This window comes from Allobosea sp. WAO, assembly GCF_001509835.1.
Taxonomy (GTDB): Bacteria; Pseudomonadota; Alphaproteobacteria; order Rhizobiales; family Beijerinckiaceae; genus Allobosea.
Genome location: NZ_JXTJ01000012.1, coordinates 1 through 357,239, shown reverse-complemented (window position 1 = coordinate 357,239; position 357,239 = coordinate 1). Strand labels below are relative to the sequence as shown.

The 357,239-nt window shown below is 67.3% G+C and carries 328 protein-coding genes, 3 tRNA genes and 4 pseudogenes; 162 read left to right on the top strand and 173 right to left on the bottom strand.

Annotated elements, in window-relative coordinates:
* Positions 1 to 87 precede the first annotated feature (87 nt).
* Together DK26_RS28710 and DK26_RS23225 are read right to left on the bottom strand one after the other, a co-directional pair.
* Positions 88 to 1,493, bottom strand: a pseudogene (locus DK26_RS28710) (amidase).
* Between the two features lie 28 nt (positions 1,494 to 1,521).
* Positions 1,522 to 2,385, bottom strand: a complete 864-nt coding sequence (locus DK26_RS23225) for an ABC transporter permease (protein WP_066477636.1) — start codon at positions 2,383 to 2,385, stop codon at positions 1,522 to 1,524.
* 107 nt (positions 2,386 to 2,492) lie between these two features.
* Here DK26_RS23225 and DK26_RS23220 point away from each other — a divergent pair, with 107 nt between their 5' ends.
* The gene (locus tag DK26_RS23220) at positions 2,493 to 2,819 is read left to right on the top strand and encodes a type II toxin-antitoxin system HicB family antitoxin (protein WP_066477634.1); all 327 of its coding nucleotides are present in this window, start codon (positions 2,493 to 2,495) and stop codon (positions 2,817 to 2,819) included.
* 16 nt (positions 2,820 to 2,835) lie between these two features.
* On the opposite strand, the gene DK26_RS23215 is transcribed toward DK26_RS23220, so the two are convergent.
* From DK26_RS23215 to DK26_RS23205, 3 genes are all read right to left on the bottom strand, one after another.
* Positions 2,836 to 3,783, bottom strand: coding sequence for an ABC transporter permease (locus DK26_RS23215; protein ID WP_066477632.1), 948 nt, complete (start codon positions 3,781 to 3,783; stop codon positions 2,836 to 2,838).
* Between the two features lie 172 nt (positions 3,784 to 3,955).
* Positions 3,956 to 5,446: an ABC transporter substrate-binding protein gene (locus DK26_RS23210; RefSeq protein WP_083533490.1), complete on the bottom strand. Its 1,491-nt coding sequence runs from the start codon at positions 5,444 to 5,446 to the stop codon at positions 3,956 to 3,958.
* Positions 5,447 to 5,647: 201 nt separating this feature from the next.
* Positions 5,648 to 6,427, bottom strand: a complete 780-nt coding sequence (locus tag DK26_RS23205; RefSeq protein ID WP_248310081.1) for a GntR family transcriptional regulator — start codon at positions 6,425 to 6,427, stop codon at positions 5,648 to 5,650.
* Positions 6,428 to 6,553: 126 nt separating this feature from the next.
* Between DK26_RS23205 and uxaC the strand changes: the two genes are divergently transcribed.
* From uxaC to DK26_RS23160, 9 genes are all read left to right on the top strand, one after another.
* A complete protein-coding gene (gene uxaC / locus DK26_RS23200; protein ID WP_066477630.1) occupies positions 6,554 to 7,957 on the top strand; it encodes a glucuronate isomerase in 1,404 nt (467 codons plus the stop codon).
* Entirely contained in the window at positions 7,954 to 8,805 is an 852-nt protein-coding gene (gene kduI, locus DK26_RS23195; RefSeq protein WP_198162400.1) for a 5-dehydro-4-deoxy-D-glucuronate isomerase, read from the top strand. The genes uxaC and kduI overlap by 4 nt, the downstream gene beginning before the upstream one ends.
* Positions 8,805 to 9,569, top strand: a complete 765-nt coding sequence (gene kduD, locus DK26_RS23190; RefSeq protein ID WP_066477628.1) for a 2-dehydro-3-deoxy-D-gluconate 5-dehydrogenase KduD — start codon at positions 8,805 to 8,807, stop codon at positions 9,567 to 9,569. Before kduI ends, kduD begins: the two co-directional genes overlap by 1 nt.
* Positions 9,566 to 9,907, top strand: a complete 342-nt coding sequence (locus tag DK26_RS23185; RefSeq protein ID WP_066477626.1) for a cupin domain-containing protein — start codon at positions 9,566 to 9,568, stop codon at positions 9,905 to 9,907. Before kduD ends, DK26_RS23185 begins: the two co-directional genes overlap by 4 nt.
* A 93-nt stretch (positions 9,908 to 10,000) precedes the next feature.
* A complete protein-coding gene (locus DK26_RS23180; protein ID WP_066477624.1) occupies positions 10,001 to 10,984 on the top strand; it encodes a TRAP transporter substrate-binding protein in 984 nt (327 codons plus the stop codon).
* Between the two features lie 192 nt (positions 10,985 to 11,176).
* Positions 11,177 to 11,710 (top strand): TRAP transporter small permease, encoded by a 534-nt coding sequence (locus DK26_RS23175; protein WP_066477623.1) that lies wholly within the window; start codon positions 11,177 to 11,179, stop codon positions 11,708 to 11,710.
* A gap of 3 nt (positions 11,711 to 11,713) precedes the next feature.
* Entirely contained in the window at positions 11,714 to 12,994 is a 1,281-nt protein-coding gene (locus tag DK26_RS23170; RefSeq protein WP_066477621.1) for a TRAP transporter large permease, read from the top strand.
* Complete coding sequence (locus DK26_RS23165; protein WP_066477620.1) at positions 12,991 to 14,460, top strand: mannitol dehydrogenase family protein; 1,470 nt, start codon at positions 12,991 to 12,993, stop codon at positions 14,458 to 14,460. The genes DK26_RS23170 and DK26_RS23165 overlap by 4 nt, the downstream gene beginning before the upstream one ends.
* Before the next feature lie 159 nt (positions 14,461 to 14,619).
* Positions 14,620 to 15,516, top strand: coding sequence for a transporter substrate-binding domain-containing protein (locus DK26_RS23160; protein WP_248310080.1), 897 nt, complete (start codon positions 14,620 to 14,622; stop codon positions 15,514 to 15,516).
* Here the strand turns inward: DK26_RS23160 and DK26_RS23155 are convergent, their stop codons facing one another.
* A complete protein-coding gene (locus tag DK26_RS23155; RefSeq protein ID WP_066477618.1) occupies positions 15,517 to 16,698 on the bottom strand; it encodes an amidohydrolase in 1,182 nt (393 codons plus the stop codon). It abuts the gene before it with no gap.
* A gap of 179 nt (positions 16,699 to 16,877) precedes the next feature.
* Here DK26_RS23155 and DK26_RS23150 point away from each other — a divergent pair, with 179 nt between their 5' ends.
* Positions 16,878 to 18,590, top strand: a complete 1,713-nt coding sequence (locus tag DK26_RS23150) for a lysine--tRNA ligase (RefSeq protein WP_066477617.1) — start codon at positions 16,878 to 16,880, stop codon at positions 18,588 to 18,590.
* Positions 18,591 to 18,764: 174 nt separating this feature from the next.
* The gene (locus tag DK26_RS23145) at positions 18,765 to 19,445 is read left to right on the top strand and encodes a nitroreductase (RefSeq protein WP_198162399.1); all 681 of its coding nucleotides are present in this window, start codon (positions 18,765 to 18,767) and stop codon (positions 19,443 to 19,445) included.
* Positions 19,446 to 19,464: 19 nt separating this feature from the next.
* On the opposite strand, the gene DK26_RS23140 is transcribed toward DK26_RS23145, so the two are convergent.
* Entirely contained in the window at positions 19,465 to 19,986 is a 522-nt protein-coding gene (locus DK26_RS23140; RefSeq protein ID WP_066477613.1) for a cysteine dioxygenase family protein, read from the bottom strand.
* Positions 19,987 to 20,168: 182 nt separating this feature from the next.
* On the opposite strand from DK26_RS23140, the gene DK26_RS23135 reads away from it, so the two are divergent.
* Positions 20,169 to 20,648 (top strand): Lrp/AsnC family transcriptional regulator, encoded by a 480-nt coding sequence (locus tag DK26_RS23135; protein ID WP_066477611.1) that lies wholly within the window; start codon positions 20,169 to 20,171, stop codon positions 20,646 to 20,648.
* A gap of 7 nt (positions 20,649 to 20,655) precedes the next feature.
* Here DK26_RS23135 and DK26_RS23130 read toward each other — a convergent pair whose 3' ends face one another.
* The 4 genes from DK26_RS23130 to DK26_RS23115 form a co-directional block, all read right to left on the bottom strand.
* Positions 20,656 to 21,804, bottom strand: a complete 1,149-nt coding sequence (locus DK26_RS23130) for an acyl-CoA dehydrogenase family protein (RefSeq protein ID WP_066477610.1) — start codon at positions 21,802 to 21,804, stop codon at positions 20,656 to 20,658.
* 151 nt (positions 21,805 to 21,955) lie between these two features.
* On the bottom strand, positions 21,956 to 23,152 hold the full coding sequence (locus DK26_RS23125; protein WP_066477608.1) for an acyl-CoA dehydrogenase family protein: 1,197 nt from the start codon (positions 23,150 to 23,152) through the stop codon (positions 21,956 to 21,958).
* Positions 23,153 to 23,258: 106 nt separating this feature from the next.
* Positions 23,259 to 24,443, bottom strand: coding sequence for an acetyl-CoA C-acyltransferase (locus DK26_RS23120; protein WP_066477605.1), 1,185 nt, complete (start codon positions 24,441 to 24,443; stop codon positions 23,259 to 23,261).
* Between the two features lie 66 nt (positions 24,444 to 24,509).
* Entirely contained in the window at positions 24,510 to 26,585 is a 2,076-nt protein-coding gene (locus tag DK26_RS23115) for a 3-hydroxyacyl-CoA dehydrogenase NAD-binding domain-containing protein (RefSeq protein WP_066477603.1), read from the bottom strand.
* Positions 26,586 to 26,822: 237 nt separating this feature from the next.
* Here DK26_RS23115 and DK26_RS23110 point away from each other — a divergent pair, with 237 nt between their 5' ends.
* From DK26_RS23110 to DK26_RS23095, 4 genes are all read left to right on the top strand, one after another.
* On the top strand, positions 26,823 to 27,773 hold the full coding sequence (locus DK26_RS23110) for a nitronate monooxygenase family protein (protein ID WP_066477600.1): 951 nt from the start codon (positions 26,823 to 26,825) through the stop codon (positions 27,771 to 27,773).
* 67 nt (positions 27,774 to 27,840) lie between these two features.
* A complete protein-coding gene (locus DK26_RS23105) occupies positions 27,841 to 28,593 on the top strand; it encodes an enoyl-CoA hydratase-related protein (RefSeq protein ID WP_066477599.1) in 753 nt (250 codons plus the stop codon).
* Between the two features lie 25 nt (positions 28,594 to 28,618).
* On the top strand, positions 28,619 to 29,428 hold the full coding sequence (locus DK26_RS23100) for an IclR family transcriptional regulator (protein WP_066477597.1): 810 nt from the start codon (positions 28,619 to 28,621) through the stop codon (positions 29,426 to 29,428).
* Positions 29,425 to 30,630 carry a CaiB/BaiF CoA-transferase family protein gene (locus DK26_RS23095; protein WP_066477590.1) on the top strand — a complete coding sequence of 402 codons (1,206 nt, stop codon included), beginning with the start codon at positions 29,425 to 29,427 and terminating at the stop codon, positions 30,628 to 30,630. The genes DK26_RS23100 and DK26_RS23095 overlap by 4 nt, the downstream gene beginning before the upstream one ends.
* 44 nt (positions 30,631 to 30,674) lie before the next feature.
* On the opposite strand, the gene DK26_RS23090 is transcribed toward DK26_RS23095, so the two are convergent.
* The 5 genes from DK26_RS23090 to DK26_RS23070 form a co-directional block, all read right to left on the bottom strand.
* Positions 30,675 to 30,932: a hypothetical protein gene (locus tag DK26_RS23090; RefSeq protein ID WP_066477588.1), complete on the bottom strand. Its 258-nt coding sequence runs from the start codon at positions 30,930 to 30,932 to the stop codon at positions 30,675 to 30,677.
* 79 nt (positions 30,933 to 31,011) lie between these two features.
* Complete coding sequence (locus DK26_RS23085; protein WP_066477586.1) at positions 31,012 to 31,881, bottom strand: metal ABC transporter permease; 870 nt, start codon at positions 31,879 to 31,881, stop codon at positions 31,012 to 31,014.
* Positions 31,878 to 32,732 carry a metal ABC transporter permease gene (locus DK26_RS23080; RefSeq protein WP_066477584.1) on the bottom strand — a complete coding sequence of 285 codons (855 nt, stop codon included), beginning with the start codon at positions 32,730 to 32,732 and terminating at the stop codon, positions 31,878 to 31,880. Before DK26_RS23080 ends, DK26_RS23085 begins: the two co-directional genes overlap by 4 nt.
* Complete coding sequence (locus tag DK26_RS23075) at positions 32,729 to 33,634, bottom strand: manganese/iron ABC transporter ATP-binding protein (RefSeq protein WP_198162405.1); 906 nt, start codon at positions 33,632 to 33,634, stop codon at positions 32,729 to 32,731. The genes DK26_RS23080 and DK26_RS23075 overlap by 4 nt, the downstream gene beginning before the upstream one ends.
* A gap of 2 nt (positions 33,635 to 33,636) precedes the next feature.
* A complete protein-coding gene (locus DK26_RS23070) occupies positions 33,637 to 34,557 on the bottom strand; it encodes a metal ABC transporter substrate-binding protein (protein WP_066477575.1) in 921 nt (306 codons plus the stop codon).
* A 129-nt stretch (positions 34,558 to 34,686) separates the two neighbouring features.
* On the opposite strand from DK26_RS23070, the gene DK26_RS23065 reads away from it, so the two are divergent.
* Both DK26_RS23065 and DK26_RS23060 read left to right on the top strand, forming a co-directional pair.
* Positions 34,687 to 35,142, top strand: coding sequence for a Fur family transcriptional regulator (locus DK26_RS23065; RefSeq protein ID WP_066477574.1), 456 nt, complete (start codon positions 34,687 to 34,689; stop codon positions 35,140 to 35,142).
* Between the two features lie 94 nt (positions 35,143 to 35,236).
* Positions 35,237 to 37,030, top strand: a complete 1,794-nt coding sequence (locus DK26_RS23060; protein WP_066477572.1) for a GGDEF domain-containing protein — start codon at positions 35,237 to 35,239, stop codon at positions 37,028 to 37,030.
* A gap of 12 nt (positions 37,031 to 37,042) precedes the next feature.
* On the opposite strand, the gene acs is transcribed toward DK26_RS23060, so the two are convergent.
* The 5 genes from acs to tsaD all read right to left on the bottom strand — a co-directional run bounded on the left by acs (position 37,043) and on the right by tsaD (position 42,074).
* Positions 37,043 to 38,995 carry an acetate--CoA ligase gene (acs, locus tag DK26_RS23055; RefSeq protein WP_066477570.1) on the bottom strand — a complete coding sequence of 651 codons (1,953 nt, stop codon included), beginning with the start codon at positions 38,993 to 38,995 and terminating at the stop codon, positions 37,043 to 37,045.
* 267 nt (positions 38,996 to 39,262) lie between these two features.
* Positions 39,263 to 39,673: an EVE domain-containing protein gene (locus tag DK26_RS23050; RefSeq protein WP_066477567.1), complete on the bottom strand. Its 411-nt coding sequence runs from the start codon at positions 39,671 to 39,673 to the stop codon at positions 39,263 to 39,265.
* On the bottom strand, positions 39,673 to 40,005 hold the full coding sequence (locus DK26_RS23045) for a hypothetical protein (protein ID WP_066477564.1): 333 nt from the start codon (positions 40,003 to 40,005) through the stop codon (positions 39,673 to 39,675). The genes DK26_RS23050 and DK26_RS23045 overlap by 1 nt, the downstream gene beginning before the upstream one ends.
* A gap of 30 nt (positions 40,006 to 40,035) precedes the next feature.
* A complete protein-coding gene (locus tag DK26_RS23040) occupies positions 40,036 to 41,034 on the bottom strand; it encodes an NAD(P)H-dependent glycerol-3-phosphate dehydrogenase (protein ID WP_066477561.1) in 999 nt (332 codons plus the stop codon).
* Complete coding sequence (gene tsaD, locus DK26_RS23035; protein ID WP_066477557.1) at positions 41,031 to 42,074, bottom strand: tRNA (adenosine(37)-N6)-threonylcarbamoyltransferase complex transferase subunit TsaD; 1,044 nt, start codon at positions 42,072 to 42,074, stop codon at positions 41,031 to 41,033. The genes DK26_RS23040 and tsaD overlap by 4 nt, the downstream gene beginning before the upstream one ends.
* A 159-nt stretch (positions 42,075 to 42,233) precedes the next feature.
* Here tsaD and hemC point away from each other — a divergent pair, with 159 nt between their 5' ends.
* From hemC to rpoH, 5 genes are all read left to right on the top strand, one after another.
* Positions 42,234 to 43,193: a hydroxymethylbilane synthase gene (gene hemC, locus DK26_RS23030; RefSeq protein WP_066477554.1), complete on the top strand. Its 960-nt coding sequence runs from the start codon at positions 42,234 to 42,236 to the stop codon at positions 43,191 to 43,193.
* A 32-nt stretch (positions 43,194 to 43,225) separates the two neighbouring features.
* On the top strand, positions 43,226 to 45,265 hold the full coding sequence (locus tag DK26_RS23025; protein ID WP_066477552.1) for a uroporphyrinogen-III synthase: 2,040 nt from the start codon (positions 43,226 to 43,228) through the stop codon (positions 45,263 to 45,265).
* A 16-nt stretch (positions 45,266 to 45,281) separates the two neighbouring features.
* On the top strand, positions 45,282 to 47,003 hold the full coding sequence (locus tag DK26_RS23020) for a heme biosynthesis HemY N-terminal domain-containing protein (protein WP_066477550.1): 1,722 nt from the start codon (positions 45,282 to 45,284) through the stop codon (positions 47,001 to 47,003).
* A gap of 164 nt (positions 47,004 to 47,167) precedes the next feature.
* Positions 47,168 to 48,196 carry an RluA family pseudouridine synthase gene (locus DK26_RS23015; RefSeq protein WP_083533487.1) on the top strand — a complete coding sequence of 343 codons (1,029 nt, stop codon included), beginning with the start codon at positions 47,168 to 47,170 and terminating at the stop codon, positions 48,194 to 48,196.
* Between the two features lie 202 nt (positions 48,197 to 48,398).
* Positions 48,399 to 49,304: an RNA polymerase sigma factor RpoH gene (gene rpoH, locus DK26_RS23010; protein WP_066477548.1), complete on the top strand. Its 906-nt coding sequence runs from the start codon at positions 48,399 to 48,401 to the stop codon at positions 49,302 to 49,304.
* On the opposite strand, the gene DK26_RS23005 is transcribed toward rpoH, so the two are convergent.
* Positions 49,298 to 50,365, bottom strand: a complete 1,068-nt coding sequence (locus DK26_RS23005; RefSeq protein WP_066477546.1) for a DUF2125 domain-containing protein — start codon at positions 50,363 to 50,365, stop codon at positions 49,298 to 49,300. The genes rpoH and DK26_RS23005 overlap by 7 nt on opposite strands.
* A 131-nt stretch (positions 50,366 to 50,496) precedes the next feature.
* On the opposite strand from DK26_RS23005, the gene DK26_RS23000 reads away from it, so the two are divergent.
* Positions 50,497 to 51,054, top strand: a complete 558-nt coding sequence (locus DK26_RS23000) for a gamma-glutamylcyclotransferase (RefSeq protein WP_066477543.1) — start codon at positions 50,497 to 50,499, stop codon at positions 51,052 to 51,054.
* 3 nt (positions 51,055 to 51,057) lie between these two features.
* Here the strand turns inward: DK26_RS23000 and DK26_RS22995 are convergent, their stop codons facing one another.
* From DK26_RS22995 to ftsE, 5 genes are all read right to left on the bottom strand, one after another.
* Positions 51,058 to 51,444, bottom strand: a complete 387-nt coding sequence (locus tag DK26_RS22995; protein WP_157089793.1) for a hypothetical protein — start codon at positions 51,442 to 51,444, stop codon at positions 51,058 to 51,060.
* A gap of 68 nt (positions 51,445 to 51,512) precedes the next feature.
* Positions 51,513 to 52,286: a lysophospholipid acyltransferase family protein gene (locus DK26_RS22990; protein WP_066477537.1), complete on the bottom strand. Its 774-nt coding sequence runs from the start codon at positions 52,284 to 52,286 to the stop codon at positions 51,513 to 51,515.
* A 62-nt stretch (positions 52,287 to 52,348) separates the two neighbouring features.
* The gene (locus DK26_RS22985) at positions 52,349 to 53,035 is read right to left on the bottom strand and encodes a YdcF family protein (protein WP_248310078.1); all 687 of its coding nucleotides are present in this window, start codon (positions 53,033 to 53,035) and stop codon (positions 52,349 to 52,351) included.
* A 180-nt stretch (positions 53,036 to 53,215) separates the two neighbouring features.
* Positions 53,216 to 54,205 (bottom strand): ABC transporter permease, encoded by a 990-nt coding sequence (locus tag DK26_RS22980; RefSeq protein ID WP_248310077.1) that lies wholly within the window; start codon positions 54,203 to 54,205, stop codon positions 53,216 to 53,218.
* Positions 54,192 to 54,878, bottom strand: coding sequence for a cell division ATP-binding protein FtsE (ftsE, locus tag DK26_RS22975; RefSeq protein ID WP_066477730.1), 687 nt, complete (start codon positions 54,876 to 54,878; stop codon positions 54,192 to 54,194). Before ftsE ends, DK26_RS22980 begins: the two co-directional genes overlap by 14 nt.
* Positions 54,879 to 55,123: 245 nt before the next feature.
* On the opposite strand from ftsE, the gene DK26_RS29775 reads away from it, so the two are divergent.
* The 3 genes from DK26_RS29775 (at position 55,124) to DK26_RS22960 (ending at position 57,043) form a co-directional block, all read left to right on the top strand.
* The gene (locus DK26_RS29775; protein WP_066477536.1) at positions 55,124 to 55,978 is read left to right on the top strand and encodes a DUF3426 domain-containing protein; all 855 of its coding nucleotides are present in this window, start codon (positions 55,124 to 55,126) and stop codon (positions 55,976 to 55,978) included.
* Between the two features lie 126 nt (positions 55,979 to 56,104).
* Positions 56,105 to 56,665, top strand: coding sequence for a hypoxanthine phosphoribosyltransferase (gene hpt, locus DK26_RS22965; protein WP_066477535.1), 561 nt, complete (start codon positions 56,105 to 56,107; stop codon positions 56,663 to 56,665).
* A 3-nt stretch (positions 56,666 to 56,668) separates the two neighbouring features.
* A complete protein-coding gene (locus tag DK26_RS22960) occupies positions 56,669 to 57,043 on the top strand; it encodes a response regulator (RefSeq protein WP_066477534.1) in 375 nt (124 codons plus the stop codon).
* Between the two features lie 15 nt (positions 57,044 to 57,058).
* On the opposite strand, the gene DK26_RS22955 is transcribed toward DK26_RS22960, so the two are convergent.
* Entirely contained in the window at positions 57,059 to 57,568 is a 510-nt protein-coding gene (locus DK26_RS22955) for a TspO/MBR family protein (protein ID WP_066477530.1), read from the bottom strand.
* A 104-nt stretch (positions 57,569 to 57,672) separates the two neighbouring features.
* On the opposite strand from DK26_RS22955, the gene DK26_RS22950 reads away from it, so the two are divergent.
* On the top strand, positions 57,673 to 58,827 hold the full coding sequence (locus DK26_RS22950; RefSeq protein WP_066477527.1) for an aminotransferase class V-fold PLP-dependent enzyme: 1,155 nt from the start codon (positions 57,673 to 57,675) through the stop codon (positions 58,825 to 58,827).
* 40 nt (positions 58,828 to 58,867) lie between these two features.
* Here DK26_RS22950 and DK26_RS22945 read toward each other — a convergent pair whose 3' ends face one another.
* The 6 genes from DK26_RS22945 to argH all read right to left on the bottom strand — a co-directional run bounded on the left by DK26_RS22945 (position 58,868) and on the right by argH (position 67,034).
* Positions 58,868 to 60,079 (bottom strand): diguanylate cyclase, encoded by a 1,212-nt coding sequence (locus DK26_RS22945; RefSeq protein ID WP_066477525.1) that lies wholly within the window; start codon positions 60,077 to 60,079, stop codon positions 58,868 to 58,870.
* Between the two features lie 143 nt (positions 60,080 to 60,222).
* The gene (locus DK26_RS22940; protein ID WP_157089791.1) at positions 60,223 to 60,852 is read right to left on the bottom strand and encodes a glycoside hydrolase family 19 protein; all 630 of its coding nucleotides are present in this window, start codon (positions 60,850 to 60,852) and stop codon (positions 60,223 to 60,225) included.
* Positions 60,853 to 61,083: 231 nt separating this feature from the next.
* Positions 61,084 to 63,789 carry a TIGR02302 family protein gene (locus DK26_RS22935; RefSeq protein ID WP_066477516.1) on the bottom strand — a complete coding sequence of 902 codons (2,706 nt, stop codon included), beginning with the start codon at positions 63,787 to 63,789 and terminating at the stop codon, positions 61,084 to 61,086.
* Between the two features lie 146 nt (positions 63,790 to 63,935).
* The gene (gene lysA / locus DK26_RS22930; protein WP_066477514.1) at positions 63,936 to 65,225 is read right to left on the bottom strand and encodes a diaminopimelate decarboxylase; all 1,290 of its coding nucleotides are present in this window, start codon (positions 65,223 to 65,225) and stop codon (positions 63,936 to 63,938) included.
* 7 nt (positions 65,226 to 65,232) lie between these two features.
* Complete coding sequence (locus DK26_RS22925; protein WP_066477510.1) at positions 65,233 to 65,496, bottom strand: lipoprotein; 264 nt, start codon at positions 65,494 to 65,496, stop codon at positions 65,233 to 65,235.
* A 131-nt stretch (positions 65,497 to 65,627) separates the two neighbouring features.
* Entirely contained in the window at positions 65,628 to 67,034 is a 1,407-nt protein-coding gene (gene argH, locus DK26_RS22920; RefSeq protein ID WP_066477499.1) for an argininosuccinate lyase, read from the bottom strand.
* Positions 67,035 to 67,064: 30 nt separating this feature from the next.
* Here argH and DK26_RS22915 point away from each other — a divergent pair, with 30 nt between their 5' ends.
* Both DK26_RS22915 and DK26_RS22910 read left to right on the top strand, forming a co-directional pair.
* Positions 67,065 to 67,691: a TlpA disulfide reductase family protein gene (locus tag DK26_RS22915; protein ID WP_066477496.1), complete on the top strand. Its 627-nt coding sequence runs from the start codon at positions 67,065 to 67,067 to the stop codon at positions 67,689 to 67,691.
* A gap of 66 nt (positions 67,692 to 67,757) precedes the next feature.
* Positions 67,758 to 69,503 (top strand): carbamoyltransferase C-terminal domain-containing protein, encoded by a 1,746-nt coding sequence (locus DK26_RS22910; RefSeq protein WP_066477493.1) that lies wholly within the window; start codon positions 67,758 to 67,760, stop codon positions 69,501 to 69,503.
* An 86-nt stretch (positions 69,504 to 69,589) separates the two neighbouring features.
* On the opposite strand, the gene grxD is transcribed toward DK26_RS22910, so the two are convergent.
* The 6 genes from grxD to DK26_RS22880 all read right to left on the bottom strand — a co-directional run bounded on the left by grxD (position 69,590) and on the right by DK26_RS22880 (position 75,725).
* Positions 69,590 to 69,925, bottom strand: coding sequence for a Grx4 family monothiol glutaredoxin (gene grxD, locus DK26_RS22905; protein WP_066477491.1), 336 nt, complete (start codon positions 69,923 to 69,925; stop codon positions 69,590 to 69,592).
* Between the two features lie 47 nt (positions 69,926 to 69,972).
* Positions 69,973 to 70,209, bottom strand: coding sequence for a BolA family transcriptional regulator (locus tag DK26_RS22900; RefSeq protein WP_066477486.1), 237 nt, complete (start codon positions 70,207 to 70,209; stop codon positions 69,973 to 69,975).
* Positions 70,210 to 70,220: 11 nt separating this feature from the next.
* A complete protein-coding gene (gene purL, locus DK26_RS22895) occupies positions 70,221 to 72,431 on the bottom strand; it encodes a phosphoribosylformylglycinamidine synthase subunit PurL (protein WP_066477484.1) in 2,211 nt (736 codons plus the stop codon).
* A 95-nt stretch (positions 72,432 to 72,526) separates the two neighbouring features.
* Entirely contained in the window at positions 72,527 to 72,964 is a 438-nt protein-coding gene (locus DK26_RS22890) for a thioesterase family protein (RefSeq protein WP_066477482.1), read from the bottom strand.
* A 12-nt stretch (positions 72,965 to 72,976) separates the two neighbouring features.
* Complete coding sequence (locus DK26_RS22885; RefSeq protein WP_066477479.1) at positions 72,977 to 73,852, bottom strand: methyltransferase domain-containing protein; 876 nt, start codon at positions 73,850 to 73,852, stop codon at positions 72,977 to 72,979.
* 16 nt (positions 73,853 to 73,868) lie between these two features.
* The gene (locus tag DK26_RS22880; protein WP_066477478.1) at positions 73,869 to 75,725 is read right to left on the bottom strand and encodes a M3 family oligoendopeptidase; all 1,857 of its coding nucleotides are present in this window, start codon (positions 75,723 to 75,725) and stop codon (positions 73,869 to 73,871) included.
* Between the two features lie 222 nt (positions 75,726 to 75,947).
* Between DK26_RS22880 and DK26_RS22875 the strand changes: the two genes are divergently transcribed.
* From DK26_RS22875 to DK26_RS22850, 6 genes are all read left to right on the top strand, one after another.
* Complete coding sequence (locus DK26_RS22875; protein WP_066477477.1) at positions 75,948 to 77,204, top strand: GGDEF domain-containing protein; 1,257 nt, start codon at positions 75,948 to 75,950, stop codon at positions 77,202 to 77,204.
* A 95-nt stretch (positions 77,205 to 77,299) separates the two neighbouring features.
* Positions 77,300 to 78,790 carry a sigma-54 dependent transcriptional regulator gene (locus tag DK26_RS22870; protein WP_066477476.1) on the top strand — a complete coding sequence of 497 codons (1,491 nt, stop codon included), beginning with the start codon at positions 77,300 to 77,302 and terminating at the stop codon, positions 78,788 to 78,790.
* 144 nt (positions 78,791 to 78,934) lie between these two features.
* Positions 78,935 to 80,839: a L,D-transpeptidase family protein gene (locus DK26_RS22865; protein ID WP_066477475.1), complete on the top strand. Its 1,905-nt coding sequence runs from the start codon at positions 78,935 to 78,937 to the stop codon at positions 80,837 to 80,839.
* A 178-nt stretch (positions 80,840 to 81,017) separates the two neighbouring features.
* Positions 81,018 to 82,805 (top strand): DUF882 domain-containing protein, encoded by a 1,788-nt coding sequence (locus tag DK26_RS29450; protein ID WP_248310076.1) that lies wholly within the window; start codon positions 81,018 to 81,020, stop codon positions 82,803 to 82,805.
* 119 nt (positions 82,806 to 82,924) lie between these two features.
* A complete protein-coding gene (locus DK26_RS22855; RefSeq protein ID WP_248310075.1) occupies positions 82,925 to 84,112 on the top strand; it encodes an efflux RND transporter periplasmic adaptor subunit in 1,188 nt (395 codons plus the stop codon).
* A 3-nt stretch (positions 84,113 to 84,115) separates the two neighbouring features.
* Complete coding sequence (locus DK26_RS22850) at positions 84,116 to 87,265, top strand: multidrug efflux RND transporter permease subunit (RefSeq protein ID WP_066477468.1); 3,150 nt, start codon at positions 84,116 to 84,118, stop codon at positions 87,263 to 87,265.
* 109 nt (positions 87,266 to 87,374) lie between these two features.
* On the opposite strand, the gene DK26_RS22845 is transcribed toward DK26_RS22850, so the two are convergent.
* Positions 87,375 to 87,983: a glutathione S-transferase family protein gene (locus DK26_RS22845; RefSeq protein WP_066477467.1), complete on the bottom strand. Its 609-nt coding sequence runs from the start codon at positions 87,981 to 87,983 to the stop codon at positions 87,375 to 87,377.
* Between the two features lie 78 nt (positions 87,984 to 88,061).
* Positions 88,062 to 89,042 carry a LysR family transcriptional regulator gene (locus DK26_RS22840; RefSeq protein WP_083533486.1) on the bottom strand — a complete coding sequence of 327 codons (981 nt, stop codon included), beginning with the start codon at positions 89,040 to 89,042 and terminating at the stop codon, positions 88,062 to 88,064.
* Positions 89,043 to 89,226: 184 nt separating this feature from the next.
* On the opposite strand from DK26_RS22840, the gene DK26_RS22835 reads away from it, so the two are divergent.
* Positions 89,227 to 89,814 (top strand): nitroreductase family protein, encoded by a 588-nt coding sequence (locus tag DK26_RS22835; RefSeq protein WP_066477466.1) that lies wholly within the window; start codon positions 89,227 to 89,229, stop codon positions 89,812 to 89,814.
* Positions 89,815 to 90,223: 409 nt separating this feature from the next.
* Positions 90,224 to 90,916 carry a pentapeptide repeat-containing protein gene (locus DK26_RS22830; protein ID WP_066477464.1) on the top strand — a complete coding sequence of 231 codons (693 nt, stop codon included), beginning with the start codon at positions 90,224 to 90,226 and terminating at the stop codon, positions 90,914 to 90,916.
* Positions 90,917 to 91,023: 107 nt separating this feature from the next.
* On the opposite strand, the gene DK26_RS22825 is transcribed toward DK26_RS22830, so the two are convergent.
* Together DK26_RS22825 and DK26_RS22820 are read right to left on the bottom strand one after the other, a co-directional pair.
* On the bottom strand, positions 91,024 to 91,266 hold the full coding sequence (locus tag DK26_RS22825) for a DUF2312 domain-containing protein (RefSeq protein ID WP_066477463.1): 243 nt from the start codon (positions 91,264 to 91,266) through the stop codon (positions 91,024 to 91,026).
* A gap of 78 nt (positions 91,267 to 91,344) precedes the next feature.
* Positions 91,345 to 92,118: an N-formylglutamate amidohydrolase gene (locus DK26_RS22820; protein WP_083533512.1), complete on the bottom strand. Its 774-nt coding sequence runs from the start codon at positions 92,116 to 92,118 to the stop codon at positions 91,345 to 91,347.
* 164 nt (positions 92,119 to 92,282) lie between these two features.
* Here DK26_RS22820 and DK26_RS22815 point away from each other — a divergent pair, with 164 nt between their 5' ends.
* From DK26_RS22815 to pncB, 4 genes are all read left to right on the top strand, one after another.
* Positions 92,283 to 93,566 (top strand): DUF4147 domain-containing protein, encoded by a 1,284-nt coding sequence (locus tag DK26_RS22815; protein ID WP_349236335.1) that lies wholly within the window; start codon positions 92,283 to 92,285, stop codon positions 93,564 to 93,566.
* 26 nt (positions 93,567 to 93,592) lie between these two features.
* The gene (locus DK26_RS22810; protein WP_066477456.1) at positions 93,593 to 94,018 is read left to right on the top strand and encodes a DUF1036 domain-containing protein; all 426 of its coding nucleotides are present in this window, start codon (positions 93,593 to 93,595) and stop codon (positions 94,016 to 94,018) included.
* A 125-nt stretch (positions 94,019 to 94,143) separates the two neighbouring features.
* Positions 94,144 to 95,583 carry a pyruvate kinase gene (gene pyk / locus DK26_RS22805; RefSeq protein WP_066477454.1) on the top strand — a complete coding sequence of 480 codons (1,440 nt, stop codon included), beginning with the start codon at positions 94,144 to 94,146 and terminating at the stop codon, positions 95,581 to 95,583.
* Between the two features lie 265 nt (positions 95,584 to 95,848).
* Positions 95,849 to 97,153: a nicotinate phosphoribosyltransferase gene (pncB, locus tag DK26_RS22800; protein WP_066477453.1), complete on the top strand. Its 1,305-nt coding sequence runs from the start codon at positions 95,849 to 95,851 to the stop codon at positions 97,151 to 97,153.
* Between the two features lie 149 nt (positions 97,154 to 97,302).
* Here the strand turns inward: pncB and DK26_RS29995 are convergent, their stop codons facing one another.
* Positions 97,303 to 99,270, bottom strand: coding sequence for an alpha/beta hydrolase (locus DK26_RS29995; RefSeq protein WP_349236334.1), 1,968 nt, complete (start codon positions 99,268 to 99,270; stop codon positions 97,303 to 97,305).
* Between the two features lie 120 nt (positions 99,271 to 99,390).
* Here DK26_RS29995 and DK26_RS22785 point away from each other — a divergent pair, with 120 nt between their 5' ends.
* Both DK26_RS22785 and DK26_RS29990 read left to right on the top strand, forming a co-directional pair.
* Positions 99,391 to 100,284 carry a LysR family transcriptional regulator gene (locus DK26_RS22785; protein WP_066477451.1) on the top strand — a complete coding sequence of 298 codons (894 nt, stop codon included), beginning with the start codon at positions 99,391 to 99,393 and terminating at the stop codon, positions 100,282 to 100,284.
* 191 nt (positions 100,285 to 100,475) lie between these two features.
* Positions 100,476 to 100,675, top strand: a pseudogene (locus DK26_RS29990) (selenium-binding protein SBP56-related protein); the annotation flags it as partial.
* A gap of 65 nt (positions 100,676 to 100,740) precedes the next feature.
* Here DK26_RS29990 and DK26_RS22780 read toward each other — a convergent pair.
* From DK26_RS22780 to ykgO, 10 genes and pseudogenes are all read right to left on the bottom strand, one after another.
* Positions 100,741 to 100,971 (bottom strand): annotated as a pseudogene (locus tag DK26_RS22780) (integrase core domain-containing protein); the annotation flags it as partial.
* 205 nt (positions 100,972 to 101,176) lie between these two features.
* Positions 101,177 to 106,765, bottom strand: coding sequence for an MBG domain-containing protein (locus DK26_RS22775; RefSeq protein ID WP_349236333.1), 5,589 nt, complete (start codon positions 106,763 to 106,765; stop codon positions 101,177 to 101,179).
* Positions 106,741 to 108,783: a filamentous hemagglutinin N-terminal domain-containing protein gene (locus DK26_RS22770; protein WP_066477442.1), complete on the bottom strand. Its 2,043-nt coding sequence runs from the start codon at positions 108,781 to 108,783 to the stop codon at positions 106,741 to 106,743. Before DK26_RS22770 ends, DK26_RS22775 begins: the two co-directional genes overlap by 25 nt.
* A gap of 132 nt (positions 108,784 to 108,915) precedes the next feature.
* Positions 108,916 to 110,487 carry a ShlB/FhaC/HecB family hemolysin secretion/activation protein gene (locus DK26_RS22765; RefSeq protein WP_066477439.1) on the bottom strand — a complete coding sequence of 524 codons (1,572 nt, stop codon included), beginning with the start codon at positions 110,485 to 110,487 and terminating at the stop codon, positions 108,916 to 108,918.
* Between the two features lie 561 nt (positions 110,488 to 111,048).
* A complete protein-coding gene (locus DK26_RS22760) occupies positions 111,049 to 113,922 on the bottom strand; it encodes an autotransporter domain-containing protein (RefSeq protein ID WP_210179288.1) in 2,874 nt (957 codons plus the stop codon).
* A gap of 199 nt (positions 113,923 to 114,121) precedes the next feature.
* Positions 114,122 to 114,847, bottom strand: a complete 726-nt coding sequence (locus DK26_RS22755; RefSeq protein WP_066477426.1) for an RES family NAD+ phosphorylase — start codon at positions 114,845 to 114,847, stop codon at positions 114,122 to 114,124.
* A complete protein-coding gene (locus DK26_RS22750; RefSeq protein ID WP_066477424.1) occupies positions 114,844 to 115,257 on the bottom strand; it encodes an MbcA/ParS/Xre antitoxin family protein in 414 nt (137 codons plus the stop codon). The genes DK26_RS22755 and DK26_RS22750 overlap by 4 nt, the downstream gene beginning before the upstream one ends.
* Before the next feature lie 73 nt (positions 115,258 to 115,330).
* Positions 115,331 to 116,287 carry an alpha/beta hydrolase gene (locus DK26_RS29155; protein ID WP_066477422.1) on the bottom strand — a complete coding sequence of 319 codons (957 nt, stop codon included), beginning with the start codon at positions 116,285 to 116,287 and terminating at the stop codon, positions 115,331 to 115,333.
* A gap of 44 nt (positions 116,288 to 116,331) precedes the next feature.
* Complete coding sequence (locus DK26_RS29150; protein ID WP_066477419.1) at positions 116,332 to 116,982, bottom strand: tetratricopeptide repeat protein; 651 nt, start codon at positions 116,980 to 116,982, stop codon at positions 116,332 to 116,334.
* A gap of 168 nt (positions 116,983 to 117,150) precedes the next feature.
* A complete protein-coding gene (gene ykgO, locus DK26_RS22735) occupies positions 117,151 to 117,276 on the bottom strand; it encodes a type B 50S ribosomal protein L36 (protein ID WP_038363015.1) in 126 nt (41 codons plus the stop codon).
* 293 nt (positions 117,277 to 117,569) lie between these two features.
* On the opposite strand from ykgO, the gene DK26_RS22730 reads away from it, so the two are divergent.
* Complete coding sequence (locus tag DK26_RS22730; protein ID WP_083533482.1) at positions 117,570 to 118,481, top strand: DUF533 domain-containing protein; 912 nt, start codon at positions 117,570 to 117,572, stop codon at positions 118,479 to 118,481.
* A gap of 54 nt (positions 118,482 to 118,535) precedes the next feature.
* Here DK26_RS22730 and DK26_RS22725 read toward each other — a convergent pair whose 3' ends face one another.
* From DK26_RS22725 to DK26_RS22715, 3 genes are all read right to left on the bottom strand, one after another.
* Positions 118,536 to 118,865 carry an SMR family transporter gene (locus tag DK26_RS22725; RefSeq protein ID WP_066477416.1) on the bottom strand — a complete coding sequence of 110 codons (330 nt, stop codon included), beginning with the start codon at positions 118,863 to 118,865 and terminating at the stop codon, positions 118,536 to 118,538.
* 69 nt (positions 118,866 to 118,934) lie between these two features.
* Positions 118,935 to 119,267, bottom strand: a complete 333-nt coding sequence (locus DK26_RS22720) for an NIPSNAP family protein (RefSeq protein ID WP_066477413.1) — start codon at positions 119,265 to 119,267, stop codon at positions 118,935 to 118,937.
* A gap of 2 nt (positions 119,268 to 119,269) precedes the next feature.
* Positions 119,270 to 120,454 (bottom strand): pyridoxal phosphate-dependent aminotransferase, encoded by a 1,185-nt coding sequence (locus DK26_RS22715; RefSeq protein ID WP_066477410.1) that lies wholly within the window; start codon positions 120,452 to 120,454, stop codon positions 119,270 to 119,272.
* A gap of 357 nt (positions 120,455 to 120,811) precedes the next feature.
* On the opposite strand from DK26_RS22715, the gene DK26_RS22710 reads away from it, so the two are divergent.
* The 8 genes from DK26_RS22710 to denD (DK26_RS22675) all read left to right on the top strand — a co-directional run bounded on the left by DK26_RS22710 (position 120,812) and on the right by denD (DK26_RS22675) (position 128,114).
* Positions 120,812 to 122,662, top strand: a complete 1,851-nt coding sequence (locus DK26_RS22710; RefSeq protein ID WP_066477408.1) for an IlvD/Edd family dehydratase — start codon at positions 120,812 to 120,814, stop codon at positions 122,660 to 122,662.
* 267 nt (positions 122,663 to 122,929) lie between these two features.
* Complete coding sequence (locus DK26_RS22705) at positions 122,930 to 123,769, top strand: isocitrate lyase/phosphoenolpyruvate mutase family protein (RefSeq protein WP_066477407.1); 840 nt, start codon at positions 122,930 to 122,932, stop codon at positions 123,767 to 123,769.
* Positions 123,766 to 124,092: a hypothetical protein gene (locus DK26_RS22700; protein WP_066477406.1), complete on the top strand. Its 327-nt coding sequence runs from the start codon at positions 123,766 to 123,768 to the stop codon at positions 124,090 to 124,092. Before DK26_RS22705 ends, DK26_RS22700 begins: the two co-directional genes overlap by 4 nt.
* The gene (locus DK26_RS22695; RefSeq protein WP_066477404.1) at positions 124,089 to 124,766 is read left to right on the top strand and encodes a GNAT family protein; all 678 of its coding nucleotides are present in this window, start codon (positions 124,089 to 124,091) and stop codon (positions 124,764 to 124,766) included. The genes DK26_RS22700 and DK26_RS22695 overlap by 4 nt, the downstream gene beginning before the upstream one ends.
* 1 nt (position 124,767) lies before the next feature.
* Entirely contained in the window at positions 124,768 to 125,214 is a 447-nt protein-coding gene (locus DK26_RS22690) for a GNAT family N-acetyltransferase (RefSeq protein ID WP_066477403.1), read from the top strand.
* A gap of 25 nt (positions 125,215 to 125,239) precedes the next feature.
* Positions 125,240 to 125,986: an SDR family oxidoreductase gene (locus DK26_RS22685; RefSeq protein WP_066477402.1), complete on the top strand. Its 747-nt coding sequence runs from the start codon at positions 125,240 to 125,242 to the stop codon at positions 125,984 to 125,986.
* Between the two features lie 126 nt (positions 125,987 to 126,112).
* On the top strand, positions 126,113 to 127,105 hold the full coding sequence (denD, locus tag DK26_RS22680) for a D-erythronate dehydrogenase (RefSeq protein ID WP_066477398.1): 993 nt from the start codon (positions 126,113 to 126,115) through the stop codon (positions 127,103 to 127,105).
* 25 nt (positions 127,106 to 127,130) lie between these two features.
* Positions 127,131 to 128,114 (top strand): D-erythronate dehydrogenase, encoded by a 984-nt coding sequence (gene denD, locus DK26_RS22675; RefSeq protein ID WP_066477396.1) that lies wholly within the window; start codon positions 127,131 to 127,133, stop codon positions 128,112 to 128,114.
* 149 nt (positions 128,115 to 128,263) lie between these two features.
* On the opposite strand, the gene DK26_RS22670 is transcribed toward denD (DK26_RS22675), so the two are convergent.
* The 3 genes from DK26_RS22670 to DK26_RS22660 all read right to left on the bottom strand — a co-directional run bounded on the left by DK26_RS22670 (position 128,264) and on the right by DK26_RS22660 (position 131,004).
* Positions 128,264 to 129,082, bottom strand: a complete 819-nt coding sequence (locus tag DK26_RS22670) for an AprI/Inh family metalloprotease inhibitor (RefSeq protein WP_066477393.1) — start codon at positions 129,080 to 129,082, stop codon at positions 128,264 to 128,266.
* Positions 129,067 to 130,011 carry a 2-hydroxyacid dehydrogenase gene (locus DK26_RS22665; protein ID WP_083533509.1) on the bottom strand — a complete coding sequence of 315 codons (945 nt, stop codon included), beginning with the start codon at positions 130,009 to 130,011 and terminating at the stop codon, positions 129,067 to 129,069. The genes DK26_RS22670 and DK26_RS22665 overlap by 16 nt, the downstream gene beginning before the upstream one ends.
* 228 nt (positions 130,012 to 130,239) lie before the next feature.
* On the bottom strand, positions 130,240 to 131,004 hold the full coding sequence (locus DK26_RS22660) for a FadR/GntR family transcriptional regulator (protein ID WP_066477389.1): 765 nt from the start codon (positions 131,002 to 131,004) through the stop codon (positions 130,240 to 130,242).
* Between the two features lie 254 nt (positions 131,005 to 131,258).
* Here DK26_RS22660 and ugpC point away from each other — a divergent pair, with 254 nt between their 5' ends.
* The 5 genes from ugpC (at position 131,259) to DK26_RS22635 (ending at position 136,592) form a co-directional block, all read left to right on the top strand.
* Entirely contained in the window at positions 131,259 to 132,311 is a 1,053-nt protein-coding gene (gene ugpC / locus DK26_RS22655; protein WP_066477386.1) for a sn-glycerol-3-phosphate ABC transporter ATP-binding protein UgpC, read from the top strand.
* A 118-nt stretch (positions 132,312 to 132,429) separates the two neighbouring features.
* Entirely contained in the window at positions 132,430 to 133,737 is a 1,308-nt protein-coding gene (locus DK26_RS22650; RefSeq protein WP_066477384.1) for an extracellular solute-binding protein, read from the top strand.
* 60 nt (positions 133,738 to 133,797) lie between these two features.
* On the top strand, positions 133,798 to 134,751 hold the full coding sequence (locus tag DK26_RS22645) for a sugar ABC transporter permease (RefSeq protein WP_066477379.1): 954 nt from the start codon (positions 133,798 to 133,800) through the stop codon (positions 134,749 to 134,751).
* Complete coding sequence (locus tag DK26_RS22640; protein ID WP_066477376.1) at positions 134,744 to 135,646, top strand: carbohydrate ABC transporter permease; 903 nt, start codon at positions 134,744 to 134,746, stop codon at positions 135,644 to 135,646. Before DK26_RS22645 ends, DK26_RS22640 begins: the two co-directional genes overlap by 8 nt.
* Positions 135,647 to 135,701: 55 nt before the next feature.
* The gene (locus DK26_RS22635; protein ID WP_083533479.1) at positions 135,702 to 136,592 is read left to right on the top strand and encodes an NAD(P)-dependent oxidoreductase; all 891 of its coding nucleotides are present in this window, start codon (positions 135,702 to 135,704) and stop codon (positions 136,590 to 136,592) included.
* An 88-nt stretch (positions 136,593 to 136,680) separates the two neighbouring features.
* Here DK26_RS22635 and DK26_RS22630 read toward each other — a convergent pair whose 3' ends face one another.
* Positions 136,681 to 137,682, bottom strand: a complete 1,002-nt coding sequence (locus DK26_RS22630; protein ID WP_248310073.1) for a substrate-binding domain-containing protein — start codon at positions 137,680 to 137,682, stop codon at positions 136,681 to 136,683.
* 170 nt (positions 137,683 to 137,852) lie between these two features.
* Here DK26_RS22630 and DK26_RS22625 point away from each other — a divergent pair, with 170 nt between their 5' ends.
* Positions 137,853 to 138,791 carry an NAD(P)-dependent oxidoreductase gene (locus DK26_RS22625; RefSeq protein WP_349236336.1) on the top strand — a complete coding sequence of 313 codons (939 nt, stop codon included), beginning with the start codon at positions 137,853 to 137,855 and terminating at the stop codon, positions 138,789 to 138,791.
* Positions 138,792 to 138,803: 12 nt separating this feature from the next.
* Here the strand turns inward: DK26_RS22625 and DK26_RS22620 are convergent, their stop codons facing one another.
* From DK26_RS22620 to DK26_RS22575, 10 genes are all read right to left on the bottom strand, one after another.
* Positions 138,804 to 139,721, bottom strand: a complete 918-nt coding sequence (locus tag DK26_RS22620) for a DMT family transporter (RefSeq protein WP_248310072.1) — start codon at positions 139,719 to 139,721, stop codon at positions 138,804 to 138,806.
* Between the two features lie 113 nt (positions 139,722 to 139,834).
* The gene (locus tag DK26_RS22615; RefSeq protein ID WP_066477370.1) at positions 139,835 to 140,308 is read right to left on the bottom strand and encodes a MarR family winged helix-turn-helix transcriptional regulator; all 474 of its coding nucleotides are present in this window, start codon (positions 140,306 to 140,308) and stop codon (positions 139,835 to 139,837) included.
* 93 nt (positions 140,309 to 140,401) lie between these two features.
* Complete coding sequence (locus tag DK26_RS22610) at positions 140,402 to 140,983, bottom strand: NAD(P)H-dependent oxidoreductase (RefSeq protein WP_066477367.1); 582 nt, start codon at positions 140,981 to 140,983, stop codon at positions 140,402 to 140,404.
* A 2-nt stretch (positions 140,984 to 140,985) separates the two neighbouring features.
* Positions 140,986 to 142,410 (bottom strand): FAD-binding oxidoreductase, encoded by a 1,425-nt coding sequence (locus tag DK26_RS22605; RefSeq protein WP_066477360.1) that lies wholly within the window; start codon positions 142,408 to 142,410, stop codon positions 140,986 to 140,988.
* Positions 142,407 to 143,735, bottom strand: coding sequence for a cytosine deaminase (locus tag DK26_RS22600; RefSeq protein ID WP_066477357.1), 1,329 nt, complete (start codon positions 143,733 to 143,735; stop codon positions 142,407 to 142,409). The genes DK26_RS22605 and DK26_RS22600 overlap by 4 nt, the downstream gene beginning before the upstream one ends.
* A 97-nt stretch (positions 143,736 to 143,832) precedes the next feature.
* Complete coding sequence (locus DK26_RS22595; protein ID WP_066477354.1) at positions 143,833 to 145,014, bottom strand: enolase C-terminal domain-like protein; 1,182 nt, start codon at positions 145,012 to 145,014, stop codon at positions 143,833 to 143,835.
* A gap of 12 nt (positions 145,015 to 145,026) precedes the next feature.
* Positions 145,027 to 146,301, bottom strand: a complete 1,275-nt coding sequence (locus DK26_RS22590; protein ID WP_066477352.1) for a TRAP transporter large permease — start codon at positions 146,299 to 146,301, stop codon at positions 145,027 to 145,029.
* 6 nt (positions 146,302 to 146,307) lie between these two features.
* Positions 146,308 to 146,820 (bottom strand): TRAP transporter small permease, encoded by a 513-nt coding sequence (locus DK26_RS22585; RefSeq protein ID WP_066477349.1) that lies wholly within the window; start codon positions 146,818 to 146,820, stop codon positions 146,308 to 146,310.
* 7 nt (positions 146,821 to 146,827) lie between these two features.
* Positions 146,828 to 147,823 (bottom strand): TRAP transporter substrate-binding protein, encoded by a 996-nt coding sequence (locus tag DK26_RS22580; RefSeq protein WP_157089788.1) that lies wholly within the window; start codon positions 147,821 to 147,823, stop codon positions 146,828 to 146,830.
* Positions 147,824 to 147,876: 53 nt separating this feature from the next.
* Complete coding sequence (locus DK26_RS22575) at positions 147,877 to 148,548, bottom strand: GntR family transcriptional regulator (protein ID WP_066477346.1); 672 nt, start codon at positions 148,546 to 148,548, stop codon at positions 147,877 to 147,879.
* A gap of 118 nt (positions 148,549 to 148,666) precedes the next feature.
* Between DK26_RS22575 and folD the strand changes: the two genes are divergently transcribed.
* Positions 148,667 to 149,530: a bifunctional methylenetetrahydrofolate dehydrogenase/methenyltetrahydrofolate cyclohydrolase FolD gene (folD, locus tag DK26_RS22570; protein ID WP_066477344.1), complete on the top strand. Its 864-nt coding sequence runs from the start codon at positions 148,667 to 148,669 to the stop codon at positions 149,528 to 149,530.
* A 153-nt stretch (positions 149,531 to 149,683) separates the two neighbouring features.
* On the opposite strand, the gene lpdA is transcribed toward folD, so the two are convergent.
* From lpdA to zapE, 10 genes are all read right to left on the bottom strand, one after another.
* A complete protein-coding gene (lpdA, locus tag DK26_RS22565; protein ID WP_066477343.1) occupies positions 149,684 to 151,081 on the bottom strand; it encodes a dihydrolipoyl dehydrogenase in 1,398 nt (465 codons plus the stop codon).
* A 21-nt stretch (positions 151,082 to 151,102) separates the two neighbouring features.
* Positions 151,103 to 151,534: a glyoxalase/bleomycin resistance/extradiol dioxygenase family protein gene (locus tag DK26_RS22560; RefSeq protein ID WP_066477342.1), complete on the bottom strand. Its 432-nt coding sequence runs from the start codon at positions 151,532 to 151,534 to the stop codon at positions 151,103 to 151,105.
* A 64-nt stretch (positions 151,535 to 151,598) separates the two neighbouring features.
* On the bottom strand, positions 151,599 to 151,985 hold the full coding sequence (locus DK26_RS22555) for a hypothetical protein (RefSeq protein WP_066477340.1): 387 nt from the start codon (positions 151,983 to 151,985) through the stop codon (positions 151,599 to 151,601).
* An 11-nt stretch (positions 151,986 to 151,996) separates the two neighbouring features.
* A complete protein-coding gene (gene odhB, locus DK26_RS22550) occupies positions 151,997 to 153,223 on the bottom strand; it encodes a 2-oxoglutarate dehydrogenase complex dihydrolipoyllysine-residue succinyltransferase (RefSeq protein ID WP_066477338.1) in 1,227 nt (408 codons plus the stop codon).
* A gap of 92 nt (positions 153,224 to 153,315) precedes the next feature.
* Positions 153,316 to 156,273 carry a 2-oxoglutarate dehydrogenase E1 component gene (locus DK26_RS22545; protein WP_066477332.1) on the bottom strand — a complete coding sequence of 986 codons (2,958 nt, stop codon included), beginning with the start codon at positions 156,271 to 156,273 and terminating at the stop codon, positions 153,316 to 153,318.
* Between the two features lie 118 nt (positions 156,274 to 156,391).
* Positions 156,392 to 157,276: a succinate--CoA ligase subunit alpha gene (sucD, locus tag DK26_RS22540; protein ID WP_066477331.1), complete on the bottom strand. Its 885-nt coding sequence runs from the start codon at positions 157,274 to 157,276 to the stop codon at positions 156,392 to 156,394.
* A 9-nt stretch (positions 157,277 to 157,285) separates the two neighbouring features.
* Positions 157,286 to 158,482, bottom strand: a complete 1,197-nt coding sequence (gene sucC / locus DK26_RS22535) for an ADP-forming succinate--CoA ligase subunit beta (protein WP_066477329.1) — start codon at positions 158,480 to 158,482, stop codon at positions 157,286 to 157,288.
* A 117-nt stretch (positions 158,483 to 158,599) separates the two neighbouring features.
* Positions 158,600 to 159,562, bottom strand: coding sequence for a malate dehydrogenase (mdh, locus tag DK26_RS22530; protein WP_066477327.1), 963 nt, complete (start codon positions 159,560 to 159,562; stop codon positions 158,600 to 158,602).
* Between the two features lie 244 nt (positions 159,563 to 159,806).
* Positions 159,807 to 160,406, bottom strand: coding sequence for a TetR/AcrR family transcriptional regulator (locus tag DK26_RS22525; protein WP_066477324.1), 600 nt, complete (start codon positions 160,404 to 160,406; stop codon positions 159,807 to 159,809).
* 3 nt (positions 160,407 to 160,409) lie between these two features.
* On the bottom strand, positions 160,410 to 161,588 hold the full coding sequence (zapE, locus tag DK26_RS22520; RefSeq protein WP_066477322.1) for a cell division protein ZapE: 1,179 nt from the start codon (positions 161,586 to 161,588) through the stop codon (positions 160,410 to 160,412).
* 308 nt (positions 161,589 to 161,896) lie between these two features.
* On the opposite strand from zapE, the gene DK26_RS22515 reads away from it, so the two are divergent.
* On the top strand, positions 161,897 to 162,502 hold the full coding sequence (locus DK26_RS22515) for a GNAT family N-acetyltransferase (RefSeq protein WP_066477319.1): 606 nt from the start codon (positions 161,897 to 161,899) through the stop codon (positions 162,500 to 162,502).
* 16 nt (positions 162,503 to 162,518) lie between these two features.
* On the opposite strand, the gene DK26_RS22510 is transcribed toward DK26_RS22515, so the two are convergent.
* Positions 162,519 to 163,217, bottom strand: coding sequence for an AprI/Inh family metalloprotease inhibitor (locus DK26_RS22510; protein ID WP_066477317.1), 699 nt, complete (start codon positions 163,215 to 163,217; stop codon positions 162,519 to 162,521).
* A gap of 182 nt (positions 163,218 to 163,399) precedes the next feature.
* On the opposite strand from DK26_RS22510, the gene DK26_RS22505 reads away from it, so the two are divergent.
* Positions 163,400 to 163,828, top strand: coding sequence for a RidA family protein (locus DK26_RS22505; protein ID WP_066477316.1), 429 nt, complete (start codon positions 163,400 to 163,402; stop codon positions 163,826 to 163,828).
* A gap of 15 nt (positions 163,829 to 163,843) precedes the next feature.
* On the opposite strand, the gene DK26_RS22500 is transcribed toward DK26_RS22505, so the two are convergent.
* Positions 163,844 to 165,421, bottom strand: a complete 1,578-nt coding sequence (locus DK26_RS22500) for a glucan biosynthesis protein G (RefSeq protein ID WP_066477315.1) — start codon at positions 165,419 to 165,421, stop codon at positions 163,844 to 163,846.
* A 665-nt stretch (positions 165,422 to 166,086) separates the two neighbouring features.
* Here DK26_RS22500 and DK26_RS22495 point away from each other — a divergent pair.
* From DK26_RS22495 to DK26_RS22485, 3 genes are all read left to right on the top strand, one after another.
* Positions 166,087 to 167,232 carry a type III PLP-dependent enzyme gene (locus tag DK26_RS22495; RefSeq protein WP_066477314.1) on the top strand — a complete coding sequence of 382 codons (1,146 nt, stop codon included), beginning with the start codon at positions 166,087 to 166,089 and terminating at the stop codon, positions 167,230 to 167,232.
* Positions 167,233 to 167,460: 228 nt separating this feature from the next.
* On the top strand, positions 167,461 to 167,997 hold the full coding sequence (locus tag DK26_RS22490) for an N-acetyltransferase (RefSeq protein ID WP_066477313.1): 537 nt from the start codon (positions 167,461 to 167,463) through the stop codon (positions 167,995 to 167,997).
* Positions 167,998 to 168,254: 257 nt separating this feature from the next.
* The gene (locus tag DK26_RS22485; RefSeq protein ID WP_066477312.1) at positions 168,255 to 169,691 is read left to right on the top strand and encodes a homospermidine synthase; all 1,437 of its coding nucleotides are present in this window, start codon (positions 168,255 to 168,257) and stop codon (positions 169,689 to 169,691) included.
* Between the two features lie 67 nt (positions 169,692 to 169,758).
* Here the strand turns inward: DK26_RS22485 and DK26_RS22480 are convergent, their stop codons facing one another.
* Both DK26_RS22480 and DK26_RS22475 read right to left on the bottom strand, forming a co-directional pair.
* Positions 169,759 to 170,061, bottom strand: coding sequence for a hypothetical protein (locus DK26_RS22480; protein WP_066477308.1), 303 nt, complete (start codon positions 170,059 to 170,061; stop codon positions 169,759 to 169,761).
* A 138-nt stretch (positions 170,062 to 170,199) separates the two neighbouring features.
* Positions 170,200 to 171,243 (bottom strand): hypothetical protein, encoded by a 1,044-nt coding sequence (locus tag DK26_RS22475; RefSeq protein ID WP_066477306.1) that lies wholly within the window; start codon positions 171,241 to 171,243, stop codon positions 170,200 to 170,202.
* A gap of 519 nt (positions 171,244 to 171,762) precedes the next feature.
* On the opposite strand from DK26_RS22475, the gene DK26_RS22470 reads away from it, so the two are divergent.
* The gene (locus tag DK26_RS22470; RefSeq protein WP_066477305.1) at positions 171,763 to 172,797 is read left to right on the top strand and encodes an aspartate-semialdehyde dehydrogenase; all 1,035 of its coding nucleotides are present in this window, start codon (positions 171,763 to 171,765) and stop codon (positions 172,795 to 172,797) included.
* Between the two features lie 64 nt (positions 172,798 to 172,861).
* Here DK26_RS22470 and DK26_RS22465 read toward each other — a convergent pair whose 3' ends face one another.
* On the bottom strand, positions 172,862 to 173,191 hold the full coding sequence (locus DK26_RS22465; protein WP_066477304.1) for a four-helix bundle copper-binding protein: 330 nt from the start codon (positions 173,189 to 173,191) through the stop codon (positions 172,862 to 172,864).
* A 205-nt stretch (positions 173,192 to 173,396) separates the two neighbouring features.
* Here DK26_RS22465 and DK26_RS22460 point away from each other — a divergent pair, with 205 nt between their 5' ends.
* Positions 173,397 to 174,332, top strand: a complete 936-nt coding sequence (locus DK26_RS22460; RefSeq protein ID WP_066477302.1) for a DMT family transporter — start codon at positions 173,397 to 173,399, stop codon at positions 174,330 to 174,332.
* Positions 174,333 to 174,353: 21 nt separating this feature from the next.
* Here DK26_RS22460 and DK26_RS22455 read toward each other — a convergent pair whose 3' ends face one another.
* Positions 174,354 to 175,022: a TetR/AcrR family transcriptional regulator gene (locus DK26_RS22455; protein ID WP_184231688.1), complete on the bottom strand. Its 669-nt coding sequence runs from the start codon at positions 175,020 to 175,022 to the stop codon at positions 174,354 to 174,356.
* Between the two features lie 143 nt (positions 175,023 to 175,165).
* Here DK26_RS22455 and DK26_RS22450 point away from each other — a divergent pair, with 143 nt between their 5' ends.
* From DK26_RS22450 to bfr, 5 genes are all read left to right on the top strand, one after another.
* Entirely contained in the window at positions 175,166 to 176,368 is a 1,203-nt protein-coding gene (locus tag DK26_RS22450; protein WP_066477296.1) for an HlyD family secretion protein, read from the top strand.
* Positions 176,369 to 176,525: 157 nt separating this feature from the next.
* Entirely contained in the window at positions 176,526 to 178,109 is a 1,584-nt protein-coding gene (locus DK26_RS22445; protein WP_066477711.1) for a DHA2 family efflux MFS transporter permease subunit, read from the top strand.
* Between the two features lie 168 nt (positions 178,110 to 178,277).
* Positions 178,278 to 178,811: an iron response transcriptional regulator IrrA gene (gene irrA, locus DK26_RS22440; protein ID WP_066477294.1), complete on the top strand. Its 534-nt coding sequence runs from the start codon at positions 178,278 to 178,280 to the stop codon at positions 178,809 to 178,811.
* On the top strand, positions 178,808 to 179,095 hold the full coding sequence (locus DK26_RS22435) for a (2Fe-2S)-binding protein (protein WP_066477292.1): 288 nt from the start codon (positions 178,808 to 178,810) through the stop codon (positions 179,093 to 179,095). Before irrA ends, DK26_RS22435 begins: the two co-directional genes overlap by 4 nt.
* A 111-nt stretch (positions 179,096 to 179,206) precedes the next feature.
* Positions 179,207 to 179,695 carry a bacterioferritin gene (gene bfr, locus DK26_RS22430; RefSeq protein WP_066477288.1) on the top strand — a complete coding sequence of 163 codons (489 nt, stop codon included), beginning with the start codon at positions 179,207 to 179,209 and terminating at the stop codon, positions 179,693 to 179,695.
* Positions 179,696 to 180,044: 349 nt separating this feature from the next.
* On the opposite strand, the gene DK26_RS29920 is transcribed toward bfr, so the two are convergent.
* From DK26_RS29920 to DK26_RS22410, 4 genes are all read right to left on the bottom strand, one after another.
* Positions 180,045 to 180,725, bottom strand: a complete 681-nt coding sequence (locus DK26_RS29920; RefSeq protein WP_066477287.1) for a cold-shock protein — start codon at positions 180,723 to 180,725, stop codon at positions 180,045 to 180,047.
* 300 nt (positions 180,726 to 181,025) lie between these two features.
* Positions 181,026 to 181,721, bottom strand: coding sequence for a carbonic anhydrase (locus DK26_RS22420; protein ID WP_066477709.1), 696 nt, complete (start codon positions 181,719 to 181,721; stop codon positions 181,026 to 181,028).
* 70 nt (positions 181,722 to 181,791) lie between these two features.
* Complete coding sequence (locus DK26_RS22415) at positions 181,792 to 182,106, bottom strand: DUF167 family protein (protein WP_066477286.1); 315 nt, start codon at positions 182,104 to 182,106, stop codon at positions 181,792 to 181,794.
* A 4-nt stretch (positions 182,107 to 182,110) separates the two neighbouring features.
* Positions 182,111 to 182,401: a YggT family protein gene (locus tag DK26_RS22410; protein WP_066477285.1), complete on the bottom strand. Its 291-nt coding sequence runs from the start codon at positions 182,399 to 182,401 to the stop codon at positions 182,111 to 182,113.
* 110 nt (positions 182,402 to 182,511) lie between these two features.
* Between DK26_RS22410 and DK26_RS22405 the strand changes: the two genes are divergently transcribed.
* Positions 182,512 to 182,587: transfer RNA gene (locus DK26_RS22405), tRNA-Ala, on the top strand.
* 716 nt (positions 182,588 to 183,303) lie between these two features.
* Positions 183,304 to 187,677, top strand: coding sequence for an autotransporter-associated beta strand repeat-containing protein (locus tag DK26_RS22400; RefSeq protein WP_083533471.1), 4,374 nt, complete (start codon positions 183,304 to 183,306; stop codon positions 187,675 to 187,677).
* A gap of 19 nt (positions 187,678 to 187,696) precedes the next feature.
* Here the strand turns inward: DK26_RS22400 and DK26_RS22395 are convergent, their stop codons facing one another.
* Positions 187,697 to 188,017 (bottom strand): hypothetical protein, encoded by a 321-nt coding sequence (locus tag DK26_RS22395; protein WP_066477278.1) that lies wholly within the window; start codon positions 188,015 to 188,017, stop codon positions 187,697 to 187,699.
* Between the two features lie 147 nt (positions 188,018 to 188,164).
* Between DK26_RS22395 and DK26_RS22390 the strand changes: the two genes are divergently transcribed.
* The 8 genes from DK26_RS22390 to DK26_RS22355 all read left to right on the top strand — a co-directional run bounded on the left by DK26_RS22390 (position 188,165) and on the right by DK26_RS22355 (position 195,063).
* Positions 188,165 to 188,515, top strand: coding sequence for a hypothetical protein (locus DK26_RS22390; RefSeq protein ID WP_066477274.1), 351 nt, complete (start codon positions 188,165 to 188,167; stop codon positions 188,513 to 188,515).
* Positions 188,516 to 188,720: 205 nt separating this feature from the next.
* Positions 188,721 to 189,623 (top strand): hypothetical protein, encoded by a 903-nt coding sequence (locus DK26_RS22385; protein WP_184231689.1) that lies wholly within the window; start codon positions 188,721 to 188,723, stop codon positions 189,621 to 189,623.
* A 218-nt stretch (positions 189,624 to 189,841) separates the two neighbouring features.
* The gene (locus tag DK26_RS22380; RefSeq protein ID WP_066477270.1) at positions 189,842 to 190,627 is read left to right on the top strand and encodes a DeoR/GlpR family DNA-binding transcription regulator; all 786 of its coding nucleotides are present in this window, start codon (positions 189,842 to 189,844) and stop codon (positions 190,625 to 190,627) included.
* 88 nt (positions 190,628 to 190,715) lie between these two features.
* Positions 190,716 to 191,705, top strand: coding sequence for a phosphate/phosphite/phosphonate ABC transporter substrate-binding protein (gene phnD, locus DK26_RS22375; RefSeq protein ID WP_066477268.1), 990 nt, complete (start codon positions 190,716 to 190,718; stop codon positions 191,703 to 191,705).
* Positions 191,705 to 192,544: a phosphonate ABC transporter ATP-binding protein gene (gene phnC / locus DK26_RS22370; RefSeq protein ID WP_066477263.1), complete on the top strand. Its 840-nt coding sequence runs from the start codon at positions 191,705 to 191,707 to the stop codon at positions 192,542 to 192,544. The genes phnD and phnC overlap by 1 nt, the downstream gene beginning before the upstream one ends.
* Positions 192,541 to 193,347, top strand: a complete 807-nt coding sequence (phnE, locus tag DK26_RS22365; protein ID WP_066477261.1) for a phosphonate ABC transporter, permease protein PhnE — start codon at positions 192,541 to 192,543, stop codon at positions 193,345 to 193,347. The genes phnC and phnE (DK26_RS22365) overlap by 4 nt, the downstream gene beginning before the upstream one ends.
* A complete protein-coding gene (gene phnE, locus DK26_RS22360) occupies positions 193,344 to 194,180 on the top strand; it encodes a phosphonate ABC transporter, permease protein PhnE (RefSeq protein WP_083533470.1) in 837 nt (278 codons plus the stop codon). The genes phnE (DK26_RS22365) and phnE (DK26_RS22360) overlap by 4 nt, the downstream gene beginning before the upstream one ends.
* Complete coding sequence (locus DK26_RS22355; RefSeq protein ID WP_066477259.1) at positions 194,158 to 195,063, top strand: TIGR01459 family HAD-type hydrolase; 906 nt, start codon at positions 194,158 to 194,160, stop codon at positions 195,061 to 195,063. Before phnE (DK26_RS22360) ends, DK26_RS22355 begins: the two co-directional genes overlap by 23 nt.
* Before the next feature lie 113 nt (positions 195,064 to 195,176).
* Here DK26_RS22355 and DK26_RS22350 read toward each other — a convergent pair whose 3' ends face one another.
* Positions 195,177 to 195,629, bottom strand: a complete 453-nt coding sequence (locus tag DK26_RS22350; protein WP_066477257.1) for a hypothetical protein — start codon at positions 195,627 to 195,629, stop codon at positions 195,177 to 195,179.
* Between the two features lie 135 nt (positions 195,630 to 195,764).
* On the opposite strand from DK26_RS22350, the gene DK26_RS22345 reads away from it, so the two are divergent.
* On the top strand, positions 195,765 to 195,974 hold the full coding sequence (locus DK26_RS22345; RefSeq protein WP_066477255.1) for a hypothetical protein: 210 nt from the start codon (positions 195,765 to 195,767) through the stop codon (positions 195,972 to 195,974).
* 109 nt (positions 195,975 to 196,083) lie between these two features.
* Positions 196,084 to 196,731, top strand: a complete 648-nt coding sequence (locus DK26_RS22340; RefSeq protein ID WP_066477252.1) for a hypothetical protein — start codon at positions 196,084 to 196,086, stop codon at positions 196,729 to 196,731.
* 42 nt (positions 196,732 to 196,773) lie between these two features.
* Here the strand turns inward: DK26_RS22340 and DK26_RS22335 are convergent, their stop codons facing one another.
* The gene (locus DK26_RS22335; RefSeq protein ID WP_248310071.1) at positions 196,774 to 197,064 is read right to left on the bottom strand and encodes a hypothetical protein; all 291 of its coding nucleotides are present in this window, start codon (positions 197,062 to 197,064) and stop codon (positions 196,774 to 196,776) included.
* A 238-nt stretch (positions 197,065 to 197,302) separates the two neighbouring features.
* Between DK26_RS22335 and DK26_RS22330 the strand changes: the two genes are divergently transcribed.
* A complete protein-coding gene (locus tag DK26_RS22330; protein WP_066477250.1) occupies positions 197,303 to 198,049 on the top strand; it encodes a transporter substrate-binding domain-containing protein in 747 nt (248 codons plus the stop codon).
* A 3-nt stretch (positions 198,050 to 198,052) separates the two neighbouring features.
* On the opposite strand, the gene DK26_RS22325 is transcribed toward DK26_RS22330, so the two are convergent.
* From DK26_RS22325 to DK26_RS22300, 6 genes are all read right to left on the bottom strand, one after another.
* Complete coding sequence (locus tag DK26_RS22325) at positions 198,053 to 198,997, bottom strand: pyridoxal-phosphate dependent enzyme (protein WP_066477249.1); 945 nt, start codon at positions 198,995 to 198,997, stop codon at positions 198,053 to 198,055.
* A complete protein-coding gene (locus DK26_RS22320; RefSeq protein WP_066477248.1) occupies positions 198,994 to 200,034 on the bottom strand; it encodes a succinylglutamate desuccinylase/aspartoacylase family protein in 1,041 nt (346 codons plus the stop codon). The genes DK26_RS22325 and DK26_RS22320 overlap by 4 nt, the downstream gene beginning before the upstream one ends.
* A gap of 111 nt (positions 200,035 to 200,145) precedes the next feature.
* Positions 200,146 to 200,928 (bottom strand): transporter substrate-binding domain-containing protein, encoded by a 783-nt coding sequence (locus DK26_RS22315; protein ID WP_066477246.1) that lies wholly within the window; start codon positions 200,926 to 200,928, stop codon positions 200,146 to 200,148.
* A 40-nt stretch (positions 200,929 to 200,968) separates the two neighbouring features.
* Complete coding sequence (locus DK26_RS22310) at positions 200,969 to 201,700, bottom strand: amino acid ABC transporter ATP-binding protein (protein WP_066477240.1); 732 nt, start codon at positions 201,698 to 201,700, stop codon at positions 200,969 to 200,971.
* Positions 201,687 to 202,334: an amino acid ABC transporter permease gene (locus DK26_RS22305; protein WP_083533503.1), complete on the bottom strand. Its 648-nt coding sequence runs from the start codon at positions 202,332 to 202,334 to the stop codon at positions 201,687 to 201,689. Before DK26_RS22305 ends, DK26_RS22310 begins: the two co-directional genes overlap by 14 nt.
* The gene (locus DK26_RS22300) at positions 202,334 to 202,996 is read right to left on the bottom strand and encodes an amino acid ABC transporter permease (protein WP_066477237.1); all 663 of its coding nucleotides are present in this window, start codon (positions 202,994 to 202,996) and stop codon (positions 202,334 to 202,336) included. Before DK26_RS22300 ends, DK26_RS22305 begins: the two co-directional genes overlap by 1 nt.
* 165 nt (positions 202,997 to 203,161) lie before the next feature.
* Here DK26_RS22300 and DK26_RS22295 point away from each other — a divergent pair, with 165 nt between their 5' ends.
* The 3 genes from DK26_RS22295 to DK26_RS22285 all read left to right on the top strand — a co-directional run bounded on the left by DK26_RS22295 (position 203,162) and on the right by DK26_RS22285 (position 204,716).
* Complete coding sequence (locus DK26_RS22295) at positions 203,162 to 203,947, top strand: helix-turn-helix domain-containing protein (protein ID WP_184231690.1); 786 nt, start codon at positions 203,162 to 203,164, stop codon at positions 203,945 to 203,947.
* A gap of 121 nt (positions 203,948 to 204,068) precedes the next feature.
* Positions 204,069 to 204,278: a hypothetical protein gene (locus DK26_RS22290; RefSeq protein WP_066477233.1), complete on the top strand. Its 210-nt coding sequence runs from the start codon at positions 204,069 to 204,071 to the stop codon at positions 204,276 to 204,278.
* A gap of 108 nt (positions 204,279 to 204,386) precedes the next feature.
* The gene (locus DK26_RS22285) at positions 204,387 to 204,716 is read left to right on the top strand and encodes a polyhydroxyalkanoic acid system family protein (protein WP_066477232.1); all 330 of its coding nucleotides are present in this window, start codon (positions 204,387 to 204,389) and stop codon (positions 204,714 to 204,716) included.
* A gap of 9 nt (positions 204,717 to 204,725) precedes the next feature.
* Here DK26_RS22285 and DK26_RS22280 read toward each other — a convergent pair whose 3' ends face one another.
* Genes DK26_RS22280 through DK26_RS22270 form a run of 3 tightly spaced genes read right to left on the bottom strand, consistent with a single transcriptional unit; the run spans position 204,726 to position 207,693 of the window.
* Positions 204,726 to 205,661 carry a site-specific tyrosine recombinase XerD gene (locus DK26_RS22280; protein WP_066477231.1) on the bottom strand — a complete coding sequence of 312 codons (936 nt, stop codon included), beginning with the start codon at positions 205,659 to 205,661 and terminating at the stop codon, positions 204,726 to 204,728.
* 7 nt (positions 205,662 to 205,668) lie between these two features.
* Positions 205,669 to 205,812, bottom strand: a complete 144-nt coding sequence (locus DK26_RS22275) for a histidine kinase (protein WP_066477230.1) — start codon at positions 205,810 to 205,812, stop codon at positions 205,669 to 205,671.
* A 30-nt stretch (positions 205,813 to 205,842) separates the two neighbouring features.
* The gene (locus tag DK26_RS22270; protein WP_066477227.1) at positions 205,843 to 207,693 is read right to left on the bottom strand and encodes an aminodeoxychorismate synthase component I; all 1,851 of its coding nucleotides are present in this window, start codon (positions 207,691 to 207,693) and stop codon (positions 205,843 to 205,845) included.
* Positions 207,694 to 207,837: 144 nt separating this feature from the next.
* On the opposite strand from DK26_RS22270, the gene DK26_RS22265 reads away from it, so the two are divergent.
* The 3 genes from DK26_RS22265 to DK26_RS22255 are packed head-to-tail and all read left to right on the top strand — an operon-like array spanning position 207,838 to position 210,879.
* On the top strand, positions 207,838 to 208,419 hold the full coding sequence (locus tag DK26_RS22265; RefSeq protein WP_066477225.1) for a shikimate kinase: 582 nt from the start codon (positions 207,838 to 207,840) through the stop codon (positions 208,417 to 208,419).
* Positions 208,416 to 209,561, top strand: a complete 1,146-nt coding sequence (aroB, locus tag DK26_RS22260; protein ID WP_066477222.1) for a 3-dehydroquinate synthase — start codon at positions 208,416 to 208,418, stop codon at positions 209,559 to 209,561. The genes DK26_RS22265 and aroB overlap by 4 nt, the downstream gene beginning before the upstream one ends.
* Before the next feature lie 10 nt (positions 209,562 to 209,571).
* Entirely contained in the window at positions 209,572 to 210,879 is a 1,308-nt protein-coding gene (locus DK26_RS22255) for a CNNM domain-containing protein (protein ID WP_066477219.1), read from the top strand.
* A 6-nt stretch (positions 210,880 to 210,885) separates the two neighbouring features.
* Here DK26_RS22255 and DK26_RS22250 read toward each other — a convergent pair whose 3' ends face one another.
* On the bottom strand, positions 210,886 to 211,215 hold the full coding sequence (locus DK26_RS22250) for a DUF1330 domain-containing protein (protein ID WP_066477212.1): 330 nt from the start codon (positions 211,213 to 211,215) through the stop codon (positions 210,886 to 210,888).
* A gap of 104 nt (positions 211,216 to 211,319) precedes the next feature.
* On the bottom strand, positions 211,320 to 213,128 hold the full coding sequence (locus tag DK26_RS22245) for a glucan ABC transporter ATP-binding protein/ permease (RefSeq protein WP_066477210.1): 1,809 nt from the start codon (positions 213,126 to 213,128) through the stop codon (positions 211,320 to 211,322).
* A 140-nt stretch (positions 213,129 to 213,268) separates the two neighbouring features.
* Here DK26_RS22245 and DK26_RS22240 point away from each other — a divergent pair, with 140 nt between their 5' ends.
* Positions 213,269 to 214,039 carry a MotA/TolQ/ExbB proton channel family protein gene (locus DK26_RS22240; protein WP_066477208.1) on the top strand — a complete coding sequence of 257 codons (771 nt, stop codon included), beginning with the start codon at positions 213,269 to 213,271 and terminating at the stop codon, positions 214,037 to 214,039.
* A gap of 14 nt (positions 214,040 to 214,053) precedes the next feature.
* Complete coding sequence (locus DK26_RS22235) at positions 214,054 to 214,878, top strand: flagellar motor protein MotB (RefSeq protein ID WP_066477206.1); 825 nt, start codon at positions 214,054 to 214,056, stop codon at positions 214,876 to 214,878.
* Positions 214,879 to 214,897: 19 nt separating this feature from the next.
* Here DK26_RS22235 and DK26_RS22230 read toward each other — a convergent pair whose 3' ends face one another.
* Both DK26_RS22230 and DK26_RS22225 read right to left on the bottom strand, forming a co-directional pair.
* Complete coding sequence (locus tag DK26_RS22230) at positions 214,898 to 215,419, bottom strand: CAP domain-containing protein (protein WP_066477204.1); 522 nt, start codon at positions 215,417 to 215,419, stop codon at positions 214,898 to 214,900.
* 4 nt (positions 215,420 to 215,423) lie between these two features.
* The gene (locus DK26_RS22225; protein WP_066477203.1) at positions 215,424 to 218,033 is read right to left on the bottom strand and encodes a DUF3772 domain-containing protein; all 2,610 of its coding nucleotides are present in this window, start codon (positions 218,031 to 218,033) and stop codon (positions 215,424 to 215,426) included.
* Between the two features lie 446 nt (positions 218,034 to 218,479).
* Between DK26_RS22225 and DK26_RS22220 the strand changes: the two genes are divergently transcribed.
* The 7 genes from DK26_RS22220 to DK26_RS22190 all read left to right on the top strand — a co-directional run bounded on the left by DK26_RS22220 (position 218,480) and on the right by DK26_RS22190 (position 224,411).
* Positions 218,480 to 218,947 (top strand): (2Fe-2S)-binding protein, encoded by a 468-nt coding sequence (locus tag DK26_RS22220; protein WP_066477201.1) that lies wholly within the window; start codon positions 218,480 to 218,482, stop codon positions 218,945 to 218,947.
* 91 nt (positions 218,948 to 219,038) lie between these two features.
* Positions 219,039 to 221,228, top strand: a complete 2,190-nt coding sequence (locus DK26_RS22215; RefSeq protein WP_083533502.1) for a molybdopterin cofactor-binding domain-containing protein — start codon at positions 219,039 to 219,041, stop codon at positions 221,226 to 221,228.
* Positions 221,229 to 221,358: 130 nt separating this feature from the next.
* The gene (gene soxX, locus DK26_RS22210; protein ID WP_066477197.1) at positions 221,359 to 221,790 is read left to right on the top strand and encodes a sulfur oxidation c-type cytochrome SoxX; all 432 of its coding nucleotides are present in this window, start codon (positions 221,359 to 221,361) and stop codon (positions 221,788 to 221,790) included.
* The gene (locus DK26_RS22205; protein ID WP_066477194.1) at positions 221,753 to 222,247 is read left to right on the top strand and encodes a thiosulfate oxidation carrier protein SoxY; all 495 of its coding nucleotides are present in this window, start codon (positions 221,753 to 221,755) and stop codon (positions 222,245 to 222,247) included. Before soxX ends, DK26_RS22205 begins: the two co-directional genes overlap by 38 nt.
* 4 nt (positions 222,248 to 222,251) lie before the next feature.
* Positions 222,252 to 222,578 (top strand): thiosulfate oxidation carrier complex protein SoxZ, encoded by a 327-nt coding sequence (soxZ, locus tag DK26_RS22200; RefSeq protein ID WP_066477190.1) that lies wholly within the window; start codon positions 222,252 to 222,254, stop codon positions 222,576 to 222,578.
* Between the two features lie 7 nt (positions 222,579 to 222,585).
* Positions 222,586 to 223,344 (top strand): sulfur oxidation c-type cytochrome SoxA, encoded by a 759-nt coding sequence (gene soxA, locus DK26_RS22195; RefSeq protein ID WP_066477184.1) that lies wholly within the window; start codon positions 222,586 to 222,588, stop codon positions 223,342 to 223,344.
* 74 nt (positions 223,345 to 223,418) lie between these two features.
* Positions 223,419 to 224,411, top strand: a complete 993-nt coding sequence (locus DK26_RS22190) for an alpha/beta hydrolase-fold protein (protein ID WP_198162395.1) — start codon at positions 223,419 to 223,421, stop codon at positions 224,409 to 224,411.
* 76 nt (positions 224,412 to 224,487) lie between these two features.
* Here DK26_RS22190 and DK26_RS22185 read toward each other — a convergent pair whose 3' ends face one another.
* The gene (locus DK26_RS22185; RefSeq protein WP_066477182.1) at positions 224,488 to 225,600 is read right to left on the bottom strand and encodes an ROK family protein; all 1,113 of its coding nucleotides are present in this window, start codon (positions 225,598 to 225,600) and stop codon (positions 224,488 to 224,490) included.
* A gap of 202 nt (positions 225,601 to 225,802) precedes the next feature.
* Here DK26_RS22185 and DK26_RS22180 point away from each other — a divergent pair, with 202 nt between their 5' ends.
* From DK26_RS22180 to DK26_RS22170, 3 genes are all read left to right on the top strand, one after another.
* The gene (locus DK26_RS22180) at positions 225,803 to 226,282 is read left to right on the top strand and encodes a DUF2938 domain-containing protein (protein WP_066477179.1); all 480 of its coding nucleotides are present in this window, start codon (positions 225,803 to 225,805) and stop codon (positions 226,280 to 226,282) included.
* 100 nt (positions 226,283 to 226,382) lie between these two features.
* The gene (locus DK26_RS22175) at positions 226,383 to 227,120 is read left to right on the top strand and encodes a hypothetical protein (RefSeq protein ID WP_066477177.1); all 738 of its coding nucleotides are present in this window, start codon (positions 226,383 to 226,385) and stop codon (positions 227,118 to 227,120) included.
* A 68-nt stretch (positions 227,121 to 227,188) separates the two neighbouring features.
* On the top strand, positions 227,189 to 227,377 hold the full coding sequence (locus tag DK26_RS22170; RefSeq protein ID WP_066477175.1) for a DUF3008 family protein: 189 nt from the start codon (positions 227,189 to 227,191) through the stop codon (positions 227,375 to 227,377).
* A 14-nt stretch (positions 227,378 to 227,391) separates the two neighbouring features.
* Here DK26_RS22170 and DK26_RS22165 read toward each other — a convergent pair whose 3' ends face one another.
* Entirely contained in the window at positions 227,392 to 228,579 is a 1,188-nt protein-coding gene (locus DK26_RS22165; RefSeq protein ID WP_066477174.1) for an MFS transporter, read from the bottom strand.
* 383 nt (positions 228,580 to 228,962) lie between these two features.
* Between DK26_RS22165 and DK26_RS22160 the strand changes: the two genes are divergently transcribed.
* Together DK26_RS22160 and DK26_RS22155 are read left to right on the top strand one after the other, a co-directional pair.
* Positions 228,963 to 230,216 carry an MFS transporter gene (locus DK26_RS22160; protein WP_066477172.1) on the top strand — a complete coding sequence of 418 codons (1,254 nt, stop codon included), beginning with the start codon at positions 228,963 to 228,965 and terminating at the stop codon, positions 230,214 to 230,216.
* A 97-nt stretch (positions 230,217 to 230,313) separates the two neighbouring features.
* Positions 230,314 to 230,685: a hypothetical protein gene (locus DK26_RS22155; RefSeq protein ID WP_066477170.1), complete on the top strand. Its 372-nt coding sequence runs from the start codon at positions 230,314 to 230,316 to the stop codon at positions 230,683 to 230,685.
* Positions 230,686 to 230,731: 46 nt separating this feature from the next.
* On the opposite strand, the gene DK26_RS22150 is transcribed toward DK26_RS22155, so the two are convergent.
* The 3 genes from DK26_RS22150 to DK26_RS22140 form a co-directional block, all read right to left on the bottom strand.
* Positions 230,732 to 230,980 carry a hypothetical protein gene (locus tag DK26_RS22150; protein ID WP_066477169.1) on the bottom strand — a complete coding sequence of 83 codons (249 nt, stop codon included), beginning with the start codon at positions 230,978 to 230,980 and terminating at the stop codon, positions 230,732 to 230,734.
* A 366-nt stretch (positions 230,981 to 231,346) separates the two neighbouring features.
* Entirely contained in the window at positions 231,347 to 231,691 is a 345-nt protein-coding gene (locus tag DK26_RS22145) for a Nif11-like leader peptide family RiPP precursor (RefSeq protein ID WP_066477167.1), read from the bottom strand.
* Positions 231,692 to 231,917: 226 nt separating this feature from the next.
* Positions 231,918 to 232,700 carry an FMN-binding negative transcriptional regulator gene (locus tag DK26_RS22140; protein WP_248310070.1) on the bottom strand — a complete coding sequence of 261 codons (783 nt, stop codon included), beginning with the start codon at positions 232,698 to 232,700 and terminating at the stop codon, positions 231,918 to 231,920.
* 169 nt (positions 232,701 to 232,869) lie between these two features.
* Here DK26_RS22140 and DK26_RS22135 point away from each other — a divergent pair, with 169 nt between their 5' ends.
* Genes DK26_RS22135 through DK26_RS22120 form a run of 4 tightly spaced genes read left to right on the top strand, consistent with a single transcriptional unit; the run spans position 232,870 to position 236,529 of the window.
* Entirely contained in the window at positions 232,870 to 233,781 is a 912-nt protein-coding gene (locus tag DK26_RS22135) for a MurR/RpiR family transcriptional regulator (RefSeq protein ID WP_066477161.1), read from the top strand.
* A gap of 11 nt (positions 233,782 to 233,792) precedes the next feature.
* Entirely contained in the window at positions 233,793 to 234,440 is a 648-nt protein-coding gene (locus DK26_RS22130) for an isochorismatase family cysteine hydrolase (RefSeq protein ID WP_066477160.1), read from the top strand.
* Complete coding sequence (locus DK26_RS22125) at positions 234,437 to 235,759, top strand: glutamine synthetase (RefSeq protein WP_066477157.1); 1,323 nt, start codon at positions 234,437 to 234,439, stop codon at positions 235,757 to 235,759. Before DK26_RS22130 ends, DK26_RS22125 begins: the two co-directional genes overlap by 4 nt.
* Positions 235,759 to 236,529, top strand: coding sequence for an N-formylglutamate amidohydrolase (locus DK26_RS22120; RefSeq protein WP_066477155.1), 771 nt, complete (start codon positions 235,759 to 235,761; stop codon positions 236,527 to 236,529). Before DK26_RS22125 ends, DK26_RS22120 begins: the two co-directional genes overlap by 1 nt.
* Positions 236,530 to 236,849: 320 nt before the next feature.
* On the opposite strand, the gene DK26_RS22115 is transcribed toward DK26_RS22120, so the two are convergent.
* Positions 236,850 to 236,926: transfer RNA gene (locus DK26_RS22115), tRNA-Arg, on the bottom strand.
* Positions 236,927 to 236,954: 28 nt separating this feature from the next.
* Here DK26_RS22115 and DK26_RS22110 point away from each other — a divergent pair.
* The 3 genes from DK26_RS22110 to DK26_RS22100 all read left to right on the top strand — a co-directional run bounded on the left by DK26_RS22110 (position 236,955) and on the right by DK26_RS22100 (position 240,264).
* On the top strand, positions 236,955 to 237,773 hold the full coding sequence (locus DK26_RS22110) for a hypothetical protein (protein WP_157089785.1): 819 nt from the start codon (positions 236,955 to 236,957) through the stop codon (positions 237,771 to 237,773).
* Positions 237,774 to 237,786: 13 nt separating this feature from the next.
* Positions 237,787 to 239,253 (top strand): M48 family metalloprotease, encoded by a 1,467-nt coding sequence (locus tag DK26_RS22105; RefSeq protein ID WP_066477699.1) that lies wholly within the window; start codon positions 237,787 to 237,789, stop codon positions 239,251 to 239,253.
* 141 nt (positions 239,254 to 239,394) lie between these two features.
* Positions 239,395 to 240,264, top strand: a complete 870-nt coding sequence (locus tag DK26_RS22100) for a dienelactone hydrolase family protein (protein ID WP_066477152.1) — start codon at positions 239,395 to 239,397, stop codon at positions 240,262 to 240,264.
* A gap of 103 nt (positions 240,265 to 240,367) precedes the next feature.
* On the opposite strand, the gene DK26_RS22095 is transcribed toward DK26_RS22100, so the two are convergent.
* The 5 genes from DK26_RS22095 to DK26_RS22075 form a co-directional block, all read right to left on the bottom strand.
* The gene (locus DK26_RS22095; RefSeq protein WP_066477151.1) at positions 240,368 to 240,955 is read right to left on the bottom strand and encodes a CarD family transcriptional regulator; all 588 of its coding nucleotides are present in this window, start codon (positions 240,953 to 240,955) and stop codon (positions 240,368 to 240,370) included.
* Between the two features lie 390 nt (positions 240,956 to 241,345).
* Positions 241,346 to 241,684 (bottom strand): ferredoxin FdxA, encoded by a 339-nt coding sequence (gene fdxA, locus DK26_RS22090; protein ID WP_066477149.1) that lies wholly within the window; start codon positions 241,682 to 241,684, stop codon positions 241,346 to 241,348.
* A gap of 160 nt (positions 241,685 to 241,844) precedes the next feature.
* Complete coding sequence (locus DK26_RS22085) at positions 241,845 to 242,156, bottom strand: RNA-binding S4 domain-containing protein (protein ID WP_066477147.1); 312 nt, start codon at positions 242,154 to 242,156, stop codon at positions 241,845 to 241,847.
* Between the two features lie 21 nt (positions 242,157 to 242,177).
* On the bottom strand, positions 242,178 to 245,543 hold the full coding sequence (locus tag DK26_RS22080; protein WP_066477697.1) for a helicase-related protein: 3,366 nt from the start codon (positions 245,541 to 245,543) through the stop codon (positions 242,178 to 242,180).
* A 318-nt stretch (positions 245,544 to 245,861) separates the two neighbouring features.
* Positions 245,862 to 246,752: an alpha/beta hydrolase gene (locus tag DK26_RS22075; RefSeq protein WP_083533464.1), complete on the bottom strand. Its 891-nt coding sequence runs from the start codon at positions 246,750 to 246,752 to the stop codon at positions 245,862 to 245,864.
* Between the two features lie 96 nt (positions 246,753 to 246,848).
* On the opposite strand from DK26_RS22075, the gene DK26_RS22070 reads away from it, so the two are divergent.
* Both DK26_RS22070 and DK26_RS22065 read left to right on the top strand, forming a co-directional pair.
* Positions 246,849 to 248,132, top strand: a complete 1,284-nt coding sequence (locus DK26_RS22070) for a hypothetical protein (RefSeq protein WP_157089784.1) — start codon at positions 246,849 to 246,851, stop codon at positions 248,130 to 248,132.
* 334 nt (positions 248,133 to 248,466) lie between these two features.
* The gene (locus tag DK26_RS22065) at positions 248,467 to 248,799 is read left to right on the top strand and encodes a hypothetical protein (protein ID WP_066477142.1); all 333 of its coding nucleotides are present in this window, start codon (positions 248,467 to 248,469) and stop codon (positions 248,797 to 248,799) included.
* Between the two features lie 2 nt (positions 248,800 to 248,801).
* On the opposite strand, the gene DK26_RS22060 is transcribed toward DK26_RS22065, so the two are convergent.
* Complete coding sequence (locus tag DK26_RS22060) at positions 248,802 to 249,629, bottom strand: DUF3108 domain-containing protein (RefSeq protein ID WP_066477139.1); 828 nt, start codon at positions 249,627 to 249,629, stop codon at positions 248,802 to 248,804.
* 257 nt (positions 249,630 to 249,886) lie between these two features.
* Here DK26_RS22060 and rpmB point away from each other — a divergent pair, with 257 nt between their 5' ends.
* Positions 249,887 to 250,174, top strand: coding sequence for a 50S ribosomal protein L28 (rpmB, locus tag DK26_RS22055; RefSeq protein ID WP_066477137.1), 288 nt, complete (start codon positions 249,887 to 249,889; stop codon positions 250,172 to 250,174).
* Between the two features lie 258 nt (positions 250,175 to 250,432).
* Here rpmB and DK26_RS22050 read toward each other — a convergent pair whose 3' ends face one another.
* From DK26_RS22050 to DK26_RS22020, 7 genes are all read right to left on the bottom strand, one after another.
* Positions 250,433 to 251,443 carry an esterase-like activity of phytase family protein gene (locus DK26_RS22050; protein ID WP_066477134.1) on the bottom strand — a complete coding sequence of 337 codons (1,011 nt, stop codon included), beginning with the start codon at positions 251,441 to 251,443 and terminating at the stop codon, positions 250,433 to 250,435.
* On the bottom strand, positions 251,440 to 253,338 hold the full coding sequence (gene cobT, locus DK26_RS22045; protein WP_066477129.1) for a cobaltochelatase subunit CobT: 1,899 nt from the start codon (positions 253,336 to 253,338) through the stop codon (positions 251,440 to 251,442). Before cobT ends, DK26_RS22050 begins: the two co-directional genes overlap by 4 nt.
* Positions 253,339 to 253,363: 25 nt before the next feature.
* Positions 253,364 to 253,714, bottom strand: a complete 351-nt coding sequence (locus tag DK26_RS22040) for a GFA family protein (protein ID WP_066477126.1) — start codon at positions 253,712 to 253,714, stop codon at positions 253,364 to 253,366.
* Between the two features lie 66 nt (positions 253,715 to 253,780).
* A complete protein-coding gene (gene cobS / locus DK26_RS22035) occupies positions 253,781 to 254,776 on the bottom strand; it encodes a cobaltochelatase subunit CobS (protein WP_083533463.1) in 996 nt (331 codons plus the stop codon).
* A gap of 165 nt (positions 254,777 to 254,941) precedes the next feature.
* Entirely contained in the window at positions 254,942 to 256,093 is a 1,152-nt protein-coding gene (locus DK26_RS22030) for a glycosyltransferase (RefSeq protein ID WP_066477124.1), read from the bottom strand.
* Positions 256,090 to 257,352, bottom strand: coding sequence for a glycosyltransferase (locus tag DK26_RS22025; RefSeq protein WP_066477122.1), 1,263 nt, complete (start codon positions 257,350 to 257,352; stop codon positions 256,090 to 256,092). Before DK26_RS22025 ends, DK26_RS22030 begins: the two co-directional genes overlap by 4 nt.
* Positions 257,349 to 258,014 (bottom strand): hypothetical protein, encoded by a 666-nt coding sequence (locus DK26_RS22020; RefSeq protein ID WP_066477120.1) that lies wholly within the window; start codon positions 258,012 to 258,014, stop codon positions 257,349 to 257,351. The genes DK26_RS22025 and DK26_RS22020 overlap by 4 nt, the downstream gene beginning before the upstream one ends.
* Positions 258,015 to 258,125: 111 nt before the next feature.
* Here DK26_RS22020 and DK26_RS22015 point away from each other — a divergent pair, with 111 nt between their 5' ends.
* Positions 258,126 to 258,635, top strand: a complete 510-nt coding sequence (locus DK26_RS22015; RefSeq protein ID WP_066477118.1) for a hypothetical protein — start codon at positions 258,126 to 258,128, stop codon at positions 258,633 to 258,635.
* A gap of 10 nt (positions 258,636 to 258,645) precedes the next feature.
* On the opposite strand, the gene DK26_RS22010 is transcribed toward DK26_RS22015, so the two are convergent.
* From DK26_RS22010 to DK26_RS22000, 3 genes are read right to left on the bottom strand one after another with little or no spacing between them, the layout of a single operon-like run.
* Entirely contained in the window at positions 258,646 to 260,433 is a 1,788-nt protein-coding gene (locus DK26_RS22010) for an adenylate/guanylate cyclase domain-containing protein (RefSeq protein ID WP_066477116.1), read from the bottom strand.
* 16 nt (positions 260,434 to 260,449) lie between these two features.
* Entirely contained in the window at positions 260,450 to 260,899 is a 450-nt protein-coding gene (locus DK26_RS22005) for a cyclic nucleotide-binding domain-containing protein (RefSeq protein WP_066477113.1), read from the bottom strand.
* Complete coding sequence (locus DK26_RS22000) at positions 260,896 to 263,625, bottom strand: ABC transporter ATP-binding protein/permease (RefSeq protein ID WP_066477109.1); 2,730 nt, start codon at positions 263,623 to 263,625, stop codon at positions 260,896 to 260,898. Before DK26_RS22000 ends, DK26_RS22005 begins: the two co-directional genes overlap by 4 nt.
* A gap of 366 nt (positions 263,626 to 263,991) precedes the next feature.
* Between DK26_RS22000 and DK26_RS21995 the strand changes: the two genes are divergently transcribed.
* The 15 genes from DK26_RS21995 to maiA all read left to right on the top strand — a co-directional run bounded on the left by DK26_RS21995 (position 263,992) and on the right by maiA (position 280,288).
* Positions 263,992 to 265,875 carry an ABC transporter ATP-binding protein gene (locus DK26_RS21995; protein WP_066477107.1) on the top strand — a complete coding sequence of 628 codons (1,884 nt, stop codon included), beginning with the start codon at positions 263,992 to 263,994 and terminating at the stop codon, positions 265,873 to 265,875.
* Positions 265,875 to 267,803 carry an ABC transporter substrate-binding protein gene (locus tag DK26_RS21990; protein ID WP_066477690.1) on the top strand — a complete coding sequence of 643 codons (1,929 nt, stop codon included), beginning with the start codon at positions 265,875 to 265,877 and terminating at the stop codon, positions 267,801 to 267,803. Before DK26_RS21995 ends, DK26_RS21990 begins: the two co-directional genes overlap by 1 nt.
* 16 nt (positions 267,804 to 267,819) lie before the next feature.
* Positions 267,820 to 268,818 (top strand): ABC transporter permease, encoded by a 999-nt coding sequence (locus tag DK26_RS21985; protein ID WP_066477687.1) that lies wholly within the window; start codon positions 267,820 to 267,822, stop codon positions 268,816 to 268,818.
* A 98-nt stretch (positions 268,819 to 268,916) separates the two neighbouring features.
* A complete protein-coding gene (locus tag DK26_RS21980) occupies positions 268,917 to 270,008 on the top strand; it encodes an ABC transporter permease (protein ID WP_083533494.1) in 1,092 nt (363 codons plus the stop codon).
* 27 nt (positions 270,009 to 270,035) lie between these two features.
* Positions 270,036 to 271,184 (top strand): glycosyltransferase family 4 protein, encoded by a 1,149-nt coding sequence (locus DK26_RS21975; protein WP_066477102.1) that lies wholly within the window; start codon positions 270,036 to 270,038, stop codon positions 271,182 to 271,184.
* Entirely contained in the window at positions 271,181 to 272,062 is an 882-nt protein-coding gene (locus DK26_RS21970; protein ID WP_066477101.1) for a polysaccharide deacetylase family protein, read from the top strand. Before DK26_RS21975 ends, DK26_RS21970 begins: the two co-directional genes overlap by 4 nt.
* The gene (locus DK26_RS21965; RefSeq protein ID WP_066477100.1) at positions 272,052 to 273,335 is read left to right on the top strand and encodes a glycosyltransferase; all 1,284 of its coding nucleotides are present in this window, start codon (positions 272,052 to 272,054) and stop codon (positions 273,333 to 273,335) included. Before DK26_RS21970 ends, DK26_RS21965 begins: the two co-directional genes overlap by 11 nt.
* Before the next feature lie 102 nt (positions 273,336 to 273,437).
* Positions 273,438 to 274,673 carry an amidohydrolase family protein gene (locus DK26_RS21960; RefSeq protein ID WP_066477099.1) on the top strand — a complete coding sequence of 412 codons (1,236 nt, stop codon included), beginning with the start codon at positions 273,438 to 273,440 and terminating at the stop codon, positions 274,671 to 274,673.
* 33 nt (positions 274,674 to 274,706) lie between these two features.
* The gene (locus DK26_RS21955; RefSeq protein WP_083533461.1) at positions 274,707 to 275,522 is read left to right on the top strand and encodes an ABC transporter permease; all 816 of its coding nucleotides are present in this window, start codon (positions 274,707 to 274,709) and stop codon (positions 275,520 to 275,522) included.
* Complete coding sequence (locus tag DK26_RS21950) at positions 275,522 to 276,577, top strand: ABC transporter ATP-binding protein (RefSeq protein ID WP_066477097.1); 1,056 nt, start codon at positions 275,522 to 275,524, stop codon at positions 276,575 to 276,577. Before DK26_RS21955 ends, DK26_RS21950 begins: the two co-directional genes overlap by 1 nt.
* Before the next feature lie 86 nt (positions 276,578 to 276,663).
* Positions 276,664 to 277,710, top strand: coding sequence for a substrate-binding domain-containing protein (locus tag DK26_RS21945; RefSeq protein WP_066477095.1), 1,047 nt, complete (start codon positions 276,664 to 276,666; stop codon positions 277,708 to 277,710).
* 7 nt (positions 277,711 to 277,717) lie between these two features.
* Positions 277,718 to 278,587: an ABC transporter permease gene (locus DK26_RS21940; RefSeq protein WP_066477093.1), complete on the top strand. Its 870-nt coding sequence runs from the start codon at positions 277,718 to 277,720 to the stop codon at positions 278,585 to 278,587.
* Between the two features lie 64 nt (positions 278,588 to 278,651).
* Positions 278,652 to 278,840 (top strand): twin transmembrane helix small protein, encoded by a 189-nt coding sequence (locus DK26_RS21935; RefSeq protein ID WP_066477090.1) that lies wholly within the window; start codon positions 278,652 to 278,654, stop codon positions 278,838 to 278,840.
* A 92-nt stretch (positions 278,841 to 278,932) separates the two neighbouring features.
* Positions 278,933 to 279,538 (top strand): hypothetical protein, encoded by a 606-nt coding sequence (locus DK26_RS21930; protein ID WP_066477088.1) that lies wholly within the window; start codon positions 278,933 to 278,935, stop codon positions 279,536 to 279,538.
* A gap of 117 nt (positions 279,539 to 279,655) precedes the next feature.
* Positions 279,656 to 280,288 (top strand): maleylacetoacetate isomerase, encoded by a 633-nt coding sequence (gene maiA / locus DK26_RS21925; RefSeq protein ID WP_066477086.1) that lies wholly within the window; start codon positions 279,656 to 279,658, stop codon positions 280,286 to 280,288.
* Positions 280,289 to 280,396: 108 nt separating this feature from the next.
* Here the strand turns inward: maiA and DK26_RS21920 are convergent, their stop codons facing one another.
* From DK26_RS21920 to DK26_RS21910, 3 genes are all read right to left on the bottom strand, one after another.
* The gene (locus DK26_RS21920; RefSeq protein WP_066477084.1) at positions 280,397 to 280,648 is read right to left on the bottom strand and encodes a hypothetical protein; all 252 of its coding nucleotides are present in this window, start codon (positions 280,646 to 280,648) and stop codon (positions 280,397 to 280,399) included.
* Positions 280,649 to 280,903: 255 nt separating this feature from the next.
* Positions 280,904 to 280,978 (bottom strand) — tRNA-Val (locus tag DK26_RS21915).
* A 136-nt stretch (positions 280,979 to 281,114) separates the two neighbouring features.
* Positions 281,115 to 281,474 carry a cell cycle two-component system response regulator CpdR gene (locus tag DK26_RS21910; RefSeq protein ID WP_038363805.1) on the bottom strand — a complete coding sequence of 120 codons (360 nt, stop codon included), beginning with the start codon at positions 281,472 to 281,474 and terminating at the stop codon, positions 281,115 to 281,117.
* 289 nt (positions 281,475 to 281,763) lie between these two features.
* Here DK26_RS21910 and DK26_RS21905 point away from each other — a divergent pair, with 289 nt between their 5' ends.
* On the top strand, positions 281,764 to 282,681 hold the full coding sequence (locus DK26_RS21905) for an N-formylglutamate amidohydrolase (RefSeq protein WP_066477680.1): 918 nt from the start codon (positions 281,764 to 281,766) through the stop codon (positions 282,679 to 282,681).
* 322 nt (positions 282,682 to 283,003) lie between these two features.
* Positions 283,004 to 283,786, top strand: a complete 783-nt coding sequence (hisN, locus tag DK26_RS21900; RefSeq protein WP_066477082.1) for a histidinol-phosphatase — start codon at positions 283,004 to 283,006, stop codon at positions 283,784 to 283,786.
* On the opposite strand, the gene DK26_RS21895 is transcribed toward hisN, so the two are convergent.
* Positions 283,691 to 284,746 (bottom strand): alpha/beta hydrolase, encoded by a 1,056-nt coding sequence (locus DK26_RS21895; protein ID WP_066477079.1) that lies wholly within the window; start codon positions 284,744 to 284,746, stop codon positions 283,691 to 283,693. The genes hisN and DK26_RS21895 overlap by 96 nt on opposite strands.
* Before the next feature lie 180 nt (positions 284,747 to 284,926).
* Between DK26_RS21895 and DK26_RS21890 the strand changes: the two genes are divergently transcribed.
* On the top strand, positions 284,927 to 285,400 hold the full coding sequence (locus DK26_RS21890) for an Hsp20 family protein (RefSeq protein WP_066477074.1): 474 nt from the start codon (positions 284,927 to 284,929) through the stop codon (positions 285,398 to 285,400).
* Positions 285,401 to 285,510: 110 nt separating this feature from the next.
* On the opposite strand, the gene DK26_RS21885 is transcribed toward DK26_RS21890, so the two are convergent.
* Both DK26_RS21885 and DK26_RS21880 read right to left on the bottom strand, forming a co-directional pair.
* Complete coding sequence (locus tag DK26_RS21885) at positions 285,511 to 286,302, bottom strand: hypothetical protein (protein WP_066477071.1); 792 nt, start codon at positions 286,300 to 286,302, stop codon at positions 285,511 to 285,513.
* Positions 286,303 to 286,405: 103 nt separating this feature from the next.
* A complete protein-coding gene (locus DK26_RS21880) occupies positions 286,406 to 287,464 on the bottom strand; it encodes a low specificity L-threonine aldolase (RefSeq protein ID WP_066477069.1) in 1,059 nt (352 codons plus the stop codon).
* Positions 287,465 to 288,153: 689 nt separating this feature from the next.
* Here DK26_RS21880 and gltB point away from each other — a divergent pair.
* Entirely contained in the window at positions 288,154 to 292,785 is a 4,632-nt protein-coding gene (gltB, locus tag DK26_RS21875; RefSeq protein WP_248310085.1) for a glutamate synthase large subunit, read from the top strand.
* Between the two features lie 4 nt (positions 292,786 to 292,789).
* A complete protein-coding gene (locus DK26_RS21870; RefSeq protein ID WP_066477065.1) occupies positions 292,790 to 294,214 on the top strand; it encodes a glutamate synthase subunit beta in 1,425 nt (474 codons plus the stop codon).
* A 149-nt stretch (positions 294,215 to 294,363) separates the two neighbouring features.
* On the opposite strand, the gene mutT is transcribed toward DK26_RS21870, so the two are convergent.
* The 5 genes from mutT to DK26_RS21845 form a co-directional block, all read right to left on the bottom strand.
* Entirely contained in the window at positions 294,364 to 294,768 is a 405-nt protein-coding gene (gene mutT / locus DK26_RS21865; protein WP_066477063.1) for an 8-oxo-dGTP diphosphatase MutT, read from the bottom strand.
* Between the two features lie 6 nt (positions 294,769 to 294,774).
* On the bottom strand, positions 294,775 to 295,284 hold the full coding sequence (locus DK26_RS21860) for a hypothetical protein (protein ID WP_066477061.1): 510 nt from the start codon (positions 295,282 to 295,284) through the stop codon (positions 294,775 to 294,777).
* Positions 295,281 to 296,207, bottom strand: a complete 927-nt coding sequence (locus DK26_RS21855; protein WP_066477058.1) for a DMT family transporter — start codon at positions 296,205 to 296,207, stop codon at positions 295,281 to 295,283. The genes DK26_RS21860 and DK26_RS21855 overlap by 4 nt, the downstream gene beginning before the upstream one ends.
* Positions 296,191 to 297,441, bottom strand: a complete 1,251-nt coding sequence (argJ, locus tag DK26_RS21850) for a bifunctional glutamate N-acetyltransferase/amino-acid acetyltransferase ArgJ (protein WP_066477055.1) — start codon at positions 297,439 to 297,441, stop codon at positions 296,191 to 296,193. Before argJ ends, DK26_RS21855 begins: the two co-directional genes overlap by 17 nt.
* 142 nt (positions 297,442 to 297,583) lie before the next feature.
* A complete protein-coding gene (locus DK26_RS21845) occupies positions 297,584 to 298,426 on the bottom strand; it encodes a peptidylprolyl isomerase (protein WP_066477053.1) in 843 nt (280 codons plus the stop codon).
* A gap of 340 nt (positions 298,427 to 298,766) precedes the next feature.
* Here DK26_RS21845 and secA point away from each other — a divergent pair, with 340 nt between their 5' ends.
* The gene (secA, locus tag DK26_RS21840) at positions 298,767 to 301,610 is read left to right on the top strand and encodes a preprotein translocase subunit SecA (protein WP_066477051.1); all 2,844 of its coding nucleotides are present in this window, start codon (positions 298,767 to 298,769) and stop codon (positions 301,608 to 301,610) included.
* Between the two features lie 111 nt (positions 301,611 to 301,721).
* Here secA and DK26_RS21835 read toward each other — a convergent pair whose 3' ends face one another.
* Positions 301,722 to 302,927, bottom strand: a complete 1,206-nt coding sequence (locus DK26_RS21835) for an MFS transporter (RefSeq protein WP_066477049.1) — start codon at positions 302,925 to 302,927, stop codon at positions 301,722 to 301,724.
* A gap of 106 nt (positions 302,928 to 303,033) precedes the next feature.
* On the opposite strand from DK26_RS21835, the gene DK26_RS21830 reads away from it, so the two are divergent.
* Positions 303,034 to 303,855, top strand: a complete 822-nt coding sequence (locus DK26_RS21830) for a helix-turn-helix transcriptional regulator (protein WP_066477046.1) — start codon at positions 303,034 to 303,036, stop codon at positions 303,853 to 303,855.
* 42 nt (positions 303,856 to 303,897) lie between these two features.
* Here DK26_RS21830 and DK26_RS21825 read toward each other — a convergent pair whose 3' ends face one another.
* The 5 genes from DK26_RS21825 to DK26_RS21805 all read right to left on the bottom strand — a co-directional run bounded on the left by DK26_RS21825 (position 303,898) and on the right by DK26_RS21805 (position 309,368).
* Positions 303,898 to 304,692, bottom strand: coding sequence for a fumarylacetoacetate hydrolase family protein (locus tag DK26_RS21825; RefSeq protein ID WP_066477042.1), 795 nt, complete (start codon positions 304,690 to 304,692; stop codon positions 303,898 to 303,900).
* 127 nt (positions 304,693 to 304,819) lie between these two features.
* Positions 304,820 to 305,734: a TorF family putative porin gene (locus tag DK26_RS21820; RefSeq protein WP_184231692.1), complete on the bottom strand. Its 915-nt coding sequence runs from the start codon at positions 305,732 to 305,734 to the stop codon at positions 304,820 to 304,822.
* 225 nt (positions 305,735 to 305,959) lie between these two features.
* Positions 305,960 to 307,363: a murein L,D-transpeptidase family protein gene (locus tag DK26_RS21815; protein WP_248310069.1), complete on the bottom strand. Its 1,404-nt coding sequence runs from the start codon at positions 307,361 to 307,363 to the stop codon at positions 305,960 to 305,962.
* Positions 307,364 to 307,533: 170 nt separating this feature from the next.
* Positions 307,534 to 308,487, bottom strand: coding sequence for an acetyl-CoA carboxylase carboxyltransferase subunit alpha (locus tag DK26_RS21810; RefSeq protein WP_184231693.1), 954 nt, complete (start codon positions 308,485 to 308,487; stop codon positions 307,534 to 307,536).
* A 110-nt stretch (positions 308,488 to 308,597) separates the two neighbouring features.
* Positions 308,598 to 309,368 (bottom strand): class I SAM-dependent methyltransferase, encoded by a 771-nt coding sequence (locus tag DK26_RS21805; RefSeq protein ID WP_066477666.1) that lies wholly within the window; start codon positions 309,366 to 309,368, stop codon positions 308,598 to 308,600.
* Between the two features lie 141 nt (positions 309,369 to 309,509).
* Between DK26_RS21805 and gloB the strand changes: the two genes are divergently transcribed.
* The 3 genes from gloB (at position 309,510) to DK26_RS21790 (ending at position 311,635) form a co-directional block, all read left to right on the top strand.
* Positions 309,510 to 310,274 (top strand): hydroxyacylglutathione hydrolase, encoded by a 765-nt coding sequence (gloB, locus tag DK26_RS21800; protein ID WP_066477028.1) that lies wholly within the window; start codon positions 309,510 to 309,512, stop codon positions 310,272 to 310,274.
* 150 nt (positions 310,275 to 310,424) lie between these two features.
* Positions 310,425 to 310,871, top strand: coding sequence for a cupin domain-containing protein (locus DK26_RS21795; RefSeq protein ID WP_066477026.1), 447 nt, complete (start codon positions 310,425 to 310,427; stop codon positions 310,869 to 310,871).
* Positions 310,872 to 310,873: 2 nt separating this feature from the next.
* Positions 310,874 to 311,635, top strand: a complete 762-nt coding sequence (locus tag DK26_RS21790) for a GNAT family N-acetyltransferase (RefSeq protein ID WP_066477023.1) — start codon at positions 310,874 to 310,876, stop codon at positions 311,633 to 311,635.
* Here DK26_RS21790 and DK26_RS21785 read toward each other — a convergent pair.
* From DK26_RS21785 to DK26_RS21770, 4 genes are all read right to left on the bottom strand, one after another.
* Positions 311,608 to 312,501, bottom strand: a complete 894-nt coding sequence (locus tag DK26_RS21785; protein WP_066477011.1) for an EamA family transporter — start codon at positions 312,499 to 312,501, stop codon at positions 311,608 to 311,610. The genes DK26_RS21790 and DK26_RS21785 overlap by 28 nt on opposite strands.
* Positions 312,502 to 312,618: 117 nt before the next feature.
* Positions 312,619 to 313,341: an acetoacetyl-CoA reductase gene (phbB, locus tag DK26_RS21780; protein WP_066477008.1), complete on the bottom strand. Its 723-nt coding sequence runs from the start codon at positions 313,339 to 313,341 to the stop codon at positions 312,619 to 312,621.
* A 37-nt stretch (positions 313,342 to 313,378) separates the two neighbouring features.
* The gene (locus tag DK26_RS21775; protein WP_066477006.1) at positions 313,379 to 313,594 is read right to left on the bottom strand and encodes a DUF1737 domain-containing protein; all 216 of its coding nucleotides are present in this window, start codon (positions 313,592 to 313,594) and stop codon (positions 313,379 to 313,381) included.
* A 10-nt stretch (positions 313,595 to 313,604) separates the two neighbouring features.
* Positions 313,605 to 314,783 (bottom strand): acetyl-CoA C-acetyltransferase, encoded by a 1,179-nt coding sequence (locus DK26_RS21770; RefSeq protein WP_066477000.1) that lies wholly within the window; start codon positions 314,781 to 314,783, stop codon positions 313,605 to 313,607.
* Between the two features lie 258 nt (positions 314,784 to 315,041).
* Here DK26_RS21770 and phaR point away from each other — a divergent pair, with 258 nt between their 5' ends.
* Positions 315,042 to 315,632, top strand: a complete 591-nt coding sequence (phaR, locus tag DK26_RS21765) for a polyhydroxyalkanoate synthesis repressor PhaR (protein WP_066476997.1) — start codon at positions 315,042 to 315,044, stop codon at positions 315,630 to 315,632.
* A gap of 66 nt (positions 315,633 to 315,698) precedes the next feature.
* On the opposite strand, the gene DK26_RS21760 is transcribed toward phaR, so the two are convergent.
* The gene (locus DK26_RS21760) at positions 315,699 to 317,393 is read right to left on the bottom strand and encodes a bifunctional diguanylate cyclase/phosphodiesterase (protein ID WP_066476995.1); all 1,695 of its coding nucleotides are present in this window, start codon (positions 317,391 to 317,393) and stop codon (positions 315,699 to 315,701) included.
* A gap of 162 nt (positions 317,394 to 317,555) precedes the next feature.
* Between DK26_RS21760 and DK26_RS21755 the strand changes: the two genes are divergently transcribed.
* On the top strand, positions 317,556 to 317,786 hold the full coding sequence (locus DK26_RS21755) for a hypothetical protein (protein WP_066476992.1): 231 nt from the start codon (positions 317,556 to 317,558) through the stop codon (positions 317,784 to 317,786).
* A gap of 87 nt (positions 317,787 to 317,873) precedes the next feature.
* Here the strand turns inward: DK26_RS21755 and rpmF are convergent, their stop codons facing one another.
* Both rpmF and mtgA read right to left on the bottom strand, forming a co-directional pair.
* Positions 317,874 to 318,059, bottom strand: a complete 186-nt coding sequence (gene rpmF, locus DK26_RS21750; protein ID WP_043233137.1) for a 50S ribosomal protein L32 — start codon at positions 318,057 to 318,059, stop codon at positions 317,874 to 317,876.
* An 89-nt stretch (positions 318,060 to 318,148) separates the two neighbouring features.
* Positions 318,149 to 318,913 carry a monofunctional biosynthetic peptidoglycan transglycosylase gene (gene mtgA, locus DK26_RS21745; RefSeq protein WP_248310084.1) on the bottom strand — a complete coding sequence of 255 codons (765 nt, stop codon included), beginning with the start codon at positions 318,911 to 318,913 and terminating at the stop codon, positions 318,149 to 318,151.
* 93 nt (positions 318,914 to 319,006) lie between these two features.
* Between mtgA and DK26_RS21740 the strand changes: the two genes are divergently transcribed.
* Positions 319,007 to 319,957 (top strand): polyprenyl synthetase family protein, encoded by a 951-nt coding sequence (locus tag DK26_RS21740; protein ID WP_066476988.1) that lies wholly within the window; start codon positions 319,007 to 319,009, stop codon positions 319,955 to 319,957.
* A 111-nt stretch (positions 319,958 to 320,068) separates the two neighbouring features.
* On the opposite strand, the gene DK26_RS21735 is transcribed toward DK26_RS21740, so the two are convergent.
* The 3 genes from DK26_RS21735 to DK26_RS21725 all read right to left on the bottom strand — a co-directional run bounded on the left by DK26_RS21735 (position 320,069) and on the right by DK26_RS21725 (position 324,084).
* Positions 320,069 to 322,054, bottom strand: coding sequence for a potassium transporter Kup (locus DK26_RS21735; RefSeq protein WP_083533454.1), 1,986 nt, complete (start codon positions 322,052 to 322,054; stop codon positions 320,069 to 320,071).
* Between the two features lie 107 nt (positions 322,055 to 322,161).
* Entirely contained in the window at positions 322,162 to 323,373 is a 1,212-nt protein-coding gene (ispG, locus tag DK26_RS21730) for a flavodoxin-dependent (E)-4-hydroxy-3-methylbut-2-enyl-diphosphate synthase (RefSeq protein ID WP_248310083.1), read from the bottom strand.
* A 147-nt stretch (positions 323,374 to 323,520) separates the two neighbouring features.
* On the bottom strand, positions 323,521 to 324,084 hold the full coding sequence (locus DK26_RS21725; protein ID WP_083533452.1) for a transcriptional repressor: 564 nt from the start codon (positions 324,082 to 324,084) through the stop codon (positions 323,521 to 323,523).
* A gap of 119 nt (positions 324,085 to 324,203) precedes the next feature.
* Here DK26_RS21725 and DK26_RS21720 point away from each other — a divergent pair, with 119 nt between their 5' ends.
* Positions 324,204 to 324,989 carry a 3-hydroxybutyrate dehydrogenase gene (locus tag DK26_RS21720; RefSeq protein WP_066476983.1) on the top strand — a complete coding sequence of 262 codons (786 nt, stop codon included), beginning with the start codon at positions 324,204 to 324,206 and terminating at the stop codon, positions 324,987 to 324,989.
* Positions 324,986 to 326,053, top strand: a complete 1,068-nt coding sequence (locus DK26_RS21715) for a patatin-like phospholipase family protein (RefSeq protein WP_066476981.1) — start codon at positions 324,986 to 324,988, stop codon at positions 326,051 to 326,053. The genes DK26_RS21720 and DK26_RS21715 overlap by 4 nt, the downstream gene beginning before the upstream one ends.
* Positions 326,054 to 326,072: 19 nt before the next feature.
* Here DK26_RS21715 and DK26_RS21710 read toward each other — a convergent pair whose 3' ends face one another.
* Positions 326,073 to 326,741, bottom strand: a complete 669-nt coding sequence (locus tag DK26_RS21710) for a methyltransferase (RefSeq protein WP_066476975.1) — start codon at positions 326,739 to 326,741, stop codon at positions 326,073 to 326,075.
* On the bottom strand, positions 326,738 to 327,892 hold the full coding sequence (locus DK26_RS21705) for a glycosyltransferase family 4 protein (RefSeq protein WP_066476973.1): 1,155 nt from the start codon (positions 327,890 to 327,892) through the stop codon (positions 326,738 to 326,740). Before DK26_RS21705 ends, DK26_RS21710 begins: the two co-directional genes overlap by 4 nt.
* A gap of 141 nt (positions 327,893 to 328,033) precedes the next feature.
* On the opposite strand from DK26_RS21705, the gene DK26_RS21700 reads away from it, so the two are divergent.
* Positions 328,034 to 329,458, top strand: a complete 1,425-nt coding sequence (locus DK26_RS21700) for a M20 family metallopeptidase (protein ID WP_066476971.1) — start codon at positions 328,034 to 328,036, stop codon at positions 329,456 to 329,458.
* Positions 329,459 to 329,538: 80 nt separating this feature from the next.
* Here the strand turns inward: DK26_RS21700 and DK26_RS21695 are convergent, their stop codons facing one another.
* Positions 329,539 to 329,850, bottom strand: coding sequence for a hypothetical protein (locus DK26_RS21695; RefSeq protein ID WP_083533451.1), 312 nt, complete (start codon positions 329,848 to 329,850; stop codon positions 329,539 to 329,541).
* 212 nt (positions 329,851 to 330,062) lie between these two features.
* Between DK26_RS21695 and DK26_RS21690 the strand changes: the two genes are divergently transcribed.
* Positions 330,063 to 330,587, top strand: coding sequence for a hypothetical protein (locus DK26_RS21690; RefSeq protein WP_066476969.1), 525 nt, complete (start codon positions 330,063 to 330,065; stop codon positions 330,585 to 330,587).
* A 161-nt stretch (positions 330,588 to 330,748) separates the two neighbouring features.
* Here the strand turns inward: DK26_RS21690 and DK26_RS21685 are convergent, their stop codons facing one another.
* From DK26_RS21685 to rpsU, 5 genes are all read right to left on the bottom strand, one after another.
* Positions 330,749 to 332,068 (bottom strand): TRAP transporter large permease subunit, encoded by a 1,320-nt coding sequence (locus tag DK26_RS21685; protein WP_184231696.1) that lies wholly within the window; start codon positions 332,066 to 332,068, stop codon positions 330,749 to 330,751.
* 11 nt (positions 332,069 to 332,079) lie between these two features.
* On the bottom strand, positions 332,080 to 332,673 hold the full coding sequence (locus tag DK26_RS21680; RefSeq protein WP_066476964.1) for a TRAP transporter small permease subunit: 594 nt from the start codon (positions 332,671 to 332,673) through the stop codon (positions 332,080 to 332,082).
* Positions 332,674 to 332,763: 90 nt separating this feature from the next.
* Complete coding sequence (locus DK26_RS21675) at positions 332,764 to 333,879, bottom strand: TRAP transporter substrate-binding protein (RefSeq protein WP_066476961.1); 1,116 nt, start codon at positions 333,877 to 333,879, stop codon at positions 332,764 to 332,766.
* A 317-nt stretch (positions 333,880 to 334,196) separates the two neighbouring features.
* Positions 334,197 to 334,571, bottom strand: coding sequence for a DUF6481 family protein (locus DK26_RS29435; RefSeq protein ID WP_066476958.1), 375 nt, complete (start codon positions 334,569 to 334,571; stop codon positions 334,197 to 334,199).
* A gap of 83 nt (positions 334,572 to 334,654) precedes the next feature.
* Complete coding sequence (gene rpsU / locus DK26_RS21665; RefSeq protein WP_066476955.1) at positions 334,655 to 334,918, bottom strand: 30S ribosomal protein S21; 264 nt, start codon at positions 334,916 to 334,918, stop codon at positions 334,655 to 334,657.
* A gap of 511 nt (positions 334,919 to 335,429) precedes the next feature.
* Here rpsU and proB point away from each other — a divergent pair.
* The 9 genes from proB to DK26_RS21620 all read left to right on the top strand — a co-directional run bounded on the left by proB (position 335,430) and on the right by DK26_RS21620 (position 344,221).
* Complete coding sequence (proB, locus tag DK26_RS21660) at positions 335,430 to 336,590, top strand: glutamate 5-kinase (protein WP_248310068.1); 1,161 nt, start codon at positions 335,430 to 335,432, stop codon at positions 336,588 to 336,590.
* A gap of 62 nt (positions 336,591 to 336,652) precedes the next feature.
* Positions 336,653 to 337,894, top strand: coding sequence for a glutamate-5-semialdehyde dehydrogenase (locus tag DK26_RS21655; protein ID WP_066477662.1), 1,242 nt, complete (start codon positions 336,653 to 336,655; stop codon positions 337,892 to 337,894).
* Positions 337,891 to 338,502: a nicotinate-nucleotide adenylyltransferase gene (locus tag DK26_RS21650; RefSeq protein WP_066476952.1), complete on the top strand. Its 612-nt coding sequence runs from the start codon at positions 337,891 to 337,893 to the stop codon at positions 338,500 to 338,502. The genes DK26_RS21655 and DK26_RS21650 overlap by 4 nt, the downstream gene beginning before the upstream one ends.
* A gap of 108 nt (positions 338,503 to 338,610) precedes the next feature.
* Positions 338,611 to 338,982, top strand: a complete 372-nt coding sequence (gene rsfS / locus DK26_RS28695) for a ribosome silencing factor (protein WP_248310082.1) — start codon at positions 338,611 to 338,613, stop codon at positions 338,980 to 338,982.
* Between the two features lie 137 nt (positions 338,983 to 339,119).
* Complete coding sequence (gene rlmH, locus DK26_RS21640; RefSeq protein WP_066476947.1) at positions 339,120 to 339,599, top strand: 23S rRNA (pseudouridine(1915)-N(3))-methyltransferase RlmH; 480 nt, start codon at positions 339,120 to 339,122, stop codon at positions 339,597 to 339,599.
* Positions 339,596 to 340,966, top strand: coding sequence for a peptidoglycan DD-metalloendopeptidase family protein (locus tag DK26_RS21635; RefSeq protein WP_083533447.1), 1,371 nt, complete (start codon positions 339,596 to 339,598; stop codon positions 340,964 to 340,966). Before rlmH ends, DK26_RS21635 begins: the two co-directional genes overlap by 4 nt.
* On the top strand, positions 340,966 to 342,339 hold the full coding sequence (locus DK26_RS21630; protein WP_066477660.1) for a S41 family peptidase: 1,374 nt from the start codon (positions 340,966 to 340,968) through the stop codon (positions 342,337 to 342,339). Before DK26_RS21635 ends, DK26_RS21630 begins: the two co-directional genes overlap by 1 nt.
* Before the next feature lie 167 nt (positions 342,340 to 342,506).
* Positions 342,507 to 343,715 (top strand): divergent polysaccharide deacetylase family protein, encoded by a 1,209-nt coding sequence (locus DK26_RS21625; RefSeq protein ID WP_066476945.1) that lies wholly within the window; start codon positions 342,507 to 342,509, stop codon positions 343,713 to 343,715.
* Positions 343,712 to 344,221 (top strand): RNA pyrophosphohydrolase, encoded by a 510-nt coding sequence (locus tag DK26_RS21620; RefSeq protein ID WP_066476936.1) that lies wholly within the window; start codon positions 343,712 to 343,714, stop codon positions 344,219 to 344,221. Before DK26_RS21625 ends, DK26_RS21620 begins: the two co-directional genes overlap by 4 nt.
* Positions 344,222 to 344,324: 103 nt before the next feature.
* Here DK26_RS21620 and DK26_RS21615 read toward each other — a convergent pair whose 3' ends face one another.
* The 3 genes from DK26_RS21615 to DK26_RS21605 all read right to left on the bottom strand — a co-directional run bounded on the left by DK26_RS21615 (position 344,325) and on the right by DK26_RS21605 (position 346,666).
* Positions 344,325 to 345,014 (bottom strand): hydrolase, encoded by a 690-nt coding sequence (locus DK26_RS21615; protein WP_066476932.1) that lies wholly within the window; start codon positions 345,012 to 345,014, stop codon positions 344,325 to 344,327.
* Between the two features lie 41 nt (positions 345,015 to 345,055).
* Positions 345,056 to 345,682, bottom strand: a complete 627-nt coding sequence (gene ycaC / locus DK26_RS21610) for an isochorismate family cysteine hydrolase YcaC (RefSeq protein WP_066476929.1) — start codon at positions 345,680 to 345,682, stop codon at positions 345,056 to 345,058.
* A 120-nt stretch (positions 345,683 to 345,802) separates the two neighbouring features.
* The gene (locus tag DK26_RS21605) at positions 345,803 to 346,666 is read right to left on the bottom strand and encodes a pirin family protein (protein WP_066476926.1); all 864 of its coding nucleotides are present in this window, start codon (positions 346,664 to 346,666) and stop codon (positions 345,803 to 345,805) included.
* Positions 346,667 to 346,797: 131 nt separating this feature from the next.
* Between DK26_RS21605 and DK26_RS21600 the strand changes: the two genes are divergently transcribed.
* Entirely contained in the window at positions 346,798 to 347,739 is a 942-nt protein-coding gene (locus DK26_RS21600; protein WP_066476923.1) for a LysR family transcriptional regulator, read from the top strand.
* 53 nt (positions 347,740 to 347,792) lie between these two features.
* Here DK26_RS21600 and DK26_RS21595 read toward each other — a convergent pair whose 3' ends face one another.
* The 4 genes from DK26_RS21595 to DK26_RS21580 form a co-directional block, all read right to left on the bottom strand.
* On the bottom strand, positions 347,793 to 348,749 hold the full coding sequence (locus DK26_RS21595) for a glutathione S-transferase family protein (protein WP_066477652.1): 957 nt from the start codon (positions 348,747 to 348,749) through the stop codon (positions 347,793 to 347,795).
* A gap of 180 nt (positions 348,750 to 348,929) precedes the next feature.
* A complete protein-coding gene (locus DK26_RS21590; RefSeq protein WP_066476920.1) occupies positions 348,930 to 350,447 on the bottom strand; it encodes a tripartite tricarboxylate transporter permease in 1,518 nt (505 codons plus the stop codon).
* Between the two features lie 4 nt (positions 350,448 to 350,451).
* Positions 350,452 to 350,916: a tripartite tricarboxylate transporter TctB family protein gene (locus DK26_RS21585; RefSeq protein ID WP_066476918.1), complete on the bottom strand. Its 465-nt coding sequence runs from the start codon at positions 350,914 to 350,916 to the stop codon at positions 350,452 to 350,454.
* 31 nt (positions 350,917 to 350,947) lie between these two features.
* Positions 350,948 to 351,907 (bottom strand): tripartite tricarboxylate transporter substrate-binding protein, encoded by a 960-nt coding sequence (locus tag DK26_RS21580; RefSeq protein WP_066476916.1) that lies wholly within the window; start codon positions 351,905 to 351,907, stop codon positions 350,948 to 350,950.
* A gap of 232 nt (positions 351,908 to 352,139) precedes the next feature.
* Here DK26_RS21580 and DK26_RS21575 point away from each other — a divergent pair, with 232 nt between their 5' ends.
* Genes DK26_RS21575 through DK26_RS21565 form a run of 3 tightly spaced genes read left to right on the top strand, consistent with a single transcriptional unit; the run spans position 352,140 to position 355,289 of the window.
* Complete coding sequence (locus tag DK26_RS21575; protein WP_066476914.1) at positions 352,140 to 352,814, top strand: response regulator transcription factor; 675 nt, start codon at positions 352,140 to 352,142, stop codon at positions 352,812 to 352,814.
* Entirely contained in the window at positions 352,801 to 354,192 is a 1,392-nt protein-coding gene (locus DK26_RS21570) for a sensor histidine kinase (protein WP_066476912.1), read from the top strand. The genes DK26_RS21575 and DK26_RS21570 overlap by 14 nt, the downstream gene beginning before the upstream one ends.
* Positions 354,192 to 355,289, top strand: coding sequence for an ABC transporter substrate-binding protein (locus DK26_RS21565; RefSeq protein ID WP_066476910.1), 1,098 nt, complete (start codon positions 354,192 to 354,194; stop codon positions 355,287 to 355,289). Before DK26_RS21570 ends, DK26_RS21565 begins: the two co-directional genes overlap by 1 nt.
* Positions 355,290 to 355,298: 9 nt before the next feature.
* Here the strand turns inward: DK26_RS21565 and scpA are convergent.
* A pseudogene (gene scpA / locus DK26_RS21560) lies at positions 355,299 to 357,239 on the bottom strand (methylmalonyl-CoA mutase); the annotation flags it as partial.

The following is a 357,239-nucleotide window of genomic DNA, read 5'->3' as shown; positions in this document are numbered from 1 at the left end:
TGCTCGCCACAAGGGCGAGCAGGACGGCGAGGTTACGCGTCCCCCACACTGGCCGTCTCCCGCAAGGGAAGAAGGGATAGTGCATGCTCAGCGGGCCTCGCGCGAAGCCTCCGGCGCCCGCGGCCATTCCGGCGCCTCGCCGCGCAGCTGTTCCCAGGCCCGCGCCATCTGCAGCACGCCGAGATCGTCGAAGCGTCTTCCGGTGATCTGCAGGCCGATCGGCAGGCCTGACGCGGTCATGCCGGCATGCACCGAGACCGAAGGCTGGTCCGACATGTTGGCGGCGACGGTGAAGACGATGTGCTCGAAGGGCCGCTCGGGATCGTGGATCGGCGAAGCCAGTTCGGCGGCAAAGCTCGGCACCGGCGAGACCGGCGAAAGCACGTAGTCGAAGGGGGCAGCGGCTTTCAGCGCTGCATGGCGGATCGCCAACATCTGGCTCATGCCGCGATGCACCTGTGCGCCTGTAAGGACACGGCCGCGCTCGGCCCAAGCGTAGATATAGCGCAGCACCTTGTCCTGCTTCTCCTTCGGCAGGCCTCCGATCTCGGCCCAGGCGCGCTGGCGCCAGAAATCGTCGAGCCCGTCGAGCATGTCTCGGGTCAGGAAAGGCGGCGCGATCTCGACGATCGCCCCTGCCGTTCGGAACGCATCGGCCGCCTTGACGATCGCCGCCCTCCCTCCGGCTCGATCGGCAGGCCGATGCCGGCCTCCAGCTGGAGTCCGATCCGGAGCCCGCGCGGATCGCGCTCGAGGTCGAGCCAGGCGATCTCCTGCGGCGGCAAGCTCATCGGGTCGCGCTCATCTGGCTTGGAGAGTTCGCGCATCATCAGCGCTGCATCGGCGACCGTGCGCGTCATCGGCCCGGCGACACGGCCGTAATAGGTCGGGTCGATCGGCACGCGGCCGAAGCTCGGCTTCAGCCCGACGAGCCCGCACCAGCCGGCCGGCAGGCGGATCGAGCCGCCGATATCGGTACCGACATGGAAAGGCCCATAGCCGGCCGCGCCAGCCGCCGCCGCACCGGCCGAGGAGCCGCCGGGGTTCTTCGAGAGGTCGAACGGGTTGCGGGCGAGTTCGTGGAAGCTCGACAGGCCCGAGGAGAGCATACCGTAGTCCGGCATGGTGGTCTTGCCGAGGATGACGCAGCCCGCCTCGCGCAGGCGCTGTGCCGGCGGCGCGTCGGCTGCGGCGGGGGCAAACTCCATCGCCGCCGTGCCGAGCGGCACGGGCACACCCTTTGTCGCGATGTTCTCCTTGATCGTGCAGGGCACGCCGTCGAGCGCCAGTGCCTTGCCCCGGCGCCAGCGCGCCTCGCTCGCCTTGGCGGCAGCTCGTGCGCCTTCGGGATCATAAGCGTAGAGCGCGTTGAGCGACGGCTCCCATTGAGCGATCCGCGCGATCACCGCCTCGGTGACCTCGACCGGCGAGAGCTCGCGCGAGCGGAAGGCCTTGAGCATGTCGACGGCGCTGAGATCGGCGAACTCGATCATGGGAAAGCCTCCGCAAGCATGTCCGAACTTAATCCCGCGAACGCCGCGTGCGCGGGTCGACCGCGTCGCGCAGACCGTCGCCGAGCAGGTTGAAAGCCAGCACCGAAAGCGCAATCGCCATGCCCGGGAAAATGGCGAGCCAGGGCTGTGCCGCCATGAAGGTCTGCGCCTCGTTGAGCATGCGGCCCCAGGACGGGTTCGGCGGTTGCGTGCCGAGCCCGAGATAGGACAGGCCGGCCTCGGCGAGGATGGCGAGCGCGAACTGGATCGTCGCCTGCACCACCAGCACCCCCGCAATGTTCGGCAGGATGTGCAACCGGGTGATGGTGATTTCCCGCAGCCCGGCGGCGCGCGCCGCCAGCACATAGTCGAGCGCCCAGCATTGCAGCGCCGCTCCCCGCGCCAGCCGCGCGAAATAGGGCAGGCTGTAGATCGCGATGGCGATCACCGCATTCATCATGCCCGGCCCCCAGACCGCGCTGATCATGATCGCCGAAAGCACGGCCGGAAAGGCGTGGCTGAAATCGGCCATGCGCATGATCAGATTGTCGAGCAGCCCGTCGCGCCGCATCGCCGCAACCAGACCGAGCGCGCTGCCGACGGTCAGGCCGAGGCCGACAGCGCCGAGGCCGACCGCCAGCGAATTGCGGGCGCCGACCATGATCATCGAGAAGACGTCGCGGCCGAACTGGTCGGTGCCGAACCAGTGCTCGGCCGAGGGCGGCCGCAGCCGCTTGAGGATCGCCATCTGCTTGGGATCATAGGGCGTCCAGACGTAAGAAGTCAGCGCCGCTGCGACGACGAGCCCGGCGAGGAAGAGGCCGGCAAGGAAGGATGGGCTGGCCCACCAGCGTCGCGTACGCCCCGATACGACGAGCGGCGGCGGCCTCATGTCGCACGGCTCCTGCCGCAGTTACGCCACCTCGGCAGAGCGAACTGGGCTATGGTCGGGCAAGCCAATGGGCTGAGCATTCGTCCGTTCGAGAGGAGGTTCAGGCTATGCCGCGCGTCATCGCGCTCATTCACCAGTCGGCCGGCGTCTTCGGCATCAGCTTCCCGGATTTCCCGGGCTGCATCTGCTCCGCCGACAGCCTTGACGAAGCCGTGCGCCGCGGCAGCCGCGCGCTTGCCCGGCATGTCGCCGCGATGGTCGAGGACGGCCTCGCCGTTCCCGAGCCGCGCCCACTGTCGGCACTGCGCGTCGATCCGGATTTCGCCGGGGATATCGTCGAGGCGGTCCAAATCGTGCCGGTCGAGCTGCCCGATCTCGAGCCGCGCCCCTTCGTTCCGGCTGGCGCCGCCCGCATCGGCCTCGGCTGGCATTGAAAGCTGCGCCATCGCGTCAATCCGCCTGCCGCAGGCGCGGGTCGATGACGCCATAGAGCAATTCGACCAGGAAATTGATCAGCACGACCAGCGTGCAGAACAGCATGACGAGGTCCTTGACCACGATCAGGTCGTGCTGGGCGATCGACTGGAAGACCAGTCGCCCAAGCCCCGGCAGGGTGAAGACGTTCTCGATGATGATCGCGCCGGCGATCAGCACCGAGAACTGCAAGCCCAGAATGGTGACGACCGGGATCAGCGCATTGCGCAGCACATGGCGCAGCATGGTGCGGCGCCGGCTCACCCCCTTGGCCCGGGCGGTCCGGACATAATCTTCCTGCATCGTCTCCAGCATCGCTGCCCGGGTGACGCGCGCCAGGATCGCCGCCTGCGGCAGAGCGAGCGCGATCGCCGGCAACAGCAGCGCCTTGAAGGCCGGCACGAGCCCCGTGCTCCAGCCGGGGAAGCCGCCGGCCGGCAGCCAGCCGGTGCCGACCGAAAAGACCAGCACCAGCAGGAGGCCGAACCAGAAGTTCGGAATCGCGAGGCCGGCCTGCGCGAAGACCATCACCGCAGCATCGCCCGGCCGATTGTGATGCGCCGCCGCGACGGCGCCGAGCGGAATGCCGATCGCCATTGCCAGCAGGATCGCCATCGCGGCCAGCGGCAGCGTCACCATCATGCGCTCGCCGATCAATTGCGTCACCGGCACGCGATAGGTGTAGCTGAGGCCGAGATCGCCGGTGAGGAGCCCGCCGATCCAGGTGAGGAAGCGCACCGGCGCCGGCCGGTCGAGCCCCATTTCCGTGCGCAGCGCCGCCAGAGCTTCGGGCGCCGCATTGAGGCCGAGCGTCACCGCCGCCGGATCGCCCGGCAGGATTTCGAGCACGAGGAAAATCACCAGCGCGGCGCCGAGCAGCGTCGCTGCCAGGGCCAGAAGCCGGCGCAGGAGATAGGCGGTCACGGGACGTTCCCTGTGGCGAGCAACGCAATCCCTCCTGCGCCGTCATTCCGGCCGCAGCGCAGCGGAGCGCCGGAATCCATCATAGAGCACGGAGGCCTTCGATGGATCCCGGGTCGACCTTCGGCCGCCCGGGATGACGAGGAGGATGTCATGAGCGGCTCGCCCAATGGGGTCAGCGCCAGCGCACCTCCGCCAGCGGCGTCAGCGGCAGCGGCCAGTCGGTCCACATGCCTTCGAGGTCGGCCTTGGTCACCGTCAGCTTCGGCAGGATGAAAAGGAAGCCGTTGACCGCGTCGCGCGCCAGCATGCGCTGCGCCTCGCCGTAGAGCTTGTTGCGCTCGGTCTCGTCGATCGTCACGTCGATCCTGGCCATCAACGCCTTGAACTCGGGGTTCTTGTACTGGAAGTAGTAGTCGTCGCGGGCATAATTGCCGATGTCGAGCGGCTCGGTATGGGCGATCACCGTGAGGTCGAAATCCTTGCCCCGGAAGACCCGCTCCAGCCATTGCGGGAATTCCAACGGCTCGATCGAAGCGTTGATGCCGATCTGCGCCAGCAAGGCCGCGATGATCTCGCCGCCGCGCCGCGCATAGGCCGGCGGCGGCAGGCGCAGCGTGCAGGAGAAGCCGTTCGGGAAGCCCGCCGCCGCGAGCAAGCTCTTCGCCTTGGCGATGTCGACCGGATAGGTGCCGGTGAGATCGACATAGGCCGGGTGCAGCGGCGAGAAATGGCTGCCGATATAGTCGAGATCGAAGCCGTAGACGCCGAGCGCAATGGTCTTACGATCGAGCACAAGCGCGATCGCCTGCCGAACCCTGACATCGCTGAACGGCGCCTTGGCGTTGTTGATGGCGAGGATGGTCTCGCCCTCGGTCTTGCCGAGCGTGACCTTGAGCTTCGGATCGGCCTTGAGCTGCGGGATCGCCTCCGGCGCCGAGAGATTGGTGAAGGCGTCGATGTCGCCGGCCCGGAGCGCCGCGACCTGCGCCTGCGGATCGCCGATGAAGCGGAACACCGCCTTGGCCAGCGCCGGCTTCGGGCCCCAATACTCGGCATTGCGCTCGAATTCGAGCCGGTCGCCGCGGTTCCAGCGCGCGAATTTGAATGGGCCGGTGCCGACCGGCTTGGTCTTGTTGTCCGCCGCCGTCGCCGGCGAGACGATGATCGCGTCGCCCCAGGCGAGGCCATAGACGAAATTCGCCGTCGGCTGCTTCAGCTTGATCACGACCGTCAACGGATCTTGCGCCTCGATCGCGGCGATCGGCGTGAAGATCCAGCGCTGGGCATTGGTCGAATCAGGCGCGACGGCACGCTCGAAGGAGAACTTGACGTCGCGCGCCGAGAAGGGCGTGCCGTCATGGAAACGGGCATTGCCGCGCAGCTTGAAGGTATAGGTCAGGCCGTCGGGCGAGACCGTCCAGCTCTCGGCCAGCGCCGGCACGATCTTGCCGGTGCGATCCATCGCGACGAGGCCTTCAAAGATGTTCTGCAGCACGACCTCGCGTATCGCCTGCGCCGCGCCGGAGGTCGGATCAAGCGTCGGCGGCTCGAGCGTCATGCCGATCACGACGCTGTCCTTCGCCTGCGCGAAGGCCCGCAGCGGAAACGGGGTGGCGAGCGCGGCAACACCCACTCCCGCCAGAAGATCGCGCCGCGTCGTCATCGTTCACCTCCCTGATTTGGCGGCGCAAGATGGCGCGGGAACGAAGCGGGAGGCAAGAGCGGGGTTACCTATCAGCCCTCATCCTGAGGAGCGGCCGCAAGGCCGCGTCTCGAAGGATGCTTCAGAAGGCGCCCGAGGCATCTGGAGCATCCTTCGAGACGCCGCTTTCGCGGCTCCTCAGGATGAGGCTCGCGGAGGATTCTAGACGAAATAATCCGGATTGCTCGCCTGCAGATGGACGAGATCGGGCAGGAGCGTGCCGAGATGCTGGCGCATCGCCGCGATCGCGGCCTGCGCGTCATGGCGCCGGACTTCGTCGACGATGGCGAGATGCTCGCGGATGACCATCTCCATGCGCCCGGGCACCGGCAGGGTCATGCGCCGGCAGCGGTCGATCTGGCTTTTGGCGGCCTGGGCGAGTTTCCAGACGCCGGGATAGCCGGCGCCCTGCGCCAGCGCCTCATGGAAGGCCTCGTCGGCGCGGTGAAAGCTCTCCTGATCGCCAGCATCGAAGGCTTCGTGCTGGCGCGCGATCGTCGCGTCGAGCCGCGCGACGTCCTCGGCGCTCGCCCGCTCGGCCAGCAGCTCGACCGTGGCGCATTCCAGCGCCTGGCGAATGAACACCGCCTCCGGGATCGCTCCGATCGGGATGCGCGCGACGAAGGTGCCGGCCTGCGGGAAGATCTCGACCAGCCCCTCCTCCTTCAGCCGGATCAGCGCCTCGCGCACCGGCGTGCGGCTCATCCCGAAACGGGCAGTCAGCTCCTTTTCCGAGAGCGGCGCGCCCGGCCGCAGCTCCATGTCGAGAATCTCGCGCCGGAGTTCATCCTGCACCATCGCGGCGGCGGTCGCCCGTCCCGCGGGGACGGCAGCCATGCGCTGCGGTCGCCGCTCGCGCCGGCCCGCACCGGCCTCGCGACCGCTCACGGCTTCCGACATCGCCTCGCCCCGGCCATGATTGTCGCCTCCCGAATAAGACATGACGCGAGTCGACGCCTGTCGTTGACATCGACTAACACGACTCCGTTTGACGTACTAGTATATTAGTATATTGACCGCGACACAGCGCCGTGCCTATGGTCACGGCCATAAGAGGAAACGCCAGCGATGCTGCTGCACGACGATCGTCTTCTGCCTGCCGAACCGGTGACGCGCGGCATTGCGCGCCGCCTCTATGCCGGCATTCGCGACCTGCCGATCATCTCGCCGCACGGCCACACCGACCCGCGCTGGTTCGCCGAGGACAAGCCGTTTCCCGATCCGGCGACGCTGTTCGTCAAGCCCGACCACTACATCTTTCGCATGCTCTATTCCCAGGGCATCAAGCTCGAAGAGCTCGGCATCGCCCGCAAGGATGGCGGCGAGGTCGAGGGAGATCCGCGCAAGATCTGGAAGCTCTTCGCCAGCAACTGGCACCTGTTCAGGGGCACGCCGACCAGGCTCTGGTTCGAGCATGCAGCCAACACGATCTTCGGCATCCGCGAGCGGCTCAGCGCCGACAATGCCGACAGGATCTATGACCGCATCGCCGAGCAGCTGGAGCAGGGCGAGTTCCGCCCGCGGGCCTTGTTCGAGCGCTTCAAGATCGAGGCGATCTCGACCACCGAAGGCGCGCTCGACGCGCTGAAATGGCACGACATGATCCGGGACTCCGGCTGGGGCGGCAAGGTCGTCACCGCCTATCGGCCCGACAGCGTCGTCGATCCCGAATTCGAGGGCTTCAAAGGCAATCTCGAGCAGTTCGGCGAGCTGACCGGCGAGGATACCGCGAGCTGGAACGGCTATCTCGAAGCCCATCGCAAGCGCCGCGCCTATTTCATCGCGCGCGGGGCGACCTCTTCCGACCACGGCCATGCCACGGCGCGCACCGCCAACCTGACCCAGGCCGAATGCGAGAAGCTCTTCGCCAAGATCCTGAAGGGCAAGTTCTCAGCCGAGGATGCCGACCTCTTCCGCGGCCAGATGCTGACCGAAATGGCCAAGATGAGCCTCGATGACGGGCTCGTCCTGCAGATCCATCCGGGCTCCTACCGCAACCACAACCCGCATCTGTTCGAGCATTTCGGCCGCGACATGGGCTGCGACATCCCGCGCGGGCTGGACTATGTCTCGGCGCTGAAGCCGCTGCTCGACGCGGTCGGCAACGAGCCCGGCTTCACCGTCATCGCCTTCACCCTCGACGAGACCGTCTATTCGCGCGAGCTCGCCCCGCTCGCCGGCCACTATCCGGCGCTGAAGCTCGGGCCGGGCTGGTGGTTCCTCGATGCGCCCGAGGCGATGCTGCGCTTCCGCGAGCTGACCACCGAGACGGCCGGCTTCTACAACACGGTCGGCTTCAACGACGACACCCGCGCCTATCTCTCGATCCCGGCGCGCCACGACGTCGCCCGCCGGATGGACTGCCACTACCTCGCCAAGCTCGTCGCCGAGCACCGGCTCGACGAGGACGAGGCGGCGGAAGTCGCCCATGACCTCGCCTATCGCCTGGCCAAGGAGGCCTACAAGCTGTGACCGCCGCGACCAGCAGGATCGACGAACGCCAGGCCGCCCATCCGCGCGATGTGCGCGGCTACGACACCGAGGCACTGCGCCAGGATTTCCTGATCGAGCGCATCTTCGTGCAAGGCGAGATCGCGCTGACCTATAGCCATTACGACCGCATGATCGTCGGCGGCGCGATGCCGGCGGCCAAGCCCCTGACGCTCGACCCCTTCCCGCCGACCGGCACGCCCTTCTTCCTGGCGCGACGCGAGCTCGGTGTGATCAATCTCGGCGGTGCCGGCTCGGTCAGTGTCGACGGCGAGCGCTTCGACCTGCCGAGTCTCGACGCACTCTATGTCGGCCTCGGCGCGAAGGAGGTTTCCTTCGCCAGCGCCGACCCGGCGAACCCGGCCAAGTTCTACCTGACCAGCGCTCCGGCCCATCGCGAGGCCAAGCACCAGCTCATTCGCAAGGACGAGGCCAACACCCTGCATCTCGGCTCGGCCGAGACCTCGAACAAGCGCACCATCCGGCAATACATCATGCCGAACTCGACCGGCACCAACCAGCTGGTGATGGGTATGACCGCGCTGGAGCCGGGCTCGGTCTGGAACTCCATGCCCTGCCACACCCATACGCGGCGTATGGAGGCCTATCTCTACTTCAACCTCGACCCGGCCCATCGCGTCTTCCACTTCATGGGCGAGCCGCAGCAGACCCGCCACATCCTCGTCGCCAACGAGCAGGCGGTGATCTCGCCGAACTGGTCGATCCATTGCGGCTGCGGCACCTCGAACTACGCCTTCGTCTGGGCGATGGCCGGCGACAATGTCGAGTTCACCGACATGGACGCCGCCCCGGTGGAGACCCTGCGCTGATGGTGACGCGCTCGCCCTTCTCGCTGGAAGGCCGCCGGGCGCTGGTCACCGGCGCCAATACCGGCATAGGCCAGGGCATTGCCCTGGCGCTGGCGCAGGCCGGCGCGACCGTGGTCGCAGCCGGCCGCTCAAGCATGGCGGAAACGCAGAAGCTGATCGCCGAGGCCGGCGGAACCTGCCTGCCGCTCCAGGCAGATCTCCAGCAGAACGGTATTGCCGGCCGCGTCATCGACGAAGCTCAGGACCTCGCCGGCCCGCTCGACATCCTCGTCAACAATGCCGGCATCATACGCCGGGCCGACGCGCTCGACTTCAGCGAGAGCGACTGGGACGAGGTGATGAACCTCAACCTCAAGGCCAATTTCTTCCTGGCCCAGGCCTTCGCCAAAGCCGCCCTCGCCGCTGGCCGGACCGGCCGCATCGTCAACATCGCCTCGCTGCTCTCCTTCCAGGGCGGTATCCGCGTCGCCTCCTATACGGCGAGCAAGAGCGGGCTAGCCGGCCTGACCCGGCTCCTCGCCTGCGAATGGGCAGCCAAGGGTATCAATGTGAATGCCATCGCGCCCGGCTATGTCGAGAGCAACAACACCGAAGCACTGCGTGCCGATCCCGAGCGCAACGCCGCGATCCTCGGCCGGATTCCGGCCGGGCGCTGGGGCAAGCCCTCGGATATCGGCGGCGCGGCCGTGTTCCTGGCGAGCGACGCCGCTTCCTACATCCACGGCGCGATCCTTCCTGTCGACGGAGGCTGGCTGGCAAGATGACCGACCGTCTCAACGCCTTCTTCCAGCATGATGCGGATATCGCCTGGGAGGCGACCGATCCCGGCATCAAGCGCAAGATCATGGGCTACGGACCGGACCTGATGGTGGTGCGCGTCGCCTTCGAGAAGGGCGCGGTCGGCAAGCCGCATCAGCACCCGCACCGCCAGGCCTGCTTCGTCGAGAGCGGCGTCTTCGACGTCACCATCGATGGTGAGACCAGCCGGCTTTCCGCCGGCGACAGCTTCTTCGTGCCGGCGAACCTCATCCATGGCGTCGTCGCCATCGAGGCCGGGCAGCTCGTCGATTCCTTCACGCCGATGCGGGAGGAATTTCTCTAGACACCGCCGCGCCGGCCTTCCGCCGGCAGGGCGCCCACCACGGGCAAGAACGACCGGAAAATCCGGCGAATTTCAAACGGGAGGGACTTCAACATGATCACGAGACGGCATTTCGCCGCGCTTGCGGGCGCGGCCTTCATCACCAGCCTCAGCATGTCGGCGCAGGCGCAGAACGTCACCCTGCGCTCCACCGACATCCATCCGACAGATTATCCGACGGTCGAAGCCGTCCGCCACATGGGCAAGCTGCTCGACGAGCGCACCCAGGGCCGCATCAAGATCAACGTCTTCCACTCGGCCCAGCTCGGCCAGGAGAAGGACACGATCGACCAGACGCGCTTCGGCGTCATCGACATGAACCGCATCAACATGGCGCCGTTCAACAATCTGATCCCGGCGACCAACGTGCCGTCGCTGCCCTTCATCTTCCGCTCTGTCGACCATATGCGGAAGGTCATGGACGGCCCGATCGGCGACAACCTGCTGAAGGACTTCGAGAAGCACGACCTGATCGGCCTCGCCTTCTACGATTCCGGCTCGCGCTCCTTCTACAACTCCAAGAAGGCGATCAACACGCCCGCCGACATGAAGGGCATGAAGATCCGCGTCCAGCAGTCGGACATGTTCGTCGCCCTCGTCTCGGCGCTCGGCGCCAATGCCACGCCGATGCCGTTCGGCGAGGTCTATTCGGCGCTCCAGACCGGCGTCATCGACGGCGCCGAGAACAACTGGCCGTCCTATGAATCGACCCGGCACTTCGAGGTCTCGAAGTTCTATTCGCAGACCGAGCACTCGCTCTCTCCGGAAGTGCTGGTGATGTCGAAGCGGTCCTTCGACAAGTTCAACGCCGCCGATCAGGCGCTGATCAAGACGGCTGCCAAGGAATCCGTCGCCAAGATGCGCGAGCTCTGGGACGCCCGCGAGAAGGCTTCGGAAGCCAAGGTCAAGGCCGGCGGCGCCCAGATCAACGCGGTCGAGAAGCAGCCCTTCATCGACGCGATGAAGCCGGTCTACGACAAGTTCGTCACCGATCCGAAGCTCAAGGAAATGGTCACCGCGATCCAGGCGGTGAAGTGAGCTGAATGGCGGGGCAGCCTCCGGGCTGCCCCGTTCTTTTATCGAGCAGGCCCTCATCCTCAGGAGCGATCGCAGATCGCGCCCCGCTAGGATGATCCGGGGATCGCTGGAGCCATCCTTCGAGACGCCGCTTCGCGGCTCCTCAGGATGAGGGCTGAGCCTGAACGACCGGCACCCATTCTTGGACATCCCATGCACGCCTTCACAGCGTCTCTCACGCGCCTCGGCGCCAAGCTCAGCCTCTACGCGCTGTTCACCGCCGGAACCGGCCTCGTCCTGATGACCATCATGGTCGCCTGGGGGGTGTTCGGCCGCTACGTCCTCAACGACACGCCGATCTGGGTCGAGGCCGGCTCGCTCTTCCTGATGTCCTGGTTCATCCTGCTCGGGGCCGCCGTCGGCGTGCGCGAGAGCGACCATCTCGGCTTCGAAGTCGGGCTCGTCATGTCGCCGCCGCCGCTGCGCACAGTCCTCATCCTGATCGGCGAGGGGCTGGTCTGCGCCTTCGGCCTCGCCATGCTGGTCTATGGTACTCAGCTCGCCATCGGCACCTGGAGCGACCGCATGCCGATCATCGGCATCTCGCGCGGCTGGGACTATGTCCCGATCGCCGCCGGCGGCGGGCTGATCGCCCTGTTCGCGCTCGAGAAGATGCTGCTCTTCGTCACCGGCCTGACACAGGCCCCGCTCGGCTTCGGCCATTTCGGCTCCGAGCAGGAGGTCTGAGCCATGGAACTCTGGGTTCTCTTCGGCACCTTCTCGCTGCTGCTTCTGATCGGCGTACCCGTCGCCTTCTGCCTCGGCATCGCCTCGGTCGCGACCGTCGCCTATATGGGCCTGCCGCCGGTCGTCGTCTTCCAGCAGATGAATTCCGGCATGAACGCCTTCGCCATGATGGCGATCCCGTTCTTCATCTATGCCGGCGACCTGATGATCCGCGGCGGCATCGCCGAACGTCTGATCCAGATGGCGTCGAGCCTGGTCGGGCATCTGCGCGGCGGCCTCGGGCAGGTCAATGTCGTGACCTGCACGCTCTTCGGCGGTATTTCCGGTTCGGCCGTGGCCGACGCCTCGGCCGTCGGCGGCCTGATGATCCCGCAGATGAAGAAGCGCGGCTATGACGCCGACTATGCCGTCAACGTCACGGCGAATGCGGCGATCATCGCGCTCCTGATCCCGCCCTCGCACAACATGATCATCTATTCGCTGTCGGCGGGCGGCAACATTTCGATCGCCGACCTGTTCACCGCCGGCATCGTGCCCGGGCTGATGCTTTGTGGCGCATTGATGGTCGCCGCCTGGGCGGTCGCGGTGAAGCGCGGCTATCCGCGCGAGGCCTTTCCGGGCTTTGCAGCCGTCGGCCGCTACGTCGTCGTCGCGACACCCGGCATCCTCTTGATCGGCATCATCTTCGGCGGCGTCCGCTCCGGTGTCTTCACCGCAACGGAATCCTCCTGCGTTGCTGTCGTGTATGCGATCCTCGTCACCATCCTGGTCTATCGCCAGCTGACCTGGACCGCCTTCGTCGAGGCGACCTTGGGTGCCGTCCGCACCACCGCCATGGTGCTGCTGGTGATCGGCACCGCCGGCGCCTTCGGCTGGCTGATGGCCTTCCTCGAGGTGCCGCAGGCGACGATCGCGGCGATGAAGGCGGTCTCCGACAATCCACTCGTCATCCTCCTGATGATCAACCTGATCCTGCTGGTGCTCGGCACCTTCATGGACATGGCGCCGATGATCATCATCTGCACGCCGATCTTCCTGCCCGTGGTCAAGGCCTTCGGCGTCGACCCGATCCATTTCGGCGTGATCCTGATCCTCAATGCCGGCATCGGTCTCAACACCCCGCCGGTCGGCTCGGTGCAGTTCGTCGCCTGCGCCATCGGACGCATCTCGATCGGCGAATCCATGCGCACGATCTGGCCCTTCTATGGTGCATCGGTTGCCGTGCTCCTGCTGGTGACCTATGTGCCGGGCTTCTCCCTCTGGCTGCCGAGGCTGTTCCATTGACGCGCCTGTCTTCCGCCACGCTCGCCGCCCTCCCCGCCATCGTCCGGCGCCCGGGCTATGACCGCAGCAAGCTTGAGCCCGGCATCGTCCATCTCGGGCTCGGCGCCTTCGCCCGCGCCCATCTCTGCGAGTTCACCGACGATGCGCTGGAGACCGAGTTCGGCGCCTGGGGCATCATCGGCGCCAGCCTGCAGCGGCCCGACCAGCGCGACCGGCTGAAGCCGCAGGACGGGCTCTACACCTTCCTGAAGCGCGCTCCGGCCGGCCCTGAGCTGCGCGTCATCGGCTCGGTGCTCGACGTGCTCGTCGCGCCCGAGAACCCGCAGGCGCTGGTCGCGAAACTCGCCTCGGCCGAGACGAAAATCGTCTCGCTGACCGTCACCGAGAAGGGCTATTGCCACGATCCGGCGACCGGCAGGCTCAAGGCCGACCATCCCGACATCGTCCACGACCTCGCCAATCCCGGCGCGCCGCGCTCGGCCGTCGGCCTGATCGTCGCCGGTCTCACCGCCCGCAAGGCTACCGGCCTCGGGCCGTTCACGGCACTCTGCTGCGACAACCTTCCCTCCAACGGCCATGTCCTGGCCGGCCTCGTCCGCGATTTCGCGGCGCTGCGCGACGACAAGCTCGCCGCCTGGATCGAGACCAACGGCGCCTTCCCCTCGACCATGGTCGACCGCATCGTACCGGCGACCACCGATGCCGACATCGCCGAGGTGGCGAGCCTGCTCGGCCAGGACGACGCGGCCCCGGTGATCGGCGAGCCCTTCCGGCAATGGGCGATCCAGGACGTCTTCGCCGCTGGAAGGCCGCGCTGGGATGCGGCCGGCGCCCAGATGGTTTCGGAGGTCGCGCCCTTCGAGTTCATGAAGCTGCGCATGCTCAACGGCGCGCATTCGAGCCTCGCCTATCTCGGCTATCTCGCCGGCCATGAGACGGTCGCCGATGCCAGCTGCGATCCGGTCTTCGCCCGCTTCCTGCAGGGGCTCTGGAGCGAGATCATCCCGACCGTGCCGGCGCCGCAGGGCGTCGACCTTGGAACTTACGCCGGCGATCTGCTCGCCCGCTTCCAGAACCCGGCGATCCGCCACCGCACCTGGCAGATCGCCATGGACGGCTCGCAGAAGCTGCCGCAGCGCCTGCTCGGCACCATCCGCGAGCGGCTGAAGGCCGGCGCGCCGATCGACCGCCTCGCGCTCGGCGTCGCTGCCTGGATGTCCTATGTCGCCGGCACCGACGAGAAGGGCGCCGCTATCGACGTGCGCGATCCCCTCGCCGCGGAGTTCGCTGCGCGCGCCAAGGCCGCCGGCCGCAATGCCGCGGCACTGAGCACCGCCATGTTCGATCTCGGCGCGATATTCGGCAACGACCTGCCGCGCGAGCAGCGTTTCACGCAGGCGGTGGCCGACCATCTCGGCAGCCTGTTCCAGAAGGGCGCGAAGGCGACGGCCGCAGCACTGGGGTAAGCTCAGACTGCCACTCCCGCAAACCTCGAGTCGTCCCGGGCAAGCCACGAAGTGGCGCCGATCCGGGACCCATGCCTGAGCCCTTATCGGCGAGGTTCAGGCATGGGTCCCGGATCTCCCTGCGGTCGCCCGGGACGACTCGCGCGTGGCGCATCCCTCTTGATCCCTGCCACGCCCTGGCGCCAGATGCGGGAGATGATCGCCCGCATCACCAAAGCGCTTGCCGCCAGCGCCCTCGCCGCTCTGCTGCTCCTGCCCTCGGGCGGAGCGATGGCACAGGCGCAACCTGCCTCATCTTACGTCGTGCCGAACTTCTGGGATCCGAATGTCCGGCTCGAGCGGCCCGATCCCGGCCCGCCGCGGGTGATCCGCTTCCTCGCCGACGACGATTTCCCGCCGATGCACTTCGCGACGCCCGAGGGCGGCGTCACCGGCTTCTCGGTCGAGCTCGCCCGCGCCGTCTGCGAGAAGCTCGCCATAACCTGCACGGTGCAGGCCCGCCGCTTCGACACCCTGCTCGACTCGCTCGCCGAGGGCCGCGGCGATGTGCTCGCCGCCGCCATCCCGGTCACCCGCGAATTGCGCGAGCGCTTCGCAGCGAGCCATCTCTATTACCGCTCGCCCGCCCGCTTCGTCACGACGCGCGGCAATGCGCGCGCCGATCTCGACCTCGTCGCACTCCAGGGCAAGCGCGTCGCCGTGATCGCCGGCACCGCCCATCAGGCCTTCCTCGAGCAGCTCGCGCCCTTCGTGCAGCGCCGTGAGGTCGTGGACATGCTGGCGGGGCTGACCCTGCTGCGCAGCGGCGACGCCGAATATGTCTTCGGCGACGGCTTTGCCCTGGCGCTCGCCCTCGCCGGCCGGGGCGGCAACGAGCTCGCCTTCGCCGGCGGCCCCTATCTGGAATCGCGCTATTTCGGCGAGGGCGTCAGTTTCCTGCTGCGCAAGGACGAGCTGCCGCTCAAGCGTGCCATCGACTATGCGCTGCAGTCGCTCTGGGACGACGGCACCTATGCGCGCCTGTTCATCCGCTTCTTTCCGGTGAGCCCGTTCTGATCAGTCCCCGGCGGTCGCGGCCGAGGCGTTGCTGCGCTCGCCCTGCAGTGCCTGGCGCGCCACCGCCGCCATCCAGCCCGCGGTCGCCGGCAGGATCGCGTCGTTGAAATTGTAGCGCTCATTGTGCAGCTCGCCGCCATGCTGCGCCGGACCGTTGCCGATCCAGACATAGGCACCCGGCCGACCCTGCGTCAGCATCGGGAAATCCTCCGACGCCGTGCTCGGCGGCAGATCGCGCCGGACCGAGAGCCCGGCGCTCTTCGCCGCCGCGATCGCCAGCTCTTCCTCGATCTCGCTGTTGACCGTCGGCGCCCCCATCGCGGTGAGCATCACCTCGGCCCGCATCTCGAAGGTTTCGGCGATGCCTTCGCTGATCTGCCTGATCCTCGCCATCACGCGCTCGCGCACCGGCAGGCGATAGGTCCGGAACGTGCCTTTCAGGATGACGCTGTCCGGGATCTGGTTGTGCACCGTGCCGCCCTTGATCGCCCCGATCGAGACGACCGCGCTGTCGATCGGCTCGACATTGCGGGCGACGATGGTCTGCAATGCGACGATGAGGTGGCCGGCGGCGACGATCGGGTCACGCGTCAGGTCGGGCTTGGCGGCATGGCCGGCCGTGCCGTGCAGCGTAATCTCGAACTTGCCGGGATCGGACATCACCGGCCCGCGATGCACCTGCACCGTGCCGGCCTCCAGCCCCGGCCAGTTGTGGAAGCCGAAGACCCGCTCCATCGGGAAGCGTTCCAACAGCCCGTCGGCGATCATCGCCCGCGCGCCGGCGCCGTTTTCCTCGGAAGGTTGGAAGATCAGTTGCACCGTTCCGCTCCAGCTCTCGTCGCGCAGCAGGAGCGCCGCCGCCCCGAGCAGCGACACGGTATGGCCGTCGTGACCGCAGGCATGCATCACCCCCGCTTTCTGGGAAGCGTAGGGCAGGTCGTTGGCCTCCTTGATCGGCAAGGCGTCGATATCGGCGCGCAGGCCGACGCTGCGGTCGGAACTGCCGCGCTTCAGCGTCGCGACGACGCCGTGCCCGCCGATATTGGCGGTGAAGGGCACGCCGAGCTCACGGAGCTTCTCCTGGATGAAGGCGCTGGTGCTCTGTTCGTACCGCGACAGTTCCGGATTGGCGTGCAGGTGCTGGCGCCAGGCGGTGAGTGTGTCGTGCAGGTCGCGGTCCAATGCGGCATCCTTTCAGGCTTCTGCCCGTAAGGCTTGGGCCGGCACAGCCTATACCCCTCCCCTGCTCCGGCAAGGCATCCTTGCGGGGGCAGCCGAGGCGCGACAGCGCATTGACGCCGCCCACGCATATCTGCGAAACCGCCCGCTCCCCTGCCGCATTTGCGAGGACCTCAGGCCAAATGTCCGCTTTCGAACCCGCGCTGATCGAAGCCGCCCGCGTCTCGGCCGCCTGGCCGTTCGAGGAAGCGAAGAAGCTCGTCGCGCGGCTGCAGAAATCGGGCAAGAAGGAGGTCCTGTTCGAGACCGGCTACGGCCCGTCGGGCCTGCCGCATATCGGCACCTTCGGCGAGGTCGCCCGCACCTCGATGGTGCGCCACGCCTTTCGCGTGTTGACCGATGACGCCATCCCGACCCGGCTGATCGCCTTCTCGGACGATCTCGACGGCCTGCGCAAGGTCCCGGACAACGTCCCGAACAAGGAGCTGCTGGCGCAGCATCTCGGCAAGCCGCTGACCGAGGTGCCGGACCCGTTCGGCACGCATGACTCCTTCGGCCGGCACAACAATGCCCGCCTCTGCGCCTTCCTCGACCAGTTCGGCTTCGACTACGAGTTCAAGTCGTCGACCGACGCCTATCGCGCCGGCGAGTTCGACGCGACCCTGCTCAAGATGCTCGCCCGCTTCGACAAGGTCATGTCGATCATGCTGGCGACCCTGCGCGAGGAGCGCGCCGCGACCTATTCGCCCTTCCTGCCGATCCACCCGAAGACCCGCATCGTCATGCAGGTGCCGATCGAGGCGCGCGACGTCGAGGCCGGCACCATCACCTGGACCGACCCCGCGACCGGCGAGCGCTTCACCACCCCGGTCACGGGCGGCCATGCCAAGCTGCAATGGAAGCCGGACTGGGCGATGCGCTGGGTGGCGCTCGGCGTCGATTACGAGATGGCCGGCAAGGACCTGATCGACTCCGTCAAGGTTTCCTCGCAGATCGCCCGCGCCCTCGACGGCACGCCGCCGGAAGGCTTCAACTACGAGCTCTTCCTCGACGAGCAGGGCCAGAAGATCTCGAAGTCGAAGGGCAATGGCCTGACCATCGAGGAATGGCTCGACTACGGCTCGCCGGAAAGCCTGGCGCTGTTCATGTATTCGCGGCCGCGCGAGGCCAAGAAGCTGCATTTCGACGTGATCCCGCGCGCCGTCGACGAGTATCTCCAGTTCCTCGGCGGCTATGAGCGCCAGGACTGGAAGAACCGGCTCGGCAACCCGGCCTGGCACATCCATGCCGGCAATCCGCCGGCTCCGGAGCTGGTGGCGCAGGCCGGTTCGGGCGAGAACGCCACCCGCACGCAGATCACCTTCGGCCTGCTGCTCAACCTCGTCGCCGTCGCCAATTCCGAGGACAAGGCGGTGCTCTGGGCCTTCCTGCAGCGCTATGCGCCGGATGTCTCGGCGCAAACCCATCCCCGCCTCGATGCGCTAGTCGGCTACGCGATCGCCTATTTCCGCGACTTCGTTAAGCCGGCCAAGCATTACCGTCTGCCTGACGATGTTGAGCGCGAGGCCTTCGCTGCGCTCGCCGACGCACTGGCCGCCCTGCCGGCCGACGCCTCGGCCGAAACCGTGCAGGACACGGCTCTCGACATCGCCCGCACCATCCCGCGCTACCAGAACTTCCAGGCCAAGAGCGCGACGCCGGAGCGTCCCGCCGTCACCGGCGAATGGTGGAAGGCTATCTATCAGGTGCTGTTCGGCGAGGAGCAGGGCCCGCGCTTCGGCTCCTTCGCGGCGATCTACGGGCTGGAAAACACCCGCAAGCTGATCGCCAAGGCGCTCGCCGGCGATCTCCTGCGCGAGCATGAGGACTTCGTCGCAGCCCGCAAAGCGGGCTGAGGTCACCGGAAGGTTGCCCCTCGCAACGCCTCATCCTGAGGAGCCGCGTCAGCGGCGTCTCGAAGGATGCTCCAGCGTGATGAGGAGCCAACTGGAGCATCCTTCGAGACGGCCTTGCAGGCCTCCTCAGGATGAGGACCGCGCCTCAAAGGTACGCTGTAGATGGAGCAACCGATGACCGACGCCGCGACTGTCGAACGCGCCATCGAGAGCCGCCGCGCCATCCGCGCCTTCCTGCCCGATCCCGTCGATCCGGCGCTGGTCCGTCGCCTGCTTGAGCTTGCAGCCTGCTCGCCGAGCGGCACCAACATGCAGCCCTGGCGCGTGCGGGTGCTCGGCCCGCAAGCTCGCACCCGGCTGGAACAGGGACTGATCGCGGCACTCGATTCTCCTGACCTGCCGGCTGAGGAGGAGTATCGCTACTATCCCCAGACCTTCCGCGAGCCCTATCTCTCGCGCCGCCGCAAGGTCGGCTGGGATCTCTATTCCCTGCTCGGCGTCGTCCGCGGCGATCATGAAGGCATGAAGCGCCAGACAAAGGCCAATCTGCGCTTCTTCGGCGCGCCGGTGGCCCTGATGGTGACGATCGACCGTGACCTCGAGATCGGCTCCTGGCTCGATCTCGGCATGTTCGTGCAGACCTTCCTGATCGCCACCCAGGCGCATGGCCTCGATTCCTGCCCGCAGGCGATCTTCGCGCGCTTTCACCCGGTGGTGCGGCGCGAGCTTGCGATCCCTGAAAGCGAGGTCGTGGTCTGCGGCATCGCTCTCGGCAAGGCCGACCCCGACGCCCCCGCCAACCGGCTGGTGCCGGAGCGCGAGCCGGTCGAAGGTTTTACGAGCTGGCTGGACTGAACCTCGGCGCCGGCGACCTTCAGCCGGCGACAGCGGTGTATTCGGTTTCGATCGAGGAGCTGTGGGCCTCGTGATCGAAGCCGTAGATATGGATCGAGATCGCCTCGCCCGGTCCGCGATTCTGCATGCGGTGGATGTTCGGGCCCGTCGGCAGCATGCAGGCGACGTAGCCCGCCAGCCGGTCGTGCTCCTCGGTCGGCACCGCACGGGTCGCGTCGACGGCGCGGTACCAAGTCTCTGACACCGTGCCGGAGACGACGCCGAAGCAGCAGGAACAGTGATGATCGTGGATCGAGGTCGTCGCGCCCTCGGCCCAGACCATGGCCCAGACGCTGACGGCATCGTCGCCGACGAGCAGATTGCGGGCATAGCCGCCAGGCTTGCGCAGCAGCGGCAGGCGCTGGACCAGTTCGGGGATCGCGACGAGTTCATGCAGAACGGCACGCGCCGCCGCGAGATAGTCGCGCGAGCAGGTCCCCTCATCGGTCCGCAGGCCGCGCAATACCGCCCCGCGCCGCTCCTCGTTGAGGAATCCCTGCATGCCCTGATCTCCCGGTCGCGATTGCCGGGGTATGATAGGTCGGGCTCAAGGGGAAGGATTTGCTACCTCACGCCAAAACCCACGAAAATTGAAAATTGATACCAATAATCGAATTGCAACGAGCATCAGATTCTCACACAGATAATTTCAGACAGTTTTCATTCCAGCCTCGGAGAAGTCCCTTGGCCAAGCTCGACAGCTTCGATCTGCGCATCCTCGCGCTGCTGCAGGCGGATGCGAGCCTGCCGCTGGCCGATATCGCCGAAGCCGTGGGACTTTCCTCGACACCCTGCTGGCGGCGCATCCAGAAGCTCGAAGCGGCCGGCTATATAAGGCGTCGGGTCGCGCTGCTCGACCGCGACAAGCTCAGCGCCGGCGTCACCGTCTTCATCGCGGTCAAGACCTCCAGGCATTCGATGGAATGGCTGGAGCGCTTCCACACGGCGGTGCACGATCTGCCGGAGATCGTCGACTTCTACCGGATGAGCGGCGAGATCGACTATCTGCTCAAGGCCTATGTCTCCGACATCGCCGCCTATGACGCGCTCTACAAGAAGCTGATCTCGCGCATCGACCTCAGCGACGTCACTTCGATGTTCGCGATGGAAGAGCTGAAATCGACCTCGGCGATCCCGCTCGGCTTCGCGGCCGAGGGACGCTGAACCCGGCTCAGGCCATCAGCCCATCGGCCGCCGCGACCCGGCGCAGATGATGCGGCGTGTCGCCGAACAGGCTCTCGATCATGGTCAGGCGCTTGAAGTAGTGCGCGCCGATATACTCCATGGTCATGCCGATGCCGCCATGGAGCTGCACCGCCTCCTGCCCGACGAGGCGGCAGGAGCGGTTGACCTGGACCTTCGCCGCCGACAGTGCCGCAGCGCGCTCTTGCGCCTCGGGATGCTCGACCATCATCGCGGCATAGAAGGCCATGGAACGCGCCTGTTCGAGCGCGATCAGCATATCGACGGCCCGGTGCTGCAGAACCTGAAAATTGCCGATCGGCATGCCGAACTGCGTGCGGGTCTTGAGATAGTCGACGGTCAGCGCATGCAACGCCGCCATCGCGCCGACAGCCTCGGCGGCAAGAGCCGCGATCGCGTACTCGGAGAGGCGCTGCAGCACGGGCAGGCCCTTGCCCTCCTCCCCCAGCAGATCCGCATCGGCGACCCGCACCCCGGAAAGGCCGATCTCGGCAGCCCGCCCGCCATCCTGCGTCGCATAGCCGGTGATCCGCAGGCCCGGCGCATCGGCCGGCACCAGAAAGAGACTGATCCCCTGCGCATCGCGGCGCGCGCCGGCCGTCCGGGCACTGACCACGATGAGCGCGGCGCTGTCGCCGTTGAGCACGACGCTCTTGGCGCCATCCAGCAGATAGCCGCCCTCGACCTTGCGCGCCGTCATGGCGATGTCGTTGAGGTCGTAGCGCGCCTGTTTCTCGGTCTGGGCGAGCGCGAGCCGCAGCGAACCTTCGACCACGGCCGGGATCAGCCGCCGCTTCTGCTCGGCCGAGCCGGCGAGCCGCAGGGCGCCACCGCCGAGCACCACGCTCGCAAGGTAGGGTTCCAGCGCCAGCCCCTTGCCGAGCGCCTCCATCACCACCAGCGTCTCGACCGGCCCGCCGCCGAAACCGCCCTCCGCCTCGCTGAACGGAATGCCCAGGAGACCCATCTCGGCGAACTGCGCCCAGCCCCGCTCGGAGAAGCCGAGCGGTTCGCGGGCGAGTTTCTGGCGCGTCTCCAGCGAAGGGTAGTTCGCCGCGATCAGCCGCTCGACGCCGTCCTTGAGCTGCGCCTGTTCGAGGGAGAGGTCGAAATCCATGGTGATTTCCTGTCAGCAGCAGGGAATTCCAGCCCTCATCCTGAGGAGCGGGCATCGCCCGCGTCTCGAAGGATGTTCCAGTGCTTTCCGGAAGCATCCTTCGAGACGCCGCGACGCGGCTCCTCAGGATGAGGGCTGAGGCATGGTGGCTTCACAAGCCCAGCACCGCCTTGGCGATGATGTTCTTCTGGATCTCGTTCGAGCCGCCATAGATCGAGACCTTGCGGTTGTTGAAATAGCTCGTGGCGGCCGCATCGGCCCATTCATAGTCGAAGGGCCAGTCATTGGTCGGCTCCGCGCCGCGCTCGGGCGCCGCCAATGCGAAGGGGCCGGCGACTTCGAGCAGGAGTTCCGTCGTCGCCTGCTGCAATTGCGAGCCCTTGATCTTCAGGATCGAGGAAGCCGGGTCCGGCCTGCCGGGATCGCGCGCCTGGGCTGCGACGACCCGCATCTGGGTGATCTCCAGCGCCTTCAATTCGATCTCGACCCCGGCGAAGCGCTCGCGGAAGTCGCGATCCGCCCACATCGTGCCCTCGCCCGCCGGCATCTCCTGCGCGAGACGCCTGATCCTTGCCATGCGCTCCTTGGAGAGGCCGATTCGGGCGATGCCGGTGCGCTCATTGGCAAGCAGGAATTTGGCATAGTCCCAGCCCTTGTTCTCCTCGCCGACGAGGTTTTCGGCGGGCACCCTGACCTTGTCGAAGAAGACCTCGTTGACCTCGTGCCGGCCTTCCAGAGTGATGATCGGCCGCAGGGTGATGCCCGGCGTCTTCATATCGATCAGCAGGAAGGAGATGCCGGCCTGCTTCTTAGCCGCCGGATCGGTCCGCACCAGGCAGAATATCCAGTCGGCATGCTGGCCGAGCGTCGTCCAGGTCTTCTGGCCGTCGACGATGTAGTGCTCGCCCTCGCGCACCGCCTTGGTCTTGAGCGAGGCGAGATCGGAGCCCGCACCGGGCTCGGAGAAGCCCTGGCACCACCAGTCGTCGAGATTGGCGATGCGGGCCAGGTGCCGCTCCTTCTGCGCCTGCGAGCCGAAGGCGGCGATCACCGGACCGACCATGTAGCAGTTGAACTGCTGCGGCAGCGGCACGGCGGCGAGCAGCATCTCCTCGGTGAAGATGTAGCGCTGGATCGCCGTCCAGTCCTGCCCGCCCCATTCCCTGGGCCAGTGCGGCACCGCCCAGCCTTTGGCGTTCATGATCCGCTGCGAGGTGACATAATCCTCGCGCGTCAGCCCGCGCCCTTCCGAGACCTTGCGCCGGATCTCGGCCGGGATCTCGTTGCGGAAGAACCGGCGCACCTCATCGCGGAAAGCCAGTTCCTCGGGCGTGAAGCGCAGGTCCATGGGTACCTCCCGTCATTCTCGGGCGAAGCGAAGCGCAGACCCGAGAATCTCCTGACGCGAATGCTGGTTTCCGAGATGGTCGGTCAGGCCCGACCATCGCGCTCGCTTACGAATTGATCTCGAACAGTCCGGCGCAGCCCATGCCGCCGGCGACGCACATGGTGACGACCGCATAGCGTGCCTTGCGCCGGCGGGCCTCCAGCAGCGCATGGCCGACGAGGCGCGCCCCGCTCATGCCGAAGGGGTGGCCGATCGCAATCGCCCCGCCATTGACGTTGACCTTCTCGGGATCGATGCCGAGCTGGTCGCGGCAATAGAGCGACTGCGAGGCGAAGGCCTCGTTCAGCTCCCAGAGGTCGATGTCGGAGACCTTGAGACCGTTGCGTTCGAGCAGGCGCGGCACCGCGAAGACCGGGCCGATGCCCATCTCGTCGGGCTCGCAGCCGGCGGCGGCAAAGCCCCGGAAGATGCCGAGCGGCTCCAGCCCGCGGCGCTTCGCCTCCTGCGCCGACATCACCACGCTGGCCGAGGCGCCGTCCGAGAGCTGGCTGGCATTGCCGGCGGTGATGAACTGGTCCTCGCCGCGCACCGGCTTCAGCTTGGCGAGCGCTTCCAGCGTCGTGTCCGGCCGGTTGCCCTCGTCCTTCGCTAGCGTCACCTCCTCCTGGCGGACCTCGCCGGTCGCCTTGTCGGTCACCGCCATCATCGCGCTCATCGGCACGATCTCGTCGTCGAAGAGCCTGCGCTGCTGGGCGGCGGCGGTGCGGCGCTGACTTTCCAGCGAAAAGGCGTCCTGTGCCTCGCGCGAGATTCCGTAGCGCTGCGCGACATTGTCGGCCGTCTCGATCATCGTCGTGTAGATCGAGGGCTTGTTGGCGGTGAGCCAGTCGTTCATGGCGAGATCGCGCCTCGTCACCGGCTGCACGAGGCTGATCGACTCGACGCCGCCGCCGACCGCGACCGGCACGCCGTCCATCACGACGCGCCGCGCCGCATGAGCGATAGCCTCCAGCCCCGAGGCACAGAAGCGGCTGACCGTGACGCCCGCCGACTGCACGGGAATCCCGGCGACCAGCGCGGCATGGCGCGCGACGTTGAGGCCCGTGGCGGCCTCCGGATAACCGCAGCCCATCACGACTTCCTCGACCGCCTCCGGCTCGAGCTTCGCCCGTGCCATCGCGTGACGGATCGCATGGGCGGCCATGTCGGCGCCGCGCACCTGGTTGAAGGCGCCGCGATGGGCCTTGCCGATCGGCGTGCGGGCGGTCGAGACGATGACGGCTTCGGTCATGGCGCTAGGATGTCCTCTATCGATGATCTGATCTGTCTTCGTCCGAACGGCCGACAGGAATGTCTCCTACGCCGCCTTAAGCGCCGAAAAGCCCTTGCCCTCGGCGGCGAGCCTGCGCAGCAGCGGCGCCGGCTCGAGCGAGGTATCGCCGCTTTCCGCCGCTTGCTCCTCCAGCCGCCGGACGATCACGTCGAGGCCGACGGCCTCGGCCCAGTGCATCGGCCCGCCCCGCCAGGCCGGCCAGTTGTAGCCGGTGAGCCAGACGATATCGATGTCCCCGGAACGCGTCGCGATGCCCTCTTCGAGGATGCGTGCGCCCTCGTTGACCATCGGGTCGAGCAGGCGCGCCAGGATTTCCTCGCCGGTGAAGCTGCGGCGGGCGACGCCCTCCTTCGCCGAGACATCGGCGATCAGCGCCTCGGCCTCCGGGTCACGCTGCCCGGCGCGCGCGCCTTCCGGATAGAGGTAATAGCCGCGGCCGGTCTTCTGGCCGAACCAGCCGCGCTCGCAGATCGCATCCGCCACGGCCGCCGTCTTGCCGCGCGATTTGCGGCTGCGCCAGCCGATATCGTTGCCGGCGAGATCGGACATGGCGAAGGGCCCCATCTTGAAGCCGAAGCCGGTCAGCGCCGCATCGACCTCATGCGGCAGGGCGCCGGCGACGAGCAGCCGCTCGGCGGCGCGGGTGCGCTGCTCCAGCATGCGGTTGCCGACGAAGCCAAAGCAGTTGCCGACCACGACCGGCACCTTGCCGAGCCGGCGCCCGAGCGCGATCGCGGTCGCCACCACATCGGCGGCGACGCCTTCCGGCCGCACGATCTCGAGCAGCTTCATCACATTGGCCGGGCTGAAGAAATGCATGCCGAGCACATCGGACGGACGCGTCGTCGCCGTGGCGATCTCGGTCAGGTCGAGATAGGAGGTGTTGCTGGCCAGGACCGCGCCCGGCTTGGCGACCTTGTCGAGCGCGCCGAAGATCTCGCGCTTGACGCCCATCTCCTCGAAAGCCGCTTCGATCACGATATCGGCCTCCGCGGCGGCGGCGATGCCGACCGCCGGCGTGATCAGCGCCATGCGCTGCTCGCGCGTCGCCTCGGTCATCGAGCCGCGCTTCACCGAGAAGCCATAGGTGTCGCGGATGCGGGCATGGCCCCTCTCGACCTGCTCCTGCGAGGTCTCGATCAGCGTCACCGGGATGCCGGCATTGGCGAAGCACATGGCGATGCCGCCACCCATGGTGCCGGCACCGATCACCGCAGCGCGCGCGATCGGCCGCGGCTTGACGCTCTCGTCGATGCCGGGGACCTTCGCCGCCTCGCGCTCGGCGAAGAAGGCATGGCGCAGCGCCTTGGAGCGCTCGTCGACGACGAGCCTGGCGAACAGGGCCCGTTCAGTGGCAAGGCCTTCGGCCAGCGGCAGCGTGAAGGCAGCGCGCACCGCCTCGATCAGCGCCATCGCGTTCGGCATGTCGCCGGACTTGGCAGCTGCGTCCCTGGCCAGCGCCTCGAAGGCCTCGCGATCGGCCTGCGTCAGCTTTTCCGCGATCTCGCCGGTCTTACGCGGCCTGCCCTTCGCGGCGAGTTCCTGCGCCAAGCCTGCGGCCGCCGCGACGAGATCTCCCTCGACGACAAGGTCGACCAACCCGAGATCGAGCGCCTTCTGCGCCGCGACCGGCTCGCCCGACAGCATCATCGGAAAGGCCTTGGCGGCACCGATCAGGCGCGGCAGGCGCTGCGTGCCGCCGGCGCCGGGAATGATGCCGAGCTTGATCTCGGGCAGGCCGAGCTTCGCCGACGGCAGAGCGACCCGGCCATGGCAGGCGAGCGCGACTTCGAGCCCGCCGCCAAGGGCGACGCCCTGGATCGCCGCGACCACCGGCTTCGATGCATTCTCGATGAGATCGAGCACCTCCGGCAGGATCGGCTGGGCCAAGGGCTTGCCGAACTCGCTGATGTCGGCGCCGGCGATGAAGGCACGGCCGGCCGCTGCAAGGACCAGCGCCTCGATTTGCGGATCGGCCATGACCTCGCTCACCGCGGCCGCGAGATCGCGGCGCAGGGCCGCGCCGAGCGCATTGACCGGCGGATTGTCGATGGTCGCCACCGCGACGGAACCTTGACGGGCGATCCGGACGGTCTGCATCGGCTGGCTCCTTGGTCTCGGCTTCAATTCCGCAAAGCGGAATATTCTTGCGCAAACGGCCCAGCTAGGGAGCGGGAGCGCACGGCGTTGTCAAGCACAGATCATCGGGCCAGGTCGCGAAGCCACGAAGCATTCCGCATCGCAGAATTATTGCCGGCAACGCTTGACCGCCCGCGACCGCTCGAACATCGTCGCTCCCGACCTGTTCGCCGCAACCGCCTGCCAAGAGCCGCCCGCATGTCCCTTCCGCCTGGCCTCGCGCAATCGCTCTCGCTGCCGGTGATCGGCTCGCCGATGTTCATCGTCTCCGGCCCGGAACTGGTGATCGCGCAATGCCTCAACGGCGTGGTCGGCTCCTTCCCGGCACTGAACGCCCGCCCGGCCGACCAGCTCGACATCTGGCTGACGCGCATCAAGGCGGAGCTCGCCGCCGCCAAGGCGGCTGATCCCGCCCGCAAGATCGCGCCCTTCGCCGTCAACCAGATCGTCCATGCCTCGAACGATCGGCTCCAGCACGACATGGAAGCCTGCGTGCGCCACCGCGTGCCGATCGTCATCACCTCGCTGCGCGCGCCCGATGCCGTGGTCAAGGCGGTCCATTCCTATGGCGGCTTCGTCTTCCATGACGTGACCACGATCCGCCATGCGGAGAAGGCGCTGGAAGCCGGCGTCGACGGGCTCATCCTGGTCTGCGCCGGCGCCGGCGGCCATGCCGGCACGCTTTCGCCCTTCGCGCTGGTCGGCGAGGTCCGGCGCTTCTATGACGGGCCGATCATCCTGTCGGGCGCGATCGCCAGCGGCGGGGCCATCCTGGCGGCGCAGGCGATGGGGGCGGACCTTGCCTATATCGGCACCCGCTTCATCGCGACGAGGGAAGCGAACGCCGCCGAGGGCTACAAGGAGATGATCGTCGGCGCCTCGGCCGCCGACATCGTTTACACCCCCTATTTCACCGGCGTGCCCGGCAATTACCTCAAGCCGAGCATCGCGGCGCAGGGGCTCGACCCCGACGACCTGCCCCATGCCGACAAGAGCAAGATGAGCTTCGGCTCCGGCTCGGCCAAGGCGTGGCGCGACATCTGGGGCTCCGGCCAGGGCGTCGGCCTGATCGACGACGCGCCGCCCGTGGCCGAGGTGATCGCCCGCCTCAAGAGCGAGTACGAGCAGGCGCGGACCCGCCTGCTCTGACCGATACCGCAACGCGGCTGCCCGACTTACGCGGCCCTGCCCGCCCCTAGAAAAAGAGAACAGGACAATGACCGAGACGGTGCTGAGCGAAGACGTTGCCGAGGGCGTCCGGCAGATCACCATGAACCGTCCGGACCGGCGCAATGCGCTCGACCGGGCGACCTATCAGGGCCTGATCGACGCGCTCGCCGCCGCCGATGCTGATGCAGGCGTACGCGCCATCGTCCTGACCGGCGCCGGCGGCTGCTTCACCAGCGGCAACGACATCAAGGATTTCGCCGCCGCGGCCGCCACCGGTGTCGGGGCACGCATCGCCATCGACTTCCTCGATGCGATCTCGACGACGAAGAAGCCGATCGTCGCCGCGGTAGAGGGCTTCGCCGTCGGCATCGGCACGACCATGCTGCTGCATTGCGACCTCGCCTTCGCCGGCAAGGGCGCGAGCTTCCGCCTGCCTTTCGTCGCGCTCGGCCTCTGTCCGGAGGGCGGATCGAGCTATCTCCTGCCGCTGATCGCCGGCTCCAAGCGCGCCGCCGAACTCCTGATGCTCGGCGAGGTCTTCAGCCCGGAGGTGGCGCAGGAGGCCGGTCTCCTCAACGCCGTCACCGAAGCTGGCGAGGCGCTCCCGTTGGCGATCGAGAAGGCGCAGGCGCTCGCCGCCCTGCCACCGCAATCGGTCGCGCTGACCAAGATGCTGCTGAAGCGCGGCAGCGCCGCCGCGACCGCCGAGACCATCGCCACCGAAGCCCGCCATTTCGGCGAGCGCCTGATGTCGGCGGAAGCGCAGGCCGCCTTCGCCGCCTTCCTGATGAAGCGCTGAAACGATGCCTGCCGCCGCCCCTCCAATGCGCGCGAGGCCCGGGCGGCCGGCGCGCACGACTGCGGGCGAGGCGGGCGAAGACCGGCATTTCATCACGGCCCTGGCGCGAGGGCTCGAACTGCTCTCCTGCTTCCGGCGCGGCGAGGAAGCGCTCGCCAATTCCGAGATCGCACTGCGCTGCGGCCTCGCGCGCTCGACGGTCTCGCGCCTGACCCATACGCTGACGCGGCTCGGCTATCTCCAGGCCATGCCGGAGAGCGGCAGCTACCGGCTCGGCACCGCGACGATCGCGCTCGGCGCCACGGCGCTCGCCGGGCTCGACGTGCGCCGGATCGCCCGGCCCGGCATGCGCGAGCTCGCCGCCTTCTCCAACGCCTCGGTCGGCCTCGGCGTCCGCGACCGACTCGGCATGCGCTATGTCGAGTGCTGCCGCGGCGAGGCGGCGATCGCGCTCAACATTGATGTCGGCTCGCGGCTTTCGCTCTGCCGCAGTGCCATGGGCCGAGCCTATCTCGCCATCTGCGACGAGGCCGAGCGCGAGGCGATCCTCGAAGATGTCCGCTCGGTCGACGAGACCGCCTGGCCGCGCCTGCGCGAAGGCGTCGAGCGGGCACTGGCGGAATATCGTGAAACCGGCTGCGTGCGCTCCTTCGGCGAATGGCAGCCTACGGTGAGCTCGATCGCGGTCGGCTTCCGCCCGGGCGGCGGCCTGCCGCCAATGTCGATCAACTGCGGCGCGCCGACCGTCATCCTCGACGAAGGCTTCCTGCTCGATGAGGTGCGCCCGCGCCTGATCGCCTTCGCCGCCAGCCTGGAAGGCGTGATGGGCTCATGAGCGACCTCGACCTGCCGCTCGCCGGCATCCGCGTGCTCGATCTCTCGCGCATCCTCGCGGGGCCCTGGTGCGGCCAGGTGCTCGGCGATCTCGGCGCCGAGGTGATCAAGATCGAGCATCCCGGCCGCGGCGACGACACCCGCGACTGGGGCATCCGCGTCGGCGGCCGCAACACCTGCTATTTCAACAGCGTCAACCGCAACAAGCGCTCGGTCGGCGTCGATATCGCCCAGCCCGAGGGCCTCGCCATCGTGCGCGCGCTGGCGGCCAAGTCCGACGTGGTGATCCAGAACTTCAAGACCGGCGGTGCCGACAAGCTCGGCCTCGGCTACGCCGCGCTCAGCGCAGAGAATCCCGGACTGATCTACTGCTCGATCGCTGGCTATGGCTCGGACGGGCCGGAGGCGACGCGGCCGGGCTATGACCTCGTGATCCAGGGCGAGGCCGGGCTGATGGCGCTGAATGGCGAGCCGACCCAGCCGCCGCTGAAATTCGGCGTCGCCGCCGTCGATCTCTTCACCGGGCAGTATGCGGCGCAGGCCGTGCTCGCCGCGCTCGTCCAGCGTGGCCGCACAGGCAAGGGCCGCCATGTCGAGCTCGCTCTGTTCGATTCCGGCATGACCATCGGCGCCTATTACGCGCTGGAGGCGCTGGCGCTCGGCGAGGACCCGCCGCGCTATGGCAACGCCCACCCCTCGATCGTGCCCTATGGCGTGTTCGAGGCGGCCGATGGCGCGCTCGTCGTCACCGTCGGCAACAATGCCCAGTTCGAGCGCTTCTGCCGTCAGGTGATCGAGCGTCCCGATCTGCTCGAAGACGAGCGCTTCCGCACCAACCTGCAGCGCACCGTGCATCGCTCCGCGCTGATTGCGGTGATCGAGGCCGAACTGCGCGCCCGGCCCCGCGCCGAATTGCTGGCGCGGATGAGCGCCCACGCCATCCCCTGCGGCGAGGTGCTCGGCCTGCACGAGGCCCTGCGCTCAGACCGTGCGCAGCAGGCCGGCATGGTCGTCGAGGGAGAACGTCCGGATGGCAGCGCCGGCATCGTGCTCGCCCCGCCCTATCGGCTCGACGGCGAGCGCGCCCCGGTCGGCCGTCTGCCGCCGGATCTTGGCCAGGATACCCGGGAAGTGCTCACCGCCGAGCTCGGACTCGACGCGGAACGCCTCGCCGCCCTACAGGAGGCCGGCATTATCGCCTGATCACGCGGGTGGGCACGAACGGGGAGCCGCTCGCCCCGCGGCGCTCAATCGTCGTAGTCATCGTAGTAGCGGCGGCGGCGATAATAGCGCTCGCGTTCACGCTGCCGCCAATACTGGCGCTCACGCTCGCGCTCCTGCCAGTAGCGGCGCCGACGGCTGCGACGATCGTCATCATCGTCGTCGTCATCATCGTCCGCCCGCGCCGGAGCACTGCCGATCACCGTCGCAAAGACGGCGACCAGGGGCAGCCCGAACAGGCTGCCGCGCAGCAGGCGGCGGCGATCGAGATCGGTTTCAGCCATGATCCATTCGCTCCTCGAAGGCCGGCAGATGCGTGCCGGCCGATGCCCAACGCCCCAGCCCAGCCATTATTCCCGGCGATCACGCTTTCGTGAAGCCCCCCGCAGCGGCGGGCGCCATCCGGCGCCGGCTCGCCCGCCAGAGATTGGCCGCGAGCGCCAGGGCGAAGAACCCGCCCTGGACCACGACGATGCAGGGGCCGGTGGCGGCATCGAGATGGAAGGAGAGGATCGTGCCGGCGACGCTCGACGCCGTCGCCGAGGCGATGGCAACCAGCAGCATGCGGTCAAAACGGCGGCTCGTCAGGTAGCCGATCGCGCCCGGCGCCACCAGCATGGCGACGACCAGGATGATGCCGACCGCCTTCAGCGCCGCGACGATGGTCAGCGCCAGCAGTGCGAGCAGACCGAAATGCAGCGCCCGGACCGGCAGGCCGATCGCGCGCGCATGGGCCGGATCGAAGGCGTGCAGCAGGAAATCGCGCCGTTTCAGCAGCATGATGGCGGTGACCGGCAGCGCGATCAGCGCGGTCTCGGCGATGTCGGCCCAGGTCACGCCGAGCATGTTGCCGAACAGGATGTGCATCAGGTGCTGGTCGCTGTCGACCTTGACGAAGAGCACGAGGCCGAGCGCGAACATGCCGGAGAAGACGATGCCCATCACCGTATCCTCCTTCACCCTGCTGTTCTCCTTGAGATAGCCGATGCCGAAAGCGCAACCGAGGCCGGCGGCGAAGGCGCCGAGCGCCAGCGGCAGGCTGGCGATATGGGCGAGCACGATGCCGGGCAGCACCGCATGCGAGACCGCATCGCCCATCAGCGACCAGCCCTTGAGCACGAGGAAGCAGGAGAGCACGGCGCAGACCACGCCGACCATCACCGCGACGATCAGGCCGCGCTGCATGAATTCGTGCGCGAACGGGGCGAAGAGCCAGGTTTCGAGCAGGTTCATGCCGAGACCCTCGCGCTTGCCGCCCGCCGCGCCGCCAGCCGGCCATGCTTCGGCGCGAAGACGAAGGCGGCAAGGAAGAGCAGAGTCTGGAAGACGACGATCAGGCCGCCGGTCGAGCCGTCGAGGAAGTAGCTGGCATAGGCGCCGACCGCCGAGGTCGTGACGCCCATGGTGACCGCGATCGCGATCAGCCGGCCGAAGCGGTCGGTCAAAAGGTAGGCGGTCGCGCCCGGCGTCACCACCATGGCGATGACGAGACAGGCCCCGACCGTCTGCAGCGCCGCGACCGTGCAGGCGCTGAGCAGCACGAAGAACAGGATCTTCAACCGCAGTGGGTTCAACCCGACGCTGCGGGCATGGTTCTCGTCGAAGAAGACCAGCATCAGGTCCTTCCAGCGCGCCAGCAGGATGGCGAGCGAGACCAGCGCGATGATCGCGACCTGGACGACATCCTCATCGGAAATGCCGAGGATATTGCCGAGCACGATCGACTGGACGTTGACCGAGGTCGGGTTGATCGAGACGATCAAGAGGCCGATCGCGAAGAAGGTGGTGAAGACGATGCCGATCACCGCATCCTCGCGCAATTGCGTGCGCACCCGGACCAGCGCCATGGCCAGCGCCGCGAGAAGGCCGGAAAAGAAGGCGCCGGCGGCATAGGGCACCTTGATCAGGTAGGCGAGCGCGACGCCGGGCACGATCGCGTGCGCCAGCGCGTCGCCCATCAGCGACCAGCCCTTGAGCATCAGATAGCAGGAGAGGAAGGCGCAGACCCCGCCGACCAGGGCCGAGACCCAGATCGCCTTGACCATGTACTGGTAGCCGAAGGGCTCGAGCAGGAGTTCCATCATGGCTGCTCGTCCTTCCGACCGGCAGCGGGCTTCTCATGGTCGCGTTCGCCGTAGAAGACCAGGGGGCGCTCGTCGTCGGTGATCACGGTGACGCCGCGGTCGTCGGCGTCGGCGTGCAGGCTCGCGCCCTCCAGGCGGAAGTGCCGGAGCGCGCCGCCGAAGGCCCGCTGCAGGTTGTCCTGGGTGAAGGTGGTCTCGGTCGGCCCGGCCGCGAGCACGGTCTTGTTGATGATCACGACCTGGTCGCAGAAATCCGGGATCGAGCCGAGATTATGGGTCGAGACCAGCATCAGGCGCCCTTCGGCCCGGAGCTCGCGCATCAGTCCGACGATCTGGTCCTCGGTCTTGACATCGACGCCAGTGAAGGGCTCGTCGAGCAGGATCACCTGCCCGCCCTGCGCCAAAGCGCGGGCGAGGAAGACGCGCTTGCGCTGCCCGCCCGAGAGCTCGCCGATCTGGCGGCGGCGGAAATCGAGCATGTTGACCCGGGCCAGCGCCTGTTCGACCGCGTCTCGATCGGCCTGCCGCGGCAGGCGCAGGAAGCCCATATGGCCATAGCGGCCCATCATCACGACATCGTCGACCAGCACCGGAAAAGTCCAGTCGACCTCCTCGGCCTGCGGGACATAGGCGACGAGACCGCGCTTCAGCGCCCGGTGCACCTCCAGCCCGGCGATCCGCACAAGGCCGGAAGCCGGCTTCAGGAAGCCCATCAGCGTCTTGAAGATCGTCGACTTGCCGGAGCCGTTGATGCCGACCAGCGCGCAGATCGTGCCCGGCCCGAGCGCGAAGGAGGCGTCGTTCACGGCGGTGACGCCGTTGGCATAGCTCACGGTGACGCCCTCGACCGTGATCGAGGGCACGCCTTCCGCCGCGAGCTGCGGCGCTACCGGGCGGTGCAGGTTCACTGGCCAAATCCCTTGGCGATGGTGTCGACGGTGACCTCCAGCAGCTTCAGATAGGTCGGCACCGCCCCGCGCGCATCGGAGAGCGAGTCGACATAGAGCACACCGCCATATTTCGCCCCGGTCTCGCGTGCGACCTGCTTTGCGGCCCGGTCCGAGATCGTGCTCTCGCTGAACACCGCCGGGAGCTTGTTCTTGCGGACGAGGTCGATCAGGCGGCGCACCTGCTGCGGCGTGCCCTGCTCATCGGCATTGATCGGCCAGAGATAGGCTTCGCGCCAGCCATAGTCGCGCGTGAGGTAACTGAAGGCGCCCTCGCTGGAGACCAGCCAGCGCTTGTCCTGCGGCACCTTATCGAGCCGGGCGCGCAGCGGCGAGTCCATTGCCTTGATCTCGGCCGAATAGGCGGTGGCATTCTTGGCATAGGTCTCGGCATTGGCCGGATCGGCCGCGGCCAGCGCCTTGCGGATGTTCTCGACATAGATCAGCGCGCTTGCCGTCGACATCCAGGCATGCGGGTTGGGCCTGCCCTCGTAGGGCCCCTCCTTGATACCCATCGGCACGATGCCCTCGGTCACCACCGCGCTCTTCACGTTCTTGACGTTGTCGAAGAAGCGCTCGAACCAGCGCTCGAGATTCATGCCGTTCCAGAGCACGAGGTCGGCCGACTGCGCCTTGACCACGTCGAGCGGCGTCGGCTGGTAGTCGTGGATCTCGGCCCCGGGCTTGGTGATCGACTCGACGATCGCCGCCGTGCCGGCGACGTTCTGGGCGATGTCCTGGATCACCGTGAAGGTGGTGACGACGCGCAGCGGCTTGCCAGGCGCGGCCTGCGCCAACGCGGCTTGGGGAATGAAGGCGAGGCCCAGCGCCAGCGGGGCGGCAGCGATCAGGCTCAGGAAACGACGGCGCGGGGACATGCTTTCTCCAGCGTTCGATGGCGCATGCTCGAACGCTATTGCAAACCACTTGCATCTGTCAACGCTATTGCGAACGATTTGCGATAGACTGTTTTTGCAAATGCCTCTCAGCGTTGCTACCTCTCTGCCATGAAGGGAATCGACCAGCGCGTGGAGGCTTTCGAGGGCCAGCTCCGCAAGGCCGGGCTGCGGATGACGCAGCAGCGCCGTCTCATCCTGCGCGTGCTTGCCGAGGCCGACGACCATCCGGACGCCAAGGGCATCTTCACCCGCGCCTTCGCCCATGACCCGACGCTGTCGCTCTCGACCGTCTATCGGACGATGAAGGTGCTGGAGACGCAAGGCGCGATCGAGCGCCACGCCTTCGAGGACGGCGTCTCGCGCTATGAGCACGCCGACCAGGCCCATCACGACCACCTGATCGACATCGAGACCGGGACGGTTGTGGAGTTCTCCTCACCCGAGATCGAGGCGCTGCAGGCGAAGATCGCAGCCGAACTCGGCTACGAGATCGTCCGCCACCGGCTGGAGCTCTATGGCAAGCGGCTTCCGACAGCGGGCAAGCGGCGGAAAACACAGGGCTGAAGCGCCGGATTGGTCGCAGCCGGTTTACCCGATCTAAAGGCGACGGCAGCAGTTTGCCGGGCATGACGTTACGTTCCGCTGGCGATCTCTAGCCGTGCTCGGCGCGCTTTCCACGGCGCCCCCGGTCGCGCGCCTGCGGGCCGCCAGTCTCGACGCCAAGCTGATCATCGGCTGCGGCTTGATGCTGCTGTTCTCGCTGGCGCTGGCCGTCTGCCTGATCGGCGTCTTCCTGAGGGACTATCGGCGCGCCAATGACGATCTCGAGGCGCTCACCTATTTCGGCAAGGTCCTGAACGTCGCGAACCGGATCTCTGCCGAGCGCGGCCCCGCAAACAGCGTGCTCGGTGAGGAAACGGCGCCCGATGGTCAGGCCCGCCGGCGGCTGACGCAGTTCAGGGCCCTTAGCGACGAGGCTCTCGACGCGGTCGCTCCGCGGAACCAGGAGGCCATAAGCGGCTTTCCTGCCGACGCCGTCGAACGGGTCCGGTCGAGGCTGGGCCAGGCACGCGAGGCCGTCGATGCGGCTGCGGCCCTGCCGAAAGCGGCGCGCAGCGGCGAGATCATCCAGGACGCCATCCGCCAGATGTTCGACGGCGTCGACGTCTCCCGCCCGCTCATCACCGGCACCATGGCCCGGATCGTCGCGCAGGATCAGGCATTGGCCGGTCAGGTCATGATCCTGCAGATGCTCGGCGACCTGCGCGAATATGCCGGGCGCATGGGTTCGCATCTCGCCACGCCGATCGCGACACGGCGCCCCCTCTCGAGCGCCGATCGGGACGAACTGCGCCACACCCGCGGCCGGCTCCTGCAGATCTGGCAGGTGGCCGAGAAGCAGCTCGAGCTCTACGCCGCCGATCCCGCACTGAACCGGGCACTGCGAGACACCGGCAGGCTCTATTTTGGCGACGGCCTCGACTTCATCACCGAATTGAGCGCCGCCGGCGTGCAGTCCGGCGACTATGGCGTCACCGCAGCGCAGATGACCGACCGCTATGTGCCGACGCTGCAGCCCCTCGAACAGTTGCGTACGACTTTCCTCGACATCGTCTCACGGCAGTCGCGAGCCGAGCGTGACACCGCCTGGTACTGGCTCCAGGCCGTCAGCGTGATCATCGTCCTGATCGTCCTGACCAATCTGCTGCTGGTCCTGCTCGCACGGCGCCTGGTTTTTCGGCCATTGCTCAGGGCGCGCGAACATGTCGTGGCGCTCGCGGAAGGCCGCGAGATCGAAGCGGCTCCGGGCGGTTTCGGGGGCGGCGAGGAAATGCGCGAGCTCTTCGGCGCGCTCGACATCCTGCGCCAGCGCCTGCGCGAGCGTCGGCAACTGACGGCGCGGCTCAAGCGCCAGGCGGAGACCGATGGCCTCACCGGCCTGCTGAACCGCCGCGCCCTCGAGCGGATCGGCCAGGGAGATCCTGAATTCGCCGACATGCCGGACGAGATCGGCCTGATCCTGATGGACGTCGACCATTTCAAGGCGATCAACGACCGCCACGGCCATCCGGCCGGCGACCAGGTCCTGCGCGAGATCGCGGCGCTGACCCTGGAAACGATCCGCGAATCCGATCTCGCCGCGCGCTACGGCGGCGAGGAGATCGCGCTCATTCTTCCGGGGACAAACCTCGAAACCCTCGTCGAGATCGCCGAGCGCCTGCGCTCCGGACTGGAGCGGCGACGCATCGAGATCGGCGACGGCGAACGCATCGCCGTCACCGCCAGCCTCGGCGTCGCGAGCGGCCGCCGCGGACCGGCAGCCTGGGAGGAACTGCTGAGCGCCGCCGACGCGGCGCTCTACCGGGCCAAGGCCGAAGGCCGCAACCGGGTCAGAACGACGGCCGACCCGGGCGAAACCGTGACGGCCGCCCGGGTGGCGAGAGCTTCCTGAGCCGGACCGGCCTCAGCCAGCCTTGCGCTTGTTCTGGCGGTTGGCGACGAGGTCGTCGACCACGGCCGGATCGGCGAGGGTCGAGGTGTCTCCTAGCGCCCCGAATTCGTCCTCGGCGATCTTGCGCAGGATGCGGCGCATGATCTTGCCCGAGCGGGTCTTGGGCAGCCCCGGCGCGAACTGGATCAGGTCCGGCGAGGCGATCGGACCGATCTCGTTGCGGACGTAAGTGACCAGCTCCTTCTTCAGGTCCGCCGTGGGCTCCTCGCCCGCCATCAGGGTGACATAGGCATAGATACCCTGCCCCTTGATGTCGTGCGGATAGCCGACGACGGCAGCCTCCGAGACCTTGGGATGCGCGACCAGGGCCGACTCGACCTCGGCCGTACCCATGCGGTGGCCGGAGACGTTGATCACATCGTCGACGCGGCCGGTGATCCAGTAATAGCCGTCGGCATCGCGGCGGCAGCCGTCGCCGGTGAAGTACTTGTTCGGATAGGTCGCGAAATAGGTCTCCTCGAAGCGCTTATGGTCGCCATAGACCGTGCGCATCTGGCCGGGCCAGCTCTCGGAGATGACGAGGTTGCCTTCGACCGCGCCTTCCAGGACCTTGCCCTCGGCGTCGACGATCTCGGGCCGCACGCCGAAGAAGGGCCGCGTCGCCGAGCCGGGCTTCAGCTTGGTCGCGCCCGGCAGCGGCGAGATCAGGATGCCGCCGGTCTCGGTCTGCCACCAGGTGTCGACGATCGGGCAGCGCCGCTCGCCGACGACGCGGTGATACCACTCCCAGGCTTCGGGATTGATCGGCTCGCCGACCGAGCCGAGCAGGCGCAGCGACTTGCGCTTGGTCTTGGTCACAGCCTCCTCGCCGGCGCCCATCAGCGAGCGGATCGCAGTCGGCGCGGTGTAGAAAATGTTGACCTTGTGCTTGTCGATCACCTCCCAGAAGCGGGAGATCGTCGGATAGGTCGGGATGCCCTCGAACATCAGCGTTGTCGCACCATTGGCGAGCGGCCCGTAGAGGATGTAGCTGTGACCGGTGACCCAGCCGACATCGGCCGTGCACCAGTAGACGTCTCCGTCATGGTAGTCGAAGACGTATTGATGCGTCATCGAGGCGTAGACGAGATAGCCGCCAGTCGTGTGCAGGACGCCCTTCGGCTTGCCGGTCGATCCCGAAGTATAGAGCAGGAAGAGCGGGTCCTCGGCCTTGACTTCGACCGGCGGACAATGACCGGAGACCTTGGCGGCCTCGTCATGGTACCAGACGTCGCGGCCTTCCTGCATGGTGACGTTGCCGCCGGTGCGCTTGACGACGATGACGGTCTCGATGCCGCCCTTGACCTTAGGATCGGCCGCATCGACGTTCTTCTTCAGCGGCACCGAGCGGCCGCCGCGCAGGCCTTCATCGGCGGTGATCACGATCTTGGAATCGGAATCCTCGATGCGGCTCGCCAGCGAATCCGGCGAGAAGCCGCCGAACACCACCGAATGCATCGCCCCGATGCGCGCGCAGGCGAGCATGGCGTAGGCGGCTTCCGGGATCATCGGCAGGTAGATGGTGACGCGGTCGCCCTTCTTGACGCCCTTCGCCTTCAGCACGTTCGCGAACTTGCAGACCTCGGTGTAGAGCTGCCCGTAGCTGATCTTCTTCGACTCTGAGGGGTCATCGCCCTCCCAGATGATCGCGGTCTGCTTCGCCCGCGTCGGCAGATGCCGGTCGATGCAGTTGTAGGCGACGTTGGTGGTGCCGTCCTCATACCACTTGATCGAGACCTTGCCTGGCTTGTAGCTGGCATTGCGGACCTTGGTGTAGGGCTTGAACCAGTCGATCCGCTTGCCCTGCTCGCCCCAGAACTTGTCGGGGTCCTTGATCGAGGCCGCATACATCTTCTTGTACTTGGCGTCGTTCAGATAGGCCTTCTTCGCCCAGGAAGCCGGCACGTCGTAGATCATTTCGGTCATATCAGGCTTCTCCCCAGACTTCGGCCGTCGGCGTGAGCCGGTGGCGGCTCGGGGCGGCTTGGTGCCGTCGTCGCAATCCGACTCGGCTTCTTTCAAGTTCGTCGCATCATAAGACGCAAGTCATTTGCGACAAGCGCCGCCGGCTCGCACTTTCGTTGCTGCGACTTTCGGCGAGGGCGCGAGGCCGCGCGGTCTGCCCGGCCCCCTTGGGCACCCCGATGACCAGCCTTCCGCCGGCCTCCAGACGGGAGCCAGCGAAGCTGTGTCTCAGAGCCCGCCCATCTTGCAGATGATCGCCCATTCCTCGTCGCTTACCGGCTGCACCGACAGCCGGAAGGAGGTGACCAGCGACATCTTGGCGAGGCTAGGCTCGGCCTTGACCGCGGCGAGCGACACCGGCTTCGGCAGCGGTTTCACCGCCTTGAAATCGACCAGCACCCAGGGCGGCCCCGCCTCGACCCAGGGATAGTGCTCCCTGATCACCTCGACGATGCCGACGACCTCGAGGCCTTCATTGGAATGATAGAAGAAGACCTGGTCGCCCTTTTTCATCGCCATAAGGTTGAGCTTGGCGGTGTGGTTCTTGACCCCGTCCCAATGCGTCCCCTTGGCGCCGGCCGCGACCTGCTGGTCCCAGGACCAGACCGAGGGTTCCGACTTGATCAACCAGTGCGCCATCAGGCCTCGTCCTCTTCTTCCTTCAAGGGCACCGGCGGCCGCGATGCCGCCTCGCCCTGTTCGTTCCAGAATCGCACCATCTCGCGGGTCAGAGCCGCATAATCCTGCGGACTGAGCTCGATCCTGGTCTCGCCCTCGCCGAAGGGCAGGATCAGCACGAAGCGATGCGTGTCCTCGCGGCGCCGGCGACGCAGTTCGATCACCCGCCCGGCGATGCGCCCGGCCAAGGGCACGGGCTGGCTTTCGGCCACGAGCTCGGCGCCGGTGGTCTTGCGCACTTCCGCGATGCCTCGGGCGACGCGCTTCGTCAGGTCGGACCAGTCATTGGCCATTGCTCGCTCCCTCGCTCAGACCCAGCCGGCTCAGTTCTCAGCCCGGATCGGCCGCGCCAACAGCCCGGCCACCGCCTCGCGGACACCAGCCTCGCCGGCGATGATCGCCGCCACGGCTTCGGCGATCGGCGTCTCGATCTGCCGCGACCGCGCCATTTCCGCAAGGATCGCCGCCGTGAAGGCGCCCTCGGCGAGCTTGCCGCCGGCGGCCTCTTCCGGGCTCCGCCCCTGCCCGAGCGCCAGCCCATAGGCGAAATTGCGCGATTGCGCCGAGGCGCAGGAGAGCACGACGTCGCCCAGCCCGGAAAGTCCCATCAGCGTCTCCGACTGCGCCCCGAACGCCTCGCCGAAACGGCGCAGCTCGGCGAAGCCGCGCGCCACCAGCGCCGCCCGGGCGCTCTCGCCATAGCCGAGCCCGATAGCGATCCCGGCCGCGATGGCGAGCACGTTCTTGGCGGCGCCGCCGATCTCGACGCCGCGCGGGTCGTTGCTGTGATAGATGCGCAGCGAAGCCGAGCTCAGCGCCTCGGCGAGATCCTGCGCCAGCGTGGGCTCGGCCGCCGCCAGTGTCAGCGCCGTCGGCAGGCCGCGCGCGATGTCGGCCGCGAAGCTCGGGCCGGACAGGATCGCCGGCACGGCACCCGGCCAGAGCTCGGCGACGATCTGCGTAGTGAACAGCCCGCTCTTCTGCTCGATGCCCTTGGCTGCAGAGATCGCCGGCAGCCCAGTGGGGAGGGCGCGCGCGAGATCGGCGCAGACCGGCCGCAGCGCCTGGGTCGGCACGGCAAGGATCAGCGCCTGCGCCTCCGACAGCGCCGCCATCTCCGCGACCGGGGTCACGCTTTCGGGCAAGGTCGCGCCGGGCAGGCGCGGCACCGCGCGGCTATCGCGCATGATCGTGACCGCCTGGGCGTCGCGGGCCCAGAGGATCACGCTCCGCCCGGCTCGCGCCGCCGCAAGAGCGAGCGCCGCGCCGAAGGCGCCGCCGCCGACGACGCCGATCGTGGCGAACCGGTCGGAAGGCGTCATCCGGCGGCCTTGATTTCGTCGAGCGGCCAGCGCGGACGGGCGAGCGCGCCCATGTCGTCGACCAACCCGAGGCGCAGCCGCTCCAGCCCGGCCCATGCGATCATCGCGCCATTGTCGCCACAGAGCACCAGCGGCGGCGCCACCATCGGCAATCCGGCTTCGGTGGCGAGCCGCGTCAGCCCGCTGCGGATCGCCTGATTGGCGGCGACACCGCCGGCGACGACGAGCGTCGACGGGCTGATTCCGGCCTCGCGGCAGGCGCGAAGCCCGGCACGGGTGCGGTCGACCAGCACGTCGACCACTGCCGCCTGGAAGGAGGCGCAGAGATCGGCGACGTCGCGGTCCGAAAGCGGCGCGATCCGCTCCGCCATCAGCCGCACCGCGGTCTTCAGGCCAGACAGCGAGAAATCCGGCTTGGGCCGCCCGCTCATCGGCCGCGGAAACTCGAAGCGCTCGGAATCGCCGTTCAGCGCCTCGCGCTCAACGGAGGGCCCGCCGGGATAGGGCAGGCCCAGCATCTTGGCGATCTTGTCGAAGGCTTCGCCGACCGCGTCGTCGATGGTCGTGCCGAGCCGGACGTAGTCGCCGACGCCGCGCACTGCGAGCAACTGCGTGTGACCGCCCGAGACCAGCAGCAGAAGATAGGGGAAGGCGACATCGTCGGTCAGCCGCGCCGTCAGGGCATGGCCTTCGAGATGGTTGACCGCGATGAAGGGCTTGCCGGTTACCAGTGCGATCGCCTTGGCGCTGGTCAGGCCGACCATGACGCCGCCGACAAGGCCCGGCCCGGCGGCCGCTGCGACGGCGTCGATCTCCGAGGCCTTGAGCCCGGCCGTCTCGAAGGCCCGCGCCACGATCCGGTCGATCGCCTCGACATGGGCGCGCGCCGCGATCTCGGGCACGACGCCGCCATAGGCCGCATGCGCCGCGATCTGGCTGAGGATCTCATTCGAGAGGATCTTGGCCTCGCCGGCGCGATCGACGCCGACGATCGCGGCCGCCGTCTCGTCGCAGGTGGTCTCTATGCCCAGAACACGCATGGCCGGTCGGTCGAAATTCTCGCTGGTTCAAGGTTCCGGCGGCGGGGCCGCTGCCGGGTGCGCGGTTTCGCGCGGGGATTTCCTTCGTATAGTGCTGCAAGAAGAAGAAGGCCAATGGCGCGGGCGAGCCCCGCGCCGGAACCGGAGAATTTGCGCCGCATGAGTCAGCAGCCCACCCCGCCACGCCAGCAGCGCCTGCCCGGCCGCTTCGTCATCGGCACGCGCGCCAGCCCGCTGGCCATGGCGCAGGCGCGCGAGTTCGCCGGCCGCCTGATGCAGGCCCATGGCTGGGCGCAGGACGAACTGCCGCTCGATGCCATCGTCACCACCGGCGATTCGATCCAGAACCGCTCGCTGGCCGAGGCCGGCGGCAAGGGATTGTTCACCAAGGAACTCGACGTCGCCCAGCTCGCCGGGACGATCGATTTCGCCGTGCACTCCTCCAAGGACCTGCAGACCCGGCTGCCGGACGGGCTCGTCGTCGGCGGCTATCTCCCGCGCGAGGATGCGCGCGACGCACTGATCTCGCGCGGCATAGCGAGGGTCGCCGACCTGCCGCAGGGCGCGGTGATCGGCTCGGCCTCGCTGCGCCGGCAGGCGATGCTGCGCCGTTCCCGGCCCGATCTCCAGGTCGTGCTGCTGCGCGGCAATGTCGCGCGGCGCATGGAGAAGGTCGCCAGCGGCGAGATCGACGCGACGCTGCTGGCGCTCGCCGGATTGCGCCGTCTCGGGCTCGAGGACAAGGCGAGCGGCATCCTGGCGCTCGAGGAATCGCTGCCGGCCGTCGGCCAGGGCGCGATCGGCATCACGATCCGCGCTGACGATGCTGCCGCCATCGCCGCCCTCGCCCCGGTGATCTGCCGCGATACCGGCTTTGCCGTGACCGCCGAGCGCGCCTTCCTGGCCGAGGTCGACGGCTCCTGCCGCATGCCGATCGCCGGCCATGCGGTCGTCACCGGCGACCTCGTGCATCTGCGCGGCCTCCTGCTCTCCCCCGACGGGTCGGCGAGCGCCGAGGGCGAGCGCCATGGTTCCGTCACGGACGCCGCGAAACTGGGAGCCGATCTCGGACGCGAGTTGCGCGCCCGCGCTCCGGCCGGCATCTACGATCCGGCCTGAGCCTTCACGACCGGCCAAAGCAAGGAGACGACATGCGCGTTCTGGTGTTGAGACCGCAGCCCGATGCCGAGCGCACCGCCAAGGTGCTGATCGAGCGCGGCCAGGAGCCGGTCCTGGCGCCACTCTTCAGCATCGTCCCAGGCACGGAGCCGGCGCCGAAAGGCCCGTTCGACGCGCTCGTCCTGACCAGCGCCAATGCCGTGCCGGCGCTGGAGCAGTTGCCGAAAGCCTGGCGCAAATCGCTTCCCGCCTTCTGCGTCGGCTCCCGCACCGCCGAGGCAGCGGGCCAGCTCGGCTTTGCGACCCGCAACGCCAAGGGCAACCGCGCCGATCTCCTCGCCTTGATCGCCGGTGAATTGCCGGAACCCAGGAAGCTGCTCTTCGTCGCCGGCCAGGACCGGCATGACGACCTGCCCGAGCAGTTGCGCGACGCCGGCCATACCGTGACGGTCTGGACCGCCTATGAGGCGAAGGCCGTCGATGCGCTGCCCCAGCCTGCGGCCGACGCGCTGCGCGGCGGCGAGGCCGACGCCGCCCTGCACTACTCGCCGCGCAGTGCCCAGACCTTCCTGGCGCTGGCCGGCGCGGCCGGCCTCACCGAGCAGGCGCTCGCCTTGCCGCAGGTCGCGCTCTCGGCCGAGATCGCCGCACCGCTGATCAGTGCCGGCGCCGGCACCATCCTGGTCGCCGAGCATGCCGAGGAGGCCGCGCTGCTCGCCGCGCTCGACCATCTGCCGGCTCGCATTCTGCTCGACGGCGATGCTAGAGAGGACAAGGCGGCTCCCGAACCGGCCGCGGAGATGGACAAGGACGCGATGAGCGAGCCGAGCAGCGAACAGAGCCCGGCCGCAAAGCGTCGCAGCCGGTCGGGTCGGACACCGCCGACCATCGAGCTCGCGCCGCAGGCCGAAGCGGCCGCGCCAGCCTCCTCCGAGGCGCAGGCGCCCGAGGCTGCAGCACCAGAGCCGGAAGCTGCCACGAGCAGCGCCTCCGCGGCTGAACGCACTGAAAGCGCGGCCGAGGCGATCCTGCCGAGCGAAGCCCTGCCCCGTGAATTCGAGCCGCCCCCGGCGCCTCCGCCGCAGCGCCGCGCCGGGCTGCCGGCCCTTGCTCTGGCCGGGCTGGTCGGCGGTGCGGTCGGCGCCGGGCTGGTGCTGCTCGGCCTCAAGCTCGCGGGCCCCGACGACGCTGCCCGTCTCGCCGAGCTGAACCGCCGCATCGAGGCCCTGCAGGTGCAGAACGCCGCCTTGCCCAATCGCGCCGCGCTCGAAGCGATCGACCGCAAGGCGAGCGCCGCCGCCGACAGCGCCGCCAAGGCCGACGCCGCGGCACAGAGCAATGCGAGCCGCCTCGCCGAGCTCGCCAAGGCCGCCCCGGCGGTCGCAGCGGGCGATGCCGCCGCCCTGGCCCAGGTCACCGAAAAGCTCACCCAGGCCGACAGCAACGCCGCCGCCGCCCGCACTGCCGCAACCGAGCTCGAGCGCCGTCTCGGAGAGACCGGGCAGCGCCTCGCCGCCGTCGAGACCACCGCCAAGAATGCGCTGGTGCCGAGTCGGCAGGCTCTGGCCGCCGCCCGCATCGTCCTCGCCGAGCGCATCCGCGACGCAATCGCCGCCGGCCGGCCTTTCCAGCAGGACGTCGCCGCACTCGCGGCGGGCGGCATCCCCGCGACGGAGCTGACGGCGCTCGAAGCGGTCGCAGCCAGCGGCACGGCGACCCGCGATGCCCTGCTTGCGCAGTTCCGCAGCCATCGTGCCCTGTTCGCCCGCGAGAGCGCCCCCCCGGCCAGCAGCTGGGAAGACAAGCTGCTCGGACTCGCCAGCCGCATCGTCACCATCCGGCCGGTCGGCGACACCGGCGCGAACGATCCGGCGACGCTGCCGATCCGTCTGGAGAATGCGCTGGTGCAGAACGACATCGCCACTGCGGCGACCCTCTGGGCGCAACTGCCGGAGCCGGCGCGGCGCCCGAGCGAGGCGTTCGGGGCGGCAATCCGGCAGCGTGCGGCGGCTGAGGCCGCCATCGCCGGGATCGCGCGCAACGCGGTCGCGGCACTGGGTTCGGCAGGCTGAGGAAGGTTATCGGTCCATGGTTCGCGTACTGACCTATCTTCTCGTCATCGCCGCGCTGGCCGCCGGCGCTGTCTGGCTCGCCGACCGGCCGGGCGAGGTCTCGGTGCTCTGGCAGGGCTACCGGATCGAGACCAGCGTCGCGATCGCTGCGATCGGCGTCATCCTGCTCGCCTTCCTGGCGCTGGTCGTCTGGGCGGTGCTGCGCTTCGTGCTCGGCCTGCCCTCCGCCTTCAGCTTCGCGTCACGAGCACGCCGCCGGGCGCGCGGCTTCGAGGCGGTCTCGCGCGGCATGGTCGCGATCGGCGCCGGCGATCCGATCGCCGCCGGCCGCTACGCCCAGGACGCCCGCAAATTCGCAGCCGAGGAACCGCTGACCCTGCTGCTGGAGGCGCAGACCGCCCAGCTCACCGGCGATCGCGGCCGGGCAGAGGCCGCATTCAAGGCGATGCTCGACAAGCCCGAGACGCGCGTGCTCGGCCTGCGCGGCCTGTTCGTCGAGGCGCGTCGCCGCGGCGACATGGTCGCCGCGCGCGCCTTCGCCGACGAGGCGGTGCGGCGCTCGCCCTCGCTCGCCTGGGCCAATGACGCCCTGCTCGACTTCCACACCAGTGCCGGCGACTGGCAGGCGGCGCGTACCGCCGTCGAACGCCGCGCCGCCCTGCGCCTCGCCGACAAGGCCGAGGCCAAGCGCCAGCGCGCCGTGCTGCTCGCCGCCGAAGCCCTCGAAGCCAAGGGCCGCGAGCCCGAAAAGGCGCTTGCCGCTGCACTCGAAGCCACGAAGCTCGCCCCCGGGCTGACGCCGGCCGCGGCGCTGGCCGGACGCATGCTCTCCGAGCGCGGCGACATCAAGAAGGCGGCCAAACTGCTCGAAGCCGCCTGGAAGGAGGCTTCGCATCCCGATATCGCCGCCGCCTATCTCGACGTCCGCCCCGGCGACAGCGCCCGCGATCGTCTCGGTCGCGCCGAGACGTTGACGAAGCTGCGCCCGGCCGATCCGGAAGGCGTGCTGGCGCTGGCCGGCGCGGCGATCCACGCCCAGGATTTCGCCAGGGCCCGCGCGACGCTGAAGCCACTGCTCGCCGGCGGCGCCTCGGTGCGCGTGTGCCTGCTGATGGCCGAGCTCGAAGAGGCCGAGCACGGCGCCGCCGGGCGCGTGCGCGAATGGCTCGCCCGCGCCACCCGCGCCCCGCGCGACGCCGCCTGGGTCGCCGATGGGCTGGTCTCCGACCATTGGCTGCCGGTCTCGCCGATCTCCGGCCGCCTCGACGCCTTCGTCTGGACGGTGCCGCCGGCGACGCTCGGCCGCCCGGCCGCCGATCTCGACGACGTGCTCGCCGATCTCGACGACTCCGCCCCGCTTCTCGAAGGACGGGCCGAAGCTGCAACGCCGGAACCAGCCGTGCCGACGGTCGAGGCCGTTCCGGCCGCCGCTGTGATCGAAACGGTCGCGCCCGCGCCGACGCACGCCGCTCCGGAGACACGCGCCGAGCCCAGCTCAGAGACAAAGTCCGAAGCCAAATCCGCCCCCAAGCTGGAGGCAAAGCCTGAGCCGGTCGCCGAGGCAAAGCCCGAACCGGCAGCCGCAGCCTCCACCCAGGCGGCGCCTAATTCAGGCAAGCCTGCGGCGCAGGCCCGGCCATCGCCGGTGGTCTTCCCGGTTGCCCACGCCCCCGACGATCCCGGCCCGGAACAGGCACCGCCGGAAGAGCCAAAGGGACGCTTCCGTCTCTTCGGCTGACCTTGCTGGCGCCATGTCCGGCCGCAGCGCGGCGACGAGCCGAGTACCTCCAGGCGAAGAGGCGCCAGCCGGCGCCTCCCTCGGCCTGAGATGCTCGGCTTGCTGGCGCACATGACGCGTGATCTTGGGGTGCGATTTTCTTCCCTTGCGCCTATAGACGGCGGATGAACGCGCCGCATTCCACCAACACCCCGACCGAACTCGTCATCAGCGCCGAGCAGGCCGGCCTGCGCCTCGACAAGGCGCTCGCCCTGCTCGCCGGCGAGATTTCCCGCGCCCGGCTGCAGCAGGTGATCAAGGAAGGTGGCGTCAGCATCGACGGCACCGCGGTCGCCGATCCCAGCCGCAAGGTCGCCGAGGGGCAGAAGCTCGCTTTGGTGATGCCCGAGGCCAAGCCCGCCGCCCCGGTCGGCCAGGCGATCCCGCTCGACGTCGTCTTCGAGGACGAGCACCTGATCGTTATCGACAAGCCCGCCGGCCTTGTCGTCCATCCCGCCGGGGGCCACGAGGACGGCACCCTGGTCAACGCGTTGATCGCCCATTGCGGGGCGAGCCTTTCGGGCATCGGCGGCGTGCGCCGGCCCGGCATCGTCCACCGCCTCGACAAGGACACCAGCGGCCTGCTCGTCGTCGCCAAGCACGACAAGGCGCATCAGGGGCTCGCCAAGCAGTTCGCCGACCATGGCCGCACCGGGCCGCTCGAAAGGGCTTACCTTGCCCTCGTCTGGGGTGGGCTGCGCCGGCAGACCGGCACGATCGACGCCCCGATCGAGCGCTCGAACCGCAATCGCGAGAAGATGATGGTGGTCGGCGAAGGCCGGGGCCGCGAGGCGATCACCCATATCGAACTGATCGAGCGCTATCCGCCCTTGCTGCGCGGCCAAGAAGAGGTTGAGGCGCTGGCGAGCCTGGTCGAATGCCAGCTCGAGACCGGCCGCACCCACCAGATCCGGGTGCATATGAGCCATATCGGCCACCCGCTGCTCGGTGACCAGCTCTACGGCTCGGGATTCATGACCAAGGCAAGCCGTCTGCCGGAAGGCGCGCGTGCCGCGCTCACCGCTCTCGGCCGCCAGGCGCTGCATGCGCGGCTGCTCGGTTTCGAGCATCCGGTGACCCGCGAGGAACTGCGCTTCGAGTCGGAACCACCGGCCGACTTTGCACGTTTGCAAAGTGAACTCGCGATCCTGTGACGTTTTTTTGCTGCGCCGCCCACTTTCGGTCACGCTCGCATTGAATATACTGCACTGCGAAGCGGATGGCTAAAGGGGCGCCGCTGGGTGTGTTTCCCACGAATTGACGATGGTCTTCGTGGCGCACGCCGAACAATCCTGCCCGAAGGAAACTCGGGTGGTCGGCTCGCCGCGGAGCGGGAGCCTGGAGAGGAGTACGAGCATGGCGATTGCGTCGCTGCCCGTCATGTCCGCCGAAGGCGGACTTTCACGTTACCTGGAAGAAATCCGCCGGTTCCCGATGCTGGAACCGAACGAGGAATTCATGCTGGCCAAGCGCTGGCGCGAGCATGGCGACCGCGATGCGGCCCATAAGCTCGTAACCTCCCATCTGCGCCTCGTCGCCAAGATCGCCATGGGCTATCGCGGCTATGGCCTGCCGATCGGAGAAGTCGTGTCGGAGGGCAATGTCGGCCTGATGCAGGCGGTCAAGCGTTTCGAGCCCGACAAGGGCTTCCGTCTCGCGACCTATGCGATGTGGTGGATCAAGGCCTCGATCCAGGAGTACATCCTGCGCTCCTGGTCGCTGGTGAAGATGGGTACCACCGCCAACCAGAAGAAGCTGTTCTTCAACCTGCGCAAGGCCAAGAGCAAGATCTCGGCGCTGGGCGAAGGCGATCTGCGGCCCGAGCAGGTCAAGACCATCGCCACCAAGCTCGGTGTCAACGAGCAGGACGTCGTCGACATGAACCGCCGCCTCGGCGGCGACGCCTCGCTCAACACCCCGCTGCGCGAGGACGGCGAGGGCGAATGGCAGGACTGGCTCGTCGACGACAGCGAGAGCCAGGAGAACCGGCTCGCCGAATCCGAGGAAAGCGACAACCGCCATTCGGCGCTGCGCGAGGCCTTGAACGTGCTCAACCCGCGCGAGCGACGCATCTTCGAGGCGCGCCGCCTCGCCGAGGATCCGATCACCCTCGAGCAGCTCTCGGAGGAGTTCGGCGTCTCACGCGAGCGCGTCCGCCAGATCGAGGTCCGCGCCTTCGAGAAGGTGCAGGAAGCGGTCAAGAAGGCGCTGGTGCGGATCGAGGCGCCCCGCGCCGCGATCAGCGCCGCCAGCGGTCAGTAAAGCGGTCGCAGCGGTTGCAATGGCAGCCGCAGCGGCCCGAGGAAGACCCTGCCCTCGCGCAGGACGAGCGGCGGCAGCGGCGTAAGCCCTGCCGCCGCATTGCTTTGCGCGGCATTTGCCCGCCCGCCCAGCAGCGCACCGAGCCCGGCCGTCAGGCCGCCGACCCTGATGCCGGCGACGCGCTCTATGCCCGCTACGGCAGCGTCGACCTGCCCGGCCGGTCGATGTGCTTCGTCGAGGCCAAGCCGGCCGGAAGCTTCGAGCCGGGCCGCGCCCCTGAGGAGGCCGAGCCGCGTGATCTCGACGCCGCCATTCGCCGTTCGCCAGCTTTCCAGCGCATCGGGATTGAAGCCGCGGCGAAAGGCGAAAGATTGCGAGACGGTGGCCTGCATGTCGAGATCGCTCGGCGCGGCATCCCCGAGCAGCCCGTCGAGCACCGGCAATATCGCCCCCTTCGTGCTCAACGCGACATCGATCGCCTGCTGGCTGGCATAGCCCTGCTGGTTCGGCCGCAGATGCGCCTCGAACAACGCCGAGCGAACGCTCTCGGTCCGCAGGTTGCCATCGCCCCCGTCGGGTGTGCGCAGCGTCGCGACCGGATCGCGCACGACGAGCGAAATCCGCTCGAAGCCGGTCGTCGTCAATCGCAGGCTGGCCTCGAGCGCGCTCCAGCTGAGATCGCCGCTCTGCTTGGCCGGCAGCGTCGCCGTCAGCGGGCCGGTAGCCTGCAGTATGAGATGCCCTGGAGCGGTCGCCTGCGCGACGGCAACAGCCGGACCGGTCTCGATCTTGACCTCGTCGCCCCAGCGCGAGGAGACAAGCGTCACCCCAGCGCAGCGCACCTCGATCCGGAAGGGATAACCACCGATGCTGCGGTCACGACAGGTCCAGTTGCGCCCGGCGGCTGCCTCGCGCGCAATGCCGGCGTCGAGATGCTGCTCGACCTTGCCACGCGCCATGAACCAGAGAGCGGACCAGCCGATGGCCAGAAGCGCGAGCAGGCCGAACGGAGCATAGAGCCAGAAACGGCTGTTCCGTCGCGCGGTGGTGGCGGCAGTCATGCGCGGTCGCTCCCTTGCAAGGATTTCGGCGGATTGATAGCGACCGGAGCGGCAGGAGGCCAGCGCCGATCGGCTTGCGGATCATGGCGTCCTGTCTGCCGAGGCAAGCGGGCCAAATTGTGAGGGTACGGATGACGGAAGCGGCGGCGCCGGACGATCTCTGGGTCTTCGGCTACGGTTCGCTGATTTGGCGGCCGGGCTTCGATTTCGCCGAGCGCGCCGGAGCGCGCCTGCACGGTTTCCACCGCTCGCTCTGCATCTACTCGCATGTCCATCGCGGCACCCCCGAGACGCCCGGGTTGGTGCTGGGGCTGGATCGCGGCGGCATCTGCCGCGGCGTCGCCTTCCGCGTACCTGCAGTACAGGCCGAGGAAACCATCGACTATCTGCGGGCCCGCGAGCAGGCGACCGCGGTCTATCTCGAAAGGCGCCTCGCCGTCCGCCTCGACGATGGCCGCCGCCTGAACGCGCTGACCTACATCGCCGACCGGGCCCATAGCCAATATGCCGGCCGCCTGCCGGAGGCGGCAGTGCTCGGCTTCGTGCGGCAGGGCAAGGGCGTCTCCGGCGAGAACCCGGACTATGTCCGGCGAACCCACGAGCACCTGCACGAGATGGGCATTCACGACCCGCTGCTGACCCACCTCGTCGCCGAGCTCGACAAGATCGTAAGCCCCACTTCGACCTGAGCCTCAGACCTCGGGCGTCAGGTCGGCGAGCGCCGCGCGGCGGCTCTGGCTATCCTCGGCCAGGAGGTGCACATGGATCTCGCAGGCGCCGGCCGTGGCGGCCGCGTCGCGCCAGCGCGTCAGCGCTGCGTCGATGCCGAAGGCACCGCTGTCACGCGCGGCGACGATCGTCCGCTCGGGCGAGACGGCGAGCAGCACCGCATCGGTGAAGTTCAGCGCATGCCCGTCCTGAACTGCGAAAACCGACGCGACATAGCGCCGTCCCGAGCGGCCGCGCCAGGCCGTGAACCTGCGCTCGGCCAATTGCGCTGCGCTACGCAGCGGCGCTTCACGCGCGGCCCGCACCGGGCGATCCTCGCAAGGCGTAGCCAGAAGAGCGAGAGCAGCCACTTGTTCCTCCTTTGTTCTAGAACAAAATCAGAACATAGTGACGCTGCTGTCAAGTTCAATCTGTGGCTTTATGCGGCCTCCTGCCGCGTATTGGCAGGAGCCGGCACGCCGAGGCGGGCAAGCTCTGCTCTTCCCTCGCTGACCAGCCGATCGGTGGCGCCCTCGATCTGCTCCTGCAGCAGCGCGTGAAACGCCTTCTTGTCGATGCCGGGCTGGATCGCCGGCAGGATCTCGACGCGAATCGTTCCCGGCCGGCGCAGGAAGGAACGGCGCGGCCAGAACAGACCGGCATTGAGCGCTACCGGGACGCAGGGCACGCCGAGCTCGCCATAGAGATGGGCGACGCCGAACTTGTAGTCGGGCGAGGCGCCGACGGGTCGACGCGTCCCTTCCGGGAAGATCAGCAGCTGACGGCCGTTCTGCCCGAGCTCGACCTTGGCGCGGCGCGTCGCCATCTGCAGCGCCCGGCTGCCGGCGCCGCGATTGACCGGGATCATCCTCATCTTCAGCAGGCACCAGCCGAAGAAGGGCAGCCAGGTCAGCTCGCGCTTGAGGATGTAGACCGGGTTCCGGAACACCGTGATCAGCGCGAAGGTCTCCCAGGCCGATTGATGCTTCGCGGCCATGATGATGCCGCCCGACGGGATGTTCTCGACGCCACTGACCTCATAGCGCGTCCCGACGATCACCCGCATCAGCCAGAGCGAACTCTCGGCCCAGTTGAGGGCGACGCCGAGTAGGAAGCGCTTTGGCAGCGGCATGGTCGCCATCGCGCAGACCAGCCAGAAGGCGAGGTTGAGATAGAAGGCGATATTGAAGAGGAGCGAGCGGAGAACGAGCATGCCGGCAAGAACCCTGCCGCCGCGCGCCCGTCAAGAGCGCTGGCCGCCTCATGCGCCTATTGTCAGGCGCCCCGGTCCTGGCCGAGGGCGCGCGAACGCTTCTCGTGCTCCGGGCCAATCTGATCGCCCGGCTTGGGCGAGACCGGCTTGCGGCCGCCGATGATCACCGAAAGCCGCGAGGTCTCGGGATCGTCCTCCACCAGGCTGCGCAGATTGGCGACGAGGTATTTGGCGTATTCAGGCACCAGCAGGCGGATGGTGTGCCAGTCCTTCCACCAGGCGGTAACGTCGACCTGATCGGTCACGACCGGATAAGGCACGATACGCACGCCGGGCATGGCGTGGTTGAACTCCAGCATGGTGCGCGGCATGTGATAGTTCGACGTCACCAGCAACAGCGAGCGGAAGCCGTGCTGGCGGACCCAGCGCCGGGTCTCGATGGCGTTGCCGATGGTGTTGCGGGCCCGGTAATCGAGATCGACGCAGCAGGCCAGCGCCTCGCGCGCCTTCGGGTTGAGCTTGGCGAGTTCCTCGCGCCCGGTTCGCTCGTTGACGCCGCTGATCAGCAGGCGCGAGCCGCGATCGGCATGGAGCAGGCCGATCGCATCGCCGACGCGCTGCGCGCCGCCGGTGACGACGACGATCGCGTCAGTACGCGGCGCCGTCGCCTCGTTGAGCGCGAGGCGGGACGCGAAACTGACATATCCAGCGAGGAGCACGACCACGCCGCCGACGGCGAGCCAAAACAACGCACGCCCGACTCTACGCCGGAGCGACGTCCTGGTCACGATGGGGCGCGCATCGACCAAATCGCCCTCAGCACGCGTAAGATGAGCCGGCCTCGCTGCGATCAACACCATGACCGCAGCAAGATAACCGCCCAATCGGGCACAATAGCGGCATGATCCTTGCGCCCCTTTCGCAATGCATCACGACATCGCCTTCAGATAATGCCGCACGGTAACCCGTGAAACGAGGCCGGCAATGGCCGCGACGATGACCGCCACCAGCACGACCACGCCATAGCCCGACCAGCCGATCTCGAAGGCTCCGAACATCGCCTGCAACTGATCTGCCTCGGGTGTCGCACTCCATGCCGAGGCGAGCCAGCCGAGCAGGGCGATGACGACGACCGCGGCGAGGCCCCCGGCGCCGCCGCCGCGCAACCCGAGCGTTATGAAACGGTTCTGGAACTCGCGGGCGATGAACTCGTCATCCGCCCCGACCAGATGCAGGACCTCGACGCTGTCTCGGCTCCCGGCCATGGCGCCGCGCGTCGCGAAGGCGACCGCGAGCGCTGCCGCCACCAGGACGAGCATGACAATCGCGACGCCGGCGAGGATGATGGTGTTCGCCATGGTCGAGAGCCGGCGCACCCAGAGCCGGTGATCGTCGAGCGTCGCGCTCGGCACTTCGCGCCGCAGCGTCTGGCTGAAAGCGACGAGGTCGCTCGCCGCCGCGGCATTGAGGCGCAGCACGATCAGCCGCGGCACCGGCAGCTCGATCAGGTCGAGCCCCGCCCCGAGCCAGGGCTCCAGCAGCTTGTCCGACTCCGTTCGCGGCACCGCCCGCACCGAGGCGACTCCCGGCACGGCGCGAGCAAGCTCCGCGGCCCTGGCGAGATCCGCCTCGATGTTGCGGCGCGGATCGGGCCTGACCTGGATGGTCATCTCGTTGGCGACCGCGCCACGCCATTGCTCGGAAGCCCGCGCCGCCATCAACGCGCCGCCGGCGCTGAGCGCGGCCAGGAAGGTCAGGATCGCGATCACCACCACCAGAGCCCGACCGGCGACCGTATCGACCGGGACCAGCGGCTGGTCGCGGCGCAGGTTGACCGGCAGGCGCGACTTCGGCTGGACGAAGCCCTCATCCTCCTCGTCCTGCTCCGCCGGCTCGGCGCGCCAGTCAGGCGTCGACATGGAGATGCCCGTCGGCGAGCACGAGACGCGGAGCGTCGTATTGCTCCATCAGCGCGAGATCATGGGTCGCGATCACCACCGCGGTACCGAGTGTCTGCAGCTCCATGAACAGGCGCAGCAGCCGGCGGCCCAGCCCCGGATCGACATTGCCGGTCGGCTCGTCGGCGAGCAGCAGTTGCGGACGCGAGATCAGCGCTCTGGCGATCGCCGCGCGCTGCTTCTCGCCGCCGGACAGCACCGACGGCACCGCATGCATGCGCTCGCCGAGCCCGACCCAGCGCAGCAACTCGACGACCTCGGCGCGATAGCCGGCCTCCTCCTTGCCGAGCACCCGCAGCGGCAGGGCGACGTTCTCGTAAACTGTGAGGTGATCGAGCAGGCGGAAATCCTGGAAGACGACGCCCATCTTGCGCCGAAAATCGGTCAGCGTCGTCGCCTCCAGCCGAGAGACGTCCTGTCCGAAGAGGTGGACAAGGCCGCGCGTCGGCTTCAGCGCCATCAGGATCAGCCGGATCAGCGTGGTCTTGCCGGCTCCCGAAGGCCCGGTCAGATACTGGAACGAACGCGGCGCGATGCTGAAATTGATGTCTTTCAGCACCTCCGGCCCCATGCCGTATCGCAATCCGACGTTTTCGAATCGAACCAAACCCGCTCCTGTCAATCGCGTCCGAATCGCCGCGCGTCGGCGCCGTCGCGCCGCGATCCTACACCCGGAGCAGCCATTTGCGGGAAGTGCATGCCGCCGCACCCCGCTTTTCTCCCACGGAAAGCAGCTGCTTTACGCGGCGTTAACCATAAATCACGCCAATAGCTGGACGAACCGCGGTCCAGGATGGCTGCACTTAGGCCCGTAACATCATTGCCGGAGCCCCCGCCCCGGCCATCGACCGAGGCTGCGCGGAGCGACGCCCGAACACCATGCTGATCGTCTGCCCCTCCTGCGCCAGCCGCTACGAACTCGACGAGGCCAAGATCGGCCCGGCCGGGCGCAAGGTCCGCTGTGCCTCCTGCCAAACCGCCTGGCAGGTCGAGGCGCCCGCCACCGCTACGCCGATCGTAGAGCCGAAGCCGGACGAGCCGCAGACCGTCATTGACGAGATCGCGGAGCAGGAATTCCCGAGCGCTCCGAGCGAGGACGAGACCAACGCCCTGCTGGCGGAGGAACTGCGCGGCGCCGCCGAGATCGAGGAAAGCGTCTCGGCCCTCGCCGCCGAGCGCACCGATACCGTAGCGACGACGCCGGCCAAGCCGCGCAGGCAGGCCAAGCCACAAAAGCAGGCGCGCGCGAAAGGCTGGATGGCGGCAATCAGATCGCCATCACGCCTGCCGGTCAGTACCCCCGCCGCAATCGTGCTAGCCGGCCTCGGCCTGCTCAGCCTCGCGCTCTGGCAACGCAATGCGGTGGTCCGCACTGTCCCGCAATTCGCTGGCCTCTACGAAACGCTCGGCCTGCCGGTCAATCTGCGTGGGCTTGTCTTCAGCGCCGTCGAAAGCGAACTCGTCCAGGATGCGCAGGGCCGCTTCCTGGTGGTCGAGGGCGACGTGACGAATATCGCCCGGACCAAGACGAAGCTGCCGCCGATCACGGTCGCGGTGAAGGACGAGGCCGGGCAGGTGCTCTACACTTGGACGGCCGAGCCGCCCCGGCCAGTGATCGAGCCGGCCGAGCTGGTGCGCTTCCGGGCGCGACTGGCGGCGCCGCCGGAGAACGGCCGCTCCGTCCAGGTCCGTTTCGGCGCGGCTGCACAGGCCACGCTCGCCAACGCGAACTGATTCCCCCATAGCACTACGGCGACGGTCTTCAATTGTCCGCCCGCCGGGGTTATCGATAGAGCCAGTTTCAGCCGCGATCATGGGGCGGCGCTAACGGGCGCCGGAGCCCGGAAGGAATGCCAGACGATGCCCCAATCCCAGCGTATCCGGGTTCTCTACGACGAAGCCGCCATCGCCGCCCGTAATGCCGAGATGGCTGCGGAGATCGCCGCCGATTCGCCGCCTGACCTCCTGGTCGTCGCCGTGCTCAAGGGCAGCTTCATGTTCGTGGCCGATCTGATCCGGGCCATGCACCGCGCCGGCATGGCGCCGCAGGTCGAGTTCGTCCATCTCTCGAGCTATCGCGCCGCCACCATCTCCTCCGGCCAGGTCGAGATCCTGCGTGACGTCCAGAGCGATGTCCGCGGCCGGCAGGTCCTGCTGGTCGACGACATTCTCGAATCCGGCCGCACCCTCGCCTTCGCCAAGGATCTGCTGGCGGCGCGCGGCGCAGCCAAGGTCTCGAGCGCGGTCCTGCTTGAGAAGCCGGCCAAGCGCGCGGTCAACATCGAGGCCGAATATGTGGGCTTCGAGTGCCCCGACTACTTCGTCGTCGGCTACGGCATGGACGTCGCCCATTCCTATCGCCAGCTCCCCTATGTCGGCGTGATCGAGACCGCCGACCAGGCCGGCCTGCCGGGAATCTGAGCGATGTCCCGCATTCTGGTGGTCGATGACGAGGAAACCCTGCGCGTGCTCGTGGCGCGCGGCCTCGCCATGGACGGGCATGATTGCATGATGGCGGGCGACGGCGCCGAGGCGCTGGAGGTCCTGATGGCCGAGAAGGGCCGCTTCGACCTGCTGCTCACCGATATCCGCATGCCGCTGATGGACGGCATCGCGCTCGCCCTCGCCGCAAAGCGCGAGTTTCCCGACCTCACCATCATGCTGATGACCGGCTATGCCGAGCAGCGCGAGCGCGCCAAGAGCCTGGAGACCATCGTCGCCGAGGTGATGGCCAAGCCCTTCACCATCGCCGAGTTGCGCGAGACCGTGATGAGGGTGATCGAACGCTCGATCGGTTGAAGCCGCCCTGCGCCCTCAGCGGTTCAGCCACCAGATCGAGAGGTTGAGCACCGCGGCGAATGAGACCCAGGCGAGATAGGGCGCGAGTAGCCAGGCCGCGAAACGGTCCGGCAGGGCCGCGAAGCTCCTGATCGTCCAGATGATCGCGGCGATCAGCAGAGCGATGACGACGAGCCCGCCGGCCGGGCTGTTCAGCCCGAAGAAGACGCAGGACCACGCGAGGTTGAGAGCGAGCTGGACGTGATAGGCCAGCAGCGCCCGGCCGCGGCCGCTGGTGTCGGACGGACGGCGCAGCACGCGGAAGGCGGCAAGGCCCATCAGCGCGAACAGCACCGTCCAGACCGGAGCGAACAGCCAGTTCGGTGGATTGAAGGGCGGCTTGGCGAGCCCGGCATACCAGCCCGGGATCTGCGGCACGGTGGCCGCGCTGCCGATCAGGGAGGCGGCCACCACGGGCAGGATGGCGATGAGAAGGGCCAGCCACACCGCCATCTGGCGATCGGCGCTATCGGTCTGTGTGCTCATGCGGCAAGGATGGGGTGTCCCTGCGCTCCTCGCAAGACGAACCTATTGCACCGCAGCAAAGACAATGAGATGAATCGTCTCACATAGTGGAAATCGGATCGCACATGACCAAGCGCCCGCTGCATCCCCGTTCGCTCGCCGCCCAGGCCATGGGCAAGATCGACCCGCTGACCAAGGGGGTCGTGCCGCCGATCCACGTCTCCACCACCTATATCCGCGACGAGGACAACGCCTACTCCTCGGGCTTCATCTATGGCCGGCCGGACAATGAGACAGTGCACGAGGCGCAGGCCGTGCTCGCCATGCTCGAAGAGGCGAAGGCCGGCGCCCTGCTGTTCGGCTCCGGCATGGCGGCCGCGACGGCGGTGTTCCAGGCTCTCTCGCCGGGCGACCATGTCGTCGCCTCCAAGGTGATGTACTGGGCGCTGCGGGCCTGGCTCCTGACCGAGGCGACGCGGTGGGGACTGAAGATCGAGTTCGTCGAGACCGATGACCTCGCCGCGCTGAAGGCCGCGGTGAAGCCCGGAATCACCAAGCTCGTCTGGGCCGAGACGCCGTCGAACCCGCTCTGGACCATCACCGACATCGCCGCCGCCGCCGAGATCGCCCATGCGGCCGGCGCCAGGCTCGCGGTCGATTCGACCTGCGCCTCGCCGGTCCATACCCGGCCGCTGACCCTCGGCGCCGACATCGTCATGCATGCCGCGACCAAGGTGCTGAACGGCCATTCCGACGTCGTCGCCGGCGCACTCTGCGCCCGCGAGGACGACGAATTCTGGGCCCGGATCAAGACCGTGCGCAAGGGACAGGGCGGCATCCTCGGCCCGTTCGAGGCCTATCTGCTGATGCGCGGCATGCGCACGCTCCATGTCAGGCAGGAGCGCCAGTCGGCCTCGGCCATGGCGCTGGCCCAGAAGCTTTCGGCCCATCCGCTGGTTTCGCGCGTGCTCTATCCCGGCCTGCCCCAGCATCCCGGCCATGATATCGCAGCGCGCCAGATGCAGGGCGGCTTCGGCTACATGCTCTCGATCCAGGTCAGCGGCGGCGAGCGGGCGGCGGTCAAGGCAGCGGCTCATGTCGAACTTTACAAGCGCGCCACTTCGCTCGGCGGCGTCGAGAGCCTGATCGAGCATCGCGCCTCGATCGAGGGCGCCGGCTCGCCCTGCCCGCCCGATCTGCTGCGCCTGTCGACTGGTATCGAGGATTTCGATGACCTCTACGCCGATCTCGACCAGGCACTGAAGGCCGGCCACGGCTGAGTAGTGAGGCTAGAGCATCGGCTTTCCCAAATCCGATGCTCTAGCCAACCTTGAGGCGGACCAGGTCGACAGCATCGCTCCGCCCTTCCGGCGACCAGCTTTGGGCCAGGAGCTCCGTATCGTCCGCACTGACCGCGACCCGGTCCCGGCCGTTCCGCTTGGCTGCATAGAGCGCCTTGTCGGCGTCGTGCACGAGCCTGTCGAAATCGATGACGCTGTCCTCGGACCAAGCGATGCCGGCACTCACCGTGCTCGCAAACGAGCCGCCGTTTCCGCTGAAATGACGCTTGGCGAGGCGCCGGCGCACGCCCTCGGCGAGCTTTGCCGCTGTGACCAGCGAGGCTCCCGGCAACAGCAGCGCGAACTCCTCGCCGCCGAGCCGTGCGGCAGCCCCCTTCGACCGGCAAGCCAGCATCAGGATCTTCCCGAAGCTTCGCAGCACCTCGTCGCCTGCCAGATGACCATGGACGTCATTGGTCGTCTTGAAGTGGTCCATGTCGAAGATGATGAGCGCGGCGGGGCCTTTGATTACTTCGATACGGCCAAGCAGCGCCCGTCGGTTGAGCAGGCCGGTCAGCGGATCGATCTCGGCATCGCGCTTGTGGCCGCGCGCCAGCCGCGCCTGGTTGAGCGCCAGGGAAAGTGCGCCGATACCGGAAAGGGTGAGCAGGCAGACGACGATGTTGAGATCTTCGGCCCAGTTCGACGGAGCCTGCGACAGGCGCCATTCGCCATCCAGCAGCAGCAGGACGGCACAGGGGACGAATGAGAGCCCGGTCAGGGCGTAAAGAACCGTTAGCAGCGGGATGGCAAACCGTGCTTCCGAGCGCCCGAGCCAATAGTCCCAGGCCGTGATCAGAAGGATGATCGTCGCTGCCAGATTGAGCATGACGATGGCGGCGCCATTGTAGCCCGCCAGCATCGGGACGGCCATGGCAATGGACGATGCGACCGCCATCACGGCCATGCTGCGCCAGGGCAGAACCCCGGTGCGGAACTCACGGCCGGCGCCGAACACGAAGGCGAGGCCGGTCAGCAGGATCGTGTATCCGGCCGCGCCTATAGCTGGCGACATGGTCTGGACGTACCAGCTGTAGATCAGCACGCCGAGCGCCATGAACGCCACGCCGAAAGTCCAGGCGATCAGGAATCGTTCCGTCCTGGAGGCCAGCCAGCTGACGAAAAAGGTGACCGCCAATCCGCAACCGGAAAGAGCAAAGGCCGTCAGCAGCGAATGGTAATCCAGCGGCAAGGCATACTCTGCGGCGGTTGGCGAGCGGCCCGCCGGTTATGGCCGCCTGCCGTTGCGAAAGCTTTAAGCCGATCGCGTGGATTCCGACCTATCGCGGCCGGGCTTGATCCCGATAGATCAGGCGCTGGGCTTTCCGGCTTGGACTAGCCCCAGATGCCCTTCGCCGTCGCCAGCAATTGCCGGCGGTCAGCAAGGCCGTTGCCGCCGCCATTGATCAGCTGCGTGACACGGGCCGCGTCGTCGCGGTCGGCAGGAGCATTAAGGTTGCGGTCGCGCCAATAGGCGAACGCGATCTGGATCGAGATGCGCGGGTCGAGCGCGAGCTCCGGCCGGCCCTCGAGATCGACATTGAGCATCCGGCCATAGCGCCGGTAATTGGCCCGGCCGGTGAGCTGGAAGACGCCGCGGCCATGATAGCGCTCCCCGTCGCCGGGCTCGGTGTTGCCGAGATCGGCACGCCCCTCATAGCGCGCGAACTGCGCCAGCCCGCCCTGCTCCTCCAAGGTCCGGAAACGGTCGGTCTCATGCGCCGCCTGGGCGAGGAAATGGCAGACCCGGAGCCGCGTCGTCACGTCGGCCTGAACGGCGAGCCGCTCGAAATGCAGGGCGATGTTCGCCATGATCTCGGCCTTGCCGACCGGCGCGAGCCGGGCAAGACGCGCCACGGTCACGGCGAGATCAGGCTCGGCGACCGGCACGTCCTGGGCCGGAGCCTCTTCGGCCGGCACCGGCGCTGCGGGCTTCTTGCGGCTTCGCGATCCCTTCGTCGACATGACGGCGCTCCCATGGCTGCTGGCATCATGCACCGGTTTTCCAGGACGGGGATAACGCCGCCGGATATCCCGTCGGCCGGTCAGTCGCGCCGTTGGAGCAGGAGACTCGTCGTCATTCTCGGATGAAGCGATGCGTAGACCCGAGAAACGCCTGACGCGGGGGCGCCAACCTACGCCTCCTCCGGCCCGCGATGCTCGGGGCAAGCCCGAGCGTGACGCGCGGCGAGGCGCTCAATTCCGCCGCAGCAGGCGCTCGAGATAGTCGAGCTCCTCCAGCGGCCGCGAGGGATCGCCGAGGCGGCGGCGCAGCTCTTCAAGGATGCGCCGCGCCCGCTGCGTCGCGCTCTCGTCGGCGCCCGGCACGCGGACCCGGCCATCGGCCCAGTCACGCTGGCGCTGCGGCCGGCCGAGCGGATCATCGCGGGTGCGCTGCTGAGCCGAAGGCCGTCCCGCCGGGCGCCCGTCGGGCTCGCCATAGGCGTTCTCATTGCCCTCGCCCTCGCCGGGCTGGCCCTGCATCTGCTGGGCGAGGTTCTGGCCGCCCTTGCGCAGTGCGTCGAGCGCCCGTCCCTGCGAGTCGACGGCCTCGCCCTCCTGGCCCTGACCGAGCTGCCCCTCGGCGTCGCGCATCGCATCCTCGGCCTCGCCGAGCTCACCCGGATCGGCGCCCATGCCGCGCATGCGCCGCTGCAGCTCCTGCAGGCGCTCGCGCAAAGCCTGCTGGCGCTGCGACAGGCCCTGCCCCTGGCCCTGGCCGCCCTCGGCGTTCTGGCCGTCCTCGCCCTCGCCATCCTCGCCCTGTTCGCCTGGCTGCTGCCCCGGCTGCTGGCCGCGCTGCCCGCGCTGGCCCTGCTGCCCCTGCTGGCGCTGGCCCTGCTGGCCGGGGCGAGCCTGCTGCTGGCCCGGCCGCTGGCCGCGCTGCGCCCGGTTCTGGCGCTGCTGCTCCTGCTGATAGGTCTCATCGCGCAATTGCTGCTGCTCGCGCGTCATCCGGTCGAGATCGCCGAGCGCCTGGTTCATCTCGCGCTGGCGCTGGTCCTGCTGGCCGGGCCGCGCCGTCTTGAGGTTGTTCAGGAGGTTGTTGAGCTCCTCCATCAGCCGCTGCGCCTCGGCCATGTCGCCGCGCTTCGACAATTCCTCGATCCGGTCGAGCATGTTCTGCAGGTCGCGCGGCGTCACCGTGCGGAAGTTCTCCGGCAGCTGCGCCTGGTTCTGCTCGCCATTCTGCTGCTGGCGCTGCATCTGCTGGGCGAGCTCGCGCATATAGCGATCCATCGCCCGGCGCATTTCCTCGGTGAGCTTGCGGATCTCCTCCTCCGACGCGCCGCGCTCAAGTGCCTGCTGCAGGTTCTCCTGTGCGGCGCGCAGCGCCTTCTCGGCATCGGAGAGATCGCCGTCCTCGAGCTGCAAGGCGAGGCCCCACATCAGATCGGCGGTCTCGCGCAACTGGTCGTCGCTGGTCGCGCGGCGCAGGCGCTCGCCGATCATCCGCATGGCGAGATAGACCCCGGTCTCCTTCATGAAGCGCTCGGGCTCGATCATCAGCGCGTCCATGGCGAGCTGCACGCGCTTGCGCGTCTCGACATTCATCACCAGCCGGCGGCGCTCCTCGACCAGAGCCTTGGCCAGCGGCTTGGTGAAGACGCGCTGCGGCAGCACCACTTCGAGAGTCTCGCTGCGCCCCTCCTGACCGGCCTCGTCGCGCGCCAGCAGGCTCATATTGACCTTGGCGCCGGCCCAGGGATGGGCCGAGAAATCGACCGTGCTCTTCATCTCCTCCTCGCCGGATGCGGAGGACGGCGGCGGCAAGGTCTGCTTCGGCGCCTCGACCAGCGAGCGGCCAGCGGTCAGCGGCCCGGCCCGCGAGACGACCACCTCGACGGCGGAGACGCCGTAATCATCCTTCGCGCGGTAGCTGATCCCGAGGCCGCCCTGCACGCCGCTCACCGGCTTGGGCGGCTCGATGAAGGCAATCTCGGGCTTGGCGTCGATGACCGCGTGCAGGCTCAGCGTCTGCTCCGGCGCGCCGCTGCCTGTGATGCGCAGCGTGCCGTCACCGGTGAGGAGATAGCGCTTCTCGGTCACCGCGACGGAAGGCTCGGTCGGCCTCGCAACCCCACCTGGGCCAGTGCCCGTCGGCGCCGCCTTCTCGTCGATGGGCAGCGCATCGAGCCGGCCAGTGGTGGCGACGTCCATGGCACTGCGACCGGCGATGCGCACGACCACGGTCGACTTCTCGGGAACGTTGAAGCGCGGGCTGGCTAGCCTGGAGAAGTCGATCAGGATCGGCGGCAGGCGCGTATAGGCCGGCGGGTCGATCCAGGCGTCGATCCGCACCGGCGCTGTCGCCGCGGCCGGGCCACGCCAGTCCAAGGCGGCCGAAAGCCGGGGCCAGACCTCATGCCCGGCGACGAAGAAGCCGGTGACCGCGGCGAGCAGCGGCACGGCGCGCAGGGCAAGCCGGTCACGACCGGCCATCAGCGGCCGCGGCGCGCTCACCTTCAGTGCCGCGACATGCTCGCTCTGACGCTGCAGGTGCAGCTTCCACAGCGCCTGCGAAACTGGATCCCGCCCACCGACAGCAAGGCTGTCCTCGAGCGCCGTCGCCGGGCGATGGGCGCCCGCCATCGAGCGGTCGAGCCGCGCCAGCGCCTCGCGGCGACTCGGCCAACGGTCGCGAATGATCGGCCAGAAGCTCGCGACGAAGGCGGCGGCGAACAGCAACGCGCCGCCGGCCCGCCCCCACCAGGGCAGATGCAGCCAGAGGCCGAACCAGGAGACTGCGAGGAAGAGCAGGGCGACGGAAATCGGCGCCCAGAGCCGCGGCCAGAGCCGCTCCCAGGCCAGTGACAACCGCGAACCGGCCGCGAGGCGTTCGAGCCTCCGGCGGATCAACGCGACCGGGTCGAGCGCCGTGCGGCGCGGCTTATCATCCATTCCGATGCTCCGAGCCGCGCCTCGCGGCCCAATGCCTCTCACATGCAAGATGCTTCTCACATGAAAGCAAGGCTAGCACGGGAATGTGGCGTGACCAGCGCCGAAGCGCGGCATCCCACAGGCGCTCCGGGAATCGTGAAGCCGCGTCAGGACAGCCAGGGCGGGGACCGATCTGTTCCGATCAGCTCCTCATAGCTCTGCCGAGGCCGCGTCACCGCGAACTGATCGCCCTTCACCAGGACCTCGGCAACCAGCAGCCGCTGGTTATAGGTCGAGGACATGCTGGCGCCGTAGGCGCCGGCGGTCATGAAGGCGATCAGGTCGCCGGGCTTCTGCTGCGGCAGCTCGCGCCCGGTGGTGAAGGTGTCGCCTGATTCGCAGATCGGCCCGACCACGTCATAGGCGATCGTGGCTGTGCCCGGCGCCGGCTCTGCGACCGGCCAGATCTCGTGATAGGCCTCGTACATGGCCGGCCGCATCAGATCGTTCATCGCCGCGTCGACGATGAGGAACTGCTTGCTCGGCCGCGGATTGAGGTGCAGCACCCGCGTCAGCAGGATGCCGGCATTACCGACGATCAGCCGCCCCGGCTCGAAGCCAAGCTCGACATCGAGCCCCGCCGTCAGCTTGCCGACCATGGCGGCATAGGCCTCGATCAGCCCAGGACCATGGTCGAAATCCCGCGGGACTTCATAGGGAATGCCGAGCCCGCCGCCGAGATCGAGCCGGTCGACGCGGTGTCCCTCGGCGCGCAGCGCCAGCACAAGATCGCGCATCTTGGCATAGGCCGCCTCGAAGGCTCCGGTCTCGCGGATCTGGCTGCCGATATGCACGGCAAGGCCCATAATCCTGACGCCAGACATGTTCGCGGCGCGGGCGTATAGCCGGTGCACCTCCTCGAAGGAGACGCCGAACTTATTCGCCGAGGAGCCCGTCGTGATCTTGGCATGGCCGCCCGCCCCGATATCGGGATTGACGCGGAACACCGCCTCCTGGCGTCGGCCGAGCCGCTCGCCGACGCGCGACAAGAGGTCGAGCTCGCCTTCGGTCTCGATATTGACCTGGTAAATTCCGGCCTGGGCAGCGAAGGCAAGCTCGCTCTCGCTCTTGCCGACGCCGGAGAAGACGATGCGCTCGGGCGGGAAGCCCGCGGCGAGCGCCTTGCGGATCTCGCCCTCGGAAACCGTGTCCGCACCGGCGCCGAGCGCAGCGAGCGTCTTCAGCACGCCGAGATTGCTGTTCGCCTTCATCGCATAGAAGACATGCGACTTCCGACCGGGCGTGATCGACGCCATCGCCTGCTCGTAGAGCCGGTAATGCCGCTCGATCGTCGCCGAGGAATAGACGTAGACGGGAGTTCCGACCTTCTCCGCGATCTCGCGCAGGTCGACATCCTCGGCGAAGAGCGCGCCGTCGCGATAAGCGAAATGATGCATCGTCGGCTCAGAGCAGCGGATCGAGAATGAAGGGAGATTCCGGAATCGTGATCGCCTTGTTCGTCTTCGCCGGCTTGCCGAGCGGCGAAGCGTCCATCGCGGTCGGCGGCGTGTTCTCGACGGCGCCGATCTGGTTGTCCGGCAGGGCGATGGCGTTCTTGGCGTTCGGAGGCGCCTCGAGCGGGCCCTTGCGGCCGCAGGCGGCAAGCGCGAGTCCGAGCAGGCCGGCCAGCAGAACGGCGCGGCCGAGTTTCAGGCGGGAATGCGGCACGAAAGGAAATCCTCGGACGGTGTTCAGTCGGTAGTGTAGCGAATGGCGCCGCGGCTTGCGAGGCTCACCGGGCGTCATTCTCGGGCACAGCGGCGCGCCTGCCCGAGAATCCCCTTCAAGCGCTGCTCGGGTCAAGCCCGGGCAGGACGGGCCGCGTCCTTTGTCAGCTGCTTCAGCCAGCGCTTGGCCTGGCGCTTCACATTGGCGGGAGCTGTGCCGCCATAGCTCACCCGGCTCTTCACCGATTGCTCGACGCCCAGCACAGCGAAGACCGCCTCGGTGATCGTCGGCTCGACCTCCTGCATCTCGGCGAGCGAGAGCTTCTCCAGACCGACACCCTTGGCCGAGGCGATGCCGACGAGGCGCCCGGTGACGTGATGCGCGTCGCGGAACGGCATCTTCAGGACCCGCACGAGCCAGTCGGCGAGGTCGGTTGCCGTAGCGTAGCCGAGGCCGGCCGCCTTCTTCATCACCTTGAGGTCGGGCTGCATGTCGCGGACCATGCCGGCCGTCGCGGCAAGGCAGAGCGACAGGGTCTGCACCGCGTCGAACGTGCCTTCCTTGTCCTCCTGCATGTCCTTCGAATAGGTCAGCGGCAGGCCCTTCATCATGGTCAGCAGGGCCTGGAGCGAGCCGAAAATGCGCCCCGCCTTGCCGCGCACCAGCTCGGCCGCGTCCGGATTGCGCTTCTGCGGCATGATCGAGGAGCCGGTCGAGAACTTGTCGGAGAGCTTGACGAAGCCGAATTGCGGCGTCGCCCAGAGCACGATCTCCTCGGCGAAGCGCGACAGGTGCATCGCGCAGATCGAGGCAGCCGACAGAGTTTCCAGCACGAAGTCGCGGTCCGAGACCGAATCCAGCGAATTCGCGGTCGGGCGCGCGAAGCCGAGCGCCTCTGCCGTCATGTGCCGGTCGATTGGGAAGGAAGTGCCGGCGAGCGCGGCGGCGCCGAGCGGGCATTCGTTCATCCGCTCGCGGGCGTCCCTGAGCCGGCTGCGATCGCGGGCCAGCATCTCGACATAGGCGAGCAGATGGTGGCCGAAGGTCACGGGCTGCGCCGATTGCAGATGGGTGAAGCCCGGCATCACAGCCCCCGCATAGGCCTCGGCCTTTTCGGCGAGCGCCAGCTGCAGGTCGGCGACCTGGTCGTCGAGCTGGTCGAGCGCGTCGCGCACCCAAAGGCGCATATCGGTCGCGACCTGATCGTTGCGCGAGCGGGCGGTGTGCAGGCGCCCGGCGGCGAGGCCGATCTGCTCGCGCAGATTGCCCTCGATGTTCATGTGGATGTCCTCGAGCGCACGCGAGAACGTGAAGCGGCCGGTCTCGATCTCGGCCTCGATGCCCTTGAGTCCCTTGCTGATGACGTCCACGTCGTCCTGCGTCAGGATTCCGGTCGCGGCCAGCATGGCTGCATGCGCGAGCGAGCCCCTGATGTCCTGACGCCAGAGGCGCTGGTCGAAATCGATGGAGGCGTTGATCTCCTCCATGATGGCGTCTGGACCTGTGGCGAAACGCCCACCCCACATGCGGTTGCTCACGGCGATCTTTCCTGCTCTTGAGGACGCACGATGACGTCTCGTACGAAAATGGCGGTGGCCCTCGGCGCGCTGGTTCTTGTCGCGCTCGGCGGCGTGGCCGCCTTCTACTCCGGGCAGGGCGGAGCCGGCAATTCCACTTGCAGCGCTGCGACGACGAAGCTCGCGCAGCTGCGGCCGCTGGTGAAGGGCGAGATCGCCGGCATTCAGGTGCCGCAACGGTCGGCGCCCGTGCCGGACCTCGCCTTCAACGGCCCCGACGGCAAACCGACGAGCCTCTCGGCCATGCGCGGACGCACCGTGCTGGTCAATCTCTGGGCGACCTGGTGCCCGCCCTGCCTGCTCGAGATGCCGGCGCTGGCCAAGCTCCAGAAGACGCTCGGCGGCCCGGATTTCGAGGTCGTCACCGTCAACATCGACACACGTCATCTCGACAAGCCGAAGGACTGGCTGGCGAAGAAGGACATTGTCGGCCTCGCCTATTACGCCGATCCCGAAGCCAAGGTCTTCCAGGACCTGCGCGCCGCCAAGAAGGCGGAGGGCATGCCGGTGAGCCTGCTGGTCGACAAAGAAGGTTGCGAGCTCGCGACGCTCCAGGGCCCGGCCGAATGGGCCGGCGCGGACGCCCTCGCCCTGATCCGGGCCGCGATCGGCCGCTGATCCCGCTCGGCCGGAACCCGGCCAAACATTGCCTCTGCCGGTCGGGTGTTCCATAAACCGACAGGCATGACCTACACGATCGGCCTCGCGACCACCTTTCACGACCCCGCCATCGCCATTGTCGGCCCCGATGGCGAGGTTGTCTTCGCGGAAGCTGCCGAGCGCTATCTTCAGTACAAGCGGGCACCGAATTGCGAGCCGGACACAACGGCGCGGATGGAAGCCCTACTCCGGCGCTACATTCCGCGCGGCGCCGAGATCAGGCTCGCAACCAGCTGGGGCGCCGAGTTCACCGAGTTCCTGGCACAGATGAGCCGCAGCGGCGCCTTCACGCTCGATGCTCTGCTGAAGCTCTCGCCCGAATTCAATCGCTCCATGGTGCAGGAGCGCACCGAGCGGGCCTTCATCGCCTCTCTGCATTTCGGCCAGCAGCGGGCCGGTCTCGGTACGCTGATCGGGCTCGACCGCGCCTTCGGCGAGGCCAGGATCACCGGCCTCTCGCGCTATGGCCACCATCTCAGCCATGCTGCCTATGCCTGCTGGTCCTCGCCCTTCCGCGACGCCGCCTGTCTCGTGGTCGACGGCATGGGCGAAACCGGTGCTTCGGCCATCTTCGCGCTGAAGGATGGTGAGATCACCGAGCTCCGGCGCCATAGCGGGCGCGCCTCGATCGGCTTCTATTTCGGCTTCGTCACCGACCTCGCCGGCTTCGACCAGGCCAAGGGCGAGGAATGGAAGATCATGGGGCTCGCCCCCTATGGCCGGCAGAATCCCGAACTCCTCGCCTTGCTGCGCCGGCTCTACCGGATCGACGGCACGAAACTCTCCTTCGCCGATGCCGAGACGGTCCGGCAGGTCGGCGCCGAGATTCTCGCCCGCCGCCCGGAAGACGCGCTCGACCAGGGCTGGGCCGACCTTGCCCGCTGCGGCCAGGACGTATTCGCCGAGATGATGGCGGCTCTGCTGACCGAGACCGCGGCGCTCTGCCCTTCCGAGAACCTCGTCCTCGCCGGCGGCTGCGCGCTGAATTCCTCCTTTAACGGCAAGATCTGCAACGACAAGATCGCCGGCCGCCACGGCTTCGCCCGCGTCCACGTGCCCTCGGCCCCCGCCGATGACGGCAATGCGCTCGGCGCCGCCTGGCTCGCCTATGCCGAAGCCAACCCCGGCTGGCGCCCGCCGATGGGGCCGCTGAGCCCCTATCTCGGCTCGGCCGTTTCGACAGAGCCTCTGGAACGAATGGCCGCCTGGGAGCCGCGGCTGCGCAAGCTCCCGGCCGACGAAATCGCCGCCGCGACCGCAAGGCTGCTCGCCGAAGGTAAGCTCGTCGGCTGGGTCCAGGGTCGCGCCGAATTCGGGCCGCGCGCCCTCGGCAACCGCTCGATCCTCGCAGATCCCCGCCCGGCGAACGCCAAGGACCTGCTCAACGCCAAGGTCAAGTACCGCGAGGCCTTCCGGCCCTTCGCTCCCTCGATCCTCGCCGAGCATGGTCCGGACTGGTTTGAGGACTATCAGGACTCGCCCTATATGGAGCGCACCCTGAGCTGGAAGGAAGCCATGCGCGGGCGCGTCCCGGCTGTCGTCCACGAGGACGGCACCGGCCGGCTGCAGAGCGTCACGGCAGAGCGCAATCCGCGCTATCATGCGCTGATCTCGGCCTTCCACGAACTCACCGGCGTGCCGGTGATCCTCAACACCTCCTTCAACATCATGGGCAAGCCGATCCTGCATACCAGCGAGGATGCGATCCTGATGTTCTACACCTCGGGCCTCGACGCGCTCGTCGTCGACGACTGGCTCCTGGTGAAATGAACGCCCGCTTCGGCGGTGGGCACACGTCAGGACATGAAAAGGCGGCGCTCACGCGCCGCCTTGTCAGTTCCACGAAGTTGAAGGGCTCAGCTCGCCTGCTTGACGGCGATGCCCTTCTCTTCGAGCAGCGCCTGCAGCTCGCCGGCCTGGAACATTTCACGGGTGATGTCGCAGCCGCCGATGAACTCGCCCTTGACGTAGAGCTGCGGGATCGTCGGCCAGTTCGAATAGGCCTTGATGCCCTCGCGGATCTCCTGGTCCTCGAGCACGTTGACGCCCTTATAGGGCACGCCGAGATAGCCGAGGATCTGGGCGACCTGGCCCGAGAAGCCGCACATCGGGAACTGCGGCGTGCCCTTCATGAAGAGCACGACGTCGCTGGACTTCACCTCGGCGTCGATGCGGGCATTGATGTCGGTCATGTCCTGATCTCCTGGGGCGGGTTCAAGGCCCGCTGGATGCATTCGTTCTAATTCTGGGGAACCGCCGTCGTCAGCGCAAGGGCGTGCAGCACGCCGCCCATGCGGCCTTGCAGCGCGGCATAGACCATCTGGTGCTGCTGCACCCGGCTCTTACCCTTGAAGGCTACCGAGGTGACGGTCGCGGCGTAATGGTCGCCGTCGCCGGCGAGGTCCTTGATCTCGACGACGGCGTCGGGCAGCGCCGCCTTGATCATGCTCTCGATTTCATGGGCATCCATAGCCATGATTGATCTCCTCAGGCGGCCTTGCCGGCCATGTAGTCCGGCAGCCAGCTCTCATGGGTCTTGCGCAGGTCTGCGATCGAGACGGCGGCCTCGCCCGGCAGGGCAAGCGTGCTGCCACCGGTCTTGCCGATGATCTGCGCCGGGACGCCCGCAGCCTTCGCCTCGGCGACGACCGCCTCGGCAGCATCGGCCGACAAGGTCGCGAGATAGCGGCCCTGGTCCTCGCCGAAGAGTACGGCATGGGCCGGGCCAGCCGGCAGCGCCTCGATCCTGGCGCCGATGCCTTTCGCCATCGCCATCTCGGCAAGCGCGACCGCAAGACCGCCATCGGACAGATCGTGGCAGGCGCTGAGGCGACCGGCGGTGATCAGGGAACGCACGAACTCGCCATTGCGCCGCTCGACCGCGAGATCGACCGGCGGCGGAGCGCCCTCCTCGCGGCCGCAGATCGTCGCGAGATAGGCGCTCTGACCGAGCCAGCCCTTGGTCTCGCCGATCAGGACGATCGCCTCGCCCTCGGCCTTGAAGCCGACAGTCGCATGCTTGGTGACATCGGCGAGCACACCGACACCGCCAATGGTCGGGGTCGGCAGGATCGAGACGCCGTTGGTCTCGTTGTAGAGCGAGACGTTGCCGGAAACGACCGGGAAGTCGAGAGCGCGGCAGGCCTCGCCGATGCCCTTGATGCAGCCGACGAGCTGGCCCATCACCTCGGGCCGCTCCGGATTGCCGAAGTTCAGGTTGTCGGTCACGGCGAGCGGCAATGCCCCGACCGTGGTCAGGTTGCGCCAGGCTTCGGCGACGGCCTGCTTGCCACCCTCGAACGGGTCGGCCTCGCAATAACGCGGCGTCACGTCGGCAGTCATGGCAAGGCCCTTCGGCCCGTCCTCGATGCGCACGATACCGGCGTCGCCACCGGGCGTCACCGCCGAATTGCCGAGGATCAGCGTGTCGTACTGCTCCCAGATCCAGCGCTTCGACGAGAGATCCGGCGAGCCGACCAGCTTGAGCAGGGCTTCGGCATTCGACATCGGCTGGACCACGCTCGCCGCCTCGACCACCGGCCGCTTCGGCGTCTCGACCCAGGGCCGATCGTATTCGGGAGCCTCGTCGCCGAGTTCCTTGATCGGCAAATCGGCCATCGTCTCGCCCTGGTGCTTGACGACGAAGCGCAGCGTGTCGGTGGTCTTGCCGACGACCGCGAAATCGAGGCCCCATTTGCGGAAGATCGCCTCGGCCGGTTCCTCATGGCCCGGCTTGATCACCATGAGCATGCGCTCCTGGCTCTCCGACAGCATCATCTCATAGGCGCTCATCCGCTCCTCGCGGCAGGGCACCGCGTCGAGATCGAGTTCGACGCCGAGATCGCCCTTGGCGCCCATCTCGACGGCCGAGCAGGTCAGGCCGGCCGCGCCCATGTCCTGGATCGCGTCGACATGGCCAGCGGCCATGATCTCGAGGCAGGCTTCGAGCAGCAGCTTCTCGGCGAAGGGGTCGCCGACCTGCACGGTCGGGCGCTTCTCCTCGGCGCCCTCGTCGAAGGCGGCCGAGGCCATGGTCGCGCCATGGATGCCGTCGCGGCCGGTCTTCGAGCCGAGATAGACGATCGCCTTACCGACGCCGGAGGCCTTGGCGTAGAAGATCTCGTCGGTGCGCGCGAGGCCGACCGCCATGGCGTTGACCAGGTTGTTGCCGTCATAGCGCCGGTGGAAGCCGGTCGAGCCACCGACATTCGGCACGCCGAAGGAATTGCCGTAGCCGCCGATGCCGGCGACGACGCCGGAGACGAGATGGCGGGTCTTCGGGTGCGAGGGGTCACCGAAGCGCAGCGCGTCGAGCACAGCGATCGGGCGCGCGCCCATGGTGAAGACGTCACGCAGGATGCCGCCCACGCCGGTGGTCGCGCCCTGATAGGGCTCGATGAAGGACGGGTGGTTGTGGCTCTCCATCTTGAAGACCACGGCGAGCCCGTCGCCGATATCGATCACGCCGGCGTTCTCGCCCGGACCCTGGATCACCCAGGGCGCCTTGGTCGGCAGCGTCTTCAGATGGATCTTCGACGACTTGTACGAGCAGTGCTCGTTCCACATCGCCGAGACGATGCCGAGCTCTGTGACCGTCGGCTCGCGCCCGATCAGATGCAGGAAGCGCTGGTACTCGTCGGGCTTGAGCCCGTGCTCGGCGACCAGCTGGGGAGTGATCTTGATGTCGTTGGGAATCACGCGGCCTGTTCCTGACGGACGGGGCGAGCGGAGCGCTCATTGAGGGCGGGGCATAGCCCGAAGCCGGCGGAGAAACAACTTTTCTGGGCCAGATTTCAGATGCTCAGTCCCGCCATCGCTGCACGCAGCCCTTCCGGGATCGCGACCGGCTTCTGCGCGGCGCGCTCGACATAGACATGGGTGAACAGACCCTGCGCCGCCGTCATATCGCCGCCTTCGCGGAAGATGCCGATGCGGTAGGTCACCGAGGAGCGGCCAAGCCTCTCGACCGCGAGCGCCCCCTCGACCGTCTCCGGGAAGGCGACGCTCTCGAAATAGTCGCAGCGCGTGCCGACCACGAGGCCGACGACCGAGCTCTCCTTCACGTCGAGGAAGCCCTGCTCGATCAGCCAGGCGTTCACCACCGTGTCGAACCAGTTGTAGTAGACGACATTGTTGACGTGGCCGAAAACGTCATTGTCGGCCCAGCGCGTCGGGATCGTGCGGAACAGCCGGAAATCGGCCCGCTTCAGTCGTACCGGCTTGTCGCTCATCCCGCTCCCCGCTCACGAACCCGGCTTTTCGCCGGTTCCCACTTCCGGCACGCCCAGCGCATCCGCCAACCGCGCCTTGGCCGAACCCGGGCGGAGCGGCTTCTGCTGGCTCTCATGCGGCGCCCAGCCCGAGAGCCAGACGATCTCGAAGGTCGCCCGGAGCCTGCCGTCCGCGTCGGAAAAGCGCTCGGCATAGAGTTCCGCGGCGCGCAGCAGCACGGCCCGCCGCAGGGGCTTGCGGCTGCGCTCGACCAGCGCGTTGGCCCAGCCCATGGCGCGCAGGTCACGCAGCAGGCCGAACAGGTCGCCATAGCGGACGGTGACGACCTCGCTGTCGACGACCGGCAGGGCGAAGCCTGCCCGCTGCAGGAGGCTGCCGAGATCGCGCAGGTCCGCGAAGGGAGCAACGCGCGGGCTCGCCCCGCCGCTGGCCTCGACCTCGGCTGCGAGCAGGACCTGCCGCAACTCGGTCAGGCTCTGCCCTGCGAGCAGGCAACCGATGAACAGCCCGTCCGGCCGAAGGCTGCGCCTGATCTGGAGCAGCGCCCCCGGCAGATCGTTGACCGCGTGCAATGCGAGCAGCGAGGCGGAAAGGTCGAGCGAACCAGCGGCGAAGGGCAGCGCCTCGAGATCGCCGACGAGATCGGCGGCTGTATCGGGAGCCTCCGCCAGCCGCAAAAGGCTCTCGGCCTTCTGCTGCAGGACCGGCGCCGCCAGCGGCAGGGCCGTGCCGAGATCGGCAGCGACCTCGAAGCGCCGCAGCACCGCCGAAAGCCGTTCGCCAAGATCGTCGGCGCAGCGCGCCAGCAGGAAATCGGGATAGCCGGCCGCGAGCGCCGTCGCGAGGCGGCGGCGATAGAGCGCGCGGTCGAAGACCAGAGAACTCACCCGCGCGCTCCCTCGCCTATTCCATGCCCTCGAGCTCGACGATCAGCCCCTCGATCATGTTGAGGCCGATCTGCCAGAAGGCCGGATCGCGCGCATCGAGCCCGAACGGCTTCAGGAGTTCGGAATGGTGCTTGGTGCCGCCGGCCGAGAGCAGCGCGAAATAGCGCTGCTGAAAGCCCTCTGCCGAGTTCTGGTAGACGCCGTAGAGCGAGTTCACCAGGCAATCACCGAAGGCATAGGCGTAGACGTAGAACGGCGAGTGGATGAAGTGCGGGATATAGGCCCAGAAGGTCTCGTAGCCCGGCCCGAGCTTGATCGCGGGCCCCAGGCTCTCCGACTGCACGCTCATCCACAGCTCGCAGAGGTTTTCCGCCGTCAGCTCGCCCGAGCGGCGGGCTTCGTGGACCTTCCGCTCGAACGAGTAGAAGGCGATCTGGCGCACGACCGTGTTGATCATGTCCTCGACCTTGGCGGCGAGCATCGCCTTGCGCTGCTTCTTGTCGACCGTCTCGTTCAGGAGCTTCCGGAAGGTCAGCATCTCCCCGAAGACGCTGGCCGTCTCGGCCAGGGTCAGCGGCGTCGGCGCCATCAGCGCCCCGTTGGGCCCGGCCAGCACCTGATGCACGCCATGGCCGAGCTCATGGGCGAGCGTCATCACGTCGCGCGGCTTGCCCTGATAGTTGACCAGTACATAGGGATGCGCCGACGGCACCGTCGGGTGTGCAAAGGCGCCCGGCGCCTTGCCCGGTCGCGCCGGCGCGTCGATCCAGCGCTCGTCGAAGAAGCGCCGGGCGATCCCGGCCATCTCCGGCGAGAAATCGCCATAGGCGGACAGCACGGTGTCGCGCGCCTCGTTCCACGGAATCGTGCGCTGTTCGACTTTCGGCAGCGGCGCGTTGCGGTCCCAATAGTCGAGCGCCTCGCGCCCGAACCAGCGCGCCTTCAGCTTGTAGTAGCGGTGCGACAGGCGCGGATAGGCCTCGCGCACCGCCGCGACCAGCGCATCGACCACCTCGCGCTCGACGCGGTTCGCCAGATGCCGGGAATCCGCGACATCCTCGAACTTGCGCCAGCGGTCGGAGATCTCCTTGTCCTTGGCGAGCGTGTTGGTGATCAGCCCGAAGGTCCGCAGATGCTGGCGGAAGACCGTGCCGAGTGCCTCGGCAGCCTCCTTGCGCACCGCCCCATCGGCATCCTGCAGCCGGTTCAAGGTCAGTTCGAGCGTCAGCTCCTCGCCGCCAGCCTTGAAGCGCAGCGAGGCGATGGTCTCGTCGAAGAGCCGGTTCCAGGCGCCGTGCCCGGTCACCGACTTCTCGTGGAACAGCTCTTCGATCCGGTCTTCGAGCTGGTGCGGCTTGTCCTTGGCGAGGTCCTCGATCCACGGCTTCCAATGGCTGAGCGGCGCCTGCGCGGCAGCCTTGGCCAGCACGGCTTCGTCGATCCGGTTCAGCTCCAGCCCGAAGAACAGCAGCTCGGTCGAGATCGCCGTCACCTTGTCCTGCGTGTCGCCATAGAACTTGGCGCGCTGCGGATCGGTGGTGTCGCCGGAATAGACGAGGCCGGCATAGGACATGATCTTGCCGACGAGGTCCTCCAGCTTCTCATAGGCGGCGACGGCTTCCGCCAGCACCGTGCTGGCATCGGCGCGCTCTGCCAGCGCCGCGAGCTTGCCGCGGTAGAGGGCCGCGAAGCTCCGCGCCTCGGCCAGGGCACGCTCGAGATCGGCGGCGAATTCGGACGAATCCATCGCCGGATAAAGATGCGTCAGATCCCATTCCGGCAGGACGCCGAGCGCCTTCGCGGCCTTGGAGGCGCCGGCCGCGGCGCTCCGCACGACATTGGCGTTGGTCGTCCCGGCGAAAGCGGTCGTCATGTCAAAGTCACCTCTCTGGCGAAATCGTTCCCTCCCATATGCGCGGTCGAGGCCGCGCGATCAACGCCGCGGACGGCCGCAGCCGCAAAGCGGCGCGTTCCACGCGCGGCGCATGAGGGGCATTCGCGCAGGCTCGAACGCGTTGACTTTCCGTAAGGGCTCCCACTACCCAAAGGCTTGAGACCGGCCTTCGCGAGCACGCGCCCCACCGCGGATGGTGGAATGGACCATGCCTATCTTCTGACCGCGGTTCTGCCTGTCATTGCTGCGGTGCTCTGTACGACCCTGTATTCCCTCTGGCTGAAGCAGAGGGAGCACCGCCATGTGCTGAACTGGTCGCTGGCCTATGCCTGCGCCGTCCTCGGCTCCGCGATCAGCCTGGCGCGCCTCGTCATCGAGAACGCCGCACCATTCTCCCTCGTCGCCAACGCCTTCCTGGTCGGCGTCGCCTTCTTCGCCGCGCGCGGCGCCCTGCTTCTGCATGGCGGCAGGACAGCGGACCGCATCACCCTGCCGATCCTGCTCGCCACCATCCTCGCCGGAATCTTGTTCGGCTTCGTGAGCCCGAGCGTCTTCTGGCGCGGCACCACCGCCAGCATCGGAGCCGCCGCGATCTTCCTGATCGCGGCGAAGGCGATCAGGCAAAACCCGGACCGCGACAGGATCGACCGGCTGACCGGGCTGGTCTTCGTGCTGACGGCGGCGACGCTCGTCGCCCGTCCCGCCCTCGCCTTCGTCCTCGAGGGGCCGATCGCGAGCGAGGCGGAGGTGACGAGTGCCTTCTGGGGCGTCAGCTTCCGGATCTTCGCCATGCTGAGCTGGTGCGCCATGGCGGTCCTCTTCCTGCTCAGGGCGACGACCGATCTGATGGCGGAGGCGACCGCCCAGTCGCTGACCGATCCGCTCACCGGAATCGGCAACCGCCGCGGCTTCTTCGCCGCCGCCGAGGCTGCGCTGGCTACGACCGGCCGCGAGGCGCCCGCGACGCTGCTGCTCTGCGACATCGACGCCTTCAAGCAGGTCAATGACAGTCATGGCCACGCTACCGGCGATCTCGTCATCAAGGAGCTCGCGAACGTCCTGAGCGAGGCGACGGAAGGGGGCGGCGCGATTCTCGGCCGACTCGGCGGCGAGGAATTCGTCGTCCTCCTGCCGGGCACACCGCTCGAACCGGCGGGTGCGATGGCAGAGACGATCCGTACCGATTTTGCACGCCGCTCCCGCGGCATCCGCCCGCTCCAAGGTCCGGTGACCGTCAGCATCGGCGTCGCCGAAACCACCCGCGAAGACGGCATCGAAGCCGTGATCGAGCGCGCCGACGCGGCGCTCTACCGAGCCAAGCGCAAGGGGCGCGATCGCGTCGAGATTGCTGGCTCGACAGGAAGCGCGCCGCCATCGCCGCCGCGCGGCACCTCGCACACCCGCCGGCACAGGCGGGCCTTCACGGCACCGGGACCGCGGACCCGTACGCGATCCTGAGCGCGAACCGTGCCGGCGCCTTAATCACGGCTTAACCCTTCTCCGCGAAAGTGCCCCGAAACGGAACAGCGCTTCCGCCTGCCTGCCGAGGGTTCATGTCAGCCACCATCCTCGTCGTCGACGACGATCCCGTGCAGCGCCGTCTGCTCGACGCGATGCTCAAGCGGTTCGGCTACGAGGTGCTGACGGCCGAGGGGGGCGACCAGGCGCTCGCTCTACTCGGCGACGAATCGCAGCATATCGACTGCCTGGTGCTCGACCTCGTCATGCCCGGCCGCGACGGCATGGCGGTCCTCGCCGCCTTGCGCGAGCGCGGCATCGCGACGCCGGTGATCGTCCAGACGGCGAACGGCTCGATCGAGACCGTGGTCTCCGCCATGCGGGCGGGCGCGGTCGATTTCGTGGTCAAGCCGGTCGGTGCCGAGCGCCTGCAGGTCTCGCTCAATAACGCGCTCAAGCTCGGCGCGCTCGAGCATGAGATCCGCTACATGAAGCGGCGTTCCGCCGGCCAGCTCGGCTTCCGCGACCTCGCCAGCAAGAGCCCGGATATGAGCCGGGTCGTGCAGCTCGCCGAGCGCGCCGCCAAATCGAACATCCCGGTGCTCGTCGAGGGTGAATCCGGCGTCGGCAAGGAGGTGCTCGCCCGCGCCATCCAGGGCTCCAGCGACCGCCGCGGCAAGCCCTTCGTCACCGTCAATTGCGGGGCGATCCCGCACAATCTCGTCGAGTCGATCCTGTTCGGTCACGAGAAGGGTGCCTTCACCGGCGCGACCGAGCGCCATGTCGGCAAGTTCGTCGAGGCCAATGGCGGCACGCTCTTCCTCGACGAGGTCGGCGAACTGCCGCTCGACGCACAGGTCAAGCTCCTGCGCGCCATCCAGGAGGGCGAGGTCGATCCGGTCGGCGGCAAGAAATCGGTCCGCGTCGACATCCGCATCGTCTCCGCGACCAACAAGAGCCTGCTCGACCAGGTCAAGCGCGGTGAGTTCCGCGAAGACCTGTACTACCGGCTCAACGTCTTCCCGATCACCCTGCCGCCGCTGCGTCAGCGCCGCGAGGACATCGCCGATCTCGCCCGCGGCTTCCTCGCCCGCTTCGCCGCCGAGGAAGGCAAGAAGCTACGCGGCATCAGCACCGAAACGCTCGGCCTTCTGGGCCGTTATGACTGGCCGGGCAATGTCCGCCAGCTCGAGAACGCGATGTTCCGCGCCGTGGTGCTGGCCGATGGCGACGAGCTGAGCATCGCCGAATTTCCGCAGATCGCCGCGCAGATGGAGGGCTTCGACGTCCGCATACCACCGGCCCCGCCGCCGATCGCCGGCGAGCTGCGCGAGGATACGCCGCCGCGCATCGTCCAGGTGCCGGTGCGCGACCCCAATGCCCTCGACCTCGTCGCCGGCTCCGACATGCGCAGCCTCGACGAGCTCGAGCGCGAGATCATCAAGTTCGCCCTCGCCCATTATCGCGGCCACATGTCCGAAATCTCGCGCAAGCTCGGCATCGGCCGCTCGACCCTCTACCGCAAGCTCAAGGACTACGGGCTGATCGAGGGCGAGAGCGACACAGCAGGAGCTGACGCCGCCTGACAGGCGGATAGGCAGAATCCGCTCTGGAGCCGACGGGGGCCGGCTTCGGGGAGAATGGGCGCCGCTGTTGCAGGGCGGCACTAGTCGAAGCAGGGCGGCTCACGCAGTTATCGGCGTGCATCCGCAGGGATCCGGGGAATCAGCATGCGCCTTCGCCGTCTGGCGGAATCAACCTCCGCCGCCGTTCTGGGCCTCGCATTGGGCGTCGCCACCGCCCTCGCGCAAGGCGCGGGGAACGAGGCTGCGACGCTCGACCTGCCGCCGCCGGAAGCGCCGGCCCTGCGCATCCTGGCAGGCGACGCCGCCCCGCCGCAGCTCGACATTCCCGCCCCGCCCGAACTCGTGCTCGATCTGCGCTCGCCCGGCTCCGACGACGCGCCGGAACTCGCCGCCCCGCATGACGCGCCCGGCATGGTGACCGGGGCGATTTCGGTGACGCCGCAGCTGGATGGCGATGACGCCTTCCTCGGCATCACCGTGCCCGAACTGCCGCCGGTCGATCCTTCGCTGCTGGCCCGTCCCGCGCCCGAAGGCGAACCGCAGCTCGCGCGCCCAACAGAGACTCTGATCGCGCCGCCCGCTCTGCCCGAGGTGGTCGTCACGCTGCCCACAGGCCTCGAACTCTCTGCCCGCATCGCCGAGCGCGCCGACGAGGCTCTCTCGGTGCCGCGGCTCGCCCAGCGCGAGCGCGCCGACATAATCGCGGCCTATGCCGCCAACGAGAATCGTCCGTTCTGGATCGACGGCAAGGGCTGGAGCCCCGCCGGCAAGCTGCTCGTCGCCCAGCTCGCCCGAGCCGGCCAGGACGGCTTGCGCCCCGCCGACTATGCCGTGCCGGCTTTCGAGGCGAGCGACAAGGACGGCCTCGCCGAGGCCGATGTCAGGCTTTCGGCGCTGGCCGTGCTCTACGCCCGCGACGCCCGCGGCGGCCGCATCGACCCGCGCCGCCTGTCGAAAATGCTGACCCCGGTGCTCGACTTGCCTTCGGCCACCGAAGTCCTTTCCGAACTCGCCGGCGCGACCGATCCCGGCGCGGTGCTCGCCGCCTACAACCCGCAGCACGAAGGCTACCGCCGGCTCAAGGCGAAGCTCGCCACGCTGCGCAACGACAAGGAGGATGTGCCTTCGGTTCGCATCCCGGCCGGACCGCCGCTACGGCTCGGCATGCGCGACCAGCGCGTGCCGCTGGTCCGCGCCCGCCTCGGCCTCGGCGCCAGCGAGGAGCCGGTCTTCGACCGCTCGACCGCGACGGCGCTCGCCGAGTTCCAGAAGCAGGCCGGCCTGCGCGCCGACGGCGTGCTCAGCAACCAGACGCTCGCCGCGCTCGGCTCGCCGCCGGCCGCGCGCTTGGAAGGCGACATCGTCGCCCAGATGGAGCGCTGGCGCTGGCTGCCCGCCGATCTCGGCGCCAGCCATGTGATGGTCAACGTTCCGGAATTCCGGATGCGCATGGTCCATGACGGCAAGCTCGTGCACGACACCCGCGTCATCGTCGGCAAGCCGGAATCGGCGACGCCGATCTTCTCGCACAAGATGGAATACGTCGTCGTCAACCCGTCCTGGTACGTGCCGCCTTCGATCTTGAAGAAGGAATTCCTGCCCGGTCTCGCGGCCGATCCGGACTATGCGGCCAAGCGCGGCTATGTCGTCACCCGCCGCGGCAACTCGATTTCGGTGCGCCAGCCGCCCGGCGAGCGCAATGCGCTCGGCTGGATCAAGTTCATGTTCCCCAACGACCACGCGGTCTATCTGCACGACACGCCGAACCGGCGCCTGTTCGCCGGTAACAAGCGCGCCCTCAGCCATGGCTGCGTGCGCGTCGAGAATCCGTTCGCGCTCGCCGATCTGGTGCTCGGCCCGGAATGGACGCATGACCGGCTGAAGCGCCTGATCGGCTCGGGCGAGCGCACGATCAGATTGCCGCAGCCGCTGCCGATCCATCTGGTCTACAATACCCTGGTGGTGAACGAGGCCGGCGCGATCACGACCTACGAGGATCTCTACGGCTTCCACCGGCTGGTCCGCACCGCTCTGGAGCGGCTCTCCTGAGGCTGCTTTGCGGCGGCGGCACGGTTTTGCCATGATCTGTGGGTAGCCAGCGTCTCGCTTGCCGAAATTCAGGCGGGATGGTTGTGCCGCCGGTAACCACCCGTTAAGCCTTCTCGGCAACTGTTCCTTGACGTTTACCGCACCGGCTCGCCGGCGCTTCGAGACGGGTCAGGTGAGAGTGAGCTGGTCGAAAGCCGAGACGACGAGACGGCTGCCGCGTCCTTTGGGGCGCCTTGCGCATGCCGGCGCCGTCCTCGCGACGAGCCTGGTGGCCCTGTGTGTCGGCATCCGCGGCACTCAGGATGCCGTCGCCAATGGCGACACCCGCACCATCACCATCAAGCACATGCACACCAAGGAGGAGACGACCGTCACCTTCAGGCGTGACGGCCGCTACGACTCCGCGGCGCTGGAAAAGCTCAACTGGGCGATGCGCGACTGGCGCACCGACGAGCCGATCCGGATGGATCCGCGGCTGTTCGATCTCGCCTGGGAAGTCCACCGCAAGGTCGGCTCCGACCAGCCCTTCCACGTCGTCTCGGCCTATCGCTCGCCCGGCACCAATTCGATGCTGCGCCGGCGCTCGCGCGGCGTCGCCAAGTCGAGCCAGCACATGGTCGGCAAGGCGATGGATTTCTATCTGCCGGACACACCGACCGCCAAGATCCGCGAAGTCGGCATGCGCCTCCAGCGCGGCGGCGTCGGCTTCTATCCCGGCGCCCACACTCCCTTCGTCCATCTCGATGCCGGCTCGGTGCGGTCCTGGCCGCGCATGACCCGCGACCAGCTGGTGCGCCTGTTCCCGGACGAGAGGACCGTGCATCTGCCGGCAGACGGCAAGCCGCTAAGCGGCTACGAGGTCGCCAAGGCCGAGATCCTCTCGAGCGGCGGCTCGGTGATGGGCTATGCCGCCAGCGATCTCGACGAGGGCGCGATCATCGCCTCCGGCAGCGGCGGCAAGGGCTTCTGGGCCGCGCTCTTCGGCGGCGACGACGAAGAGGCCGATGCCCGTCCAACCCGCGGCCGCGCCGCGGCCCGCCGCGCTCCGACGCCGCAGCCCACCGTCATGGCCTATGCCGGCGACAGCAACAGCGGCGATGGCGGCCGCTTCGCCGTCTTCAACGCCCCGTCCACCCAGAGCGAGCCGACCGGCCGCGCCTTGATGCGCGAGCGTTCGAACCGCGCGACCGCGCCGGCGGCTCCCGCAGCCCCTGCGGCGGAACCGGCCGAAACGCAGGTCGCCGCCCTGGCGCCTCAGCCGGCCGAGCCGCCCAAACCCGCACCGATCGCCACAGCGCTCCCCGTCGCGCGGCCAGCCAGCCTGACCCTGCCGACACCGCCCGCCGGCTCGCCGCAACTGGCAGCGCTCGCCGCCGATGCCTCGGCGCTGCCACTGCCGCAGAGCGAGCAGAAACTCATCCTCGCCTCGCTGCCGCCGCGCCGCCCCGGCGACCTTCCGGCTCCCGTTCTGGAGAACATCGTCGCCGGCCGACCCGTCTCGGCGCCGCTGCCGCCAACGCGTCCGATCGTCCTCGCCCGGCTGGCGCCGGAAGCCGCGAGCCAGGAGGCCGATGAGGAGGACGCGGTGCCCGCCGGTGCCCGCCTGGTCAGCATCTCGCATCCGCCCCCGCCGATCCGCCCCCGCGCAGCCGGCGAACCGCAGCGGCGTGCCGTCGAGGTCGCGGCAACCGAGACGCGAACCCCTATGGCGGCCGAATACGATGCCGATCGCTCTGGCCTGGATTCGCTCTTCGCCGCCGTCGCCCAGCAGCCGGCGACCGCGCGCCGCACCGGCGTCGCCACCGCCAAGGCCAAGGTCACCGATCCGGCCGCCAGGGGCTGGGTCGCGGGGCCGAGCCCGGCCGCGGCACTCGGCTTCAGCAACGGTGCGCCGACCGACCTCAAGACCAGCGGCTTCAGCGGCCCCGCCGTCCGCGCCCTGCCGACGACCTTCGTCCAGAACTGACCGACGGGCGTACGGACGCTACGACAGCGCCCGTCATGATCTTGTCGGCATGGCGCTGCACCAATAAAACGCGCACAGTGCCGTCGCGTCATGATACGCGTCATGGCAGGATGTGGACGATGCCTACGGGAGTCTTGGTGATGCGCGCGCAGCTTGCGGAAGTTCCGGCTCGCCGGTCGCGGAGTGGAGCGACCTTCCTGCTCCTCGCCAGCCTGACCCTGCTCGGCCCCTCGCAAGCCGCCCTCGCCCAGCCGGCTCAACCCGCCCAGCCAACGGCGATTCCGGTCAGCACCACGCCGGCGCAGAAGCGGCCGATCGAGCGCACCGCCGATTTCGTCGGCCGCATCGAGGCGGTCAACCGGGTCGAGGTCAGGGCCCGCATCACCGGCTTCCTCGAGGCCGTCCTCTTCCGCGACGGCGAGTCCGTCAAGGAAGGCTCCCCGCTCTTTCGCATCGAGAGGCCTCCCTTCGAGGCGGCCGTCGAGCAGGCTCGCGGCGCGCTGGAGAGTGCCCAGGGCACGCTGCAGAACGCCACCACCCAGCGCCAGCGCGCCGAGGACCTGCTGCGCACCAATGCCGGCTCGGTCGCGGTGCGCGACCAGCGCGTCGCCGAGGAAACGGCCGCGCAGGGCTCCGCCACCACTGCCGCCGCCAATCTGAAGATCGCGGAGATCAATCTCGGTTATACCGAGATCACCTCGCCCATCGCCGGACGGATCGGTCGCACCAAGCTGACCAAGGGCAATGTCGTCTCGCCCGATAGCGGCGCGCTCGCGCTGATCGTCAGCGAAGACCCGATGTATGTGAACTTCCCGGTCAGCCAGCGCGAATTCGTCAGCTTCGGCCATAATCGCGTCGATGCCGGCACGACCGGGCCGAAGGTCACGCTGCGCTTTTCCGACGGCTCGACCTATGAGCAGCAGGGCACGATCGACTTCGTCGACGTCTCGGTCGACCGTTCCACCGATACCGTCCTGGTCCGGGCCATCGTCCCCAATCCCAAGGGCAGACTGATTGACGGAACCCTGGTCAATGTCGCCGTCCATGCCGAGAAGCCCGTGGACAAGATCCTGGTGCCGCAAGCGGCGCTGATCGCCGACCAGCAGGGTGCCTATGTCTTCGTGGTCGAGGACGGCAAGGCCGTGGTCAAGCGGCTGAAGGTCGGCGCCGAAGCCGGCGCCTATGTCGTGGTCGACGAGGGCCTGAATGGCGGCGAGCAGGTCGTGGTCCAGGGGCTTCAGGGCTTACGGCCCGGCACGCCCGTCCTCGCTTCCCCCGTTGCGCCGCCGCCGGCCGGCCGGAGCTGAGGCATGTTCACCTCCGTCTTCGTCGACCGGCCACGCCTGGCCATCGTCATCGCGGTCGTCACGGTCATCGCCGGCCTGCTGTCGCTCTTCGCGATTCCGGTGGCGCAATACCCCGACATCGTGCCGCCGCAGGTTTCGGTGACGACCTCCTACCCCGGCGCCTCCGCCGCCGTGGTCGAGTCGACGGTCGCGCAGCCGCTCGAGGCGCAGATCGTCGGCACCGACAAGATGATCTATATGAAGAGCGTCAGCGGCAATGACGGCAGCTATTCGCTCAAGATCTCGTTCGAGCTCGGCACCAACCCCGACATCAACACCGTCAACGTCAACAACCGCGTCCAGATCGCGCTGTCGAAGCTGCCCGAGGAGGTCAAGCGCAACGGCGTGACGGTGAAGAAGCAGTCCTCCGCGCTGCTCGGCGTCATCGCCGTCTATTCGCCGAAGAAGACCTACGACAACCTCTTCGTCTCGAACTACACCACCATCAACCTGCTCGACTCGATCCGCTCGACCCCGGGCGTCGGCGACGCTTCGCTGTTCGGCGCCCAGGACTACTCGATGCGCGCATGGGTGCGCACCGACGCCCTGACCGGGCTCGGTCTGACCACCGGCGACATCATCAACGCGATCCAGTCGCAGAACAACCAGGCCGCGGTCGGCCGCATCGGCGCGCGCCCGATCTCCGACGACCAGCAGCTCCAGCTCAACATCCAGACCAAGGGCCGGCTGAGCTCGCCGCAGGAATTCGAGAAGATCGTGGTGCGCACCAACCCCGACGGTTCGGTGCTACGCCTCTCCGACGTCGCGCGCGTCGAGCTCGGCGCGGCCAATCTCGACCGCGAGACCCGCCTCAACAGCGGCCCCGCCGTGCTGATCGGCATCTACCAGTCGCCCGGCGCAAATGCCATCGCCGCCCTCGACGCAGTCAAGAAGACGGTCGGCGATCTCGCCCGCAACTTCCCGGAAGATCTCGCCTGGAAGGTCACCTACGACCCGACCGCCTTCGTCACCGCGACCATCGACGAGGTCAAGAAGACGCTGATCGAGGCCTTCATCCTCGTCATCGTCGTCGTCTTCCTGTTCCTCGGCAGTTTCCGCGCCACCCTGATCCCGACCTTCGCCGTCCCGGTCAGCCTGATCGGCACCTTCATCGTCCTCAACGCCATCGGCTATTCCGCCAACACGGTCTCGCTGCTGGCGATCGTGCTCGCCATCGGCATCGTGGTCGACGACGCGATCGTCGTCGTCGAGAACGTCGAGCGCGTGATGGAGGAGCACCCGGAGCTTTCGCCGGCCGAGGCCACCAAGCTCGCCATGGGCGAGATCGTGGCGCCGATCATCGCGATCACGCTGGTCCTGCTCTCGGTCTTCGTGCCCGTCGCCTTCATCCCCGGCATTTCCGGCGAGCTCTTCCGCCAGTTCGCCGTCACGGTCGCGGTCGCGATGCTGATCTCGGCGACCAACGCGCTGACCCTCTCGCCTGCTCTGTGCGGCGTTCTGCTCAAGCCGCATCACGGCCCGCGCCGCGGCCCGATCGGCCATGTCATGCGCGGCATCGACTGGACGCGTGACCGTTATGGCGACACCGTCGCCCGGCTGGTGCGCATTTCGACGATCAGCCTGGTGCTGACCGCAGCCTTCGGCGCCGCGATCTACGCGATGGGGCGGATCACGCCGACCGGCTTCTTGCCGGAGGACGATCAGGGCGCCTTCTTCGTGGTCGCGCAATTGCCCGACGGCGCCTCGGTCGGCCGCACCGCGGCCGTCGCCGCCGAGGTCGAGGCCATCTTCAAGGCCGAGCCCACGGTCGAGGATTACTCGACCATCATCGGCCTGAACTTCATCGACGGAAATTCCCAGTCCAATGCCGGCTTCTTCCTGGTCTCGCTGAAGCCCTTCGCCGATCGCAAGGGCGCCGACCAGAGCGCGAACGCGGTCATCGCCCGCCTCTCGCAGAAGCTGCGGGCAATACGCGGCGGGGCCGTGGTGCCGATCGCACCACCGCCGATCGTCGGCCTCGGCACCGGCGGCGGCTTCACCTATGTGCTGCAGGACATGGGCGGCTCGGATCCCAAGGCGCTCGCCCGCACGCTGCGCGGCCTGACCATCGCCGCCAACCAGGACCCGCAGCTCAACCGCGTCTTCTCGACCTTCTCGGACACGACGCCCTCGGTCTATCTCGACATCGACCGCGACAAGGTCCAGATCCTCGGCGTCGATCTCAGCAGTCTGTTCCAGTCGCTGCAGGCCTCGCTCGGCGGCTATTATGTCAACGACATCAACCTGTTCGGCCGCACCTGGCAGGTCCAGGTCCAGGCCGACGGCATCGACCGGAAGTCGATCGACGACATCTACCGCATCAATGTCCGCAGCCGCGACGGCAGCATGATCCCACTGCGCAGCCTGCTCGAAGCCCGCATCATCGTCGGGCCGCAGGCGCTGATCCGCTACAACAACCGCCTCGCTGTCACGGTGCAGGGCTCGGCCGCGCCGGGCGTCTCCTCCGGACAGGCCCTGGCCGCGATGGAGCAGGTCGCGGCGAAGACGCTGCCCGCCGGTTATCGCGGCGACTGGACCGACGTCTCCTTCCAGGAGAAGCGGGCCGAGGGCCAGACGGGGATGATCCTCGCCTTCGCCCTGCTCTTCGCCTATCTCTTCCTGGTCGCGCTCTATGAGAGCTGGACGATCCCGGTCCCCGTCCTGCTCTCTGTCGCGGTCGGCGTGCTCGGCGCCTTCATCGGCATCGTGCTCGGCGGTCTCACGCTCGACCTCTATGCCCAGATCGGCATCGTCGTGCTGATCGGCCTTGCTGCCAAGAACGGCATCCTGATCGTCGAGTTCGCCAAGGAGCAGCGCGAGAAGGGGCTCCCGCTGCTCCATGCGGCGACGCTCGGCGCGCGCCTGCGCTTCCGGCCGGTGATGATGACCTCGCTCGCCTTCATCCTGGGCCTCTTGCCGCTGGTGATAGCGGAGGGGCCCTCAATGCTTGCCAGGCGCAATGTCGGCACACCGGTCTTCGGCGGCATGATCGCCGCCGCGGTGATCGGGATTTTCCTGATCCCGGCGCTCTATGTCGTCTTCCAGTCGCTGCGCGAACGCTTCCGCCCGGCCTCCAGGCCGAAGGTCGAGCGCGAGCCCGACCCGGCGCAGTAGCATTTTCGAGCGAAGCGGGTACCGGTTCGCGTCGAGAAAATGCGATGAAACAACGAGATGGAGCATGTCCGCGATTCAAGGAATCGCGGACATGCACTAGCGCCGGGCCTCACTCCCGGTCGATCGGCCAGGCCTTGAACACGTCGAGCGCCTCGCAGGCCCTGGCCTGCGCCGCGAGCGCCGGCCAGCGCGCTTCCTCGACGAACTCCGGAATGACGAAACGGCAGAAGCCCCAGGCGATCGCTGCCGCGATGTCGCCCGGCCGCAGCTCCGGGCCGGCGGCAAGCTCGCCGCGCTTGGCCGCTGCATCGAGCAGGTCGAGCGCCGTATGGAGCTGGGTCAGGATGCGCTCCTGCCAGTTGGCGTAGCGCCGCTCCTCGGGCCGTTTGCGCTCATACTCGACCGAGACCGCCTTGTCGGCCGCGACGATGCCGATGCCGGTCAGGCTCAGGTCGCGCACCCGCGCGCCAGCCTCCGTCGGGCGCAGGGAGCGTCCGGCGACATCCTCGAAGTGCTGGATGATCAGCAGCGATTCGCTAATCACGATGCCGTCATCGGCGACCAGCGTCGGCGCCTTGATCAGCGGGTTGATCTTGCTGAATTCAGGCATGTGCCGAAACACCGAGACCGAGCGATGCTCGAATTCGAGCCCGAGCAAGGTTCCGGTGATGGCGGCACGCCGCACATAGGGGCTGTCGAGCATTCCAACCAGCAGCATGGCGATCTCCCGTTTCGATGGCCGCAACACTGCCTTTGCGGAAGGCGACTGACACGCGAAATCGGGTGAAGTGCGAGTTCACGCAGCTTGATGCTCGTCCTCATCGGGCACGTCCCTGCCCTGCCCGGCCGCGGCCGCCTGCTCGGCCAGCGCCTTTTGGCAGGGATCCCAGGTCGCGGCGGAGCCGAAGCGCTCGACCAGGAGATCCGTGAGCACGCGGACCTTGCCCGAGACATAGGCGCCCGGCGGACGCACGACATAGAGCCCGCTCTCCGGCAGCGGAAACTCGGTCAGCACCGGCTCGACCCTACCGGCGCGGATCGCCTCACCGGCGATGAAGCTCGGCAGGAGGGCAAGGCCCAGCCCGGCCTCCGCCCATTGCAGCAAGGTGTCGCCGCTATCGGAACGCAGCCGTCCGCTCGGCCGCACGGAGACGACCCGCCGGTTGACCTTGAAGTTCCAGTCGGGCGCGGCGCCGCCCGTGTAAATCAGGCATTCATGGCCGGTGAGTTCGGCCGGCGCCATCGGGCGGCCATGCCGGGTGAAGTAATCGGGACTGCCGACGACGATCCCGCGCACCGACGCGATTCGCCGCGCGACCAGGCTGGAATCCTTCAGCACCCCGATCCGGACCGCCATGTCGAAGCGCTCGCCGATCAGGTCGACCTGTCGGTCGCTGGCCTCGGCGTCGATCTCGAGCCGCGGATGCCGACGCGCCAGCTCCGCCAGAACCGGCGCGACATGATGGATGCCGAAGGAGAGCGGCATGCTCAGCCGCAGGCGTCCGGCAACACCGCCGGCCTGCAGCGCCACCGCCTCGCGCGCTTCGGTCAGCTCCGCCAGTATGCGCTCCCCGCGCGCCTTGAATTCAAGTCCGGCCTCGGTCGGGCTGACGCCGCGCGTCGTGCGGCTCAGAAGCCTGGTGCCGAGATCGGCCTCCAGCCGCGCCACACGCCGGCTGACGATCGATTTCGACAGGCCGAGGCTGCGCCCGGCCCGGCCGAAGCCTCCGGAATCGACGACGGCGACGAAGCTGCGGATATCGTCGAGCTCGGACATGCAGGCGTTCCCCGGAAAGCAACAGATTGGTGCCCAATATGGGCATTCCGATGCAGCAAGTGAACCGCTACCTCTCCCTCATCAAGTCCCGCTTTCGCTGGGACGGCGCCTTCGGAGGCGCTCCGGAAAACCGTCCTGTCTCATCGGCCCACCGACGTGACATGCGTTAGCATATGAGGAAGCCATGCTCGACAAGCTCAAAAAGCGCCGTACGCAATATGCGCTCGGCAAGAATCTGCCGATCCCTCAGACCCAGGTGGATTCCCTGATCAGAGAGGCGATCCGCCTTTCGCCGTCCAGCTTCAACTCGCAGAGCTCGCGCGCCGTCATCCTGTTCGGGAAGGAGAGCGACAAGTTCTGGAACATCACCCGCGAGGCCCTTCGCGCGGTCGTGCCGGCCGCCGATTTTGAAGGGACGAGCAAGAAGATCGACAGCTTCGCGAGCGGCGCGGGGACCGTGCTGTTCTTCGAAGACCAGGAGCCCGTGAAGGCGCTGCAGGCCAACTTCCCGCTTTACGCGCACAATTTCCCGATCTGGTCCGAACACTCGACCGGCATCGCGCAGCTGGCCGTGTGGACCACGCTTGCCGACGCCGATATCGGTGCGAGCCTCCAGCACTACCATCCGCTCGTCGACGCGGAAGTCGCCAAGACCTGGAACATTCCCGCGTCCTGGAAGCTCACCGCCCAGATGCCGTTCGGCTCCAATGAAGCGGCCTTCCCGGAGAAGACCTTCATGGATGACGGGCTTCGGTTCCAGACCCACGGCTAAGGACCGCTTTCCGGCTGGCGCGCCATCGTGATCGTCTGTGCCGAAGCGCGTGAGCAATCGGTCGCTACGGTCCCGGCCGGGTTCAAGTTCGTCGCCTGAGACAGCCCAATCACTGACGTCCCCAAAAATGCGCCGGTCTCGGTCCTCCGAGGCCGGCGCTGCTTTTTGACTTGCCGTTCTTGCCAACGCGGCCGCGGCACTTGGCAAGCTACCGCACGCCTTGCAAGCTGCTGCGCGAGCCTCTTGATATGGAGGCCCACATCGGATGGAGGTTTTCGGCACGGCCTGCGAATCGCCCGCGGCTTGCCGGCGCCGTGCGGAACGAGACGGCCGCAGCCACCGCTCTGTCGGAGGTGAGTCTCGATCGGTCCCGGCCTGCGAGCCTCGCAGGCGTCCTGAGGAGAACCGGATGGCCGAGAACGAGATGCACCCCGCCATCGTCGGCGCCACGCTCGGCAGGGTCGACATTCTGGCCCTGGCCGCACGCGACGTACCCAGCCATTTCTCCGCCTGCGACCTCCAGGAGGTCGATCTGTCGCGGCTGGACCTGTCCGGCTGGACATTCGAGCGCTGCAATCTCCAGCGCGCGCAGTTGAAGGGCGCCAATCTGGAGCGCACCAGCTGGATGTCGTGCAACGCCGCCTTCGCCGAGATGACCGCAGCCGACCTGACCGAGGCCAGCTTCATGTCCTGCGACCTCAACAATGCCGGCCTGCGCGGAGCCAAGCTGACCTCGGCATTCTTCATTGGCTGCAAGCTGACCGGGGCGACCCTCACGGAAACCCGCTCGCTGGACACCTGCTTTCGCGACACGCTGCTGGTCTACGCCAAGCTCCGCGGCATGTCGTTTCGCGGGATGCGCCTCAAGGGCGTGGACTTCTCGCAGGCGGATCTCGGCGGTTGCGACTTCCGCGACGCCATCTTCGAGGGAGCGAGCCTGCGCGAGGCCTCGCTGAAAGATGCGCGCTTTCAGGGCGCGGATCTGCGCGGCGCCGATCTCAGCGGGCTCGGCATGGCCGACGCTGCCATTCTCAGGGGCGCGACGATATCGCAGGAACAGGCTGGCCGCTTGCTGCGCGAGTTCGGACTGAACGTCCGGTAGCGAAGCGGCCCCGCGGCCGGCGAGAGCGTCCCCATTCGAAAGGCCATGGGAACGCCTCGGATCGCATGGGAATGCGAGGCGCGCCGCTGACGGCACGCCTTCGCTGATCAGGGCGTCTCGCCGACGGCCTGCAGATAGAGGTCGAGGATCGCCTCCTCTTCCTTGCGCTCGTCGAGGTCGCGCTTGCGCAGCGCGATCACCTTGCGCAGCACCTTGACGTCGTAGCCATTGGCCTTGGCCTCGGAATAGACCTCCTTGATGTCGTCGGAGATCGTCTTCTTCTCTTCCTCGAGCCGCTCGATGCGCTGCACGATGCTAAGCAGCTGATCGCCTGCAACCGGATCGTCCATTCTCAAACCCTTCTTCGAAAATTGGTCGCAGGGGTTCGCCCGGATGGGCGGCGAGGTCAAGCGGCAAGCGGCCGGATTTCACATTTCTCGCGCGATTGCGAGGCTCCCGGGCAACAGCCGCGCCAGCCGCCTGCCCCAGGCGCGGGCGGCATGCGGCTCGCCGATCAGGTCCTGGCGGATCTCGATCAGCGCATCGAGCAGGCCGCGCCGTGTCGCATGGCGATCGATGGTGTCGCCGGGTAGGCCACCCTTGTAGGGCTCGTTGTCGCCGACGATCAGGTCGCCCTCGTTCTGCAGCGCCGCGATCAGCGCCTGCGCCAGCCGACCCTCACGATCCCATAGCACACCGGCATGCCAGGGCCTGGGCACGCCCTTCCAGAACGGCGTGAAGGAATGCAGCGAGACGATCGCCGGCGGATGCCCGGCCGCGATCGCGGCCTCGACCGAAGCGTCGATGGCGGCGTCATAAGGCGCGTAATATCGCGCGATCCGCGCGGCGATGCCGGCTTCGTCGATCCGGGCGTTGCCGGGTACGAGCGCGCCGTCCGAGATGCGCATCACCAGGGTCGGGTCGTCGCGCCCGCGATTGGGATCGATCAGCAACCGCGAGAAATTGCTCAGTATCGCCGGCGCGCCGAGCGCCTCGGCCATCGCGCGGGTCATCTCGGCCGCGCCAATGTCATAGGCGATGTGGCGTTCGAGCTGCTGGGCCGGCAGGCCGAGCCCGTCAAGCTCGGCCGGGATCGCATTGGTGGCGTGGTCGCAGAGCAGGAGCACGCCGCTTGCCGGGTCGCCCCGGATGATTTCGACCTCGCCCGGCCGCAGCGCGGGAGCTCCGTTCGGCAAGGCCATCTGCGCTCCCATTCCGCCCTCGGAACCGCCCAGCAAATCGCGGATGACGCCCGCGCGCCAGCGACATAGAAGGGGCTGAGACGAAAGTCGATTGGCATGATCGGATTCGCGGGAAGGCCGACGGTTTGCAACAGCTTCACAAGGCAATCGAACAGCAGCGCAAAGTGGCTCGGACGATCTTCGACGCCGCCGTGACGCGGGCCCATCCGAGCAGCTGGCTCACGGGGCACCTGCCCGCGCCTCCCCCGTCCGGCCGCCTGATCCTGCTCGCGGCCGGCAAGGCCGCCGGTAGCATGACCGCGCTCGCCGAAGCGCATTACCTCGACACGCTCGGCCTCGCGCCCGAACGCCTGCTCGGCCATGCCGTCGCCCGGCACGGCTACGAGACCACGACCCGGCACCTGCCGATGGTTACCGCCGGCCATCCGGTGCCGGATGAGGGCAGCATCGCCAGCGCCGGGCGCGCGCTCGAACTCGCCGGCAGCGCAACCGCCGACGATCTCGTCCTCGTCCTGCTCTCCGGCGGCGGCTCGGCCAACTGGGTGGCGCCGGCCGGCACGCTCGCGCTGGCCGAGAAACAGGCCGTCAACAAGGCCCTGCTGCGCTCGGGCGCGCCGATCGGCGAGATGAACATCGTCCGCAAGCGGCTCTCGCGCATCAAGGGCGGCAGGCTGGCGCTCGCCGCCGCCCCCGCACGGCTGCTGACCATCGCCGTCTCCGACGTGCCGCATGACGATCCCGCCGCCATCGCCTCGGGACCGACCGTGCCGGACCCCAGCACCATGGCCGATGCCCGCGCCATCGTCGCGCGCTACGCCCTGAAGCTGCCGCCGGCGGCCGAGACGCTCCTCGCCGACGAGACCAGCGAGACGCCGAAGCCCGGCCACCCCGCCTTCGCGAACAGCGAGTACCGCATCGTCGCCCGCCCCGCCGATGCGATCGCCACAGCGGTGGCGGCTGCCCGCGCCGCCGGCTACGAGCCGATCGATCTCGGCCCCGATCTCGAAGGCGAGGCCCGCGAGGTCGCACAGGCGCAGGCACGACAGGCTCTGGCGCTGAAGGCGGAAGGCCGGCGCGCCGCCCTGATCTCCGGTGGCGAATTGACCGTCACCATCGCCGGCACGGGCCGCGGCGGCCCGAACCAGGAATTCGCGCTGGCCCTCGCCATCGCGCTCGCCGGCGAGCCCGGCATCGTCGCGCTGATCGGCGACACCGACGGCACCGATGGCGGCGGCGGCGAGGCGAGCGATCCGGCTGGCGCGATCATCGACGAGACGACGCTGGCGCGCGCCCGCTCCCTCGGCCTCGATCCCGCCCAATCGCTGCGCGACAATGATTCGACCGGCTTCTTCGAAGGTCTCGGCGACCTGCTGCGAACCGGCCCGACCCTGACCAATGTCAACGACTGCCGCGTGATCCTGATCGACCCCACCCCGGCCGCGCCATGAGTTCGAGCGTGCGCCTCGCTAGGTCCGTGCTGCGCCTCGCCGCGCCGGCCGCCCTCTTCCTCTTCGCGGGTGCCGTGCCGGCCCTGGCCGATCTGCGCATGTGCAACACCACGAGCAGTCGCGTCGGCGTCGCCATCGGCTATCGCGACGCGCAGGGCTGGGTCACCGAAGGCTGGTGGAACATCGCCCCCCGGGCCTGCGAGACCTTGCTGCGCGGCACGCTGGCGGCGCGCTTCTACTACGTCCACGCCGTCGACTACGACAAGGGCGGCGAATGGACCGGCAAGTCGATCATGTGCACGCGCAACAAGGAATTCACCATCCGCGGCATCGAGGACTGCCTGTCGCGCGGCTATGACCGCTCGGGCTTCTTCGAGGTCGACACCGGCGAGCAGAAGGGCTGGACCATCCAACTGACCGATACGCCCGGCGCCGCGCCGCCGCGGCCCTGAGTGGCGACAGCCCTTCCAACAGGGACAAACGCAGATTCTTGCGTCAACACTTGCCCTGCGGCCACGAATAAGCGACGGAACGGCGGGACGCAGAACGAACTGCGCAAACAAGGAGAAACGCCCCGATGAGGCGGGAACGACGGATCAAGATCATCGCGACATTGGGCCCCGCCTCCTCCACGCCGGAGATGTGCGCGAAACTGTTTGAGGCCGGCGTCGACGTTTTCCGCATCAATATGAGCCATACCCAGCGCGAAACGCTGCCCGAGAGGGTGGCGATGCTGCGCGCTCTGGAGGCGCAGTTCCGCCGTCCGGTCGGCATCCTCGCCGATCTGCAGGGCCCGAAGCTGCGTGTCGGCCAGTTCGGCGGCGATGGCGGCGCGGTGCTGGAGAAGGGCGAGCGCTTCATCCTTGATTCCGACCCGGCGCCCGGTACGGCCAAGCGTGTCCACCTGCCCCATCCCGAGATCCTCTCGGCACTGGAGCCCGGCCACACCCTGATCCTCGACGACGGCAAGATCCGGCTCGTCGTCGAGAAGGCCACGCCGAAGCAGGCAGTGACCAGGGTGACCGTCGCCGGGCGGCTTTCCTCGCGCAAGGGCATCAGCCTGCCCGACACGACGATCGCAGTCTCGGCGATGACCGACAAGGACCGCTCCGATGCCGAGGCGGCAGCCGAGGTCGGCGTCGACTGGATCGCGCTCTCCTTCGTGCAGCGGCCCGAGGACATGGCGGATCTGCGCAAGATCGTGCGTGGCCGCGCCCTGGCGATGGCCAAGATCGAGAAGCCGCAGGCGCTGCTGCGCCTGGAGGAGATCATCGAGGCCTCCGACGCGATCATGGTCGCGCGCGGCGACCTCGGCGTCGAGATGCCGCTGGAGAAGGTGCCGGGAACGCAGAAGCGCATCACCCGCTTGTCGCGGCGCATGGGCAAGCCGGTCGTGGTCGCGACCCAGATGCTGGAGAGCATGATCACCGCCCCGGTGCCGACCCGCGCCGAGGTCTCCGACGTAGCCACCGCCGTGTTCGAGGGCGCCGATGCGGTGATGCTTTCGGCCGAGAGCGCCGCCGGCGAGTATCCGGTCGAGGCGGTTGCGATGATGAACCGCATCGCCGAGGAGGTCGAGAACGACTCGACCTATCGCTCGATCCTCGACGCGCAGCGCGCCGAGCCTGAGGCGACCGGCGCCGACGCCATCGCCAAGGCAGCGCATGAGATCACCACGGCGTTGAACCTCAAGGCGATCGCGGCCTGGACCTCCTCGGGTTCGACCGCTTTCCGCCTCGCCCGCGAGCGGCCGAACTCGACCGTCGTCGCGCTGACGCCGAACCGCTCCACGGCCCGCCAGCTCACCCTGGTCTGGGGCGTGCACGCCGTCGTCACCAAGGACGCCAGCGACATCGACGACATGGCCTCGCGCGCCTGCAAGTTCGCCGTTCGCGAAGGCTATGCCTCGCTCGGCGACCGGATCATCGTCGTCGCCGGCGTCCCCTTCGGCACGCCGGGCGCGACCAACATGGTCCGCATCGCCTTCGTGGCGAAGGAGCATGTCGACCAGGCGTGAACTGCCTCCAGCGGCATTCGCACGAAACAACGCCGTCATTCCGGGGCGCCGCGCAGCGGCGAGCCCGGAACCCGGCACCGATGCCGTCTGCAAAACGTGCTGAAACGCGGCCGCCGTGTCTTCGCAGGACAGCGGTTCTGGGTTCCGGGCTCAGGCCTTCGGCCTGCCCCGGAATGACCACGAGGCTCTTGCACCCGTGGCCATTCCCCTGCGGCGGCCCCTGCTCTACTGCTTGAGTTCCCGCTACCGGCAGCTCGCGACGCCCATGGCCATCACCGACATCGCCTCTCGGACCTACAATCACAGCTGGCGGCTCGATCCGATCGTGCGCAGCCTGCTCGACACCGATTTCTACAAGCTGCTGATGCTGCAGATGATCAGGAGCTTCCACCCGAAGGTCGAGGTCACCTTCGGTCTGATCAACCGCAGCAAGGCGATCCGCCTCGCCGAGGTGATCGACGAGGGCGAATTGCGCGCCCAGCTCGACCATGCCCGCGAACTGCGCTTCACCAAGAAGGAGCTGATCTGGCTCGCCGGCAACAGCTTCTACGGCAAGACCCAGATGTTCACGCCGGACTTCATCGCCTGGCTCGCCGAGTTCCGCCTGCCGGAGTACGAGCTGCGCAAGGTCGACGGGCAATATGAGCTGACCTTCGCCGGCCCCTGGACCCACAGCATGATGTGGGAGATCCCGGCCCTCGCCATCGTCAACGAATTGCGCTCGCGCCAGGCGCTGAAGGGCTGGGGGCGCTTTGCGCTCGACGTGCTCTATGCCCGCGCCAAGTCGAAACTCTGGGACAAGGTCGAGCGGCTGAAGAAGCTGCCCGATCTGCGCATCTCCGATTTCGGCACGCGCAGGCGCCACGGCCATCTCTGGCAGCGCTGGTGCGTCGAGGCGCTGAAGGAGGGGCTGGGACCGACCTTCACCGGCACCTCCAACGTGCTGCTCGCCATGGAGAACGATCTCGAGGCGATCGGCACCAACGCCCATGAATTGCCGATGGTGCTGGCGGCGCTGGCCAATAACGACGAGGAGCTGAGGGCCGCGCCCTATCGCGTGCTCGACGAATGGCGCCAGGTCTATGCCGGGAACCTCCTGATCGTGCTGCCGGACGCCTTCGGCACCACGGCTTTCCTCGACGATGCCCCCTCCTGGCTTGCCGACTGGACCGGCTTTCGCCCCGACAGCGCCCCGCCGATCGAGGCCGGCGAGCAGATCATCGCCTGGTGGCAGGCGCAGGGACGCGACCCCAGGAGCAAGCTGCTGATCTTCTCCGACGGCATGGACATCGACTCGATCGAGGAGGCCTATCACCACTTCCACGGCAGGGTCCGAACCAGCTTCGGCTGGGGCACCAACCTGACTAACGACTTCGTCGGCTGCTCGCCCGACGGCACGCCCGATCTCGACCCGATCTCGCTGGTCTGCAAGGTCGTCAGCGCCAATGGCCGCCCGGCGGTGAAGCTCTCCGACAACCCCAACAAGGCGACGGGGACGCCGGAAGAGATCGCGCGGTATCTGCGGGTGTTCGGCGGCGCGGACCGGAAGGCGAAGGCGGTGCGGGTCTGAGTGGGGAGGGTAAGAGAAAGGCGCGCTCTCGACCTACCCTGAGCTGACGCGATCGACGTCTGCTTCAGGGTGGTTCGGTTGCCGAATAGCCGACGAGATCAGGCTGGCGCTGCCGAAGCGTCAGCCTGATTCATCATTTGAAACGGATGCTACTCGGCAGCTGCGCGTGCCGCTGGCGTGCCCGCCGCTGTCAAATGCTCCCGGAAGAACGGCACCAGCTTCTCCAGCGCCAGCCCCACCGCTTCGGGGTTATCGTAAAGGTCGTAGTGTGACCATCCCTCCACAACCACGAGTTCCTTTTCCTTCGAGGCCGCGCGGGCGTAGATCTCCATGCCGTCGCGATAAGCGCCGAAACCGCCGGGCTTGTCGCCGAACACCACCATCATCGGCTGGGTCAGCAGTGTTTCGGCGAAAGCGAACGCATCCCATGCAACCGCCGGCGCTGCATGTGAGACCAGCATTCTCGTGCCCGATCCCTCGGCCGGGCAGCGGTTCCGGTAATAGTCGGTCGCCTCCAGCACATCGATGTCCGCGATGCCGGCGCTCTTGCCGGCTTCGACGCTCGGCGGCAGGAAGATGTTGATCCGCCCGTCGCCCCCCGCATTCTCGGCGGTGCGCTGCACGGCCATACCTTCGAGCGCGCCGACAGGATCGAAGCTACTGAAGCCTTCGCGCATCAACCGCCCGAAGTTCACGCCGGTAATGCTGACGAGCGCCTTGATCCGCTTGTCGATGATTGTGGTCTTGATCGAATAGCCACCGCCGCCGCAGATGCCGAGGATGCCGATGCGAGCAGGGTCGACATAAGGCAGGGACTGAGCGTAATCGATGACGTCCCGATAGTCCTTCACCCGCTGCTCGGGGTCTTCGATCCAGCGAGGTTCCCCGCCGCTGCCACCCTGGAAGCTCGCGTCGGGTACAATGACCACGAAGCCGGCCGTGGCGAGTGCTGTGCCGTAGACATTGCCGGACGTCTGCTCTTTGCAGCTCCCGATAGGATGGTTCGAGATCACCGCCGGATAGCGCTTGCCTGCATCGAAATTGGGCGGAAAGTGAATATTGGCGGCGATATCCCAGTACATGCCGGGATTGCGAATGCTGACGGTTTCCATGAATCTCTCCTCGATTGCATCCGGATGATGCGCGATCCCGCGCCCGTATCGCCTTTCCTCGGCCGCTTGCTTCGCGCTGGCGTCTACCGAAAGTTTAGCTCGAAAGAACGGCGCCAGCGCCGAGACAGCCTCGGCGACGTGGGGCTTGCCATCATAGAGATCCATGTGGTTGGCGCCCTCGACGACGTACAGCGCCTTGTCCTTGCTGGCGGCGCGGGCGAGCAGGTCGTCGCTCATCCATTTGCTGCCGGCGACGGAGCCGGCGACCGCCAGGATCGGCTGGGTCAGGAAGGCCTCGGCCTTGTGATAGGCGTCGTAGGTGATGATCTGGTTCAGGCTGCGCGCGGTGGCGAAGCCGGGCGCGCTCGGGCATTCGGCGCGCGGCGTGTGATAGTACTCCCAAGCTTGGCGCAATTCCTCGTTCGGCGCGTCGCTTTCCCTCTCCGGCGCCAACGGCATCCGGGCCTTGGCGGTGCTTGCGGCATCGGCGGTACGGGCGGTTGAGCCGGCCTCGATATAAGGCAGGGCGTCGGCGTCCTTGACGGTGTTCTCCCAGCCATGGCGGAACATCGAGCCGATATTGACGGCGCTGACCGTGCCGAGCGCCTTGATACGATGATCCTGCAGCGCGGCGTTGGCGGAGTAGCCGGCGCCGGCGCAGATGCCCATCGCGCCGATACGATCGTTGCCGACGTAAGGCAGCGTCGTCAGGTAGTCGACGACCGCACTGACATCCTCGGTGCGGATATGCGGGTTCTCGAGCTGGCGCGGCTCGCCGCCACTCTCGCCCTGATAGGAAGCGTCATAGGCGATGGTGACGAAGCCGGCCTTGGCGAGCTCCGCAGCATAGGTGCCTGCAGTCTGTTCCTTCACGCCGCCGCCGGGGTGCGAGACGACGATCGCCGGATAGCTGCCCTTCTCGTCGAACCCCTCGGGAAAATTGATGACGGCCGACATCGTGATCGTGGGGTTGTTGCTGTTCGGGAAGCCTATCTTGCGAGCCATAGCCGTCTCCTCTGCTTCAATGTGGTGGGACGCCAGATCGGCTCCACACCGAAAAGATGGGCTCGCTCCGGCCATCACACTATGGCAGTAATCGGATTGAACTTATCACTGAGGTGATGAATGCGTCGCGAGGACATGGCCGATCTTGCGGCCTTTGCCGTCGTCGCCGAGGAGCGCAACTTTACGCGCGCCGCGACGAAGCTCGGCCTGTCGCAATCGGCTCTGAGTCAGATCGTCAAGCGGCTGGAGGAGCGCCTGGGCGTCGCGCTGATCGCCCGCACGACGCGCAGCGTCGCGCCGACGCCGGCGGGTGAGCGGCTCTGGCGAACGCTGGCACCAGTGCTGCGCGATCTCGACCAGAGCCTGACCGAGCTCGGCGAGTTCCGCGACAAACCCTCCGGCACGATCCGGATCACCAGCGTCGAGCACGCTGCCAAGACGATCCTGCTGCCGGCGGTGGTGAAGCTGCTCACCGATTATCCCGACATTACCGTCGAGATCGTCTCGGCCTATGAACTTTCGGACGTCATCGCCGAGGGCTTCGATGCTGGAGTCAGGCTTGGCGAGCATGTCGCAAGGGACATGGTGGCAGTGCGTCTCGGGCCGGATATCCCGATGGCGATCGTTGCGGCGCCCGACTATCTGCGCAGTCATCCAGCCCCGGAAACGCCGCACGCCCTCGCCAGCCATCGCGGTATCAATCTGCGACTTCCGACGCCGGGTACGGTGAATACCTGGCGGCTCGTGCAGGACGATCGCGAAATCCGGGTCCGCGTCGAGGGGCCGCTGACCCTCAACACGATCGAGCTGATCCTCGACGCAGCCCTCGCCGGACTGGGGCTAGCCTATCTGCCGCTCGATGAGGTCGAGGAGCATCTGCGTGCTCGGCGGCTCGTCCAAGTCCTGACCGAGTGGACGCCGCCGCTGCCGGGATATCATCTGTACTATGCCAGCCGCCGCCAGGCCTCGCCCGCCTTTCGGCTGCTTCTGAATGCGGTGCGCTATCGAGCCTGACTGATGCGCTTGGCTTCGCCCGAGCGCCTTCGTACCCGCCGCTGTCCTGCCAGCTCTTCCGCGGGACACAAATATTCGGCATCATCCGACGTCGCTCCCCCAGAGCAGTGCTTCATGGGGCAGCGACCAGCGCGGAATGACGCGCAGTCGGATGGCTAGTCGCTCCCCATGTCAGCAAGGGAGGCACCTCGATTAATATTCGGCCTGATCCGACATTTCACGCATCGCCGAAGATCGCAATGGAAACTCCGGCGGAGAATTTTCCTACACCCTGTTGCTTAGCTCCGACTTCTCGAAACCTGACGCCCTTGCTGTCGTCGATGTAAAGCCGAGCTCGCCGAACTATGCGCACGTCGTTCATACGGTGGTGATGCCGAATGAGCGGGATGAGCTGCAGAGCTGGCCCGGTTTGTCTGAACAGTTTCGGGGCTGTCGCTAAGTGGGTTTCAGCCTCGGTTACGCCGCCGGGATTGGCCGCAGCGCGTTGAAGTAGGCCTGGTCGGGCGTCTGCCGTCCCAAGCCCTGATGAGGCCTCCGGCTGTTATAGAAGTCGAGATACCCGCCGAGCGAGGCGCAGGCCTCCGACACGCCGGCATAGGCGCGCAGGTAAACCTCCTCGTATTTGACGGATTTCCAGAGGCGCTCGACGGAGACGTTGCCGCGCCAGGCGCCCTTGCCGTCCATGCTGGCCCGCCAGCGATCCGCCCGGCCATCATCGCAGCCCTCGAATGGCCACCATCAACACAATGTCCGCACTGCCGCCGACGGTTCAGTTCTGAAAGTCTGCCAAGGTAGTGACAGGCGGCGGGCACTCAGCCTCTTGATCCGACACAACTCGTACCGCTACGCACCACCTCCGGCGAGAGTTTGATCGTCGTCCCGCTCGTCAGCCTCACAAACCACAAGCCGTATCCGATCCCGAAAGCTGCACCCGCCCGCTAGCGATCAGCTCCAACGTTATCGCCGCTGGGTTGCAGATCCTGAAAGCTCCGCGAGGCTGGGTCTCAACGTAACCGCTGCTGGGACCGAGCACCTCACCTGCCTGACTGCCAAACCAGGTTGGCTGCTCGGCAATCACGCTCCAAATATTGTTCATTGGCGGAAACAGAGCGAGCAGAGACAATGGCGGCAGCGAAGGCTGAGGCGATGTTTCTGGATTGGACGGTGTGGGCCGCGGCGTGATCCCGAAGGTCGCGCCGACATAGCTCATCAGATAATTCGGACCTAGCGACAGCGTGCCCTGCTCGATCGGGTAGCTGCCGACAGTCTCTCCAGCCGCACGGTTCAGCGATCCTAAGAAGGCGTCCGCCCGAACCAGGCTCCCCACCGTCACCGCATAGGTCAGCGCCGGATCGACATCGCCATGGACCTTGCCCTGCCCCGCCGTCGCGGCCACCGTCAGCGGCCGTGGCGTGATCCCAAAGGTCGTGCCGGCATAGCGCAGCGCGTAATTGGCATTCAACGCCAGCGTGCCCTGGCCGATGGCATAATTGCCGACGTTCTCGCCAGTGGCACGGCTGAGCGATCCCGAGAAGCTGTCGCTGCCGAGCAGGCTACCCGCGGTCACCGTATAGGTCAGCGTCGGATCGGCACTGCCGTAGACCTTGCCCTGGCCCGACGCCGCGGTCACCGTCACCTGCCGCGGCGTGATGCCGAAGGTCGAACCTGCATAGCTCAGCGTGTAGTTGGTGTTCAGCGCCAGTGTGCCCTGGCCGATCGCGTAGCTGCCGACGTTCTCGCCGGCGGCACGACTGATCGCGCCGCTGAAGCTGTCGCCGGCGAGCAGGGAGCCCGCCGTCACCATATAGGTCAGCGCCGGATCGGCATCGCCATAGGCCTTGCCCTGGCCCGCCGTCGCGGTGACCGTCACCGGTCGCGGCGTGATTCCGAAGATCGTACCGCCGGCATAACTCAGCGTGTAGTTGGCGCTCAGCGCCAGCGTGCCCTGGTTGACCGCATAGCTCCCGACGTTCTCGCCGGCCGCGCGGCTCAGCGCACCGGAGAAGCCATCAGCGAAGACCAGGCTACCGGCCGTCACCGTATAGGCCAGCGTCGGATCGGCGTCGCCATAGGCCTTGCTCTGGCCTGCAGTCGCCGAGACGGTCACTGCGCGTGGCGTGATCCCGAAATTCGAGCCGACGAAGCTCACCGTATAGTTCGGATTCGCCAGAGTGCCCAGGTTGATCGCGTAGCTGCCGACGTTCTCGCCGGCCGCACGGCCGAGCGCACCGGATAAGCTGTCACCTCCGACCAGGGATCCGGCCGTCACCGCATAGGCCAACGCCGGATCGACATCGCCATAGATCTTGCTCTGGCCAGCGGTCGCCGAGACGGTCACCGCGCGCGGCGTGATCCCGAAGTTCGAGCCGACAACGCTCACCGTATAGTTCGGGTTCGCCAGCGTGCCCCGGTTGATCGCGTAGCTGCCGACGTCCTCGCCAACAGCACGGCCGAGTGAACCGGATATGCTGTCGCCGCCCAGCAGACTTCCCGCCGTCACCGCATAGGTCAGCGTCGGATCGGCATCGCCATAGACCTTGGTCTGGCCGGCGGTCGCCGAAACCGTCACCGCGCGCGGCGTGACTCCGAAGGTCGAACCGACATAGGTCAGCGCGTAATTCGCGTTCAGCGCGAGCGTGCCCTGGTTGATCGCGTAGCTGCCGACGTTCTCGCCGGCGGCGCGGCTCAGCGAACCGGAGAGGGTGTCGGCGAAGGCCAAGCCGCTTCCACCCACAGAATAGGTCAGAGCCGGGTCGACATTGCCATAGACCTTGCTCTGCCCGGATGATGCCGTCACCGTCACCGGGCGCGGCGTGATCGCAAAGGCCGTGCCGCCGGCATAGTTCAGCGTGTAGTTGGCGTTCAGCGCCAGCGAGCCCTGATTGATCCCGTAGCTGCCGACATTCTCGCCCGCCGCGCGGCTGAGTGAGCCGCTGAAGCTGTCGCCGACAAGCAGGCTGCCGGCCGTGACCGTGTAGGTCAGCGTCGGATCGACATTGCCATAGACTTTGCTTTGCCCCGAGGACGCGGTCACCGTCACCGGGCGTGGCGTGATCCCGAAATTCGAGCTGGCATAGCTCAGCGTGTAGTTGGCGTTCAGCGCCAGCGAACCTTGGTTGATCGCATAGCTGCCGACATTCTCGCCGGCCGCACGACCGAGCGCGCCTGAGAAACTGTCGCCGACGAGCAGGCTTCCCGCCGTGATCGCATAGGTCAGTACCGGATCGGCATCGCCATAGGCCTTGCCCTGACCCGCCGTCGCCGAGACCGTCACCGGGCGCGGCGTGATCCCGAAGTTCACACCGCCGGCATAGCTCAGCGTGTAGTTGGAGCTCAGCGCCAGCGTACCCTGGTTGATCGCGTAGTTGCCGATGTTCTCGCCGGCCACGCGGCTCTGCGAACCGGAGAAGGTGTCGGCGAAGGCCAGGCCTCCCGCCGTCACCGTATAGGCCAGCAGCGGATCGGCATCGCCATAGGCCTTGTTCTGGCCGGCGGTCGCCGTGACTGTCACTGCGCGTGGCGTGATCCCGAAAGTCGAGCCGACGAAGCTCACCGTATAGTTGGGGTTCGTCAGCGTGCCCTGATTGATCGCGTAGCTGCCGACGTTCTCGCCGGCCGCACGTCCCAGCGAACCGGATAAGCTGTCACCTCCGACCAGGGAGCCCGCCGTCACGGCATAGCTCAGCGTCGGGTCGACATTGCCATAGACCTTGCCCTGACCGGCGTCCGCCGTGACCGTCACCGCACGCGGCGCTACCGTCAGCTGGCCGGTGCTGCTGAAGGCGAGGGCGTAGCCGGTGCTGGCGCTAAGCGATCCCTGGGCGATCGTGATCGCATAAGGCGAGCCGGCGACTCCCGCCGTCGTGGCCGCACCGGCAGAGGACAGGTTAGCGGAACCGGAGACGACGCTGCCAAGCGTGTCGCCGAGATAGGCATTGGCGACGCCCGCATTGAGCCCCGACACTGTATAGGCCGACGCCAGGGCGGGGGTCACGTCGTCGCCGTAGGTCTTGGCCAGCCCTGTCGAGGTGAAGGTCAACGTCGGCTGGTGGGCGAAGAGATAGCGGTTGCCGGTCTGCGCCACGCTGGCAGGCGGCAGGGTGGCGTAGGATGCGTTCCAGACAGCGCTGTTGCCGCTGTCGAGATTGCCGAAGGTGTTTACCCCCGGGCCGATCGCATAGACGAGCCAGCGGCCGGCCGCGTTCAGTGCATTGGCGCCGACAAGGTTCTGGAAACTGCGATTCGCGGCGATGACGATCGAATCGCCACTACCGCTGGCTGTGATGATGCCGCTCAGGACCACGCCGGAGGGGGTGTCGTTCACCACGTTGACCCTGCCCGCCGTGATGGCGCCGAGCGAGACATAACCACCGCCGTAGTTGGTCTTGCCGGCGCCGTCGCGCAGCTGGATGTCGACCGTGCCGGTGCCCGCATTGATCGGCGCATACAGTGTGATCGTGCCCGCACCGGGATCGCGCTGGGCATCGACGACACCATTGGCGAGGCGGTCATTGCCGATCAGCGTCAGATTGCCGTTGTCGGTGGTGATCGCCGCGTTGACGATGATGCTGCGCCCGGCCTGCAAGGTGAGATGGCCACCATTGCCCGACGGGTTGTTCACCGTGATCGCGCTGTTGACGGTGATGTCGTTCGAGGCCTGCAGGGTGAGGGCGGAGCCGGCATTGAGCTGGCGGGTGATCGCATCGCTGCGGATCGTCACGTCCTGCGCCATGGCGCGCCCGAAGGTCAACGCATTGAGGTCGCCGAGGCCGACATAGACCCGGCCGGAGGTCGATTCTCCCGCGGAGCCGGCGATGACGACGTCGCTGGTGTCGCCCGCCGTCTTGAAAGCCAGGGCGGCGCTGGCGCTCGTGCCGATGAGGCTGTTCGACGACGAGATCACGCCGGAAACGCCCGCCGTCCCGCTGCCCCAGGTCACGGCGCCCGCTCCCGTTGCCCCGCCAGGGTTGGTCCAGTCGCGGCTGCTGACGATATAGTTGCCGCTGCTCAGCTCGACGACGGAATTGGCGAGCTGGCCGAGGCGATCGGTACTGGTCGAGCCGACAAGGCTGTTCGACGACGAGACCCCGCCGACTGTCGCGCCCGTCGTGCCATTGCCCCAGGTCACCGCGCCGAAATTGCCGCCCCAATTGGAGCTGCGGACGACATAATTGCCGTTGCTCAGCGCCAAAACGCCGCCATTGCCGAGGCGATCTCCCTGGAGCGAGGTCGCCCCCGGGTTCGTGCCGACGAGGCTGTTCGACGCCGAGACCACGGCTCCGGTCGCATCGGTGCCGCCGCGCCAGGTCACGGCGCCCATATAGCTGCCCCAGTTGGAGCTGCGGACGACATAATTGCCGTTGCTCAGCGCCGTGATGCCGTTACTGCCGACACGATCGCCGTTCGTCCCTGTGCCTGTGGCCGTGCCGACGAGGCTGTTCGACGTCGAGACCGCGCCAACCGTCGTAGCCGCCGCGCCATTGCCCCAGGTCACGGCGCCTCTGTTGGTGCCCCAGTTCGAACTGCGGACCGCATAGTGGCCGTTGCTCAGCGCCGTGACGCCGGTGCCGACGCGGTCACCGTTCACTCCCTGGGCCGTGCCGACGAGGCTGTTCGACGCCGAAACCGCGCCGACCGTCCCACCCGTGAGGCCGTTGCCCCAGGTCGCGGCGCCTCTGTTGTCGTCCCAGGTCGTGCTGGCGACGACATAATGGCCGTTGGTCAAGGCCGTGACGCCGGTACCGCCGACTTTGTCGGTCGTGGCCGTGCCGACGAGGCTGTTCGACGCCGTGATCGAGCCCGACACGCCTGCCGTTCCGCTGCCCCAGGTCACCGCGCCCTTGCCGCCCTCCCAATCCGGACTGCGGACGACATAATTGCCGTTGCTCAGCAGCGTGAGGGCCAGGGCGCCGACATTGTCGAGCGCCGACGAGCCGACGAGGCTGTTCGACGCCGTGACCGCTCCCGACACGCCCGCCGTGCCACTGCCCCAGGTCACTGCGCCCCTGGCGCCGGTCCAGTTGGAGCTGCGGACGACATAATTGCCGTTGCTTAGCGCCTCGACACCGCTGACACCGATCTGGTCGCCCGCCGAGCCGACGAGGCTGTTCGACGGCCCAACCACGGCGCCGGTCATGTCCGTGCCGCTGCGCCAGGTCACGGCCCCGGCATCGCCGGTCCAGCTCGCGCTGCGAACGACATAGTTGCCGTTGCCGGCAAGAGCCGTGACGCCGGTGATGCCGACACGGTCTCCCGCCCCCGTGCCGCCCGTGACCGTGCCGACGAGGCTGTTCGCCGTCGTAATCGTGCCGACCGTGCCGGTCGCACCGTTGCCCAGGGTCACCGCGCCCCGGTTGGTGCCCCAGTTGCCAGTGCTCACGACATAATTGCCGTTGCTCAGCGCCGTGATGCCGTTATTGCCGGCGAGATCGCCGGCCAGCACGCCAACGAGGCTGTTCAACGACGAGACCGTGCCTGACACGCCGGCCGTTCCGCTGCCCTGCCCCAGGTCACCGCGCCGCTGTTGCCGGCCCAGTTGCCGCTTTGGACGACATAATTGCCGTTGCTCAGGGTCGTGACGCCGCCATTACCCACGGCATCATTCGCGACCGATCCGGTCAGCAATGAGATGAGCGCGCCCGTGACGGTGTCGTAAAGATAGACCGCCCCGGCATTGGTCTGCCCGCCGATCGCTGTGCCGTGCGCCGTGACGACGGTCTTGCCGGTGCCCTGGAGCTGGACGACCGAATTGCCGAACAAGTTGCTGCCGGCGCCCTGCAGCGGGTCGATGAGCTGGTATTGCGGATAGGTGCCCGCCACATCGTCGATGACGATGTTCTTGGGGTCGAGCAGGACGACGCCGCTCGCGCCCAGCGGCGCGCTAACCGCGGCCAAGCCGCCGAATACCAGCTTGCCCTTGGAGGAGACCTCGACCAGCCCGCCATTGCCGCCGCCCGCGCCGCCGCGTGCGCTGATCGTGCCGTAGAAATCCGTCTTCGTGTCGGACCAGACGACGACGCTGCCGCCCTTTCCCGACTGCGTGGCATCCGCCCGGATCGTGGTCGCCGGGCTGATCGTCGTCGTCGCGGCATGGGCAAGCGCGCCGCCGCCCTGGTAGTCGCCGCCGATGCGCACCGCCCCGCCGCCGGTGGCACCGCTGGCGTCGATGCCCGCGGCAACGAGCGCGATGCGCTCGCCGGTCAAGGTGACGCTGCCGCCGCGGCCGGTCGAGGAGGAGGCGTCCTGGCGGCCCGAGGAGAAGAGGTTTGGCGCGTCGATCGCGATCCGTCCGCCGCTCGTCGTCCCCGAGGCCAGCACGACACCGCTCGTCGTCTCGACATAGCTTGCAGCGCCTTTGGCGGTGAAGGCGCCGCCTGCGCCGGCCGCGCCGCGCAGGTCCCAGACGCCATAGCTGCCGAGGCTGATGCCGGCGACGTCGATCGCCCCGCCGCTGGCGCCGGAGACATCGACCGTGCCGCTATTGTTGACGATATCGCCCTTGAGCGCGACCGTGCCGCCCTGGCCATCCTTGCTGCGGGCGCGGACGCTGGCGCCCTTGGCGATCTCGACCACGCGGCCGGAGGCCACGACCTTTCCGGCTGAGGCGCGGCCGGACGCTGAGACGGTTCCGGACACCCGCACATATCCACCATCGCCGCCGCCCAGCACGATGGAGCCGTTGCGGCCGGATACCGAACGGGCCGAGACGTGGCCGGAAATGTTGATCGCGTCGCGCACCGCCGCCTGCGCGGTCGCAGCCTTGATCTCGACCCGGCCGCCATGGGCCGCCACCTTGCCGGAGACGGCGATCAGCGGCTTGCCGTCGGCAGTGGTGGCGCTGGGCGGCACCGCGACCTGGAGGAAACCGTCGCCGGTCGGATCGAGCGTCGCCTGAGTCGCGGCGCCGAGGCCAACACGGCCAAGTGGCACGCTGATCGTGCCGCCGTTCGAGACCAGGCCGCCGAGCAGCCCGACAAACCCACCCGCGCCGGCCGTGATCGTGCCGTCATTCGAGACCGCCGCCGGAGCTGAGCCGCCGCTGAACTTCAGGCGCCCGGCCATGAAGTCCTGGTCCGCGATGCCGAGCGTCGAGGCGACGAAGCCGCCGCCGACCTTGACCGTCCCGGTCGGGGTGATGGCAATGCCGTTCGGATTGACCAGGAAGACCTGGCCATTGCCGGTGATCTGTCCCGCGATGGTCGAGGGCGCCGCGCCGGTGACCCGGTTCAGGATCGCCGAGGAGGCCGAAGGCTGGACGAAATTGACGCTGTTCGGCTGGCCGACGGAAAAGCCCTGCCAGTTGACGATCGCGCGCTGTGAACCTTGGTTCACAGTCATCGCCGGGCCGGACACGCTGATCGAAGCCGCGCCGGCGGCGACCTGGCCTCCGGTCGGTAGGGCGGTCTGCGCGGAGACCAGCGCGGTCGTGGCCAGCAGCGCAGCCGTCGTGGCGGGCGCCAGCCCGAACCTGACGCGGCGCGTGCGCAGAATCGCCGTCATGATCGTCTCCCCCGTATCGCAGCGAAGGGACCGGCCGCACGGGCCGCCCCGTCTGCAATTTCCTGCCCACAGCCTCGCGGCCAGGACGTACCATCTTGAAATTCCGTTGCGGCGCCCGACGGGGCGCCGCCGTCAAAAGCGTACCGACACCGCCAGATTGCCGCGCCAGCCCTCGCGCTCACCTGGAACATTGGTGAAGCGGCGCCCGACCTCGAGGTTGACGGCCGGCGTCGCCGTTCCGTGGGCGACGTCGCCGGCGATCCGCAGGCCGGCACCGAACGCCGCCGCGCTGAGCCAGGCCTGCTCGACGGCCGTCGGCAGCAAGATCTCGCCGCGCCCGCCGCTGGCGAAGAGATAGGGCGTCAGCGTCGCGCTCCAGCCCTCATGGGCGAATGCGAACGGCCGGGCCAGCTCGCCGCGCAGCGTCGCACCCTGGTCGACGTTGAGCGAGCCGGCGGCGAAGGCCGAGACCTGATCGAGCCCGTCGAGCGAGAACTGTTCGGAGCTTAGCATCGGCTGGTTGAACGCCAGCTGTGCCTTGGCCGTCAGGTCCAGCCGCATCTCCAATGGCAGGGGCTGGGTGAGACGCAGGTCACCGGCGACCTTGGAAAAATCGGGCTCGCCACCGAAGCGCGACAACGGGACCAGCGAGGCGACGGCATCGACCCGGCTGCGCCCGCCGAGCCCTTGCGAGAAGGTCGCGCCGGCCTGGATGGCTGTGCCCCAGGGCAGCGCGGTGCCGTAGGTCGTGCCGATTCGCAGCACGCTGTAACGGTCGCGGCTGAGATCGACGCCGAAGCCGAGCGCTTCCGTGTCCTGCCGGATCGCCTCGAAGGCGACGTCCAGACTCAGCGCCTGGGCGCGGTTGCGGATCAGCTGATACGAGCTGCGCAAGGCCAGCCGTTCGAAAGTGCCTCTCGTCGCTGGAGCGCCCAGCAATGGCCTCGGCTGCGTCTGGCTGCGCGTGTATTCGGGGTTGAGCGTCCAGCCGTCGACCCCGAGCGGGATCACCGCGCCACCGCCGTACAGCCGCAGCCTGGCGTCATCCCCGAAGGCCTGCCCGAGATCCGTGCCGGAGCCGATCGCCCCGTAGAACTGCTCGCCGAAGCCGAACGGGCTGTTCAGCGCAAGATTGCCGTTGAGCTGCCAGCGGCCGAGCGTCGCATCGAGCCGGTTATCGATGCCGATGCTGCCGGTGAGCAACCGATGCGTGCCTTCCAGCACGAGAGTCGTGCCACCATCGCGAACGCCGCGCGCCAGCGTGCTCTTCAGCCGAAGCCCTGGTGTATCGCCCGCGATCAGCAGGCGCCGCTCGATCTCGGCGAGCGTCAGGTGCCGCGCGCCAACCAGGCTCGCCATCCGCGCCGCAACGACGGCCCGGGCACGATCGGGAACGTTGGCCACGTCGACCGCTTCGATATAGCCATCGACCACGAGAAGGCGGACTGCACCGCCGTCGCGCAGATGCTGGGGCGGAATCACGACCCGCGCCAGCACATAGCCGGCGGCGGCATAGGCCTGCTCCAGCGCGTTGGCGAAGGCGTAGACGGCCGCCACGCTGACCCGGCGCCCCTCGACCTGCGGCAGCAGCGCCTGTGTCGCGGTGGCGAGTTCGGGAAAGCCACCCTCGACGGTGACGCGCCCGACTCGTACGTTCAGGCGTTCTGCGCCCGATGGCGCACGAAGCTCGGGCGTTGCCGGCAAAGCAATGCCGCTTCTTGCGCCAGGCGTCGAAGGACGCAAGGTCTCCGGCGTGACTTGGCTCGGCGCGATCTGCGCAACGGCGGCCGATGATGCAGCCACCGCCATGAGCGCGATGAAGACGAAGGCGAAGCCCCGGCAAACTAAATGGCTACGGCAGGACGTGCCGCGATCGAAAGCGGCACAGCTCTCGAGCCGGGCAGAGTTGGCAAAGCTAGTCAACCGAGCCCCTCGAAGCAGTTAGCCGACTCCGCTTAGCAAGGATGCCCTAGCGTTACCAGATCGACGCCATGACTATTTTTGCCATTTACCGGACTGCACCCTTGCTACCTTGCGTCATTCCTGCCGCCGCGACAGGCGTTCGCTCGCCCGTGCCACGCGGCGCATCGGCGCTGCCCGCCCGCAGACCATCGCCCTTGGTGGGGCCGCAGGACCGGAACCCAGCGCGAGCCGCGCCAGGCCGAGACCAGGCTCCCCCGAACTGGACGACCGCCGCGTCCCAACGAAGACAAGCCGGCATTATTCGGAGCCGCGACAGGCCTGTCAGCGAGGCCCGATCCCCCGCTACCAGCTGGCGCGCAGCCCGGCCGTGACGGCATGGGCAGCGGCATCACGGTTGAGGCGGACATCGTAATCGGCGAACAGCGTGAGGTTCCGGCCGGCGCGTGCCGAGAGCCCGACACCGAGGATCGCGCTATCGCGGGCAACCCGAGGGCCGCGAACCGAGAAGGACGCTGCCGGAGCCCCGATGAAGGCGGTGTCGAGCCCGACGGCATCGTCGACGAATTCGTGCTGCCAGCGGCCTCGCGCCTCGATCGCGAAGCGGCCATCGCCGAACGCGAACTCCCGCGTCAGACGCAGGCCGATGCTGCCGAGCAGGCTCGAAGCCGATTGCCCGGCCGCGGTCAGGCCGATGCTCTGGGCTCCGGTCTCGCTGAAGCCACCCTGCCGCAGGAAGGTGTAGCGCAACGCCAGCAGCGGCTCGGCCGTCGACCAGCCGAGATCGAAGGCATAGCCGCCCTCGAGCGCGCCGGTGAAGCGATCGCCGTCATACTCGGCCTTCGCCTGCCGCGAGAGGCCACCGAAGCCGATGCTGCGTTCGCTCTCGAGATTGAGGCGGCCATAGCCGAGCAGGCCATCGAGGCGCAATCTGCCACTCGCATAGCTGCCATAGAAGGCGCCCTCATAGGCATCGATGCTGCCCTTGCCGGCGTGACGACGGAAATCGGCATCGGTGCTGGAATAGCCGAAGCTGAAGCCGGCCAGGAAGGACGGCGTGATCTGCCGGTCGAAACCGCCGATCACGCCGCCGCCGCGATAGCTCGCGCCGCCGGCATTGGCGTCGCTGCCGAGCCTGCCGGTGAAGCCATAGCCGCGTGCCCAGGCATTGTTCGTGGCGGCAGATTGCGCAGGCAGCCGCATCAGCATCGCCGCGGCCGGGTTGGCCGCCAGACTGGCAGTATAGGCGAGCGGCGCGTCCGCGGTCGTCGCTTCCGCCTGGCCGGAGCGCAGGCCACCGAGGCGCTGAAAGATCATGCTGCCAAGCTGTGAGGAGCCGCCGAGCGCCAGGGTGGACAAGCCCGCATGGACCTCGCCGGAGAGGCTGGCGAGCGCGCCGCGAGCCCCCTCCCGCGTCCCCGCATGCTGCAGCAGAAGCGCGACGTCGCGCAGATCCCGGTCGGCGCTCACAAGCCCGCGCTCGAGCGCTCCGCCGACCGCGCATTGATTGGCCGAGGCGCAGACGCCGGGCGTATCGAAGGGCAGTCCCTGGAGATCGAGATAGGCGGCGTTTGGCTCGTAGCGCAGGCTCGCCCGGATGAACGGCGCGGTGCCGTCGCCAAACAGCCCCTCGACGCCGGCGAAGCGACCGGAAACGCCCTGTTCGGCGGTGAGCACCGCCATCGAGAGCTGGCGCGGCAGGAACTGCCGCTCTCCGACCAGGGTCACCCGGCCGTCGAGGCTCGCCGTGCCGGTGACGGCAAGATGGTTCTGGCCTCCCTCCGGCCCGAATTGCTGGACCAGCAGCCCCCCGGCCTGCTGGACGTAATTGCCGTCGATCCTCAGGGTGCCGATGCCGTTCCGGTCGCCAGCCCAGATCGTGCCGGCATTGCTGACATTGCCGGTGATCAGGCCGGTGCCGGCGAGCGTGCCTGCAGCGGTGACGCTGGTCGGCGAGGCGATGCTGCCCATCACCGACAGGAATCCGCCCTCGACCCGCGTCGCGCCGGCATAGGAGCTGTGGCCGGTGAGCACGAGCTCGCCGACGCCGCGCTTCACCAGCCCGCCGGCACCGACGATGTAGTTCCCGAAATACGCGACGCCGCCGGGCTGCTCGACGACGAAATCGCCCCAATCGAAACGACCGGGGCCGAGCACGGCCTTGCCGACATCGAGCAGGCCGTAGCCATAGAGCGCGTCGACGCCGGGGACACCGATATCCCAGGCCGTGCCGAGCAGTGTCTGGCGCACCTGGTCTGCGCTGAAGAACGGAAACATCTGCCAGACCAGTGCCGCTGCCCCCGAGACATGGGGAGCTGCGAAGGAAGTGCCATACGTCTTTTCGTAGCCACCGCCGGACTTGGCGACGAGGATGCCATCGCCGAGGCCCATCCAGACATAGTCGCCGAGGCTTGGATCCCACTCCCAGCCGGGGCCGCCACCGGGTGCCACCAGACACCAGTTCTTCGCGACGCCGCAACCGTTGCTGTACTCCGGCATGTAGCCGGGTCCGACGGCGGCCACGGCGAGCCACCCCCGTTCCAGTTCAGGGAAGAGGTGCGGCAGACCCGATTCGATGCTCGGTTGAGCCCGGAAGTCATTGCCCGTGCCCCAGATGTTCAGGACCCCACTTGCGACCGCACGGCGATAGGCTGCCAGACCGTCCGGAATATCCGCGATGATCGCCTGCCGGGTCACGTCGGTGATGGCCGAGAGATCGCCCCAGCTATTGTTGATGACCCGCACGCCGCGCGTGACCAGGTCGTTGTACCCCCTCACGATGAAATCGAAGCTGATCCCGCCCACGCCATCGTCGTCGCGGGCGACGAGCATGGTCGCGCCCGGGGCCACGCCGTGCATGCCGATGCCGTCGCGATTGGCGACGATGACCGAGGCAACGCCGGTGCCGTGGCCTACGGGATCGGCCGTTGGCGCCGCCCCCGTAAGGTAGTCGTAGCCGCCGATATAGCGGCCGGCGAACTCGGGATGGGCCGCGAAGAGGCCGGAGTCGACAACCCCGACCAGGACACCGGTACCATCGACGCCCCGCGCATAGGCATCCGCGGCGCGGATCGTCTCCAGCCCCCATTGCGCCCTGTACTCGGGCGTGCGCCAGCTGTCGGGATCGGTGAGCAGAGGGCTCGTTTGAGCGACGGACGGAGTAACGAGAGCCGTCGACAGCAGGAGAGCCGCGACGCTAGGCATAGGCAGGAATTTCACGAAGCCCCCCGGCACGAAGGCGAGTCGCCCCCGCGAGCCCGCCGGGCATGACCCTGCCGTTGCGGCGCCGAAGTGGTCAATACGGAACACGCGCGGGCCAGTCGGCTATCTGTCCTTCGTTGGGCGCTTCCGAACGGCCGATGCAGTTATTGCTTCCCGAACAGTGAATCGGAAAGCCGGCTTTCGACCCATGGGCTGCCTAAAGACCGGCGGGCTCGCCAATGCGAAAAACCTTGCCGGTCCCGGCCTCGCGATAGAAGTCCACGCGCTCGCCGTTCCAGTGATAATCGAGATGCCGGCCCTGCACCGGATCACGCGCGAGGTCCGGCCAGAACAGGCCGACGCATTCGCCGCCCGGCCGGCGCACGCTCGGATAGACGATGCCATCCGAGCCGGACGCCCGGAGCCGCGCGCCCAGCGCCTGCCCGGCCTCGTAGCCTTCCCCGAGCAGTAGCGGACTGGCTCCGACCGTCTCGCCGCGCAGATCGTGCAGGGAGGCCTCGACCGAGAGAACGATCTCGCGGAACTGCGAGGTCCAGCCCGGCGCCTCCCCTGTCCGCGCCATAAAGCGGCCATGGTGGTGGATCGTCTCGAACAGCGCGGTCTCCAAGACATCAGCCGCATAGAGCACGCCGAAGGCGCCATCGCTGAACCGGCTCGGCCGGTCACGGCTGACATGGGTGAAGGGCGCCATCAACAGGCTCGCCCCGGGCCCAGAGACGCGGCGCGCCGGCGGCACCAGATCGAGATTGCCGATCGTCTCCATCAGCCGCGGATTGGTCTTCATCTCCGCCGAGATCAGCAGCGGCCAGTCGGCGGGGTCGGCGATATCCTCGAACAGATCGATCGGCGGGAAGGCGCTGCGGATGATGCGGACCGCTGCCGGCCACGCCACCGGCGCGATCGAAAATTCGCCGGAACTCACCAGAGCCCGCGCTCGGCATCGAGATAGCGGCGCACCCGCATCAGGTCGGTAAGTTCGCCGCCGAGCATGACCTCGAGCGCCGACTTGCCGCCAAAGGCCTCGTTGCCGGCCTTGATCCAGGCATAGCCGCGCTGCGGCTCGCGGAAGATCAGGCGCAGCGCCTTGTGAATGCCCATCAGATTGGACAGGCGCGCCGCGCCGTCGCGATCGATCCGGCCGATCTCGCCTGCCTTCCAGCGCCTGTAGCTGCGCACCGGCTGGTCGAGCAGGATGGCGGCCTGCTCGTCGCTGACGCCCCAGAGCCGGAACAGGTTGAGCGCCGCCCGGAACATCGCCGCCGCTTCCTCCTGCGTGATCGCGCCTGCAGCGAATGGCGCAGCGGCGGTGTCGACGGGCGAGAGCGCAGTCATCGCGAGATCTCCATATGGCATCATATGGATCAAATAATGCCATTTGGCAAGAATGAGCTGGCGAACAATCGGTTCAGGGCCGGTCGCGAGCCGCTCCAGACATCTCGCCGATCGCCTTGGCGATCATTTCCGGCGCAGCCTGATGAGGCATGTGACCGACGCCCGGCAGCAGCACCAGGCGGGCCTGCGGCGCCTCGCGCGCGATCGCTGACGAATGGATCGCCGGCGGGACGATGGTGTCGGCATCCCCCGCAACCGCCAGCACCGGCATCTTGAGGTCGGGATAGCGCGGCGCCTGCGCAGCCAGGAAGTCGCGGGCCGCCACCATGTCCTGCCCGTTGAACCCCACGACATCGGGACGCAGCACCAGTTCGGCCTCGCCGGCCGGGGCATGACAGGGCGCTTGCCGAGCGGAGGCCGACAGCGAAGCGGCCGCGTCGCCGAGCCGGTAGCGTGCCAGCGGCACGCCGACGACGCGGCTGAACAGCGGCCCGATCCAGGGCGCGGCGGCGATGCGCTGCGACCAGGCGATGCCGCCCGACCAGGGATGGCTCAAAGCGCCGAGCAGCACGAGGCCCTGCAGCCTTTCCGGCCGCTCGAGCGCAATCCGGGACGAAAGCGCGCCTCCGAGCGAATGGCCCACCAGCACGAAGCGCTCCGGCGCAATCCGGTCGAGCGCCTGCAACAAGGCCTGCGCCTGCCGGCCGGGATCGGCCATTGCCCGCCCTCCCAGGCGCTCGCTCCAACCATGACCGGGACGGTCCAGCGCGACGACGCGGTAATCGGAGAGGTATGGCCCCAGCGCCGCCAGCAGATCGGCATGATTGGAATGGGCGCCGTGGATCAGCACGACCGTGCCGCGCGGCTCCCCTGCCGGCCGGCATTCGCGATAATGCAGCCGCCCGCCCTCGACGGCGACGAATTCGCCGCGAGGCGGGTTGCGCGCCTCGACCCGGGCACGGGTGACTTCACTGAAGAGGGCGAGCCCGAGCGTGACGAGGAGGATGGCGACGAGGACGAAGCGCAGCATCGCCAATCCATCTCGGGCAATGGAGCCCGGTCCCGGTGCGCCGCTCAGGCGTCGCGGCCGTCGACCTCGATCTTGAGCGCCTCGACGGCTTCCTTGACCGCTTCGAGCTCGGGGTAGATCGCCAGCACCTGACGGTAGGCGACCATGGCGCGCTTGTCGTCGCCCTGCTGGCGCAGGATCGTGCCGAGCCCCATCATCGCGCCGTAATGGCGCGGCTCGCGCTTCAGCGTCTCGCCGATATCGTAGAGCGAGCGAATCGGGTCGCCGAGCAGGAAGAGCGCATTGGCGCGCTGATTCCAGCCTTCGGCCCAGTCCGGCTCCAGCGCGATCACCCGGTCGAGCAATTCGATCGCGAGCGGCAGTTCCTGGGCCTTCACGGCCTGCTGTGCCCGGCTCATCAGGAGATCGGCGGTGTCCGAGCCCGAGCGGGCCCAGCGGCGCTGGATCAGATTGGCGATGCCCTTGGCCTCTTCGGCCGTCTTGGCGGCGGCGAGCCGCTCGAACAGCTTGTCGAGCGTCGCGGCCGGGCTGCGCGGCGCGGGCGCCTCCGGCTGATTGGGCTTGTCGTCGATGTCGGCTGGCGGCACCGCGCCGTCGCGCGAAGGCGGCGCCGGCTGGGCCCATGCGGACAGCGGCGCCGTCACGGCGAGCGACAGCGGCAACAGCGCGAAGCGAAGGAAACGGGCGAGCCTCATGCCCACGAATGTAGGCGGCATCCGGCCGACGTCAATTCACGGGACGGCGAGACCGCCGGCAAGCCGTGAGCGGCCAAGCCAAAAAAGCGGGCCGCACCGAAGTGCAGCCCGCTGATCTCGATCATCTGGCAAGGTGCCGGTCGCCGCGGCATGGAGCCGCGACAGAACTCAGCCCTGACGCGCCTTGAAGCGCTTCTGGACCTTGTTGATGATGTAGACGCGGCCCTTGCGGCGCACGAGCTGGTTGTCGCGATGGCGGGCGCGCAGCGACTTGAGCGAATTGCGGATCTTCATGGTCCGGACTCCCATCGGCTCGCCCTGCGGCGAAACCGGTCAAAAATTTCTGGCGCGACGCGAACCGTTTGACCGGCCCTCATCGAACAAACGACAGCGCGCCTGATGCGATGGCGGCTGTATAAGGATTTTGTCGCGGAAGGCAAGGGCAAAGGCGCCGCAACCCTCGCCTTTCTCGCAGACGGGGCAATCGCCATCGTCCCGCCGTTTTCGCATGAGCCGTCTAGCGGCCGCAGAAAGCGGTGCCTAGAGTGCGCCCGCCGCCCCGCCATGCCTACCGAAGGAGTCCTTCGATGTTCAACGCCAAATCCCTTCTCGATGCGCTCGTCAGCGCCGGCAACCAGATTGGTGCCCAGGGTGGGCAGCAGGGTGCGCAGGGCGGCAGCGGTGGGCTGAGCGGCATGCTCGGCAATATCGCCCAGCAGGTCCAGCAAGCCGGCGGCGCCGGCGGCCTCACCGGCATGGCCGGCCAGATCTTCGGCCAGGCGACCCAGGGCGTCCAGGACGCTGCCCAGAAGACCGGGCTGCAGCAGGGCGCGACCGACATCGTCGGCCAGCTCTCCGGCGGCAAGACCCCCGAAGAGCTGATCGCCCAGGCCAAGGGCATGATCGGCAACAACCAGCTTGCCGCCGGCGCCCTGCTCGGCGGCCTCGGCGCCCTGATCTTCGGTACCTCGGCCGGACGCTCCATCGCCGGCTCGGCCGCCAAGGTCGGCGGCCTCGCTTTGGTCGGCGGCCTCGCCTACAAGGCCTATCAGAACTATCAGGCCGGCAAGCCGCTGCTCGGCGCCGAGCAGCAGGCGCTGTTGCCCGCCCCGGCCGGCTCGGGCTTCGAGCCGGAAGCTGCGAGCGATGCCAATGCGCTGATCTTCATCCGCGCCATGATCGCCGCCTCGGCCTCGGACGGCCATATCGACGATGCCGAGCGGAACGGCATTCTCGGCGGCCTGCGCGAGGCCGGCTTCGACCCGGAGGCCAATACCTGGCTCGCCAACGAGATGGCCAAGCCCGCCTCGGTGGACGAGCTGGTCGAGGGCGCGGAATCGCCGGAACTCGCGGCGCAGATCTACACGGCGGCCCGCATCGCCATCAATCCGGACAAGCCGGCCGAGAAGGACTTCCTCGCCGGCCTCGCCGGCTCGCTCGGCCTCGATGCCGAACTGGTGGCGAACATCGACGCCGCCGCCAGCGCCGCGAAGGTCTGAGCTCGCATTGTCAGGACCAGCCGGCGCGCTCCGCGCCGGCTGCCGATCGGTCGCTCAATGGGCGACCGATTTCGAGAAGGCGTTGATCACCACGACGCCGGCGACGATCAGGCCCATGCCAATCACCGCCGGCAGGTCGAGCTTCTGCCCGAACAGCACCAGCGCGATCAGGCTGATCAGCACAATGCCGACGCCCGACCAGATCGCATAGGCGATCCCGACCGGCATGGTTCGCAGGGTCAGCGACAGGAAGTAGAACGCGCTCGCGAAGGAGACCAGGCTGATCAGCGAGGGCACCGGCCGGCTGAACTGCTCGGACGCCTTCAGGGCCGAGGTGCCGATCACCTCGCTGACGATCGCGAATGCGAGATAAAGATAGCTCATGCGGTCAGGCTCTTCCTTCGCCCTGGCGCTCGGGAGCGCCGGCAGATGCGCTCGACATATCTGCCGGATTCACGGCGCGCGGCGCGCGCCCTTGTCGTCCTCGAAGACCGGCCGGAAGAACGAGCGCTCATAACTGATGATGAAGCGGTGCTTTTCGTTCAGCGCGACGGCCGCCAGGCACTCCTCGTCCTTGAACGAGGCTTCACGGTATTCCTCATAAGCGGCCAGAGACGGAAAGCTGAACATCGCCAAGGCAACGTTCGAGGTCCCTTCCGATGGCATGAAATAGCCGTGATGCTTGCCGCCGAATTTCTCGACCAGCCTGATCCAGAGCTTGCCGTAATGCTCGAAGGCCGGCAGCTGATAGGGATCGACGACATAGCGCAGATGGCAGGTGATCATGCTCAGGCCGCTTTCGCGCTCTTGAGGAACTCGCCCATCCGGCCGAGCGCCCGCTCGATGTTCTCCAGCGAATTGGCATAGGACAGGCGGATATAGCCCTCGCCATGCACGCCGAAATCCGGCCCGCCAATGGTCGCGACGCCGGTCTCCTCGAGCAGGGCCGAAGCGAGCTTCTTCGCCTTCCAGCCGGTCTGCGAGACGTTCGGGAAGGCGTAGAACGCCCCTTTCGGCTCGATGCAGGAGACGCCCGGTAGATTGTTCAGCCCGGCAACCACCGCCTTCCGGCGCCGGTCGAACTCCGCCAGCATCATCGCGACCGCATCCTGCGGGCCGGTCAGCGCCGCAAGGCCCGCCCATTGCGCCGGCGCGTTGACGCAGGAATGCGAGTTCACCGCGAGCTTGCGGGCATTGTCGTAAAGCGGCTTCGGCCAGACCGAGAAGCCCATGCGCCAGCCCGTCATCGCGTAGGTCTTCGACCAGCCATTGAGCAGGATCAGCCGGTCGCGAATCTCCGGATAGCTCAGCAGGCAGACGTGCTTCTCGCCGTCATAGAGCATCTGGTCGTAGATCTCGTCCGACATCACGGCGACATCGGGGAAGTTCGCGAGCCCGGCGACGAGCTTGTCGACCTCGGCCTTGGGCGTGACGCCGCCGGTCGGGTTCGCCGGCGAGTTGACGATCAGCAGTCGCGTCTTCGGCGTGATCAGGGAGAGCGTCTCCTCGGCCGAGAAGGCAAAGCCGTTTTCCTCGCGGATCGGCACCGGGATCGGCGTCGCACCGGTATACTCGATCATCGAGCGATAGATCGGGAAGCCGGGATCGGGATAGAGGATCTCGGCGCCGGGCTCGCCGAACATCAGGATCGCCATAAACATGGTGACCTTGCCGCCCGGCACGATCATCACCTCCTCCGGCGAGACGTTCACGGCATAGCGCTTGTGCAGATCAGCGGCGACCGCCTCGCGCAGGGGCAGGATGCCGTTCGCCGGCGTATAGCCATGATGGCCGTCGCGCAGCGCCTTCACCGCTGCCTCGACGATGTGCTCCGGGGTCGGGAAGTCCGGCTGGCCGATGCCGAGATTGATGATGTCCTTGCCCTGGCGCTGCAATTCGGTCGCCCGCGCCAGCACGGCGAAAGCGTTCTCCTCGCCGATCCGGGCGAAGGATGGGACGACCTGGAGCGTCATGGCGGTTTCCTCTTGCGCTTGTTGTCGCACCCGTCCCGTAGGCCGGGCTTGCCTTGTTCGCCTGTCTTGGCCGCAAAGCCGCGCCCGGGCAAGCCCGCTCGCGACACCGTCGCCTGCGCTCCGGGCCGGGCTGGGCCGCATTTGGAACACTTGCAAACTGCGCCGCCGCGACCTTTGCTGGCACCGGGCGCGCTTTGACATTGGCAGGCCGCCCGAAGCTGCTGTATGCAGAATACAGTAGCTGCGGCAAGCTCCCTTGCCGTTCTGCCGTGGCCGGCATGACCTGTCGGTCAAATCGATTTAAAGACGATGCCGAAGCGGCGCGAAGGCCGCCTGGCCGCGAGAGGAAACGACGGGATGGCCAAGAGCCCCACAGGCAAGACGCCGAGCAAGACTTCGAACGGCAAGAAGCCGGTCCGCAAGATCAAGCCGGAGCAGCTCCGCTCCAAGGCCTGGTTCGACAACCCCGCCAATGCCGACATGACCGCGCTCTATATCGAGCGCACCATGAATTTCGGCCTGTCGCGTGAAGAGCTGCAGTCGGGCCGGCCGATCATCGGCATCGCCCAGACCGGTTCCGACATCGCCCCCTGCAACCGCCATCATCTCGAGCTGGCCAGCCGCGTCCGCGACGGCATCCGCGAGATGGGCGGCGTGCCCTTCGAATTTCCGATCCACCCGATCCAGGAAACCTGCAAGCGGCCGACAGCCTCGCTCGACCGCAACCTGCAGTATCTCAGCCTCGTCGAGATCCTCTACGGCTACCCGATCGACGGCGTCGTGCTGACCACCGGCTGCGACAAGACCACCCCGGCCCAGATCATGGCGGCGGCGACGGTCGACATCCCGGCGATCGCCCTGCCGGGCGGCCCGATGCTGAACGGTGACTTCCGCGGCGAGCGCACCGGCTCGGGCACGATCGTCTGGAAGGCGCGCCAGATGATGGCCGCCGGCGAGATCGATTATCGCGGCTTCGTCGACCTCGTTGCGTCGTCCGCGCCGTCCGCGGGTCACTGCAACACCATGGGTACGGCCTCGACCATGAACGCGCTCGCCGAGGCGATGGGCATGACCCTGCCCGGCGCCGCCGCGATCCCCGCCCCCTATCGCGACCGTTACGAAATGGCCTACCTCACCGGCCGCCGCATCGTCGAAATGGTCTGGGAGAACCTGATCCCCTCGAAGATCCTGACGCGCGAAGCCTTCGAGAACACCATCGTCATCAACTCGGCGATCGGCGGCTCGACCAACGCGCCGATCCACGTCAACGCCATCGCCAAGCATATCGGCGTGCCGCTCGATAACGAGGACTGGACCAAGATCGGCTACGACACCCCGCTGCTGGTCAACATGCAGCCGGCCGGCGAGTATCTCGGCGAGGACTATTATCGCGCAGGCGGCCTGCCCGCCGTGATCGCCGAGCTGCTCGAGAAGGGCAAGCTCAAGCCGGCGATCACCGCCAACGGCCGCACCCACGAAGAGAACTGCAAGGGTTTCTTCGCGATCAACCGCAACGTCATCAAGAGCTATGACGAGCCGATGAAGAAGGAGGCCGGGTTCCTCAACCTCTCCGGCAACCTGTTCGACTCGGCGATCATGAAGACCTCGGTGATCACGCCGGAGTTCCGCAAGCGCTATCTCGAGAACCCGAAGGACCCGATGGCCTTCGAGGGCCGGGCGATCGTCTTCGACGGACCGGAGGATTACCACCACCGCATCGACGATCCCGCGCTCGCCATCGACGAGCACTGCGTCCTGTTCATCCGCGGCGTCGGGCCGATCGGATATCCGGGCGCGGCCGAGGTCGTGAACATGCGGCCGCCGGATTACCTCATCAAGAAGGGCGTCTCCGCGCTCGCCTGCGTCGGCGACGGCCGCCAGTCCGGCACTTCGGGCTCGCCCTCGATCCTCAACGCCTCGCCTGAAGCGGCGACCGGTGGCGGGCTCGCTTTGCTGAAGACCGGCGACAAGGTCCGCATCGACCTGAAGAAGCGCACCGCCGACATCCTGATCTCGGACGAGGAGCTGGCGCAGCGCCGGGCCGAGTTCAAGGCCAATGGCGGCTACAAGTATCCGAAGAGCCAGACCCCCTGGCAGGAGATCCAGCGCAAGATCGTCGGCGAGCTATCCGAGGGCATGGTTCTCAAGCCGGCAGTCAAGTACCAGAAGATCCACAAGAAGTTCGGCGTGCCGCGCGACAACCACTGATCGCGCAACAACGATCGCGACGCAATCCGGCGTCTACGGCATCGCCCCGCCCGCATCACCGCGCTGCGGGGCGATGTTCTTTCAGCCTCAATTGTGGAATGTCGGGACGGCCCGACCCGGACTGCTCGCGGCGCTATCCGGCCTGCCTCAGGACATGGCATTCGCACGGCGCATCCCGGCTTGCCCCCCGATGCGGGACTGCGGGGCTGACAAATCGGCGCAAGAACGACAGTATGGCGCCCCTAAACCGTTTTGAAACGATTTAAAATGGCTTACAGCCCACAGGTCGAGACCTTCCGAAAGCTTCATGAGGCCGGCTGTTTCGTCATGCCCAATCCATGGGACGAAGGCTCGGCGCGTTGGCTGCGCGGACAAGGCTTCCCGGCGCTGGCCTCGACCAGCGCCGGCTTCGCCTTCACCAAGGCTCGCGCCGACCAGGACGTGCCGCGCGACATGATGCTGGCGCACCTCGCCGAGCTGGTGAAGGCAGTGCCCGACCTGCCGATCAATGCCGATTACGAGAACGGCTATGCCGACACGCCCGACGGCGTCGCCGCCAACGTCAAGCTCTGCGTCGCGACCGGCGTCGCCGGCCTCTCGATCGAGGATGCGACCGGCCGCGCCGAGGACCCGCTCTATCCCTTCGAGCTTGCGGTCGAGCGCATCAGGGCAGCGCGCCGCGCCATCGACGAGACCGGCTCCGGCGTGCTGCTGACCGCCCGGGCCGAGTGCTTCCTGACCGGCCATCCCGATCCGCTGAACGAGTCGGCGCGCCGCATCGCCGCCTATGCCGAGGCCGGCGCCGACGTCCTCTATGCCCCCGGCCCGAAGACCGCGGCCGACATCGGCACCATCGTTGCCGCGGCCGGCGGCAAGCCGGTGAACGCACTGGTCTACGGCGATTTCGGCCTCAGCGTCTCAGACATCGCCACAGCCGGCGCCCGCCGCATCTCGATCGGCGGAGCGCTCGCCCGCGCCGCCTGGGCCGCTTTCATCGAGGCAGCCCGCCTGATCAAGGAAGAGGGCAGCTTCCGGGGCTTTGCCGGCAATGGCCCGTCCGGCCCGCTCAACCCGTTCTTCCGCGACGATCTGAAGGCACGCTCGTGACCGACAAGCTCGTCATCGCGCCGGAATGGCTCGGCCGCAGCGGCCTCTGGCTGGTCGACGCCAAGGGCAAGCGCAAGCCGGTCGACGCCGAGGATATCGACCTCTCGGACGCCCTCGCCGACCGTCTCGAAAGCTGGATGGACTCCTTCGACGCCATCTATGACGAGACCAATGAGGCCGCCAGCGATTTCGGCAGCGCCGTCGACCGGCTCGCCTGGGAAGCCGAGGGTGTCGCTCTGGGTGCCGCGATCGCCGACGAACTCGGCCCCGATTGGGACGTCACCCAGGACCTGAACGGCTGGCGCGGAAAGGCTGCAAAATGAACCCGGTGCTGGACTGGACGCCGCCGCCCTTCCCGCCTGCAAAGGTACTGGACGGCAGCTATTGCCGGCTCGAGCCGATCGATCCGGCCAAGCATCTCGACGACATCTGGGCGGCGATGGCCGGCCATGACGGGCTCTGGGAATGGATGCCGGCCCATCCGCCCCAGGACAAGGCGACCTATGGCGAGCTGCTGGCCACCATGGTCGTCAAGCCCGGCATCGTACCCTTCGCCGTGATCGACAAGGCCGATGGCAAGACGAAGGGCCATCTCTGGCTGATGGAAATCCGCCCCGAGCAAGGTGTCTTCGAGGTCGGTTACATCACCTATTCGCCCGCCCTTCAGCGCACCCGGGTGGCGAGCGAGGCGATCTATCTCTGCGGCGCCTATGGCTTCTCGCTCGGCTATCGTCGCTATGAGTGGAAGTGCAACAATCTCAACGAGCCCTCCAAGCGCGCGGCGCTGCGCTTCGGCTTCCAGTATGAGGGGCTTTTCCGCCAGCACATGGTGGTCAAGGGCCGCAACCGCGACACCGCCTGGTTCTCGATCACCGATGGCGAGTGGCCGAAACGGGCTGAAGCCTTCGAGCGCTGGCTGGCACCGGAGAATTTCGATGCGGAAGGTCGGCAGAAGGCGACGCTCGCCAGCCTGATGCAGAACGCGGAAGCGGCCTGACATGGCCCTGCGCCGCGCCTCGACAGTCGATATCCCGGCGATCGTCGCGCTGACCGAGGCCGCGTACCTGCCAAATGAGAGCATCATCGGCGTGCCCTCGCTGCCGCGCATCGCCGATTACACGAAGGTGCTGGCGGAGCACGAAGTCTGGCTCGCCGAGACGGGCGCAGACCTCGACGGTGTTTTGGTTCTCCAGGAGGAGCCGGCGAAGTTCACGCTCTGGAGCATCGCCGTGGCGCCCGCCGCCACAGGACGGAAGATCGGCTCGACCTTGATGGACTTCGCCGAGGAGAGGGCCCGCGCGCTCGGGCACGACGCCATCCACCTCTACACGCATGCCAGGCTTGCCGAGCGCATCGGCTGGTATGAGCGGCTGGGCTACCAGACCACCCATTTCGAGGACCTGCCGGACCGCCGGCTGGTCCATATGCGCAAGAACCTCCGATAGTCGGAAAGTACAAGGAAGAAGCACAATGGCTGGACGTTTGAAGGGCAAGGTTGCGGTCGTCACCGCGGCTGGGCAGGGCATTGGCCGCGCGATCGCCGAGGCCTTCGTCGCCGAGGGCGCGACCGTCTGGGCGACCGACAAGGACGTCGCCTTGCTCGAGGGCATTCCGAAGGCCAAGAAGCGCAAGCTCGACGTGCTCTCGACCAAGGCGGTCGAGGCCTTCGCCGAGAAGGTTGGCACCATCGACATCCTCGTCAACGCCGCCGGCTTCGTGCATCACGGCACCGTGCTGGAATGCGACGACAAGGCTTGGGAGTTCTCCTTCGACCTCAACGTCAAGTCCATGCACCGCACCATCAAGGCCTTCGTTCCCGGCATGCTCGCCGCCGGCAAGGGCTCGATCGTCAACATCGCCTCGGGCGCCGGCTCGGTGCGCGGCATCCCGAACCGCTATGTCTACGGTGCGACCAAGGCGGCGGTGATCGGCCTGACCAAGGCGGTCGCGGCCGACTACATCAAGAAGGGCATCCGCTCGAACGCGATCTGCCCCGGCACGATCCAGTCGCCCTCGCTCGACCAGCGCATCATCGAACTCGCCAAGGTGACGAACACGACCGAAGCTCAGGCCCGCCAGGCCTTCATCGACCGCCAGCCCATGGCCCGTCTCGGCACCGCCGAGGAGATCGCCTGGCTCGCCGTCTATCTCGCTTCCGACGAGGCGAGCTACACCACCGGCCAGATCCACCTCGCCGACGGCGGCTTCGCGCTCTGAGCGCGCCTTCCGCCCGGCAGGAACCGGCCGGGCGGCAGAAATACTCATAAGGTCAAAAGACCGGGCATGGTTCGCGGGAGTGGCGTTCACTCCTGCGGGCCATGCTGCAGCGACGGGAGAGACGCCATGCATGTCCTGATCACCGGCGCCGGCGGCATGATCGGCCAGCGCCTTGCCGCGCGCCTGGCGCGCGAAGGCGCCTGCAATGATCGGCCAATCTCGCGCCTTACCCTGACGGATGTCGTCACTCCACCAAGGCCGACCGGCTTTGCCGGGGACATCGAGACCCGCACCGAAGATGCCGGCGCCCCCGCGGTCGCCGAAGCCCTCGCCGCGCTGCGGCCCGACATCATCTTCCACCTCGCCGCGATCATATCCGGCGAGGCCGAGCGCGATTTCGACAAGGGCTATCGCATCAACCTCGACGGCATGCGCAACCTGCTGGAGGCGATCCGGCAGGAGGGCATACGCAACGGTCCCTATGTGCCGAAGCTGGTCTTCTCCTCGTCGAGCGGGATTTTCGGGGCCCCCTTCCCGGCCTCGATCTCCGACGAGTTCCACGTCACGCCGCTGACCAGTTACGGCGCCCAGAAGGCGATCGGCGAACTCCTGCTCGCCGACTATTCGCGCCGCGGCTTCGTCGACGGCGTCGGCGTCCGCTTCCCTTCGATCGTGATCCGGCCCGGCAAGCCCAACGCCTCGGCCGGCGGCTTCTTCTCCGGCATCATCCGCGAGCCGCTGCAGGGGCTGGAAGCGCTGCTGCCGGTCGAGGACAGCGTGCTCTTCACCCATGCGAGCCCGCGCTCGGCGGTCGGCTTCCTGATCCATGCCGCCGGCCTCAGCCGCGAAGAGCTCGGCCCGCGCATCAATCTCAGCATGCCCGGCGTCTGCGTCACTGTCGGCGAGCAGATCGAGGCGCTGCGCCGCATCGCCGGCGACAAGGCCGTGAAGCTGATCCGGCGCGCGCCTGACAAGGCGGCCTCCGACATCGTCAAGGGTTGGCCGACCCGCTTCGACGCAGCCCGCGCCACCGCTCTCGGCTTCAAGGCCGAGAAGGATTTCGACGAGATCATCCGCATCCATATCGAGGACGACCTCGGCGGCCATCTCCCCAACTGACAATCAAGAAATCGAGGAAACACCTATGCATATTCTCGTTCTCGGCGGCGCCGGCATGGTCGGCCGCAAGTTCATCGAGCGTCTGGCGCGCGACAAGCAGCTCGGCGGCAAGCCGGTCGACAAGGTCACGGCCCAGGACATCTTCCCGGCCAACCCGCCGACCAACGCCCCCTTCGCCTTCGAGACGCTGACCTCCGACCTGTCGCAGCCCGGCGAGGCCGAGAAGCTGATCGCCTCGCGCCCCGAGCTGATCGTCCATCTCGCCGCCGTCGTCTCCGGCGAGGCCGAGGCCGATTTCGACAAGGGCTACCGCATCAATCTCGACGGCACGCGCTACCTCTTCGAGGCGATCCGCCATGCCGGCGACGGCTACAAGCCGCGCGTCGTCTTCACCTCCTCGGTCGCGGTCTTCGGCGCGCCCTTCCACGACAAGATCGAGGACGAGTTCTTCACCACGCCGCTGACCAGCTACGGCACCCAGAAGGCGATCGGCGAACTCCTGCTCTGCGACTATAGCCGCCGCGGCTTCTTCGACGGCGTCGGCATCCGCCTGCCAACGATCTGCGTGCGGCCCGGCACGCCGAACAAGGCCGCCTCCGGCTTCTTCTCCAACATCATCCGCGAGCCGCTGAACGGCCAGGAGGCGGTTCTGCCGGTCTCCGACCAGGTCCGCCACTGGCACGCCTCGCCGCGCTCGGCCGTCGGCTTCCTCGTCCATGCCGCGACGATGGACACCGCCGCGATCGGCCCGCGCCGCGCCCTCACCATGCCGGGCTACTCCTGCACCGTCGCCGAGCAGATCGAGACCTTGCGCAAGGTCGCCGGCGAGAATGTCGTCAAGCGCATCCGCCGCGAGATCGATCCGGTGATCGACAAGATCGTCGCCGGCTGGCCGCGGAACTTCAACGCCCAGCGCGCGATGGCGCTCGGCTTCAAGGCCGAGGCGAACTTCGAGGAGATCATCCGCGTCCATATCGAGGACGAGCTCGGCGGCAAGTTCGTCGCGTAAGGACCGAAGGCCGAACTCCTCCGTCGTCATGCTCGCCCTAGTGGCGAGCATCCACGTATTGAACACCGCGCTCGGTGAAGGAAGACGTGGCTGGTCGGGACAAACCCGACCATGACGAGAGGGGCCTTTAGGCGGAAAGCTAACCTATCCTAAGGCAGCTTCTTCAGCAGCAATGGCGCGCCGACCGCCGGGTCCTTGCGCCATTGCCCGCCCTCGAAGACGAGCTCGACCTTGTGACCCTTGCGGGCGATCAGCTCGAGCCGTCCGGCGGCATAGCGCCAGGCCACGGGCGAGAAAATCGTCAGCCCGGTATCGGCGCAGGCACCATCGAAACTGGCGACCGTCGCGCCTGCAGTCTCGGACGGCGCGGCCGTGAGAGCGAGCTTACAGACCTCCCGCCCCGGCTGACGCATCACCGCGTAGCGGCCCGGTACGGCATCGGCCGCCGGTGCCTGGGCCGGATCGACGGTGGTGCGGCGGCTGGCGGCCGTCGCAGCCTGTTCAGCGGCGCTCGGCGCAGTGCGCACGGCGATGCGGGGATGTCCCTTCGGGTCGAGGCCGTACTGCGCCCCATCGCTTCCCTTGCCGCGACGCCCCGCGCCGCTGGCCTTCTCGTCGAAGGCGACCAGCACCTTCCCGGCCCCGTCGACAAGGCGCGGAACGCCAGCAGGGCCAAGATCCCAGCCGACAGCATCGTTCAGGAACGGCAAGGCCCGCCGGCAGGTCGCCGGAAAGCGCAGCTGCCAGCCTTTCGCAGCCGCTTCCGAGCCGAAAGTGACGGTGCAGCTCCGTGACGCGCCGAGCTTCTCGATGTCCCAGGCGCCGATCAAGGATTGCGGCGCGGCGGCCGGCCGGCCAACGGCCTGGGACTGCCCCTGCGCCACGGCCGGGCCGGCGAACAGAAGGAGCCCGGCAGCGAGTGCCGCGAGCCCCTTCGCGTTGCGGGTGGAGATCAGGCCTTCTTCCATGGCGTCTCGACGACCGGCGTCAGCGGGCCCTTGCCATCGAACCATGATTTCAGGTTGTCGACCAGCAGCTGGCCCATTTGCTCGCGGGTATGCACCGAGGCCGAGCCGACATGCGGCAGCAGCACGACATGATCGAGCGCGATCAGCTCGGCCGGCACGCGCGGCTCGTCCTCGAACACGTCGAGGCCGGCGGAGAGGATGGTCTTGTCCTGCAGCGCCTTGATCAGCGCCGGCTCGTCGATCACGGTGCCGCGGCCGACATTGACGACGATGCCGTTCGGCCCGAGCGCCTCGAGCACTTCGGCGTTGATGATGCGATAGGTCGAGTCACCGCCCGGCGCGACCGAGACGAGCGTATCCACATCCTGGGCCATCTCGACCAGAGAAGGATAATAGCGGTAGGCGACATCGGCCTGGCGCGAGCGGCCATGATAGGCAATCTCGACGCCGAAGGCCTCGAGGCGATGCGCCACGGCCTTGCCGATCCGGCCGAGCCCGACGATGCCGATCTTGCGCTTGCGCAGCGAGGTGGTCAGCGGATAGGCGCCGGCGAGCCACTTGCCCTCGCGCAGATAGCGATCGACCTGCGGCAACTGCCGAACGGTCGCGAGCAGCAGCCCGATCGCGAGGTCGGCGACCTCGTCGGTCAGCACGTCCGGCGTATTGGTGACGATAAGGCCGCGCCTGCCAGCCTCGGCGGCGTCGACATTGTCGTAGCCGACGCCGAAATTCGAGACGACCTCGAGTTTCGGCAGGGCGTCAAACAGGGCCCCGTCGATCTTGATATGGGCGCCGCCGCCGGCGACACCGCGCACGCGGTCCTTGAGCTCGGCGAGCGCGGCCGCCTTGTCCTCTGCCTTCCAGAGCTCGTGGACCGTGAAGCGCTCCTTGAGCTGGTCGGCGGCATAGGCCATCAGCGGCCCGGTCATGATGATCTCGATCTTGTTCTGCGCGGTCATGGCCTGTGCTCTCGTGGACGTGAACGGATACCCGCATCGGGGTTGATTTCAAAATATTAAAACGATTAAATAGACAGTAGAGGTTCAGTGCGACTCCGCAAATCCGGGTGAGCGCATTACCGGGTCGCCCGCAAAGCAGGAAGCGACACACCGCGCCCACGCCCTGCGCGCCAGAGCAGCATCGCCTTATAGTATGATTTAATCACGGCCGCGGCTCGCATTTTCCGATGCGCGGCCGGCAAGCAGGCGCAAAGTGCTGTTCAGACTGTCGATCACGAGCCCGCTCATCCGCGCCGCGGCGAGGTCCCCGTCGCGTTGGCTGATTGCATCCAGCACCCGCTCGTGATCGACCAGCGACGCCGTGAAGAAGAAGCGGTCGTCCGGCGCCTTCAGGAACAGCGACCACTGGATCGTAGCGCAGACTGCCGGCGCCAGGCATTGCAGCGGCGGGTTGCGCGTCGCCTCGAAGATCGCCTCGTGGAAAGAAAGATCGGCCTGCACCGTCAGCTCGGCATAGGGCGGATTCACGGTCATGCCGCGATAGGCGGCCTCGATCCGGGCCAGATCCTCCTCGCTGCGCCGCTGTGCCGCCAGCCGCGCCGCGCTCGGCTCGACGAAGAGCCGCAACTCGAAGAGATCGCGAATGAATTTCTCGTTCGGATCGGCCTCGAAATGCCAAGCCAGCACATCGGGATCGAGCAGGTTCCAGGATCCGCGAGGCGCAACACGGGTACCGCTTTTCGGCCTTGCCTCGACCAGCCCCTTGCCGGTCAGGAACTTCACGGCTTCGCGGTAGGCCGTGCGCGAGACCGATATCTCGCCGCGGATATCGGACTCGTTCGGCAGCAGATCACCGGCCCGCGAAGCGCCGCTGATGATCGAGACCGCGAGCTTGTGGGCAACCTGCCCAAACAGCCGGTCGGGGCTCAGCATCCTCGCCCGCGAAGAGTCGCGCATCCGCATCCGGCCTGGCTCTCCTCCCTGCCGCGCTGCCTTTCGGCGACACCGGCTTGTTCTGGCCGAGCGCTTGACACGCCCGTTTCTATCGTATGACTTTATCCGGGAACGGGAGCGACGCAACAGGCGAAGACCTTGCCTGCACTGCGGCGCGCCATGGTCATCGGCCTCAGAAGAAGCCGAGGCCGATGGGATTGCGGCCATGCCGCCGGGGTGCGATCACTCGTCCCTGAGGAAACGAACGACCGGGAGAAGCCAAGATGGCCTCAGTCCAGATCGCGGATGTGCGCAAGGCCTATGGCTCGACGCAGGTCATCCATGGCGTCGACATCGACATCGATGATGGCGAGTTCGTCATCCTGGTCGGACCTTCCGGCTGCGGAAAGTCGACCCTGCTGCGCATGATCGCCGGCCTTGAGAACATCACCGGCGGCGAAATCCGCATCGGCCCGCGCGTCGTCAACGACGTGCCGCCGAAAGAGCGCGATATCGCCATGGTCTTCCAGAACTATGCGCTCTATCCGCACATGACGGTGGCCGACAACATGGCCTTCTCGATGAAGCTGCGTAAGGCGCCGAAGGCCGAGATCGACGAGCGCGTCAGCAAGGCTGCCAGCATTCTCGGCCTCGAAAAGCTGCTCGACCGCTATCCGCGCCAGCTTTCGGGCGGTCAGCGCCAGCGCGTCGCCATGGGCCGCGCCATCGTCCGCAACCCGCAGGTCTTCCTCTTCGACGAGCCGCTGTCGAACCTCGACGCCAAGCTGCGCGTGCAGATGCGCACCGAGATCAAGGAGCTGCACCAGCGCCTCAAGACCACCACGGTCTACGTCACCCACGACCAGATCGAGGCCATGACCATGGCCGACAAGATCGTCGTGATGCATGACGGCATCGTCGAGCAGATGGGCGCGCCGCTCGATCTCTACGACAATCCTGCGAACCTCTTCGTCGCCGCCTTCATCGGTTCGCCGTCGATGAACCTGCTGAAAGGCACGATCCGCGCCAATGGTTTCGAGACCGAAGGCGGCGTGATCTGGCCGATCGGCAAGCATCCGACCGATTCGAACGATCGGGCTGCCGTGCTCGGCATCCGGCCGGAGCATCTCATGCTCGATCCCAATGGCCTTCCGGCCGAGGTCGTGGTCATAGAGCCGATGGGTTCGGAGACTCAGGTCGTCGTGCGCTGCGGCGGCCAGGACCTGACCTGCATTTTCCGCGAACGCATCACCGCCAAGCCGGGCGAGAACATCCACATCCGGCCCGATACTTCGGTCACGCATCTCTTCGACGCTGCCACCGGCAAGCGCATCTGAATATACGCCGCTCCGCCCAATGGGGGCGCTGCCCCCGGGGCGGCGCCGCGCATCCGCCGACTACAAACCCTGACGAGGCTCCCATGTAGGGCCTCGCGGTCCAACGGAGGAGCAACCCATGACGATTTCCAGACGTGACGTATTGATCGGCGGCGCCGGGCTCGCCGCCGGTGCCGCATTGCCTGCGCCGTCGATCGCCCAGACGGCCAATATCGAGAAGGGCGCGACGCTGCGCGTCCTGCGCCCGACCAAGTTCGTCGACCCCGACCAGACGATCTTCAACGAGAACACCGAAGCGTTCACCAAGGCGACCGGCGTTCAGGTCCGCGTCGACTATGCGAGCTGGGAAGATCTGCGCCCGCAGACGGCGGTGACCGCCAATACCGGCGCCGGCCCCGATGTCGTCGTCGGCTGGGCCGATGATCCGCACATCTTCGCCGACAAATTGGTCGACCTGACTGCGATCGCCGAGGATCTCGGCAAGAAATATGGCGGCTGGTACCCGGTCGCCGAGAAGTACGGCAAGAAGGACAAGACCAATCAGTGGATCTCGATCCCGATGGGCGGCTCCGGCGGCCCGGCGGTCTATCGTGAATCCTGGGTCAAGGAAGCGGGCTTCGACAAGTTCCCGACCGACCATGCCGGGTTCCTCGACCTCTGCCGCAAGCTGAAGGCCACCGGCCACCCGGCGGGCTTTGCGCTCGGCAACGCGGTCGGCGACGGCAACGCCTTCTGCAACTGGCTCGTCTGGTCGCATGGCGGCTACATGGTCGACGAGAACAACAAGGTCGCGATCAACTCGAAGGAGACGATCGAGGCGCTGAAATACGCCAAGGCCCTCTACGAGACCTTCATCCCCGGCACCCTGTCCTGGCTCGACATCAGCAACAACAAGGCGCTGACGGCGGGCGAAGTCGGCCTGACCCAGAACGGCGTCTCGCTCTACTTCTCGATCAAGAACTCGAAGGACGAGAAGATCGCGGCGATCGGCAAGGACCTCAACCATGCGCCGATGCCGGTCGGCGCCGGCGTCGGACGGGCGACCGAGACGGCGCTGGTCATCAACGCCATGGTGTTCAAGCACACCAAGTTCCCGAATGCCGCTAAGGAATATCTCCGCTTCATGATGGAGAAGGAGCAGTACGACAAGTGGCTGACCGGCTGCTTCGGTTACTGGACCCAGCCGCTCAAGGCCTATGCGCAGAGCAAGGTCTGGGAGAGCGATCCCAAGATCCTGGTCTATCGCGACACCTGGGAGCGCGCTCTGTGGAGCGGCTACAAGGGCGCGATCACCGAGGCTGCCGGCACCGTCAACGCCGAATACGTCATGGTGCAGATGGTCGCCTCGGTCTGCGCCGGGCAGGCGACGCCCGAACAGGCTGCCGCGGAAGCCGAGCGCCGCGCCAAGCGCTACTACCGCACCTGATCCGTCACGACCGCGCCGCCGCCACCGCGGCGGCGCGGCTCCATTACGGGAAATCGCGCCATGACGATCGCGGCCGAGGCACGGGCCGGCCACCAGTTCTCTCACGGCTGGCTGACGCGCCTGTTCGACTACAAGCCATTTCTGGTTTTCATCTGCCTGCTGCCGGCCCTGGGCCTGCTGCTGGTTTTCCTGAGCTATCCGCTCGGCCTCGGCGTTTGGCTCGCCTTCACCGATACCCGCATCGGCCGCGCCGGTTATTTCATCGGCTTCGAGAACTTCCAGTCGCTCTGGCACGATCCGGTCTTCATCACCTCGGTCTGGAACACGCTGCTCTATACCGGCGTCGCGACCGTCGGGAAGTTCGCGCTCGGCCTCTGGCTGGCGTTGCTGCTCAACAACCACCTGCCGTTCAAATCGCTGCTGCGCGCGCTGATCCTGGTGCCCTGGATCGTCCCGACCGTGCTCTCGGCGATCGCCTTCTGGTGGATCTACGACCCGCAGTTCTCGATCATCTCCTATATCCTGGTCGATGTGCTCGGCTGGCGCGACACCTATATCGACTTCCTCGGAGCCCCCTGGCCGGCACGCTTCTCCCTGATCGCCGCCAATATCTGGCGCGGCATCCCCTTCGTCGCGATCTCGCTGCTCGCCGGCCTGCAGACCATCTCGCCGGCGCTCTACGAAGCGGCGATGCTAGACGGCGCCAATGCCTGGCAGCGCTTCCGGCATGTGACGCTGCCGATGCTGATGCCGATCCTGGCGGTGGTGCTGACCTTCTCGGTGCTGTTCACCTTCACCGACTTCCAGCTCGTCTACGCCATCACCCGCGGCGGACCGATCAACTCGACCCATCTGATGGCGACGCTCGCCTTCCAGCGCGGCATCCCCGGCGGCCAGCTCGGCGAGGGCGCGGCGATCGCCGTGGCGATGATCCCCTTCCTCGTGATGGCGACGCTGTTCAGCTACTTCGCGCTCGCCCGCCGCAAATGGCAGCAGGGAGAAGACAATGACTGATCAAGCTGCTGCGGCACGCCCGCATCTGGTCGAGAAGGAGCAGGCCGGCGTCATCGACTGGTCGTCCGGACCGCGCCGCTTCATCACCCTCTATCTGCCGCTTTCGCTCTTCGTGATCATACTGCTGTTCCCGTTCTACTGGATGGCAATCACGGCGATCAAACCGAACTCGGAACTCTACGACTACAAGAACAACAACCCGTTCTGGGTGAAATCGCCGACCCTGGAGAACATCAACAAGCTGCTCTTCCAGACCGACTATCCGCAATGGCTGCTGACGACGATGACCGTCGCCACGGTCGCGACGGCCCTCTCCCTGTTCTCCAGCGTGCTTGCCGCCTATGCGATCCAGCGCCTGAAGTTCAAGGGCTCGCAATATGTCGGGCTCGGCATCTACCTCGCCTATCTCGTGCCGCCCTCGATCCTGTTCATCCCCATGGCGACGCTGATCTTCCAGCTCGGTCTGTTCGACTCGCAATGGGCGCTGATCCTCACCTATCCGACCTTCCTGATCCCGTTCTGCACCTGGCTGCTGATCGGCTACTTCAAGTCGATCCCGTTCGAGCTTGAGGAATGCGCCATGATCGACGGCGCGACCCGGCTGCAGACGCTCTGGAAGATCACCTTGCCTCTGGCGCTGCCAGGCCTGATCTCGGCCGGCATCTTCGCCTTCACCCTGTCCTGGAACGAGTTTATCTACGCGCTGGCCTTCATCCAGTCCGCGGAGAAGAAGACCGTCCCCGTCGCCGTGCTGACCCAGCTCGTCGAGGGCGACGTCTACCATTGGGGCTCCCTGATGGCCGGCGCCCTGCTCGGCTCGATCCCGGTCGCCCTGCTCTATTCCTTCTTCGTCGACTATTACGTGGCCTCGCTCACCGGCGCGGTGAAGGAATGAGTCCCTGCCGGGCCCGTCCAGGGGCGGGCCCGCTATCAGCATAAAGGTTGGTTTTGTGAGTTCGATCGCCTTCGTCGGCCTCGGCGCAATGGGTGCGCCGATGGCCGAGAATCTCGTCAAGAAGCAGTTCCGCGTCACCGGTTTCGACATGCGCCAGCAGGCGCGCGACGCCCTAGCCGCAGCCGGCGGCCATGCCGCGGCGAGCGCCGGCGACGCGGCGCAGGGCGCGGATGCCCTGATCCTGATGGTCGTCAATGCCGCGCAGGCCCGTGCCGTGCTGTTCGACGCCGGCGCGCTCGCCGCCCTTGCACCGGCCGCGACCGTCATCCTGATGGCGACCTGCCCACCCGGCGAGGTCGAGGCGATCGCCGCCGAGGTGGAGAAGACAGGCCGTCGCTTTGTCGACGCGCCGGTCTCCGGCGGCGTCAACGGCGCGCGCGGCGGCACACTGACGATCATGGCCGGCGCCGCGCAGGCGGATTTCGACGCCGCCAGGCCGATGCTCGACGCCATGGGCGACAAGGTCTTCCATGTCGGGCTGAAGCCCGGCCAGGGCGCGACCGTGAAGACCGTCAACCAGCTGCTCTGCGGCGTCCACATCGCGGTCGCGGCCGAGGCGCTGTCGCTGGCACAGAAGGCCGGGATAGACGGCGCGCTGCTGTTCGAGATCATGGGCGGGTCGGCCGCCTCGTCCTGGATGCTCCGGGATCGCGGGCCGCGCATGCTCGACGACGAACCGCCGGTCGCCAGCGCCGTCGACATCTTCGTCAAGGATCTCGGCATCGTCCTCGATGCCGGCCGGGCCGCCAAGGCCTCGCTGCCGCTCGCCGCTGCGGCGCACCAGATGTTCCTCGCCGCTTCGGGCCTCGGCCATGGCGGGCGCGACGACTCGCAGGTCGTCCGTGCCTATCGCGCGCTGAACCCCAAAGCGGCCAATGATGCCTGAATGTGATCAGCAGTGCGCCGCCTGCGGACAGAGGGGTCTGCAGGCGGGTAGCATGGCCGTCGACGCCAAACCGGAGCGGCGCGGCGCCCTAATGCTTGCGCGGCGGAGCCGTGGTCCCGCGCACCACGAGGTCCGGCTTCAGCACGACGCGGCGTGCGGGCGCGGCGGGTTCCGCGATGCGGCGCAGCAGCATCTCGGCCGACTGGCGCCCCATATCGTCCTGGAAGTTCTTGATCGTCGTCAGCGCCGGGTACCATTGCGCCGCTTCCTGGACGTCGTCGCAGCCGATCAGCGAGAAGCCCTCGCCCGCCTCCAACCCGCGATGGCGCAGACCGAGCATGGCGCCGAAGGCTGTGAGATCGTTGAAGCAGACCGCGGCCGTCGGCGGGTTTTCGACGTCGAGCACCGTCTGCACGCCCTTCAACCCGGTCTCGCGGGTTCCCCAGCCGGAGTAGACCAGCGCCGGGTCGAGCGGCAGGCCGTATTTGACCAGCGTCTCGCGATAGCCGCGATGGCGGTTGCGGCCAGTCGAGATCAGCTCGCTCTGCCCGAGGAAGGCAATGCGGCGATGGCCGAGCTCCAGCAGATGCTCCATCGCGAGCACCGTGCCGTGCCGGTCGTCGGAGCCGACGAAATCGAGGTCGACGCCGGAAATCTCGCGCGAGAGCTGGACCAGCGGCACCTGCGCCGCCATCAGATGCGCCAGCGTCTCCGCCGTCGTTCCTCCGGCCGGACAGATGATCATGCCGTCGGGGCGGTATTCCTTCAGCGTGTTGAGAACCCGGTCCTGCCGCTCGAGGTTCTCGGCATAGGTGCCGAGCAGGATCGAACGGCCATTGGCCGCCGCGGTTTCCTCGATAGCGGCCAGAAGCTCGGCGAAATAAGGGTTGGTGATGTCGTGGAAGCCGACGCCGAGAATGTTGGTCCGGTCGGTCCGCAGCGAGGCCGCGCTGCGGTTGTAGCTGTAGCCCATCTCGCGCGCGATCTTCTGGACGCGTTGCTTGGTCGCATCGGCGACGAGAGGGCTACCGCGCAGGGCGAGCGAGACTGTCGCAGTCGAGACGTCGAGATGGTCGGCAATGATCTGCAAGGTAACGCGGCCCCGCCCTCCCAAGCGTTCCCGAGGCACTGCCGAGCCCTTCCCGAACGAAGAAGGGTCACGCAGGTTTCCGTCACCAGCCATAAAACGCTTCTCCTGAAGCGGGTTAACCACGGCCTTCAACCAGTTCTTGGTCAAATCGTTCCGCATGTTCACAGTCCATCTCATATAATCCGGAGAAACTAAAGATGACCGTTCAGAAAGAATCGATCGGCTTCATCGGCGTAGGCTTCATGGGTCAAGGCATGGCCTCGTGTATCCTCGCCAAAGGCTTCCCCTTGACCGTCATGGGGCATCGCAACCGCAAACCAGTCGAAGAACTCAAGGCTGCTGGCGCGCAGGAGGCCGCGACGCCGCGGGAACTCGCCGAGAAGACCTCGATCATCTTCCTTTGCGTCACCGGAACGCCGCAGGTCGAAGCCGTCGTCAACGGCCCAGACGGCATCGCGGCCAGCGCAAAGCCCGGCACCATCATCGTCGACTGCTCGACCTCGGATCCGAGCTCGACCGTCAGACTGGCAGCCCAACTCTCGGCCATTGGTCTCCACCTCTGCGATGCTCCGCTCGGCGGCACACCCGCGCAAGCGGCTCTAGGCCAACTCTCCACCATGATTGGGGCGGACAGCGAGGTTTTCGCGCGGATCAAGCCGGTCTGTGACGCATGGGCACAAAAGGTCGTGCATCTCGGTCCGGTCGGCGACGGCCACAAGATGAAGCTGCTCAACAACTTCCTCTCGATGGGCTATGGCGCGATCTATTCCGAGGCGCTGACGCTGGCGCAGAAGATCGGCATTACGCCCCAAACTTTCAACAGCGTGATCTCCGGCGGCCGGATGGATTGCGGCTTCTACCAGACCTTCATGCAGTACGTGCTGCAGCGCGACCGCGACGCCCACAAGTTCACCTTGTCGAACGCGCTGAAGGATGTCCGCTATCTCGAAACGGTCGCCAACGATGCCGGCGTGCCTAATCCGGTCGGCAACGCCGTCAAGAACGTCTATGCCCAGGCCGTCGCGGCCGGCAAGGGCGACGACTTCGTGCCGATGCTCTCGGACTTCGTGGCGTCGCAGAACCGCCTCTCGCTCGCCGACAAGGGCTGAGCCGCGCGCCCTCTAATCCAGCCGGGCCGAGCCTTCGGGCACGGCCCGGACCCGCTCACGATAGAGCAGATAGAGGCCTGAGGCGATGACGATGCTCGCGCCGATGAAGGTGTAGCGGTCAGGAATCTGGCCGAAGACGAACCAGCCGAGCGCCACCATCCAAACGATCTGCGAATAGTTGAAGGGCGAGAGCATGCTCGCCGGCGCGCGCTGATGCGCCAGGATCAGCAGCCAATGCCCGAGGGCTCCGAAAAGCCCGGTGCTCAGCATCAAGAGCCAGCTCAGCCCGTCGGCCGGCCAGGACCAGAACCACGGGACCAGCGGCACCATCACCACCGCGCCGACCATGCCGGAATAGAACATCGTCGTCTCCGGGGAGTCGCTGGCGGCGAGCATCCGCGTCGATATGCTGTAGAAGGCGTAGCAGAAGCAGCCGCAGACGGTGAGCAACGCCGCCGGATGCAGGCCGCCGAGCCCCGGACGCGTGATCACCAGCACGCCGACGAAGCCCACCGCGATCGCCACCAGCCGGCGCGGCCCGGCCCATTCGCCGAGGATCGGCCCGGCGAGCAACGCGACCAGAAACGGCGTCGCGAACATGATCGAGACCGTCTCGGCCAGTTGCAGGTACTTCAGCGCGAAGAAGTTCAACGCGGTCGAGGTCAACAACAGAAGCGAGCGGATGCCCTGCAGCCAGGGCCGGCTCGTCTTGACGATGCCGGGTCGCGACCAGGGGTTGAGGATGATCGAGACCAGCGCCACGCTGATGATATAGCGCGCCGACACGACCTGGGCGGTGTGCATCGAGCTCCCCAGCCATTTCGCGGAAGCGTCGAGCAACGAAAAGCACAGTACCGCCGCGCACATCAGCAAGATGGCAGTCAGGCGATTCCGGCTTGTGTCCGGGTGCGGAGCAGGTGCGGCCGACAAGCGAGGCGTCTCGTCATGCTCTGGGGGAATGACCAGAGATCAATGAACCGATTTAAAGACTGAGACCAGCCCCATGACGCATGCGCGCCATGCCGCAGGAGCGCCCGGCCGCTTCAGGCCGCGTCGTCCACATCCTCTTCGGGATCGTCGAGCTCGGCGCCGGCCTGCGAAAGCCCCTTGGCGACTTTGCGCAACAGCTTGCGCAACTGCTTACGCTCTTTGGAGTCGAGCTTCTCGAGCAACTCGTCCTCGACCTGGTTCCACACCGCGTCGAGCGCCGTGGCGGTCTTCTGGCCGTGCTCGGTCAGCGCGACCTGGACCAGCCTGCCATCGCGGCCTCCGCCCTCGCGACTGACGAGGCCCTGCAGCGACAGTCGGCCGATCGTCTTGGAAACCGTCGGCGGCTTGACCCGCAGCAGACTGGCGAGCTCGCCCATCGTCATCGGCGCCGCCTGCAGCGCCTTCAGCGCCTGCTCCTGGCCGGGGAAGAGCCCGAGCGCGTTGAGCCGCTCGCCCATCCGGGCCCTGTGCAGCCGCGCGGCGACCAGCAAGGCCCGGCCGACGCTTTTCTCGATCGTCTTGGTCATGAGCCGGCCCCCCGAAAAGATTTCCGATACTTTTCGCCGGCTCTGCAATCGCCCGCGATCATGACAGGCAAATGACAGTCCTTTGACGGTCACCTAAAATTGTGCGGTCATCTCCCCGACCTTGCGTAAAAATCGCTCGCGGCTCTCCGACGTCGAGCGGTTCATGTCGTAATGGGCCTGATAGCTGAGGCGGGCGGTGGGATGGCAGACCGCCCGCAGCGAGCGGCAGACCAGCTTGCGTGGCGGGTCGCCCATCAGCATCGCCCGCCAGCGTGAGCCGCCATAGGTGGTGACCGCGGCAAGCCGGCGAATATTCCAGAGGCTCGGCTGCGCCTGCCCCTCGACCAGCTTGAAAGAGACGCCCGGCAGGAAGACCCGGTCGAAATAGCCTTTCAGCATCGCCGGATAGCCAAAATTCCAGACCGGGAAGCACAAGACCAGTGCCTCGGCCGCGCGCAGCCGTTCGACATAGCCGGCAACCGAGCTGCCGTTCTTAGCGGGGTCGAGATAGTCGAGACGCTCCTGCCGGCTCAGCACCGGCTCGAAGCCCTCGGCATAGAGGTCGCAATCGTCGACCTCATGGCCATGCCGGCGCAGCCCGTCGACGGCAGCGGCGTGCAGCGCCGCGCCGAAGCTCTCGGGATTGGGATGCGCATAGACGACGAGGACGCGCATGCTCAGCCGCCGGCCGCTTCGCCCAAGCTGCGAAACAGGAAGGTCTTGCCGGCGCGGTAGTCGTATTGCGGGTCCTCCCAGGCGACCATCTTGCCGGGGTTGAGCAGGCCCTGCGGATCGGCCTCGCGCTTGAAGGCGAGCTGGACCTCGTCGGTCTGTTTCATGCCGCCCTCTTCCAGCGTGTAGCGATGCGGGTTGAAGATCGGCGCGCCCATCTCCTCATGGATCGCCATAATCTCCTCTAACCGCTCTTCCGTGGTGAAGCGCACCAGCGGCAGGCCGAAGCAGGTGATCTTGCCGTCGAAGCGGACGAACTCGAGATGGCAGGTCAGCTCGTCGCCGAAGCGCTGATGGATCTTCTCGACCAGCTCGACCTGGTTGGGGAAGGGGTAGAGCACCTGCAGATAGGTGATCGACGGATCGACCCTGAGCGCCCGCAGCGTGGTGTGGTTCCAGGCCAGCTCGAAGGAAGGCGGCAGGCCCTTGGCTTCTTCCGGCGTCAGCTTGTCCGAACGCATCAGGAGTTCGGCGCCGCGGAATCGGCGGGCAAAGGCCAGCATCGATTCCACCGCAAAATCGGCGACCATGACGATAACGCAATGGCTATCGCGCGGCAGGAACTTGCGATGGCGCAGGAAATAATCGTGCGGCGCAGGAGCTGCGACGACGGCGAGCTCCTTCAGCGCCAGCCCGTCCTGCTCGCCGAGCAAGTTCGCGAACTCGGTGGCACCGCGCAGGCTGTCGAAGCCGATGATCGCGTCGACCCAGTTATAGGCCGGCCCGAGCGGCATCTCGACCTCGGTGATGATGCCATTGGTGCCATAGGCGTGCGAGACCTTGTGCAGGTCCTCGCCCTGTAGCTTGAGAATGCGCGGCGTCGCCTCCATGGTCGCGACCTTGAGGCGGATGATGTTGCCCCAGTCGCGCAAGCCTCCCCATTTGATCGAGCCGACGCCGCCGGAGCCGCCGGCGATGAAGCCGCCGACCGAGGCGGTGTGGTAGGTTGAGGGGTGCAGGCGGATCTCCTGGCGCGAATGCGCCCGGGTCTGCTTGTCGATATCCGAGAGGATCGCGCCGGGCTCGGCCACATAGCGGCCGGGCTCGATCGCCTTGACCTTGTTGAAGCCCGAGAGATCGAGCACCACCCCGCCGGAGAGCGGCATGGCCTGGCCGTAATTACCGGTGCCGGTGCCGCGCGGCGTCACCGGGATGCCTAGAGCATGGGCGGCGGCGAGCACCTCCAGCACCTCCGCCTCGCTGGTCGGCGAGACGATGATGTCGCCGGTGACCTGGTCGAGCTGGCGCTTCAGCGTCGGCGAGTACCAGAAGAAGTCCCGGCTCTTCTGCTTCACCAAAGCGGGATTGTCCTCGCTCCTGATGTTGCCGAGGCGGGCCTTGAGGGCGGCGATGTCGTACTTCGTGCTCATGCGTCGGTGCTCATCAGATGGTCGAGTTCGCGATAATCGGGCAGCGTGCGGTCGATCGCCTTGCCGCAGATCAAGACGGTGCGCTCGGCCTGCGGCCGGGCGAAGAATTCGGTCCAGCCCCGTGCCCGGGTCAGGATCATGTCGGCGGAGCCACCGACACTGAGCCGCCCCTGTCCGGGGAGGCCCATCAGCGTGGCGGGCGTCGTCGCGATGCTCTCTACCCAGTCATTGCCGGAATGGTCCAGCTGGAGAATGCGCGTGCCCTCGCGCAGCACCTCGACGAGGTCGAGATCGCCATAGGCGTAGAAGGGATCGCGCGTATTGTCGGAGGCGATCATCACCGGCACGCCGGCAGCCTTCAGCTCATGAAGCGCCGTGACGCCGCGCCAGCGCGGCGTGCGGCCGGCCTGCCGGTCCTGCAGGTACATGTTGCACATCGGCAGCGAGACCACGGCGATGCCGGCCTCGGCGACCTTGGCGATGATCCGCGCCTCGTCCTGCGGCTGCTGCAGCGCCAGCGAGCAGCAATGCCCGGCCAGGATCCTGCCGGTGAAGCGATGGCGCAGCGCTGCGTCGGCAATGGCCTCGAGCGAGCGCGCCGCCGGATCGTTGCTCTCGTCGACATGGAAGTCGAGGTCGAACCCGTTCTCGATCGCGTTCCGGAAGATCGTATCGAGCGCCGCCTCCAGCTCGGGGATCATGTAGGTCACGCAGCCGAGCAGCCCATCGCCATGCGCCCTCACCGCTCGCGTGATCGCCTGCATATGGGCACCGTCGGCGACGGCCTCGACGCCGAACAGCGGCGAGCCCTGCAAGGCGATGCGCCCGGCCCATTCCGACCTGAGCTCGGCCAGCACCGGCCAGGAAATCCCGATCTGCGGACCGAGCGAGTCGATATGGGTGCGGATCGCCGCCGTGCCGTGCGCGAAGGCGCAGCGCAGGCCGAACTCCATGCGGGCCCTGACGTCCCGCGCCGTCCAGTTCGCCTCGCGGTCGACGCCGACGCTGCTCAGCGCCCCCATGAAGCTGCCGTCCGGATTGGGCCGGCGCGGCCAGATATGGCCCTTGTCGAGATGGGTGTGCACGTCGACGAGACGCGGCAGGACGATACCGCCATCGAGATCGAAGGCCTGCGAGGCATCGAGGCCCGGCATGCCGGCGGGCAGGAGCGAGGTGACGACGCCGTCCTCAATCGCGATGTCGAGCAGCGCAAAGCCGGCGCGGTCGCTCGCTATGGCTTCGGCCGAGATCAGGCAGGCCGGCACCCGGGCATTGTTCAAGCGATAGCTGCCCGAGGCCGGGATTGCTGCAAAGCCGGTAGTCACGTGGTTCTCTCCGGCTCGCCAAACGCCGCCTGAATCGGGAGGCGCGAAGATGAGGGCTCGGCGCGCCGCGATCAAGCGGCTCGTCGAACCCACGAGATCAGAGCCTGAAGACCTGCTGCGCCGTCTTGTGGGCCCGGATGTAGTCCCAGTCATAGGTTACGCCGAGGCCCGGCCCGGTCGGTACCGGCACGGTGCCGTCCTTGTCGACGGCGTCGATCTGGTCGGAATAGCCGCATGTGTAGACCGGCGGCACGGCATTCGGGCAGTCCGGGCCGAGCAGCGCGATCTCGTAGAAATTGGTGTTGCGGGTCGCCGCCATGCAATGGCGATGGGCCGGGCCGCAGGCATGGATCTCGACATCGACGCCGAAGGCCTCGGCGAGATGGGCGATCTTCATCGCCCCGGTGATGCCGAGATCGTATTCGGGGTCCGAGCGCAGCATGTCGGTGCCGCCCGCGATCAGGAAGTCGGCCTTGGTCTCGAAGCCGCGCAGATATTCGGTCTGCAGGATCGGCGTCTTCAGCATCTCGCGCAGTTTCTTGTGGGCGAAGGCCGAGACGCCGCAATCGCGCATCGGATCCTCGTACCAGAAGTAGTTCGCCTCGTCGCAGGCCCGCCCGACATAGAGCGCATCGGCGAAGGTCCGAAGCTCGTTGGCGGGATCGAGCATCAGCGTCATTCGGTCGCCGACCGCCTTGGCGACATGCAGCACGTTGCGCGCCTCTTCCTTGGCGTCGCCCTCATGCCAGCCATGGACCTTGTAAGCACGATAGCCGAGCTCGTAGCAGCGCTCGGCGAAGTCGGCGAAGGCCTGCGGCGAGTCGAGCCCGCCATTGCGGTCGCCATGATAGGTCGAGGCGTAGGATTTGAGCCGCGTGCGGTAGCCGCCGAGCAGCGCCGAGACCGAGGCGCCGTAGCGCTTGCCGGCGAGATCCCACAGCGCGATATCGATCGGGCCGATGCCCATGCCGTCATGCTGGCGCAGTTCCCGCTTCATCTCGTTCCAGATCAGCTCGCGATGATCGGGATCGCGGCCGAGCAGGCTCGGCGCCAGCGAGACCGTCTGCGCCATGGTCGCGCGGCTGCCACCCCAGTGCATGACGTACTCGCCCTGCGCCCCGTCATCGCTGCGGATGACGATGGCGAACTTGGTCAGCTCCAGCGAGGAATTGGGCTTGTAGCCCATATTGTAGATCGCCCGCAGCTTGTCGGAGGAGACCCCGAGATTCCTCGCCGTGAACGAGAATTCGGTGATCTCGACTTCGGTGATGGTGGCCATGGAGGGTCCTCTTCAGAAGCCGGCGACCTTGGGGAGCCAGAGGCTCAGGGCCGGGACATAGGTGATGACGACGAGCGCGATCACGAGCGCGATCAGGAAAGGCCAGAGCTCGCGCAGCAGCGGCCCGAGCTTCTCCTTGGTGATCGCCATGGCGACGAAGCAGAGCACGCCGACCGGCGGCGTAACCTGGCCGATCACCAGATTGACCAAGAGGATGATCCCGAAATGCACGAGGTCGATCTGCAGCGAGGTCAGGAGCGGCAGCAGGATCGGCACCAGGATGATCATGATCGCGATCGTCTCCATGAACATGCCCGCGATCAGCAGGGCGACATTCAGGATCAGCAGCACGACCAGCGGGTCGGTGGAGATCGAGGTCATGAACTCGGTGACGAGCTGCGGCGCCTGCTCGATCGCGAGGATCCAGCTGAACGGCGAGGCCGCAGCGACGATGGCGATGATCACCGCCGTCTCGCGCGCCGTGCCGACAAGGATCGCCGGGAGATCGGCGAGCCTGATCGAGCGGTAGATGAACATGCCGACGACCAGCGAATAGGCGGCGGCGACACCGGCGATCTCGGTCGCGGTGAAGAGCCCGGCGCGGAAGCCGACGATGATCAGCACCGGCATCAGGAGCGCCAGCGAGGCGTGGCGGAACTCACTCCAGAGGGTGGCGAGCGAGAAGGCGCCAGCCGGCCTGAAGTCGCGCCGCAGCGCCTGGATCGCGATCGTCCCCATGATGCAGCCGGCCATGACGAGGCCAGGAATGATGCCGGCGACGAAGAGCTGCCCGAGCGAGACGTTCGCCTGCCAAGCATAGACCACCATCAGGATCGATGGCGGAATGATCGGCCCGAGCGTGCCGGCGACGGCCGAGAGCGCCGCGCCGAAGGCGCGCGGATAGCCCATCTTCTCGAGCTGCGGCACGAAGACCCGTGCTGCCGCGGCTGTATCCGCCACCGACGAGCCGGAGATGCCGGAGAGGAAGACCTCGCCGACGACGAGCGTATGCGCCGGGCCGCCGCGGATATGGCCGACCAACGCCTTGGTGAAGCTGAACAGCCGCTCGGAAATGCCGGACGCGTTCATCAGCGAGCCCGCGAGCGTGAACAGCGGGATCGCCAGCAGCGGGAAGGACTGGACCCCGGCGACCATGCGCTGGGCGGCGACGGTTAGCGGCACGCCGTCCATGAAGATCGTCAGAAGGGCCGAGCCCGCCATTGCGATCCAGATCGGCGTGCCGACGACGAGCAGTGCCGCGAAGGTGAGGAGGAGGACAAGCACCATGCCGGGTCACTCGCGCGTGGTGATGTCGGACCAGAGCGCGCCGGTGACGCCCTCGTCGATCAGGTTTCGCAGGAGATGCAGCAGCGACAAAAGGCTGCCGATGAAGAGCGGTGCGATCGCCCAGCCGGCGGAGATGCCGAGCATCGGGGTGAGGTTGGGCATTTCGCGCTGCAGATAGAGCCAGGAGTACCAGGTCAGGGTGGCGAGCACCGTCGCCGTGACGGCCAGGGCGAGCACGCCGAAGGCGAAGCAGAGCCAGCGCGGCGCGAACAGCACGACGACATCTATGATGATGTGCGTGCGGGCATGGAAGGCGTTGGCGATGCCGAGGAAGATCATCCAGCCGAAGAGCAGCAGGATCAGCTCCTCCGACCAGGTCAGCGGATCGTTGAGGACGTAGCGGAACACCACGGCCGCGCAGACCAGCGCGGCAATGATGCCGTGCAGGACTGCGAGCGCGAGGTTCTCCAGGCGGCTCGACCAGTCGTCGAGCCGCCGGATCAGGTCGAGGCCCGCCATGGCGGGGTCAGCGCTTGCGCTGGGCGTCGATCGCCGCCAGCACGCGCTCGACATGAGGCTTGCCCCAGCGGCCTTCCATCGCCGTCGTCACCACCTTGGCCTTGGCCGCGAAGGCGTCCCGGTCAACATCCTCGATGATCTTGGAGCGGCCGGACTTGCGGATGTCCTCCAGCATCGAGGCTTCGCGCTTCTGCTGCAGATAGGTGTTCATCGCCGAGGCGCGGGCGGCTTCCGCAAACAGCACCTCGCGATGCTCGGGCTTCAGCTTGGCGAGGCTGTCCTTGTTGATGACGATCATGTTGTTCTGGAGCATGTGCTTGGTCATCGCGACATAGCCCTGCACCTCGTAGAACTTGCGCGAGAAGATCGTCGGTATCGGGTTCTCCTGGCCGTCGACCGTCTTCTGCTGCAAGGCGGTGTAGACCTCGCCGAACGGCACCGGGGTCGGCGCGCCGCCGAAGGCCTTGATCATCTCGACCCAGACCGGGCTTTCCGGCACACGGATCTTCAGCCCCTGCACGTCCTCGGGCTTCCTCAGGGCCCGGTCGAGCGTCGTCATGTTGCGCCAGCCCCAGTACCAGATGCGGCTGACCGGCACGATGTTGTGCTTGTCGCGCAGCTCGTCGAAGATCGGGTCGAAGGCTTCGGAGCGGATGATCGCCTCGGCCTCGGCCCAGTCCTTCCAGAGGAAGGGCGCGCTCGGTATCTCGAGCGCCGGAACGAGCGAGGAGGCCGCGGCCATTGACGGCGCCGAGATGTCGAGCGCGCCTTCCTTGACCTGCTTGAATAGGTCGATCTCCTTGCCGAGCTGCTCGGCCGGAAAGACGCGGATCGTCACCGCGCCCTTGGTGCCCTTGTTCACGCGATCGGCGAATTCGGCGAAGAGCTCGCCGGCGATCTCGCTCGTGGTGTTGGCGTGGCCGAAGCGCAGCGTCTGCGCATGGGCGGCACCCGCCATGAAGCTTCCGGCGATCAGCGCGGCAGCGGCGATCCGTTTCAGCATGTCTCTTCCTCCCTCTGTCGAAGGCCGGGCCGTTTTCGGCCTCGGCCGGATGGCTATTTGATCAGTCGCTCATAGGAGCCTTGCAGATGCCGGCGCATCGCGCCGGCGGCGGCCTCGGGATCGCCGGCCTCGAGCGCATCGACGATGGCGTGGTGCTCGCGATGGGTCGGGCCGACATCCTGCTCGCGCGTCAGGTAGAGGCGCGAAATGTGCAGGTGGAAACGCAAATCGTCATAGCTCTTCAGCGCGACCTGGTTTCCGGCCAGCTGCAGGACGATGCGATGGAAGCGATCGTCCGCCTCGGTGAAGCCGCGATGGCTGCGGTATTCGCGCGAGGGCTCCCCGGCCATCATCGCCGCGACCGCAGCGCGCAGCCCGGCGATCGCCTCGGGAGCCGGCCGGCGCCGCGCCGCCTCGGCGGCCGCCCAGGGCTCGATCACGCCACGAAAGCTGTAGACGTCCTCGTAATAGCGCTGGTCCGGCACCGGCGCCGTCGCGAAGCCGATGAAGGGCTCGGCGCGGACCAGCCCCTCGGCCGCGAGCCGCATCAGGGCCTCGCGGATCGGCGTCGAGCTGACGGCAAACTCGCGCACCAGCGCATCGATATTGAGCCGCTCCCCCGGCACGAAGGCCTGGTCGAGAATGCGTTCCTTGATCAGCTCATAGACCTGCTCGGCCAGAACGACCCGGGACGGCTTACGGAGTGTGGGCTCTGCATGCATCATGGATCGTGCATGATTTTGACATAGACCAAACTAAGTCAAGGCCTTCCGGCCATGCGGCCTTGTTTGCGCTGCAGCGATCGCGCATGAGAACGGCACGCGAGAACGCAAGGACGAGCACATGCCGGAACAAGCGCGCATCATCGACGGCAAGGCGGCGGCAGCCGAGCTGCGGGCCGGGATCGGCCGTGAGGTCGCGGCCATCAAGGCGGCCAGGGGCCTGGTGCCCGGTCTCCACGTCGTCCTCGTCGGCGACGATCCCGCGAGCCGCGTCTACGTCGCCTCCAAGGAGAAGCTCGCGGCCGAGATCGGCATGAACTCCGCCGCGCACCGCCTGCCGGCCGAGACGACCGAGGCCGAGCTCCTCGCCAAGATCGCAGCGCTGAACGCAGACGATGCGGTCGACGGCATTCTCGTCCAGTTGCCGCTGCCCAAGCATATCGATACCGGCCGGATCATCGACGCGATCGACCCGGCCAAGGATGTCGACGGCCTGCACCCGATCAATGCCGGCCTGCTCGCCGGCGGCAAGAACGGCCTCGTGCCCTGCACGCCGCTTGGCTGCATGCTCCTGCTCAAGCAGACCCTGCCGTCGCTTTCCGGCCTCGATGCCGTCGTGGTCGGCCGCTCGGAGCTGGTCGGTCGCCCGGTCGCGCAATTGCTGCTGCAGGCCGATTGCACGGTGACCATCGCCCATTCGCGCACCCGCAACCTCGCCGAGGTAGTGCGCCGCGCCGACATCGTCGTCGCCGCGGTCGGCCGTCCGCTGATGATCAAGGGCGACTGGATCAAGCCCGGCGCGACGGTGATCGATGTCGGCATCAACCGGATGCCCGACGGCAAGCTCGCCGGCGATGTCGACTTCGCCGAGGCCGTGAGGGTCGCAGGCGCGATCACGCCGGTTCCCGGCGGCGTCGGCCCGATGACCATCGCCTGTCTGCTCAGGAACACGCTGACCGCGTTTCACGCGCGCCGGGGCGCATAAGCGCCGTCATGGTCGGGTTTGCCCCGACCATCTCAGGACGAGAAGGCGCCTCTGCTCCGACCGTCCCAGAAAGCAAGACGCCCGGCTCTTCGCCGGGCGTTTTTCGTTCTGCCCAAGCCTACAGGCCCGGGCTCCTTTGGCGAGCAAGGCCGATCACATATGGATCGGGCGCTTGTCGACGGCGAGCGCCGCTTCCTTGACCGCCTCGGCCAGCGTCGGATGCGCATGGCAGGTGCGGGCGAGGTCCTCGGCAGAGCCACCGAACTCCATCAGCACCGTGACCTCGGCGATGAGGTCGCCGGCATGCGGGCCAATGATGTGGCAGCCGAGCACCCGGTCGGTCGTCGCATCGGCGAGAACCTTCACGAAGCCGTCGGTATGGCGCATGGCGCGGGCCCGGCCATTGGCGGTGAAGGGGAACTTACCGACCTTATAGGCGATCCCGGCGGCCTTCAGCTCCTCCTCGGTCTTGCCGAGCGCGGCGACCTCGGGAGCCGTGTAGACGATGCCGGGAATGGCGTCGTAGTTCACATGGCCATGCTTGCCGGCGATGATCTCGGCGACGGCGACGCCCTCATCCTCGGCCTTGTGCGCCAGCATCGGCCCGCGCACCACGTCGCCGATCGCATAGATGCCGGCGACATTGGTCTTGAAATGATCGTCGATGACGACGCGGCCGCGCTCGGTCGCGACGCCGGCCTTGTCGATGCCGAGCCCGTCGGTGTTCGGACGGCGGCCGATCGCGACCAGCACGATGTCGGCGCCCAGCGTCTTGGCTTCGCCGCCGGCGGCCGGCTCGACAGTGACGGTCGCGCCCTTCTTGCCGGTCTCGACCTTGGTGACCTTCGAGCCGAGATGGAACTCGAAGCCCTGCTTCTGCAGGATACGCTGGAACTGCTTGGCGATCTCGTCGTCCATGCCGGGCAGGATCCGGTCGAGATACTCGACCACGGTGACCTTGGCGCCGAGCCGCGCCCAGACCGAGCCGATCTCGAGCCCGATCACGCCGGCGCCGACGACCAGCAGCTCCTTCGGCACGGCGGTCAGTTCGAGCGCGCCGGTCGAGGTGACGATGGTCTTCTCGTCGGTGGAGACGCCGGGAAGCGCGGTGGATTCAGAGCCGGTCGCGATGACGATGTTCTTGGTCACCAGCTCCTGCGTCTTGCCGTCCTCGGCAGTGACGACGACCTTGCCGGCGGCCGGGATCGAGGCGGTGCCGTGGAATGGGTCGATCTTGTTCTTCTTCAGCAGGAAGGCGACGCCGTTGACGTTGGCGTCGACCGTCTCCTGCTTGTGGACCAGCATCTGCTTCAGATCGAGCTTGGGCTTGCCGACCTCGATGCCGAGGCTGGGGAAAGTGTGGCCGGCTTCAGCGAACATCTCGGAAGCGTGCAGCAGGGCCTTGGACGGGATGCAGCCGACATTGAGGCAGGTGCCGCCATGGGTCTTGCGCTTCTCGACCACCGCGACCTTGAGGCCGAGCTGGGCGGCGCGGATGGCGCAGACATAGCCGCCGGGGCCGGTTCCGATGACGACGAGATCGTAGGACATGGTCTCTCTTTCGTTCAGACTTTACGATTGCGGTTGCGCCAGCGGCGCGTTGAAGGCCCAGATATGGCCGAAGGGATCGCGCAGGCGCGCATAGCGGGCGCCCCAGAACACGTCGCTCGCCGGCATGAAGACGTCGGCGCCGGCGGCCTGCGCCCGAGCGACCGCGGCATCGACATCGGCCGCGCTCGGCAGGTTGATGTTGATCGCGACGCTGATCCCGCCCACGGTGCCGGGCGCCATGACATGGCCGCCGAACTCCGGGAACTCGTCATGCAGCATCACCTCGCCGCCGAACAGCGCGAGATTGGCGTGCATCACGCGCTTGCCGTCATCGGCCATCGCCCTGAAGGTGCACTGCGCGCCGAAGGCCTGCTCGTAGAAGGCAATCGCCGCGTCGCCGCCCTTGACGCAGATATGCGCCTGGATCGGTGGCGGATTGGGTCCGAAAGCCATGCTCCGTCTCCTGAGCGGATCGAACGGTCATACCAGACTGCGTGGGCAACGCCGTTACCACCGCCTATCGAGGCGACGGCACCAGCCGCGCGAACATCGCCGGCACGAGGGCCAGGAGCCCTACGATGTCGGCGATCACGATCTTGGTGATCGCCGGGCCAAAGCCGCCGACGAGGAGCGCGATCACAACGAAGCTCGCCATGCTCGCACTGGCGACGAGTACGGCTACGCCGCGCAGGCCGGGGCTGATGGCTGCCGCCAGCAGCAGCACGCCGATGATCCCGAACAGCAGGGCGCGATGGCGCAGCAGGATTTCGAGATCGGGACTAGCGATCTCGAAACCGTAGAGCGAACGCAGCCAGCCGACCCCAGCGACGCCGATCGTCGGCAGCAGATTGACGATGCCGGCAACGGCGAGGCCAACAGCGACGAGCTTTGCCGGGATCGCCATTCAGGCCGGTCTCAGAGGTCGAGGACGAGGCGCGCCGGGTCTTCCAGGCCTTCCTTGATGCGTACCAGGAAGGTCACGGCTTCCTTGCCGTCGATGATGCGGTGATCATAGGAAACCGCCAGATACATCATCGGCCGGATCTCGATCTTGCCGCCGACGACCATCGGCCGTTCCTGGATCTTGTGCATGCCCAGGATCGCCGATTGCGGCGCGTTCAGGATCGGCGTCGACATCAGCGAACCATAGACGCCGCCATTCGAGATGGTGAAGGTGCCGCCCTGCATGTCCTCGATCTTGAGGGCACCGTCACGCGCCTTCTTGCCGAGGACGCCGATCTCCTTCTCGACACCGGCGATCGAGAGCTGGTCGGCATCGCGCACCACCGGCACGACGAGGCCCTTGTCGGTGCCGACCGCGACCGCGATATGGTAGTAGTTCTTGTAGACGATATCGGTGCCGTCGATCTCGGCGTTGACCGAGGGAATCTCCTTCAGCGCCTGGACGCAGGCCTTCACGAAGAAGCCCATGAAGCCGAGCTTCACGCCGTGCTTCTTCTCGAACACGTCCTTGTACTGGTTGCGCAGTGCCATGACGTTGGTCATGTCCACCTCGTTGAAGGTGGTCAGCATCGCCGCGGTGTTCTGGGCTTCCTTGAGGCGGCGCGCGATGGTCTGGCGCAGCTTGGTCATCTTGACGCGCTCTTCGCGCGAAGCGTCGTCCGGCGCCGAGGGGGCGCGAACCTGAACAGCCGGGGCCGGAGCCGAGGCCGCGGCGGCCGGGCCGGTCGCGATCGCCGCCAGCATATCGCCCTTGGTGACGCGGCCATCCTTGCCCGAGGCGGCAACGCTCGACGGGTCGACGCCGCTCTCGGCAGCGAGGCGGGCGACGGCCGGGCCGGAATCGGCAGCCTTGGTCGCAGCGCCGGAGGCGGCCGGTGCAGGGGCGGCAACCGGCTTCGGAGCCTCTGCGGCCGGCTTCGGCGCAGCCGCGGCGGCAGCACCACCGGCGGTGATCGAACCGAGCAGCGCGTTGACGCCGACCGTCTCGCCTTCCTTGGCGACGATCTCGCCGAGCACGCCGGCGGCCGGCGCGTTGACCTCAAGCGTCACCTTGTCGGTTTCGAGCTCGACCAGGGGCTCGTCGGCCTTCACCGCCTCGCCGGGCTTCTTGAACCACTTGCCGATCGTCGCCTCGGAGACGGATTCGCCGAGGGTGGGTACGCGGATTTCGGTCGCCATGTCAGGCCTCTTCTCGTGTCTTTGTCTCGAGCCCGGCGCTGGAAGACCTGGCGATCTTCAGCGGCACCGGGCTCCGGCGATAGCGAAGCGGATCAGGCCGCGAAGGCCTCATCCAGGAATGCGTTGAGCTGGGCGAGATGCTTCGACATCAGGCCGGTCGCCGTCGCGGCCGAGGCCGGCCGGCCGACATAGCGCGGCCGCTTCGACTTCGAGCCGGCATGGCCCAGCACCCACTCGAGATAGGGCTCAACAAAGGTCCAGGAGCCCATGTTCTTCGGCTCCTCCTGGCACCAGACCACGTCGGCGCCCTTGAAGCGCGACAGCTCCTGCGCCAGCGTCTTCAGCGGGAACGGATAGAGCTGCTCGACGCGCATCAGGTAGACGTCGTCGACGCCGCGCTTCTCGCGCTCTTCCAGCAGATCGAAATAGACCTTGCCGGAGCAGAGCACGACCCGGCGGATCTTCGCATCCTTGACCAGCTTGGTCGTCGAGTTGCCCCGCTCGGCATCGTCATGCAGCACGCGGTGGAAGGTCGAGCCCTCGGCCAGCTCGTCGAGCGTCGAGACGCAGCGCTTGTGGCGCAGCAGCGACTTCGGGGTCATCAGGATCAGCGGCTTGCGGAAGTCGCGCTTCAGCTGGCGGCGCAGGATGTGGAAATAGCTCGCCGGCGTCGAGCAGTTCGCTACCTGCATATTGTCCTCGGCGCACATCTGCAGGAAGCGTTCGAGACGGGCGGATGAGTGCTCCGGGCCCTGGCCCTCATAGCCATGCGGCAAGAGGCAGACCAGGCCCGACATACGCAGCCACTTGCGCTCGCCCGACGAGATGAACTGGTCGAACACCACCTGCGCGCCATTGGCGAAGTCGCCGAACTGCGCTTCCCAGCAGGTCAGCGCATTCGGCTCCGACAGGGTGTAGCCGTATTCGAAGCCGAGCACCGCTTCTTCCGAGAGCATCGAGTTGATGACCTCGTAGCGCGACTGACCCTCGCGGATATGGTTCAGCGAGGTGTGACGCGCCTCGGTCTCCTGGTCGATCAGCACCGAATGGCGCTGCGAGAAGGTACCGCGCTCGCAGTCCTGACCGGAGAGGCGGACCGGATTGCCGTCGAGCAGCAGCGAGCCGAAGGCGAGAGCCTCCGCCGTCGCCCAGTCGATCCCCTGCCCGCTCTCGACCGCCTTGCGGCGGTTATCGAGGAAGCGCTGGATCGTCTTGTGGACGTTGAAGCCTTCCGGGACCTCGGTGATCTTCTGCGTGATCTCCTTCAGCACCTGCGCGGGGACGCCCGTCGCGCCGCGGCGCGGATCGTCCTCATCGGCGCGCATCGCCTTCATGCCGGCCCAACGGCCGTCGAGCCAGTCGGCCTTGTTCGGCTTGAAGGACTGGCCGGCGTCGAACTCGACCTCGAGCTTGTCCTTCCAGGCGGCGCGCATCTGGTCGAGCTCGCCGGGCTGGATCACGCCCTCGGCTTCGAGCTTGCCGCTGTAGAGTTCCAGCGTCGACTTGTGGCCGCGGATCTTGCGGTACATCAGCGGCTGGGTGAAGCCCGGCTCGTCGCCTTCGTTATGGCCGAAGCGGCGATAGCAGAACATGTCGATCACGACCGGCTTGTGGAACTTCTGCCGGAACTCGATCGCGACCTTGGCGGCGAAGACCACCGCTTCCGGATCGTCGCCGTTCACATGGAAGACCGGAGCCTCGACCATCTTCGCCACGTCGGACGGATAGGGCGAGGAGCGCGAATAGCGCGGATAGGTGGTGAAGCCGATCTGGTTGTTGATGATGAAGTGCAGCGAGCCGCCGGTGCGATGGCCCTTCAGCCCGGACAGGCCGAGGCATTCAGCCACGACGCCCTGGCCGGCGAAGGCAGCATCGCCATGGATCAGCAGCGGCAGCACCTTGGAGCGCTCGACGATGTCGCCGAACTGGTCCTGCTTCGCGCGCACCTTGCCGAGCACGACGGGATCGACGATCTCGAGATGCGACGGGTTCGCGGTCAGCGAGATATGGACGTTGTTGCCGTCGAACTCGCGATCCGAGGAAGCACCGAGATGGTACTTCACGTCGCCCGAACCCTCGACGTCGTCGGGCGCGAAGGAGCCGCCCTTGAACTCGTGGAAGAGCGCGCGATGCGGCTTGCCCAGCACCTGGGTCAGCACGTTGAGGCGGCCGCGATGGGCCATGCCGAAGACGATGTCGCGCACGCCGAGCGCGCCGCCGCGCTTGATGATCTGCTCGAGCGCCGGAACCAGCGACTCGCCACCATCGAGTCCGAAGCGCTTGGTGCCGGTGAACTTCAGATCGAGGAACTTCTCGAAGCCCTCGGTCTCGACGAGCTTGTTCAGGATCGCGCGCTTGCCTTCGCGGGTGAAGGCGATCTCCTTGTCCGGCCCCTCGATGCGCTCCTGCAGCCAAGCCTTCTGCTCGGGATCGGAGATGTGCATGAATTCGATGCCGACCGTGCCGCAATAGGTCCGCTGCAGGATCGCCGTCATCTCGCGGATAGTGGCGAATTCCAGGCCGAGCACGTTGTCGATGAAGATCTTGCGGTCGAGATCGGCCTCGGTGAAGCCGAAGGCGGCCGGCGAGAGCTCCTCGATATCCTTGATGCCCTCGATCCCGAGCGGATCGAGCTGGGCGTGCAGATGGCCGCGCATGCGGTAGGCGCGGATCAGCATGATGGCGCGCACGGAATCGCGCGTCGCCTGCTGGACGTCGGAAGCGGACAGCGTCGTGCCGGCAGCCTTGGCCTTGGCGCCGAGCTTGTCGCCGATGACCTTCTCGACCACGGCCCAGTTGCCGTCGAGCGCCGAGACGATCTCGCCGCCAGCCGGGATCGGCCAGTTCGGCTTCTTCCAGGAGGCGCCCTTGGCGTTGTCGATGATCGCCTGGCGCTCGTCGTTCAGCCCCGCGAAGAAGCCCCGCCACTGCTCGTCGACCGACTTCGGGTCAGCCTGGTAGCGGGCATAGAGGTCCTCGATGTAAGCCGCGTTGCCGCCATAGAGGAAACCCGTCTGCGCGAGAGCCTCGTTGATGTCCTGGCGAGCCATGTCGTCCTGCCTTCTTCCTGCCTAGCACATCCGGGTCGGCCCCTCGCCGACCCATCGCTTTTCATTCCAGCACCGCAACATGCCGACCGGGCCCCTGCCCGGCCGGCTGTCGCGATACTCAGCCCTTCAACACGTCCACCAAGGTCTTTCCAAGGCGCGCCGGCGACGGCGAGACCCGGATGCCGGCGGCTTCCATAGCAGCGATCTTGTCTTCCGCGCCGCCCTTGCCGCCGGAGATGATCGCGCCGGCATGGCCCATGCGGCGGCCCGGAGGTGCCGTGCGGCCGGCGATGAAACCGACCATCGGCTTCTTGCGGCCGCGGCGGGCCTCGTCCTTGATGAACTGCGCCGCGTCCTCTTCGGCCGAGCCGCCGATCTCGCCGATCATCACGATCGACTTGGTCTTCTCGTCGGCGAGGAACATTTCGAGCATGTCGATGAACTCGGTGCCCTTGACCGGGTCGCCGCCGATGCCGACCGCGGTCGACTGGCCGAGGCCTTCGTTCGTGGTCTGGAACACCGCCTCATAGGTCAGCGTGCCGGAGCGCGAGACGATGCCCACCGAGCCGGGCTTGAAGATGTTGGCCGGCATGATGCCGATCTTCGACTCGCCGGCGGTGACGACGCCCGGGCAGTTCGGCCCGATCAGACGCGACTTGGAGCCCGAGAGCGAGCGCTTGACGCGGACCATGTCGAGCACCGGGATGCCCTCGGTGATGCAGATGATCAGCGGGATCTCGGCGTCGATCGCCTCGCAGATCGCATCGGCCGCGCCCGGAGGCGGGACATAGACGACCGAGGCGTCAGCCCCGGTCTTCTCGCGCGCCTCGGCGACGGTGTCGAAGACCGGCAGGCCGAGATGCAAGCTACCGCCCTTACCGGGCGAGGTGCCGCCGACCATCTTGGTGCCGTAGGCGATGGCCTGCTCGGAGTGGAAGGTCCCGTTCTTGCCGGTGAAACCCTGGCAGATGACCTTGGTGTTCTTGTCGATCAGGATGGACATCGGTTTTCCTCAAGCCTTCTTGATGGCGGCGACGATCTTCTGCGCCGCATCGTCGAGATCATCAGCCGGGATCACATTGAGCCCGGACTCGCGGATGATCTGCTTGCCTTCCTCGACATTGGTGCCTTCGAGGCGCACGACCAGCGGCACCTCGAGCCCGACCGCCTTGACCGCGGCGATGACGCCGCGGGCGATGACGTCGCACTTCATGATGCCGCCGAAGATGTTGACCAGGATGCCTTTCACCTTCGGGTCGGCGGTGATGATCTTGAACGCCGCCGTGACCTTCTCTTCCGAGGCGCCGCCGCCGACATCCAGGAAGTTCGCCGGGCTCTCGCCGTAGAGCTGGATGATGTCGAGCGTCGCCATGGCGAGGCCGGCGCCGTTGACCATGCAGCCGATCGTGCCGTCGAGCGCGATATAGGCGAGGTCATACTTCGACGCCTCGATCTCCTTGGCGTCCTCTTCCGTCTCGTCGCGCAATTCCATCAGCTCGGGATGGCGGTAGAGCGAGTTGGAATCGAAGGAGACCTTGGCGTCGAGACACTTGATCTGGCCCTGCGTCGTCACGATCAGCGGGTTGATCTCGAGCATCGCCATGTCCTTGGCGACGAAGGCGGCGTAGATCTGGTTGAGCACGGAGCCCGCCTGCTTGGCGAGGTCGCCGGAAAGGCCGAGCGCCTTGGCGACGGTGCGGCCGTGATGCGGCATAATGCCGGTCGCAGGATCGACGGAGAAGGTCAGGATCTTCTCGGGCGTGTCATGCGCGACCGCCTCGATGTCCATGCCGCCCTCGGTCGAGACGACGAAAGCAACGCGCGAGGTCTCGCGGTCGACCAGCGCCGAGAGATAGAACTCCTTGGCGATGTCCGAGCCGTCCTCGATGTAGAGGCGGTTGACCTGCTTGCCCGCCTCGCCGGTCTGCGCGGTCACCAGCGTGTTGCCGAGCATTTCCTTGGCGTGGGCCTCGACCTCTTCGACCGACTTGGCGAGGCGGACGCCGCCCTTGGCGTCGGCGGGCAGTTCCTTGAACTTGCCCTTGCCGCGGCCGCCGGCATGGATCTGGCTCTTCACGACATAGAGCGGGCCGGGCAGCTTCTTGGCCGCCTCGACAGCTTCCGCCACCGTGAGCGCCGGGAAGCCGGCGGAGACGGGCGCGCCGAACTCCTTGAGGACCGCCTTACCCTGATATTCGTGGATGTTCATGCCTGATGTCCTGTTTGAAAGGGTCGGATGGCGACGATGGCAGGCGGGCAATGCCGAGAGGCGGGTGACGATGCGAGATCGTCACCCGCCAAGTTCGGCCTCGCCGCCCGCTCTATCTCACGCCAGTGACGGATCGATGGCCTTGCAGGCGTCGATCAGGCTCTGCACCGAAGCGACCGACTTGCCGAGCATCTCCTTCTCGGCGCCGTTGAGGCGGATCTTGACGACGCGCTCGACGCCCTTGGCGCCGATCACCACCGGCACGCCGACGAACATGTCCTTGACGCCGTACTGGCCCTTCAGCGCAGCGGCGGCCGGCAGCACACGCTTCTGGTCCTTGAGATAGCTCTCGGCCATGGCGATCGCCGAGGCGGCCGGGGCGTAGAAGGCCGAGCCGGTCTTGAGCAGGTTGACGATCTCGCCGCCGCCCTTGCGGGTGCGCTCGACGATGGCGTCGAGACGCTCCTGGGTGGTCCACTTCATCTTGACGAGGTCCGGCAGCGGGATGCCGGCGACGCCGGAATAGCGGACCAGAGGCACCATGTCGTCGCCATGGCCGCCGAGCACGAAGGCCGAGACGTCCTTGACCGAGACCTTGAACTCATCGGCGAGGAAGTGGCGGAAGCGGGCGGAGTCGAGCACGCCGGCCATGCCGCAGATCATGTTCGGCTTCAGGCCAGAGAACTTCTGCAGGGCCCAGACCATCGCGTCGAGCGGGTTGGTGATGCAGATCACGAAGGCCTTGGGAGCGTACTGCTTGATGCCCTCGCCGACCGACTTCATCACCTTGAGGTTGATGCCGATCAGGTCGTCGCGGCTCATGCCGGGCTTCCGCGGCACGCCGGCGGTGACGATGATGACGTCGGCGCCCTTGATGTCCTCGTAGGAGTTCGTGCCCTTGTAGCCAGCGTCGAAGCCGTCGACCGGCGCGGACTCGGCGATGTCGAGGCCCTTGCCCTGCGGCGTTCCCTCGGCGATGTCGAACAGGACGACGTCACCGAGTTCCTTCAGGCCGGCGAGGTGAGCCAGGGTGCCGCCGATCTGTCCGGCGCCGATGAGGGCGATCTTCTTGCGGGCCATTGCCTAGTCCTTGTCCTTGGATACGTGAACCGGAAAACCGTGGGTTCTTTGGCCCAACCCGGCGTGGGGCTCAACCCTGCGCAGATTATGGCAAATCCGTGAATTCAGGCACCAAAATCGGCCATTTTTCGGCGAATAGCAAAGGAAATCAAACTATTACAAACTTGGCCGGCGAGCCCTCTGCCTGAGCCGGTCAAAAACCGAGCAATGACATTTTACAAATTATGTCATTTTCTTTTGGATTTTAGATCACGCCGGTCGCCAATGTCCGAAGCGCGACCCTGATCAGCGTCGAAAGCCGGGCATCGACCGACTCCTGGGGGACGTCCGCCTCGAGCTCGAGTGCTGCCGGATGGATGAAGCGATGGGTCGCGTCGATCACGAAGGCAATCGCCCGGTCGCGGTCGCGCGGCTCGAAGGCGCCGGTGGCGATACCGTCGTCGATGACGCGCTCGAACAGGGCGCGGACCCGGGCGCGGTTGCGCCGGCTGATCGCATGGCGCTTGGCGACCGCCTGCGACAGCGCTGCGAACAGATGCGGGTCCTCGTGCAGCAGGTCGCGATTGGCCTTGGCCAGGGCCAGGATCAGGCGCTCGAGCTTGTCCTCCGCGGGATCGGGTCCATCCGCGATGTCGGCGAGCCTGCGTTCGGTCGCCTTGAGCCAGACATCGACCACGGCATCGACCAGCGCGACGCGCGAGGGGAAGTAGCGGTAGACATTGGCATGGGTCATGCCGGCCTCTTCCGCCACCGCCACGACAGTGAAGCGGCGCAGGCCGTGCAGCCTAAGATGCTCGCTGGCGACCGAGAGGATGCGGGTCTCGCTCGGCTCGCGCGCGACCACGGCTCAGGTCTCCACCAGCCCGGTCGTCTCGCCGCTCGCGGCGGAATCGGCGCGGCCATGCGGCAAGGCGAGATACTCCTCCGAGCGCATCTCGATCAGGCGCGAGACGGTCCGGTCGAACTCGAAGGCCTCGCGGCCCGAGCGCGCCACATAAAGCCCCGTCGGCTCCGCCGCCGCCGAGGCGACCAGCTTCACATGGCTCTCATAGAGCGCGTCGATCAGGATGATGAAGCGCTTGGCCTCGTTGCGCCGGTCCATATCCATCACTGGGATGTCGTCGAGCACCAGCGTATGGAAATCCTGCGCCAGAGCGAGATAATCCGAGGCGCCATAGGCCTGGGCGCAGAGATCGCTAAAGCTCGCCCGCGCCACGCCCGCAGCAGCCTGCGGCAACTTGAGTTCGTGCCCCTTGATGTCGATCGTCACCGGCGCGCCCCTGGCGACGCCCGAGAGCTTGAAGAAGGCCTTGTCGAGCGCCGCCCCCGCCGCCGCATCGGCCGGCACGTGATAGGTCGGCGCTCCGCCGAGCTTCTCCAGCCGGAAATCGGTACGCGCATCGAGCCGGATCACCTCGACCTTGCCGGCGAGCAAGCTGATGAAGGGCAGGAAGAGCGCACGGTTGAGGCCGTTCTCATAGAGCCGGGACGGCTCGACATTGGAGGTCGCGACCACCACGACACCGGCCGCGAACAGCGCCGTGAACAGACGGCCGAGGATCATCGCATCCGCGATGTCGGTGACCGTGAACTCGTCGAAGCAGAGCAGCGTCGCCTCGGCCGCCAGCGCTTCCGCGACCGGGCCGATCGGATCGGGCTCCTTGACCCTGCCGGCCTTCAGTTCCTGCCGATAGGCATGGATGCGCTCATGGACGTCGGCCATGAAGGCATGGAAATGCACGCGCCGGCGCGAGGCCAGAGGGGCCGCCTCGTAGAACATGTCCATCAGCATGGTCTTGCCGCGGCCGACCGAGCCCCAGATGTAGAGACCCTTGACGCTTTCCGGCGGCGGTTGCTTGCGGCCGAACAGCCAGCCGAGCGCGCTGCTCTTCTTCGCCAGCCGGCGGCTGGCGAGGGTTTCGGTCAGCGCCTGCAGGCGATTGACGACCGCGACCTGCGCCGGGTCGCGTTCGATCGCACCGGATTCGACGAGGGCGGCATAGCGTTCGGGGAGCGTAGCGGACATGGCCTGGAGGCAAAGGAGGAGCGCCTGAGGGTTACGGCAGGCCAGCCCGGCCCGCAAGCTTCAGCCGATTCCGGCCAGGCCGGCACCAACTCCCGCCCCTTCGAAACGCCGAGGATAATTCCACTGCATCGCGGCGCCTGCTCAGCAGATTTGCCCATTATTCCCGCATTTAGCGGTAATTTGCCGCAATCCGGTCTCTTGTATTCCGCATTCGCGAGCGCATCTTCAGCGCCGAGTTAGGGAAGAATACGCCTCCTGGTTGGCAGCGTGTCACAGCGCTTTATCAGGAGCTGCAATTGAATCGTTCGATGAAACCTGGCGCGAAAGCCAGGCACGGCGAGGTCAGGCGTCTCTGGCCTACCGAGCGCGACCTCTTCACCGCCCATCTTCTGCGCCTCGACGCCGCGACCCGGCGCGAGCGCTTCGGCACGGCGGTCAATGACGAATTCCTCGTCGACTATGCCGAGAGCACCTTCGGCATCGGCGGGCTGGTCTATGCCTATGTCGAAGAGGGAGAAGTCCGCGGCGCCGCCGAATTGCGCGGCCTGGAGGACTTCGTCGTGCAGACCGGCGAGGCCGCCTTCAGCGTCGAGAAGGGTCGGCGCCGGCGCGGCATCGGCGAGGCGCTGTTCGGACACCTGATCACCGCCGCCCGCAACCGCGGTATCCGGACGCTCTACATGACCTGTCTTCCCGAGAACATTGCGATGCGCAATCTCGCCCGCAAGTTCGAGGCGGAACTCGTCACAGGCTACAACGACGTCGAGTGCCGGATCTCGACCGGCGCCCCGACGCCCTTCACCCTGCTCGACGAGGCGCTCAACCACGCCCAAGGCTTCGCGGCCATGTCGCTCGCCCTGCAGCGCAAGCTCTGGCAGCCGGCGCTATTCGGCGCGGCTACCCGGACGCACTGAGCGACAGAAGCGGCGGTCAGCGATTGAGTGAGAGCGCCGCACCGGACTTGGTGACGGCGCCGTTCATCGCGCCGCTGCCGGCGACGCGCAGCCGCGCCACCACCGAGCCGCCGCGTTGGTAGAGATAGACCTCGCCGTCCCGATAATCCCAGGCGTTGACCTGCTGCAATTCGCGGTTGGAGCAGCCATTGGCGCTGGCGCGATAGAGGTCGAGAGAGGGCGCGCTCGAGAGCTGCACCCGGCAGGAGCCACCCGTCGCCTCCTGCGCCGTCCAGCTGCCGACGACGGCATCACGCGAGGAGCCGGCGCTGCGTGCCGGGGCCGGCGTCGGATTGGGGTTGGCGTTGGCGACCTGGCCGCGCAGCTGCGGCGCCTCGGTCACGCGTTCGACCGGCTGCTGGCCCTGCGGCGCGGCCTGGGGATCGAAGAAGGGATCGTTCGACGGCGGCAGACCGGCTCCGCCTCCCGGAGGCGCCGAGGCGACGGGATAGCCGCCCGGCGGCGGCAGCGGCTCGGACATGACCGGCGCCGAGGAGATCGGCGGGGCCGACTGGACCGGCTCGCTGTAGACCGGCCCGCGCCCCATGCCCGGGCCCGGCCCCGGACCGGAGAAGCGCTGCGAACCGGCACAGGCCGCCAGTCCGAGCATCGGCAGGAGGCCGGCGAGCCGCAGCAGGTGCGGCAGGGGAAGCATCTTCGGATTCATCTTCGCCATCTCGATTGCTCGGCCACCCGGCGACACCGCCGACGCAACCTTCCTTGCACCCTAGATTTCCTGCCTGAACAAGGCATGACCGCGTTCAAGGCGGCAAAATCCGCGCAGGTCAAGCAATCTCACGGTTTCGCGGGCCCCCGCGCCATGGCAGAACCGGCCGTATCGACAGTCTGGACCAGCCGATGAAGCCGCTCAGCCCCGCCACGATTCGCCCCCCCTTCGCCCGCTACAGCCACGGCGTCGAACTCCCGGCCGGGCAGCGGCTGGTGTTCTGCTCCGGCCAGCTCGGCATCGCCGCCGATGGCACGATCCCCGAAAGCCCGCGCGAACAGGCCGATCTCTGCTTCGCCAACATCGCCGCGATCCTCGGCGAAGCCGGCATGACCCTCGCCGACATCGTCCGGGTCAACGCCTATGTCACCGACCGCGCCCATATGAAGGGCTACATGGAATCGCGCGATGCCCATGTCGGCACCCCGCCGCCGGCCTCGACGCTGATGATCGTCTCCGGCTTCACCTTGCCGGAGTTCAAGGTCGAGATCGAAGTCGTCGCCGCCGCGCCGGAAAAGCGGCGCAAGACGGCGCGCAGCATCACCGCCCCGAAATTCTGAAGCCGGGCAGCCGGCTCAGGCCGGTTCCGGCGCGCGCCAGGGATAGGTCCAGGTCTCGGTCAGCGCCTTGTCGCCGGAGCGCAGGAAGGCGCGCAGATCGGCCATCTGGCCGGGCTCGACGGCGATGTCGAAGAAGGCGCGGAAGCCCTCGGTCTTGCGGTTCGGCACGATGAAGGCACGCACGATCCGCCCGTTCGAGATCGACGGCACGATCTCGACCTTCTCCGGCTGGTTGAGATGATAGGCGAGATCGCCACCGGAAAAGTCGATGATGAAGCGCCGCGCCCCGTCCGGCACCGGCTCGCCCGAGCCCAGCGCCTTGGGCCGTGCCTGGTAGGTGTTGATCGCCCGCCCGCCGGGATGCAGCTCGTCGGCATCGAGCATCGCAGAGAGCTTGTAGCGGAAGCTGAACTCGCGGCCGGGCTCGACAGGATTCTTCGGCGCCCAGAGCGCGACCACATTGTCGTTCGTCTCGTCGGTGGTCGGCAGCTCGATCAGCTCGACATGCCCCTCGCCCCAGTCACCCTCCGGCTCGATCCAGTAGGAGGGCCGCAATTCGTAGGCGAGGTCGAGATCCTGATAATGCTCGAAGACGCGATCGCGCTGGATCAGGCCGAAGCCGCGGACATTGCGCTCGACGAAATAGGACGAGGCCTGCTCGCGCGGATTGCGTAGCGGGCGCCAGATCCACTCGCCGCTGCCGGAATGGATCATCAGCCCGTCGGAATCGTGCAGCTCGGAGCGGAAATCGTCGTGGAAGCGCCGGTCGTTCTCGCCGGTGAAGAACATCGAAGTCAGCGGCGCGAGCCCGAGCCGCTCGATCTTCCGACGAGCGAACAGGGTCGCCGAAACGTCGAGCACGCTGTCCTGTCCGGGATAGATGTTGAAGCGATAGGCGCCCGTCGCCGAGGGCGAATCGAGCAGGGCGTAGACCGTGATGCGCTCGGCATTGGCCGCCGGCGAATCGATCCAGAACTCGCGGAAGACCGGGAACTCCTCGCCATCGCGCACGCCGGCGCCGATCGAAAGCCCGCGCGCCGACAGCCCATAGCGCTGGCCGCGGCCGAGCACACGGAAATAGCTCGCGCCGATGAAGGAGATCAGCTCGTCGAAGACGCGCGGATCGTTCAGTGGATAATGCAGGCGGAAGCCGGCGAAGCCGAGATTGACCGGCAGCGGCTTCTCGAATTTGGTGCGGCCATAATCGAAGAGATTGGCAGCGTAGGGTACCGGCGTCGGCACCCCGTCGCGGATGACGTTCACCGTCACCGGCCGGGTGAAGAGGAAGCCGGGATGGAACATCTGCATGCGGAAGCCGGTGTTCGTCTGCGCCAGCATCGAGCGCTCGGGCCGGAAGCGGATCTCGCGCCAGGCGTCGAAATCGAGCCGCGTCAGCGCCTCAGGCAGGCTTGGTCCCGCTTCATAGGGCGCCAGCGAGATTTCGCGGGCGCGCCGCACCACTTCCTCGAAGCCGAATCGCGGTTGCGGCGGCGACGCCTCGGGCTGCTGGGCCAGCAGCGCCTGCGGCGCAGCCGCGGCGCACAGGGCGGCGCTCAGCCCGGCCAAAACCCGGCGGCGGTCAGTCACGGTCATGATAGAAGCTCGTCCCAGTCATAGGGCGCCCTTAAGGCGCTTTCCGACAATGACTTAGGCGATGAAATGGGGCCGGTCTAGGGCCGGATCCGGCCGCTGCCGAGGCGGTCGCCGCACTCTAGCAACCACTCTTTGGAATCTCGCGCCGCGTTCGCCAAAAAAACCGCGTCCGGGCGTAAGAAAAAACTTGAAGCCGGGGTCACCCGTCCGTATATGGGCCTTACCCAATTCGCACGTGCCTGTGGCCGCGTGCCGGTCGGTGGGCATCCGGACAAGAGGCCGGACAGCCGCCAGGGATGGGAAACGGATGGAGGGGGATGGATATCCCCTCAAATCACGCTCCCGGTCTTCGCAAGAGGGCCGCTCCCGAACAGCGACTGGCAGCCGGAGGCGAAACCGGCGAACCCCGAATCTCCACGGGGGACGTAGCTTAAAGCAACGACGGAGCGGGCTTTTTTGGTCTCGTTGACCCTCCAAAGGTCAACACCGAAGAGGCTTGTCCTTCATTGCCGGCCGTGCGGGGATAAATCTCCCAATCGACGGTGTTTTCGGGTCCGGACGTTTCGTCCGCTGTCCTTGGCGTCTCCATCGCGCCTCGGATCGCGAACGTTTCAACCGGCTACACGTCGTATCGGCGCCGCTTGCGCCGAAGAGGAGTCGCGCCGATGACCGAGCGCATCCGTGCATTTCTGCGTGACCGCCGTGAGGATGGTCCCTGCGTCGTGATCGACCTCGAGGTCGTGCGCGAGAACTATGTCGCCTTCTCCCGGGCGCTGCCGGACACCCGCGTCTTCTACGCGGTCAAGGCGAACCCGGCGCCGGAAGTGCTGCGCCTGCTGGCCAAGCTCGGCTCCTGCTTCGATTGCGCCTCGGTCGTCGAGATCGAGCTCGCGCTGTCGGCCGGCGCCACGGCGGACCGCATCTCCTTCGGCAACACCATCAAGAAGGAGCGCGACGTCGCTCGCGCGATGGAGCTCGGCGTGCGCCTGTTCGCCGTCGACTGCATTGCCGAGACCGACAAGATCGTCCGTGCGGCCAAGCTGACCGGCACGCAGGATGCGAGCATCTTCTGCCGCATTCTCTGCGACGGCGCCGGCGCCGACTGGCCGCTCTCGCGCAAGTTCGGCTGCGTGCCCGAAATGGCCGCGGACGTGCTTGAGCATGGCCATCGCAACGGCCTGCGCGCCTATGGCATCTCGTTCCATGTCGGCTCGCAGCAGGCGAACGTGCACGCCTGGGATTCGGCCCTGGCCTCGGCCTCGGCGGTGTTCAAGGAGTGCGCCACCCGCGGCATGTCGCTGTCGATGGTCAATCTCGGCGGCGGCTTCCCGGCCCGCTATCTGCGACCGATCCCGGGCGTTCCGGCCTATGGCGATGCGATCTTCCAGGCGCTGTCGAAGCATTTCGGCAACCGCCTGCCGGAGACCATCATCGAGCCGGGTCGCGGCATGGTCGGCGAAGCCGGTCTGATCGAGGCCGAGGTCGTCCTGATCTCGAAGAAGAGCGAGGACGACCAGGTTCGCTGGGTCTATCTCGACATCGGCAAGTTCAACGGACTGGCCGAGACGATGGACGAGGCGATCCGCTACCCGATCCGCACGGAGCGTGACGGCGACGCCACGGTGCCTTGCGTGCTGGCCGGCCCGACCTGCGATTCGGTCGACGTGCTCTACGAGAAGACGCCTTACATGCTGCCCTTCTCGCTCGAGATCGGCGACAAGGTGCTGATCGAAGGCACGGGCGCCTATACGACGACCTATTCGGCCGTCGCCTTCAACGGCTTCCCGCCGCTGAAGCAGTACGTCATCTGACGTTTGACGGGGGCGCTGGCCGCCCCTTGTGAATCGGGTCCGGCGAAGCGCCCTGCCAGGATCGGCAGGCCGCCCGGGAAACCGGGCGGAGCGTTCGCGCCTCCAGAATGGAGGGCGCGGACGTGGCTCCCGCCGGACCCAATTTCCCCATTCCCTGACATAGAGGCCGCGTTCGCGCGGCGCCGGGAAGGTCCGCGGAGGCGCGGGTGCTCCGGCCGGAGGTGCGCCATGATCACGATTCGCGAGGAAATCGCCGCGGATGTCCCGGCCCGCGAGCTCCTGCTCGACCGCTGCTTCGGCGAGCGCCGCACCGCCAAGTCCAGCGAGCGCCTGCGCGAAGGCCGTCTGCCGGCCGAAGGCCTGGCGCTCACCGCCGAGCGCGATGGCGCCGTCATCGCCACCGTCCGCCTCTGGCATGTCGAGGCCAATGGCCGGCCGGCGCTGCTGCTCGGCCCGCTCGCGGTTGCGCCGGAACTGCATGGAGAAGGGCTTGGCGGTACGCTGATGCGTGAGGCGATCACCCGCGCCGCCGATCGCGGCCATGGCGCGATCCTGCTCGTCGGCGACGCGCCCTACTATCAGCGCTTCGGCTTCTCGGCCGCACCGATGGCCGAGCTTGCCATGCCCGGCCCGGTCGAGCGTGAGCGCTTCCTCGGCCTCGAACTGCGCGACGGCGCCCTCGCCGGCGTCAGCGGCGTGCTCAAGCCCACCGGCGCGCTCGTCGCGACCGAGGGAATGGACGGTCTCCGACGTCGCGCCGCCTGAAACCGGGGAATAGCAATCCTCATTGACGGGCAGGCCACAGGCCTGCCCGTTTTCGTTTGGGCCTGCGCTCCCGCACGATCCCGAGCAAGCTTCATTCAGCCGTCACCTTGATGGGCGAGCGTGGCGGCGCAGGCGCCTCGAAACCCAAGCCAACCGACTGCAAAGGCGGGGGTTTTTGCCACTCAGCATTGACGTGGGGGTCCCAACCCCATACGAGCCACGCTTCAGTTGAAAATCTAACCCAGGAGTTGAAAAGAATGATGGATTGGCCCGTACACGGCGAGATCACCGGCCCGATCGTGATGATCGGCTTCGGTTCGATCGGCCGCGGGACACTGCCGCTGATCGAGCGGCACCTTAAATTCGACAAGAGCCGGTTCGTGGTCATCGCGCCCGACGACGACAATCGGGCGCTTCTGGACGAACGCGGCATCCGCTTCATCCACGAAGCCGTGACGATCGACAACTACAAGTCCATGCTCGAGCCCCTGTTGACCGCGGGCGGCGGCCAGGGCTTTTGCGTCAACCTGTCCTGCGACACGGGTTCGCGCGACCTGATGGAATTCTGCTCCAGCCTTGGAGCCCTCTATATCGACACGGTCAACGAGCCTTGGCTCGGCTTCTATTTCGACCAGAGCAAGGGCCCGGCCGAGCGCTCGAACTATGCGCTGCGCGAGATGACGCTCGCCGCCAAGCGCGCCCGCGCGCCCGGCTCGACGACGGCCGTCTCCTGCTGCGGCGCCAATCCCGGCATGGCCTCGTGGCTCGCCAAGAAGGCCCTGCTCAATCTCGCTGCCGATCTGCGCCTGAACGTGCCGGAGCCGAAGACCCGCGAGGAGTGGGCCGCGCTGATGCAGCATGCCGGCGTCAAGGGCATCCACATCGCCGAGCGCGACACCCAGCGCTCCCGCAATCCGAAGCCGCCGGGCGTCTTCGTCAACACCTGGTCGGTGGAAGGTTTCATCTCGGAAGCCGTGCAGCCCTCCGAACTGGGCTGGGGCACCCATGAACGCTGGATGCCGGACAACGCCTTCACCCACGAGACCGGGTCGCAGGCCGCGATCTATCTGATGCAGGCCGGCGCCGAGACCAAGGTCAGGAGCTGGTGCCCGACGCCCGGCCCGCAATACGGCTTCCTCGTCACGCATAACGAGTCGATCTCGATCTCGGACTACTTCACCGTGCGCGACGACAGCGGCAAGGCGATCTACCGGCCGACCTGCCACTACGCCTACCACCCGGCCAACGACGCCGTGCTCTCGCTGCACGAGATGTTCGGCAATGCCGGCCGGCCGCAGACCGAGCACCACATCCTCGAGGAGAACGAGGTCGTCGACGGCATCGACGAGCTCGGCGTGCTGCTCTACGGCCACGCCAAGGGTGCCTACTGGTTCGGCTCGCAGCTCTCGACCGAGGAGGCGCGCACCTTGGCGCCCTACCAGACCGCGACCGGCCTGCAGGTAACCTCGGCCGTGCTCGCGGGCATGGTCTGGGCGCTCGAGAACCCGAAGGCGGGCATCGTCGAGGTCGAGGAGATGGACGTCAATCGCTGCCTCGAGATCCAGCGGCCCTATCTCGGCCCGGTCGCCGGCTACTACACTGATTGGACCCCGCTCGACGGCCGCCCGGGCCTGTTCCCGGAGGACATCGACACCTCCGACCCCTGGCAGTTCCGCAACATCCTGGTGCGCTGACCAGCGACGCAAGCAAAAAGGCCCGCCTTCCGGCGGGCCTTTCTCGTTCTGGTGCCTGCGCGCGGTATCAGAAGCGCGGCGTCGAGAAGCTGTTGGCGAAGGGGTTGCGGCCGCCGCCGATGCGCGGCGGCAAGGTGCCCTCGCCATAGAGCTCGCCAGCAGCCGCATAGACCGGGCTGGCGATGATGTTCTGAGTCGCGTAGCGGTTCATGCTGCCGACCGCGACGACGTTGCCGGCGTCGAAATAGCTGCGCTTCTGCACAGTGATGCGCAGCGGCCGCCGCTCCTGCGCCTCTGCCAGAGAGACGGCGAAGGTCGTGGCGGCGAGTGAGATGGCGAGGCCGGCGGCTAGACGCGAGAACGAACGCATGGGAGGTCTCCTGAGGCGGCTGCCCCGCCGGGGCTGATGTCCAATCGGTGACGCAACGGTACAACGCCAGAGTTAATGTTTTTGTTGCGCCTTGCTAGGGGTGGACGGGGGTCACGACGCCGTTACCGCGGATCGTCCCTAACGTAGTTGGCCCTGCTTGCCGGAAGTCGTCTTCAGGGCCGGAGCCTTGCCGTCGGCTTCGAGCCCGGCGCCCTTCCGCCCAGCCGCCGCCTGACGCGGCACCGAGCAGCCCGGTCTGCGGTGCGGCTCGGCCTTCGCGAAGAGCGCTCGCAGTTCAGAATCATCGCCAGCGCTGAGCAGCTCGATCCGATCGAGCATGCAGCCGAGCTGGGCCCGGTCGGCCGGCTTGCCCTCGCCGCCGCACCACCAGCCCGAGAAGGAGAGATGCGCCGATCCGTCGAGATGACGGAAGCCGATGCAGGCGCGCCCGGCATTGCCGTCATTGAGGCTGATATCGGCGGTCTCGACCATGCCGAACTTGGTTTCGAGCGGCGTCGTCGCGCCGCTGCGCCCGACCGAGAGCCCGCGCGCCGCGCTCTCGCGCACCAGGGCGATCACGAAGGGCTGTGACAGCCCGGCCGGGGCGCCCTGCACGCCGCTCTCGCGGTTGACCTGCAGCTTGAGCGCAAGCAACGGCTTATCCTCGCCGAACTCGCCAAAGCTCAGCACGTCCTCGCGGCGCGTACCGTCCTGGCTGCGCCGCGCCTCATAGCCGGTCCGCTTGCCGAGTTCGGGGGTCTCCAGCCCGAAGAGCGCGACCGGCCGCGCGATGCTGATCCAGCCATCCTCGCCAAAGGCGGCCGGAACCGCCTGGATACGCACGTCGCGGATCGCAGGTCCGGCCGGCGCCTCGAGCGGCACCATCGTCGACAGGGTCGGCAGCGCCGCCTCCGGCTCGCCAGAGGACAGTCCGGCGACAAGCGTTGCGGTCAAGCCGATACCGGTCGCCGCAGCAACGCCACGCCAGATCAGCCCATGCGTCAGCCCGGCGCCCGCCGAGCGCCCTACTCGGCCGGCAGCGCGGGCAAGACGCACCGCACCGGCCTCGATCGCGTCGGCGCAATCGATCAGCAGCGTCACCGCATCGCGGCGCCTTCCCTGGCTCGCCTGCGACGGTACGGGCCGCGCCTCCACGGCCTGCGCCGGCCTCGACAGACGCAACGGCACATCTCGCAACCACGCGCGAATAGCGGTCTTGATATCCAAGGACACGGCACGACCCGACATCATGCGGTGCGGCCGGCTTCTGCCGCCGCCTCCGCTCCTCACCCGCGAGCAGCTTCGGTCGTGCCGGTCAGCGGCTCGTTACCGCCGGCCTGCGATCGTGAAACAGGGTCAACGCCAGGTAAGGAGGCAGGGTTAACGCCGCCGGGGCTGCCGCTCGCCGCCCGGCGATTTGACTTTTTGCCGGCGCCGGTGTTTGGGAAGGCCTGCTGGAAGCTGCTATCCTTCCAGCTTCGCGATGATGCTCAGCTTTGGGTTGGCTCTGTGACCTTCCGTCCGACGACGAAATGCACGACCAAAACGGCGACCGGGAAAACCCGGACGCTGCGCTGACGCTTCGCCTCGATTCCGGGTTCTCCCCCCCGGCCGGGGTCAACGGCCGGAACCGCGATCGAGATCGGCGGTGAAGGTTTCCCCGGGGAGGCTGAACCGGTTTTCGCCAGAAGGAATTCCAGCATGAGCTTCAAGGTCGCGGTAGTCGGCGCCACGGGCAATGTGGGCCATGAGATGCTCGACATCCTGGCCGAGCGTGCCTTCCCCGTCAGCGAGGTGGTGGCGCTCGCCTCGCAGCGCTCCATCGGCACCGAGGTCTCCTTCGGCGACAAGACGCTGAAGGTGAAGGCCCTCGATCATTACGACTTCTCCGACACCGACATCTGCCTGATGTCGGCCGGCGGGGCCGTCTCGAAGGAATGGTCGCCGAAGATCGGCGCGCAGGGCTGCGTCGTCATCGACAACTCCTCGACCTGGCGCATGCATCCCGACGTGCCGCTGGTCGTGCCGGAAGTGAACGCGGCCGCCGCCGCCGGCTTCACCAAGATGAACATCATCGCCAACCCGAACTGCTCGACCGCGCAGCTCGTCGTGGCGCTGAAGCCGCTGCATGAGCGCTTCGGCATCAAGCGCGTCGTCGTCTCGACCTATCAGTCGGTTTCCGGCGCCGGCAAGGAGGCGATGGACGAGCTCTTCAACCAGACCCGCTCCGTGTTCTCGGCCGGCGAGGTCGCCTCCAAGAAGTTCCCCAAGCGCATCGCCTTCAACCTCATCCCGCAGATCGACGTCTTCATGGAAGACGGCTTCACCAAGGAAGAGTGGAAGATGATGGCGGAGACCAAGAAGATCCTCGATCCGAAGATCAAGCTGACCGCCACCTGCGTACGCGTGCCGGTCTTCATCGCCCATTCCGAGAGCGTCAACATCGAGTGCGAGAAGCCGGTCACCGCCGAGGAAGCGCGCGAGATCCTGCGTACCGCTCCGGGCATCCTCGTCATCGATAAGCACGAGCCCGGTGGCTACATCACCCCGCATGAGGCGGCCGGCGAAGACGCGACCTACATCTCGCGCATCCGTGAGGACAACACTGTCGAGAACGGCCTCGCTTTCTGGTGCGTCTCCGACAATCTGCGCAAGGGCGCAGCCCTGAACGCGGTCCAGATCGCCGAGGTGCTGGTCAACCGCAAGCTGATCCAGCCGCGCAAGCAGGCGGCCTGAGGCGAACTCCCATCGATCGCGCGTCGCGGCGAACCTCGCCGCGACGCGCAAATCCTCCGCCAGCTCAGCCGGCCATCTTGCGGCAGCTTTCGGCGCAGGCCCGGCAGGCCCTGACGCAATCCTCCATCTGTCCGACGCGCCCGCAATCGCGGGCGCAATCCTCGCAGATTTCGGCGCATTCCTCACAGAGATGGCGGTGATGCGGCGTGCCGAGCAGCATCAGATGCGCGGCGCTGCGGCAAACCTCCGAACAGGCGAGCATTAGCTGGATATGAGCCGGCTTCGCATGCTCACCGCCGAGTTCGAGACAATGCGAGGACGCCATGTCGAGGCAGGTGCGGTAGCAGCGCAGGCAATTGTCGATGCAGGCCTGCATGGCGGAACTCGTATGCATGCGCAGTCTCCTTGCTGGAAAGGGTCAACCCCTGCCCAAGCAAGTCCTCCGGCCTGCTGCAGTTCCCGACTGCAACATGATGTAACAATCGAACGGTCCGGAGAGCCGCCGTCGCTCGCACGCATGCCCGCCTTTCCGTCTTAGCGCGAGCACTGCCGGGCTAACCTGCTAGGCTCTACGCACCTTCCCTCCCGCAGCGGACAGCGTGCGACAGTCCACAAGCCCTGCCCCGCAGCCCGCACAGAGCGGGCAGCACCCCGCTCCGCGGCGCGAGAACTCGCTGCGCGGCATCGGGCTCGTGCTGCTCGGCGGCGCCTTCCTCTCCAGCGCCGACGCCGTCTCCAAGCTGATGGCCGAGACCGTTCCGGCGCTCCAGATCACCTGGCTGCGCTACGCCGCCTTCGCCCTCATCATGCTCGCAGTCACGCTTCCGGGCGGCATGGCGGCGCTGAAGCCAAGGCGTCCAAAACTCCAGCTGGCGCGCGGCATCGCCGTCACCGTCTCCTCGATCCTTTTCGTCTCCTCGCTGAGATACCTGCCCATCGCCGACGCCACCGCGACGAGCTTCATCTCGCCGCTCTTCGTCACCGCGCTCTCGATCCCGTTGCTCGGCGAGAGGATCGGCTGGCGGCGCTGGACGGCAACCATTGTCGGACTGATCGGCGTGCTGATCGTGGTGCGCCCCGGCGGGGCCGGCTTCCAGCTCGCCGCCTTGCTGCCGATGCTCTCGGCCTCGTCCTGGGCTTTCGCGCTGATCTTCACGCGGATGATGAGCGCGACCGAGAACCCGGTCACCACCCTGGCTTGGTCCGCCATCATCGGCTTCCTACTGCTGAGCCTGCTACAGCCCTTCGGCTGGCAGCCGCTGACGGCGCAGGCGATCTGGCTCGGCGTCTTCGTCGGCGTCGCCTCGACGATCGGCCACTGGTTCGTGATCCTCGCCTTCAGGCATGCCGATGCTTCGCTGCTGGCGCCCTTCGCCTATCTGCAGCTGCTCTGGGCCTCGATCTTCGGCTACTTCATGTTCGCCGCGCTGCCGGACCGCTTCACCTGGCTGGGAGCGGTCATCATCAGCGCCTCCGGCCTCTATATCGCCCATCGCGAGCGCCTTCGCGCCCGCGGACCGCTCATCCGGGATTGAGCGGCGGACCGAAAGCCGGACCTAGCCCGGCCTCTTCACCGCATAGTGCGCCAAGAACATCGCCACGGCCGAGGCGACCACCCGCGCGATCTCCTCGTCGTCCGGCGGCATCGGCACAGCGTTGAAGAGGCGCGGGCGCGTCAGCGTCGATTGGCAGAGATCGATGAACTGCGAAGCGGCCAGCGCCGGATCCTCGATCGAAAGCTCGCCGAGCTCGGCCCGCCTTTGCAGGAAGGCAGCGAGGCGTCGTGTGCCCTGCATCGGACCGCGCTCATAGAACTCGCGGCCGAGCTCCGGCATGCGCTCGGCGACACCGAGCACGATGCGCTGGGCGCTCAATGCGAATCCGCCGGTGATCAGCCTGACCAGCCTTTCGCCGAAACGGGAGAGGGCCTGGGCGAGGTCGGGGATATCGGCGAGCGCCTCGTAGATCCCCTGCTTCTGTTTTTCGCGCTCGCGCTCGATCAGCGCGACGAACAGATGCTCCTTGTCCTCGAAATAGACATAGAGCGTGCCCTTGGAGACGTTCGCCGCAGCGGCGATGTCCGCCATGCTCGATGCGTCGAAGCCGCGGGCCGTGAAGACCGCATGGGCGCCTTCCAGGATCTGGTGGCGCTTGTCGGGATCCGCGCCGGCGACGCGCCGGTTGCGGGCTCGGGATCTGGCTGGCCGCTCAGCTATCGCAGTCATCTCGTTCCATCCGCGGCGCATCTCGCACCTGCAAAAATAATCGAACCACCTAGTTCGATTTGCCCTTGATATGCCTCTTTCCTGGCGCTATCTCAAGCCCTCATCGAACTGACTGGTTCGAATTGAAATCGTCAGGGCAACACATGACGGCCGAAACCCTCACCGAGAAGCATTCCGAGGCCCGCCGCGACCGGCTGAAGCTGGTCGACGCACGCCTCGAGACGGCGCAGCCGCCTGCCGAAGCGCGCAAGCCGGAGGAAGCGGCACCGGGCAACGAGCAGAGCGCAGCCGCGCCGCCTGCCGGCCGCAAGCCGGTCAAGCGCATGGCGCTGATCCTCTTGGCCGGGACCGTGCTCGCCGCCGGTGGCTGGTTCGGCCTCGACTGGTGGCGCAATGGCCGCTTCATCGTCTCGACCGACGACGCCTATGTCGGCGCGGAAATGGCGACGATCTCGGCCAAGCTCGCGGCCAATGTCGCGACCGTCTCCGTGACCCGGAACCAGGAGGTCAAGGCCGGCGATGCGCTGGTCGGCCTCGACGATGGCGACCAGCGCATCGCCCTCGACAGCGCCAAGGCGAAGAGCGCGACCGCCGCCGCCACCCTCTCCCGCATCGACGCCCAGACCGACGCCGCCCGCGCCAGCCTCTTACAGGCCCAGGCGCAGGCGACCTCCGCCGAGGCGGCCGTGACCCGCAGCCTCGCCGATTTCGAGCGCGCCAACAGCCTCGCCGCCAAGTCCTATGGCTCGCAGGCGACGCTTGACGCTGCCACCGCCGCGCGCGACCAGGCTGCCGCTGCGCTCGCCAGCGCCCAGGCCGGCGTCGCTCAGGCCAAGGCCAATATCGAGGTGCTGCAGGCGCAGCGCGTCGAGGCCGCACGCCAGGCCGACGAGCTCAAGGTCGCCGAGGAGAAGGCGGCGCGCGACCTCTCCTTCACCAGGATCACCGCGCCGATCGACGGCCTCGTCGCCAACACCAATGTCCAGCTCGGCGACCTCGTCAGCGCCGGCAAGCGCCTGATGTCGATCGTTCCGCTCGACCAGGTCTATGTCGACGCCAATTTCAAGGAGACGCAGGTCGGCCCGCTGAAGATCGGCGCCAAGGCGACGATCACAGTCGACGCCCTGCCCGGCCAGGTCTTCGAGGGCACGGTCAGCGGCATCGCCGGCGGCACCGGCTCGGTGTTCTCCCTGCTGCCCGCCGATAACGCGACCGGCAACTTCACCAAGATCGTCCAGCGCGTGCCGGTGCGCATCGCGCTGGCGCCCGAAGCGGTCGCCCGCCACACGCTGCGGCCGGGCATGTCGGTGGTCGTCAGCATCGATCCAAGGCCGCAGAAGCACTGAGCCGACCAGCACACCAGCCCCATCCCGAGGAGCCGTCCCGTTGGGGATGGCGTCTCGAAGGATGATCCAGCGCCCCCTGGAGCCATCCTGCGAGACGAGGCCTGACGGCCGCTCCTCAGGATGAGGGCTGCAAAGAACCGAAGCCAGGGAGGCCATGATGGCCACCGCGACCCTTGTAGGCCCGGCCGGCGCCCCGCCGGCCTCCGACGCCATTCCGGCGAGGCGCATCTTCGCCTTCCTCGCCATGGTCTTCGGCATGTTCATGGCGATCCTGGACATCCAGATCGTCTCGGCCTCGCTCGCCGAGATCCAGGCCGGGCTTTCGGCCTCGGCCGACGAGATCGCCTGGGTCCAGACCGCCTATCTGATCGCCGAAGTGATCATGATCCCCCTGTCCGGCTATCTCAGCCGGGCGCTCTCGACCCGCGTCTTCTTCACCATCGCCGCCGCCGGCTTCACCGTCGCGAGCGTGCTCTGCGCGATGTCGTCCTCGATCAACGAGATGATCCTGTGGCGCGCCGTGCAGGGTTTCATCGGCGGCGGCATGATCCCCGGCGTCTTCGCCGCCGCCTTCACAATCTTCCCGGCCTCCAAGCGCCCGATCGTCTCGCCGCTGATCGGTCTGATCGCGACGCTCGCCCCGACTATCGGCCCGACCATAGGCGGCTATCTCAGCCATGCCTTCTCCTGGCACTGGCTGTTCCTGATCAATGTCGTGCCGGGCATCGGCGTCTCGATCGCCGCCTGGACGCTGATCGACTTCGACAAGCCCGACCATAGCCTGCTCAAGCGCTTCGACTGGCTCGGCCTCGCCAGCATGGCCGCCTTCCTCGGCAGCCTGGAGTACGTGCTCGAGGAAGGCACGCGGCTCGACTGGTTCCAGAGCCATGAGATCGTCTTCTTCACCGGGCTGATGGTCGTCGGCTGCGTGCTGTTCTTCTGGCGGGCGCTGACGCGCGACGACCCGCTGGTCGATCTCTACGCCTTCAGGAACCGCAACTTCGCCTTCGGCTCGCTGTTCTCCTTCACCATGGGCATTGGCCTCTATGGCCTGACTTATCTCTACCCGGTCTATCTCGGGCGCATCCGCGGCTATGACGCGCTGATGATCGGCGAGACAATGTTCGTCACCGGCCTCGCCATGTTCCTGACCGCGCCGATCGCCGGACGGCTCTCGGCCAAGCTCGACCCGCGCATATTGATGATGATCGGCTTCGGAGGCTTCGCGCTCGGCACCTGGCTCGCTTCCTTCGTCACCGCCGACTGGGATTTTCACGAACTCTTGATCCCACAGATTCTACGTGGCTGCTCGCTGATGCTGTGCATGGTGCCGATCAACAATCTTGCGCTCGGTACCCTGCCCCCGCAGCAGCTCAAGAACGCTTCGGGCCTCTACAATCTGACGCGCAATCTCGGCGGCGCCGTCGGCCTCGCCCTGATCAACACCTTCCTCAACAGCCGCACCGACCTGCATATCGCCCGTCTGCACGAGGCCGTCGCCGCCGGCCGGCAGGTGGCGGAGGAGAATCTCGCCATGCTGACGGAGCGCTTCGCCGACTATGGCGATGCAGCCCAGTCGATGGCGCTCGCGCTGATGAACCAGCGCGCCCACAAGCAGGCGCTGGTCATGGCTTTCGGCGACATCTTCCTCGCTTTGACTTTCATCTTCGCCGCGCTTGTCGCGCTGGCCCTGTTCATGCGCAAGCCCGGGCAGGCAGCGCCCGCCGGGGCGGGCCACTGAAGCCCCCGCCGCTGCGGCTTGCGCCGTGGACAACCCCCTGATGCGTCTTGCCGCAGGGGGTCCGGAATTGACAGGACCGCCGCGAGAAGGCAAAAATGATAACAATATCAGTAGTTTAGATATATTCTAAACTACGCGAAACAGAGCATGCGAGTTGGAAAGCGTTTCATGAGCATTCTGTCCCTGAAGGATGGCGCGGCAGCGCGCAGTCAGGCCGAGCAGATTCCGTGGCCCCAAAAAGCCCCGGCTGCCTGCCCGATCAGCGCCGTCAAATCCCGCCTGCGCAGCGTCGGCCTGCGGCCGACCCGCCAGCGCATGGCGTTGGGCTGGCTGCTCTTCGCCAAGGGCGACCGCCATGTCAGCGCCGAGATGCTCTATGAGGAGGCGCTGCGCGCCCGCGAGCCGCTCTCCCTGGCGACCGTCTACAATACGCTGCGGCAATTCTCCGAGGCCGGTCTGCTGCGCCAGGTCTCGGTCTCCGGCCCGAAGACCTTCTTCGACACCAACGTCTCCGAGCACCATCATTTCTACCATGAGGATGACGAGACGGTCGTGGACATCCCGGGCTCGGAGATCCAGGTCACCGGCCTGCCGGTGGCCCCGGAAGGCATGGTCGTGTCTTCGGTCGAGGTCATCGTGCGCCTGCGCCGCGCCGATGGTCAGGAGAGCGTCGCCAAGATCGCCGGAGGCAGCCGGGCGTGATCGTCTGCTCCTGCAACGTTTTGTCCTGCCGGCAGATCAAAGGTACCATCGCCCCCGACGGCTCAGGGCCGAAAACTGCGGGCGAGGCCTATGACTGCCTTGGCTGCAGCCCCGATTGCGGGCGCTGCGCCCGCGAGGTGCGCAGCCTGCTGGCCGAGGCGCGCGCCGCATGCGCCAGCCAGTGCAGCAGCTGCGCCAGCCGCGAGATCGATTGCGCGGTACATGTTTCAGTCGGGCTGATGCTGGCCGAGATCGAGATCGTCGAGGAGCGCGAGGCCGCCTGAGCCTCGCCACGCTTCCGGGTACCGCCCACCCGAATTCTGCGCTTCCCTTTTGCGAATACCGGACCTACATTAGGATCATTCTAATGTGGTCATTGCGCGAAGGAAGCTGCCATGAAGGGCGATAAGAAGGTCATCGAATACCTCAATAAGGGCCTGCGCTCCGAGCTCACGGCCATCAACCAGTACTGGCTGCACTACCGGATGCTCGACAATTGGGGGCTGAAGGACATGGCCAAGACCTGGAAGAAGGAGTCGATCGAGGAGATGGTCCATGCCGACCGCTTCGTCGACCGCATCCTCTTCCTCGAAGGCTTCCCGAACCTGCAGACCCTTGATGCGCTGCGCATCGGCGAAAACGTCAAGGAAGTGATCGAGTGCGACCTCAAGGCCGAGGTCGAAGCCCGCGCCCTCTACCAGGAAGCGGCGAAGTACTGCCGCGAGGTCGGCGACTACCCGTCCGAGGACCTGTTCAAGGCGCTGATGAAGGACGAGGAAGGCCATATCGACTTCCTCGAGACCCAGCTCGACCTGATCGGCCGCATCGGCCTCGAACTCTACACCCAGAAGCATGTCGGCGGCCTCGAGGGCGACGACCACTGAGCTTCGCCGGGACAGGCATTGGCATCATCAGGCCGGCCCGAGCGATCGGGCCGGCCTTTCCCTTTCGGGGGGATGGGATATCGGCCTCCTCGCCCAACAGCGCGGCCTATCCAAGCTCCCGCTTGCCGCCGGCACCTGACACAGAGGGGCCGCAAGCGCTGACGGAATCCGCTGTGGGTCCGACGGTCGTCGCAGTCGGCCGGGACGAGCAGCACCGCTTCGGCAAGCCTGGTCTCGCTAGCATCCTTGCTCGCCGGCCTCGGCGTTGAGGGAAGGCCCCTGAACGTGCTTGGGGCGGCGCGCCTCTCGGCACGCCGCCCCAAAATCTGGCCTGACGGCTCAGAAACGCTCAGATGTAGCTTACGTTCGCCGCTTCCGGGCCCTTCTTGCCGGCGCGGATCGAGAAGCGCACGCGCTGCCCATCCATCGGCGGCTGCAGGCCGCTGCGGCTCAGCGAGCTGACATGCAGGAACACGTCCGCGCCGCCCTGGTCGGGCGCGATGAAGCCGAAGCCGCGATCCGCGTTGAAGAACTTCACCGCGCCGTCATAGGGGCCTTCCATCGGCGCGCTCGCGCCGCGGTCATAGCCGCCGGCGCCGCCGCGGTCGTAACCGCCGCCACCACCGCCATAGCCACCGCGGTCGTAGCCGCCACCGCCGCCACGATCGTAACCGCCGCCGCCGTAGCCACCTCCGAAGTCATCGCGCGGCGGGCGCGGCGAAAACGGGCGGGCGCCGCCACCGCCACGCGGAGCGGCCGGCGTCGCGGTCGAGGCATCGATCTCATGGACCGCGACGACCTGCAGGCCGCGCCGCCCCTCGCCGAGATCGGCGATGATGGTGGCACCGGGCTGGAGGTCCTGCGCATCGAGCGGGCCGATGGACGAGACGTGGACGAAGACATCGCCAGAGCCGTCCGACGGAGAAGCAAAGCCGAAGCCCTTCTCCGGGTCGAACCACTTGATCTTGGCTTCGATGTTTTCGTGCGTGACGAAGGGAGCGGGGGCGGCGGGCTTGCGTCGATCGAACATGAAACTTCAGGAGGCTTGTGACCGGGAGGCGGCAATCTAGCGCAAGCAATACGTTTCGTCATCGGGTCGGCGCAGCAAAAATTATCGAGCATGCCGACCATGCCGCCGGCACCTCGTTGCCTGCTTCCCGTCCGCTTCCCCAGGGGCAGAAAGCCAGCCTCGATCCCGGATCTTGGACCCGATCCTGGGAGCAGAACGCTGCATTGCCGAGCAAACGCCCTTTTGGCCGGGCTCGCAAGCCGGGCCCGGAACACGGCTGTGCACGAATTCGTAAGCGGGAGCGCGCTTCTGCGCCGCCTTTCAATCGCAGCGGATCGACTGGACCTTCTTCGGCATCTCGCCGACCGCCGGGACGAATTGCCCGGTCTGCGGATCGAGCAGCATCAGCTCGCCGGTCGCGACCGCGAAATAGGCGCCATGCAGATGCAGGCGCCCCTTGCCCTCGAGGATGCTGATGCAGGGGAAGGTCCGCAGATTGGCGAGCGATTGCTGGACCGAAGCCAGCGCCAGCCGCTCGACATAGCTTTCGAAGTTCTCGTTGCGCCCGCGGCCGCCGGAACGCACTGCGGCCGGCTCGATCAGGGTAATCCACTTGCCGATGAAGTCGCCGGGCGAGAGCGGCCCCTGCGCGTCGTCTGCGAAAGCGCGGATGCCACCGCAGCGGCCATGGCCGAGCACGACGATATGCTCGACCTTGAGCGCCTGCACCCCGTATTCGAGCGCTGCCGAGGTTCCGTGCAGCTGATCGTCGGGCGAGAAAGGCGGCACCAGATTGGCGACGTTGCGGACGACGAACATCTCGCCGGGGCTCGCATCGAAGATCACCTCCGGCGACACCCGCGAATCGCAGCAACCGATCAGCATGATCTTCGGCGTCTGCCCGGATTCGGCGAGCTGCTCGTATCGGCTCTGCTCGCGCACGAAACGGTCGTCGAGGAAGGCACGATAGCCCTCGGTCAGGCGCTCGGGGAATGCTGGCGAAGATGCTGGTTCCATGCCGCAGTTGGGCCAGAAGGCGCGTGCCCTCGTCAAGAGCGGAAACGCATGATTCTGCTGCAACGCAGCATCAAATCGCGCAAAACCGGCTCTGCAATAGCGCCGCCAATGCTGTCGCATCGGCATCGATGACGACGCGCTTCAGGCGCGCGCTCGCGCCTGCGGTCAGTGAAACCTGCGAGCGGGAAACACCGAACTCCTTGGCCAGCAGCGCGACCAGCGCCGCATTGGCCCCACCCTCGCTCGGCGCCGCCCGGACCCGCGCCTTCAGCACCTGCCGGCCATCGGCCAGCGTCTCGACCCCGTCGAGACTGTCACGCCCGCCGCGTGGCGTCAGGCGGATCGCGATCGCAAGCCCGTCCGGCGTGACGGACCAGGCGGCCATCCGGCTAGAAGACGTTGGGGTAGATGTAGCGCTGGATCACGCTCTGGATGAAGAAGATGCCGAGCAGCAGGATGATCGGCGAAATGTCGATCCCGCCGAGATTGGGCAGCATGTTGCGGATCGGCCGCAGCGCCGGCTCGGTGACGCGATAGAGGAAATCCCAGACCGAGGCGACGAACTGGTTGCGCGTGTTGACGACGTTGAACGCGATGAGCCAGCTGAGCACGGCCGAGGCAATCAGGATCCAGACATAGAGGTTCAGCGCCAGCATCACGACATCGAGAACGGAACGCATCAAAGGACCTCTCTGAAAACCGTCCGGCGCGCTGATCGCCCGTCCGAAGAATGTTCCTGTCGGAAGCGATTGACAGGAACGCGACGCAGGGCCTAGAAGGCCAGCGCTTCGGGGCTGTAGCTCAGTTGGGAGAGCGCTGCAATCGCACTGCAGAGGTCAGGGGTTCGAATCCCCTCAGCTCCACCAAATTTCCTGCCTAGCGCATTGGAATTGGTGGATTTTTCCGAAGCCTGAAAACACCGGCCCGAACATCGATCCCTCCACCTGGCTGCCATAGGCAGGCGGATAGGGCACGCGCTGGCGTGGGCGGCGCTCGACGGGCGCGCCACAGATTCGAATCCGATCCCGCTGCCTCTGCGCTGCTTTCAGCCCGACGGCTCGTTTCGGCACCCGCGCGGCACTCCGGGAGATGACTGGGGACATGCTCCGCCGATCTGGCGCTCCCCCGGCTGCCGGAGAATTTGCTTTGGGGCTACCTCGGAAGAGCGCTCGACCAGCGCCCCGCCGACAGCCTAGATGCATCTCGACGCGGGTGAAGCAGGCGACGACCGAGTACCCCTCGGTGCGGCGGCGGGGCAGCACCGTTCCGCCCGCTCCATTCCCCATCACGGCGGCGGCTTACCAGTCGAGATCGGCCATGCCGCCCCTTGGCCTGGGCCTCTCTCGATCCGTGAACACATCGAAACGCGCGAGCCCGATAGCCCGCCGCGAGTTTCCGAACGCGCCCATCCAGCACCTCCAGCCGAGCCCGGCCGCACGTTGCCCATGCGCAACAACGTAGCGAAAAGCTGCGACATCGAACCAATTCCGACGCCTCACCGGGTGTACGCGAATCACCTGGCGCCTCAGAGTGACAGTTACGTCACCGTCCGCAGGTGGCAGCCGATGCCTACCGAGGACCGATGCCTTCCCATCTGAAGCGTAGTCTGCGCCACACGACCGCTCTCGTCGCCCCCCGCCCCCGGCCTACGGCGAGCGCGCTGGCAACCGGCGTCATCGCCGGCGTGCTGCTGCTCCAGCCTGGCCAGGTTCTAGCTGCGGATCAGACCTGGAACGGCCCGGGCGTGGATTTCAACGCCGGCGCGAACTGGGTTTCCGGCGTGGCTCCGGGCAGTAGCAGCGACACTGCCGTCTTTGCTGGGACGACTGCGCCATCCGCATTGTCGGTCTCGGCAAATACCTCTCTTGGCGGGATAAGATACGATGCCGGCGCCGCCGCCTACACTCTCACGCTCGGCCAGAGCATGCAGGTATTTGGCGATATCTCAAACGCCTCAGCCAGCACCCAGACGATCAACGTCGGCGGCAACGCCTTCTTCTTCTACGGCACGGCGGCAAGCGGCAGCAACGTCACCTACACCCTGACCACCGGCAACATCCAGTTCCGCGACAGTTCGGTCGGCGGGATGTCGCGTTTCGTGACCGGCACCAGCGGGCAGATCGCTCTGTTTGATACGGCGAATGCCGTCACCCTGGGCTCGCTGAGCGGCGGGGGCGTCGTCAGGAACTGGTCCGCCAGCAACACGACGCTGACCATCGGCGGCCTCAACGAATCGACCACCTATTCGGGCGCGATCTATTCAGAGGTCGGCGCCGGCACGCTGGCCGTCGCGAAGGAGGGCACGGGCACGCTGACGCTCACCGGCACGAACACATATTCCGGCGGAACCACGATTTCGGCGGGCACCCTGCAGATCGGCGATGGCGGCGCGACCGGTTCGATCACCGGCAACGTCACGAACAACGCCGCCTTGACATTCAATCGTTCGGACAGCGTCACCTTCGCCGGCAACATCACCGGCTCGGGCAGCGTCACCCAGTCCGGCGGCGGCACGCTGATTCTGACCGGCACGAACGGCTGGTCTGGCGGAACCACCATCACCACCGGCTCGACGCTGCAGGTGGGCGATGGCGGCGCGGCCGGCACGCTCGGCAGCGGCGCGATCATCAATGACGGCGTGCTCGCTTTCAAATTCTCGTCGATCGCGATTATTCGCGACGTCGCCAGCGCGATCAGCGGCGCGGGCTCGCTCAACGTCATCGGCGGCGGCATCTACCTGACGGCTGACAACACCTATTCCGGCACGACGACCATCGGAACGAACAGCGGTATCGCGATCGGCTATCACAGCGCTACCGGGACTCTCGGCACCGGCGCGGTGACGAACGACGGGCAATTAGTGGCGGCCCGCACAAATCGGCACGTCATCGCCAACGATATCAGCGGCAGCGGCACCTTTCGGCAGAGCGGCACCGGCACGGCTGTCCTGACCGGGAACAACAGCTACACCGGCACGACGACCGTCAGTAGCGGCAGTACACTGCAGGTCGGCGATGGCGGCACGAGCGGCACCCTCGGCACCGGCGCGGTCACGAACAGCGGAACCCTGGCGTTCGACCGGACCGACATCCATGTCGTTTCCAACGCGATCGCCGGCTCCGGTAGCCTGCAGCAGCTGGGAACCGGCACCACGATTCTGACCGGCACGAACGCCTATGGCAGCGGCACCACCATTTCGGCGGGCACCCTGCAGATCGGCAATGGCGGCACGACCGGCTCGCTCGGCACCGGCAGCGTCTCGAACAGCGGAACCCTCGCCTTCGACCGGACCGACATTCATGTCGTGTCCAATGCGATCACCGGTTCCGGTAGCCTGCAGCAGCTTGGTACCGGCACCACGATCCTGACCGGCACGAGCACCTATTCCGGCGGCACCACCATTTCGGCGGGCACCCTGCAGATCGGCAGTGGCGGCACGACCGGCTCGATCTCCGGCAACGTCGTGAACAACTCCGCTTTGGCCTTCAACCGCTCGGACAACGTTACCTTCAGCGGCGTCATCAGCGGCTCGGGCTCCCTGACCCAGTCGGGCGGTGGCACGCTGATCCTGACGGGCGCAAATCTTTACACCGGCACGACGACAGTCAGCACCGGTTCGACGCTACAGATCGGCAATGGCGGCACGACCGGCACGCTCGGCAGCGGCGCGGTGACGAACAATGGTGTCCTCGTCGTCAATCGGGCGGTGGTTGGCGGCACAATCACGATCGCCAACGCCATCGGTGGCACCGGCTCGCTCAATGTCAGTTCAGGCGGAGCGATCCTGACGGGGGCGAATACTTATAGCGGCACAACCCACATCTCGGCGAGCGGCGGGATCCAGGTCGGCTCCGGCGGCACGACCGGCAGTCTCGGCTCCGGCGCAGTGACGAACGACGGTCTGCTGTACCTGAACCGGAGCAATACGTACGTCGTTTCCAACGCAATTGGCGGCAGCGGCGAGCTTCGGCAGCTCGGTACCGGCACAACCGTCCTCACCGGCAACAACACCCGCACCGGCCTGACCACCATCGACAACGGCAGGACGCTGCAGGTCGGCGATGGCGGCACGACCGGCACGCTCGGCAGCGGTGCGGTCAACAACGGCGGCGCGCTTGTCTTTGACCGAGCTGGGCAGGTGACGCAGACGGGCGCGATCTCCGGCTCCGGCACCCTGCGCAAGGAAGGCACGGGCGAGCTCGTCCTCACCGGGAACCATGGCTATACTGGCGCCACCACGGTGAATGCCGGCACCTTGTCGGTCAACGGCGTGCTCAGCGCCTCCTCGCAGGTGACGGTGAACCCCGGCGGAACGCTGGGCGGCAACGGCACGGTGACGACCACCCAGATCAATGGCGGCACGCTGTCGCCCGGCAATTCGGTCGGCACCATCGCCATCGGCGGCAGCCTCGCCTTCACGGCCGGCTCGACCTATCGCGCCGAGATCCAGGGCGCGAGCGCCGACCGGGCCGATGTCGCGGGCACGGCGTCGCTCGCCGGCACATTGCAGCTCGTCGGGCTGGGCGGTGCCTATCGCTTCTCCTCGCCCTACACGCTTCTGTCCGCCACAGGCGGGCTCGGCGGCACGCGCTTCGACACCATCGCCAATCCCTTCGGAGACGGCGTGATCGTCACCGTGGGCTACACCTCGGGCGACGTCCAGCTGACCCTGGCTCCCAAGCCGTTGACCCCGCCCGAGCCCGGCCCCGATGTCCCGGTCACCCCGCCAGAGCCAACACCGCCCACGGTCGACCCAACGCCTCCGCCTGCCGGGCCGAGGATCATCGGCGTGACGGCACCCGCCAACGCCTATGCGATCGCGAAGTCCATCGACAAGGCGATTGCCAATGGCGGCGACCCGTCCTCGCTGTTCGGCATCTACAACCTGTCGGCGGCGGCGATCCCGGCTGCGGTGAACAGCCTGTCGGGCGAGATCCACAGCGCCGCGCCGGCGATGGCCCATATCGCCTCCGATCAGTTCCTGCGGACGATGCTCGACCCGATGGCGGCCGGTCGACTGGAAGCCGGCAGCGCCGGACCGGGTGGCGCCGCTTTCTCCGGCCTCGTGCGCAAAGAGGCCGACGAGCCCGCCGCCCCTTCCCGGCTCGACGCCCCCTTCTACTCGGTCTGGGGCTCGGCCTATGGCTCCTATGGCGCAGACGACGGCAACGCCGCGATCGGCACCGCCAAGCGCACCATCGACAGCGCGCATCTGGCGACGGGTCTCGACATCCGGCTGATGCCCGGCACCGTGGCCGGCATCGCGGTCTCCGGCGGCAAGGCGCGTGCCTCGCTGCCGGGCGTGCTCGGCAGCATCGATGCCGACGTGTTCCAGGCCGGCCTCTATGGCGTGACCCGGCTCGGCCCGGTCAAGCTCGGCGGGGCGCTGAGCTATGCAAGGCTCGACAACGATGTCAGGCGCAGCATTCCTGCGCTCGGCTCCAGCCTCGCCTCCTCCTATGACACCACCGCCTGGAGCGGGCGCCTGCAGGCGAGCACCGCCCTCTTCGCCTGGAACGGACTTGCGCTCTCGCCGCTGGCAGCGCTTCAGGCGACCCGCGCACGCAGCCCGGCCGTGGCCGAGGCGAACTGGGCCGGCGCCAGCAATGGCGCGCTCGCGCTGGCGCGGCGCAGCGATGTCACCAGCCGCAGCGAGCTCGGCCTGCAGCTCGATGCCGACAGCGCGCTCGCCGGCGTTCCCGTCACCGGCTATGTCCGAGCCGCCTGGGCGCATTACTTCCAGCGCGACGCCGGGCTGACCGCGAGCCTGACCGGGTTGCCGGGCGCGAGCTTCGCGGTGACCGGCGCCGAGATCGGCCGCAACAGCGCGCTCGTCAGCGCCGGTGTCGCGGCAAAGCTCAGCGAGCGCGTCTCGCTCGGCCTGAACCTCGATGGCGAACTCTCCGACCGCGGCAGCCGCATCGGTGGGTCGGCCCAGCTCAGGATCAGCTTCTGATCTCGGGCGGAGGCCGCGCTCACTCGCAGAGGACAGCGCCGCCGGCGCCCGGGCGCGGTCGCTTGCTGCCCCAGCAGGCGATCCAGGAATTGCCCTGCCCGGCCGGTGTCGAGATGACTGCGGACTTTCCGGCGCGGATCTGAACCGTGCAGCCCCCCTTGCCGGGCCCGCAGGAAAAATCGTCGCTGTAGCTGATGGTGACGCTCCGCCCGCAGCTGTTCACCAAGGTCTTGTTGCCCGTGAAAGAAGGTTCGCCGGCACGGATGCAGTTCGCCTGTCCCTCCGCCGGCGAGGTCTGCGTGAACACGAGCAGCCCGAGGGCGAGAAAAACCGGCGCCATGTCCACCCATCCACTCAAGGCGCTGCGTTGTGCAGCCCTCTCGCCGCCAGTCTGACCCGGCATCGCTCGCGCCGCTTCCCCCGTTCTGGTGAAGCGCAGCGCGAAGGCAGCGGCTAGCTCTGTGGACCGCCGACCATGGAGTGACAGATGAAGCCGACCAGCTTGCCCCGCACCGCCCGCGCCCTGTCCGGCGGCGCGCTTCTCGCCGCCGTCGTGCTCGCCTTGGGCGGCCTCGCCCTGCCCAGTGAGGCGAGCGCCCAGATCAGGTTGAAGCAGACGCAGCAATGGCGACCGACCTCGACGGTACCGAGCCGGAGCTACAATGTCCGCGACACCCCGCGTTACAGGGCCGAACAGGCCTTTGCCAGACGCAACGCAGAGGATAGGCGCCGCATGGAAGCGGATCGCAGGCGCTACGGACCCGCAATCCAGTTCGGCAATTCCCGCCCTTCGTCACGCAGCAGCAATACGAGATGCTGCAGCGGCGTGTCGCGCTAGTTCCGACACCGTTCACGCAAGGGGATCGGCGAATTGCGGCGCCGATCCCGACAAGACGACATCGACTGCAAGCGATCTGTTAACCGCTGCGACGAAAACGGGGCGGGTTTCGGCCCGCGCCTATGCTGGCCGTGCTGATTTTCACGCCGGTTTAGGACCGTACCCGCCATGGCAGCCTTCAGGTTGACATGGCGGATACATGATCTTGGCGAACTTCCCTTCTCTCGGCGCATTGGCTACCGGTCTCGCAATCGGTGTCCTCTCCACCTTCACGACCGCTCAAGCGATCGAAGGCAGGCCCGATCCGAAGACGGCGAACTCGGTCTGCGACAATGACGATGACGCCCCGACCGACGCCTTCGGCTTCACCGACGGTTCCGGCATCGCCGATCTCGGCCGCGGTAGCCTCGGCCTGACGCTCCATGCCGATGGCGGCGTCCGTCGCGGCCGCTCCATGGGCCGCGGCGCAATGCTGCAGGGCTCCTACGGCCTGCTGCCTTGCCTGGAGGTCAGTCCCTATCTGCTCGGCGGCACGACGCGTTCGCAGATCGAGCGTCAGGGGCTCAAGGACAAGGCCTATGGCGGCGGCTTCGAGGCGCGTTATCGCCTGCTCAGCCATGGCCGCCATGGCCTTGGCTTGACGATGGGCATAGATGCCGGGCTTGAGCGCAACGAGAGCCATGGCGAGGGCCGCTTCTCGACCTACAACACCACGATGCGCCTGCTCGCCGACAAGGTCCTGATCCCCGACACGCTCCATGCCGCCTTCAACCTGTCGCACAATCTGATCTGGTCCGGCCCCTCGCCGCATCAACGGGCCTCGACTTCCGTCATTGGCGGGGCGCTCGCCTGGCAGGTCGTCGAGGATGTCTATCTGAGCGGCGAGGTGCGCCATATGCGCCAGCACGACACGCTCGGCTTTGGCAAGCTCGCCGGGCACGCCACCTTCGTCGGCCCGGGCATTTACTGGCAGGCGACCGAGCAGCTCGCGGTCTCGCTGGCCTACAACGTTCAGGTCTATGGCGAGGAGAACGGCCAGCCGGGCAGGCTCGACCTGACCAATTTCAGCCGCCACCTCGTGCAGCTCGATATCGGCTGGACCTTCTGATCCGAGCTTCCTGACGCGCGTGTTTTGCTGCCTCAGGCCACGTTCCCCAGCCGCCCAGGCGAGATATCGGCCGCCGGCTCAGAGGTTGTGCTGGACAAGGGACGCCTGAAGCGTCTCGATGGGAGCGTCGCCCCTCCAGGGCGAGGCGGCGCTCAGCTATGGCGCATAGGCTGGAGCTGAGCAGGGAACCACCCAGCGAGCGGACTGCCGGCACGCCCATGACCAACGAAGATGCCTCCATCGCCAAGAGCCTGACGCCACGCCAGCAGCAGATTCTCGCAATCGTCCAGCAGGTCGGCTTCACCACCATCGAGACCCTGGCGGAGCGCTTCGGCGTCTCCGCGCAGACGGTTCGCCGGGACATCATCCAGTTGCAGGCCAGCAACTTTCTGCAGCGCTTCCATGGCGGCGCGGGCCTCGCCTCCGGCGGTTATCGCTCGGCCTATGCCCAGAAGCTGATGGTGGCGCCGCAGGGCAAGCAGCGCATCGGCGTAGCCGTCGCCGAGATCGTGCCGGCGGGCGCCTCCATCTTCCTCGATGTCGGCACGACGGTCGAGGCCGTGGCGCGGGCCCTGCTGGAGAAACCCGGCTTGCGCGTGGTGACCTCGAGCGTCTCCGTCGCGCAGATCTTCTGCAATCACGGCATTTTCGACGTCGTCGTCACCGGCGGCAGCACCCGCGGCGCCAATGGCTCGCTGGTCGGCCAGGCGGCGATCGCCTGCATCATGGGCTTCCGCTTCGATTATGCCGTTCTGGGTTTCGGCGGCTTCGACGACGATGGCGCGCCGATGGATTTCGACCTCGAGAAGATAGCCGTGCGCCAGGCCGCGATCAGTCGCTCCGCCCAGGTCCTCGGGGTCGCGGACGCCTCGAAATTCGACCAGACCGGCACGGCGCGGATCGCCGATCCCAAAGCCTTCAGCATGATCGTTACCGATGCCGAGCCGCCGGCACGCCTGCGCGAGGCCTGGCAACGCGCAGGAATCGCCTGGCTGGTCGCGTAAAGCCTTGCTTAGCCGGCCAATTTTGATCAGGGTGTAAGAAATATTACATGCGCCCGATCAACGGAGCGCCGCTTCCAGGGAGGTTGCCATGCTACGCGCCAAGATCGCGTCGCTTTGCCTGATCGCGCTCGGCTTCGGCCTGGCGAACCCGGCACAGGCGCAGAATTGCCCCAACCGTGGCACGCTCGATGCCCGCTATTGCGACGCCGATGGCGATCTGCTCGCCGACATACCGGCGGACAAGGCGCGGCAGAAGGATCCGGACACGCTGATCTTCTCCTACACGCCGGTCGAGGACCCGTCGGTCTACGAGAACGTCTTCGCCGACTTCCTGGCCCATCTGTCCAAGATCACTGGCAAGAAGGTCAAATGGTTCGGCGCCGAATCCTATGCGGCGCAGGTCGAGGCGATGCGCTCCGGCCGCCTGCACATTGCCGGCGTCGCCAGCGGGCCGACCCCCTTCGCGGTCAACCTCGCCGGCTTCCGGCCGATCGTCGCGATGGAAAAGCACGACAACTCGATCGGCTATACGCTGCAGCTGATCGTACCCAAGGGCAGCCCGATCCAATCGATCGCCGACCTCAAGGGCAAGCGCGTCGCCCATGTCGCGCCCTCCTCGAACTCCGGCGACACGGCGCCGCGCATCCTGTTCAAGGAGAAGGGCATCGTGCCCGGCAAGGACTACGAGGTCCTCTATTCCGGCAAGCACGACAATTCGATCATGGGCGTGGTCAATAAGGACTATGACGCCGCCCCCATCGCCTCCAGCGTGCTTGAGCGCATGGCTGATCGCGGCATGTTCAAGCGCGACGACATCCGCATCGTCTACGAATCCGCGCCCTTCCCGCGCACCGCCTTCGGCATCGCCCATGACCTCAACCCTGAGCTCCAGGCCAAGATCAAGGAAGCCTTCCTCTCCTTCGACTTCCTGAAGTCCGGGCTCGCCAAGGAGTTCAAGGACACAAAGGGCTTCAAGGAGCTGAGCTACAAGGCCGCTTGGTCGGACATCATCGTCATCCAGCGCGAAAGCGGCATCAGCTATACCCAGGACGGCCTCGCCAAGCTGAAGGGCGACTGATGTCTGACGGCTTCCATGCGGCGACGGGCGGCGCCTCTCCGCTCCTCGCCGTCGAAGGGCTGACCAAGGTCTACCCGACCGGCAAGAAGGCGCTTGGCGGCATCGATGTCGTCATCGACCGGCCGCAACTCGTTGCGGTGATCGGCTCCTCCGGCGCCGGCAAGAGCACCTTCATCCGCTGCATCAACCGGCTCGTCGAGCCGACGGCCGGGCGCATCCTGCTCAACGGCGAGGATATCGTCGCGCTCGACCGCAAGGGCCTGCGCGCGGCCCGGCGCCGCATCGGCATGATCTTCCAGGAGTACAATCTGGTCGAGCGGCTGAGCGTGATGCAGAACGTGCTCTCCGGGCGGCTCGGCTATGTCGGGCTCATCGCCTCGCTGCGCTGGCGCTTCCCGCCGGAGGACATCCAGGCCGCCTTCGCATTGCTCGACCGCGTCGGGCTCGACGGCTATCACAACCAGCGCGCCGACGCCCTTTCCGGCGGCCAGCGCCAGCGTGTCGGCATCGCCCGCGCGCTGATGCAGCGGCCGGACCTCTTGCTGCTCGACGAGCCGACTGCGAGCCTCGATCCCAAGACCTCGCGCCAGATCATGCGGCTGGTGCGCGAACTCGTCGCCGAGCGCCAGACCCCAGCGATCATCAACATCCACGACGTCGCCCTCGCCCGCGCCTATGCCGACCGCATCATCGGCCTGCGCGACGGCATCGTCGTCTTCGACGCGGAGGCTTCGGCGCTCACCGAAGCGGCGCTCACCGAGATTTACGGCGCTGAGGACTGGGCCCCCGCGCCGAGCGAGGACGATGACGAACCCGCGCTGATCGGCATGCGGCCGTGAGCGCACCGGCTTCGCACCATCCGGCGCGCTGGCAGGCGCCGAGCATCTTCGGCAGCCCCGGGCGCCGGCTCGCCTTCTGGCTCGCGCTCGCGGCGTATCTGACCTGGTCGCTATCGACGCTGAACGTCGACACCGCCCGCATCCTCGCCGGCCTGCCGCGGGCCTGGAACATCCTGGAGCGGATGGTCCCGCCGGATTTCAGCCGCTGGCAGCTCTTGCTCACCGGCATGGTCGAGAGCGTGCAGATCGCCATCGCCGCGACGATCGTCGGTGCCGTGCTCTCGATCCCGATCGGCATCGCCGCCGCGGCCAATCTCTCACCGCGCCCGCTCTACCTGGCGGCGCGCGGGCTGATCGTGGTCGGGCGGACCTTTCACGAGGTCATCATCGCGATCTTCTTCGTCAAGCTCTTCGGCTTCGGCCCCGTCGCCGGGCTGCTGACGCTCGCCTTCTCCTCGGCGATCTTCCTCGGCAAGATGCTGGCCGAGGACATCGAAAACATGAAGCCCGGCCCGGTCGAGGCGATCCGCGCCACCGGCGCGAGCTTCAGCCAGATTTTTGGCTATGCCGTGGTGCCGCAGGTCCTGGTCAAGACGCTCGGCGTGCTGATCTACCGGCTCGATTCCAATCTGCGCCATTCGACCGTGATCGGCATCGTCGGCGCCGGCGGCATCGGCCAGACCCTGTCGGCCTCGTTCTCGCGCTACGATTTCGATTTCGCCAGCGCCATCCTGCTGACCATCGCCGCCATGGTCGCCTTCGGCGAATGGTTCAGCGACTGGGCACGGCGGAGGCTGAGATGACCGTGCACCAGCCCGAGCCGCGCGGCACGCCGGTGCCGGCGCGCCTCTACCCGGACAGCTGGGAGCGCTACTCGTTCAAGGAGCGCCTCGTCCACTGGCTCTGGCTCGGCGGCATCGCGTTCGCCGCCGCCTGGTCGGTCTCGGCGCTCGACATCGAATGGGCCTTCTTCGCCGATGCGCACGAGCAGGCGGCCGACCTGATCGCGCGCATGTGGCCGCCGCGCTGGTCCTATTTCCCGCGCATCGTCCAGCCGCTGATCGAAACGCTGCATATCGCGACGCTCGGAACGATGATCGCCGTGGTCTTCGCCCTGCCCGTCGCCTTCCTCGCCGCGCGCAACACCACGCTGAACCAGGGCAGCTGGCTGATCGGGCGCGCGATCCTCGTGCTCTCGCGCTCGATCAATACGGTGATCTGGGGCCTGCTCTTCGTCGCCATCTTCGGGCCGGGCCCGGTCGCCGGCATCTGCGCCGTCGCGGCGCGCTCGATCGGCTTCATCGCCAAGCTCGTCGCCGAGGCAATCGAGGAGGTCGACGCCGGACAGATCGAGGCGGTCGAGGCCTCCGGCGCCCGCACCTTCCAGGTCTACGCTGTCGCGATCCTGCCGCAGATCCTCCCGGTGCTGATTGGCACCACGATCTATCGCTGGGACATCAATGTCCGCGAATCCAGCGTGCTCGGCTTCGTCGGTGCCGGCGGTATCGGTCTCCTGCTCTACGCCTCGATCAACCAGTTCGCCTGGTCGCAGGCCATCGTCATCCTGATCGCCATCCTCGGCATCGTCATCCTCAGCGAAGCGCTCTCCGCCTATGTCCGTTCCCGCATCGTCTGAGCGCCTCAGCCTCACCGATTTTCCGGCCGGCATCGGCGGTCTGGTCTCGCGCTATGACGGTTTCCTGCTCGACCAATGGGGCGTGCTGCATGACGGCAGCGCGCCCTATCCGAAGTCGCTGGCCTGCCTCGAACGCATCAGGCAGGCCGACAAGGCCGTGATCATCCTCTCGAACTCCGGCAAGCCCGGCAGCGAGAACGAGGCGACGCTGGCGAGACTCGGCTTCCCCCGCGCTCTCTACGATCATGTGGTCTCGGCTGGGGACGATGCGCGCGACGCCCTGATGGCGGGCGGCGAACCGGTCTATCGCGGGCTCGGCCGCAACTGCCTGCTGCTGGTGCGGCCGGGCGAGGAGCGCCTTGCCGACGGCCTCGGGCTGACGCCGACCGACGATCCCGGCGCCGCCGATTTCATCCTGCTGATGAGCATGGAGCCGCCGACCCAGTCTGTCGCCGGCTGGCGACCCTTGCTCGAACGGGCCGCCGCCCGCGGCATCCCGATGATCTGCGCCAATCCCGACCGCCACCGCGTCCACGCCGACGGCCATCTCCACGAGGCGCCGGGCCACGTCGCCCTGGCCTATGAGGGGATGGGCGGGGCGGTCCATTACCACGGCAAGCCGCATGCGCGTATCTACCGGACCTGCCTGCGCCTGTCGGGCATCCCTGCCGCCCGGCTACTGGCCATCGGCGACTCGCTCGAGCACGATGTCGCCGGCGCGGCAGGCGTCGGGATCGACTCAGCCTTCATCGCCGGAGGCATTCATCGCGGCGAGCTGCGCTGGTCGGCGACAGGCGAGATCGAACCCGACAGCTGTCGGCGCCTCTTCGCGCGCGAAGGCCTCGCGCCGCAATTCGCCCTGCCCTGGTTCCAGTGGGATTAGAGCCGGCCCCCTCGGACGTCTCAGGCCCATCGCCCGGCCAGAAATGGTTCACCCCCGACGCAAAGCGCGAGGGTGAACCATAGCCGGTTCGATGGCCGGCGCTAAGCTGACGCTCAGCCCTTCAGCTTGGTATTGCACTGGCTCCAGTAGCCGCCGCCCTTCTCGATCCATTTCAGCTCGCCATTGGCGTTCGCCGTCTTGTTGGCGTTGTACTGGTCGGCGCAGGTCTTGAGGCGCGCCCTGCCCGCCGTCTCATTGCTGTACTTCGCAGCAACCGCCTTCGGGAACACCGCGGCCTTGGCCTTGCCCATGGGCTTGGCCGGAGCGCTGGCGGGAGTGGCGGCCGGGGTCTCGGTCACGGCAGCGGCGGCATCGGCATCGGCCGCGTCGTCGTCACCGCATTGCGCCTTGCGGAAGTCGTTCCACTTCTGCCCCTTCAGCGAGTTCGCCTTTTTGGCGTCCTGATACTTCGCGCTGCATTCCTTCATCGTCAGCGCCGAGGCCGGCGCAGCCATGAATCCCATGGCGAGACATGCGAGCGCAGTCGAAAAGACGAGGTTTCTCATGGGAGGTCTCCTTCGGGCGATGAGTCGCACTCACCGTCGCGAGATTAAGCTGCGATGTATCATCCTGTCATCGCTATCAAGGAACTTCCTTGCTTCCCCTGCGTTCCCTACGCCGCAATATTTCGGGAGCATGAGATGATCCGGTCTGCTGCCTTCGTCACCGCCGTAAGCCTCGCTTTCGCCCTGGCCGCCTGCAACACAGTCGAGCAGCGCGTTGGCGGCGCTGCGGTCGGCGCGGGCACCGGCGCGGTTGTCGGCGGTCCAGTCGGCGCCGTCGTCGGAGGAGCGGCCGGCGCGGTCAGCGCCCCGACCGTCGTCCGAGCGACAAGGCGCGCAACGCGCTGATCCCGGAAGGCGCCTGCTCACCTCACTCTTTCTGGCCTTCGAACGGAACCCTGCCGTCGCAACCTCGTTTCGACAGGGAGCCCTGTTACGAGAGATGGAGTTTCAAGCCATGGACAACGACAAGCGGATGCCGCCGGATGTGCCCCGCAGCGGAGACGCGGCAAGGGACGAGATCGAACGCGCTGCCAACGGCGTCGCCGAGCGGGCGAGCGAACTCGCCAGCCGCACGGCCGACACCGTCAAGGGCGGCTATGAGCGGGCTCGTGAGAAGGTCGCCGAGATCGACCCGCGCGAGAGCCTGCGCGACGCCGGCCGCTATGTTCAGGAAACCGGCGAGGCTGCGGTCGAGACGGTCGAGCGCCATCCCATCGCCGCCTTCGCGCTCGGAGCGGTCAGCGTCGGATTGATCGCCTGGGCGATGACAGCCCGCCGCTCGCCGAGCTGGCAGCCCGATACCAGCGGCTGGACTCGGGTGCTGCGCGATTATGGCGACGAGGCCCTGCGGGCTGGACGCGAGCTTGTCGGCAATGGCCGCCAGCAGCTCGACCAGGGCCGCGACTACCTGGCGCGCGGCCGCGATTATGTCGATACCGGGCGCGACTATGCCCGCGAGGGTGGCCGGATGCTGATGCAGCGGTCCGAGCGCGAACCGCTCGCAGCGGTGCTCGGCGTCGGCATCGCGCTTTATGTGCTCGGCTCGCTCTTCACCAGCAGCAGCGCGCCGCAGCCCGCCAAACGGCGCACAACCAAGCGCTGACCCCAGAAGCCAGGACTCAGGAAACGGGCGCGGGCGCGCAGATCAGCCGCCCTTGCGCCCGGACTTGTCCTTGCCGGCTTTCTCCTTGCCGGTCTTCTCGACCGTCGGCTTGCCGGAACGCTCGATCGACGTGATCGCCAGGCTTGGCTTGCCGGATTTCTCGGCGATCACCCGATCCTGCTCGATGATCGCCTCGCGTGCCGGCTCATCGCCGTCAAGCCCGCCGAGCAGGATGCTCGGCACCCGCCGGTTCGAGGTACGCGAGCCATCTTCATAGAACACGTCGAACATGACGAATTCTGCATCGAGCGGCTTCGATTTCTTGCGGGACATACCAGATCCTGTTCGTCGGTTGGACGCTCGGCAGTCGCGACGCGCCGGGGCTTCCTTGACGCGCATGGGCGCGGAGCCGCGACTGCGGACTATCAGCAGGGCAAGTGAGCGATCGCCCTGCGAGGTAGAGGCCATTCGCGCACAAGGCAAGCCCTGACGGCATGACGTAGCCACCGCTTGCCCATGCGGCAGCGCCCAGCGCATAACTGCGCCGGTTCGCAGCTGCAGGAAGACTACAATGGAATTTCGCCCCGATATTGGCACGCTTTCCCCGACGCTTCGCGAGCATCTGGCGCCCGGGAACCTTCTGCGCGCCGGCATTAACCTCTCGAACTTCCTGCTCGTCTCGAGCCGCGGCCCGGGCGGCGAGCCGCAGGGCGTCTCGCCAGACCTGGCGCGCGCGCTCGCCGAACATATTGGCTCCAGCTTGCGCTATGTCCCCTATGCCAATCCCGGCCTGCTCGCCGATGCGGCCCTCCGCGACGAATGGGATGTCGGGCTGATCGGCGCCGAACCGCAGCGGGCCGAGACCATCGGCTTCACCCCGGCCTATGCCGAGATCGAGGCGACCTATCTGGTTCGCGACGCCTCACCGCTGCGCAGGATAGCCGATGTCGACGTGGAGGGCGTACGCATCGCCGTGACCGGCCGCGCCGCCTACGGACTCTGGCTCGACCGCCATATCCGCAAGGCGACGCTGATCCGCTCCGGCACGCTCGACGAGGCCGCCGTGGATTTCGTCGAACAGAAGCTCGAAGCCCTCGCCGGCCTGCGCCCGCGCCTAATCTCCGACCGCGCCGCAATCCCCGGGACACGCCTGCTCGACGGCCATTTCATGACGGTGCAGCAGGCGGTCGGCGTGCCCCGGCCGAAGGCCGAGGCGGTGGACTATCTCACCCGCTTCGTCGAAGCCGCGAAGGCCTCGGGCTTCATCGCCGCCCTGATCCGCAAGCACGGCGTCGAGGGCCTCAGCGTCGCGCGCTGAGGCTCAGGCGCCCGTCCCGTCCGTCCCGGCGCCGCAGACCAGCGCGCAGACCTTGCTGCCGGGCTCCGGAACGAAGCGCTTCGACTGCAGGGCCGCGACCGCTGCTGCGCCCGAGAGATCGGCCGCGAGACCGAACTCGAACCAGAGCGAGCGTGCCGCCGCATCCATCTCCTCGTCGCTGACCAGCACGATCTCGTCGACATTCTTGGCAGCCGCCTCGTAGATCGCCTGATCGGTCTGGCGGCACGACATGGTGGCCACGCGCGTCTCGAGCTTGTCGAGCGTCACCAGCTTGCCGGCTACCAGGCAGGCATGCAGCGTCGGCGAGCCATAGGGCTCGATGCCGATGATGCGGGTCTTCGGCCTCAGCGCCTTCACGGCAGTCGAGAGGCCGGTGATCAGGCCGCCGCCACCGATCGCGACGAGGATGACGTCGACTTCGGGCATCTCGTCAAGGATATCGAGACCAAGCGTGCCCTGCCCCGCGACCACCACCGGGTCGCTGAACGGATGCGCATAGGTCGCGCCGGTCTTCTGGGCATGGGCGAGCGCCGCGGCATTGGCGTCGTCCCAGACCGCGCCGACGATCTCGACATCGGCGCCCCACTTCTTGAGTTTGGCGACCTTGTCGGCGACGACATTGGACGGCAGGAAGATCTTGGCCTTGGCGCTCAGCACATGGGCCGAGCGGGCGATGGCGAGGCCGTGATTGCCGCCGGAGGCGGTGACGACGCCTGCCTTGAGCTGTTCGGCCGAGAGCGTCAGCAGGCGGTTCATCGCGCCGCGGCCCTTGAACGAGCCGGCCGCCTGCAGCAGTTCGAGCTTCAGCGTGACGCTGCCGCCGAAATCCTCGCCCGTGCTGGCGTGGGCGTAGGGCAGCAGCGGCGTCTTGCGGATATGCGGAGCGATGCGCCAGCGCGCGTCCTGGATGTCTTCGAGGCTGATCACGACAGCGTCCCCTTGTAAGGCGCGGCCACGATCAGGCAGCAATTGCCCGGCTTGACCCGGCCCGGCTGGCGCCGGCCATAGAGGATGCCGTCGGCCGCATAGTGCAGCGTCTCGGGCGGGCGCGTCGGGTCCCAGGTGCAATGGATCCGCCCGGCGGGCTGGCCGGCGCTGACCTTCTCGCCATTGGCGTGGAAGGGCTCGAAGACGCCGTCGAGCGTGGCATAGACATAGGCCGCCGTGCCCGGCAGTTCGAGCACCTGGCCGTCGCCGCGGCGCGGCTCGCGCTTTTCGAGCGCGACGATGCCGAGATGGTCGAGCACATTGGCGACGCCGCGCCGGCAGACCTTCAGCGCCTCCAGCGAAACCGTGCCCGCGCCGGCCATTTCGGTCCCGACCGTGACGAGCCCGTTGCGGCAGGCGGCGGCGGTGGCGGTGCGCGGCTCGCCGAGATTGGAGATCACCACCGTCATCGGCGCATCGAAGGCCTGGACCGCCGCGACATTGCGCTTGTGCAGCGCCGGATCGTCGGTCGGCTCGACGATCGCGCTCGGGATGATGTCGAGCGAGGAGCCGCCCGAATGCAGGTCGAGGAAGGCGTCGCCGAGCGGCATGATCTGGTCGTTGACGAAGGCGGAGATCTGCTGGGTGATGGTGCCGCGCGGATCGCCCGGGAAGGTGCGGTTGAAATTCAGCCCGTCGACCGGCGAGGTGCGCTGCCCGGCGATCACCGCATGGACGTTGTTGGCCGGCATCAGAATGAGCCGCCCCTGCACCCTCCCGGGGTCGAGATCGCGGATCAGTTCGCAGATCGCGATCGGACCTTCGTACTCGTCGCCATGATTGCCGCCTTCGAGGATCGCAGTCGGGCCCTCGCCGTTCTTGATCACCGCGACGGGGATGCGCGTCGCGCCCCAGGCGTCGTCATGCGGCGAATGCGGGATCATCAGGAAGCCGACCTGCTTGCCGTTCTTCTCGGGATCGACGGTCAGGAAGGCCGAGGAGGGGCGCGGCGTGGTCTTCTGGCGGGGGTTGGTCATGGCGGGGCTCGCGGACGCGAAAGGGCGATCGGGGCCGGCCGGGCCCCGTGATCTCGCCGGAAAAGAAAGGAGGCCAGGCACGAATGTGCCTGGCCGAAGAAGGAAGGCTGCTCAGAGGGTCGGCAGCGGATCCATCGGCATGTCCAGATACTTCTTGTGCAGCCGGTCGAGCTCGCCGTTCAGCGTGTTGAAGAAGATGAAGCCGTCGAGCCAGCGCACCAGATTGTGCTGGTCCATCTGCACGCCCATATGGGCCGGGCTGCGGCGGATGGTGAACTTGCGCTCGAATTCCTTGTTCGGGTTCTGCTTGGCCAGCGCCTGGGCGACGATCGAGTTGGTGGCGAGCAGATCGGCCTGGCCGGTGATGTAGGCGGCGGCGGCGGTCGCGTCGTCCTCGGTGCGCATCACGTTCGCCTTCGGGGCGGCTTCGGTGATCGCGAGTTCCTGCGTCGTGCCCTTGGCGGCGGCGATGCGGGCCGAGCCGAGCGTCGCCGCGCTGTTCACCGCCGAGGACTTCGGCCCGTAGACCGCAAGGAAGGTGTTGGCGTAGGGCGCCGTGAACTGGATCTGGCGCGCGCGCTCAGGCGACAGGCCCATCACCGAGATGACGATGTCGACCTTGTCGGTGAGCAGGAACGGAATGCGGTTGGCACCGGTGATCTGCTGCATTTCGAGCTTCACGCCCAGGCCCTTGGCGACCATCTCGGCGAACTCGATGTCGAAGCCGATCGGCTTGCGGTTGGCGTCCTGCGAGCCGAAGGGCGGCGCGTCGAGCGGCACGCCGATGCGGACCACGCCCTTGGACAGGATGTCCTGGAGCTTGTCGGCGCGGGCTTCGGCGGCACCGAAGGCGGCGATGGCCATGGCCGCCAGACCTGCAAACAGCTTACGCATATGTCTTCTCCCCTCCTTGACCGGAACTGGTTTCTTCGCCTCAGTGCAACACGGCGCTGAGGAAGGTCTTGAGCTCGGGCGTCTGCGGCTCGGCGAGCACCGCCGCGGCCTGGCCTTCTTCGTGGATCCGGCCCTCGTGCATGAACACGACGCGCGAGCCGAACCGGCGGGCAAATCCCATCTCGTGGGTGACGAGGATCATGGTCATCCCCTCCTGAGCCACGGATTCCAGCACCTTCAGCACCTCGCCGGTCAGTTCCGGGTCGAGCGCCGAGGTCACCTCGTCGAACAGCATCAGCTTGGGCTGCATGGCGAGCGAGCGGGCAATGGCGACGCGCTGCTGCTGGCCGCCGGAAAGCTGGGACGGAAAAGCATCGAGCTTGCCCTCGAGGCCGACGCGGCGCAGCACGTCGCGCGCGATCTCGCGGGCCTGCTCCGGCGCCTGCTTCTTCACCACCCGCGGCGCGAGCGTGATGTTGTCGCAAACCGAGAGATGCGGGAACAGGTTGAAGCTCTGGAAGACGATGCCGACCTGCTGGCGCAGCTTGCGCAGATCGGTGGCGGGATCGTTCACCTGGACGCCGTCGACACGGATCGTGCCGGCCTGGATCACCTCCAGCCCGTTGACGCAGCGCAGCAAGGTGCTCTTGCCGGAGCCTGAGCGGCCGATCACCGCAACAACCTCGCCCTTGGCGACGTCGAGCGAGACGCCCTTCAGCACCTGGACGGTGCCGTAGCTCTTGCTGATTTCCCGGATTTCAACGAGCGACATCGAGCTTCCGCTCGAGCGAGCGGCTCCATTGGGTCAGAGGGAAACACATCAGGAAATAGATGCAGGCGACGGTGATGTAGACCGCGAAGGGCTTGTAGGTGCCCGCCGCCGTCAGCTGACCCTCGCGGGTCAGCTCGACGAGGCCGATCACAGCCGCCAGCGAGGTGTTCTTGATCAGCTGGACCAGGAACCCCACGGTCGGCGGGATCGCGACCCGTACCGACTGCGGAATGATGACGTAGCGCAGCTGCTCCGCCATGGAGAGGCCGAGCGAGGCGCCGGCCTCCCATTGCGTCTTGGCGATCGAGACCAGCGCGCCGCGCCAGATCTCGCCGAGGAAGGCGCTGCCATAGACCGAGAAGCCGACGGCCGCGGCGAGCCAGGGATTGACCGAGATTCCGATCAGCGGCAGCCCGAAGAAGATCAGGAACAGCCAGACCAGCAGCGGCGTGCCCTGGACGATATGGGTGTAGCCGGCGGCGATCCAGCGCACCGGCGCGAAAGGCAGGATGCGCGCGATCGCGATGGCCAGGCCGAGGACAGAGGCACCCGCGAAGGCGGTTACGGTCAGCAGCAGCGTCCAGCGCGCCGCGCCGACGAGGTACATCACGTCGATGAAGCCGAATTCTCTGATCATCGCTGCACGAAAGCCAGGCGGTAGATCACCGCGAAGAGGCCCCGGAAGGCGAAGGCGAGCGAGAGATAGAGCACGCCGATGACGGTATAGACCTCGAAATCGCGGAAGGTGCGCGACTGCACGATCGAGGCGGCATGGAACAGGTCCTGCACCGAGATCTGCGAGACCACGCTGGTCGCCAGCATCATCAGCACGAACTGGCTGGCGAGCGCCGGGAACATCGCCTTCAGTGCCGGGAAGACCACGATGTAGCGGAAGACCTGCAGGCCCGAGAGCCCGAGCGAGTGCCCGGCCTCGATCTGCGCCTTCGGCACCGCTTCGAGGCCGGCACGGACGATCTCGGTGGTGTAGGCGCCGAGATTGATCACCAGCGCGATCATCGCAGCGGTGAGACCATCGAGCCGCAGGCCGAGGCTCGGCAGGCCGAAGAAGATCAGGAAGAGCTGCACCAGCAGCGGGGTGTTGCGGATCACCTCGACATAGGCGCCGACGAGACGGCGCAGCCAGCCGGGGCCGTAGACGCGCGCCGCGGCGCAGAGCACGCCGATCGCGAGGCCGCCGACCATCGCGACGCCGGACAAGAGCAAGGTGATCCAGACGCCCTCGAGGATCGACTCCCAGGCGGCGAAGACGTCGCGGAACTGAAGCCCGTACTTCATCGCGCTCGGGCCTGCCCGGCCTGCAGACACAAGGCCTGCTGCGCAAAGACATCAAGCCGGTGGTGCGGCAATGGCGTCATGTCTCCCCCTCTTTGAAGTGGAGGCTAGATTGACTTCTTATTTGATGTCAAGCTTCATATATGAAACCGAACCGGTATGGGCGTCATGAGCGATCCCGTCGAAGCCGAGACTGACGACAAGGCCTCCTACGCCGCGCCGGCGCTGGAGAAAGGCCTCGACATTCTCGAACTCCTGGCCGAGGTCGGCGAACCGCTCTCGACCCGCACGATCGCCGAGAAGCTGCGGCGCTCGAAGAGCGAGATCTTCCGCATGGTCTTCGTGCTGCAGCAGCGCGGCTATCTCGAACGCGAGGCGGGAACCGACCGGCTCGGCCTGTCCCGCCGCCTGTTCGACCTCGGGATCAGGACGCCGGGCGGCAAGCAGCTAACCTCGGCCGTGCTGCCGCTGATGGAACGCTTCAGCGAGGAGAGCGGCCAGGCCGCCCATCTCGTCGTGCTCAGCCGGGCGCAGACCGTGGTGCTGGCGACGACCGCCGGCCATCTCGATGCCAGCGTCATCGTCCGGCCGGGCTATGGCAGGCCGGCGCTGGAAGCCAATTCCGGCCTGCTCATCCTCGCCTTCCAGTCTGAAGCGAGACGGCGCGCACTGATGCGCGAGGCCGAGCCGGAATTCCGCAAACGGCTCGATCTGCCGGAGACAGAGGCGATCTTCGCCGAGATCCGCGAGCAGGGCCATCGCATCGCGCCGAGCCGCGACATCCTCGCCGTCACCGACATCGCCTGCCCGATAGTCGGCCTCTCCGGCTATGCCGAGGCGGCGATCCTCGTGCCGTGCCTGCAGCGCCATGGCGTCGACACCGACGAGGGCGCGATCCTGCTGACGCTCAAGGCCTGCGCCGCCGAAGCCGGGCTGCGCCTGCCGCTGGGTTGAGCCGGAATCTAGAAAAACCTCGGCATTTGCCGCAGGGAATCCCCGTCAGCGCCACACGCTCTCCAAGATTGCCCGCGATTTTCCCCCTGACCGCAACAAACGGCACGGAGGAGGACCGTCAATGGCCGAGACCGCGACGAACACGCAGGCACCTGTGATGACCGATCCCGAGTGGATCGCGCTCGAAAGCATCAACGAGGAGACCCGCCGCTTCATCTTCGGCGAAGCGATGCTGCGCCTGCTCCAGGGACGCGGCCTGGCCGAGCCCGGCGACGAGCGTTGGAACGTCACGCAGGAAGGCCAGCAGGCACTCCAGGCGCACAGCAACTGAACGGGCGGCCTTCACCGCAGTTCCGAACCGGCCGGCCGGTTGCAACTGGCTGCGGCGATGCGCATCTCTGCGGCAGCGACAGCCCAAACGCACGAGCCGGAGCCGCCGATGATGAAACGCCCCGTCACCATCACCGTTTCCCATACGCTCGGACGCGAGGCCGCCCGGGCGCGTCTCCAGGGCGGCGTCGACAAGGTCCGCGACAAGCTCGGCACGCTGCACATGCAGCTCACGCAGGAGGACTGGCAGGGCGACACGCTGCATTTCGGCGTCGCCGCCCTCGGCCAGACCGTCAACGGCAAGCTCGATATCGAGGACAGCCTAGTCCGCGTTGAGGTGATGCTGCCCTGGATGCTCGCCGTCTTCGCCGAGAAGCTGCGCCTCGGCGTCGAGAAGCAGGGCCAGATCCTGCTCGAGCACAAGCCGACCAAGGCCTGAGCGCCTGCCCTATCCCTCGCCATCCATCAGCGGGTGCAGGTCGCGCACCAGGCTCTTCAGCCGCTCGTCGAGGATATGCGTGTAGATCTGCGTCGTCGCGATGTCGGCATGCCCCAGCAGTTCCTGCACCACGCGCAGATCCGCGCCGTTCTGCAGGAGGTGGCTGGCGAAGGCATGACGCAGCACATGCGGGCTGACCTTGGCCGGTGACAGCCCCGCCGCCGCCGAGAGCGACTTGAGATCGCGCCCGAAGGCCTGCCGCGTCAGATGCCCGCTCTCGCCATCGGAGGGAAAGAGCCAGCGCCCGCCGGCGTCGCCCTGCTGGCGCAGGAAGGCGAGATGCGCGGCAGCTGCCAGCCGTGCCGCCTCGTTGAGCGGCACCAACCGGTCCTTGTCACCCTTGCCGCGCACCACCAGGAAGCGCTCGCGCGTCGTCGCGGCCGAGAGCGGCAGCGCGATCAGCTCGGAGACGCGCATGCCGGTCGCGTAGAGCATCTCGATCAGGCAGCGCATCCGCAGGCTGCGCGCCTGCGCGGCTAGCGACTGGCCCTCGCGCTCGGCCGCCTCTTGGGCGGTCGCGATCAGCCGGTCGACCTCGGCGACCGAAAGCACCTTTGGCAGAGGCCGCCCAAGCCGTGGGCCTTCGATCGCGGCGGTCGGATCGACGCCGACCAGGCCCTCCGTGTAGAGGAAGCGGTGGAACTGCCGCACCGCCGAGAGCCGCCGCGCCGCCGAGGAGGCCTTCAGGCCGCGTTCCGACAGTTCGACCAGGAAGGCCCGGATATCGGCGGCCGCGACGCTCGCCGGACCACCGTGCCCGGCGGCGAATTCGAGATAGTCGTCGAGATCGCGCTGATAGGCCTCGATCGTGTTCTTCGCCGCGCCGCGCTCGGCCGCGAGCATGTCGAGAAAGGCGTTTACCCAGGCGCGCGCCTGCCGGGTCATCCGCGGTTCACTTCTGCAGCTTCGAAGGCGGGATCACCTCGACCATTTCGCGCGGCTCCGGCTTGACGAAGGTAACGAGCGCGACCATGCCGCCGAACACCAGACCGCCGATCACGGCGAGGAAAGTCAAGAACTTGAACAGCGTCGGCACGGCCGGCGATTTCCTTGTTAACCCTATCGGTTATTCCCGATCCGCGACCGCCGATGCAAGCCTTGTATCGCCAGGCAGTAGGCGCGCTCGTCGCAGGCCGCGAAGGCTGCTGCCGACGAACCAGCGCGCCTCACCCCGTAAATCCTCGGGCAATAGCGGCGCTTCCCGTGCCTTGCCCGCCTCCAGCAACTCGCGCCGCAGCACGCCGGGTAGCAGGCCGTGAACGACAGGCGGCGTCAGCAGCACGCCATCGTGTTCGAGAAAGACATTCGCCCGACTGGTCTCGGTGACGAAGCCTTCGCGGTTGAGCAGGAGCGCATCGTCGCAGCCTTCCGCCTCGGCAGCGGCGAAGCAGCGCTCATAGCGGCTTCGCCGCGTCGTCTTGTGCCGCGCGAACGGGTCGGCGGCATCGCTCCGCTCGGCCGCGACGCAGACCGTCAGCATCCGCTTCGCCGCTTTCGGCAGTGGTGCATGCCGGATCGCGAGGGAACCGTCGCGCCGCAGCTCGAAGCGGACACGCTGTTCGCTCCCCTCCCAGAAGCCACCGGCGAGTTCGGCCAGTTGCTCCCGCAAGGCCTTGCCGTGGAAGCTAAAACCAAGCTCCGCCGCCGAGCCGGCGAGCCGTTCGAGATGGAGCTCTAGCCGGCGATAGCCGGCGCCCGGCGCCCAGAGCAAAGTTTCGAACAGCCCGAAATCCTCGGCGAGGTCGCTCAGCACGCGCCCTTTCAGCCGGCATTCCGCGAATTCGCTCGCTGGATCGGAATCGACGACGATGCCGCCGCCGACCCCGTAGATGCCTCGCCCGTCCGGCAGCAGCGTTGCCGTCCTGATCGCGACGTTGAAGCGCAGATCGCCATTCGGCGCGATCCTGCCGATCGAGCCGGTATAGGCGTCGCGCGGCTGCCCTTCGAGTTCGTGGATGATCTCCATGGCGCGGAGCTTGGGCGCGCCGGTCACCGAGCCACAGGGAAACATCGCCCTGATGAGATCGCCCGCCGACAGGCCCGGCCGCAATCGGCTCGTCACCTCCGAGGTCAGGGTATGCAGCGTCGGATAGGTCTCGACGCTGAAGAGTTTCGGCACGGCGACCGAACCGATCTCGCTGACCCGTCCGAGATCGTTGCGCAGGAGGTCGACGATCATCAGGTTCTCGGCACGCTGCTTCGGATCGGCCCGCAATGCCACCATTGCCGCGGCATCACCCGCCGCATCCGCGCCGCGTGCGACGGTGCCCTTCATCGGCCGCGTCGTCGCCCGTCCGGCTTGCGTCTCGACAAAAAGCTCCGGCGAGACCGAGAGGAGCGTCGCCGCGCCCGTCGCGACGATGCCGCCATGGGCGACCGGCTGGCTGGCGCGCAGCGCCGCATAGAGAGCGAGCGGGTCGCCGCCATGGCGGAAGTGGATCGGGAAGGTCAAGTTGACCTGATAGGCATCGCCCGCTCGCAGATAGTCCAGCACCCGCCGGACGGCGGCCGCATGCTGCTCCTCGCTGAGACCGAGCGCGACGACTTCCAAGGGCGGCGGGGCCGCAAGGCTGGCGAACTGGCGGTCGAGCGCGGCCGGGGCGAGCGTGAACGGCTCGCGGAACAATCCGATCCAGAGCAGAGGCAGGGCCCGCTCCTCCGGCAGCAGGGCCGCAAGACGCGGCTCGAAGGCGTAGCCGAGCTCATAGGAGAGGAAGCCGGCCGCATGCAGCCCCGATGCGAGCCCGGCCTCGATCCGGTCGAGCGCCCCGGGAACCTCGGCGAGGCCATGCGCTTCGACCACCTCCACCGGCTCGGCATAGAGCAGCGCCGAACCCGCATCCGCGCTGCGATCATCGAGCAGCACGAAGGGCGCGCGCAGGGCAGCGATCTCGACCTCCTGTCCCGGCCTCGGCATGCCGCTTTCTCCTTGCCCTTGCGCCGGCCGGTAGCAGTCTGACTCGCTCGGGCTGGTCAAGGTGCAACCGGGATTCTCCGGCGCATCATGAGGACGTGGCGGCAAGGCATCGCACATGCTAGAGCGGCAAGAGGAAACATTGCGATGCTGATGGCGGATACTGTCGAAACCCTTGATGTCGCCGCCCTGCGCGCCGCGCTCGGCCAGCGCTCCGTCGTGCTCGTCGGCATGATGGGATCGGGCAAGAGCTCGGTCGGCAAGCGGCTCGGCACCCGTCTCGGCCTGCCCTTTGTCGATGCCGACACCGAGATCGAGACCGCGGCGGGCATGTCGATCCCCGACATCTTCGCCCAGCGCGGCGAGACCGAATTCCGCGACGGCGAACGCCGCGTCATCGCCCGCATCCTCGCGACCCGCTCTCCCCTGGTCCTGGCGACTGGTGGCGGCGCCTATATGAATGCCGACACCCGCGCCCGCATCGCCGAGTTCGGCATCTCGGTCTGGCTCAAGGCGGATGCCGATGTGCTGATGCGCCGCGTGCGCAAGCGCAGCAACCGCCCGCTGCTGCGCACAGCCGACCCGGAAGGGACGATGCGGCGCCTGCTCGCCGAGCGCGAACCGGTCTATTCCCAGGCGGACATCACCGTGATTTCCAGCGATGACCCGCATGAGGTCGTCGTCGAAGCCGCGCTCGCCGAACTCGAGCGCGCAACGAGCAGCCGATGACCAAGCAAGCAGCCGATGCCGCGCGCGCCGAGCGCATTCTCGTTCCCGTTCCGCTCGGCGAACGCGCCTATGACATCCTGATCGGGCGCCACCAGCTCTGCGAGGCTGCCGGCGTCATCGCGGAGCTCGCCCCAGGTGCCCGCGCCGCCATCGTCACCGATGACAATCTCGCCGAGTTGCACGCCCCGGCCCTGGAGAGCTGCCTGCACCAGGCCGGCATCGCCACCACACGCCTGACGATCCGGCCGGGCGAGGCCTCGAAATCCTATGCCTGCTTCGTCGAGCTCTGCGACGGGCTGCTGGCCGCCAAGATCGAGCGCAACGACCTCGTCATCGCGCTGGGCGGCGGTGTCGTCGGCGACCTCTCGGGCTTTGCCGCCTCGGTGCTGCGGCGTGGCGTACGCTTCATCCAGATTCCGACCAGCCTGCTCGCCCAGGTCGATTCCTCGGTCGGCGGCAAGACCGGCATCAATTCCGGCCATGGCAAGAACCTGATCGGCGCCTTCCACCAGCCGGCCCTGGTGATCTGCGACACCGCCCTGCTCGACACCCTCAGCGAGCGCGAATTCAAGGCCGGCTATGCCGAGGTGGTGAAGTACGGGCTGATCGACGACGCCTCATTCTTCGACTGGTGCGAGGCGAATTGGCGGCGCATCATCGCCGGCGGGCCAGAGCGCGACCATGCCGTTGCCACCGCCTGCCGGGCCAAGGCGGCGATCGTGGTGCGCGACGAGCGCGAGGATGGCGACCGCGCCTTGCTCAATCTCGGCCACACCTTCGCCCATGCGCTGGAACGGCTTACCGCCTACGACTCCAAGCGGCTCGTCCATGGCGAGGCGGTCGCGATCGGCCTCGCTCTGGCCTTCCGCTTCTCGCAGCGGCTCGGCCTCTGCCCGGGCCAGGATGCCGGGCGCGTCGCGGCGCATCTTAGCGCAGTCGGCCTGCCCTCGCGGCTGCAGGACGTGCCCGGCGGCGCCGGCAGCGCTGCCGAGATCGTCGAGGCCATGACCCAGGACAAGAAGGTGAAGCGCGGCGCGCTGACCTTCATCCTCGCCCATGGCATCGGCAAGAGCTTCATCGCGCCGGGCGTTCCCGCCGACGAGGTGCGCAGCTTCATCGAAAGCGAACTCGCGGGGGCCTGATCGCACGCCAATGGCCGCGCTCATCCCCATCGATCCCTGGCTGGCGGTCGCGGTCGTCGTCCTCGGCCTGCTGCTGACCGGCTTCCTCTCCGCCAGCGAGGCGGCGCTCAATGCGACTTCCCGCGCGCGTCTGACGGCGCAGGAGAAGGCCGGCAGCCGGCGTGCCGCGATCGCGCTGCGCGCGCTGTCGAACCGTGAGCGGCTAAGCGGCGTGCTGCTGCTCGCACGCACGCTGGTGAAGACCGCCACGGCCGCCTTCGCGACCTATGCGGCCGCGGTCTCCCATGGCGCAGCCGGCGCCCTCGCTGCCGCCGCCGCGGTAGCGTTGCTCGCCATCATCTTCGGCGAACTCGCGCCACGCATGGTGGCGGTCGCCAAGCCGGACCGCACGGCGCTCTTCTTCGTCCGGCCGGTGGCACGCCTGCTCGCCATGCTCGGCCCGCCGCTGCGCCTGCTGCAATGGCTGGCGCGCCGCTGCATCGGCCTGTTCGGGCTGCGGATCGATTCGCAGCGCCCCGTGCTCGCCACCGACGAGGTCCTGCGCGATCAGGTCGAGCTGATGCGCCAGCAGGGCACGGTCGAGAAGGCCGATGGCGACATGGTCAGCGGCCTGCTCGACCTGAAGGACCTCGAAGTCGCCGACGTGATGATCCACCGCACCAAGATGCGCACGATCAATCTCGATCTCGGCCCCGAAGCGATCGTGCGCGAGGTGCTCGCCTCACCCTATACCCGCATGCCGCTCTGGCGCGAAAAACCGGAGAACATCGTCGGCATCCTGCACGCCAAGGACCTGCTCCGCGCCCTCGATGCCGCCGGCGGCGATGCCGGCAAGCTCGATGTCGGCGAGATCGCGCTTTCGCCCTGGTTCGTGCCGGTGACGACCTCGCTGCCGGAGCAGCTCAAGGCCTTCCTCTCGCGCAAGACGCATTTCGCCCTCGCCGTCGACGAATATGGCGAGGTCATGGGGCTGGTAACGCTCGAGGACATCCTGGAGGAGATCGTCGGCGACATCCGCGACGAGCACGACATCGCCTTGCCCGGCCTACGTCAGCAGGCGGACGGTTCCGTCATCGTCGATGGTGGCGCGCCCATCCGCGACCTCAACCGCGCCATGGACTGGAACCTGCCGGATGAGGAGGCGACCACCGTCGCCGGCCTCGTCATCCACGAAGCCCGAGCCATCCCCGATGCCGGCCAGGCCTTCACCTTCCACGGCTTCCGTTTCGAGGTGATGCGCAAGAGTCGCAACCGCGTGACCTCGCTGAAGATCGCGCCGGTCGGCAATGGCGATACGGCACCGCCACCCGCGCCCTGAAGCGGATCAGCCGAGCTTCGCCAGGAAATCGGTCGCCCGATAGCCCTCGGGCGCGCCTTCGACGATGATGGCGGCGCTGCGCGAATTGTTTGTCCTGAGCAGCAGGATCTCCTGATACTCCGGCGAAGCGTACCAGGCCCGCGCCGCCGCGAGATCCGGAAAGGCGATGATGACGAGATCCCCCTCCCTGGGCTCCTCGATGACCTCCGCCGTCGCGCCATGAACCAGGAAGCGACCGCCGAAGGGCGCGAGGGTCTCGTCGATACGGAGGATGTAATCGACGATCTCCGCGTTACGATCGACGTCGCGCAGATGGGCGATGGCATAGGCGGTCATGGCTTGGTCCCCTTGGAGCGGGTCCAGGCCCGCGACGCCACGGACTATGCGACGGGGGCGGCAGCCAGTCGATTACCTCCCGGGTAACTGCGAAGGCCCCATCTTCACCCGTCGACGATGCCCTTGGCGGCCAGGGATGATTCCCGCACAGCGGCAGGCTTGTCGGCAACGAGATACTGCGCCCGCGCCAGCGCGGCGAAGCGGCCGCCCTTGGCGACGAGTTCCTCGAAGGAGCCCATCTCGATCACCTTGCCCTGCTCGAAGACCAGGATGCGGTCGGCATTGCGGATCGTGGCGAGGCGGTGGGCAATGACGAAGGTGGTGCGCCCCTTCATCACCTCGTCGAGCGCTTTTTGAAGTTTGACTTCGGTCGCGGCGTCAAGCGCCGAGGTCGCCTCGTCGAGGATCAGGATCGGCGGGTTCTTGAGCAGCGCGCGAGCGATAGACAGGCGCTGGCGCTCGCCGCCGGAGAGGGTGCGGCCGCGCTCGCCGACGATGGTGTCGAGCCCGTCGGGCTGGCGCGCCATCACCTCGGTCGCCTGGGCCCGGTCGAGCGCTTCCATCATCTCGGCATCGGTCGCATCCGGCTTGCCGACGGTCAGGTTCTCGCGGATCGAGCGGGCGAACAGCATGGGTTCCTGGAAAACCACGCCGATGTTCCGGCGCAGCGAGATCAGCGAGATCTCGCGGATGTCCCGGCCATCGGCGAGGATCCGGCCCGATTGCGGGTCGAAGGCCCGGTGCAGCAGGCCGAGCGTCGTCGACTTGCCGGAGCCGGTCGAGCCGACGATGGCGATCGTCTCGCCGGGCTTCACCTCGAAGGAAACGTCGGCGACGGCAGCGCGCTTGCCGTCATAGGAGAAGGAGACGTCGTCGAAGGTGACGCGCCCTTCCAGCCGGCCGGCATCCGGGGCACCCGGCAGGTCGCGCACCGCCGGCAGCGTGTCGACCACCTCGAAGAACTCCCGCATCTTCGGCGCCTGCATGAAGATGAAGTTGACGAAGGCGACGATCTGCTCAAGCCGGCCGACCAGCATGGTCGCGAAGCCCATGAAGGTGACGATCTCGCCGACCGTGGTCTGCCCCTGCATCAGGAGCCAGGTGCCGACGACGAAGATCGAGAGCACGGTCAGCGTCGCCGAGGCGCGCGTCGCCACCGTCGCCACCGCCCACCAGGTCAACACCGGGATCTGCGCCTCGAGCAGGCTGGTTATCGTGTTGCGCAGGCCGCGGACCTCGGCCTCGATCCGGGTGAAGCTCTGGATCACCGGCACGTTGCCGAGCGCGTCCGAGGCCCGCTCGGCAAGGCTCGAATGGTAGCTCTCGACATTGCTCTGCAGCTTGTCGGTCTTGCGCAGCACATAGGCCGTCAGGGTACCGAACAGCACGACCAGGGAGATCAGCAGCAGGCCGAGCTGCCAGTTCTTCCAGAGGGTGAAGGGCAGCAGGATGAACAGCGCGACGAAGCTCGCACAGTGCTCGCGGAAGAAGGAGAGCCACAGCGCCCACATGCCGCTGGTGCCTTCCAGCATCACCTTGAGCACCCGGCCGGAATGGGTCTGCGTGTGATAGGCGAGCGGCAGGGTCAGCGCGTGCTCGAAATAGTTCGCCATCACCGCGAGGCGCCGGCGATGCGCCAGGCGGTCGGCGAACAGCGCGACGAAGACGCCGGCAGCGATGTTGAACAGGCCGAAGCCGACCCAGGCGGCAATCAGCAGGTTGATGTCGCCCCAGGTCGGCTTGCTGCCGGAGTTCTGCACGCTGGTCAGCTTGTCGATCAGCGCGCCGAACAGCATCGGCTCGGCGAAGGCGGCGGCCGCCAGCGCGATATTGGCGAGCGCAAGGACAAGGCCCAGGCGCCGTTCCGGGCCGAGCTCGCCAAGCACGCGGGCGTAGAGCGCAAACAGAGACATCGCGGACAGCTTTAGACGAGGCCGCGCCGCGGACAAGCCCTCAAGCTTAACGCTTCGTTCAAGCCGCCTCCTTATGGTTTCGCAAAAGCGAAGCGCGGCCTGCGTGACGTGGCGGTGCAGGGCCGGTCTGGGGTGTTTTCATGGATATCGCAACCGCAGTCGGCATCCTGGGCGGCATCGCCACCATCTGCGGGATCATCATCATCGACGGCGGCAACTTCGCCGCCTTCTTCGACAAGCACGCGGTCATCATCATCTTCGGCGGCTCGGCCGCCGCGACCATGCTGCGCTTCCCGTTCTCGGTGATCGCGCATGGCCTGCCCATGGGCATCCGCTTCGCCTTCACCATGCGCTCGATCCATCCGCGCGAATTGATCGACGAGATCACCCGTGTCGCCGAGATCAACCGCAAGAGCGGCCCGGTGGCGCTGGAAAACGTCGAGGTCTCCGACCCTTTCCTCGCCCAGGGCCTGCGCTACATCGCCGACGGCTACGACAAGGACTTCATCCGCGACACGATGGAGCGCGACCGCGACAATTTCCTGCAGCGGCTCGACGAGGGCTCCAAGGTCTATCGCGCCATCGGCGACTGCGCCCCGGCCTGGGGCATGATCGGCACGATACTCGGCATGGTCACCATGTTCGCCAACATGTCCGACCCCTCCAAGCTCGGTCCGGCCATGGCGACCGCGCTGTTGGCGACGCTCTATGGCGCGATCGTCGCCAACATGCTGACCCTGCCGATCGCCGACAAGCTTCACGTCAAGCTCGAGGAGGAGGAGATCTCGCGCACGCTGATCATCGACGGCGTGCTGCAGATGCGCGACGCCAAGAGCCCGACCCTGGTACGCGAAATGCTGCTGGCCTATCTGCCCGATCATCATCGGGCCGAGATGGCGGAAGCCCGCTGAAGGGCGGCTGAACGATGGCCAAGAAGAAGCGCGGCGGCCATGGCGGTCACGGCTGGTTCGTGACCTTCGCCGACCTGATGGCCCTGCTCATGGCCTTCTTCGTCATGGTCGCGGCCTATTCCAGCCAGGACAAGCAGAAGCTGCAGATCGTCGCCGGCTCGATGCGCGACGCCTTCGGTACGCAAAAAGACGTCCGCCTCGCCGGCATCGTCGAGGTCGACGGAATCCCGACCAAGACCCACATCAAGAACGCCTATGTCCGGCCGATCGAGGACGCCTCCGACAACACCGCGCCCAACCACAACCAGCAGAAGGAAGACGGGCTGATCTCGGCGACGCATGACCGCGGCTTCGCGCTCGCCGCCGCCTCGCTGCGTCAGGCCCTGCGCGAGATGCCGGAGATCGGCGAGCTCTCGCGCAACATCCTCGTCGAGGTCTCCGAGACCGGCATCGACATCCAGCTCGTCGACCAGGACGGGCGCGCCATGTTCGACGAGAGCTCGGTCCAGCCCAATGCCAGCATGCGCAAGCTGCTCGCCGCCATCGCCCCGACGCTGCGCCGCATGCCCAACAAGATCGCGATCACCGGCCATACCGCGACGCCGCGGCCGGGCACATTCCTGCGCGGCAATCCCTGGGCGCTCTCGGTCGGGCGCGCCTCGGCGGTGCGCGAGATCCTCGGCAGTGCCGGCGTGCCCGACGAGCGCTTCGCCTCGATCACGGGCAAGGCCGACACCGACCCGCTGATCAAGGACAACCCCTATTTGCCGTTCAACCGCCGCGTCGCCATCGTGCTGAAGGCGGACGCCCCGCCCCTACCCAACGGCGCCAAGCCCTGACGCCCGCCCTGAACCCAGCTCAGGGCGCGACGATCAACGCCCAGTAGACCTGGTATTTCGAGCCCGGCGCATAGGCCGAGGCGATGCCCATCCGGGTCGCGTTCGGCGCCTTCATGACGCGATCATGCTGGGGCGAATCGCGCCAGCCGGAAAAGGCCTCGGCCAGCCGCCGATAGCCGGCAGAGAGATTGGCTTCGGCACCGGGCTGGCCGGCGCGCACCAGCCGCGCCTTGACCGCATCGGCCTGCGCCGGCTTGTCGGCCGCCGCCATCGCCGCCGCCTCGCGTTCCGCCGCCTGCATCAGCTCCGGATCGAGTTTCAGCGTGGCGAGGCCGGCATTGAGGCGATAGGCCGAGATCGTCGCGCGGGCGGCTTCCGCGTCGACGCGGGCCGAGGCCGAACCGAGATCGCGATAGAAGGCCGGCTGGGTCCGCACCGGCTCGGTGCAGCCGGCGATGTTGAAGAGCGCGAGGGCTCCGGCCAATGCGGCAGGGCAGCTCACAGCGCGCCCGCGGGCGGGACGAGCGGAAAACGAAAGCATCGCATCATTCCTTGTTGTCGTCCTTGCCGCCGGCCTCGTCCTTGCCGGCATCCGGCGCAGAGCCGTTCTTGGCGGGAGCAGCGTCCTCGGTTTCGTCCACCGCAGCCTCGTTCGCCGCGCGGGATCGGCTCGCTCTCACCTTGCTCGCGGCCGCGCGCGCGGGCGCCTTGCGCTCGCCAGCGACCGCAGTCGCGATGCTGCCGAGCGACTGCTCGATGCCTTCCAAGCCCTTCACCGTCAACTCGGCCGCCGCCGCTGGCTTCTCGAGCTCGGCGAGGCGCTTGTGGATGACATAGTTGAGATCGCTGGTGACGCGCCCGACCTGGTCGACATCGCCGACCACGCAGATCAGGTCAAAGTCTATGGTCGCCGTGCCGATCTTCCTGAACAGCACGTTCGGCGGCGGCTTCTTCAGCACGTCGCCATGGTCGGCGCCGGCCTCGGCCAGCACGGAGCGAACCTCGGTCGGGTCGAGGGTGCGCGGCACGCTGATCGAGATCAGCACGCGCCCGGTCCGGTCGGAGCGGACGCGGTTGCGCACCACGCCTGAAACCAGGTTCGAATTCGGCAGGATCACGGTCGAGCGATCGAAGGTCTCGATCTCGGTCGAGCGCACATTGATGCGCTTGACGATGCCCTCGGCATCGCCGACCAGCACCTGATCGCCGACCCGGATCGGCCGCTCCCAGAGCAGGATCAGGCCCGAGACGAAGTTCGACACCACCGATTGCAGGCCAAAACCGATACCGACCGAGAGCGCCGAAGCGACCAGCGTCAGCCGCTCCAGGCTGAAGCCGAGCGTCGAGACCGCGAGCGCGACCGCCGCGGTGTAGCCGAGATAGCCGGCCGCGGTGGTGATCGAATTGCGCAGACCGGTGTCGAGCTTTGTCGTCGGCAGGAACTTCTCGTTCAGCCAGCCCTGCAGCGAGCGCGTCGCCGCGAGGCCAAGCGCGAACATCAGCGCCCCGAAGAAGATCGAGGACAACGAGACCGTGACGCCACCGACCTGGAAGCCGAAGAAGGCGGCCCGCAGCGAGGTCAGGAAATCAGCCGATTCAAGCCCCCAGGGGGCGAAGACCAGCATGAAGGTGATGACGAACAGGATGATCTTGAGCACCCCGGCCAGCACCACCGCGACCTTCTGCAGCGTCGCGGCGCGCAGGCCGACGCCCGCCCGCAGGCTCATGGCGAAGCGGCCATCGCCGGTCAGGAGGCCTTCGGTCCCGAGCTCGATCAGCTGCATCAGCAGCACGAAGACCCCGGCGAGAATGCCGAGCCACAGCACCTGCTCGGTCAGGAAGGTCGCGAGCACGACATAGCCGAGCAGCACGGCGAGGATGACCGCGATGCCGACCAGCCAGGCCAGGATGCGCACAGGGCCGAGGCTGGCGCCGTCGACCGGGACATAGGGACCGAGGCAGGCTTCCTGCTCGATCTCGTCATTGTCGCGTAGCCGGTAGAGGCCGGCGACCAGCGTCAGCGCAAAGATGCTGGCGACGACGCCCCGCACGATGATCGACAGCGTCAGCCCGGCGGCGATCGCCTGCAACCAGGCTTCCAGCACCTTGCCGACGCCCATGACGATGGCGAGCCAGCCGGCCATCCAGACGACGGTCCGGGCGGTCGATTCCATCACGCTGACCAGCCGGCGCTGCGGTTCGCCCGGGGCGAAGAGTGCGTCCGCCAGCGCCTGTACGAAGGCATAGAGCGCAAGGCCGTAGACGATGGCGAGGATCACCGGCTGGATGCGCGGCGGCAGCAGGCCGGCAGTGTTGAGCGCGGCATAGATCAGCCAACTCGCCAGCGCCGGAGGCGCGGCGCGCGCGACGAGGCGGATCAGCGCGCTTTGCAGGCAGTAGACCCTGGTGGAGTCCTCACGCGCGGCAAGGCGCGCGGTCAGCCGCGGCAGATAGCGCGCACGGGCGACATAAAGACCGATCGCGCCGAGGAAGCCGAGCAACACGATCACCCCGCGCGGGCTCAGCAGGGCGCTGCCGAAGACCGAAAGCCAGTCGCCGAAGATCAGCTGCGAGGCCCGTATATCCGACGGCAACGCCGGGATTGTGATGCTCCAGATTTCCGGGCTGAGGATCGAGGGACCGGCTGCGAACAGCGTCTTGGCGAAGCGGTCGCGACGGAGGTCGCTGATCGAGGTCTGCAGCTGCTCGGCCTGGAGCTGGGTCGCCCGGGCGAGCTTCAGCGACTCGTCGGCCTCGGCGAAACCCTTCTCCCGGGCCTCGCGCTCGCGGGCGACCTCGGCCGTTTCCGCCGGCGCCTTGGCGTCCGGCTTGGGGCCAAGCTGGTCCAGCCGCGTCTTGGCCTGCTCGAAGCGCGGGACCTGCTCTTCCGTCAGGGTGCGTATCTGATCGAGCAGGGGCTGCAGGCGCAGCCTTTGCCGCTGCAGTTCGGCGTCGGTGGCATTGGGATTGGTGAGCACCGACTCGATCTGGGTCAGCTCTTTCTTGATCGAATCGACCTTGCCGCGCGCCGCCGCCGGATCGGCCGGCTGGGCCAGCGCCGAGAGCGGCAGCAGCAGGCAGAGCGCGAACAGGGCGACACCGAGCCGGCCGGCCAACGCGGCGAAGACATTCCGGGCGTTGGACTTCACTGGCATTCCGTTCTCGCCGGGCTGATTCGCGTCCCTGCGCAGCCTCGCCACCGCCGCGCGGCGAAATCAAGCATGGCAGAGAAAAGCGGCTGCGGGCCGGCTTCGCGGCAGAGCCGCGCCGGCTGGTGAGGTTCGGATAAAGGCATCACATTCCCGTGAAAGCGAGCCGGGTGGCTGCGGTCGTGCCGCGCCTTTTCGGCAAGAAACCGGACAGGATGATGGCGGAACCCCGTCACCGGCGCGATTTGCGGTGGCCTCGCCGCCTGGCCGCGGCGCGTCGACGTCCCCGCGAGACCGTGATCGCCGCCATGCCGCAGGGGTACTGGTGCTCCCTCCCCAACTGAGTTTGTATTTCGACCAATATAAATCCGGCCCTGCAGCGGCCGGGCGACCGAACGGCGAGGCGCGCTGGCTCTCTCGCCAGCTCTGGAATCGAAACCGGGAGGTTTGCGATGGCTAAGCTCAACATCAATGGCAAGATGATCGATGTGGAGGTCGACGGCGACACGCCGCTGCTCTGGGTCATTCGCGAACAGATCGGACTGACCGGCACGAAATATGGCTGCGGTGTCGCCCAATGCGGCGCCTGCACCGTGCATATCGACGGTGTCGCCACGCGCTCCTGCGCCATGCCGGTCAGCGCCATGACCGCCGAGCAGAAGATCGTCACCATCGAGGGGCTGTCGGCCGACGGCAACCACCCGCTGCAGAAGGCCTGGATCGAGCATGACGTGCCGCAATGCGGCTTCTGCCAGAGCGGCATGATCATGGCCGCTGCCGCCATGCTGCAGGCCAATCCCAAGCCGAGCGATGCCGACATCGCCGCCGAGATGACCAATATCTGCCGCTGCGGCACCTACAACCGCGTCAAGGCCGCCATCAAGCAGGTCGCCGCCGGCGGCGAGCTCGGCCGCGGCTGACCCCTCTTTCCCCTTCACAGCGCCGGGCTCGATCGCGATCCGCCGAATGGCTGCTCACCTCGCCCGCGCCGACCAGAACCTGGAGGACGCCATGACATCCGCCTCTGCCGTCGAGATGAAGCTCTCCCGCCGCAGCCTGCTCGCCGGGTCGGCCGCCGCTGCCGGTGCCTTCACCTTCGGCTTTTCCGTGCCCTTCACCGACGAGGCCAAGGCCCAGGGCGCGACGCCCGAGATCAACGCCTGGGTCGTCGTCCAGCCCGACGACAAGGTGGTGATCCGCATCGCTCGCTCCGAAATGGGCCAGGGCACGCTCACCGGCCTCGCCCAGCTCGTCGCCGAGGAGCTGGAATGCGATTGGGCCAAGGTCACGACCGAATATCCGACGCCCGGCCAGAACCTCGCCCGCAACCGCGTCTGGGGCAATTTCTCGACCGGCGGCAGCCGCGGCATCCGCGAATCCCATGACTATGTCCGCAAGGGCGGCGCGGCCGCCCGGATCATGCTCGTCCAGGCCGCCGCCGGCGAATGGAAGGTGCCGGCCGCCGAATGCAGCGTCAGCAAGGGCGTGATCACCCACAAGGCGTCCGGCCGCTCGCTGCGCTATGGCGAAGTCGCAGCCGCCGCCGCCAAGCTCTCGCCGCCGACCGAGGTGCCGCTGAAGGATCCGAAGGAATGGACCATCGCCGGCAAGCCACTGAAGCGGCTCGACACGGCCGACAAGACCAACGGCAAGAAGATCTACGGCATGGACTTCAAGCTGCCGGGAATGCTCAACGCCGCGATCAAGGACTGCCCGGTCTTCGGCGGCAAGGTGAAGAGCTTCGACGCTGCCAAGATCAAGGACATGCCCGGCGTGAAGCATGTCCTGCCGGTCGGCGACAGCGCCGTTGCGGTCGTCGCCGATACCTGGTGGCGGGCCAAGACGGCGCTCGACGCACTGCCCATCGTCTGGGACGAGGGCGAGCACGCCAAGGTCTCGAGCGAAAGCATCGCCGCCTGGCTGAAGGAGGGGCTCGATGCGCCGCAGGCCGCCGTCGGCAACCAGGTCGGCGACGTCAAGGCGGCGATCGCCGGTGCGGCAAGGACGATCGAGCAGGTCTATTCCTACCCGTTCCAGAACCATGCCTGCATGGAGGTGATGAACGCGACCGCGCTCTATACGCCTGAGCGCTGCGAGGTCTGGACGCCGACCCAGAACGGCGAGGCGGCGCTCGCCGCGACTGCCGAGGCCTCCGGCCTGCCGCTGGCGAAATGCGAGGCCTACAAGATCGACCTCGGCGGCGGCTTCGGTCGGCGCGGCGCGGTGCACGACTGGGTCCGGCAGGTCGTCGCCATCGCCAAGCAGATTCCCGGCACGCCGGTGAAGCTGATCTGGTCGCGCGAGGAGGACATGCTGCATGGCCGCTTCCACCCGGTGACCCAGTGCAAGCTCACCGGCGCGCTCGACAAGGACGGCAACCTCACCGGCCTGCACATGCGCATCTCCGGCCAGTCGATCGTCGCCGGCATCTTCCCGCAGAACATCCAGAATGGCCGCGATCCGGCCGTCTTCCAGGGCCTCAACCCGCCCGGGCCGGAGGCCTCGATCGGCTACACCATCCCGAACCTGCTGATCGACCACGCCATGCGCAACCCGCATGTCCCGCCGGGCTTCTGGCGCGGGGTCAACCTCAACCAGAACACGATCTATCTCGAATGCTTCATCGACGAGCTCGCCCATGCCACCGGCAAGGACCCGCTCGAATTCCGCCGCGCGCTGATGAAGAACCACCCCAAGCACCTTGCCGTGCTCAATTCCGTCGCTGAAAAGGCCGGCTGGGGCAGCAAGGCGCCCGACGGCGTCTATCGCGGCATCTGCCAGACCATGGGCTTCGGCTCCTATGTCGCCGCGGTCGCCGAGGTCTCGGTCAGCCCCGAGGGCAAGCTCAAGGTCCACAAGATCACTGCCGCGACCGATCCGGGCCATGCCGTCAACCCGGCGCAGATCGAACGCCAGGTCGAGGGCTCCTTCGTCTACGGCCTCTCCGCCGCGCTGTTCGGCGAATGCACCGTCAAGGACGGGCGCATCGTCGAGGAGAATTTCGACAGCTACCCAGTGATGCGGCTGGAGGACATGCCCGCGGTCGAGACGGTGATCGTGCCCTCCGGCGGCTTCTGGGGCGGCGTCGGCGAGCCGACCATCGCCGTCGCGGCGCCGGCCGTCCTCAACGCGATCTTCGCCGCCACCGGCAAGCGCGTGCGGTCCATGCCGCTCCGCAACGCCGATCTGCGCAAGGCGTGAGGTCAGGCGCAGGAGCGTGAGAAGCGGAGACGTCATTCCGGACGGGCGGCAAAACCGCCCTGCTCCGAAATCCATCGTCGGAAACTGCGCCCTACGATGGATTCAGGCCCTCTGCTGCGCGGCGGCCGAAGTGACGGCGGTCGTTCTCGCGTGCGGAACGAGCGCTCGGCCAGCTGTCGCGCTCGAGCCCTACGCGATCGCTGGCGACGCCATTCCCGCCCCGCTCGCCGGCCTGTCCGGCGACGCGCAGCGCGGCCGGGCGGTAGTGCTCGATCGTACGCGCGGCAACTGCCTGATTTGCCACCGGGTACCGGAGCCGGACGAGCCCTTCCAGGGGACGATAGGCCCGCCGCTCGCCGACGTCGGCGCCAGGCTCGATGACGGCCAGTTGCGGCTGCGGCTGGTCGACGCCAGCCTGCTCAACCCGGAAACCGTGATGCCGCCCTATTTCCGCACCGAAGGATTGCGAGACGTTGCCCCGCAATTTCGCGGTCTGCCGGCCCTCAACGCTCAGGAGATCGAGGATGTCGTCGCCTATCTCGCGCGCCTGCGCACGCCCTGAGCGCGAGCCCTCGCGCCGCCAGCTGCTCGCCGCCGGTTCGGCGGGCCTCGCGCTCGCCGCCCTCCCGGACGCGGCCCGGTCGGCGACCCAGACGCCGCTGGCCGAGCTGATCGCCCGGGTCACCGAAGGCGCGACGCCGATGCGCGGCGGCATCGTCTTCGACATCCCGCAACTGGTCGAGAACGGCAATTCGGTCGATGTCGCGATCGGCATCGACAGCCCGATGACGGAAGCGGACCATGTCCGCTGGATCCATGTCATCGCCGAGAAGAACCCTTATCCCAACGTGGCGCGCTTCCACCTCTCACCGCGGAGTGGCCGCGCCCGGATATCGGCGACCCTTCGTCTCGCGACCTCGCAGAAGGTCGCGGTCGTCGCGGCGTTGAGCAACGGCAGCTATTTCATGGCCGATGCCGATATCGTCGTGACGCTCAGCGCCTGCATCGACGGAGGCTGACTTCATGGCGAATTTCAATGCCCGCATCACCATGCCTGCCGAGGCCAAGGCCGGCGAAATCGTCGAGATCCGGGTGCTCGTCCGCCATCCCATGGATCGCGGCGGCCAGGTCGATGCGGAAGGCCGCATCGTGCCGCGCAAGATCCTCAACCGCCTGACCGTGACCTATGCCGGCGAACCGGTCTTCCGCTTCGACATGCACACCGGTATCTCTGCCAACCCCTTCGTCAGCTTCACCACCCGCGCCGTCGAGACCGGCGACCTCGTCTTCGAATGGCGCGAGGATGGCGGGGCGGTCTTCACCCGCACCGCGCGCCTCGTCGTGACGTGAGCCGCCAGTGACGACACGCGCGGCCCTGTTCATCGGCCTGTCGCTTGCGACCACTGTGGCCACAGCCCAGGAGATCAGGCCGGGCAGCGCTTTCCTCTCGCCGGAGATGCGCCGCCAGCAATCCGACGAGGCCCGCAATCCCGGCTTCCTCTGGGTCGAGCAAGGCGAGGAGCTGTTCAGCCGGCGCAGCGGTGAAGCACCGGCCTGCATCACCTGCCATGCCGATCCGGAGCGAAGCCTGAAGGGCGCCGCGACCCGCTATCCGCAGGTCGATGCCGGAAGCGGCAAGCTGATCAATCTCGAGGGCCGCATCGAGCAGTGCCGGACGCAGCGCCAGAGGCAGCCGGCCTTCGGCTATGAGAGTCCCGAGCTGCTCGGCCTCACCGCCTATCTCGCCTCGCTCTCGCGCGGGCTGCCGATGAGCGTGACGACCGATGGCGCGGCGAAACCCTATCTCGATGCCGGAAAGGCCGTCTATGAGCGCCGGCAAGGCCAGCTCAACCTCTCCTGCCGGCAATGCCATGACGATCTTGTCGGCGAAAAACTACGCGGCGACACGATCAGCCATGGCGTCGGCACCGGCTACCCCGCCTACCGCCTCGAATGGAACGAGGTCGGCTCGCTGCACCGGCGTCTGCGCGCCTGCTCGCTCGGCGTCCGGGCGACGCAATTCGACTATGGCGCCCCGGAATATCTCGCGCTGGAACTCTATCTCGCCGCGCGCGCCAAAGGCCTGCCATTGGAGAGCCCGGGATTGCGGCGCTGACCAACTGGACTCGGCTTGGCCGAGCGGACCGAAGCCGTCACGATGCCGGCACATTCCTGTCGGAGATGCGGCGGATGCTACGCCTGCCTGCCTTGCTCGCCATGCTGTTCTGCGCCGCCGCTGCGCTCGCGCAGCCCGCCGCTGAAACGCAGGCTCCGGTCGCCGCGGCTAGCCCTGCCGCCACGAATGCTGCTGCGGCCAGCGCTGCGGTGCCGCCCGCTGCCGCTGCTAACCCCGCCCCCTTCGTCCTCAAGGACACCGAAGTCAGGACGATCCGCGCCAAGGCGCTGCAGCGCGACTACGAGATCTATGTCAGCCTGCCGCCGTCCTACCACTCCTCACCGCGACGGCGCTTCCCGGTGCTGTTCGTCAGTGATGGCGACTATTCCTTTCCGCTGGTCCGCAGCATCGCGCAGCGCGTCGGCAACCGCGCCCAAGGCCTGGAGGAGTTCATCCTCGTCGGCCTCTCCTATGCGGTCGGCGATACCAGGCAGTTCAGCCGGCGCCGCGACTACACGCCGACGCCGAACGGCGAGAAGACGCGGGACGAATCCGGCCGCCCACCGGTCTTCGGCGAGGCGGAGGAGTATCGCCGCTTCCTCGCCGACGAGTTGATGCCCTTCGTCGCCGCGACCTATCGCACCGACACCACACGCAGCATCTATGCCGGCCATTCCTATGGCGGCCTGTTCGGCGTCCACATCCTTTTGACCGAGCCGAAGATGTTCTCGCACTACATCCTCGGCAGCCCCTCGCTCTGGTTCGACCAGAAGGTGATGTTCGCCCGCGAGAAGGCCTATGCCGACGCCAACAAGGACCTGAAGGCGAACGTGCTGATGGCGATCGCCTCTTATGAGACGATCAACAAGGCCTCAAACGACCGGCGCTTCAGCCGCAACCTCGACATGATCGCCGACATGCAGGAATTCGAGAAGGCGCTGCGCTCGCGCGAATATCCCGGCCTGTCGCTGACCAGCGAGATCATCCCCGGCGAGGACCACCTCACCGTCTTCCCGGCGATCATCACGCGCGGCCTGATGTGGGCGCTGCCGGCGAAGCGGGACTAGGCAAGGAACGACAGGACAAAGTCATCGCGGGCGACCGAAGCGAGACCCGGGACCGCAACCGGGGTTGGAATGGCGATCAGTCCTTCTTGCCCTTGCCGGCCTTCTCCTTCTCGTCCGTGTCCTTGCCTTTCGGCTTCTCCCGGTTGCGGTAGCTCGCATTGCCGAGGCCGGTCCCGATGGTCAGCACGGCCCAGTTCTCGACATCCTGCATGAACGGCATGTCGCTGAGGCCCTGCACCACCGCATCGTTGTGCATCACCACCACGGTCTCGTGCTCGCCGATCTCCGGCGCCATCTCGCGAATGCTCTCGACCAAGTTGAAGCGGCTGCTCGACCAGTTGCCCGGCAGGTTCTGCGCGCCACGGTCGATCGCGCCATCAGCCTCGATCCAGCCGGGGCAGCCGACGCCGATGAACGGCGCGACGCGCAAGCCCTCCTTCTGCGCTTGCCTGATCTGCTCGCGCAGCATCTTGCCGAGTTTCTTCACCGCCTCCTCGCGGCTCGGCTCCTCGTCGGCATGGCGCCAGAGCTCGGATTTCCAGACCCGCGCCTTGGCGAGGTCGGGCGCCTTGTCCTGGCGCAGCTCGACGATCCCGGCGCGGATGTTCGAGCCGCCGATATCGACGGCGACCAGGCTGTCATAGGCCTCGAATATCCATTTCGGCGCGAGATGCGCGCTGCCGACCAGACCGGCCTCGTCGGGATGGTGGCGCACCGGCACCAGCTCGCTCGCATGCCCTTCCGATTGCAGGATGATCCCGGCCCGGGCGATGGCGAGCTCGCCGACGCGGCTCTGGCGAAAGCCGCCGCCGACGACGATGCGCTCGATCGGAGCCCACGCCTTCTGCCGGAGAAAACGGCGGATCACGAAGGACAGCGACTGGGCGAAGCGCTCGACCGCGGAGAGCACCAGCGCCGCCTCGCGCGCCTCGCCGTTGGTGATCAGTTCGTCGAGCTCGGACTTGCTCGGAGCCGCGTCGGTGTCGCCGAGCGGGTCCTCGCCCGTCTCGGCGAGATGGCCGCGCAATTCGGCGAGATGGTCCATGAAGGCCCCCCGGCTCGCCTTGTCGCCGATGAAGCCGTCGCCATCGCGGATTTCGAGATTGTAGCTGGTGACGGTGACCGAGGGCAGCTCCTCTGCGCCATGTCCGCCCTTCGTGCCCGCATTCGCCGCCGTCGCAACCGCCATCGCTCGCTCCCCTGTCGCCGCGGAGGAAACGACTGGTGCCGCCCGAGGTTCCGCCTGCGACCGATGACCCATGCTGGCGCATGCCGCCCCTGCGCCGGCAATGGGGATGAGGGAAGGCTTTCCGTTGACCTTGCCCCCTGCTTTCCCCTCCATAAGGTTCGCAAGGGGATGCGGCCTTCGGGACCGCTCGGAGGGCTGAAGCATGTTCGAATTTCTCGGCCGCGCGATCGTGATCGGCGTCGGCGCCACTGCCATTCTCGACCTCTGGGCCCTGCTGCTCAACCGCACGCTCGGCATCCCACTCGCCAATTGGGCCATGGTCGGGCGCTGGTTCGCCCATCTGCCGCGCGGGCGCTTCATGCATGACCCGATCTCGGCCTCGGAGCCGGTGTCCGGCGAGCTCGGCATCGGCTGGATCATGCACTACGTCGTCGGCATCCTCTTCGCCGCCGTGCTGCTGCTGATCTGGGGGCTCGGCTGGGCCAAGTCCCCAACCCTCATCCCCGCGCTGATCGTCGGCATCGTGACCGTCGGCTGCGGCTGGTTCATCCTGCAGCCCGGCATGGGCTTCGGCGTCGCCGCCAGCAAGCGGCCGAACCCCGGCCAGATCCGGCTCGTCGGCCTCGTCAACCATGTCGTCTTCGGCCTCGGCCTCTACCTCACCGCGCTGCTGACGCGCTGAACGCCGGGCGGCACGCCATTCGCCAAGCCCGGCCGGCTGGACTAAGAGCCCCCTGACCGACCCCTTGCGGGTCCTCAGGAACGCAGCAGGAGTGCAACGCATGGCGCATTGGACGCAGCTCGACGCCGCGCCGATCCCGGGCGGCGGCACGCTGAAGCTGCTGCAGCGCGGCGAGAGCGAGTTCTCGATCACGCTCGGCCATAACGAGCTGATGAATTCGCGCCTGCGCGGCTCGGAGGAGGCCCTGGCGACGCTCGCCGCCGAGCGCGTCGGCAAGCGCCCCCGACTGCGCTTCCTGATCGGTGGCCTCGGCATGGGCTTTACCCTGCGCGCCGCGCTGGCCGCCTTGCCGGCCGATGCCGAGATCACCGTCGCCGAATTGATCCCGCAAGTGGTCGCCTGGGCTCGCGGCCCGCTCGCCGCGATCTTCGCCAGCTGCCTCGACGATCCGTGCGTCAGCATCCGCGAGGCCGATGTCGCCTCGTTGATCCGCTCCGGAAAGGCCAGCTATGACGCGATCCTGCTCGACGTCGACAACGGCCCCGATGGATTGATGGTCGCGGCCAATGACCGGCTCTACGACTTCGCCGGGCTCGCCGCCGCCAAGGCGGCCCTGCGCAAGGGCGGCGTGCTCGCCATCTGGTCGGCTGGTCCCGACCGCTCCTTCACCGAGCGCCTGCGCATGAGTGGCTTTTCCGTCGAGGAGAAGAAGGTCCGCGCCAATGCCTCTGGAGGCGGCGCGCGGCATGTGATCTGGCTGGCCACGGTAGCAGCCGCGGATCGCGACCGGCGCGCCTCCGCCAGCACACCGCCTCGGCCCGGCTCCCGCAGGCGCTGAGCGCCACCGGAACCATCGCGGCAGCCTCCGGTTGATCGGACACCCCGTCCCTTCAAAGGAGGTCAGCTATGCCCGCAAAATCCAAGGCGCAGCAGAAGGCCGCCGGCGCGGCCCTGGCCGCCAAGCGCGGCGACATCCCCAAGAGCGATCTCAAGGGCGCCTCGAAATCGATGGAGGAATCGATGACCGAGCGGCAGCTCGACGAGCTCGCCTCGACCAAGCGCAAGGGAAAGCCCGAGCATGTGACCAAGCACTGAGCCGGCAGCGCCGCTCAGTTTCGCATCTCGCCTTTCGGCAAGCGGATCAGGAGCAGCATGAGGAAGGCGATCACGCCAAGCCCGCTCGTCAGCCAGATCGCCTGCACGCCCCAGCGGTCGAGTGCCAGCCCGAACAGCAGCGGCGCGGCCGCCTGCAAGGCTCGTCCGGGACCGCCGATCAGCCCCTGCGTCAGGCCGTAGCCGACAGGCCCGAACAGCGCGAGCGGCAAGGTGCCCTTGGCGATGGTCAGGACGCCGTTGCCGGCTCCGTGCAGGAAGGCGAAGCCATAGGCACCGGGCGCACCCAGCACCAGGAGCAGGCCGGCTCCGAGTGGATGGGTCAGCGTCGCCAGCCTTGCCGAGATCAGCGGGTGCAGCCGCCGCATCAGCGTGAATTCGGCGAGACGAGCGGCGACCTGGGCAGGGCCGATCAATGCTCCGGCGGCGACCGCGACCGCCGTTGTCGCCCCCGCCGCCTCGAGCAGCCGCGGCAAATGCGCCGCCATCGCCGTGCTGTTGAACCAGCTGATCGCGAACACCAGCGCGAGCAGCGCCATGATCCAGCGCGATTTGGGCTCCGCTCCTGCTATGTCCTGCCCGGCTTTCGCTGCGGTCGCATGGCTTGGTACTGCGAGCTTGCCCGATGGCAGCAACCAGTTGAGCGGCAATGCCAGCATGAGGTGCAGGCCCGCCCAGCCGAGGCAGGCACCGCGCCAGCCGATCTCCGCCTCCATCAGCGCCGAGAGCGGCCAGCCGATCGTGCTGGCGAAGCCGGCGAGCAAGGTGATGCCAGTGATCGGCGAGCGCGCTTCCCGGCCGTAGATGCCGGCAAGCGCCGCGAAGGCTGCCTCATAGAGCCCGATGCCCATGCCGAGCCCCATGGCGAGCCAGCCCGCCCAGAGCAGGGTCTTGCCCTGCGCCATGGCAAGGCAGGCAAGCCCGGCGGCGAAGATCAGGTTCGAACCGATCAGGACGCCCCGCCCGCCCTGCCGGTCGATCATCGCGCCGGCCCACGGACCGACCACCGCGGAAACGACCAGCGCGGCGGAAAAGGCGGCGAAGATCTCGACCGGACTGGTCGAAAGGTCGCGCGCCATCGGCGTCGCCAGCACGGCCGGCAAGTAATAGCTCGACGCCCAGGCCACCGTCTGGGCTGTGCCGAGCGCGAGCACGATCGCGGTGGTCGAGCGCTGCGTGGCCATCAGCTTCCGCGAAGGCTCGTAAGTGCCGGCGCGGAGGCGGTCCTGCTCTTCATCTCGGACAAGCGCCGCTCCATGGCCTGCTCACGGCTTCCTCCCGCCAGCGAATCAAGCCGTCACCCGCCGACTTGCACAAGGGCGCACCGGTCACCATCGCGCTGCCGGGGCTTGCAGCGGCCGCATGGCGGCAATGTCGCCGCCTGTCCGCTGCCAAGCTCAGTTCCGCCAAAATTTGCGCGGCTTACTCGAGCGGACATGCTATCCCTGCCGATGCTTGCATTGGCCGGCTATCGATTCCGCGAGAACGCCGTCGTGACCCAGAATCCGTTCTCGCCCGGCCTATCAGCCTCTTCGCGACCGCTCGCCTGCACGGCGCGGACTCGCTCGTGAGCGACGGGCCGAAACCGCAGTCTGGCTCGGTCGCGGCGCTTGGCGCCATCGTCACCGGCGCCCTGATCCTGCAGGTCGCGAGCACGATCATGAACACGGTCGTGCCGCTGCGCATGGCCTTGGAGAAGCAGCCGCTGCTGCTGATCGGCCTGGTCGGCTCGGCCTATTCGGTCGGCTTCCTCGCCGGCTGCTTCTGGATTCCGGCGCTGATCCGGCGCGTCGGCCATATCCGCGGCTTTGCGGTCTTCGCCTCGCTGCAGGCGGCCGTGACCCTCAGTTTTCCGGTGCTGCCGGTCGAATGGTGGAGCCTGACGCGCTTCATCATGGGCGCAGCAGCGGCCGGCCACAGCATCTGCATCGAAAGCTGGATCAGCGGGCAGGCCCGCTCGAGCCATCGCGGCCGGATCTTCGGCATGTACCAGATCCTGAACCGGCTGGCGCTGATCGGCTCGCAAGTCGGCATCGGCTATGTCGCGATCCAGACCCATGATGTCTTCCTGATCGCCAGCATCGCCTTCTCGATTGCGCTGATCCCGGTCAGCCTCACCCGGGCGAAGGGTCCGGAATCGGCCGAACTGGTCTCGGTCCGCCTCAATACGCTCTGGCAGCAGGCGCCCGCCGCAGTGATCGGCTGCCTCTATGTCGGGCTGGTCAGCGGGCCGCTGACCAACGTCGTCCCCGCCTATGGCATCCTGATCGGGCTCGGCCAGAGGCGCGCCATCCTGCTGACCGCGGCGATCCAGCTCGGCGCCCTCTTGCTGCAATGGCCGATCGGCTGGCTCGCCGACCGGGTCGACAGCCGCCGCGTCCTGCTCGGCGCCGCCGCGGCGACCACCCTCTCCACCGTGGCGCTCGGCGCGCTGTTCATGTCGGGCGCGGCCCAGCAGGAATGGTGGCTCTACGCCCTGTTCGCGCTCACCGGCGGCTGCAGCGTGCCGCTCTATACGGTGGCGGTGACGCATGCCTATTTCCGCCTCGGCCGCGACCAGGCAGTCGGCCTTTCTGCTGGCCTGCTCTTCCTATGGAGCGTCGGCGCGACGATCGGCCCGCTGGTCGCGACCGGAGTGATGCAAATCGCCGGACCGCAAGGGCTGCTGCTCTATATCGGTGTGCTCTCGCTGGCCGTCGCGAGCTATTTTGCAATGCGAATCCTGACCAACCCGATCGCGCCGGAAGCCGCCGCCGCACGCACCCCCGCCGAGACCTCGCTTCCCGAACTCGGACCGCGCCCGAGACAGGACGCGGCCTGAGCTAGCGCGAGCTCGCATCAGCCGAGATCGGCAGGCTGGACGCCGCCCCTCGGCCGGGATGATTATGCGCGAACTCCGACGACGATCTGGAGGCGCCATGCATCGCGGGACGATCGGCTGGTCCGGCTTCGCGGCCTTGCTGCTGCATTCTCAGCCAGCCCTCGCGGAATGCCGGGTTACGGGCCCCAAATGGTACCTGCACACCAATGACAAGGTCACGCTGAAGGCCGAGATGGACTCGCAAGGCTGCGGGCACAGTTTCGGCGTCGCCGGCACCTGGAGAATGGAGAAGCTTGTCGCGCTGAAGCCGCCGGCCAACGGCACACTGCGGCAGATCGGCGAAGTCACCTATTACTATATCCCGAGACTCGGCTTCAGGGGCGACGACAATTACGTGATCTACATCTGCGGCAAGGACACCTGGGGCTCGGGCTGCGCCAGGCTCAACTTCGAAGCCACGGTTAGATAGGCGAGCCGGCCCTGCCGCCTCAGTTCGCAGGCGTTCCCTCGCAGGCCTATGCGGCGTGAGAGGCCGGCCAGCTCTCGCGGATCTTGCGCTTCACCTCCTCGATATCGTGACAGCGCCCGAAATCGCCTGATGACAGGCGCCGACGCCCCGACATCGCCCAATGCCAGCGCGGCGCGCCGTTCGGTGCATATTTGTCATGCGTTATCACGGCGATCCGCTCGCCCCCTTCGGCTTCGACATGGAACAAGTGGTCGATCTCCGGCCATGTCCGCCGAATCCGCATCTGCACCGTCATTGCTCATCTCCGATTCATCTATGTTCCTATTTTGTTCTATCAGGAAACGCAAGGGAACTCGGCTCGGCAGGCACCCAAGCCAGCACCTTTGAGGACCTGCTTCTTAAATCCGAGGATTCGCAGGAATGCGTGCTCCATGGCGGCGCTAGGCAGGCCGGTGGCAAGTCCGCACATAGAATGGCCGCCCGCTGGCGGCCTTCAAATTCTCGTCCTTCTCGCTGCGGCCCAGAAGTTCAACCTTATCCTTGGCGAGTTCGCCGCGTTGGCGCCGGAACAGGCGGGTCGGAAGCCTTGCAGGGCGGCCTGGAGCAGGGCAGCGCCCGGCGAACCTCGGCGTGCAGCGCCCGGTCCAAAGCCGGATGCGCTCTAGGACTGGGATTGGGGGCGATTTTGCAAATAGGGCCACGCCATCAGGGCGGCGCAGAAATACGAAAGCCAGATCGTATTGCCGTCTGGTAGCGCGCTGCCTCTTCCCGCGTCGCCTCCGCCCGAGACGATGTCGAGTTCGGCATCGGAGATCTCCCTGCCCCGGGCCTCATTGGCCACCTCGGCCAGTTCGGTTGCGTCGAACTCGTAGCCCTTGGCTGCGGCGAAGGCGATCACATCGTCGGGCGATGCGGCCCGCGCCGCCCTATAGGCCTCAGCCTCCGCGCGCCGCGCCGCATCGGACTTCAGGTCAGCGCGAAAGCGCTGGATCTCGGAAATGCTCATCTGACTGTCCTCTCCTGGCGAACCATGGCGGCCAAACGGCCAGAAACGCATTGACACAAGAGAAATTTGGTGTGCCAAAGCTGATGAAAAAGAGAACTGGGAGCTCGCTCTGCAAACCTGACGCGCGCAGATCATCGACCTTGGCAACGCCCGGGCAGATAAGGGTGTTCCAGATGCAGGGCGTCGATCCGGCGCATCAGAAGCGGGCCGGCAGGCGGATCTGCTCCTAGTCCCGGCGCCCAGTGTTATGTTGGTTCATCAACTCGGCGAGCGCGGGGTCGGCTGTCCCGAGCGCCGAGATCGCGGCGTTCGTGTCGTAGAGCCGCTCATCCTGCCCCATCTTGAATTTGGCTTCCAGGCGCGCGATCGGCAGATCGAAGCCGATGATGTGCGGCATCCGGCGCTCCATGCCGCCCGGTCCCAGCTCGCGCATCCGCCAGCGGTCCTCACGCCCCTGTTCCAAGGTTTCGACCAGCTGCAGCAAATGCCTGGCGGTGTCACGGCCATCCAGCGGCACCGGCCGGCCATGGCAGTGCACGACAGCGAAGTTCCAGGTCGGCGCGCTGTCCCGAACCGGGTTTCGTGGATACCAGGAGGACGAGATGTAGCCGTGCGGGCCATGGAATACGGCGACCGTTTCCGCGCCATCGGCGATCAGGGCAGCATGCGGATTGGCCTTGGCCAGATGCGAGACCAGCGTGCCGTTCTCGCCACGGGCACGGTCCAGCACGAACGGCAGGTGCGATACGGCCAGGCCATGCGGTCCATGTGTCACCACCGTCGCAAATGCCGCCGCCTCGATGAGCGCGAAGACCGCTTCGCGCGACAGAGGCGCGAATTCAGGCTTGGTATACATCGGCCAACCTCTTTGGACGTGCGACCGGGCTGAGAACACGCCGCCAGAGCGGCGGCCGGATGTTTCCGATCGGCCGGCATGGTTTTCAGGCCCGCTGCGGTGAGACGACAGGCGGCGCCCGGTCCAGCACGCCGGTGCTGGCGACGAGGGCATGGTTTCCAATCCCCGATGCCGCGCTCCGCAGTGTTTCCCCGCTTCCCAATCAGCTAGGGCCTGCCTCTCCGTAATGTCAATATCTCTTCATGATTGACATGGATAAGAATCATGAAATTAAATCTACATATACGGAAGAAGGCCCAGGTACCGGCTGCGTGGAGGATTGATGGCGATACGAGACCTCCTGATGCAACAGGATCAGGCCTTCACGCCGTCGGAAGAGAAGATCGTGCGGCTGCTTCTGGCCGACTATCCGACATCGGGCCTGGGCACGGCATCGAGCCTGGCGCGGCGCGCCGGCGTGAGCGACCCGACCGTGGTGCGGCTGGTGATGAAGCTCGGATACAGCGGCTTCCCCGATTTCCAGGCCAAGCTCCTGGCGGAGGTCGAGTCGCGATTGCACTCACCCCTGCTGATGATGGCGGCCAAGCGCCCTTCCGGTTCCGAGGACAGTGCGATCCTGGCATATCTCGCCTCCGTCGGCACCGCGATCGAGAAGTCCTCCACGCTGACGCCACTGCAAAGCTATGACCGCGCCGCGCGTCTCCTGATGGAAGCCAAGGGCGAGGTCGTCATGCTCGGCGGCCGTTTCAGCCGCCATGTCGCGGGCATGCTGGCGAGCTATCTGTTGCAGTTCAGGCCCGGGGTTCGCGATCTCGGCACGCTCTCGGCACAGGCTTTCGACTCATTGGCGGATCTCGGTCGCAAGGACGTCCTGGTGGCGTTCGACTACCGCCGCTACCAGCTCGATGTAATGACCTATGCACGCCAGGCCGCGGCACGCGGCGTGCGCATCGTGCTGTTCACCGACCCCTGGCTGTCGCCGATCGCCGACATCGCCGAGCTGACCATCGTCAGCCCGCTCGAAGTCGCCTCGCCCTACGACACGCTGGCGCCAGCGGTCGGGCAGATGGAGGCGCTGGTCGCCCATATTCTCTCGACCCTGGGCGACAAGGCACGCGCACGCATCGAGCGCCTCGAGGACATTCGGCATGCCAATGCCGTGACGCTCGACAGAAGCGATTCCAACGAAGCCGACGGGTCCGGCACGGCGCCCGGGCCGTCCTCAGCGAGGTAGAACCACAAGCCATGACGCAACCACTTCCGAAACGCGACGAAGCTTTTCGTGTCGGCGAGACCGCGATCCTGCTCGTCGACATGCAGCGCATCTGGCTGGAACCGGGCGCAGATCCGGCGCATCCCGAGCGCGGACCGGGCGACTATTTCTTCCGGCAGACCGCCGCGCAGACGATCCCCAATCAGGAGAGGCTCCTGAAGGCCGCGCGGGCCAACGGCGTCGAGGTGATCCATACCATCATCCAGAGCCTGACCGAGGACGGCCGCGACCGCTCCCTCGATCACAAGCTGACGCCGATCCACGTCGCGCCCAGCCGGCCAGAAGGGCTGCCGGTGCCGTCGCTGGCGCCGGCCGGCGACGAGATCCTGCTGCCGAAGACCTCGTCTGGCGTCTTCAACTCGACCAATATCGACTACGTGCTGAAGAATCTCGGCATCCGCTACCTGATCGTGGCGGGTATCATGACCGATCAGTGCGTGGACATGGCCGTACGCGACGGCGCCGACCGCGGCTATCTCGTCACCTGCGTGGCCGATGCCTGCGCCACCCGCACCCCCGAACGCCACGATACCGCGCTCAAGGCCTTCGGCGGATATTGCTGGGTCGCCAACACTGATACCGTGGTCGCGCGCATCGAAGCCCTGGGGAAATCGGCATGACGTCCGTCGTCGAACCCCTCGTCGCGATCGTGACCACCGACCTCTCCGCGATCACCCGCGGCCGCTCGGTTGCGGAAAGCCGGCTAGACAGGATCGCTGCGACCGGCGTCGGCTGGCTGCAGGCCAATCTGTCGCTGACCCCGTTCAATTCCATCGTCACTCCTAACCCTTGGGGTTCTTCCGGTGATCTCAGGCTGATCCCGGATCGCCAGGCGCGCTTTCGCACCGCACGGACCGGCTCGCCGACGCCGTTCGACATGATTGCGGGCGATATCGTCGAGCTCGACGGCAGCCCTTGGCTCGGCTGCACGCGCACTATGCTGAAGGACGCACTGGCCGAGCTGACAGCCGCCACCGGCCTTTCCGTCATCGCCGCCTTCGAACAGGAGTTCCAGATCTCCGGAGCGAGCTTCGCCCCGGCGCATTCCCTGTCGCTGGCCGCCTTGCGGCGGGCCGATCCTTTCGCCCCCGCCCTGATGGCCGCGCTCGAGGAAGCCGGCGTCAACCCGGAGGTCATCATCGCCGAGTTCGGCGACGAGCAGTTCGAGGTCACGCACGCGCCGGCGGATGGCCTGGCCGCCGCCGACCGCTGCGTGGCGATCCGCGAGATCACCCGCGAGCTCGCGCGCAATCTCGGCTGGCAAGCGACCTTCACGCCGAAGACCGCGCCGAACGCCGTCGGTAACGGCGTCCACATCCACTTCAGCTTCATCGACGCCGACGGCCAACCGGCGACCTATGACCCGAGCGGACCAGCCGGACTGTCGACCAAAGCGGGCGCGTTCTGCGCCGGCGTGCTGCGCCATCTGCCGGCCATGACCGCGCTGACCGCTGCCAGCGTATCGTCGTACTACCGGCTCAAGCCGCACAGCTGGAGCTCGTCCTACACCTGGCTGGCCGACCGCGACCGCGAGGCGTCCCTGCGAATCTGCCCGGTCGCGACGATCGGCGGCAAGGACCCGTCCCGGCAGTTCAACATCGAGTACCGCGCCGCCGATGCGACCGGCAATCCGTATCTGTCGCTGGCTGCGATCGTCCGCGCCGGACTGGAAGGCATCAAGGCGAACCTGCCGACGCCGCCGCTGGTCTCGGGCGACCCCACGCTGATGAGCGAGGCCGAGCAGGGCAAGCTCGGCCTGAGGCGCCTGCCCGAAACACTGCCGGCGGCGATCGATGCGCTGCTCGCCGACGGGACCGTCATCGGCTGGTTCGCGCCGGCCTTCGTCGAGAGCTTCGTCGGCGTCAAGCGCCACGAGGCCGAGCGCCTCGCCGGTCTCGATCCCGCCGCGATCTGCGAGCTCTACAGGACGCTGTACTGATGACCTTGCATGTCCGGAACGATTGGCCTGCGGCGGTCGAGGTCCTGAACGAGCAGGGCACGTCCGACATCGTGCTTCTGTGCGAACACGCCTCCAACCACATCCCGGCCGAGTACCAGCGGCTGGGGCTCGCCCCCCGCGACCTGGATCGGCATATCGCCTGGGATATCGGCGCCGCCGAACTGACCCGGCGCCTATCGGCGCATCTCGACGCACCGGCTTTTCTCAGCGGCTATTCGCGACTTCTGATCGACTTGAACCGGCCGCTCGGCACACCCGGCAGCATCCCCGTGCATTCCGAGGACACCGAGATCCCCGGGAATGGCGGCCTCGACGCGGCGGAGCGGGCGCGACGGGCGGAGGTGATGTTCGCACCATTCCATGACAGCGTGTCCGCCCATCTCGACCGGCGGACCGCTACCAGGCGATCGACGCTGATCGTCACCATCCACTCCTTCACCCCCGTCTTTCTAGGCGTTTCCCGGCCCTGGCACGCTGGCGTGCTCTACGACAGCGCGGAAGTTCTGGCCCGGGACATCCTCTCGCGTCTGAGTCTCGACGCAGTGCTCGTCGTCGCGGCCAACGAGCCCTACCTGATCAGCCGCGATGAGGATTACGCGGTCCCGATCCACGGTGACGACCGCGGTATCCCCGCCGTACTGATCGAAATCCGGCAGGATCTGCTTTCGAACGAAGCTGGCATCGAGGAATGGGCCGGCAGGTTGGCAGCTGCCTTGCCAACCCGCGAAAGGGAGTCGCCGTCCTTGTAACGAGGGCCATAGCCCTCGACATGGCCTGTTGACCGGCGTTGTCGCATTGGCGCGAGCGCAAAATGGCGGCGACGGAGCGCTTCGGCGCGAGCCGACGTGCCGAGCCTCTTCAGGGTTCTCGAGGTGAGATAGGTTCGGGCCTCGGCGAGCTCCCTCGGCGCCCGGATGTCAGATAGAACATCCCCGCTCGCCACGACGCCACAGCTGCCCGGACGTGCGTTCCCGGCTCATGCGTCTTGCACCCGTGTGTTGCAGGTTGAGCCGTAGATTATGCTGATATCTGAGGAAGTTGTAGCAAATCAAGGATTTGCGTGGAGAGCTGGCGTCCCGGAAGGGATTCGAACCCCTGACCTACGGTTTAGGAAACCGTTGCTCTATCCTGCTGAGCTACCGGGACGCACGTGAATGCGTTTAGCATAAAGCGTATGCGGGTGAAGCCTTCCTTTATCGTGATTGCGGGGCTCGCCGCGATTTTTGCGGCGGCGCGGCCGGTTGCAGCCGAAGATTGCACTGCCCCTGCGGAAACCCGCATGGTCCGGCTCGCCGGTCTCGATCGCCATGGCGACCTCGTTCTGGCTGACGGCACGAACCTTCGTCTGGCCGGTCTCGCGCCGCGCCAGGATGAAACGGAGCGCGAGCGATTTTCGGCCGCGCTCCAACAGTGGCTCGGCAGGGACTTCCAGCTTGCCGCGCTTGGCGGCGCCGATCGCTGGGGCCGGGCTCCGGCGCGCCTCCTGCTAACCGGTGCGGCGGAGGAGGTCCCCGGGCACGACTTAGCCGCCCTGCTGCTCGCGGCCGGGGCTGCGCTTCACCTTCCCGAGCCCGGTCTCGCCGGCTGCAACGCACTCTGGCGGGCAGCCGAGTCCGGAGCCCTCGCCAAGGCGGTCGCCGATCGTGCCGTTTCGGCAACGCCGGCGACAAACCTCGCCCTTGCGGGCCTGCCGGTGGTCGACGGTCACGATCCCGCCGCTATGAAGGCGCAGGCGGGCCGGATCGCGGTGGTTGAGGGGCGCATCGCAGCGGTTGGCGAACGGGCTCAGCGAACCTATCTCAACTTTACGCGCCGTCGCGGTGCGGGCGGCAGTGTCGTGCTGTCGCGCTCCCTGTGGCGGGAACTGCAGCGCGGCGGCTGGACCGCATCGGCGCTGACCGGTAAACGCGTGCGCGTGCGCGGCGTGATCGAGGGGCGGGACGGCCTCCTCATCGCGATCGAGACGCGCGCCGCCCTGGAGATGGTCGACTAGGTTGATGCAGGCAATGCAGCGATATCGACAGCCAGCCCGGGGGCGCCTCGTCGCCATGGCGCTGCCGGCCCTGCTGCTGGCCGCCTGCTTTGGCGACCAGAGCTCCCTCCTGCCGCCGCTCGACCAGCCCGGCGGCGAGGCCGCGCCGCGCGTCGCCAGCCTGCAGCGGGGCACGGACCGCGAGCATCTGCGCCTGCTCCAGGCCTTCGGTGGCGAATACCGCTCGGGCAATGTCCGAGCCGTGCTCGAGGAGATCGTCGCACGCCTCGCCAAGGCCAGCGACGGCCAGATCGGCAATTACGAGATCACCATCCTGAACTCGCCGATCGTCAACGCTTTCGCCTTGCCGACCGGGCGCCTCTACGTCACCCGCGGCCTGCTCGCCCTCGCAAACGACACCTCCGAGATCGCTTCGGTAATGGCGCACGAGATCGCCCATGTCACCGCACGCCACGCCACCGAGCGGGCCGAGATGGAGCTCGAATCGGCGCTGGTCAGCCAGGTCGTCGCGCAGGTGCTGAACGACCCGACGACAGGCGCGGCGGTCCAGGCCAGCTCGAAGCTGACGCTGGCGAAATTCTCGCGGCAGCAGGAGTTGCTGGCCGACCAGATCAGCGTTCGCAACATCGCCAAGGCCGGCTACGACCCCTATGGCGCCGGCCGCTTCCTCGTCTCGCTCGGCCGCAACACGGCCTTCCGCGCCGGGCGCGAGGGCGGCGGCGACAAGAAGCTCGACATTCTCTCCAGCCACCCTTCGACCCCGGAGCGCGTCGCGGCGGTCACCTCCAGTGCCCGCCAGATCGGCGCGCCCGGCATCGGCGAGCGGGAGGCCGGGCGCTGGCTGACCGCGATCGACGGCATCGCCTTCGGTGACGATCCGGCCGATGGCGTGGTCCGTGGCCGGCGCTACCTCAACAGCGCCCTGCGCATCGCCTTCACCGCGCCTGAAGGCTTCGAGCTGGAGGCCGCCCGCGAGATGGTGGTCGGCGTTGGCGGCGGCGGCGGCCAGGCTTTGCGTTTCGACTCGGTCGCGCTCAAGCCGGGGCAGACGCTCGAATCCTATGTCGCCTCGGGCTGGATCGACGGCGTCACCACCGGGACGGTCGAGTCGGTGACGATCGGCGGCCTGCCGGCTGCCGTCACCACCGGCCAAGGCACCGATTGGCGCTTCCGGCTGGCCGCGATCCAGGCCGGTTCGCGCGTCTATCGCTTCATCCTCGCCGCCAAGGGCGAGACCGATCCCGAACGCGGCATGCGTGCCGTGCTCGACAGCTTCCGCAGCCTGACCCCGGCCGAAGCCCAATCGGTCAAGCCGATGCAGATCAGGCTGGCGAGCGCTGCCGAAGGCGACACGCCGGCAAGCCTCGCCGGGCGCATGGCGACGCATGATCGACCGCAGGAGCTCTTCCTGATCCTGAACGGCCTCGAGCGCGGCGGCAGGCTGAATCCCGGCCAGCGTTACAAGATCGTGACCGAATAGCCGGGTTTCAGGCGGCCTTGCGCCGCTGACCGGCGATCCCGGCTCGTGCTAGCGTCCCGCGCCAATGACCGCCCGGCGCCCCATGGGCTGTCCGGGAGGAGGAATGTGGCGGCGGAACGCCGCCCGATCAGGGAGGCGTCCATGGCACTCGACCGCCGCATCGTCGAACTCTACGACGAATACACGCACAAGCCGCTCGATCGACGAAGCTTCATGAGCCGGCTGGTCACGCTCGCCGGCTCGGTCGCGGCGGCGGAGGCCGCGCTCGCGCTGCTCGAGCCGAATTACGCGCAGGCCCAGCAGGTCGCCCCCGAAGATGCCCGGCTCGAGGCACGCCGCATCACTGAGACCGTCAACGGCGTTTCGCTTCGGGGCTACCTCGTCGCGCCGAAAACGCAGGCCAAGCGCGGTGGCGTGCTCGTCATCCATGAGAACCGCGGCCTCAACCCGCATATCGAGGACGTCACCCGCCGCATGGCGCTCGCCGGTTTCACAGCGCTCGGTCTCGACTTCCTGACCCCGCTCGGCGGCACGCCGGCCGATCCCGATGCCGCCCGCGCGCTCTTCCCGCAGCTCAAGCCGGAGGACGTCATCGCGCAGGGACGGGCGGCGCTCGCCTTGCTCGCCGCCCGGCCGGACGCGACCGGAAAGGTCGGCGCGGTCGGCTTCTGCTGGGGCGGCGGCGCCGTCAACGATCTCGCAGTGGCAGCGCCCGAGCTCACCGCCGGCGTCGTCTTTTACGGCCGCTCGCCGGACCTCGCCAAGGTGCCACAGATCAAGGCCCGCCTGCTGATCCAGCACGCGGCGCGCGACACCCGCCTGGTCGAGGGCTTGCCGGCCTACGAGACCGCGCTGAAGGCCGCCAACATCCGCTACCAGGCGATCGTCTATCCGGATGTCGACCACGCCTTCCACAACGACACCAGCGCCGAACGCTACAATGCCGCTGCCGCCAGGCTGGCCTGGGAGCGCAGCGTCGCCTTCCTCGCCGCGGAGACCGGAGCGGCCTGAAGGCCTGGGTCGCGGCCCGCCGACCGGCGCGGGAAAAGCGCGCAAAGAAAAAGCCCGGCGGAGCAATCCGCCGGGCTTTCCATATCCGATAGGCGAAACCGCCTCAGGCGGCCTCTTCCTGCAGATCCTCGTCGCCTTCCTCGGCCTCGGCCGCCTCGGCCTTGCTGGCGCGGCGCGGCGACTTCGCGAGCTGGCTCTCGATCTTCTTCAGCGCTTCGGTCTCGGTGATCTCGTCGACGGCCGCGATCTCGCGCGTCATCCGGTCGATCGCCGCCTCATAGAGCTGACGCTCGGAATAGGACTGCTCGGGCTGCGCCTCGGAGCGATAGAGATCACGGACCACTTCGGCGATGGCGACGAGATCGCCCGAATTGATCTTGGCTTCGTATTCCTGAGCGCGGCGCGACCACATGGTGCGCTTGATCCGGGCGCGGCCGGTCAGCGTCGTCAGCGCCTTGGCGACGTTCTCGCCATCGGCGAGCTTGCGCAAGCCGACGCTCGCCGCCTTGGCGGTGGGCACGCGCAGGGTCATCTTGTCCTTGGCGAAGCTGACGACGAACAGCTCAAGTTTGAAGCCAGCAACCTCCTGCTCCTCGATCGCCGTGATCTGACCGACGCCATGGGACGGATAGACGACGAACTCGCCAGTCTTGAAACCCAGGCGGACAGCAGCTTTCTTCGCAGTGGTCATGCCGTTTCAACTCCTCATCGGTCCGCTAAATGCGGAGACGCGACTTAAAGTCGCTGGTCGGAATAACCAGCGACACTCTGCCGGACGCGACGGATACGACTTCGGAAAGTCATCTCCAGGCGCGACACGCTCCCTCAGCCGATTGTTTCTTGCTGGCCACCTGACACGAAGACCGCACCGCCCCGGATGGTGCCGGTGGCTCTGCGGACTGCGCTTAAGGGGGCGCCCCATTCATGAATTCTCGCAGGGGCAGGCGGAACGAACTCGACTGTGGCAATTGTATACCACAAAAAACCCGCCGAATCAAAGGCAAACGGTTTCCGTCCCTGCCAGCGGGGCGTACTGGCCCGCCATAGTCAGCTGCATCGGGGCCATGCCCCAGGGGCAGGTTCAGTCGCCTTCGCCGGGGTTGGCCGAGAAATGCGCCTCGAGTTTTCCGGCCACGCCGTCGAACTCCTTGGCGTCGGCAGGCGGCTCTTTCTTCTGCGTGATGTTGGGCCAGCTCGAAGCGTATTTCGAGTTGAGCTGCAGCCAGCTATCGAGGCCCGGCTCGGTATCCGGCTTGATCGCCTCGGCCGGGCATTCCGGCTCACAGACGCCGCAGTCGATGCACTCGTCGGGATGGATGACGAGCATGTTCTCGCCTTCGTAGAAACAGTCTACCGGACAGACCTCGACGCAATCCATGTACTTGCACTTGATGCAGTTCTCGGTGACCACATAGGTCATGGCGCTGTCCTTCCGATCGACCGGCGCATCCTTAGAACCGGTCGAGAGAGTGTTTCAAGGCCCGAGTTCGGCCGGAAACGAGATAGAAGTTCTGCCGAAACGGGCGTTTCGGAACATTCCTTGCAGGCCACGCCAACGCCGGCCGCACGATCCCGAGCGATTATCCCTTCGGCTCCCCCGGCGCAAGCGACGCATCGCCGCGCGGATCGCCGCCCAGAACCTCGTAGAGCGTCTGCGCCTGCTCGTAGGAGCCCCGGCGCTCGCCGAGCCCGCGCAGCTTCACGACCAGCGTCGCATGCGGGAGGGCAAGCGTCAGGACGTCGCCGAGCTTGAGGCCGAGCGCCGGGTTCTCGATCCGCTTGCCTGCAACCCGGACATGGCCATCCTCCACCAGACGCACGGCGGCGGGACGGTTGCGTGCGAAGCGCGCGAACCAGAGCCATTTGTCGAGACGCTGCCGGTCTTCCCGCAATCGGACCTCGTGCCTGACGCCTCAGCCCTTGCGCCCGTCGCCGCCTTCGAGCTGCGCCTTCAGGGCGAGCAGCTTGGCGAAAGGCGAATCCGGATCCGGCTGGCGCTCGGCCGGCCGCGGCTTGGCCGGGGCCTGGAAGCGCTGTTCCTTGCCGCCACGCTCGTCGCGACGCGGGCCGCCACCGGGCCTGCCTTCATTGCGCCGGAACTCCGGCCGCGGGCCGCGCTCGGGCCGGTTGCCGCCTTCAGGCCGGCCACCGCGTCCCTGCCGCTCCGGCGCGCCACCGCCGGCCTCCGCAGCGGGAGCCTGCCCGCCAGCCGCCGGACGCTGGCCGTTCCAGCCGCCTTCGCGCCAGCGATTGCGATTCGGGCGCTGACCACCTTCCGGGCGCGCCCCGCCGCCAGCCTCTCCGGCCGGCGCGGCTTCGCCCTGATGGCCGGGGCGACGGTCGGGACGACGCCCGCCGCGCGCGCCCTGCTCCGGCCGCCTTCCGCCCTGATGGCGATGCGGGCGCCAGACCTCGATCAGCTCCGGCTCGGCCGGCTTGGCCGGCTCTTCGACGGAGACGGTGGTCTCGACAGCGGCGGCTTCGACCACCGGCTCGGCGAGGGACGACATCGCATCCGCCGGAACCGGCTCGGATACGACCGTCGGTTCGGCCTCGGCGGCGACCACGGCGGCCTCATCCGGCACAGTCGCAAGCTCGGCTTCGGTGAGCACGGGCGCATCGGGTGTTTCGCTCGGCGCGGCTTCGGGCGTCTCGCTCTCGGAAGCCGAAGCCTCGGCCGGGACTTCGGCATTCAAGGCGTCGACATTGTCGGTCGCGGCGGTCTCGGCAGGAGCGTCCCCCTCGTCCGCAGGCGCGGTTTCGATCGCGGGCGCAGCCACGATCGGCTCTGGCGTCGCCGCGAGCGGCACGGTGATCGCCGGCCCCGGGCGCTTCACCGAGACATAACCGAGCGAGCGCAGAATCGAGGCGAAATCCTCGCCGGCGCAGCCGACGAGCGAAGTCATCGCGCCCGTGGCGACGAAGCCGTCCTGGTCAGCGGCACCTACCGGCGGCTGGCCGAGCGTGACGCCGGGGCGATAGGCGATCGCCGGGCGAATCAGATCGGCCAGGCGCTCGAGGATGTCGACGCGCACCGCCCGCTCGCCGCAGACGCGATAGCCGGCGGCGCGATAGAGCCCCTTCGGCACGTCCTTGTTGGCAGGGAACGAGGTCCGGCCAGAGGAGGCGAGATGAGCGATGTCATCGAGCCCGCCCTGCTCCGGGCCGCCATGCTTCAGCGTCCAGAGCTGGGCGGCGAGCGCCCGCGGCGCCGGCTTCAGCAGGGCGGGAACGTAGAGATGGAAGGCGCCGAAGCGCATGCCGAGCTGGCGCAGGCCCGCCCGCCCCTCCTGGTCGAGGGTCTTCATCTCCTCGCCAACCTTGGCACGCTCGAGCACGCCCAGTGCCTCGCCCGCCTGGAAGGCGATGCCGCGGGCGATGCCCGTCAGGCTCGCAGCCTCCTCCAGGACCTGCAGCGGCCCGAGCAGCTTGGTGATGTGATTCTTCAGCCAGAGCGTCAGCCGGTTCTCAACCTGCTCGCGCGCGGGCCCGGTCAGGTGTTCCTCGACCAGCAGGCGCAGGCGCGGCTCCAGCACCTTCTCGCCGGCGACGAGGCGCGCCACCGGCTCGCCGATCCAGCGGACGAAACCATCATGCGACAGGACGAAGGCCTCGTCGCCGGCGAGCACGACGCGCGAGGCGCGCGCCTCCATCTCGCTGGCGAGCGCCTTCATCGCGGCGGCATTCAGCGCCTTGGCTTCGGGGCCACCAGCCTTGGGATCCGCCGTGAAGCGGAAACCTTGCAGCAACCCGACATGCTGGCCCTCGACGAGCACGTCGCCCGCCGCAGTGACCTCAGCTTCCAACATCGCATTCTCCCGCAGGCGACGCATCAATACGCTCGTGCGCCGATCGACGAAACGGCTGGCGAGCCTTTCGTGCAAAGCGTCCGACAGTTTGTCCTCTACAAGACGCGCAACCCCCTGCCAATGCTCTGGATCAGGCAACCAGTCGGGACGGTTCGCAACGAAGGTCCATGTCCGGACCTGCGCGATGCGCGCCGACAGCGTGTCGATCTCGCCATCTGTGCGGTCGAGCACATTGAGCTGCCCCCGGTACCAGTCCGGGTCGAGCCGGCCATGCCGCATCAGCCGAAGATACAGCATTGTCGCAAGATCGGCATGCTGCATCGGCGCGATCTTGCGATAATCCGGCAGACCGCAGACCTCCCAGAGCCTTGCGACCGCCGGCTTGCCCTGCGCAAGCCTTGCGACGTCGTGGTCGCGCGCCAGGATTTCGAGCGTGGTCATGTCCTCGGCGATCAGCGCGCGGGTCATTCCCTGTTCCTGCGGCTGCTGATTGAGGCTGTCGAGCAGCCCCTGGATCGAGCGCAGGTCGAGATCAGAATTGCGCCATTGCAGCTGGCGGATCGGCTCGAACCGATGATTCTCGATAGCGTCGACCAGTTCGGCGTCGAAGGGCGGCGCCCGTCCGGTGGTGCCGAAAGTGCCGTCGCGCAGATGGCGACCGGCCCGGCCGGCGATCTGGCCGAACTCGGCCGGATGCAGCTTGCGGAAATGATGGCCATCGAACTTGCTGTCGCCGGCGAAGGCGATGTGGTCGACATCGAGGTTGAGCCCCATGCCGATCGCGTCGGTGGCGACGAGATAGTCGACGTCGCCGGACTGGTAGATCTCGACCTGGGCATTGCGCGTACGCGGCGAGAGCGCGCCCAGCACCACCGCCGCCCCGCCCTTTTGCCGCCGGATCAGCTCGGCGATGGCGTAGACCTCCTCGGCCGAGAAGGCGACGATCGCGGAGCGGCGCGGCAGGCGGGTGATCTTGCGGTCGCCGGCGAAGGCGAGGTTCGAGAGGCGCGGCCGCGTCACCACATTGGCGCCGGGGATCAGGTGCTCGATCAGAGGCCGCATCGTGCCGGCGCCGATCAGCATCGTCTCGGCCCGGCCGCGATGATTCAGCAGCCGGTCGGAGAAGACATGGCCGCGGTCGAGATCGGCGGCGAGCTGGATCTCGTCGACCGCGACGAAGTCGACGGCGAGGTCGCGCGGCATCGCCTCGACCGTGCAGACCCAGAAGCGCGGCCGCTCCGGCTTGATCTTCTCCTCGCCGGTGACGAGCGCCACCGCTTCAGGGCCGACCTTCTCGACGACGCGCTGGTAGACCTCGCGCGCCAAGAGGCGCAGCGGCAGGCCGATCATCCCCGTGGGATGCGCGATCATCCGCTCGATGGCGAGATGGGTCTTGCCCGTATTTGTCGGGCCGAGCACCGCCGTGACGCCGCGTGCGCGGAGCGAAGGCGGAAGGGAGCGGGGTTGGATCAAGACGCTGGAGCTTTCCTGCAGCCTGCGCGGCGAAACACCGGGCGAGCCCTACCGGTTCGGGCGCCCCAAGGGCAACCCGGGCCGGGAACAGAACGAGTCCGGAACGAAGCGAGGCCGAATCGCTGACTCCCGCAGAATCAGGTTTCGTTCACGGCGAGATGTCGCGGCAAGCGATTCAAAAACCACAAGATTTTGAATCGCCCTCATTATCCATCCTTCGCCGACTTGCGCGCGCGAGGGCCGCTTTCGCTCATGTAGGCCTCCCGCGAGGGAAGGCGAGAGGCAAAAACGAAAATAGTCGCGCATCCCGTCAGTTCAAACGGCGAAGACTTCGGCGAACACCTCGGCCGCCTCGTCAGGCGCCTCGACATGGACGAAATGGCCGGCGTCCTCGCAATAAGTCACTTCGACGTCGTCGAAATAATAGGACAGGAAGGCGCTCCATTCGGCCTTCAGGACCGGATCGTGCCGGCCCCAATGCACCCGCGTCGGCTGGTGGATCGAGACGGAAGGCGTCGGATGACCGTCGATCGCCGCGATCCGTGCGGCATTCTGGCTGCGATACCAGTCGAAGCCGCCGCGCAGATTGCCCGGCTTCAGGAAATTTTCGACCCAGCGGTCGAAGACCGGCGCGAAGGCATCCTTGCGATGGCACCAATGCGTCAGGAAATGCCCGAGATAGAGCGCGCAGGCCTCGCGGCTGGAGCCGATCAGCTGCTCGGCCAGCGGCAATTGCTGGAAGGACTGGTACCAGATCTCGTTGACATGGCCGTCGCGCACCCAGGCCGAGCCGACGCTCGGCGTCGGGCAGTTGAAGAACAGGAGTTTCTCGACCCGCTGCGGGTGGCGCCGCGCCAGCCCCTGCGCGACATAGGCGCCGACATCGTGGCCGACGACGCCGACCGGCCCGGTCCCGAGCACTTCGAGCAGGGCTGCAATGTCGTCGGCATGGCTGTTGGCGCCGACATCGCTGCGCGGCGCAGGCGATTTGGCGCTGTCGCCGAAGCCGCGCAGATCGGGCGCGATCAGGCGGAACTCGCCATGCAGGCGGTTCATCAGCGGCAGCCAGGTCATCCAGAATTCCGGCCAGCCATGCAGCAAGAGCACCGCCGGCCCGTCGCCGATCTCGGCGACATGCAGCACGGTATCGCGCACCACCACGTCGCGGCGTCGCAATCCTGGCGGCAGTGAAAAATCGCCGGGCATGTCGGCTCCAGGGTCGAATCGTGGCGAAAGGCTAGCCCTCCCGCAGCCGCTGCGGCAATCCGTCGAACGGCAACGCCTTCATGCGCTGGGAGGAGAGTGGGCGAGGACAGTGCCGGAGTAGGTGGACGGGAAACTTATCCCCGGCGCTTTCGGCGACCCCAGAATGACGCGCTCCACAGCAGGGAGCACGCCATGCAGGGTCTACCCAATCGGTCCGCCAACGACAGCACACGCTGGCGCGAGATCATTCTGCTGCGCCGCGGGCTCGTCTCGCTGAAGGCGCAGACTTGGCTGCTCCGCCAAGAACTCGCCCGCAAATACAATCCCGACCAGCCACGCGTGCCGGCTGGCAACGCCGATGGAGGGCAATGGACCAGCGGCGGAGGCGGTGGCGATCCGACGCTAAGCGGAACCGATTTTCTGGGCGATCTCGGCAGCGCCTTCTCGGCCGCATTGAACTTCGGCGATGTCGTCGCCGACACGAGCGGCGAGGAGAGCTGGGCTTTTTATCAGGAGGCGACGCGCGCAGACGATACGCTCGCCGAACGCGCCATCGTCAACCGCGACGGCTCGACCATCAGATCCGAATTCGCCGAGCCCGGCAGCGACTGGGACGAGCGTCACACCGTCACTTTGCCCGAGGGCGGCAAGACCACCTTCGAGACCTCGGGCCGCACCCAGACGATCCGGGACGGCGGCCCGTATGGCGACGTCGTGTCGCGCTCGACCTGGGCCGAGCGCGGGCCGGAGCAGGAAGCGAGGGTTCAGCAGGCGCGGACACCATCGCGCCCTGGCCGGCCGCCCCTCGCCGAAACCACGATCACCTCCGCCCTGACCCTGTTCAACTGGCTCTCGGCCCGCAACAAGCTCGACGGGCTGCAGGCGGTCGCCAGCTTCAACGCCGGGGACTATGCGCCGAGCGCCGATGCGATCGATCTGAGCTTCGTCGGCCAACTCCGTGAGGATGAGGTCGATCGCGCCTGCCCGCGCTTCCCCGAAGTTCGCAGCCGCACCGACGCAGCCGTCGATGCGGTCGGGCCTCGAAGCAGCTATCGTTCAGCCGCGGAGTTCGGCACTGCTGTTCATTCGAACCTGAAACATCAGGTCGAGAATCTGGGCGACCCATCCTTCCGCGCAGAGCGTTCATTTCTCAAAAGTTACTATGAAGGTCGCGATAACCGGGTCCCTTACGGGTCGCCGAACTCCCTTCGCATCGACGTCTACGAGCAGCGCAACGACGGCATCGTATGCGTCTACGACATCAAAACCGGTAAAACTGGTCTCTCTCCCGGACGCGCGGCTGAGATTGCAAGGACCGTTTACAAGCGCTTTCCTGCTGTGCGCCGCATCATCGTAACAGAGGTCAGGCCAAAGCGATGACAACGATCCGCCAGATCAACAAGCTCGTCGCCCCTCTGATCTCACCAAACGGCGCCTTGGTACAAAAAGCCGAAGCGCTTACGTTGCGCCCTGTCAAGCACACGATCAATCAGCTTGCTATTTGGCGAACATCCGAAGCTGACCATTTCGAGGTAACATGGCACTGCTGCCCGGCCTTCGCCGATAGCTTCACGACCTGGTGGTATGTGACATTCTGGCAAGCGCCTCATCAACCCTGGCGCTGGTCGACCCCGGCGTTCACGAAATCTTCGTCGCCCGCGTCAATGTTGAGATTTTGCTACGGATGCAGGCCACACAAACAATAGATAATTTCGTGCACCATGTCTCGGAGCCGGAATTTTCAACAAGGCGCCTGGCCGATCACGAGGACACCGACATCCGTCTCGACATCGCCCGCGGCGATCTCGACACCGCCCGGATGAAATGCCGCGCGCTGCATGAGCGCTGCGCCCGCGACCCGGAATCCTACTGGGGGCGGATCTGGCGCAGGACCACCGACCGCGCCGGCCCCTTGCTCGATGCCGGCGACAGACCGGCGCTGATCGCGCTCCTGCACGAATGGGAGCGCGAGCTGATCGGCAATCTGGGTCTCGAAGCGATCTACGAATCGACGCCCTTCCCGCTCGAACGCGCCGCGGGCGCCTGACCTCAGTTGCGCGAGGTCGCCGCCGTGACGCCCGGATCGACCTTGAAGCGCGAGGCCTCGATCACCGCGGTGCCGATCATCGTCTTCACCGAGATCCGCACCGGCAGCATCATGCCAGTGCCGGCGATCGGGGCGAGCCAGGTCGAGATCTCCTTGTTCTCGGCCATGAACTTCGTGCTCGGCCGCAGCGCCCGGTGGCCGGAGATCGGCACGTAGCGCGCCTGGCAGATCGAAACCGGGCCGCTATAGCCATCGAGCTTGACCTCGCGGGTGCCGGCATAGCTCAGCTTGATGTCGTAGCGCGCGGCGCCGTCGAAGATCGGCAAGGTCCGGTTGCAGGCCGCGGCGCCCGAGTTCCGCCCGCCTTCGACCGGCATCAGGAAGGCGCTGATCGGGTCCATGACATTGCGGCGATGGGCGTCGCTGATCGGCACCCGGTCCGGCTTGGCATCGATCGGCGGCTCGATCTCGACCGCGCGCACGGCGTTGCCATCGAGCGCCATGCGCACGGTGCGGCTCTCGCTCGAGCTCGCCGAGGAAATCGCGAAGGTCGCCGGCGCAAGCCGGCCTGAATTGAGGTTGCCGGTGGCAACGCCCGAACCGCGCCCGCCGGTGAAGCCGCCGACGAGCCCCGTCAGCTTGGCCTGGACGTCGAGCTTGTAACGGCTGCCCTCGATGTCGCCGCTGAGGCTGGCCTTGCCAAAAGTCATGCCGAGCAGGGATACGTCATAGGCTGCGTCGAGCGAGGCCGCGCCGGCAGGAACCACGCCCGCAAGCAACATAGCTGCCAGGGAAAGCCCGGGCAGGGACGGCGTGAGGGCGGGCTTCATCTCGATGCTCCGGGCGGCGCGACCGTTCGACAGCTCGCTTGCACTGCGAATCGGTCCGAATCGTGACCTGATTAACGGAGTCTGACGAGAGGAGGTTACCGAGATGTTTCCGTCGCGCCGATCGACAGATCGCCTTGACGCAGGTCCGGGGCTTGGCTATAGACCCGCCACTTCAATTTGACTTCCGGTGCTCGCCTGCCGGCACGTCGCGTGTCGGCGTTTTGTTTTGGCACCCCGGAAACTTTGGGAACGATATCATGGCCCGCCGTTGCGAACTGACCGGGAAAGCCACCCTGACCGGCCACCTTGTCAGCCACTCGAACCGCAAGACCAAGACGGTCTTCCGGCCGAACCTCGTCAACGTCACCCTGCAGTCCGACGCGCTCGGCCGCTCGGTCCGCCTGCGTGTTTCGGCCAACGCCCTGCGTACGGTCGATCATCGTGGCGGTCTCGACGCCTTCCTCGTCAAGGCCCCGGCCGGCGAGCTCTCGACCGGCGCGCTCGCCCTGAAGCGTGACATCGAGAAGAAGCTCGCCGCCAACTGAGCGGGCTTTTCTTCGCGCGGGTCTTCCCGCGCGTTTGAATGAAGCGGCCGCAAGGCCGCTTTTTTCGTTTGCACGACCTGCCCCCTCTCCCTTTGCGGGAGAGGGATGAGAAGAGGGGTCACGCGACATCGATCGCTGGCCGGATTCCTCCAAGATCTAGAGACCAGAGCGCGCCCTCATCCGGCCCTTCGGGCCACCTTCTCCCGCAAGGGGAGAAGGCAAGTGGCGGCACGCTGAGTATCCGCTAAACGCGCGCTGCTATTGCGCCAGCTCGAACTCCAGCAGCACCGTCCGCTGCAGAAAGGTCGAGAAATTATCGTCCGAGATCAGGGTGATGATGGTCCGCCCGTTCTCCAGGTGGACGGCCATCCCCTCCATGTTATCGATCTCCTGGCCGAGATCGGCCTCGATCAGGATCGGCCCATCGAGTCGCGCGCCCGGCCGCAGCGCATTGCCGGCGATTCGGCGGATGCGCATGCCGACGCCGCGCAGCGGCCGGTACCAGCGCTCCAGCAGCAGCATGTCGCCGCCGGGCAGGAAGGCGAGATCGGTGATGTCGTAGCCGTTGCGGCGCACGACCTGGAAACTGCCCGGCTGGCGCCCGCCGATGATGAAGCCGGTGGTCGGCTCGTCCTCCGAGCCGGAGCGTTCCGAGATCGCAACGAGCGCGCCCGCCAGCGGCTGGCCGGCCGGGACGACGCCGAGCGCCTCCAGCCCGCGATTGCTCGGCAGGCGCTTGACGCTTGCCGGAACCGACACGATCCGCGCCCGTGCCTGGACGCCGTGCCGTCCCCAGTCGAAGCGCAGGATGTCATGCGTGCGTTCGACGGCGAGATAGGCGACGCCGTCCTGGATCGCCAACGCCTCGGTATCGTAGTAGCGCGAGCGGGAGAGCGGTCGGCCGGAGACACCGAGCACCGGCGCGATCTCGGCCTGCTCCAGTCCGGCGAGGCGACCGTCGCGCCGCACGAGCCGTCCCGTCAGCCAGGAAGCCTTGTCGCTCACCGCCACCAGCTGAGAGCCGTCAGGCGAGCGCCAGAGCCCGGAAAAGCCGCCGAAGCGCGGATGGCTGCCGGTGAGCACGAGCCCGCTGCGGAAGACGAGCTGGCCGAAGCGGGTCTTGCCGGGATTGGCCGGCTCGAAAGCCGTAATCGGCCGAGCGGAAACGCTGACTGGCGAGCGGCCGGGCTCGATCGTCTCAGCGCGCGCGGGCGGCACCAGCGCCGCCGCGCCGAGGCCGGCGACGAAAGCCCGCCTGCTCTGCGTCATTGCAGGCGGCGCGAGACGCGTCCGCCCGAGGCGGCGCCGGCATCCTCTTCGAACAGCTCGGCCAGCTTCTCGGTCATCACCCCGCCGAGCTCCTCCGCATCAACGATGGTGACGGCGCGGCGGTAGTAGCGGGTGACGTCGTGGCCGATGCCGATCGCGATCAGCTCGACCGGCGAGCGTGTCTCGATCTCGGCGATGACATGGCGCAGATGCCGCTCGAGATAGCTGCCGGCATTGACCGAGAGCGTGGAATCGTCGACCGGCGCGCCGTCCGAGATCACCATCAGAATCTTGCGCTGCTCGGGCCTCGCCAGCAGGCGCTTATGAGCCCAGTCCAGCGCCTCGCCGTCGATGTTCTCCTTGAGCAACCCCTCGCGCATCATCAGCCCGAGATTCTTGCGCGCCCGGCGCCAGGGGGCATCCGCCGCCTTGTAGATGATGTGCCGGAGATCGTTGAGGCGGCCGGGATTGGCCGGCTTGCCCGATTGCAGCCAGGTCTCGCGCGAGAGCCCGCCCTTCCAGGCCCGCGTGGTGAAGCCGAGCAGCTCGACCTTGACGCCGCAGCGCTCCAGCGTCCGTGCCAGGATGTCGGCGCAGGTCGCCGCGACCGTGATCGGCCGGCCGCGCATCGAGCCGGAATTGTCGATCAGCAGCGTCACCACCGTGTCGCGGAAGTTCGTGTCCGATTCCTGCCGGAAGGAGAGCGGCTGGAACGGGTCGATGATGATCCGCGGCAGGCGCGACGGATCGAGCGCACCCTCTTCCAGGTCGAACTGCCAGGAGCGGTTCTGCTGCGCCATCAGGCGCCGCTGCAAGCGGTTCGCGAGGCGCGCGACGACACCCTGAAGATGCGCCAGCTGCTTGTCGAGATAGGCGCGAAGGCGCGTCAGCTCCTCGGCGTCGCAGAGCTCCTCGGCAGTGACCGTCTCGTCGAACTTGACCGTATAGGCCTTGTAGTCGGTCTGCGGCCGGTCATTGGCGCGACTGTCGCGCGGGCGCGGCGCCTCGCCGGCCTCCTCGGCCTCGGAGCTGTCATCTTCGTCGTCCCAATCGCCGGCCGGCGCGTCGGCGGCTTCAGAAGCCCCCTCCTGCATTTCCTCGGCGGCGTCCTCGCTGACTTCGGTCTCGGAACGCTCGCCCTGGCTCTCCTGCTCGGCCTCGCCTTCCTGCTGATCCTGATCCTCTGAGGACTGGTCGTTCTCGTCCTCGTCCTCCTCGTCATCCTGGCCCTGGCTGGTCTGCTCGGCCATTTCGAGCGAGGCCAGCATGTCGCGGACGGTGCGGGCGAAGGCGCGCTGGTCCTCGACCGATTTGGCGAGCCGGTCGAGATCGGCCCCGGCCTTGCTCTCGACATCCTCGCGCCAGAGCTCGACCAGCTTCTGCGCCGCCTTGGGCGGCTTCAGGCCCGTCAGGCGTTCGCGCACCATCAGCGCCAGCGCATCCTCGAGCGGCGCGTCGGCCCGGTCGGTGATCTCCTCATAGCGCCCGCCGCGGTGATAGCGATCCTCGAGCATGGCGCCGATATTGCCGGCCATGCCGGCCATCCGGCGCGAGCCCAGCGACTCGACGCGCGCCTGCTCGACCGCATCGAACACCGCGCGCGCAGCATCACCTTCGGGCGCAGCGCGGCGGTGGATCGAGGCATCATGGCAGGCGAGGCGCAGTGCCATCGAATCGGCATGGCCGCGCAGGATCGCGACATCCTGCGCCGTCAGCTTGCGCGGCGGCTCCGGCAGGCGGGCGCGCTCGCCGACCAGGGAAGGCTTGTCGGCAGCGAAGACGATTTCCATCTCCGGCTTGCGCGCAATCGCCTTCATCGCGCCGGAGACGGCGCGCTTCAGCGGTTCGGCGGGCGCTTCCTTGGGCGTGCCGGGCTTGCGGTTGGAGATGGACAAGGCCTTGCGGTCTCCCTGGCTGGGTTCAGCGCGAGCGCCCGTCATAGGCGGTGCTGTTGAGCTCGCCCGGCTCGACGCCGGCAAGGCAGCGGGCGTTGATCGCGACCATCTGCGAGCCGTCCGGCGTTTCGCCGCGCGCGAAGGATTCGATGCCGCAGCTCTCGCAGAACAGATGCTGGATCTTCTGCGTGTTGAAGCGGTACTCGGTCAGCGCGTCCTCGCCCTTCGTCAGGGTGAAGTTCTGCGCCGGCGTGAAGGCCAGCACCGAGCCCCGGCGCTGGCAATAGGAGCAGTTACAGGTGATCGTCTGCCCGAGATCGGCCTCGACCTCGTAGGCGACCCGTCCACAATGGCAACTGCCTTCGTAACGCGCCATCACCTGCCTCCCCGGTTGAGCCTGCCCCGCCGCGGAATCGCGGCGGCGGCCCCGATTGCCCCTCGCCTAGCTCAAGACGACGTTGACGGCGCTCTCGGGCAGATCCTTGCCGAAGGAACGCTGGAAGAACTCGGCCACCAGCGTCCGCTCCATCTCGTCACACTTGTTGAGGAAGGTGACGCGGAAGGCGAAGCCGACATCGCCGCCGAAGATCGCGGCGTTCTCGGCCCAGGTGATCACCGTACGCGGGCTCATCACGGTCGAGAGGTCGCCGTTCATGAAGGCATTGCGGGTGAGATCCGCGACGCGCACCATCTTGTTGACGATATCCTTGCCCTCGGGCGAAGCCTGATAGTGCTTCGACTTGGCGAGGACGATCGCGACCTCGTTGTCATGCGGCAGGTAGTTCAGGGTGGTGACGATCGACCAGCGGTCCATCTGGCCCTGGTTGATCTGCTGGGTGCCGTGATAGAGGCCCGACGTGTCGCCGAGACCGACAGTGTTCGCGGTCGCGAACAGCCGGAAGGCGGGGTGCGGGCGGATGACGCGCTTCTGGTCGAGCAGTGTCAGCTTGCCCGACTGTTCCAGCACGCGCTGGATCACGAACATCACATCCGGGCGGCCGGCATCGTACTCGTCGAAGACCAACGCGATGTTGTTCTGCAGCGCCCAGGGCAGGATGCCGTCCTGGAACTCGGTGATCTGCTTGCCTTCCTTCAGCACGATCGCGTCCTTACCGACGAGATCGAGGCGGGAGACATGGCTGTCGAGGTTGACGCGCACGCAGGGCCAGTTCAGCCGGGCCGCGACCTGTTCGATATGGGTCGACTTGCCGGTGCCGTGATAGCCCGAGATCATCACGCGGCGGTTATGCGCGAAGCCGGCGAGGATCGCGATCGTGGTGTCACGATCGAAACGGTAGTCCTGATCGAGGTCCGGAACATGCGCCTCGGCCTTGGAATAGGCGGGCACTTCCAGGTCGCTATCGATGCCGAAGACCTGACGAACCGACAGTTTCATGTCCGGCATGCCGGGGGCGGCGGTAGTCGCTGCTGTCATCATTCTTCTCCGGGCGCAGGACAGGCCCGGCGAACACCCGGTGTCCTGGAGCCGACCGAAAGGGAGGCGTGTGCAACCTCATTAGAGCGAAAGCGCCGTAGCGGCAATTCGCATGAGGTATTCGTGGGAGGCATGCCGGCGCTTTGTCGCAGCGCATGCGCGCACGGATCAGGGCCTGCGGGCGCAAAGCCGGGCAATCGCTGCGACCGTGCCAGCCGCCCCGTCGAGCGCAACCGGCAGCGGCGCCGGCGGGCCCGCCTCCAGAGCCCCGGCGATTGCGGCAGCCAGCGCCTCCGGGCCGGCTTCGGGGCGGATCACGCGCGCCAGCCCTGCCCGCTCCAGCGCCGCGGCGCGGATCGCCTGCTCGGTCTCATTGCCGGCATCGAAAGGCGCGACCAGAGCCGGCCGACGCGCCTGCACGAGATCGAGCACCGTATTGTAGCCGGCAAGGCTGAGGCTGAGCGCGCAGCGGCCCAGCAGGGCCGGAAAGTCCGGCCGCGCTCGTTCGACCACGACATTGCCCGGCGCATGCCGCATCAGGCCGGCAAACTCGGGTTCCGGCACGGCTTTTCCGACGAGGACGCGGAAGTCGCGCCGCGGCAGCAGCCCGGCGGTCGCCACGGCAAGCCGGAACAGCGGCAGCGCCGCGGCGGAGCCGCCGCCGGAGACGAGTATCTCGCCGCTTTCCTCCTGCTCGGACGTCGAGGCCGCAGGCGTCGCGAGATAGCCGGTGTAGTGCAGCCTTTCGGCGATCACCGGGGTCACCGGCCAGGAGGCTTCGAGCGGCAGGAAGCCGCGATCGCCATGGACCAGCACCCCGTCGAACAGCGCAACGATGCGTCGCTCCGCCTCCGCGAGACGGTCGGCGCGCTGCGGCGCGACCAGGACATCGCGGATCGAAGAAAGGACGAGCGCCTGCGGCCGCGCCTCGCGCACCGCCTCGATCAAGGCCAGGAACTCCCCGGCAAGCTGGCGCCGGCCGAAGGGAAAATGCTCGGTGACGACGACATCCGGCCGCAGCTCCCGCGCCAGTGCGACCAGCCCGGCCGCGCGCGCCGACAGGCGCTCGGGCGCGGCCGGATGTCCCGCCTCGTCGAGCAGATTGCGGAAATCCGTGCCCTCGACCCGCACCGGCGGCAATTGCACGAAGCGATAACCGCTCGCCGCCTTGCCGTCCGGCATGCCGCCGCTGGCGAGCGTCACCGCGTAGCCGGCCTGCGCCAGCGCCGCCGCCAGATGCCGGGCCCGGACGAGATGGCCGACCCCGAGCAGATGCGTCACCGCGATCAGGACATCTCCGCTCGGGATCTGCCCGCTCATGACGCCGACCTGCGCTCGACCTCCGACAGCAGGGCTGCGTGGATGCGCGCCAGCCCCGCCTGCGCCGAGAAATCGCTGTGCAGCCGCGCATGGGCCGCAGCGCCGATCATCGCGCGACGGGCGGGGTCGCCGGCCAGCGCGGCCAGCGCCGCCGTCAGCGCCGCGACATCGCCGGGCGTGACCAGGAGACCGTCGGTGCCATGGCGGATGAACTCCGGAATCCCCGCGAAATCGGTCGCGACGATTGCCAGGCCCTGGCTCGCCGCCTCCATCACCACATTGGGCAGGCCGTCGCGGTCGCCATTCTCCGCCTGCTTCGAGGGCAAGACGAACAAGTCGGCATCGCGCAGCGCCGCGATCACGCCATCCTGGGCGAGCGCGCCGCGCCACTCGATGCGGCCTGCGAGCCCGAGCGCTTCTGCCTGCGCCTTCAACGCCCCAAGCATCTCGCCGCCGCCGATATGGACGAAGCGCCAGTTGAGATCGGCCGGCAGGGCTGCAAGCGCATTGAGCAGGTCGACGAACCCCTTCTTCGCGACCGCCCTGCCGATGCTGACGAAACGCACGGGATCGCCGGCATCCCTGCCGTCGCGCCCCGGCCGCGCCGGCGGCGCCGGGAAGCGGCCGAGATCGAGCCCGTGATAGAGCAGGCCGATCTTGTCCGTTCGGTCGGCCAGCCGGGCGAGTTCGGCATGGCCGTCGCGGGTGCAGGTCACGCCCCAGCTGGCATCGGCGATCTTCTCGCGCTTCTCCCAGTCGGGCGTCGTCCAGATGTCCTTGGCATGGGCCGAGAACGACCAGGACAGCCCGCGGATGAGCGCCGCATAGCGGATCACCGAGGCCGGCGTGTGCAAGTAGTGGACATGCAGGTGGCGCGTGCCGGCAGGGAGCTCACGCGCCATCACGCAGGCCTGGCCGAGCCGGCGCAGTCGGTTGCGTGTCGGGTCGCGGACAAGGTCGCGCAGGAAGACGCCGAGCAGCCGCAGGGTCGCGGGCTGCGACAAGGCGCGGGCGAGACCGCGCAAGACGCGCGGCCAGTCGTCGTGCAGATATTCCGGCAGGTAGTGCAGCGGCGCCGCGATCTCCTTGTGCATCAGGTGCCGCGCCGCATCCGTCGGATGGCGCAGCGACCAGATCGCGAAGGGCAGACCGAGCCGCTGCAGCCCGAGCAGTTCCTGCGCGATGAAGGTCTCCGACAGGCGCGGATACCCCTTCATCGCGACGACGAGCGCCGGCCCGGCCGGTTCCTCGGCTTTCATTTGCGGCCGACCAGCATGAAGCGGGTGTAGTTCTTGGTCGGCAGCGCCCCGGCGAACAGCAATTCCGACAGCCCCGCCTGTGCCTTGAAGGCCTCCAGCGACGGAACGCAGCTGCGATGGTCAGGTTCGCGGAAATAGTCGTTGGATTGCAGCACCAGCGCCAGCCCCGCCGGCAAGCTTGCCAGCCAGCCCGGCACGTCGTCGAGATGCTCGCAGCTAGTATTGACGACGAGGCCCGGCATTCCGCCCGCGGCCTCGGTGAAATCGAGCGCCCTCATGTCCGCCGTCATCGACCGGAAGCGCCCGGACGCAACATGCCGATGGTTCAGGACAGCGGCGACCTCGGCGCAGCGCGGGTCGAGATCGAGGCTGACGACCTGCGGGATCGACAGCCGCTCGTCCGCCAGCAGCATCGCACCGAGGACGCCATGCCAGGCACCGAGCACCCAGACAGGGCCGTCCGGTCGCGGCATCACCTCGGCCAAGCTGTCGACCAGCCAGCGCTTCGAGGCGATCTGCTTGTGGTTGAAGGCGATCGAGAGATCGTCCGGCGCACCCTTGCCGACGAGTCGGGCGAGATCGGCGGCAATCGGGTTGCCGGTCAGGGCTGCGACCCCGCGCAGGATGTCGTAGAGAGCGTCGGCGGGCTGCGCGGCGGTCATGCAGGCGATCGGAAGAGGGCCAAGGGGATGGAACGGGCCGGACCATATTCACAGTCGCCGGCAAAGGCCAGCATCGCGGAGAGCGGCATAAGGCTGCCCCATCTTGTCGGCATGGCGGCCGAACTGCGCCAGGTCCTGGCCGCCCACGCGCTGCGCGGCTGCGAGCATGTCGTCGAGATCGGCGGCGCCGGCCTGCCGATCACCGGCTTCCTGACGCACCGGCCGGCCTCCGTCACCGTGGTCGACCCGAAGATCCCGGCCTTCGCCGACGAGACCCTGAACGGCGCGCCCTGCCGCGTCCGCCATATCGCCGCGAAGCTGCAGCAGGTCGAGCTCGCCCCCTCCGCGGGCCGGCTCGGCCTCGTCCTGCTCGGCCTCTCGCTGAAACCCTATGGCAGTGCGCCGGCACTCGGCGACGAACTGCTCGCTCTGGCGCGGCGCGCCGAGGTCCTGGTGATCGACTACGCGCTGACGCTGGAGCGCGCGCTGGGACAGATCGGCCCCCTGCTGGCGGTCCGCGACGAGCCGGCCGTGATCGATGTCGAGCTCAAACTCAACGACCCCGCCCTTGCCGGGGCCGGCTTCGATCGACGGCGCCTCCTGGTATTCGACAGAGACTAAGAGCTTACCGTCAACCGGTGTTGTCCTCGGCCTCGGTTTTGTCCGATCCAGCCTTGGCGACCTGTTTCTGGCGCGGCGCATTCTCCTCCGGCTTGCCGGGCACCACCTTCTCGGGCACGCCGCCGAAGCCATAGACCTGCATCGGCTTGTCGCGGCCCTTGATCGCGATCTTGTAGGAGGTCATGCCGGGGAAGCTGCGGCCGGTCGCGGCGACCGTCTCGGCCGAGACGATGATGTCGGAGAGCAGCCGGCGCGTTGCCGCCTCGAGCTGGCTCGCAATCATCACGGTCTCGCCGACCGTGATCTCGCGGCGCCCCATGCTCTCGTTCTCGACCGCCCCCATGATCGCCTGGCCGCCATGGATGCCGATGCCGATGCGCAGCGGCAACGGCAGCGCGGTCGCATATTCGCGGTTGAGGGCCTCGACCGCCCGCAGCATGTCACCGGCGGCGGCGATCGCGGCGGACGCAGCCCGGCCGGGCGTGGCCTCCAGGCCGAAGACGGCCATCAGCCCGTCGCCATAGATCGCCTCGATGCGGCCGCCATGAGCGGCGATGGCCTGGGACATCTCGTCGTAGAAGCGGTTGAGCAGGGTCAGCAGCTCCTGCGGAAGCTGCCGCTCCGACAGGGCCGTAAAGGCGCGCAAGTCCGCGACCATCACGGTGAGTCCCTTCCGGGCGATACCGGAGGCCGGATCGAGCGCCCCGGAAGGCCCGGCGCCGCGCTGCCTGGCCGCGAGCAGGATCTGGACCTGGAGATCGTGCCTCGGCCGGATCTGGCAGGCGAGACGGACATTCTCCCCGGCTGAGATGCGGCGCAGCAGCCTCGCTTCGTTGGGTCCGGGCGGCGGCAGGTCGGCAGCGCCGTCCAGCACCAGCACGCGGCAGGTCGCGCAACGGGCCCGCCCGCCGCAGAGCGCCGCATGCGGGATGCCGAAGCGCCGGAATATCTCCAGGAGGGTGAAGCCGGGCACGACCTTGCGCACGCCATGACCGACGAAGCGCACGGTGATCGCACCGACCGCCCGCGCCCTCACCTCACGGATAGCGACGAACAGCACGAAGCTGCCGACCAGACCGAAGAAGGCACGCTTCGCCCAGGTGACGTGCAGGTTGAAGGAATCGACCTGCTGCGCCGTGCTCAGTTCGGGCGGCAATGCCATGAGCCGCGCCTCGCGGCCTGCGACTGCGAAGCCGATCAACGCCAGCAGCGGCACCAGAATGGCCGCGAGCAGGAACGGGTCGCGCCAGCGCGCATAGCTGTCGCGGGAGCGGAAGGTGAAGTGCAGCCCGATCACGCCATGCGTCCAGACCAGCAGCAGAAGCAGGCTCTGCGACAGCGCGAGATTCGGCCAGAGCCGCCGCAGCACGGCGTGGTAGCTCTCGTCCTGCATGAACAGGGTGCCCTGCACCCGCGTCGCGACGATATGGTCGATCAGCAGCAGCGGGATCGCGACGCCGAGCGCGATCTGCAGAACCTCGCGCATCGGCATGCGGAAGGTCCGGCGCTGCGCCACGCGCAGCAGGGCGAAGACCGGATGGACGATCAGCGCACCATAGAGCAGCACCGAGCCGATCTTGCTTTCCCAGAAGCCGTGACGCCAGAGCTGCACCGCCTCCATGGCGGGAATGCCGAAGATCCCGACCGCGTGGTTGAGGAAATGCGTGGTCGCGAAGAGCATGAGCACGCAGCCGGAGGCGAAGCGGACGTCGCGGCTCCAGGAATTGACCTGCTCGAGGCCGGATGCGCCAGCCCGGCCGCCCGGCAGGGATGGACCCGAATTCGGGATCGAGCTCATCGGTGCCCTCGCAAGATCACGGCGTCTTCTCGCCGCGCAGGACGGCACCGGCGACCCGGTACAGCCGCGAGGCGAGGTCGCGGGACAGCGCCACCGCAAATTCAGGAATGCTGTCGAGCAGCTCGAAGAACAGTTCGCGCGGCAGCCGCAGCATCGAGACGTCGGTCTTGGCGGTGATCCGGCCGACCGTCGGCTCGTTGCAGAGCAGCGGCACGTCGCCGAGGAGGCTCCCCGTCGCCAGCCGGAAGGAATGCGCTACGCCGGTGGTCTGCGGGTGCGAGATCTCGATCTCACCGTCGAGGATGCAATAGACCTCCTGCGGCCTCTGACCTTCTTCGCTGATCAGGGCTCCCGCCGGGAAATGCCGCCGCTCCCCCATCAGCGCCAGCAGCTTGAGGCGCGATGCCGGCAAGGTCCGGAACAGTGGGACCGCCTTCAGGCAGCTGATATCGCTCTCGAGCGTCATGTCCTCGCCTCGATCCGCTCGGCGCCATCCACCGGCGGCAGCGCAGTGTCCTCGTCGGCCTCGCTCTCGGCCTCGTCCGCGCCGGGAACCAGCCCGGCCGGCCCGCGGAAGACAACCTTCTGCGAGATATCGGCAGCCAGGTGCGGGTCGGTCAAGAGCAGGAACAGCGTCTGTTCCCGGCAATGGGCGACGATGCGCGAGACCAGAGCTGCCGGATCGTTGCTGACGGCCAGGAAGCCATCGAGATCGAGCACCACTATGTCGGGCCGCTTGATCAGGGCCTGGGCCAGCGGCACCATCAGCCGCAGATGCAGCGGCAAATGACGGCCGCGCGGCCCGACATCGGTGTCGAGCCCGAGGCGATAGGCGGCCGCGTCGAGCCCGGCCCGTGTCAGCGCGCTGCGCACGATCTCGGCCACCTTCTCCCCGGCATCGGCGCCGAAACCGAGACGCCCGAAGAACAGGTTGTCGCGCACGCTGGCACCGTGGATGACATCGTCGGGATCGTAGAACTCGACCTCCTCGCTGCTCTCCGGCGGCAGATAGGTCTTGAAGGTCTGGCGGGCGCGCAGGATGCGGCGCTGCAAGGCTCCATCCAGCAGGTTCAGCCGGTGCTTCGGCTCGATATAGCGCAGCGCCAGCCCCATCACCTCGCGCTGCGTCGTCGGATCGAGCGGCCCGCGCATGTCGTGCCGGCGCAGGGCTTCGGCGAGCTCGTTCAGCTTCTCGAGGTCAAGGTCGCCATCGAAGCCATAGCGCGCGAACAGCGTCTGGCCATGTGCCATGCCAGCGAAGATCTCGAACAGGGTGTTGACGATGCGGGTGCCGATCTCGGCCAGCGGCTCCTCGAGCGCTTCGGCCTGCAATACCGAGCGCGCATAGGGATCGTCGAGCAGGAGCTCCGCCGGGCGGCGGCCATTGCGCACCGCGCCGAAGACGAGGTTTTCCGCGATCGTCGCATTGGCGTTGTAGCGCTCGGGATCGAAGGTCTCGATCAGCCCGCCGAGATTCGATTTGGCGAGTTCCGCCGAGACCACCTGGCGCGCCTCGATGATGCGCTCGGCGGCGCCCTCCGGCAGCGGCGCGTTCACCTTGGCATCGAGCCCGAGCTCGTAGATCTCCTCGGAGCAGCCGAGCATTTCGAGCACGGCGAGCACATGGGCCTCCAGCGCCTCGGCTCCGTCGAGCCCGACGCCCTCATAGTCGTTCCAGTCCGCAGAAAAGGGCAGCGGCGTATTGCCGGCGCGCAGCGCTTCGATGAAGCGGCGGTGCTCGGCCGGATCGATCGCCCGGTCCGGGATCGACGGACGGCGGCGCTTCAGCGGCAAAAGCACATTGTCGCGCAGGCGGCCATTGATGATCTCGGTGTCGGGCCCGGCATAGCCGATGAGATGGCTGGCGCTCTCGACGCTGAAACTGCTGAGCGGGCGGCCGTCGATGAGGACGCGCCCCTCATAGCCCATGCTCTGGCGGCCGAGGATGCGCCCAAGCGTGTCGCGCCCGCTACCGGCCGGGCCGATCAGGGCGACGCAGCCGGGACGTGGGATCGCGAAGGAGAGCGGCAGCAGTAGCGGCTGGCCGCGATTATCGGACATCTCGACCTTGTCGAGCTCGATCTCGCCCTGCCTCGGCAGGTGGGAGACCCCGTCCTTCTCCTCGAGTTCGAGCGTCTCGCGCGGGTTGAACTGCGCGATCACCTGCTCGTACTTGATCATCACGTCGTTGCGCTGCTGATCCCAGTCGATCAGCTCCTTCACCGGCGGCGGCAGGTCCCGATAGGCCGCGATCACGGCGACGAGCTGGCCGATGTCGAGCCGCCCCTGCAGCGCGAAGAAGCCACCGATGGCATAGAAGAAGAACGGCGTGATCTGCGCCAGCAGGTTGTTCAGGAACTTGACCGCGAATTTGCGCTTGTAGAGGGCGTAGCGGATATCGAAGAGGGTGCCGAGCCGGCCGGCGATGTCGGACTGGACATAGGACGCCGCGCCATGGCCCTGGATGGTCGGGCCGGCATCGACGATCTCGCCGATCCGCCCGGCGAGCTGGCGCGAGGCGATCTGGCGCTCGCGGCCGAGACGCAGCTGTTCCCGGCGCAGGATCGGGATGATCACCGCTTGCATCAGCACGATCAAAAGCGCGATCGAACCGAGCCAGACGCTCTGCATCATGATGAAGACGAGCGCGGTCAGAGCCTGGCTGAGCAGGAAGGCCGGCTGGATGAAGGCGTCGCCGACGAAGGCGCCGATCGGCTCGACCTCGTCCTTGATCATGCTCGCGACTTCGGCCGGCTTGGCCGCGCGGATATCCTCGGGCCGGAAGCGCATCAGCTGGGCGAACAGGTCGTAGCGCATGCGCCGCAGCATGCGCTCGCCGAGAATGCCCTTGCGCACATTGATGGCGTATTTGAAGCCGCCATTGATCAGCACGAGCACCAGAAAATACAGGCTCAGCGTCAGCAGCAGCCCGTACTGGCTGACCTGGAACCCATCGAAGAGCTGGAAGCTGCCGCCACCCAGGAACTCCGGCAGGTGCAGTGTCCAGTCGAAGACCGTGACGCTCGTCCGGCCGTCCCTGAAGGCCCCACCCTGGATCGCGTCGTTGACGATGCGCTTGGGTACGTCGAACGATGCCCAGTTGAAGGGGATCGAGACGAGGATGATCAGCAGGACGATGATCTGCTCGGCGCGGCTCTTCTGCCAGACGTAACGGAAGAGGCTTGTCTCCAAGGGGCGATCCCGTTCTCAGGCCTCGGGCGCCGGGATTCGGGACCGGCGCAGGGCCCCATATGTGGGCAGTTCCCGCCGCCGCGCAATGCGCGCCCGGCCGGCATCGGGACTCGACAAGCACCGGTATTTCAAGTTCGGTCGCTGCGGAAGCCCCGGCCCGGGCGCTGGGACAGTCGGTCACGGTGACCTTGCGCAAGAGCGACGTTGCGCGGACGTCATCGAAGCGGAAGAATGTCCCGCGGGCACGACGAGGCGAATGCCGGCGCCGGCAACGCATGCATTGCGTCGTCAGGGCAGCGTCTGCGGCATCTGCACGGCCGGGTAAACGGGTCGGCAACCAAACAGGGGATACGGCGTTCGCCGCTCATGAATATTCTCGAGATCAATGACCTGCGCATCGGCTTCACCGTCCACGGCCTCGCTCGCGATGTCGTGAAGGGCGTTTCCTTCCGGATTCCGGACGGCAAGACGGTCGCGCTCGTCGGTGAATCCGGCTCCGGCAAGTCGGTGATCTCGCAGGCGATCATGGGGCTTCTGCCGCGGGCCGGCGGCGTCACGGGCGGCGAGATCCTGTTCCGCGATCCGCAGGACCCGGCGGCACCGATCGACATCGCCGCGCTGCCGGCCGAGGGCAAGGAGATCCGGGAGCTGCGCGGCGGGCGCATCGGCATGATCTTCCAGGAGCCGATGTCCTCACTCTCGCCTGTCCACACCATCGGCAACCAGATCGAGGAGGCGCTGCTCCTGCACCGGCCGATGCCGAAGCCGCAGGCCCGCGAGCTGATCACCGCGATGCTGAAGCGCGTCGGCTTCAAGGACCCGGTGCGGGCCTACGGCTTCTACCCGTTCGAGCTTTCCGGCGGCCTGCGCCAGCGCGCCATGCTCGCCATGGCGCTGATCTGCGAGCCGGCCCTGCTGATCGCCGACGAGCCGACCACCGCGCTCGACGTCACCATCCAGGCCCAGGTCCTCGACCTGATGCGCGAATTGCAGGCCGAGATGGGCATGGCGATCCTGCTGATCACCCATGATCTCGGCGTCGTCGCCAATATGGCCGACGAGGTCGTGGTGATCTACCATGGCGAGATCATGGAAAGCGGGACCGCCGAGGACATCTTCCGCCGCCCGCAGCACCCTTATCTCAAGGCGCTGCTCAACGCCTCGCCGCATTTCGACATGCAGGAAGGCGAGCGGCTGGTGGCGCTGCGCGAGGCGCGCCCGCGCGCACCGGCCGCGCCAAAGCAAGAGCCGCCGCGCCGCGCCGGCGCACAGGAAGAGCCGCTGCTGGCGGTGCGCCATCTGCGCAAGACCTACACCACCGGCTCGAGTCGCTTCTTCGGCAAGTCCACGAAATCGACGGTGCTGGCGGTCGACGATGTCAGCTTCGAGATCAAGCGCGGCGAATGCCTCGGCCTGGTCGGTGAGAGCGGCTGCGGCAAGACCACGGTCAGCAAGCTGATCATGCGCGCGGTCACTGCCGATTCCGGCGAGGTCTGGTTCGACGATGGCAGCCAGCGAGTCGACGTGCTCGGGCTGAAGGGCGAGGAGCTGCGCCGCTTCCGCACGCGTATCCAGATGATCTTCCAGGACCCGGTCTCCTCGCTCTCGCCGCGCATGACCGTGATGAACATCCTGCGCGAGCCGCTCGCCATTCATGATCGCGGCGAGGGGGGCGAGCAGAAGGCGCGGGTCAAGGCGCTGATGGAGGATGTCGGGCTCGACGCGCGCTTCCTCAACCGCTACCCGCACTCCTTCTCCGGCGGGCAGCGCCAGCGCATCGGGATCGCTCGGGCGCTCGCCCTCGATCCCGAGCTGATCATCTGCGACGAGCCGGTCTCGGCGCTCGACGTCTCGGTCCAGGCCCAGGTGCTCAACCTGCTCAAGGACCTGCAGGCCGAGCGCGGCCTGACCTTCCTGTTCATCTCGCACAATCTCGCGGTGGTGAACTATATGGCCGACCGGATCGCGGTGATGGCCAATGGCCGCATCGTCGAGCTTGCCCCGCGCCACACCCTCTTCACCGCCCCGGTGCACCCCTACACCAAGGCCCTGCTGAAATCGGTGCCCTTCGCCGATCTCGACCGCAAGCTCGACTTCAAGCTGGCGGCGCCCGGCGGCGCCTCCGACATGCGCCACTGGCCTGCCTGCTTCAGGCCGGAGGACGATGGCGAAAGGCTCGCCCATCTCGATCTCGGCTCCGGCCATCTCGTGCTCGCCCGCCAGGGCGCAGACATACGGGAGCTGGCATGATGACGACCCGGCGTGAAACCCTCCTGATGCTCGCCGCGCTGGCGACGCAGAACCTGCCCTTCGCCGGCTCCGCCCAAGCCGAGGGCTTCATCGACAGCCCTTCCCTCGCCGCGCAGATTGCAGCCGGAAAGCTGCCGCCGCTCGACCAGCGCCTGCCGGCGAAGCCGCGGGTCATCGATGTCGCGGCGATGGGTCGCGAGCCCGGCCGGCATGGCGGCACGCTGCGCGTGCTGATGGGCGACCAGCGCGACATCCGCATGATGACGATCTACGGCTACACCCGGCTCGTCGTCTACGACGACAAACTCGAGCTCGTGCCGGACCTGCTCGAAGCCGTCGAGGTCGAGCGTGGCCGCGTCTTCACCTTGCGGCTCCGGCCCGGCCATCGCTGGTCGGACGGGCACCCGTTCACGGCCGAGGATTTCCGCTACTGGTGGGAGGACGTCGCCAACAATAAGCGGCTCTCGCCGGGCGGGCCGCCGCAGGCACTGGTCATCGCCGATGAGAAGGCGACCTTCGAGGTCATCGATCCGCTGACCGTGCGCTTTTCCTGGTCAAAGCCGAACCCGGTCTTCCTGCCGGCGCTGGCCGGGGCACAGCCGCTCTACATCGCCATGCCTGCCCATTACCTGCGGCAGTTCCACCATCGCTATGCCGAGAAGGAGGCGCTGGCGCAGAAGGTGCGCGAGGTCCGCGTCAAGGACTGGGGCGCGCTGCACGAGCGCTTCTCCCGCCAGTACCGACCGGAGAATCCCGACCTGCCGACGCTCGACCCCTGGCGCAACACCACGCCGATCCCGGCCGAGCAGTTCATCTTCACCCGCAACCCCTACTACCATCGCATCGACGAGAACGGGCGCCAGCTGCCCTATATCGACGCGGTGACGATGACGATCGGCACCGCTTCGCTGATCCCGGCCAAGACCGCAGCCGGCGAAAGCGACCTGCAGGCGCGCTATCTGCGCTTCGACAACTACACCTTCCTCAAGGAAGCCTCGAAGCGGATGAACTTCGACGTCAGGCTGTGGAAGCGCGCCGAAGGCGCCTACTTCGCCCTGATGCCGAACTTCAACGCCGTCGACCCTGCCTGGCGCGCGCTCAATCACGATCTGCGCTGGCGCCGCGCGCTCTCGCTCTCGATCAACCGCAAGGACGTCAACCGCGTCATCTTCTTCGGCCTCGCCAAGGAGAGCGGCAACACCGCTCTGCCCGAAAGCCCGCTGCACGACCGCGAACTCGCCGACATGTGGATGAAGCACGATGTCGCCGAGGCCAACCGCTTGCTCGACGATGTCGGTCTTTCGAAGCGCGATGCCGAAGGCATCAGGCTGTTCCCAGACGGACGACGGCTGGAGTTCAACATCGAGACCGCCGGCGCCTCGACCGAGGAGACCGATATCCTCGATCTGCTGAAGGAGGATTTCCGGGCCATCGGGCTCAAGATGCACCCGCGCTCCTCGCAGCTCGACGTCTTCCGCCGCCGCATCCTCGCCGGCCAGACGGTGATGTCGGTCTGGACCGGCATGGACAATGCGCTGGTCGCCGCCGAGATGGAGCCGGACGCCCTGGCGCCGACCTCGTCGAGTCAGTTCAACTGGCCGCGCTGGGGCCAGTTCTACGAATCCGGCGGGCGCGAGGGCGAGGCGCCCGATCTTCAGGCGGCGAACGAGCTCGTCCAGCTCTACATCGCCTGGCGCCAGTCCGCGACGCATGACGAGCGCCGGGTGATCTGGCAGAGGATGCTCAGGATCAACGCCGAGCAGCTTTTCTCGATCGGCGTGGTCAACGCCACGCTGCAACCCGTCGTGGTCTCCAGGAACCTGCGCAACGTCCCGGAAAAAGGGCTCTACAGCTTCGAGCCTGGCGCCTTCTTCGGCCGCTCGCTGCCGGACACCTTCTGGTTCGCCAACGCACCGGCAGCAAAGTGAGGGGCGCAAGGTCGTGCTGCTGAGCTACATCTTCAAGCGCATCCTGGTGATGATCCCGACGCTGCTGATCACCAGCGCCCTGATCTTCACGGTCATCAACCTGCCCGAAGGCGATTATTTCGAGACCATGGTCGCCGAGATGCAGGCCCAGGGCGAGAAGGCGGACATGAGCCGCGTCGAGTTCCTGAAGAAGGAGTACGGTTTCGACAAGCCGCCGCTGGAGCGCTATTTCTGGTGGGTCACCGGGCTCATGCGCGGCGATATGGGTTATTCCTTCGAGTACCAGCTGCCGGTCCGCGACGTCGTCGGCGACCGGCTGTTCCTGACGATGGTGGTCTCCTTCTTCACCATCATCTTCACCTGGATCGTCGCTTTCCCGATCGGCATCTATTCGGCGACGCACCAGTACAGCTGGGGCGATTACGGCCTCTCCTTCATCGGCCTGATCGGCCTTGCCGTGCCGCACTTCCTGCTGGCGCTGATCTTCCTTTATTTCGCCAATGTCTGGTTCGGCACCTCGATAGGCGGGCTCGTCGACCCCCAATACCTCAACCAGCCGATGAGCTGGGCGAAGTTCCGATCGGTGCTCGAGCATCTCTGGATACCCGTGATCATCATTGGCGCCGGCGGCACCGCCGGGATGATCCGCTCGGTACGCGCCAACCTGCTCGATGAGCTCCAGAAGCAGTATTACGTCACCGCCCGGGCCAAGGGCCTGCCGCCGGGCAAGGCGCTGCGCAAGTACCCACTGCGCATGTCGCTGAACTTCTTCATCTCCGATATCGGCGACATCCTGCCCTCGATCGTCTCCGGCGCCGAGATCGTCGCGATCGTGCTCTCGCTGCAAACCACCGGGCCGCTATTGATCCGGGCTCTGCAGAGCCAGGATATGTATCTCGCCGGCTCGTTCCTGATGTTCCTGTCTTTCCTGACCGTGATCGGTGTGCTGATCTCCGACATCGCGCTCGCGATCCTCGACCCACGCATCCGCCTGCAGGGAACGGCGACCAAGTGACGACACCGCCGCCCCCCGCCACCGAGCCCGCCGCCGGCCCTCCCCCTTTGCCGCATCGCTGGTCGACGGCGCCGTTCGAGCCCTATGCCGTCGAGAAGATGTCGCCGGAGCAGGAGCGCGTCTATCTCGCCTCGCAACTGCAGCTGATGTGGTGGAAGTTCCGCCGGCACAAGCTCGCGGTGATCTCCGGCGTCATCATCCTCGTGATGTACGCCTCGATCGTGATCTGCGAGTTCCTGGCGCCCTATCACTACACGACCCGCGACACCGACTTCATCCGGGCACCGCCGCAGCGCGTGCACCTCTTCCACGAGGGCACCTTCCTCGGCCCCTTCGTCTATCCCTATACCCAGCGCCTCAACATGGAGAACCTGAAGCGCGAATACGACGTCGACACGTCGCGGCCCCAGCAGATCCGCTTCTTCTGCCGCGGTGACGGTTATTATTTCTGGGGGCTGGTGCCTGGCAATCTGCACCTGTTCTGCCCGCCCGAAGGCGGCACGCTCTTCCTGCTCGGCACCGACCGGCTCGGCCGCGACATGCTCTCGCGCATCATTTATGGCGGGCGCATCTCGCTGACTATCGGCCTGCTCGGCGTCATGGTCTCCTTCGTGCTCGGCGTAATCATCGGCGGCATCGCCGGCTATTACGGCGGCAAGGTCGACCTTTTCGTCCAACGCCTGATCGAGATCGTGCAATCGCTGCCGCATATCCCGCTCTGGCTGGCGCTGAGCGCGATCATGCCGGCTTCCTGGAGCCCGCTCCTGGTCTATTTCGGCATCACCGTGATCCTCGGCCTGATGGACTGGACCGGGCTGGCGCGGGCGGTGCGCTCAAAACTGCTTTCGCTGCGCGAGGAGGACTATGTCGTCGCGGCCCAGCTGATGGGCGCCAAGCCCGCCCGCATCATCGGCCTGCATCTCGTGCCCGGCTTCATGAGCCATCTCATCGCCGCCGCGACGATCACCGTGCCCAAGACCATTCTCGGCGAGACCGCGCTCTCCTTCCTCGGCCTCGGCCTCAGGCCGCCGATCACCAGCTGGGGCGTGCTGCTCAACGAGGCCCAGAACATCAACGTGGTGGCGCTCTACCCCTGGCTGCTCTTTCCGTGCGTGCCGGTCATCCTGATCATCCTCGCCTTCAATTTCCTCGGTGACGGCCTGCGCGATGCGGCCGATCCTTATCGCTGAGCGCGTGTCTCGGCCGGACCGCCTTCCATGCCTGCCTTGAAGATCGCCTTCCATACGCCGCTCAACCGGTATGGCGACGGTGCCCTCTCCGGGGACCGGCGCATGGCCCGGCAGCTCGTCACGCTGCTGGAGCGGCTCGGCCATCGCGTCGAGATCGTGCCGGCAGAGCGCAGCTTCATGCGCGAGCCGAACGAAGCAGAGCTCGTCGCCAACCAGGCCGCGGCGCAGGAGGTGATCGAGCCGCTTGCCCGAAGCTGGCAAGATCCGGGCGCCCGGCCCGACCTGTTCTTTACCTATCATTGCCACTATCGCGCCCCGGACCTGATCGGCCCCGCCCTGATCGAGCGCTTCGCCCTGCCCTATCTCCTCGCCGAAGCCAGCGACGCCCCGAAGCGCTTCGAAGGCCCCTGGGCGACGGCAGCGGCGCTGGCCCGCGACGCGATCCTGCGGGCCGATCTACAGCTGTGCATGACGGCGCGCGATCGCGAAGGCCTCGCCAAGCTGCTCCCGGAGGAGGTCCCGCTCGTCGACCTGCCGCCCTTCCTGCTCGCCGATGGCGAGCGGCCGATCCGGAGCGGCGTCGCGCGGCCGGCAGGCGAGCCGGTTCGTCTCATCGTCGTCGCGATGATGCGCAAGGGCACCAAGGAGAACAGCTATTTCGCGCTGGCGCGCACCCTCGCCGGGATACTCGACAAGCCCTGGACCCTGACCCTGATCGGCGACGGCAGCCAGCGCGCCGCCGTCGAGGCCGCCTTTGCCGGTTTTCCGCCACAGCGCCTGCGCTGGGTCGGCAGGATCGGCAATGCCGAGACGAGGGCCGAGCTCGCCGCCCATGATCTCTTCGTCTGGCCCGGGCTCAACGAGGCCTATGGCCTGGTCTATCTGGAGGCGCAGGCCGCCGGCTTGCCTGTTGCGGCGCTGCACAGCGGTGGCGTCCCGGCGGTGGTCGAGACCGGCCGGACCGGTCTCCTGGTGGCGGATCATGACGAAGCGGCCCTGGCCGATACGATCGCGACCCTGATCGACCAGCCCGATTTGCGCGAGCACCTCGGCGCCGCCGCCCGGATCTTCGCCCGCGAGGAGCGCAATGGCGAGGCGGCCTGCGCCATACTCGGCGGCGCCCTGGAAACCGCGCTGCAGCGCCACCGCGCCCGCCCTTGCGGAGCAAACCGATGAGCACGGGCGCAGATTGGGCCGACCTTCTCGCCGAACTCGACCGCTGGGCCCTCGCCGGCCGGCGCATCGCGCTCTGGCTGCGCGACGACGATGCCGTCGCCCCCAGCGGCCAGCTCGACCGGCTCGCCGCGCTCGGCGAGCGCTTCACGGTGCCGGTCCTTCTGGCGAGCATCCCGCTCCTCGCCGAGGAACCTCTGGCCCGGCGGCTCGAAAGCGCGCCGATGCTTTTCCCCTGCCAGCACGGCGTGACGCACGAGAACCATGCGCCGGCACCCCAGAAGAAGGCCGAGGTCGGCAATCACCGGCCGCCCGACGTCGCGCTCGCCGAGATCGCACAGGGCTGGCGACGCCTGCGCGAGCTGTTCGGCGCACGCGCCCTGCCCGTCTTCGTGCCGCCCTGGAACCGGATCGACCCGGCCATTGCCCTCGCCCTGCCCGGAATCGGGCTTGCCGGCCTGTCCTGCTTCCGCAAATTCAGCCTCGGCGCGCCGGGCAGCCCGGTGCTGGTCAACACCGACCTCGACCTGATCGATTGGCATGGTGGCCGCGCCGGCCGCCATGCCAATGACCTGCTCGCCGAAATGCTCGCTTTGCTCGTCCAGCGCCGCACGCGGATGGCGGGCGATACCCAATTCGGCCTGCTGCTCCACCATCGCGATCATGACGCAGCCTGCTGGGCCTTTCTCGAGGAATTGCTGGCCAGGATCGGCAGCCATGCGGCCATCGATTTTGTGACGCCTCAGGCGCTGTTTGCGCTGCCGGTGGACTTGGAGCGCGCCGCGGCCGGCGCTATGGTCGCCGGCAGTATCGGTGCGTTCTCCGTCCCCAGGAGGCCGTCTGACCCTCCAGCAGAGGACGCGACGCGGGATGTCCCTTAGCCTCATCGACGATAGCGGGACGCGTCGCCCGCCCGCCGGTCCTCATGCGCCGCGGGTGCTGATCTACAGCCACGACACCTTCGGGCTCGGCCATATCCGCCGCTGCCGCGCGATCGCCAATTCGCTGGTCGCGAGCTACCCTCATATATCAGTGATCATCGTCTCCGGCTCGTCGGTGATCTCGAGCTTCCAGTTCGGTGACGGCGTCGACTATGTCCGCATTCCCGGCATCGAGAAGCAGAGCGACGGCCGCTACTCGCCGCATCACCTCAACCTCGACCTCGGCGACACGATTCGCCTGCGCACCGAGATCATCAAGCAGGTCGTGCTCTCCTTCGACCCGGATGTGGTGATCGTCGACAAGGAGCCGCTCGGCCTGCGCGGCGAACTCGCGCCCTCGCTCGAAATCCTGCGTCGGCGCGGCGCCCGCATCGTGCTCGGCCTGCGCGACGTGCTCGACGAGCCCTGCACGCTGAACGAGGAATGGCGCCTGAGCGGCGCGGTCGACGCACTCGCCAATGTCTATGACGACATCTTCGTCTACGGGCTGGAGAGCGTCTACAACCCGCTTCTCGGCCTGCCCAACCAGCACCTCTTCGCCGACAAGGTGCGCTATACCGGCTATCTCAAGCGCGCCGTGCCCTCGCCCATGCCGCCGAACCGGCATCCGCGGATCACCAAGGGCCCGTTCATCCTGGTGACGCCGGGCGGCGGCGGCGATGGCGCGGGCGTGATCGACTGGGTGATATCAGCCTACGAGGCCGACCCGACGATCGAGCTGCCGGCGCTGATCGTCTTCGGCCCGTTCATGTCGCGCGAGAAGCGCAAGGAATTCACCGACCGCATCGGCCGGCTGCCGAAGCTGGAGAGCATCGGCTTCGAGCCGCGGCTCGAATTGCTGATGAACCGCGCCCACTGCGTCGTCGCCATGGGCGGCTACAACACATTTTGCGAGATCCTCTCCTTCGACAAGCCGGCCCTGATCGTGCCGCGGGTCAAGCCGCGGCGGGAACAGGCGATCCGCGCCGAGCGTGCCGACAGCCTGCGCCTGATCGACGTGCTGCACGACCCCGTGCAGAACGGCGAAGGCCCGCGCGACCCGATGCAGATGGCCAAGGCCCTGCACGCACTGCCCAAGCGCCTGCCGCCCTCGCAGGCTTATCTGCCGGACCTGCTCGAGGGTCTGCCGGCGATCAGCCGGGCGCTCGCCGACGAGCTTTCGAGCCCTGTCCGCCGGCGCACGCTTGCCCAGAACACGATGGCGGCCGGCTGATCGGAACAGGAGAAGGCGGCCCGGCGGCACTCGCATGGCGCGATGGACAAGTAGATTTCCGCCCATAATATATCAGGACTGATCGCTCGGAGGCCGCCCGCCATGACGCAGATCCTGTTCCGCAACTTCGCGATGCTGGAACCCGGTTTCGGGGAGTTGCAAGGCGGCCACGAGATCCTCGTCGAGGGCGATCTGATCCGCGAGGTCTCCGACAAGCCGATCAAGGCCGGCAAGGCCGATGTCATCGACTGCGGCGGCCGTACGCTGATGCCGGGGCTGATCGACAGCCATGTCCATGTCATGCTCTCCGAGGTCTATATCCGCATCCTGGAGAGCGTGCCGCTGACGCTCGCAACCGCCCGCGCCGCCCGCCTGATGCGCGGCATGATCGACCGCGGCTTCACCTCGGTGCGCGATACCGGCGGCGCCGACTGGGGCATCAAGGAGGCGGTGGAAAAGGGTGACATTCCCGGCCCACGTCTGTTCATCGCCGGTGCCGCGATCGGCCCGACCGGCGGCCACAGCGATCCGCGCCGGCGCACCGATTTCGGCGCGCGCTGCCATTGCTGCAACGCCATGGCCTATACGATGAACATCTCCGACGGCGTCTCGTCGGTGATCAAGTCGACGCGCGAGCAGATGCGGCTCGGCGCCGACCACATCAAGATCATGATGTCCGGCGGCGTCGCCTCACCTTACGATCCACTCGACTCCATGCAGTTCACCGTCGAGGAGGTCACCGCCGCCGTCACCGAGGCGAAGGCCTTCGGGCGCTATGTCTGCGCCCATGCCTATACGCCAGAAGCGATCACCCGCGCCGCGCAATGCGGCGTGCGCGCCATCGAGCACGGCAATCTGATCGACGAGGCCTCGGCCAAGCTGATGGCCGAGAACAACATGTTTCTCACCGCCAACCTCGTCGCCTATTATGCGATGAAGGAGCGCGCCGCCGAATTCGGGATGACCGGCGACATGCTGGCCAAGAACGATCTCGTCATCGAAGGCGGCCTGAAATCGCTCGAGATCTGCAAGCGCGCCGGCGTCCCCGTCGCCTATGGCTCGGATCTGCTCGGCCAGCTCCAGGTCGACCAGTCGCGCGAGTTCCTGCTGCGCCGCGAAGTGCTCTCGCCGATCGAGATCATCCGCTCGGCGACGACGGTCGGCGCGCAGTTGCTGCGCATGGAAGGCAAGCTTGGCACGCTGCGTGCAGGCGCTTTCGCCGACATCATCCTGGTCGATGGCGACCCGCTCAAGGATCTCGGCGTCTTCCAGGGACAAGGCGCGAAGCTGCCGCTGATCATGAAAGGCGGCGCCCTCCACAAGAACACCCTGCAGTGAGGGAAATGGCCGGCCGATGACAGGGAAGCCCGCTTGACCGCCGCCCGCCTGAGCCTCGGCCGCATCGCGCTCAACGGCGCGGCCGCGCTCTCGCTTGGTTTTATCCTCCTGCCCCTGGTCTTCGTCACCTGGCTCGCCTTCTTCCGTCAGGAAATCCCGTCCTTCCCGCCGGAGGGCTATTCGCTGCGCTGGTTCGCGGCCGCCGCTGGAAACAAGGCCTTCGTCGACGGTTTCGTGCTGAGCCTCCAGGTCGGCGTGCTGTCGACGCTGATCGGCCTCGCGCTCGGCGTGCCGGCCAGCCTCGCTCTGGTCCGGCACCGCATCGTGCTCGGCCCGGCGCTGAACACCTTCCTGCTGCTGCCGCTGGTGATGCCCGGCATCGTGCTCGGCACCGCGACCTATGTCTTCCAGATCGAGACCGAGATCGCCACCGGCCTGCCGGTGATGGGCTCAGCTGGCGGCCTCGTCGCCGCCCACACCCTCGTCGTCATTCCCTGGGTGGTGAAGCTCGTCACGGCCAGTCTCGTCGGTTTCGACCGCACCATCGAGGAGGCCGCGCAGAACCTCGGCGCCGGTCCCTGGACGACCTTCTGGCGCATCACCCTGCCGAGCATTCGGCCGGGCCTCGTCGCCGCCGGCCTCTTCGGCTTCGTCACCTCCTTCGGCAATCTGGAGATGAGCCTTTTCCTCGTCGGTCCGGGGCGGATCACCCTGCCGATCGCGATCCTGCAATACCTCGAATGGAAGATCGATCCGGCGGTCGCTGCCGCCTCCGTCATTCAGATCGTCCTGATCGGAGCGGCGATGATCGTCACCGACCGTTATGTCAAACTGAGCCGGGTCGTCTGATGGCGCGCCTTTCGATCGAGCATCTGCGCAAGACCTATGGCGAGTTCCACGCCGTCGACGATTTCAGCATCGACATCGCCGATGGCGAATTCCTGGTGCTGCTCGGCCCTTCCGGCTGCGGCAAGACCACGACCCTGCGCATGGTCGCAGGCTTCATCCAACCGACCGCAGGCAGGATCACCATCGGCGCTCGCGACGTCACTGATCTCCCGCCCTGGAAGCGCAATTGCGGGCTGGTCTTCCAGAGCTATGCGCTGTTCCCGCATATGAGCGTCGCCGACAACGTCGCCTTCGGTCTGGAGATGCGCAAGATGCCCGCCGCCGAACGCGCCCCGCGCGTCGCCGAGGCGCTGCGTCTCGTCCAGCTCGACGGCTTCGACCAACGCTATCCGCGCCAGCTTTCCGGCGGCCAGCAGCAGCGCGTCGCGCTCGCCCGGGCCCTGGCGATGCAGCCCGACGTGCTCCTGCTCGACGAGCCGCTGTCCAACCTCGATGCCAAGCTGCGCCAGGAGGTCCGGGTCGAGATCCGCGACCTCCAGCGCAAGCTCGGCCTGACCACGATCATGGTGACGCATGATCAGGAGGAGGCCCTCACCATGGCCGACCGGCTGGTGGTGATGGAGAAGGGCAAGGTCCGCCAGATCGGCAGCCAGCGCGAGCTCTACGAGAAGCCCGCGGACCGCTTCGTCGCCGGCTTCATCGGCCGCAGCGCCTTCCTCGACGGCGAGATCACGGCGCCCGGCCGCTTCCGCAGCCAAGGCGGGCTGGAGATCGGCTGCGGCGCGCCGGCTCCCGGCTCCGCGACGCTGGCATTGCGGCCAGAGCGGCTCGCCATCGGCGCCGAGGCGGAAAGCTGCGCCAACCGCTTCCAGGCCCGCGTCGAGCACGTTTCCTATCTCGGCGCCCTGCTCGACATCGATGTCCGGCTGACCGAGCATGACCGCATGCTGCTGCAATTGCCGAACCGGCAGGGCGCGGCCGAACCGAAACCGGGAGATACGATCACGATAGGCTGGGCCGAAGACGCCGGGCTCGTCTATCCGCGCGGGAGCTGAGGCATGGCTCGCAGGGGGCGCCCGCCGCTCTCCTGCCAGACCATGTCTCGTCTCTTCCGGCAGGCGTCCAACAGGGGAGAACAGTCATGAAGACGATCGACAGACGCGACGTCCTGAAGGGCTTGGCCGCCGGGACCACGGCCATGGCCCTCGGCAGCCCTGCCTTCGCGCAATCCGGCGGCAAGGTCGTCGTCGGCACCTGGGGTGGCGACTATGCCCGCCTGCTGACCAAGAACATCGAGGATCCCTTGCTCAAGCCCAAGGGCATCGAGATCCTCCAGGACCAGGCGGCGGACTCGCCGCGGCGCGCCAAGATGGTCGCGGAGCGCCGCCTGCCGCGCGGCACGACGGACATCCAGGGCCTGTCTTCCGCCAACATGTTCGAGATGAACGAGGCCGGCGTCGTCGAGCAGCTCGACTATGCCAAGATCCCGAATGCCAAGAACCTGATGCCGACGATGAAATACCCCTATGGCATCGGGCAGATCTATTCCGGCAAGGTGGTCGTCTACAATCCCAAGCTGATCAGCCCAGCCCCGACCAGCTTCAAGGACGCCTTCGACCCCAAGCACGGCAACAAGATCGGCATCATCGACATCCAATACCTCTATGTGATCATGGCGGCGTCCATGGCCGCGACCGGCGGCGCCAGCATGATCGACTTCGAGGGCGCGAAGAAAGTGCTGCTCGAGGCCAAGAAGGCCGGCGCCCGCATCTATCCGACCAACGAGGCTTTCGCCCAGGCGATGAAGACCGAGGAAATCGGCATCGGCGTGATGTGGAAGGCGCGCGCCGTGCAATGGCAGAACGCCGGCATTCCCGTGGAATCCGCTGCGCCGAGCGAGGGCATCCCGCTCTACATCTCGGGCTTCTCGATCCCGAAGAACGCGCCGAACAAGGAGAACGCCTATCTCTACATGAACGCCATGTTGGAGAAGAGCGCGCAGGAGGCCTTCGCCGTCGACATGGGCTATAACGGCACCGTCTCCGGTCTCACCATCGCACCCGATCTGCAGAAGCGCATCGGCTTCACCGCCGAGGAGGAGAAGCGCCTCAAGGACCTCGACTACGGCTATCTCGCCAAGAACGACGCGGCGATGAAGGAGTGGTGGGACAAGGTCTTCAAGGCGTGAGAGCGCGATGAGCACCGCCCCCGAACCCGTCGCGGGCGCCCGCACCAGCCTCGCCGGCATGCTCGTCCTGCCGGCGACGATCCTGGTCGCGATCGGCCTGATCGGGCCGGTCGCGATCCTGTTCCGCTATTCGCTCAACCAGTTCATCCCCGGCCAGTTCATGGTCGACGGATTGACGTTGGAGAACTACGTCAAGTTCTTCACCGACGCCTATTATCTCAACGTGCTGCTGCGCACCGTCCGCGTCGCGGTGATCTGCACCCTCGCCTGCCTCATCATGGGCTTTCCGCTGGCCTATGTGCTGGCGCGTACCCAGAGCCGCTTCAAGAACCTCCTGGTCATGCTGGTGGTGCTGCCGCTCTTCGTCGGCAATGCCGTGCGCGCCGCCGGCTGGATGACCGCCTTCGGCAACAAGGGCGCCTTCAATGCCTCGCTGATCGGGCTCGGCCTCATCAATCAGCCGATCGAGATCATGTTCACCGAGAACGCGGTGCTGATCGGTATCGTCGCGGTCAACCTGCCCTTCATGGTGCTGACCCTGCAGAGTGTGATCGAAGGCATCGACCGCAATGTCGAGGAAGCCGCCTTCAGCCTCGGCGCCGGCCCGGCAGCGATGTTCCGGCGCGTGCTCTGGCCGCTCGCCCTGCCCGGCATCCTCGCCGGCACGATCCTGACCTTCATCCTGGCGATGAACGCCTACGCCACGCCAGTGCTGCTCGGCGGCCCGAAATTCCAGATGATGGGGCCGCTGGTCTACGGCCAGTTCGCCCAGCAGAACAACTGGCCCTTCGGCGGTGCCATCTCCTTCATCCTGATGACGGCGACGCTCCTGCTGACCCTCGCCGCCAATCTGATCGTGCAGCGACGTTACCGGTGAACTGTGGCGCTTCGCCGCCGCGTCCCGGCTGGCAAAGTGCCACGCACAGGACTAAACCCTGACGATGACCTTCTCGTCCGCTCTTACGCCAATCGCGGTCGGCGCCGTCGCCGTCGTGCTTTTGCTCGGCCTGATCAACATGCTGCGCGGCGGCAGCGCCGGCACCTCGCAGAAGCTGATGCGACTGCGCGTGGTGCTGCAGTTCATCGCGATCCTGGTGATTCTGGGCGTGGCATGGTGGCGCAGCGGCTGAGGCCGGGCTAGAGAACCACCTGCCGTCACATTGCGGCCACCACTCTCTGCGCTTCACTATCTTACGATCTGATTAAGAGAACACCGCTCCCCATGCTGCGCGTCGCGTCGATAGCCGTTGCCTGTTCCCTTCTTGCCGCGCCCGCCCTGGCGCAGGGCGAAAGCAACGTCTCCCGCGCGCTGGGCTATGCGCCGGCCGGCCAATCGCCGGCCGCCTCCTGGGAGGCCCGCTTCGGCGCTGGGGCGGCCAATCCCGGTGGGCGCGAAAGCGGCCTTCTGAATTTCGGCGGCGAGCTGCTGACCCCGCGCATCGCCACCCTCAGCGACCGCATCGCCAATGCCTTCGTGCCGCGCTTTCATCTCGGCTCGAGCCTCAATCTCAACGGCACGCAATACGCCTATGCCGGCGCCACCTGGACGGTCGACATCTCGCAGGCGTTTTTCGTCGAAGCCAGCCTCGGTGCCGCCCTGAACAACGGCAAGACCGGCGCCGTCGTGCCGGAGAACCGGTTGAACCTCGGCTGCAACACCGGCGCGCGCGGCGCCGCCTCGCTCGGCTATCGCCTGAACGATCGCTGGAGCCTGATCGCGACGATGGAGCATTTCAGCGCCTCGAACTGCTCCGACAACCTCGCCGCCGGCACCGGCGCCCCGCGCGGCCCGTCGAATTTCGGCGCCCGGCTCGGCTACACCTTCTGAGCGCCTGACTGGCGCAGCCTCGTCCTGTCGGAAGAACCATAAACCCGCCTGTCAATCGAAGCCGGAATGGCCGAGAACAGAACGCCGGAGCAACCGTCGACGACAAGCGAGGCGAGGATGAAACTGCACGGCTATTTTCGCAGCTCGGCGGCCTGGCGCGTGCGCATCGCGCTGAACCTCAAGGGCCTGCCGGTCACCCATATCTCGCATCACCTGCGCAATGGCGAGCAGCGCGACCCGGCCTATCTCGCGCTCAACCCGCAAGGTCTGGTGCCGGTGCTGGAACGCGACGATGGCAGTGTGCTCCCGCAGTCGCTCGCCATCATCGAATGGCTTGAAGAGACCCATCCACAGCCGCCGCTCCTGCCGGCCGAGCCCTTTCAGCGGGCGCGGGTGCGAGCCTTCGCCCAGATCATCGCCTGCGACACCCATCCGGTACAGAATCTCAAGGTGCTCAACCGGCTGCGCGCGCTCGGCCATGACAGCGACGTGGTCCTGGCCTGGGCAGCCGCGGTCAATGTCGACGGGCTGGCAGCCTGCGAGCAGGTCGCTGCAAAGAATCCCGGGCCGTTTTGCTTCGGGCAGGCACCGAGCCTCGCCGATATCTGCCTGGTTCCGCAGCTCGGCAATGCAAGGCGCTTCAAGGTCGATGTCGCGCAGTTCCCCCGTCTGCTCGAGGCGGAGTCCGCAGCGCTCGCTTTGCCGGCCTTCCGCGACGCCGCGCCCGAGAAGCAGGCCGACGCGGAGTGAGGAATTTCAGCGTGGTCCCATGGTCACGCGGTCAGGCAGTCCCACCGCTTCGGAAGGTCGCGCCCTGAGCGCGCACGAATCGAAATTCCCGGCGCTGCGCCCTGGGCCTCACCAGCGTCGGTAGGGATACCAGCCCGGCCCATAGAACCCGGGACCGTAGAAGCTGGACTCGAGCCGGGCCCGCTGCGACGCTGAACGATCGAGATCGACCGCCATCAGGCAGTTGGCGAACGGGTCCGAACCCTGCCGGAAGCCATAGGACCGGCAACGCCCCTCATCGGCGGCGCGCTGCTCGGCCGGGGTCACGCAGCCGCCGAGCGCAGCGGCGAGAATCACTGCAACCAACCACTTCGCCCGCATGGCCGCTCTCCGCCCTGGCCGGAATTCGCACTGAATAGGCCCAGAAAGCGGCCATTCCGCGACAGCGCTTCGGCGCCAGCTGCATTTTCCTTGCCTTTTCCCGCGATTGCAATGGATCAGCTCCAGAGCCTTGCGCTCGCCCTTTCTTTCCGCATCGCGCAGCAGCGCAGGCCGCACCGCCGAAGATGCAGAAGTTGAAAGCAAAACGGCCACCCCGGAGGGTGGCCGCAGCTCCTTGCGGAACAAGGAGGAAAATGGTGGGCGCGACAGGGATCGAACCTGTGACCCCTACGATGTCAACGTAGTGCTCTCCCGCTGAGCTACGCGCCCTTTCGCCCGAAGGCTCCAGGAACGACACCAGCCCGGGGGCGACGTCGTTGCGAGTGAGGCGGCTATAGCGAGTCGCAAGCCGCCTTGCAAGGCGCTTCGTCGGCTTCTTCCAACGAAACGCAAATTGGCCTGTTGATCAGGCCGCGAGCAGCTTCTCGACCTCGTTCACCAGCTCGCGCAGATGGAACGGCTTGGAGAGGACCTTGGCGTCCTTCGGAGTCTGCGAATCCGGGTTGAGCGCCACGGCCGCAAAACCGGTGATGAACATCACCTTGATGTCGGGATCGAGCTCCGTGGCGCGCCGCGCCAGCTCGATCCCGTCCATTTCCGGCATGACGATATCGGTCAGGAGGAGCTCGAACGGCTCCTCGCGCAGGCGATTATAGGCCGAGAGCCCGTTGTCGAACGAGGCGACGTCGTAGCCTGCGTTCTGCAGAGCCTTGACCAGGAAGCGGCGCATATCGTTGTCGTCTTCGGCGAGGAGAATCTTGGTCATGGCGCCTGCAATCGTCCGTCTCGTTGCGCTGACGCGCGCCCGGCACGGACTAGAAGCCGCACCCGATTCGCTCGCCTCGTCATTCATTGAAACCAAGCCGGCCGTCCCGCCGCCCCGGCCGCCGCCGCCCCCGGCCAGCGCAGCGCCTCTAGCACCCGCTCGCGCCCTCCGGGACCATGCGCTTCCATTTGCGCCTATTACAGTAAACAACCGGTGAATGCTGGCGATCCATCCACTGCCGGCACGCTCTTCAACCCCGGCTCGCTTTGTGCTTCAGTCGCGCGACATGATGCCGCCAGTCGAAAACACTACCCCGCATCCCGAGAGCGTGATCGCCGAGATCGAACGCCCGTTCACGCTGTTCCAACCGGCGCTGCAGGTCGTGCCGGTCGTCGTCGACGTCCCCCATGCCGGCCGGCGCTATCCCGCTGCCTTCGTCGAGGGCTCGCGACTGCCGCTGCGCTCGCTGCGGCGCTCGGAGGACGCCTATGTCGACCTGCTCTTCCAGCACGCCGTCGCCCTCGGCGCGCCGCTCCTCGTCGCCGAGTTCCCGCGCGCCTATCTCGACGTCAACCGCGAGCCCTTCGAGCTCGACCCGCGCATGTTCGAAGGCCGCCTGCCCGGCTTCGCCAACACCCGCTCGCTGCGGGTCGCCGGCGGCCTCGGCACCATCCCGCGCATCGTCGGCGATGCGCATGAGATCTATCCCGGGCGCATTCCGGTCGAAGTCGCGCTGACGCGAATCGAGGAGCTCTACCGCCCCTATCATGCCGGCCTGCGCCATCTGGTGAACCGGACGCAGGCGGCTTTCGGCACCTGTGTTCTCGTCGACGCCCATTCGATGCCCTCGACCGGGCTCGATCGCGAAGGCCTCGCCAAGGCGGATGTGATCCTTGGCGACCGCTTCGGCACCAGCGCCGCCGGCATCGTCGTCGAGGCAGCCGAGGAGGCGTTCCGACGCGCCGGCCTCAAGGTCACCCGCAACCGCCCCTATGCCGGCGGCTTCATCACCGAGCATTACGGCGCGCCCGGCGCCGGCGTGCACGCCCTGCAGATCGAAATCAATCGCGGCCTCTACATGGACGAGGCGACGCTCGAGCCGAATGCCGGCTTCAGCGGGCTGCAGCAGGTGATCAACTCCGCCATGGCGGAGTGCTTCGCGCGCTGGAGCGGTTGGATCGACGACTGGCGCCAGGCGGCGGAATAGGCGCGGCCCAAGGGAGCATTGGATTGGAAGGCCCGGGCGACGCTGCGGCAGCGGCCAAGAAAAAGGGCCGCTCACTGGCGTGGCGGCCCAAGTCTAGGGAGGAAACGCCCAAGGAGGGCAACGAAGGTTTGAGATCATCTCCCCTTCGCAGTGCACAATATGCGCTGCACCGCAAAAACGCAAGCCCGATCGTCGGACCCGACGAGGGGTATGCGCCAGACGCAGATCGAGCGCCGCACCGCAATCGCCCTTGTCTTCTCGCAGCGTCGCCAGCATGAAGGCAGAGGCGGGCCCGATAGGCCGCGGACACAGGGGATTCGGAATGAGCGCGGTCGATTTCACGGAGTTCGTCGCCGGGCTCGCGACCTCCTCGGGGCAGGCCATCCTCCCCTTCTTCCGCGCCAAGCACACCACCGAGGATAAATCGGCCGGCGGCACCTTCGACCCGGTCACCGAGGCCGATCGCGCCGGCGAGGCGACGATGCGCAACCTGATCAAGCGCAGCTTCCCGGAGCATGGCGTGCTCGGCGAGGAGTTCGGCACCGAGAACGCCGATGCCGAGTATGTCTGGGTGCTCGATCCGATCGACGGCACCCGTGCCTTCATCTCCGGGATTCCGGTCTGGGGCACGCTGATCGGGCTGACGCGCAAGGGCGTGCCGGTCTACGGCATGATGAACCAGCCCTTCACCGGCGAGCGCTATTCAGGCGACGGCCGCAAGGCTCGCTATGAAGGCCCCGGCGGCCCGCGCGAGCTGCACACCCGCCAGACCGCGACGCTCGCCGAGGCGACGCTGATGACGACGAGCCCTCACCTCTTCGCCGGCGCCGAGAAAGAGGCCTATGGCCGCGTCGAGAGCGCAGTACGCCTGCCCCGCTATGGCTGCGACTGCTACGCCTACTGCATGCTCGCAGCCGGCCATGTCGACCTGGTGATCGAGAGCGGGCTGAAGCCCTATGACATCGTCGCCCTCATCCCGATCATCGAGGGCGCCGGCGGCATCGTCACCTCATGGAGCGGCGGCAGCGCCGCCGAGGGCGGGACTATCCTCGCCGCCGGCAACAAGGCCCTCCATCAGGCCGCGCTCGCTTTGCTCGCCGGCTGAGGGCGACACTTCCGGCTGCTCTCCGGGCACGAAGGCATCGAAGGCCGCCCAGAACTGGGCCCGGATCGCATCGCTTTCCATCAGGATTTCGTGGCGCGCCGTCGGCAAGACCAGCGCCGAGCCGGTCTTGAGCCTAGCGGCGAAGCGCTCGATCGCCGGCGTCGACACGACAGGATCGCGCCCGGCGGCGATCACCAGCGTCGGTACCCGCACTTCGAGCGCCGCGCGCGGCGCGGCCAGCCGGTCCATCAGCTGAAAGGCCGCACGTATCCAGCCGATGCTGGGATCGCCGATGGCGAGCTCGCGCGCCGCTGCGGTAAGCGACGCATTGCGGGCGTAGCGCACGGGGTCGCCGGTCAGCCGGTTGCCTTCGAACGGCTTGGTCCCGATCGCGGTTTCACCGCCGCCCGGCACGAAGGCCTTGCCAAAGCCGAGCCAGTACAGCGTGAAGGACAGCCAGCGCGCCAAGCGCTGGTGCTCGATCATCGCGATGCCCAGCATCGGCGCAAGCGCGACCAGCCTAGCGACCGGCAAGGCATCGCGCCGGGCCGCATCGAGGCAGAGCGCCGCCCCCATCGAATGAGCCAGCGCGAAATGCGGGGCGGGCAACCGCGCCTGCATCTCGGCGACGGCGAGCGCGAGGTCGCGCTCATAGTGCACGAGACGGCCGACATGGCCACGTCGCGGCCGGTCGGTGAAGCGCTGCGAGCCGCCCTGCCCGCGCCAGTCGAAGGTGATGACGTGGAAGCCGCGCCGCCGCAGCTCTGCGATCGTCTCGCTATAGCGTTCGATGAACTCGGCACGCCCCTGGGCGATCAGCACCGTGCCCTTTTCCGGCCTGACGGTCGGGTGCCAGCTGGCGAAACGCAGCTTCGCGCCGTCGCTGGTCCCGGCGAACCAGACCTTGCCATGGCCGGGAACGGGATAGCCGGCGTCGTGGAAGAATTCGGCTTCGGCCATCGGCTCGTCCAGCTGGCGGATAGGCTGCTTATGCCCCTCTCGCAGGGGTCTTGAAAAGCCCGAAACCCTCCCCCAGATCAGTCATGCGCAGGCCGGAACCGGCTGCGCGAGACTGCAACCGAGGCCCGCGCTCATGGCGAGGCGGGCTGAACACTCTGTCGCTTCCTTTGGAGGACAATCATGCGTTCCTACGATCTTTCCCCGCTCTATCGCTCGACCGTCGGCTTCGACCGCCTGTTCTCGCTGCTCGACCAGGCCACCAGCGTCGACAACGCGCCGACCTATCCGCCCTACAATATCGAGCGCACCGCCGATAACGCCTACCGCATCTCGATCGCCGTCGCCGGCTTCGCCGAGGCTGACCTTGCCATCGAGAGCAAGGAAAACGCCCTCACCGTCCGGGGCGAGAAGAAAGCTGCCGAAGGCACCGAGAAGCGCGAGGTCCTGCATCAGGGCATCGCCGCGCGCGCCTTCGAGCGTCGCTTCCAGCTTGCCGACTATGTCCAGGTGACCGGTGCGAGCCTCGAGAACGGCCTGCTCCATATCGACCTCGTCCGCGAGATCCCCGAGGCCAAGAAGCCGCGCCTGATTCCGATCGGTGCGCAGGGCGCCAAGGTGATCGAAGCCAAGGTCGCGACCAAGCAGGCAGCGTAACCGCCGGCAAGGCGCAGACCGCGCCCGGCAGAAACGAGAAGGCCTCCCCGGGAAACCGGGGAGGCCTTTCTCCGTGCGGGGTGCCGGCTGCGGTGCGATCCGCCGGCGCCTTAGTTGAGCGGCGCGATCGGGACCATCTCGGGCTTCGGCGCCTCGGCTTTGGTGCCCTCGATCCTCACTGGCGGGACGGTGGTGTCGGGTACCGGGATGCCGCTCGGATGGGCGCGGGCCAGCGGCGGCGCCAGCTCCGGCCCGTCGGCATTGCGGACATCCTGGGGATTGACCAGCGCCGGCTTGCCGATCTCCTTGGGCACCACGGTCGGCACGGCGAGCGGCTTTGCCGGCACCACCGCCGGGGCGGGAGGCGCGGCGGGGGAAGGCGGCGCCACGGTCGCCGGGGCGCTCGCCTCGGCAGGCGGCTTCAATTCGGCCGGACGCGGCGGTGGGCGCGGAATCAGCCGCTGCGCCGGACGCTCGATTTCCTGATCGAGCCGGGCGCTGCGTGCCGGCGCGCCCAGCACGATCCTGTCGATCAGATCGCCGCTGTAGCGGTCGAGGATCAGGCGCACCCTGGCGCCATCGCGCCCCGCGCCGTCGACGACATAGGAGGAGCGCGTCGCAATCGTGCGGTCGACCCGGACGAGTCCAAACTCACGTGCCGCGATCCGCCCGATAGCGCGCTGCGGGATGGGGGCGGCGGGCAGCGGCGCGTAGTCATAGCGCCGGCCATAACCGTAATCGCGATCATAGCCCCGGCTGTAGTAGGCGTAGCCGCCGCCGTAATCGTCGATCTGGGCCAGTGCCGGGCCGGCCGAAGCCAGGGCCGCGGCCGCTATGGCCAGCCCGGCGAGACGGCGACGCAGATCATGCGAGCCGCGCTCGGACGAAGTGAAAAGTGCCATGGTCCTGTCCTTGTACGGCAGAATCTCTGGCTTCAGTTCTCGGTAAGGATTACGGCGTGCTTGCGGCACGATTTCGGTCGCAATCCAATGTTTCCCGGGTTTTTCAGGCCTCAGCGAAGATCGCGAGCAGGCGCTCGACATCGTCCGGCTTGGTCGCGAAGGAGCAGACGAAGCGCCCGATCGTCTCGCCCGGCGCCAATCCCTGCCCTGCCGGCAACGCTCCCTCCGACCAGTCGATGAACTGCACGCCGCGGGCCCTGAGTTGGATACGGCGAGCCTCCGGCAGGATCACGAAGACCTCGTTGGCCTCGCAGGGCCAGGCGAGCCGGACTTGGCCGAGCGCCGCGATGCCCGCAGCCAGCCTGCGGGCCATGGCGTTGGCATGGCCGGCGAGACCCAGCCAATGGTCATCGGCCAGCAGGCCTTCGAACTGGGCGCCGATCAGCCGGCCCTTGGACAGGGTGTGGCCGGCGCGCTTGCGCCGCCAGGGCATCTCGGCCGCGGCTTTCGGATCGAAGAACACCACCGCCTCGGCCGCAAAGGCGCCGTTCTTGGTCCCGCCGAAAGAGAGCACGTCGACGCCCGCCTTCCAGGTGGTCTCCGCCGGCGTGCAGCCGAGCGCTGCGACGGCATTGGCGAAGCGCGCCCCGTCCATGTGCAGCCTCAGCCCGCGCGGCGCGATCGCCTGCTTCAGCGCCGCGATCTCGTCCGGCGCATAGACCAGCCCGCATTCGGTCGCCTGCGTGATCGACAGGAGTTGCGGCTGCACCTGATGCAGCGAGTCCGGCCGCATCCGCGCGAGCTGATCCGTGACGACCTCCGGAGCGAGCTTGCAGCCATCACCCGGCAGGCCGACGATCTTCGCCCCGCCAGCGAAGAACTCCGGTGCCCCGCATTCATCTGCCGCGACATGCGCCTCGTGATGGCAGAGCACTGCCCCCCAGGGCTGGACGAGGCTCGCCAGCGCCAGCGCGTTCGCGGCCGTGCCTGATGTGACGAGGAAGACCGCGACCTCGCGCTCGAACAGTTCGGCGAACAGGGTCTCGACCCGCTTCGTCCAGGCGTCGTTGCCATAGGCGGCGGCGAGTCCGTCATTGGCCGCCAGCATGGCCTGCAGGACGGGGGCGCTCGCTCCGGCGAGATTGTCGCTGACGAAATTCATGACACCTTCCGTGAACCGATCCGGATGCTGTTGTCGGGGATCGGCCGATGCCGCGCCATCCTCTCGCCGCCGCACCGCCATGTCGTCACCGCAGTGCACGCAGAGGGCGAAGAAACAACTTCCGGGCTGGCCTGAGGCAGCCAATGATGTGAAAATGTCGAAGCTATCACGCAATTAGCAATAAAATTTCGATGCAGCGCAAAATCGCCGCTTGTGCCCAGATTGGAATTCTGGCAAGTTCGAGACGTTAGGACAGTGATGCTGTCCCATTTTTCAGTGAGCGGCACCCGGCGAGCTTGGCCGGCTGACCGCCAAACGATGGAGCGGAGCATGACGGAAGGCATGGCCAATATCGCCGAAGCCATCCGTGCGCGCGCCGCCCGTAAAACGTCGGCCTGACCAGGCGCGACTGGGCCTAGAGCCTGCGCGCCTGCGAAGGGCGCGGGCGCGGGACTAAAAGGCGCAAGCGACCTTCGAAAACGAGACGAAACCGGCCCGGTCCTCGCAAGCGAGCAGGGCGGACCGGTGGCGGCACGGAACCGTGTGAATTTTTGACGGGCGCTGGCGGAAGCCGGCCCCCTTCGGCAGCGGAGTTGACGATGCGCGAACGTGGCGGAGCGAACCTGGTAGTGGCACAGCCCCTGGCCAAAGGCGCCCATGAGCGCTTCCCCGACGTGCGCGATCCCGCCATGCCGGAGCGCCAGGGCCTCTACGATCCTTCCTATGAGAAGGACGCCTGCGGCGTCGGCTTCATCGCCGACATGAAGAACCGCAAGAGCCATGCGATCGTCGCGCAGGGCCTGCAGATCCTGCACAATATCGACCATCGCGGCGCCGTCGGCGCCGATCCCAAGCTCGGCGATGGCTGCGGCATCCTCACCCAGATCCCGCATCGCTTCTTCAAGGAAGAATGCGCGAAGACCGGCATCGACCTGCCCGAGCCCGGCCACTACGCCATCGGCCAGTTCTTCATGCCGCAGGACGCCGAAAACCGGACCGTCTGCGAGGAGATCGTCGCCCAGACCGTCGAGGAGGAAGGCCTGATCTTCCTCGGCTGGCGCGACGTGCCGGTCGACAACAGCGACCTCGGCGAAGCCGTCAAGGAAACCGAGCCGACCCACCGGCAGATCTTCGTCGGCCGCCCGGCCGAGATCGCCGACGAGGACGATTTCGAGCGCAAGGTCTACGTCCTCAGAAAGTCGGTCTCGAACAAGGTTTACAAGCGCCAGGACCGGGCGACCGCGACCTATTACCCGGTCTCCTTCTCGTGCCGGACCATCGTCTACAAGGGCATGGTGCTGGTCACCCAGCTCGGCTCCTATTTCAAGGACCTGACCGACGAGCGCTTCGAGAGCGCCCTCGCCCTCGTCCACCAGCGCTTCGCCACCAACACCTTCCCGTCCTGGCGCCTCGCCCATCCCTACCGGATGGTCGCCCATAACGGCGAGATCAACACGCTGCGCGGCAACGTCAACTGGATGGCGGCCCGCCAGGCCTCGGTCGATTCCGAGCTCTTCAGCGCCGACATCTCCAAGCTCTGGCCAATCTCCTATGAGGGCCAGTCGGACACCGCCTGCTTCGACAACGCCCTCGAATTCCTGGTCCAGGGCGGCTATTCGCTCGCCCACGCCATGATGATGCTGGTGCCCGAGGCCTGGGCCGGCAACCCGCTCATGGATGAGAGCCGGCGCGCCTTCTACGAATACCATGCCGCGTTGATGGAACCGTGGGACGGCCCAGCCGCGATCGCCTTCACCGACGGTCGCCAGATCGGCGCGACGCTCGACCGCAACGGCCTGCGTCCCGCCCGCTATCTCGTCACCGATGACGGGCTGGTCGTGCTCGCATCCGAGTTCGGCGTGCTGCCGATCCCGGAGGAGAAGATCGTCCAGAAGTGGCGCCTCCAGCCCGGCAAGATGCTGCTGATCGACCTTGAAGAAGGCCGCATCATCGGCGACGACGAGATCAAGCAGACCCTTTGCCAGGCCAATCCCTACAAGGACTGGCTGAAGCGCACGCAGATCGTTCTGGAAGAGCTGCCGCCGGTCGAGGCCCGCGCCTCGCGCACCGACGTCGCTCTGCTCGATCGCCAGCAGGCCTTCGGCTACACTCAGGAAGACACCAAGATCCTGATGGCGCCGATGGCGGTGACCGGCCAGGAGGCTGTCGGCTCGATGGGCACCGACACCCCGATCTCGGCGCTCTCCTCGAAGTCGAAGCTGCTCTACACCTATTTCAAGCAGAACTTCGCCCAGGTCACCAACCCGGCGATCGACCCGATCCGTGAGGAGCTCGTGATGAGCCTCCTCTCCTTCATCGGGCCGCGGCCGAACATCCTCGACCTCGAGGGCACCTCACGGCGCAAGCGCCTCGAAGTGCGCCAGCCGATCCTGACCAATGACGATCTCGAGAAGATCCGCTGCATCGGTCATTACGAGGACCGCTTCGACACCAAGACGATCGACATCACCTATCCGGCGCGCGAAGGCGCGACCGGTATGGAAGGCGCGATCGCGCGGCTCTGCGAGCGCGCCGAGGCCGCGGTGCATGGCGGCTACAACATCATCATCCTCTCCGACCGGCAGGTCGGCGCGGACCGCATCCCGATCCCGGCGCTGCTCGCGACCGCGGCCGTCCACCATCACCTGATCCGCAAGGGCCTGCGCACCTCGGTCGGCCTCGTCGTCGAATCCGGCGAGCCACGTGAGATCCACCACTTCGCTTTGCTCGCCGGCTTCGGCGCCGAGGCGATCAACCCCTATCTCGCCTTCGAGACCATGGAGGCGCTGCTCGAGGCCGGCGAGCTTCCGCCGGAGGTCGATCGCTACGAGGTGGTCAAGCGCTTCATCAAGTCGATCGGCAAGGGCCTGCTCAAGGTCATGTCGAAGATGGGCATCTCGACCTACCAGTCCTATTGCGGCGCCCAGATCTTCGACGCGGTCGGCCTGCGCTCGGAGTTCATCGACAAGTATTTCCGCGGCACCATCTCCTCGATCGAGGGCGTCGGCCTCGCCGAGATCGCCGAGGAGACCGTGCGCCGCCATCGCGACGCCTTCGGCGACTCGCCGGTCTATCGCGATGCGCTCGATATCGGCGGCGAATACGCCTACCGCATCCGCGGCGAGGACCATGCCTGGACGCCGGAGAACATCTCCCTGCTCCAGCATGCCGTGCGCGGCAACGCCAAGGACAAGTTCAAGGCCTATACGAACCTGGTCAACGACCAGAGCGAACGCTTCTCGACCATTCGTGGCCTGTTCCACGTCAAGATGGCCGAGGAGCTCGGCCATCAGGCGGTGCCGCTCGACGAGGTCGAGAGCGCGGCCTCGATCGTCAAGCGCTTCTCGACCGGCGCCATGTCCTTCGGCTCGATCAGCCACGAGGCGCATTCGACGCTGGCGCTGGCGATGAACGCGATCGGCGGCAAGTCGAACACCGGCGAGGGCGGCGAGGAGCCGGAACGCTTCGTGCCGCTGCCGGACGGGCGCTCGATGCGCTCGGCGATCAAGCAGGTCGCCTCCGGCCGCTTCGGCGTCACCACCGAGTATCTCGTCAATTCGGCGATGATGCAGATCAAGGTCTCGCAGGGCGCCAAGCCCGGCGAGGGCGGCCAGCTGCCGGGCCACAAGGTCGATGCCCGCATCGCCAAGGTCCGGCATTCGACCCCGGGCGTCGGCCTGATCTCGCCGCCGCCGCACCATGACATCTACTCGATCGAGGATCTGGCGCAGCTGATCTTCGACCTGAAGAACGTCAACCCGGCGGCCGACGTCTCCGTCAAGCTGGTCTCGGAGCTCGGCGTCGGCACCGTCGCCGCCGGCGTCGCCAAGGCCCGCGCCGACCACATCACCATCGCCGGCTATGAGGGCGGCACCGGCGCCTCGCCGCTGACCTCGATCAAGCATGCCGGCTCGCCCTGGGAGATCGGCCTCGCCGAGACCCACCAGATCCTGGTGATGAACAAGCTGCGCGGCCGCATCGCACTGCAGGTCGACGGTGGCCTGCGCACCGGGCGCGACGTCGTCATCGGCGCGCTGCTCGGCGCCGACGAGTTCGGCTTCGCCACCGCGCCGCTGATCGCGGCCGGCTGCATCATGATGCGCAAGTGCCATCTCAACACCTGCCCGGTCGGCGTCGCGACGCAGGACCCGGTGCTGCGCAAGCGCTTCAAGGGCCAGCCCGAGCACGTCATCAACTTCTTCTTCTTCCTCGCCGAGGACGTGCGCGAGATCATGGCCGCGATGGGCGTGCGCAGCTTCGACGAGCTCGTCGGGCGCTCCGATTGGCTCGACAAGAAGCAGGCGATCGACCACTGGAAGGCCAAGGGGCTCGACTTCGCCCGCATCTTCCACAAGCCGGAAGCCGGCGCAGGCGTCGCCATCCGCAATGTCGAGCGCCAGAACCATCCGATCGAGTCGGTGCTCGACCGCACCCTGATCGCCAAGGCCGGCGCCTCGCTCGATACCGGCGCCCCGGTGGTGATCGAGAGCACGATCCGCAATGTCGACCGCTCGACCGGCGCGATGATCTCCGGCGAGATCGCCAAGCGCCACGGCGCGGCGGGCCTTCCGGACGATGCGATCACGGTGAAGCTCACCGGCACCGCCGGCCAGAGCTTCGGCGCCTGGGTCGCCGGCGGCCTGACGCTCGACCTCACCGGCCAGGCCAATGACTATGTCGGCAAGGGCCTGTCCGGCGGCAAGCTGATCATCCGCCCCGATCCGAAGTCGCGCGCCGTCGCCGAGGACGCGATCATCGTAGGCAACACCGTGCTCTACGGCGCGATCTCCGGGGAATGCTATTTCCGCGGCGTCGCCGGCGAGCGCTTCGCGGTGCGCAATTCCGGCGCGATCGCGGTCGTCGAGGGCACCGGCGACCATGGCTGCGAGTACATGACCGGCGGCGTCGTCGTGGTGCTCGGCCAGACCGGGCGCAACTTCGCGGCCGGCATGTCCGGCGGCATCGCCTATGTCCTCGACGAGGACAAGAGCTTCGCCAAGCGCTGCAACCTCTCCATGGTCGATCTCGAGCCGGTGCCGGAGGAGGAGGAGCTGACGCAGCGCCTCTACCATCATGGCGGCGACCTCGAGTTCAAGGGCCGCATCGACGTCATGGCCAACATGTCCGGCTACGACGCCGAGCGCCTGCACCAGCTCATCGCCGACCACCTGAAGTACACCGGGTCGGCACGGGCGCAGGCGATCCTGGAGAACTGGGCGGAGTACCTGCCCAAATTCGTCAAGGTCATGCCGGTCGAATACCGGCGGGCACTAATGGAAATCGAGCGGGCCCAGGCCGGCGTCTCGGTCGCGGCGGAGTGAGACGATGGGCAAGGTAACCGGCTTTCTCGAAATCGACCGGCGCGACCGGAAGTATCTTCCGGCCTCCGACCGGATCAGGAACTACAAGGAGTTCGTGATCCCGCTCGGCGCCGAGGCGACCCGTGACCAGGCGGCGCGCTGCATGAACTGCGGCATCCCGTATTGTCACAATGGCTGTCCGGTGAACAACCAGATCCCGGACTGGAACGACCTCGTCTACAACGACAAGTGGCGCGAGGCGCTGCTGAACCTGCACTCGACCAACAATTTCCCGGAGTTCACCGGCCGCGTCTGCCCCGCACCCTGCGAGGCGTCTTGCACGCTGAACCTCGAGGATACCCCGGTCACCATCAAGTCGATCGAGTGCGCCATCGTCGACAAGGGCTGGCAGGAGGGCTGGATCAAGCCCGAGCCGGCCGCGGTCAAGACGGGCAAGAAGATCGCCCTGATCGGCTCCGGGCCCGCCGGCCTCGCCGCCGCCCAGCAGCTCGCCCGCGCCGGCCACGAGGTCCATGTCTATGAGCGTCAGGCGCGTGCCGGCGGCCTGCTCCGCTACGGCATTCCCGACTTCAAGATGGAGAAGTCGCATGTCGAGCGCCGCGTCCAGCAGATGGAGGCCGAGGGCGTCGTCTTCCATTACGGCGTCAATGTCGGCATCGACATCGACCCGCAGGAGCTGCTCGCGCAATACGACGCGATCGGCCTGACCGGCGGCGCCGAGAAGCCGCGCGACCTGCCGATCGAGGGCCGCGACCTCGACGGCGTCCAGTTCGCGATGGACTTCCTGCCGCAGCAGAACCGCCGCAATGGCGGCGAGCCGGAAACATCAGGCAATGCCCGCCCGATCCTCGCCGGCGGCAAGCATGTCGTCGTCATCGGCGGCGGCGACACCGGTTCGGACTGCATCGGCACCTCGGTCCGCCAGGGCGCGCTCTCGGTTACCCAGATCGAGATCATGCCGCAGCCGCCGGAGAAGGAGAACAAGCAGCTGACCTGGCCGAACTGGCCGCTGAAGCTGCGGACCTCGTCGAGCCATGAGGAAGGCGCCGAGCGCGACTTCGCCATCGGCACGCTGAAGTTCACCGGCGAGAACGGCAAGGTGAAGCGCCTGCATTGCGCCAAGGTCGATGCCGGCTTCAAGCCGATCCCGGGCACCGAGTTCGACCTCAAGGCCGATCTCGTCCTGCTCGCCATGGGCTTCGTCTCGCCGGTCCATGACGGGCTGCTCGCCAAGCTCGGCGTCAAGCTCGACGGACGCGGCAATGTCGAGGCCAACATGCTGGCGTACAAGACCTCGGTCGAGAAGGTCTTCGCCGCCGGTGACATGCGCCGCGGGCAGTCGCTCGTGGTCTGGGCGATCCGCGAGGGCCGCCAGATGGCGCATTCGATCGACAAGCACCTGATGGGCGAGACCATCCTGCCGCGCTGAGCGGCGGGCGCTTCAGGCCTCGCGAAACCTCGACGTCATGCTCGCCCTTGTGGCGAGCATCCACGTCTTGAACGCTGCATTCGATCGAAGAAGACGTGGATGGTCGGGACAAGCCCGACCATGACGCAAACGGTATCGACCGCCGCGGCTCACGCTCCCAGCAGATCGATCAGATGCGGGATCAGCGGCTCGTCGGCCGGTGGCATGGCGAGCTCGCGCAGCTTGCTGGCGCGTACCCATTTCAGCGCCTGCCCTTCGCGTGACGAGACCGTCCCCTCCCAGCGCCGGCAGATATAGAGCGGCATCAGGAGGTGGAACTCGGGATAGGCGTAGCTGGCGAAGGTAAGCGGTGCGAGGCAGGCTTCCTTGACCTCGATGCCGAGTTCCTCGGAAAGCTCGCGGATCAGCGCCGGCTCCGGCCGCTCGCCGGCTTCGAGCTTGCCGCCCGGAAACTCCCACAGCCCTGCCAGGGCCTTGCCCTCGGGGCGCTGGGTGACGAGGACGCGGTTATCGGTATCGATCAGCGCGCAGGCGACGACGAGCAGCAGTTTCACGAAGCCTCATTTTCCCGAAAGGATGACCTGCACCGGCTCGGTTTCCTTGCCGGTCAGCGTCACCTCGTCATAGACCGAACCGCCCTCGCGAAAGAGCGCGTCCTCTTCGCCCCAGATCACCTGGGTGGTGACGAAATAGCGGCCCGGCGCCACCTTGTCGAAGGCAAAACGGCCATTCGCCTCGGCCTTGGTCGTGCGCGTGTACTCGGCGTAGCGCGGATCCGGTTCCTCCTGCGGGTAGCTCGCCGCCGGGATGAACTTGGCGCGGCCATAGAGGCTGGCGAAGCGCTGGCTCGCATAGGCGGTCGCCGGCACCAGCCGCACCACCTCGCCGGCCGCGTTGACGACCTGGCCCTTGGCGCGGGTGCGGAAGGCATGACCGACGATGACGCCGCTTCCCGGGTTGCGGATATAGGCTGCCTCCTCCACCGAGAAGGACGAACTCGTCGCCGGGCGCCGCTCGACACAGGCTCCCAGCAGGGCCGCCAGGCCCAGCACGCACGCCGCAGCTTTCATCCCGCTTTCGCCCCCGCCGGCGCCGTCGTCACCAGGAAGACGCCGAGCAGGATGATGACGCCTCCGACGAGCTGCCGCAACTCCAGCGTTTCGCCGAGCACCAGCACACCCATGACGGTAGCGACGACCGGCACGAGATAACCCGTCATCGCCGCCCGCGTCGGCCCGGCGGCGCGGATCAACCGCATGAAGATCGTCATCGGGATCGCGGTCGAGAGCACACCGAGCGCCAGCATCGCCTGCCAGTGCGGCTGCAGCGCCGACAGGGCCGCCCAGCCCGATAATACGAGCGTCAGCAGGAGCGCCCCCGAGCCGGAGACGACCTGCTGACCGAGCGCGAGGCGGATCGGATCGCCCGCCTTGGCCGGAACCGCGCGGGTGTAGAGATTGCCGACCGCATAGCAGAGCATCACGCCGACCATGGCGAGCACGCTGAGCGCCGTGCCACCGCCCTCGACCAGCCGCGGGCCGATCAGGATGGCGACGCCGGCCATGCCGACCAGGATGCCGCCGAGGCGGCGCCGGGCGAGGCGCTCCTCGGCGAACAGCATATGAGCGAACAGCGCCGTGACCAGCGGCCCCGCCGCCTGGATCATCGCCGCCGGGCCGCTGGCGAGCTGGATCAGCGCATAGGCGACGAGCACGTTCGGCAGCCAGCCATTGGTGGTGCCGAGCACCAGCCAGTGGCCGATCTCGTGGCGGCGCGGCAGCGGGCTCTGCCCGCGCGCGAGCACGAAGAGCGACAATGTCGCGGCGCCGAGCAGGCCGCGCCCGGCCGCTATCGCCCAGGGCGAGACATCGGCCGCCATGAGCTTGATGAACAGGAAGCTGCAGCCCCAGAAGAAGGAGCAGCCGAGCAGGTTGCCGATGATGAAGGCCCGGCTCGGGCTCGCCTGGGCAGCCGGATCAGGAACGATAGTCACCGTTGATCTCGACATAGGCCTTGGTGAGATCGCAGGTCCATACGGTGGACTTGCCTCGCCCCAGCCCGAGATCGGTGGTGATGACGATATGCTCGCCCTTCATGTAGTTGGAGACGGCGACCTCGTCATAGGATGGCGCCCGCGCGCCCTGCTGCGCCACCATGATCCCGCCGAAGGAGATGTCGAGCCGGTCCCGATCCGCCGGTTCGCCCGCCTTGCCGACGGCCATCACGATGCGGCCCCAATTGGCGTCCTCGCCGGCGATCGCGGTCTTGACCAGCGGCGAATTGGCGATCGAGAGCGCGACCTTCTTGGCCGAGCGCGACGAAGCGGCGCCGTGCACCCGGATCTCGACGAATTTGCGCGCGCCCTCGCCGTCCTTGCAGACGAGATGCGAGAGCTCGAGCAGGAGCGCGTTCAGCGCCCGCTTGAAGCCGGAGAGCCGGGGATCGGCGGGGTCGGAGATCTCGGGCACGCCGCGCGCCGCCGCCTTGCCGGTCGAGAACAGCATCAACGTGTCGGAGGTCGAGGTATCGCTGTCGACCGTGATCGCGTTGAACGAGCCCTTGACGCCCTTGCCGAGCAGAGCCTGCAGCACCGGCGCCGCGATCGGCGCATCGGTGAAGACGAAGGAGAGCATCGTCGCCATGTCGGGCGCGATCATGCCAGCGCCCTTGGCAATGCCGGCGATGATCACCTCGTGACCATCGATCTTGGCCTTGCGCGACACCGCCTTGGGGAAGGTGTCAGTGGTCATGATCGCCTTTGCGGCGTCGATCCAGGGACCGTCCGCCGCGCGCCCGGCGCAATCCGCCAGCACGCCCTCGAACTTGGTCGCGTCGAGCGGCTCGCCGATCACGCCGGTCGAGGCGATGAACACCTGCTCCGGCTTGCAGCCGGCGGCCTTGGCGGCGATCTTCGCGGTCAGCGCCACGGAATCGCGGCCCTTCAGGCCGGTGAAGGCGTTGGCATTGCCGGAATTGACCACCACGGCCCGGGCCGTGCCCTGGGCCAGATTGGCCCGGCACCAGTCGACCGGGGCGGACGGGCACTTCGAGCGGGTGAAGACGCCGGCGGCCTGCGAGCCCTCGTCGAGCAGCACCAGCACCACGTCGGTACGGCCCTTGTAGCGGATGCCGGCCTCGGCCGTGGCGAAACGCACGCCCGGCACCGCCGGAACCTTGGGCTGGCGCTTCGGCGCGAGCGGGGAAACGGGAACATCCTTGCCGGCCATCGGGGCGTCTCCTTGTGAGGCGCTTCGATGTGCCGCAGCAGCGTGCGGAAAACAAGCTGGCAATGCCGGCGTGCAGGTCATGCCCGGGCCAGCTCCCGGGCATTTCGGGCGCCTCTCGTCGGAGGCGCCCGCTAGTCTTGCCTCAGGGCTTCTTCGGCTCGGCCGGCGCAGGCGCAGCCGCCGGCTTGTCGAGACGCTCGACCTTCGCCTTCTCGCGCAGGCCGACGATGATGTCCTGCTGCGCCTTGCGCACCAGGTACTGCTCGATCTGCGGCTTGACCTCGTCGAAGGTCGGCAGCGGCTTGGTCCGCTTGTCCTCGAGCTTGATCACATGCCAGCCGAACTGGCTCTTCACCGGCTCGGAGAGCTGGCCCTTATCGAGCTTGAAGGCGGCCTCGGCGAATTCAGGCACCATCCGCTCCTTGGCGAACCAGCCGAGATCACCGCCCTCCTTGCCCGAGCCCGGATCCTTGGAGAGCTCCGCCGCGACCTTGGCGAAATCCTCGCCCTTCTTCAGCCGCTCCAGCGCCGCCTTAGCCTGAGCCTCTTCCGGCACCAGGATGTGGCGGGCGTGGACTTCCTCTTCCGGCTTCAGCGTCTTGACGGTGTCGTCGAACAGCTTCTTGGCGGCTTCCGGCGTCGCCGCCTTCTTGGACTCGTTCGTCAGATAGTCGTCGAGCAGCAGCTTGTCGCGGCTATAGGCCAGACGCTTGGCGAATTCCGGGCTCTCGCCCATCTTGGCGGCCTTGGCCGCCTTGGCGCCGAGCTTGAGGTCGACCAGAAAATTGATCAGCTCCTCGCGCTTGCGATCTTCGGGCAGCTGGGCGGTGCGCTCCCCGAGATCGTCCGCCGCGAGCGCGAGCTCGCTCTCGGTGATCTCGACGCCGTCGACCTTGGCGACGACCTTGTCCTGCTGCGCGAAGGCCGGCGCAGCCGCGGCCAGCACGAGGCTGAACGACAGCATGGCGAGACGGGAAACAACCATCGGGTCTGGGCCTTTCGATGAACGGCGCGAAAACGGATCGGCAGGCTGAGTGCCAGTTGATGAGGGCCTTGGCAAGGCAGAGCGCGTGCACATCAGCGCGACCGGACATCTGGGGTTCTGCGGCCCCTCGCCGCTGCCTTCCTCTTGGCAGCCGGGACGCCCGCCCCCACATGCGCAGCGTCGCCCGCGATGGAACGGCAACCTCTTCGACAGCAAGCGCGCGCTGGACCGCGCGCCCGCACGCGTCTAAACACGCGCGTGATTTCAGGATTATCCGCTTTCGGCCGCGCCCGCCTTACGCCGGGTCCCCCAGCCGGAAGCGCCCATGGAAAGACCGGACATGCTTGGCGCGCTCGCAAAGAAACTCTTCGGCTCGTCGAACGACCGGCGGGTCAAAGGCTACCAGCCCCGTGTCGCCGCCATCAACGCGCTCGAAGCCGAGGTCGCGAAGCTCTCCGACGATGAGCTGAAGGCCCGCACCGAGACCTTCCGCAAGCAGATTGCCGAAGGCAAATCGCTCGACGAGCTGCTGGTTCCGGCCTTCGCGACGGTGCGCGAGGCCGCCAAGCGCATTCTCGGCCAGCGCCCCTACGACGTGCAGCTGATCGGCGGCATGGTGCTGCACGAGGGCTCCATCGCCGAGATGAAGACCGGCGAAGGCAAGACCCTGGTCGCGACGCTGCCGGTCTATCTCAACGCGCTCGCCGGCAAGGGCGTCCATGTCGTCACCGTCAACGACTACCTCGCCCGCCGCGACGCGGAATGGATGAGCCGGATCTACAACTTCCTCGGCCTCAGCGTCGGCATCATCGTGCACGGCCTCGATGACGAGGAGCGCCAGCGCGCCTATGCCTGCGACATCACCTACGGCACCAACAACGAATTCGGCTTCGACTACCTGCGCGACAACATGAAGTACGAGGTCGCGCAGATGAGCCAGCGCGGCCATCATTACGCGATTGTCGACGAGGTCGACTCGATCCTGATCGACGAAGCCCGCACCCCTCTGATCATCTCCGGCCCGCTCGACGACAAGTCCGATCTCTACGTCTCGATCGACAAGGTGCTGCCGGGCCTCATCCCAGGCGATTACGAGGTCGACGAGAAGCAGCGCACCGTGGCGCTGACCGAGGCCGGCAACGAGCATATCGAGGAGCTGCTGCGGGCCGCCGACCTGCTCAAGGAAGGTGACCTCTACGATTCCGCCAACGTCACGCTGGTCCACCACGTCAACCAGGCGCTGCGGGCCCACACCCTGTTCACCCGCGACAAGGACTACATCGTCCGTGGCGACGAGGTCGTCATCATCGACGAGTTCAGCGGCCGCATGATGCCGGGGCGGCGCTATTCGGAAGGCCTGCACCAGGCGCTCGAGGCCAAGGAGGGCGTCACCGTCCAGCCCGAGAACGCGACGCTGGCCTCGATCACCTTCCAGAACTATTTCCGCCTCTACAAGAAGCTCGCCGGCATGACCGGCACCGCCGCGACCGAGGCCGACGAGTTCGAACAGATCTACAAGCTTGAAGTGGTCGAGATCCCGACCAATGTCCCGGTCGCCCGCATCGACGACGATGACGAGGTCTACCGCACCTTCCCGGAGAAGGTGCAGTCGATCATCAAGGAGCTGGAGCGCGCCAGCGAGCGCCTGCAGCCCGTCGTGGTCGGCACCGCCTCGATCGAGAAGTCCGAGATGGTCGCCGAGATGCTGATCGCCGCCGGCTTCAAGCAGATCGACTTCACCCAGCCGGGCGCCCTCGACAAGCTTTATTCCGCCGCTCGCTCGGGCAAGAGCTCCAAGCAGTTCGCCGTGCTGAACGCCCGCTTCCACGAGCAGGAAGCCTTCATCGTCGCCGAGGCCGGCGTGCCCGGCGCCATCACCATCGCCACCAACATGGCCGGCCGCGGAACCGACATCAAACTCGGCGGCAACGTCGAGATGCGCGTCGCCCATGAGACGGCCGGCATGGAGGACGGGCCGGAGAAGCAGGCCAGGATCAAGGAGATCGAGGCCGAGGTCGCGCGCTTCAAGGAGATCGTGCTCAACGCCTCCGAGACGATCGAGCTCGAGCCGGCCAAGGGCTCGCGCCCGGCCAAGACCATGACCCGCCCCGGCGGCCTCTACATCATCGGCACCGAGCGCCATGAGAGCCGGCGCATCGACAACCAGCTGCGCGGCCGCGGCGGCCGCCAGGGCGACCCCGGGCGCTCGAAGTTCTTCCTGTCGCTGCAGGACGATTTGATGCGCATCTTCGGCTCCGACCGGATGGACGGCATGCTGCAGAAGCTCGGCCTGCAGGAGGGCGAGGCCATCGTACACCCCTGGATCAACAAGGCGGTCGAGAAGGCGCAGGGCAAGGTCGAGGCGCGCAACTTCGACATCCGCAAGAACATCCTGAAATACGACGACGTCATGAACGACCAGCGCAAGGTCGTGTTCGAGCAGCGCCGCGACTTCATGCGCGAAGCGAGCGTGCGCGAGACCATCGACGACATGCGCCATGGCGTGGTCGAGGACACCGTCTCGCGTCGCATCCCCGAGGAGGCCTATCCCGAGCAGTGGGATGCCGCCGGCCTGCGCGAGGACGTCGCCAACTATCTCAACCTCGATCTGCCGATCGAGGACTGGGCCAAGGAAGAAGGCATCGCCGATGCCGAATTGCGCGAGCGCATCCGCAAGATCGCCGACGAGGACTACGCCGCCCGCATCGAGCGCAACACCGAAGAGGTGATGACCTATGTCGAGAAGCAGGTGCTCCTGCAGACGCTCGACCATCTCTGGCGCGAGCATCTCGTCACGCTCGACCATCTCAGGCAGGTCATCGGCTGGCGCGGCTATGCCCAGCGCGACCCGCTGAACGAATACAAGGCCGAAGCCTTCGAGCTGTTCGACGGACTGATCGGCCGCCTGCGCGAGCAGGTCACCGGCAATCTCATGCGCATCGAGGTGCGCTTCGACGCGCCCGACCAGGCTGCCCCTGGCTTCGATCAGGGCGGCGGCGAGCTGCCACCGCCGCCGGCCGGCTTCTTCGGCGGCCAGTCGCAATTCGCCGCGATCGAGGGCGACCTCGCCGTCGCCGAGCGCGACCCGAACGACCCGGAGAGCTGGGGCAAGGTCGGCCGCAACGAGCCCTGCCCCTGCGGCTCGGGCAAGAAGTACAAACACTGCCACGGCCAGCTCGTCTGAGCCGGCCGGCAGCAGCCACTGACCACATGGGAAAGCTCCGGCCGACGGCCGGAGCTTTTTTCTTGCGGGCCGGGCTTGCCGCCCCGACCGATAGGATCTGATCCGCGCCGCTCAGGCTCCCCTGCGCGCCGGCAGTCGCGGCAGCAGGATGGTCAGCAGCCCGAGCAGGGGCAGGTAAGAGCAGACGCGGTAGACGAAGGCGATACCATAGGCGTCGGCGAAACCGCCGAGCAGGGCAGCGCCGAGGCCGCCAGCCCCGAAGGCGAGGCCGAAGAACATGCCGGCGATCAGGCCCACCCGCCCCGGCACCAGCTCCTGCGCGAACACCACGATGGCCGAGAAGGCGGAGGCGAAGATCAGCCCGATCGCGACGCTCAGCACCCCCGTCCAGAACAGGTTGGCATAGGGCAGCAGCAGCGCGAACGGGATCACGCCGAGGATCGAGAACCAGATCACGAAGCGCGCCCCGAACCGGTCGCCGATCGGGCCACCGGCGAAGGTGCCGACCGCCGCCGCGCCGAGGAACAGGAACAGCATCAGCTGCGCATCGCGGAAACCGAGCTGGAACTGCTCGATGACGTAGAAGGTGAAATAGCTCGATATGCTCGCCATGTAGACGTTCTTGGTCGCGGTCAGCAGCACGAGCACGAAGAGCGCGAAGGCGACGCGACGCCCCGGCAGCGGCAAGCTGCGGCTGACGGCCGGGCGCCCTGCCTGGGCCCGGCGATGGGCCGCATACCATTGCCCGACCCGGGTCAGGATCAGCACGCCCGCCATCGCGATCACCGAGAGCCAGGCGACGCTGCCCTGGCCGAAGGGCAATACGATGAAGGCCGCCAGCAGCGGCCCCAGCGCCGAGCCGAGATTGCCGCCGACCTGAAACAGGGACTGCGCCAGGCCATGCCGCCCGCCCGAGGCGAGCCGCGCCACACGCGACGCCTCCGGATGAAAGACTGCCGAGCCGAAGCCGATCAGGCAGGCTGCAACGATCAGCACCGTGAAGTTATGGGCGTTGCCGAGCAGGATCAGCCCGCCAAAGGTCGAGGCCATGCCCGCCGGCGCCGAGTACGGCATCGGCCAGCGATCGGTCACCAGCCCCACCACCGGCTGCAGCAGCGAGGCGGTGACCTGGAAGGCCATGGTCAGCAGGCCGATCTGGACGAAATCCAGACCGTAATTCGCCTTGAACAGCGGGTAGAGCGAGGCCAGCAGCGACTGCATGACGTCGTTGAGCAGATGGCAGAAGCTGACGGCGAGCAGGATCGAGGTCGTCGCCTTTTCAAAACGCGGGCGGACTTCCGGGGCGACTGCGACCATCGACTTGATCTCCTGCGCGCGAACTGATCGCGCGAGGTTCTTCTACAAAGCTTGCCGATGACCTTCATTCGTGTTTCGGTCAAAAACCTTCGCGTTTGGGCCAAAGATGAGACAGTTGCCGCGCCAAAGCCTGGAGGCGCTCGAGGATCGCCACCACCGCAGTCTCGGCTGGATCGCCCGGTCGGAAGCCGATGTGCTGGTCCATAGCTCGGACAATCCCGCAGGCTACAAGGTCCCGCTCCACTGCCACCGTCAGGACCAGTTGCTCTGCGCGTTCTCCGGCGTCGTGCTGGTCGAGACGCAGCAGGGTTGCTGGATGGTCCCGCCCGGCCACGCGCTGCTCATCCCTGCGCGCCTGCAGCATTCCGTCGAGATGCTGAGCGATGTCGATATGAAATCGGTCTATCTCCTGCCCGGGCTCGGCGATCTTGCAGCGCGCATGTTGCAGGTGCTGGGGGTCACCGACCTTGCCCGCGCGCTGATCGACGAGGCGATCCGCCTGCGCGATGCGGAGCCGGGCACGCGCAAGGTCGCCCTCGTGCTGGAATTGCTGGCAGAGGAGATCACAACGCTAGAGGCAAGACCACTGGGCCTGCCCTTTCCCTCGGACAAGCGCCTCGCCGCGCTCTGCCGCGCCTATATGGCCGCGCCTTCGGTCACCGAACGACTGGACGAATGGGCCGGCAGGCTGGCGATGAGCAGGCGCACCTTCACCCGCTTCTTCCAGAAGGAGACCGGCCTCAGTTTCGTCGCCTGGCGCCAGCAGGCGAGCCTGTTCGCCTGCCTGCCGAAACTGGCCGAGGGTGCATCCGTCACCGATATCGCCATGCTCGCCGGCTACGACAACGTCGCGGCCTTCACCACGATGTTCAAGCGCAGACTTGGAACCGCGCCGCGCAACTACATGCGCACCTCGATGTCGCGATAGCCGTTCGCCAGCCAGCGCAGCGGCTGTGTGAAGGCAGCAGCCTCAGCCGGCAGCGAACTGCACCTCGACCGCCCCGAGGGCCTCGATCTCGACCCTGACGGTAGCGCCCGGTGGCACCCATTGCGTCTTCACCAGGCTGCCGAGCAGCACGGTCTCGCCGGCCCGCAGCGGCTCGCCTCGCGCCTGCGCGTGATCGGCGAGCCAGGCCAGCGCGGTGTAGGGATGGCCGAGCACGTCAGCACCGACACCGGAGCCGACCTCGACACCGTCGACCAGCGTCCGGCCGTGCAGCCCGGCGAGATCCGGCACAGTGTCCGGCGCCAGTCCGGCGCCGAGCACGCAGCCTGCTGCGAAGAAGTCGTCGGCGATCAGCATCGGCGTTCCGATCGTCTGCCAGTCGACATAGCGGTCGTCGACGATCTCGATCGCCGCCATCACCGTGCCGACCGCGCCGCGCACGCTCTCCGCGGTAGCCCCCTCCCCGGCGAGATCACGCGCCAGCCTGACCGCGATCTCGCACTCGACGCCGACGCGGACGAAATCGCCATGGCGCAGCACGGTGCCGCTCGCATGGCTCGAGCCGGCAAACAGTCCGGCGGCACAGGGATGGTCGATACCGAGATAGTCCTGCATCACCGGCGTGGTGCAGCCGATCTTCCAGCCACTGCGCCGGCCGAAGCGCGAGGCTGCCAGCCGCCGATGCACGGCACCCTGCACGGCATAGGCCCGGGCGACGTCGGGCGGCGCCTTGCTTGCTTGAGCCGGCAAGGGCGTGCGGGCGAGCCGGGTGGTGGCGATGGTCTCGGCGAGGGCGTCGACGGCTTCGGTCTCAGGCAAGATGGGCTCCCGGCATTCCCTGGCTCAAGCCTGCCATGGCCGCGCCTGATCTGGCCAGCATAGAGCCGGAAAAGCAGAAAGCCCGCTCACGCGGGCTTTCGAGGTCACATCCCAGATCCAGACGGCGCTATTTCGGCGCGAAGATGCCGACGCTGCTCGCCGTGATGTCGAAGGAGAGCGTCCCGACCACGGTCGGATTGCACCATTTCGAGCGGCCCGAGCCCGAGACGATGCCGCGCGGATCGGCCGTCAGCGCGAAGCATTCGGTCTTCGACAGGCTGGTGTCGTGATAACGCACATCGGCAGTCAGGTTCTTCCAGGTGTAGGAGATGCCGGCGTTCCAGTAGGTGTAGTCCGGCAGGTCGACCGGCGCCGCGAAATAGATGCTGGCATTCGGCGTGCCGAGCCAGTAGCGCCCGACCTCGCCCGAGATTGCAAGGCCCTCGAGGAAAGGCAGGTTGTACTTGGCCGTGAGCGAACCATAGGTGCCGGTCGCGCCGGTGCCGAGCCAGTCCCAGGCATAGAAGAGATTGGCGCCGACGATCAGCTTGTCCTCGTAATTATAGGACAGCTTGCCGTAAATCTCGGTGAAATCGGTGTTCTTCGGCGTCCAGTAGCCGCCGGCGAGGTCAATATACTGCTTCTCACCAGGGTAGTAGTACTGCCAGACGCCGACATCGACGGTGAAGGGGCCGAATTTCGGCCGGATACCGGCATAGAAGTCGACCTCCGCCGTCGGGCTGGTGGTGAGATCGACATTCGAGGCGTAGACGCCGGCATAGAACAGGTTGTCGTAGAACTGCAGCTCGGCGCCGCCCTGGATCGCGGGCTTGCGGTCGGTCTGCGAGATGCCGCGGAAATTATAGTCCGTCATCCCTTTGATGCTGACGGCGATATCGAACCAGGTGATGCTCGGTGCGACCGGCGCCGGCGGCGGAGCCTTCCGGCTCGGCAGGTCGGAGGCCTGCGCCATACCGGCGGCCGTCAGCGAGATCGACAGCGCCGCGGCGGCCGTCGCAAGCCTGCAAATACCAAAGACCATCGAAAGCTCCGTCGAAGGGTTCCATGCGCGATTCACTTCGCGCATCCGCCTCGATTACGCTTGCGATACCCCAAAACCGGCAAGATGAGGTTTTTTGCAGCACGCCCAAGGACTAGGCAGACAACGCCTCAGCAGCTGTTTCCATGCCTAGCAAAACGCCCGCCGCCAGCAATGGCGACGGGCGTGATATTTTTATCTCAGCGCGACGAGACGGTGATCAGGCCTTCAGCGCGCCACCGGCTGGCTCGCATAGGCCGCATCCGGCTGGTCTAGGCGCGAGGTGCGCAGGGCCGGCGAGCGGCGCGGCGGCAGCGGCGCCACCGTACGCTGCGGCGTCTCGGGAACGACCGAGGCGATCGGCGCCGTCTCGGCCTTCGGCTCGGACGAGCTGCCCAACAGCGGCACGAAGCTGAGCGCGCGCTGGTAGAAGGAAGGCTGCTCGGCGCTGGCGGCCGTCTGGATCGGCGCGGGCGTGGCCGCACCAGGCGAGACCTTGGCGACCTGCGTCGCGGCCTCCGCAGGCTTCGCAGGAGCGGCCGGAGCGGCTGCGACCGCAGTCGCCGGCTTGGCTTCCGCCGCAGGCTGCTCGGCAGCGCCGCGCACCGCGGCGAGCACCGCGTCATTGTCGGCCGACTCGGCCCGGACCGTCGCCTTCGTCCGGCCCTTGTCGTCGAGGACGACGACGCGCGGGCCGATCAGCGAGTCGACGCGGCTGATGCCGACATCGCGCGACCCCCAGGCGACCGACTTGTTCATCGCATCGGCACCGGACTGCGCCAGCAGGCGCTTGAAGGAGTGGTGCTGGTCGCCGTCGTCATAGATCAGCTTGACCGCCGGCGTGCCCTTGGAGACCAGCGCCGCGACCTGCGCGTCGTCCTGCTGGCGCTTCTGCGCGACCGCCTGCGAGACCGACGAATTGCTGCCGCCATTGAAGACATAGCGCCCGCCGGACACGCCTACCGAAGGCTCGTCCTTGGCGATCTCGAAATAGTCCGAGCCTTCCTTAAGGTTCTTCCAGAACGCCATGTTCGGGTCGAGCCGGTGCTTGGCGAGGTTCTCCGGCGTCATCCGGAACGGGAAGGCCTGCATCTGCACGGCCCGCTGCCCGCCATTATGGGCCTCGCGCACCAGCGCATAGAGCTCGCCGATCTGGTCGTCGGTCATCGAATAGCAGCCCGCCGAGGAGCAGGCGCCGTGCACCATCAGATGCGCGCCGGTGCGGCCATGCGAGCGGTCATAGGCGTTGGGATAGCCCATGTTGAACGAGACGTAGAAAGACGAGTTCGGATTCATCTGCGCCGGGGTGATGGCGTAGAAGCCTTCCGGCGCCATCCGGTCGCCTTCGCGGATTTTCGGGCCGAGCTGGCCGGACCAGCGGCACATCGGGAAGGTCTTGAGCAGCACGTACTGACCGTCCGAGCGCTTCTTCCAGACCTCCAACTCCGATTCCTTCTTGTAGGAACGAATCACGATCGGCTGGCTCCTAGTCACGCCCTTCTCGGACATGAGCGCATAGGTCGCAGAGGGGATCGGAATGTTGTGGCGCGCCGAGCCGCGATAGCGGTCCTCCTCGCAGGCGGCCACGGAAAGGGCGATCAGGGCCGTCAGCGCGAGATGTTTCAATGCCACGTCGTCATTCCCATCGCTCGGCCGTCTGACTCGACCATGCATCAGGCATCACGGCCAAATTATGCCGCTTGCCCGGATTTAGAACCGTTAGGCTTGACCGTTCCTTACCACAGGCCTTGCCGGGATGGCCATATGCTGAAATCCCGGCAAATTGCAGGCCCGCCCTGATCTCAGAGCGAGCGGCCGATCGCGAGGTACTTGTCCGCCCGCCGCTCGACGATCTCGTCGGCGCTGAGCCCGGAAAGATCCGACAGCGCCGCGGCGATCGCCGCCCCGGCCCGCTCGATCGCGAGCTGCGGCTCGCGATGCGCCCCGCCCGTCGGCTCCGAGACGATCTTGTCGATGATCCCGAACTTCAGCAGGTCCTGGGCCGTGATCTTCATGCCCGTCGCGGCGTCCTGGGCGCGGGCCGTGTCGCGCCAGAGGATCGAGGCCGCGCCTTCCGGCGAGATCACCGAATAGATCGCGTGCTCCATCATCAGCACCTTGCTCGCGGCCGCGATCGCGATGGCGCCGCCCGAGCCGCCCTCGCCGATCACCAGCGCGACGCTCGGCGTGCGCAAGGCAAGGCAGGTCTCGGTCGAGCGCGCGATCGCCTCGGCCTGGCCGCGCTCCTCAGCCTCGATGCCGGGATAGGCGCCGGCGGTGTCGATGAAGCTCAGCACCGGCAAGCCGAAACGATCGGCGAGCTCCATCAGGCGCACCGCCTTGCGATAGCCCTCAGGCTTCGGCATGCCGAAATTGTGCCGGATCCGGGTCTCGGTCGAGTTGCCCTTCTCCTGGCCGAGGACGCAGACCGGCTCGCCGCGGAAGCGGCCGAAGCCGCCGACGATGGCCTCGTCCTCGCCGAAGGCGCGGTCGCCGGCGAGCGGCGTGAACTCGTCGATCAGCCCGGCGCAGTAGTCGAGGAAATGCGGCCGCTGCGGATGGCGCGCCACCAGGGTCTTCTGCCATGGCGTCAGGGCGCCATAGAGCTCCTTCAGTGACTGTCCGGCCTTGGCCTCCAGCTTCCCGATTTCCTCGGTCAGCGAATAGCCGTCGCCCTTGGCGTCCAGGGCCCGCAACTCATCAGCCTTGGCCTCCAGTTCGGCGACCGGCTTCTCGAAATCCAGATAGCTTCGCATCGACATCCAGTTCTGGTCCCACATCCTGAAGGGAGACGCGTCCGCGCTGCGGCTACGGTCGGGGAACCTAAGAAAAAGCGGCGGACCTTGGCCGCGCCCCGCCGCGATTGTCAACCCGCCGGCGGTGACGCACCACGATCCCGGGTCAGGCGGCGAGACGGCGTCGGCTGCGGCAACAACACCGGCCGGAAGGCGAAACTACGGCGCGTCGCCCGCAACGGCGCCTGGCGATAGAACTGTTTGGTGGCGTCGACGACATGCACGCCGGCGAAGGGCAGCGAGAGGCCCGCGCCGAACTTTTCCCAGGCTCCGGCCGAGCGCAGGAACAGGCGCCGGCGCAAGGGCGGCACATAGAGAGCCTCGGCCCAGTTCTCCGGCGAGAACATCGCGCGGCGCATCAGGTTCTCGAGCTGGCTGCGGCTGAAGGGCCGGCCGTGACCGAAGGGCGTCGTGTCCATCCGGGCCCAGAGGCCGCGTCGATTCGGCACGATCACGATCAGCCTGCCGCCGGGGTTGAGCACCCGCGAAGCCTCCTCGAGCAGATCCTCAGGGCTCTCGGTCTCCTCGAGCGCGTGCACGATGAGCACGCGGTCGACCGAGGCGGTCGGCAGCGGCAGCAGCGTCGGCTCGACCAGGGCGGAAGCCGAGAGGCCCTGCGACGGCCAGTTCAGCACACCTTGCGCCGCGGGCATGAAGGCGATGACGCGTTCGGCCTCGCCGCCGATCAAGGGCAGATAGGGCGTGGCGAAACCGAGCCCCAGCAGACGCTGGCGCTGGCAATGCGGCCAGAGCCTTATCACGACCCGTCCGACCGCCTGGCGCGCCACATGCCCGAGCGGACTGGCATAGAAGGCACGCAGGTCGACGACATCGAGAGCCATGACCACGGAGATGGCGCAGGCAGCGGGCCAGCGCAAGAGCATCTGACGCTGCGTAGTGTTGGGCTTGGCCCGGCAAAGCCGCTATGAACGGCTCGATCGCCCTTGCGGCTGCGTCTCGCTGCCCGCGCCCCGGAGCCTGCCATGCCTCTCGACATCCATGTCTTCCGCACGCTCAGCGACAATGCCGGCGCCCTGCTGCACGACCCGGCGAGCGGCGTCTGCGCCGCAGTCGACGTGCCCGATGCAGCAGAGGTCCTCGCCGCCGCCCGCGCCAAGGGCTGGCGAATCTCGCAGGTGCTGGTCACGCATGAGCATGCCGACCATGTCCAGGGCATCCTCACCCTGAAGCAGGCGACCGGAGCCAAGGTCTTCGCGCCCGCGGCCGCCCGCGGTGCCGCGCCGGTCGACGTCGTGATCGGCGAAGGCGACCATGTCGCGCTCGGCGCCTATGATTTCGAGGTCTGGGCGACGCCGGGCCATGCCGAGGGGCATGTCAGCCTGGTCAGCCAGGGCGCCCGCCTCGCTCTCGTCGGCGACGTCGTCTTCGTCATGGGCTGCGGCCGCGTCATGCCGGGCCGGATGGATGCGATGTGGGCCTCGCTCTCCCGCATCATGGCGCTGCCGGACGCGACAAGGCTGATCACCGGCCATGACTACACCTTGTCGAACGGGCGCTTCGCCGCAGCGATGGACCCGAGCAATCCAGCTGTCGCCGCCCGCCTCGCCGAAGCCGAGGCGGCCAAGGCCGAGGGCCGCTTCTGGGCGGTGACGACGATCGCCGAGGAAAAGGCGACGAACCCGTTCTTCCGCGCCGGCGAGGACGCTCTCGCAGCCACGCTCGGCTTGGTCGGCAAGCCGGCCGGCGAGGTCTTCGCCGCGCTGCGCGAAGCCAAGAACCGGTTCTGAGCAGCAGCCTTTCTCAGCCCTCATCCTGAGGAGCCGCGCAGCGGCGTCTCGAAGGATGATCCAGAACACACTGGAAGCATCCTTCGAGACGCGATCGGCGATCGCCCTCGGGATGAGGGCTGAGGGCCAAGACATCGTAGGACCACAACCATGAGTCCACCGTTAGACGGCCTCGATGCGGCCGGCATCATCGCGCTGCTCGCGCTGAAGCCCCATCCCGAGGGCGGACATTACCGCGAGACCTTCCGCGACCCGCAGGGGCCGGAAGGCCGCGGCTTCTCGACCGCGATCTATTATCTGCTCGATGCCGGCGAGAGTTCGCACTGGCACCGCGTCGACGCGGCCGAGATCTGGCATCACTATGCTGGTGCGCCGCTGGCGCTCAGCCTGTCGCAGGACGGCACCAGCGCCGTGACCCAACATCTCGGCAAGGATCTCGCCGCCGGCCAGCGCCCGCAGATCGTCGTGCCCGCTGGCTGCTGGCAGAGCGCCGCCCCCCTCGGCGGCTGGACGCTGGTCGGCTGCACGGTCGCGCCGGGCTTCGCCTTCTCGGCCTTCGAGATGGCGGAGCCGGGCTGGCAGCCCGGGGATCACTGAGCATGGACAAGCCCGTCACCGACCTCGCGCTGGTCCGCGCCTGCGAAAGCCGCATCGTCAATGCATGGCCTGCCCCGACCACGCTGGTCATCGACGACTGGGCGGTACGCTTCGCCAATGGTTATTCCGGCCGTGCCAACTCCGCTTCGGCCCTGCAGGCCAACACCGAGATGGACGACGACACCCTGGCGTTCATCGAAAAGCTCTATGCGGAAGCCGGCCTGCCGCCGCGCATCCGCTTCACGCCGCTCGTCGCCGAACGCGCCCGCCAGCGCTTCGCCGCGCGCGGCTACCGGATCGAGACCGCCTCCTTCGGCATGGTCGCCGAGCTCGATCCTGCCCGGCATCCGGAAGATCCGGATATGCTCGTCGACCCGCTGGCGACGGAGGCCTGGATCAGCGGCGTCTGCAGCCACCAGACCGGCAACAAGCGCAACCGCGAGCATCTGTCCGCCATCGTCTCTGGCGTGCGCCTGCCGGCCGCCTTCGCGACCCTGCTGCATGAGGGCCGCCCCGCCGCCTATGCGATGAGCGTCGCCGAACGCGGCATGGCCGAGATCGGCGCGGTGATCGTCGACGAGAGCCTGCGCGGGAAAGGCCTCGGCAAGAAGCTGATGCTCGGCCTGATGGGGTGGGCGGCGGCTCAGGGCTGCAAACTCGCCTATCTCCAAGTCGACCAGAGCAACGGCCTCGCCTTCGAGATGTATCGCCGGCTCGGCTTCCGCACGGTCTATGCCTACGAGACGCGGGTACTGGACCGCTGAGGCGGCCGTCCCGCACTTTGGCCGAAGCTCGCGACCAGCGCCCCGACCACGATCAGCACGCAGGACAGGGCGAGCAGCCAGCTCGCCGCCGCATAGCCGGCGAGCACCAGGATGATGGTCGAGAGCACCGGAGCGGCATAGGAGGCGACGCCGAGCAGGGACACGTCGCCCTTCTTCATGCCAATGTCCCAGCAGATGAAGGCGAGCCCGGTCGAGCCGAGGCCGAGCCCCAGCACCCCGCCCCATTCGGCGAGGCTCGGCGTCCATAAGGTCTGCTCGAAGGCGAGATGGCAGGCGAAGGCCGCGACAGCGCAGCCGAGCATGGTGACGCCGAGGCTCTCCGAGGGAACGGCGGCGAAGCGGCGCGAAATCACCGAATAGCTCGCCCAGACGAAGGCGCCGAGCGCCGCCAGCACATGGCCGGGCTGGATGCCGCCACCGCCGGCGCCGAGACTGCCGGAGATCAGCACCGCCGTCGCCCCGAGGCCGATCAGGGCGCCGACGAGATGGCGCAGCTTCAGCCCGCCGCCCGGCAGCAGCGCCGCGAACAGCACGATCAGCAGCGGCCAGAGATAATGGATCAGGTTCGCCTCTGCCGGCGGCGCCGTCTTGACCGCGGCATAGTAGAGCGCGGTGTCGCCGAACGGACCGTAGAGCCCGAGCAGGAAGGAGGCCGGCGTCGGCCGCGCTAGGTGCAGCCGGCCACGCGCCGCCGCGATCGCGAGGATGAAGAGCCCGCCGATCACGAAGGTCATGGCAACGAGCTGGAAGGCCGGCAGCCGGCCGCTCATCGCCGTGAACAGCGCCAGCGTCGACCAGAGCAGGATGGCGACGAAGCCGGTCGCGGTAGCGGTGCGGGAGGTCATCGGGCGGCACTCGGCGGGGGCGGCGCCCCGGTTAGCAGAGCGGCCCCGTCCTGCCTATGCCCGCCTCGTCACCGACGCCGGCGACGCGCCGCCGCGAAGACGGCGCGCCGTGGGGCGTCAGGCCATGTACTGGCCGCCATTGACGGCGAAGGTTGCGCCGGTCGCGAAGGCGCCGTTGTCGGAGGCGAGGAAGACGACCGTTTGCGCGATCTCCTCGGGCTTGCCGAGGCGGCCGACCGGAATGCCGGCGACGACGCGTTTCAGCGCCTCTTCCGGCATCGCCGCGACCATGTCGGTGCCGATATAGCCCGGCGTGATCGCGTTCACCGTGATGCCCTTGTTGGCGTTCTCCTGCGCCAGCGCCTTGACGAAGCCGATATCGCCGGCCTTGGCCGCGGAGTAGTTCACCTGCCCCATCTGGCCCTTCTGGCCGTTGATAGACGAGATCACGATGATCCGGCCGAAGCCGCGCCCGCGCATGCCTTCGATCACCGGGCGCGTCATGTTGAACAGCGAGTCGAGATTGGTGCGGATGACGGCGGACCACTGGTCCTTGGTCATCTTGTGGAAGAAGCCGTCCTTGGTGATGCCGGCATTGTTGACGAGGATGTCGACCGGCCCGACCTCGGCCTCGACCTTGGCGATGCCGGCGGCGCAGGCGTCGTAGTCGCCGACATCCCATTTGTAGACGGGTATCCCGGTCTCGGTCTTGAACTTGGCGGCAGCCTCGTCATTGCCGGCATAGCTCGCGGCGACCTTGTAGCCGGCCTCCTGCAGCGCCTTGCAGATCGCCGCGCCGATGCCGCGCGTGCCCCCAGTCACCAAAGCAACCCTAGCCATCGTCTGCTCCTCCCTCTGGGCCGGCCCCTCGGCGGCTTTATTGTTGCGAGAGATCGAGACCGGGCTCGTACGCCCGGTCCACATCCTTGATGATCGCCTGCCCGCAGATCACGCGCCCCGCCTTCTCGTCATAGGTCAGGGTCGGGGGCCCGTAGAGGACCCAGCCACGGCTCAGCGCCTCCGAGACCCGATGACAGAACGAAGCGTCATCGGGCCCGGTCAGGTAGCGATAGAGCGTGGTCTGCTTGGGCATGGTCGGCGGCTCAGCGCTCCACAGCCAGGGCGACGCCCATGCCGCCGCCGATGCACAGCGTGGCGAGGCCCTTCTTCGCGTCGCGCTTGGCCATCTCGTGCAGCAGCGTCACCAGCACCCGCGCGCCCGAGGCGCCGATCGGATGGCCGATCGCGATCGCGCCGCCATTGACGTTGACGATGTCGGGGTTCCAGCCGAGGTCCTTGTTGACCGCCAGCGCCTGGGCGGCGAAGGCCTCGTTGGCCTCGACGAGGTCGAGATCGCCGATCTTCCAGCCGGCCTTCTCCAGCGCCTTGCGCGTCGCCGGGATCGGCCCGGAGCCCATGATCGCCGGATCGACGCCGGCCGTCGCCCAGGAGGCGATGCGCGCGAGCGGCGTCAGGCCGCGCTTGGCGGCTTCCTTGGCGGTCATCACCACGAGCGCAGCGGCCCCGTCATTGATGCCCGAGGCGTTGCCGGCGGTGACGGTCCCGTCCTTGGAGAAGGCGGGCCTGAGCTTCGCCATCGCCTCGATCGTCGCGCCATGGCGCGGATACTCGTCGGCATCGACGACGATGTCGCCCTTGCGGGTCGAGACGGTGAAGGGAAGGATCTCGTCCTTGAAGCGGCCGGCCTTCTGCGCAGCCTCGGCCTTGTTCTGCGAGCCGACGGCGAAGCGGTCCTGTTCCTCGCGGCTGATCTGCCATTTGGTCGCGACGTTCTCGGCGGTGGTGCCCATATGGTAGCCGTGGAAGGCGTCCCAGAGCCCGTCCTTGATCATCGTATCGATGAACTTGGTGTCGCCCATCTTGGTGCCGGAGCGCAGATGCTGGGCATGCTGCGACATCGACATCGATTCCTGGCCGCCGGCGACGATGATGTCGGCATCGCCATTGGCGATCTGCTGCAGGCCGATGGCGACGGCGCGCAGGCCCGAGCCGCAGAGCTGGTTGAGGCCCCAGGCGGTCGCCTCCTGCGGAATGCCCGCGATCATCGCGGCCTGGCGGGCCGGGTTCTGGCCCTGACCGGCGGTCAGGATCTGGCCCATGATGACCTCGTCGACCTCACCGGCCTCGACCTTGGCGCGCTTCAGCGCTTCCTTGATCGCCGCGGCGCCGAGATCGTGAGCCGGCGTATTGGCGAAGGCACCGTTGAAGGCGCCGACTGCGGTGCGCGCAGCGCCCACGATCACGATGTCAGTATCAGCCATTGGCTTGTCCTCCGGTTCTCTCACGCCTCCCGCCTCCGGCGGTTCGGCAAACTGTTCTCCGCACCTTCGAAGGGCGCGGCGACGCCGTCAAGCCAGCCATGGGGCGAAGCCTATCATCGAGGCAACGGCCGCCCCTGCCGCAACGGCGCTCAAAAAACTTGCAGCAGGGCGCCGACGAGCTATCGTCTGGCGGGGAACCGTTTTCCGGCTCCGTCCCGATCCCGGGACGGACGGCCGGAGCAAGGCGCGTGGGTATCTATGGCCAGCGACAAAGAAGCGACCGTCATCAAGAAATACGCCAATCGTCGGCTGTACCACACGGGCACAAGCTCCTACGTCACGCTGGAAGATCTCGCCGGCCTGGTGCGCAACGGCGAAGATTTCGTCGTCTACGACGCCAAGAGCGGCGAGGACATCACCCGCTCGGTGCTGGCCCAGATCATCTTCGACGAAGAGAGCAAGGACGGGCAGAACCTGCTGCCGATCGCCTTCCTGCGCCAGCTCATCCGCTTCTACGGCGACAGCATGCAGGCCCTGGTGCCGCGCTATCTCGAATTCTCGATGGAGAATCTGACCAAGGAACAGAACCAGTTCCGCGAGCAGATGAGCAAGGCCTTCGGCGGCGGCACCTTCGGCACCGGCGCGCTCGACGCGATCCAGGCCCAGACCCGCGCCAACATGACGATGTTCACCGAGGCCTTCCAGCTCTTCAACCCGTTTGCCGCGGCAGCAGCCAAGGCGCAGGCGGAAGCCCCGTCGACGGCGCCGGAAAACGCCGAGCTCGGCGATCTCAAGCGCGAGCTCAACGAGATGCGCGAGCGGCTCGACAAGCTCGCCAAGAGCAAGTGAACGGGAAAGCGCGCCAGTTGCGCGACTAACGATCGCATCGGGCGGCTGCCTCGCCGCCCGGACACCTCAGACGGCTTCGCGCAGCGGCTCGGCCCGCGCCTGATCGGGCTGCCAGAGCTCCGCCTTTCCGACCAGATGGCCCTGCAGATAGGTCACGCCCCAGTCGCGCAGCATCGCGGCCTGAAGATCGTCGTCGACCCATTCCGCCACCGTCTCGACTTCGAGATGGCGCGCCAGTTCCAGCAAAGTGCGCACGAAGAACCGGTCATCGGTCGAGCGTCGCAGATTCTGGGTGAAGGCGCCGTCGAGCTTCAGGATGTCGATCGGGAAGGCGCGCAGATGCCGCAGCGAGGTGTGGCCGGCGCCGAAATCGTCGATGGCGATGCGCGCGCCCTGCTCCTTGATCCGTGTCAGCAGCTTCACCATCCGCGCGGAATCGTCGATCGTCGCGGTCTCGGTGACCTCGACGATCAAACGCGAAGTCTCGGCGCTGCGGCCGCCCGTGCAGGCGAGGAAGGCATCGAGCCATTCCGGATCGGCGAGCGAGCGCGGCGAGACGTTGACCGAAAGCACCATTTGCGGCTGCTCGGCCAGCAGGGCCATGACGAGCTCAAGCACGCGATGGTCGAACAGCCTGATCAGACCGCGCCGCTCCAGCACCGGGATCAATTCCGGCGTGGCGAGGAAGCCCCCGCCCTGCGCCCGCTCGACCCGCAGCAGCGCCTCGCTGAAGACGGGCGCTCGGGTGGCCGCGCTGACTACGGGCTGGAGAGCGAGACGGACCCGGCGCTCGTTGAGCGCGACCACGGCCTCGATGTCATGGCTCGCAGTGCCGGCACCGGTTTCGCGCACGACGTTGCGCCGGGCGATGACCGCCGCGTCGACGGCTCCGGCCTTGGCCCCCGCAAGCGCATTCTCGGCCGCCGCGACCAGTGCGCCGCCCTCCCGTGACAGGTCCGGCGCGACCGCCGCACCGACCCGCAGCCGCGCCAGCGCGATGCCGCGCGAGGTCTCGATCGCGGACTGCGCCACGGCCTTGATGAAGCGTTGCGCCGCCACCTCGACCTGCGAGGCCGGGCAGCCCGACAGCAGGATGGCGAAGCGATTGCCGGAATAACGCATCAGATGGTCGCGCCGGCGCATCACCGACCGCAGGCGCTCCTGCACTTCCTGGATGATCTCGTCGGTGGCCTCATGGCCGAAATCGTCGTTGAGGCGGGCAAGCTCGTCGATCGCGCCGATCAGGACGACGAGGCCACGCTCGGCAGGCAGATGCTCGGCCAGCGCCGTCTCGACATGCTCGACCAGCGAGGCGCGATCGCAGAGTTCGTGATGATCGGCGCCCAGCTCCTCGGGCCGCACCGCCCGCTCGAGCCGCAGGACGCCGCGCGCTCGGGCCGGACGTCCATCCATCCCCGCAAACCAGCGCCCCGCATCTTCGATCCACATTCTGCGGCCGGCCAGGTCGGCGGCATAGCGGGTGCGATAGACCACCCCGTCGCCGAAATCGTGCCCGCCCACCGAATAGATCGCATCATAGCGGCTGCGCCCGCTACCGGGCTCGACCAGCCCGGCGAAGGCGAGGCCACGCGCCAGCACCGCCGGCGCGACCGGGCCGAGCACCTCGGCGACGTTCGGGCCCCATTCCAGAGCGTCGGTGGCGATGTCCCAGGTGTAGACCACCTCCCCGATCGAGGAGAGCAGGCTGCGCGGATCGACAATTCTCTCGTCGCGGGAGCCGAAAATGGAAGGCGCGGGCATCGGACAGCGGCCTCGGCGACGGAGAGGGGCCGTCGGACCCGGATTCGAGAGGGCGGAATCTGTGCCGAAACGATGCATCCGGCTGGGTTAACGCACGGTTAAGGCCGGCCCCCCGCTTGCAGCTTAGCCCTCCGAAAAGCCTTGGCGTTTCGGAGCGGCACAATGATCACGCAGGTCTGGAATGATTTTCCAGAGCGCCGCAGGGCCGAGCGGCGTAGCCCGCCCGCCATGGTCGTCCCCGCCGCCTTCCTGGTACAGCTCGCCGCCAGCCAGGCCGGGATCGGCCCGTTCGCCCGGCGCGGCCGCGAGACGCCCGCGATCGCCGCTGGTCTCTACCGCAAGGCCGCCGGCGCGCCGCGCGCACCGGCCCGCATCACGACGCGCCTCGCCTGAGCTCTGCCGCAAACACGAAAAAGCCGGCCTTACGGCCGGCGATTTCTAATCGAATTCGACAAACGAGGCCTTTGGCCTCGCCCGTTATCAGGCCTCGGTCTTGGCCTTCAGGACCTGGCGGCCGCGATACATGCCCGACTTCAGGTCGACATGGTGCGGACGGCGCAGCTCGCCGGAGTTCTTGTCTTCGATGTAGGTGGGCTGCTTCAGCGCGTCGGCCGAGCGGCGCATGCCGCGCTTCGACGGCGAAGTCTTTCTCTTCGGAACGGCCATGGTACTCTCCATCATGCCGTCGCGGGAAGCGCCGGGCTTTCGCCCGCACGACCTGTGCGACGACGTCACATTCGTGAGGTGGCAGGCCTTTACACGCTTGCGCGCGCTCTGGCTAGAGCATCCGGCCGAAAATCTGGCAAAGCCGCAGCGCTCCGGCGCGGCAGGGCGCAATCGCCGAGCGGCCCGAGCTGGAGCATGCGCCGCTGCACACGCCCGGCGGCCGCCTGCAGGCCCCGACTTGGCCGGCCGGGATTGCGCAGGATCGGATTGGGCAGGGCGCCGGCGAGCCGCGCCGCCTCGGCCGGATTCAGCTTCGCCGCCGGCTTGCCGAAATAGAGCTGCGCCGCCGCCTCGGCACCGAACACCCCGTCGCCCCATTCGGCGATGTTGAGATAGACCTCGATGATCCGGCTCTTCGGCCAAGCGAGATCGATAGAGAGCGCCACCGGCAATTCCAGCGCCTTGCGGACATAGGAGCGGCCCGGCCAGAGGAAGAGGTTCTTGGCGGTCTGCATGGTCAGCGTCGAAGCGCCGCGGCTCGGCCCGTCCTCGTCCTGCAGCACCGCGTTGAGCTCGCCCCAGTCGACGCCGGCATGGCTGCAGAAGCGCTGGTCCTCGGAAGCGATCACGGCGCGGACCAGATGCGGCGAGATCTGCTCCAGCGGCACCCAGTCGCGATTCACCTCGCGAAAGGTCAGCCAGCGCCCGAGCATCAATGTCGATGGCGCCGGGACGAAGCGGTAGAGCACGAGCGCCGCCACGAAGCTGATCGCCAGGGCCAGCATGGTCATCGTCAGGATGCGGATGATTCGCGTCGCGAGTCCCCTGCGCTTCGGACCCGGATTGCCTGCCATTCCTGTCATGCCCCACGCTTGACGATGAAGCCCGCCTCCTGCAAGCCCCAAAACGCTGGGCACCGGCCCGGCAAGCGAACGCAAGAGGGCTTCATGAGTTCCGCGCAGACCGCCTCCGAAGAGGCTCTCGCCGCCGGTCTGGCCGAGACCGCCGATGCCATCGAGACACTGCTCGCCAGCCTGCTGCGTGACGAGCCCGAGGCCGGCGAGATCCACCGCCCGGCGCGTCTGCTGGCTGCGATGCGCCATGGCGCGCTCGGAGGCGGCAAGCGCCTGCGCCCCTTCCTGGTCGCCGAGACCGCCCGGATCTTTGGCGTAGAGCGCGCGCAGGCCCTGCGCGCCGGCGCGGCCGTCGAATTCGCCCATTGCTACTCGCTGGTCCATGACGACTTGCCGGCGATGGACGACGACGACCTGCGCCGCGGCCGGCCAACCGTGCACAAGGCCTTCGACGAGGCGACCGCGATTCTCGCCGGCGACAGCCTGTTGACGCTGGCCTTCGACGTCCTCTCCGACCCCGCCACCCATCGCGACGGCGAAACCCGCGCCGCACTGGTGCTGATGCTGTCGCGTGCGCTCGGCGCCGGCGGCATGGTCGGCGGCCAGATGCTCGATCTGGCGGCCGAGGGGCGCTTTCCCGCCGAAGGCGCGCCTGCGCGTCTCGGCGAGGCCGCTATCCTGCGCCTGCAGGCGATGAAGACCGGAGCGCTGCTGGCGGCCAGCGTCGCGCTCGGTGCCCGTCTCGGACAGGCCGATGCCAAGAGCATGGCAGCGCTGACGGATTACGGCCGGGCGCTCGGAGCGGCCTTCCAGGTCGCCGACGACATCCTCGATATCGAAGCCAGCACCGAGCAGATGGGCAAGGCGACCGCCAAGGACGATGCTAGGGGCAAGGCGACGCTGGTCACGGCCCTCGGCCTCGAGGCGGCGAAGCGCGAGCGCGACCGCTTCAGCGAGCAGGCGGTCGCTGCTCTCGCTGGTTTCGGGCCGGAGGCGGCGATGCTGCGGGCGGCGGCGCGCTTCGCCGCCAGCCGCAGGAGCTGAATCCGCCTTCCGTCATTGCGAGGAGCATAGCGGCGAAGCAATCCAGGAAGGCGTAGCTCTGTCGCCCCTGGATTGCTTCGCTACACTCGCAATGACGGTGGAATGGCTACGTCAGACCGTGACCTGCGTCCCGACCTCGACCACGCGTCCAGTCGGGATCTGGAAGAAGTTGGTGGCGTCGGTCGCGCTCTTGGTCAGGCCGATGAAGAGATTGTCCTGCCAGACCGGCATGCCTGAGTTCGGCGAGGCCTTGATCGAGCGGCGCGACAGGAAGAACGAGGTCGACATGATGTCGAACTTGAAGCCCTGCTTGCGCAGTATGGCGAGCCCCTTGGGGACGTTCGGGCTCTCCATGTAGCCGTAGATCATCTCGACCCGCCAGAAATCGTCGGTGATCCGCGAGAGCCTGACGCGCTCGCTTTCGGCGACGCGCGGCGTGTCGGCCGAGCGCACGGTGAGGATGACATTGCGCTCGTGCAGCACCTTGTTGTGCTTGAGATTGTGCAGCAGTGAGGCCGGCGCCGTCTCCGGATCGCTGGTCAGGAACACCGCCATGCCCTTGACCCGGTAGGGCGGGCTCTTGGTCAGCATGCCGACCAGTTCGAGCAGCGGCACATCGGTCTTGCGGGTCTTGTCGAACAGGATCCGCGTGCCGCGCACCCAGGTCCACATCAGTACCGTCAGCGCGATCGCGAACAGCACCGGGACGTAGCCGCCGCTGAACAGCTTCAGCAGATTGGCCGAGAAGAAGGCGAGGTCGATGATGATGAAGGGCACCAGCACCAGAGAGGTCGCCAGCAGGCTCCAGCGCCAGCCGCGCCAGATCACGATGAAGGCGAGCAGCGAATCCACCGCCATCGCCCCGAACACCGAGATGCCATAGGCGTGCGAGAGGTTCGAGGAGGTCCTGAACGTCCAGATCAGCAGCAGCACCGTCAGAAGGAGCAGCGTGTTCATCCGCGGGATGAAGATCTGGCCGGAGGTATGCTCCGAGGTGTGGCGGATCTCGAGGCGCGGCAGCAGGCCGAGCTGGATCGCCTGCCGGGTCAGCGAGAACGCCCCGGTGATCACCGCCTGGCTGGCGATGATGGTGGCAATCGTCGCCATGATCACCAGAGGCAGGGTGAACCCCTGCGGCGCGAGGCGAAAGAAGGGATTCTCGATCGCCGAGGAATCCGAGAGGATCAGCGCGCCCTGGCCGAGATAGTTCAGCCACAGCGCCGGGAAGACCAGATAAAGCCAGGCGCCGCGGATCGGCCCGCGCCCGAAATGGCCCATATCGGCGTAGAGCGCCTCGGCCCCGGTGACCGCGAGACAGACGGTGCCGAGCACGGCCAGAGACAGGCCGGGATGATCGATGAAGAAGCGCAGGCCGTGATAGGGGTTGATCGAGGCGAGAACCCCGAGATCGTCGGAGATATGGTAGATTCCGAGCCCGCCCAGGGTCACGAACCAGACCGTCATCACCGGGCCGAAGAAATTCGCGACCTTGGCCGTGCCGCGGCTTTGCACCAGGAAGAGCGCGATCATGATCACCGAGGCGATGGTCACGACATAGTCGTCGAGCACCGGCGTCACCAGCTTGATGCCCTCGATCGCCGAGAGCACCGAGATCGCCGGCGTGATCACCGCATCGCCATAGAACAGCGCCGCCCCCGCCATGCCGAGGAACAGCACCACGCCACCGCGGCTGCGCCCGAGCGCGCGCTGCGCCAGGGCGACCAGGGTCAGCGTGCCGCCCTCGCCGTTATTGTCGGCCCGCAGCAGCAGCACGACGTATTTCAGCGTCACGACGCTGACCAGCGACCATAGGATCAGCGAGAGCACACCGAGAATGACCTCACGCGGCAGCGGCCCGGCAAGCGTGACCTCGGCAGCACCGCCATGGCCACCCGACGCGGCACCGGTGGCAGCCAGGATCGTCTCGCGCAGTGCATAGAGCGGGCTCGTGCCGATGTCGCCGAAGACGACGCCGAGCGCACCGAGCGCGAGCGCGGCATAGCTGTGCGAGGAATGGCCGCCATTTGCCGGCTCTTCGAGACCGAAACGGTCCCCATCCGGCTTGGCAGGGGCCGGATTCTGCTGGTCATGACCCATCAAGGGTGCTCCGCGGGTGCTGCGACGCAGCGAAAGGCCGGGGCCTCTAGCACAGCCCTTATCGCGCGCATAGGTACAAGCGCAGCAAAGCCACAGGCCGTCCGCGGCTACTCCGCCGCCTTGGCGCGCAGCTCATAGGCCTGCCCGAAGCGCCGGCCGATATACTCGTCGACCATCGTCTTGAATTCGGCCGCGATATGCGCGCCGCGAAGCGTCGTGACCTTCTTGCCGTCGACGAAGACTGGCGCCGTCGGCGCTTCGCCGGTGCCGGGCAGCGAGATGCCGATATCGGCATGCTTGGACTCGCCGGGGCCGTTGACGATGCAGCCCATCACCGCGACGTTGAGTTGCTCGACGCCGGGATAGCGCAGCTTCCAGTCCGGCATCGACGCGGCGATCCAGTCCTGGATGTCGCGCGCCAACTCCTGGAACACGGTCGAAGTGGTGCGCCCGCAGCCTGGGCAGGCCGCGACCTGCGGCACGAAGGCCCGAAAGCCCATGGTCTGCAGCAGTTCCTGCGAGGCCTTGACCTCGAGCGTACGGTCGCCGCCCGGTTCCGGTGTCAGTGAGAACCGGATGGTGTCGCCGATACCGTCCTGCAGCAGCACGCCGAGCGCCGCCGAGGAGGCGACGAGGCCCTTCGAGCCCATGCCCGCCTCGGTCAGCCCGAGATGGATGGCGTAGTCGCCGCGCGAGGCCAGCATCCGGTAGACCGCGATCAGGTCCTGAACGCCCGAGACCTTGGCCGAAAGGATGATCCGGTCGCGCCCGAGCCCGATCTCCTCGGCTCGCTCCGCCGAGAACAGCGCCGAACGCACCATCGCCTCGCGCATCACTGCGCGCGCATCGATCGGCCGGGGCGACCGTGCATTGATGTCCATCAGCCCGGTCAGCAGCTCCTGGTCGAGCGAGCCCCAATTGGCGCCGATGCGCACGCTCTTGCCGTGCTTGATCGCGAGTTCGACGATCTGGCCGAACTGCCTGTCCTTCTTGTCCTTGAAGCCGACATTGCCGGGGTTGATCCGGTACTTCGCTAGCGCCTGCGCACAGGCGGGATGATCGGCGAGCAGCTTGTGGCCGATATAGTGGAAATCGCCGATCAGCGGCACGTCGATGCCGAGAATGTCGAGCCGCTCGCGGATATACGGCACAGCCGCCGCCGCCTCGTCGCGGTCGACGGTGATGCGCACGAGTTCGGAGCCTGCCCGCGCCAGCGCCGCGACCTGGCCGACGGTCGCCGCGATGTCGGCAGTGTCGGTATTGGTCATCGACTGCACGACGATCGGCGCGCCGCCGCCGACCTTGACGTGCCCGACCATGACCGGGACCGTGCCCGCCCGGGGTGCGGGTGCGGCTTGCGGACCTTCGGGCAGGCAGATCTGTAGCGGCTCGGTCATGAAAGAGGTCCGGATTTCAGGGCCGGTAACGGTTCGCACCGGCTGAACTGCGCCCTTGCGGGGAGATCGTCAAGCTGCCTCGGCATTACGGCAATGTTCGCAGCGCCCGACGATCTCGACCACCTGGTACGAGGTCTTGAACTGCCTGGCCTGCGCCATGCCGCGAATCGCGCTGCGCATCGCCGGCGAAGCGTCCTCGTCGACCCCGCCGCAGACCTCGCAGATCAGGAAGGCGACGGCCTCGTCGGCGCCGTGCCCGTGCGGGCAGGCGATGAAGGCATTGCGCGAGCTTAAGCGGTGGACGAAGCCCTGCTCGACCAGGAAGTCGAGGGCGCGATAGATCGAGATCGGCGCCAGCCTGCGCCCGCCGGGCGGCGAGATCCGGTCGGCAAGATCATAGGCGCCGACCGGGCGGTGGTCGGCATAGAGCGCCTCCAGCGTCTTGCGCCGGATCGGCGTCAATCTAAGGCCGCGCTCGCTGCAGACGGCTTCCGCCCGTGCCAGCCCGGCCTCGGCCTGATCGGCGTGGTCATGGGCGTGCTGGCACAGGCCGTGCGCATGGCCGCGCTCATCGGCGTGCAGATGGCCATGGTCGTCGCCATGGTGGTGCGCGTCTGGCTGCATTTTCGTCATGTTGCGTTGCAATATCACATCGGGCAGCGTTGGGCGACCGCGGCCGCCCCGGCTGGCGCGGCCGCCCTCGCCGCCTGTAAGCTAAGCAATTCCCCGCAGAATGTCAGGAGCTGCCCGCAATGTTCCTCAAAGACCGCACCGCGCTCGTCACCGGCTCCACCTCCGGCATCGGCCTCGCCTACGCCCGCGCGCTCGCGGCGGAAGGCGCCAATGTCGTGATCAACGGTTTCGGCGATGCCGACGCGATCGAGAAGGAACGAGCGGGCATCGAGACCGAGTTCAAGGTCAAGGCGCGCTACTCGGCCGCCAACATGATGAAGCCCGACGAGATCGCCGCCATGGTCGCCGAGGCCGAGACCGAATTCGGAGCCATCGACATCCTCGTCAACAATGCCGGAATCCAGCATGTCGCACCGGTCGACGAGTTCCCGCTCGAGAAATGGGACCAGATCATCGCGATCAACCTGTCCTCGGCCTTCCACGCCACCCGCGCCGCCCTGCCGAAGATGAAGCAGAAGGGCTGGGGCCGGATCATCAACACCGCCTCCGCCCACGCTTTCGTCGCCTCGCCGTTCAAGTCGGCCTATGTCGCCGCCAAGCACGGCATCGCCGGCTTCACCAAGACGGTGGCGCTCGAGGTTGCGACCCATGGCATCACCGTCAACGCGATCGCCCCCGGCTATGTCTGGACGCCGCTGGTCGAGAAGCAGATCCCCGACACGATGAAGGCGCGCAATCTCACCAAGGAGCAGGTCATCAACGACGTGCTGCTGCTGGCCCAGCCGACCAAGCAATTCGTCACCGTCGAGCAGGTCGCGGCGCTCGCCGTCTTCCTCTGCACCGACTCGGCGAAATCGATCACCGGCACGACCCTGCCGATGGACGGCGGCTGGACCGCCGCGTGACCGGCCGCCGCCAGCGCCGCGTCCCGCAGGTCAAGGGCCTTGCCGGGCCGAAGGCGGAGAAGTCGGTCAATCTCGCTCTGCAAGGTGGCGGCGCCCATGGCGCCTTCACCTGGGGCGTGCTCGACGCGATCCTCGCCGATGGCCGGATCGCGATCGAAGCGATGACCGGCGCCAGCGCCGGCGCGATGAATGCCGTCGTGCTGGCCGAGGGCTGGCTCGATGGCGGAGCCGACGGCGCCCGCACGGCGCTGGAGAATTTCTGGCGCCGGATCAGCGTCGACGGCAAATATGGCGGCTCCGAGCGCTCGCTGATCGACACCATGCTGGGCGCCTGGAGCAATGGCCACCCGCCCGGCCTGATCTGGTTCGAGATGTTCTCGAAGATGGCGAGCCCCTATGACGTCAACCCGCTCAACATCAATCCCCTGCGTGGGGTGATCTCGGACCTGATCGACTTCGACAAGGTGCGCGGCTGCGCCGACGTCAACCTGTTCATCGCCGCGACCAATGTCCGTACCGGCAAGATCAGGGTCTTCACCCGCCAGGAACTCACCGCCGACCATCTGATGGCCTCGGCTTGCCTGCCGATGCTGTTCCAGGCCGTGGAGATCGACGGGCAGGCCTATTGGGATGGCGGCTATATGGGCAATCCGGCGCTCTATCCTCTGTTCTACGAGGCGCAGGGCGACGATATCCTGCTGGTCCAGATCAATCCGCTGGAGCGCAAGGAATTGCCGACCAATGCCCGCGCCATCCAGGACCGGCTGAACGAGATCACCTTCAACGCCTCGCTCCTGCGCGAATTGCGCGCCATTGCCTTCGTCAACCGCCTGATCGATGCCGGCAAGCTCTCGACCGCCGACTACAAGCGCGTGCTGATGCACCGGATCGATGGCGGCGCGCCTCTGGCCCAGCTCACCAGCTCCTCGCGCCTTCGGGCCGAATGGGATTTCCTGCTGCGCCTGCGTGATATGGGGCGCAATGCTGCCAAGCGCTGGCTCAAGCGCAATTACGACGCGATCGGCAAGCAGGGCACGGTCGATCTCAAGGACGCGATCGACTGAAAGCTGAGCGGCAGCGCCGTCACGGCGCTCCGCCCAGCCGCCACACCGAACTCTTCTTGATCTCGGCATCCTCCAGTGCCCGCGTCACCGGCACCTGGTAGGTCGCGACCTCGATGAGCCGGTCCTTGGGCAGGTAGCTGCGGCCGGGATCGCCGATCAGCACCTGCGCACCGCGTCCGGCGAGCGCCGTCAGCCAGTCGATCACCTGCCCGGCAAGCTCGCGCTCATAGCAGATGTCGCCCGCGAGCACCGTGTCCCAGCCCTCGTCCCGGCCGATCAGGTCCTCGCGCCGTGGCACGACCGAAACCCCGTTCGCCTCGGCGTTGAGACCGATCGCGGCGGCCGCGAACGCGTCGATATCGGCCGCCGCCACATGGGCCGCGCCGGCCTTCGCCGCAGCGATGGCGACAAGCCCGGAGCCGCTGGCGAAATCGAGCACGCGCCGGCCGCGCACCGTCTCCGGATGGTCGAGCACATAGCGGGCAAGAGCCTGCCCACCGGCCCAGGCGAAAGCCCAGAAAGGCGGCGGCAGGCCGATCGTCGCGAGCTCCTCCTCGGTCTTCTGCCAAAGCTCCGTCGCTTCCTCGGCGACATGCAGCGAGATCTCCGGCGCATGCGGCACCGGCAGGAGGCGCGTATGGGCCCGGATGAAGCCGAGCCTGTCCGCCGTCGCCAGCGCCTCGCTCATGCGACGACATCCGCCTGGGGCTGGCCGAGCAGGCCGCGATAGAGCGCCTTGACCCCCTCCATCACATCGCGCTCGGTATAGCCGGCGAGCAGCCGCTCGCGCGCGCTCACTCCCATGCGCTCGACCATGCCGGGCGAGCCGGCGAGCGTCATCAGCGCCTTCGTCAAAGCCGCGACGTCATTGGCCGGAACGACGAAGCCATCCTGCCCATCCCGCACGAACGAGCGGCAGCCGGGCACATCGGTGGTCAAGAGCGCCCGGCCGCAGGCCGCCCCCTCCAGCAGGCTGCGCGGCAGGCCTTCGCCGCCGCGCGAAGGCAGGCAGCAGAGCTGATGCGCGCGCCAGACGCCCTCGATATCGCGCGTCGGCCCGGCCCATTTGATGCCGGGCCGCGACGACCATTCCCGCAAGGTCGCTTCCGGCACCGCTTTGGGATTGGAGGGATCGGGTGCGCCGTAAAGCGTGAGTTCGATGCGCGCGCCCTGCTTGCGCGCCAGCGTCACCGCCTCGACGGCGAGATCGGCGCCCTTCGACCAGAGCATGCGCGCGACGACGGCGACCTTGAGCGGCGGCTGCGGCGGCATCGGCTCCGGCATCAGGATCAGCGGGTCGACGCCGGCGCCGCCTACGATCGCGACCTTGGTAGCATCGGCCGGATCGAGGCCCAGCATCACCGGATCATCGGGGTTCTCGAACAGGAAACGGACCAGCGGCCCGTCGATCGCCTCACGCAGCCAGAGCCGCGCCGCCAGTCGCGCCGCCTGCGCCGGAAAGCCCTCGCGGGCGCCGAGGAAGCCTAGCCCGGTCAGCGCGTAGACGCGTCGCTCGACCCCGGCGAGTTTCCCGGCAAGCCCTGCGAGCGCAATCGGCTTCAGCGCGATGCAATGCAGGATGTCGGGCTTCTCGGCGACGATCAGCCGCTTCAGCGCCGCGACCTGCCGGTAGAGCGCCTTGGGCGAGAGGCTGCGGCGCTCGGCTTCGAGCGCGATCAGCCTTGCGCCGACCGCTTCGATCACGCGCCGGTGCTGGCGCTCGCGGGCGATCACGGCGACATCGAAGCCGAGTTCGCGCGCCGCCCGCGCCATCGGCAGGAAGTGCGAGGCGAAGAACCAGTCCTCGGTGGCGACGAAGAGAAGCTTGCGGCGGGCCATGCGCGCATCAGGCTGATGCCGACCCGAAAATCAAGCACCAAGGATAGACTCAGGCAGGGCCGCCATGCCCTCCGGTTGCTGGACGCGAGGCCCCACGCTTGCGAGAAGGGGCCGAAAGCTCACCCAACACGGGACGTAGAAATGGACAACCGCAACGATCTCTGGCGCCATGTCGACGCCAGCAAGGAGCGCTTCATCGAACTCAGCGACCGGGTCTGGGCGATTCCGGAAGTCTGCTACACCGAGAAGCGCTCGGTCGCCGAGCATGTCGCCGAACTGAAGCACCAGGGCTTCCGGATCACCGAGAATGTCGCCGACATTCCGACCGCAGTGATCGGCGAGGCCGGCGAAGGCGGCCCGGTCATCGCCTTCCTCGGCGAGTACGACGCGCTGCCGGGCCTCAGCCAGGAGGCCGGCGTCGCCGAGCATCGCGAGGTCGAGGCCGGCGGCCACGGCCATGGCTGCGGCCACAACCTGCTTGGTTCGGCCGCCCTGCTGGCAGCAACCGCGATGAAGAACTGGCTCGCAGAGAACAAGCTGCCCGGCCGCGTGCGCTATTATGGCTGCCCGGCCGAGGAAGGCGGCGCCGCCAAGGCCTTCATGGTTCGCGCCGGCGCCTTCAAGGATGCCGATATCGCGATCTCCTGGCATCCGAACAGCTTCTGGGAGGTGACGCCGCCGCTCTCGCTCGCCAATACCCGCGCCGACTTCACCTTCACCGGCCGCACCTCGCACGCCGCCGCCTCGCCTGAGCTCGGCCGCAGCGCGCTCGACGCCGTCGAGCTGATGAATGTCGGCGTCAACTACATGCGCGAGCACATGCCGAGCGATGCGCGCGTCCACTATGCCCTGCTCGACACCGGCGGCATCGCCCCGAACGTCGTCCAGGCCCATGCCCGCGTGCGCTATTCGATCCGCGCCCGCGACCTGCCCGGCATGCTCGAACTCGTAGGCCGCGTGAAGAAGATCGCCGAGGGCGCCGCGCTGATGACCGAGACCAAGGTCGAGGTGAAGATCGTCAGCGCCGTCTCCAACGTCGTCGGCAACGGCCCGCTGGAGAGCGCCCTGCAGGGCATCATGGAAGATCTCGGCCCGCCGCATTTCGACGAGGCCGACCAGGAGTTCGCGCGCAAGATCCGCGAGACGCTGACCCAGAAGGACATCGACGCGCTCTGGCGCTCGATCGGCATGCCCAAGACCGATGCGGCGCTCGCCGACTTCACCGTGCCGCTCGACGCCCCGCGCAACCCGGCGATCGGCTCGACCGATGTCGGCGACGTCAGCTGGGTCGTGCCGACCGTGCAGGCCCACGCGCCGACGGTCGCGATCGGCACGCCGTTCCACACCTGGCAGGTGGTGGCGCAGGGCAAGACGCCGGCCGCGCACAAGGCGATGGTTCAGGTCGCCAAGGCGATGGCCGCGACCGGCGCCGCCGTGCTGACCGACCCCGCCCTGATGGCGGCGGCCAAGGCCGACTTCCAGAAGCGCGTCGCCGCTGATGGCGGCTATGTCTCGCCGATCCCGGCCGAGGTGAAGCCGCCGCTGGCCATGTCGACCGGCGGCTGAACGAGACAGCGACACGAAAAAAAGGGCCCGCCTTCTGGCGGGCCTTTGAGTTCGGCCGGGGAGGACGGCCTCGGGAAAGCTCAGTAATAGGTGCGGCAGACGCGGCGGGTGCCGATGACGTCGCCGTAATAGTTGACCCGGTCGACCAGATGGCAGCGGCGCACCGGGCCGTAGGCATAGGCCGGCTCGTAACCGTAGCCATAGCCGTAACCATAGGCGGGGCTGGCAGCCGCAGCGGCGAGTGCGCCGACGGCGAGCGCACCGACGATGCCGGCTCCGATGGCGGCGCCGCGATAGCGCGGGCGGGCTTCGGCATCAGAGGCGGCGAAAACGGAAGCGCCCAGCGCCAGGGCGGCGACGGCAGCGGCGAAGCTCTTCTTGGTGCGGGTCATGTTCGTTCTCCGATGGGTAGCCGGGTGGCGAACCATTCGCCATGTCCCGGTCTTGTCCCCCGCTGAACCGGAATCGCCGGCACCCCCGAAAAAAGAATCCAGAACCTCCACCTGCCTCGCCACGAAGGCGGCCCAAGACCCGGCCATCCCGGCTTGTTTTCCGCGATCGGTGGCGTTTGATGCGAGGCAGCACCGCGGAAAAAGGCCTCGCCATGCCGATGAGGACGATCGCATTCGGATTCTGCCTTGCCCTGGCCGGCGGCAGCGCCGCGGCGGAGGACTGGACCAGCAGCTACACCACCCATGACTACGCCAAGTGCCGCAAGACGAAGCCGGACGACCAGGGCGTCTCGGTGCATCGCTGCGCCGGCAAGGCCGGCATTCCGGTGATCTGGACGGCCGGCGACGATTCGGCCTCGGTCGATTTCAGCACCAAGCCGATCGCCGAGCCGATCTCGGACAAGGCGAGCTTCTTCGAGGCCGGCCGGACAATCGAATGGCGCGGCCCGAAAGGCGGGCGGCCTCAGGCCGCGATCCTGCGCTATGCCACTGGCCGGAATATCGGCAAGCTCGACGGCAGCCGGCTCGTCGTCTACCGGCTCGGCGCCGACGGCGTCTCCTGCATCATCGGCAGCGTCGACGGCCGGGCCCGCGATGCCAATGCCGCCGCCCGTCGCCTTGCCGACGAGAAGGCGCCCGGCTTCCGCTGCGGCCAGGACCTCCGCGCGGAGGAGTAGGCCTCGAGACAGCGACCTCAGCCCTCATCCTGAGGAGCCGCGTAGCGGCGTCTCGAAGGATGTTTCAGGATGCTCCCAAACCTTCTGGAGCATCCTTCGAGACGCGCTCCTGCGGAGCGCTCCTCAGGATGAGGGCTGAGAATTCTCGAACAGCTGAAACTCTAGCCGTAGAGATATTTCGGCAGCCAGAGCGCGATCCCCGGGAAGACATAGACCACCACCATCGCGAACAGCACGATCGCCAAATAGGGCATCACGCCGGAGAAGATCTGATTGATCGTCACATGCGGCGGCGCGATGCCCTTGAGGTAGAACGGCGCCATCGCAACCGGCGGCGACAGGAACGAGGTCTGGATGTTCAGGGCGATCAGGATGCCGAAGAACAGCGGATCGATCTTGAAGAACTCCAGCAGCGGCAGGAAGATCGGCACGAAGATCACGATGATCTCGGTCCATTCCAGCGGCCAGCCGAGGATGAAGATGATGATCTGCGCGACGATCAGGAACATGGTCGGCGACAGGTTCAGCGCCGTGACCAGATTCTTGATCGGCTCATGACCACCGAGGATGGCGAAGATCGACGAGAAGATGAAGGAGCCGACGAAGAGCCAGCAGACCATCGCAGAGGTCCGCGCCGTCAGGATCACGGACTCCTTGACCTTGCCGAAGGTCAGCGAGCGATAGGCCGCCGCCAGGATCAGGCTGCCGAGCGAGCCGACGGCGGCGGCCTCGGTCGGCGTCGCGATGCCGAAGAAGATCGCGCCCAGCACCGACATGATCAGCAGGGTCAGCGGGAAGAAGCTGGTCGCCAGCGCCCAGGCCACCGTGGTCCAGGGCACGTCGGTCTGCTCCTTCGGCAGCTTCGGCGCCAGCGCTGGGTTCAGCCAGCAGCGGATCAGCACATAGAGCATGTACATGCCCGCCAGCAGCAGCCCAGGGAAAAGCGCGCCGGCATAGAGCTTGGGCACCGAGACGCCCGCCGTGGCGCCATAGAGGATCAGCATCACCGAGGGCGGGATCAGGATGCCGAGGCAGCCGCCAGCGCAGACCACGCCGGCCGAGAGCTTGACGTCGTAGCCCGCCCGCAGCATCGCCGGGAAGGCGAGCAGGCCCATCAGCGTCACCACCGCCCCGACGATGCCGGTCGCGGTCGCGAAGATCGCGCAGGTCGCGAGCGTCGCGATGGCAAGTGAGCCCGGAACATTGCCGAGCGCGAGCTGGATCGAGAGGAACAATTTGTCGAGGATGTTCGCCCGCTCGATGATGTAGCCCATGAAGATGAAGAGCGGGATCGAGACCAGGACGTCGTTGGCCATCACCGAATAGGTGCGCTGGACCACGAGGTTGAACACCGTGTCGCCCATCGCCCAGTAGCCAAAGCCGACACCGAGAGCCATCAGCGTGAAGGCGATCGGGAAGCCGAGCATGATGAAGACGATGAACAGGACGAGCATCAGCACGCCCAGTTCGGGATTACCCATGCCAAGCAGCATCAGATCGCTTTCCCGGCTTCGGGCGCGCCCTGCGCGGCCGCAGCCTGTTCGAGAATGAGCTTTTCGGTTTCCTCGACATCGTGCAGCCGCGGCGGCCATTCGCCGGTGCGCAGGCAGATGACGCAGCGAGCGACCTCCGCCAGGCCCTGCACCGTCATCAGCACGCCGGCGATCGGGATCAGCGACTTGAAATGGTAGAGCGGCGGGCCGTTCGGCGAATTCGAGGAGTGCTCGCCAATCATCCAAGAGAAGGCTGCGAACTTGTAGCCGGCCCAGGCCAGCGCGATGATGCCGGGGAAGAAGAAGATGAAGTAGAGCGCCAGATCGAGCCGCGCCTGCGTGCGCGGCGCCCACTGCCGGTAGAGGAAGTCGCCGCGGACATGGGCGTTACGGGCAAGCGCATAGGGCCCGGCCAGCATGAACAGCGTGCCGTAGAGGATGTAGCTGACGTCGAAGGCCCATTCGGTCGGCGCGCGCAGCACGTAGCGCGCGAAGACCTCGTAGCTGATCGCCAGGGTCAGGATCAGGATGGTCCAGCCGGCGAGCTTGCCGATGGCGGTGTTCACCTTGTCGATCGCGAGGATCAGTCCCATGCGTATCCGCTGCCTGCTGCTTGGAATCGAGGGCGCAGAACGCCCGCCATCGCAAGGGATGGCGAGCGGATCTTCATCGAGCGGACCTGATCAGGTCTTGAAGAAGTGGTTGAAGGCGAGCTCGCGCGAGGGCTCGTTGAGCCTCTGGTAGGAAACGGTGCGCTTGACCCAGTCCTTCTGCGAATCCACCACCTTCTTGAAGAAGGGGCTTTCCCCGCCGAGCTTCTCCAGAACCTTGTCCCAGGCCGCGAGCTGCGCCTTCAGGATCGCCTCCGGCGTCGCGACGACATTGACGCCCTTGGCGCGCAAGGCCTCGATATCCTTGGAATAGCGGTCGAGCGCCTTCCAGTTCATGTCCGAGGACGCTGACTCCGCCGCGAACTTCACCATCGCCTTGAGCTCAGGAGCGAGCGCATCGAACTTGGTCTTGTTGAAGAGCAGCTCGAAGCTTTCCGCCGCCTGATGGTAGCTCTGCAGCATGTAGACCTTGGCGACGTCCTGGAAGCCGAGGATCGAGTCGGAGGACGGGTTGTTGAACTCCGCCCCGTCGATCACGCCGCGCTCCAGCGCCGGCACGATCTCGCCGCCGGCGAGGATGGTGACCGCGGCGCCCATTTCGCGCTTCAGATCGGCGGCGAGGCCGACGGTGCGGTATTTCAGCCCCTTGAAGTCGTCAGCGGTCTTCAGCTCCTTCTTGAACCAGCCGAGCGGCTGGCACGGCATCGGCCCGGAGAAGAAGCCGACCAGATTCAGCTTGAGCTGGTTCTGGACGAGGTCGTTGTAGAGATCGTAGCCGCCGCCATAGTTCATCCAGCCGAGGAAGTTGGTGGCGTCCCAACCCAGCGCCGGCGGTGTGCCGAACAGCGAGAAGGCCTTGTTCTTGCCGTACCAATAGGCGGAGACGCCGTGGCCGCCGTCGAGGATGCCGGCCGCGACCGCGTCCTGCATCTGGAAGGCCGGCACGACGGCGCCGGCGGCGAGCACGTCCATCTTCAGCCGGCCGCCGGACATGTCATTGACGCGCTTGGCGAAGTCGCCGGCGAATTCGTGGAAGATGTCCTTGGTCGGCCAGGTCGACTGGAATTTCCAGGTCACGGTCTGCGCCCGGCTGACCTGCGGCATGGCAACGGCGCCAGCCCCCGCGAGCCCGGCGACCTTGAGGAAGTTGCGCCGGCTGGCGCGCGTCTTCGTCGGTTCGGAAGTCATAGTTCTCTCCCCAGAAGCTGCGCCGTTCGACCGGCGTGCATTTGTTTGCGGCTCTGCTGGCCAGCTTCCAGAGTTTATTGGCCCCGCGCATCTGGCAAGGGGCAATTAGTCGAAGGAATGAGCGCAGAAGGGAATGAGTGCTGTTCCCGCACGGAAACAAAGCACTGAAAGCGCATGTTTTATCGCGTCGCACCATCAAGATGACGCTAAGGAATACGGAAAGTCGTCGCCGAGCAAAAAACCCGCCCGGCATGGCCGGGCGGGTTTTCATCAAGAAACTCTCGAGATTTCGCCGCCCTTGCGGCGACAGCGCTAACTCAGCGGCGTTTGCCGGCGACTCGCATTTCCATGTACTGCACGGCCTCGAGCAGCACGCGGCGCGGACGCTCGGCATCGCGCTTGGCCTGCTCGGCCTTGCGGATCGCCTCGCGCTCGATTTCGGCCAGCCGCTCGGCTTCCTCACGAGCGGCCTGCTCGATCGCAGCGAGACGCTCGGCCTCGAGACGAGCCGCTTCCTTCTCGGCATCGCGCACGGCGCGCGCATCGGCGATCGCCTGCCTTTCGGCCCGACGCTGCACCATCACGGGATCATCCGGGCCGGGGCGCTTCTTGAAGCGCTCCAGCAGGGCCTTCTTCGCATTCGCGGAATTGGCCTGGCGATCGGTGAAATGGCGGTCGTTCGGGTTCTTCAAGGCTTCTCTTCTCTTTGCTGTACGGGCGAGGATGCCGTCCGCGCGCTGCGCTTACGGCAAATCGCCAGACTTTGGTACTGAGCTCAACGCGGGGCTGCTGCGACGCCAGGGCGGGGCTTCAGAACCTTCGGCTTCGGCGCGGCGATCAGGCCTTCGCGCTGAGCCTGCTTGCGGGCGAGCTTGCGAGCGCGACGAATGGCGTCGGCCTTCTCGCGGACGCGCTGCTCCGACGGCTTCTCATAGGCGGCCCGGCGCTTCATCTCGCGAAACACGCCCTCGCGCTGCATCTTCTTCTTCAGAACTCGGAGGGCCTGGTCGACATTGTTGTCGCGCACGAGAACCTGCATGCATTTCTCCTGACAAGGGACTGAATGGGAGGGGCCAAGCAGTCGGCAGTCCCTCGAACTGCGCGGTGCGGTAGCAGACTGAGGCCCAAAGCGCCAGTGCATCCGTGTCCATAAGTGGCAATAAGTCGCCTTTTCACTGCATTTTGTCTGCCGACCGACAGCCCGGCGCGTGCCAATCCCCGATCCGGGGACTACCGGCGCCGGCGACCGCCCGGCCGTAACGCACCCGACGCCACAAATCCAATTACTTGATAATGCTGCATTATTCTGCTTTACCGCTGCAGCCAGCCCTCTAACCGCGCTCGCGCCTGCCCGCCGCGAAAGCGCCAGAGCCGAGCCCACCGACCCGTCGCGCATACCGATGGCCGCCATGCGCCCCGCGCGGCGCCGTCTCCCGCAAACACCGCTCGCAACGCCCGCTCTGCCTGTCGTACGGCTTTACAACCGTCGCGATTTCGCCAAGACGGTACCGCTCGGTACCCGCTTTCCCTGTCCTGCCCGGTCCATCCGCGTGAGCATCCCCGCCCTTCGCCAGTTCCGCCGCGTCGTCGTCAAGGTCGGCTCCTCCCTGCTCGTCGACCGCGCCGGCGGCCGGCTGCGCCATGCCTGGCTCGCGGCGTTGGCGGAGGACCTTGCCGAGCTGCACGCCAGCGGCGCCGATGTGCTCGTCGTCTCCTCGGGCGCGATCGCGCTCGGCCGCACCGTGCTCAAGCTGCCGGCGGGCGCCCTCAAGCTCGAGGAAAGCCAGGCGGCAGCTGCCATCGGCCAGATCGCCCTTGCCCGCAACTGGGCCGAATCGCTCGGCCATCACGGGCTGATCGCCGGGCAGGTCCTGCTGACCCTCGCCGATACCGAGGAACGTCGGCGCTACCTCAACGCCCGCGCCACGCTCGGCCGCCTGCTCGACCTGCGCGCCGTGCCGGTGATCAACGAGAACGACACCGTCGCCACCTCCGAGATCCGCTATGGCGACAATGACCGGCTGGCGGCGCGCGTCGCGACCATGGCCGGCGCCGACCTGCTCGTGCTGTTCTCGGATATCGACGGGCTCTACACCGCCCCGCCGCAATCCGACCCGACTGCGCAGCTGATTCCGGTCGTGCCCGCGATCACGCCCGCGATCGAGGCGATGGCCGGCGGCGCGGCCTCCGAACTCTCGCGCGGCGGCATGCGCACCAAGATAGAGGCCGGCAAGATCGCCACCGCCGGCGGAGCTCACATGCTGATCGCCGACGGGCGCGGCAAGAACCCGCTGCGCCAGGTCGCGCAGGGCGGTCGATGCACATGGTTCCTCAGCGGGTCGACGCCGGCAACGGCGCGCAAGACCTGGATCGCCGGCACGCTCGAGCCGCGCGGCGTGCTTCACGTCGACGAAGGTGCCGCCCGGGCGCTGCGCGGCGGCGCCAGCCTGCTGCCGGTCGGCGTCACCCAGATCGAAGGCAATTTCAGCCGCGGCGACGCCGTGGTCATCCGCGCCGGCGACGGCAGCGAGCTCGGACGCGGGCTGGTCGCCTATGATGCCGAGGAGGCGGGACGCGTCCTCGGCAAGGCCTCCCGCGATATCGCTTCGGTGCTGGGCTATCCCGGCCGGGCCGAGATGATTCACCGGGACGACATGGCGCTACGCCTCGGCTACGATCGCGGCGACCGAGTGGGCACGACGGGATCATGACCAGCAAGAGCGCGACGCGCCCGCCTGAGGCGAGCAACGAGAACGGCGGGATCGTGGCCTTGATGCGCGAGCTCGGCCGGCGCGCCCGCGCCGCCGCCCGCCACCTCGGCACAACCACCGGCGCACAGCGCGACGAGGCCCTGCGCGCCATCGCTGCGGCGCTGCGCGCCCGCTCGGACGCCATCCTCGCCGCCAACCGGCAGGATCTCGACGAAGCCCGCGCCGCCGGCCAGAACGACGCCTATCTCGACCGGCTCGCCCTCGACGAAGCCCGCCTTGCGGCGATCGCCGAAGCCGTCGCCGGCATCGCCGCCCTGCCTGACCCGATCGGCCGAGTGCTGGCGAGCTGGACCCAGCCGAACGGCCTGTTTTTCGAACGCGTCGCGACACCGCTCGGCGTCGTCGCCGTGATTTTCGAAAGCCGCCCGAACGTCACCGCCGATGCCGGCGCCCTGTGCCTCAAGAGCGGCAATGTCGCGATCCTGCGCGCCGGCTCCGACAGCTTCCGGACCTCGACCGAGATCGCTGCCGCGATGCAGGACGGGCTTGTCGCCGCCGGCCTGCCGCGTGATGCGATCCAGCTCGTGCCCAGCCGCGACCGCTCCGCCGTTGGCGAGATCCTTGCCGGGCTTGACGGCAATGTCGACGTCGTCGTGCCGCGCGGCGGCAAGAGCCTGGTCGCGCGCGTACAGTCCGATGCGCGCGTGCCGGTCTTCGCCCATCTCGACGGCAACTGTCATGTCTATGTCCATGCCACCGCCGATCTCGCCATGGCCCGGGAGATCCTGCTCAACGCCAAGCTGCGTCGCACCGGCGTCTGCGGCGCGGCGGAGACGTTGCTCGTCGACGAAGCCTGCGCCGCAACGCATCTGAAGCCGCTGCTCGCCGCCCTGCTCGACGCCGGCTGCGCGGTGCGGGGCGATGCAGTCTGCCAGACGGCCGACGCCCGGGTCACCCCGGCGAGCGAGGAGGACTGGGGCACCGAATATCTCGACCGCATCATCGCGGCGAAGGTCGTTCCGAACCTCGATGCGGCGATCGATCATATCGAGCGCTACGGCTCCCACCACACCGACGCCATCGTCGCCCAGGACGAGGCGGCGGCGCGGCGCTTCCTCGCCGAGGTCGACTCGGCGATCGTCCTGCACAATGCCTCGACCCAGTTCGCCGATGGCGGCGAATTCGGCTTCGGCGCCGAGATCGGCATCGCCACTGGCCGCATGCATGCGCGCGGCCCGGTCGGCGTCGAGCAGCTCTGCTCGTTCAAATACTGCGTCCACGGCCGGGGCCAGACGCGCCCGTGAGCACCGATGATCTGCGCCTGCCGCCCTACGCGCCCGGCCTGCGCATCGGCCTGTTCGGCGGCTCCTTCAATCCGGCCCATGACGGGCACAGGATGGCGAGCCTGACGGCGCTGCGCCGGCTCCAGCTCGACCGCGTCTGGTGGCTGGTGAGCCCCGGCAATCCGCTGAAGGACAACCGCGCCTTGCCGCCTCTGGCCGAGCGCATCGCCTTCGCCCGCAACCTCGCCGACCATGGCCGGATCCACATTACCGGCGTCGAGGCCAACCTGCGCACCCGTTATACTGCCGACACGCTGCGCGCGCTGAAGCGGCGCTGCCCCGGCGTGCGTTTCGTCTGGATTATGGGCTCCGACAATCTCGCCAGCTTCCACCGCTGGAACGAGTGGCGCACCATCGCCAGGATGATGCCGATCGCCGTGATCGACAGGCCGGGCTCGACCCATCGCTCGGTCTCTTCGCCTGCCGGCAACTGGCTGGCGCGCTGGCGGCTTCCCGAGAATCAGGGCGGCGCGCTCGCCGTGCGCACCCCTCCCGCCTGGATCTTCCTACACGGCAAGCGCTCGGACCTTTCCTCGACGCAATTGCGCGAAAACGCCGAAAACGATTGAATTATGCCCCCTGAAAGCGTAGATTGGACAGGTCGCGCCCTGAGCGCGTCGTCACGTGAGGACACGGCTCTGACCCGTCAAAACCTCGGCGAAGCAGGCTCCGAGCCGCTGGCGCCGGCCACCGCAGCTGATCATCCGGCCGCGGCCGGCGTAACCCTTGCGCGCCAGGTCCTAGAGGACATGAAGGCCGAGGACATCACGGTCATCGACCTCGTCGGGAAGACTTCGCTGGCCGACGCCATGATCATTGCATCCGGCACGGTCAACCGTCACGTCGGCGCGATCGCGGACAGTCTCGTCGAGGCCTTCAAGAAGGCCGGCCAGCCCTCCCCCAAGATCGAGGGCGTCCCCGCTTGCGACTGGGTGCTGATCGACACCGGCGACATCATCATCCACGTCTTCCGTCCGGAAGTGCGCCAGTTCTACAACCTCGAGAAGATGTGGGGCGCCGACCGGCCGCATGAGCGCCTGGTCGGTTAGAGCAGGATGCGAAAAAGTGGGAACCGGTTTTTCGCATGAATCCTGCTCCAGCTCTTTGGACAGAGACGGATTCAGCACTCAAATGGCAGGGCTTCGCACTGCCATTTGAGTGCATCCGGATCTGAAGCCGGCCGTCCATGCGCCTTTCGATCATCGCAATCGGCCGCCTCAAGGACGGGCCGGAACGCGACCTCTGCACGCGCTACCATGAGCGCGCCAGCGGGCTCTCGCGGAGCCTGGGCTTCACCGGCCCGGACATCGTCGAGATCGCCGAGAGCCGCGGCCGTCGTAGCGAGGAACGCCGCAACGAAGAGGCGCGACTGATCGCCGAGCGCCTGCCGCAGGGCCTCGTCATCGCGCTCGATGAACGCGGCAAGAACCTCGGCAGCGAAGCTTTCGCCGGCAAGATCGCCGCGGCGCGCGACGCCGGCACGCCGGCCGCGACCCTGCTGATCGGCGGCGCCGACGGGCTCGCGGAGGAATTGCGGGCCCGCGCCGGGCTGGTGCTGTGCTTCGGCGCCCTGACCATCCCGCACCAGATCGTCCGGGCGCTGGCCCTCGAACAGCTCTATCGGGCGATGACGATCATGGCCGGACACCCTTATCATCGCGCATGACCCGCCCCTTCCGGCCGATTCGCAAACGCTTTCGCCGGCATGGCCTCTGGCCGCTGCTGCTCGGCGCCTGTCTCGCGGCCGGCCCCGCGCTCGGCCAGGCGGCCGACCCGCCTGAACAGGAACAGGTCAGCCGCGAGACCGAGCAGAAACAGCAGGAAAAGCGCGCGCGCGAAACCGAGCTCAAGGCGATCGAGGAGCGGCTCGCCGGCAATGCCGAGGCCCGCGCCAAGCTCGAGGCCGAGATCGCCGGCATCCGCGCCGACCGGGCCCGCCTCAATGCCGCGCTGCTCGAGACCACCGCCAAGACGCAGTCCGCGGAGGCTCGCATCGCGGCCCTGGAGCAGCGCCTCGCCCTGTTCCAGAACAGCGAGACGGCGATCCGTCGCTCGCTCGAAAGCCGGCGCGGCCTGATCGGCGAGGTGCTGGCGGCCCTGCAGCGCATCGGCCGCCGCCCGCCTCCCGCGGTGCTGGTCCGGCCGGAGGATATTCTCGAAGCCGTCCGCGCCTCGATGCTGCTCGGCGCCGTCGTGCCCGATCTGCGCCAGGAGATCGCGATCCTCGCCACCGATCTCGGCGAGCTGGTGCGGCTGCGCGAGGGCATCGCCGGCGAGCGCAAGGCGATCAGCGCCGAGATGGAAGGTCTCGCCGGTGAGCGCCAGCGCCTCGCCTCGCTGGTCGAGGCCAGGCGCGAGCGCGAGGCCAGCGCCGCCAAGGACATCGAGGCCCAGCGCGGCACCGCCGGCACCCTGGCGGCACAGGCCAAGACACTGCGCGACTTCGTCGAGCGCATGGAGAAGGAGATCTCGGTCGCCAACCGCGCCGCCGAGGCCGCCCGTCAGGCACTCGAGAACGAGACGCGCGAACAACGCCAGCGCATGGCGGCCCTTGCTTTCCGCGACCCGGCGCGGCTCGCCCCGAAGATCGCCTTCGCCGAGACGCGCGGGATGCTGCCGCACCCGGTAGCGGGATCACAATTGCGTGGATTCGGGGTTAACGACGCGATCGGCGTCGCGACGCGCGGAATATCGCTTTCTACCCGTCCGAATGCCGTCGTTTCGTCACCTTCGGATGCCTGGGTAGTCTATGCTGGGCCGTTCCGGTCCTTTGGCCAACTCTTGATACTGAATGCCGGCAATGGTTACTATATCCTTCTGGCGGGCATGCAGCGTATCGATGTCTCGCTGAATCAGTTCGTGCTCGCGGGCGAACCGGTAGCGGTCATGGGCGAGACCGCCGAAGCGGCGGCGGCAAATGTAGGAGCGGGAGCCGGCGAGCCGGTTCTCTATGTCGAGTTCAGAAAAGACGGCGTCTCGATCGATCCGACGCCGTGGTGGAAAAAACCGCAAAGCGAAAAGGTTCGCGGATGATGCGCAAGGTCTCTCTCGTTCTCGCAGGCGCGATCGCCGGCGCCGGCCTCACCGGCCTCGCGACGCAAACGGGCCTGCTTTCCTCGACCAGCGCGGTCGCGGCCTCGGCGGAGGTCTATCGCAGCCTCAACCTGTTCGGCGACATCTTCGAGAAAATCCGCACCGACTATGTCGAGAAGCCGGATGAGCAGAAGCTGATCGAGGCCGCCATCAACGGCATGGTCTCCTCGCTTGATCCGCACTCGGCGTTCCTCGACGCCAAGAGCTTCCGCGACATGGATATCGACATGCGCGGCCAGTTCGGCGGCCTCGGCATCGAGGTCACCATGGAGGACGGCGTCCTCAAGGTCGCCAAGCCGATCCGCGACACGCCCGCCGCCAAGGCCGGCATCCTGGCTGGCGACATCATCCGACAGATCGACGGCGACGAGGTCAAGGGTCTCAGCCTGAACCAGGCGGTTGAGAAGATGCGCGGCATCATCAACACCCAGGTCAAGCTGAAGATCGAGCGCGCCAAGTCCGAGCCGCTGGAGTTCACCCTGACCCGTTCGAACATCGTCGTCCCGGCGGTGGAGGAACGCGCCGAGGGCGATGTCGGCTATATCCGCATCGGCACCTTCAGCGAGCAGACCTATGAGGGCCTGCGCAAGGGCATCGAGAAGCTCAACGCCGAGATCGGCGCCGACAAGCTCAAGGGCTACATCATCGATCTCCGCAACAATCGCGGCGGCCGTCTCGACCAGTCCGTCCTGGTGTCCGACGCCTTCCTCGAGCGCGGCAAGATCGTCTCGACCCGCGGCCGCAACGCCGAGGAAACGCAGGTCTTCAACGCCAAGTCGGGCGACCTGACCAAGGGCAAGCCGGTCGTCGTGCTGATCAACGGCTCCTCGGCCTCGGCGGCGGAAATCGTCGCCGGCGCGCTGCAGGACCACAAGCGCGCCACCGTCATGGGCTCGCGCTCCTTCGGCAAGGGCTCGGTGCAGACCGTGATCCGCCTCGGCGACCAGGGTGGCCTGCGCCTGACCACGGCGCGCTACTACACGCCGTCGGGCAACTCGATCCAGGCCAAGGGCATCACCCCGGACATCGAGATCATCCAGGACGTCCCGGCCGAGCTGAAGGACAAGGTCGAAAACAAGGGCGAGGCCTCGCTCAAGGGCCATCTACGCTCCGGCGACGGCAAGGAGGAGCAGTCCGGCTCCGCGTCCTACGTCCCGGCCGATGCCAGCAAGGACACGCAGCTGATCGCGGCGCTGAACCTGCTGCGCGGCGTCAAGAAGGACACCGCCGCTGCGGCGCCCAACGCTCCGGCCCAGACGCCGGAGGCTCCCAAGGCCGATGCTGCCCCGAGCGAAGCGCCCAAGCCGAACTGATCGCGCCTGAAGGACTGCCGCGCCATGACCATTGGCGCGGCACGCCCACGAGAGTTTGTTACCGCCGCCGCTGATTGCCGGTTGATTCCACATGGAATCATCCGACTCTAGGGCGGCGGACTGATTCGTGTCCGCGCCCGATCAGCGAGGACGGCTTCTTGGCCGGAATGCCGCTCAGCGAACTCGACCAGCCTCTCGGCCGGAACCGGCGCGCGCGTCCGCGCCCGCCCGTCGGTCGCTGGCTGTCGCGCGCGCTCGTGGGCGCACTCATCGTCACCTTCACCGGCCTGACGCTCTATGCCGCCTTGCGGCGCGATCCCGATGGCGGCGAGCCTATGGCCACCGCCGCGATCCGCGAAAGGCCGCGAGCCCCGGAAACGGCGGCTACCGCCCCTGACAGCGGCCGACGCGAAGCGCCGCAAGGCCCTGCCAGCGCGCGCCAGCTCGAAACCGAATCCGGCGTCACCGTAGTCCGGCCCGGCGCCGACGAGACGGATATCCCCGGCGCCATCGTCATCACCGTCCCTGACGAGGGCACGATCAAGCTGGCGCCTTCCCCGGACAAGCGCCTGGTCGAGCGCACGCGGCACGGCTTCCTGCCAAAGGTCGGCCCGGACGGCGCGACGCCGGCGCAGGTCTATGCCCGCCCGCTCGGCCCCGCCCCCGCGACCAAGCCCGCGGGCCGCATCGCGATCATGGTCGGCGGCCTCGGCATCAGCCAGAGTTCGACCAGCGAGGCGATCGCGCGCCTGCCCGGCGCCGTCTCCCTCGCCTTCGCGCCCTATGGCGCCGATCTCGAGAAGACCGCGGCTCGCGCCCGCGCCGAAGGCCACGAGGTCTTCCTCCAGGTGCCGATGGAGCCTTTCGACTATCCCGACAACGACCCGGGGCCGCACACTCTGCTCACAGGCCCGAAGGGCGCCGACAATCTCGACCGCTTGCAATGGGCGCTCGGACGCTTCACCGGCTATGTCGGCATCGTCAATTTCCTCGGCGGCCGCCTGACGGCCGACGATGCCGCCCTGACGCCGCTGCTGCGCGAGGTCGCCGGCCGCGGCCTGATGGTGATCGATGACGGCTCCTCGCCACGCAGCCAGCTCGCCCCGGCGGCGACGCGGGCGCAGATCCCGGCCTTGAAGGCCGATCTCGCCCTCGACGGCACGCCGCGCGCCGACGCCATCGACAAGGAACTGCAGCGGCTGGAGACGCTCGCCCGAGAGAACGGCGTTGCGGTCGCGACCGCCAGCGCCCTGCCGGTCACGGTCGAGCGCATCACGCGCTGGGCGAGAACCCTCGAGGCCAAGGGCCTCGCCATCGTGCCGGTCAGCGCCGCGCGCGGCTTCCGCAACCCTTCGAGCACCGGCTCCCTGAAATGACCACCAACCCGCCCGCCGGCTACCGCCCCTGCGTCGGCCTAGCCCTGTTCGGCCGCGACGGCCGCGTCTTCATCGGCCGCCGCGCCAATCGCAATCAGCGCGAGCATGTCGCCCCCGGCCATGAATGGCAGATGCCGCAGGGCGGCATCGATCGCGGCGAACAGCCCCTGCAGGCGGCCTATCGCGAATTGCGCGAGGAGACCAATGTCAGCTCGGTCTCGCTTCTGGCCGAGGCGCCGGACTGGCTGAGCTATGATCTGCCGCGCGAGATCGGCAAAGAGGCCTGGCGCGGGCGCTATCGCGGCCAGTCGCAGAAATGGTTCGCCTTCCGCTTCGAGGGCGAGGAGGACGAGATCGACATCGCCAACCCCGCCGGCGGCCACAAGGCGGAGTTCGATTCCTGGCGCTGGGCCCCGCTGGCCGACACGCCCGAGCTGATCATCCCGTTCAAGCGCGAGGTCTACCGCGAGGTCGTGCGGCTTTTCGCCGGCTTCGCCCGCCCCTGAGGGCCGCCTCCCGTTAAACGACGAAGACCCGGCAAGGCAGACACCTTGCCGGGCCCGGAAGCCCGCCGCCCGTCAGGGGCGACGATCAGTTACGCGCATCTCGTCACTTGCGGGCCGAGTCGAGCTGCTCGTGGTTCTTCTCGACCGCCTGCGCCTTGAGATAGCTCTCGATCAGCAGCTGATAGGCCGGGAAGATCTTGGTGTAGACGCCGGCCCATTCCTGGGCGTCCTCCCGGTTCCAGGTCTTCTGGATCTCGGAGGCCACGGCCGCAGTGTCCATCGGGACGACCCCGGCCTGGACGACGCGGGCCAGGGTGATCTCCTGCGCCATCTTCGAATAGGTGCCGGAGGCATCGATCACCGCGAAGACCTTGTAGCCGTCCTGCGCCGCCGAGATCGCCGGGAAGGCCATGCAGACCGAGGTGATCGTGCCGGCGATAATCAGGGTCTTACGGCCGGTCGCCTTCACCGCCGCAACGAAGTCGGGATTGTCCCAGGCGTTGATCTCGCCCCTGCGCGCCACATACTTGGCATGCGGGGCATTGGCGTGAATCTCAGGGATCAGCGGTCCGTTCGGGCCCTGCGGCACCGAGGCGGTGGTGATCACCGGGATGTTCGCGAGCGTGGCCATCTTTGCCAGCGCCGCCGCATGATTGCGCAGAACCGGCATCGGCATGTCGCCGACCGTCTGGAACAGGCCGCTCTGATGGTCGATCAGCAGCATTACCGCATCATTCGGGTCGATCACCGGGCGCTGGCCGTTGAAGTTGGCGACATTGGTATTGGTGGTCATGAGGATCTCCTGTCTGCCTGCCCTTGTTCAGGGGCTGAAATTCACTTCGACGCCTTGGTCGTGGTGTAGCTGTCGATCAGGTTGCGGTAGTCGGGGATGTGGTTGGCGAAGAGCGTGCCCAGCCCCTCGACATCGTTGCGCCAATCGCGATGCAGCTCGCAGGCGACGCCGAACCAGGTCATCAGCTGCGCGCCGGCCTTGGACATGCGGTCCCAGGCGGAGTGGCGGGTGACCTCGTTGAAGGTGCCGGAAGCGTCGGTGACGACGAAGACCTCGTAGCCCTCTTCGAGAGCGGCGAGCGCCGGGAAGGCGACGCAGACCTCGGTGACGATGCCGGCGATGATGAGCTGCTTGCGGCCCGTCGCCTTCACCGCCTTGACGAAGTCCTCATTGTCCCAGGCGTTGATCTGGCCGGGACGGGCGATGAACGGGGCGTTCGGCAGCTTGGCCTTCAGCTCCGGCATCAGCGGGCCGTTGGGGCCGTCTTCGAAGCTGGTGGTGAGGACCGAGGGCAGCTTGAAGTACTGGGCGATGTCGGCCAGCGCCAGCACGTTGTTCCGGAACGCGTCCGGCCCGAAATCGCGCACCAGCGACGAGAGCCCGGCCTGATGGTCGACGAGGAGGACGGCTGCCTTGTCCTTGTCGAGACGCTTGTAGGTCATCGATATGCTCCTTGCTTGACGAGAATTCTGCCCGCATCAAGAGGCCATCGGGCGATGGCCTGACGCCGGTCATGCGCGGGAAAACACGACCGTCGAAAGGGAGCGGCACTGGCCGCGGCAGGTGGGTCAGGCGGGGATCGCCCCGAACTTTCCGGCCCGGAAATCGGCGAAGGCCTGATTCAGCTCTTCGGCCGTGTTCATGACGAAAGGACCGCGCATCGCGACCGGTTCGTCGATCGGCTCGCCGCCGAGCAGCAGCAGGGTGGCGTCGCTCGATGCCTCGATGCCGACGACACCGCCATGGCGGTCGAGCAGGACGAACTGGCCGTCCCGTGCCGTCGACGTTCCATTGACGAGAACCGTGCCGCGCAACACCGCGAGCCCGACCATGTGGCCTTCCGGCAGGTCAAGGGCGACCGCCTTGCCCCGCTTCAGGCGAAGATCCCAGAGCTCGATCGGCGTGAAGCTGCGGGCCGGGCCCCTGTGCCCGAGATACTCGCCGGCGATGACGCGCAACTGGCCGCCCCCGGGCAGGTTGACCGAGGGAATCTCTCGGTCGAGCAGCGTCTGGTAGCCCGGGGCGGCATTCTTGTGCTGCGCCGGCAGGTTGACCCAGAGCTGCACCATGTCGAGCGTGCCGCCGCGCTGGGTGAAGCCCTGTGAATGGAATTCCTCGTGCAGTATGCCGGACGCAGCCGTCATCCACTGGACATCGCCCGGGCCGATCAGGCCGCCGGCGCCGGTCGAGTCGCGATGCTCGACCTCGCCCTGATAGACAATCGTCACGGTCTCGAAACCGCGATGCGGATGCACGCCGACGCCGCGGGGCTGCTCGGCCGGTGCAAACGCGGCCGGGCCGGCATGGTCGAGATGCAGGAAGGGGCTGACATGCTCGCCCTGCACCGCATGCGAAAGCATGGAGCGCACCGGAAACCCGTCTCCGACCCATTGCGGTTCCGGGCTGCTGTAGATGCCTCGAACCTGTCTCACTGCGCTTCTCCTGCTCGGTCGCCGCTTGAGCGATCCAACTGAGGAGGAACTTACGCCTGGGACAAAACTCGCAGTAGGCGCGCCATTGGGCTACAATGTCCTGAATTTAGGACAGTAGGGTCGGCGCCACGATGCAGGATCTCAACGACCTCCGCTTTTTCGTCGAGGTGGTGGAGCAGAACGGCTTCTCCGCCGCGGCCCGCAAGCTTGACATGCCGCGCTCGCGCCTCAGCCGCCGCATCGGCCTGCTCGAGGAGAGCCTGGGCGTGCGCCTGATCCAGCGCTCGACACGCCAATTCGTGGTCACCGAAATCGGCCGGGAATTCTATCGCCATTGCCTGGCGATGGTGGTGGAGGCAGAGGCCGCGCAGGAAGCGATCGAGCGCATGCGCGCCGAACCGCAGGGCATCGTGCGGGTGAGCTGTCCCGCTTCGATCATCTACTTCCAACTCGGAGACATGATCTCGCGCTTCATGGCGAAACATCCCAAGGTCGCGGTCCATCTCGAGAGCACCAACCGGCGCGTCGATGTGATCCGGGAGGGCTTCGACATGGCGGTGCGCGTGCGCTTTCCGCCGCTCGACGACAGCGAACTGGTGATCCGCAAATTCGCCACCAGCCGGCAGCGGCTGGTCGCGAGCCCTGCCCTGGTCGAAGGCTGCTTCGCGCGCCCGCTGGTTCCAGCCGATCTCTCGGCCATGCCGAGCCTCGCCTGGGAAGCGGCGCATGCCAGCCATGAATGGTCACTCGACGGACCGGGTGGTGCCACCGCCATGATTCCGCACAAGCCGCGGCTGGTGACCGAGGACATGGTGGCGCTCAGGCAGGCGGCACTGACGGGCATCGGCGTCTGCCAGTTCCCGACCATGGTGATCCGCGACGACCTCAAGGCGGGCCGGCTGATCGACATCCTGCCGCAATGGACGCCGCGCGCCGGCATCCTGCATGCCGCTTTCCCGTCCCGGCGCGGTCTCCTGCCTTCGGTGCGCAGCCTGCTCGACTTCCTGGCGACGGAGTATGCTGCCCTCGACCGGCTGGAAGAGCAGGATGAGGAAGTGGCAAGGAGCGCCTGACCGCGCGCTCTTCTGCGCGCGGGCTATCCCTTTCGCGCTTGGCTCCCCGCCGTTCAGACGCTGAAGGCGAGCTCCGGACCGACGGGGACGATGCCGCTGGGATTCAGAGTGCGGTGGCTCTGGTAGTAGTGACGCTTGATATGGCCGAGGTTCACGGTTCCGCGGACACCCTCGCGCTCGAGAAGCGCGCGGACATAGGCCGACAACCGCGGATAGTCGGCGATGCGCCGGATATTGCACTTGAAGTGTCCCACATAGACCGGATCGAAGCGGATCAGGGTGGTAAACAGCCGCCAATCGGCTTCGGTGATCTGCTCTCCGGTCAAATAGCACCGCGTCGTCAGGCGCTCCTCGAGCCAGTCCAGCGTCTCGAACAGCGGCAGCACGCCTTCCTCATAGGCCGCCTGCGTCGTCGCAAAACCGGCGCGGTAGACCCCGTTGTTGACGGTCGCGTAGATGCGCTCGTTCAGCGCGTCGATCTCGGGCCGCAGCGCCTCCGGATAATAGTCTCCCGCCTTCGCCCCGACGCCGTCGAAAGCGGAGTTCAGCATGCGGATGATCTCGGAGGATTCGTTGTTGACGATCGTGCCGGTCTTCCTGTCCCAGAGCACCGGCACGGTGACGCGGCCGGAATAGGTCGGCTCGGCCCTGGTATAGACCTCGTGCAGATAGCGCGCGCCGCCGATCGGGTCGGGAACGACGCCCTCACCTTCCGCGAAAGTCCAGCCCTGCTCGGCCATCAGCCAGTGCACGACCGAGACGTCGATGAGATCAGCGAGCCCCTTCAGCTGGCGGAAGATCAGCGTGCGATGCGCCCAGGGGCAGGCCAGCGAGACATAGAGCAGATAGCGCCCGGCCTCGGCCTTGAAGCCGCCCCGGCCGCTCGGACCGGGCGAGCCATCTGCCGTCACCCAGTTGCGGAAGGCGCTCTCCTGGCGGATGAAGCGCCCACCGCTTTCCTTCGTCTCGTACCAGCGATCGTGCCAACGGCCATCGACGAGCAACCCCATAGCGATCTCCCAGCGCGGCGCGATCGCTCGGTGATCGGCCGGATATCCGATCATCCCGTATGAAGGCGCTTTGAGCCAGGGTCGTGGCTGCGGCGGGGTCGTGAACAGGCCGCGACGCTTCAGCGCGCAGGACCCGGCCGGTACGGTTGCCCGCACCTGCCAGGCCCGCTGCTTCCGGCCTCAGCCGGACGCCTCGGCGGAGAGCGGCGCCATCTTCCCTGCCCTCTTCCGGCGTGCGAGCCACCAGGGCAGGGCGACGATCAGCGCCGCCGCGATCCACAGGATGATCGAGATCGCACTGTCGACGAGGATCGAAGGGTCTCCGCCGGAAATCGCCAGCGCATTGCGCAGATTGGTCTCCAGCACCTTGCCGAGGACGAAGCCCAGCACGATCGGCGCCATGTCGAAGCCGAGCTTGCGCAGGCCCCATCCGACGACCCCGATGCCGAGCATGATCAGCACCGACATCACGCTGGAATAGGCCGTGTAGACGCCGAGCACCGAGAGAATGACGATCGCCGGGATCAACCACATGTTCGGCACCTGCAACATCCGCGCGAAGACGCCGATCAGCGGGATGTTCATCAGCAGCAGGAGGACGTTGCCGACATACATCGAGGCGATCAGTCCGCCGGCGATCTCCGGCCTCTCGGTGAAGAGCTGCGGCCCCGGGGTGATGTTGTAGAGCATCAGCGCGCCCAGCATCACCGCCGTCGTTCCAGAACCCGGCACGCCGAGGGTCAGCATCGGCACGAAGGCACCGCCCGCCGCCGCGTTGTTGGCGGCCTCGGGCGCCGCGATGCCGCGCAGATCGCCCTTGCCGAAGGTGCCGCGGTCGAGCAGCCGCTTCTCGGTGGTGTAGGCGACGGCGCTCGCGACCGAGGCCCCGGTCCCCGGCAACACACCGATGACGAAGCCGCTCGCCGAGCTGCGGATCGTCGGCCAGAACGAGGCCTTGATGTCAGCCCAGCTCGGAAAACCCTTCCCGACCGGGATCGGCTTCAACCGGCCGGCCATCTGGTGCTCCAGCATCAGCAGCACCTCGGAGATCGAGAACAGGCCGATGACGAGGATGATGAATTCGATCCCGTCATGCAGCTCCGGCTGGTCGAGGGTGAAGCGATAGGCCCCCGAGGTCGGATCGAGCCCGATCGTCGTCAGCAACAGGCCGAGCGTACAGCCGATCAATGTCTTGATCGGCTCATGTCCCACCATCGAGGCGAGCGTCGCGAAGGCGAAGACCATCAGCGCGACATATTCGGCCGGGCCGAACTTGATCGCGATCAGCCCGAGCGCCGGCGCAAAGAAGGTCAGGCCGATCACGGCGAGAATGCCGCCGACGAAGGAGGATAGCGCCGATATCGTCAGCGCCTCGGCCGCCCGGCCCTGGCGCGCCGCCGGATAGCCGTCGACAGCGGTCATCACCGCCCCGGCATCGCCGGGCACGTTGAGCAGGATCGAGGAGATCCGCCCGCCATATTCGGCGCCGTAATAGACGGCCGCCAGCAGGATCATCGTGCTTTCCGGCGGCAGCTTGGCGGCGAAGGCGATCGGCAGGAGCAGCGCGATGCCGTTGATCGGGCCGATCGCCGGCAGCGCGCCGATGATCGTGCCGAGGAAGCAGCCGATCAGGCCGAAGGCGAGATTCTGCGGCTGCAGGGCGACACTGAAGCCGGTCCAGAGATAGTCGAGCGACATCGTCTCAGCCCCCCGAGAACAGCGTGCCCATCGGCAGATAGGTGCCGAGCGCGTATTTGAAGCAGATGAACCAGAACGCCGCCTGGGCGACGCCGATGAAGGCCGCGCCCGGCACGGTCGCGCCGAAGAGATAGGCGGTGACGCCGATCAGCACGGTCATCGCCGGCAGGAAGCCGACGAGGTCGAGCAGCGCCACCGTGGCGAAGCAGGTCACGATGAAGCAAAGGCTGCGCAACAGCAGCGGCCCTTGCGGGAAGGCCTCGGCCTCGCCCGGCCGGAACCAGTAGTAGAGCGCGAACAGCGCCAGCGCCCCCGACAGGATCAGCGGCACGGCCTTCGGCCCGAGCGGGTCGGAGGAGAAGGCATAGTCGATCTGCGTCGCGGCCCCCCCCAGCCCGATTGCGATGGCAAGCAGGATCGCGGCCGCGATCTTCCCCGAGCGGTTCGTCGTCGGCGTCGCGTGCGCCATGTCTTCTCCTCCCGTCATGCTTGATCGCGGCTCAGAGGCCGGCTTCCTTGGCGAGGTCGCGGAAGCGCTGCACGTCCTTCTGCACGGTGTCGTGGAAGGCCTGGCCCATCTCGTCGAACGGATAGAGGCCGCGGGCCTCGCGCTCGCGCTGGAATTCCGGCGTCGTCACGAGCTTGCGGAAGGTGTCGACCCACCAGACGTACTCGGCATCGCTGACCTTCGGCCCGACATAGAAGCCGCGCCAGATCGGCCAGACGATGTCGTAGCCCTGCTCCCTGGCGGTCGGGACCTCGGCGAGATCGCCCGGCAGGCGCTTGTCGGACATCACCGCGAGAATCCGGATCTTGCCCGCCTTGTGGTTGGCGACCATCTCCGAAGCGTCGCCGGAGGCGATCTTGATGAAGCCGCCCTGCAGATTGGTCTGCACTGCGCCGCCACCCTCGAGCGCGACATAGCGGATCGACTTGGCGGGTACGCCGGCGGCCTTGGCCAGAACCGCGGCCTTCATCCAGTCCTGGCTGCCGACGGCGCCGCCGCCGCCGACCGGAAACTCGTTCGGCGCCTTGCCGAAGGCCTCGACCAGCTCCTTCAGCGTCTTGACCGGCGAGTTAGCCGCGACCGCGACGATGCCGTAATCGGCACCGACCGAGGCGACCCAGCGCACAGCCGTCGCATCGTGATGACCGAACTTCTTCTGGGCGAGCAGCAGCGCCGAGCCGGACGAGGTCGCCGTCACCAGCCCACCATCGCTCGGCCTCGTGCCGACGACATGGTTATAGGCGACGGCGCCGACACCACCTTCCATATAGGTCACCGCCATCGGCCGCTCGATCAGCTTGGCGGCCGTCAGAGCATTGGCGGCGAGGCGGCAGGTCAGGTCGAAGCCGCCGCCGGGCTTGGCGCCGACAAGGCACTCGGTCTTGTCCGGTGCAGCAGTTGCGCCGGAGATCCCGAGAGCACAAAACAGCATCGCGGCAAAAACAAATCGCATTTATTCCTCCCATACTCACGCAGACAGCAGACATTATTCGCCGCAGATGCGCGTCGTTGTATTGAATCGAGCCATAAACTTGAGATCGCACAAGTCGTGCGTAAGCCAATTCTATTCGTGAGCGCTCATCTCACTTCCTCCCGAACGTTTTTTTGTTATGCTTCCTATGAGTGGCGTTTGCTCATAGGACAGGCAGCTGTCATGAAGCTGTCACGGGAGTCTTGGCCTCGGCATGCGCATCCTGCTGATCGAAGATACCAGCGATGTCGGCGAAGCGATCGTCGCGCGCTTCGTGCGTGGCGGTCATGCCGTCGACTGGGAGGTCGATGGCCAGGCCGCCGCCGAGATTCTCGACTTCACGAACTATGATCTCGTCATCCTCGACATCATGCTGCCCGGCCTCGACGGCTTCAGCATCCTGAAGCGTCTGCGCAGCAAGCAGTCGCAGACCCCGGTGCTCGTCCTGACCGCGCGCTCTGAAGTCGAGGACCGGGTCAGTGCGCTGGATCTCGGCGCCGATGATTATCTCGTGAAGCCCTTCGATTTCCGCGAACTCGAAGCACGGGCCCGCGTGCTGCTGCGCCGCCGCGAAGGCAACACGACGAATGTGCTTGCCTGCGGCGACATCATGATCGACCGCAATGTCCGCGTCGTGCGCATCGGCAACCGCGAGGTCGGGCTGAAGCGCCGCGAACTGACCCTGCTGGAGATCCTGGCGGCGCGGCCGGGCAAGGTCTTCAGCAAGGACGAGCTGCTAGACCAGCTCTTCGGCTTCGACGAGGCCCCCGGCCCCAATGCGATCGAGCTCTATGTCGGGAGGCTCAGGCGCAAGCTCGAAGGCGCGCGGGCCGAGATCCGGACTATCCGGGGCCTGGGCTATCAACTGGTGGCGCATGAAGGCGCGTGATCCCTCTCTCTTCACGCGGCTTGCAGTCACCATCGCCCTGGTCCTGGCTGTCGGCGCGGCCGGGCTGACTTCGCTCGCCTGGTACTCCGCCCGCACGGCAGCCGACGAGGCCTATGACCGCCTGCTGGTCGGCGCTGCCCTGCAGATCGCCGAGGCGCTCACCGTCCAGAACGGCGAGCTCACGGTCGATCTGCCGCTCTCCGCCTTCGAGATGCTCGCCCTCTCCGATCGCGACCGCATCTTCTATCGGCTCGTCGGGCCGAAGGGCGAATTGCTGACCGGCTATCCGGATCTGCCCGTGCCGGCATCCAGCGGCGAGCGCCGCGACCGACCGGTGGTTTCCGACGGCATGTTCCGCGACGTCGCGGTGCGGATCGCCTCGGTCGGGCGCTCCTTCGCCGGCGCCGACGTCCAGGGCTGGGCCCAGGTCGTCGTCGCCCAGACCCGTGAGGCCCGCTTCTCGCTCGCCCGCGACCTGACCTTGAACGCGACCGGGCTCGTCCTGATCATGAGCGGCATCGCCTTCGGCGGGGTGATCTTCGCGCTGCGCTATTCGCTGAAGCCTTTGACCCGCATCGAGACGGCGCTGACCCAGCGCGACCCGCAGGACCTGACGCCGCTCTCGCTGGAGACGCCGCGCGAAATCCGCGCTTTGGTCGGCTCGATCAACCATTTCATGAGCCGGCTCGGCGAGCGCATGGAGCTGATGCAGCGCTTCATCGCCGATGCCGCCCACCAGATCCGGACGCCGCTGACGGCGCTTTCCGGGCAGGTCGATCTGCTCGCCCACGAAACCGAGGCCAGCCGCCAGCGCCATCATCTCGAACGGGTCCAGGCTCGCACAAAGCAGCTCGGACGCCTGACCAACCAGCTCCTCAGCCATGCGATGGTCATCCACCGCAGGGAAGCCGTCCCCTTCGAGCGCATCGACCTCGTCAGGGTTGCAAGGCTCGCTTTGCGCAACACCGTCCCGGTCTCACTCAACCCCGATATCGTGATCTCCTTCGAGGCCCCGGATACCGCGCTGCCGATCCGGGGCGATCGCGTCAGCGTCCGCGAGGCGATCTCCAACATCCTCGACAATGCCGTCCAGCACGGCGCTGTCGCGCGCCTGGAGATCACGCTGCGCCGCTCCGGTTCCTCCGCGATCGTCGAGGTCCATGATGACGGCCCCGGCATCCCGCGCAGCCAATGGGCGCTGGTCACACAGCGCTTCGCCAAGGACCCGTCCGGGCGCCGCAGCGGCGGCCTCGGGCTCGCCATCACCTCGGAAGTCGCCGCAACCCATCAGGGCCAGCTTTCCTTCCTGGAGCGCGACGGCAAAGGCTTCACCGTCGCCCTGAGCTTTCCCTTGGCTGACCCGGACGAGGCCCAGTGATGTGCACGAAACCGAGCCTCCCGGCCGCGCTCCTGACGATCATCCTCGCCCTCGCATGGCTCCCCCGCCCTGCCCTCGCCCAGGACACGAAGCACTTCCCGGCGCGGGCGAGCGAGGTCGATACCCTCACCATCCACGCCGCCGCCGACATCGCCGCCATGCAGCCGCTGATCGAGGGCTTTCAGGAGCGTCATCCGAACTGGGCGGTGACCTATGTCGAATACGTCACCAACGACCTCGTCCTCGCCGCCACAAGAGCCTGCGAGACGGGGCAGATCCTCGGCGACGTGCTGCTCTCTTCGGCGGTCGACCATCTCGTCAAGCTCGCCAATGACGGCTGTGCCCGGGCGCTGCGCTCGGATGCGGCGCGCGCCTTGCCGCATTGGGCGAACTGGCGCGACGAGGTCTTCGGCTTCACCTTCGAGCCCGCCGTCATCGCTTACAACTACGATGCCGTCCCGCCCGAGGACGTGCCGCGCACCCGCGTCGAGCTCGCCGAATTGCTGCGCTCGAAGGAGGATGTCTATCGCGGTCGGATCGGCACCTATGATCCGCGTCGCTCCGGCATCGGCTATCTCCTCACCATCTGGGATGCCCGCCAGACCAGCGCCTATGGCCGCCTGATCGAGAGTTTCGGCCGCGCCCGGGCCGTTGTCCATTGCTGCACCAGCGAGCTTCTGGACGAGCTGGAGCGCGGGCGCCTCTTGATCGGCTACAACCTGCTCGGCTCCTACGCCTATGCGAGGATCAAGGCCGGAGCCCGCCTGCGGCTGGTGCTGCCGCGCGACTACACGGTGGTGCTGAGCCGCGGCGCGATGATCCCCGCGGTCGCGCGCCGCCCCGCTCTCGCCAGCGCCTTCGTCGAGTTCATCCTGTCGCCGGAGGGGCAGCGCATCAGCCGCGAGCGCGCCTTCTTCTTCTCGATCGACGGCGCCTCGCCGGTCGAGGTCGACGGCCCCTCCTCGATCATCAGCGCCGGCCTGTTCCGGCCGATAACCATCGGCCCGTCCCTGCTCGCGGTCTATGACGAGGCCCGCCGCACCCGCTTTCTGGCGGAATGGACGCGCTCGGTCGTTACCGTGCCGCCCCGGGACTGACGGCCTCCCTCATTCCGCGGCTGATTTCTGGGTGTATCCGAGGTTCCGGTTGAGTTCGTCGAGGAGCTTTTCGGCGGCGTCGGCGATCACGGTTCCCGGCGGGAAGATCGCGCTGGCGCCGGCCTGGATCAGGCTCTCGAAGTCCTGCGGCGGGATCACGCCACCGACCACGATCATGATGTCGGGTCGCCCGGCCTGGGCGAGCGCCGCCTTGAGCTCCGGCACCAAAGTGAGGTGGCCGGCGGCGAGCGAGGAGACGCCGATGATGTGGACGTCGTTCTCGACGCCCTGGCGCGCTGCCTCCTCGGGGGTGGCGAAGAGCGGGCCGATATCGACGTCGAAGCCGAGATCGGCGAAGGCCGAGGCGATCACCTTCTGGCCGCGATCATGCCCGTCCTGGCCCATCTTGGCGACGAGGATGCGCGGCCGGCGCCCGTCCGCCTCCTCGAAGGCCTCGGTCATCGCCTGCACCCGTGCGACCGCAGGGTTCATCGTGCCGACCTCCCGCTTGTAGACCCCCGAGATCGCCTTGATCTCGGCCCGGTGGCGCCCGAACACGCGCTCCAGCGCCAGCGAGATCTCGCCGACCGTCGCCTTGGCCCGCGCCGCCTTGACCGCCCGATGATCGCCTGCTGGCCGCCATCGATGCGCGCCTGCGTCTTGGCGGCGGCCTCCTCGATCCGCAGCTTCGGGATGCCGGCCTCGATCGCCTTGGCCATGCCGCCCAGCGCCTCGACTTCCTGGATGTGCGCCCAGGCCTTGGCGGCGAGCTCGGCGGTCAATCGCTCGACATAATAGGAGCCGCCCCAGGGATCGATGATCCGGGTCGTGCCGCTCTCCTGCTGCAGCAGGATCTGGGTGTTGCGGGCGATGCGGGCCGAAAAATCGGTCGGCAAGGCGAGCGCCTCGTCGAGCGCATTGGTGTGCAGCGACTGGGTGTGCCCTTGCGTCGCCGCCATCGCCTCGATCATCGTGCGCGGCACATTGTTGAACACGGCCTGCGCCGTCAGCGACCAGCCGGAGGTCTGGCAATGAGTGCGCAGCGGCAGCGACTTCTCGTTCTTGGCGCCAAAGTCCTTGACGAGCTTCGCCCAGATCAGCCTTGCCGCCCTGAGCTTGGCGACCTCCATGAAGAAGTTCATGCCGATCGCCCAGAAGAACGACAGGCGCGGCGCGAACACGTCGACGCTGAGGCCGGCGCGCTGGCCGGCGCGGATATACTCGACGCCGTCGGCGAGGGTGTAGCCGAGTTCCAGGTCCTGCGTCGCCCCGGCCTCCTGCATGTGGTAGCCGGAGATCGAGATCGAGTTGAACTTCGGCATGTTGGCCGAGGTATAGGCGAAGATGTCGCCGATGATCCGCATCGAGGGGCCGGGCGGATAGATATAGGTGTTGCGGACCATGAACTCCTTGAGGATGTCGTTCTGGATGGTCCCCGAGAGCTTTGCCGCCGGCACGCCCTGTTCTTCCGCGGCGACGATGTAGAGCGCCAGCACGGGGAGCACCGCGCCGTTCATCGTCATCGAGACGCTCATCTCACCGAGCGGGATGCCGGAGAACAAAGTGCGCATGTCGTAGATCGAATCGATCGCGACGCCGGCCATGCCGACATCGCCGCCGACGCGCGGATGGTCGCTGTCATAGCCGCGATGGGTGGCAAGATCGAAGGCGACCGAGAGCCCCTTCTGCCCGGCGGCGAGGTTCCTCCGGTAGAAGGCGTTCGAATCCTCGGCGGTGGAGAAGCCGGCATATTGCCGGATCGTCCAGGGCTGGTTGACATACATGGTCGGGTAGGGCCCGCGCAGATAGGGCGGCAGGCCGGGCAGGCTGTCGACGAAGGAAAGCCCCTCGCGGTCCTCAGCCGTATAGACCGGCTTCACCGCAATCCCCTCCGGCGTCTGCCAGAAGTCGCCGGTCGCGGGCGAGGTGGTCTGCGTGGCCGCGCCACCG

What these genes read in the sequence shown, in the direction of transcription:
- DK26_RS23225 (WP_066477636.1), bottom strand. Translation starts at nt 2,385, where the DNA reads ATGAGGCCGCCGCCGCTCGTCGTATCGGGGCGTACGCGACGCTGGTGG.
- DK26_RS23220 (WP_066477634.1), top strand. Translation starts at nt 2,493, where the DNA reads ATGCCGCGCGTCATCGCGCTCATTCACCAGTCGGCCGGCGTCTTCGGC.
- DK26_RS23210 (WP_083533490.1), bottom strand. Translation starts at nt 5,446, where the DNA reads ATGACGACGCGGCGCGATCTTCTGGCGGGAGTGGGTGTTGCCGCGCTC.
- DK26_RS23205 (WP_248310081.1), bottom strand. Translation starts at nt 6,427, where the DNA reads ATGTCTTATTCGGGAGGCGACAATCATGGCCGGGGCGAGGCGATGTCG.
- uxaC (WP_066477630.1), top strand. Translation starts at nt 6,554, where the DNA reads ATGCTGCTGCACGACGATCGTCTTCTGCCTGCCGAACCGGTGACGCGC.
- kduD (WP_066477628.1), top strand. Translation starts at nt 8,805, where the DNA reads ATGGTGACGCGCTCGCCCTTCTCGCTGGAAGGCCGCCGGGCGCTGGTC.
- DK26_RS23185 (WP_066477626.1), top strand. Translation starts at nt 9,566, where the DNA reads ATGACCGACCGTCTCAACGCCTTCTTCCAGCATGATGCGGATATCGCC.
- DK26_RS23180 (WP_066477624.1), top strand. Translation starts at nt 10,001, where the DNA reads ATGATCACGAGACGGCATTTCGCCGCGCTTGCGGGCGCGGCCTTCATC.
- DK26_RS23175 (WP_066477623.1), top strand. Translation starts at nt 11,177, where the DNA reads ATGCACGCCTTCACAGCGTCTCTCACGCGCCTCGGCGCCAAGCTCAGC.
- DK26_RS23170 (WP_066477621.1), top strand. Translation starts at nt 11,714, where the DNA reads ATGGAACTCTGGGTTCTCTTCGGCACCTTCTCGCTGCTGCTTCTGATC.
- DK26_RS23150 (WP_066477617.1), top strand. Translation starts at nt 16,878, where the DNA reads ATGTCCGCTTTCGAACCCGCGCTGATCGAAGCCGCCCGCGTCTCGGCC.
- DK26_RS23145 (WP_198162399.1), top strand. Translation starts at nt 18,765, where the DNA reads ATGACCGACGCCGCGACTGTCGAACGCGCCATCGAGAGCCGCCGCGCC.
- DK26_RS23140 (WP_066477613.1), bottom strand. Translation starts at nt 19,986, where the DNA reads ATGCAGGGATTCCTCAACGAGGAGCGGCGCGGGGCGGTATTGCGCGGC.
- DK26_RS23130 (WP_066477610.1), bottom strand. Translation starts at nt 21,804, where the DNA reads ATGGATTTCGACCTCTCCCTCGAACAGGCGCAGCTCAAGGACGGCGTC.
- DK26_RS23125 (WP_066477608.1), bottom strand. Translation starts at nt 23,152, where the DNA reads ATGGACCTGCGCTTCACGCCCGAGGAACTGGCTTTCCGCGATGAGGTG.
- DK26_RS23120 (WP_066477605.1), bottom strand. Translation starts at nt 24,443, where the DNA reads ATGACCGAAGCCGTCATCGTCTCGACCGCCCGCACGCCGATCGGCAAG.
- DK26_RS23115 (WP_066477603.1), bottom strand. Translation starts at nt 26,585, where the DNA reads ATGCAGACCGTCCGGATCGCCCGTCAAGGTTCCGTCGCGGTGGCGACC.
- DK26_RS23110 (WP_066477600.1), top strand. Translation starts at nt 26,823, where the DNA reads ATGTCCCTTCCGCCTGGCCTCGCGCAATCGCTCTCGCTGCCGGTGATC.
- DK26_RS23105 (WP_066477599.1), top strand. Translation starts at nt 27,841, where the DNA reads ATGACCGAGACGGTGCTGAGCGAAGACGTTGCCGAGGGCGTCCGGCAG.
- DK26_RS23100 (WP_066477597.1), top strand. Translation starts at nt 28,619, where the DNA reads ATGCGCGCGAGGCCCGGGCGGCCGGCGCGCACGACTGCGGGCGAGGCG.
- DK26_RS23095 (WP_066477590.1), top strand. Translation starts at nt 29,425, where the DNA reads ATGAGCGACCTCGACCTGCCGCTCGCCGGCATCCGCGTGCTCGATCTC.
- DK26_RS23090 (WP_066477588.1), bottom strand. Translation starts at nt 30,932, where the DNA reads ATGGCTGAAACCGATCTCGATCGCCGCCGCCTGCTGCGCGGCAGCCTG.
- DK26_RS23085 (WP_066477586.1), bottom strand. Translation starts at nt 31,881, where the DNA reads ATGAACCTGCTCGAAACCTGGCTCTTCGCCCCGTTCGCGCACGAATTC.
- DK26_RS23080 (WP_066477584.1), bottom strand. Translation starts at nt 32,732, where the DNA reads ATGATGGAACTCCTGCTCGAGCCCTTCGGCTACCAGTACATGGTCAAG.
- DK26_RS23070 (WP_066477575.1), bottom strand. Translation starts at nt 34,557, where the DNA reads ATGTCCCCGCGCCGTCGTTTCCTGAGCCTGATCGCTGCCGCCCCGCTG.
- DK26_RS23065 (WP_066477574.1), top strand. Translation starts at nt 34,687, where the DNA reads ATGAAGGGAATCGACCAGCGCGTGGAGGCTTTCGAGGGCCAGCTCCGC.
- acs (WP_066477570.1), bottom strand. Translation starts at nt 38,995, where the DNA reads ATGACCGAAATGATCTACGACGTGCCGGCTTCCTGGGCGAAGAAGGCC.
- DK26_RS23050 (WP_066477567.1), bottom strand. Translation starts at nt 39,673, where the DNA reads ATGGCGCACTGGTTGATCAAGTCGGAACCCTCGGTCTGGTCCTGGGAC.
- DK26_RS23045 (WP_066477564.1), bottom strand. Translation starts at nt 40,005, where the DNA reads ATGGCCAATGACTGGTCCGACCTGACGAAGCGCGTCGCCCGAGGCATC.
- DK26_RS23040 (WP_066477561.1), bottom strand. Translation starts at nt 41,034, where the DNA reads ATGACGCCTTCCGACCGGTTCGCCACGATCGGCGTCGTCGGCGGCGGC.
- tsaD (WP_066477557.1), bottom strand. Translation starts at nt 42,074, where the DNA reads ATGCGTGTTCTGGGCATAGAGACCACCTGCGACGAGACGGCGGCCGCG.
- hemC (WP_066477554.1), top strand. Translation starts at nt 42,234, where the DNA reads ATGAGTCAGCAGCCCACCCCGCCACGCCAGCAGCGCCTGCCCGGCCGC.
- DK26_RS23025 (WP_066477552.1), top strand. Translation starts at nt 43,226, where the DNA reads ATGCGCGTTCTGGTGTTGAGACCGCAGCCCGATGCCGAGCGCACCGCC.
- DK26_RS23020 (WP_066477550.1), top strand. Translation starts at nt 45,282, where the DNA reads ATGGTTCGCGTACTGACCTATCTTCTCGTCATCGCCGCGCTGGCCGCC.
- DK26_RS23015 (WP_083533487.1), top strand. Translation starts at nt 47,168, where the DNA reads ATGAACGCGCCGCATTCCACCAACACCCCGACCGAACTCGTCATCAGC.
- rpoH (WP_066477548.1), top strand. Translation starts at nt 48,399, where the DNA reads ATGGCGATTGCGTCGCTGCCCGTCATGTCCGCCGAAGGCGGACTTTCA.
- DK26_RS23005 (WP_066477546.1), bottom strand. Translation starts at nt 50,365, where the DNA reads ATGACTGCCGCCACCACCGCGCGACGGAACAGCCGTTTCTGGCTCTAT.
- DK26_RS23000 (WP_066477543.1), top strand. Translation starts at nt 50,497, where the DNA reads ATGACGGAAGCGGCGGCGCCGGACGATCTCTGGGTCTTCGGCTACGGT.
- DK26_RS22990 (WP_066477537.1), bottom strand. Translation starts at nt 52,286, where the DNA reads ATGCTCGTTCTCCGCTCGCTCCTCTTCAATATCGCCTTCTATCTCAAC.
- DK26_RS22980 (WP_248310077.1), bottom strand. Translation starts at nt 54,205, where the DNA reads ATGTCGACGCCTGACTGGCGCGCCGAGCCGGCGGAGCAGGACGAGGAG.
- DK26_RS29775 (WP_066477536.1), top strand. Translation starts at nt 55,124, where the DNA reads ATGCTGATCGTCTGCCCCTCCTGCGCCAGCCGCTACGAACTCGACGAG.
- hpt (WP_066477535.1), top strand. Translation starts at nt 56,105, where the DNA reads ATGCCCCAATCCCAGCGTATCCGGGTTCTCTACGACGAAGCCGCCATC.
- DK26_RS22960 (WP_066477534.1), top strand. Translation starts at nt 56,669, where the DNA reads ATGTCCCGCATTCTGGTGGTCGATGACGAGGAAACCCTGCGCGTGCTC.
- DK26_RS22955 (WP_066477530.1), bottom strand. Translation starts at nt 57,568, where the DNA reads ATGAGCACACAGACCGATAGCGCCGATCGCCAGATGGCGGTGTGGCTG.
- DK26_RS22950 (WP_066477527.1), top strand. Translation starts at nt 57,673, where the DNA reads ATGACCAAGCGCCCGCTGCATCCCCGTTCGCTCGCCGCCCAGGCCATG.
- DK26_RS22940 (WP_157089791.1), bottom strand. Translation starts at nt 60,852, where the DNA reads ATGTCGACGAAGGGATCGCGAAGCCGCAAGAAGCCCGCAGCGCCGGTG.
- DK26_RS22935 (WP_066477516.1), bottom strand. Translation starts at nt 63,789, where the DNA reads ATGGATGATAAGCCGCGCCGCACGGCGCTCGACCCGGTCGCGTTGATC.
- lysA (WP_066477514.1), bottom strand. Translation starts at nt 65,225, where the DNA reads ATGCATCATTTCGCTTATCGCGACGGCGCGCTCTTCGCCGAGGATGTC.
- DK26_RS22915 (WP_066477496.1), top strand. Translation starts at nt 67,065, where the DNA reads ATGACGTCTCGTACGAAAATGGCGGTGGCCCTCGGCGCGCTGGTTCTT.
- DK26_RS22910 (WP_066477493.1), top strand. Translation starts at nt 67,758, where the DNA reads ATGACCTACACGATCGGCCTCGCGACCACCTTTCACGACCCCGCCATC.
- grxD (WP_066477491.1), bottom strand. Translation starts at nt 69,925, where the DNA reads ATGACCGACATCAATGCCCGCATCGACGCCGAGGTGAAGTCCAGCGAC.
- DK26_RS22900 (WP_066477486.1), bottom strand. Translation starts at nt 70,209, where the DNA reads ATGGCTATGGATGCCCATGAAATCGAGAGCATGATCAAGGCGGCGCTG.
- DK26_RS22890 (WP_066477482.1), bottom strand. Translation starts at nt 72,964, where the DNA reads ATGAGCGACAAGCCGGTACGACTGAAGCGGGCCGATTTCCGGCTGTTC.
- DK26_RS22880 (WP_066477478.1), bottom strand. Translation starts at nt 75,725, where the DNA reads ATGACGACCGCTTTCGCCGGGACGACCAACGCCAATGTCGTGCGGAGC.
- DK26_RS22875 (WP_066477477.1), top strand. Translation starts at nt 75,948, where the DNA reads ATGGACCATGCCTATCTTCTGACCGCGGTTCTGCCTGTCATTGCTGCG.
- DK26_RS22870 (WP_066477476.1), top strand. Translation starts at nt 77,300, where the DNA reads ATGTCAGCCACCATCCTCGTCGTCGACGACGATCCCGTGCAGCGCCGT.
- DK26_RS22865 (WP_066477475.1), top strand. Translation starts at nt 78,935, where the DNA reads ATGCGCCTTCGCCGTCTGGCGGAATCAACCTCCGCCGCCGTTCTGGGC.
- DK26_RS22855 (WP_248310075.1), top strand. Translation starts at nt 82,925, where the DNA reads ATGCCTACGGGAGTCTTGGTGATGCGCGCGCAGCTTGCGGAAGTTCCG.
- DK26_RS22850 (WP_066477468.1), top strand. Translation starts at nt 84,116, where the DNA reads ATGTTCACCTCCGTCTTCGTCGACCGGCCACGCCTGGCCATCGTCATC.
- DK26_RS22845 (WP_066477467.1), bottom strand. Translation starts at nt 87,983, where the DNA reads ATGCTGCTGGTTGGAATGCTCGACAGCCCCTATGTGCGGCGTGCCGCC.
- DK26_RS22840 (WP_083533486.1), bottom strand. Translation starts at nt 89,042, where the DNA reads ATGTCCGAGCTCGACGATATCCGCAGCTTCGTCGCCGTCGTCGATTCC.
- DK26_RS22835 (WP_066477466.1), top strand. Translation starts at nt 89,227, where the DNA reads ATGCTCGACAAGCTCAAAAAGCGCCGTACGCAATATGCGCTCGGCAAG.
- DK26_RS22830 (WP_066477464.1), top strand. Translation starts at nt 90,224, where the DNA reads ATGGCCGAGAACGAGATGCACCCCGCCATCGTCGGCGCCACGCTCGGC.
- DK26_RS22825 (WP_066477463.1), bottom strand. Translation starts at nt 91,266, where the DNA reads ATGGACGATCCGGTTGCAGGCGATCAGCTGCTTAGCATCGTGCAGCGC.
- DK26_RS22820 (WP_083533512.1), bottom strand. Translation starts at nt 92,118, where the DNA reads ATGGCCTTGCCGAACGGAGCTCCCGCGCTGCGGCCGGGCGAGGTCGAA.
- pyk (WP_066477454.1), top strand. Translation starts at nt 94,144, where the DNA reads ATGAGGCGGGAACGACGGATCAAGATCATCGCGACATTGGGCCCCGCC.
- pncB (WP_066477453.1), top strand. Translation starts at nt 95,849, where the DNA reads ATGGCCATCACCGACATCGCCTCTCGGACCTACAATCACAGCTGGCGG.
- DK26_RS29995 (WP_349236334.1), bottom strand. Translation starts at nt 99,270, where the DNA reads ATGGCTCGCAAGATAGGCTTCCCGAACAGCAACAACCCCACGATCACG.
- DK26_RS22785 (WP_066477451.1), top strand. Translation starts at nt 99,391, where the DNA reads ATGCGTCGCGAGGACATGGCCGATCTTGCGGCCTTTGCCGTCGTCGCC.
- DK26_RS22770 (WP_066477442.1), bottom strand. Translation starts at nt 108,783, where the DNA reads ATGACGGCGATTCTGCGCACGCGCCGCGTCAGGTTCGGGCTGGCGCCC.
- DK26_RS22750 (WP_066477424.1), bottom strand. Translation starts at nt 115,257, where the DNA reads ATGACTGCGCTCTCGCCCGTCGACACCGCCGCTGCGCCATTCGCTGCA.
- DK26_RS29155 (WP_066477422.1), bottom strand. Translation starts at nt 116,287, where the DNA reads ATGCTGCGCTTCGTCCTCGTCGCCATCCTCCTCGTCACGCTCGGGCTC.
- DK26_RS29150 (WP_066477419.1), bottom strand. Translation starts at nt 116,982, where the DNA reads ATGAGGCTCGCCCGTTTCCTTCGCTTCGCGCTGTTGCCGCTGTCGCTC.
- ykgO (WP_038363015.1), bottom strand. Translation starts at nt 117,276, where the DNA reads ATGAAGATCCGCAATTCGCTCAAGTCGCTGCGCGCCCGCCATCGCGAC.
- DK26_RS22730 (WP_083533482.1), top strand. Translation starts at nt 117,570, where the DNA reads ATGTTCAACGCCAAATCCCTTCTCGATGCGCTCGTCAGCGCCGGCAAC.
- DK26_RS22725 (WP_066477416.1), bottom strand. Translation starts at nt 118,865, where the DNA reads ATGAGCTATCTTTATCTCGCATTCGCGATCGTCAGCGAGGTGATCGGC.
- DK26_RS22720 (WP_066477413.1), bottom strand. Translation starts at nt 119,267, where the DNA reads ATGATCACCTGCCATCTGCGCTATGTCGTCGATCCCTATCAGCTGCCG.
- DK26_RS22715 (WP_066477410.1), bottom strand. Translation starts at nt 120,454, where the DNA reads ATGACGCTCCAGGTCGTCCCATCCTTCGCCCGGATCGGCGAGGAGAAC.
- DK26_RS22710 (WP_066477408.1), top strand. Translation starts at nt 120,812, where the DNA reads ATGGCCAAGAGCCCCACAGGCAAGACGCCGAGCAAGACTTCGAACGGC.
- DK26_RS22705 (WP_066477407.1), top strand. Translation starts at nt 122,930, where the DNA reads ATGGCTTACAGCCCACAGGTCGAGACCTTCCGAAAGCTTCATGAGGCC.
- DK26_RS22695 (WP_066477404.1), top strand. Translation starts at nt 124,089, where the DNA reads ATGAACCCGGTGCTGGACTGGACGCCGCCGCCCTTCCCGCCTGCAAAG.
- DK26_RS22690 (WP_066477403.1), top strand. Translation starts at nt 124,768, where the DNA reads ATGGCCCTGCGCCGCGCCTCGACAGTCGATATCCCGGCGATCGTCGCG.
- DK26_RS22685 (WP_066477402.1), top strand. Translation starts at nt 125,240, where the DNA reads ATGGCTGGACGTTTGAAGGGCAAGGTTGCGGTCGTCACCGCGGCTGGG.
- denD (WP_066477398.1), top strand. Translation starts at nt 126,113, where the DNA reads ATGCATGTCCTGATCACCGGCGCCGGCGGCATGATCGGCCAGCGCCTT.
- denD (WP_066477396.1), top strand. Translation starts at nt 127,131, where the DNA reads ATGCATATTCTCGTTCTCGGCGGCGCCGGCATGGTCGGCCGCAAGTTC.
- DK26_RS22670 (WP_066477393.1), bottom strand. Translation starts at nt 129,082, where the DNA reads ATGGAAGAAGGCCTGATCTCCACCCGCAACGCGAAGGGGCTCGCGGCA.
- DK26_RS22665 (WP_083533509.1), bottom strand. Translation starts at nt 130,011, where the DNA reads ATGACCGGGCCGCTGATGGCCTATGCCGCCGACCAGCTCAAGGAGCGC.
- DK26_RS22660 (WP_066477389.1), bottom strand. Translation starts at nt 131,004, where the DNA reads ATGCGGATGCGCGACTCTTCGCGGGCGAGGATGCTGAGCCCCGACCGG.
- ugpC (WP_066477386.1), top strand. Translation starts at nt 131,259, where the DNA reads ATGGCCTCAGTCCAGATCGCGGATGTGCGCAAGGCCTATGGCTCGACG.
- DK26_RS22650 (WP_066477384.1), top strand. Translation starts at nt 132,430, where the DNA reads ATGACGATTTCCAGACGTGACGTATTGATCGGCGGCGCCGGGCTCGCC.
- DK26_RS22645 (WP_066477379.1), top strand. Translation starts at nt 133,798, where the DNA reads ATGACGATCGCGGCCGAGGCACGGGCCGGCCACCAGTTCTCTCACGGC.
- DK26_RS22640 (WP_066477376.1), top strand. Translation starts at nt 134,744, where the DNA reads ATGACTGATCAAGCTGCTGCGGCACGCCCGCATCTGGTCGAGAAGGAG.
- DK26_RS22615 (WP_066477370.1), bottom strand. Translation starts at nt 140,308, where the DNA reads ATGACCAAGACGATCGAGAAAAGCGTCGGCCGGGCCTTGCTGGTCGCC.
- DK26_RS22610 (WP_066477367.1), bottom strand. Translation starts at nt 140,983, where the DNA reads ATGCGCGTCCTCGTCGTCTATGCGCATCCCAATCCCGAGAGCTTCGGC.
- DK26_RS22605 (WP_066477360.1), bottom strand. Translation starts at nt 142,410, where the DNA reads ATGAGCACGAAGTACGACATCGCCGCCCTCAAGGCCCGCCTCGGCAAC.
- DK26_RS22595 (WP_066477354.1), bottom strand. Translation starts at nt 145,014, where the DNA reads ATGGCCACCATCACCGAAGTCGAGATCACCGAATTCTCGTTCACGGCG.
- DK26_RS22590 (WP_066477352.1), bottom strand. Translation starts at nt 146,301, where the DNA reads ATGGTGCTTGTCCTCCTCCTCACCTTCGCGGCACTGCTCGTCGTCGGC.
- DK26_RS22585 (WP_066477349.1), bottom strand. Translation starts at nt 146,820, where the DNA reads ATGGCGGGCCTCGACCTGATCCGGCGGCTCGACGACTGGTCGAGCCGC.
- DK26_RS22580 (WP_157089788.1), bottom strand. Translation starts at nt 147,823, where the DNA reads ATGCTGAAACGGATCGCCGCTGCCGCGCTGATCGCCGGAAGCTTCATG.
- DK26_RS22575 (WP_066477346.1), bottom strand. Translation starts at nt 148,548, where the DNA reads ATGATGCATGCAGAGCCCACACTCCGTAAGCCGTCCCGGGTCGTTCTG.
- folD (WP_066477344.1), top strand. Translation starts at nt 148,667, where the DNA reads ATGCCGGAACAAGCGCGCATCATCGACGGCAAGGCGGCGGCAGCCGAG.
- lpdA (WP_066477343.1), bottom strand. Translation starts at nt 151,081, where the DNA reads ATGTCCTACGATCTCGTCGTCATCGGAACCGGCCCCGGCGGCTATGTC.
- DK26_RS22560 (WP_066477342.1), bottom strand. Translation starts at nt 151,534, where the DNA reads ATGGCTTTCGGACCCAATCCGCCACCGATCCAGGCGCATATCTGCGTC.
- DK26_RS22555 (WP_066477340.1), bottom strand. Translation starts at nt 151,985, where the DNA reads ATGGCGATCCCGGCAAAGCTCGTCGCTGTTGGCCTCGCCGTTGCCGGC.
- odhB (WP_066477338.1), bottom strand. Translation starts at nt 153,223, where the DNA reads ATGGCGACCGAAATCCGCGTACCCACCCTCGGCGAATCCGTCTCCGAG.
- DK26_RS22545 (WP_066477332.1), bottom strand. Translation starts at nt 156,273, where the DNA reads ATGGCTCGCCAGGACATCAACGAGGCTCTCGCGCAGACGGGTTTCCTC.
- sucD (WP_066477331.1), bottom strand. Translation starts at nt 157,276, where the DNA reads ATGTCCATCCTGATCGACAAGAACACCAAGGTCATCTGCCAGGGTTTC.
- sucC (WP_066477329.1), bottom strand. Translation starts at nt 158,482, where the DNA reads ATGAACATCCACGAATATCAGGGTAAGGCGGTCCTCAAGGAGTTCGGC.
- mdh (WP_066477327.1), bottom strand. Translation starts at nt 159,562, where the DNA reads ATGGCCCGCAAGAAGATCGCCCTCATCGGCGCCGGACAGATCGGCGGC.
- zapE (WP_066477322.1), bottom strand. Translation starts at nt 161,588, where the DNA reads ATGTCCGCTACGCTCCCCGAACGCTATGCCGCCCTCGTCGAATCCGGT.
- DK26_RS22515 (WP_066477319.1), top strand. Translation starts at nt 161,897, where the DNA reads ATGAAACCTGGCGCGAAAGCCAGGCACGGCGAGGTCAGGCGTCTCTGG.
- DK26_RS22510 (WP_066477317.1), bottom strand. Translation starts at nt 163,217, where the DNA reads ATGGCGAAGATGAATCCGAAGATGCTTCCCCTGCCGCACCTGCTGCGG.
- DK26_RS22505 (WP_066477316.1), top strand. Translation starts at nt 163,400, where the DNA reads ATGAAGCCGCTCAGCCCCGCCACGATTCGCCCCCCCTTCGCCCGCTAC.
- DK26_RS22500 (WP_066477315.1), bottom strand. Translation starts at nt 165,421, where the DNA reads ATGACCGTGACTGACCGCCGCCGGGTTTTGGCCGGGCTGAGCGCCGCC.
- DK26_RS22495 (WP_066477314.1), top strand. Translation starts at nt 166,087, where the DNA reads ATGACCGAGCGCATCCGTGCATTTCTGCGTGACCGCCGTGAGGATGGT.
- DK26_RS22490 (WP_066477313.1), top strand. Translation starts at nt 167,461, where the DNA reads ATGATCACGATTCGCGAGGAAATCGCCGCGGATGTCCCGGCCCGCGAG.
- DK26_RS22485 (WP_066477312.1), top strand. Translation starts at nt 168,255, where the DNA reads ATGATGGATTGGCCCGTACACGGCGAGATCACCGGCCCGATCGTGATG.
- DK26_RS22480 (WP_066477308.1), bottom strand. Translation starts at nt 170,061, where the DNA reads ATGCGTTCGTTCTCGCGTCTAGCCGCCGGCCTCGCCATCTCACTCGCC.
- DK26_RS22470 (WP_066477305.1), top strand. Translation starts at nt 171,763, where the DNA reads ATGAGCTTCAAGGTCGCGGTAGTCGGCGCCACGGGCAATGTGGGCCAT.
- DK26_RS22465 (WP_066477304.1), bottom strand. Translation starts at nt 173,191, where the DNA reads ATGCATACGAGTTCCGCCATGCAGGCCTGCATCGACAATTGCCTGCGC.
- DK26_RS22455 (WP_184231688.1), bottom strand. Translation starts at nt 175,022, where the DNA reads ATGACTGCGATAGCTGAGCGGCCAGCCAGATCCCGAGCCCGCAACCGG.
- DK26_RS22450 (WP_066477296.1), top strand. Translation starts at nt 175,166, where the DNA reads ATGACGGCCGAAACCCTCACCGAGAAGCATTCCGAGGCCCGCCGCGAC.
- DK26_RS22445 (WP_066477711.1), top strand. Translation starts at nt 176,526, where the DNA reads ATGGCCACCGCGACCCTTGTAGGCCCGGCCGGCGCCCCGCCGGCCTCC.
- irrA (WP_066477294.1), top strand. Translation starts at nt 178,278, where the DNA reads ATGAGCATTCTGTCCCTGAAGGATGGCGCGGCAGCGCGCAGTCAGGCC.
- bfr (WP_066477288.1), top strand. Translation starts at nt 179,207, where the DNA reads ATGAAGGGCGATAAGAAGGTCATCGAATACCTCAATAAGGGCCTGCGC.
- DK26_RS29920 (WP_066477287.1), bottom strand. Translation starts at nt 180,725, where the DNA reads ATGTTCGATCGACGCAAGCCCGCCGCCCCCGCTCCCTTCGTCACGCAC.
- DK26_RS22420 (WP_066477709.1), bottom strand. Translation starts at nt 181,721, where the DNA reads ATGGAACCAGCATCTTCGCCAGCATTCCCCGAGCGCCTGACCGAGGGC.
- DK26_RS22415 (WP_066477286.1), bottom strand. Translation starts at nt 182,106, where the DNA reads ATGGCCGCCTGGTCCGTCACGCCGGACGGGCTTGCGATCGCGATCCGC.
- DK26_RS22410 (WP_066477285.1), bottom strand. Translation starts at nt 182,401, where the DNA reads ATGCGTTCCGTTCTCGATGTCGTGATGCTGGCGCTGAACCTCTATGTC.
- DK26_RS22400 (WP_083533471.1), top strand. Translation starts at nt 183,304, where the DNA reads ATGCCTTCCCATCTGAAGCGTAGTCTGCGCCACACGACCGCTCTCGTC.
- DK26_RS22395 (WP_066477278.1), bottom strand. Translation starts at nt 188,017, where the DNA reads ATGGCGCCGGTTTTTCTCGCCCTCGGGCTGCTCGTGTTCACGCAGACC.
- DK26_RS22390 (WP_066477274.1), top strand. Translation starts at nt 188,165, where the DNA reads ATGAAGCCGACCAGCTTGCCCCGCACCGCCCGCGCCCTGTCCGGCGGC.
- DK26_RS22380 (WP_066477270.1), top strand. Translation starts at nt 189,842, where the DNA reads ATGACCAACGAAGATGCCTCCATCGCCAAGAGCCTGACGCCACGCCAG.
- phnD (WP_066477268.1), top strand. Translation starts at nt 190,716, where the DNA reads ATGCTACGCGCCAAGATCGCGTCGCTTTGCCTGATCGCGCTCGGCTTC.
- phnC (WP_066477263.1), top strand. Translation starts at nt 191,705, where the DNA reads ATGTCTGACGGCTTCCATGCGGCGACGGGCGGCGCCTCTCCGCTCCTC.
- phnE (WP_083533470.1), top strand. Translation starts at nt 193,344, where the DNA reads ATGACCGTGCACCAGCCCGAGCCGCGCGGCACGCCGGTGCCGGCGCGC.
- DK26_RS22355 (WP_066477259.1), top strand. Translation starts at nt 194,158, where the DNA reads ATGTCCGTTCCCGCATCGTCTGAGCGCCTCAGCCTCACCGATTTTCCG.
- DK26_RS22350 (WP_066477257.1), bottom strand. Translation starts at nt 195,629, where the DNA reads ATGAGAAACCTCGTCTTTTCGACTGCGCTCGCATGTCTCGCCATGGGA.
- DK26_RS22345 (WP_066477255.1), top strand. Translation starts at nt 195,765, where the DNA reads ATGATCCGGTCTGCTGCCTTCGTCACCGCCGTAAGCCTCGCTTTCGCC.
- DK26_RS22340 (WP_066477252.1), top strand. Translation starts at nt 196,084, where the DNA reads ATGGACAACGACAAGCGGATGCCGCCGGATGTGCCCCGCAGCGGAGAC.
- DK26_RS22335 (WP_248310071.1), bottom strand. Translation starts at nt 197,064, where the DNA reads ATGTCCCGCAAGAAATCGAAGCCGCTCGATGCAGAATTCGTCATGTTC.
- DK26_RS22330 (WP_066477250.1), top strand. Translation starts at nt 197,303, where the DNA reads ATGGAATTTCGCCCCGATATTGGCACGCTTTCCCCGACGCTTCGCGAG.
- DK26_RS22320 (WP_066477248.1), bottom strand. Translation starts at nt 200,034, where the DNA reads ATGACCAACCCCCGCCAGAAGACCACGCCGCGCCCCTCCTCGGCCTTC.
- DK26_RS22315 (WP_066477246.1), bottom strand. Translation starts at nt 200,928, where the DNA reads ATGCGTAAGCTGTTTGCAGGTCTGGCGGCCATGGCCATCGCCGCCTTC.
- DK26_RS22310 (WP_066477240.1), bottom strand. Translation starts at nt 201,700, where the DNA reads ATGTCGCTCGTTGAAATCCGGGAAATCAGCAAGAGCTACGGCACCGTC.
- DK26_RS22300 (WP_066477237.1), bottom strand. Translation starts at nt 202,996, where the DNA reads ATGAAGTACGGGCTTCAGTTCCGCGACGTCTTCGCCGCCTGGGAGTCG.
- DK26_RS22295 (WP_184231690.1), top strand. Translation starts at nt 203,162, where the DNA reads ATGAGCGATCCCGTCGAAGCCGAGACTGACGACAAGGCCTCCTACGCC.
- DK26_RS22290 (WP_066477233.1), top strand. Translation starts at nt 204,069, where the DNA reads ATGGCCGAGACCGCGACGAACACGCAGGCACCTGTGATGACCGATCCC.
- DK26_RS22285 (WP_066477232.1), top strand. Translation starts at nt 204,387, where the DNA reads ATGATGAAACGCCCCGTCACCATCACCGTTTCCCATACGCTCGGACGC.
- DK26_RS22280 (WP_066477231.1), bottom strand. Translation starts at nt 205,661, where the DNA reads ATGACCCGGCAGGCGCGCGCCTGGGTAAACGCCTTTCTCGACATGCTC.
- DK26_RS22270 (WP_066477227.1), bottom strand. Translation starts at nt 207,693, where the DNA reads ATGCCGAGGCCGGGACAGGAGGTCGAGATCGCTGCCCTGCGCGCGCCC.
- DK26_RS22265 (WP_066477225.1), top strand. Translation starts at nt 207,838, where the DNA reads ATGCTGATGGCGGATACTGTCGAAACCCTTGATGTCGCCGCCCTGCGC.
- aroB (WP_066477222.1), top strand. Translation starts at nt 208,416, where the DNA reads ATGACCAAGCAAGCAGCCGATGCCGCGCGCGCCGAGCGCATTCTCGTT.
- DK26_RS22255 (WP_066477219.1), top strand. Translation starts at nt 209,572, where the DNA reads ATGGCCGCGCTCATCCCCATCGATCCCTGGCTGGCGGTCGCGGTCGTC.
- DK26_RS22250 (WP_066477212.1), bottom strand. Translation starts at nt 211,215, where the DNA reads ATGACCGCCTATGCCATCGCCCATCTGCGCGACGTCGATCGTAACGCG.
- DK26_RS22245 (WP_066477210.1), bottom strand. Translation starts at nt 213,128, where the DNA reads ATGTCTCTGTTTGCGCTCTACGCCCGCGTGCTTGGCGAGCTCGGCCCG.
- DK26_RS22240 (WP_066477208.1), top strand. Translation starts at nt 213,269, where the DNA reads ATGGATATCGCAACCGCAGTCGGCATCCTGGGCGGCATCGCCACCATC.
- DK26_RS22235 (WP_066477206.1), top strand. Translation starts at nt 214,054, where the DNA reads ATGGCCAAGAAGAAGCGCGGCGGCCATGGCGGTCACGGCTGGTTCGTG.
- DK26_RS22230 (WP_066477204.1), bottom strand. Translation starts at nt 215,419, where the DNA reads ATGCTTTCGTTTTCCGCTCGTCCCGCCCGCGGGCGCGCTGTGAGCTGC.
- DK26_RS22225 (WP_066477203.1), bottom strand. Translation starts at nt 218,033, where the DNA reads ATGCCAGTGAAGTCCAACGCCCGGAATGTCTTCGCCGCGTTGGCCGGC.
- DK26_RS22220 (WP_066477201.1), top strand. Translation starts at nt 218,480, where the DNA reads ATGGCTAAGCTCAACATCAATGGCAAGATGATCGATGTGGAGGTCGAC.
- DK26_RS22215 (WP_083533502.1), top strand. Translation starts at nt 219,039, where the DNA reads ATGACATCCGCCTCTGCCGTCGAGATGAAGCTCTCCCGCCGCAGCCTG.
- DK26_RS22205 (WP_066477194.1), top strand. Translation starts at nt 221,753, where the DNA reads ATGTCGTCGCCTATCTCGCGCGCCTGCGCACGCCCTGAGCGCGAGCCC.
- soxZ (WP_066477190.1), top strand. Translation starts at nt 222,252, where the DNA reads ATGGCGAATTTCAATGCCCGCATCACCATGCCTGCCGAGGCCAAGGCC.
- DK26_RS22190 (WP_198162395.1), top strand. Translation starts at nt 223,419, where the DNA reads ATGCTACGCCTGCCTGCCTTGCTCGCCATGCTGTTCTGCGCCGCCGCT.
- DK26_RS22185 (WP_066477182.1), bottom strand. Translation starts at nt 225,600, where the DNA reads ATGGCGGTTGCGACGGCGGCGAATGCGGGCACGAAGGGCGGACATGGC.
- DK26_RS22180 (WP_066477179.1), top strand. Translation starts at nt 225,803, where the DNA reads ATGTTCGAATTTCTCGGCCGCGCGATCGTGATCGGCGTCGGCGCCACT.
- DK26_RS22175 (WP_066477177.1), top strand. Translation starts at nt 226,383, where the DNA reads ATGGCGCATTGGACGCAGCTCGACGCCGCGCCGATCCCGGGCGGCGGC.
- DK26_RS22170 (WP_066477175.1), top strand. Translation starts at nt 227,189, where the DNA reads ATGCCCGCAAAATCCAAGGCGCAGCAGAAGGCCGCCGGCGCGGCCCTG.
- DK26_RS22165 (WP_066477174.1), bottom strand. Translation starts at nt 228,579, where the DNA reads ATGGCCACGCAGCGCTCGACCACCGCGATCGTGCTCGCGCTCGGCACA.
- DK26_RS22155 (WP_066477170.1), top strand. Translation starts at nt 230,314, where the DNA reads ATGCATCGCGGGACGATCGGCTGGTCCGGCTTCGCGGCCTTGCTGCTG.
- DK26_RS22150 (WP_066477169.1), bottom strand. Translation starts at nt 230,980, where the DNA reads ATGACGGTGCAGATGCGGATTCGGCGGACATGGCCGGAGATCGACCAC.
- DK26_RS22145 (WP_066477167.1), bottom strand. Translation starts at nt 231,691, where the DNA reads ATGAGCATTTCCGAGATCCAGCGCTTTCGCGCTGACCTGAAGTCCGAT.
- DK26_RS22140 (WP_248310070.1), bottom strand. Translation starts at nt 232,700, where the DNA reads ATGCCCTCGTCGCCAGCACCGGCGTGCTGGACCGGGCGCCGCCTGTCG.
- DK26_RS22135 (WP_066477161.1), top strand. Translation starts at nt 232,870, where the DNA reads ATGGCGATACGAGACCTCCTGATGCAACAGGATCAGGCCTTCACGCCG.
- DK26_RS22130 (WP_066477160.1), top strand. Translation starts at nt 233,793, where the DNA reads ATGACGCAACCACTTCCGAAACGCGACGAAGCTTTTCGTGTCGGCGAG.
- DK26_RS22125 (WP_066477157.1), top strand. Translation starts at nt 234,437, where the DNA reads ATGACGTCCGTCGTCGAACCCCTCGTCGCGATCGTGACCACCGACCTC.
- DK26_RS22120 (WP_066477155.1), top strand. Translation starts at nt 235,759, where the DNA reads ATGACCTTGCATGTCCGGAACGATTGGCCTGCGGCGGTCGAGGTCCTG.
- DK26_RS22110 (WP_157089785.1), top strand. Translation starts at nt 236,955, where the DNA reads ATGCGGGTGAAGCCTTCCTTTATCGTGATTGCGGGGCTCGCCGCGATT.
- DK26_RS22105 (WP_066477699.1), top strand. Translation starts at nt 237,787, where the DNA reads ATGCAGCGATATCGACAGCCAGCCCGGGGGCGCCTCGTCGCCATGGCG.
- DK26_RS22100 (WP_066477152.1), top strand. Translation starts at nt 239,395, where the DNA reads ATGGCACTCGACCGCCGCATCGTCGAACTCTACGACGAATACACGCAC.
- DK26_RS22095 (WP_066477151.1), bottom strand. Translation starts at nt 240,955, where the DNA reads ATGACCACTGCGAAGAAAGCTGCTGTCCGCCTGGGTTTCAAGACTGGC.
- fdxA (WP_066477149.1), bottom strand. Translation starts at nt 241,684, where the DNA reads ATGACCTATGTGGTCACCGAGAACTGCATCAAGTGCAAGTACATGGAT.
- DK26_RS22075 (WP_083533464.1), bottom strand. Translation starts at nt 246,752, where the DNA reads ATGCCCGGCGATTTTTCACTGCCGCCAGGATTGCGACGCCGCGACGTG.
- DK26_RS22060 (WP_066477139.1), bottom strand. Translation starts at nt 249,629, where the DNA reads ATGAAGCCCGCCCTCACGCCGTCCCTGCCCGGGCTTTCCCTGGCAGCT.
- rpmB (WP_066477137.1), top strand. Translation starts at nt 249,887, where the DNA reads ATGGCCCGCCGTTGCGAACTGACCGGGAAAGCCACCCTGACCGGCCAC.
- DK26_RS22050 (WP_066477134.1), bottom strand. Translation starts at nt 251,443, where the DNA reads ATGACGCAGAGCAGGCGGGCTTTCGTCGCCGGCCTCGGCGCGGCGGCG.
- DK26_RS22040 (WP_066477126.1), bottom strand. Translation starts at nt 253,714, where the DNA reads ATGGCGCGTTACGAAGGCAGTTGCCATTGTGGACGGGTCGCCTACGAG.
- cobS (WP_083533463.1), bottom strand. Translation starts at nt 254,776, where the DNA reads ATGATGACAGCAGCGACTACCGCCGCCCCCGGCATGCCGGACATGAAA.
- DK26_RS22030 (WP_066477124.1), bottom strand. Translation starts at nt 256,093, where the DNA reads ATGAGCGGGCAGATCCCGAGCGGAGATGTCCTGATCGCGGTGACGCAT.
- DK26_RS22025 (WP_066477122.1), bottom strand. Translation starts at nt 257,352, where the DNA reads ATGAAAGCCGAGGAACCGGCCGGGCCGGCGCTCGTCGTCGCGATGAAG.
- DK26_RS22020 (WP_066477120.1), bottom strand. Translation starts at nt 258,014, where the DNA reads ATGACCGCCGCGCAGCCCGCCGACGCTCTCTACGACATCCTGCGCGGG.
- DK26_RS22015 (WP_066477118.1), top strand. Translation starts at nt 258,126, where the DNA reads ATGGCGGCCGAACTGCGCCAGGTCCTGGCCGCCCACGCGCTGCGCGGC.
- DK26_RS22010 (WP_066477116.1), bottom strand. Translation starts at nt 260,433, where the DNA reads ATGAGCTCGATCCCGAATTCGGGTCCATCCCTGCCGGGCGGCCGGGCT.
- DK26_RS22005 (WP_066477113.1), bottom strand. Translation starts at nt 260,899, where the DNA reads ATGACGCTCGAGAGCGATATCAGCTGCCTGAAGGCGGTCCCACTGTTC.
- DK26_RS21995 (WP_066477107.1), top strand. Translation starts at nt 263,992, where the DNA reads ATGAATATTCTCGAGATCAATGACCTGCGCATCGGCTTCACCGTCCAC.
- DK26_RS21990 (WP_066477690.1), top strand. Translation starts at nt 265,875, where the DNA reads ATGACGACCCGGCGTGAAACCCTCCTGATGCTCGCCGCGCTGGCGACG.
- DK26_RS21980 (WP_083533494.1), top strand. Translation starts at nt 268,917, where the DNA reads ATGTCGCCGGAGCAGGAGCGCGTCTATCTCGCCTCGCAACTGCAGCTG.
- DK26_RS21975 (WP_066477102.1), top strand. Translation starts at nt 270,036, where the DNA reads ATGCCTGCCTTGAAGATCGCCTTCCATACGCCGCTCAACCGGTATGGC.
- DK26_RS21970 (WP_066477101.1), top strand. Translation starts at nt 271,181, where the DNA reads ATGAGCACGGGCGCAGATTGGGCCGACCTTCTCGCCGAACTCGACCGC.
- DK26_RS21965 (WP_066477100.1), top strand. Translation starts at nt 272,052, where the DNA reads ATGTCCCTTAGCCTCATCGACGATAGCGGGACGCGTCGCCCGCCCGCC.
- DK26_RS21960 (WP_066477099.1), top strand. Translation starts at nt 273,438, where the DNA reads ATGACGCAGATCCTGTTCCGCAACTTCGCGATGCTGGAACCCGGTTTC.
- DK26_RS21950 (WP_066477097.1), top strand. Translation starts at nt 275,522, where the DNA reads ATGGCGCGCCTTTCGATCGAGCATCTGCGCAAGACCTATGGCGAGTTC.
- DK26_RS21945 (WP_066477095.1), top strand. Translation starts at nt 276,664, where the DNA reads ATGAAGACGATCGACAGACGCGACGTCCTGAAGGGCTTGGCCGCCGGG.
- DK26_RS21940 (WP_066477093.1), top strand. Translation starts at nt 277,718, where the DNA reads ATGAGCACCGCCCCCGAACCCGTCGCGGGCGCCCGCACCAGCCTCGCC.
- DK26_RS21935 (WP_066477090.1), top strand. Translation starts at nt 278,652, where the DNA reads ATGACCTTCTCGTCCGCTCTTACGCCAATCGCGGTCGGCGCCGTCGCC.
- DK26_RS21930 (WP_066477088.1), top strand. Translation starts at nt 278,933, where the DNA reads ATGCTGCGCGTCGCGTCGATAGCCGTTGCCTGTTCCCTTCTTGCCGCG.
- maiA (WP_066477086.1), top strand. Translation starts at nt 279,656, where the DNA reads ATGAAACTGCACGGCTATTTTCGCAGCTCGGCGGCCTGGCGCGTGCGC.
- DK26_RS21920 (WP_066477084.1), bottom strand. Translation starts at nt 280,648, where the DNA reads ATGCGGGCGAAGTGGTTGGTTGCAGTGATTCTCGCCGCTGCGCTCGGC.
- DK26_RS21910 (WP_038363805.1), bottom strand. Translation starts at nt 281,474, where the DNA reads ATGACCAAGATTCTCCTCGCCGAAGACGACAACGATATGCGCCGCTTC.
- DK26_RS21905 (WP_066477680.1), top strand. Translation starts at nt 281,764, where the DNA reads ATGCCGCCAGTCGAAAACACTACCCCGCATCCCGAGAGCGTGATCGCC.
- hisN (WP_066477082.1), top strand. Translation starts at nt 283,004, where the DNA reads ATGAGCGCGGTCGATTTCACGGAGTTCGTCGCCGGGCTCGCGACCTCC.
- DK26_RS21895 (WP_066477079.1), bottom strand. Translation starts at nt 284,746, where the DNA reads ATGGCCGAAGCCGAATTCTTCCACGACGCCGGCTATCCCGTTCCCGGC.
- DK26_RS21890 (WP_066477074.1), top strand. Translation starts at nt 284,927, where the DNA reads ATGCGTTCCTACGATCTTTCCCCGCTCTATCGCTCGACCGTCGGCTTC.
- DK26_RS21885 (WP_066477071.1), bottom strand. Translation starts at nt 286,302, where the DNA reads ATGGCACTTTTCACTTCGTCCGAGCGCGGCTCGCATGATCTGCGTCGC.
- DK26_RS21880 (WP_066477069.1), bottom strand. Translation starts at nt 287,464, where the DNA reads ATGAATTTCGTCAGCGACAATCTCGCCGGAGCGAGCGCCCCCGTCCTG.
- gltB (WP_248310085.1), top strand. Translation starts at nt 288,154, where the DNA reads ATGCCGGAGCGCCAGGGCCTCTACGATCCTTCCTATGAGAAGGACGCC.
- DK26_RS21870 (WP_066477065.1), top strand. Translation starts at nt 292,790, where the DNA reads ATGGGCAAGGTAACCGGCTTTCTCGAAATCGACCGGCGCGACCGGAAG.
- DK26_RS21860 (WP_066477061.1), bottom strand. Translation starts at nt 295,284, where the DNA reads ATGAAAGCTGCGGCGTGCGTGCTGGGCCTGGCGGCCCTGCTGGGAGCC.
- argJ (WP_066477055.1), bottom strand. Translation starts at nt 297,441, where the DNA reads ATGGCCGGCAAGGATGTTCCCGTTTCCCCGCTCGCGCCGAAGCGCCAG.
- DK26_RS21845 (WP_066477053.1), bottom strand. Translation starts at nt 298,426, where the DNA reads ATGGTTGTTTCCCGTCTCGCCATGCTGTCGTTCAGCCTCGTGCTGGCC.
- secA (WP_066477051.1), top strand. Translation starts at nt 298,767, where the DNA reads ATGCTTGGCGCGCTCGCAAAGAAACTCTTCGGCTCGTCGAACGACCGG.
- DK26_RS21835 (WP_066477049.1), bottom strand. Translation starts at nt 302,927, where the DNA reads ATGGTCGCAGTCGCCCCGGAAGTCCGCCCGCGTTTTGAAAAGGCGACG.
- DK26_RS21830 (WP_066477046.1), top strand. Translation starts at nt 303,034, where the DNA reads ATGAGACAGTTGCCGCGCCAAAGCCTGGAGGCGCTCGAGGATCGCCAC.
- DK26_RS21820 (WP_184231692.1), bottom strand. Translation starts at nt 305,734, where the DNA reads ATGGTCTTTGGTATTTGCAGGCTTGCGACGGCCGCCGCGGCGCTGTCG.
- DK26_RS21810 (WP_184231693.1), bottom strand. Translation starts at nt 308,487, where the DNA reads ATGCGAAGCTATCTGGATTTCGAGAAGCCGGTCGCCGAACTGGAGGCC.
- DK26_RS21805 (WP_066477666.1), bottom strand. Translation starts at nt 309,368, where the DNA reads ATGGCTCTCGATGTCGTCGACCTGCGTGCCTTCTATGCCAGTCCGCTC.
- gloB (WP_066477028.1), top strand. Translation starts at nt 309,510, where the DNA reads ATGCCTCTCGACATCCATGTCTTCCGCACGCTCAGCGACAATGCCGGC.
- DK26_RS21795 (WP_066477026.1), top strand. Translation starts at nt 310,425, where the DNA reads ATGAGTCCACCGTTAGACGGCCTCGATGCGGCCGGCATCATCGCGCTG.
- DK26_RS21790 (WP_066477023.1), top strand. Translation starts at nt 310,874, where the DNA reads ATGGACAAGCCCGTCACCGACCTCGCGCTGGTCCGCGCCTGCGAAAGC.
- DK26_RS21785 (WP_066477011.1), bottom strand. Translation starts at nt 312,501, where the DNA reads ATGACCTCCCGCACCGCTACCGCGACCGGCTTCGTCGCCATCCTGCTC.
- phbB (WP_066477008.1), bottom strand. Translation starts at nt 313,341, where the DNA reads ATGGCTAGGGTTGCTTTGGTGACTGGGGGCACGCGCGGCATCGGCGCG.
- DK26_RS21775 (WP_066477006.1), bottom strand. Translation starts at nt 313,594, where the DNA reads ATGCCCAAGCAGACCACGCTCTATCGCTACCTGACCGGGCCCGATGAC.
- DK26_RS21770 (WP_066477000.1), bottom strand. Translation starts at nt 314,783, where the DNA reads ATGGCTGATACTGACATCGTGATCGTGGGCGCTGCGCGCACCGCAGTC.
- phaR (WP_066476997.1), top strand. Translation starts at nt 315,042, where the DNA reads ATGGCCAGCGACAAAGAAGCGACCGTCATCAAGAAATACGCCAATCGT.
- DK26_RS21760 (WP_066476995.1), bottom strand. Translation starts at nt 317,393, where the DNA reads ATGCCCGCGCCTTCCATTTTCGGCTCCCGCGACGAGAGAATTGTCGAT.
- DK26_RS21755 (WP_066476992.1), top strand. Translation starts at nt 317,556, where the DNA reads ATGATCACGCAGGTCTGGAATGATTTTCCAGAGCGCCGCAGGGCCGAG.
- rpmF (WP_043233137.1), bottom strand. Translation starts at nt 318,059, where the DNA reads ATGGCCGTTCCGAAGAGAAAGACTTCGCCGTCGAAGCGCGGCATGCGC.
- mtgA (WP_248310084.1), bottom strand. Translation starts at nt 318,913, where the DNA reads ATGGCAGGCAATCCGGGTCCGAAGCGCAGGGGACTCGCGACGCGAATC.
- DK26_RS21740 (WP_066476988.1), top strand. Translation starts at nt 319,007, where the DNA reads ATGAGTTCCGCGCAGACCGCCTCCGAAGAGGCTCTCGCCGCCGGTCTG.
- DK26_RS21735 (WP_083533454.1), bottom strand. Translation starts at nt 322,054, where the DNA reads ATGGGTCATGACCAGCAGAATCCGGCCCCTGCCAAGCCGGATGGGGAC.
- ispG (WP_248310083.1), bottom strand. Translation starts at nt 323,373, where the DNA reads ATGGTCGGGCACGTCAAGGTCGGCGGCGGCGCGCCGATCGTCGTGCAG.
- DK26_RS21725 (WP_083533452.1), bottom strand. Translation starts at nt 324,084, where the DNA reads ATGACGAAAATGCAGCCAGACGCGCACCACCATGGCGACGACCATGGC.
- DK26_RS21720 (WP_066476983.1), top strand. Translation starts at nt 324,204, where the DNA reads ATGTTCCTCAAAGACCGCACCGCGCTCGTCACCGGCTCCACCTCCGGC.
- DK26_RS21710 (WP_066476975.1), bottom strand. Translation starts at nt 326,741, where the DNA reads ATGAGCGAGGCGCTGGCGACGGCGGACAGGCTCGGCTTCATCCGGGCC.
- DK26_RS21705 (WP_066476973.1), bottom strand. Translation starts at nt 327,892, where the DNA reads ATGGCCCGCCGCAAGCTTCTCTTCGTCGCCACCGAGGACTGGTTCTTC.
- DK26_RS21700 (WP_066476971.1), top strand. Translation starts at nt 328,034, where the DNA reads ATGGACAACCGCAACGATCTCTGGCGCCATGTCGACGCCAGCAAGGAG.
- DK26_RS21695 (WP_083533451.1), bottom strand. Translation starts at nt 329,850, where the DNA reads ATGACCCGCACCAAGAAGAGCTTCGCCGCTGCCGTCGCCGCCCTGGCG.
- DK26_RS21690 (WP_066476969.1), top strand. Translation starts at nt 330,063, where the DNA reads ATGCCGATGAGGACGATCGCATTCGGATTCTGCCTTGCCCTGGCCGGC.
- DK26_RS21685 (WP_184231696.1), bottom strand. Translation starts at nt 332,068, where the DNA reads ATGGGTAATCCCGAACTGGGCGTGCTGATGCTCGTCCTGTTCATCGTC.
- DK26_RS21680 (WP_066476964.1), bottom strand. Translation starts at nt 332,673, where the DNA reads ATGGGACTGATCCTCGCGATCGACAAGGTGAACACCGCCATCGGCAAG.
- DK26_RS21675 (WP_066476961.1), bottom strand. Translation starts at nt 333,879, where the DNA reads ATGACTTCCGAACCGACGAAGACGCGCGCCAGCCGGCGCAACTTCCTC.
- rpsU (WP_066476955.1), bottom strand. Translation starts at nt 334,918, where the DNA reads ATGCAGGTTCTCGTGCGCGACAACAATGTCGACCAGGCCCTCCGAGTT.
- DK26_RS21655 (WP_066477662.1), top strand. Translation starts at nt 336,653, where the DNA reads ATGCGCGAGCTCGGCCGGCGCGCCCGCGCCGCCGCCCGCCACCTCGGC.
- rlmH (WP_066476947.1), top strand. Translation starts at nt 339,120, where the DNA reads ATGCGCCTTTCGATCATCGCAATCGGCCGCCTCAAGGACGGGCCGGAA.
- DK26_RS21635 (WP_083533447.1), top strand. Translation starts at nt 339,596, where the DNA reads ATGACCCGCCCCTTCCGGCCGATTCGCAAACGCTTTCGCCGGCATGGC.
- DK26_RS21630 (WP_066477660.1), top strand. Translation starts at nt 340,966, where the DNA reads ATGCGCAAGGTCTCTCTCGTTCTCGCAGGCGCGATCGCCGGCGCCGGC.
- DK26_RS21625 (WP_066476945.1), top strand. Translation starts at nt 342,507, where the DNA reads ATGCCGCTCAGCGAACTCGACCAGCCTCTCGGCCGGAACCGGCGCGCG.
- DK26_RS21620 (WP_066476936.1), top strand. Translation starts at nt 343,712, where the DNA reads ATGACCACCAACCCGCCCGCCGGCTACCGCCCCTGCGTCGGCCTAGCC.
- DK26_RS21615 (WP_066476932.1), bottom strand. Translation starts at nt 345,014, where the DNA reads ATGACCACCAATACCAATGTCGCCAACTTCAACGGCCAGCGCCCGGTG.
- DK26_RS21600 (WP_066476923.1), top strand. Translation starts at nt 346,798, where the DNA reads ATGCAGGATCTCAACGACCTCCGCTTTTTCGTCGAGGTGGTGGAGCAG.
- DK26_RS21595 (WP_066477652.1), bottom strand. Translation starts at nt 348,749, where the DNA reads ATGGGGTTGCTCGTCGATGGCCGTTGGCACGATCGCTGGTACGAGACG.
- DK26_RS21590 (WP_066476920.1), bottom strand. Translation starts at nt 350,447, where the DNA reads ATGTCGCTCGACTATCTCTGGACCGGCTTCAGTGTCGCCCTGCAGCCG.
- DK26_RS21585 (WP_066476918.1), bottom strand. Translation starts at nt 350,916, where the DNA reads ATGGCGCACGCGACGCCGACGACGAACCGCTCGGGGAAGATCGCGGCC.
- DK26_RS21580 (WP_066476916.1), bottom strand. Translation starts at nt 351,907, where the DNA reads ATGCGATTTGTTTTTGCCGCGATGCTGTTTTGTGCTCTCGGGATCTCC.
- DK26_RS21575 (WP_066476914.1), top strand. Translation starts at nt 352,140, where the DNA reads ATGCGCATCCTGCTGATCGAAGATACCAGCGATGTCGGCGAAGCGATC.
- DK26_RS21570 (WP_066476912.1), top strand. Translation starts at nt 352,801, where the DNA reads ATGAAGGCGCGTGATCCCTCTCTCTTCACGCGGCTTGCAGTCACCATC.
- DK26_RS21565 (WP_066476910.1), top strand. Translation starts at nt 354,192, where the DNA reads ATGTGCACGAAACCGAGCCTCCCGGCCGCGCTCCTGACGATCATCCTC.